Here is a 422,916-nt window from a genome sequence, read left to right on the forward strand (position 1 = left end):
CAAAAACCTCGGGGTTGAAACCCACGTTATCGAATTTGCGCCAATGCTGATGGCCGAACAGCTGGACCACATGGGTGGCGACCAGCTTAAGCGTAAAATTGAAAGCATGGGCGTGAAGGTTCACACCAGCAAGAACACCAAAGAGATCGTGCAGGAAGGCACAGAGGCGCGTAAAACCATGCGCTTTGCCGACGGCAGCGAGCTGGAAGTGGACTTCATCGTCTTCTCCACCGGGATCCGCCCGCGCGACAAGCTGGCAACCCAGTGCGGTCTGGCGGTAGCGCAGCGCGGCGGGATCATGATTAACGACGCCTGCCAGACTTCCGACCCGGATATCTACGCCATCGGCGAATGCGCCAGCTGGAACAACCGCGTATACGGTCTGGTCGCGCCAGGGTACAAAATGGCCCAGGTCGCCGTGGATCATATCCTCGGCAGCGAAAACGCCTTTACCGGCGCAGACATGAGCGCCAAGCTGAAGCTGCTGGGCGTCGACGTGGGCGGTATCGGCGATGCGCACGGCCGCACCCCGAACTCCCGCAGCTACGTTTACCTCGACGAAAGCAAAGAGGTCTACAAGCGTCTCATCGTCAGCCAGGACAACAAAACCCTGCTCGGCGCGGTGCTGGTGGGCGATACCAGCGACTTCGGTAACCTGCTCCAGTTGGTGCTGAACGCCATTGAGCTGCCGGAAAACCCGGACGCGCTGATCCTCCCGGCTCACGCCTCCAGCGGCAAGCCGTCTATCGGCGTGGATAAACTGCCGGACAGCGCGCAGATTTGCTCCTGCTTCGACGTTACTAAAGGCATGCTGATCTCCGCCATCAACAAAGGCTGCCACACCGTTGCGGCGCTGAAAGCCGAAACCAAAGCCGGTACCGGCTGCGGCGGCTGTATTCCGCTGGTGACTCAGGTACTGAACGCCGAGCTGGCGAAACAGGGCATCGAAGTGAACAACAACCTGTGCGAGCACTTCGCGTATTCTCGCCAGGAGCTGTACCACCTGATCCGCGTGGAGGGCATTAAGTCCTTCGACGAACTGCTGGCGAAGCACGGCCAGGGCTACGGCTGTGAAGTGTGTAAACCGACCGTCGGCTCGCTGCTGGCGTCCTGCTGGAACGAGTACGTGCTCAAACCAGAACACACGCCGCTGCAGGACACCAACGATAACTTCCTGGCGAACATCCAGAAAGACGGTACCTATTCCGTCATTCCGCGTTCCGCCGGTGGCGAAATCACCCCGGAAGGTCTGGTCGCCGTGGGCCGTATCGCCCGTGAATTTAATCTGTACACCAAAATCACCGGCTCCCAGCGTATCGGCCTGTTTGGCGCGCAGAAGGATGATCTGCCGGAAATCTGGCGTCAGTTGATAGAAGCAGGCTTCGAAACCGGCCACGCGTATGCCAAAGCGCTGCGAATGGCGAAAACCTGCGTGGGCAGCACCTGGTGCCGCTACGGCGTCGGCGACAGCGTGGGCTTCGGCGTTGAGCTGGAAAACCGCTACAAAGGCATCCGTACCCCGCACAAAATGAAGTTCGGCGTCTCCGGCTGTACCCGCGAATGTGCGGAAGCGCAGGGTAAAGACGTGGGGATCATCGCCACCGAGAAAGGCTGGAACCTGTACGTGTGCGGCAACGGCGGGATGAAACCACGCCACGCGGACCTGCTGGCGGCGGATCTCGATCGCGATACGCTGATCCAGTATCTCGACCGCTTTATGATGTTCTACATTCGTACCGCCGATAAGCTGACCCGTACCGCTTCCTGGCTGGATAACCTGGAAGGCGGTATCGACTACCTTAAGTCCGTCATCATCGACGACAAGCTGGGCCTGAACGAACAGCTGGAAGCCGAGATGGCTCGCCTGCGCGAGGCGGTGATCTGCGAGTGGACCGAAACCGTCAACACCCCGGCGGCGCAGACGCGCTTCAAACACTTTATCAACAGCACCCAGCGCGACCCGAACGTACAGGTTGTACCGGAGCGTGAACAGCATCGTCCGGCGACACCGTATGAACGTATTCCGGTGACGCTGGTGGAGGAAAACGCATGAGCCAATGGGTAAACATCTGCGAGATTAACGACATTCTGCCCGCCACCGGCGTGTGTGCGCTGCTGGGCAACGAGCAGGTCGCCATTTTCCGCCCTCGCCACGATGAACAGGTCTTTGCCATTAGCAATATCGACCCGTTCTTCGAGGCCAGCGTGCTCTCACGTGGACTGATTGCTGAACATCAGGGTGAGCTGTGGGTCGCCAGCCCGCTGAAAAAGCAGCGTTTCCGCTTAAGCGACGGTTACTGCATGGAAGATGCAAGCTTCTCCGTGAAGCACTACGACGTCCGCGTTAAGGACGGCAAGGTGCAGCTCAAGGCGTAACCCTCCACCTTTTCAATAGGAAAGGCTTATGACCCCTTATGGGTAACGGCAGGAAAAACCGTATGTTCTGTACGATTCCTGCTGTTATCCTGACGTCAATTCTTACCCCCTCCTTGAATGCTGTGAGGTAACGTCGTGGACCACCTGCCGATTTTCTGTCAATTACGCCATCGCGACTGCCTGCTTGTGGGCGGCGGCGATGTGGCTGAACGCAAAGCGCGCCTGCTGCTGGAAGCCGGAGCCCGACTGACCGTCAATGCCCTTACTTTCGCCCCGCAGTTTGACGTCTGGGCTCAGGAAGGGATGCTCACGCTGGTGCAGGGAGAGTTTGATGAGTCCCTGCTGGATACCTGCTGGCTGACCATTGCCGCGACAGATGACGATGAAGTGAACCAGCGCGTCAGCGACGCCTGCGAAGCGCGCCGTATCTTCTGCAACGTGGTGGATGCGCCGAAAGAGGCCAGCTTTATCATGCCGTCGATTATCGACCGTTCACCGCTGATGATTGCGGTGTCGTCCGGTGGACGCTCGCCCGTTCTCGCCCGCCTGCTGCGGGAAAAGCTGGAAGCTATTTTGCCGCAGCACCTTGGTCAGATAGCCCATTACGCCGGGCAGCTTCGCTCCCGCGTGAAGCAAACCTTCTCGACCGTTGGCGAGCGCCGTCGCTTCTGGGAAAAATTCTTTGTGAACGACAGGCTGGCGCAGTCGCTGGCCAATCAGGATGCGAAAGCGGTGGAAGAGACGACCGAGCAGCTGCTGAGCGAGCCGCTGGATCACCGTGGTGAAGTGGTGCTGGTCGGGGCTGGTCCGGGCGATGCGGGCCTGCTGACGCTGAAAGGGCTTCAGCAGATCCAGCAGGCGGATATCGTGGTTTATGACCGCCTTGTCTCCGATGACATCATGAACCTGGTGCGTCGCGACGCCGACCGCGTCTTCGTCGGCAAGCGCGCAGGCTACCACTGCGTGCCGCAGGAGGAGATTAACCAGATCCTGCTGCGCGAAGCGCAGAAAGGTAAGCGCGTGGTGCGCCTGAAGGGCGGCGATCCGTTTATCTTTGGTCGCGGCGGCGAGGAGCTGGAAACCCTGTGCAATGCCGGCATTCCATTCTCCGTGGTGCCGGGCATAACGGCAGCGTCCGGGTGTTCAGCCTACTCTGGCATTCCGCTCACCCATCGTGATTACGCCCAGAGCGTGCGTCTGGTGACGGGCCACCTCAAAACCGGCTGCGAGCTGGACTGGCATAATCTGGCCGCTGAAAAGCAGACGCTGGTGTTCTACATGGGGCTAAACCAGGCCGCCACCATTCAGGCGAAACTGCTGGAACACGGCATGGAGGCGGATATGCCCGTTGCGCTGGTGGAAAACGGTACGTCAATCAAGCAGCGCGTGGTGAATGGCGCACTGACGCAGCTCGGTGAACTGGCGCAGCAGGTCGAAAGCCCGGCACTGATTGTGGTGGGTCGCGTGGTTGAACTGCGCGATAAGCTGAACTGGTTCTCGAATCTCTAACGCAGAGATCGGAAGCAAGATGGTATTTGTCGGGTGGCGTCTCCGCCTTACCCGACCTACACGATCCCGTAGGCCGGGTAAGCGTTAGCGCCACCCGGCAAAGCAGGCTTAAGGTTTGCCCACAAACCCAATCGCTTGATACACCGCTTTCAGGGTTTCGGACGCGCGCGCGCTGGCTTTTTCCGCGCCGTCTTTCATCACCTTCTGCAGGAAAGCTTCGTCGTTGCGGTAGCGGTGATAACGCTCCTGCAGCTCGGTCAACATGCCGGAAACGGCTTCTGCCACTTCACCTTTCAGGTGGCCATACATCTTGCCTTCGAAGTGCTGTTCCAGCTCAGGAATGCTCTGCCCGGTCACGCCGGAGAGGATATCCAGGAGGTTGGAGACGCCCGCTTTGTTCTGCACGTCGTAGCGCACTACTGGCGGCTCGTCGGAATCGGTGACTGCGCGCTTGAGCTTTTTGACGACCGATTTCGGATCTTCCAGCAGGCCGATAACGTTGTTGCGGTTATCGTCAGACTTGGACATCTTCTTGGTCGGCTCCAGCAGCGACATGACGCGCGCGCCGGATTTCGGAATAAACGGCTCTGGCACTTTAAACACGTCGCCATAAAGCGCGTTAAAGCGCTGGGCGATATCGCGGCTCAGCTCCAGGTGCTGCTTCTGGTCTTCACCCACCGGCACCTGGTTGGTCTGATACAGCAGGATGTCAGCCGCCATCAGCACCGGATAGTCGAACAGGCCGGCGTTAATGTTTTCAGAGTAGCGCGCGGATTTATCCTTGAACTGAGTCATACGGCTCAGCTCGCCGAAATAGGTGTAGCAGTTAAGCGCCCAGCCCAGCTGTGCGTGCTCCGGCACGTGAGACTGAACGAAAATGGTGCTCTTCTCTGGGTCGATACCGCAGGCCAGGTACAGCGCCAGGGTGTCCAGGGTGGCTTTGCGCAGCTTCTCAGGATCCTGACGGGCGGTAATCGCATGGAGATCGACGATGCAGTAAATGCAATGGTAGTCATCCTGCATGCTGACCCACTGACGTAACGCACCCATGTAGTTACCAATGGTCAATTCACCTGAAGGCTGTGCGCCACTAAAAACGATGGGCTTAGTCATTATTCAATTCCTGATGTTCACTGTGCGAAAGCCCGAGTGCGGGCAACAAATCTTTGAAGTGGTCGAACACAACGTCCGGCTCACTCAGCGTGATGGCTTCACCGTAGTTGTAGCCATAGGTTAATCCGACGGAAGGACACCCAGCCGCTCGGGCAGCCAGAATATCATTACGTGAATCCCCGACAAAGAGCAGCTCCGCAGGCGTTAAGGATAATTTTCCTGCCACCAGCAACAGTGGTTCCGGATGCGGCTTTTTGTTCTGCACGTCATCCCCGCCTACAATCACGGAGAAGTATTTCGCAATATCCAGCGCCTCCAGCAGCGGCGCAACAAACGGCGTCGGCTTGTTGGTCACCAGCCCCAGCGGGATCCCTTTGGCATGCAGCGCGCTCAAGGTTTCCAGGACGTCCGGGAACAGGAAGCTCCCCTCCTCGACGGTCTCTTCGTAGAAGCGGTCGAACAGCTTGCGAAGAATACGCAGCTGCTCATCCTGCGGGATATCGGCGTGATCGACGCTCGGTTTACCCTGCGCGGAACGCTGCGACGCGCGTTCCTGACGAGCCCAAGTTAACGCGCGCTCCATCAGGACATCGGCACCGTTGCCAATCCACGTAATAACACGATCTTCGCCCGCAACGGGCAGTTCAAGGGCGTACAACGCCTGGTCTACGGCGCTCGTTAAGCCCGGCGCGCTGTCGACCAGCGTGCCGTCGAGGTCGAATGCCACACCCCGAATTGCCTGCAATTTATCCATGACTTACCTTCGCCAGCTCTCGGCGCATTTCATCAATGACTTTTTTATAATCCGGTTGGTCGAAAATTGCCGAACCTGCAACGAACATATCCGCGCCCGCTGCCGCAATTTCGCCAATGTTATTCACTTTCACACCGCCGTCCACTTCCAGACGAATATCGTAGCCTGACTCGTCAATGCGACGGCGCACTTCGCGCAGCTTATCCAGCGTGTGGGGGATGAACGACTGGCCGCCAAAGCCCGGGTTAACGGACATCAGCAAAATCACGTCCAGCTTGTCCATAACGTAGTCCAGATAGCTCAGCGGCGTAGCCGGGTTAAACACCAGCCCCGCCTTACAGCCGTTCTCTTTGATCAGCTGCAGCGTGCGGTCAACGTGCTCGGAGGCTTCCGGATGGAAGGTGATGATGCTGGCGCCCGCTGCGGCGAAATCTGGCACGATGCGATCGACAGGCTTCACCATCAGGTGAACGTCGATCGGTGCGGTAATGCCGTAGTTACGCAGCGCCTTGAGCACCATCGGACCGATGGTCAGATTGGGAACGTAGTGGTTATCCATAACGTCGAAATGGACGACATCTGCGCCAGCTGCGAGAGCTTTAGCCGTGTCTTCACCCAGGCGGGCAAAATCGGCCGACAGAATTGAGGGGGCAATCAAAAACTGTTTCATCCGCATCTCCTTGAAATGTATTTACCGGCGGGCAAAACGGCTCAGGGGCGATAAAGAGCCAGGAGTTCGTCCACCTTTTTACGTGTGCCGCCGTTGCTGCTAATGCTACGCCGCACCTTAACCTGAAAATGCTTCGCGGCTTTGTACCATTCGCGCGTATCAGGGGTATCGTGATTTGAAATTAACACCGGAATTCTTTTGCTGACCAGCTTTTCCGCCATCTCCGCCAGACGGGCCTGTTCGGCCGGGCTGAAACTGTTGGTGTGGTAGGCGGTGAAGTTCGCCGTCGCAGACAGCGGCGCGTAAGGAGGATCGCAGTAAACCACCGAATTTACGCCTGCTAGCTCCATACACTCTTCATAGGAGAGGCAGTGGAATTCTGCATTCTGCGCTTTTTCCGCAAAGTGATACAGCTCGTCCTGCGGGAAATACGGGCGCTTATAGCGACCAAACGGCACGTTAAATTCACCGCGCAGATTATACCGACACAGGCCGTTGTAACCATGGCGGTTGAGATAAAGGAACAGCAGCGCGCGGCGGAACGGATCCTGGCTCTGATTAAACTCCGTGCGGAACTGGTAGTAGACGTCAGGGTTGTTGTTCTCTGGGGTAAACAGCTTGCGCGCCTCTTCCACATACTCATCGGTACGCAGCTTAACAATGTTATAGAGGCTGATAAGGTCGCTGTTGATATCCGCCAGGATATAACGAGAAAAATCGGTGTTCAGGAACACCGATCCCGCGCCCACGAAGGGCTCGATAAGACACTCGCCTTTTGGCAGGTGCTTTTTAATATCATCGAGCAGGGGGTATTTCCCCCCTGCCCATTTCAGAAAAGCGCGATTTTTTTTCATGCTGACTAACTGATTACACCTTCTCCGGCTGTGGAGAAAGCTCCGACAGCATCCTGCGCTTTAAACATTACTTCAGATCGGCCTGCACCTGATGAATCGGCTTCGCCCATGGGTTCTTAGCCTGAACATCAGCAGGCAGCGACGCCACGGCGCGTTTCGCTTCATCTTTGGAAGCGTAAACACCGCTTACCAGCACATACCACGGCTGACCGTTACGGGTCGTCTGATAAACCACGTAGTTTTTCAGATTCGATTTCTTCGCCCAGCCGTTGAGGTTGTCATAGTTAGACGAACTGCTCAACTGCAGCGTGTAGTTGCTGGATGGCGCAGATTTCAGCGAACCGACGTTGCCAGCGGTTTTACCTGCTGCTGCACTGGAAGCCGTCGCCGTTGCGGCAGGCGCAGCGGTGGCAGCAGGTGCCGTTGTAGTTGCCGTCGCTTTCGGCGCAGTCTGCGTGACTGGCGCTTTAGCTGGTTCGCTTACTGCAGCCGTTTCTGTGCGTTTCGGCTGTGCCGGTGCGGCTTTCACTTCAGGCGCTTTTACCACGGCCTGAGGTTTGGTTTCACGCTTAGGCTCAATGACCGCCTGCTTACGTTCAGGACGTGTTGCAGTTTGCGTCTGGCGCGGCTTGGTTTCCGTTGCTGCAGTCTGCGGCTGAGCGGTAGAACCGTGAATCGGCGCGACGGTTGCAGGTTCAGTTGGCAGCGTAGAGTTAACCACGACGTTATCAACCTGCTGCTGGTTTTGCGGCTGCATCAGCGCATTGTTCAGGTCTCCCTGAACTTCAACACGCTGCTGGCCTTGAGGCGTGACAGGGGACTGGCCCTGAGCAGGCGTTGACGAAACAGGCGGCAGAGAAACATCCTGCGGCGTCGTTGTGTTGCTGGCAGTCTGCTCAGCAGAAGTGGTACCCGGCGCTGGCTGTGCACCATTCGCCTGATCCGTCGCATCATTACCGGAGAGGTTGATGCTCTTCTCTGCGGAGGCGGTTTGTTCGGTTGAGTTGGTGGACGGTGCTTTCAGCGCGGAGCCAATGCCAACAATCAGCAGTACAAGCACCAGAACGCCAAGCCCCATCATAATGTACTGACGGGAGGCCGGTTTTTGCGCAGCGGCTTTTTTACGTTTACGCGGGCGACGCTCTACAGGCTGTTCGTCCATTGAATCTTCTTCGGACTCATAATCCTCTTCTTCTCGCTCATCACGCGCGTTGCGGCTGCGCGAAGGGCGACGATCGTCTGCATCCAGATCAACATCGTCAAAGTTGATCTGCGGCTCGTTATCACGTTCTGAAGATTGACGAGAACGACCAGTACGACGATCGCTGGGATCGGGTTTCAGCTCGTCTTCTGGTTTGAATTCATCCATTTAACACCCCACTCAAAGGCTTATGCCTACGTCTTTGCATTTCGCCTGAAGCTAAACGACCACCGGTAACAGTGGCCTGACCTTTCTAGTTGTTACGCCTGCTGGCAATCAGCAATAGCGCCAAGAACGACATCGTGCGACACTCCGCCGCGCACTTCACTCTTCCCTATTGCAAGCGGGAGTACAAGACGCATCTCACCTGCCAATACTTTTTTATCGCGCATCATGTGGGGTAAATACGCTTGCGCCGACATCTCTTGCGGCCCGGTTACCGGCAAACCCGCACGTTCAAGTAGTGCAATGATACGTGCCGTTTCTTCCGGTTTAAACTGCCCAAGGCGTTCAGAGGTGCGGGCTGCCATGACCATGCCGGCCGAGACGGCTTCACCGTGCAGCCAGTTGCCGTAACCCATTTCGGCTTCAATGGCGTGGCCAAACGTATGCCCAAGATTCAGTAAAGCACGTAAGCCCGTTTCACGCTCGTCTGCGGCGACAACTTCTGCTTTCAGCTCACAACAACGACGAATGCAGTATGCCAGTTTCGCCTCATCCAGGCGCAGCAACGCATCCATATTCTCTTCAAGCCAGTTAAAGAACTCGCCATCCAGAATAATGCCGTATTTGATCACTTCAGCCAGGCCAGAAGCCAGCTCGCGCTTCGGCAGGGTTTTCAGACAGTCGAGATCCACCACCACCGACGCAGGCTGGTAGAACGCGCCAATCATGTTTTTGCCGAGGGGATGGTTAACTGCCGTTTTGCCACCCACAGAGGAGTCGACCTGAGACAGCAATGTGGTCGGGATTTGAATAAAACGGACGCCACGTTGGTAGCTTGCGGCCGCAAAGCCGGTCAGATCGCCCACAACACCGCCGCCCAGGGCAAGCAGTGTTGTATCGCGACCGTGCGGTTTTTGCAGCAATGCGGTAAAGACGGTATCAAGCACCGTCAGGCTTTTATACTGCTCGCCATCGGGCAGAATCACACTGTCGACTTTTACGCCTGCCTGCTCAAGCAGGTGGCGTACGCGGTCGAGATAAAGCGGAGCCAGCGTCTCATTGGTGACCAGCATCGCCTGATCACCCGCTTTTAGTGGTAAAAAGGAAGCTGGGTCGTTAAACAAACCAGCCGCGATGGTGATAGGGTAACTACGTTCCCCGAGAGTAACTGTAATCCTCTCCATGACGCGACATCCACCTTTAATGCTTTTACCCGCAGGCGAGTGTATATAAAGCCAGAATCAGTTGCTTTCCAGCATATGAATAATCTGGTTTGCAACCACTTTAGCGCTCTGATCGTCAGTACGAATGGTCACATCGGCAATCTCTTCATACAGCGGATTGCGTTCATCGGCCAACGCTTCCAGAACTTCGCGTGGTGGCGTTTCAACCTGCAGCAGCGGGCGCTTTTTATCGCGCTGCGTACGTGCCAGCTGTTTCTCAATGGTCGTCTCGAGATAGACCACTACGCCACGGGCGGAGAGACGGTTGCGGGTTTCGCGAGATTTCACAGAGCCGCCGCCTGTTGCCAGTACGATGCCCTGTTTTTCCGTGAGTTCGTTGATCACTTTTTCTTCTCGGTCACGGAAACCTTCTTCGCCTTCTACATCGAAAACCCAGCCCACATCAGCTCCGGTTCGTTTCTCAATCTCTTGATCAGAATCGTAAAATTCCATATTGAGTTGTTGAGCTAACTGACGCCCAATAGTGCTTTTGCCGGCACCCATAGGCCCAACCAGAAAGATATTGCGTTTCTCTGCCATTTTATCGGTACTACTAAGACTATTCGTTAATGGTAATCCCCGCTTCGCAGACACCCGGCGTAGCAGGACATGAACTGAAACCTCATATGCAATAGAGCGAGAGTCAGACTAAAAATTATCTCAATACTCCGGCTTGTTTGGCAACTGATTAAATCACCGCGCCGGGCGCATAAGGTAATAAGACGTAAGTCCAACTCAAATCGGTACTCCTTGTATGCTAATTCATGCCCCACGTCAAACATCTGCAACAAACTGAATGCAAAATCATTGCGGGGATCGTTACCCGCTAGTGAATACCGACCAGACGTGGCGTAATAAACACCACTAACTCACGCCGCTCATTATCTTTTCCATCATGGCGAAAAAGCTGTCCCAGCCAGGGGATGTTCCCAAGCCCGGGCACGCTGTCGCTGCCGGTTTTGTTCTTTTGCGAAAAAATTCCGCCCAGCGCCAGCGTTTCTCCACTTTTTACCTCCACCTGGGTTTCTATCTCCTGCTTGTCGATAGCCAGCGTTTCTCCATCGGCCTGCTGCAATACCTGTCCCGGCATGTTTTCACTGATGTGTAACTTCAGGCGCACGCGCCCGCCGGGCAATACTACCGGCGTGACCTCCATTCCGAGTACCGCCTCTTTGAACTCCACCGAGGTCGCCCCGCTTTCACCGCTTGAAACCTGATACGGGATCTCGCTTCCCTGCTTGATGCTGGCCGGTTGCATGTGCGAGGCCAGCAGCCGCGGGCTGGCGATGATATCGACCTGCTGTTTTTGCTCCAGCGCAGAGAGCTCCAGATCCAACAGCCTGCCGTTAATCCGCCCGATGTTAAACCCCACATGCGTGGTAGCACTGGCCACAGAAAGATCGCTGCCAAGCGTCGTGATCTGTCCAACCTTGCCCGCCTCAGTGGCCTCGGCAAGATTCCACTTCACCCCCAACTCACGCAGGCTTTTTTCATTAATGGTGACAATGTGCGCCGCCAGCTCAACCTGCTCGACGGGAATATCCATCTGAGCCGCCCACTGCTGCAGCGCCTCCAGCACCGCCTGGCTATCCCTGACCAGCAGACGGTTAGTGCGTTTGTCGACAGATAAACTCCCCTTTGGACTCAGGAGCGTTTCCGCAGCTTTTTGCAATTCTCCGGCATCCGCATAAGAAAATGGGATGCTTTTTGAGACCAGCGGTGCATCAAGTTGACGACGCGCCCGCTCCTGCTCTAAACGTTCCCGCTGCTCGCGCTGCCATGCCGCGGTATGAACATAAAAAATACCGCCCTCCTCACGCAAAACGAGCCCGACGCTGGTGACAACCGTCTGTAACGCCTGCCGCCAGGGGACGCGCGTCAGGTTAAGCGAGAGCGTGCCGCTGACATCCGGCGATACCACCAGATTACGGTTCTCCTGCGTAACCAGCGCCTGTAGCACCTGAACCACCGGCACGTCATCCACCACCAGCGTGACCGGCTTTGGCGCGGCGGCCCACAGCGGGCGGCTGAACGCCAGCAGCAACAGCACTATCCTTAACTTCATTTTTATCCTTTCCTTCTCGTTGCCACGCCCATTCTTCGGGATCGCATGTGTCACCCACATCAACAACCAGTTCCGTTTCATTGATGGCCGTTATCCGCCAGCCCGCCGGGAAACGTTCCTGCGCTTTCAGGCGATGCCAGCGCCGTTGCCCATCCTGTAAAATGCCAACGCGCTGCTGCCCTCCTACCATTCCGCGGTAGTGCCACTGTGCCAGCTCGGCTGTGGCGCAGGGGTCATCCGGCGGGCGAAAGGGATCGCGCATGCCGGTCAACAGCAGCGCCGAGCAAACCAGCAGGTATCTCGCGCTATTTCGCATGTTCCAGCTCCAGCCGCAGGCGTAACGCCGTATTTTGTGGCGAAAGCGTAAAAGCAGCGATCCGTACATCCCGCTGCGCCAGCCGGGAAAAAGAGGAGGGATCGCCTGCCACTCCGCCTCCAGCGCCAGTTCTCCGCCATTCTGCAACGGCTTCCAGTGAAGGAGCCTTGTGCCCTCCCCCTGAAAATCGAGCGGTGAAAAGGGCTTTAGCTCCAGTGCCGTCCGGGTTTGCGGGCTAAACGGCGCCTGGCTGGCGGTGGGCCACAGCGACGCGTTAGTCCGCACGGCCTGGATCAACTGCTGCTGTCGCTCAGCACACTGCTGCTCTACTGGCCGGAGCAATACGCCCGATGCTGCCAGCCCCATCAGGAGAATAGCCAGCCCCCCGCAGACCAGCCGACACCAGGGACGACTTTCACACCAGCGTTCTAACAAGGTGTCCACGCGTTACCCCTCGCTTTTCAGGTGCAGAGTGAACATCCAGCGCCCCTGGCTATCCTGCCGGAGTTCCCCCTCTGGCCCGGTCGTAAAGCCGTCTATGTGCTCCAGCCCATTACGTAAGGCAGAGAGCGCCGGCAGGGTGGTGGCATATCCGATCAACATCAGAGCTGGAGGCTGATAACGCAGCTCTGTCAGCCAGACCTGCGCAGGCATAGCGCCAGAAAGTGTCTCCAGCACCCGTTGCCATGCGCGGCGCGGCGGCGTGCCAGCAGGTTTCTGCGCCTCTGCTGTGGGTCGCTGGCGAGACACAAGGCCACGCTGCACGGACTGCGTACCCGCCAGTTGAGCCTGTAGCGCGCGCAGCGTTACCAGATGGTTCATCCTTACGCTAAAAACGGCCAGCAGCATGAGCAGCAATGCGCCGCCCCAGAAACGCAGGCATCGCGCGCGCCGCTGCTGACGCCAGGGCAGGAAGTTGGTCATGTTCATTCAGGCACCTCGCTCATGGCCAGCGCCAGCGCGACGGTATAGTCAGCCCCGCATTCGGGAAGAGGCGCATGCCAGCGCTGCAGCGTTTCCCATGGGGTTCGTTCGGCATCAAAGAGCGCGATGTCGTTCTGGCTGAGAACCAGCAGCGCCGCCAGCTCAGTGACGTTTTCTGCTTCAGCGGTATAACGACGCCCCCACTGATGGCGCATGGCCCACAGCCATTGATGCGCATCCCGCCAGGCGACGCACTGCGTCGGCGCTACCGCAGGCAGCAGGTTCGCCAACGCGCTGGCATCCGGAGTGATGGTAGCCAGCCGCAAACGTAGCGTTTTCGCCAGACTCAGAAGCGTTTCAACCTCTTTGTTTTGTGCAGCAGTCACGTGAAACGTATTGCTGAAGGTGTCCTGGGTGTAGTCGAAACAGAGGGACTCTGCAGACATCTCCAGTTCGCGCGAGAGCGCCGCCCCCAGCCACGAGAGCTGCTCGCTGTCGCGCAATGCAAGTGCTGGACGAGGCAACGATTTTTGCAGAGTCCGTGCAGCAGGGAAGGAGAGAAACACCCGGTGGTAGTGCGGTAGCGCTTTCCGCCAGCCGCGTAAGGCATCGGTCAGCGCTTCTGGCTGACAAATTTTGCCGTCACGAATGATGCCTTCGGCCAGAGGAATGGCCCACCAGCGGCGTAAGCACCAGCCGCCTCTCTCCCGGGCCAGCGCCGCAATCAGCACCCTATCCTGTTGAATATGCACGCCCGTTTGCCATGTTTTGAAAGCCATGCTTCACGATCTCCTTATCGCCCGTCGCCTTGACGGCTATATCAATGAATCAGGCTTGCCTTTATACTACCGCGCGATTGTTTAGAAACTGCCCAAGTGAAACCAAATGGGAAATCTCCGGTGAAGTTCGTAAAGTATTTATTCATCCTTGCAGTCTGTTGCATTCTGCTGGGAGCAGGCTCGATTTACGGTTTGTACAAATATATTGAGCCACAGCTACCTGATGTCGCCACGCTCCGCGATGTGCGCCTCCAGATCCCGATGCAGGTCTATAGCGCCGATGGCGAACTGATGGCGCAGTATGGCGAGAAGCGTCGTATCCCGCTGACCTTAAACCAAATCCCCCCCGTGATGGTGAAAGCTTTTATCGCCACAGAGGACAGCCGTTTCTACGAGCACCACGGTGTCGATCCGGTGGGGATTTTCCGTGCCGCAAGCATTGCGTTGTTCTCCGGTCATGCCTCCCAGGGGGCGAGTACCATTACGCAGCAGCTGGCGCGTAACTTCTTCCTCAGCCCCGAAAAGACGCTGACACGTAAGATCAAAGAGGTGTTCCTGGCGATCCGTATTGAGCAACTGCTGAGCAAGGACGAGATCCTTGAGCTGTACCTCAATAAAATCTACCTAGGCTACCGTGCCTATGGCGTGGGGGCTGCCGCACAGGTGTACTTCGGTAAGCCTGTTGAGCAGCTCACCTTAAGCGAAATGGCAACTATTGCCGGTCTGCCAAAAGCGCCCTCCACGTTCAACCCGCTCTACTCGCTCGATCGCGCCACCTCACGTCGTAACGTCGTCCTTTCACGTATGCTGAGCGAAGGTTACATCAGCCAGAGCGAGTACGACCAGGCGCGTAATGACGTTATTGACGCCAATTACCACGCCCCTGAGATCGCTTTCTCTGCCCCTTATCTGACCGAAATGGTGCGCCAGGAGATGGTGAGTCGTTATGGCGACAAGGCCTATGAAGACGGCTATCGCGTGTACACCACCGTCACCCGTAAAGTGCAGCAGGCGGCTCAGGACGCGGTGCGCAATAACGTGATGGACTACGATATGCGTCACGGCTATCGCGGCCCGTCGAACGTGCTCTGGAAAGTGGGTGAGAGCGCCTGGGACAGCAAAAAAATCACCAGCACGCTGAAAGCGCTGCCAACATACGGTCCGCTCCTTCCAGCCGTGGTCACTCAGGCCGATCCTCAGGAAGCCGTTGCGACGCTGGCGGACGGCACGTCCGTTTCTTTGCGTATGGACGGTATTCGCTGGGCGCGTCCATACCGTTCAGACACCCTGCAGGGGCCAACGCCGCGCAAAGTGACCGACGTGGTACAGACCGGGCAGCAGATCTGGGTACGTAAGGTTGGCGATGCCTGGTGGCTGGCGCAGGTACCGGATGTCAACTCGGCCCTGGTTTCTATCAACCCACAGAACGGGGCGGTAATGGCGCTGGTCGGCGGGTTCGATTTCAACCAGAGCAAATTTAACCGCGCCACGCAGGCCCTGCGTCAGGTCGGTTCCAACATCAAACCGTTCCTCTACACGGCTGCGATGGATAAAGGACTGACCCTTGCCAGCATTCTTAACGACGTGCCAATCTCCCGCTGGGATGCCGGTGCCGGTTCCGACTGGCAGCCGAAGAACTCCCCAGCGGAGTATGCCGGTCCAATTCGTCTTCGTCAGGGTCTTGGGCAGTCGAAAAACGTGGTGATGGTGCGTGCCATGCGCGCGATGGGCGTCGACTATGCGGCAGAGTACCTGCAGCGCTTCGGCTTCCCGGCGCAGAATATCGTTCGCACCGAGTCGCTGGCATTAGGTTCAGCCTCCTTTACGCCGCTTCAGGTCGCGCGCGGATACTCGGTGATGGCTAACGGCGGCTTCCTGGTTGACCCGTACTTCATCAGTAAAATCGAGAACGACCAGGGCGGCGTGCTGTTTGAAGCGAAGCCGAAAATTGCCTGCCCTGAGTGTGATATTCCGGTCATTTACGGCAATACGCCGAAATCCGAGGTGCTCGAAAACAAGGACATGGAAGACCCTGCCGTGTCTCAGGAGCAGCCGAATATCGTCTTACCGCAGCCGCAGCTGGAGCAGGCTAACCAGTCGCTGGTGGCGCAAACCGGCGCGCAGGAGTACGCCCCGCACGTTATCAACACGCCGCTGGCGTTCCTGATCAAGAGCGCGCTGAACACCAACATCTTCGGTGAACCGGGCTGGCAGGGTACCGGCTGGCGTGCAGGGCGCGATCTGCAGCGCCACGATATCGGCGGTAAAACCGGGACAACCAACAGCTCTAAAGATGCGTGGTTCTCCGGCTACGGGCCGGGCGTGGTGACGTCGGTCTGGATCGGTTTCGACGATCATCGCCGTGATTTAGGCCGCACCACGGCATCCGGCGCGATTAAAGATCAGATTTCCGGCTACGAAGGCGGCGCCAAAAGCGCGCAGCCGGCCTGGGATGCCTACATGAAATCCGTTCTTGAAGGCGTGCCGGAGCAGCCGCTGACGCCGCCGCCGGGCGTGGTGACGGTCAATATTGACCGCAGCACCGGTCAGCTCGCAAACGGTGGTAATAGCCGCGCCGAATATTTCATTGAGGGCACGCAGCCAACCACGCAGGCGGTGCACGAGGTGGGAACGGAGATTATTGATAACGGCGAGACGCACGAGCTGTTCTGACAACAAAGCAAAACGGCAACCTCGGGTTGCCATTTTTGTGTTTACTCCCTCTCCCGTGGGAGAGGGTTAGGGTGAGGGCATCAGGCCACTACAGTCTCCCCTGCCCCTTCAGCCACTCCCGGACCAGGAACAGCGCGCTCACGTTGCGCGCCTCGTTAAAGTCAGGGTCTTCCAGCAAATCCATCACGTGCGCCAGCGGCCAGCGAACCTGCGGCAGCGGCTCCGGCTCGTCTCCCTCAAGCGATTCAGGATAGAGATCTTCAGCCACCACGATATTCATTTTGCTGGAAAAATAAGACGGTGCCATGCTCAGCTTTTTCAGGAACGACAGCTCGTTCGCACCAAAACCCACCTCTTCTTTCAGCTCGCGGTTTGCCGCTTCAAAGACCGTTTCGCCCGGATCGATGAGCCCTTTCGAGAACCCAAGCTCGTAAGATTCCGTCCCCACGGCGTATTCGCGGATCAAAATCAGATGATCGTCGACGATAGGCACAATCATAACCGCTTCGCGCGAGGAGGGTCGCATACGTTCATAAACACGACGCACACCGTTGCTGAACTCCAGGTCCACACTCTCGACATTAAACAGGCGCGATTTAGCGACAGTTTCAACATTCAGAATGGTGGGTTTTTGTAGTGGTTTGCTCATCTTGATGGGGTCTTAGCAGTGTGAACTGGCTTTATTGTGCGATATGCCGCACGGTTTCGGCAATGTCAATCGTTCTTTATTTACATTTATGCAACGTAGCAGGGATCAATCCTCAATTCAAAACAAATGTCAAGAGGTTGAAATGTTTCCAGGAATTTGCTGATATCGCGCCATGGCAGGCTTTGCTATCATCACCGGTCACTGGGATGCGCTTCAGAATGCTCAAGTTCGACTCCATACTTGCCGATAGCCAGCCACAGATTCTCATTCAATGTAAAGGTGCTACTGACTACACCTGTAAGATAAGTAAGATGGGGAAAGCATGAGCACCATTTTGATTGTTCTCGCTGCTATGCTGGTCAGCGCATTGATTGCAGGGTGGCTGTACAGGCGACGCGTACAGCGCCGTTACCGGCTGCCCTTTTTAAATGCCTTTGCGGGTGCGACAACCCGTAAGCTCACGCAAGACGAGCGCGATGCAGTTGAAAACTATCTCGAAACGCTGAACCGTTCTCAGTTAACGCCTGGGCCAACGGGAGCCACCGCTGCGCCTGTCGCGCTTAAGCTGAACGCGCAAAGTGACACCGTGCTCTGCGTGACGCGCTCCATCACGCGCTACGGCATTACGACTGACGACCCCAACAAGTGGCGCTACTACCTTGATTCCGTTGAGGTGCATCTGCCCCCTTCCTGGGAGCAGTACATTAACGACGAAAACAGCGTTGAGCTGATTCACACCGATTCGCTGCCGCTGGTGATCTCGCTCAACGGCCATACCCTGAATGACTATCTTCACGAAGCCCCGCGCTTTGCGCTGGAGCGCACGAGCTCAACGCAGGCCTCTATTCGTGGTGAAGAGACCGAGCAGATTGAACTGCTGAATATTCGTCAGGAAACGCATGAAGAGTACGCTCTGAGTCGTCCGGACGGTATTCGTGAAGCCATCCTGATCGTTGCCGCTTTCCTGCTCTTTTTTGTCTGCCTGCTGACGCCGGACGTCTTTGTCCCGTGGCTGGCGGGTGGCGCAGTGTTGCTTCTGGCGGCCGGGTTGTGGGGACTCTTTGCCCCGCCGACCAAAACCTCGCTGCGGGAGATCCACTGCCTGCGCGGCACGCCAAAGCGCTGGGGCCTGTTCGGTGAGAACGATCAGGAGCATCTCAACAATATTTCACTCGGTATTATTGACCTTATCTATCCGCGCCACTGGCAGCCGTGGATTGCGCAGGATTTAGGGCAGAAAACCGATATTGATATCTACCTTGACCGCCACGTTGTGCGTCAGGGGCGCTTCCTGTCTCTGCATGATGAAGTGAAAAATTTCCCGCTTCAGCACTGGCTCCGCAGCACGGTCATCGCCGGCGGCGCCGGGCTGGTGTTTATCATGCTGCTGCTTTTCGTGCCGCTGGATATGCCCATCAAATTTACCCTTTCGTGGATCAAAGGCGCGCAGACCATCGAGGCGACCAGCGTCAATCAGCTCGATGAAGCGGGCGTGCGGGTGGGCGATACGCTGCGCCTGAAGGGCACCGGGATGTGTAACATCCATACTCCGGGGGCGTGGAACACGCGCCAGAACTCGCCGTTCATGCCGTTCGACTGTTCGCAAATTATCTGGAACGACGCGCCGCCGCTGCCGCTGCCGGAATCTGAAGTGGTGAATAAAGCCACGGCGCTGACCCAGACGGTTAACCGCCAGCTGCACCCGAAACCGGACGATGACTCACGCGTCAGCCCCGCGCTGCGTTCCGCCATTCAGAAATCAGGTATGATTCTGCTGGATGATTTTGGCGATATCGTTCTGAAAACCCAGGATTTATGCTCCACGCAGGATGAGTGCGTACGCCTCAAAAACGCGCTGGTTAACCTCGGGAACAGTAAAGACTGGGACTCGCTGGTGAAACGCGCCGAAGCGGGACGACTGGATGGCGTCAACGTGCTGCTGCGTCCGGTCAGCGCGGAGTCGCTGGATAACCTGGTCGCGACGTCGACATCGCCGTTTATGATGCGCGAAACCACCCGGGCGGCTCAGGCGCTCAACAGCCCGGCGCCGGGCGGCTTTGTGATTGCCAGCGATGAAGGCAGCGACCTGGTCGATCAGCCTTACCCGCAGGTTGCGCTTTACGACTACCCGGCGCAGGAGCAGTGGAGCCAGTTCCAGCGCCTGGCGCAGATGCTGATGCAAACGCCGTTCAGTGCCGAAGGGATTGTCACAAGCATCTACACCGACGCCAACGGCACCCGCCATATCGGCCTGCACCGGATGCCGGACAGCGCAGGATTGTGGCGTTACATTGGCACCTCTCTGCTGATGGTCGCCATGCTGATCGCCATTTTCTGGAACGGTTTTATGGCGCTGCGCCGCTACCAGCGCTCGCGAACGCGTCTGGCTGAGATCCAGCAATATTACGAGAATTGCCTCAATCCTAAGCTGATCCCCTCCTCTGAGAGCCTGATCTGATAACGTCGTTGCGCGACAAGATGTGCTACCCTGTCGCGCACGTTTCTTCTGGCTGGAGTTCCCCCCCTATGCATCTTGATATCGACTGGCAGCAGGTCGACACCGTTCTGCTGGATATGGACGGCACGCTGCTCGATCTCGCCTTTGACAACTATTTCTGGCAAAAGCTGGTGCCGGAAACCTATGGTGAACAGCAGGGCATCTCCCCGGCAGAAGCGCAGGCGTTCATTCGTTCGCAATATAGCGCGGTGCAACATACGCTAAACTGGTACTGTCTGGACTACTGGAGCGAGCGCCTCGGTTTGGATATTTGTGCCATGACCACCGCCCAGGGACCACGCGCCGTGCTGCGCGAAGATACGGTTCCATTCCTGGACGCGCTGAAAGCCAGCGGCAAGCGCCGTATTTTGCTGACTAACGCGCATCCACATAACCTGGCCGTGAAGCTGGAGCACACGGGGCTGGCGTCGCACCTTGATTTATTACTTTCTACCCACACATTTGGTTATCCGAAAGAGGATCAGCGGTTGTGGCATGCGGTGAAGGAAGAGACCGGCCTGCAGCCGGAACGCACACTGTTCATTGACGACAGCGAGCCCATTCTGGATTCCGCGGCAACGTTTGGCATTCGCTATTGTCTGGGCGTTACCAATCCTGACTCTGGCCTGGCTGAAAAACGCTATCTGCGCCATCCGGGGCTGAACGACTACCGCCAGATGATCCCCTCACTAACCGTGAAGGAGACGCCATGAAAGAAAAGCCCTCAGATGGGGTAAGACTGGATAAATGGCTGTGGGCAGCCCGTTTTTATAAAACGCGCGCCCTTGCCCGCGAGATGGTTGACGGCGGTAAAGTGCATTACAACGGCCAGCGCAGCAAGCCGAGCAAGCTGGTCGAGCTGAACGCCACCTTAACGCTGCGCCAGGGCAACGACGAACGTACGGTAGTGATTAAAGCCATTACCGAACAGCGACGGCCCGCATCGGAAGCCGTACAGCTTTACGAAGAAACGCCTGAAAGCGTTGAAAAGCGCGAGAAAACCGCGCTGGCGCGCAAAATGAATGCGCTGACCATGCCCCACCCGGACCGGCGACCGGATAAAAAAGAGCGCCGCGATCTGATGAAATTTAAACACGGTGAGAGCGAGTAACCCTCACCCGCACGAGAGATGAAAATGGCCCAACACGACCAATTACACCGCTATCTGTTTGAACAATTCGCCGTGCGCGGCGAGCTGGTCACCGTATCCGAAACCTGGAAACAGATTCTGGAAAACCACAACTACCCGCTGCCGGTGAAGACCCTGTTGGGCGAACTGCTGGTTGCCACCAGCCTGCTGACCGCGACGCTGAAGTTTGCCGGCGATATCACCGTGCAGCTGCAGGGTGACGGCCCGATGACGCTGGCGGTGATCAACGGCAATAACCAGCAGCAGATGCGCGGCGTAGCGCGCGTTCAGGGCGACGTGCCTGAAAATGCAGACCTCAAAACGCTGGTGGGCAATGGCTACCTGGTGATCACCATCTCCCCGGAGGAAGGTGAACGCTATCAGGGCGTGGTCGGTCTGGAAGGCGATACCCTGGCAGCCTGCCTGGAAGACTACTTCATGCGCTCCGAACAGCTCCCAACGCGTCTGTTCATCCGCACCGGTGAAGTGGACGGCCAGCCTGCTGCGGGCGGCATGCTGCTCCAGGTTCTGCCTGCACAGGACGCGCAGACCAATGACTTTGAGCATCTGGCGACGCTGACCGAAACCATCAAGGCGGAAGAGCTGTTCAACCTGTCGGCAACCGACGTGCTGTGGCGTCTGTATCACGAAGAAGAAGTGACCGTGTACGATCCGCAGTCCGTGGAGTTTAAGTGCACCTGCTCACGCGAGCGCTGCGCTGGCGCACTGAAAACCCTGCCGGATGAAGAGATCGACAGCATCATGGCGGAAGACGGCGAAATTGATATGCACTGTGACTACTGCGGTACGCACTACGTGTTCAATTCGATGGATATCGCTGAGATCCGCAACAACGCCTCCCCGGCGGATCCACAGGTTCATTAAACCTCTTCCCCCCTCACCCTAACCCTCTCCCCTTTGGGGAGAGGGCCGGGGTGAGGGGCAAATATCCCATCCAAGCTGAATCGTTTTCCCTATGTAACTCTTACGTAATTTTCTTACATGTATGCGATTACATTCACATTCTTTCCGATAAAATCACCAGTCTTTAACCTTTTCGGAACATTTTCCCCAACCAAAAAGCGATTCCTGCGATAATCCGCCTGCACTGTGACTGGAGTCGCAGCGTTTTCCGTTAGTAAGGGTTTTATCCAGATGCACAAATCTATGAGCCCCGTCGCGGTTAACATCCCCAGAAAAACCCTACAATTTCAGGCAGTACATATTGGCTAAGGAGCAGTGATATGCGTGTTACTGGTTTAACCCCGCAAGATCTCAAGGCTTATGGTATTCACGACGTCCAGGAAGTCGTCTACAACCCCGATTACGATACGCTGTATCAGGAAGAGCTCAATCCAGCACTGGAAGGATACGAGCGCGGTGTGTTGACGAACCTTGGTGCTATCGCCGTCGATACCGGTATCTTTACCGGTCGTTCGCCGAAAGATAAGTATATCGTCCGCGACGAAACCACCCGCGATACGCTGTGGTGGGCTGACAAAGGCAAAGGGAAGAACGACAACAAACCGCTCTCCCCGGAAACCTGGCAGCACCTGAAAGGGCTCGTCACCCATCAACTTTCCGGCAAGCGTCTGTTCATTGTCGACGCTTTCTGCGGCGCTAACGCCGATACCCGCCTTTCCGTGCGTTTCATTACCGAAGTGGCCTGGCAGGCGCATTTCGTTAAGAATATGTTTATTCGTCCGACCGACGAAGAGCTGCAGGACTTCACACCTGACTTCATCGTGATGAATGGTGCGAAATGCACCAACCCACAGTGGAAAGAGCAGGGCCTGAACTCTGAGAACTTCATTGCCTTCAACCTGACCGAGCGTATCCAGCTGATTGGCGGTACCTGGTACGGCGGCGAAATGAAGAAAGGGATGTTCTCGGTCATGAACTACCTGCTGCCGCTGCGCGGTATTGCCTCCATGCACTGCTCGGCGAACGTCGGCGAGAAAGGCGACGTGGCGGTATTCTTCGGCCTGTCCGGCACCGGGAAAACCACGCTCTCCACCGATCCAAAACGCCGTCTGATTGGCGATGACGAGCACGGCTGGGACGATGACGGCGTGTTTAACTTCGAAGGCGGCTGCTACGCGAAGACCATTCGCCTGTCTGAAGAGGCCGAGCCGGATATCTTCCATGCGATCCGTCGCGACGCGCTGCTGGAAAACGTCACCGTACGTGCCGACGGCTCTATCGACTTCGACGATGCGTCAAAAACCGAAAACACCCGCGTCTCTTACCCAATCTACCACATCGACAATATCGTGAAGCCGGTGTCAAAAGCGGGCCATGCCACGAAGGTGATTTTCCTGACGGCGGATGCGTTCGGCGTGCTGCCTCCGGTGTCCCGCCTGACCGCCAGCCAGACGCAGTACCATTTCCTCTCTGGCTTTACTGCCAAACTGGCGGGTACCGAGCGTGGCGTCACGGAGCCAACCCCAACCTTCTCCGCCTGCTTCGGCGCGGCATTCCTGTCGCTGCACCCGACGCAGTACGCTGAGGTGCTGGTGAAACGCATGCAGGCATCCGGCGCGCAGGCCTACCTGGTCAACACCGGCTGGAACGGTACCGGCAAGCGTATCTCTATCAAAGATACCCGGGCCATTATCGACGCCATTCTGGATGGTTCACTGGATAATGCCGAAACCTTCACGCTGCCGATGTTTGATCTGGCCATTCCGACGGAACTGCCGGGTGTGGACACGCGTATCCTCGACCCGCGCAATACCTACGGTTCGCCGGAGCAGTGGCGCGAGAAGGCGGAATCGCTGGCGAAGCTGTTTATTGAGAACTTCGAGAAGTATACCGATACCCCGGCGGGTGCTGCGCTGGTGAGTGCGGGACCGAAGCTGTAGCCCTTCTCCCTCTCCCCGTGGGAGAGGGCCGGGGTGAGGGCATCAGGCCGCAGAGGTCTTATGTTGTCGGGTGGCGGCTTCGCCTTACCCGACCTACAAAAAAGGGTGGCTAGCGCCACCCTTTTTTAACTCTCTTTCACCTGCCCCCGCGTCACCGGTACCGGTAGCCAGGCGCGAATGCTCAACCCACCCCGATCGCTGGTACCGATCTCCAGCAATCCGTTATGGTTATCGATAATACGCTGCACAATCGCCAGGCCTAAGCCCGTACCGCTGGTGCTGCGCGCGCTATCGCCGCGCACAAACGGCTGGAACAGATGCTTACGCTGCTCGGGCTTAATGCCCGGACCGTCGTCTTCCACCTGGAACCAGGCGCGGTTGAGTTCAGACCCGCTGCTGACCTTAATCCAGCCGTTACCGTAACGCGCCGCATTGACCACCATGTTAGCCACCGCACGCTTAATGGAGAGCGGGTGCATACGAACCTGAATTTCACCGTCCTGAAGGTCAGTGTCAATTTCACGTTCATAACCACTTTCTGCGGCCACCACTTCGCCCAGCACCGCGTTCAGATCGGCCATTTCCATTGGCATTTCCTGGCCGGTGCGCAGGTAGTCGATGAACTGCTCGATGATGGCGTTACACTCTTCGATGTCCTTGTTAATGGACTCGGCGAGATAACCGTCCTCTTCCCCCATCATCTCCGTCGCCAGACGAATACGCGTTAGCGGGGTGCGAAGGTCATGGCTGACGCCTGCCATCAGCAGCGTACGGTCGTCCGCCAGCTGCTTCACGCCTGCCGCCATATGGTTAAACGCGCGCGTTACCGAACGCACTTCAGAGGCACCATATTCGCGCAGCGGAGGAGGAATGATGCCTTTACCGACCTGCAGCGCCGCGTGCTCCAGGTCGACCAGCGGTCGGTTCTGGATACGGATAAACAGCCACGCGCCACCTATCGCCAGCAGCATAATGGCCAGGGTGTAGCGGAACAGCGGCGAGAAGTCGCCCTGATGGATTTCGGTCAGCGGAACGCGCACCCAGATGTTGGGTGACAGCCAGGTTTTCAGCCAGACGACGGGCGAGCTTTTGTTGACCTCAACGCGCACTTCCGTTGGGCCACCCAGCTGCTGCGCCATCTGCTGGCTGAGAAATTCGTAGTGCTGCGCCCAGCGCAGGCCAGCGTCTTCCGCCGCCTCATTCGAGTAGAGCGAAATGCCCAACTCACGGTAAATTTCACGGCGAAACGCCGGGGGAACAACCAGCTGCGTACCGTCCTCCAGCTGCAGCTTATCGGTCATCAGCATACGCACTTCGTAGGCCAGGACCTTATTAAACTGCTGGAGGCTCGGCAGGATCGCAAAGTTCAGCACAACCAGGTAGGTCGTCACCAGGCTGACGAACAGCAGGGTGACGATCAGCAGCAGGGTGCGGGCAAACGAGCTTCGCGGCGAGAAGCGCATTCGCCTCATGCTTTAGAGCCGTCCGGGACAAATACGTAGCCCAGACCCCACACGGTCTGAATATAACGAGGATGCGCCGGATCTTCTTCCACCATGCGGCGCAGGCGAGAGATCTGCACGTCGATGGAGCGTTCCATTGCTGAGTATTCGCGACCGCGCGCCAGGTTCATCAGCTTGTCACGGGAAAGCGGCTCGCGCGGGTGGCTGACCAGCGCTTTCAGTACGGCAAACTCACCGCTGGTGAGCGGCATTGGCTCATCTTCACGGAACATCTCGCGCGTGCCGAGGTTCAGCTTGAACTTGCCGAAGGCAATCACCGCTTCTTCCTGCGACGGTGCGCCAGGCAGTTCGTTCGCCTGACGGCGCAGCACGGCGCGAATACGCGCCAGCAGTTCTCGCGGGTTAAACGGTTTTGGAATGTAGTCGTCCGCGCCGATTTCGAGGCCCACAATACGGTCAACCTCTTCACCCTTCGCGGTCACCATGATGATTGGCATCGGGTTGCTCTGGCTGCGCAGACGGCGGCAAATAGAAAGCCCGTCTTCGCCCGGCAGCATCAGGTCGAGAACCATCAGGTGGAAAGATTCACGGGTCAGCAGACGGTCCATCTGCTCAGCGTTCGCGACGCTACGAACCTGGAAGCCCTGCTCGGTCAGATAACGCTCCAGCAGCGCGCGCAGGCGCATGTCGTCATCCACGACCAGAATTTTGTAGTTCTCTTGCATTGTGTGTACTCCCAAAGGTTCGGATAGTCTTTGTAACAGCGTATTCTAAAAAAGTGCACGTATTCGACCAGTTAATTCTGGTATAAATTCTAGTCGAAATTGTTACAAAGCATATTTAACAGCAGCTTATCTGTTCATTTCATCACATAAATCATTATTAATCCTGTCTGTTACACTGTGCGCTACGTATTGTGCGCAAAGACAGTTAACCGGCATTAAAGGCTGCACCATGAAAACGCCCCTGATCACCCGCGAAGGGTACGAGAAACTCAAGAAAGAGATGGATTACCTGTGGCGCGAAGAGCGTCCTGAGGTGACCAAAAAGGTGACCTGGGCGGCCAGCCTGGGCGATCGCAGCGAGAATGCGGATTACCAGTACAACAAAAAGCGGCTGCGCGAAATTGACCGCCGGGTTCGCTACCTGACGAAGTGCCTCGAGAATCTCAAAATTGTCGATTACTCCCCACAGCAGGAGGGCAAAGTGTTCTTCGGCGCGTGGGTGGAAATTGAAAACGATGACGGTGACACCCTGCGTTTTCGCATTGTCGGCTACGATGAAATTTTTGGTCGTAAAGATTACATCTCCATCGACTCCCCGATGGCCCGCGCGCTGCTGAAAAAGGAAGTGGGCGATTTGGCCGTCGTTCAGACCCCGGCGGGAGAAGCCAGCTGGTACGTCAATGAGATCGTCTACGTAAAATAGTCCGAGAGCGCCCTCCCCGGCTGGCATTTTGCCGTGTCAGCCCGTATAACTATCCCCTGATTTTGACCCACAAGATGATAAAGCCATGATGAAAGATTCGCTCTGCCGCATTATTGCGGGTGAACTTCAGGCCAGAGCCGAACAGGTAGAAGCTGCCGTTCGCCTGCTTGATGAAGGGAACACCGTGCCGTTTATTGCACGCTATCGTAAGGAAGTCACCGGCGGTCTGGATGACACGCAGCTGCGTAACCTGGAGACCCGTCTGGGCTATCTGCGCGAGCTGGAAGAACGTCGTCAGGCGATCCTCAAATCCATCGGCGAACAGGGCAAGCTGACCAGCGAGCTGGAAAGCGCCATTAACGGCACCCTGAGCAAAACCGAACTCGAAGATCTCTATCTGCCGTATAAACCGAAGCGCCGCACGCGCGGGCAGATTGCGATTGAAGCGGGCCTTGAGCCGCTGGCCGACCTGCTGTGGAATGAGCCGTCTCACGACCCGGACACCGAAGCGGCGAAATTCATCGACGCCGACAAAGGCGTCGCGGACACCAAGGCCGCTCTGGACGGCGCGCGCTACATCCTGATGGAGCGCTTCGCGGAAGACGCTGCCCTGCTGGCCAAAGTGCGTGATTACCTGTGGAAGAATGCCCACATCGTCTCTACCGTCGTCGCGGGCAAAGAGGAAGAAGGCGCGAAGTTCCGCGACTACTTCGATCACCACGAACCGATTTCAACCACCCCTTCTCACCGCGCGCTGGCGATGTTCCGCGGCCGCAACGAAGGCGTGCTCCAGCTCTCCCTGAACGCCGACCCGCAGTTTGACGAGCCGCCGAAAGAGAGCCACTGCGAGCAGATCATTATCGACCATCTCGGCCTGCGCCTGAACAACGCCCCAGCGGACAGCTGGCGCAAAGGCGTAGTGAGCTGGACCTGGCGCATCAAGGTGCTGATGCACCTGGAAACCGAGCTGATGGGTACCGTACGCGAGCGCGCTGAAGATGAAGCGATTAACGTTTTCGCCCGTAACCTGCACGACCTGCTGATGGCCGCTCCTGCCGGCCTGCGCGCCACCATGGGTCTCGATCCGGGCCTGCGTACCGGCGTGAAGGTCGCTGTGGTTGACGGCACCGGCAAGCTGGTCGCCACCGACACCATTTACCCGCATACCGGACAGGCAGCGAAAGCCGCCGTCGTGGTGGCGGCGCTGTGCGAGAAGTACAACGTGGAGCTGGTTGCCATCGGTAACGGCACCGCATCACGCGAAACCGAGCGTTTCTACCTCGACGTGCAGAAGCAGTTCCCGAAAGTGACGGCACAGAAAGTGATCGTCAGCGAAGCGGGCGCATCGGTCTACTCCGCCTCTGAGCTGGCGGCGCAGGAGTTCCCGGACCTGGACGTTTCCCTGCGTGGTGCGGTCTCCATCGCCCGTCGTCTGCAGGATCCGCTTGCCGAACTCGTGAAGATCGACCCGAAATCCATCGGCGTGGGCCAGTACCAGCACGACGTGAGCCAGACGCAGCTGGCGCGCAAGCTGGATGCGGTGGTGGAAGACTGCGTAAACGCCGTCGGCGTGGACCTGAACACCGCCTCCGTTCCTCTGCTGACCCGTGTGGCGGGCTTAACCCGCATGATGGCGCAGAACATCGTGGCCTGGCGTGACGAGAACGGTCAGTTCCAGAACCGTCAGCAGCTGCTTAAAGTGAGCCGCCTGGGGCCGAAAGCGTTTGAGCAGTGCGCGGGCTTCCTGCGCATCAACCACGGCGATAACCCGCTGGATGCCTCTACCGTTCACCCGGAAGCATACCCGGTTGTTGAGCGCATCCTGGCCGCTACTCAGCAGGCGCTTAAAGACCTGATGGGCGACAGCGGCGCCCTGCGCAACCTGAAAGCGGTGGACTTCACAGACGAAAAATTTGGCGTGCCTACCGTCACCGATATCATCAAAGAGCTGGAAAAACCGGGCCGCGATCCGCGTCCTGAGTTCAAAACGGCGACCTTTGCTGACGGCATCGAGACCATGAACGATCTCCTGCCGGGCATGGTGCTGGAAGGCGCGGTGACCAACGTCACCAACTTCGGCGCGTTTGTGGATATCGGCGTGCACCAGGACGGTCTGGTGCATATCTCTTCCCTTGCCGACAAGTTCGTTGAAGACCCGCACACCGTGGTCAAAGCGGGGGACATCGTGAAGGTGAAAGTGCTGGAAGTGGATCTGCAGCGCAAGCGTATCGCCCTGACCATGCGTCTGGACGAGCAACCGGGCGACACCAACGCGCGCCGTGGCGGCAACGGCGGAGGCCGCGAGCAGCAGCGTCCGGCCGCGAAAGCCGCAAAACCGCGCGGGCTTGACGCACAGCCTGCGGGCAACAGCGCGATGATGGATGCGCTGGCGGCTGCGATGGGTAAGAAACGCTGATCCCCCCCCCTCACCCCGACCCTCACCCCAAAAGGGCGAGGGTGTTAAAGTCCCCTCTCCCCTTTGGGGTGAGGGGAATAAAACATCTCGAAATATATGAAACCGATTGCACAGCCATATTTAAACCACTAATTATCACCCCGTTAACAAATATCCCTCTTTTCATTTTCCCGGCAATTCAGCAAATATTGAGCAAGGTCAATCAGACCGCAAATTAATACGATTAACAACATCCCGTCACATTTTTATTATTGCTGATAAAAACTATTCTCATTATCATCGCAGTGTAGATTATTTAACCTCTCGTGGAATCAGGCATTATGCAATTCACTCCAGACAGTGCATGGAAAATTACCGGTTTTACCCGCGAAATTAGCCCGGCCTATCGGCAGAAGCTGCTGTCACTGGGCATGCTGCCCGGCTCATCATTCCAGGTCGTGCGCGTAGCGCCGTTGGGCGATCCTGTCCATATCGAAACCCGGCGCGTGAATCTGGTTCTGCGCAAAAAAGACCTCGCATTAATTGAAGTTGAATCTTTATCCCGTTAACAAGCCAGCGGTTTCGGTGGGTCTAATACAATGAAAAAATTAACTATTGGCTTAATTGGCAATCCTAATTCCGGCAAGACAACCTTATTTAATCAGTTAACCGGCGCGCGCCAGCGCGTGGGAAATTGGGCAGGCGTAACGGTTGAACGTAAAGAAGGTCAGTTCACGACAACAGACAATCAGGTGACCCTGGTCGACCTTCCCGGCACCTATTCCTTAACCACGATTTCATCCCAGACCTCGCTCGATGAGCAAATTGCCTGCCACTACATTCTTGGCGGCGATGCCGATCTGCTGATCAACGTGGTCGACGCCTCTAACCTCGAACGAAACCTTTACCTGACGCTGCAGCTGCTGGAGCTGGGGATCCCCTGCATCGTGGCGCTCAACATGCTCGACATTGCGGAAAAACAAAAGCTGCGCATTGACGTCGATGCCCTCTCTGCGCGCCTTGGGTGCCCTGTCGTTCCGCTGGTCTCGACCCGCGCTCGCGGTATCGACGCGCTGAAGCTGGCGATTGATCGCCACGCGGGAAACCGCGACGTTGAGCTGGTGCACTACGCCCAGCCGCTGCTGCGCGAAGCCGATCTGCTGGCGCAGGAGATGGACAAAAATATGCCTGCGAAACAGCGTCTGTGGCTCGGCCTGCAGATGCTGGAAGGGGATATCTATAGCCGCGCCTATGCCGGACATGCAGCAGATAAGCTGGACGTGACCCTCGCCCGTCTCAGCGGCGAGCTGGACGACCCGGCGCTGCACATCGCCGATGCGCGTTATCAGGCCATTGCGTCAATTTGTGACGTGGTCAGCAACGCCCTTACCGCGGAACCCAGCCGCTTTACGGCGGCGGTGGATAAGATTGTGCTCAACCGCTTTCTCGGTTTGCCGATCTTCCTGCTGGTGATGTACGTGATGTTCCTGCTTGCCATTAACATTGGTGGCGCGCTCCAGCCGATTTTTGACGCAGGTTCTGTCGCTGTTTTCGTTCATGGTATTCAGTGGCTGGGTTACACCCTGCACTTCCCGGAATGGCTAACCATCTTCCTCGCTCAGGGGATCGGCGGCGGTATCAACACCGTGCTGCCGCTGGTGCCGCAGATCGGCATGATGTATCTGTTCCTCTCGTTCCTTGAAGATTCCGGTTACATGGCGCGCGCCGCGTTCGTGATGGACCGCCTGATGCAGGCACTGGGTCTGCCGGGTAAATCCTTCGTCCCGCTGATCGTCGGCTTCGGCTGTAACGTGCCGTCGGTGATGGGCGCACGCACCCTGGATGCGCCGCGTGAACGTCTGATGACCATCATGATGGCGCCATTTATGTCCTGCGGCGCGCGTCTGGCAATCTTTGCGGTCTTTGCAGCCGCCTTCTTTGGTCAGCAGGGCGCGCTGGCGGTCTTCTCGCTATATGTGCTGGGCATCGTGATGGCGATCCTGACTGGTTTAATGCTCAAGCACACCATCATGCGTGGTGAAGCGTCGCCGTTTGTGATGGAGCTTCCGGTCTACCACGTACCGCATCTGAAAAGCCTGGCGATCCAGACCTGGCAGCGCCTGAAAGGCTTTGTGCTGCGCGCCGGTAAGGTGATTGTCATTGTCAGTATTTTCCTGAGCGCTCTGAACAGCTTCACCCTGAGTGGACAGACGGCGGATAACATCAACGACTCTGCCCTCTCCTCCGTCAGCCGCGTCATCACGCCGGTCTTTAAACCAATTGGCGTGCAGGAGGATAACTGGCAGGCGACCGTGGGACTGTTCACCGGGGCGATGGCGAAAGAGGTGGTCGTGGGGACCCTGAACACGCTCTACACCGCAGAGAACATTCAGGAGCAGGAATTTAACCCGGCGGAGTTTCACCTCGGTGACGAACTGCTGGGTGCCGTAGAGGAGACCTGGCAGAGCCTGAAAGATACCTTCAGCCTGAGCGTGCTGGCGAACCCGATTGAGGCCAGCAAAGGCGACGGCGAAATGGCGACCGGTGCCATGGGCGTGATGGGCGAGAAGTTTGGCAGCGCGTCTGCGGCCTACAGCTATCTCATCTTTGTCCTGCTCTATATCCCGTGCATCTCCGTCATGGGAGCGATTGCCCGCGAGTCCAGCCGCGGCTGGATGGGCTTCTCCATCCTGTGGGGGCTGAATATCGCTTACTCGCTGGCGACGCTGTTTTATCAGACCGTTAACTTCAGCCAGCACCCGCGCTACAGCCTGGTCTGCATTCTGGCGGTTGTGCTGTTTAACGTAATGATTCTCGGTCTGCTACGCCGGGCACGCAGCCGCGTCGACATCGACCTGCTGGCGAATCGTAAAACCGCCGCAACCTGCTGCAGCAGCCCGGCTGGCGACTGTCACTAAGAGGAAACCAGATGGCATCGTTGATTCAGGTTCGTGACCTGCTGGCGCTTCAGGGGCGGATGGAGGCAAAACAGCTCAGCCTCAGCCTGCATACGCCGCAGCCGATGATCGATGCCATGCTGGAACGCCTGGAAGCGATGGGTAAAGCCGTGCGGATCCAGGAAGAAGCGGACGGCTGCCTCTCCGGCAGTTGTAAAAGCTGCCCGGAAGGAAAGGCCTGCCTCAGGGAATGGTGGGCACTGCGCTAACAAAGCCGGGCATTGCTGCCCGGCTTTATCGTATTACTTATAGACGTCCGCGGTGGCGCGTACGTTTTTGGTCTGTTTTTCTGCACTGGTGACGACGTAGTACGTCCCGCCCAGCTCATCCGCTTTCTTCGACAGCTCTTTTCTTGCATCCATCGGCGCGGTGGTGTCAGACGTAGAAATCTCACCAATTTTCGTCAGATTCATCCCGGCAACTTTATCTTTTTCCAGCTCTTTCGCCGCAAAAACGCCAAATGACAGTGACCCAATAACCAGAGAAGTGACAATACCTGTAACAAGTTTCATAGCCTGACTCTCCATAGGATTGTTGTTTTTGATTATCGTAGGCAGAACAACCGCAACGACATCTGGAGTATGGTTGCGGTGTGTAACTTTTTCCAGGCTGGATAGAAAATAATCAGTCTAAACGTTGACTTAACGCAACCAGCGCTGAACAAAATTCCGTCGGATGAGAGATAAACGGAGCATGCGCGGCTTTGGCAATGACCCGGGATTCGCTGTCCGGCCAGAGGGAATCCAGAAGTGGAACCACTTTGCGCGGCACCAGCCCGTCCAGATGGCCATAGATACGCAGATGCGGCATGGCCAGCTCAGTCAGCGGCTCCCGCAGGTCGACCGTTTTCAGGATCTCAAGACCGCCGTTAAGCACCTCGACGTCCGGCATCGGCAGGGAGAGCACCACCTGCTTCAGCGCTCTGGCATCCTGACGCGCGGTTTCCGTCCCCATTGTCTGCAATGCGAGGAATCGCTCGACAGTCCGCTGGAAATCGTCGCTCAGCTGCTGCTGGAAGCCCGCCAGCACGTCAAGTTTGATGCCGGGCCACGTCTCTTGCGCGCTAAAGCATGGCGACGAGGCCACGGTGACCAGCGCCTTAACGCGCTCGGGCCAGGAGAGCGCAATCTGGCTTGCCACCAGCCCGCCCAGGCTCCAGCCCAGCCAGATGGCATTTTGCGGCGCGGCGTCCACAACCTGCTGCGCCATCTCATCAAGCGACATCGCGCTAAAGCCGCGGCTGCGACCGTAGCCCGGTAGATCAACCAGATGTAACGTAAATTGCGAGGCAAGTTCCTCGCTTATGCAATGCCACACTTCCGCATTCAGGCCCCATCCGTGCAGCAGCACAAGATGGCAATTTCCTGTCCCTACGGTCTGCCACCACAGCGTCTTCATCAGTTACTGTTCTCTTTTTTCACATGGAGGTTGCACATGCTAACAGTGCCTGGCTTGTGCTGGCTATGCAAAATGCCGCTTGCCCTCAGCGCGTGGGGCGTCTGTTCCGTCTGCACGCGCTCGCTGGCAAGGCGTATCACAACCTGCCCGCAATGTGGTTTACCGGCGGCTAACCGCTATTTGCCCTGCGGCCGCTGCCTGAAAAAATCCCCGCCGTGGAGCGCGCTGGTAGCCGTGGATGATTATGTCCCACCGCTGAGCGGGCTTATTCACGCCCTGAAGTTTTCCGGCCAGAGTTCGCTGGCGCAGCCCCTTGCCCGCCTGCTATTGCTGGCGGTTTTACAGGCGCGAAGAACCCGCGCTCTGCCGAAAATCGATAGGGTGGTGAATGTCCCCTTATACCAACGTCGGCACTGGCGGCGCGGCTATAATCAAAGCGACCTGCTCTGCCGCCCGCTCGCCCGGTGGCTAGGCTGTCGCTATGATGCCTGCGCGCTTACCCGCGTACATGCCACCGCTATCCAGCATCAGCTCAACGCCCGGCTTCGCAAAAGGAACCTGAAAAACGCCTTTCGCCTTGAATTGCCGGTCAAAGGCCTCCATATCGCCATCGTGGATGACGTCGTCACCACAGGCAGTACCGTTGCTGAACTTTCCCGACTGCTTTTGCAAAGCGGCGCCGCGTCGGTTCAGGTATGGTGTCTGTGCCGTACCTTGTAGCCCTTCTTCAATGGGCGTATGATTATACCCAGGTAATTTAGTCAACTATTAGGCCAAAGCTATGATCCGTATTTCCGATTCTGCACAAGCGCACTTTGCCAAACTGCTGGCAAATCAGGAAGAAGGGACGCAGATCCGCGTGTTTGTGATCAATCCAGGCACTCCGAATGCAGAATGTGGTGTCTCTTATTGTCCTCCGGATGCTGTGGAAGCAACTGACACTGCCCTTAAATTTGAACAGCTCACCGCTTATGTCGATGAACTGAGCGCGCCGTATCTTGAAGATGCGGAGATCGACTTCGTCACCGACCAGCTGGGTTCTCAACTGACCCTGAAAGCGCCAAACGCCAAAATGCGTAAAGTGTCTGACGATGCGCCGCTGATGGAGCGCGTTGAGTATCTGCTTCAGTCCCAGATCAACCCACAGCTGGCTGGCCACGGCGGTCGCGTTTCCCTGATGGAAATCACGGAAGACGGCCTGGCGATCCTGCAGTTCGGCGGCGGCTGTAATGGTTGCTCTATGGTCGACGTGACCCTGAAAGAAGGGATCGAGAAGCAGCTGCTGAACGAGTTCCCGGAACTGAAAGGCGTGCGTGACCTGACCGAGCACCAGCGCGGCGAGCACTCTTACTACTAATTCAGTACCCGCCCGTATTGCCCGGTGGCGCCACGCTTACCGGGCCAACCTCCCTTGCCTTCCCACCTCGATATGTTGACCTGCGTCTCATAATTCAAATTTTGCCTCACTGGGTGATTCTCAACCGCGATATGTTACCCGTATCATTCTCGTGGGCACTCAACACCCTTATAACAGCCGACTAAACTTAACTGTTTCGCAGGCATCAGTATGAGTGCCGTTAACCACTCTGTTCCCAGTTGGGACAATCGGAATTTGTCGTTGAAACAATGACGTTACCCATAACAATTCAAAGGCCAGGTAAATCATGCCATTAGTCATCGTTGCTATCGGTGTTGTGTTATTACTGCTCTTGATGATCCGTTTCAAAATGAACGGATTTATCGCTCTGGTTCTGGTGGCACTTGCAGTCGGTCTGATGCAGGGGATGCCGCTGGTTAAAGTTATCAGCTCTATCAAAGCCGGCGTCGGCGGCACGCTCGGCAGCCTGGCGCTGATCATGGGCTTCGGTGCCATGCTCGGCAAAATGCTGGCGGACTGCGGTGGCGCGCAGCGTATTGCCACCACCCTGATTGCCAAATTCGGTAAACAGCACATTCAGTGGGCAGTGGTGTTAACCGGTTTTACCGTCGGTTTCGCGCTGTTCTATGAAGTGGGCTTTGTGCTGATGCTGCCGCTGGTGTTTACCATCGCTGCGGCAGCGAACATCCCGCTGCTGTTTGTGGGTGTGCCAATGGCTGCGGCCCTGTCCGTGACCCACGGCTTCCTGCCGCCACACCCGGGTCCAACCGCTATCGCCACCATCTTCCACGCCGATATGGGTAAAACCCTGCTGTTCGGTACGATTCTGGCGATCCCGACCGTGATTCTGGCGGGCCCGGTGTATGCCCGCTTCCTGAAAGGCATTGATAAGCCTATCCCGGAAGGTCTGTACAGCGCCAAAACCTTCACCGAAGAAGAGATGCCGGGCTTTGGCGTCAGCGTCTGGACCTCTCTGGTGCCGGTGATCCTGATGGCGATGCGCGCCGTGGCGGAGATGATCCTGCCGAAAGGTCATGCTTTCCTGTCCGTTGCGGAATTCCTGGGTGACCCGGTAATGGCAACGCTGATTGCGGTGTTGATCGCGATGTTCACCTTCGGTCTTAACCGCGGTCGTTCAATGGATCAAATCAACGACACGCTGACCTCGTCCATCAAAATCATTGCCATGATGCTCCTGATCATCGGCGGCGGCGGTGCGTTCAAGCAGGTGCTGGTCGACAGCGGCGTGGACAAATACATCGCTGCCATGATGCATGAAACCAACGTGTCGCCGCTCCTGATGGCCTGGTCTATTGCTGCAGTTCTGCGTATTGCGCTGGGTTCTGCGACCGTTGCGGCGATCACCGCAGGCGGTATCGTTGCCCCGCTGATTGCGACCACGGGCGTAAGCCCTGAGCTGATGGTTATCGCCGTCGGTTCCGGTAGCGTGATTTTCTCTCACGTTAACGACCCTGGCTTCTGGCTGTTCAAGGAGTACTTCAACCTGACGATCGGTGAAACCATCAAGTCCTGGTCCGCGCTGGAAACCATTATTTCGGTGTGTGGTCTGGTCGGGGTGCTGCTGTTGAATATGGTTGTCTGATGTAAAAAAGCCGGGTGGCGCTGACGCTTACCCGGCCTACATTCTATTCCCTCTCCCTCTGAGAGAGGGTTAGGGTGAGGGTGAAACTACCGCTTCTTACCCACCGCCCTTCTGCGCTTGTCCAAATCCTTAATCAGCCTGTTCACCCCGTCATCGGCAAACATCGTCTCAAGGGTTGTGGACAGCTTGCGACGCCAGTTCTTGTACTGATAGCTGGTGCCCGGAACGTTCACCGGCTCCGCCATATCAATCCAGTCTTCCGGCTGCAGGCCGAGCAACGCGCTGTTGCTGTCGGCAATATAGCGCTGCAGGCCACGGTTGAGCGTTGGGGTCATCGCCATCAGCGACGCTTTATGCCCTGCACGCTTCGGCAGACAGCCATGCTTATGCAGCGCATCCAGCAGCCCCTGCTTCGCCAGCTCACGATCCTGATACAGACCGCGCAGAACCTCTTCATCAGGATACAGTCCCAGCGTTTTGCCGAGGGTCAGGTCGCCGCTTTCCCAGTAGCCCCTGAGCGTAGGAAGATCATGCGTCGTCGCGACTGCCATTGACTGTTCAGGGTACGCTTTCGGCGCGCGGAAGGTTTTCTCATGGTCGTTTTCAAAATAGAGCACTTTATAGGAGTAGACGCCGCTGTCGCGGAGCTTGCTGACAATTTCCACCGGCACGGTACCGAGATCTTCACCGATCACCATGCACTGGTGACGTTTACTCTCCAGCGCCAGGATCGACAGCAGATCGTCAACCGGATACTGGACGTACGCCCCGTGATCGGCCGTTTCACCGTACGGGATCCACCACAGGCGCAGCACGGACATCACGTGGTCAATGCGCAGCGCCCCGCAGTTCTGCATGTTGGCGCGCAGCAGGTCGATAAACGGCTCGTAGGCGCGCGCCGCCATCACGTGCGGATCCATCGGCGGCAGGCCCCAGTTCTGCCCGAGCGGCCCGAGGATATCCGGCGGCGCGCCCACAGACGCCTTCAGGCAGTAGAGCTCACGGTCGCACCAGGTTTCCGCGCCGCCTTCCGCCACGCCCACGGCCAGGTCACGATACAGACCGATCGGCATCTTATAGCCCTGGCTCACCTGCCAGCAGGCAGCAAACTGGCTGTACGCCAGCCACTGCAGCCACAGGTAGAAGTCCACCTCATCGGCATGATTTTTACAGAAGGCTTTGACTTCAGGGGTATCCACGGTCTGATACGCTTCCGGCCAGACCGGCCAGCCCCAGCGCATTTCGTCCTCTTTCACCTGATATGCGTGCAGCGCATCAAATGCCGCCTGCCAGTAGAGACTTTCGCCTTCCTGCATCACAAACTGGCGGAAGGCCGCCATCTGCTCGTCGTCGCGCTGCGAAAAGCCTTTCCACGCCAGACGCAGCGCGACCATTTTCAGCGCCGTGACGGTGGAATAGTCCACCCAGTCCGCGTCGCGAGCCTGCTTCAGCATCTGCCGGGTGGTATCAAGCTTCCACCACGCCTGCGCCTCTTTGCTGTTTTTGAAGTCGTCTAACGCGTTAACGTCGATGTAAATCACGTTCAGCCAGCGTCGGGAAGACGGGCTGTACGGGCTGGCGCTTTCCGGATTCGCCGGATAGAGCGCGTGAATTGGGTTGAGGCCAATAAAGGCCCCACCGCGCTCGCCCACGGATGCCAGCATGTTCTTCAGGTCGCCAAAATCGCCGATGCCCCAGTTGCTGTCGGAACGCAGCGTATAGAGCTGCACGCAGGCGCCCCACAGCTTTTTGCCTTCAAGCAGCGCCTGCGGCTCATAGCAGCGTTTTGGCGCGACGATCACCCGGCAGTGAAAACGCTGTTCGTCCTGGGTGAGCGTCAGGCTGTGATAGCCCTCCGGCAGCTTCGCCGGAAGGTTTAACGTTTTGCCGCCGATGGCGTGGCCTTTATGCTGATGCCCCTCTTCGGTGGTGAGCAGCCAGCTAAACTCGCCGAGCCCCTCCACCGCCAGCGGCATCTTTTTGCCTGCGGTAAAGACCTTCACGTTTGGCACCGGGGCAACCGACGCTTTCGCGTCGGTTTTGTGCATCGCATCCAGCAAACGTCTTTTGGTGTCCGCACCAATAGACTGCGGTTTGCCGTGCGCGTTGATGTAACTGAGGCTAATTCCCGCCGCCTGCGCGGCACTGTCCAGACGTTTACTCTCCATCGCGCTTCCTTAGCGTTTTGCCTGCCAGATACGGGCCTGATAATCACGGATTGAGCGGTCAGAGCTGAACATGCCGCAGCGCGCGGTGTTCAGAATGCACGCCCGGGTCCACGCCTCCTGGTCGCGGTACAGCACGTCGACCTGTTTCTGCGCTTCAACGTAGGCCGTGAAGTCCGCCATTACCAGGTATGGGTCGCCGCCGTGTTTGTCCATGCTGTGCAGCATCTGGTCAAACGCGTGCTTGTCGCCGTCGCTGTATTTGCCGCTTTCCAGTTCCTTCAGCACCGCATCCAGCACTTTGTCTTTCTTACGCCATTTCACCGGATCGTAGCCTTTGGCCTTGATGGCTTTCACCTCTTCCACGGTATGGCCGAAGATAAAGATATTCTCTTCACCGACCTTCTCGGCGATTTCAACGTTCGCCCCGTCGAGCGTGCCGACGGTCAGCGCGCCGTTCAGCGCCAGCTTCATGTTCCCAGTACCGGACGCTTCTTTCCCTGCGGTCGAGATCTGCTCGGAGATATCCGCCGCCGGGATCAGCATTTCAGCCGCCGAGACGCAGTAGTCCGGCAGGAACACCACCTTCAGCTTGTCGCCCACTTTTGGATCGCTGTTGATCGCCGCTGCCACTTTATTAATAGCGAGGATAATGTTTTTCGCCAGGTAGTAGCCCGGCGCCGCTTTCGCACCGAACAGGAACACGCGCGGCACGCGGTCGGCCTGCGGGTTCTCGCGGATCTCTTTGTACAGCGCCAGAATGTGCAGCAGGTTCAGGTGCTGGCGCTTGTACTCATGCAGACGTTTGATCTGAATGTCGAAAATGGCATGCGGGTTGATCTCAATCCCGATACGCACTTTCACGAACTCCGCCAGGCGAACCTTGTTCTCCAGCTTGATCGCACGGTACTGCTCGCGGAATTTCGCGTCGTCGGCCTGTTTTTCCAGGTTGATCAGCTGGTCCAGATCGTTGGCCCACTCTTTCTTCAGGGTCTTGTCCAGCAGGCCGGCCAGCAGCGGGTTGCACTGCTTGATCCAGCGACGCGGCGTGATGCCGTTGGTCACGTTGTGGAATTTGGTCGGCCACAGCTGGTGATATTCCGGGAACAGATCTTTCACCACCAGGTCGGAGTGCAGCGCCGCCACGCCGTTAACGGCAAAGCCGCTGACTACGCACATGTTCGCCATGCGCACCTGTTTGTCGTGCACCACCGCCAGCTTCGCCCAAACGGCTTTGTCGCCCGGCCAGGTTTTCTCAACCAGCACTTTAAACTGGTCGTTAATCTTGTTGATGATCTGCATATGGCGCGGCAGCAGCGCTTTCACCAGCTTCTCATCCCAGCACTCGAGCGCTTCTGGCATCAGGGTGTGGTTGGTGTAGGCGAAGGTGCGGCTGGTGATGGCCCAGGCGTCGTCCCAGCTCAGCTGATGCTCGTCGATCAGCACGCGCAGTAGTTCCGGGATGGCAATAGTCGGGTGCGTGTCGTTGAGCTGGATAACTTCGAAGTCCGGCAGCTGCGCCAGCTTGCGGCCCGCCAGATGATGGCGACGCAGAATGTCCGCCACGGAGCAGGCGCACTGGAAGTACTGCTGCATCAGGCGCAGCTTTTTACCCGCCAGATGATTGTCGTTCGGGTAGAGGACCTTCGTCAGCTTCTCGGCGTCAATGCCCTGCTGTTCGGCGCGCAGGAAATCACCGTCGTTGAATTTGGTCAGGTTAAACGGATGCGCGTGCTTCGCCTGCCACAGACGCAGCGGCTGCGCCACACCGTTACGGTAGCCGAGCACCGGCAGATCCCAGGCTTCACCGGTAATAGTGAACGCCGGCTCCCAGAGCCCCTGCTTCGTCACTTTCCCGCCTATGCCGACCTGCACATCCAGCTGCGCGTTGTGGCGGAACCACGGGTAGGTGTTACGGTGCCAGTCGTCCGGCGCTTCCATCTGATGGCCGTCGGCAAACGACTGACGGAACAGACCGTACTGGTAGTTCAGACCATAGCCAATCGCCGACTGGCCGACGGTCGCCATGGAGTCAAGGAAGCAGGCCGCCAGACGACCCAGACCGCCGTTACCCAGCGCCGGGTCAATCTCTTCTTCCAGCAGGTCGGTCAGGTTAATGTCATGCTCTTTCAGCACATCACCCACCTCCTGATACCAGCCAAGGTTCAGCAGGTTGTTGCCGGTCAGGCGGCCAATCAGGAACTCCATCGAGATATAGTTGACGTGACGCTGGCCTTTGACGGGCTTCGCCACGGGCTGAGCATCCAGCTGCTCTGCGAGCGCCCCGCTCACCGCCTGCCACCACTGGTGAGGCGTCATCTCGTTTGCAGCATGAAGGCCAAAACGCTGCCACTGACGCGTCAGGGCAGCCTGGAATTGAGCTTTGTTGAAGGTAGGCTGTGACATAGGGGATCGGCATCCTTTAGAAAGAAAACACAAGTTGGCGCTAGTGTGCCTGGCTCATTTCACCTCTTCCTCCTCCCGTGGGGGATTAGACAGGGAGGAGTAGCGGGGATGAGCATAAAAGTGTGATCGAGGCCACTCTGAGAGCATAGCCGTAGCGTGCCAGGAAGTTAAAAAAGTAACCGGGGAGAATGTCAAAGAAATGAAATGCAGTTTCGGGTGAAATTAATCCGCCCGGAAATGATTGCTTACGGAGAATAATATTTCAGCAATGGGCTCATACCTAAGGAGATTATTAATCTCACTCAACTTTACCCGAAGTTTATTAAATTCGGCGTCATTATACCTTTCTGAAACCAGTTTCAGCCCGGCCGGGTGACATCCATACAAGCCAGCATTCACGCGGCATCAAAGCCTTTTCAAAAAAGTTCCAACACTGGCCGGAATGTTTTGTGACAGAGTGCAAATTCAGAGCCACAAAAGCCAGACATAACTTGCAATAGTTCTCTTTCTGACCGACCTTATAGCTATTAATTACGAAGCGCAAAAAAAATAAATTCTCTCGTTCCCCACAGTGAAGTGAAACCTATGTTGATTCCGTCTAAATTAAGTCGCCCGGTTCGTCTTGACCATACAGTGGTCCGCGAGCGTCTGTTGGCTAAACTTTCCGGCGCGCATAATTTCCGACTGGCGCTGGTTACGAGCCCTGCAGGTTATGGAAAAACAACGCTCATTTCACAATGGGCCGCAGGTAAAAGCGATCTTGGCTGGTACTCTCTTGATGAGGGCGATAACCAGCAAGAGCGTTTTGCCAGCTATCTGATTGCCGCTATTCAACAGGCAACCAATGGACACTGCGTCGCCAGTGAAGCGATGGTGCAAAAGCGCCAGTACGCCAGCCTGTCCTCCCTTTTCTCTCAGCTATTTATCGAACTGGCCGAATGGCATCGCCCGCTGTACGTGGTAATTGATGACTATCATCTGATTACGAACCCGGTGATCCACGAGTCGATGCGCTTCTTCCTGCGTCATCAGCCGGAAAACCTGACCTTAGTCGTGCTGTCACGCAACCTGCCGCAGCTGGGAATTGCCAACCTGCGCGTGCGCGATCAGCTTCTGGAAGTGGGCAGCCAACAGCTGGCCTTCACCCACCAGGAAGCGAAACAGTTCTTCGACTGCCGCCTGACCTCGCCGATTGAGGCCGCTGAAAGCAGCCGCCTGTGTGATGACGTCGCGGGCTGGGCGACGGCGCTACAGCTGATTGCCCTCTCTGCCCGGCAAAACAACAGCCCGACGCACCAGTCTGCGCGTCGTCTGGCCGGCATCAACGCCAGCCATCTTTCTGATTACCTGGTGGATGAGGTGCTGAACAGCGTCGATCCATCGACCCGTAATTTCCTGCTGAAAAGTTCCCTGCTGCGTTCCATGAACGACGCGCTGATTGTGCGCGTTACCGGCTGTGAAAACGGCCAGCTGCAGCTGGAAGAGATTGAACGTCAGGGCCTGTTCCTGACGCGCATGGACGATCCCGGCGAGTGGTTCAGCTACCATCCGCTGTTTGGCAGCTTCCTGCGCCAGCGCTGTCAGTGGGAGCTTGCCACGGAATTGCCGGAAATCCACCGCGCCGCCGCCGAAAGCTGGATGGCGCAAGGTTTCCCGAGCGAGGCCATTCACCACGCGCTTGCCGCCGGTGACGCCAGCATGCTGCGCGATATCTTGCTTAACCACGCGTGGGGGCTGTTTAACCACAGCGAGCTGACGCTGCTGGAAGAGTCGTTGAAAGCCCTGCCGTGGGAGAGCCTGCTGGAGAACCCGCGTCTGGTGCTGCTCCAGGCCTGGCTGATGCAGAGCCAGCACCGCTACAGCGAAGTGAATACCCTGCTGGCGCGCGCCGAGCAGGAGATGGAAAGCGAAATGGATATCACCCTGCATGGCGAATTTAACGCCCTGCGGGCGCAGGTCGCGATTAACGACGGCGATGCGGATGAAGCGGAACGGCTGGCGATGGTCGCGCTGGATGAACTGCCGCTGGCGAATTTTTACAGCCGGATTGTGGCGACCTCGGTGCACGGCGAAGTGCTGCACTGCAAGGGTGAGCTGACGCGTTCCCTTTCGCTGATGCAGCAAACCGAGCAGATGGCGCGCCGCCATGATGTGTGGCACTACGCGCTGTGGAGCCTGATCCAGCAAAGCGAGATTTTATTCGCTCAGGGGTTCCTGCAGGCGGCCTGGGAAAATCAGGAAAAAGCGTTCCAGCTGATTCGTGAACAGCACCTGGAACAGCTGCCGATGCACGAGTTCCTGTTGCGTATTCGCGCTCAGCTCCTGTGGGCGTGGTCGCGCCTGGATGAAGCAGAAAGCTGCGCCCGTCAGGGTGTGAGCGTGCTCTCTGGCTTCCAGCCGCAGCAGCAATTGCAGTGTCTGGCCCTGCTGGTGCAGTGCTCGCTGGCGCGCGGCGATCTGGATAACGCCCGCAATCACCTTAACCGTCTGGAAAACCTGCTTGGCAACGGTCAGTACCACAGCGACTGGGTATCGAACGCCGACAAGGTGCGGGTGATTTACTGGCAGATGACGGGGGACAAAAAATCCGCCGCCAACTGGCTGCGTCAGACACCTAAACCGGAATTTGCCAATAACCACTTCCTGCAAAGCCAGTGGCGCAACATCGCCCGCGTGCAGATCCTGCTGGGTGACTTTGAGCCTGCCGAAATTGTGCTGGAAGAGTTAAACGAAAACGCCCGCAGCCTGCGCCTGATGAGCGACCTGAACCGCAATCTGCTGCTGCTTAATCAGCTTTACTGGCAGGCGGGACGCAAAAACGACGCCCAGCGCGTGCTGCTGGAAGCCCTGCAGCTGGCGAACCGCACCGGGTTTATCAGCCACTTCGTGATTGAAGGTGAGGTGATGGCGCAGCAGCTGCGCCAGCTGATTCAGCTCAACACGCTGCCGGAGCTGGATCAGCATCGCGCCCAGCGCATTCTGCGCGAGATTAATCAGCACCACCGTCACAAGTTCGCGCATTTCGACGAGAACTTCGTTGAACGCCTGCTGAACCACCCGGAAGTGCCAGAGCTTATTCGCACCAGCCCGCTCACCCAGCGCGAATGGCAGGTGCTGGGGCTGATCTATTCAGGCTACAGCAATGAGCAGATTGCCGGAGAGCTGGCAGTGGCGGCAACCACCATCAAAACGCATATTCGCAATCTGTATCAGAAGCTGGGCGTGGCGCACCGTCAGGATGCGGTGCAGCATGCGCAGCAACTGTTGAAGATGATGGGATATGGGGTTTAGATCCTCTGCGGTCTGATGCCCTCACCCCGGCCCTCTCCCACGGGGAGAGGGTGAAAGGCTTTTCAACACAACTCTAACTGCAAATTATTATCTTTAATTACCTGCATCACGCCCGCCGGCGGCATCACATCGGTATAGACCGCATCCACCATGCTGATGCTGCCCATGTTCACCATTGCGTTACGGCCAAACTTCGAATGATCCACCACCAGCATCACGTGACGCGAGTTTTCAATAATCGCGCGCTTGGTGCGCACCTCGTGGTAATCAAATTCCAGCAACGAGCCGTCGGTGTCGATGCCGCTGATCCCCAGAATGCCGAAGTCGAGGCGGAACTGAGAGATAAAATCGAGCGTCGCTTCGCCGATAATCCCGCCGTCGCGGCTGCGCAGTTCGCCGCCCGCGAGGATGATGCGAAAATCGTCTTTCTGCATCAGGGTGTTGGCGACGTTCAGGTTGTTGGTCACCACGCGCAGGTTCTCATGATCCAGCAGGGCATGGGCGACCGCTTCCGGCGTGGTGCCGATGTCAATAAACAGCGTCGCGCCGTTCGGGATCTGGCTCGCCACTTTACGGGCAATGCGCTCTTTTTCCGCCGTCTGCGTGGCTTTACGGTCGTGCCAGGAGGTGTTGACCGAGCTGGACGGCAGCGCGGCCCCGCCGTGGTGGCGCAAAATACGGTTCTGATCGGCCAGATCGTTCAGGTCACGACGGATGGTTTGCGGGCTGACGGCAAACTGCTCGACCAGCTCTTCGGTGCTGACGTATCCCTGTTTTTTGACCAGTTCGATAATGGCGTCATGACGTTGTGTTTGTTTCATCAATTATCCCTGAGAATTATGTTCGTTTTCGCGCATGGAGCGTGTCGGCAAGCGCCATTGCCAGCCCGACCGCCAGGCCGGTGACGTGCGCACCATTGGCGATAGACATACCAAACAGATCAAACCATCCGGCAATTAGCCATATTAACGCAAAGGCTATTAATCCGCGTTGTAAATAGATGCCGCTTTCCGGGTCGCGCTCCCCGCGAAGCCAGACGTAGCCCATCAGGGCGTAGACGACACCCGACAGCCCGCCGAACCACGGGCCGCTGAATTTATGCTGCACGTAGCCGCTCAGCAGGGCGCTAATCACGGTGATGACAATCAGCTTACCGCTGCCGAGCCGCTTCTCAACGATGCCGCCGAGATACCACCACCACAGCAGGTTAAAGAGGATATGCATCACCGAGAAGTGCATCAGCGCGTGGGTAAAGTAGCGCCAGACGTCAAACTGCAGCGATGGGTCATACGGCCACGCCAGCGCGATCATTACGCTCTGGTCGCCCACCACGTTCATAATAATGAAGACGATAATACAGGCCGCCATCAGCAGCAGCGTAAACGGGCCCGCGCGCTCGCGAATCGTGGCAAGGAAGGGAAAACGGCTGTAATGCAGTCCGCTGCCGGTCTGGCCGGATTGCCAGCTGGCCGCCAGATAGCGCGGGTCGCCAGGGTTCTCAAGAAAACGCGCCAGCTCTTCGTTTACCCGCCCTGCCTGGCTCTCGTCGGCCAGCCAGACGTCGGTCTGAGTATGTTGCTGAATGGTCAGAATAACGCCCTGCGTCGCCATATAGTCGACAAACGCCTGGGCGACGCGCGGGTTGGTAAAAGAGGTGATCATCAACATGGGCAGCGGTCGCTTATTTCCACACAAAAGGGAACAGTATAGCGGGATTAGCGCTCAAACGCGTATTCCACTTCTGCCGGGAAATGACGATGCCAGGCATCGAAGCCGCCATCGACACTGTATACCGCGTCGTAGCCCTGCTGAATAAGATACTGCGCCGCGCCTTTGCTGCTGTTGCCGTGGTAGCACATGACCATTACCGGCGTGTCGAAGTCGTTATCGCGCATAAACGCGCCCAGCGTGTCGTTGGTGAGATGGAACGCGCCCGGCGTGTGGCCCATCGCAAAACTTTGCGGATCGCGGATGTCCACCAGCACCGCTTTTCCCTGGTGCATCTTCTGGTGGGCTTCTTCTACGTTAATACATTCAAACTGATCCATGGTGTTCTCTTTCGCTTATTCAGGTGTGGTGCGTTTTTCCCCTCACCCTACCCTCTCCCGGAGGGAGAGGGAAACGGATCACCCTCTCCCCGTGGGAGAGGGCTGGGGTGAGGGCATCAGACCGCACTATTTTACCCCGTAGTGTACGTCCTGGCGGCGGGTAAACGCCATTATGTTATCCATATCACTCTAAATTGTTTTTTTGATGTTACCAAAAGCGCGTTCCTTTGCTATTATGAGCGATATCGAACATTTTTGAGCTTTAACGAAAGTGCATGAGGGTGTTATGGAAACCAAAGATCTGATTGTGATAGGCGGTGGCATCAACGGTGCCGGTATTGCGGTTGATGCCGCAGGACGCGGTTTATCCGTGCTGATGCTGGAAGCTAACGACCTCGCCTGCGCGACGTCGTCCGCCAGCTCCAAGCTGATCCACGGTGGCCTGCGCTACCTGGAACACTACGAATTCCGCCTGGTCAGCGAAGCGCTGGCCGAACGTGAAGTGCTGCTGAAAATGGCCCCGCATCTGGCGATCCCGATGCGCTTCCGCCTGCCCCATCGCCCGCACCTGCGTCCGGCGTGGATGATCCGCATCGGCCTGTTTATGTACGATCATCTGGGCAAACGCACCAGCCTGCCGGGTTCGAACGGTTTGCGTTTTGGCTCAGAATCGGTCCTTAAGCCGGAAATCGTGCGCGGTTTCGAATATTCCGACTGTTGGGTGGACGATGCGCGTCTGGTGCTGGCGAATGCGCAGATGGTCGAGAAGAAAGGCGGCGAGGTGAAAACCCGGACCCGCGCGACCGCCGCACGCCGCGAAAACGGCCTGTGGATTGTGGAAGCAGAAGACATTGATACCGGCGAGAAATTCAGCTGGAAAGCGCGCGGCCTGGTGAACGCCACCGGCCCGTGGGTGAAGCAGTTCTTCGACGACGGAATGCACCTGCCTTCACCGTACGGCATTCGCCTGATCAAGGGCAGCCACATTGTGGTGCCGCGCGTGCATACCCAGAAGCAGGCGTACATTCTGCAAAACGAAGACAAGCGCATCGTGTTTGTGATCCCGTGGATGGACGAGTTCTCCATCATCGGCACCACCGACGTGGAGTACAAAGGCGATCCGAAAAACGTCGAGATCGACGAGAGCGAAGTGAACTACCTGCTCAAAGTGTATAACGCACACTTTAAGAAACAGCTGTCACGGGATGACGTGGTCTGGACCTACTCCGGCGTGCGTCCGCTGTGCGATGATGAGTCTGACTCACCGCAGGCCATCACCCGCGACTATACGCTCGATATCCACGACGTAGACGGTCAGGCACCGCTGCTGTCGGTGTTTGGCGGCAAGCTCACCACCTACCGCAAGCTGGCCGAGCACGCGCTGGAAAAACTGGCGCCGTACTACAAGGGCATTGGCCCGGCGTGGACCAAAGAGGCGGTACTGCCCGGTGGAGATATCGGCGGAAACCGCGACGATTACGCCGCGAAGCTGCGCCGTCGCTTCCCGTTCATTACCGAAGGGATGGCGCGCCACTATGCCCGCACCTACGGCAGCAATACCGAGCTGTTCCTGGGAGAGGCAAAAGAGATTGCGGATCTGGGCGAGCATTTCGGCCACGAGCTGTATGAAGCCGAGCTGCGCTACCTGGTCGAGCACGAATGGGTTCGCCGCCTGGACGATGCCATCTGGCGTCGTACTAAAGAAGGGATGTGGCTGAACGCCGAGCAGCAGTCTCGCGTGGCGCAGTGGTTACTGCAAAATGCGGGAAAGCGTGAGCTTTCGCTGGCGTCTTGATGCGATCGGTGCGGGCTGATGCCCTCACCCTGACCCTCTCCCACAGGGAGAGGGAACAAACACTAACAACGGCAACCGAGGTTGCCGTTTTGCTTTTACAACCTCACCGGATCAATATGCCAGATCGTCTCGGCATACTCCTTGATGGTCCTGTCAGAAGAGAAATACCCCATGTTGGCGATGTTATGCATCGCCGCGCTGGTCCATTTCTCCTGCTGGCGGTATAGCTCATCCACCTTATCCTGGCAGTCCACGTAGCTGCGATAATCCGCCAGCACCTGGTAGTGGTCGCCAAAGTTAATCAGCGAATCCACCAGATCGCGATAACGGCCCGGCTCGTCGGGGCTGAACACGCCGGTCGCAATCTGCGTCAGAACCTGACGTAGCTCTTCATCCCCTTCATAGAACTCACGCGGCGAGTAACCTTTCCTGCGCAGCGCCTCCACCTCTTCCGTGGTGTTACCGAAGATGAAGATATTCTCTTCCCCGACGTGCTCCAGCATTTCGACGTTCGCCCCGTCCAGGGTGCCGATGGTCAGCGCTCCGTTAAGGGCAAACTTCATGTTACTGGTGCCGGACGCTTCCGTGCCCGCCGTGGAAATCTGCTCAGAGAGATCCGCCGCCGGGATGATCAGCTGCGCCAGGCTGACGCTGTAGTTCGGGATGAACACCACCTTCAGCTTGTCGCCAATATCCGGATCCTGGTTCACCACCTTCGCCACGTCGTTGATGAGGTGAATGATGTGCTTCGCCATGTAGTAGGCGGAAGCCGCCTTACCGGCGAAGATCTTCACGCGCGGCACCCACTCGGCGGTTGGATCGGCCTTAATGCGATTGTAGTGGGTGATCACGTGCAGCACGTTCATCAGCTGACGCTTGTACTCGTGGATGCGTTTGATCTGCACGTCGAACAGCGCTTTCGGGTTTGCCACCACGTTGAGGTGCATCGCCAGCCAGACCGCCAGACGTTTTTTGTTCCGCAGCTTAGCTTCCCGCACGGCTTTATTCACCGTCGGGAAATCAATGTGCTGCTTAAGCTCGCTCAGCTGGCTCAAATCGGTACGCCAGGTGCGGCCGATATTCTCATCCAGCACGTCGGACAGCGGCTGGTTCGCCAGCGCCAGCCAGCGGCGCGGCGTGACGCCGTTGGTGACATTGCAGAAGCGCGTCGGGAAGATCTTCGCGAAGTCGGCGAACAGCGACTGCACCATCAGGTTTGAGTGGAGCTCAGACACCCCGTTCACCTTGTGGCTGATCACCACCGCCAGCCAGGCCATACGCACGCGACGGCCGTTGGATTCATCAATAATCGAGGCTCGGCTCAGCAGGCCGGTATCGTTCGGATACTGCTCCTGCAGTGTCTTGAGGAAATAGTCGTTGATCTCAAAGATAATCTGCAGATGGCGCGGCAGGATTTTGCCGAGCATATCCACCGGCCACGTCTCCAGCGCTTCGCTCATCAGCGTGTGGTTGGTGTAGGAGAACACCTGACACGTCACCTCAAACGCGTCGTCCCAGCTGAACTTATGCTCGTCGATCAGCAGGCGCATCAGTTCAGGAATGGAGAGCACCGGGTGGGTGTCGTTAAGGTGAATCGCCGTTTTCTCCGCCAGGTTGGCGTAGGTTTTGTGCAGCTGATGGTGGCGACTGAGGATGTCCTGAATCGTCGCGGAGACGAGGAAATACTCCTGACGCAGGCGCAGCTCGCGGCCGGAATAGGTGGAGTCATCCGGGTACAGGACGCGGGAGACGTTCTCAGAGTGGTTTTTATCTTCCACCGCCGCAAAGTAGTCGCCCTGGTTAAATTTACCGAGGTTGATCTCGCTGCTGGCCTGGGCGTTCCACAGGCGCAGCGTGTTGGTGGCGTCAGTGTCGTAGCCGGGGATGATCTGATCATAGGCCACGGCGAGGATCTCTTCAGTTTCTACCCAGCGGGACTTTTTCCCTTCCTGCTGGATACGCCCGCCAAAGCGCACTTTGTAGCGCGTGTTGTGGCGTTTGAACTCCCACGGGTTGCCGTACTCCAGCCAGTAGTCAGGGGACTCTTTCTGACGACCATCGACGATGTTCTGTTTGAACATGCCGTAGTCATAGCGAATACCGTAGCCGCGGCCCGGCAGCGCCAGCGTCGCCAGCGAGTCGAGGAAGCAGGCGGCGAGACGCCCCAGCCCCCCGTTGCCCAGCCCCGGGTCGTTCTCTTCGTCAATCAGCTCTTCTAAATCCAGCCCCATCTCTTCCAGCGCGGTTTTGACGTCGTCGTAGATACCGAGCGACAGCAGCGCGTTAGAGAGGGTGCGGCCAATCAAAAATTCCATCGACAGGTAATAAACCTGCCGCGTCTCCTGCGAAAGCTGAGCGCGGTTTGAGCGCAGCCAGCGTTCGACCATGCGGTCACGCACCGCAAACAGCGTGGCGTTCAGCCACTCGTGCTTGTTGGCAATGACCGGGTCTTTCCCGATGGTGAACATCAGCTTGTAGGCGATGGAGTGCTTTAACGCCTCAACGCTGAGCGTGGGTGAAGAGTAGCTAAATGGAGCGTTCATATCAGTAACTTCGCCTCGTTACATCAAGCGTTGATAGAGATCGCGGTACGACTGCGCCGCAACGTGCCAGCTAAAGTCCATGGACATCGCCTGACGCTGTACGTAACGCCAAAGGGATGGACGGGACCACAAGACGAAAGCACGCCGAATCGCCCGAAGCAGCGACCAGGCATTACTGTCTTCAAAGACAAACCCGCTGGCAATACCGTCCGCCAGGTTTTCCAGAGAGCTATCCGACACCGTATCCGCCAGCCCGCCCGTGCGGCGCACCAGCGGCAGCGTGCCGTATTTCAGGCCGTAGAGCTGCGTCAGGCCGCAGGGTTCGAAACGGCTCGGCACCAGAATCACGTCCGCGCCGCCCATGATTCGGTGCGAAAACGCTTCGTGATAGCCAATCTGCACGCCCACCTGCCCCGGATGTTCCGCAGCGGCGGCGAGGAAACCCTCCTGCAGCACCGGATCGCCCGCGCCGAGCAGCGCCAGCTGTCCGCCCTGCTCCAGTAAACCGGGCAGCGCTTCCAGCACCAGATCCAGCCCTTTCTGGCTGGTCAGGCGGCTGACCACCGCAAACAGCGGCACCTTGTCGTTGACCTTCAGCCCCATCGCAATCTGCAGCTGGCGTTTGTTTTCGGCTTTGTCTTCCACCGAGTCGCGGCCATAGCGCGCCGCCAAAAGGAGATCGGTTTCCGGGCTCCAGATCTGTTCATCCACGCCGTTCAGAATGCCCGACAGGCGGCCTTCGCGATGGCGCTGCTGCAGCAGCCCTTCCAGACCGTAGCCAAACTCCGGCTGGGTGATTTCACGCGCGTAGGTGGGGCTCACCGCCGTAATGTGATCGGCGTAGTACAGCCCGGCCTTCAGGAACGAAATTTGCCCGTTGAACTCCAGACCGTGCATGTTAAAGAACGACCATGGCAGATCGATGTCATTCATATGATGGGCGTAGTACATGCCCTGATACGCCAGGTTGTGTACCGTAAACACCGATTTTGCCGGATGCCCTTTTGCCGCCAGATATGCAGGCGCCAGCCCGGCGTGCCAGTCATGCGCATGCACTACATCCGGACGCCAGAACGGATCCAGCCCGACGGCCATCTCCGCCCCCACCCAGCCGAGCAGCGCAAAGCGCAGCACGTTGTCGGTATAAGCGAACAGGTTCGTATCGTGATACGGGCTGCCCGGTCGGTCGTACAGGTGCGGTGCGTCGATCAGGTAGATCCCTACGCCGTTGTAATGCCCAAACAGCAGGGTGATGCGTCCGGCAAACGTTTCACGGCGGGTCACGACCTTTGCATCAGGTATGCCGCGCCGGATATCCGGGAAGGCGGGCAGCAGGACTCGGGTATCCACCCCTCCGGCGATCTGCGCCGCGGGTAATGCACCCAGAACATCTGCCAGACCGCCCGTTTTTAACAACGGGAACATCTCAGAACATACGTGTAAAACCTGCATCATCGCTCCTGTTTGATCTGCAGCTTCCGCAACATTTCCCGTGTGACTAACACGATCCCCTCTTCAGAACGGTAGAAGCGACGCGCGTCTTCTTCCGCGTTTTCACCAATCACCATTCCCTCAGGAATGACGCAGGCCCGGTCGATCACGCAGCGACGCAGACGACACGAACGCCCTACCCAGACATCCGGCAGCAGGACTGCCGAATCGATATTACAGAATGAGTTTATACGCACGCGGGGGAACAACACCGACTGCACCACCACCGAACCGGAGATAATGCACCCGCCGGAGACCAGCGAGTTCAGCGTCATGCCGTGGCTGCCGGAGCGGTCCTGAACAAATTTCGCAGGCGGCAGGGATTCCATATGGGTACGAATCGGCCAGTTCTGGTCGTACATATCCAGCTCGGGCGTCACGGACGCCAGGTCCAGGTTGGCTTTCCAGTACGCTTCCAGCGTTCCCACATCGCGCCAGTAAGGCTCCGCATTCGGGTCGGACTGTACGCAGGACAATGGGAAAGGATGTGCATAGGCCATGCCAGCTTTGGTTATTTTAGGGATGATGTCTTTGCCGAAGTCGTGGCTGGAGTTTTCGTCTTTGTCGTCTTCTTCCAGCAGCTCATAAAGATAATCCGCATCAAAGACATAGATCCCCATGCTGGCGAGCGATTTGGTGTCATCCCCCGGCATGGTGGGCGGGTTCGCCGGTTTTTCGACGAAGTCGATAATCTTATCGTCCGCATCCACGTGCATCACGCCAAACGCCGTCGCCTCGGCAACGGGCACCGGCAGACACGCCACGGTGCATCGAGCCCCTTTTTCGACGTGGTCGATCAGCATATGCGAGTAGTCTTGCTTGTAGATGTGGTCCCCGGCGAGGATCACGATGTATTCCGCGCTGTAGCGACGAATGATGTCGAGGTTTTGGGTCACGGCATCCGCCGTGCCGCGGTACCAGTTTTCGCCGTGAACGCGCTGCTGCGCCGGGAGCAGATCGACAAACTCGTTCATCTCTTCGCTGAAGAATGACCAGCCGCGCTGGATGTGCTGCACCAGGGTGTGCGACTGATACTGCGTAATGACGCCAATGCGGCGAATGCCCGAGTTCAGGCAGTTGGAGAGCGCAAAGTCAATGATGCGAAACTTACCACCAAAGTGAACGGCCGGCTTGGCACGCTTGATGGTCAAATCTTTCAGACGGGTACCACGCCCGCCCGCGAGTATCAGGGCAACCGTTTTTAAGGGTAGCTGGCGTGCCAACATTAAGGGATCGTTCTTCTCTAATCTAACCATGACTAACTCCTTTTTTATCATCTTTGGAATACGCACACTCCGTGCGCAGGCCCGTGCCAGACAGCCATTACTACCGGATTATCCGCTCCGGCAAAGGGGGGAACGGCTCGCCACTCCCCGTCAGGTAAAACAATCTCCGCGACGTCGTCCGTCGCGTTCAGCGTCACCAGCCACTTATCCGAGAGCAGAATTTGCAGACAGGTGATGCCGTGTTGCCACTCTTGCGCGCTCAACGGTTGCGCGTCTTTATTCAGCCAGCGAACGTTGCCGTCGCCCTCTTCCCACCAGCGGTCGGCGGTAAGGGCGGGGATCTGCTGGCGAAGGTGGATCAGCGCCGCGGTGAAATGGGTCAACCCACTGTTCGCCTCCCCCCAGTCGAGCCAGGTCAGGGTGTTGTCCTGACAATAGGCGTTGTTGTTGCCGTGCTGGCTATGGCCGTGCTCGTCGCCCGCCAGCAGCATCGGCGTGCCCTGCGACAGTAAAAGCGTCGTCAGCAGCGCATGAACGCTGGCGCGTCGCCGCTCGATCACATCCAGACTTCCGCCTAATCCTTCTATACCATGATTGAAGCTATGGTTATTGTTAGTGCCATCGCGATTCTCTTCGCCGTTGGCCTCATTGTGTTTCTGATTGAAACAAACGCAGTCGCGCAGCGTAAAACCGTCGTGCGCCGTCACCAGGTTGACGGTGGCCGACGGACGTTTGCCGTCGCGCTTAAAGAGATCGCTGGAGCCGGCAAAGCGCCCGGCAAATTCGCCCAGTGACAGATCGCGCGCCAGCCAGAAGCGGCGGATGGCATCACGGTAGTGGTCGTTCCACTCGGCAAACAGCGGCGGGAAGTTCCCCACCTGATAACCGCCGTCACCGATGTCCCACGGCTCCGCGATAAGCTTCACCTGTGAAAGCACCGGACAGTTTTTGATTGCCTCAAACAGAGGCGCCTGCTGGCTGAATGCCGGCGTGCGCCCCATCACGGGCGCCAGGTCGAAACGGAAACCGTCCACGTGGAACGTCTCAACCCAGTATTTCAGGCACTCGTACGCGTAATGCGTGACCGCCGGGTGACTGAGGTTGAGGGTGTTACCGCAGCCGGTCCAGTTCTCGTAATCGCCGTCGTCCCTGATCCAATAATAGCTACGGTTATCGATTCCGCGCTGTGAGAGCGTTGGGCCGTCAAGATCGCTTTCCGCACTGTGGTTCAGCACCACGTCCAGAATGACCTCAATTCCCGCGGCGTGGAGCGCCTTCACCGCGTCGCGAAACTCATCCCGCGCCTTCTCCGGATGCGCGGCATAGCGCGGTTCCAGGGCGAACATCGCCAGCGGGTTGTAGCCCCAGTAGTTGCTCAGCCCCAGGCGCTGCAGGCGCGGCTCGCTGGCGAAATGCGCCACGGGCAGCAGCTCCAGGGCCGTGATGCCCAAATGCTTCAGGTAAGCGACCATCGTCGGATGCCCAAGCGCCTGATAGGTGCCGCGCATCTCTTTGGGGATCGACGGGTGCAGGTAGGTCAGCCCTTTGACGTGCGCTTCATAAATGACGGTGTTGCCCCACGGCGTGCGCGGCGGGGCATCGTCTTCCCAGTCGTAGAGATCGTGCACCACCACGCTTTTTGGCGCGACGGGCGCGCTGTCGCGGTGGTCGGGCTCGCCGTAGCCGACGTGGAACAGCGGGTCGTCTTTAAACTCGCCGTCCACGCGGTGCGCGCACGGGTCAATCAATAGCTTCGCCGGGTTAAACCAGTGCCCCTGAGAGGGCTCCCACGGGCCGTGTACGCGAAAACCGTAGTGCATCCCCGGACGCCCGCCCGACAGGTAACCGTGCCAGATGTCTCCCGTGCGGGACGGTAAATCGTAACGGTGCTCGTTACCCTCCCCGTCAAACACGCAGAGCTCCACCCGCTCCGCGTGAGCAGAAAAGAGCGTGAAGTTCACCCCCTTTCCGTCATAGCTCGCGCCGAGCGGTTCGGGTTTACCTGCCGTAAGCTGCGTCATTCTCCCTCCCGCATCAGCCAGATGGTGCCAAGCGGCGGCAGCGTCAGGCTCAGGGAGTTTGGTCGCCCGTGGCTTTCGACGGCATCGCTCTGCACCAGCCCGCCGTTGCCGGCGTTGCTGCCGTGGTAGTGCATGGAATCGGTATTCAGTATCTCGCGCCATTTGCCCGGCTGGTTAATGCCGAAGCGGTAGTGTTCACGCGGCACAGGCGTGAAGTTGCTGGCGACGATAATCTCGTTGCCCGCTTTATCGCGACGCACAAAGACAAACACCGAGCGCTCGTGATCGTCCACCACCAGCCACTCAAAGCCGTACGGGTCGAAGTCCAGCTCGTGCAGCGCTTTGTGGTGGCGGTAGGTCAGATTCAGGTCGCGCACCAGACGCTGCACACCGTGGTGCCAGTTGTCGCCGCCTTCCAGCAGGTGCCAGTCGAGGCTTGAGTCGTGGTTCCACTCGCGCCCCTGGGCGAACTCATTGCCCATAAACAGCAGTTTTTTACCCGGGAAGGCAAACATCCAGCCGTAGTAGGCGCGCAGGTTGGCAAACTTCTGCCACGCGTCGCCGGGCATGCGGTCGAGAATGGATTTTTTGCCGTGCACCACTTCATCGTGCGACAGCGGCAGCATGAAGTTTTCGGTGTAGTTGTAGAGCAGCCCGAAAGTGAGCTTATCGTGGTGATACTGACGATAAACCGGGTCGAGCTTCATGTAGTCGAGGGTGTCGTGCATCCAGCCCAGGTTCCACTTATACCAGAATCCCAGGCCGCCTGATGACGGTGGGCGGGAGACGCCTGCAAAGTCCGTCGACTCTTCCGCCATGGTCACGGCGCCGTCCACCTGCTCGCCAATAATGCGGTTGGTATTGCGCAGGAACTCAATCGCTTCCAGGTTTTCACGGCCGCCGTACTCGTTCGGGATCCACTCGCCCTCTTTGCGGCTGTAGTCGCGGTAGATCATCGAGGCCACCGCATCCACGCGCAGGGCGTCAATGCCAAATCGCTCGATCCAGTACAGCGCATTCCCGACCAGGTAGTTCGCGACTTCACGGCGCCCGTAGTTGTAGATCAGCGTGTTCCAGTCCTGGTGATAGCCTTCGCGCGGGTCGCTGTGCTCGTACAGCTTCGTGCCGTCAAACTCTGCCAGCGCAAAATCGTCCGACGGGAAATGGCCCGGCACCCAGTCGAGGATCACGTTCAGCCCGGCGGCGTGCGCGGCATCAATGAAATAGCGGAAGTCATCCCGCGTGCCGAAGCGGCGAGTCGGGGCGTACAACCCGGTGGGCTGATAGCCCCAGCTGCCGTCGAACGGATGCTCGTTAACCGGCAGCAGTTCGAGGTGGGTAAAGCCCATCCATTTGGCGTACGGCACCAGTTGGTCGGCGAGCTCCCGATAGCTGAGCCAGAAGTTGTTATCGGTGTGGCGGCGCCAGGAGCCGAGATGCACTTCATAAACGGAGATCGGCGCATCAAAGCGGTTAGCCTGCTTACGCTCCTCCGTCTGGACGACCTTCTCCGGCAGGCCGCAAATCAGCGACGCGGTATCCGGGCGCATCTGCGCCTCGAAGGCATACGGGTCGGCTTTAATGCGCAGCTTGCCGTGGGCGTCGATCATTTCGAATTTATAGAGCTGGCCGTTGTGCGCCCCGGGGATAAACAGCTCCCAGATGCCCGTCTCACGGCGCAGGCGCATCGGGTGGCGGCGACCGTCCCAGTAGTTGAACTGCCCGACAACGGAGACGCGCTGGGCGTTAGGCGCCCACACGGCAAACCGCGTACCGGTAATTCCGTCCATAGTATCCGCATGGGCACCCAGCGTTTCATAAGGGCGAAGATGCGTGCCTTCGGAGAGCAGCCAGGCATCCATCTCTTTCAGCAGAGGGCCAAAGCTGTAGGGATCGTCGATCAGGTTTTGCTGGCCGTGCCAGATTACGGCGAGCTGATAGCGAAAGGGGTTTTTACGGCGGGGCATGACGCCCGAGAAAAAGCCGCGCGAGTCGAGGCACTCCAGGTTGCCCACCTTGCGGCCGGTTTTGGGCTCGATGACCCACACTTCGGTGGCATCCGGTAACAACGCCCGGACTTCCAGCCCGGCCTCTGTATGGTGCATCCCCAGCACGGAAAAGGGGTCGGCAAAGTGACCCGCAATAAGCGCATTAATCACGTCTCTATCCACACGATCGGACATGGTATTCATCCTGTTTTTTATGTCGTCCTTTTTTAGCGCCTGGGACGACTTTAATGTGACCTGAACGGGCATCCACTTAGTCCCGTCCTAACCTCAGGTAAGAAATGACTCTTCCTTAAAGCATAGCCAACGCTCTACACGACTCCTGATAAAAATAAGACATACGCGCGTTACTCCATGTATTACGCAAAAAAAAGGGGGTGAAAATCACCCCCGGTAGTTAACAAATTATTACGCCAGCTGACGCAGCATGCGGCGCAGCGGCTCGGCGGCTCCCCACAGGAGCTGGTCGCCGACGGTGAACGCGGAGAGGTACTCCGGCCCCATGTTTAGCTTGCGCAGACGGCCAACCGGCGTGGTCAGCGTGCCGGTAACGGCTGCCGGGGTCAGCTCACGCATGGTGATATCGCGATCGTTTGGCACCACTTTCGCCCACGGGTTGTGCGCGGCCAGCAGCTCTTCCACGGTCGGAATAGACACATCTTTTTTCAGTTTAATGGTGAAGGCCTGGCTGTGGCAGCGCAGCGCGCCGATACGCACGCACAGACCGTCAACCGGGATCGCCGACGCGGTATTGAGGATTTTGTTGGTCTCGGCCTGGCCTTTCCACTCTTCGCGGGTCTGACCGTTATCCAGCTGTTTGTCGATCCACGGGATCAGGCCACCGGCCAGCGGTACGCCAAAGTTATCCACCGGCAGCTCGCCGCTGCGGGTCAGCTCGGTCACTTTACGTTCGATATCAAGAATAGCGGACGCCGGGTTTGCCAGCTCGGCCGCAACGCTGTGGTGCAGCTGGCCCATCTGGGTCAGCAGCTCGCGCATGTGACGCGCGCCGCCGCCGGACGCGGCCTGGTAGGTCGCCACGGAGACCCACTCCACCAGATCCTGCGCGAACAGGCCGCCGAGGGACATCAGCATCAGGCTGACGGTGCAGTTACCGCCGACAAAGGTTTTCACGCCGTTATTCAGGCCGTCGGTGATGACACCCTGGTTAACCGGGTCGAGAATAATAATGGCATCGTCTTTCATACGCAGCGAAGAGGCTGCGTCAATCCAGTAGCCCTGCCAGCCGCTTTCACGCAGCTTTGGATAGATTTCGTTGGTATAATCGCCGCCCTGGCAGGTCACAATAATATCAAGTGCCTTCAGCGCCTCCAGATCGTAAGCATCCTGCAACGTGCCTGTGGTACCACCAAAGGACGGAGCAGCCTGGCCGAGCTGAGAAGTGGAGAAGAAGACCGGGCGGATAGCGTCGAAATCGCGCTCTTCAACCATGCGTTGCATGAGTACAGAGCCGACCATACCGCGCCAGCCGATAAAACCAACGTTTTTCATAGCATTTTTTTCCTGCTGAGGGTGTGTGCTGATTGTGCAAGCCAGTATTGAACTGGGATATGCTTCACATTACAAAATGCTGCCAAAGTCGCAAGCGAAATTAATCGATGATTGCCCGGCAATCAGAAATACAGCTAATTATCATAATAACCATAGAGAGTTTCAGGGATAATTTACATGAGTGAAATCATTTCAGCAGCGGTTTTATTGATCCTGATAATGGATCCACTGGGCAACCTGCCAATCTTCATGTCGGTGCTGAAGCACACCGAGCCAAAGCGTCGCCGGGCGATCATGATCCGCGAGCTGCTTATTGCCCTGCTGGTGATGTTTATCTTCCTGTTTGCTGGTGAAAAAATCCTCGCCTTCCTGAACCTGCGTGCCGAAACCGTTTCGATTTCCGGCGGGATTATTCTGTTCCTGATCGCTATTAAGATGATTTTCCCGAGCGCGGAAGGCAGCAGCAGCGGCCTGCCCGCGGGTGAAGAGCCGTTTATTGTGCCGCTGGCGATTCCCCTCGTCGCCGGGCCGACGATTCTGGCGACGCTGATGCTGCTGTCGCACCAGTATCCGAACCAGATGAGCCATCTGGTGATTGCCCTGCTGATCGCCTGGGGCGGGACGTTTATTATCCTGCTGCAGTCGTCCCTGTTCCTGCGCCTGCTGGGTGAGAAAGGGGTGAACGCGCTGGAGCGTCTGATGGGGCTGATTCTGGTAATGATGGCGACGCAGATGTTCCTGGACGGAATCAGGGCGTGGATGAAAGGATGACTTTCTCCCTCTCCCCGTGGGAGAGGGCCGGGGTGAGGGCATCAGGCCGCAGAGGACAGCCCACCTACCCCTTACGAATTAAATACCGGTACGGCAGCGCCTCGGTCTGCTGTGCCACCAGCTCATGCTCCATAAAGGTACAAAAGCCGGGAATATCGCGCGTGGTGGCCGGGTCGTCGGCAATAATCAGCAGCGTTTCACCCGTCTGCATGTTGCGCACGGTTTTGCGTACCATCATTACCGGCTCCGGGCAGCGAAGGCCCTGGGCATCAAGGGTGTGGTCTGGGCTGGAAAACAGGTCGGTCATGATCTTCTCGGTCAGGTAAAAACGGCTGTAGTTTACGCCCCGGCGCGGGCAATGCAAACCAGGTTAACGATTGCGCAAAAACTAACCATTGCAATGTCCAGCCAAAGCAGTATCATGCTGCGGTTTTTATTGGGTTCCCTCACCCCAACGTATAAAAAGGTCACAATATGACGCAGTTCTCTGAATCACAGCGCGTAAAAGCGTTGTTCTGGCTTTCGCTTTTTCACCTGCTGGTGATCACCTCCAGCAACTATCTGGTGCAGCTCCCGATCTCCATTTTTGGTTTTCATACCACCTGGGGCGCGTTCAGTTTTCCGTTTATTTTCCTCGCCACCGATCTTACCGTGCGTATCTTTGGCGCACCGCTGGCGCGCCGCATTATTTTTGCGGTCATGCTTCCGGCGCTGTTCATTTCATACGTGGTGTCATCCCTGTTTTATATGGGAAGCTGGCAGGGCGTTGAGGCATTAACCCACTTCAACCTGTTTGTTGCCCGTATCGCTGCCGCAAGCTTTATGGCCTACGCGCTGGGGCAAATCCTCGACGTGCACGTGTTTAACCGCCTGCGTCAGAATCACCGTTGGTGGATGGCACCCACCGCCTCCACGCTGTTCGGTAACGTGAGCGATACGCTAGCCTTCTTCTTCATCGCCTTCTGGCGCAGCCCGGATGCGTTCATGGCCGAACACTGGATGGAAATCGCGCTGGTGGACTACTGCTTCAAGGTGCTCATCAGCATTGTGTTCTTCCTGCCGATGTACGGCGTGCTGCTGAATATGCTGCTGAAAAGGCTGGCAGATAAATCTGAAATCACGGCATTGCAGGCTGGTTAAGGGTTCGCTTTATCAGTTGTGATAAGATGGACGAATGAGCCGCTATGGCCGTTTATCGAAAGGAAGAAGTCAATGCGCAATCTGGTTAAATATGTCGGGATTGGCCTGCTGGTTGTGGGTCTTGCAGCCTGTGATAACAGCGACACGAAAACGCCTGCTCAGGGCGCGTCCGCAGAGAGCAACGCGACCGGTCAACCGGTGAATCTGATGGATGGCAAACTCAGTTTCTCTCTGCCAGCCGATATGACTGACCAGAGCGGCAAGCTGGGCACCCAGGCGAATAATATGCACGTATACTCCGACGCAACCGGCCAGAAAGCGGTCATTGTGATTGTGGGCGACGACACCAGCGAAGATCTGGCCGTCCTGTCCAAACGTCTGGAAGACCAGCAGCGCGGCCGCGATCCGCAGCTGCAGGTGGTGACCAATAAATCCATTGAGCTGAAAGGCCATAAGCTGCAACAGCTGGACAGCATCATCTCCGCAAAAGGCCAGACCGCTTACTCTTCTGTGGTGCTGGGTAAGGTGGATAACAAACTGCTGACCCTGCAGATCACCCTGCCAGCGGAAGACCAGCAGAAAGCGCAGACGGCTGCTGAAAACATCATTAACACCATCGTGATCCAGTAACCTTTCACGACGATGACGTGGCCTCCGGTGCCTGCACCGGAGGCCATTTTTTTAGCCGCCACGTCAGCAGTAAGGCAAGAATCACCAGACCTGCCGCGGCAATGTAGATCACCGGTACCCCCGCCCAGGCCATCACCAGCCCTGCCAGCGGCCCGGTAATGCCCAACGACATATCCATAAACACCGTATAGGTCGCCAGAGCCGCCCCCTGGTTCTGCTGCGGCACCGCTTTCACCGCCACCACCCCCAGCGCCGGGAAGACCAGTGAAAAACCCGCCCCTGCAAGGAAGACGCCAATTTTCGCCATCCAGGGTGCGCTGGCTATGCCGGTTAACAGCAGCCCGACAATCTCAACCGCAAAACAGATCATCGCCACATTCAGCCCGCCCAGGCGGTTGATACTGTTCGGGAAAAGCAGGCGTGCGCCAACAAACGCACCGCTAAAGAGGGTTAATGCAAAGGCCGCGCCCTCCCAGCCTTTGGCGTCGTAAAAGAGGGTAATGAAGGTTGCAATTACGCCGAAGCCGGTGGTCGCCAGGGCCAGCGCCATACCGTACGGCCAGACGCGCCCCAGCACGGCCCGAAACGGCAGCGGCTTGCCCTTGCTGGCCCTCACTTTCGGGCGCGGCAGCGCAAACAGTATCGCCACAAGCGCGACCGCCATAATGGTGAGCGACAATCCATACAGCCCGCCAAAGGCATAACAGGCCACGCCAAGCGGCGCGCCGAGCGCCATCGCGCCGTAGGTGACAACCCCGTTCCAGGAGATCACCCGGCCAATGTGCGTCGCACCTACAACCCCAACGCCCCACAGCGTCGAGCCGGTTCCCGCCAGGCTTTGCCCAATGCCGAGTATGACGCGGCCCAGGCAAAGCAGCGCCAGGCTAGCCAGCGGCCAGGCGCCGGCAGCAGCAGCCAGCAGATAGCTCAGGCCGCTCAGGAAACAGACGCATAATCCCACCACCACGATGCTTTTAGGACCAAACAGGTCGGCGTAGCGCCCGGCGTGAGGGCGGCTCAGGAGCGTGGCGAAATACTGCAGGCTGATGACCAGCCCCGCCCAGAACGCGCTAAAACCCATCACGTCATGGACATAGCCCGGCAGAACCGCCAGCGGCAGGCCGATCGTCAGGTAACTGGCAAAGTTGAAAATAACGACGGAAACGATACGCAGATTGAGGCGCAATCCGCTCAGCGCCGGTTCGGCGGCAGCTTCGGGCATGGGGGTTTACCTGAATTTTTTGCAACAGTGTTTCACTATTACCACGGCGCAATAAGAAAATCAGCCCCGACTTTCAGATTATCGGCGCCAGACGAAGCGGCCCCCAGGCACTACACTTATCGGGTCATCATCTTAAGGAACGCGCATGTTAGCTCCCCAGCCCGATAAAGCAGGACTCCACATCTTATTAAAGCTCGCCTGTCTGGTGGTTATTCTTGCGGGCATTCATGCTGCCGCTGACATTATCGTCCAGCTCCTGCTGGCCCTGTTTTTTGCCATTGTTCTGAATCCGCTGGTGACCTGGTTTTTACGCCGGGGCGTGAGCCGTCCGGTGGCCATCACCATCGTGGTTATCGTGATGCTGATTGGCCTGACGGCGCTCTTCGGGGTACTGGCGGCCTCGCTGAGCGAGTTCTCCACCATGTTGCCGCAGTACAATAAAGAGCTGACGCGTAAAATCGTCGCGCTGCAGGAGATGATGCCTTTTCTTAACCTGCATATTTCGCCTGAACGGATGCTGCGCAGGATGGATTCCGAGAAGGTCATGACCTACGCCACCACGCTGATGACCGGTCTTTCCGGCGCGATGGCCAGCATACTGCTGCTGGTCATGACGGTAGTGTTCATGCTGTTCGAAGTCCGCCACGTCCCCTATAAGCTGCGCTTTGCTTTAAATAACCCGCAAATACACATTGCCGGCCTACACCGCGCCTTAAAGGGGGTCTCCAAATATCTGGCGCTGAAAACGCTGCTCAGCGTCTGGACCGGCATTATCGTCTGGCTGGGGCTGATGCTGATGGACGTACAGTTCGCGCTGATGTGGGGGGTGCTGGCGTTTCTGCTGAACTACGTGCCGAATATTGGCGCGGTGCTTTCCGCCGTGCCGCCAATGATCCAGGCGTTTCTGTTTAACGGTTTCTACGAATGCATGTTGGTCGGGGCGCTCTTCCTCGTCGTGCATATGGTGCTGGGCAACATTCTTGAACCGCGCATGATGGGGCACAGGCTGGGCATGTCGACGCTGGTAGTGTTTTTATCGTTGCTGATTTGGGGATGGCTGCTGGGCCCGGTCGGCATGCTGCTGTCGGTCCCGCTGACCAGCGTATGTAAAATCTGGATGGAAACCACCAAAGGGGGCAGCAAGCTGGCGATCCTGCTGGGGCCAGGGCGGCCAAAAAGCCGGTTACCAGGGTAACTTGGCTATGTCATCAGGCTTAGACCGTCAATAGAACGCCTTAATTACCGCGACGCTCACCGTCGCGGTATTTTTATTTGCTTTAAGGCATATGCTCCCGTTTTTATTCACCTCACCCACATTTCGCTTTAACGCAAATTAAAAAAAACGGAATGATTAATTATTTTGCGTGATATTATACCCTGCCTTAGCGTCAACCTAATGCAAACATTAATATTGATTAAAAAAGACACCTGACTTAATCCGTAGGTCTGGTGATGCTTATTTGTAAAAAACACTACCTTTAATTGTTATTATTGATATGGAGTTGTTGATGAAAAAGATCGTTAAATGGTGCGCTGCTGCAGTATTCGTTGGCGCTCTGGCTGGTTGTGCGCGTACCGCCCCAATCGCTCAGGTTCACTCTGTCGTGAGCGCAGGTCATACTGCCGATCAGGTGAAAACGGCAATTTTGAAAGCAGGCCAGAAGCGTGACTGGATCATGACGGAAGCGGGCCCGGGCGTTATTAAGGGGCGTCTGCAGGCACGCGATCACTCGGTCCAGGTACGTATTCCCTACTCTGCGACAAGCTATTCAATTAATTACGAAAGTAGCCTGAACCTGAAAGCGGCAGACGGTAAAATTCACAAAAATTATAACCGCTGGGTGAACAACCTCGACCACGATATTCAGCTGAATCTCTCTGCGGGTGCCGCGCTGTAATATTTTTCTAAAGTCGGGCCGGACATGGCCCGATAACCTCATTTCTTGCCCTGAAAGGTTACGCAACAATGTACGAAAAGGACACGCTCAGCGCCCTGGATGCCATTACCGAAGCGCAACGCATCGCTTTTGCTCCGATGTTATTTCAGACCGCGCTTTGTCTGCGTAACTCGGGTGTCCTCGCCTGGCTCGATAAACAGGGTAATAAGGGGGCGAGCCTCGAAGAAATAACCGAAAACAGTACCCTGAGCAACTATGCCGTCAGCGTATTGTTAGACATGGGATTAAGCGGGCGGATAATTACCTGGAAAGAAAGTCGTTATTTCCTGGCGAAAGTGGGCCATTTCTTACTCCACGATCCCATGACCCGCGTTAATATGGATTTCACGCAGGACGTCTGTTACCAGGGGTTATTTCACCTGGCCGACGCCCTGCAGGAAGAAAAACCGGCCGGATTATCCGTGTTTGGCGACTGGCCAACCATCTATCCGGCCTTATCCCAGCTTCCTGCCCGGGCAAAAGAGAGCTGGTTCGCCTTCGATCACTACTATTCTGACGCCGCTTTTGACGCCGCGTTGCCATATATATTCGCAAGCTCGCCGACAAAATTGTACGATGTGGGCGGAAATACGGGTAAATGGTCGTTACGCTGCTGCCGCTATGACGATAATGTTGCCGTGACGATCCTCGATCTCCCGCAGCAGATAGCGCTGGCGCAGGAAAACATCGAAAAAGCAGGTTTTTCTCATCGTATTGGATTCCATGCTGTCGATATGCTTAGTCCGGCTGCATTGCCGGGAGATGCTGACGTCTGGTGGATGAGCCAGTTTCTGGACTGTTTCTCTCCGGATCAGATTGTCGCCATGCTGACGCGCGTCGCACAGGTCATGAAGCCAGGCGCACGGTTGTGCATCATGGAGCTTTTCTGGGATGCCCAGAAATATGAAGCGGCGGCTTTCAGCCTGAATGCCACCTCGCTCTATTTCACCTGTATGGCGAATGGTAATAGCCGTTTTTACAGCGTAGAGAAGTTTTATCACTACCTGGAGAGGGCGGGCTTCTGCATTGAACAGCGGCTGGATAACCTTGGGGTAGGTCATACCCTGTTAATATGCACCAAACGTGAACAATAGCGCAGCCTGGCTGCCCGGGTGGCCCAGCCTGCCCTTTGAATACGGTATTCCGCGGACGCGCGTAGATGAAATTTTCACTGAACATTATTGACTGGCAGGCAAGAGCGCCAGGACTAAGCGATGCCGCAGAGTGGCAGGCGTGGTCGCGCCTGCAGTCGACTATAGACCCAACGGCCCCGCTTCCCCGGCTGACTGCGTTACCCATGATGACCGCGCGCCGCCTTAACTCGGGCAGTAAGCTGGCGGTGGATCTTGGTCTTGCCATGCTGCAAAGCCACGCCGTTGATGCCGTCGTCTATTCCAGCCGCCACGGCGAACTGGAGCGCAATTACCGTATTCTGCATGCGCTGGCAACCGGTCAGGCCGTCTCGCCTACCGACTTCGCCATGTCCGTGCACAACTCCGCTGTGGGCAATCTTACTATTACCGCTCGCCAGCCTGTTGTCTCGTCATCCATTTCTGCCGGGCTGGACACCTTCCAGCAGGCCCTGTGTGAAGTGCTGAGCCTGCTGCAGGCGGGCTACTCCCGCGTCTTGCTGGTGGATTTTGACGGCACGCTGCCGGAATTTTACCACCCGGCATTGCCGCCGCAGATGCCCACCTGGCCGTACGTGCTGGCGCTGGTGATTGAATCCGGCAGCGAATGGCAGTGCGAAACCCGCAGCGGCAGCACGGGCGAGGAGCCTACTCTGCCGCAAAGCCTGATGTTCCTGCAACGCTATCTCCGCGAGGAGCGGCAGTTTGTGGTGCCCGGCGAACGCCTGCTGTGGCAGTGGGCGCGCCGATGAACCGCCTGGCCGCCCGGATCAACTGGCTATGGCGTCTGGCGATGACCGGACTCTGCTTCGTGCTGTTTGGCGCGGGCGGCCTGCTGCTGTCGCTGATCTGGTTCAACCTGCTGCTGATTGTTCAGCGCGATCGCGCCAAACGCCGTAGCCTGGCGCGCCGCAGCATTGCGGCCAGCTTCCGCGTCTTCTTAACCGTTGCCCGCGGCACCGGGGTGCTGGACTATCGCATTCACAATCTTGACGCGCTTCGCGGCGATCGGGGCTGTCTGGTGGTGGCTAACCACCCAACGCTAATTGACTACGTGATTCTGGCGTCGGTGATGCCCGAAACCGACTGTCTGGTGAAGAGCGCGTTACTGCGCAATCCCTTTGTCAGCGGCGTTATCCGCGCGGCGGATTACCTGATTAACAGCGAAGCCGAGCCTCTGCTCGCTGCCAGCCGGCAGCGTCTGGCCCACGGCGACACGCTGTTAATCTTCCCGGAAGGCACGCGTACCCGGCCAGGTGAGGCTATCGCCCTCCAGCGCGGCGCGGCAAATATCGCCGTGCGCTGCCGCAGCGATCTGCGGATCGTGCTGATCCACTGCAGCGAGCACCTGCTGGATAAAAAAAGCCGCTGGTATGACGTACCGCCCGCAAAACCTGTCTTTACCGTGGATGTGCGCGATCGCGTGAACATCGACGAATTTTACGATGCAAATGAACAAGAACCGGCGCTGGCGGCAAGGCAGTTAAACCGGCATCTGGAGCATCGATTAACATCAGGCCTTCAATCTTTGTCAGGAATTAATGATGCAAGCGCTTTATCTTGAAATTAAGAATCTCATTATCACCACGCTGAATCTGGACGAGCTTACCGCAGAGGATATTGATACCGATGCCGCGCTGTTTGGCGATGGGCTGGGTCTCGACTCTATCGACGCGCTGGAGCTCGGTCTGGCGGTGAAAAACCAGTATGGCGTGGTGCTTTCTGCCGAAAGCGAGGAGATGCGCCAGCACTTCTTTTCCGTCGCCACCCTGGCGTCCTTTATCCATGCCCAACGCGCCTGAGACGTGAACTATGACCGAACAAGAAACCATTTATCAGGAAGTCTGCGGCCTTCTGATCAAACTCTTTGAAATCGACCCGCAGGACATTACGCCCGAAGCCCGTCTTTACGAAGACCTGGAGCTGGACAGCATTGATGCGGTGGACATGATTGTCCATCTGCAGAAGAAAACCGGTAAGAAAATCAAGCCGGAAACCTTCAAATCGGTTCGTACCGTTCAGGATGTGGTAGACGCCGTCGAACAGCTTCTGCGCGAAGAGTAAAACACCGTGCGTGGTGGACGGACGTTGCCGGTTATCCCCCTTCTGACGGGGCTGATGCTGCTGGCGTGGCCCTTCCTGATTGGATTTGGGCTGACGCATAACAGCCTGCCGTGGCTGCTGCCCGTGATGGCACTGCTGTTGCTGCTGCGGCTGCAACAGGCGCGGCGGAACACCGGCCCGATGCGGTATGTGGTGCAGTGCGTGGCGCTGGCGGGCATCGCGCTCTGCGCGGCAAGCTACCTGCTGAAAACCCACCAGTGGCTGCTGTTTTACCCTGTGGTCGTCAATCTTGTGATGCTGGCCGTGTTCGGGGGTTCGCTCTGGACCGCGATGCCGCTGGTCGAACGTCTGGCGCGCCTGCGTGAGCCAAATTTGCCCCCGGAGGGTGTGCGCTATACCTACAAGGTGACCCTCGTCTGGTGCGGATTTTTCATCGGCAACGGGGCGATGGCGCTGTTTACCGTCCTGCACGGTGACATGCATCTGTGGACGCTGTGGAACGGTATGGTGGCTTACATCCTGATGGGAACGCTGATGGCGACAGAGTGGCTGGTGCGTCAACGGGTGATAAAAAAAGAGATGCACAATGACTAACCCCCTTCCGCTGGGCCAGTGGTTAAACGCGCCCCGCCCTGACGACACGCCCGTCGCCTGGCTTGACGATCGTACCTGGACGCTGGGCCAGCTGCGCCACGACGTGACCCTGCTGGTCGACACCCTGCGTCAGCAGGAAGGCGAGCGCTGGGCGCTGTGCTTTGAAAACAGCTACCTGTTTATCGTTGCGCTGCTGGCCTCGCTGCATGCGGGTAAAACGCCGGTCATTCCCGGCCATAGCCGTATTTCGCTGCTTGAAGAGCAGCAGTCGCTGTTTAGCGGCGTTCTGAGCGACAGGCCCCTCGGTTACCCTGGAAAGCTGATTGTGGTGGCTTCCCGCCATCAGACGATCGCCCACTGGGTGCCCCTGCCGGATATTGCCGAAAGCCGCTTTGTTGAGCTTTTCACCTCCGGCTCCACGGGGACGCCGCGTCGGGTGGTTAAGCACATCGTCAGCCTGGATCGCGAAGCCCGCCTGCTGGCTGACCGCTTCGGCGCGCGTCTGGCTGGCTGTAGCGTTGTCGCCTCCGTCGTACCGCAACACCTGTACGGTCTGACATTCCGCATTGTATTGCCGATGGCGATGGGCCTGCCGCTGCATGCCGCGATGCTCTATTACGCAGAGCAGCTGGCCGCCCTTCCTCATGACAGGCATTACCTGTTCATCAGCAGCCCGGCGTTCCTGAAACGCCTGGATACCGAACTAGCCGCGCCGCCCGTCAGGATGCTGATTTCCGCGGGCGGAATGCTGCCCTGGCGTGACGTCTCCACCACCGCTGGCTGGCTTAACATCTGGCCGGATGAAATTTATGGCAGCACCGAAACCGGGATCCTCGCCTGGCGCCATCGCCAGGAAGATAACCTGCCGTGGCTGCCCTTCCCCGGCGTAAGTTTCCATCAGGAAGAAGAAGCGTGTCGCGTCACGTCACCACTGATCCATGAGGCTGAAGGACTCCAGTTGGACGATATCCTCCACTTCGACAGCGAGGGGCTGTTCAGCATTGCCGGTCGTCGCGGGCGGGTGGTCAAAATTGAAGAAAAGCGCATCTCGCTTAACGAAATAGAACGCCGCCTGCTGGAGCTCGACGGCGTTTGCGAAGCGGCTGCGCTGCCGGTCACGCGCGGGGGCCGCCAGGGAATCGGCGCCCTGCTGGTGCTGGATGAGGCGGTTCGTCAGCGCTGGCACCTGCAGGATAAAAAAGCGCAGGAGTTCGCCTGGCGTCGCGCTCTGCTGCCCTGGCTTGAACCGGTCGCGGTGCCGCGCTACTGGCGGATTGTGGATGAGATGCCGGTAAACAGTATGAACAAGCGTGTCTATGCGCAGTTAGAGGAGTTATTTCATGAAAATTCATGAAATTGAGCGCCATCAGGCACAGCCGGAGAAGCTGGAGATTGTTTTGCATCTCGATGCGTCTCTGTTCTGGTTTCAGGGCCATTTTGCCGTACAGCCGCTGCTGCCCGGCGTTGCGCAGCTTGACTGGGTCATGCACTACGCCACGACGTTACTGGCGCCGGGCTACCGCTTTCACAGCATTCAAAACGTGAAGTTTCAGGCCCCTCTGCTGCCGGAAACTACGGTAACGCTGGTGCTTGAGTGGCATGCCGAACGTCAGATGTTGACCTTCAGCTACCAGCGTCACGCCGGGGCGGAGCGCCATACCGCCAGCAGCGGGAAAATTCGTCTATGTCAGTGATCTTTCGCCCCTGCGTGCTGATCCCGTGCTACAACCACGGTGCCATGATCGCCAGCGTGCTGTCACGTCTCGCCCCGTTCGGCCTGCCGTGCCTGGTAGTGGATGACGGCAGCGAAGCGATCACCCGTCAGGAGCTCGAACGCCTGGCGGCGGAGCAGCCGCAGATGACGCTGATCCGTCTGGGGCAAAACGCCGGGAAAGGTGCTGCGGTCATCAGGGGGCTGGAGGAGTGCGCTCGCGCGGGCTATACCCACGCCGTGCAGGTGGATGCGGACGGCCAGCACGCCATTGAAGATATCCCCAAACTGCTGGCGCTGGCGGAGCGCCACCCGGATGCGCTGATTTCCGGCCAGCCCATTTACGATGATTCCATTCCGCGCTCGAGGCTCTACGGGCGCTGGGTCACCCACGTCTGGGTATGGATTGAGACCTTATCCCTGCAGCTTAAAGACAGCATGTGCGGCTTTCGGGTCTACCCGGTCTCGCCCACGCTGCGGCTGGCCGCGCGTGAAACGCTCGGTAAACGGATGGACTTTGACACCGAAGTGATGGTCCGTCTCTACTGGCAGGGCAACACCAGCGTCTTCCTGCCCACCCGTGTGACCTACCCGCAGGACGGGTTATCCCACTTCGACGCGTTAAAAGATAACGTGCGGATCTCCCTGATGCATACCCGGCTGTTCTTCGGCATGCTGCCCCGCATTCCCGGCCTGCTCTTCCGTCGACGCGGCCAGCACTGGGCGCAGCAGGACGAGGTCAAGGGGCTATGGGGCATGCGCCTGATGCTGCGCGTCTGGCAGTTGCTGGGGCGGCGGGCCTTTACCGTGCTGCTGTGGCCAGTGATCGGCGTCTACTGGCTTATCGCGCGTCCGGCGCGGCAGGCTTCGCGGCAGTGGATTGCACGCGTGAAGCAGGTGCTGATGCAGCGGGACATGCCTGTTCCCTCACGGCTCAACAGCTTTTTCCATTTCATGCGCTTCGGCAACGCGATGCTGGACAAAGTTGCCAGCTGGCGCGGCGAGCTGAAGTTTAATCGCGACGTGGTCTTTGCCCCCGGCGCGCGCGAAACGCTTAATATCGCGGCGCCGCAGGGCAAGCTGCTGCTGGCCTCGCATCTTGGTGACGTAGAGGCCTGCCGGGCGCTGGCCCAGCTGGACGGCAGCAAAACCATCAATGCCCTGGTCTTCAGCGAAAACGCCCGGCGCTTTAAGCAGATTATGAGCGAAATGGCGCCCCAGGCGGGCGTGAATTTAATGTCGGTCACCGACATCGGCCCGGACACCGCGATTGCCATCAAAGAGAAGCTTGAGCGCGGAGAATGGGTCGCGATTGTGGGCGACCGCATCGCGGTGAATCCGCAGCGTGGCGGCGAGTGGCGCGTGATCTGGAGCCGGTTCATGGGGCAGCCCGCGCCGTTCCCTCAGGGGCCGTTTATCCTGGCCTCGATTCTCCGCTGCCCGGTGGTGCTGATTTTTGCCCTGCGCCAGCAGGGCAAGCTCGTCCTGCACGGCGAACCGTTTGCCGACCCGCTGATCCTGCCGCGCGGGGAACGCCAGCAGGCGCTGCAGGATGCCGTCGATCGCTACGCGCAGCGGCTGGAGCATTACGCCCTGATGTCGCCGCTCGACTGGTTTAATTTTTTCGATTTCTGGCATCTGCCAGAGTCCAGAGAGAAGGAGTAAAGGGTGCTGACCGATCCCCGCTTTACGACTGAAGTCGAGATCACCGTTCCGTTCCACGACGTCGATATGATGGGCGTGGTCTGGCACGGTAACTATTTCCGCTACTTTGAGATCGCCCGCGAGGCGCTGCTCAATCAGTTTGACTATGGCTATCGCCAGATGAAGGCCTCCGGCTACGTCTGGCCCGTCGTCGACACCCGGGTGAAATACCGCGATGCGGTGACCTTTGAGCAGCGTATTCGCGTCCGCGCGCAGATTGAAGAGTATGAAAACCGGCTGCGCATTGCCTATCAAATTTTCGATGCGCAGACCGGCAAGCGCACCACCACCGGGTACACCATCCAGGTGGCGGTGGAAGAAGCCACCCGCGAAATGTGCTTTGTCAGCCCGGCAATACTGTTTGAACGAATGGGAGTAACACCATGAAATGGTTGCCTTTGCTGGCGCTGATCGTCAGCCCGCTGGTCAGTGCCGTGACGCTGGATGAACTGCAGCAGCGGTTTACCGAGCAGCCCGTGGTGCGCGCGCACTTCGAACAGGTTCGCACGATAAAAGATATGCCGCAGCCGCTGCGCTCGCAGGGCGAGATGCTGATCGCCCGCGACAGTGGCCTGCTGTGGGATCAAAAAGCGCCGTTTCCGATGACGCTCCTGCTGGACGACAAGCGGATGGTTCAGGCGATCAACGGCCAGCCGCCGCAGACCATCACTGCCGACAATAATCCGCAGATGTTCCAGTTCAACCACCTGCTGCGGGCCCTGTTCCAGGCCGACCGCAAGGTGCTGGAAGAGAACTTCCGCATCGATTTTAAAGACCTGGGAGCGGGCCGCTGGTCGTTGGTACTTACGCCAAAAACGACGCCGCTGGACAAGATTTTTGCCTCCCTCGATCTGGGCGGCGCGACCTATCTGGAGACGATTCGCCTGAACGACAAGCAGGGCGACCGTACCGATATCGCTCTTTCAAACCACCAACTGACGCCCGCCAGCCTGACCGATGACGAACGCCAACGCTTTGCCGCACCGTAAATCCCTGCGCCCGGCGCTTCTGTGGGCCGCAGCATGCCTGATCCTGCTGGGCGTGCTGCTGTCACTGCTGCCCGGCGCGCGTCTGAACAGCAGCGTGCTGGCCATGCTGCCGAAGCAGACGCTGGGGGCGATCCCGCCGGCGCTCAACGACGGGTTTATGCAGCGTCTCGACCGCCAGCTGGTCTGGCTGGTCAGCCCCGGCAAAGAGCCCGATCCGCGCGTGGCGCAGCAGTGGCTGACGCTGCTGCAAAACAGTCACTCGCTCAGCGAGGTCAAAGGCCCGATGGACGCCGCCGGGCAGAAAGCCTGGGGAGAGTTCTTCTGGCAGCACCGCAACGGCCTGATCGATCCCGCCACCCGCGCCCGTCTGCAAAACGGCGGAGACGCGCAGGCGCAGTGGATTTTATCCCAGCTCTACTCGGCCTTTTCCGGCGTCAGCGGCAAAGAGCTGCAAAACGATCCGCTGATGCTGATGCGCGGCTCGCAGCTCGCCCTGGCGCAAAACGGCCAGAAGCTGCGGCTGATGGACGGCTGGCTGGTCACGCAAGATGAGGCGGGAAACTACTGGTACCTGCTGCACGGCGAGCTGGCAGGCTCGTCATTTGATATGCAGCAGACCCACCGGCTCGTGACGACGCTTAACGCGCTGCAACAGACGCTGAAAGCGAGTTACCCGCAGGCCCAACTGCTTTCCCGCGGAACCGTGTTCTACAGCGATTACGCCAGCCAGCAGGCCAAACGCGACGTCTCGACGCTGGGTATCGCCACCCTGCTTGGGGTGTTCCTGCTTATCGTCGCGGTGTTCCGCTCTCTGCGCCCGCTGCTGCTGAGCGTGCTCTCCATTGCCATCGGCGCGCTGGCGGGCACGGCGGTGACGCTGCTGCTCTTTGGCGAACTGCACCTGATGACGCTGGTGATGAGCATGAGCATCATCGGTATTTCCGCAGACTACACGCTCTACTACCTGACCGAACGGATGGTCCACGGCGCGGAGCTTTCCCCCTGGCAGAGCCTGGCCAAGGTACGCAATGCGCTGCTGCTGGCGCTGCTGACGACCGTCGCCGCCTACCTGATTATGATGCTGGCCCCCTTCCCCGGGATCCGCCAGATGGCGGTGTTCGCCGCCGTGGGGCTGAGCGCCTCCTGCCTGACGGTGATTTTCTGGCATCCGTGGCTGTGCCGGGGTCTGCCGGTGCGCCCGGTTCCCTTTGTGGTCCTGATGCTGCGCTGGCTGGCCGCCTGGCGACGCAGTAAAAAACTGTCCGTTGGTCTGCCCGTCGCGCTGGCGCTGCTCTCCGCCGCGGGGATGAGCACCCTGAAGGTGGACGATGATATCGCCCAGCTGCAGGCGCTGCCAAAAGATATTCTGGCGCAAGAAAAAGCCATTACCGCCCTGACCGGTCAAAGCGTCGATCAGAAATGGTTTGTGGTGCACGGCGCTTCGCCCCAGCAAACGCTGGAGCGGCTGGAAGCCTTCACCCCGGCGCTGGCCGAGGCGCAAAAAGCGGGAGAGATTGCCCGCTGGCGTACCCTGCCGCTGAACTCGCTGGCCCGCCAGAAAAGCGATCTTACGCTGCTGCGCGACGCTGCCCCGGCGGTAACGAACGTGTTGAAAAGCGCCGGGCTCAACGCCGTATCCCCGAATCTGGACGCCATGCCGGTCAGCGTGGACGCGTGGCTTAACAGCCCGGCCAGCGAAGGCTGGCGACTGCTCTGGCTGACCCTGCCCGGCGGGGAAAGCGGCGTGCTGGTGCCGGTGGACGGCGCGAAAAACAGCGCGGCGCTCGGTGAGCTGGCCGCGCGCCATGACGGCGTCGTCTGGGTGGACCGCAAAGCCAGCTTTGACAGCCTCTTTGCCCTCTACCGCACGCTGCTGACGGGGCTACTGTTTGCAGCGCTGGCGGTGATTGCCTGCGGGGCGATGCTGCGCCTCGGCTGGCGTAAGGGGCTGATAAGCCTGGTGCCGTCCGCACTGTCGCTGAGCTGCGGTCTGGCGGTCCTGGCCGCAACGGGCCACCCGGTAAATCTGTTTTCACTGCTGGCGCTGGTACTGGTGCTCGGCATTGGCATTAACTACACGCTATTTTTCAGCAACCCGCGCGGTACGCCGCTGACCTCGATGCTGGCGATTACCCTGGCGATGATGACCACCCTGCTGACGCTGGGCATGCTCGTCTTCAGCACCACCCAGGCCATCAGCAGCTTTGGTATTGTGCTGGTGAGCGGGATTTTCACCGCCTTCCTGCTGGCCCCGCTGGCGATGCCGGAAAAGAAAGAGAGAAAACGTAAATGAACGCTGTTTATCGCGCCGTTGCGCTGGCTGCGGCGCTGCTGCTGGCAGGCTGTAGCCATTCGACCGATACTAAAGAGACGCGGCCTCAGGCCTGGCTCCAGCCGGGCACCAAAGTTACGCTCCCGCCGCCCGGCATCAGCCCGGCGGTAAGCTCCCAGCAGCTGCTGACCGGCAGCTTTAACGGACAAACGCAGTCTCTGCTGGTGATGCTCAACGCGGATGCGCATAAGGTCACGCTGGCCGGGCTCTCTTCCGTTGGGATCCGTCTGTTCCTGGCAACGTACGATGAGAACGGTATTCATACCGAGCAGTCCATCGTCGTGCCGCAGCTGCCGCCAGCCAGCCAGGTGCTGGCCGACGTGATGCTCAGCCACTGGCCGATTAGCGCCTGGCAGCCGCAGTTGCCGAAGGGCTGGACGCTGACGGACAATGGCGATCGGCGAGAGCTGCGTAACGCCAGCGGCAAGCTGGTGACGGAGATTGTCTACCTCCAGCGCAAAGGCAAGCGCGAGCCGATCAGCATCGAGCAACACGTATTCAAATACCACATCACCATTCAATATCTGGGTGACTGAGATGATCTATATATCCGCTGTTGGCATGGTCAACGCGCTGGGCAACTCGCCTGACGAGATTGCCGCGAACCTGACGGCAGGCGTGGCGCCGGGTATGCACGCCCGGGCCGGCTGGTTGCAGGGAGCCCCCGAAGCGGTACTGGGCGCCGTGGAAGGCGAGCTGCCGCCCATCCCGGATAGCTTCTGTGCACACCGCACCCGCAATAACCAGCTGCTGCTGGCCGCACTGGCGCAGATTCAGTCAACCGTTGACGAGGCCATCGCCCGCGTCGGTCGCGACCGCGTGGCCGTGGTGCTGGGAACCAGCACTTCCGGGCTGGATGAAGGCGATGAGCACGTTAGGCGCATGACCGACGGCGAGACCAGCACGCGATGGCAGTACCCGCAGCAGGAGCTGGGCGATCCGTCCCGCTTCCTTGCCAACTGGCTGCAGCTTGAAGGCCCGGCCTATACGATCTCCACCGCCTGCTCCTCCAGCGCGCGGGCGATGATTGGCGGCAAACGCCTGATTGAAGCCGGGCTGGTGGACATCGCCATTGTCGGCGGGGCCGATACCCTGAGCCGAATGCCCGTCAACGGTTTTAACAGCCTTGAATCCTTCTCCCCTACGCTCTGCGAGCCGTTTGGGCGCGACCGCCGGGGGATCACCATCGGTGAAGCGGCGGCGCTGATGGTATTGAGCCGGGAACCTGCGGACGTGGCGCTGCTCGGGACGGGCGAATCCAGCGATGCGTACCATATTTCCGCCCCGCATCCTCAGGGCGAAGGGGCGATAAGGGCTATCACTCAGGCGCTCAACGAAGCGGGCATGCAGCCGGGCGACATCGGCTATATCAACCTGCACGGCACGGCCACGCCGCTCAACGATCAGATTGAATCGCAGGTGGTACACGATCTCTTCGGGGAGAGCGTGCCGTGCAGCTCAACCAAACACCTGACCGGCCACACGCTGGGCGCTGCCGGTATCACCGAAGCGGCACTGAGCTGGCTGATCCTGACGCGCGATCTGCCCTTGCCGCCGCAGGATTTTTCCCGCTATGCCCCGGACGACACGCTCGCGCCGTGCGGCCTGCTGCACCAGCGCGCCGCCCTGAAAAAGCCGGTGATTTTGTCTAACTCGTTCGCGTTTGGCGGCAACAACGCCAGCATTCTGCTGGGGAGAGCGTCATGAGCTATCTATCACCCGAAGCCTATTTGCCGCACGAGGCGCCCATGATGCTGCTGGGGTCCGTTGAGAATGTTACGGACGACACGGCGGTCTGCCGCGTCGCGGTTGACAGGCAAAGCGTGCTGGCGCCGTTTCTCAATGCCGATGGCGACCTGCCAGGCTGGTACGCGCTCGAATTGATGGCGCAGACCATTGGCGTCTGGTCAGGCTGGCATCGTCAGCAGCAGGGGCAAGAGCATATCGCGCTGGGCATGGTGCTCGGCGCGCGCGAGCTGGTCTGCGCCAGCGGGCGTTTCGCCAAAGGCTTAACGCTGGACATTACCGTTAAGCTGCTGATGCAGGACGAACGGTTCGGCAGTTTTGAATGTACGATTTCCGCAGATGAAGAGACGCTGGCCACGGGCCGGGTCAACACCTTCCAGCCGAGTGCAGAAGAATTAACATCGCTTTTTAATCAGGGATCCCACGCATGAGTCGTTCCGTTCTGGTCACAGGGGCCAGCAAAGGCATTGGTCGCGCCATCGCCCGCCAGCTTGCCGCTGACGGGTTCACCGTCGGCGTGCATTACCACCGTGATGCCGCAGGCGCGCAGGAGACGCTGGACGCCATCACGCAGGCGGGCGGCAGCGGTCGTTTACTCTCGTTTGACGTGGGCAACCGCGAACAGTGCCGCGAGGTGCTGGAGCAAGAAATTGAAGCTTATGGCGCATGGTATGGCGTGGTCAGCAATGCCGGGATCGCCCGCGACGGTGCCTTTCCGGCACTGAGTGAAGACGACTGGGACAGCGTGATCCACACCAATCTCGACAGCTTTTATAACGTCATTCACCCCTGCATTATGCCGATGATCGGCACCCGTAAAGGGGGGCGCATTATCACCTTATCGTCCGTGTCCGGCGTGATGGGCAACCGCGGGCAGGTGAACTACAGTGCGGCAAAAGCGGGCATTATCGGCGCCACCAAAGCGCTGGCGATCGAGCTGGCAAAACGCAAAATCACCGTGAACTGCATTGCCCCGGGGCTGATTGATACCGGCATGATTGAGATGGAGGAGGCTGCGCTGAAGGAAGCGATGTCCATCATCCCAATGAAACGTATGGGCCAGGCTGAGGAGGTCGCCGGGCTGGCAAGCTACCTGATGTCGGATATTGCGGGCTACGTCACCCGACAGGTCATTTCCATTAACGGAGGAATGCTATGACGCGTCGCGTGGTGATTACGGGCATGGGCGGCGTGACCGCCTTTGGCGAGAGCTGGCAATCCGTTTCCAGCCGGCTGCTGGCGTATGAAAACGCCGTGCGTAAAATGCCGGAATGGCAGGTGTACGAAGGTCTGCACACCCTGCTGGGCGCGCCGATCGACGATTTCGCGCTGCCGGAACACTATACCCGCAAGCGTATCCGCGCCATGGGCCGGGTGTCGCTGATGTCGACCCGCGCTACTGAGCTGGCGCTGGAGCAGGCGGGGCTGATTGGCGAAGCGGTGCTCACCAACGGGCAAACCGGTATCGCCTACGGCTCTTCGACAGGTAGCACCGGCCCGGTCAGCGAATTCGCGACCATGCTCACCGAAAAGCACACCAATAACATCACCGGGACAACCTATGTCCAGATGATGCCGCACACCACCGCGGTGAATACCGGCCTGTTCTTTGGATTACGCGGCCGCGTCATCCCGACGTCGAGCGCCTGTACCTCCGGCAGCCAGGCGATAGGCTACGCCTGGGAGGCGATTCGCCACGGGTATCAGACCGTTATGGTCGCGGGGGGCGCGGAAGAGCTTTGTCCGTCAGAAGCGGCGGTGTTTGACACGCTGTTTGCCACCAGCCAGCGCAACGACGAACCCAAAACCACCCCGTCGCCGTTTGATACGCAGCGCGATGGTCTGGTGATTGGGGAAGGTGCGGGTACCCTGATACTCGAAGAGCTGGAGCACGCCAGAGCGCGTGGGGCCACGATCTACGGCGAAATTGTAGGCTTTGCCACTAACTGTGACGCGGCCCATATCACCCAGCCACAGCGCGACACCATGCAGATTTGCATGGAGCAGTCGCTGGCGATGGCGGGATTAAGCGCCCGGGATATGGGGTATATCTCCGCGCACGGTACCGCCACCGACCGCGGCGATATCGCCGAAAGCCAGGCTACTGCCGCCATCTACGGTGACAGCGTGCCGGTTTCCTCGCTGAAGAGCTATTTAGGCCACACGCTGGGGGCCTGCGGCGCGCTGGAAGCATGGATGAGCCTGCAGATGATGCGCGAAGGCTGGTTTGCCCCGACGCTCAATTTAACGCAGCCGGATGAGCAATGCGGGGCTTTAGATTATATTATGGGAGAAGCCCGTCAGATTGACTGCGAGTATCTGCAGAGCAATAACTTCGCGTTTGGCGGCATCAATACCTCGATTATTATTAAACGCTGGGCGTAACTATGTACCGGTTTGTACTGGGAAAAATTTCCACCCTTTGCGCGGACCCGCTGGCGTCAACGCTCGCAGACAGGGCACCTCCGGGTGCACGACATGCCTCCTGGCTGGCAGGCCGGACGCTGCTCGCCAGAACATTATCCCCTCACCCGCTCCCCGACATCATTTACGGCGAGCAGGGGAAACCGGCCTTTGAGAAGGGGAATCCGCTGTGGTTCAACCTGAGCCATAGCGGTGACGATATCGCCTTACTGATGAGCGATGAAGGTGAAGTGGGCTGCGATATCGAAGTGATTCGCCCCCGCAAGAACTGGCAGGCGCTGGCCAACGCCGTTTTCAGCCTGACAGAGCATGACGAGCTGGAGCGTGAAGCGCCCGAGGAACGGCTTTCCGCCTTCTGGCGTATCTGGACGCGAAAAGAAGCGATTGTGAAACAGCGTGGCGGCAGCGCCTGGCAGATTGTCAGCATCGACAGCACGGCCCGGTCGCACGCGGTCAGCCAGTTACAGCTCGGTTCTCTGAGCCTTGCCGTCTGTACTGCAACCCCTTACACCCTGACCACCGAGTCGATTATTCACGTCGGGGCAGGAAAATCACCAGTACACCCAGCATAATAAACCCGACGCCCGCCAGCCCGCGCCAGGAGAAGCCTTCTCCCCAGCCGGGCAGCAGGATCGCCGCGCCCCACACCATGATATAGCTGAGGCTCAGCAAGGCATAGGCTTTGCTGAGCGCCATGCGATGCAGCGCCAGATACCAGCAGCCCATGGAGGCCACGTATCCCGTCAATCCCAGCAGCAGCGCGCCCGTGCCGGGCGAGACGTGCCACAGCGCAGAGATAAACGTCAGAAAATCGCTGACTGGTGGCAGAGCCTGCATGGCATCGCGCAGCAACAGCTGCGCGGCGCTGACTAACAGCACGCTGCATAACGCCCAGAACGCGCCTTTCACAGGCTTCCTCCCAGCACGATAATCCCAATGATGATGAACCCGACTCCCAGCCAGTGATGCACAGCAACGTGCTCACGCCAGAAGACCTTCGCCGCCAGCGTTACCCAGACAAAATTGAGGCTCAGCATCGGATAGGCGACGCCGACGGGCAGACGCTGCAGCACCACCAGCCAGACCAGCATACCGCCGCCCAGCGCCAGCATTGCCAGGCCAAGCCACAGCGCGATGTGCGCGCCACGCCGCCCGGCCTTCGCCGGACGGGTGGCCTGTTTCTGGCACAGCTGCCCCGCACAGCTGAGCAGGCTTGCCAGTACGAGCCAGGTCCACGTCATCACTTCGGCAGATACTCCAGCAGGGCCAGACGCCCCTGGATATAGAGATTGTCCGGCTGCGGTAAATTCGCCTGTGAAAGATCGTCACGCTTTGAGAGCAGCATCACCAGCGACACGCGCCCCTGCTGACGATGCGTTGCCAGCCACTGCGCGAAGTCGTCCTCACTGACAAAACGGTCTTTCACATCGGGATAATCCAGCCCGTAGCGCAGCTCGCCGCTCTGACCAAAGAGCGTGATGTTATTGCGCTTCAGTTCCCACGCCAGGCCCGCGGCCACGCCCACGTTATTGGCCAGCACGAATCGGCTTTCCTGCAACGGCTCCCGCACGGTATCGACCAGCGACTGGGGCTGTTTGGAGTCCACCACCAGGTTAGGAATGGCAAAACCAATCAGCAGCGCCAGGCCTGCTGGACACAGCGCCGCCAGCCACCAGCGCTGCTGGCTCCGCCGGAACGTAAACCAGCCTACCGCGGCCCAGATGAGGAACGCTACCACCGCACAGAAGACTTTATACAGTTCAACCGACGTCCAGACCGGATGCTTAGCCAGTCCCCACGGCGAAACCACCAGCGCCGCCACCACGCCGATGACGCCAAACGCCAGGTTAATGCCGCCGTTAATGCGTAACGCTCTGGCGCCTTTTTCCGCCGCGAGGCAGGCATAGCGCGCCATCAGGATAGCCAGCGGAGCGAAACAGGGCAGGATATAGGTTGGCAGCTTGCCTTTGGCGATGCTGAAGAACAGCAGCGGCATCACCACCCAACCCAGCAGATAGAACCCACCGCCCGCGTTTTGTCTGTCATTCCAGCCGAGACGCAGCGCGCCGGGCAGCAGCGCCAGCCACGGCAGGCTGCCCGCGATCAGGAATGGCACGTAGTACCAGAACGGGGCTTTATGCTGTGCGTCGCTCTGGGCAAAACGCTGAATATGCTCAACCCAGAAGAAGTAACGCCAGAAATCAGGCTCACGGTGCGCAATGGCCAGCGCCCACGGCAGAACAATCAGCACGCAGCTGAGGATCGCGAGCCAGCCAAAAATCAGCACCTCTTTCCAGCGCTTCCGGGCGATGACCCACGGAAGCACGCCAATCACCGGAACGGCCAGTGCCAGGAAGCCTTTGGTCATCACCCCCATTCCGCAGGCCAGCCCAAGCAGCACATAGCCACCCGCTTTTCCGGCCACGGTTTGGGCCTGCGACGCCAGCCAGAAGCTGCACATCGCCGCCACCAGCCACAGGCTGATGATAGGATCCAGCACCGCATACGTGCCGATGCCGTACACCAGAAACAGGGTCAGGAAGATAAGGCCGGAGAATATGGCTGTCCGCTTATCCCGCCAGAGCCGCCATGCCATCCAGATAACCAGCAGCGCCGCGAGCCCCGTGGAGAAGATCGACCCGGCGCGTACGGCAAAGTTCGTGTGCCCGAACAGCCATTGCCCGATACTGTTGATCCAGTAGCCGGCAATCGGCTTTTCAAAGTAACGCAGCCCCAGAAAATGCGGGACAACCCAGTCACCCGATGCCAGCATTTCGCGGCTGATTTCCGCATAGCGCGTTTCATCGGGCTGCCACAGCAGACGGATATCGACCGGAATGAGGTAGTAAACGATAAACAGTGCGAGAAGCGCTACGCCATAACGGGCTGTTTTCATGGGACCGGACTCACGATTTGTTGATAGCCAAGCCAGCCTTCCCGGCCAGCCAGTTCACTACGGACCACTTTGCCCACGGGCAGGGTGCTGAGGTCGTCCGGCAGCAGCTCGCTCAACGGGCAGAATTCGATGCCCTCCTGAGCGGCCATCGTCAGCAGCGCATCGAAATCATGCTGATACGCAATCCCTTCCACTTCGGCATGGATGGTATACACCGGCGTACCGGCGTCACGATGGATGCGGTCCAGAATATAGCGATTAAATTCTTCCGCTTTGACCTCGCACCCCACCACCTCATCCCACGTAGGAAGCGTGACCGGAATTTGCACGGTACCGTAGCGATTTTCGCCTAACAGCGGCAAAAATGGCCCGGTTCCGCGGCAGTCGCTGTTGTAGCGAAACGCGAAATGCTCTTTGGCTTTAACCACCCGCTGGTCGGCACGCCATCCCGCCACGGCGGAGCAGCGTACGGGCTGACCAATGATGGCCTCAAGCTCCAGCATTCCACGTTCGACCTCACGGGACAGGCGTGAGATATCCCAGACGCCTGCCCAGGCCTGCCAGGCATGGTGATCCCAGGCATGCAGGCCAATTTCATGATGCTGCGCCGCCTCGCGAATCACCGCTTCATTACCCGCGCCGATGCGTCTGCCGGGCCAAGCGGTGCCGGCCAGCAAAATATCCCAGCCGTAGAGGGATGCCGCGCGCGAGCGCAGCATTTTGAACAGAAATGCCGGTTTAACCAGACGCCATAAATGGCGTCCCATGTTGTCAGGCCCCACGCTGAAGAAAATGCTGGCACGTACGCCGTGCCTGCTCAGCAGTTCCAGCAGTCCGGGCACGCCGTCACGCGTTCCCCTGAAGGTGTCGACATCAATGCGTAAACCGACTTTTTTCATGAGGCCTGTTCCGACAGCTCCACGGTGCGCAGGAAGAAGTCGAGCGTCTCATCAATGGTCTTCTCCATCTTCACCGTCGGCGTCCAGTTCAGGCAGCGCTTCGCGTTGCGGATGCTTGGTTTACGGTGCTCGACGTCCTGGTAGCCCTTACCATAGTAGCTGCTGCTTTCCACTTCGCGGAAACCGGCAAACGGCGGGAAGCGATCGCGCAGCGGGTGGCGCTCAAAGCTGGCCAGCAGCATCTCTGCCAGCTCGCGAATGCTCGCCTCGTTTTCAGGGTTACCGATGTTGATGATCTCTCCGTTGCAGCGGTTATCTTTGTTTTCGATGATGCGGAACAGGGCTTCGATACCGTCGCTGATATCCGTAAAGCAGCGTTTCTGGCTCCCCCCTTCAATCAACTTGATAGGCGAGCCTTCCACCAGGTTCAGGATCAGCTGGGTGATCGCGCGGGAGCTGCCGATACGCGCCGCGTTCAGGTTATCCAGACGCGGCCCCATCCAGTTGAACGGACGGAACAAGGTAAAGCGCAGGCCCTCTTTCTCGCCGTAGGCCCAAATCACGCGGTCCAGCAGCTGTTTGGAGACAGAGTAGATCCAGCGCTGTTTGTTGATCGGCCCCACCACGAGGCTGGAAGTGTCTTCATCGAAGTTTTTGTCGGTACACATGCCGTACACTTCAGAGGTGGACGGGAAGATGATGCGCTTGTCGTATTTCACGCAGTCGCGGATGATCTTCAGGTTCTCCTCGAAGTCCAGCTCGAACACGCGCAGCGGGTTACGGGTGTACTCGATTGGCGTGGCAATGGCGACCAGCGGCAGCACCACGTCGCATTTTTTAATGTGGTATTCGATCCACTCGGAGTGGATGCTGATATCCCCTTCAACGAAGTGGAAGCGCGGGTTGTTGAGGAAACGGCTGATGGCGTCAGAGCCAATATCCAGACCGTAAATCTCGTAGTTATCATCCCTGAGCAGACGTTCGGTCAGGTGGTTACCGATGAACCCGTTCACGCCGAGGATCAACACGCGGGTGCGGCGCTTGATGGCAACCACCGGCGCGCTGGTGATCAGCGCCCCGGCCACCAGCCCCAAAGACTGCGCCAGCTGCGTGCCCTGAACATACAGGCCGTTGTCGGTCTGACCGGTGACGATCTCCAGCGCCTGCTCGCCGCAGCTCACCACCAGCGGAGAGACGGAGACGACGGTGCCCGGTTTAGCCGCCGGGATATCGTCACGCACGCGGGATTTCCAGACGATAAATTTGCTTACGCCCGCAAAGCTGTACGCGCCCGGCCACGGGTCGGTCACGGCGCGCACCAGGTTATGCAGCTGGCGGGCGGGTTTGTTCCAGTCCAGACGACCATCTTCCGGCGTGCGGCGGCCAAAGCAGCTGGCCTTGCTTTCGTCCTGCTCAGTCTCGCTGAAGGTGCCGTTGAGGATGGCTGGCAGCGCGTCACGCAGCAGGCTTTGCGCCGCGGTGCAGAGTTTCTGATGCAGCTCAAGCGCCGTTTCATCCGCGTCGATTGCCACGCGCTGCTGGGCGACGATGGCCCCGGCATCCGCGCGGTGCACCATGCGGTGCAGCGTCACGCCGGTTTCGGTTTCACCGTTGACCAGCACCCAGTTCAGCGGCGCGCGGCCACGGTAGGCGGGCAGCAGAGAGCCGTGAAGGTTAAAGGCACCTTTGGCGGCTAAACCTAAGATCTCGTCGCAGATCAGGTTGCGATAGTAGAACGAGAAGATGACATCCGGGGCGAGCGCGCGGATGCGATCCACCCACAGCGGGTGGTTGACGTCGTCCGGGGCATAAACCGGAATACCACGCTCGGCGGCGATACGCGCCACGGAGCCGAAGAAGTGGTTCTCTCCCGCCGCGTCCGGATGGGTAAAGATTGCAGCAATGTCATAGCCCGCTTCCAGCAGGGCCAGCGTGCCCGCGCACCCCATATCGTGATAGGCAAATACAACGGCTTTCATGGGTGGGTTTCCTCTTGAGATGCTTTGTGTTCCTGACGGACAACACGTTGAATAAAGTAGCGCGGACGTGCGCGAACATCGTTGTAGATACGGCCAATGTATTCACCGAGCAGGCCCATTCCGACGAACTGGGCACCGATGAACATAAACAGCACGGCAAAGAGCATGAAGACCCCTTCCGCCGCCCACTGCGGGCCAAAGACCAGGCGCAGCACCACCAGCAGGACGGACAGCGTAAACCCGGCCAGGGCGATGATGCTGCCGAACACGCTCAGCAGGCGCAGCGGCGTGGTGGTCAGGCAGGTGACGAGGTCATACATCAGGTTGATGAGACGCATAAAGCTGTACTTCGATTCCCCGTGCTCGCGCTCGGCGTGCAGGACCGGAATTTCCGTTGCCTTGCGGGCAAAGGTGTTGGCGAGGATCGGAATAAAGGTGCTGCGCTCATGGCAGTGAAGCATGGCGTCGACAATATGGCGGCGGTAGGCGCGCAGCATGCAGCCGTAATCGCCCATCGCTTTACCGGTGGTGCGCTGAATAAGACGGTTGATGGTTCGCGAGGCCAGCTTACGGAAAAGGCTGTCCTGACGGTTCTGACGCACCGTGCCAACCACGTCATAGCCTTCATCAGCTTTCGCCACCAGACGCGGGATCTCCTCCGGCGGGTTTTGCAGATCTGCATCCAGAGTGATGATCAGATCGCCCGTCACGTGGCTGAACCCGGCCATAATGGCGGAGTGCTGGCCGTAGTTACGGTTGAGCAGCACGGCAACAATATGGCTGCCTTCGGCCTGGGCGGCTTCGGTCAGCATCAGCGCGGAATCATCACTGCTGCCGTCATCCACCAGCAGAATTTCATAGGCTTTGCCCAGCGTGTCGCAGGCGGCCGTTGTGCGGCGGATCAGCTCGGGCAGGCTCTCCTGCTCGTTATAAACAGGGATGACCACCGAAACTTTTTGTACAGGCGGTGCGCTGAACATATCAATGTCCTGCAAGCTGATGGAGCGCGGTAATGACGCGGGTTGTGTCGTCATGAGTCATGTCCGGGAAAAGAGGGAGAGAACAAATACGCGCGCTGTTCCATTCCGAATTCGGAAGCGATACATCAGGAAAGCGCTCGCGATAGTATTTTTGCGTATGCGCCGCTCGGAAGTGGAGGCCGGTGCCGATGCCTTTCTCCTTCAGCGCCGCCATCAGGCCGTCGCGTGAGATCCCGCAGCGCGCTTCATCAACGCGAATAATAAACAGATGCCAGGCGTGTACGTGCGGCCATGACGGAATGGTGAGCGGCTGGAACGGCGTATCGGCAAGTTCGCGCAGGTAGCGTTGCGCGATTTCCTCACGGCGTTTATTGGCCTCTTTCAGCTTGCCCAGCTGTACCAGCGCCAGCGCGGCATTGATATCCGCCAGGTTGTATTTATACCCCGGCGCGATCACTTCCGCCTGCGGCGCACGGCCGTGCGTCTGGCGGTCATAGGCATCCACGCCCAGACCGTGGAATTTCAGGCTGCGGATCCGCTGTGCCAGCCGGGCATTATCCGTGACGACTAAACCGCCTTCCGCGCAGGTCATGTTTTTGATGGCGTGGAAGGAAAAAATCGCCGTGCCTTTCCAGCCCACGTGACGGTTCTTGTAGTACGTTCCGGCGGCATGGGCCGCGTCTTCAATCACCGGAATACCGTGACGCTCGCCGACGGCATGAATGGCGTCGATATCACACGGCGCGCCGGCATAATGCACCGGAATAATCGCTTTGGTACGCGGGGTAATGGCGGCTTCAACCGCTTCCGGCGTGACCATCAATGTCTCTTTGTCCACATCGATCATGACCGGCGTGGCGCCCAGCAACACGATCATATTCAGCGTGGAGACCCAGGTCTGAGAGGGGGTAATGACCTCATCGCCCGGGCCAATATCCAGCGCCATCAGCGTGACGTGCATGCCCGCCGTCGCCGAACAGACGGCAATCGCGTGCTGGTTCCCCGTCAGCTGACAAAATGCCGCTTCAAGTTCCTGATTTTTAGGCCCGGTGGTGATCCAGCCGGAGGTTAAAACCTCCTGCAACGCCGCTAATTCCTCATTACCCATCGACGGGCGGGAAAAAGGCAAAAAATCACTCATCATTAATTTCCTTGCAATAAGAATGGCACGCGCTTGATATTAACCAATTGCCTGTTCGTTTATTTCAACGAACCATAAACTCATATCAAGGTATCGTTCATTTCTTAGGGAAAAATTAAGATGCGTATTCCAGATGTAACAAAAACATCATCATTTCATTTATAAACAGTCACTTATATAATTATGAATTATTTATTTCGTGATTCAACTCAATTTTTACAAAATGTTATTTTAAACCAGACATCAACAAACAAAAAAAATCCCGGCTATTTCTTAAAAAGAAGAAATAACCGGGAACTTTTCTTTTTAGTTAATTGTCGCGCTTATTTTAAGTTATCGGGAAAGTTTTCCGGTAACTCGCTGGCCGCACAGGCAATCACGCTTTCATCATTGGCACCACAGTCGCGTACAAAGGTGATTGTTGCGAATTCATCAATCACTTCCGTTGGATAGGTCGGGCCAGCGTCGCGATAGCTGTTCATCAGCGGAATGTGATCGTTCTGGAAGCAGACGGTTTTTTCCGGGTTATTCATGACCCAACGTGGGAAGAAGATGGTGCCGTGAAACAGGCGGTCACCCAGGTTCGCAATCAGGCTGACATCGGTGCCGGTTGGCTCGGTCCAGGAAATTTTATAGATGCTTTCACCGACGCGAACGATATACACCCGCTGATCTTTCACCCAACGATTACCCACCAGACCGCTGTGAATACGGTAGTCGATGGTGTTTTCATTTTTGATGTAAATTTCGTAATTCCAGCCGTTATCGTAGGTATATACCAGATGTTTACCAACGAAGCCGCTTAAGTCGTGTTTGTCGAATGTGTTCATAAGATGTCTCCTTCGTTTTGATGAGACGATCTTAAACCTTCAAAAAATGAATGAATAACGCTATGTTTTAATCAAATTCATCCAAAATTTAGATACATTATGCACAAGACGACGCTGGAACAGTGGGCTTTACTGGAAAAAGTGGTGGACGCGGGCAGCTTTGCCAAAGCCGCGGAAGAAACCCACCGCAGCCAGTCATCGGTAAGCTATAACCTGTCGCTGCTGCAGGAGCGGCTGGGCGTGGCGCTGCTGGCGCCAGAGGGGCGCCGGGCGGTGTTAACCCCGGCCGGAGAACTGCTTCTCAGCCAGGTGAAACCGCTGCTAAAAGCGTTTTCGTACGTCGAGACGCGCGCGGCGACCCTTCGTAACGGGATGCGCACGCGGTTGGATCTGGTGGTGGACTCCATTTTCCCCCGCCGCCGCCTGTTCGCCATTCTGCGCCAGTTCCAGCAACAGTATCCGCAAACTCAGGTCCGCCTCACGGAGGTGCTTGAAAATACCCGCACCGATGTCATGAACAACGAGGCCGATGTGATGGTCTTAACCCGCCGCCAGGACATTACCGGGCTCGGCGAATGGCTGATGAATATCGACTTTGTCGCCGTCGCGCATCACCAGCATCCCCTTTTTAGCCTCGACGCGCCGCTGAATGATGAGATGCTACGCCCGTGGCCGCTTATCCAGATAGCGGACAGCCAGAACGCCGCGCGGACTGCGGGCGAGTCGTGGACATTCTCGACCGTTGATGCCGCCATAGAGGCGGTCGTCTCTCAGGTCGGCTACGGCTGGCTGCCCGAAGAACGCGTTCAGCCTCAGCTGGAGCAAGGCGTGCTAAAAATTCTCCCGTTGAGCCACGGCGTTCGTCGGGCCACGCCGCTGCATCTGATCGTGAAACGCACCCTCGCCCCACTGGATGAGCAGGTCGAGACGCTGCTGCGTCTTTTTAGCCAGGAGCCGTCATCATCACCTGCTACGCTTTAAGGTCCGAACGTTAAAACGATAAGGAGCTGATGATGAAAATCGACTTTGCGGGGAAAGTGGCCCTGGTCACCGCCTCAACCGGCGGGATCGGGTTCGCCATTGCCAGAGGCCTGGCGGAAAGCGGCGCGGAAGTGATCGTTAATGGCCGCAGCACCGACTCGGTGAACAAGGGTATTCAGCAACTGCAGCAGGTTGTGCCCGGCGTGCAGGTGCGTGCCGCCATTGCCGATCTCAGCACCGCGGAAGGGGTTGAATCACTGCTGAAGGTCGCGAGCGACGTCGATATTCTGGTGAACAACGCCGGAATTTACGGCCCGCAGGATTTCTATAGCACCGACGATGAAACCTGGGAGCGCTACTGGCAGACCAACGTGATGTCCGGCGTACGCCTCTCCCGCGCCCTGCTGCCGGGCATGGTGAAAAAAGGCTGGGGCCGCGTGGTGTTTATCTCCTCCGAGTCGGCCTGCAATATCCCGGCAGACATGATCCACTACGGGGTGACCAAAACGGCCCAGCTCTCGCTGGCGCGCGGGCTGGCAAAGTTCGTGGCGGGAAGCGGCGTGACGGTGAACAGCGTGCTGCCGGGCCCGACGATGTCGGACGGTTTCGCTGAAATGATGAAAGATGAGATAGAGAAAACAGGTAAATCGCTGGAGCAACTGGCGAAAGAGTTTGTGATGGCCAACCGCCCCAGCTCGGTTATCCAGCGCGCCGCCACGGTTGAAGAGGTGGCGAATATGGTGATTTATGTCTGTTCGACGCAGGCCTCCGCCACCTCGGGCGCGGCATTGCGCGTCGACGGTGGCGTTGTTGATGACATTATTTAATATCGTCAGGCCGCGCTGCCCGCGACACGACGGGCAGTAATGTAACGATCCTGCCAGTAGCCATCAGTCAGGGTTGAAACCGTTACGCCCTGGCTGCTGGAGGCATGAATAAACTGGCTGTTACCAATATAAACACCGACGTGCTTGCGGTTCGGGCCCGTCTGGAAGAAGACTAAATCTCCCGCTTTCAGACGGTATTGCTCCACCTGCACACCGCGATGGATCTGCTCGCTCGTCGTGCGCGGTAAGTGAAGATTCGCCGCATCGCTGAACAGATGCTGCATGAGCGCGGAGCAATCCACCCCGCGGTGCGTGGTGCCGCCCCACTGATAGTGGGTCCCTTTCCATTTCTGGTATTGATCCAGAATCCGGGAGCGGAGTGGGCCCGTCTCCTGGTGAAGCAGGGCCGACTTCACCGGCGATTCCGCAAAGCCACTCTTCACCGAGATCATGGAGGCGGGCAGCTGAAAACTCAGTGCGGAAAACGAAGCAAAACTTAACGTGAGGATTGAAATAAGCGATCTGAATGTCATATCTGAACAGGAGCTAAGAGTGAATTTTTCCTTACCTGTGGGGGCCAACGTTCCCCCTAAATATCTTTCGATGTGGCGATAATATAGACAGCTCATTTTTTCACCAATCATTATTGAGGCCAAAATTGGACTCACTTTCAGATCGCAAGATTGAGAAAAAAAAGGGTGGTGATGTAAGGACTGTTCAGGTAAAGCAGGTAAACTGATCGACAGAATGTGTATTTCAGCTAAGACGTATTTATGACCAATATGATTGCCGACGAGACGGTGGCGAAATCCAGCGTGCTCTCTGTCTTTGACTTCGATGGGACGCTCACGCACCACGACAGCTTTATCCCTTTCCTGCGTTTTGCCTTTGGAAAACGCTACTTTGCGGGTCGCCTGGTGCGCATGGCGCTGCCCACGCTCCACTGCGTGCGCCGCAAGCTGACGCGCGATGAGCTGAAGGAAGTGCTGATCAAAACGTTCCTGACGGGCGTGGACGAACGCTGGCTACGCCAGCAGGCGGAAGCCTTTTGCGAAAAATACTGGAACAAGCTGATGCGCCCCGAAGGGGTTCTGGCTGTGGCGGCTGAGGTGAATTCAGGGGCGGAAGTGACTATCTGTTCCGCGTCCCCGGCGCTGGTGCTCCAGCCGTGGGCGGACAAGCTTGGCATCAAGCTAATTGGTACGCAGCTGGAAGTGAAGGACGGCAAGCTGACGGGGCGCATCACGGGAAATAACTGCCGCTGCGCCCAGAAGGTGGCAAGGCTGGAAAAAGTGTACGGCGATCTGAACGCCTATCATCTGCGCGCCTGGGGAGACACCCGCGGCGACCACGAGCTGCTGGCGGCGGCGCAGGATCCGCACTGGCGGCACTTCCACCATCCGCGCAAGCGCCGGAATTCGCCGATTAAGGGTTAGGTGCGGTCTGGTGCCCTCACCCCAGCCCTCTCCCACAGGGAGAGGGAGAAAAGCGGTGCATCAGGCCTCACGTTTCCCCGGGAACATCACGCTCGTAATAATCCCCAGCGCCAGCACGCCTAACACCACAAACAGGCTGGCCGTCGCGCCAATGCTGTAACCGTGGTGCCAGAAGTGGTCGGTGGCATTTAACCCCAGCTTGAACGCCACGAAGAACAGCAGCAGCACCACCGCTTTCTCAAGGTGCACCAGATACTGCTTGAGCGCTTCCAGAACAAAGTAGAGCGTACGCAGGCCGAGAATGGCGAACATCATGGCGCTGTAGATAATCAGCGGCTCGCGGCTCACGGCAATAATGGCCGGCACGGAGTCAAACGCGAACATCACGTCAGAGAGTTCCACTACCGCCACGCAAAGCAGCAACGGCGTCGCATAGCGTTTCGCCTTCTTCACGCGACCTACCGTCACGTCCTGGTTTTCCGGCTTCTCAAGCTCCGCATCTACCTCTTTCTGGGTCAGAATAAAGGCGTGGCTGCTGATTTTTGGCCAGACCGGGTAAAAGCGTTTCACCAGGCGATAAGCGAGATGCCCGGAGTAATCCTCCACTTCATCACTTTCTTCATTGCGTTTGAGCATCATCACCGCCGTCCAGCCGACGACCAGCGCGAAAATGACCTCCACGTACGGCCCCAGGCTCAGCAGGCTGGTGCCGATCGCCACGAAAATACCACGGAAGACTATCGCCCCCAGTACGCCCCAGTAGAGCACGCGGTGACGGTACTTATCCGGCACGCCGAACCAGGCGAAGATCGCCATCATCACGAACAGGTTATCGATGGACAGCACCTCTTCCAGTGCGTAACCGGTGAGGAACAGGCTCGCCATCTCGGCGCCGTGGTGGATATACAGAAACCCGGCGAAGGCCATCGCCATCGAGAACCAGAAAACGGACCACATGGCCGCACTTTTGAGCGAAACAGGTTTATCGTGACGGTGCATGAAGAGGTCGATAAACATCGCCCCAACGGCCATCACCACAAAGACAACAACGGTTTCAGTCGGGAAACCGAGATGAGCAGAAGCCATGAATCTATCCTTAACATTCATCTGCGCGCTGGCAGAGATAACGTTTGCAACAAAAAGAAGAAAACGCCCGTATCACCGGGCAAGAGAATAATAATAACACTTCTTCGCACCGGCCCGGCAATGTAAATGTGATGTTAAAACCGCCAGAGAGAGAAGCAGTAAAAAAACGCATAGCGCGATGTCATCCTGTCCTGCATTACGACGGCCCCTCATATGCGTCCTTTTCAGAAAGGCAAATTATTCTTTCGTAGATTATTCTTTCATTATTCTGAGAATTTTATTGTCAGAGCAGAACACATTATTCTGCGAGTAGTAAATAAGCCGTAAAATTCTCACAAAAAAATGCTGATAAAACCCTGATGAAAGAATTATAACTAATTGATTTTAAAGAGACAAAAGACAAATCACAGCGTTATCACTTTATTTTTTTTAATCTCTTGTTAACCTGATTACGCAATATATTCAGACTTCTGGAGATGGAAATTGTTCATACGTACTGGTAAGCAATGCTGAATACCCACGTTAACTTTTCGCATTAACGGAATATCCGCGTTTCGCGGACACAGCAACTCTGTTGAGTTACAAACCTGAAATAATAATGTTCTAACATTTACACACTAAGGAATAGTTTAAAGATGAATAAATCCGTCATTGCCATGGGATTATTATTGGCTGCCGCTGCCAGTCCTTCCAGCCATGCGGCAGATCCTGGTAAGGGTGCAGGACAAATCAACTTCACGGGCACCATTACCGCGAGCACCTGTGATGTCGATATTAATGGTCAGGGAGGTAACCCAACGATTCAAATGGGTACCATCTCGTCTTCGGCGTTTAAAGAAAAAGGTGACGTTGCGGGTATTCACCGCATCCAGATAGATCTGTCCAACTGCGATACCGCCGTTCTTAAAGAAGCCGGAGCACGATTTGGCGGTGCTTATGATTCTAATGATAACAATCTGCTCGCGCTTAAAACCGGTGCCGACGCCGCAACGGGTTTGGGTATTGAATTCCTGAACGAAGATGGAACACCTATGAGACTGGGTGAAAACCCAAATAAGTTTGTTCCTATTACCGGTGATGGCACCACGGGGACAGCCACCCTGCTGTATTCAGCCCGTTATAAATCCACCATTGATACTGTGACCGCCGGTAAAGCAGATGCGGTTGCGGATTACACCATTATCTATAAATAAATTACTCAACTCAGTTCCGGGCTATGAATAATAGCCCGGAACGCAAGGATGTTTTATGTTAAGGAAACGCTACCTGACGCTGCTGGCCTTGCTCCTGGGCTCTTGTTTGTCACACGCCAGTGTGACCTTATCGAATACGCGAGTGGTATATAATGCCGACAAGAAAGAGAGCAATATTAATGTCAGAAACAATACTGCCAGCCCTTTCCTGGTACAAAGCTGGGTACAAGGCAATGATATACAGGGTACCAAAGCCCCGTTTATTGTGACGCCACCGCTATTTCGTCTTGATGGAGGTAAAGCCAACGCACTACGTATTATCTATAACGGCGCCGCGTTGCCGCAGGATCGTGAGTCGCTTTTCTGGCTCAACGTAAAATCGATCCCGTCCTCTTCAAGAGAGGATGTCAACAAACTCCAGATAGCGGTAAATACCCGAATCAAATTATTTTATCGCCCGGCGAATTTAGCAGATGAAACGAGGGACATTGGCAAGAATGTCCAGTGGTCTGTTAAAAATAATGAACTCATCGTACGCAATAACTCGTCTTATTACATTTCATTTGCGGAGGTGATGATCAATAACAAAAAATGGTCAGAGATTGATATGCTGGCACCTAAAAGCAGTAAAAAAATTACTGTAAATAACGCGCAACTAAAAAACAACGCAACCGTACAATGGAAATATATCAATGATTATGGCGGCAATAGCCAGTTAATCACACAAAAAATAGAATAACAATTTTAAAACAATAACCTCGCAGGGGTATTTTTCATGACTATATTTTGGGGCATTCGTCCAGCGCTTTGCTTTGCCTGGATATTACCCAGCGCACTATACGCCAGTGATTATTTCGACCCGGCCTTTCTGGAAACAGGCGGCGCGCCGCGTACCGCTGTCGACCTTTCTCTCTTTGAGAATAAAGATAGCCAGACACCCGGCGTTTATCGCGTTGACCTCTTTCTTAACAATAAAATGATCGACACGCGCGATATTACGTTTCGACTCGAAGAGAACGCGCAGCATAAAAATATTCTCGCTCCGTGCCTTAGCAGGGAGACGCTTCAGTCGTTTGGCGTAAAAACGGCTGCCTTCCCGCTGCTGCAGGATGATACTCAGGGCTGCGCAAAACTGGCGGCGATCCCGCACGCGAGCAGCGAGTTTGACTTCAGCGAGCAGGCGTTAAGACTTAGCATTCCCCAGGCGGCCCTGGACAGCCAGGCTCACGGATACATCGATCCCGCGCGTCGGGAGCAGGGAATTCCGGGCCTGACGCTCAGCTACAACTACAGCGGCGCCAGCTGGACCTCGAATAACGGGACGGGAACCGATAGCCAGTACCTTAGCCTGCGTCCGGGTCTGAACGTTGGCCCATGGCGTTTACGCAATTTTTCGACCTGGAGCAATAGCCAGGGGCAAGCCGGTCGCTGGGAATCGGTCTATACCTATTTACAGCGCGATATCAGCGCCCTGAATAGCCAGCTGATTGTCGGGGATAATAGTTCAACCTCTGACGTCTTCGACAGCACCCCATTTCGCGGCGTGCAGCTCTATTCCGACGAACAGATGCTTCCGGGAAGCATGCGGGGCTATGCCCCCGTAATCCGCGGTATCGCCCGTACTAATGCCCAGATCACCATTTATCAGAATGGCTACAGCATTTATCAAAGCTATGTCCCGCCCGGCGAATTTGTCATCAACGATCTTTACCTCGGCAGCAGCGGCGAGCTGAAAGTGGTTGTGAAAGAGGCAGATGGCAGCGAGCAAGTCTCTTTAGTCCCCTACGCGTCGTTAGCGGTTATGCAGCGGGAAGGACAATATAAATATGAAGTCATTAGCGGCACCTATCGTTCCAGCAGCAGCGATGCTGAGAATGCGCCGTTTTCGCAAGGGAGCCTGATTTACGGTCTTCCATGGGAAACCTCGATATACGGTGGCATGCAGGCCGCCAGTCAATACCAGTCCCTGCTCTTTGGCATGGGAAAAAACATGGGTGATTTTGGCGCACTGTCATTTGATATTACACAGGCCTGGGCAACCACGAAGCATGCAGAGAAAAACCGGGGGCAGTCGCTACGCCTTCGCTATAACAAAAACCTGCTCTCTACCGGCACTAACGTTGCGATTGCGGGCTATCGCTACTCAACGTCCGATTACTACACGCTGGGTGAAACGCTGAGCAGCTACCACTCGCAGAACTCCATCCCGGAGCGACGTCGCAGCCGTACAGAACTGACGCTGAACCAAAATCTGGGAGACAACCTCGGCTACCTCTCCTCCATGCTGGTCAGCGAGGATTACCACACCAGCAAAAAACGCACGACCTCTGCCTCGCTGGGCTATGGCAATAGCTGGAACGGTATCAGCTATAGCCTGAACTACAGCCACTATCTGAACGTAACAAAAGAGGATAACCAGCGTCGCTATAACCAGGACAATCTGTTCAGCCTGAGCGTGAGCGTTCCTCTGGACAAATGGCTCCGCTCTGCACGTGCCGGTTACTCATTTTCCGCAGCAGATAACCGCTCGCCTGGCCACAGCGTTTCCCTGAGCGGCAGCGCCCTTGAGGACAATAACCTGAACTGGAGCGTACAGCAGAACATCAACCCAGGCAGCCAGGCAAACAGCAGCGATGCATCGCTTAGCTATAGCGGACGCTATGCGCAGGTTGGCGCCGGGTATGGCTATAGCCGGGACGCACAGCGGCTGAATTATAACCTGCGAGGCGGCGTGCTGGTTCACCCGCATGGCGTCACGCTGGCGCAGTCGCTGGGTGAAACGGTCGCTCTGGTTGAAGCGCCGGATGCAGCGGGTGTCAGCGTCCGTAACCACGCTGGCGTGCGTACCGACTCCCGGGGATATGCCGTGGTGCCGTACCTGGCCCCTTATCAGGAGAGCACAATCCAGCTGAGACCCGACACGCTGCCAGATGATGTTGAGCTGGAAAGCAATAGCCATAAAGTCGTTCCCACCCGGGGAGCCATCGTTCGGGCACGTTTTACCACCGCGGTGGGTAAACGCCTGATGATGACCCTGAAAGATGCGCAGGGTAAACCCGTTCCGTTCGGCGCCGTTGTTTCTCAAAACACCACCAGCAGCATTGTGGGTGATGAAGGCAGCGTATTCCTCACAGGGATGGCGGAAAAAGGAACGTTAGACGTGAGCTGGGGTAAGAAACCCAATCAGCGTTGCCAGGTTAACTATCAGCTTTCTGGCCAGGAACCCACGATTAGCGGAATTGTGCAGTTAACACAGATCTGCAAAAAAACCGTTAATGATGTAAGGAATTAATCATGAAAAAATTAGCGTTACTCGTGTGCCTGGCAGCAGGCGGATTGATGGGATCGCCTGCCTTTGCTGCTATTCCGGGCAGTTGCTGGCCAATTGGCGGAGCAACCGTTTTTCCGATTAGCAAAAATCTCACTGCCGAACATATACCAGGGTCTGTACAGGAGGGATGGGATAATAATCAAAACTTTTCGGGCATATGCTTCTGTAAAAACTCGTCCGATAAAGAAAGTGTCTTCTTTAAATTTACCAGTGACGTGCTGAAATCGGGAAGTGGTAAACGTAATGGCGAGTTTATTTACTATCCATTCGATGAAGAGAAAGGTATTAATATCGGCTTTAGGATAGACATTGGTGGTACTATCCAAAATCAAGCGACTGTTGATTTGCAAAATCTTTCAGGGGTAGATAATCAAAACATAACGAATCTCGACTGTGACGATGTTAATGAAGAACATCCGTTTAAAACGGGTTCTAGTGGGACGGTTTCAGTAGAGTTAACCAAGAAGATCACAGGCCATCATGTATACCCTGCACAAGAGCTACTTACAGTTTACGCCCGAAAAAAATCAGGTGATTTCGATCCCACTAAACCATTTGTGAAACTCAGCTTTGAAATGAGTATTACTATCCCGCCAAATTGTACGATTAATGGCGGAGAACCCATTAACATCCCGTTTGGTGATATTCCAGCAAATGAATTTACGCCTGAAGCCAACAGTAAGCAAAAAAGCATTCCGCTCAACGTAACCTGTGATGACGAAGCGGATGTCAGCAAGGCGAATATTAAATTTCGCACCTCCGATTTTAATGACGCTGGTTTTATCAGAACCCGTAATAAAGAAGGAGGGGATCGCAACGATTTAGGGATAAAACTTGAACACAACGGTAATAAAATTGATGGCAGCAGTTCGGCCATTCCGACACAGGAGGGTAATGTCACTATTGTAGCTACGCCCGTGCAACAAGGAGAAAAATCTCCAGAACCGGGGAAATTTGAAGCCACATCAACGCTGGATTTCGAGTTCAAATAAAGAAAAAACTTAACCCACTAAAGAAATGTCTTATTTCACTGCAACTCATAGCGCTATAGAAATGAGTTGCCGGGTATTTAAAAATGGATTTGTATAAGGATATATAGCATGAAACTAAAAAGTAAAACGCGCATAGCATTTTGCATTGCGGCCTTATTAGGTACAGGCTTCACGGCATCTCAGGCCATCGCCAGCGATATTGAGCCCTACTCAGCGCCTTTCGCCATCAAGGGTGAAAAGAGTAATGACTATTTCGGTATGACAATGACCACTATCGGTAAGTTTTCCGATAAGGACAACGGCACACATATCGCGGGCGAAGATATTGTGATCACGGCCCCCTGGGGGGATGGCGCGAAAGGGATTGCCTACGTTATTTTCGGAACTTCCGGCGGTAAAACCATGCAGGAAGTGAACAACGTAGGTGAATTCGATCCGCAAAACGCGCTTAAAATCTTCCACAGCAATAAAGCGAATAAGCCCGGCTCAGTGACGACAAAATGGATGGGCGTTGCGGTACGCAAAATTGGTGATATTAACGGTGATGGATATGACGATTTAGTTATCGCCTCCCACTGGCATGATCAGGTCTATATTATCTGGGGCGGGCCGCATCACCGTACAGGCGCGCGTCTTTCTAATCAGATTGACCTCAATGATATCGACAACGGCGACGCTCGCCTGGGTATTCGCATCCGTACGGTGAATTCTTCAGGCAATGCGAATACCGGCGGCTGGTTTGGCGCCGCGGTAGGCCCAATTAAATATAAAAATTCTGCAGTGGCTAACAAGATGGTCGATCTCGCTATCGGCGATATCGAAGGCACGGGCGGACGCGGCGGCGCGGTCATTATCTACGGCGCCCAAAAGCCAGGCGACCAGTGGCAGAATATCGATATTAAGCGCAACAACCTGGGCGACTGGGAGATCCCTGCCGCAACCGGCGCCTATATTCGTCCGCAGATGACCGCCACCAACGGTCCGGAGAAACCGCTTAACTACAACCTTGGACAGCAGATCAGCGATGTCGGGGATATTAACGGCGACGGCTTCAGTGATTATCTGATCGTCGACCCGGAATCCGTCAATGAAGGCCGTAAATCCGAAAACAGCGGCACTGATGGGCGCGGTACGGCTTATCTTGTCTACGGCAGCAGCTTCAACCAGGGGAATCTCGACATTGCCTCGTTAAACGCGACGCAGGCAACCCGCATTCACGGTATGGGGGCAGCTTTCCTTGGCGGTCAGTCCGGCGGAGGTGAAGGGAGTAACGATCATAGCGCCTATACGCAGGATAAGCCCAATAACGGCACCATTACGCCGTTAGGTAACTTCCTGAGTACACATTATAACGCTTTTGCGATTAGCGCCCCTGCCGACATGGGTATCGATAAAAAACGTTCCGGGCTGGTCTGGATTATCAAAGGTAAGACCGACGGCAGTAAGCTGCCATCATCCCTGTTCCTTGATGCGGCGCACACCCGGCTGAACTACAACAAAAAATTTAGCGTACGAGATGGCTATGCTATCTACGCCGACAGGCCTGGCAGCAAGCTGGCAGGGTTCGGGAACAGCATTCTCGGTAATGTGGACTTGAACGGTGACGGTAAGAAGGATCTGGTGATTGGCGATCCGAATGCGCTGAACTCCAGCGGCACTCAGGTCGGCGCCGTGTATGTGATCAACGGCGGTAAAAGCCTGGATGATTACGCTGATGATGAAGGCATGATCGATATTAATACGCTGGTGAGTGAAGGTGTTGCGAAAGTCTACTGGGGTAAAAATCAGTATGAAAAATTCGGTGCCTCCATTGCGGCCGGGAACTTCAATGGCTTCACTCAGGACAGTCTTGCCATTGGTTCTTACCGTGATAACAGCTGGACGGGTAAAGTCACCTTCCGCATTGCGGATTACATCATCCCGGATTAATTCTTACATCATCTGAATGGAGCAACACTGCCGGGGAGGAGACTCCCCGGCAATTTATTGCGCGTTTTGCAGCGCCTGCGCGCACGCCCAGGCGCTCGACCACGCCCACTGGAAATTATATCCGCCGAGCCAGCCGGTAACGTCCATCACTTCGCCGATAAAGTAGAGCCCCGGTACGTTACGCGCTTCCATCGTGCGTGAAGAAAGCTCATTCGTGTCAACGCCGCCCAGCGTCACTTCCGCCGTGCGATACCCCTCTGTGCCGTTTGGCTGAACGCGCCAGTTCGTTAGCGTATCCACCAACGCTTCCTGCTCGCGGCTGTTAAGCTGCTTGAGCGACACGTCCGGGATCTGCCCCAGCACCTGCAAACATTCCACCAGACGTTTTGGCAGCTGCATTGCCAGGGTGTTTTTCAGGCTCTGATTCGGGTGAGCGGTACGCTGCTCGTTAAGGAACGCGCCGAGATCGCAGTCCGGGAGCAGGTTAACCGTGACGAATTCCCCCGGCTGCCAGTAGCTGGAGATTTGCAGTACCGCCGGGCCGGAGAGACCGCGGTGGGTAAAGAGCAGGTTTTCGCGGAATACCGTCCCGTCTTCGGCAGTAATGACTGAAGGAACAGAGATGCCGGAAAGCGTCTGAAGCTGCTCCAGCAGCGGCTTATGCAGCGTGAACGGCACCAGCCCGGCGCGGGTTGGCAGAACCTTCAGGCCAAACTGTTCGGCGATTTTATAGCCGAACGGTGACGCGCCCAGACCCGGCATCGAGAGGCCGCCGCTGGCGATCACCAGATTATCGGCGCTGACGGTTTCACCGTTCAGCTGCAGCGTGTAGCCCTGCTCGTCGCGAGCCACCTCCAGCACTTCCGTGCGCAGGCGCATCACCACGCCGCCCTTCTCGCACTCGGCCACCAGCATATCGACAATCTGCTGCGCGGAGTCGTCGCAGAACAGCTGTCCCAGGGTTTTTTCATGCCACGCGATCCCGTGCTTACCCACCAGGTCGATAAAGTCCCACTGGGTGTAACGCGCCAGCGCAGATTTGCAAAAATGGCGGTTCTGGCTCAAATAGGCCGCGGGTTCGACATAAAGATTGGTGAAGTTGCAGCGCCCGCCGCCCGACATCAGGATTTTGCGGCCTGGCTTTTTTCCGTTGTCCAGCAACAGTACGCGACGACCCGCCTGTCCGGCCATCGCCGCACAAAACATACCCGCCGCACCGGCGCCAATTACCACGGCATCAAACCTTTCCACGTCAAAACCCTCTTCGTTAACTGCCGCGGATTGTAAAGTTTCCTCTGTGGTCACACCAGCGTAAAAAGATATTACAAAGCCATTCCATTGAAATTTAACGATTATCCTTTCAGGCACTTTTCTCAAATCAGGTGGTATGTCAAAAAAAGTCTATATTTCACTTTGCCCGTTGCGCATTTGTCCTGGATAATGCGCCGCGTTCATGTCCTCAAAATGGCGTAACGTCCTATGCTACATTTGTTTGCCGGCCTGGATTTACATACCGGGCTTTTACTATTGCTTGCTCTGGTTTTTGTACTGTTTTACGAAGCGATCAACGGCTTCCACGACACTGCAAACGCAGTAGCAACGGTTATCTACACTCGCGCAATGCGATCGCAGCTTGCGGTCGTTATGGCGGCGGTATTTAACTTTTTTGGTGTCCTCCTGGGCGGACTGAGCGTTGCGTATGCCATCGTGCATATGCTGCCAACGGATCTGCTGCTTAACGTGAGTTCCGGTCATGGCCTTGCCATGGTGTTCTCAATGCTGCTTGCTGCCATTATCTGGAACCTCGGTACCTGGTATTTCGGCCTGCCTGCATCCAGCTCTCACACCCTCATCGGCGCGATTATCGGTATCGGGTTAACCAACGCCCTGATGACCGGGACATCGGTTGTTGATGCACTGAACCTGCCTAAAGTACTGGGTATTTTCGGCTCTCTGATCATCTCCCCTATCGTGGGCCTGGTGGTTGCGGGTGGATTGATTTTCATCCTGCGTCGCTACTGGAGCAACACGAAGAAACGCGCGCGTATCCACCTGACGCCAGCTGAGCGTGAGAAGAAAGACGGCAAGAAAAAGCCGCCGTTCTGGACGCGTATCGCCCTGATCATTTCCGCTATCGGCGTGGCCTTCTCTCATGGCGCGAACGACGGGCAGAAAGGCATTGGTCTGGTGATGCTGGTTCTGATCGGCGTCGCACCGGCGGGCTTCGTGGTGAATATGAACGCTTCTGGTTATGAAATCACCCGTACCCGTGATGCGGTCAACAACGTTGAGACCTATTTCCAGCAGCACCCTGAGCTGCTGAAAAAAGCGACCGGCGTTGATCAGCTGATCCCTTCCCCGGAATCAGGTGCGACGACGGCACCGGGCGAATTCCACTGCCATCCGGCTAACGCGATTAACGCGCTGGAACGCGCCAAAGGCATGCTGGGCAATATCGAAAGCTACGACAAACTGGCCGTTGAACAGCGTGGTCAGCTGCGTCGTATCATGCTCTGCATCTCTGACGTGACCGATAAAGTCGCGAAGCTGCCAGAGGTGAATGCTGACGACAAACGTCTGCTGAAGAAACTGAAAAGCGACATGCTCAACACCATCGAGTACGCGCCTATCTGGATCATCATGGCCGTCGCGCTGGCACTGGGTATTGGTACAATGATTGGCTGGCGTCGTGTAGCGACCACCATCGGCGAGAAGATCGGTAAGAAAGGCATGACCTATGCGCAGGGTATGTCCGCGCAGATGACGGCGGCGGTATCTATCGGTCTGGCGAGCTATACCGGTATGCCGGTATCCACCACCCACGTACTCTCCTCGTCCGTGGCAGGTACCATGATTGTTGACGGCGGTGGTCTGCAGCGCAAAACCGTGACCAACATTCTGATGGCCTGGGTGTTCACCCTTCCGGCGTCCATCCTGCTGTCTGGCGGTCTGTACTGGATTTCTCTGAAGCTGATTTAATCGGTTGAAGGCGACAAAAAAGCGGGTCAGGAAACTGGCCCGCTTTTTTTATGCTCAGTGCCAAATCATCAATGCAATCATACTGACCACGACCAGCCCGCACAGGGCGCTGGTCAAAATGAACTGACGACGCAGACGCTCGCAGCGACGGATAAACTCTTCATCGTGATGATCGCGGTAGCGCTGGTAGTAGATATACCCGACCAGACGCATCTGCTTGCTGGGCTGTCCATGCGAGGTGAAGAACCCTCCACCGTCCACATACTGATACAGCAACGGATCGCAACCACGAAGTACCACTAACAGCGCACGTAACGATGAGAAGTAGCGCGCCATATTCACTATGCAAACTACGCATAACGCCCAAAACAATGCGACGGTGCTAATCATACATCCTCCCCGGCGTCCGCCCACGAAGCAAGGCTCCTGAGCTACCGCACCCCAATGCCCTGACAGACAGTTCAGTGAAAGAATGACCAAAAGTCGATCCGGTTCGCGTTTTAATATCCGAACGGCTCATTAAATAGTGTAGGAGATCCGTTAATTTTTTTGCCACAAGGTTAATCGTTATCAACACCAAAGCTTGAAAAATATGTTTAACTGGGCCGTAATGAAAGTATCAGACGACGGCATTCTCATTTAGTCATCGATAACTTAAGGAAGGAGTAACACTATGGCTTACAAACACATTCTCATCGCGGTAGACCTCTCTCCGGAGAGCAAAGTGCTGGTTGATAAAGCAGTATCCATGGCACGTCCCTACAACGCGAAAGTCTCCCTGATTCACGTTGATGTGAATTACTCCGACCTTTACACCGGTCTGATCGACGTAAATCTCGGCGATATGCAGAAACGCATCTCCGAAGAGACTCACCATGCTCTGAGCGAACTGTCCACCAACGCGGGCTATCCGATCACCGAAACCCTGAGCGGCAGCGGCGACCTGGGCCAGGTACTGGTTGATGCGATTAAGAAATACGATATGGATCTGGTGGTATGCGGACACCATCAGGACTTCTGGAGCAAGCTGATGTCTTCAGCGCGCCAGCTGATCAATACCGTTCACGTGGATATGCTGATTGTTCCACTGCGTGACGAAGAAGACGAGTAAGTGCATTAGATTCCCCTCACCCTAACCCTCTCCCCATAGGGGAGAGGGAACGATCGAGCCCCTATGGGGAGAGGGGTTGGGGTGAGGGGATATAAATATCAAACCGGTGTCCTTTAGTGGTCACCGCGTTGGTCGTGGCAACGTCCGCCAGCGGCGGCGCGTAGTCCGGACGCTTCACCACCACCCGCTTCGTCGCGAGCTGACGAGCCGGCTCCAGCAGGCCATCTGCGTCTAAATCCGGTCCCACCAGCGACTGAAACACCCGCATCTCTTTCTTCACCAGCGCGCTTTTCTGCTTATGCGGGAACATCGGGTCGAGATAGACCACCTGCGGGCGCGGGGTGATATCGGTCAGCGCCGTCAGGCTTGAAGCGTGGATAAGCTGCAAGCGCTCCTGCAGCCACGGGCCGATTTCCGGGTCTGCGTAGCCTCGCGCTAGCCCGTCGTCGAGCAGCGCGGCCACCACCGGATTGCGCTCCAGCATGCGCACATGACAGCCCACCGACGCCAGCACAAAGGCATCACGCCCCAGCCCCGCCGTGGCGTCCACCACGTCCGGGAGATAGCTTCCTTTAATGCCGACCGCTTTGGCCACCGCTTCGCCGCGACCGCCGCCGAACTTGCGCCGGTGCGCCATCGCCCCGCCAACGAAGTCGACAAAAATCCCGCCGAGCTTCGGTTCGTCGCGCTTGCGTAATTCGAGATGCGCTGTCGTCATCACCAGCGCCATCAGGTTCTCTTCGTCGTGCTCCAGCCCCCAGCGGGCCGCCAGAACGGATAAGGCGCCGTCTCCGGCGCCCGTTTCATCAACTAAGCAGATCTTCACGTAACAATCAGCCTTTGATCCCGTAATGTTCAAGCATCGCATCCAGCTGCGGCTCGCGGCCGCGGAAGCGTTTGAACAGCACCATTGGCTCTTCAGACCCGCCACGGGTCAGGATGTTGTCGAGGAACGACTGGCCGGTTTCGCGGTTGAAGATCCCCTCTTCTTCGAAGCGAGAGAAGGCATCCGCCGCCAGCACGTCGGCCCACAGGTAGCTGTAGTATCCCGCCGCGTAGCCGCCCGCGAAGATGTGGCTGAACGCGTGCGGGAAGCGGCCCCAGGTTGGCCCTGGAATAACGGCAACCTGCTTTTTAATCTCGGCAAGAGTTTCAAGGATTTTCGCGCCCTGCTCCGGGCTAAACTCCGCGTGCAGGCGGAAGTCGAACAGGCCGAACTCCAGTTGACGCAGGATGAACATTGCCGCCTGGTAGTTTTTCGCCGCCAGCATTTTATCCAGCAGCGCTTTCGGCAGCGGTTCGCCGGTTTCATAGTGACCGGAGATAAACGCCAGCGCGTCCGGCTCCCAGCACCAGTTTTCCATAAACTGGCTTGGCAGCTCGACCGCATCCCACGGCACGCCGCTGATGCCGGCAACACCTGCGGTTTCGATGCGGGTCAGCATATGGTGCAGGCCGTGACCGAACTCGTGGAACAGGGTAATCACTTCGTCGTGAGTGAACAGCGCAGGCTTGCCGTTCACCGGACGGTTGAAGTTACAGGTCAGGTAGGCGACCGGCTTCTGCAGGGAGCCGTCGGCTTTACGCATCTGGCCCACGCAGTCGTCCATCCACGCCCCGCCGCGCTTGTTTTCACGCGCGTAGAGGTCAAGGTAGAAGCTGCCGCGCAGCTCGTTTTTCTCGTCATACAGCTCGAAGAAGCGCACGTCCGGGTGCCATACGTCGATATCAGTACGCTCTTTGGCGGTGATGCCATAGATGCGTTTCACCACTTCGAACAGGCCGTTAACGGCTTTGTTTTCCGGGAAGTACGGGCGCAGCTGCTCGTCGCTGATGCTGTAGAGGTGCTGTTTCTGTTTTTCGCTGTAGTAGGCGATATCCCACGGCTGCAGCTCGTCCACGCCGAACTCCGCTTTCGCGAAGGCGCGCAGCTGGGCCAGCTCTTTCTCACCCTGAGGACGGGCGCGTTTCGCCAGATCGGTCAGGAAGTCGAGCACCTGCTGCGGGTTCTCCGCCATTTTGGTGGCGAGGGATTTATCGGCGTAGCTGTCGAAGCCGAGCAGCTGGGCCAGCTCGTGGCGCAGGGCGAGGATCTCCGCCATCACCGGGCTGTTGTCCCACTTACCGGCATTCGGCCCCTGATCGGAGGCGCGAGTGCTGTACGCGCGATACATCTCTTCGCGCAGGGTCTGGTTGTCGCAGTAGGTCATCACCGGCAGATAGCTTGGGATATCCAGCGTTAACAGGAAACCTTCCTGCTCTTTCGCTTCGGCCTGGGCTTTTGCCGCCGCCAGCGCGCTTTCCGGCATACCGGCCAGTTCGGATTCATCGGTAATCAGCTTTGTCCAGCCCATGGTGGCGTCGAGGACGTTGTTGCTGTACTGGTTGCCCAGCTCGGACAGGCGCGCGGCGATTTCACCGTAGCGAACCTGCTTCTCTTTTGGCAGACCGATACCGGACAGCTCAAAATCACGCAGGGCGTTATCGACGGATTTTTTCTGCGCCGTGTTCAGTTCAGCATAGTGGTCGCCGTCGCGCAGGTCACGGTAGGCTTTGTACAGCCCTTCGTGCTGACCAACCCAGGTGCTGTACTCAGAGAGCAGCGGCAGAGTTTGTTCGTAAGCTTCGCGCAGTTCCGGGCTGTTTTTAATCGAGTTCAGGTGGCTCACCGGGGAGAAGATGCGCCCCAGCACGTCGTCCACTTCGGCCAGCGGCTGACACAGATTTTCCCAGGTGTACGGCCCGCCCTGCGCAACCACGCTTTCTACCGCCGCACGGCAGTTTTCCAACGACCGGGTAACGGCTGGAACAACATGCTCAGGGAGGATTTTAGAAAACGGCGGCAACGAAAAAGGCGTCAGTAATGGATTGGTCATAAACGCTGTCCTGTTGAAATAGGTGAATGAAGCGCGCATCCGGCGCTGTGCATATTGTTCAGTAATGGGGTTAAGTGTAGAGGATTTCAATAGCCGCGCTTACCGGGCCTACGGGTAATCTGTGCCGTTCTGCTGTAAACTGTGGCAAATCGTCAATTCAGCGGAATATCAATACCCATGCTCAGTTATCGCCACAGCTTCCACGCAGGCAACCACGCCGACGTCCTTAAACACACCGTTCAGAGCCTGATCATCGAATCGCTCAAAGAGAAAGAGAAGCCGTTTCTCTATCTGGACACCCACGCGGGCGCGGGCCGTTACCAGCTGAGCGGCGAACATGCTGAGCGTACCGGCGAATATCTGGAAGGGATTGCCCGCATCTGGCAGCAGGACGATCTGCCTGCCGAGCTGGAGCCGTACATCGGCGTGGTCAATCACTTCAACCGCAACGGCCAGCTTCGCTACTACCCGGGCTCGCCGCTGATTGCCCGCCAGCTGCTGCGCGAGCAGGACAGCCTCCAGCTGACCGAGCTGCATCCGAGCGACTTCCCGCTGCTGCGTTCTGAATTCCAGAAAGACAGCCGCGCCCGCGTGGAAAAATCCGACGGCTACCAGCAGCTGAAAGCCAGGCTGCCGCCGGTTTCCCGTCGCGGCCTGGTGCTGATAGACCCGCCGTACGAAATCAAAACCGACTATCAGGCGGTGGTGACCGGCATCCACGAAGGCTACAAACGCTTCGCCACCGGGACATACGCCCTGTGGTACCCGGTAGTGCTGCGCGCGCAGATCAAACGCATGATCAAAGATCTGGAGGCGACCGGCATCCGCAAAATCCTGCAGATTGAGCTGGCGGTACGCCCGGACAGCGATCAGCGCGGCATGACCGCCTCCGGGATGATTGTGATCAACCCGCCGTGGAAGCTTGAAGCTCAGATGAACAACGTGCTGCCGTGGCTGCACAAAACGCTGGTGCCAGCGGGTACAGGCCACGCCACCGTCAGTTGGATCGTGCCTGAGTAATCGCAGCCATCGGTGGAAACTATTGATTTCAGGTATACAATCGCGGCAATTCACGATTAAGGACAAAAGCTATGACTAAGCATTATGACTACATCGCAATCGGCGGCGGCAGCGGCGGCATCGCCTCCATCAACCGCGCGGCCATGTACGGCCAGAAGTGTGCGCTGATTGAAGCCAAAGCGCTGGGCGGCACCTGCGTGAACGTGGGTTGTGTACCGAAGAAAGTGATGTGGCACGCGGCGCAAATCCGTGAAGCTATCCATATGTACGGCCCGGACTACGGCTTTGACACCACCATCAACCACTTCGACTGGGACAAGCTGATCGCCAGCCGTACCGCCTACATCGACCGTATTCACACCTCATACGACAACGTGCTGGGTAAAAATAACGTTGACGTGATCCACGGCTTTGCCCGCTTTGTGGACGCGAAAACGATCGAAGTGAACGGCGAGACGATCACCGCCGATCACATCCTGATCGCCACCGGCGGCCGTCCGAGCCACCCGAACATTCCGGGCGCTGAATACGGCATCGACTCCGACGGTTTCTTCGAGCTGCCTGCCCTGCCAAAACGCGTTGCCGTTGTTGGCGCGGGGTACATCGCGGTGGAACTGGCCGGCGTGATTAACGGCCTGGGCGCAGAAGCGCACCTGTTCGTGCGTAAGCACGCGCCGCTGCGCAGCTTTGACCCGCTGATTGTCGATACCCTGGTCGAAGTGATGAACACCGAAGGCCCGACCCTGCACACTAATGCCGTGCCAAAAGCGGTGGTGAAAAACGCGGACGGCAGCCTGACGCTTGAGCTGGAAGATGGCCGCAGCCAGACCGTTGATTGCCTGATCTGGGCGATTGGTCGTGAACCGGCGAACGACAGCTTCAACCTGGCTGTAACGGGCGTGAAAACCAACGATAAAGGCTACATCGTCGTCGATAAGTTCCAGAACACCAGCGTGCCGGGCATTTACGCGGTCGGCGATAACACCGGTGCCGTTGAGCTGACGCCGGTAGCTGTTGCGGCGGGCCGTCGTCTCTCCGAGCGCCTGTTTAACAACAAGCCGGACGAGCATCTGGACTACAGCAATATCCCGACCGTGGTCTTCAGCCACCCGCCAATCGGCACCGTCGGCTTAACCGAGCCTCAGGCGCGCGAGCAGTATGGCGACGACCAGGTGAAAGTGTATAAATCGGCGTTCACCGCGATGTATACCGCGGTTACCTCCCACCGCCAGCCGTGCCGCATGAAGCTGGTCTGCGTGGGCCCGGAAGAGAAGATTGTCGGCATCCACGGCATCGGTTTCGGCATGGACGAGATCCTGCAGGGCTTTGCGGTGGCGCTGAAGATGGGCGCAACCAAAAAAGACTTCGACAATACCGTGGCGATCCACCCGACGGCGGCGGAAGAGTTTGTGACGATGCGCTAACCAGAGCGTTACAGGATGGCACTACGCCATTTTTTCCTGTATCGCTTTTTTGACATCACGGACAAATGCCGCAACCTGCGGCATTTTTTCTGCCCAGTCCACGGTGACCAACCCGAGATACTCTGCACGCGCCTCCTCCAGCAGTTTCGCATGAGCTTCGGGCAATTGCGGCCGCAGCCAGGCTGCGGCCTCGTCTTTAGCCGCGATCTTACCCGTCTCAACGCTATACCCGATACGCGCCAGCGTCAGGAGGATATGTCTTTCATCGCCCTTAAGATCGTCAGCCCTGCTCCACAGCGCCAGAGTCTGACGAAAGGTCTCCAGCAGATCGTTTTCTGGCACAGCCTCGAACAACTCGCAGGCTGCTTTTCCCCGCAGAGGGAGACTGTTCTGACGCGCTTTGGTCAGTAAAATCGCCAGATCGGGGTCGGGCTGCGCCGGTTCGTATTTCCCGTTTGTAATATCATCCCGTAGCCATTCTCCAAACTGCAGTTCCCGCACGGGCGGAAAGTGCCATGGCACAATCTGCGACCAGACTACGACCGTTACTTCCAGCGCCCGGTAAATCTCCGATGTGCCGGGCCAGGCCGAAATCGCCAGCAGCTTCTGCATCAAGGTATGGCGTTGTTCATCCCGCAGCGGCGAACGTACTGTGACCAGCAGGTCGATATCGCTCAGCGGCTTCAGGCCGCCGTCCATCGCCGAACCGTATAAGTGAATTGCCATCAGCTCGCTTCCGAGAACGCTTTCGATGAGCGCGCAGGCGCTCTGTAGCTGTTTTTGTGCGCAGGGGGGCTCGTTCATCCTACCTCTTCGTCTGACGATAGCTGCTGATTAAACCGGGTTATCTCTTCCAGCACGCGGTTGACCAGAAGGTCAATCTCTTGCCAGGGTCGATCGTCGTTACAGGCCGTTTCCAGCTGTTCACAGGCTTGCTGCAAAGATGTCATGCTCATCATCCTTGCTCCACCATTGATACGGTGCGCCATACGGCCAACCTTATCGCGATTTTTCTGTGCGAGCCACTGCGTCAACTGGCTGGCATCCTGTCTGTTCACCTCCACCATTTCGGCCTGCAGCGCCCGCGTGGCATCGCTCTCCAGGGCAGGCTTCGCGCTGCTGCCGGCAAAATAACGATCCAGCAGCGTCTGGAGTTTTTCCGCCGTCAGCGGTTTCTCCAGATATTCATTCATACCAGCATCGATACAGCGCGCTGCCGTTTCTGCGCCGCTCATCGCCGTCAGGCCGAATATCGGGACAGGCGGATGACCATAAAGCTGTTCGGTATGACGGATCTGCTGCGCCAGCTCATAGCCGTCCATCTCCGGCATCGTGCAGTCGGTAATAATCACATCGTAGCGGCCAGGATTTTGCTGCCACATCGACAGCGCCTCCGCCCCCTGTGTCGCCAGCGAAACCCGGTGCCCCCAGGACTCCAGCCGCTGCCGCAGCGCACGGCGTGCTGGCGGATAGTCGTCGACCCCAAGAATATGCAGGCTGCGCATATGTTCGACAGGCGGAGGGGTTAACACTTTGCTGGCGGCAGGCACCGCGTTGAAGTGAAGGCTCACCACGCAGCCCTCATGCGGCTCACTGTCGATACGTACCTCCGCACCGGCGGCATGGGCCATATACAGGCAGGCCGGTAAACTGAACCCGGTGTCGGTCCACTCTGATTTCAGCGTCACGTGGTGCGCTCGTCTGGCAATGTCCTCAATCAGGTGCTCGTCAATGCCCTCGCCCCGATCGCACACTTCGATGACCAGCGGGATCGTCGTGGCATTCGGCTCTTTGCTGCCCTCATACACTTCAACGTCAATATCCTGACCATTCGAATGCTTGATGGCGTTACGCAGCAGGCTGGATAGGATGCGAATAATCAGCAGCGGATCGGTGGTAAAACGCTCGACAGAGAGCTCGATCAGCACGTTCAGGGTGATCCCTTTCGCTTCAGCCTGCTGCCGGTAAAGCGCCACGGTACTGTGGATTAACTGGGGCAGATGCGTGCTGCGCATCGTTCCGTTCAGCTGCGGGTTATCTGCACGGAAGACGTCAAACATGTCGCCGATCAGCGAAAGCAGGTTGAGGGAGGATTCCCAAATCAGATTCAGGTTTTCATTATGCTCATGCCGCGCATCAAGCGCCTGAAGCTCCATCTCCAGCAGGCCGGTGATGACGCTGAGTGGGGTGCGCACTTCATGCCCCATGCTCTGCATAAAGGCGTTTTTGCTGCCTATTGCCTGCTCAAGATTACTCTTCGTCTCAGAGAGCTGAGCAATCAGCAGCTCTTTTTCAGTGACATCCAGCCAGCCGCCAATCAGACCACCAATTTCACCCTGACTGTCGTGCCACGGCACAACCCAGCCCTGCAGGTAGCGCGTCTGGTTGTTTATCGTAAAACTGTCAGCCCAGTTCTGCGGTTGCCCATCCTGTAACGCCTGCTGGTATTTTGCCTCCAGGTTCGCCAGCACCGCCGGTTCTACCATGTCGATCGCGGTTACTGGCTGCCCCTGGAAGGCATCGCCCGGCTGGCCGATGGTATCTGCCCAGGCCTGGTTGTAGCGCAGCAGATGGCCGTTACGATCGCGAACGTAGAGCGCCACGGGCGAGGCGTCGATCAGCGCCTGGGTAAAACGTAACTGTTCGGTAAGCTGGCGCTGCAAGACATTGCCACGGCGCAGCGCGGCGCGCAGATACTGTATCCATAACCAACACCCTGTCACCACCAGCAGAAGCAGCACGCCCCAGACCAGAGAATTGAGTAATGAACTTTGCGCCCAGGTTTCGCTATTGTCGATGGCCGCTTGTCGCCAGTCACCCGCCAGCTGCATCAGTGCCTGTGGCTGCATATCTGCCAGCGCTTTATTGAGAATATTAACTGGCTGGCTGGTCTCGGTTTGCGCGGCAATGACGACATCGATGAGGGGGACAGGCACCGTGACGGCCAGATGAAAACGGGTGGGATGATGGCGCGTCACCAGGTAGTTGGCGATAAACTGCGGCGCGATCACACCGCGCACTTCGCCTTTTTTCAACCGCGCCAGCGCGTCGTCCATGTGGGTCAACGACACCAGTTTGATTGTAGGATACCAGGTTTCCAGCCAGGGGCGCAGCGGATCGTCGGCCATAATCGCCAGCTTTTCACCCTTCAGCTGGGCAAAATCGTCCGGCCGTTTGATCGTCTGATCCATCACCACCACGACCGGCGTGGTGAGCAACGGCGAGGTCATCGCCATGGCCGCGGACGTTTTTTGCGACACGTCAGCCACCTGCCTGAGCACCAGCGCATCCGGGTTATTCTGCTTTAACGCGTTGAGTTCGTCGTCGCTACCGGCGGTCAATATCGTGAAGTGAATATCATACTGCTCGCTAAATTGGTTGAGCAGATCAACCACCAGACCCGCTGGCGTGCCATCCTCCAGAAACGAGAGCGGGCGCTGGCGACTATCCAGAATCACCTGGATCTGACTATGCTCACGCAGCCAGTTCTCCTCCTCCCGATCCAGCGCCAGCGGATTGGCGGTAATGACGAAGCTCCGGTTAAGCCCCCAACTGGTGGTAATACGCAAACGGCTGGCTAAGGGGATATGTTTGAACACCGCGTCGATGGCTTCCACCAGTTGCGGCAGCTGGCGATCTACACCAAAACTCATGTTCAGATTGGGCAGCGCCGGGCTGTAGCGCCAGCGTATCCCCTGAGCCTGATGATACTGGGTAAGGTACTCCGCACTGGCCCGGTTAATCCACAGGGCATCTATCTGCTTAAACGCCAGCGCGCTGACGGCTGAAGGATACCAGGACTGGAAACGGAGCATACTGCCGGGATAGTGGCGACGCAGCGCCGGGCTGGCGTTGGTATCAGTCATCAAACCTAATGTCTTTGGGCTCTCTTCAGGCGCGTCATCGGCTCGCTCGCGAGTGGTCATTAAGACTGACTTATCCAGCAGCCATGGCGGCGTGGTCACCAGTTCGGCGTTTGGCCACAGCTCCGGGTTCCACATCGCCACCATCTGAATTTCATGGCGACGCAGCGCCTGGAAAGCATCACGACTCTGGTTGTAATAGTGGAGCTTGACGTTGACCTTCAGGCTATCTTCCAGCAGCGCTAGATAATCGGCCGCAATCCCGCTGAAAAGTCCGTGCCCCATGCCTTCGCTGAGAGGAGGATGCGGCGGCCCCCAGACGCCCACGTGAAGCGTCTGATTGTGTTTCAGCCATTGCTGCACGTCACCACTAAACTGGACATGCGGCGCATTGACCTGCACGCGGCGTTGCAGGGTCAGTTCCTGGGCCTGAATCTGCCCGATACTGCAAAGCAGCATAAAAAGGCTAATTAACCGGGCAGTGATAAAACGCATCGTTGGAGTCGTTCCCTGAAAAGTGAGGGCTGGAAATCAGCAGGCTGGCACAGCGTTAATTTTAGCAACCGCGCTTCGTTCTGCATTGTCTGGATAACCGCCATAATTTGCAGGAATTTTAGCAATAGGTGGGCAAATCGGGATTAAGGTCGGTCTTGTTTTTAAAAACTATCGTCAGCGGATTTTTATAAGACCGGACTTATTGTCCCCTCCCCTGCTGGAAGGTAAAAACGCAGCAGATTTGCTATGCGTAAACAGGTTCCACAAAAAATGAATAACACGTTAACTGCCCACGGCGAAAACACTGCCGATGCCCATAAAGAGATGGCGACTGACGATCAATTTCCTGCACTGGTCGAAATCGCGCTCGGCGATATTTTCATTCAGGGGGAAGAGCGTCTTTTTATCGACGACGTTAATCAGCAGCTACTGATAAAAGGCCCTCCCGGGCAGCGGGTCAATCTGTCCGATCTGCTTCCTGCAGAATCAGAGCCAGGAGAATGGATGAAAGCCAGAGGCTCCGTTACCGTGAACGGCGTGCAATATGAGGTTTATCACCATTCGGGTATTGAGACGGAGCTACTGGTCCAGACAGGACTAGACGTTGCGCCTCAGACGTAATCAGGTTGCGTAATAACCTCAACCTGCACCTCGCCCGCGCGAAAACCGTCAGCAAGGAAGAATGGGATAGGCAATCGCCACTGCCCATCACGCACCAACGCCGTATAGCGATAGCTCTCCCCCTCAATCCGTAATACGACAGCCTGCTTTTCACCGCTGGCTTTCTCGCTCGGCCCCGCCAGCACGGTAAACCCGGCGTTGCTGCCCACGTGGAAGTGCTCAGTCTGCCAGCGAACAGGCGGATGTGCAGGCCACGGTTGAGCATGGTGAAAGGCGAAGATCTCATCATGATTCAAAATGCTCTGCCGGACCGTAGGCCAGATCGCCACTTTGAGGAAATACTGGTCGGTGAAACGGGCGCTCCCCCGGTAGCTCGCCACAAACTGACGCATCATTCCTTCCACGTCTGGGATCGCGCCGCCACAGCCGCCCCACATCCCTGCCAGCAACAGCTCGGTATGGGTGAAATAGTCGCGCATATGGTGGAAATAAAACGGCGAGCGCAGCCAGTCTTCCACGCAAACCTGTTCCCGTTCAGAGAGCAGAGAGTCAGCGTCACGCACTAAAAAACGCTCGACCTGCGGGTCATCCATCACCAGAAAACGCCACAGCGTGGGATAGATGCGCTTTTCCTGGCTCATATCCACCAGCGCGGCACCCGCCTGCGCCAGCCGCTGCCAGACGTGCTGGGGCACGGAGTCATCCAGATACACGCGACAGCGCCAGCCGGGAAACAGCTCTGCGGCGGCCTCAATGTTTTTAATTAAGGTTTCGCAGTAGCGCGGCAGATCGCCATACAGACTGAACGCGATAATGTTTTTTTCCGGGCAATCCGCCTGAAAAGGTGGCGGTGGTGTCTGGGGCAGCGGCCAGGCGGTTCCCTGACGAAAACGCTGGTCAGAGAGGGTCAATGACTCCAGACCATACGCGCGCATTTCATCCGTTTTGCCCATATGGCCGCACAGTTCCGCCAGGCCATCGAGCCAGGTTTCAGACGCTTCATGACGACGGGGCGACTGATAAATCTTGCGGTAGACTTTGTACGCCTTGTCATGTTTTCCCTCACGCATCAGGCTAAGGGCGTAATCGCTCTGTACCGACATATTATGCGGCAGAACGGCCAGCGCTTTTTCGCAGCAGCGAGAGGCCGTCGCATAATCCGTCACGGCCATTGCATGACGGTACTGCTCCGCCAGGGCAGCAAATGTCTGACGCATTGCTTCTTGTTTTGCAGCAGATGAATGAGGTTGAAGGGATCGACGCATTGTCCAGGCTCAAAATCAAATAATCGTGCGTATGATTTTCCCATTCGTCTGTAAAGTAAGCGACAAGACCCGTCTTGATGTTCCCGGCAGTCAATGATGGCGCAGGATTTAAGCAGCAAAAAGCAGGCGAAAATGCACGCTTATATTAGTATTGAGAGGATAGCGTAGAAATAATAACGTTCCTGACCAGACATTGTGCTTTTCGTTATTCACAATCGCCAGAATAATAACCAAGCCTTGTCTTATAACAATGCTTTTAACGTTTAATCAGAATATCACTTTCAGTATCTTATGCTCAGGAGCGTTATAAAAAGTTATGCGTCACTACCTTCGTCGTTTTTTGCTTCTGGTTTTATTTTTATTCGTGATGCCTCCGGCACACAGCGAAGAATATAAGATTCTGATGCGCACCCCCATTGAGGGCATGAGTCGCTTGCCGCTCACCGAAGAGCAGGCAACGCTGCTAAAGCATATGCAAAACTTGACGGTGGGTATCACACGTTATGACGTGCCTCCTTTCGGGATGCGCAACATACGCCATGAATATGAGGGGCTGAGCGCCGACTATCTCGGCCTGGTGTCCTGGCAGCTTAATCTGCCGGTGCAGGTTAAAATGTACGACTCGCAGGAAGAGCTGTGGCAGGCGCTGGCGCGCGGTGATATCGATCTTATCCCCTCTGTCTCCGCCTTTGACGCCAACGACGCATTTATCTTCTCAACGCCCTATGCCAGCGATAAACCGGTGCTGGGGGCGAACGACCGGGATACCCAGCCTCTCGCGGACGATCTTGCTAACACCGACGTCGCGATGGTCCGGGACTACCTGCCTCTGGCACAGGTGAAAGCGGCCTATCCCAACGCGCGCTTTCGCCTGTTTGACAGCTATCAGGAAGCGCTGAGCGCCGTGGCGTTTGGGCATTCACGCGCCTATCTCGGTAACAGCTATTCGCTGAGCCGAAACTATTTAAACAATATTCATATCGATCGCATCTCGCGGCTGCCCAACCGTGAAGTGGGGTTCGCCCTGAGCCAGAATAACCCGCTGCTTAACCAGTTGATTAACGCGACCATCCGCGCGGTACCCGAAGAGGAAAAGCTGGATCTCTATCGCCGCTGGCAGCCCGATCGGGTCGATATTGCACAGGGAACCAAGTCGCTGGTCTTTACCGACCAGGAGAAAGCGTGGATCGCCCGGCATCCGGTGGTGAACGTGCTCATCTACAGCCAGGATAATGCCGCCCCGGTCTCCTTTATCGATAACAAGGGGATGCTGCGCGGGGTAGTGGCGGATCTCTTCTCCGTGGTGTCATTGCGCACCGGCTTGCGCTTTAGCTTTGAGACCGGCAATACCACCGATGATTTGATAGCCCAGGTCAACCACGGGCAGGCTGACATGCTCGCGTCAGTGACGCCGAGCGAGGCGCGCAAGGGTCAGGTCCTCTTCACGCGGCCCTACTTACGCAGCGCGTTTGCTCTTGCCACATCATCCTCACGTAACGACATTAACACGCTGGCCGACCTGCGCGGCAAACGCCTGGCGCTGGTGAAAAACATCGGCGTGGAGCAGCTGGTGCGCGAACGTTACCCGGAGATCAAAATAGTTCACGTGGGCAATGAATCGCAGCTGCTCGCCAGCATCACCAACGGCGATGCCGACGCGGCAATAGGTATTCTGGTGATGACGGATTACCAGATCTACACCAATTTTCAGGACAAGCTGAAGGTGGTTTCGATTGTTGGCGACTCCCCCGCCTGGATCTCCTTTGGCGTTGGCCTGGCAAGCCCGGAACTGCAGAGCATTCTGGATAAAGTCCTGCTGAGTATCTCACCCATTGAGATGGAAAACCTGGCGAACCGCTGGCGACCCAACGAGCTGGTGGTGGTCGACAGCTTCTGGTATCGCTATCGCGAAGTGCTGATTGCCACGGGTGTCTTCAGCGCCGTTCTGGTGCTGTTAGCGCTGGGATGGGCGCTCTATTTACGTCGGCAGATTGTGCGTAAAGCGGCGCTGCGCAGGCAACTGAACGAGCAGCTCACCCAGCTGCGCGAGATGCTGACCGAACGTGAATCGCTGCTGGCGGAACTGAGCGAGGCGAAAGATCGCGCCGAAGACTCTAACCGGGCAAAATCGGTGTTCCTGTCAACCATGAGCCATGAGATCCGCACCCCGATGAACGCCATTATCGGCATGCTGGACATCGTTCTGAAAAAAGGGCGCAAGGGCGAGCACGATCTTCAGGCGCTGGAAGTCGCCTACGACTCGGCAGAGGGTCTGGTGGGGTTGATTGGCGATATCCTGGATATCTCCCGTATCGAGGGAGGGCATCTCGATTTTAACCCGGAACCCGTGCAGTTCGGCAAACTCATCGACAACATGATGCGGGTGTTCCAGGGCGTGGCGATAGAAAAAAATATCCAGTTGAATAAGGTCTTCCCGGCAGAGGCGCTGTATGAGGTCTATGCCGACCCGCTGCGTATTAAGCAGGTGCTCTCCAACCTGCTCAGCAACGCCATCAAGTTTACCGACCGCGGCAGCGTGACGCTGACCTTATCGCAGCGTGAGGAGCCCGGCACCGATAACATCCAGTTTGTCATTGAGGTGCAGGACAGCGGTATCGGTATTGATGCCAGCCAGCAGGCCGCACTCTTTAAGCCATTCAGCCAGGCGGACAATCGTCGGGCGGGCACCGGCCTTGGGTTATATATCAGCCGAACCATCTGTGAAAGCATGAATGGCACGCTCACGCTCGCCAGCGAAAAGCATGTCGGTACCACCGTCAGGGCGACCTTCTCCCTGCCTAAAGTTACCCGTGCCGTTACGCCCCGTGCCCAGCCTGATGCGGAAGATGAAAAGTTACCGGCGCTTAACGTGCTGGTGGTGGATGACAATCCCGCAAACCGCATCCTGTTGGCCAAACAGCTGGCCTGGCTGGGGCAGCACGCGCATCTGGCTTCCGGTGGCGATGAGGCCCTCAAAATCTGGGCCGATACTGCCTTTGATGTGGTTATCACCGACTGCAATATGCCGGGCATCAACGGTTATCAGCTAACGGGCATGATGCGTAACGCTGAGCGTGAGCAGGGCCGGACACCGGCATGGATTATTGGTTTTACCGCCAATGCGATGCATGAGATTAAGGAACGGTGTTTACAAGCGGGAATGAACGATTGTCTGTTTAAGCCGTGCTCTATCAGCGATCTGGCGACGGCGCTGCGTAACAGTACTTCTTGCCGGGTGGCGCTGCGCTGACCCGGCCTACAATCGACAATAATATCAATTAATTGAACGATTTATTGTAGGCCCGTGCAAGCGTAGCGCCGCCGGACAACACTCACAGCAGTTGGTCGTGCCAGAGGAACAGCTCAGGGTCGGTCTTCACGCCCAGCTTTTTCATTGCGGATTTCTTCTGGCCGCTAACCGTTTTGCGGCTCCGGCTGAACTTCTCAGAAATTTGCAGCACCGACATACCGGAAAGGAAAAGGCGTAACACCTCCAGTTCCCGGGCAGAAAGCTGGTCCAGACGGCCAATGCCGTCAATTACATGCTGTTCATCTTCAGCGTCACCGGATGCAGATGGCTCGGAAATAAGATAAAACTCCTTCTCCATGCTTTCGGAAAGGCAGATATGCCCAGCCGCCACGCGGCGCACGGCATCCACCACTTCCGAGGCGTCACGGCTTTTGCCGATATGCCCGCGCACGCCTGCCTTCAGCGCCATACGAACAATGGCGGTATTTTCCAGCGTCGATGAGATCAAAATTTTCAGCCAGGGAAAATTGCTCATTAACTGCTTAATCATCGGCAATCCGTCAATGTCTTCATCCCCGAGCAAATAGTCGAGGATAAGCACATCAATCCGGTTGGTACGTAAAAAGTTAATCAGATCAATGCGGCTGGCAAAGCTGCCCTTCAGTTCGAAATCCGGCTCCTGGCTGAAAATAATTTCCAGCCCTTTGCGGACAATCGGATGATCGTCGAGTAAGGCGATATAAATTTTCTTTCCTGAATACTGATTCATCTGCACTCTCTTTCTGTGCCTGCTGTGTGGGTCATTATAAAAATGGCTGATTACTGCTTTCTCAGCCACTGCAATAATGTTCCCGCACTGGCATAACTACGAAAAATAGCAGCGTAAGCGTCAAAGCGGTTGGTGGCTTCTGCAACCTGGTTACCGTAATAATCACTTTCTGCACTCAGCACATCCAGCAGGGTTCGTCTGCCAAGGTGGTACCATTGATCGAAGAAATCATGGCGAATGCGATCGGATTCAAAGGCTAAGTCATGGTACAACTCAGCGCGTTCCAGCATGCTGCGGGCGTCCTGATCCGCCGCGCGCACGCGGTTATCCAAATCGCGTAACTGTTTTTCTATAGTTTCTCTGCTGGCGTCCGCACGACGCGCAGCAGAGAGCTCAGCGGCTCGCTGAGAACCGCCGCGGAAAATCGGCCAGCTCACGTTCACACCCGTCTCCCAGGACTGTTCACGCCCCAGTTCGTCACGCCCGGTGCTTTTGCCCACGTTCCAGGTCACTGTCGGGTAAGAGGCCGAGCGCGCGACATCCGCATCCGCCAGCGCCGACGCGGTTTCCGCCTTAGCTTGCCGAATTGTCGGATGGCTGTCGATGGCCGACAGTTGTGTCGTCAACTCTCCCGGCTTAAGGTTCCAGGCGGTCGCTGCGGGCAGAGGCACTTTTTTGTCCCCCAGCAGACGGTTAAGAGTGATTTCAATATCACGAGCCCGCGAAACCGCCGTGTCCAGAGATGATTGCGCCTGAAGCAAGCGCCCCCGAGCCTGCGTCAGCTCGCTGCGGCGCCCCTGATCGACCTTCACGATCCCGTCCAGCATGCTGACCAGCTCATTCATGCGGGCCACATACTTTTGGCTCAGGCTGATGATCTGGCGCTGCTTGCTCAGTTCGATGAGCGCGCTGCTGACCTGCCAGGCGATATCTTCCGCCTGGGCATCGACGTTATTTTTCGCCGCGTCATGCAGGGCTTCACGGCTTTTGATGGTGTTACTGGTGCGGCCAAAATCGAGCAGTGTGGTCGCCATATTCACGGTGACCGCCGGTCGGCTGTCGCTGTAGCGACGCTCACCACCACCAAACTGATAACTTTTGGAACGGGTGCCGACATCAATCTGCGGCCAGCGCTGGCCTTTCGCTTCGTCAACATTCGCTTCTGCCGCTTCAGTATTATAATTCGCGCCACGCACTTCGGGGCTGATACTCAGCGCGGTATTCACCGCATCATTAAACAGGGCGCGAATTTCCCTTTCGCTGGGTGCGCGGGCCGTAATATCACGTTTCGGCGCGGCGGCCGCGTGTGTCACCGGCGCCTGCTCCACTAACGGCGCAGCGGGTGCGGGCGGTGTCGAGGCCATCACCATGCGAGATTTTACCGCAGGGTCTACAGGCGCAAAGGCTAATAAGCCGTCACTATTTGCTGCACTTTTAGCCGATGCCAGGCAAGCCGCGGCCGTTAACAGCGCCGCCAGGCGGCGCTGCATAAAAATAGAGTTACTTTTCATATTAACGCTCGCGGAACGCTTCCTTCGCTTTGAAGATAGGTTTCAACAGGTAATCGAGAATGGTTTTTTCACCGGTGCGGATTTCAACCGTGGCAATCATGCCGGGAATGATAGGCAGAGATTTACCGCCCGCATTCAGCGTGCTGCTGTCAGTTAATACCATCACCCGGTAATAGGTGTCGTCAGGGCGGCCGGCGGCAGCTTTGGCGTCATCCTTCAGCGTATCCGGGCTGACCAGAGACACGTGCCCTTTCAGGCCACCGTAGATGCCGAAATCGTATGCGGTGATTTTCACCATTGCCGGTAATCCGGCATGCAGGAAGGCGACGTCAGACGGTTTGATTTTCCCTTCAACCAGCAGCTGGTCTTCCAGCGGCACGATTTCCATAATGTGTTCACCGGGCTGGATAACGCCGCCGATGGTGGTGACACGCACGTTTTTCACGGTGCCTTTTACCAGCGCGGAGATGGTTGTCCGGCTCACCACGTCGGCACGTCCTGTCAGGCTCTCTTCGGCCTGCACCAGATCCAGCTCCTGGCGAATCAGCTCGGCGTTGGCATCCGCCTGATAGCGGTTACGACGCTCGACAATTTGCGATTGCAGGTCATTCGCCTGACGACGCATACGCAGCAGCTCCACTTCTGAGAGCAGGCCGCGCGCGGCCAGCGGCTCGGACATGGCAATTTCGTTTTGCGCCAGGCGGTAGCTTTTCTCGAGCGAGGCCACCCCTTCTTCCAGCGCCTGTTTGCGGCTGTTGTAGGCGCGGGTTTCCAGGTCCACTTCGGAAGGGTACTGTTTCACCCGGTCGCTAAACGTCAGCGGCAGGCCGTAGGCCTCTGCACGCAGGCGGTTAACGGTCGCTTCCAGCGCCACCACTTTACGCAGCGTCTCCTGATAGCTGGACTGGGCGCGGGTCGGGTCTATTTTCAGCAGTACCTGCCCCGGCTCAACAATGTCGCCCTCACGGACGTTCAGCTCTTCGAGAATCCCGCCCTCCAGGCTCTGGATAATTTGCTCGCGGCTTTTCGAGACGATTTTCGCGTCGCCTTTGGTGATCTCTTCCACCTTGGCGAAATGCGCCCAGGTTAAAAACCCGACGAACACCACCAGAATCAGCCATAGCACCAGGCGCGACTTTGGCGTGGTCTGGGAGAATAGCGCTTCCTGGATATCGCTCATCCAGGCGGCATCACGCGCGGATAATGCCTTGCTGTTGTTACGTTTTAAGAATTTCATGCGCTGGCCTCCACGGGCTGTTTTCCTGTAGCGGCTTTTGCAGGGGTACTGTCGTTTGCGGGTGCGCCGTTAAGAGCGGCCAGCACCTGCTGTTTAGGACCATCGGCCACAATTTTGCCGTCATCAATAATGACCATGCGATCGACCAGCGCCAGAAGCGACGGGCGATGGGTAACCACCACCAGCGTGTGTCCGGCGGTCGCGACTTTCAGGTGTTGTAAGAAAAGGGCTTCCGTCTGGGAATCCATCGCGCTGGTCGGTTCATCCAGCAGCAAGAGATTCGGTTTCGCCAGCAGCGTACGCGCCAGTGATACCAGCTGACGCTGACCGCCGGACAAACTGTTGCCCTGCTCGCCAACAGGCATGTGGATACCGCGCGGGTGACGCGCCGCAATCTGATCCAGCCCCGTCAGACGCAGCACGTGCAGGAATTCATCAGAGGAGGCGTTCTGACGGCCAATCATAATGTTTTCACGCAGGGTGCCGTAAAAGAGGCGCGCTTCCTGGCCGACAAAGCCCACATTATTACGCCAGTCGGAGGGCTCAATCTGGTTCACATCCAGACCGCTGCTGAAGAGCTGCCCTTTCACCGGGGTGTAAAGGCGCGCGATGATGCGCAGCAGGGTCGATTTACCGCTGCCAATCTTGCCGACAATCGCCACGCGCTCGCCCGGCTTGATCGTCAGGTTGACGCCCTTGAGGATCTCCGGGTTTGGCTGCATCGGCGGCGCCGGATAGGAGAAGGTCACGCCTTTCAGCTCAATATCACCATTCAGCTCAGGCTGTTTGATGTAATCAATGTCGCTGCTGCGATCGGTCGGGTGTTCCATCAGTCTGTTCAGCGAGCCCAGCGCGGCTTTCGCTTGCTGATAACGCACGGCTAAACCAATCACCTGGCTTAATGGCGCGGTCACGCGACCCGCCAGCATTACGGTACCGATCAGCGCACCCTGGGTCAGGTTACCGGCATCGATCAGGTATACACCGGTGACAATCAGCATCACCGTCTGCAGCTGCTGCAGGAAACTCACCGAGTTCATCGCCAGCGTCGAATAATGTTTTGACGCCGCCGCGCTGGAAGATTGCATGGCGCTGAATTTCTGCCAGCGGCTCTGCATCCAGGATTCACCGCCGACCGATTTCAGGGTTTCCATGCCTTCAATGGATTCAATCAGTACGCCCTGCTTTAACGAGGCTTCCTGCAGGCTGGCTTTCATTACCTTCGCCAGCGGCCACTGGATAAGCAGGCTGACGATCAGGATCATCGGCAACATCAGCATCGGAATAAAGGCCAGCGTACCGCCGATGGCAAAAATAATGCCGATAAACAGCAGCACAAAAGGTAAGTCGGCAATGGCCGCCAGGGTGGCTGATGAGACGAAGTCACGCACGGATTCAAACTCGCGCAGCTGGTTGGCAAACGAGCCGGAAGAGGCCGGTTTATGCTCCATTTTGACCGCCAGCGACTGACGGAACAGAACGCTGCCGACAATCAAATCCGCTTTCTTGCCGGCGGTGTCGAGCAGATGCGCCCGCACGGTACGGGTAATGGCCTCAAAGACCATAGCCACCAGTACGCCAGCCGCCAGCGACCAGAGCGTCGTAAAGGCCTGGTTAGGGATAACGCGGTCATACACGTTCATGGTGAAGAATACCGTTGCCAGCGCGAGCACGTTGACCAGCACCGACGCCAGCGCCGCGCTGCGGTAGTAGCTTCGATAGCGCCACAGGGTACTGAACAGCCAGTGACCTTTTGGTTGCGGCGGCGCGATATCGCTGACCCGGCTGTCAATGCGCGCAGTTGGTTTCGCCGCAATGGCATAACCGACATACAGCTCGCTGAGCGCCTCATGGTTCAGCTCAACCGGCTCGTCGCCCACTTCCGGCATGATCAGGGAGTAGAACAGATCCCATTTATCGTCGGCATTTTTACGACGCTCGCGCGCAAGCAGCACCATGCCGCCCGCACCTTTGCGCAGCAGAATCATGGGGAAAACCTGCTCGGGCAGTTCCGCACTATTACGCTTGATGAGCCCCCCGGTGATACCGGCATTTTTAAGCGCATCAAGCGCTAAAGAGGGTGTGAGAGTTTGTTCAACAGGCAGACCAGCCAGCAAGACATCGTCGCTCTTACCCAGACCATAATGATCGGACAGCCAGGCAATGCTTCTGAGCAGAGTGTCGTCATTGAGTCGGGTATCACGGGCGATAGTGTGCAGCTGTTCCTCCTGGGTATTGGCCATTGAGGATTCCATAATTCGCGTGTTCCTGGTTGTTAAAAGACAGTTAAATCAAAAAGATAAAATGACTTTTTGAGATGAATTAGGAATATTCTGTCACGCGGAATGGTCTTGCCTTAATGAGACCTGTCTCAATGGAACTGGTTATTTTTTGTCACGAATCAGGTTTTAGAGAGGAAACAGGGGGAAAAGATGGTGCCCTCCCGTTACGGGAAGGCAGGGTTTAGCGATTATTTCTGCGCAGGAGCAGTCACGTTCTGATCGCCGCTTACGCGTACCACAACGCGGCGGTTAGGCGACAGACAGGAGATCAACGCGCTCTTGTTCGAGGCGTCACAGTCATTGACTACAGGCTCATTGCTGCCCACGCTGGTCGCCGTCATCAGGCGAGCCGGAAGACCGTTTTCAGCCAGCATGGTGCGGACAGTCTGCGCGCGCTTCAGGCCAAGCGCATAGTTGCTACGATCGCTGCCGATGGCGTCCGTGTGGCCGATCACCTGGATCTGTTTCAGTTCAACGTTTTCACGTTTGATCGTCGCCACCAGATCTTTTACTGCCTGGCGACCCTGAGCGGAAACGCCTTTCTCATTTCCCTTACCAAAGCGGAACATCACATCGCCCGAGAGGGTGTAATCTTTGTACTGTGGCGCAAGGTTCTTACAGGCCTCTACGCTTGAGGCACGGGACAGCACGTGTGTCTGCTCACGCAGACCAGCGAGATCCTTTTCCGCCTGCTCGCGCGTACGGGCTTCCGGCACCGCATTCATGGTTGAGCTGACGCGCACGAAATAGGTCTGGCCGCCGCTCATCTCGACGTTGTAGCCCTGCTCTTTGCCGCGATACTGCGGTGCATCATTCTGGTACGCGCCCAGATTATGCTTGCCCGGCGCCAGACAGAAAACGGTATAGCCGCCCGGCAGCAGTGCGTCGTGGAATTCGTTATCGACATAAATATGCGCCGCGCCACCTGCGGTGTTGCTGGCATCACGGTAGTAAACCACCTGCGTCTGCGTCTGGCCGACGGGAGCGACAGGCTGATAGGTCTTACCAAAATTCTCCGCCGCCAGCGCCGGGTGGATAACAAATGCGGAGGTAGTAAACAGCGCCGCGAATAAAGAGGTCTTGAAAAAAGTCATAAATCCTCCACAGGCCCCCTCCCGGGGGCCTGGAAAAGTTTTAGTTAGTGATTATTCACGTTGACGGTGACGCCGTTCTGCACCAGCAGTTCAACATCAAGGTTTTCCACCTGGTAAACCTGATATTCCACGCCGGAAACTTTAACGTTGCCTGCATTGGTCCAGTTACCCGGATCGCTGTTGTCTGGCAGCAGATCGCTCAGGTTCACAACATCACCTTTGTTACCCTGAACCATCATCTGTTTATTGCCATCGGCGATAAACAGATCTTTCTCCGCGTGGGTCAGCACGTCGTTCAGACTGATATTCAGCTTGTCCTGCTTGCTGTTGGTCAGATCAATGGTCTTGTGCTGGAGGTTATCCAGATTGATCTCGTGACCGTTCAGCGTGCTGACGGCATGGGTGTTGTCGTCATGCTGCTCTTCCGTGCTCATCATCATGCTTCTGGAGGCAGTGCGGGTGGTGTTAACCGTCCAGCGAACATCATCAATCATGTACTGATCGGTGTTGATGGTATTACCACCGCCCGACAGACCACTGCTGGCCCCACGCCCCATATGGAAGACAATATTGCCAATCTCGCGTCCCGCTGGTGCGGTGGCGGAGAAGGTCGCTTCCCCAGAAGGCAGATACCCGGATGAAATCACCTTGCCTGCAGTATCGTAGACAATGAAGGTGGATTTCACGACACTCGATTGAATTGAGTCGTTTGCACCGGAAAGCTTCATGCTTACCGCATTCACACCATCAAAATGCATGGTGATATCGCCGGTCAGTGCCAGTTTACGGCTATTCCCTACACCCCACTGATAAATTGAACCACCGTAACCCGGATAATAGTTATCGCTTAACGTAAATTTCAGACCACTCGCCAGTGTAACCAGCCCCTTCCCATAGCTCTGTGGGGTCAGCGCATTAAAGTCCTCAAAGCCACTTGTTTTCGGTGAGATTACCGTCAGGCTACGGGAAACACCCGCACTCCTGTTACCCGCCTGATCAATCGAGAAGACGCTAAAGGTATGGTTACCCAGCGGCAGTGCAGACGGTGTAAAGCTCCAGCTACCCGTCGCCGAGGCGGTGGTCGAGTAGGTGCCACCATTCACGGCGATATAGACCGTACTGCCTGCCTCCGCCGTACCGTTCAACGTTGGCGTGCTGTCATCCGTTTTACCCAGGTTGGCAACATTGCCGGTTTCATTCCCGACGTTATCCATCACGCTGGTAATGGTCGGTGCTGCGTTAACCGTATCAACCACTACATAGTGCTGGTTACCCAGAGCACTCTTGTTGCCCGCCAGGTCAGTCTGATTAGCACGGAAATACCAGGTTCCATCCTGCAATGCCTTCGGAATTTCCAGGCTCCAGGTACCGTCCGCTTTGGCGGTGGTGGTGTAAACGAGGTTTGTACCGCTCGTCCACCCCTGACTACCCAGCGCCAGCACGATTTCGATCTTCGCGCCCGCTTCCGCACCGTTACCGGTGATGGTCGGACGGTTGTCGTTAGTACGATCTCCGTCAACCAGGTTACCGACTTTACCGCCCGCCACGTTATCAGTAATAACCGTTACGTTCGGCGCGGCAGCCACGGTATCGACAACAACATAGTGCTGGTTCCCCAGAGCGCTCTTGTTGCCCGCCAGGTCAGTCTGATTAGCACGGAAGTACCAGGTGCCATCCTGCAATGCCTTCGGAATTTCAAGGCTCCAGGTACCATCGGCTTTGGCCGTGGTGGTGTAGACGAGGTTTGTACCGCTCGTCCATCCCTGGTTACCCAGCGCCAGCACGATCTCAATCTTCGCACCCGCTTCGGCACCATTACCGGTAATGGTCGGACGGTTATCGTTAGTACGATCTCCGTCAACCAGGTTACCGACTTTACCGCCGGTCACGTTATCAGAGATAACCGTTACGTTCGGTGCGGCCACCACGGTATCCACGGTAATCGCGAAGTTGGTGGAGTTCTCCGAACGGTTCCCGGCTTTATCAACAGAGTAAGCCTGGAAGTTATACGTCTGGTTATAGTTGGTGGTCAGCGGGAAAGACCATTGTCCATTCGCACCCGCCGTGGTTGAACCATGCACCCCACCGTTTGCCGGGTTGATGATATACACCACGCTGCCCGCTTCCGCCGTGCCGCGTAAATCCAGCGTTCTGTCGTTGGTTACGCCACCGTTACCCACCAGACCGTTATACACACCGCCCTGAACGTCATCCCAGGAGCCGGTAATGACAGGTGCGTTATTGACCGTATCAACTGTAATCGAGAACTTCGCAGAGTCCACTGAACGGTTGCCCGCCGGATCGACAGAGTACGCATGGAAGTCGTACTGCTGGTTGTAGTTAGTCGTGACAGGGAATGCCCAGTTACCTTTCGCATCCGCCGTCACGGAACCCGCAACAGTGCCATAGTTATCGATCACAATGTAAACAACACTATTTGCTTCCGCCGTGCCGCGTAAATCCAGCGTTCTGTCGTTGGTTACACCGCCATTACCCACCAGACCGTTATATACACCGCCCTGGACATCATCCCAGGAGCCGGTAATAACCGGCGCGTTTGGCGCTTCGGTATCAATGGTCAGGCTCCACGCAGCCGTTGGTGCGCTCTTCACGCCGGTCGGGCTCTGGAATACCGCCGTCAGAGACAGCTCAGTGCCGTTGTTCTGCTGTGGCAGCGTGTAGTTCCAGGTATTTGCTGGCCCTACGGTGACGGAGTCAAGCAGTCGGGTACCGTCGTAGATAAACACCACATCACCTGCCACACCTTTACCGTACAGGGTTGGGGTGGTGTCATCGGTCACGGCCGGGTTCGCCAGATCGTCCTGAACCAGACCCACGTCATCCGCGACGCGATCCAGAGAACCTGTCGGCACTCGCGTATCCAGCGTCAGTTCGAACGGTGCGGTTTGTGCACTCTCACCTGCGCCTGCGTCTTCGCTGGCGGTGATCTTATAGGTTGCATCCGCTGTCAGCGCCGGGCTGAGCGTGTACTGCCATGCACCGGTTACGGCGTCAGCGCGCACGCTGTCGATGTATTTGCCATCAACGTACACTTTCACCAGGGCACCCGCCGTCGCACGGCCCACCACTGTTGGGGTCGTGTCGTCAGTGTGGCTACCGCTGCCCAGATTACCGACGAAGTCGCCCTGATCGTCCACAACGTGGCTGATGGAAACACCGTTACGGCTGGTATCCACGATAAAGTGGATAGGGTCAGAAGCCGGACCCACGTTACCTGCTTTGTCTTCGATAGAGACTTTCCAGGTATAGTCGCCATCCGCCAGCGCTGGTGCCGGGGTGTAGCTCCAGTTACCTTTCTCGTCTACCGGTACGCGCACGGTAGTACCGTTACCCAGATCGATAATCGCGGTACCGTTCGCCTCACCCTTACCACGGTAGGTTGGGGTGTTGTCATCGGTGGTGCCGTCATTGGCGATGAGACCCGGCGTGCCGAAGTCGTCCCACAGCTCAATGTCCGTAGGTGCCAGCGGATCAACGGAATCGACAATAATCACCCACTCGCCGGTTTCCGGACCGCGGTTACCGGTTCTGTCTTCGGCCACAGCACGGAAGCGGTGCTCGCCCTGCGGCAGATCAGAATCAAAGTCAATGGTCCAGCGGCCACCCGTTACCGCGGCACTGCCGATCGGATCCGGGTTAGTGCCATCGTACAGATAGACCGTGGTGCCATCCTGTGCGGTACCGGTAATGGTCGGGCGTGCGTCGTTCGTGATGCCGCCGTTTTGTACCGTACCCACGTGCGCGTCAACGTCGTCGATCACGTCAGTAATGGCCGGAGCCGTCGGAATACCGCCCGCCAGCAGGTCAAACGAGAACGCATCAGACGGCTCGGAACGCAGCCCCGCTTTGTCCTGCGCCACAACGGTGACATCGTAATGGCCGTTGGCCATGCCCAGTGCTGGCGTCCAGGTCCAGATCCCGGTTGAGGCGTCAGCGGTCACAGAGTCAACGGTTTTCCCGTTCACAATGATAAACACCAGGCTGCCCTTCTCGGCTGTACCGGTAAAGTCCGGGGTGCTGTCGTCCGTAATACCACCGTTAGCGATATTGCCGGTATGCTGACCTGCGTCATCATAAACGGTATCGATCGTCGGTTTTGCCGGCGGCTGCGTGTCGACGATAAAGTCGATCGGATCGGACGGCTCGCTGGCGTTGCCCGCAGGATCGGTGATCACGACTACCGCTTCATGTTCGCCTTCCGGCAGCGGTTTCTCCGGGGTCACTTCCCATTTACCGTCGTCACCGACAATCGCGGTCCCCACGACTTCGTCATCAACAATCAGTTCAACGGTATCGCCAGGCACGGCGCCTTCGCCGCTGAATACCGGCTGCGAATCATCCGTGGTGTCACCGTTGTGAATAGGGCCGACATCCGGACCCTGGTCGTCCTCGACGTCGCCAATAATCGGTTTGTTTGGTGCTTCAGTATCAATCACCAGCTTCCACGGTGCGGTCGGTGCGCTTTCCACACCGGTCGGGCCACGGAAGACCACGCTGACGTCCAGCGCAGTGCCGTTCGTCTGCTCAGGCAGGGTGTATTCCCAGCTGCCGTCAGGGCGAACAGTGACTGAATCAATGATGTCGCTGCCGTTGCGCACGAACACGATATCCCCCGGACGGCCGGTACCGTGCAGGGTTGGGGTGGTGTCATCGGTCACGCCCGGGTTGGCCACATCACCCTTATAACGGCCTTCGTTGTCTTCAATACGATCGAAGGTGCCGGTCGGCACAACGGTATCTACCGTCAACAGGAACGGACGCGTCGGGGCAGGGATTTCGCCTGGGCCGCTATACTCGCCCGCGGTGATTTCGTAGGTTTTACCCGATTCCAGCGCCGGGTTGATCTCAATCGCCCACTCGCCGGTGACCGGATCAGCGGTCATCGAGCCAACAGGTTCGCCATCAACGTACAGGGTCACCAGGGAGCCCGGCGTCGCCGTCCCCACGATAACCGGGTTAACATCATCCGTGCTGCTGCCGCTTGCCAGCGGGTTGGTCAGCGTACCGGTGTTATCTTCAGCGTGGCTGATGGAGACCGCATTACCTACCGTATCGATGGTGAAGCTGATTGGCGGGGTAGACGGACCGCGGTTGCCCTGATTGTCTTCCAGAGCGACTGACCAGGTATAAGACCCGTCAGCCAGCGCAGGCGCAGGGGTCCAGCTCCAGATACCTTCTGAACTGACCGGTACGCGAACGCTCTGACCGCCACCGAGGTCGATCACCGCCGTCATGCCCGCCTCACCCTTACCGCTAAAGGTTGGGGTGTTATCTTCGCTCGGATCGCCGTTGTGAATTTCACGCGGGAACTGGTAGTCGTTCCACAGTAAAACGTCTGTCGGCAGCGGTGGCAATGTCGCCATTGCGGCGATATTTTCGGTATTGTTGTTAGAAGTAATGGTCTTTTTCATACAATTTTCCAAATGAATTCTGTTTATGTTTTGGTCTAAAACGTTCTGGAGGCTCCGGTGCAGGAGCCTCACTTTCCTGGCATCAATTAATGGTTCTGTAGCGTGACCGTGACTCCCATCTGAACGAGGATCTCGGTATTCAGGCTATCCATCTGATAAGACTGATACTCCACTCCCCCAACATTCACCGTCCCGCCATCGGTCCAGTTACCCGGGTCCATACCGTTCGGCAGCAGGTCGCTCAGATTCACCGTGTCCCCCGCGTCGCCCTTCACCATCATTTGGTTGAAGTCGTTGTCGTGGAACAGGTTCTGCGTGGCGTTTTCCAGCACATCCCCCGCACTCAGCGTCAGGGTGTTGTTGCCTGTTCCCGTAATGTCGAACACTTCCACTGACTGGACAGGGTGGGTCAGCGCGCTCAGGTCGAGGTGCTGATCCGCCCCCAGCAGCTTCAGCGTGTCGGTGCCTTCTCCACCCTGAATCACCGCACCGGTCAGGCTGGCCACGTCCGCAACCTGATACAGGTTGTCCGCTGCGTCCCCGTACCAGACATCGCCCTGGTTATCCGCCAGGAACTCACCCGGGGTGACGGTTTTCGCCGTTCCGCTCACCACCAGGTTATCGATGCTGAAACCAAACCCGGTGCTTGTTGGTTGCTCCTCGTGGTGGATCTCCATCCGGTAAACCGGTGTATCATCCGGGCTGGTAAACGACACCGGGACGTTACGGTTGCTGAGGAAAGCACTCACCGTCTGCGAACTAATCTCATTGCCGTTGATGTCGTAGAACGTCACCACCGTCGATGGGCCAGCAAGGCGCGGGTTGAAAACGAAATCGATCGTTTTAGCGCCATACTGGAAATCAACGAACATGCTGCCTGCCATCCCGTTATCTCCTGAGCTACTGTAGAGATACAGACTGTTGGTGCTACCCGTGCCAATGACCTGTTTGTTGAACTCATAATCCGTCGGGCCGGTACCTGGTGTGTGGGAGAAACGCATCCCGTGTACCCACGCTCCCGCGTTAATGTCCGCGAACTCCGTGTCGTCTTCGAAGTTGTTGGTACTGGTAAACGCGCTGGTGCGGTAGCTGGAGCTGTTACCCGCCGCGTCAACAATCGCCGCGCCCACCGGAATATCGGTGTAGCCACCCGCAGGCATGGTCAGGGTCACGTTGCCGTTAGCAATGTCGGCAGCCGTCAGCGTATGGGTCACGGTAACGTCGCCGTTCTTCACCAGCACGGTGTCGCCCTCGACAATCCCGCTGCCCGGCAGCGTTACCGTCACGTCATTACCGCTGCGCACCACGTCGGTCGGTGCATCAGGTGCCACCTGATCCAGCACCACTTTCTGCGAGGATTCGGTGTAGTTCCCGGCGATATCGACCACACGCGTCAGGACAGTCCAGTCAGCACTGTGTCCCTGTCCGTCAACAAACGCCCATTTGTCGCCGTCGACCATCGCTTCAAGCCAGGTGTTCCCGCCGTCAGTGGAGACAAGTACTTTCCCGCCCGCTTCCAGCGGAGCTGAGAGATGACCGCTGACCAGGCTACCGGCTTTACCACTGTTAGTGATGAAGTCGCTGCCGCTGACACCGGAGTCCTGGGTCATCGCATCCACCACCGCGCTGCTTGTCGGCGCGTCGGTATCAATGGTGATTTTCCACTCCGCGGACGGGGCGCTTCTCACGCCGGTCGGACTCTGGAACACCGTCTTCAGGGCCAGTTCCGTGCCGTTGTTCTGTGCAGGCAGTGTAAAGTTCCAGGTGTTGCCCGGGCCTACGGTCACGGAGTCGATCAGCGTGTCACCGTCATAAATAAACACGACATCACCCGCGACGCCGGTCCCGTGCAGAGTTGGCGTGGTGTCATCGGTCACTGCCGGGTTCGCCAGGTCGTCCTGCACCAGACCGACGTCATCCGATACGCTATCGAATGAGCCAACCGGTACGCGGGTATCCAGCGTCAGTTCAAACGGCGCCGTCTGCGCGCTATCACCGGTGCCGGTATTTTCACTGGCGGTGATCTGGTACGTCTTGTCAGTGGTCAGCGCCGGGTTGAAGGTGTATTTCCACACACCGGTCGCCGGGTCAGCGATCACGGTGTCGACAAAGTTGCCGTCCAGATACACTTTCACTTCGGCACCAGGCGTCGCGCGGCCCACAACGGTTGGTGTCGTGTCATCGGTATGGCTGCCGCTGGCCAGATTGCTCTTCAGTTCGCCTTCATCGTCTTCCACGTGGCTGATAGACACACCGTTGTGGCTGGTGTCCACGGTGAAGTGGATCGGCGCAGACTCTGGTCCAACGTTACCCCCTTTGTCTTCAATCGAGACTTTCCAGGTGTAGTCACCATCCGCCAGGGCCGGTGCCGGGGTGTAGCTCCAGTTACCGCTGCCATCTACCGGCACGCGCACGGTGGTGCCATTACCCAGATCGATGATCGCGGTACCGTTCGCGTCACCCTTACCACGGTAGGTTGGGGTGTTATCGTCGGTGGTACCGTTATCCGCAATAATTCCCGGTGTGCCGAAGTCGTCCCACAGTTCAATGTCCGTAGGTGCCAGCGGTTTAACGGAGTCCACAATAATCATCCACTCGCCGGTTTCCGGGCTGCGGTTGCCCACGGCGTTTTCCGCCACCGCGCGGAAGCGGTGCTCGCCCTGCGAAAGTGCAGTGTCGAAATCAATGGTCCAGGTGCCACCCGTAACCACAGCGCTACCGATTGGCGTCGGGTTAGTGCCGTCATACAGGTAAATGGTCGTCCCGTCCTGACCCGTACCGGTGATGGTCGGTTTGTCATCGTTCGTGATGCCACCCTGTTGTACGGTGCCAACATGGGCATCAACATCATCGATTACGTCCGTGATTGCCGGTGCCGGAGGAATGCCGCCTGCTACCAGCTCAAACGAGAACGCATCGGATGGTTCGGAACGCAGACCCGCTTTGTCTTCGGCAACCACTTTCACATCGTAGTGGCCGTTCGTCAGCGCCGGAGACGGCGTCCAGGTCCACTTACCTGTCGGGTCAGCGGTAACGGAATCCACTTCCTTACCGTTAACAATGATGTGCACCAGGCTATTTTTCTCAGCGGTACCGGTAAAGGCCGGGGTGCTGTCATCGGTGACCTCGCCGTTGGTCAGGTTGCCTGTTTTCAGGCCAGCATCATCAAACACACTATCAATCGTCGGTTTTAACGGCGGCGTGGTGTCTACGATGAAGCCGATCGGATCGGACGGATCGCTGGCGTTACCGACCGGATCAACGATGACGACGACAGCTTCATGATTCCCTTCCGGCAGCGGTTTCTCCGGAGTTACTTCCCACTTGCCGTCATCACCAACAATTGCGGTACCCACAACTTCGTCGTCAATAATCAGACGCACGGTGTCGCCAGGCGTACCCTTGTCGCCACTGAACACCGGCTGGGTATCGTCAGTGGTGTCACCATCATGAATTGGCCCTACGGACGGTCCCTGGTCGTCTTCAACGTCACCAATGACCGGCTTGTCAGGACCTTGCAGATCAACGATAAATTCGAAATCATCAGACGGTTCGCTGTCGTTCCCGGCCGGATCGGTGATGATCACCTTCCCGGTATGGCTGCCTTCCGGCAGAGGGTTTTCCGGCGTCACTTCCCATTTACCGTCTTCACCGACGATCGCCGTGCCGACCACTTCGTCGTCAACGATCAGGCGCACGGTATCGCCAGGCGTGGCACCTTCACCGCGGAAGACCGGCTGTTTATCATCAGTCGCATCGCCGTTTTGGATTGGGCCTGTTTTCGCGCCAACATCGTCTTCCACTTCGCCAATAATCGGCTTAACAGGGGCTTCCAGATCGACGGTGAAATCAAAAGAATCGCTCGGCGCGCTGGTGCGGCCATCCGGGTCTTTACCGATCAGCACAATGCTGTGGTCGCCGTGCGCCAGCGGGGTTTCCGGCGTCCAGGTCCAGGTGCCGTCAGCGCCGACACGGGTTTCGCCGAGCTTGACGTTGTTTTCCCAGAACTCAACGATATCGCCCGCTTTGCCTGTACCGCTAAACGTTGGCGTGGCGTCATCAGTCACGCCGTTTTGCGGGATCGAGCCGGTTTTGGTGCCATAGTCGTCATGCACGTCGGTCAGCACAGGGGTAGTAACAGGTGCAACGGTGCCTTTTTTGTCGCCGCCATCGTCACGGTTATGACGAATAATGGCGCCCAGGCCTACCAGCGCACCAATCCCGGCTAACGCACCCAGCGCCAGCAGAGCAGGAGAAAATGCGGTGCCCGCAACGGCCAGACCGTCGAGACCTGCAATCGCCCCTGCGCCCAGCGCATGAGCGGAAGATTCGCCGTCCAGCAGGAACGCGGCTTTGTGGTCGTCGTCGCCATCGGTGGCGATGTACTCATGCCATTGACCGTCTTCGCCTTTACCGACCAGCTCACTTGGGTTATCGAAATAGTCTTCAATGATCAGCTGTGGCTGATCCTCATCAGTGCCTTCCAGCATGACGAACAGGTCTTTGCCTACGCGTTTCAGCGTAATGTTTTCTGGCGCGACACCATTTTCCCCTTCAGCAAGAATATATTTTGCATTCGGGATGGCCTTAATTTTGACAGCACTGCCAACCTTTTCACTGCGCAGAACGTCAGCTTTGACAATCGTATCTTTATCTACGACTGCAATATTTACTGGCTTGAGAGTCATTTTTTAAATTCTCGTGTAAATAATCGATCTGTGTCCGCGCAACGCGCCAGACGCACTTCCATACGGGATACATTCCCTGGCTGGCGCTATCTTCCCGGCTGGCAAGTGTTGGCTTAATAAGACCTGTCGCAAACCGGTCTTATAAGTCATTTAAGGGAAAGGTTCGGTAGAGATGGCGTGAAGAAAATAATGGCAAAGATAAAGACAAGTCTTGGTTCACTTTTTTAGAGACGGAGAGAAAATAATGTTTTTGTTACCCACTCAGGACAGACAGGAATGTCAGGTAGAAAAGTCATTCTCATGGATTCCAGCCCACTGCTGCGTGCAGGTATCAAGGGCTTATTAACAGAACAAGATTATGAGGTTGTGGCACAATTTCCTACAATCGAGGAATTGTACAGCGCATTACCTGCGTTAAGCGCGGACCTGATTATCATGGAACATCTGCAACAAAGCGCTGAGGTATTTTCTTACCTGGCGAAAATAAGAAAAACGCACCCGGATATTCGGATTCTCATCTTGTCCTCGTCTTTCAGCGATTTTCACATCCAGCTAAGCAGGCGAGCTGGCGCGGCCGGTTACATCAATAAAAATAGCTCGTTAGATAAAATAATCACTACCATCAATAACGTACTCTCCGGCCAGTATTGCTACGGTTCTGAGCTTTGGCATCATCATGCCAGATATCCGCGGGATGCCTCGTTATTATTATCTTTGTCTCATATTGATATTTGTATTTTGCGCTACATTTCTGCTGGCTATAGCAACCAGATTATTGCCTCGATGCTGGACATGAATAATAAAAAGGTGAGCGCGTATAAGCAGCGTATCATGGCAAAATTTAACATTACTCGTCTGGCGGACCTGGTCGATCTGGCAAAACGGAATTATCTGTACTGAGCACCGGAAGATGCCCGGATGACGGTTTGTTCGGGCTTGATGACATAAATCGTTGCAAAACGAATGCTCCGAAAAGAGTGATCTACCGCACATATCCCTCCACATCTACCGAAGCGAATGTCTACGCTTATAAGACGCCCGGAAAAACCTGTCTTTAGAACACACAACCGGAGGTCCTTATCACCATGTTCAACCAGAAACTACAGGCTACCGAGAACATCGAATTCGAGATTGCAGAAGAGCTGCGCTACGAGACCGATCCCTGCGAGTTAAAACTGGATGAGATGATTGAGGCGGAGCCGGAACCCGAAATGATCGAGGGGCTACCCGCCTCCGATGCGTTGACGCCCGCAGACCGCTATCTTGAACTGTTCGAACACGTACAGTCGACGCGGCTGTTTGCGGACAGCAAAACCTTCCCCGACTGCGCGCCGAAGATGGATCCGCTGGATATCCTGATCCGCTACCGCAAGGTTAGACGCCACCGGGATTTTGACCTGCGCCAGTTCGTGGAGAACCACTTCTGGCTGCCGGAAACCTACAGCACTGAATATGTCTCCGACCCTGGCCTGTCGCTGAAAGAGCACATTGATAGCCTGTGGCCCGTCCTGACGCGCGAACCGCAGGATCACATTCCCTGGTCCTCCCTGCTGGCGCTGCCGCAGGCCTATATCGTCCCCGGCGGGCGGTTCAGCGAGACCTACTACTGGGATTCATACTTCTCCATGCTGGGGCTGGCGGAGAGCGGCCGTAACGATCTGCTCAAATGCATGGCGGATAATTTCGCGTGGCTGATCGAACGCTACGGCCATATTCCGAACGGTAACCGCACCTACTACCTCAGCCGCTCCCAGCCGCCGGTCTTTGCCCTGATGGTGGAGCTGTTTGAAGAGGACGGCGTGCGCGGCGCGAAACGCTACCTTGAGCACCTTAAAATGGAGCACGCCTTCTGGATGGACGGCGCGGAGTCGCTGCTGCTTAATCAGGCCTACCGCAGCGCGGTACGCATGCCGGACGGTTCATTGCTGAACCGCTACTGGGACGACCGTGATACCCCACGCGACGAATCGTGGATTGAGGACGTGGAAACGGCCCGCCACTCGGGTCGTCCGCCGAATGAGGTGTATCGCGATCTGCGCGCCGGTGCGGCCTCCGGCTGGGATTATTCCTCTCGCTGGCTGCGCGAGCCAGGCCGATTAGCCAGCATCCGCACGACGCAGTTTATCCCGATTGACTTGAACGCCTTCCTGTTCAAGCTGGAGAGCGCAATCGCCAATATTTCGGCGTCGAAAGGGGATAAAGAGACCGCCGAGCTGTTCCGCCAGAAGGCCAGCGATCGCCGCGCGGCGGTGAACCGCTATCTGTGGGATGAAGAGAACGGCTGCTACCGCGACTACGACTGGCGCCGCGAAGTGATGGCGCTGTTCTCCGCGGCGAGCATTGTGCCGCTGTACGTGGGCATGGCCACCCATGAGCAGGCCGAGCGCCTGTCTGATGCGGTAAAAGCGCGCCTGCTGACGCCGGGCGGGATTCTGGCAACCGAATACGAAACCGGCGAGCAGTGGGATAAACCCAACGGCTGGGCGCCGCTGCAGTGGATGGCGATTCAGGGGTTCAAGCAGTACGGCAACGACTCGCTGGGGGATGAAATCGCCTGGAGCTGGCTGCATACGGTGAACCACTTCTACAAGACGCACCACAAGCTGATTGAGAAGTACCACATCGCCAGCAGTACGCCGCGCGAAGGGGGCGGCGGGGAGTATCCACTGCAGGATGGCTTCGGCTGGACGAACGGCGTGGTGCGGCGGTTGATTGGGTTGTATGGGGAGCCTTGAGAGGGGTGCGGTCTGGTGCCCTCACCCCGGCCCTCTCCCACAGGGAGAGGGAGAATAAATCAGCGAATCACCTCATAAATGGCGGTCTGAATGGACTGCCATTTTTTTGTGGTGGCATCCGGCTGTGACTGCGCGCGTCGCGTTGCCATTTCAAGATCGTGCTTCTGGCGCTTCACCACGGCCGGCACGGTGCAGAACGCTTTCAAATACTCTTTACGTATTGAGGTCAGAGACTCGCCGTTCGACATGGCGTGGCTGAGCGTATTGATGAAACGACGACACGGCTTCTCTTCCGCCATGTTCTGCCGGTAGCGCAGCATAAGCTCCAGAACGTCGTCATAGCCGGCCGACATCGCCTCTTCGGTCCATGACAGCTTCCAGTCCATCCCACCCTGCAAGAAGAGCAGCGCCACGCGGGTATCGTTGCGGTTAATCGCCGAACGGAAATTATTGTCGTCCCAGGTCACCCCCATGCGCGTCAGCGTCTCGCGCGAGGAAGGGGTTTCACGCATCTCCTCCGGCGGAGCCGCTTGCGCCGTATTTTGCGCCGCAGGCTGCGGTTTGCTGCTGGTCACCAGCCAGAAGCCGCCTACCACGATGGCAATCACCATCACGCCAACCGCCCCCCATAACGCACCGGAGATAAGCTGCTCACGCTGTTCGGGCGTGCGCGGCGCGCGCTGGGTCGGCTTTTCAATCGTGTCGCGAACTTCAAACAGATCCCCACCGGTGACCCGATCCATTTTTTGCGCCTTTTCCCAGAAAGCGTGCAGCTCGCTGGCATCCACCGCCATGAATCCAGCCGGGTTGACGCGCGTTCTTCCCTCTTCAAACGCGCGTTGAACCGGCCGGGAGATCTGCATGTAGTAGTTATCCAGCAGCTGAATTTGCGCCGAACTTAACGTTTTCTGCACCGTGATGTTGTTGCGGATTTGCCGGATGTCGTCGAGAAATGTTTGCAGCGTTTTGCGCGGCTCTACCAGGAGCGTCAGCATGGACGGGTCGTTAAACAGCGAGGCGTAGTAGCGGCTGAACTCTTTTTTATCCACCAGCATCTGCGCCAGTTCGCTGAACATCATGCCGCTCAGGACATCGTTGATTTCGCCATGCTTCAGCCAGCGTCGTACGCGGTCAGCGTTGAATAAGGTTTTAAGATGATTATTGAGCCGCACCTGATCGGGCCAGGCCTGCTGAATGAGGCCTTTAATCATTAACTCAATTGCGCGTACCTGCTTGTGCGCCTGCTGCTGCTGAAGCTCGCTACCCGGCACCAGCTCGGTGCTGTAGGTCAGAAGCGGCTGCTGCAGACGAAGATGTTCCAGGGTAGTCACAAACCGCATCGCCGCAATAAGCTGGTTTTCGCTGACATCCTGCCCGCTTTCATACTGCGGGACGCGCTGCTGCAGCAGGCGCAGCTGCAGCGTAAATTCCGACATCTCGGCATCATTCAGGTTGAGCTTCTTCGCAACCGCAGCCCATCCCCCGAGGCCTAAACGCGCGCTGTCCAGCTGTTCCAGAAACCAGCGTGGATCTTTTCCCTCAGAAACATGTACATTCAGAAGAAGCAAGATTTCCACCGACGCCTGGCGAATGACCGCCAGACAGTGTTCAAACTGTTCGCGGATATGATGTGATGTGCTGAGAGTCATTGTTTTCCTTAAGCGACAACGAAGACATCCGGAATAGGCACTAACGGCCGTTTTTCTTTTTATTTATACGCGCTTAACCATACCTGACTTTCTGTTGAAATAAAGTGACAACCCTAAAATCATTTAAAAAGCTTCAGGAGAATCTCAATGCCAGTTTTAATGACCTCGCGCCTGACCTGCACCCCCGTGCAGGAACAAGACTGGCCCTTTTTCCTGGCGCTGCAGCAGCATCCCGACGTCATGCGCTTTGTGGCGGAGGACCGCCCCGTCGCGGCGATCCGCGAGGCGTTTGATTCGCGCCTGACGCCCTGGACGCCGGGGAGCACGCACTGGCTGTGCCTCGTCGTTCGTGACGCCCTCTCACAGACCCCGCTGGGCCTTACCGGGTATATTCATCGGGAGGAGGATTGCGCCGAAGTGGGCTTTCTTTTTGCCCCCGAGGCACAGGGAAAAGGTTACGGCTTCGAATCCCTGCAGGCGCTTTGCGATTACGCTTTTCATCAGGGCGGTATACGTCGGCTCACCGCCACCGTCACTGCAGGAAATGTCGCCTCCAGGCGCCTGCTGGAAAAAGCCCGCTTCCGGCTGGAAGGCGAGCTACGCGAGAGCTATTACCTTTCCGGTCGCTGGCAAAATGACTGGTTATTTGGGTTATTGCGGCAGGAATACCTGAACAAAAATTCCTGAACAACAGCCATTTGGCGGATATTTCTCCTGCCTCGATTCCTCTACAGTATCGCCACTAAGAGGAAACGAATATGAAAGGTCATGCGCTGAATATTTCTTCCACCGCCATTGAATTAATAAAGAAACATCAAGGGCTTTCACTGGAGAAATATCGTGATGAAAAGGGTTTATGGGTAATCGGCTACGGACATGCGATCCGCGAAGGGGAACATTTTCGCGGCCTTATTACGCCTCTTCAGGCTGAATATTTACTCTACGAAGATATTCAGCGGGTTGAGACGCTGCTGCAGGAAAAGGGGGTTGGGCCATTAACCCAGCAGCAGCATGACGCTGTAGTACTGATGATATTGAGTTTCGGCGCGGCATCCGCGCTCCCGAAAGCGGTGCTTCAGGCCGTCGCCCGGGTATAGTACATGGCGGCCTGGGTTCGGTTTTTCACCTCCAGCCGGCGAAAAAGCGCTTCCAGATGTGCTTTTACCGTGGCCGCACTGATGTTGAGATTGCGGCCAATCTCTTTGTTTGATTCACCCGCCGCCAGCAGCTTCAGAACCTCTCGCTGACGCTCGCTCAACGAGAGTAACGCCTGCGCTGACGATTGCTGGCTGACCCACTCGCCGGGAAAGCAGACCATCCCTCTCGACACGGAATCCAGCACGGCGGCAAACCGCTCAGGGTTGGCGTTACGGGGGATAATAGCCATCACGTTTCGCTGCATGAGTTGCTCAACCCATCTGGTCTCTTTTTTTGCCAGAACCATCATCACCCGTACCGAAGGGAAGCGATGCATGATTTCGTCCAGGAAAGAACTCTCCTCATCCTGAATTAAATTGCCGTCAATCATGACGATAGCAGACGGTGACGCGGATATTTGCGCCCATAAATCGTCTGCCTGACAAGTCCCCGTTATATTTATTTCAGGAATTAATTTCCGCAAACCGTGTATCGCTCCATGAATAAATATCGACTGCCTGTCAAACATGATTACTCGCATCGTATTTCTCCCTCTGAGAATAGCGAAGGGGGATTCTACAGAGGCGCAATTTAAGAAAAAACTCAATGAATGCAGAGGTTACAAATCCGCCAGTGGTTTTTATATTTACCCGTATTTTGACACATCCATATTAAGGATTTCCTTAAGGGGTTCCCTCCCCTTAACATCAGACATCACAGGAACATACCGCCTGACACTTCAATACGTTGCGCATTCATCCAGCCCAACCTGTCGCTGAGCAGGGCCGCAATAGCATCGCCGATATCGTCCGGCAGCCCCACCCGCCCCAGCGCCGTCTGCGACGCCAGCATCTGGTTAAGCTGCGCGTTGTCGCGCACGCGTCCCTCGCCAAAGTCGGTTTCGATCGCGCCTGGCGCGATAATATTGACGGAGATTCCGCGCGCCCCAAGCTCCTTCGCCTGATAGCGGGTGAGCACTTCCATCGCCCCTTTCATGGCCGCATAGGTTCCTGAACCTGGCTGGGTAAAGCGGGCCAGTCCGCTGGAGACGTTGAGGATCCGCCCCCCGTCGTTAAGCAGGGGCAGCAGGCGCTGCGTCAGGAAGAAAGGCCCTTTGAAGTGAATGTTCAGCGCTTCATCAAACTGGGCTTCCGTCGTGTCGGTGTAGGGTGCGTATAAACCCGTCCCGGCGTTGTTCAATAAATAATCAAAGGTTTCACGCTGCCAGACGCTGCTCAGGATCTCCTGAAGCTGGTGAGCAAAATTTTCGAAACTGGCAATATCACCGACGTTGAGCTGTAATGCCGCCGCCTTGACGCCTTTTCCCTGAATTTCGCGCACCACGTCCAGCGCTTCCTGCTGGCTACGATTGTAGGTCAGGATAATTCCCGTGCCGTCTGCCGCCAGCTTTAACGCAGCGTTTTTACCCAATCCACGGCTACCACCCGTCACTAATGCGATACGTTCAGTCATCATAAACCTCGTTTTGGCTGTTATGGAGATTGAGAAAGAGCTTATTAGGTGATAGAAGATCAATAAAGATGGGCAATAACGCTTCACTGTTTCAGTACAAACAACAATGAGCTTCATCTATGGATAAAATTCACGCAATGCAGCTGTTTGTTCGCGTCGCGGAACTGGAGAGTTTTTCCCGCGCGGCAGAGACATTAACGCTTCCGAAAGGCAGCGTTTCCCGGCAAATCCAGGCTCTGGAAAACCGGCTTGGCACCCAGCTACTGCACCGCACCACGCGCCGCGTCAGCCTGACGCAGGACGGCATGGTCTATTACGAACGGGCAAAAGATCTGCTGGCAAACCTGGATGAACTCGACGGTATGTTTCAGCACGATCCCTCCAGCATCAGCGGAAGGCTCCGCGTGGATATGCCCGTCGGCGTTGCTCGAAATGTCGTCATCCCCAAACTGCCTGCTTTTTTACAGCAGTATCCGGGTATCGAACTGGAGCTCAGCAGCAGCGATCGCCTGGTGGATGTGATCCGCGAAGGGTTTGATTGCGTCGTCCGCGTGGGTTCCCTGAAGGATTCAGGGCTGATTGCCCGTCCGCTGGGCAAGCTGTCGGTGATCAACTGTGCCAGCACGGATTATCTGGCGCGTTTTGGCTACCCCGACACGCTGGACGATTTAGGCTCGCACGCCGTGATTCATTACGCCGCGATGCTGGGAAGTCGCCCTCAGGGCTTTGAATTTTATAACGGCAGCACGACGCAGTGGATAAAAACGGGCGGGGTGCTAACCGTAAACAGCACGGAAACTTACCAGGCCGCCTGCCTTGCCGGGCTGGGGATCATTCAGGCCCCGCGCGTTGGGGTACGCGACCTGCTGCGCGCGAAGAAACTGATTGAGATCCTCCCGCAGTATCGCGCGGAACCGATGCCTGTCTCCCTGATTTACCCCCACCGGCGCAACCTCTCTCGCCGGGTTCATCTGTTTATGGAGTGGCTAACCGAACTCACAAAAGCTTACGTGGATTAGTCGCAAGCTATAATTCAGTAACATCCAGCCAAACGAAAAAGGAAAAGACGCGTGACGCCGGAAAATAACCCGCAACGACCCACCCAACATTTAGATTATGAACCCATCAAGAAGATGGAAACCGAGCCAGAAGAGGCTAAAGCCCCCGGTACCGCCAGCAAGGCGCTGGGCACCGTCACCAGCCTGGCGGAGAGAATTCAGCAGTTTCCCATGGTTGCGCATCTGATACGTGCGGCCGAACGCTTTAATGACCGCATGGGGAACCAGTTCGGTGCCGCGATCACCTATTTTTCGTTCCTGTCGATGATCCCCATCCTGATGGTGTCGTTTGCAGCGGCCGGTTTTGTGCTCGCGTCGCACCCGACGCTGCTGCAGGATATCTTCAATAAGATCCTGAATAACGTCAGTGATCCGACCCTCGCCACCACGCTGAAAAGCACGATTAACACCGCCGTTCAGCAGCGCACTACCGTCGGCATCGTCGGTTTGCTGATCGCCCTATATTCCGGCGTTAACTGGATGGGCAACCTCCGCGAGGCCATTCGCGCCCAGTCGCGCGACGTGTGGGAGCGCACGCCTCAGGATCAGGAGAAAATTTGGATTAAGTATTTCCGCGATTTTATTTCGCTGATTGGTCTGCTCGTCGCGCTGGTCGTGACGCTCTCGATCACCTCTGTTGCCGGTTCAGCACAGCAGATGATTATCTCTGCGCTCTATCTTGATTACATCGAATGGCTGAAGCCCGCCTGGCGCGGCATCGGGCTGGCGATTTCTATCTTCGCCAACTACCTGCTGTTCTTCTGGATTTTCTGGCGCTTGCCTCGCCATCGTCCGCGCAAGAAGGCGCTGCTCCGGGGCACGTTGATTGCGGCAATCGGCTTTGAGGTGATTAAGATCGTGATGACCTACACCCTGCCGTCGCTGGTGAAATCCCCCTCCGGCGCGGCGTTTGGCTCTGTGCTCGGACTGATGGCCTTCTTCTACTTCTTCGCCCGCCTGACCCTGTTCTGCGCGGCGTGGATTGCCACCGCCGAGTACAAAGGCGACACGCGGATGCCCGGAAAAACACACCGCTAACTCCGCTCTCGGGCTGATATTTCAGCCCGACTCATCATTTCAGCATATAAATCCAGTCCGTAACTTTTATTTAACCGAAAACCAGTTTTATCCACCAATATTTAAAAACTGTGAAGCATTTCATGGAAGCATTTTGGCTGGCCTGAAAATTATCCGCTTTTTGTTGCTTTTATAACCAGAACGCGGCTTTGTTACAGATTGAAATGTCGCTTTTGCTGTGCGTAATATGGCCTTTCGTTCGACAAAAATAAGAAAATATTATGCAATCAACAGCCACAACACTCGACTCAGGTTCGGAACACGTCCCGGTAAACTCGCGCAATAAAGTTGTCGTCGCATCGCTAATTGGCACCGCCATTGAGTTCTTCGACTTTTACATTTACGCCACCGCGGCGGTTATCGTTTTCCCGCATATTTTCTTCCCGCAGGGAGACCCGACGGCGGCAACGCTACAGTCTCTGGCGACCTTTGCTATCGCGTTTGTGGCGCGTCCGATTGGCTCTGCGCTGTTTGGACATTTTGGCGACCGCATTGGTCGTAAGGTCACCCTGGTGGCCTCGCTGCTGACGATGGGGATCTCCACCGTGGCGATTGGCCTGCTGCCGACCTACGAAACCATCGGCATTCTGGCGCCGGTTCTGCTGGCGCTGGCGCGCTTTGGTCAGGGTCTGGGGCTGGGCGGTGAATGGGGTGGCGCAGCGCTGCTGGCAACCGAGAACGCCCCGCCGCGTAAACGCGCGCTGTACGGTTCATTCCCGCAGCTTGGCGCGCCGATTGGCTTCTTCTTTGCCAACGGGACCTTCCTGCTGCTCTCCTGGCTGCTTACGGACGAACAGTTCATGAGCTGGGGCTGGCGTATTCCGTTTGTCTTCTCGGCGGTACTGGTGCTGATTGGCCTGTACGTCCGCGTTTCCCTGCATGAGACGCCGGTGTTTGCGAAAGTGGCTGCGGCGAAAAAACAGGTAAAAGTGCCGCTGGGCACCCTGCTGACCAAACACCTCCGCGTAACCGTGCTTGGCACGTTTATCATGCTGGCGACCTACACGCTGTTCTACATCATGACGGTGTACTCCATGACCTACAGCACCGCCGCCGCGCCGGTAGGGCTGGGTCTGCCGCGTAATGAAGTGCTGTGGATGCTGATGATGGCGGTGATTGGGTTTGGCGTGATGGTACCGATTGCCGGCCTGCTGGCGGATAAATTCGGCCGTCGTGCGAGCATGATTACGATCACCACGCTGATCATTCTGTTTGCTCTGTTCGTCTTCCCGCCGCTGTTGAGTTCAGGTAACCCGGCGCTGGTGATGGCGTATCTGCTGATTGGCCTGAGCCTGATGGGGCTGACCTTCGGCCCGATGGGCGCACTGCTGCCGGAGCTGTTCCCGACGGAAGTGCGTTATACCGGCGCGTCGTTCTCCTATAACGTCTCCTCCATTCTGGGCGCGTCCGTGGCGCCGTATATCGCCACCTGGCTGCAGGCAAATTATGGTCTGTTCTACGTGGGGGTGTATCTGGCGGCCATGGCGGCGCTGACGCTGATTGCCCTGCTGCTGACGCACGAGACTAAGCATCAGGCGCTGTAATTTATTGCGGCCTGATGCCCTCATCCCGACCCTCTCCCACAGGGAGAGGGAGAAAGGGAGCTACTTCTTCATCTGCGACAAAATCGTCCGGCACTGATTCGCTTCGCCTTCTGACGGCGAGATCAACGCCAGCAGCGCGGCGGCCGGGGTGACCAGCGTCGCGAGGGCTGCGGCCACCGCGCCACGCGCAATCAGCGGCCCGGGCTTGACGCCCGCCTGCGGATTTTTAAAGGTCCCGCGCACGTAAAGCGGTGAGCGCAGAGTAATAATACGAATCCCCTTACTTTCCGGGTCAATGGTCAAATCCAGCTGCTCCGAGGCCATGCTGGCAGTACCGGTCACGTTAATCACCGCGTTTTCCGTGTCGAAGGCAAAAATCTGCGGACGCGCCACGCCGTTAACCAGATCCACATTCGCCGCTGCGCAGTTCACCCGCACCTCATCATCGCCAAAGATTTGCCCGATGATAAAGTTACCGACGTTTAGCCCCAGGATCTCCATCAGGTTGCGGCTGACCAGCCCGTCGTTCATCAGCAGTTTCAGGTTACCGTTGCCGCTGCCCAGCAGCGCCGCCACGGAATTCCCCACCCCGCGAATGTCCGCATCGCCGTTCATTTCACCGAGGGTTTTCTGCATCAGCTCCACGTTCGGCATCAGCTCTTTCAGCTTCAATCGACGCGCCTGGATCTCCGCCCGTCCCTGCATCGGCTTCTTATCGCCTTCCAGGTGAATGTTGGAGGAAATTGTCCCGCCCGCCATGCCAAACTTCAGCGGCTGCAGGCGCAGATCGGCATTTTTCAGGATGATATGCGTCGACAGATCGCTCAGCGGAAGCGTGCTGCCATGCTCAATTTTACGCCCTTTGAAGCGCACATCCGCATCCATCACGTCCCATTTGTCGGTTTCAAAGCGATCGTAAGGCAACACTTTACCCGCAGGCTGAACGTCCTTTTTGACCTCTTTTGATTTGGTGCCTTTTCCGGAATCCACGCCAATCAGCGGGCCAAGATCGGCCAGACGAAGCTGGCGAGATTCGACATCCCCTTCCAGTTTCGGCCGTGGTTTTCCGGTGGTGTAGGTCAGCGTGCCGTGGATATCGCTGTCGCCGATGCGGCCGTTGAAATCCCGGTAGTCAAAAACGGACGATTTTTCGGTGTCGATTTTGGCAACCAGATGCCCGTCCGTTTCGAACGGCGGGGTATCCGGCAGCAGTACGCCGGTCAGTTCATACAATTCACCCAGCGAGTCACCGGCAAACTTGAGCTGGAGGTCGACGCCCCCCATGTTCATCGGGTCGTTAACCGTGCCCACGAACGCCACGCGCGTGTTCCCCGAGCGGAAATCCGCCTGCACCGGGAACGGCGTGCCTTCGCTCCTAAGCGCCAGCATGCCGCCGATTTTCCCTTGCCCGGTCAGCGGCTGGCCGTTGTAGCGCCCTTTTGCCGTCAGGCCGAAGACATAGTCACCCGCTTTGGCGCTATCGTCTTTCGCTTTGTTGCCCGTGACTTCGCTAAACGGCAGCGGTTTGCCCAGCGGATCGACCAGGATCTCCACGTCCGCCTTGCTGACCTTATCGTAGATGGCGATCCGCCCGCGATCGAAAAGAATATTGTCGAGACGGAATGACCATGATGAGGGTTGAGCATTCGGATCCTTTTCACCGTCGCTGGCAAGGTTAAACGTCCAGTTATTGTTTTTTTCAGAGAGGCGGATCAAGCGCGCATCGGGCTGCTGGAGCTTGATCCACGGCAGATAGACGGTTTTGGTCAGCAGCGCTAACGGTGCCAGCGTGGCCTCCACGCGCGGCAGATGGATCATGGTTACTTCGGGGATATCCGGCGGGTTGCCGAGAATGATGTCGTCGGCGTGGACGTGGGGCCAGGGGATCCAGCTTCGCCAGCCGGTCTCCTCTTTCTGACGCTCCCATACCACACCCAGATCGCCTCGGATGGCGAAGGGACGGTTCAGCTCAGCGGAGACTTTCTGGTTGATGGTCGGCTTAAGGCGGTTCCAGTCAAACGTCGCGATAATGACGACGACGATTGCGATCAACAACAAGAAAATCCCTGTAGTCCAGGAAATGACCCTGGTTGTTTTTGTCATTGTTATCCCCTTTCCTGATGACCTGTCCTGTAAAACTATAGTCCAGACAAAGGGAAGCGGGGTTATCAGAGGGTCGTTCTGACGCTTTCGAGGAGATCCATCGGCACGGGGCGAGAGAGGAAATAGCCTTGCGCCGCCGCTGCGGGAGAGTTTTGCACGTCACGCCACTCTTCCAGCGTTTCCACGCCTTCAACGATCACGCCCTGGCAATAGCGATTCATCAGCTGCAATAACAGCGTAAACAGATTCCGTCCTTCCGGGGTCTGGCGCAGCATGATGAACAGATCGCGGGCCACCTTGATGTAGTCATAGCGAACTTCGCTGAGGGCCGAGAAGTTCGCCATACCGGTGCCAAAGTCATCCAGCCACAGCGGACCAAATTCACACATCGACGCAAAAGAGGAATCCTGCGGCAGGCGAACATGCTCCACCAGCTCAAAGCGCAGCCACGGCAGAGTGGCGATCAGCTCCTGCAGTTTCGCGTTCTGACGCAGCGCCAGCAGGGTCGGGCCGTCCACGTTAACCGAGGCGAGGATAGTATGCTGCTCGAAAAAGGCCTGTTTTGTCGCCAGCATACGGAGCTGCTCTTCCAGCACGTCCAGACGCTGGCGAACGGCAACTTCGGCAAAATAGCGATCCGGCGCGATACGCTGGGAAGGGTTTGACGGGTGCGTGACGACAGTCAAAACTTCAATTGCCATCAGTCGACCGTCCGTTCGGTAGATCGGCTGATACGTGTACGCACGCTCGCATTGCAGCCAGTAGCGATGCTCCTGCAAGTTCTCAATACTTGCCTCAGGCGTAGTGCTCAGCCGCTGGATAACCTGCTCTGACTTCATTTCAGATGTCCTGTTGTTGGGATGGCCTTTCTGGACTCGTCACTGGGTTATCGGCGCGATAATTGAGAACTTTATGTTCAATTCACCGTGAAAATGAAATTAAGATGACAGAAATTTGCCGGAACACGCGCTGGCTCAAATAAAATAATGGAACGTCGTTTTAATATAGTTGACCATCTAATTCACTCAGCGCACACTGCTGAAAATTCTTCTGTTCAGGTTCATGACTATGTCCAAAAAAATTGCCGTGATTGGCGAATGTATGATTGAGCTGTCACAAAAAGGCGCGGAAGTCAGCCGCGGATTTGGTGGCGATACGTTAAACACGTCCGTTTACATTGCCCGTCAGGTTGCGCCTGAAGCACTCGCCGTGAACTACGTCACCGCTCTTGGTACGGACAGCTTCAGCCAGCAGATGCTGGAAGCCTGGCAAAGTGAACATGTTGAAACGTCGCTGATCCAGCGTATGGAAAACCGCCTGCCTGGGCTGTATTACATCGAAACCGACAGCACCGGCGAACGCACGTTTTATTACTGGCGTAACGAAGCCGCGGCCAAATTCTGGCTGGAGAGCGATGCTGCCGCAGCCATCTGCGAAGAGCTGGCGACGTTTGACTATCTCTATCTGAGCGGGATCAGCCTGGCGATTTTAAGCCCGGCCAGCCGCGAAAAGCTTCTCTCGCTGCTGCGCGAATGCCGCGCCAACGGCGGGAAGGTGATTTTCGATAACAACTACCGCCCGCGCCTGTGGGCCAGCCGCGAAGAGACGCAGCAGGTTTATCAGCAGATGCTTCAGTGCACGGACATCGCCTTCCTGACGCTCGACGATGAAGACGCCCTGTGGGGTGAGAAGCCAGTCGATGACGTGATTGCCCGTACGCACGCAGCAGGCGTGAGCGAAGTGGTGATTAAGCGTGGTGCGGAGTCGTGCCTGGTCGCGATTGCGGGTGAAACGGTGGTTGAGGTCCCTGCGGTGAAGCTGCCCAAAGAGAAAGTGATTGATACCACCGCAGCGGGGGATTCCTTCAGCGCGGGTTACCTGGCGGTACGCCTGACGGGTGGAGCGCCGGAAGCGGCGGCACAGCGTGGGCACCTGACGGCCAGCACCGTGATTCAGTATCGCGGGGCGATTATTCCGCGCGAGGCGATGCCTGTTTAAGTAAGGTGCGGGCTGATGTCCTCACCCTAACCCTCTCCCACAGGGAGAGGGAATGTTCAGGCATTACTGCCCCTGCGGAATATCCGTCGCGTCCTGGTGGAGATCGTCAGCCGTGGCTGCCTGCGCCGGCTGCGGCGCGGTAGCCATAATGGAATCCCAGGTCTTCTGAAGTTCCTTCATGTCATATTCCGGCTCGCCTTTCGGCTGCAGAAGGATCAACGCCATATCCTGCGACAGCTGCTGACGTAAATCCTGATTCAACATATTCACGGTCAGACCGTTCAGGAAGTCCTGACGAAGCTTCTGGTACTGCTCAGGCGCAATGTCGACAACCTGGTTCTGCAGGGAGCGAATACGCTGGCTGATCAGAATGTCAGTATCGGCACGAGCGTAGGTGGCAAACAGCTTCTGCAGCTCCAGTTTTTTCTGGGCAACCAGCGCGTTGAACTCCTCTTCAGAGAGCCCCTCTTTACGCACTTTTGCCAGCTCTTTCGCCACCACACCGAGATTGGCATTCAGCTTATCGCCCGGCGATTCAACGTTAATGGCACATTGCGCACGCTGGAACAGCACGCGGCAGTCAAAGCCAAGGCCAATGTTCTTCACGTTGTTTTTGCTGAGCGTCTGTTGAACGTGCCAGAACAGCGCTTCACGCGCCAGATCGGCACGCCAGTAGCGCAGCAGCGCTGCGGACTCGCGAATAGGTTGCCAGGCGTTATCCCACATCACGGAGAGTCGGTCCTGACGCACGGTGTCCGTCATAATGCTGACAGGCTCGGCGCGCAGCGGAGAGAGCGTCGGGACAGGGGCTGGCGTTTCGCGTTTGCCCTTCAGATCGCCAAACGCTTTGTTGATCTGCTCAACCACCGTGCGGCTATCCACATTACCGACGACGATCAGCGTCATCGCGTCCGGGGTGTACCATTTCTGGTAGAACGATTTCACCTGCTCGACGTCCACCGGCTGCTTCAGCGGCTCCGCCGGGTCGTGCCCCAGCAGCGTTGAGCCTTTCAGACGGTAGCGCCACCAGCCCTCTTTGGTATCCGCAGGCCAGGTCGCCACCATGTCGCCGTTGCTCAACGCATAGTTCACGGTGTCCGGCGTAATCGCCAGGTTGCCAGAGGCATCAGAGAGATACGTAAGGGCTTCTTTAAGCAGGTCGTTACGGTTATTTGGCAGGCTCAGGTTAAACATGGTGTAGTCATAGGAGACCACGGCCGGAGGAAGGGGGCGTTTCGGATCGATGGCCTGTTGCCACAGCGAACGCACCTGAACCGCTTGCAGGCTGCCGCTCTGCGTGAGCGCCAGACGGGGAATAAAATGGCTAAAACCGGTTTGCTGAGTGCTTTCCGTAAGGGAGCCGGTATTAACGGACAGACGGATTTCAATACGATCGCTGGGCCGCTGCGGGGTGGATAACACCTGCCACTGAAAACCGTTCGCTAACGTGCCTTGTTGCCAGGCCGGGTCTGGCTGGAGCGCATCTGCCTGCACATAACTGGCTGCTGCCATCATCAGCAAACCGCCGGTTAAGAGTCGAATTTTTGTGCCCTGCATGTGAACCCCTGATCAACATTCCTGGTTAAAAAGAGTGTCTCGCGACGCGCTGCACTCTAAAAGATGACGATGAAAACACGTCGATTAGACCGCGCGTTCGGCAAAACGTCACGGTCCGAAGTGAAATATACCCAAAAAAAATCTTGTCGAATTATGACAGGTATGAACAGTTATTATGCGCAGGAGCCCGCATCCCGACAAGGGAATGCGGGCAATTGTGACAAGATTAGGAGGTTAAACCAGGATTTTTGCTATCAGACGCGCGATTATTCAGCGTGTCGTTAAGCTTCTTGTGATCCAGCTCTTTCACCCATTTCGCGACCACCACCGTTGCCACGCCGTTACCCACCAGGTTGGTAAGGGCACGCGCCTCAGACATAAAGCGGTCAATACCAAGAATCAGCGCCAGACCCGCCACCGGCAGATGCCCCACCGCGGAAATGGTGGCCGCCAGTACGATAAAGCCACTACCCGTAACGCCCGCAGCCCCTTTAGACGACAGCAGGAGCACTACCAGCAGGGTAATCTGATGGAAAATATCCATATGGCTGTTGGTCGCCTGGGCGATAAACACGGCCGCCATCGTCAGGTATATCGAGGTACCGTCAAGGTTGAAGGAGTACCCTGTCGGGATCACCAGGCCGACCACCGATTTACGGCACCCGAGCTTTTCCATCTTATCGAGCATACGCGGCAGCGCCGATTCTGAAGAGGAGGTTCCCAGAACAATCAGCAGCTCTTCGCGGATGTAGCGAATGAATTTGAAAATGCTGAAACCAGTCGCACGAGCGATGGAGCCCAGCACCACCACCACGAAAAGAATACAGGTGATGTAGAAGCAGATAATCAGCTGACCCAGCTGCACCAGCGTGCCGACGCCATACTTACCGATGGTGAAGGCCATCGCACCGAAGGCACCAATCGGCGCCAGGCGCATGATCATATTGATAATGCCAAAGATGACCTGCGAGAAGCTTTCAATCACGTTGAAGATAAGCTGGCCTTTGCTGCCCAGACGGTGCAGGGCGAAGCCAAACATCACGGCAAACAGCAGCACCTGCAGAATGTTTCCGCTGGCGAAGGCGCCGATGACGCTGCCGGGGATAACGTCCAGCAGGAAGGCCACCACGCCCTGATCCTTCGCCTGTTCGGCATAGACCGCGACGGCTTTGGCATCCAGCGTAGAGGGATCAACGTTCATACCCGCACCAGGCTGCACCACGTTGACGATGACCAGACCAATAATCAGCGCAAGGGTACTGACCACTTCAAAATAGAGAAGCGCCACTGCACCGGTACGGCCAACCGCCTTCATGCTTTCCATGCCAGCGATGCCCGTTACCACCGTACAGAAGATGACCGGGGCGATGACCATTTTAATGAGCTTAACGAACGCGTCGCCAAGCGGTTTCATTTGCGCGCCCAGTTCAGGGTAATAGTGCCCCAGCAGAATACCGATGGCGATGGCTGTCAGGACCTGGAAATAAAGACTTTTGAAGAGTGAGGTTTTCATAGGGTGTCCTTGGGAAGAAAAACCACAGGCTTTGTAAGGTTATGGTTAACCTGCGGCTCTAAAATAACACCCGTATAACAGGACAGAAATAAACTCAGTTCAAATTTGAAACACAAATGTTAAGAACTTTGAACTGGCTCGCACAAGCCAGCAACAAAATTACACTTTTGCGCTATGGTCGGCGCCGGAAAGGTATCGCTGTTCGAAGACATCCGGCGGCACCGCGGGGGCAAAAAGGTAGCCCTGGCCGCTCTCGACGCCCGCCTCTGCAAGCCAGGCGCGTTGCGCTTCGGTTTCAATCCCCTCAGCAATAAGATGCAGGTTGAGACTGCGCGCCATCTGGACGATGGCCTGCACCATGCTGCTGTCCTCCGGCAGCCCGTCGACAAACGATTTATCGATTTTGAGCACGTCCACCGGCAGGGTTTTCATGTGCTGAAGCTGACGCAGCCCGGCGTATCCCATACCAAAATCGTCCAGCGCGATGCGAATGCCAGCATTGCGCAGCGGCTTCAGGATGGCAACCGCGTCGTTAGGATCGTCAATGCGTCGGCTCTCCGTCACTTCCAGCGTCAGCGTATCGGGCTTGATCCGGTAACGATGGATCAGCTCCAGCATCTCGGAGACCATCGTCGGATGCATAAGCTGCAGCGCTGACAGATTGACCGACAGCGGCAGCGTAACGCCGCGCTCCTGCCAGGCGGCAAGCTGGCGGCAGGACTCCTCCAGCACCCAATAGCCAACGGTGACCATCAGACCACAGGATTCGATGCGCTCAATCAGCCCTTCCGGCAGCTCCCATGAGCCATCCGGCTGCTGCACGCGGAGCAGCGCCTCGGCACTTTTCACTTGACCCGTCTGTAAATTCACCTGCGGCTGCAGCCAAAGGGCAAACTGACGGTTATCAAGCGCGGTCAGGATGTCGCTCTCTTCCGTCAGGCGTTGCTGCGCTTTTTCCATCTGCTCCGGGTCGAAGAACTGGATCTGATTTTTCCCTTTACGCCGGGCGGTAAACGCCGCCGAGAACGCGCGGCGGTACAGCTGCTCCGCCGTTAAATCACCGTAGTACATGGCGATACCGATGCTGGCGCTCGGACGAAGCTGGATACCCTGAACGGGCAGCCGCTCATTTATGACAGTGAGTACTTGCTGACCTAATGTAATGGCGTGCCACGGCTCTTTCACGCCGTTGGCAATCACCACCAGGTCGTAACCGCTGACCTGGGTCAGCACCATGCGCGGGGCAAGGACGGACTTCACCTTTTCCACCAGCGTCAGCAAGAGCATTTCACGCTGGCTCTCCTTTAGCACGCCGGCCGTATCCTGCAGGGTTTCACAGGCGATCACCATCAGCGCCGTGGTTTGCTGCCGCGCAACGGTCTGCTCCAGCATCGCCATCAGAAACGCTTTGTTGGGAAGCTCCGACACCGGGAAGCGCGTAGCGCTGTTGTTTAACTCATCCTGCTGACGCTGGATGCGCTGCTGGTTGAGGTTGTAGCTGCGCACCAGCATCCCGATCTCATCGTCATGATGCAGGCGCGGCAGCTCAAGCTGGTGCCCCAGCTGCTCCTGCGGCGCAAGCGAATTCAGCTCTCGGGCGATACGGCGCAGCGGGTGAACAATCAGCCGGTTAATGCACCAGGTCAGCGCCACGCTGAGGATAAGGGTCATAAGTAAGCAAGTGGTCACTAACGTAACCACCCAGCTCATGACGAATTTATACATCCGGTACGAGTCCGCCTGCAGAACCAGGTAGGCCAGCGGCTGCGGATTGGCAGGGCGCTCAAGCGAATAGACAGGCAGAGAAATTTGCACCGGCAGCTCAAACAGGCGCATCACCATCATCGGAACGGGACGCTCCGGGATAAAGCTCATCCGCAGCGCCTGAAACTGGTTGGGCAAGACGACATCGGCGCGGCTAACGACGCCGGCAGGCTGAATGCGTTTTAAGATGGTTTCCGCTTCGGGAATATCTCCTTTCAGGATCGAGGCGGAGAGCGGGCCGCGCACCGAGCGGGCGATACTTTCTAACTGCGAAGCCGTGTTATAGCGATTCTGCTGTACGGAATGAAACAGCAAAATTACGCAGAAGAGCAGTACAAACAGCATAGTGACGGCAGAGACCATCGCCATCTGTTTGATCGTTAAGGAACGGCTGACACGCAAAATGACTCTCCACAAAACTCGAAGCGCAGGGCGCGCCAGGGTGTAAACCTGGCGCGCCTGAGTATACCCGATTGCCGCGCTATTAAGAGAGACTTACAAATGGATTAAGGAAAATCCGATTACCAGTCTGCGTAAGGAATAAGCGGCTGCGGCGGTAAGTCCATATCACCCTGCCAGCCTGCTGCAGAGTAACGCACATAAATCAGCGCATGGCTTGGGGTATAGTCTTTCGCTTCCTGAATATCCACGCCCATGCCCACAAACCAGTTGGACGTGACCCGGCGTTCGATAATCGCCCGCGCGGTATAACCCGTCCCGGAGGAGCTGCTGCCGGTTTCCATCGCGCCCCGGTCAGTATAGCGGCCTGGCTCATCGGTCGGGATCAGGCTCTGGATCGGGTAGCGCAGCTCGTCTTTGGTTTTGGAGTGGGACCAGGACACCGAGCCTCCCAGCTCCCAGGACCAGTTTTCCGTGCGCTTACGCCAGGTTACAGGCAGCGCGAAGGAGACATACTCCTGCGGGCTGTAGTAGCCGCCCTGACCGAGGGAATAGCCGCTCAGATCTTTGTCGTAGTGCCAGAGCATATTGGACACGCCGACCGTCAGGCGCTCGTTGTTTTTATTGATGAGCTTGTAGTAGTAACCCGTCATCCAGCGGACGCGCCAGTTATCTTCCACATTTTTACCCGTCAGCGTTTCCGCGTTCAGGCTGGACCAGATGCCGTTCGCCTCACCTTTGTCATAGCTGATGCTCACGCCACCGCCGGTTGCGCGTACGCCGCCCCAGGTGGTGCCGGTATTGGTATCTTTTTGCCCGGCGAAGGCCAGCAGCGAACTGGAGATAGGCCGACGATGGGCGTTGACGGTATAGCCGATGGGACCTAAATCACTGCTGTAGCTGATGCCGCCCACCACGTCGACGACGTCAAAGCCCATTGGCGTGGTGCCAATATCCATCGCCCAGGTTTTATTCTGCCAGCCGACGGCGACGCTGGCGCCGCTGTCGCTCTGGCTGGTGTTGCCGCTACACGGCGTGTCGTAGCAGGTCCCCCATTTAGGATCGTAAGTCCCGTTATTGTTATCAAAAGTACCGGCATCCATGTTGACCAGATCGCTTCTGAAGAACATGCGCCCGTCAGAGAGCGGTGCGTCCACCTGGAGCATGGTGGTATGCGCTTTCAGGTCGGAATAGCCGCCCGTGCCGCTGGAGCCCCAGTAGTCGTGCTGGAGCGTGACGTTAACATCCTGCTGACGGTACAAATCACCAGCGTCACTGCGCACGCCGCGCTTCAGCCAGTCATCTTTTTCATCGTTACGCGTCAGGCGGGTGAAACTGTCGTTGTCCACCGGACGCGTCGTGGTAATGCCGGACGACACCATCGCATCTTTATACGATTCCAGCGCCTGCTGCGGCTGGCCGTTTTGCGTCTGGAAGCGGGCAGCATCACGTAGCACCAGCGCGCTTTCCATGGAGGCGGGCTGCGATTTGGCCTGAGGAATGATTTTGCTGAAGGTCTGTTCTGCGGCAGCGGAATCTCCCAGGCCCGCCTGCGCCATCGCGATCCGGCGCTGCATATTGAGCGAGAGTGGCTGGTCATTTTGCCCGGCGGGCAGTTTCGCGAGCTCGGCACGGGCGGCATCTTTGTTACCTTCCGCGCTGTAAATCTCGGTCAAACCGAGGATCGCGTCCTCGTTCTGCGGCTCACGCTGCAGGACGGCGTTGTAGGTGGTTTTCGCCGACGCCAGATCGCCACGCTGCTGCGCCCAGTCCGCCAGCGTCAGGTCGATGCGGGTGGAGGTCGGCTGCTGGCGCAGAAGGTTTTCCGCCTCCTGCTCTTTGCCGCTGTCGCGCAGACGGTTAGCGGTTTCCAGCACCTGGTTGCTTTGCAGGCGGTCGGCAAGTTCCTGGATATTGCCGTTCCACTGGCTGCGCGGCAGGGTATCCAGATGCGCCAGCGCGGCCCGGTCCTGGTCGTTTCCGGAAAGATAGAGCCCGTTGGCATAGACCTGATCCGGGTCAGACGGCTTCTGGCTGGCAAGCTGGCGCATCAGGGTATCCGCCTGGCTGCGCTGACCCGCGCTGTAGAGATCGCGCGAGAGACGATACGTTATCCAGACGTCACCGGGCGAGAGCGCCAGACGACGACGCTGGATTTCTGCCGCCTGAGCGTATTTCCCCTGACTCTCCAGCTGTTCTGCCTGGGCAGACAGCTGCTCATTAGTCAGGCTACGCTCAATATCATCAATGCTCCGGCGCTGGCTGGCAGAGAGCGACTGGATAAACTGCGAGGCTTTCTCCGGGGACTGTGCGCGGTAAATATTGGCAAGCCCGCGAACCGCATTGCTGTTGCCGCTGTCCATACGCAGTGCCTGACGGTAATAACGCTCTGCCGCGTCGTTATCTTTACGCGCCGCGGCGGCATCTCCCAGCCCCAGCACTGCGTAGCTGTCGGTATTGTCGATGTTACGCGCCTGCTGAAAGTATCGTTCCGCCTGCGCCGGGTTATTCGCCTTCAGCGCCGCATCCCCCTGCTGGATCAGCAGCCAGTAGCGGTTAACCTTCAGTAAACTGTCCCATTTACCGCGGTTATCGCTCTGCGGATCGAGGGCAATCGCCTTTTCAAACTGTGCCACCGCGCGGGCGCGGTCGCCTTTCTGGGAATAGGCTTGTCCAAGGGCGCCCACCGCTTCACTGTCGGCATGGTTGGCGCTAACGGCTTTTTGCAGCTCCGCCACCGCCTTACTCCCCTGCCCGGCATCCACCGCCGCCAGCCCTTCCGCTTTCGCGCGGAACGCCGGGTCTGCGAGCTGTTTTTGCTGCGCCTCAAGCTGGGCGCGCGCCGCCGCGACGCTATCGCCGTCGCTGAATACGGTCAGGTATTTTTGCAGCGCGGTAACGCTGGCGCTGCTGGCGGGCTGGTCTTTAATCTGCTCATACCACATGTCAGACGCCTGACTGCGGCCGCCGGTAGATTTAGCCATCTCCTGCAGGACCGCAAAGCCTTCATCACGGCGTCCGCTCTGGAACAGAAGCTGAGCCAGCGTCGCCTGCAGCTGCGTATTACCGGGGCTGCTGCTGTTAATTTTTTTTAGCTGGTTAATGGCCGAAGCGCGACGGGCAGGATCTTTCGCCACCACATTCCAGTATTCCGTCGCCACGTCGCCGCCCGGCGGGTTGCCGTCAAAGAGCTTGTCATAGGCGGCTATTGCCTCCTGCGTGTGCCCTGTTGTGGCGAGTAAGCGCGCCTGCTGAAGCTGCTGGCGGCCATCCGGCGTGGAAAGCAGCATCGTGTTGCGTGAGGACTGGTAGGCGCTGGAGCCCGGGGCGATCCCTTTCAGGCGATCCAGCTCTTTTTGCGCTCCGGCGTTATCGCCCTGGCGCAGCAGGTAGCGAAAGCGGGCGGCAATGACGTCAGGGTTGTTCGGATCGATCAGCTCAAGACGGTAGAGCGACTGCCGAACCAAATCCTCACGATGGGTCGATTCGCCCAGCCGAACCTGCTCCAGCAGCTGTTTCTGCTGCGGAGAGTTGACGGCCTGCGCCAGCGGCATCAGTGCCAGCCCAAGCGATAGAGTGAGTAGATTTACTGTGAACTTGCGCATTCCTGGCCCCAATCCGGTATTAATTCACCCTTAGCGGTGAAGCGAAAACGATGCTGATCCCATCCCTGACCAAAGAGAGTCAATACATAGCTGTAGTAGGCATTTTTATCGGGAAAATGGTCTGCCACGCGCTGGCGCTGAACCGCCTGGGCATCGCGCTGTTGTAAAAACGGCAGCATGGCGGCAGAGAACCCGACCGGGCCATTGCCGGTGCGTTTCCCCGTCGCCACATCCACTTTCTCCGGCGGCACGCCCTGTTTGATTGTCGTTGCCGCCATCGGCTGGAAGCGCGTCAGCAGCCGGGCTTTTTGAGGATCTTTATCGCTCATCATGCCCACCCAAAGATAGACACGTATGGCGTCATAGCCCCCCACCAGCGCCTTATCCTGCTGTAACTGCCAGCCTCTGTTTTTCTGATACTGCACCCAGTCCGGCGAGAACCCCTTCGGCGCGCTTTCCAGCAGTAGCCGCAGATTGGTTTCACGCAGCGTGGTCCACGGGGCACCATAGCGGGTGAAATAGCTCGCTAGCTGTGGAGGAAGGTAGCTGGAGTTAAAGCGCCAGGCGTTTTCATCGGCAAAGCCGACTTTACCGGGAAGCAGCATTGAGCCGAGCCCCGGCACTTTCACCACTTCCTCGCTGGCAATGCGTTTTAGCAGCGCCTTGCCCGTTTGGGTATAGTCCGGGTGTTTCCATAACCGGCCCGCTTCGAGCAGCGACCAGGCAATCCAGACATCGGCATCTGAGGCGGAATTAGTATCAATCACCCCCCAGTTTTCTTTGTCTTTCTGCCCCCAGAGCCAGGCGGGCAGACGATCGTTGAGATTGCCGCTGGCAAGGTTATCGCGCGTCCAGGTCAGCAGCAGGTCAAACGCGTTGCGATCGTTAGCGGCCAGGGCAAAGAACAACGCATAGCTTTGCCCTTCCGACGTCGTAATTTTGCGCGTGTCACTGGGATCAATGACGCGCCCGCCCTCGCTGATGTAATCCTTTTTAAACTGCTCCCAGGCAGGCCAGGTACAGGCGGCGCGAAGCGGGAGCGCCGCCAGCATCAATGCTACAACTACACACCAGCGAATGGCTTTCATCACGTCTTACTCATCGGGGTTAAGGCGACGACGGCTGATGATACGCAGCAGACGCCACAGCACCCATGCCAGCAATACCACGCTGACCGCAGCCAGGATGGCGAGCAGAACTGGATGGTTAGACAGCGCATACCACAGACGTTCGAACCACGGCAGATGGCCGACGTAGTACACATCACCCACGCGCAGGCTGTTGACGCCGGACTCGCGGATCACCGAAACCGAGCCAAACATCGCGGCGCGTTTACCGCTGTCGTTCATCGCGGTATTCAGCAGCTCATAGCCACGGGGGCTGTCCGCCAGCAGAGCTATCACGCTACGCTGATCGTTGTAAGGGGACTGGAAGCCCACCACTGCAGCCATCGCTCCCTGAGAGGTTACGGCCGTCTGCGCGCTGGCCTTGCGATCGTTCACATCCGGCATAATGCTCGGGAACTCGGTCTGACGCAGCGGCGTGTTAACCCAGGACTCGGTGGCTTTTACCAGCAGATCGATACGTTTTTCATCCTTCAGCTTATCCGGGATGGTGCCGATCACCATAATATCGGCATCTTTGTTCTGGATTTGGCTGCCATCATCCGTCAACGTGACGTTAATTGCCGGTAATCCAGTTTGCGCGCCTACGGTCGCCATGGTGTCGAGCAGGGTCGTCACCTGACCTTCGTTTGGCGCTTTTGGCATCACCACAATGGATTCAGAGAGATCGGCCATGCGGCTGAACGGGAAGCCCGCGTTAGCAAAGGCACGCAGATCCGGCATCGCCAGGAAATGGTAGTACTTCGAGAAGTCGATGGTCGACTCATCGCCGATCACGACGTGGTTCTGTACCGGCTGGAAGGTGATGCAGTTCTCCACCGAACCGCCAGGCATCGGGTTCATGTACTGGAAATCAAAACGCAGCTGATTAATCGCGCCAAGCTTCAGTGCCGGAATAGAGACATCCGTTTTGCCGTCCAGCAGCCCCTGCAGCACCGGCAGGCGGAGCATCAGCCGGTTAGTGTCCTGGGTGCTTTGCAGGCTGAACGATTGCAGGAACTGGTTGTTCAGGCTGATATCCATGCGCGAGCTGTCTTTCGTCGCCGGCGCGGTATAGCGATAGTTGAGATTGATATCAATGCCGTTGGTGCGCAGCAGGTACAGATCCGGCGGCAGGTTCAGTGACAGGTTAATCGACGATGGTTCCAGCCCGGACGCCTGCAGCTGCTCTTCATAGGTTTTCAGTTCACCAAACGTCACGGCACGATCGGTACGCACCCAGTTTGGCGCGTCATAAGGTTTACGTGCCAGCAGCGGCTTAACCTCGTCCACCACCACGCTGTTGCCGCGGAACAGGACGTTGCCCTGGGCAATTGCTTTTGCCGCCTGAACCAGATCTTTATCGTCACGACCAAAGACCACCAGCAGCTTCACATACGGGTTATCCGGGTGGCTTACCATCTCAATAGTTGGCGCTTTGACTTCCGGGTGGTCGCGCAGGAAGGCCGGACGCTTGGCGTTAGTTGCAAAGACAATCGCGTTTCTGTCCGGCATTTTGTCATACATCACCGGGAAGTTCTGACCGCGCCAGCCGGAGCGGGAGCCAAACCAGGAGGCCACAATGGTCGCCGCCAGCTGCTCGGTCACGTCAGGGGATGACGCAAACACCATTGGCAGCGTGAGCGGACGGTTATCACGCGGATCGAAGAACGGAACCGGGAATGCCGAAAGATCGTTTTTCAGCGCCAGCGGCTGGTAGGTCATCTGCAGCGAGGAGTTGCGCCCGACATCCAGCCACAGCGTGTTGCTGGCGGGGTTTTCGCAGACATCGCGGTAGTGACCAACAAACTCCAGACGGATACGGTTAAAGTCGGTGATGAACAGCGGGTTAATCGGCACCTGCGCCTGGGTTTTCTTACCCAGCTGCTCTTTGGTCACCGGCAGAACGTCCATCAGCTCATCATTGAGGTAGACCTTCAGCTGAGACTGCGTCGGCAGCAGGGATGGCGACGGCGTATATTCAAGGTTCAGTACCGCATTCGAAACAACCTCATCGCTGCGCATACCAAATTCAATGCTGCCGTTAGGATTGACGCCGCGCAGCACCATGCTGCCCGGCGGCGGCGCGATTTGCGCGAAGGTCAGCTTCACGTCCCGCGACGGCGTGTTCTCCGCGACAACGGGCGCGTTAGCCCCCCGCACGCCCGGCATCACCTGCCCGATGACCGGGTTCTCGGCCGGGAGGGTGTTCCCCTCCGTTGGCTGGTTCGGAATGATGTTTTCTGTTTGACCGGGTGCCGCCGTGATAACCGGATCGGTTGCCTGCGCGACGACAGGTACCGTCGGCGCAGGCGTAGCCGCTGCGTTACCAGGTGCTGCGTTAGCCATTGTTGCGGGGAGTGCACTCACTCCCATTGCCACTGCACATAACCAGGAAAGTTTTGTTTTCATCGCGTTATCATCATTGTTGAGCCATAACCGGGTCCGCCTGCTTCGCCTCATCCCGCTCAGGACGACGAGGAACAAACGACACGACCCAGGAAACCAGCGAAGTAAGTGACCGGAAAATTAATTTCACCGACGACGGGGCAAATTCTGCAAGGTGACGATAGCCACGGAACCCCAGCTTCAGAATATCCAGCAGGCTTTCCAGAGGTTTATCTTCCGGGAAGCTGTCCTGCCAGAGAGCCCATGTATCCGCACGGGCAAACGTACACTGCACAAAATCAATATGTTGCTTTTTGGTCAACGGCATCAGCTGCAGACCGACCTCACTGCCTGCCACACGCACCACCTGCGTCGGGAAGACATACTCCTGCTGGCCGCGCTTGAGCAGCAGGTTGACTTTCTGCCCTTCCAGCACTTTCGCCTGGCCGTTGATTTTGATCCCCAGACCACCGTCAGAGAAATCGTGCACCGTACAGGAGAAGAGGTGGCCATCTTCACGGGCAATCGCCGCAGGCATGCAGATTTCAACGCGATGCGCGCGACGAACCTGTTTACTCTCCACCGACACCGCCACCGCGCCGCCGAGGATAATCAGGTTGTAGAACACCCAGGCCATACTCACAAACACGGTCAGGATTTCGTTTTCCGGGCCGTAGAAGTAGCGCCAGATGCCGGCGATAACGCCGACAATATTCAGCAGCACGAGGAAGATGTACGGGCGGGAGATCACCCAGTCGACGTACTCCTCTTCCACCAGACCGCCCTTCGCGGTGACGTTGAATTTACCTTTATGCGGGTTAATCAGCGCCACCATCGTCGGCGGCGCGATGTACCACGCCAGCACCGTTTCGTAGATTTCACTCCAGAAGGAGTGGCGGTATTTGCCCTGGATCTTCGAGTTCGTCAGGCTCGCGTGGATCATGTGCGGCAGAACGAACAGCGCAATCATCAGCGCGGGGGCGTAGATGATATAGGCATGAAGGAGCAGGAACGCCAGCGGCGCGGTCAGGAAGATAAGCCGCGGGATGCCGGACAAGAAGTGGAACATAGCGTTGACGTAGCAAAGACGCTGCGCCAGCTTGAGCCCTTTCCCTATCAGCGGGTTATCGAGACGGAAAATCTGCACCATGCCGCGCGCCCAGCGAATACGCTGGCCAATGTGCGCCGAGAGTGATTCCGTCGCCAGACCGGCGGCCTGAGGGATACGCATATAGGCAGAGGTATAGCCCCGACGGTGCAGGCGCAGAGAGGTGTGCGCATCTTCGGTCACCGTCTCAACGGCAATACCGCCAATTTCATCCAGCGGCTTACGGCGGATAACCGCGCAGGAGCCGCAGAAGAAGGTGGCATCCCACATGTCGTTCCCGTCCTGCACCAGCCCATAGAACAGCGTGCCTTCGTTCGGGGTTTTGCGGAAGCGGCCAAGGTTACGTTCAAACGGGTCCGGTGAGAAGAAATGGTGCGGCGTCTGCATCATCGCCAGCTCTTTCTCTTTCAGGAACCAGCCCATGGTCATCTGCAGGAACGAGCGCGTCGGCACGTGGTCGCAGTCAAAGATCGAGACGAACTCCCCGGTGGCATACTTCAGGGCGTTGTTGATATTACCGGCCTTCGCATGCTCGTGAGTCGGACGGGCGATATACTCGACGCCGACCTCTTCTGCAAACTGGCGGAACGCCGGACGATTGCCGTCATCCAGGATCCAGACTTTGAGCTTATCTTTCGGCCAGTCGATGCCCAGCGCGGCATAGATGGTGTTTTTCACCACGCTCAGATCTTCATTGTAGGTCGGAACGAAGAGATCGACAGTCGGCCACTGCGTGGTGTCCTTTGGCAGCGGAACCGGCTGGCGGTTGAGCGGCCAGATCACCTGGAAATAGCCCAGAACCAGCACAATCCAGGCATAGGTCTCAGCAAACAGCAGCACCAGACCGCACACCAGGCTGACCGGATCGTCCCAGTTCAGCGTTGAGGTGTAACGCCACCAGATGTAGCGGCAGGAAACCGTCAGCGACAGCACAATCAGCATCAGCGCCGAGAAGCGGCCCGGAATACGGCGAACCAGCAACGCCACGCCCCACAGCAGGATCAGGAAGGTGAACTGCGCCAGGGGGTTGAAGGGTTGTGTGATACAGACCAGTGCCAGAATGAGCGAGAACACGACAATCACGCCAAGGATAAAACGCCGCAAGCCCGGATGGAGGTGCCCGAGTTCTTTATGGTTATCCAGATGGCTGGTCTTATCGCTGACGCTATCGGGCAGTTTATCCAGCCACTGGTGATAGCGTTCACGTAACTGCTGTACGCGGGAATAGCTGCGCCAGTGCGGCGTTATTTTCTCCGCACGGGATGACGTGACCGCCAGCCAGATGGCCTGAATAAGATAGCGCGCCGGATCCAAAGGCCGTGGCCGGTCGGGGTTAATGTGTGGATATAATTCGCCGTGGCGTGCACGCATGCGCTGCCAGCGCGGGTGTTCGAGTGGAATGAACGTCCAGGCCAGAATCATCCAGAAACAGCCGAGCGCGGCGCTGAATGCCGGGGCGCCATGCCGGCGAAAGTGCCGGTAATGGTCGCTTAAACGCGAACTGACCGGTGGGATAAGAAGCCAGCTGGCGAGTCGACTCATACCGAACTCCCTGCCGGCTCCGCCTTGCTGGCGAAGTTCAGCAGACACCAGTTAGCCAGCGTCAGGATCTCTTCTGCTGCCAGCGAGTCGCTGCGATATTCGCCTAACGGCTGCTTGGAGGCGAGGCATTCCGCCATCCCCTCATCGCGATGAATCACAATGGGCAGCAGGCGGCGCTGGCTTTGCAGCCACACCTGATAGAGATCGTCCTGAATTTGGCTACCGATACGTAAATCGTTAATCAGAAGATGCGCGTTTTGAGGCAGACCCTGCTGATGCAGGCGAATATGGCAGTTCGCATCCACGTTCACCACGGAAAGTACATGGTCGCACTGGGCGATGAGCTGTCGGGTCAGCGTCCCGGCGCCGTGCGGCAGATCCAGCAGGATCCACTGGTAGTGCCCCTTTTCTTTCAGACTCTGCAGCGCAAGCGTGAACTGCGAAAACAGACGCTGATAGGCGGCCTCATTCTCGCGTTCCGTGGTGGTCAGTTGGCCAAAAGGCAGCAAATCAAGCTGGGAGGTATAGCGCAGACCCGCATCCCGCCAGTCTTTGTCATCAAGCAGCGCGCGGGCCCAGCCCTCTTCGCGAGTAAAGTCGACGTTGAACGACATACGCAGCAAATTATCGCCGCAGGCGTCAATCACCAGCACCGATTCACCTAAAAGCTGTAATGACCACGCCAGCGCCGCGGTAACAGATGTGGTACCCACACCGCCACGAACGCCCTGTAATCCGAGTATGGCCATCAATGGCTCCCTTATTGTTGATGGGCGAATTCAGCTAATAACGGCCAGCGTTTAATAGCCGCGGCCAACTGTTCCCGCTGGGAAATATCGGTATAATCTATTTCAGGTAGAGAAAAGGCCTGCGCCAGCGCCAGAAAATCGTTTTGGAATGTGTAACCCAGAGTCGAATCGACTGGGGTTCCAGGTTCGTTATTATCCATTCTTATTCCATCCCTATGAGGAAAATCGCACGCTCGGAAGTTGCAGGGCGTCCTGCCCTGACAAATTTCATTTACATGCTAAATCTGATGTTCTTTAATTTCAATGTTAGGTTTATTTCTACGCTTTCGCTAGTAAACTGAGATACAGACAAATTAGACGAAAAGAGGGACATCGTGGACTCCATATTTTCTATTGGCATCCAGTCATTATGGGACGAATTGAGCCACATGCCAGTCGGTGGAGTCTGGTGGATTAATACGGATCGTAATGAAGATGCTATCAGCCTGGTAAACCAGACAATTGCCGCTCAGGGTAAGGATTCCCGCGTGGCCGTCATTAGCATGGGCGAAGAGCCGAAGAAAATTATCACGCTGGAAAGTGACTGCGGACCTCAAAAAGTACGTTTATTTTCCATGTCAGCGGAAGCGGATAGTCTATACTTTTTGCCCCGCGACGTTCAGTGCTCTATTGATCCGGATCACTATTTAGTGATTCTTAAATGCGCAAATAACACACTGCAAAATATTCCTGCCGAAAAACTGCTGTCGTGGCTGGAAAAAATCAATAAATGGGCAAAATTTCAAAATTGCACGCTATTGGTCGTCAACCCCGGCAGTAATAATGACAAGCTATTCTCACTTTTAATGGGTGAATATCGCTCCCTGTTCGGACTGGCAAGTCTTCGTGACCAGGCAGGAAGCTATCTCTACGATATTGCCTTCTGGTGCAATGAAAAGGGCGTGAGCGCCAGGCAACAGCTGACCCTTAAACCTGTTGAGGGGAAATGGCACCTGGCACAGCAGGAAGAAACCGTGGTGCAGCCGCGCAGTGACGAAAAACGCATCCTGAGCCATATTGCAGTTTTAGAAGGTGCTCCTGCGCTTTCGGAAAACTGGTCGCTGTTTGAGTCTAACGAAGCACTTTTTCATGAAGCCCGTACCACCCAGGCAGCCACCCTTATTTTCTCGTTGATGCAGAATAACCAGATTGAGACGCTGGCGAGACAAATTCATACCCTGCGCCGCCAGCGCGGCAGCGCGTTAAAAATTGTGGTGCGCGAAAATAATACCAGCCTGCGCGCAACTGATGAGCGTCTGCTTCTGGGCTGTGGTGCAAATATGGTTATTCCATGGAATGCACCGCTGTCACGCTGCCTGACGCTCATTGAAAGCGTTCAGGGCCAGCAGTTCAGCCGCCATGTACCGGAAGACATCTCCACGCTGCTCTCCATGACCCAGCCGATGAAGCTGCGCGGCTACCAGAAATGGGATACGTTCTGCGATGCCGTCGGCAACATGATGAGCAACACGTTACTCCCCGCGGACGGTAAAGGGGTCATGGTTGCCCTGCGCCCGGTACCGGGTATTCGCGTTGAGCAGGCGCTCACCTTATGCCGCCCGAACCGTACAGGGGACATTATGACCATTGGCGATAATCGCCTGGTGCTGTTTTTATCCTTCTGCCGGGTAAACGATCTTGATACCGCGCTTAACCACATCTTCCCCCTGCCTACCGGGGACATCTTCTCGAACCGTATGATTTGGTTCGAAGATAATGCTATTAGCGCGGAGCTGGTGCAGATGCGCGCACTTCAGCCTGAACAATGGGTTAAACCGCTCGCAATCACGAGCGATGTAAAACCGATCCTTAATGCCAGACATGACGGACATGTCTGGCGTCGGGTTCCGGAGCCCCTTCGCTTATTAACTGAGAATGGGGAGAACGCACCATCATGAATATCAGCGATATCATTCAACTGGTCGTATTCTGTGCGCTGATCTTTTTCCCGCTTGGCTACTATGCGCGCCATTCCATACGCCGTATCCGTGATACGGCCAGAGTGATGTTTATAAAACCTCGCTATGTAAAACCAGCCGGAACACTGACACGGGCATCACACGTCAAGGCAGACCGTAAACATGACTAATTCTACCTATACCGCTTCGTCACCCTCGCCGCTCTGGCAATACTGGCGCGGCCTTTCCGGCTGGAACTTCTACTTTCTGGTGAAGTTTGGTCTGCTGTGGGCAGGCTATCTGAATTTCCATCCCCTGCTTAACCTGGTGTTTATGGCCTTCCTGCTGATGCCTCTGCCGAACATCAGGCTGCATCGTTTACGTCACTGGGTTGCCATCCCCGTCGGCTTTGCGCTGTTCTGGCACGATACCTGGCTTCCCGGACCGGAAAGCATAATGAGCCAGGGATCGCAGGTCGCGGGATTCAGTGCAGACTATATGCTTGACCTGGTTGAACGTTTCATTAACTGGCAGATGATTGGCGCCGTCTTTGTCCTGCTGGTTGCCTGGCTGTTCCTGTCTCAGTGGATCCGCGTCACGGTGTTTGTCGTCGCCATTATGATCTGGCTTAACGTGCTGACGCTGGCGGGGCCAAGCTTTTCCCTGTGGCCTGCCGGTCAGCCGACGACAACGGTGACCACAACGGGAGGAAGCGCAGCGGCTACCGTTACGACGGCAGGTGATACGCCGGTGGTGGGCGATATTCCAACGCAGACCGCACCGCCAACCTCCACCAATCTCAATGCGTGGCTTTCCAGCTTCTATACCGCAGAAGACAAGCGACAGACGAAATTCCCCGACGCGCTGCCGGCAGATGCTCAGCCGTTTGAGCTGCTGGTGATTAACATCTGTTCCCTCTCCTGGGCCGATGTGGATGCCGCCGGTTTGATGTCTCACCCGCTGTGGTCCCACTTTGACATCCAGTTTAAAGATTTTAACTCTGCCACCTCGTACAGCGGCCCGGCGGCTATACGCCTGCTGCGCGCAAGCTGCGGTCAGACTTCGCATAAAAACCTCTATCAACCCGCCGGTAACCAGTGTTATCTGTTCGATAACCTCGCGAAACTGGGCTTTACGCAGCACCTGATGCTGGGGCATAACGGCCAGTTCGGTAACTTCCTGAAAGAGGTGCGTGAACAGGGTGGCATGCAGGCGCCGCTGATGGATCAAACCGGTCTTCCCGTTACGCTGCTGGGCTTCGACGGTTCGCCGGTTTATGACGATACCGCCGTGCTGCAGCGCTGGCTGCAGACCATCGAAAAGGACAGTAATCCGCGCAGTGCGACGTTCTATAACACCCTGCCGCTTCATGACGGTAACCACTTCCCGGGCGTGAGCAAAACGGCGGATTATAAAGTGCGTGCGCAGAAATTTTTTGACGAGCTGGACGCGTTCTTCACGGAGCTGGAAAAATCCGGCCGTAAAGTAATGGTGGTAGTGGTACCTGAGCACGGTGGCGCGCTGAAGGGCGACAGAATGCAGGTGTCAGGTCTGCGTGATATCCCAAGCCCGTCCATCACCAACGTGCCAGCAGGCATTAAATTCTTTGGCATGAAGGCACCGCACCAGGGTGCACCGATTGAGATCGCTCAGCCAACCAGCTATCTGGCGATCTCAGAACTGGTGGCCCGCGCCGTTGACGGTAAGCTGTTTGTGGAAAATAGCGTGAACTGGGATCAGCTCACCAGCAACCTGCCGCAAACGGCAGAAGTCTCCGAGAATGCCAACGCGGTGGTGATTCAGTATCAGAACAAGCCGTACGTTCGTCTGAACGGCGGGGATTGGGTACCGTATCCGCAGTAACTGATTTCCCCCTCACCCTAACCCTCTCCCCATACGGGAGAGGGGATAGTCAGTGGGTTATTATTGCGCTGAAATCCACACCAGCATTTTCAGACTTGCCGAATAGTAGTCGTCTTTAGCTGTGATTTCGGGTTCCCCGGAAGACTGTCCCATCGTTAAATGCCAGGGTAGCGCAGACAGAGTTTCGCATCGTTCACTCCTTCCGGTTATTCGGCGCTTCGCAAGGAAATTTCACCACCCACCCAGGGCTTGATCGCGCCATCCTGCTCCAGAAGCAGCGCGCCCTGTGCGTCAATACCGCGGGAAACCCCGTAGATTTCTTTATCACCAATCAGCAGTTTCACCGGGCGGTTAATAAAGTTATCCAGCTTTTCCCAACGAGACAGGAACGGTGCCAGACCTTCCTGTTCAAAAAGCGTGAGTGAGCTACGTAGCTCTTTAATCATGCGCACGGCAAGGGTGTTACGATCGATAACGATCCCCGCCTCCTGGAGGTTGGTCCAGGCCTGATTCACCACGTCATTCTGGACAGTACGCATCACCATATTGAGGCCCGCACCAATGACAATTTGCGCCGCATCACCGGTCTTGCCCGTCAGTTCGACCAGGATCCCGGCAAGTTTACGATCGTTGAGGTACAGATCGTTTGGCCATTTAACACGGACCCGATCGGCACCCAGATCGTGCAGTACTTCCGCCATGACAATACCAATGACCAGACTCAGGCCAATGGCTGCGGCAGGCCCCTGCTCCAGACGCCAGTACATGGACAGATAGAGATTAGCGCCAAATGGCGAGAACCATTTGCGACCGCGACGGCCACGACCGGCCTGCTGATACTCGGCAACACAGGCATCGCCGGATGAGAGTTCGCTCAGCCGATCCATAAGGTACTGGTTCGTCGAATCAATTACCGGCAGCACCGCAACATTGCCGTGTCCAAGCTGGCTGCGGATGACGTCTTCATTCAGCAATTGAATTGGCTCCGGCAGGCTGTAGCCTTTTCCGGGTACCGTGAACACATCAACACCCCAGTCGCGGAGGGTCTGAATATGCTTGTTAATGCCGGCACGGCTCATGCCAAGCTGCTCGCCCAGTTGCTCGCCAGAGTGGAACTCCCCGTCTGCAAGGATGCTAATCAGGGTTAACGGAATGGTATTGTCCTTCACGCAATGGTCTCCACGGCATTCACTTCACCTGTGCGACCAATGAAGCGGACTTCTGGCTCCAGCCAGACGTTAAACTTTTCGCCCACACGCTGACGAACATAATGAGCCAGCTGCACAACATCATTGCTGGTCGCATCGCATTGATTAATCAGTACCAGAGCCTGCTGCTGGTGAACGGCAGCGCCACCTACTGAAGCGCCTTTTAACTGGCATTGATCGATCAGCCAGCCTGCAGCCAGCTTCACGCTGCCATCGGTCTGAGGGTAATGTGGCGCAGTGGGCCATCCTTCAAGGAAGGCTTTTGCATTTTCGCTGCTGATAACCGGGTTTTTGAAGAAGCTTCCAGCATTTCCGTTTACTTTCGGATCGGGAAGTTTAGTCATCCGCATATGGCAAACTGAGTCAAATACGTCGCGGGGGGTGACGGTATCCGGATCGAGCCGCGTTAAATCACCGTAGGTGAGTACGGGCTGCCAGTTTTTCGACAGGCACAGGCCCACGGCGATAATCACGTAGCGATCCTGATATTCATGCTTGAAGATACTGTCACGGTAGCCGAAACGGCACTGCTCTGCCGTTAAGCGCTTAGCCGTTCCGGTCGCCAGTTCGATGCAGTCGACATACTCACAGACATGTTTCAGTTCGATGCCGTAGGCGCCGATGTTTTGAATGGGTGACGATCCGGCACAGCCTGGTATAAGCGCCAGGTTTTCCAGACCCGGCATCCCTTTTTCGAGGGTAAATTGCACCAGGTGATGCCAGTTTTCTCCGGCCCCCACGTGCAGATGCCAGCTATCTGCGCGCTCTTCCACACCAATACCCATGATGCGGTTAACAATTACCGTGCCCGCGAAATCGTCGAGAAACAGGACATTGCTTCCTTCGCCCAGAATCAGTACGGGTTCGTTATTTTCTGTTGCGCTTTGCCATGCATCCAGCAGCTGCTGTGCTGTATCGGCACGTACAATTTGATTAGCATTACGTTGAATGCCAAAGGTATTCCAGGGCTTAAGGGAGTGGTTCATAGACGCTATCCTGATGCAAAAACGCAGGTAGTTTACCGTATAAGCAGAGCGTTGGGGGATTAGTTTGTGCAGCGCAGAAACGCAAAAAGGCCATCCTTGCGGATGGCCTCTTCACTTAATTGATGCCTGGCAGTTCCCTACTCTCACATGGGGAGACCCCACACTACCATCGGCGCTACGGCGTTTCACTTCTGAGTTCGGCATGGGGTCAGGTGGGACCACCGCGCTAAAGCCGCCAGGCAAATTCTGTTAATCTGTATCAGGCTGAATATTGTTTGCGTCTCTTCCGCCAAAACACCTTCGGCGTTGTAAGGTTAAGCCTCACGGTTCATTAGTATCGGTTAGCTCAACGCATCGCTGCGCTTACACACCCGACCTATCAACGTCGTCGTCTTCAACGTTCCTTCAGGAGACTTAAAGTCTCAGGGAGAACTCATCTCGGGGCAAGTTTCGTGCTTAGATGCTTTCAGCACTTATCTCTTCCGCATTTAGCTACCGGGCAGTGCCATTGGCATGACAACCCGAACACCAGTGATGCGTCCACTCCGGTCCTCTCGTACTAGGAGCAGCCCCCCTCAATTCTCCAGCGCCCACGGCAGATAGGGACCGAACTGTCTCACGACGTTCTAAACCCAGCTCGCGTACCACTTTAAATGGCGAACAGCCATACCCTTGGGACCTACTTCAGCCCCAGGATGTGATGAGCCGACATCGAGGTGCCAAACACCGCCGTCGATATGAACTCTTGGGCGGTATCAGCCTGTTATCCCCGGAGTACCTTTTATCCGTTGAGCGATGGCCCTTCCATTCAGAACCACCGGATCACTATGACCTGCTTTCGCACCTGCTCGAGCCGTCACTCTCGCAGTCAAGCTAGCTTATGCCATTGCACTAACCTCCTGATGTCCGACCAGGATTAGCTAACCTTCGTGCTCCTCCGTTACTCTTTGGGAGGAGACCGCCCCAGTCAAACTACCCACCAGACACTGTCCGCAACCCGGATTACGGGTCCACGTTAGAACACCAGCCATTAAAGGGTGGTATTTCAAGGACGGCTCCACGCAGACTGGCGTCCACGCTTCAAAGCCTCCCACCTATCCTACACATCAAGGACCAGTGTTCAGTGTCAAGCTATAGTAAAGGTTCACGGGGTCTTTCCGTCTTGCCGCGGGTACACTGCATCTTCACAGCGAGTTCAATTTCACTGAGTCTCGGGTGGAGACAGCCTGGCCATCATTACGCCATTCGTGCAGGTCGGAACTTACCCGACAAGGAATTTCGCTACCTTAGGACCGTTATAGTTACGGCCGCCGTTTACCGGGGCTTCGATCAAGAGCTTCGCGTTGCCGCTAACCCCATCAATTAACCTTCCGGCACCGGGCAGGCGTCACACCGTATACGTCCACTTTCGTGTTTGCACAGTGCTGTGTTTTTAATAAACAGTTGCAGCCAGCTGGTATCTTCGACTGATTTCAGCTCCACCCGCAGGGGCTTCACCTACATATCAGCGTGCCTTCTCCCGAAGTTACGGCACCATTTTGCCTAGTTCCTTCACCCGAGTTCTCTCAAGCGCCTTGGTATTCTCTACCTGACCACCTGTGTCGGTTTGGGGTACGATTTCGTGTTACCTGATGCTTAGAGGCTTTTCCTGGAAGCAGGGCATTTATCACTTCAGCACCGTAGTGCCTCGTCATCACGCCTCAGTGTTAAAGTGAACCGGATTTGCCTGGAACACACACCTACACGCTTAAACCGGGACAACCGTCGCCCGGCTGACATAGCCTTCTCCGTCCCCCCTTCGCAGTAACACCAAGTACAGGAATATTAACCTGTTTCCCATCGACTACGCCTTTCGGCCTCGCCTTAGGGGTCGACTCACCCTGCCCCGATTAACGTTGGACAGGAACCCTTGGTCTTCCGGCGAGCGGGCTTTTCACCCGCTTTATCGTTACTTATGTCAGCATTCGCACTTCTGATACCTCCAGCAGCCCTCACAGGCCACCTTCGACGGCTTACAGAACGCTCCCCTACCCAACAACACATAGTGTCGCTGCCGCAGCTTCGGTGCATGGTTTAGCCCCGTTACATCTTCCGCGCAGGCCGACTCGACCAGTGAGCTATTACGCTTTCTTTAAATGATGGCTGCTTCTAAGCCAACATCCTGGCTGTCTGTGCCTTCCCACATCGTTTCCCACTTAACCATGACTTTGGGACCTTAGCTGGCGGTCTGGGTTGTTTCCCTCTTCACGACGGACGTTAGCACCCGCCGTGTGTCTCCCGTGATAACATTCTTCGGTATTCGTAGTTTGCATCGGGTTGGTAAGCCGGGATGGCCCCCTAGCCGAAACAGTGCTCTACCCCCGAAGATGAGTTCACGAGGCGCTACCTAAATAGCTTTCGGGGAGAACCAGCTATCTCCCGGTTTGATTGGCCTTTCACCCCCAGCCACAGGTCATCCGCTAATTTTTCAACATTAGTCGGTTCGGTCCTCCAGTTAGTGTTACCCAACCTTCAACCTGCCCATGGCTAGATCACCGGGTTTCGGGTCTATACCCTGCAACTTAACGCCCAGTTAAGACTCGGTTTCCCTTCGGCTCCCCTATACGGTTAACCTTGCTACAGAATATAAGTCGCTGACCCATTATACAAAAGGTACGCAGTCACACCACGAAGGTGCTCCCACTGCTTGTACGTACACGGTTTCAGGTTCTTTTTCACTCCCCTCGCCGGGGTTCTTTTCGCCTTTCCCTCACGGTACTGGTTCACTATCGGTCAGTCAGGAGTATTTAGCCTTGGAGGATGGTCCCCCCATATTCAGACAGGATACCACGTGTCCCGCCCTACTCTTCGAGTTCACAGCCTGTGCATTTTCGTGTACGGGAGTATCACCCTGTACCCTGCGACTTTCCAGACGCTTCCACTAACACACAAGCTGATTCAGACTCCGGGCTGCTCCCCGTTCGCTCGCCGCTACTGGGGGAATCTCGGTTGATTTCTTTTCCTCGGGGTACTTAGATGTTTCAGTTCCCCCGGTTCGCCTCGTTAACCTATGTATTCAGTTAACGATAGTGTGACGAATCACACTGGGTTTCCCCATTCGGACATCGCCGGGTCAAAGGTTCATATCACCTCGCCGGCGCTTTTCGCAGATTAGCACGTCCTTCATCGCCTCTGACTGCCAGGGCATCCACCGTGTACGCTTAGTCGCTTAACCTCACAACCCGAAGATGTTTCACTTCTGATTGCGAAAATTTGAGAGACTCGAACACACATAACATGTGTGTCGTTTCAATTTTCAGCTTGATCCAGATTTTTAAAGAGCAAAACTTCGCAGTGCACCTTTTCAGGTTCACTCTGAAGTTTTCTTGTGTTCGCAGTAAAAGATGGTGGAGCTATGCGGGATCGAACCGCAGACCTCCTGCGTGCAAAGCAGGCGCTCTCCCAGCTGAGCTATAGCCCCATCGTATTACAAATCTCTGTACCGGTAATTTTTCCTGAGACAAGGCGTGGAAACGCGAATCATACATCAGTATGTGAGCGTTGCCGCAACGCAGTATCAGGGAAAATTTGGTAGGCCTGAGTGGACTTGAACCACCGACCTCACCCTTATCAGGGGTGCGCTCTAACCACCTGAGCTACAAGCCTGCAGAGATTTTTACTGCTGTTTTTCATCAGACAATCTGTGTGAGCACTGCAAAGGCAGGTTCTTTAAGGTAAGGAGGTGATCCAACCGCAGGTTCCCCTACGGTTACCTTGTTACGACTTCACCCCAGTCATGAATCACAAAGTGGTAAGCGCCCTCCCGAAGGTTAAGCTACCTACTTCTTTTGCAACCCACTCCCATGGTGTGACGGGCGGTGTGTACAAGGCCCGGGAACGTATTCACCGTGGCATTCTGATCCACGATTACTAGCGATTCCGACTTCATGGAGTCGAGTTGCAGACTCCAATCCGGACTACGACGCACTTTATGAGGTCCGCTTGCTCTCGCGAGGTCGCTTCTCTTTGTATGCGCCATTGTAGCACGTGTGTAGCCCTACTCGTAAGGGCCATGATGACTTGACGTCATCCCCACCTTCCTCCAGTTTATCACTGGCAGTCTCCTTTGAGTTCCCGGCCGGACCGCTGGCAACAAAGGATAAGGGTTGCGCTCGTTGCGGGACTTAACCCAACATTTCACAACACGAGCTGACGACAGCCATGCAGCACCTGTCTCAGAGTTCCCGAAGGCACCAAAGCATCTCTGCTAAGTTCTCTGGATGTCAAGAGTAGGTAAGGTTCTTCGCGTTGCATCGAATTAAACCACATGCTCCACCGCTTGTGCGGGCCCCCGTCAATTCATTTGAGTTTTAACCTTGCGGCCGTACTCCCCAGGCGGTCGACTTAACGCGTTAGCTCCGGAAGCCACGCCTCAAGGGCACAACCTCCAAGTCGACATCGTTTACGGCGTGGACTACCAGGGTATCTAATCCTGTTTGCTCCCCACGCTTTCGCACCTGAGCGTCAGTCTTTGTCCAGGGGGCCGCCTTCGCCACCGGTATTCCTCCAGATCTCTACGCATTTCACCGCTACACCTGGAATTCTACCCCCCTCTACAAGACTCTAGCCTGCCAGTTTCGAATGCAGTTCCCAGGTTGAGCCCGGGGATTTCACATCCGACTTGACAGACCGCCTGCGTGCGCTTTACGCCCAGTAATTCCGATTAACGCTTGCACCCTCCGTATTACCGCGGCTGCTGGCACGGAGTTAGCCGGTGCTTCTTCTGCGGGTAACGTCAATCGACAAGGTTATTAACCTTATCGCCTTCCTCCCCGCTGAAAGTACTTTACAACCCGAAGGCCTTCTTCATACACGCGGCATGGCTGCATCAGGCTTGCGCCCATTGTGCAATATTCCCCACTGCTGCCTCCCGTAGGAGTCTGGACCGTGTCTCAGTTCCAGTGTGGCTGGTCATCCTCTCAGACCAGCTAGGGATCGTCGCCTAGGTGAGCCGTTACCCCACCTACTAGCTAATCCCATCTGGGCACATCTGATGGCAAGAGGCCCGAAGGTCCCCCTCTTTGGTCTTGCGACGTTATGCGGTATTAGCTACCGTTTCCAGTAGTTATCCCCCTCCATCAGGCAGTTTCCCAGACATTACTCACCCGTCCGCCACTCGTCACCCGAGAGCAAGCTCTCTGTGCTACCGTTCGACTTGCATGTGTTAGGCCTGCCGCCAGCGTTCAATCTGAGCCATGATCAAACTCTTCAATTTAAGTTTGATGCTCGTGAATTAAACTTCGTAATGAATTACGCATGTTCACTCAGAGACTTGGTATTCATTTTTCGTCTTGCGACGTTAAGAATCCATGTCACTTTGAGTGCCCACACAGATTGTCTGATAAATTGTTAAAGAGCAGTGCCGCTTCGTTTTCGCTGCGGCGCGGGGTGTGCATATTACGCTTTCCCGCTTCAGAGTCAAGCGTTTGTTTTGCTTTTCTCTGCTGGCCCGGCGGCGTGTGTGCCGTTGTTCCGTGTCAGTGGAGGCGCATTATAGGGAGTTATTCTTAAGTGACAAGCACAAAATACAAAAAACTTTTCGTTCGCTCACTTTTCAAACTTAACGCTTATTTAAGTCGCGAATCGCCCGCTAAATGCGCAATTTCCCGTGCAAAACCGGCCACCTGAGACCAGTCGGTATAAACCACTTCTTTACGCGTATCGGTTTCACCCCCGGTCATCTTCATAATCAGGCGGATCATAAAGCGGTCATACCAGCGGTAGCGAGGGTAGCGCAGCGCGCCGGCAAAAACGGCACACAGGTCTGGCTGCCACGGCGAGCTGAGCAAAAACTTGCGCGTGTAGCTGTTGGTCTGCGGCGTACGCTTTTCGGCTTTACGGGCAACCAGATTGACCGAGTAAAACGCACCCGGCAATTTGTTGAGTACCGTCGTGTGCTTTTTCACAAAGCGATCCAGCGCCGGATGGAAATGCCCGTAACGAATGGAGGCGCCAATCACCACGCGATCGTACTCCTGCCAGGCAATCTGCTCCGCGCGATTCAGGTTCACCACATCCGAGTAAATGCCCAGCTCTTTTAATTCCGACGCCAGATACGCGGCAATCTCACGCGTTTGCCCGTCTCGCGTAGAGAAAAGAATCAGTGTTTTCATCAACGGCTCCTTATTCGCGCCAGAATGTTGGGGTGAACAGCACCAGCAGGGTAAAGACCTCAAGACGACCAAACAGCATATTGGCAATGAGGATCCATTTCGCGACCGGGTTCATACTGGCAAAGTTATCCGCCACAACCCCCAGGCCAGGCCCGAGGTTATTCAATGTTGCGACGACGGACGCAAAGGCGGAGAAATCATCCACCCCCGTCGCAATGATCGCCAGCATGCTGACGATAAAGACCAGCGCATACGCCGAGAAGAACCCCCACACCGCCTCGAGGATACGTTCCGGCAGTGCGCGGTTACCCAGCTTGATGCTGTAGACCGCATTCGGGTGAACCAGACGCTTCAGCTCACGGTTCCCCTGCTTGAACAGCAGCAGAATACGAATCACCTTCAGGCCACCACCCGTCGACCCGGCGCAGCCGCCGATAAAGGCAGAGCACAGCAGCAGTACCGGCAGGAACAGCGGCCAGCGCGCGATGCTGTCCGTGGTAAACCCAGCGGTCGTCGCCATCGACACCACCTGGAAGAACGCCTGATTAAGCGTGGTTAGCGCAGAGTTGTAAACATCATGGAACCACAGCACCAGGGTGCAGATGACGACCAGTGTAAGCTGGACGCCAATGAACATGCGGAACTCAGGATCGCGCGAGTACACCTTCAGGCTACGCCCGCTGAGTAACGAGAAGTGCAGACCGTAGTTACAACCGGAGATCAGCAGGAAAATGGCAATGATGGTGTTTATCGTTGGACTGTCGAAGTAGCCCACGCTGGCGTCGTGGGTGGAGAACCCGCCGATAGCAATTGTCGCAAAGCTGTGTCCGATAGCATCGAAAGCAGGCATCCCGGCAAACCAGAGCGCCAGCGCGCAGGCTACCGTCAACAGAACATAAATCAGCCACAGGGTTTTCGCCGTCTCGGCAATACGTGGGCGCATCTTGTTGTCTTTCAGCGGTCCCGGCATTTCAGCCCTGTACAGCTGCATCCCCCCGACGCCCAGAATCGGGAGAATAGCCACCGCCAGGACGATGATCCCCATCCCCCCGAACCACTGCAGCATCTGGCGATAAAAGAGAATAGCGTGCGGTAACGAATCCAGCCCCACCAGCGTCGTCGCCCCGGTGGTCGTTAATCCGGAGAAGGATTCAAAAAAGGCGTCCGTGATGCTGAGATTAGGCTGTTCAGAGAAGATAAAGGGCAGCGAACCGACACTTCCCAGCACCGTCCAGAACAGGACCACAATCAGAAATCCTTCGCGAGATTTCAGCTCACCTTTCTGACGACGGTTCGGCCACCACAGCAGCGAGCCGATCGCCAGCGCGACAAAGAAGGTCTGGGTAAATGCCCGCCCCGCGCCGTCCCGGTAGATAAGCGCCACCAGTCCAGGGAGAATCATCGTCCCCGAAAAGAGTATGACCAGCAGTCCAACGATTCGGGTTATGGCACGAAAATGCATCTCTGCCGTTTCCTTTGGTATTCAAAAAAGTGAGGTGGGATTATTCTTCAATCGGCAGCAATTGCAACGAACCGCGACTGAAATCAGCCAGTTTTGCTGAAAAAGCAGCCAGTTCCGCCTGAGGAAGCGCCACGCGTAATTGCACCATTGCCTGGTAATCACTGTGCGCAATCACGCCGTTAAATTGTTTGAGCAGCGTTTCAATGCCCGATAGCTGAGCGTAATCGCACAACAAAGTATATTCGGTGAGCGGCGTTTTGCGGATGGTCGTCAGGATATTCAGTGCCTGCTGAACTCCGCCACCATACGCTTTAACCAGCCCGCCCGTACCTAACAGAATGCCGCCGTAGTAGCGCACCACCACGGCGGTAATTTCACCCACGCCGCTGCCCATCAGCTGTGAAAGCATGGGTTTACCGGCCGTGCCCGCCGGTTCACCATCGTCGGAAAACCCCAGCTGTTGTGAATCGTCAGGCGGCCCTGCCACCCACGCCACGCAGTGGTGACGTGCGTCGGGATGCTCGGCCCGGACGGACTCGACAAACGCCTTTGCCGCCTCTACGCCATCGGTATGCGCCAGCAGCGTAATAAAGCGGCTTTTCTTGATTTCCTCGACAAAGGTGACCGGTTCAGCCGGTATCAGCCAGCTTTCCATCAGGCCAGCTTCAGGTCTCGCGTCATATTCTCGATACCGTTTTCGTGAACCACCACGTTATCTTCGATACGAATGCCGCCAAACGGCTTCAGCGCGTCGATTTTTTCCCAGTTGAAGTGTTTGCTGAACTGACCTTCACGCCACGGCGCCAGCAGGGATTCGATAAAGTAGATCCCTGGTTCAATCGTCAGTACCATACGCGGCTCAAGAATACGGGTGCAGCGCAGGTAAGGATATTTAGACGGTGCCGCCAGGTGCGTGCCGGTATCATCCTGCATAAAGCCCGCAACGTCGTGAACCTGCAGGCCCAGCGGATGGCCGATACCGTGCGGCATAAATGGCCCGGTCAGATCGTTCTCGACCATCGCCTCTTCGCTCATGTCTTTCACAATCTGATGCTTACGCAGCAGTTTGGCGATGCGCTGATGGAACTGGATGTGGTAATCCACGTAGCTGGTTCCGGCTTTCATGGTGCCAATCAGCGCCAGCTGCTCATCATTCACGTCTTTAATCAACTGCGCGAAATCGGTGTCCGCATTTGCCGCCCAGGTACGGGTCAGGTCGGCCGCATAGCCGTTGTACTCTGCGCCTGCATCCAGCAGGAAGCTGCGCATCTCAGACGGAACCTGGTGATCCAGTTTGGTGTAGTGGAGAACAGACGCATGCTCGTTCAGCGCGACGATGTTGCTGTACGGCACGTCGGTGTCGCGGTGACCGGTTGCGGTCAGGTAGGCCTGGTTAATGTCGAACTCGCTCATGCCTGACTGGAACGCCTCGTGCGCGGCACGGTGGCCATTCACCGCCGTTTTTTGCGCTTCACGCATGCAGTAAAGTTCGTAGTCAGTCTTATACGCGCGATAGTAATGAAGGTAATCCAGCACGCCTTTCGGGTTGAGTTTATCTGCCGGAATATCCAGACCGAGCGCACGTTCAGGTACGGGGCCGATGTAGCCGATGTTGCCGCGCGCCGCTGGCAGCTGGCTGCCAATACCGTCCGCTTTCGGCAGAGCAATAACCTCAATTTCTTCCGTCCAGAAAGAGGTCGGCAATGGTTCAACGTTGTGCCAGTAATCGACCGGCAGGTAGAACCACAGTTTCGGCTTGTTCACGCCATCCACCAGCAGCCAGCAATTTGGAACCTGAGTCACCGGCACCCAGGCTTTAAACTGCGGGTTGACCTTAAACGGGTAGGCGTGATCATCAAGAAAAGTATTCATCAGCTCGCCGGAGTGGATCAGCAGGGCATCCAGCTTGAAGCGGGCCAGTACATCGCGGGTACGTTCCTGTAGGGTAACGATATGATTTTTATAAAGCGAAGCCAGTGAGTCCATCATTCTTCCTTTCGTTTTTTTGACCTCAAGTCATCGCATCTTAGCACACCTCACTCCGGCTGCGTGATTTCCACCGACCGTGATCAATGCAGCATTTTCTTAATGAGTAATTTGCATTTTATTAACATAAATTCCACACTCCGTTTCATCTGGTATGACCAGATCCACTTGCTGGATTCAGGAGACTGACATGCTTTACAAAGGCGACACCCTGTACCTCAACTGGCTGGAAGACGGCATTGCCGAACTGGTGTTCGATGCCCCCGGCTCAGTGAATAAGCTTGATACCGCGACGGTGGCCAGTCTTGGCCAGGCGCTGGAAGTGCTTGAAAAGCAATCTGAATTAAAAGGGCTGCTGCTGCGCTCTAACAAAGCGGCCTTTATTGTCGGTGCCGATATCACCGAATTCCTTTCGCTGTTCCAGGTTCCGGAAGAACAGCTGAGCCAGTGGCTGCACTTTGCCAACAGCGTCTTTAATCGCCTGGAAGATCTGCCTGTTCCAACGATCTCTGCCGTGAACGGCTACGCGCTGGGCGGCGGGTGCGAGTGCGTGCTGGCGACCGACTACCGTTTGGCGACGCCGGACCTGCGCATCGGCCTGCCGGAAACCAAGCTGGGCATTATGCCGGGCTTTGGCGGATCCGTGCGCATGCCGCGCATGCTGGGTGCAGACAGCGCCCTGGAAATCATTGCCGCTGGTAAAGACGTAGGCGCGGAACAGGCGCAGAAAATCGGCCTGGTCGACGGCGTCGTGAAGCCAGAGAAGCTGGTTGAAGGCGCACTTGCCATACTGCGTCAGGCGATTAACGGCGATCTCGACTGGAAGGCCAAGCGCCAGCCGAAGCTGGAGCCGTTAAAGCTCAGCAAGATTGAAGCCACCATGAGCTTCACCATGGCCAAAGGCATGGTGATGCAGACGGCGGGTAAACACTACCCGGCGCCAATTACGGCGGTGAAAACCATTGAAGCGGCAGCCCGATTTGGCCGCGACGAAGCCCTGAAGCTCGAAAATCAAAGCTTTGTTCCGCTGGCGCACACCAATGAAGCCCGCGCGCTGGTTGGCATCTTCCTCAACGATCAGTTCGTGAAGGGCAAAGCCAAACAGCTGACCAAAAACGTTGAGACGCCAAAACATGCGGCAGTGCTCGGCGCCGGTATTATGGGCGGCGGCATCGCTTACCAGTCGGCCTGGAAAGGCGTACCGGTAGTGATGAAAGACATCAACGAGAAATCTCTGACGCTGGGCATGACCGAAGCGGCCAAGCTGCTGAATAAGCAGCTGGAACGCGGAAAAATTGACGGGCTGAAGCTTGCAGGCGTGATCTCCACCATTCAGCCTGTGCTGGAATACAGCGGTTTCGACCGTGTCGACGTGGTGGTCGAAGCCGTCGTCGAGAACTCGAAAGTCAAAAAAGCGGTGCTGGCGGAAACGGAAGACAAGGTTCGTCCTGAGACCGTACTGGCCTCTAACACCTCCACCATTCCAATCAGCGAGCTGGCGAGCGTGCTGAAGCGTCCGGAAAACTTCTGCGGGATGCACTTCTTCAACCCGGTACACCGTATGCCGCTGGTCGAAGTGATCCGTGGGGAAAAAACCTCTGACGAAACCATTGCTAAAGTGGTGGCGTGGGCAAGCAAGATGGGTAAAACACCGATCGTCGTTAACGACTGCCCGGGCTTCTTTGTTAACCGCGTGCTGTTCCCGTACTTCGCCGGTTTTAGCCAATTGCTGCGCGACGGCGCGGACTTCCGCAAAATCGACAAAGTAATGGAAAAACAGTTCGGCTGGCCAATGGGCCCGGCATATCTGCTGGACGTGGTGGGCATTGATACCGCCCACCACGCCCAGGCGGTGATGGCGGCAGGCTTCCCGCAGCGCATGCAGAAAGATTATCGCGACGCCATTGACGCGCTGTTCGACGCCAACCGCTTCGGCCAGAAAAACGGCCTGGGCTTCTGGCGCTATAAAGAAGACAGCAAAGGTAAACCGAAGAAAGAAGAAGATGCCGTGGTCGATGGCCTGCTGGCCGACGTTAGCCAGCCGAAGCGCGACTTCACGGACGATGAGATCATCGCCCGGATGATGATTCCAATGATCAACGAAGTGGTGCGTTGCCTTGAAGAAGGCATTATCGCCAGCCCGGCAGAAGCCGACATGGCGCTGGTATACGGCCTCGGCTTCCCTCCGTTCCACGGCGGCGCGTTCCGCTGGCTGGACACGCTCGGCAGCGCCCGCTATCTCGATATGGCCCAGCAGTACCAGCACCTCGGCCCGCTTTATGAGGTGCCGGAAGGGCTGCGTAACAAAGCGCGCCATAACGAACCCTACTATCCAGCAGTTGAGCCAGCCCGTCCGGTTGGCGAGCTGAAAACGGCTTAAGGAGTCACAATGGAAAAGGTTGTCATTGTTGATGCGATTCGCACCCCGATGGGCCGTTCAAAAGGCGGCGCGTTCCGTAACGTGCGTGCGGAAGATCTCTCCGCGCACCTGATGCGTAGCCTGCTGGCGCGTAACCCGGCGCTGGATCCTGCTGCGCTCGACGATATTTACTGGGGCTGCGTACAGCAGACCCTGGAGCAAGGTTTCAACATCGCCCGTAACGCGTCGCTGCTGGCGGAGATCCCACACTCGGTTCCGGCGGTCACCGTCAACCGTCTGTGCGGTTCGTCCATGCAGGCGCTGCACGACGCGGCGCGCATGATCATGACCGGCGATGCCCAGGCCTGCATGGTGGGGGGCGTGGAGCACATGGGTCACGTACCGATGAGCCACGGAGTCGATTTCCACCCGGGCATGAGCCGCAACGTGGCGAAAGCCGCGGGGATGATGGGTTTGACCGCCGAGATGCTCTCCCGCCTGCACGGCATCAGCCGTGAAATGCAGGATGCCTTTGCCGCACGCTCTCACGCTCGCGCATGGGCGGCAACGCAGTCCGGCGCCTTTAAGAATGAGATCATCCCGACCGGCGGCCACGACGCGGACGGCGTACTGAAGCAGTTCAGTTACGACGAAGTCATCCGCCCGGAAACCACCGTAGAAGCACTTTCTACCCTGCGCCCTGCGTTTGATCCGGTCACCGGTACGGTAACGGCGGGTACTTCGTCAGCGCTGTCCGACGGCGCCGCCGCGATGCTGGTAATGAGCGAAAGCCGCGCCCGCGAGCTGGGCTTAACCCCTCGTGCTCGGGTACGTTCGATGGCGGTGGTGGGCTGCGATCCTTCGATCATGGGTTACGGACCGGTTCCGGCCTCGAAGCTGGCGCTGAAAAAAGCGGGGTTAACCGCCAGCGATATCGATCTGTTCGAAATGAACGAAGCCTTCGCCGCGCAGATCCTGCCGTGCATTAAAGATCTGGGGCTGATGGAGCAGATCGACGAGAAGATCAACCTCAACGGTGGCGCGATCGCTCTCGGTCACCCGCTGGGCTGCTCCGGGGCGCGTATCAGCACCACGCTTATCAACCTGATGGAACGCAAAGATGCCCAGTTTGGTCTGGCAACGATGTGTATTGGTTTGGGTCAGGGTATCGCGACGGTGTTTGAAAGAGTGTAAATCAGGAAAAGTATCTCAAAGCCAATGGCGTCAAAACGAGCGCAGCTAACGCAGTTATGGCGTCATTGGCGAAGAGAGACAGTTTAGTTGCCGTTCTTCCCGCCTGTCAGGGGCGGGTTTTTTATTTAAATGAAGGCAAACGCATCGCCGAACAGACGGTCTTCACGCGCGTCACGTTCATTACAGAACAGGTCGCGGGCAATTTTCGCCATCTCGAAACGACCTGCAATGTAGATATCATGTCCCGCCAGCGTACCGTGATCCTGCAGTACCGCCGTCAGCACCGTTCCACTACGTCCACGCCAGCCCTCTTCAGGCTGCTCGACCACTGGCTCGATGCGTAGATTTGGATGGTTGATGCTCAGCGCTTCCAGTTCAGACAGGTCATACAGGTGCTTCTCTTCGCGGCCGCCCCAGTAGATGGTGATATCACGTTCCGGGTTACGCGCCAGTGCGGTCAACAGAATAGAGCGCACATATGAGAAGCCTGTACCACCAGCGATCAGGATCAGTGGACGGTCTTCGTCATCACGTAACCATGCCTCGCCGTGAGGAATATCGACCACAATCTCACGCTCTTTCAGGATGCGGTCCATCACGGCCATCGCGTACAGGTTAAGCTCAGACGCACCAATATGCAGCTCAATAAATTCCTGCTCTGCTGGCGTAGAGGCCATAGAGAAAGGACGCTTATCACGCTCATCCATCACGACCATCAGGTACTGGCCGGCACGGAATGAGAATGCCGCTTCAGGAACCAGGCGGACGCGATATACGGTGTCGGTAATAGCATCTACCGACGTCACTTTACAGCTTAAGGTTGTCATTCGCTCTCTCTGTCGGGAAGTCTATAGGGCTTAACGGTCAGCTCAGAGTTTACCGTTATTCATTATGGCCAGTTCGTCCCAGATCGCGTCAATTCGCGCGGTCACGGCAGGATCTTTTTTGATCGGGCGACCCCATTCACGGTCGGTTTCGCCAGGCCATTTATTTGTGGCATCCAGTCCCATCTTTGAGCCAAGACCGGAAACCGGCGAGGCAAAATCCAGATAATCTATCGGCGTGTTTTCGACTAACACCGTATCACGCGCAGGATCCATTCGCGTGGTGATTGCCCAGATGACGTCATTCCAGTCGCGGGCGTTAACGTCATCATCGCAGACAATAACAAATTTGGTATACATAAACTGGCGCAGGAAAGACCATACGCCCATCATCACGCGTTTAGCATGACCTGGGTACTGTTTCTTCATCGTAACCACCGCCATGCGATACGAGCATCCTTCAGGCGGCAGATAAAAATCAACGATTTCCGGGAACTGCTTTTGCAGGATCGGCACAAATACTTCGTTCAGCGCCACGCCCAGCACCGCCGGTTCATCCGGTGGACGGCCAGTATAGGTTGAGTGATAAATCGCATCTTCACGCTGGGTAATGTGCGTGACGGTAAACACCGGGAAGTTATCCACTTCGTTGTAATAGCCGGTATGGTCGCCGTAAGGGCCTTCTGGCGCCATTTCACCCTGCTCAATGTAACCTTCCAGCACAATTTCTGCACTGGCCGGTACTTCGAGATCGTTAGAGATACACTTCACGACCTCGGTTTTGGTCCCACGCAGCAGGCCGGCAAAGGCATATTCAGAGAGCGTATCCGGGACGGGCGTGACCGCGCCCAGAATGGTGGCCGGATCGGCGCCTAAGGCGACAGACACCGGGAAACGTTCACCCGGATGCGCAGCACACCACTCCTGGAAATCCAGCGCGCCGCCGCGATGCGACAGCCAGCGCATGATGAGCTTATTTTTGCCAATCAGCTGCTGGCGATAAATACCGAGGTTTTGCCGCTCTTTATGCGGCCCGCGCGTCACGGTGAGGCCCCAGGTAATCAGCGGCGCAGCATCTTCAGGCCAGCACTGCATAATCGGAATTTTGGTGAGATCCACCGCCTCACCTTCCAGCACTTTCTGCTGGCACGGCGCGCCGCGCAGTCGTTTGGTGGGCATGTTTAGCACCTGCTTAAACTGCGGCAGCTTGTCGAACAGATCGCGGAAGCCTTTCGGCGGCTCTGGCTCTTTCAAAAATGCCAGCAGTTTACCCACTTCACGCAGCGCGGTAACGTCTTCCTGCCCCATCCCCAGGGCGACACGACGCGGAGTGCCGAACAGGTTGCACAGCACCGGCATGGAGTAACCTTTGGGATTTTCAAACAGTAATGCGGGACCACCGGCACGCAGAGTCCGGTCAGCAATTTCTGTCATTTCCAGATAAGGATCAACAGGAAGCGTAATGCGTTTCAATTCACCCTGCTGTTCCAGCAGCGTCAGGAAGTCGCGGAGATCGTGGTATTTCATGCAGTTAGTCATGGCCTCTCTGTAAGCGCTTCATTATACGGCGTAAGCCTTCTCGATGCTGTAATTTTGTTAAATTCGCGTGAACTTATCCGTTGTGTTCGAATTTCCCCCATTATAATCAACTTAGCGATCCCTCCAGGGTTTTGATATGCTTGCGCCCCGAACTAAGGGAAAGAGTGATTATGCAGGCCTGGTATTTACTGTATTGCAAACGCGGGCAACTTCAGCGCGCGCAGGAACATCTTGAACGTCAGTCAGTAAATTGTCTGACACCCGTGATCACGCTTGAAAAAATGCAGCGCGGGAAGCGCACAACCGTCAGTGAGCCTCTATTCCCGAACTATCTGTTCGTGGAGTTCGACCCTGAGGTGATCCACACCACCACCATCAGCGCAACGCGCGGCGTCAGCCACTTCGTTCGTTTTGGTGCCCACCCGGCCACGGTTCCGTCGACCGTCATTCATCAGCTGTCTGTTTATCAACAGCCTGAAGGGATCACCGATCCGGAAACCCCTTACGCGGGCGATAGCGTCGTCATTACGGAAGGCGCATTCGAAGGCCTGCAGGCGATTTTCGCCGAGCCGGACGGTGAAGCACGCTCAATGCTGTTGCTCAATCTGCTGAACAAGCAGGTGCTGCAGAGCGTGAAAAACACCGACTTCCGCAAAGTCTAAACGTTTATCCCGAACAGGCGACGCACGTTGTCATCCGTCTGCGCGGAAAGCCAGTGCGGATCCTCTCCGCGCCAGTGCGCTACGCGCTCAACAATGTGCCCCAGCCAGACGGGCTCATTTCGCCGCGATGCCGGTTTGGGCTTCATATCTCGCGGCAGCAGATATGGCGCATCGGTTTCAAGAAGCAAGCGTTCTGCCGGGATCGCCGGCAGCAGCTCGCGAAGCTCAAGCCCGCGACGCTCATCGCAAACCCAACCGGTAATGCCCAGATAAAGCCCTCGCTTCAGGCAATCCAGCGCTTCCTGCCGTGAACCGGTGAAGCAGTGCAGCACTGCGCCCGGCAGTTTATCCAGCCACGGGTCGAGCAGTGCGAGAAAACGTTCATGCGCATCGCGACAGTGCATAAAGACGGGCATCTCAAGCTCTGCAGCCAGCGCAAGCTGGGCAGTGAATGCCTTTTCCTGTTCGTCAGGCGTCGAGTAGTTGCGGTTGAAATCGAGCCCGCACTCGCCAATAGCCACCACCTCTGCTGTTTTCGCCAGCGCGCGCAGTGTTTCTGCGCCCTCCTCAGTCCACTGACTGCTGTCATGAGGGTGAACGCCTGCGGTTGACCAGCAGCGTTGATAACGTTGCGCCAGCCGCTGCGCCTGCTCACTCTCATGCAGGTTGGTCCCGGTCAGCAGGAGTCCTTTGACGCCGGCGTCAAAAGCCCGTGCAACCACCTCGTCACGATCTTTCGCAAACTGTGAACTGGTCAGGTTGAGTCCGATATCAAACATGCGAATCCCCATAGAACAACCGCCCTGACGGGCGGCTGGTTTTACTCTTCAGTGGTCTTTTCGGACGCGTCGTCTTCATCGTCCGACCGGCGTCCTTTACCCACGTAAAAACGCGAGAAGAAGACGCCAACCTCAAACAGGCAGTACATCGGTATTGCCAGCAGCGTTTGCGAGAAGACGTCCGGCGGCGTCAGCAGCATGCCGACTACGAAGGCGCCTACCAGGATATACGGACGCTTCTTACGCAGGTCATCAGGGGTGGTTACCCCAACCCAACAAAGCAGCACAATGGCCACCGGCACTTCAAATGCCACGCCGAACGCCATAAACAGCGCCATCACAAAGCTGAGGTAGCTGGCGATATCCGTCGACACCTGGACACCTTCCGGCGCGGTGTGCGTCAGGAAGCCGAAGGCCAGCGGGAAGACAACGAAGTAGGCAAACGCCATGCCGATATAGAACAGCAGCGAACTGGATACCAGTAGCGGGATGACCAGCTTGCGTTCGTGCTTATACAGTGCCGGCGCAACAAACGCCCATACCTGATAAAGGATGACCGGAGCAGAGGCAATCAATGAAACCCAGAAGGTCAGCTTAATCGGCGTAAAGAACGGAGAAGCAACGTCTGTTGCAATCATCGTTGCGCCCAGCGGCATCTGCTTGATCAGCGGCGCAGAGACCACCTGATAGATATCGTTGGCGAAATAGACCAGGCAAAGGAATATGAGGAATACCGCAATAATGCAGTTTAACAGGCGCTTACGCAGCTCAATAAGGTGCGTAATAAGCGGTTGAGTATCATCTACTGCCATGGTTACGCTTTATCACTCGACGAGGGGGATGATTCGGAAACGGGCGCGGCGGGTTTAGCTTCAGCCGTTTTTACCATCGGCTCTTCCGGCTGTGCCTGTTTTTTCAGTTCAGTTTCCTGCGGCGTTTGCTCAGGCGCTGCGGCCTGGTGCTCCGCACTCGCTGGCGTCACGCCCTCACGCTGCGCTTCGCTGTCCTTCACCACCGGGTTATGAATAGTGTTCGCTTCATCGCTCGCTTTTTCAGGATCGTTAACGCTGTAAGAGCGCTTCATGGATTCCGCCGCTTCGCGCAGTTCATCCATTGAGGCTTTCAGTTCCGGCGTCAGGTTATCCATGCTCGCCTTCTCGACCTTTTTCAGGCTTTCCTGAAACTCCTGCAGCTTAAGTTCCTGCGCCAGCTCATTCTGAACGGTCGAGGCCAGCGATCTTAGCGCACGAACCCAGCCCACGACGGTTTTTACCGCAACCGGCAGACGCTGCGGTCCCAGCACGATCAGACCAATCACAAAGACCAGCAGCAGCTCACTAAAACCAATGTCGAACACGACTTACACCTGCTCTTTATCGTGGCGTTTAGCGTCTTCCTTTTTGGCATCTTCTTGCTTGTCGGAGATGGATTTAGCAGTAAAGTCAGCGTCCTGGCTGGTTTTATCCTGCTTGCTCTCATCATCGCTCATCGCTTTCTTGAAGCCTTTGATAGACGCGCCCAGATCGGAACCAATAGAACCGAGCTTTTTGGTGCCAAACAGCAGCACGACGATGACGGCAATAATGACTAATTGCCAGATACTGATACCACCCATACATATTCCTCAGGGATAGATGATTAATTGGTCAGATCGCATTATACGTATGCGACCCGTCGATGGCGACGCAAACTCAGCGCGTTTTTCTCCATCCTGCAAGCCAGACAACAACCCCGCCAGCCATCAACCAGGCGGGCATCATCTGCCAGTCAGGACGGTTGATCAGCAGCAGCGTACCGCTCAGCAGCAGCGTTGCGCCAATCCCAAAAAGATAGCGTGACTGTCCCTGGCGCACACGGCTGGACTGAAGCTCGCGGGCGATTTTATCCATGCTGTGCTGAAGATTCTTGCTCTGACGCAAACTGTCGTAAACCAGCTCAGGAATTTCAGGCATTTTTTCTATCCAGAACGGGCCTTTCTCTTTAAGAGACCGAACCAGCGCCGGAAGGCCAACCTGATCCTTAATCCAGGATTCCAGGAAAGGTTTAGCCGTCTTCCACAAGTCTAACTGAGGATAGAGTTGTCGACCTACACCTTCAACGTAAAGTAATGTTTTCTGAAGTAAAACTAACTGCGGCTGAACTTCCATATTAAAGCGGCGAGCCGTATTGAACAGGTTTAACAATACGTGGCCAAAGGAGATTTCTGCCAGCGGTTTTTCAAAAATTGGTTCGCAAACGGTCCGGATCGCAAACTCGAACTCTTCGACGTTGGTGTCCGGCGGAACCCAGCCGGAATCAACGTGCAGCTCAGCCACTTTTCGGTAGTCGCGGTTGAAGAACGCGATGAAGTTTTCAGCCAGATAACGTTTATCTTCTTTGTTCAGCGAGCCCACAATCCCACAGTCGATACCGATGTACTTCGGATCCTCAGGATGCTCGTAGCTCACGAAGATATTACCCGGGTGCATGTCCGCGTGGAAAAAGCTGTCGCGGAAGACCTGGGTAAAGAAGACCTGAACGCCACGTTCGGCCAGCAGCTTCATGTTCGTTCCCTGCTTCTCCAGGGCCACCACATCCGAAACCGGAATACCGTAGATGCGCTCCATGACCATCATGTTTTGGCTGCAGTAGTCAGAATAGACTTCAGGCACATAGAGCATCGGGCTGTTTTCAAAGTTCCGACGCAGCTGAATAGCGTTTGCCGATTCGCGCAGCAGATTAAGCTCATCAATCAGCGTTTTTTCATACTCCCGCACCACTTCCATCGGGCGCAGTCGGCGACCATCAGGTAACAAACGCGGTACCCAACGCGCCAGACGATAAATCAGCTTCATGTCGGCTTTGATGATCGGCAGGATATCCGGGCGGATCACTTTGATCACCACCTCTTTACCGTTCTCTTTCAGACGCGCAGTGTGCACCTGAGCGATAGAAGCCGACGCCAGCGGTTCTATTTCGAAATCGTCAAACCAGGCTTCAACGGGAAGATTTCCCATCGCCTCTTCGATCTGTTTCTTCGCTCTCACCCCATCAAACGGGGCGACACGGTCCTGAAGCATCGCCAGTTCATCGGCAATGTGCGGCGGGAAGAGATCGCGGCGGGTTGAGAGCATCTGCCCGAACTTAATCCATACCGGGCCGAGCTCCTGCAGCGCCAGACGCAGGCGTTCACCCAGCGGCTGACCTTTATGGCGATTTGGCATCCAGAACAGCGTCCGCCGCCAGATTCTGAGCGGCAGCGTGATACGCATTTTGGGGATAAGCTCGTCGAGCCCGTAACTCAAAAAGGTGTGGATGATAAAATAGAGGCGCCGAATTTCACCAGGCGTCATTTGCCCTCCAGTTTTTCCAGCCGTTTGGTTAACGCATTAACCGCGCGTTCAACAGCAGCGGTCTCTTCCGCAAACCACGCCACTTCCAGCGGTCCGGGGGCCATGCGCCACTCTTCCGTCAGTACTTCCGCGGCATAGCGCTGTTGACGTTGCAGATTTTTGCGCAGGAACGCCGTGCCGCCATGAATAACTTTCCCGATCCCTTCAGCGGCGATGTCGCCAATAAAAGGCGCCAGCAGCTCTGCCGGGTCGAATTCAGCCAGATCGCTGAGCGCAACAAAGTTCTGCACGACCTGGATGTCGCCTTCTACTTCCAGCTCACCGCTGCGGATAAGCGCCGTTAATTGCTGGCGATCGCGCAATTTTGGCAGCACGCTCATATGGGTAATGACCGAGCAATCAGCCTCGCCTTCCCACTCACCCAGAACGTCAAGCTGGCGTTCGCTGAAGACCAGCACGAGCGGCGTCGAGAACTCTTTTAATACAATGCGCAGTACCTTCCCGTTTAGCCGCTGACGTGCGGCTTTCAGCGCCGGAGCGCGATACAGGAAGGCATTCAGCACATTCTCGATGCCTGCGGTGACTAAGGGTTTAAAGGGCACGGGACACCTCCACTCAGAATTTGTAACCGCGATGCAGCGCGACGACACCCGCCGTCATGTTGAAGTATTCAACGTTCTCAAATTCCGCATCCTGCATCATGGCTTTTAAGGTGTCCTGATCCGGGTGCATGCGAATTGATTCCGCCAGATAGCGATAGCTTTCCGCGTCGTTTGCCACCAGCTCGCCAATACGCGGCAGCACGTGGAAGGAATAGGCGTCGTAAGCTTTGCTCAGCGGGTCGATAATCGGTTTAGAGAACTCGAGCACCAGCAGGCGTCCACCCGGCTTCAGCACACGGTACATGGAGCGCAGCGCTTTTTCTTTATCGGTGACGTTACGCAGACCGAAGGAAATAGTGATGCAGTCAAAGGTATTGTCCGGGAACGGCAGCGCTTCGGCGTTGGCCTGCACGTATTCCACGTTACCCACCACGCCGATGTTACGCAGCTTTTCGCGTCCCATTTTAAGCATGGAGTCATTAATATCAGCCAGTACAACGCGACCGGTTTCGCCGACCAGACGGGAGAATTTCGCCGTCAGATCGCCCGTACCGCCAGCCAGATCGAGAACCGTTTGTCCACGACGCACACCGCTGCAGTCAATGGTGAAGCGCTTCCACAAGCGATGAATGCCGAACGACATCAAGTCATTCATCACATCGTACTTCGCCGCCACGGAATGAAATACGTGGGCCACCATGTCAGCTTTCTGCGCTTTGGCTACTGTCTGAAAGCCAAAGTGCGTCGTGTCTTGTGAATCGTCAACCATCTCAGAGCCTGCTAATCAGTCAAATGTTCGTGAAGTGTAACAGATTGGGCGCAATTGCCCTACGATTCAACCACCGCGAAAGAAACGCGCCGGCTGTTCATCTGGCGATAAACCTGCCGCTAAATCGTTGTCCTGGCTGAGGGTATTTTGTTCATCCCTGCCCTCACGCAGACGGAACTCTTCGTCCTGCGCTGTCGCCTGTTCGACCAATTCCGGATTAATCTCGCGTTTAACCTCCACCCCCAGGCTGCGGAATGCTTCAGCCTGCGCAAGCAGGTTGCCACGCCCCGAGGAGAGCTTTTTCATCGCCTGGCGGTAGTTATCCTGCGCACGGTCCAGGCTTTGTCCGACGGAAGACATATCGTCCACGAACAGACGCATTTTGTCGTACAGCTTGCTGGCGCGATCGGCAATCTGCTGGGCATTGCGGCTCTGGTGCTCATAGCGCCACAGGTTGGCAATGGTCCGCAAGGCCACTAACAGCGTGGTGGGGCTGACCAGCATAATGTTATTTTTCAGCGCTTCAGTGATAAGCTCAGGCTGTCTGTCGAGCGCCAGCAAAAACGCGGGTTCGACCGGGATAAACATCAGCACGTAGTCCAGCGAGCGCAGCCCCGGCAGCTGCTGATAATCCTTTCTGCCCAGCAGGCGAATATGGTTACGCACGGAAGCAATGTGCTCCTGCAGCGCCGATTCGCGCGTGTAGTCATCTTCGGCATTGAAGTAACGCTCATAAGCCACCAGCGTCATTTTGGCGTCAATGACCACATCTTTGCCCTGTGGCAGCCGCACAATCACATCCGGCTGCATGCGCGAGCGGGCGTCGTTTTCGATACTTACCTGCGTTTCGTATTCATATCCTTCCCGCAGGCCGGAGGCTTCCAGCACGCGGGTAAGTACCACTTCCCCCCAGTTACCCTGAGTTTTGTTATCGCCTTTCAGCGCCCGCGTCAGGTTGACCGCCTCCTGTGCCATCTGCGCATTCAGCTGCTGAAGATTGCGAATCTCATGGGCCAGCGTGTGGCGCTCGCGGGCTTCCTGACCAAAGCTGTCCTGCACCTGACGGCGAAAGCCGTCCAGCTGTTCGCGCAGCGGCGTCAGGAGGCTGTTCAGGCTCTGGCGATTCTGTTCGTCAACGCGGCGGTTGCTGTGCTCGAAAATGCGGTTAGCGAGGTTCTCAAACTGCTCGCTGAGGCGCTGCTCGCTGTTGATCATCTGGCGGATTTTGTCTTCGGCGTGCAACTGAGTGGACTCAAGGCGGGTAGTCACTTCGCGGAGATCGGCCTCCAGCGAGGTGTTGATATCACGCAGGTTACGCAGTTCGTTATTGAGCAGCTCGCACTCGTCGCGCCAGTGGTCGCTCAGCGCAACCTGTTGTTTTGCCGCGCTAAGCTCGGCGACGATCTCTTCCCGCTCAGCCAGCTGCTCGGCTTTCTGCTGCGCGTGCTGGTAACTGGAAATCAGCCAGCCTATCCCTACGCCCGCCAGCGCAATCACCGCATAAATCAGGATTGAGATATCCACAATGCCCCCTGCATCAACGTATTACCCGCACAAAATAAGATTGTGCTGTATAAACGTCCAGTTTGAAAGGGTTTTCCTGCGAGGCGCTACGCAAAAAATAAAGGCCGAACGCGTCGGCCTTTTATCTCAGAGAGGAGAACTAGATCAGGCGGCGAGCCGCTTCAACCACGATTTTCACCGCATGACTTTCGGTCTGCTTCATGGTTTCGGCGTTCGGGATCTCCTGCTGGGTACGGTTGACGATAACGCCCGCCACCATACCGGCACGCAGACCCTGGCTTGCGCACATGGTCAGCAGCGTTGCGGATTCCATTTCGTAGTTCATCACGCCCATAGACTGCCACTCTTCCATTGAGCCTTTGAAGCGGCTTACAACGCGGCCAGAGAAGGTGTCGTAACGCTCCTGGCCCGGGTAGAAGGTATCGGAAGAGGCGGTTACGCCCACGTGAGTGGTTGCGCCCACGGATTTCGCCGCTTCAACCAGCGCGGTGGTGCACTCGAAATCAGCCACTGCCGGGAATTCCATCGGCGCAAAGTGCAGGCTCGCGCCGTCCAGACGCACGGACGCGGTCGTCACCAGCACGTCGCCGACGTTGATGTGCGGCTGAATAGCGCCGGTGGTACCGATACGCAGGAAAGTACGAATGCCCAGTTGCGCCAGCTCTTCAACCGCAATCGAGGTAGACGGGCCACCGATACCGGTAGAGCACACAATCACCGCTTTGCCATCCAGCTCTGCGCGCCAGGTGGTGAATTCACGATGGGCAGCCAGCTTGACCGGCTTATCCATCAGCGCGGCGATCTTTTCCACACGCTCCGGATCGCCAGGGACGATAGCGAGCGTAGCCCCTTGTAAATCGTTTTTAGTGAGGCCGAGATGAAAAACATCAGACTTAGACATAGGTGACTCCTCTGTGGGTCGGTTAGTCAGAAGAAGTAAAACGGTACTTTACAGAAGCAGTAAGCATATTTTCGTGACGAACCTCACCATGAATGAAAATGATTACATTGAATTTCCATAAAAAAGTGATTTACATCACATTAACAAGTTATATCGCCAGGTGCTGCACAAAAGATAGACCGTTTAAGGCACTGTGAGTTGTTAACCTGGTGTCTATATTTACCTTTGCGCTAACTCATTGGTACGGAGAATGCCATGACTGAAAAAACCGGTTTTGCACCTGCTGCGGCCCCACATGCATCAACCATCGTGTCGACGCCAGAAGCGGCAATTACCGCGGGTGAGACCTCCATTCCCTCGCAGGGGGAGAATATGCCTGCTTATCACGCACGGCCAAAATCGGCAGACGGCCCGCTGCCCATCGTGATTGTGATTCAGGAGATATTTGGTGTTCACGAACACATTCGCGACCTCTGCCGCCGGCTGGCGCTGGAAGGGTATCTGGCCGTTGCGCCAGAGCTCTACTTCCGTCAGGGCGATCCGAACGACTACAGCGATATTCCAACATTGCTCAGCAACCTGGTCAGCAAAGTCCCGGACGCGCAGGTGCTGGCCGATCTCGATCACGTCGCCAGCTGGGCGGCGCGCAACGGCGGCGATCCGCATCGTCTGCTGGTCACCGGTTTCTGCTGGGGCGGACGCATTAGCTGGCTGTATGCCGCGCATAACCCGCAGCTCAAAGCCGCTGTCGCCTGGTACGGCAAACTGGTGGGTGAAAAAACGCTGAATTCACCGAAACATCCCGTGGATATCGCCACCGAGTTAAATGCCCCCGTGTTAGGGCTTTACGGTGGACAGGACACCGGTATTTCGCTGGATTCGGTAGAGACCATGCGCCATGCGCTCCGTGCGGCCAATGCGAAGGCGGAGATCGTGGTGTATCCGGATGCCGGGCATGCGTTTAACGCGGATTATCGTCCGAGCTATCACGCTGAATCGGCTAAAGATGGCTGGCAGCGGATGCTGGCGTGGTTTAGCCAGTACGGCGGTAAGAAGGCGTAATAACAAAAAAGCCCGGTGGCGGCTACGCCTTACCGGGCAATCCAGCACCTACGCCTGACGCAAATTCTGCGCCGCCTTCACCATGTTGGCGAGCGCCGCGCGCGTCTCTGGCCAGCCGCGAGTTTTCAGTCCGCAGTCCGGGTTCACCCACAGGCGCTTTGCAGGAATGCGCTGGGCCGCTTTTTTCAGCAGGGCTTCAATCCACTCCACGCTCGGGACGTTCGGAGAATGAATGTCGTACACGCCCGGCCCGATTTCATTCGGATAGTCGAACTCTTCAAACGACTCCAGCAGCTCCATGTCTGAACGCGAGGTCTCGATGGTGATCACGTCAGCATCCAGCGCGGCAATCGAATCCATGATGTCGTTAAATTCGCAGTAACACATGTGGGTGTGGATCTGGGTATCGTCCTTAGCCACCGCAGCGTTGATGCGGAACGCTTCCACGCCCCACTGCAGGTAAGCATCCCAGTCGCTGCGGCGCAGCGGTAAACCCTCGCGCAGCGCCGGCTCGTCAATCTGGATGATGCCAATCCCCGCCGCTTCCAGATCCGCCACTTCATCACGCAGCGCCAGCGCAATCTGTTTGGCAATGGTCTCGCGGGTCACGTCTTCACGCGGGAACGACCAGCAGAGAATGGTAACCGGGCCGGTGAGCATGCCTTTTACCGGCTTGTCGGTCAGGGACTGCGCGTATTTCGCCCACTCAACCGTGATCGGTTCCGGACGGCTGACGTCACCGATAACCACCGGCGGCTTCACGCAGCGGGAGCCGTAGCTCTGCACCCAGCCGTTTTGGGTAAAGACGAAGCCGTCCAGGTGTTCACCGAAGTATTCCACCATATCGTTACGCTCGGCTTCGCCGTGCACCAGCACGTCCAGCCCCAGGCGCTCCTGCTCGATAATCGCCTGCTTGATGTGTTCCGCGATGCCGGTGCGGTAGTGGTTCGCATCCAGATTGCCCTTTTTGAAGTCCAGACGCAGGCCGCGGATCTCCGTAGTCTGTGGGAAGGAGCCGATCGTCGTGGTCGGCCACGCGGGAAGGTTGAAGCGGGCGCGCTGGGCTTCGGCACGTACCTCATACGGGCTCTGGCGCTGGCTATCCTGGGCGGTGATGGCCGCCAGACGTTTTTCCACCGCCGGGTTGTGCACGCGGGACGAGTGACGACGCGCCTGGATCGGAGCGCTCCAGTCGGTGATCGCCGCCGTGTCGCCGCTGTTCAGCGCGTCGCGCAGCAGTGTTAGCTCTTCGCATTTTTGCAGGGCGAAGGCAAACCAGCTTTTCACTTCAGGGTCGAGGCGGGTCTCCACGCTGAGATCGATTGGGCTGTGCAGCAGCGAGCAAGAGGATGCAACCCACAGCTCACGTTTGCCGACGATGTCTTTAATCTGTGCGTATTTTTCGGTCAGATCGGCGCGCCAGACGTTACGGCCGTTGACCAGACCGGCGGAGAGCAGCCAGTCTGCGGGCAGACGCTTGTGCAGTTCCACCACATCGTCCTTACCGTGAACCAGGTCAACGTGAAGGCCCTGAACCGGCAGCGCGGTAATGGTCTTCAGGTTCGGCGTCACGCCTTCGAAATAGGTCGTGAGCAGGAGTTTTACCTGTCCGGCGAGCGCGTCATACGCCGGTTTGAAGGCATCGAGCCAAACCTGGGGAAGCTCCAGCACCAGCGCAGGCTCGTCGATTTGCACCCACTGGATACCGCGCTTGCCCAGCTCAATCAGCACCTGCTTATAGACCGGAAGAATATCGTTCAGCAGGCTGAGGCGGTCAAACTGCTCGCCCTTCACTTTACCCAGCCACAGGTAGGTTACCGGCCCCAGCAATACGGGCTTCACCTGGTGTCCCAGCGCCAGCGCTTCATCCACCTCCTCCAGAAGCTGCGTCCAGGTCAGCTTAAACTGCTGGCCTTTGACGAACTCCGGCACCATATAGTGATAGTTGGTATTAAACCACTTGGTCATTTCCGCCGCTGCCGCTGGCTCACCCGTTGGTGCGCGGCCACGGCCGATGCGAAACAGGGTATCAATATCCACCGATCCATCTTTGTTCTGATGACGAGCCGGTACGTTGCCAAGCAGCAGGCTGGTCGTCAGAACATGGTCGTACCAGGCGAAGTCGCCCACCGGCAGCAGGTCAATGCCCGCCTGTTTTTGCTGATCCCAGTGGCGGGCGCGCAGCTCCCGCCCCACCGCCAGTAGTTCTTCACGGGAGGCGTTGCCCGCCCAGTAGCTTTCTTGCGCTTTTTTCAGCTCGCGACGCAGGCCAACGCGAGGGAAACCGAGAGTGTGATTGCGGATTGTCATGGTGAGCCCCTTGTGAAATTCGTTATTTAGACGTCCAGATGTTTACACTTCTATAATTGGCAGGTACTGTATATTCCTCAAGCGCAAAATGTTCATGGCGGAGTGAAGGACTTTCATGATCGAGATTAAACACCTGAAAACGCTACAAGCGTTGCGGAACTGCGGTTCGCTCGCGGCGGCGGCGGCCACGCTGCACCAGACCCAGTCCGCCCTTTCTCACCAGTTCAGCGATCTGGAACAACGCCTCGGATTTCGTCTTTTTGTGCGTAAGAGCCAGCCCCTGCGCTTTACGCCGCAGGGTGAAATTCTTCTTCAGCTGGCGAATCAGGTGCTGCCGCAGATCGCCAGCGCGCTGCAGGCGTGTAACGAGCCGCAGCAGACCAAACTGCGCATCGCCATTGAGTGCCACAGCTGTATTCAGTGGCTGACCCCCGCGCTTGAAAACTTTCGCCAGAAGTGGCCGCAGGTGGAGATGGACTTTAAATCCGGCGTGACGTTCGACCCGCAGCCTTCGCTCCAGCAGGGCGAACTGGATCTGGTGATGACGTCCGACATCCTGCCGCGCAGCGGCCTGCATTATTCACCGATGTTCGATTATGAAGTGCGCCTGGTGCTGGCGCCGGACCATCCGCTGGCGGCCAAAACGCGCATCACGCCGGAAGACCTGGCGACGGAAACGCTGCTAATTTATCCGGTCCAGCGCAGTCGTCTGGATATCTGGCGCCATTTCCTGCAGCCAGCAGGCATTAGCCCGCAGCTGAAAAGCGTGGATAACACCCTGCTGTTGATTCAGATGGTGGCGGCCAGCATGGGGATTGCGGCGCTGCCGCACTGGGTGGTGGAGAGTTTTGAACGCCAGGGTCTGGTGGTCACCAAAACCCTGGGAGAAGGACTGTGGAGCCGGCTGTACGCCGCCGTGCGCGACGGAGAGCAGCGTCAGCCCGTTACGGAAGCGTTTATTCGCTCAGCGCGGAACCACGCGTGCGACCACCTTCCGTTTGTGCGGAGCGCGGAGCAACCCAGCGGCGATGGACCCACAGCGAAGCCAGGATCACCGCTCCCCCAATAAGGAAGCTCGGCCAGTGCGGCTGTTCCTGCCAGATGGCGAGGTTCACCAGCAGCCCCGCTGGCACATGCACGTTGTTCATGATCCCCAGCGTCCCGGCGTCGACCTGCGTAGCGCCGTAGTTCCACATGAAGTACCCCAACCCTGACGCCACCACGCCCAGCCAGACCAGAACGCTCCACTGCACGGTGGTGGTCGGCAGCTTTTGCGGGTTACCGAGCAGAAACCACGCCGCCACTGCGACAATCGCCGCACCCATATAGAACCACGCAAACGCGTTGTGCTGCGGCATAGGGCGGGTTTCCATCAGGCGTTTGTAGCCTACCATGCCGATAGCAAAGCTGATATTGGCGAGCTGGACGAACATCAGCCCGGTCCAGAAGTGATCGCTTACTTTGTCATAGCGAATTATCGCCGCCCCGACCACCGCCAGCGCGGCGCTCAGCAGGTATCCCCAGCGCAGACGGCGTCTGCTGAGCAGGTCGTAAATCAGCGTGATATAGAGCGGCGTCAGCACGGTAAAGAGCAGGAATTCAGAGACGGACAAGTAGACGTAAGCCCGGAAGCTAAACAGATACATGATGCCGAGCTGCATCGCGCCCACCAGCATGTAGAGCAGAATGGTTTTCAGCGATTGCCCGCGCGTGCGCAGGAATGGCAGGAACACCAGCGCCGCCAGCCCCACGCGCATCAGCACCGAGAAGTAGCTGTCGACCGAACCGGCAAGGTATTCGCCAATCAGGCTAAAGGAGAAGGCCCACAGGATAGTGGTGATAATGAGTAGCGCCACAATGCTTGTCTCTCAGAAAGAAGGAGAGGCATTGTAGCGAACTCTTTAGTTGACAACTGAGCAATAAACAACCGAATGAAGATTATTCAAGGAACAGCTTGCGCAGATACTTCGGTACCGCGTTGTCTGCGTTGGTGCCGATCACTTCCAGCTCCGGGTGCAAATCTTTCAGACGCTGGTGTGCGTTTTCCATAATGCAGCCCTTGCCTGCCATCGAAAGCATCTCGGCGTCGTTCATGCCGTCGCCGAAGGCGATACAGTCCTTCAGCTCAAAGCCCAGTCGTTTCGCGACGGCTTCGAGCGCGTGGCCTTTAGAGACGCCCCCGGCCATTACTTCCAGACAGGTCACGGTGGAGAAGCTCACGTTGACACGATCGCCCCAGCGGGCGTTGATCGCCTGTTCCAGCGGCAGCAGCTCTTCGTGGCTGTCGCAGGTGAAGAACACCTTGCTGATCCCCTCTGGATCCAGCAAACCCGGCTCATAAAGGGAGTAGTTGAATACCGCTTCCCTGAAGAAACGCATTTCATCCGGGCGGTGGCGATTCATGAACCATTCGTCGTCGCGGTAAACGTTAGTGACGATAGCCGGGTTGTTATGCACCACGCCGAACAGATCGGCGGCAATATCGCGATCCAGGTTGTGCGTAAAGATCAGGTTGCCGTCGGTATCATGCACGCGCGCACCGTTGGAGGTGATCATGTACGACTTGATCTCAAGGTTATCGCGGATCTGCCCCACGTCCACGTGGTGGCGGCCGGTGGCAAACACAAAGTTCACGCCACGGGCGGTCAGAAGCTTTAAGGTCTCTTTCGCGTAAGGCGACAGGGTGTGGTCGGGGGAAAGCAGTGTGCCATCTAAATCAGATGCAACAACCTGGTACATAGGGATTTCAACCTCTGGTGGAAAACAATAATCAATTATGCCTGTTGAAAAATTCAACAATGGCGTTAAGCGCGACTGAGCGCATAGCGTCCTTTTCAAAAAGGATCTCATGGAACGCGCCGTTGATGACCAGCGGTTTACCCCCTTCGCAGGGGTGCCCCGCCGCAACGCGCAGTTCACAATAGCGGTCATGCATGCGGTTATCCACCACACGCTCTTCTTCCGCCTGAATCAGAAGCGTCGGCGTGTCATCATCGCCTACGCCCGCCAGCACCTGCTCACCAGCCAGAATACCCTCCCGCACCCAGTGCCAGGTCGGGCCGCCGACGCGCAAGCGCGGTTCATCGGCATAAAAGCGCAGGTTGCGGCGATAGCGCTGCCGACTGTGGGTCAAGACGTTGATGGCGAACGGCAATGCGCGCCAGCGTCCGGTTCCGATGGCATAGCCTTCACGAATGCGCTGATGGCCCTCAGCCCAGTCGAGTAGATGGCGCACCATCCAGTCAGGGAAGCGAATAACGATACCGTACATCGGCGCGGTAAGCGCAATGGCGTCGCACTGGTGCTCATACCGCTGCAAAAACAGCGTCGAAATGGCACCGCCCATGGAGTGCGCAAGGATATACCGCTTGCGCCAGGGGCCGGGCTGCAATTCCTGCTGCCAGAATGCGGCAAAATCGTCGACGTAATCGCTGAAGCGATCCACGTGCCCACGGTGCGTGTCGGGCAGCATACGCCCGGACAGCCCCTGCCCACGGTGGTCGATGATCAGCACATCAAAACCCATATGGACCAGATCGTAGGCCAGTTCGGCATATTTAACGTAGCTTTCGATACGCCCAGGGCAGACCACGATCACCCGGTCATTTTTTTCATTGCGGAAACGAACGAAGCGCACCGGGATGCCCCCGACGCCGGTAAACTCGTCTTCCTCGCGCTGCCGCCAGAAATCGGTCAGCGGCCCCATTGAGAAAGCAGCAAATGCGTTTTCTCGTGTTTCCCAGTCCTTTTTCTGCTGAAACATTGGGTTTCCACTCACGTAATCCAGGGAATATCGTTTTTTTTCGTCACTGGTCACAAAATGACTCAACAATAGCGTATTGTGGCATAAAAATAGACGGTTCGGGAGTTTCAAATGACCTTCGAGTGGTGGTTCGCCTATCTGCTGACATCCATAATCCTCAGCCTTTCACCCGGCTCTGGCGCCATTAACACCATGACCACCTCCATCAACCACGGCTATCGCGGTGCGGCGGCGTCGATTGCCGGTTTGCAGACCGGGCTGGGCATTCATATTGTGCTGGTCGGGATTGGTCTGGGGACCCTGTTCTCCCGCTCCGTGCTGGCCTTTGAAGTGCTGAAATGGGCCGGGGCAGCGTATCTGATTTGGCTCGGTATCCAACAGTGGCGTGCGGCAGGCTCCATTAACCTGAATACGCTCGCTCAGACGCAAAACCGCGGCCATCTGTTTAAGCGCGCGGTGTTCGTTAACCTGACCAACCCGAAGAGCATCGTTTTCCTCGCCGCCCTGTTTCCGCAGTTTATCGTGCCGCATCAGCCCCAGGTGATGCAGTACGTGGTGCTGGGTGCGACCACGATTATTGTCGATATCATCGTGATGATTGGTTACGCGACGCTGGCGCAGCGAATTGCGGCGTGGATTAAAGGGCCTAAGCAGATGAAGGCCCTGAATAAAGTTTTTGGCTCGCTGTTTATGCTGGTTGGCGCGCTGCTCGCGTCAGCGCGTCATGCTTAGCGAGAAATGATGAGATGAATGCCGAAGCCGGCGAACAGCGCGCCGGCGAAGCCGTCGATCCACTTCGCGATACGCTGGTAGCCGCGGCGCATCGCCGGTAAGGCGAACAGGCTGGCCACAATGGTAAACCAGGCAAAGGTTTCAACGACGATCAGTAGGAAGATGCCCCAGCGTGCGCCCGCGCCAACGCTATCGCCGACAAACAACGAGAACACGGAGCCGAAATAGATAATCGCTTTCGGGTTCGCCAGGTTGGTCAGCAGCCCTTTTACAAAGCTGCGTCCGCCCGTTGCCAGCTCTACTTTTGGTTCTTGCGGTTTTTGCTCTTCTTTCTTCAGCGCCCCGCGCAGCATCTGGTAGCCCATCCAGCACAGATACAGCCCGCCGCCAACCATAATGATGTTATGCAGCCAGGCCATCTTCGCCAGGATCAGGTTCAGACCGAGCAGCGCGACCGCCGCCCAGATCATAACGCCCATGGTGATACCGAGCACGCCCATCATCGCTTCTTTGCGGGAGCGGCTGACGGCCGTTTGCGACACGAAGAAAAAGTCAGGGCCGGGGCTCATCAGCGCAACGATGTGCACTAACGCCACGGTGAGAAATAGCATTAACATAATTAGCTCGCGGGGAAATAATTTAGTGAGTCATCATCCTGGCACTTTTTCGCCCGGCTGACTACTCCTCATCATCACCATCAACGTGTGAACGGATGAGCGCCATAAACTCTTTACCAAAGCGCTCCAGCTTGCGCGTGCCGACGCCGTTGACGCTGAGCATTTCACTGGCGCTAAGCGGCATCTGCTCGGCCATCTCGATCAGCGTCGCGTCGTTGAACACCACGTAAGGCGGGATGTTTTCTTCGTCGGCGATAGCCTTACGCAGCTTGCGCAATTTGGCGAACAGCTTGCGGTCGTAGTTACCGCCGTAGGATTTCTGCATCACGCGAGGCTTGAGGGCGACCACGCGCGGCACGGCGAGCTTGAGTTCAACATCACCGCGCAGTACCGGACGCGCCGCTTCGGTCAGCTGCAGGGCGGAGTGCTGGGCAATGTTCTGCGTGGCAAAGCCGAGGTGGATCAGCTGACGAATAATGCTGACCCAGTGTTCGTGGCTCTGGTCTTTACCGATGCCGTAAACCGGCAGCTTGTCGTGGCCCATGTCGCGGATACGCTGGTTATTGGCACCGCGCAGCACTTCTACCACGTAGCCCATCCCGAAGCGTTGATTCACGCGGTAAATGGTCGAGAGCGCTTTGCGCGCGTCCATCAGGCCATCGTACTGCTTCGGCGGATCGAGACAGATATCGCAGTTGCCGCACGGCTCCTGTCGCCCTTCACCAAAGTAGTTGAGCAGCACCAGACGGCGGCAGGTTTGCGCTTCAGCGAAGGCGCCCATCGCGTTGAGCTTGTGGCGCTCGATGTCCTGGAGCTGCCCCTGTGGCTTCTCTTCCAGACAGCGGCGCAGCCACGCCATATCGGCCGGATCGTAAAACAGCATCGCTTCCGCCGGCAGACCGTCACGCCCGGCGCGGCCGGTTTCCTGATAGTAGGATTCGATATTGCGGGGGATGTCGAAGTGCACCACAAAGCGCACGTTCGGCTTGTTGATGCCCATCCCAAATGCCACCGTCGCGACGACGATTTGCAGGTCATCGCGCTGGAATTTCTCCTGCACGTCGGCGCGGATGTGGTTCTCTAACCCGGCATGGTAAGCAGCGGCGCTAAAGCCGCGGTTTTGCAGACGCGCGGCGGTGTCTTCCACCTTAGCACGGCTGTTGCAGTAGATGATGCCGGACTTGCCGCGCTGCTCCTGCACGTAGCGCAGGAGCTGATCCAGCGGCTTGAACTTTTCCATCAGCATATAGCGGATGTTAGGGCGGTCGAAGCTGCTGACCTGAATATACGGGTCGTTCAGCCCCAGCAGGCGAACGATATCCAGACGCGTGGTGTCATCTGCCGTGGCGGTAAGCGCCATAAACGGCAGCTCGGGGAAGCGTTGACGTAGCTGGCCGAGAGCGGCGTATTCCGGGCGGAAATCGTGTCCCCACTGGGAGATACAGTGCGCTTCATCGACCGCCAGCAGGACCGGGTTCCAGTGCGCCAGGTGATCGAGGAAGTTATCCAGCATCAGGCGCTCTGGCGCGATATACAGCAGGCGAATCTGCCCGGTGCGGCACCCGGCCATGACCTCTTGCTGCTGCTCGCGGGTTTGCGTCGAGTTCAGACAGGCCGCCGCCACGCCGTTGGCGAGCAGCTGGTCCACCTGGTCTTTCATCAGGGAAATGAGAGGCGATACCACGACCGTCAGGCCGTTCAGCACCAGCGCGGGCACCTGATAGCAGAGAGATTTACCGCCGCCAGTCGGCATTACTACCAGACAGTCCCGGCCTTCCAGCACGGTTTCAATGATGGTTTCCTGGCCGGGGCGGAACTGCTGGTAGCCAAAGGTTTCATGCAAAACCTGTTTAGCCAGCGACTCCTGATTCAATACTTCCGCCTGCGCCACGTTAACCCCATTTGCGAAAAATAAAACAGGCGCTATTTTCAGCGCCTGAGAGAGAAACTTCAACGTTTAACGCAAAAACATTCGAGCAGCCTAGAGAATATCGTTCAGCATTACGCCTACGCCAACGCGAGTCTGGTTAAAGTTGTAGTCGATCAGCGACTCGCCATAGCCGCTATACACCTGGGTATAGAGACGCACGTGCTTCGTCACCGGATAGCTTAAGCCCACTTCAGCACCGCCGTAGCCAGTGTTCCAGTTGTACTGGCCTTTCGCGCTCAGCACGGCGTCGCCTAACTGGTAGCCGACTTTGAGCTGGTAGTAGCCCATATATTTGGTAATGTCCGGGTTATCATCCGTGCTGCCGACCACGTACCATGGCTTCACTTCCACCATCCAGTTGCCGTTCTGCGCCATCAGGCGCGTATAGGCACGGTTCCAGCTGCGTGAAGTAGGGTCAGACCGGCCGTTAGAGTCGTGATTAAAACCGACCTCAACGTCACGCAGCGTCCAGCCAGCAAATTCATAATCCGTTGCGAAGCCGAGGAAGAGCTGCGGCTCATAGTTGGTTTCACGGAACGGTGAGGATTCGCCGCTGTTAGAGAGCTGCCACCAGGATTTCTGCGTGTAAGAGGCACCGAGCACCGAGTTCGGCCCCAGAATACCGCGCCAGAACGGGAACGCGAGGCTGAGCTGGAACTTCACCTCATCCTTACGCGCATTATCAGACCAGTTATAAGAGCTTATCGCCTCTTTGTTGAGATCGCTGGTCTGGGTATAAATCACGTAGTTCGTGTCATACGGGTAGAGCGTGAACGGGTTGTCATGCTCCTGAAGCATATTGGCGATAATGCTGCCCTTAACGGCAGGCTTATCATGGACTTCTTTGATCGTCGCTTCCTGCGCATATGCTGTGAGGGGCAGCGCAACCGCCGCCAGTAACCAGGCCAGATACGTCCGCATCGGTGGTGTTCTCCTGCAAAGAGTAAAATTACCTGAATAGTTATGAGGCGAACATTCTACAGACTTCTGCGATAACTGCTGCATCCTCGTTTCTGAAAGTGGAATTCCTTATTGCCGAGGCATAAAATCAACATTTCATTAACAATAAGGATGTGATGCCTCATGTCAGCCATGCTTACCGCCGAAGAAGTGTTAAAACTCGTGGGCGAGATTTTTGTTTACCATATGCCGTTTAACCGTGCGCTGGGACTGGAGCTGGAGCGTTACGAGAAAGAGTTTGCCCAGTTAAGCTTCAACAACCAGCCGATGATGGTGGGTAACTGGGCGCAAAGTATTTTGCACGGCGGGGTGATTGCCTCCGCGCTGGATGTGGCGGCAGGCCTGGTCTGCGTGGGCAGTACGCTGACCCGTCATGACACCATCAATGAAGACGAACTCCGCCAGCGTCTGGCGCGCATGGGCACTATCGATCTGCGCGTCGACTATCTTCGCCCGGGCCGCGGAAATCGCTTCACCTGCACCAGCAGCCTGCTGCGCGCGGGGAATAAAGTTGCCGTGGCGCGTGTTGAATTACACAACGAAGAACAGGTGTATATCGCCAGCGCAACCGCTACTTATATGGTGGGTTGAGGCGGCAAAATCGGGTAAAATTGATTCACTTTTTTGTAACGGATTTTCCCGATGGATGCTAAACAGACGCGGCAGGGCGTTTTACTCGCCCTTGCCGCTTATTTTATTTGGGGTATCGCCCCGGCGTACTTCAAATTTATCGCCTATGTACCGGCCGATGAGATCCTCACTCATCGCGTCATCTGGTCGTTCTTCTTTATGATCGCGCTGATGAGCATCAGCCGTCAGTGGTCCGGTGTTAAAACGCTGCTCAAAACCCCGAAAAAGGTCCTCCTGCTGGCGCTCTCTGCGGTGCTGATTGGCGGAAACTGGCTGCTGTTTATCTGGGCGGTGAATAACCACCACATGCTTGAAGCAAGCCTCGGTTATTTTATTAACCCGCTGGTGAACATCGTGCTGGGGATGATTTTCCTCGGTGAGCGCTTCCGCCGGATGCAGTGGGTGGCAGTGATTCTGGCCTTCTGCGGCGTGCTGGTGCAGCTCTGGACGTTTGGCTCGCTGCCAGTTATCGCCCTCGGTCTGGCGTTCAGCTTTGCCTTCTACGGCCTGGTGCGTAAGAAGATTGCGGTGGAAGCCCAAACCGGGATGCTGTTTGAAACCCTGTGGCTACTGCCGGTGGCGGCGATTTATCTCTTCGGTATCGCCGACAGCCCCACCAGCCATATGGGCAGCAACACGTGGTCGCTGAACCTGATGCTGATGGCGGCGGGTGTGGTGACCACCATTCCGCTGCTGTGCTTTACCGGTGCGGCGACGCGCCTGCGTCTCTCCACGCTGGGCTTCTTCCAGTACATTGGCCCGACGCTGATGTTCCTGCTGGCGGTGGTGTTTTACGGCGAAGTGCCGGGTGCGGATAAGATGGTGACGTTCGCCTTTATCTGGGTGGCACTGGCGATTTTCGTCGCGGATGCGATTTATACCCAACGCAGGGCGCGCAAAGGGCTGTGATGTTGCCCTCACCCTAACCCTCTCCCACAGGGAGAGGGAATTCGATCGTAGGGCGGGTAAGCGCAGCGCTACCCGCCAAATTTTACAGCCAGTTACGACGCTTAAAGTAGAGATACGGCGCCAGCCCGGCGAGGATCATGAAGATAATCGCCCCCGGGTAGCCAAAGCTCCACTTCAGCTCAGGCATAAACTCAAAGTTCATCCCATAGCTGGACGCCACCAGCGTCGGCGGCAGGAACACCACGGACACCACCGAGAAGATCTTAATGATGCGGTTCTGCTCGATGTTGATAAAGCCCATCGCCGCCTGCATCAGGAAGTTAACCTTCTGGAACAGGGATTCGTTGTGCGGCAGCAGGGATTCGATATCGCGCAGGATCTCACGCGCCTGTTCCAGCTGACCGCCCGGCAGACGCGCCTTGCGTACCAGGAAGTTCAGCGCGCGCTGGGTATCCATCAGACACAAACGCACCTTCCAGCCGATATCCTCCAGCTCTGCCAGCGTTGACAACGCTTCATCGTACTCATCGCCCTGATGGCCTTCCATGATCACGCGGCTCAGCTTTTCCAGATCGCTGTAGATGTTTTCAATTTCGTCCGCCAGCTGTTCAATTTTGGTCTCGAACAGATCGAGCAGCAGCTCGTAAGCGTTACCGTCCACCATCGCCTGGCTGCGGGCGCGCATGCGGTAGAGACGAAATGCCGGCAGCTCACGCTCGCGCAGAGTGAACAGACGACCGTCGCGAATGGTAAACGCCACGGTGGAGTTACCCGCGTGGTCTTCTGCATCTTCAAAGAAGAAGAAGGAGTGAATGTGCAGGCCGTCTTCATCTTCAAAGAAACGCGCGGAGGCTTCGATGTCTTCCAGTTCCGGGCGGGTTGCCAGGCTTTGCCCCAGCTCAGATTGTACGCGAAGGCGCTCATCGTCGTCCGGCTCGACCAGATCCACCCATACGGCATCAATGAGGGGCTGTGACTCTTCGGCTTCAAGCCGAGTCAGTCGGTTATTTTCGAGTTGAAATGCGCTCAACATGACCGGGACTCCCAATGCAAAAAATATCGGACAGTTCGGTGGGCACACAGAAACAAATTGGGTTTCAGACCATTAAACAGCCTGACTCAGCGCGACGGGAATAATGCAGTCGCTGACAACCACTAAGGCCATCAGCAAGAGGAGATAGCCTTAGGAGTTGTTCCTGGATGACAGGGAATTGAGCCAGTATCTACTGGGTGTGTCCAAGGCGAATGTCCTCTTAGCGTAATCGTGCGCGCATGTTACGCCAGCTATAACTGTGGCGTCAACACGCAACGGAACGCTGAAGGGCATTAATTGACCTTCAACGTATAAGGCTAGCAGATTATTACAAAATAATGATATTTTTCTGAATGTTAGACTGTTTCCAGCTTCGCATAGGCCGCCACCAGCCATTTAATCCCCTGTCCCTGGAACGCGACCTGCAGGCGGCTGTGCTCGCCGCTGCCTTCCAGATTCACAATGGTGCCTTCGCCAAACTTCGAATGGCGCACGCGCTGGCCAAGCTTATAACCGGTGTCGGTTTCAGAGATCGGCGACCCCATGCGCGGATGGCTAACCGGGCGGCTGATGCTGGCGCGCAGACGCACCTCCTCCACGCACTCCTCCGGCAGTTCGCCGATAAAGCGCGACGGACGGTGATAGACCTCTTTACCGTACAGGCGGCGGGTTTCCGCGTAGGTTAGCGTTAGCTTTTGCATCGCACGCGTCACGCCCACGTAGGCCAGTCGACGTTCCTCTTCCAGACGCCCGCCTTCATCCAGCGACATCTGGCTCGGGAACATTCCTTCCTCCATCCCGACGATGAACACCTGCGGGAACTCCAGGCCTTTGGCGGAGTGCAGGGTCATCAGCTGAACCGCATCCTGCCAGGTGTCCGCCTGCCCTTCACCCGCTTCCAGCGCGGCGTGGGAGAGGAACGCCTGCAGCGGCATCAGATCTTCGTCTTCTTCGTTGTAGCTGAACTGGCGCGTTGCCGTGACCAGTTCCTCTAAGTTCTCAATACGGGTCTGGCCCTTCTCGCCTTTTTCCTGCTCGTACATGGTGCGCAGGCCGGAGTCTTTAATCACCCGGTCGGTCTGCACGTGCAGCGGCATGTCGGCGGTTTCCTGCGCCAGAGCATCAATTAATTCCAGGAAGCGCTGCAATGCGCTGGCGGCACGTCCGGCGAGGGCTTTTTCCTGGAGCAGCTCGCGGCACGCCTGCCACAGCGTCAGCTGGCGATCGCGCGAGGCCTGACGCACTACGTCCAGCGTACGGTCGCCAATGCCGCGCGTCGGCGTATTGACGACGCGCTCAAACGCCGCGTCGTCGTTGCGGTTAGCGATCAGGCGCAGGTATGAGAGCGCATCTTTGATTTCCTGACGCTCGAAGAAGCGCATGCCGCCGTAAATGCGGTAAGGCATGCTCACTTGCAGCAGCGCCTCTTCCAGCACGCGCGACTGGGCGTTGCTGCGGTAGAGAATAGCGCACTGCTCCAGCGCGCCGCCGTTGTCCTGCCAGGTTTTGATGCGGTTCACCACGAAGCGGGCTTCGTCGAGCTCGTTGAAGGCGCAGTAAATCGAAATCGGTTCGCCGTCGACGCCGTCGGTCCACAGCTTTTTCCCCAGACGCCCGTTATTGTTCTCAATCAGGGCGTTGGCCGCGCTCAGGATGTTGCTGGTTGAGCGGTAGTTCTGCTCCAGACGAATGGTTTCCGCGCCGGGGAAATCGTTGAGGAAGCGCTGGATGTTCTCCACCTGCGCCCCGCGCCAGCCGTAGATCGACTGGTCGTCATCGCCCACGATCATCACCTTGCCGGTATCCCCCGCCAGCAGGCGGATCCACGCGTACTGGATGTTGTTGGTATCCTGGAATTCGTCCACCAGGATATTGGTGAAGCGTTCGCGGTAGTGCTGCAGGATGTGCGGCTTGTTGAGCCACAGCTCGTGGGCGCGCAGCAGCAGCTCGGCGAAATCCACCAGGCCGGCGCGATCGCACGCTTCCTGGTAGGCCTTGTAGACGTTCTGCCAGGTCTGCTCGACCGGGTTGCCGAAGCTCTGAATGTGGTGCGGGCGCAGCCCCTCGTCCTTCTGGCCGTTGATGTACCACATCGCCTGACGCGGCGGCCACTGCTTCTCGTCGAGATTCATCGCCTTGATCAGGCGCTTCAGCAGACGGAGCTGATCTTCGCTGTCGAGGATCTGGAAATCCTGCGGCAGATTGGCGTCCATATGGTGCGCGCGCAGCAGGCGGTGCGCCAGGCCGTGGAAGGTACCAACCCACATGCCGCCCTGGCTGGTGCCCATCAGTTGGGCGATGCGGTGGCGCATCTCCGCCGCCGCCTTGTTGGTAAACGTGACCGCCATGATGGAGTACGGCGAGCAGTTCTCCACGCTCTGCAGCCAGGCGATGCGGTGAACCAGCACGCGCGTCTTACCACTGCCCGCCCCAGCCAGAACCAGCAGGTTGGTGCGCGAGGCGGCAACCGCGTCACGCTGTTTGTCATTAAGGCTGTCGAGCAGGTAAGAAACGTCCATTGGCACCGTCACGTCATGTCGGGCAGGCAACTGTTTCCATTCGCCAAAACCCTGTTAATTTATACAGAACAATTGATGATTATATCAGCGTCGTGAGGGATGCCAACCGCGAAATTTCCACGTGCGGCAGAAGACGGCTGTCGGTTGCGGTCATCAGCTCCGCATTTTCTGGCCTGATCCAGCAGGCCTGCATCCCGCAGCGGATGGCGCCGGCCACGTCCGTGGTCAGGTCATCCCCCACGTGCAGGATCTCACCCAGCGGCAGGTTAAGTTTATCTGCCGCCAGATGGTACATGTCACTGAACGGCTTCGCGCGCCCGTGCGGACCCGCGCGCAGCACGAACTCAAAGTAATCGCTGAGGCCAAACAGCTCCGGCTGGGCATTACCGTTGGTAATGGCCACCAGCGGCCACTTTTCGGCAAGCGTCGCCAGCGTGTCGTGGGTCTCCTGCGGCACGTCGATACGGCTGCGCCATTTGGCGAAGTTTTCCATTGCCGCTTCAGCACCGATGGCCGCATCCTGCGCGCTCAGGCCAGCGTTGAGCATCGCCTGCTCAACCGCACGGCGACGCCATTCGGTCACGTCATGGTAAATGTCCGGTTCGGTCTCCCGCAGGGACTGGCGCAGCTTCTGGAAATCCTTGTTCTGCATCGCTTTCAGCGCGGGGTGGTAGTTCTGTACAAACGCCAGCGACTCCTGCTCGGTACGCAGGATCACCTCGCGGTTGTCATAAAGGGTGTCATCAAGATCAAACGTCAGGGCTGAGATCTGTCCGAGTGGGCGGTAAAAACGCATTATTTCCCCCGTTTGGCGCGTGGATGCGCCGCGTCATACACCGAGGCAAGGTGTTGGAAGTCTAAGTGGGTGTAGATTTGAGTGGTCGACAGATTCGCGTGGCCAAGCAGTTCCTGCACGCCGCGCAGATCGCCGCTCGATTCCAGCATGTGTGTCGCAAAGGAGTGGCGCAGCTTGTGCGGGTGAACGTGGCTGTTCAGCCCCTGCTTAATGCCCCACTCCGCAAAGCGCTTCTGCACGTTACGCGCCGAGATCCGCTTGCCGAGCTTCGATAAAAACAGCGCATCTTCTTCCGCGCCAAACAGCCCGCGTAGATCCAGCCAGTGCTCAATCCAGGAGACCGCATTGCGGCCAATCGGCAGGCGGCGCTCTTTGCTGCCCTTGCCCATCACCCACACTTCGCCGGTGTCGAGATCGAGATGCTTTAAGTCGAGGTTCACCAGTTCAGACAGACGCAGGCCTGCGCCGTACATCACCTCCAGCATCGCGCGGTCGCGCACGGCGAGCGGATCGTTAAGATCGATATCCAGCAGGCGGTTTACGTCGTCGACGTCGATATTTTTCGGCAGATGGCGCGGAGCTTTCGGCGTGGCGATCCCTTTCGCCGGGTTGGCTTTCAGGCCGCCCTGGCTGACCAGCCAGTCGAAGAAACTGCGCAGCGCGGAGAGCCGGAGCGCCAGGCTTGCCGGACTGAGATTTTTTTTTCGGCTACGCACGACGAACCCGCGTACCGTGGCAGCATCACATTGTTGCCAGCTTTTCAGGCCGATTTCGTCGGCAATCTGCATGATGGCATCAAGCTGACGCTGATAGTTGAGCAGCGTGACAGGGCTGAGCTGACGCTCAACGCCCAGATAGCGCAGAAAGCGCGAGACGTCAGTGGCGAGCAGTCCGTCCGTCATACGCGTTCAATCCAGCGCTCCAGCAGCTCGGGCAGCATCAGGGCGATCTCCTGCAGCAGGTGCGTGGCTTGCCCCTGCTCGTAGTGGTGCGCGTCGCGGCTGGTAAATAATATTACCCCCAGGTCACCATCGCGCCCCATCAGCGACATTGCCACCGAGCCAATCGCTTTGGCTTCCGGTAACACCACCAACAGCTCTGGCCCGTTAAGCGGCCCCAGATAGTGATGCTCATGGCCCAGGCGCTGAATGCGCAGCGGCTCAAACGCCTGACGGCTGAGCGCCAGATGGGTGAATCCCGACGGTGCGCCAATGCGCCAGCGGTCAGGGAACAGACGAATCGTTGCGCCTGCCAACCCCAACTCCCGGGCCCATCGGTGGAAGCGGCTGAGGAACTCGTCAAGGCTGTGCGCCGACGCCAGACGCGCCTGAAGATGCAGCAGACGATAGAACAGGCTTTCGTTGGTGCTGGCCTGCTCCATCAGCAGCGTCATGTTCTCTTCAAGCTGATTGATGTGGTTGCGCGAGCGCGCCATGTGCCATTCGACCAGCGACACGGTCCCGCGAACCGGATGCGGCACGCGCATCTGTTCGACGACGCGCGCATTGCGAATAAAAAACTCAGGATTGTTCAGCAGATAATCAACAACAGCGCTGTCGTCCAGTTCCGTCACTGTTTCCTGCAGTTCTTCCCCTGGTTGTTTCATAGATGGATAAACCCGTCATAAACATGTGTCGCCGGGCCCGTCATATACAGTGGATGACCCGGTCCTTTCCAGGCGATATCAAGCCGACCGCCCGGTAATTCCACGCGAACCTCTTCTGCCAGTAACCCCTGAGAGATCCCGACGGCGACGGCCGCACAGGCACCGCTTCCGCAGGCCTGAGTCTCGCCCGCGCCGCGCTCGTACACCCGCAGGCGGATGTGCTCACGCTTCACCACCTGCATAAAGCCGATGTTCGCGCGCTCCGGGAACCGCTCGTGGCTTTCCAGCACCGGACCGAGCGTTTCGACCGCAGCAGTTTCCACGTCATCCACCTGAATCACGCAGTGCGGGTTACCCATCGAAACGACGCCGCACAATACTGTCTGCTCGGCCGCACGCATAATATAGGTCTTTTCCGCTTTGTTTGCGCGAAACGGCACGGCGGAAGGCTCGAAATTAGGCTCGCCCATATTCACGCGCACCAGCTCGTCGTCGGTGACGCTGAGCACCATGCGGCCGTTGGCGGTGCTGACCCGAATATCGCGCTTGTTGGTCAGCCCTTTCAGGCGGACAAAGCGGGCAAAACAGCGCGCGCCGTTGCCGCACTGGTTAACCTCGCTACCGTCCGCGTTAAAAATACGGTAGTGGAAATCGAGGTCGGGATCGTAGGGCGGCTCAACCACCAGCAGCTGATCGAACCCCACGCCCACGTGCCGATCCGCCAGTCGACGGATCAGCTCCGGGGAGAAAAACACATTCTGCGTTACCGCGTCGACGACCATAAAATCGTTGCCAAGGCCATGCATTTTAGAGAACTGCATCATTTGCTCCATTGCGCGGGTACAGAACGTTGTCGTCAGAGGTTAACCTGAGTTGGGCCACCGTTGTCGCCACGATCGTTAGTCTTTGGCGTGGAAGACTCGATGCCGCTGTTAACAGGTTTTGTCGGCGGCGGCGCGGTTTTATCCGCAGGTGGAAAGTAGAGTGGTCCCTTCAGTCCGCAGCCGGTCAGGCTAAACAGCGTGATGAGAACGGCAAGCGTTCGGAAAGCGTTTTTCATTATAAAGTTGCCCGTAAGTTCAAATCTGTTTCTATCATCGCAGGAGAAGACACAAAAGCAAGAGTTTGCCGCTTTCCTGCAACGGGAATTATTTAGCGTTATACTGCCGCCATCACGAAAAACAGGAACAAAACCATGAACGACAGTGAATTCCATCGCCTTGCCGACACCCTGTGGATGACCATCGAAGAACGTATCGACGACTGGGACGGCGACAGCGATATCGATTGTGAAATCAACGGTGGCATTCTGACCCTGAGCTTCGAAAACGGCAGCAAAATTATTATTAACCGCCAGGAGCCGCTTCACCAGGTGTGGCTGGCGGCCAAACAGGGCGGCTATCACTTTGATCTGAAGGGTGACGAGTGGGTTTGCGACCGCAGCGGCGAAACGTTCTGGGATCTTCTTGAACAGGCGGCGACCGCGCAGGCGGGTGAGGATGTAAGTTTCAGGTAGTTTTGTTGCCCGGTAAGGCGTAGCCGCCACCGGGCGAAAAGCCTCAGGAGAAATACTGCTGCAACAGCGGTGCGGTATCCTGATTAGCGGGTACTGCTGGGGTAATCGCCTGCGTACGGAACGGGATCACCTGCGCTCGCCCATCCACGTTCACAATCTGGTAGAACTGCGGCAGGTTGAAGTTGATAAAGCTGGAACCGTAGGTAAAGCGGTCATGCGAGGAAGAGTAGAAGCGGCTGACGTCGCGCACCAGCTCCTCTTTACTGCCTTCACAGTGGTGATAAACCTCGGCGCGGTTGGTCTCATCCAGAATGTAGATGTTGAACCCGGCATCGTCGCCAGACTCTTCAAAGAAGAACTGAATAATCCCTTCACTGGCAAAGCCGTCCACCACCTGCGGCAGCTTGACGTGGTTGGTTTCCACCTGAACTGAGAGGCCATGCAGCTTGTTGTGTGAAATCGCGCCGTAGAACTCAATGGCGTTTTCCAGCTTCTGTACCGACACGTTCAGACGCTCGAAGAACAAGCCCCAGGTCTGCCCGGAGACGCGCAGCGCTTTAAAGCGCCCGGTTTCCTGACGGGTGCTGGAGAGACGTAGCTCGATACATTCAGAAACCAGCTGCTGCACGCGGGTACGAATTAAACCACGCAGGTGCTGGCTGTAGCAGAACACTTCGACGCTGTCCGGCGGCGCGGCGTCCTGGTGCATCTTGCCGAGAATGGTTTTCAGCGCTTCGATCATCGCCTGCTCGCCGTTAAAGTGCAGGGTACGCACTTCGTTCCACGAGTTGCGGTACAGCAGGTCTACGCTGCCCACCAGGCAGTTTTGCTGCTCGCCAAAGCTGAACACGTCCAGCTTGCGGAAGTCAAAATGAACCACCTGATTGCGGAAGGCCGCCGTCGGGTCGTATTCCAGGTTGACGATGATCGCCAGATGGCGGATCTCACACGGGCTGTAGAGCGCTTTTGGCGTTGGCGCAGGCAGACGCAGCGGGAAGTGGTGCGAGACATCCGCCACCATCTCCTGCAGCTTGGCTAAATCGACCACCTCGTTGCCCTTGATAAACAGGCGCGTGCGCGAGGTCAGCAGGCCGTTAAACCAGGCCCACGCCACCAGCTTGTTCAGGTAGCGGTTATACTCCAGCGGCTGATGGCTGATGATCGAATCCATGCTTGGCGCACGGTTGTACAGATACCACCCGGTGCGGTTTGCGCGACCCGGCGGCACGTAAATAAAGGTCAGGTTTGGTTCAGACAGGTCAGGCGAAATCTGCGGGTTAACCAGGGTCACTTTGCCCGGGAGCGCTTCAAACGCGGCGTACAGCTTACGGGTTAACACCCCGATATCCTGAGGGCTGGCGGACACGCTGAGGTTGTTGCGGCGCGCAAAGCGGATCAGGTTACGGTAGCTCTGCATCATTGCGTCGAGCAGTTCATTGTGCGCTTCACGCACCTGATCGATCTTCCAGTTGGCGCGGTTATCGAGCATGGACAGACGCGCTTCGTCCCATCCCCACTCTTTCACTAGCTGACTGACCACTTCACGACGCCAGCCCACGCAGGCGCGCTCGCGGCTCAGCTTTTCACAGACTTTGAGATAGAAACATCGACGCACCAAGTCAAGACGCGTGGAATCATCAATGGCTTTCAGGTATTCGGTAACGCGCTCCAGCATCATGCAGTAGGCATCGAGCCCGTAGGAGACAATCTCCCCGTCGTGCAGGCGCTGCTTGATATCTTTCGCCAGCAGGCGCGGCGTAGGGTATTCCCACGAGTAGGCTTCGAGCAGCAGCGTTTTCAGCACCGCTTTATAGGGTGAATCGATACTTTTGTAGAGCTGCCAGAGGCTTGCGCCAAAGTACTCTTCGGCGGACAGAGAGCTGAGGCCGCCCAGGTCCAGCCATTCGTTTGGCGTCAGTACGCCCTGCGCATAGAGCGACATGACGTAGTCATCGTAATGCTCTTCTTCTTCGCACGGGACCATATTCCACAGAATACGCTTCCCGGCGAGGCGAACGGCAGTACGGTAAAATTCATCCAGCAGCAGGATGTGCTGAGTCGAGCCGCAGTCTTCACCACCCAGGCTGCCGCTTTCGTTATGGCGGAAACGGTTTTCATCAATCAGGAAGAAGCTCACTTCCACGCCGAGCGAGGCCGCCCAGCTCTCCAGCAGGCTGCATTTACGCTGCAGCAGTTGGCGCTCTTCGTTATCGAGCCAGGATTGATGGCAGACCCAGATATCCAGGTCCGAAGAACAGCTCTGCCCTACCGATGAGGTACTCCCCATCGAGTAAACGCCGGTGATAGGCAGTTCACCTTTCGGAGAAACCTGAGGCGGCATGCCGCGGTACAGTTCCAGCTCGTTCAGATAATGCTGTTGGGTTTCATCAGGCGTGAAGAGGCAAATGCCCTGGGGAACGTTACCATCAAGGTAGCCAGGCATCAGCGGATGGTGATAGTGCAATAATGTCGGCAGCAGACTGTATACCTGCTGGAAAGCAGGGCCCATGGCAGCAAGCGCGCGATCCACACGCAGTTGATTTATGGCATCCAGTCTCTGTTTCAGAGTCTCAATATAGAGGTACAAGACGTATCGCCTGATGTTTCCGGGTGTCGTAAGCTATTCAAAACACGAACAACAGCGAGCCCGCAGTATTTCAAAAAGATAACCGTTACCCTTTTTTCGCCCTTGTGATTATGGTGGTACCGACGAAAAAATGGTCTAAAACGTGATCAATTTAACACCTTGCCGGTTGACCGTAAAGAAAGATGCGCTACATACAAGTGTAGCACCGTTCTGTACGTGTAAATTCCTGAATACGGCTATGGCTGACGAATACGCCGCCTTGTCCCTCTCGCGCTTCATCAACCGTAAAACTGCCATCCCAGAGTCAACAATGTTAGGATGGTTAGCGATTGATAATGACGGTAACAAGCATGTTAGACAATGTTTTGAGAATTGCCACACGCCAAAGCCCTCTCGCGCTCTGGCAGGCACATTATGTTAAGCAGCGCCTTGAAGCCTGCCACAGTGGATTGCGCGTCGAGCTGGTGCCGATGGTCACGCGCGGTGACGTGATCCTGGATACGCCACTGGCGAAAGTGGGCGGCAAGGGCCTGTTTGTCAAAGAGCTGGAACTGGCATTGCTTGAGAACCTCGCCGATATCGCCGTACATTCGATGAAGGACGTGCCCGTCGAGTTCCCGGAAGGGCTGGGGCTGGTGACCATCTGCGAGCGCGAAGACCCGCGTGACGCGTTTGTCTCTAACCACTATGACTCGCTCGACGCGCTGCCTGCGGGTAGCGTGGTTGGCACGTCCAGTTTACGCCGTCAGTGTCAGCTGGCGGAGCGTCGTCCTGACCTTATCATCCGCTCGCTGCGCGGCAACGTTGGCACGCGTCTGGGCAAGCTGGATAACGGCGATTACGATGCCATTATTCTCGCCGTTGCCGGCCTGAAGCGTCTGGGGCTGGAGTCACGCATTCGCGTGGCGTTGCCGCCAGAGCTGTCGCTGCCGGCCGTGGGTCAGGGTGCCGTCGGCATCGAGTGCCGTCTGGACGATGCGCGCACCCGCGAGCTGCTCGCCCCGCTAAACCATGACGAAACCGCTACCCGCGTAAAAGCCGAGCGGGCGATGAATACCCGCCTCGAAGGAGGGTGTCAGGTGCCGATTGGCAGCTATGCTGAATTAACCGATGGTGAACTGTGGCTGCGTGCGCTGGTCGGCGCCCCGGATGGTTCACAGATGGTGCGCGGCGAACGTCGCGGCAAGCCGCAGGATGCCGAGCAGCTTGGCGTGTCGCTGGCGGAAGAGCTGCTGAATAACGGCGCGCGTGAAATTCTGGCCGAGGTCTATAACGGAGAACCCCCTGCATGAGTATTCTTGTCACCCGCCCTTCTCCCGCAGGAGAGCAGTTAGTGAGCCGTCTGCGCGCACTGGGGCAGGTGGCCTGGAGTTTTCCGCTGATTGAATTCTCCCCCGGTCGGGAGCTCTCTGCGCTCGCCGACCAGATGAATACCCTGCAGGAAGGCGACCTGCTGTTTGCGCTATCGCAGCATGCCGTGGAATTTGCCCACGCGCAGCTGCAACAGCAGGGCCTGGCCTGGCCTGTCGCTCCGCGCTATTTCGCGATTGGCCGCACAACGGCACTGGCGCTTCATACCGTAAGCGGCGCGGATGTTCGTTATCCGCTAGATCGGGAAATCAGCGAAGTCTTGCTACAATTACCTGAATTACAAACTATTGCCGGAAAGCGCGCGCTTATTTTGCGCGGCAACGGAGGCCGCGAACTGCTGGGCGAAACGCTGCGTGAACGCGGGGCTGACGTCACGTTTGTTGAGTGCTACCAGCGCTGTGGGAAACACTACGACGGCGCGGAAGAGGCCATGCGCTGGCACGCGCGCGGAATTAATACGCTGGTGGTCACCAGCGGTGAAATGTTACAACAGCTTTGGTCGCTGATACCGCTTTGGTATCGCGAAAACTGGTTACTCCGCTGTCGGCTTCTGGTCGTCAGTGAGCGTCTGGCGAACCTCGCCCGGGAACTGGGCTGGCAGGATATTCGGATCGCTGATAACGCCGACAACGATGCGCTGCTGCGCGCATTACAATAACTCTCAAATGGGAAGCCATAATGACGGAACACGAAAAATCCTCCGCCGTGGTTGAAGAGACCAGGGAGACTGTGGACATAACGCCACAGCCAGAGACGACTGAGAAAACCGCTGAGAAGAAAAACGGCAGCAATAAAACCAGCCTCGCTTTGAGCGCGATTGCCATCGCCATTGCGCTGGCAGCCGGCGTTGGCCTGTATGGTCTGGTGAAGCAACAGAGTGCTAACCAGACGGCCACCAGCGATACGCTGGTGAATCAGCTTACCTCCCTGCAAAAAGCGCAGGAAACGCAGAAAACCGAGCTGGAAGCGGTGATTAAGCAGCAGGCCGCCGCGCTAGCCGAGGCAAACAGTAAACAGGAAGAGCTGACCAAACAGCTGGGTGAAGTACAGCAGAAAGTCGCCACGATTTCCGGCACCGATGCCAAAACCTGGCTGCTCTCGCAGGCCGATTTCCTCGTAAAACTCGCCGGGCGTAAGCTGTGGAGCGATCAGGACGTGACCACCGCCGCCGCGCTGCTGAAAAGCGCCGATGCGAGCCTGGCAGACATGAACGATCCAAGCCTCATTACCGCACGTCGCGCGATTACCGAAGATATTGCCAGCCTCTCCGCCGTTTCGCAGGTGGATTACGACGGCATTATCCTCAAGGTGAACCAGCTTTCGAATCAAATTGATAACCTGCAGCTGGCGGATAATAACGACGACGACTCCCCGATGGATTCCGACGGTACCGAACTTTCCAGCTCCCTGAGCGAATGGCGCATAAACCTGCAGAAAAGCTGGCAGAACTTTATGGACAGCTTCATTACCATCCGTCGCCGCGACGAAACCGCCGTACCGCTCCTGGCGCCGAATCAGGATATCTATCTGCGCGAAAATATCCGTTCCCGCCTGCTGGTCGCGGCGCAGGCCGTGCCGCGCCATCAGGAAGAGACCTACAAACAGGCGCTGGATAACGTCTCAACGTGGGTGCGCGCCTACTACAACACCGATGATGCGACGACCACCGCCTTCCTCGAAGATATCGACAAGCTGAGCCAGCAGAACATCACCATGAACGTGCCGGATAAGCTGGCCAGCCAGCCGATTCTGGAGAAGCTGATGCAGACGCGCGTGCGTAACCTGCTGGCGCAGCCGGGCGTTCCGGCCGAGCAGACCGGCACAGCGCCAGCGCCTGAAAGCGCGCCACAGGGAGAGTAATGATGCTAAAAGTCCTTTTACTCTTCATTCTGCTGATCGCCGGGATCGTCCTGGGGCCGATGCTTGCGGGTCATCAGGGATACGTCCTGATCCAGACCGATAACTACAACATTGAAACCAGCGTAACGGGTCTGGCGATCGTTCTGATCCTCGGCGTCGTGGTACTGCTTGCCGTTGAATGGATCCTGCGCCGTATTTTCCGCACCGGTGCCCATACCCGCGGCTGGTTCGTAGGCCGTAAGCGCCGCCGCGCCCGTAAGCAAACGGAACAGGCGCTGCTGAAGCTGGCCGAAGGCGATTATCAGCAGGTTGAAAAGCTGATGTCGAAAAACGCCGATCACGCAGAACAGCCAGTGGTGAACTATCTTCTGGCAGCCGAAGCGGCCCAGCAGCGCGGTGATGAAGCCCGCGCTAACCAGCATCTGGAACGCGCGTCTGAACTGGCGTCTGGCGACCCGATCCCAGTGGAAATTACCCGCGTCCGCCTGCAGCTCGCGCGCAATGAGAACCACGCGGCGCGCCACGGCATTGACCGTCTGCTGGAAATCGCACCACGTCATCCGGAAGTCCTGCGCCTTGCGGAGCAGGCCTATATTCGTACCGGCGCGTGGGGCTCGCTGCTGGACATCATTCCGTCGATGGCGAAGGCCGAGGTGGGTGATGATGAACATCGTGATGAGCTTCAGCGTCTCGCATGGATTGGCCTGATGGATCAGGCGCGCGCCGACCTGGGCAGCGACGGTCTGAAAACCTGGTGGAAAAATCAGAGCCGGAAAACGCGCCAGCAGGTTCCTCTGCAGGTGGCTATGGCGGAACATCTTATTGAGTGTGACGATCATGACACCGCGCAGGAGATCCTCCTCGACGGCCTGAAGCGCCAGTACGACGATCGTCTGGTCATGGTGATCCCGCGCCTGAAAACCAATAACCCTGAGCAGGTCGAGAAAGTGCTGCGCCAGCAGATCAAAACCGTCGGTGACCGTCCGCTGCTGTGGAGTACGCTGGGCCAGTCGCTGATGAAGCACGGGGAATGGCAGGAGGCGAGCCTGGCCTTCCGTGCAGCGCTGAAACAGCGTCCGGACGCGTTTGACTACGCGTGGCTTGCCGATACGCTCGACAAACAGCATAAGCCAGAAGAGGCAGCCGCCATGCGGCGTGATGGGCTGTTATTGACGCTGCAAAATAACGGAACGCAGCAGTAATTCATCAGGAGGCCAGACGGCCTCCTTTTTTTATCACTGTTCTCCTGCTACATTCTTTACACCGACAGCCGCAAACGAACCCGCCAATGTAACGATATCTTTTCATTAACCTTTTTTCGCACATGCGCGATCTGCGCATGGACTAAATCGTTTCTGAAAGGAAAGCGTCATGAACTCGCTTTTATACGCGCTTATTGAAGCGCTGCGCTGCCATCGCTGGCTGCGCCTGCTTGCCTGTGCTTTTATCTTCTCTTCTCTGGGAAATGGGTTAACCCAGGTCGTCGTCTTCGGCCTGCTGTTAGCGTGGTCGGCCCCGCCAGCGCTGCTGACCCTCGCTTTTCTGTTCGCCACGGTGCCGGGGTTTATCGGCAGCATGCTCGGCGAAAGGCTGTGCTCGCGCTTTTCTCCGATATCCCTGCTGATATTGACCGAAGGACTGGGCTTACTTGCCCTGCTCTTTCCCCTGCTTGGCGTGGGTTATCATAGCGTTGCCGCGTTACTCGCCGTGCAATCCACCGAAGCGCTGCTCAGCGGGATGAGCTGGCCCGCCCTGACTTTACTCTTTAAGCGCGGACTCAGCGAAACGGAACTGCCTGCCGCCACCTGCCTGGAAAATGTGATTTTTGCGTCTCAGGTGTTATTAGGTACCGGGCTGGGCGTGGTGCTTTTTCAGAAGATACCCGTGCTCGCCTTGCTGGCCATTGATGCCATCAGCTTTCTCGGGTCGCTGGTCATGCTATGGCTGGCGGGAGGCCTGTTTACTTCGGCGTCACGCACCGGCCATGTGGAAAAGGGGGCTTCAGCGACATTGCGCTGGCAGACATTGACCGTTCGGCAGAAACGCAGCTTGCTCATTTTGCCGGCGCTGGCCGCCGTCGGGTCACCTGCGATGGCGCTTCTTCCGGCGCTGGCCCAGCAGCTCCGTCCTCAGGACGCGGCGGGCCTTGCTCTGCCTTTGCTTTTCGCGAGGAGTATGGGGCAGCTTTGCGGCCCTCTGCTGCTGCAAAGAGACAGCCTGGCGCGTTTTGCGGCTCATACGCCGCGACTGTTGCTTTGCCTCGGCATCTTTCTGGCCGCTTATGGAATGCTGCCGTTTATGGCCGGCTGGATAGGGTATGCGCTGGGGATGATCTTTGTCGCGCATCTGGCCTCAAACGTGCTTTTTGCGGCGGGTACGTTTGGCGTACTCAGTAATTTTCAGGCCGCGCAAACCGCTATAGCCAGCGGTAAAGCCTGGCGCTGGCAAACGCTCAGTGCCTCTCTTTTTACCGGAGTAGCAGCGATAGTGGCATCAGAGTTTGGCTCAGTACAGGCGCTTTATATGGTTTCGTCAGCGGCTCTGCTGATGGTTGCCCTCATCATGCGCTTTTATCGGGAATAAGACATAAAAAAACGCCTGCTATAAAAGCAGGCGTTAAAACAGGTCTGTAAGACAACATATTTGGTGCTTCACTCAACGTTATGTCCATGGTGTCTGATGAGGCCGAAGCGACATCTGTCAGTGGACGATAAGCACCGTAAATGGCTCTGCGTCATTCCTGAGTTTATGAGGCACTAAGGCGAACATAAGAGATGGAATGAGCATCTACGCGTATATTATTGCACGTAACGTGCCAGATTTACACGCAGAAGTTTTACATGGCGCAACATTTTAAGATAAAAGGAAATTATGCTGTTCAGCGGCATCTGACGCTTCACAACGTATCGGCAAAAGCATAAATATGTCGCCAGGAAGAGACAGCAAATTCCTTAAATAATTATTTCCTGTAATTTCAATTTGTTGTATGTCGCTGAATCGCGACAGTGATACAGAGCGCTGTCGGGGGATAACTACAGGGGAGAAAAGTTGCAGAAAACAAAAAACCCCGCCGAAGCGGGGTTCAAAATTGGTCGGCGAGAGAGGATTCGAACCTCCGACCCACTGGTCCCAAACCAGTTGCGCTACCAAGCTGCGCTACTCGCCGATGTACTGCTTTTTTGAATTTTTAGTTCAATTTATTAAAAAGTCGTGGTGCGAGGGGGGGGACTCGAACCCCCACATCCTAAGGACACTAACACCTGAAGCTAGCGCGTCTACCAATTCCGCCACCTTCGCAATTCACAACTCTTTCAATAATGGGGTGGCTAATGGGATTCGAACCCACGACAACTGGAATCACAATCCAGGGCTCTACCAACTGAGCTATAGCCACCACTGTATTCTTTCACGCGGTACTGACTACTTCTCAGACCACCGCAGCTCTAGCGCCGGGAACTAAAATGGCGCGCCCGACAGGATTCGAACCTGAGACCTCTGCCTCCGGAGGGCAGCGCTCTATCCAGCTGAGCTACGGGCGCTTAGCGCCGTTGCGGGGCTGGATATTACGTACCTCCGCCCCCGCTGTCTAGTGCTTTTTTGAAAAAAATGCGCGTTTGGTTATGGTTTGCACATTTTGCCGCTTATTCCTCCACTTTCTGCGTGGTGGCACGGCGACCCAGGCCAAGAAGCTTATACGCGGCCGTCACTGCCGCCAGGAAGATCAGCCCGACAAACAGCGACATGCGGGTATCTTCATTAAAGTACATTCCAATTAATACGCAAATCAGGAACGCCATCGTCAAATAGTTCGCATACGGGAACAGAATCGAGCGAAACGGATGGCTGGCGATCGCTTTTTTATGCGCATGGCGGAAACGCAGTTGGCTGATGAGGATAACAAACCACGGCACCATGCCCGGCAACACGCTGGCGCTGTAGACGTAAACAAACACGCGCTGTGGATTAGGAATGATGTAATTCAGGCAGGAACCAATCAGCAGGATGACAATGGAGACCGCTACGCCCGCTACCGGCACGCCAGCACGTGAGACTTTACTCATTGTCGCAGGCAGCTGGTTATTTTTCGAGAGCGCGTAGAGCATACGGCCACAGCTGTACATCCCGCTGTTACAGCCTGACAGCGCTGCCGTCAGAACCACAAAGTTGATGATACCCGCTGCTGCTGTAATTCCGATCTTCGCAAAGGTTAATACGAACGGACTCCCCGTCGTCCCGATTTCGTTCCACGGGAAGATGGTGACGATGACGAAGATCGCACCCACGTAGAAAATCAGGATACGCCATAGCACTTTGCCCACCGCACTACGCAGCGTGACCTGCGGGTTTTTCGCTTCACCGGCGGTAATCCCGATCAGCTCCACGCCCTGGTACGAGGCCACAACGATACACAGCGCCGTCAGGAAGCCCTTCCAGCCGCCGGCGAAGAAGCCGCCGTGTTCAGTCAGGTTGCCAAAGCCGATGGCGTGTCCGCCGTTGCCAAAGCCATAAAAAATCACGCCCAAACCAATAACAATCATCACGATGATGGTGGTCACTTTGATCATCGCAAACCAGAACTCGATTTCACCGTAAAGGCGCACGGCTGCAAGGTTTGCCAGGGCCACCAGCCCCACGGCAATGAGAGCCGGTATCCACTGGGCCATGTCCGGGAACCAGAACTGGACGTAAACCCCTATCGCGGTGATTTCAGAGATGCCCACCGCCATCCACATAAACCAGTATGACCAGGCCGTCAGGTAACCAAAGAACGGGCTCATATACCGGTGTGCGTAAACGGCGAAGGAACCGGTCACCGGCTCCAGAAAGAGCATTTCACCCATTGAGCGCATGATGAAGAAAACAAACAGCCCGGCGATGATATACGCCAGTAATACGGAAGGGCCTGCCCATTTTAGGGTGCTTGCGGAGCCCATAAACAGGCCAACGCCGATAGTGCCGCCCAGCGCTATCAGTTCGATGTGACGAGCTTCCAGCCCACGCTGTAGCTCCGGTTGTTTCTCTGCCATAGATCCTCGATTGTGTTTGCTGTTTCCCGGCTTAATACCGGTTATTGTTTTTTAGGGGTACTAAAATACGGTGCGAATGGTTTCTTAAAATCGGCCAAATGGCAAACGATGCATTAAAAAAATGAATGCATTGCACAAAATATCAGCAGTTTTGCAGGCGAGTTGCAGCGCGAATAGCATATCGCGCTGCATTCTGATTACATTTTCCCGGTATAGTGCCAGGCGAGGTAGCGAAGCAGACGAATCTGTCGTTTAATGCGCGTCGGTTGCGATAGCAGGCGGTAAAGCCACTCCAGCCCCAGATTTTGCCAGACCTTTGGCGCACGCTTAACATGGCCGGTAAAGACGTCGTAGGTGCCGCCGACGCCCATGTAGAGGGCATCCGGACAGACCAGACGGCAGTCGCGCATCAGGATCTCCTGGCGCGGGGACCCCATCGCCACGGTGACGATTTTTGCCCCGCTGTCGCGCACGCGAGCAAACAAAGCCTGCTGGTCTTCAGGCTTGAAGTAACCATTCTGGCTGCCGACGATATTCACATTCCATTGACGACGCAGTTTCTCTTCGGTCTCGGCCAGCACTTCAGGCTTACCGCCAATCAGGAAGACTGGCGTACCTTCCGCGCCTGCGCGGGCCATAAGCTGCTCCCAGAGGTCGGCACCCGCCACGCGGGAAACATTAGCGTCAGGATACTTTTTACGGATAGAGCGGACCACGCTGATACCGTCCGCGTATTTAAATTCAGCCGCTTCAATCAGGCTTTTCACCTCGGCGTTATCTTCCACCGCCAGCATCTTTTCCGCGTTGATAGCAACCAGCGTACCGGATTTCATCTGCCCGTCGGCGAACAGAAAGTCCAGCGCGTGCTGCATGTCGCGCCAGCCAATAAGCTGCAGGCCACGAAGCGCATAGCGCGGTGCAGAAGTTTTATCAGTCATTACTTTCCCTACTCAGACTTGCGACAGCGTTGTGTTGCCCTGTTGCTCGCGCTTGTGCACAAGCCCTGCGCTGTCGAACAGCCAGTACAACAGTTTGGCCAGTAACAGGCAGATGCCAAAAACGACCATGAAGAACACCACGCGTGAAACGAACGAGTCCAGACCCTCGCGCGCCAGAACGATCATATTGAAAATGGCACCAAAGCAAAAACTGTGCAAAATAGCCGCCTTGTAGCGGTTGGTCTCTTCGTTACCACGCACGTAGAGCCAGTCGAACCACTTGATAATCAGCCCTACGACAAACGCGCCCGGCAGGATAAACCAGCCTCCTCCCATCACCACCAGGGAACCAATCAACGTTGGCGAGATCGCCAGGCCCGAATGGTTGTTGAGCACTTCCCAGGTAAAATAGTTCGCGGTGTTGAGCACCACACCAGGGCGGTCCGGCCACAGCCAGCTCGGGATAAAGACGTAGAAGTCGCGAACAATCGGCGCCAGCCCCTGGAAATCAATCTTGTCGTAGTTTTGCAGCAGCAATGCCAGATTTTCCCACGGCGAGAAGGTGTCGCGCGTCAGGTAGAGGAACGTGTAAAACGCCTCATCGCCCGCCACGTTCATCCCGTAGCGCTTCAGCGCCAGCCAGAACATCCCCACAATGCCAAACACGCCTGCCGCAACCAGCATCCACAGCGAGATCCAGCCGCGGATAATGCCGATAAACAGGAAGATAGCGAAAGCGATGATAATGTTGGCGCGCGTACCGCCCACAATCATGTAGGTCAGGATACCGAACGCAACGGTACTGACCAGGAAGAACAGCCACGCTTTGCTGTCCTGGCGCAGGAAGAAGATCACCAGCATCGCCGGGATGAAGAAATAGAAGAATCGCTTAAGCGCCACGCCTGAGACTTCGGCCGAAAAAATCTGGCTGTAGGAGTGGAGCTTAAACAGCAGGAAGCCGTTATGCATGAAGAAGATGCCAACGCTGACCAGGGCGATGGTCATGAGCATCACCCACGTCAGATGGGTCTCCACCCGGTTCATGGTAAAGAGCGCTCGACGCGGGGCGGCGGCCTGCGCTGGCCGCAGACGCGTTTTATAGGTGACGTAGTAAACCGCATAGAAGCAGGTCGCCGCCAGCAGGGCCTGGAGGAGAATCTCCGGCGGCGCGACGCTCACGTCAAAACGGAAGACCAGAATGCTGGTCAGCGGGAAGCCGAAAAAGAATGTCAGCAGAAACAGCAACGAGAAGAACACGTTAAAGTTGAAGCGCACGCGGCGGAACTCAAACCAGGTGAGCGTGGCGATAAACAGGGTGCTCAGAAGCCAGACAACCAGTAAGCCGCTGAATTGCAACTGACTCATGCGTTGTCTCCTGAAGCGATACGCAGCGCGCGGTGCCACGGCGTGAGGTAATTCGGGCTGAAAAAGTCGATGCTATTTTTATCCACCAGCGTGAGCTGGCGCTGTGCTTCACGCACCACTTCGACATTCAGCATGTCTGAGGTGAACAGCACCGGAATATGCTGCTCGGCCATGTCCTGCCAGAACGGGTTGTCGCGGTTGAGCACGCACGGTACACCCGCCTGAATCAGCAGGCACAGCGTACCAATACCCTGCTGGCGGGCAAAGATGAAATAGCCCAGATCGCATTTTCGCAGCAGCGCAAGATAGTCATCAAACTCCAGCTTTTCGCTGAGAATGTGCAGATTTCCTTCGCTGAATAACGCAAGCCCCTGCTGGCGAACCTCATCAATGTAGGCTTCGTTGTTGACCGGATAACCCATCGGCACCACCACGTTCACCGTGTCACCAAACTGCTGGTATACCGCCCGTAGCGCGGCCACATGTTCGTTACTGCGGTCGCCGGAATTCCCCACCAGGATCGTCAGCTTGCCTTCGCGAACCGCGTCATTCGCCATGGTGTTCAGCGCCGGGTCCATACGGGTTGGGAAATAGAGTAGCTCGCCGCGCACGTTCGGGTGCAGCTTCGCAAAATAATTCAGATCGCCGCGGGTGGCAAAAACGCGGCCCACCCTTCCCTGCGCCATGCGACGCAGGGGATAGAAAAGACGGAACTTCCAGCCGCGGGAAACTTCGTAGAGATCAGCTCCCCAGATATGCCAGCTGCACTGGGAGGGTTTAATTCCCCCGCTGAGCAGAGCCAGCCACAGGCCGGTATTGAACTGCCCGTGGAAAAAGAAACGTTGCTCACGATCCGCTTTGGCTTTGGCAATAACCGCCTTCGCCAGGGAAGCTTTATCCGGCCAGAAGGCGATAGTCAGCGCCGGAAACGCCGCGCTCAGGCCATTATCCTGACCTGCAACCATAAACTCGCGCGCATCAGGATTTCCTGATGCCAGCTCGTCGTTAAAGAACCGCAAAACGGTCTGGTTATGGTGTGGGATATCCGATCCCAGGATATGAATCAGTGCAGTCATGCGCGTTTACGCCACAATAAAAATACGCCGCAGCAGGCAGCGAAATAAACGATATAGGTTGCCATATAGGCCTGAGCCGCCCCCAGCGCACCGTGCGCGGGTATCAACCAGTGTGAAAATGCTGTCAGTAGCGCAAACTGGCTAATCTCCGCCAGGATATACAGCCGCAGCGAAGCTTTCGCAATCACCAGATAGCCGAAAACGTAAGCCCCCACTTTCAGCACATCGCCCACCAGTTGCCAGGCAAAGAGATCGCGCATGGCGGTAAACTTTGCGGAGAAAAGCAGCCAGATGGCAACATCGCGCAATAGCCAGACGGTCAAACTGGCCGCCGCCACAGCGGGTAATACGAAACGCAAGGAGCGGGAAATTTCGCGGGTAATCTCCTGCCGGGACGTCAGGCGCGATAAGGTTGGCAGCAAATAAACGCTAAAGGAAGCCGTTATAAACTGGAGGTAAGCGTCGGAAATACTGCTTACCCCTTGCCAGATCCCCACCTCATCCCAGCTGTAATGCGCCGCCAGCAGGTTTCGCATCATCACGTATGCCACTGGCAGCGTGACGGAAGTAATGAGCGCCATCAGGGTAAACTTACCCAGCTGGCTGACAAGCACCTTGTCCCATTGTGGTTTCAGGTAACTCAGAGGGATAACGCCCCGACGCATTAGCATAAATGCCGCAGGCACAACAACCAGCGCCGGGACCAGCGCAAGCCCCAGCAGTGCGCCTTCATAGCCGCCCAGGCGATAGCAGAAGTAATAGGCAATCACGCCGATGACGCTGCCCAGGATTAAGGCAAGCGCGTTCCCGGCAGCATCGCGAAAACCTTTCATCAGCGCCAGCAGCAGGTTAGCCCAGGCAATGCCCATCTGGACCAGCGCAACCAGACGCACCAGCCCCTGGTAATGGGTGTGCCCGAACAATCCCTGGCTGATGGGCGCCGCCGCCAGCAGAAACACAATCGCCAGCAGGGTCGAAAAGCCCGTCACCATCGCCGACGCGGTGCCCACTACCCTGCGAAGCTGGGCCGCATCATCATGATATTGAGCAACGTATTTGGTCACGCCGTTGAAGATTCCGGCACCGGCCAGCACACCAAGGACGGTGACAAGCTGGCGGAAGTTGCCCGCCAGCCCCACACCAGAGGGCCCAAATGAGACGGCCAGCAGCTTAACGACCAGCAGTCCGGCACCAATTTTTACAAGCGTGGACGCGGCGGTCCACACCGATGCTTTTGCCAGAGACATATCAGCTGAAATAGCTCAGAAGGGTATTGATCACCGTACGCTGGTTAACTGGTGCGAGGTTGTAGAACAGCGGCAAGCGAAGCAAACGCTCACTTTCTTTAGTAGTGTAACGATCTTCACCCGCGAACGTGCCAAATGCTTCTCCGGCCGGGCTGGAGTGCAGCGGGATATAGTGGAACACCGCCATAATTTCGGCCTCTTTCAGCCAGGCGATGAGCTGGCTGCGATCGTCGTTATCGCGCAGCTTGATGTAGAACATGTGGGCATTATGGACGCAATCGGCCGGAATGGTTGGCAACTCAATACGCCCGGCTTTGGCCAGAGGCTCCAGCGCGTCGTAATAGGTTTGCCACAGGGACAGGCGCTGGAGATTAATCCGCTCAGCCGCTTCCAGCTGCGCCCACAGGTATGCCGCCTGCAGATCCGCCATCAGATAGCTGGAGCCGATATCGCGCCAGGTGTACTTATCAACCTGACCGCGGAAGAACTGACTGCGGTTGGTGCCTTTTTCGCGGATCACTTCCGCACGCTCAACCAGGGCACGATCATTAATCAGCGTCGCACCGCCCTCACCGCCAGCGGTGTAGTTTTTCGTTTCGTGGAAGCTGAAGCAGCCAATGTGGCCGATCGTGCCCAGCGCGCGCCCCTTGTAGGTGGACATCACGCCCTGCGCGGCATCTTCAACCACAAACAGGTTGTGCTTTTTGGCGATCGCCATGATGGTGTCCATTTCACAGGCCACGCCCGCGTAGTGAACCGGCACAATCGCGCGCGTTTTATCGGTGATCGCCGCTTCAATCAGCGTCTCATCAATGTTCATGGTGTCCGGGCGGATATCCACAAAGACGATTTTCGCCCCGCGCAGGACAAAGGCGTTTGCCGTGGAGACGAAGGTATAGCTCGGCATGATCACTTCATCACCGGGCTGGATATCCAGCAACAGGGCCGCCATTTCCAGCGATGCCGTGCAGGACGGGGTCAGCAGCACCTTAGCGCTGCGAAAACGCTGCTCCATCCACTGCTGACAGCGACGGGTAAAACCGCCGTCACCGCAGAGTTTGCCGCTGCCCATGGCAGACTGCATATAGTCGAGCTCGGTTCCCACGACGGGTGGTGCGTTAAATGGAATCATCTTGTCACCTGTATAACCAGTAGGCGGTGGCGTCGATGTTGGCACCACTCGCAATATAACGTTTAAGCGCGGCGGTATTGCCCACCTGGGTCGCCACCCGCAGCGTCTCAACCTGCTGCTGCTGCGCCCAGTGCAGCGCCGCCTGCATGAGTTTCTCACCCATGCCGCGCCCGGCTAATAAGCCAATACGCGCCTCACGCGCGTTGAGCTTGCGCAGCGAGACAAATCCCTGAATCTGACCGTTCGCTGTACGGAAAACCAGGCAGACGTGGTCAAAGGTGCCTTTGACCGCATTCTCTACCCACTGGGCATAGAAACGTCCGCTATCGTCAGGGGCATACCAGGGCGTGCGAAAGCGGCTCTGCGCAAACGCCTGAGCCGCCATCTGGCGCAGCACAGGAATGTCCTGTTCCGTTGCAATTTCCGCGCCGGACACATCGTGCCGGGTAAGGGCAATGGAAAGGTCTACCTCACCCTCAACCAGCTGAAAACCACGCTGCTGGAGCGCGTCAAGCAGGTCGGCACGGTCCGCCGGGATCTTAGCCTGCACGCGCTGCCAGACGCTGAAGTCTACTTCCTGCAGGGCGGGCGCATTTTCGCACAAGCGGACTATCGCCGAGGGGCGGGCAAAAAATGTGCTTTCCCACTCAAGGGATTCAAGCACCCCGTGAAGTTCACTCAACGCCAGACGCCTTTCGTATCAACCACATACTGCTGACGTACGGCATCACCGGACGTCGCTTTAAACTCTTTATGATCCACCAGCAGCACCAGCACGTCCGCCGTCGCCAGCGCGTCATCGAGCGCCGTCAGCGTGCAATGCCCCGCCAGTTTTGCCGGCAGTTCATGAACATTTGGCTCGACCACCAGCGTTTCGCCCTTATGCCATTCGGCAATCATCTCGGCAATTTCCATCGCCGGGCTTTCGCGCAGATCATCAATGTTGGGTTTAAATGCCAGACCAAAGCAGGCAATTTTCAGCTCGCTGGCGCGCTTACCGCTCTCTGCCAGACAGTCCGCTACCGTCGCTTTAACCTGGTTGAGCACCCAGTGAGGTTTGCTGTCGTTCACTTCTCGCGCGGTGCGAATCAGACGCGCCTGCGCCGGGTTCTGCGCCACGATAAACCACGGGTCGACGGCGATACAGTGGCCGCCCACCCCCGGGCCAGGCTGGAGAATGTTGACGCGCGGATGGCGATTCGCCAGGCGGATTAACTCCCAAACGTTAATCCCCTGATCGGCGCAAATAAGCGACAGTTCGTTAGCAAAGGCGATGTTAACGTCACGGAAGCTGTTTTCAGTCAGCTTGCACATCTCGGCTGTGCGGGAGTTGGTCACTACACATTCGCCTTCCAGGAAAATCTTGTACAGCGCGCTGGCGCGTTCAGAACAGACCGGCGTCATGCCGCCAATGACGCGGTCGTTTTTAATCAGTTCGACCATCACCTGCCCCGGCAGCACGCGCTCCGGGCAGTAGGCGATGTTGATATCCGCCTGCTCGCCAGCCTGTTGCGGGAAGCGTAAATCAGGACGCGCTTCTGCAAGCCACTGTGCCATCTGCTCGGTGGCCCCCACCGGAGAGGTTGACTCCAGAATCACCAGCGCGCCTTTCTTCAGCACGGGGGCAATGGATTTTGCCGCCGCCTCGACATAGACCATATCGGGCTCGTGGTCGCCTTTAAAGGGCGTTGGAACGGCAATCAGGTAGGCATCCGCTTCCACTGGCGTCGTGCTGGCGCGCAGGAAGCCGCCATCAACCGCCTCTTTCACGACTCGGTCAAGATCGGGCTCTACAATATGAATTTCGCCACGATTAATGGTTTCTACCGCCCGTGCGTTGATATCCACACCGACAACCTGTTTTTGACGGGAGGCGAATGCCGCCGCCGTGGGCAGGCCAATATAGCCAAGGCCAATGACAGAGATAGTAGTAAAACTCATAGCGATACCCGATTGTGTTTAAGTGCATGCAAAATACGGCCACAAGCCTGCCCGTCTCCATACGGATTGTGGGCCCGGCTCATCGCCTGATACGCTTCATCGTCGTGCAGAAGGCGAGTGACCTCTTCGACGATGAGCTGTGCGTTGGTGCCGACCAGACGCACCGTCCCGGCTTTAACCGCTTCCGGACGTTCAGTGGTTTCACGCATCACCAGTACCGGCTTGCCAAGAGAGGGCGCTTCTTCCTGAATCCCACCCGAATCGGTGAGGATCAGCCAGGCGTGGTTCATCAGCCAGACAAACGGCATGTAGTCCTGCGGTTCAATCAGCAGGACGTTTTCGACGTGGCCCAGGATGCGGTTGACCGGCTCGCTGACGTTAGGGTTAAGGTGTACCGGATAGACAATTTGCACATCGTCGTTCTGCGCGGCGATTTCAGCCAGCGCGTGACAGATTTGCTCAAAACCCCGTCCAAAGCTTTCGCGACGGTGGCCAGTGACCAGAATGGTTTTTTTGCCGTTATTCAGGAACGGATAGCGGGCAGCGAGCTCTTTCTGCAGCTCGCCGTTTGCCAGCACGCGATCGCGTACCCAAATCAACGCATCAATGACCGTATTGCCGGTCACAAAAATGTTGTTATCGGCGACATTTTCACGCAGCAGATTCTGGCGAGAGTTCTCGGTTGGCGCAAAGTGGTACATCGCAAGATGGCCAGTGAGCGTACGGTTAGCCTCTTCCGGCCATGGAGAATAAAGATTGCCGGTGCGCAGGCCCGCTTCAACATGACCGACGGGAATACGCTGGTAAAACGCGGCCAGGCTTGTTGCCATCGTCGTCGTGGTATCGCCGTGCACCAGCACGACGTCGGGCTTGAATGACTCCAGGATAGGCTTGAGCTCTTGCAGAATGCGGCAGGTTATTTCCGTCAACCCTTGTCCCGGCTTCATAATATTGAGGTCGTAATCCGGGACGATGGAAAAGAGGGTTAGGACCTGATCGAGCATCTCACGGTGCTGGGCCGTGACGCAGACCTTCGCTTCAATATCAGGATCGCTGGCCAGCGCATGAACCAGAGGCGCCATCTTAATGGCCTCCGGCCTGGTGCCAAATACGGTAAGTACTTTCACATCGATTCTCTTCGATTAGGCGATGAAGGCCATAGCCTTCATCGTAGACGGCGATCTTAGTTTGTGCGACGACGCGTTAACGCCACGCCAGCGCCCGTCAATGCGCCCACAATCCCCCACATGATCATCAGGAATGCACGACGCGGACTATCGCGTTTTACAGGTTCTTCAGGCGTTCTCAAATAACGATAGGTCTGAAAACGCGGATCCAGGGAGGGGCCGACATTAAGCGTATTAAGCATCGCGCGATTTTGATCGTAGTCGAGGTCAAAATCAGGCCCAACGGCCTGCAGATTTTCCAGACGCGCCTGCAGCATTGGGCGACCAAGAAGGAACATTTCAGAATCAGGTAATTCATCAGCCGGAACGTTCGTCTCAGTGCGGGAAATGTTGTGCTGTTCCGCAATTTTCAGCGCCTGCTGAATGTTATGGACGCGGCGCGCAAAAATAGCGTTTGCCACCTCTTCCTGACGTTTGACCTGCGCCTTCATCTGGATAGTGCGGGCTGCCCAGGCACCTTTGAGCTCTTCATTGAGATGGCTTGCGGCACGCTGGCTGGCAAACGCGACGTACTGGCGCAACAGATTGTTGGCGTCCGGCGCGGTTTCGGCAATCAGCTTAACGCTGTCGTTGACGTTACGCAGCGCGTCGCCCGGCAAAAACTGAACATTGTTAATCAGATCGTCCAGCAGCGCGGCATCGGCTTTGGTGTTATCAACCCGACGCTGCTTGTAGTAATCCGTCTGGGACCAGAAATCCCGGCGCGTATCCCACGAGGCCAGCTGCATCACAAACTCTTTGTAGGCTTCATCCATAACGGAGGCCTGGTCTGGCGTGGCAAGGCTGGCTTTAAGATCCAGGTTTCGCAGGAATTGCTGCTGGGAATAGTACCCCCCGAGCATGTTAACCGTTGGTCTGTCCGTGATTGCCGTGGCGCTCCACTCCTGTTTTGCAAAGAATGTATAAGCCAGCGCTAACAGTGCGAACCCCACCGCCATCCCCGCAATCCAAAGTTTGCCTGCCCATAACACGCGAAACAAACCCCGAATATCCAGTTCATTCTCAGTTACCACTGATTTCGCTCCCGCCAACGGTTGAGTCATCATAGTCCCGGTTTTACTTAGTTAATGTTGTGTTTTTGCCACTGTTACGACGCATCCTGCGTTTAAGACGTTTAATGAATCGTGCCACCTTCCATGCGCGCTTAATGCAGTAGCCGTACAGGAAAAATGCTAGCAAGAATAATACCAACATTACCCACTCAGGAATAACATGAGAATATTCTGCAGCTACTCCGATCGCGGCCAGAATAGCGGCGGCAAGAGTAATCAGGACAAACGCCTGACGTGAAGTAAAACCGGCACGCATGATGAGGTGATGAATATGCTGACGATCGGGAGAGAAAGGACTCATCCCCTTACGCAGACGGCGGTACATAATCGCCACCATATCCATTAGCGGAATGGCGATAATCCACAGGGCGGTTACCGGACTGATTGGGTGAGTTTGACCTTGTGTGGTTTCCAGCAAAATCCAGATAACGGTAAAACCGATTAGCGTACTACCCGCATCCCCCATAAACACTTTATAGCGACGACCCAGCGCGCCAAGGTTTAAGAGGATATAAGGCAGGATGGCGGCAATCATGGCAAAACACCACATTGCCAGGCTGTACTGACCATCAAACCACAAAATAATGCCGATGGCAGCAAACGATACGGAAGACAATCCACCGAGCAGACCGTCGATACCATCCACCATATTGAAAGCATTAATCGCCGCCCAGACGGCAAAAAGCGTCAGGAAAAAGCCAAAGGGACCCAGAACCAATTCCCAGGGGCCAAACACATAGCCGAGGCTTCTCAGATACAGCCCACCGACTACCATCATAATCACGCCAATGGCCGCCTGAACGGTGGCGCGTATCTTTACCGCGATATCGAAGCGATCGTCCAGGGCCCCGATTAATACCAGGACGCCGGCACAGGCAATGTAGAGGGCGGCATGCGGAATATAATAATCAGCAATACCAAACGTGAAACATATCCCTGCGTATACAGAAATCCCGCCGACTAAAGGAATAAGTCCCTGATGGCGTTTACGAAAATTGGGTTTATCCACTAACCCTATTCTTTTTGCCACCTTGCGCGCGATGAACAAAAAACAGGTTGTGAATAAAAAAATGCTGATCAGTTCAGTAACGGCGGTGAATAGATTCACAATGGATTGCTCTCAACAAATGTTAGTCCCGGAAGTATAACCATGAAGCCATTACCTCAGAAGTAATAAAGATGGCTTCCTACAACTCCCTTTGTATATTTTTCAAACAATTATTACTTTGACTGTACAAACGGTCTTATTGTCGCACTGAGCGGTCAAAATTGGGAGTAGTTGGTACTAGCGTATAGTCCATAAAAGAAAAACGCCACGTAAAAACGTGGCGTTCGCTGGCTTTATTTACGTTACGAGCGCTTCATCATGTCGAAGAAGTCGTCGTTGGTTTTGGTCATCGCCAGTTTGTTAATGAGGAACTCCATCGCGTCAATTTCACCCATTGGATGGATGATTTTGCGCAGGATCCACATTTTCTGCAGCTCTTCCTGCGTGGTGAGCAGCTCTTCTTTACGGGTACCGGAACGGTTGTAGTCGATAGCCGGGAAGACGCGTTTTTCAGCGATCTTACGAGAAAGGTGCAGTTCCATGTTACCTGTACCTTTAAATTCTTCGTAAATCACTTCGTCCATTTTAGAACCGGTATCGATCAGCGCCGTTGCGATGATGGTCAGGCTGCCGCCCTCTTCCACGTTACGTGCGGCACCGAAGAAGCGCTTCGGACGATGCAGGGCGTTAGCATCCACACCACCGGTCAGCACTTTACCGGAAGCTGGCACCACGGTGTTGTAAGCGCGCGCCAGACGGGTGATAGAGTCGAGCAGGATGATCACGTCTTTCTTGTGCTCAACCAGGCGTTTAGCCTTCTCGATAACCATTTCCGCAACCTGAACGTGGCGAGATGCTGGCTCGTCAAAGGTAGAAGCAACCACTTCACCTTTAACCAGACGCTGCATCTCGGTTACTTCTTCCGGACGTTCGTCAATCAGTAGCACCATCAGCACGCAGTCTGGGTGGTTATAGGCGATGCTCTGCGCGATGTTCTGCAGCAGCATGGTTTTACCCGCTTTCGGCGGCGCCACAATCAGACCACGCTGGCCACGACCGATTGGCGATGCCAAATCCAGAACACGCGCGGTTAAGTCTTCGGTAGAACCGTTACCACGCTCCATGCGCAGGCGAGAGTTCGCGTGCAGCGGCGTTAAGTTCTCAAAGAGGATCTTATTACGCGAGTTTTCCGGCTTATCGAAGTTAACTTCATTGACTTTCAACAGCGCAAAGTAGCGTTCACCCTCTTTAGGAGGACGAATCTTACCTGAAATGGTGTCACCAGTGCGGAGGTTGAAACGGCGGATTTGGCTGGGGGATACGTAGATGTCATCAGGGCCGGCGAGGTAGGAGCTGTCTGCAGAGCGGAGGAAACCAAATCCGTCTTGCAATATCTCCAGCACACCGTCGCCAAAGATATCTTCGCCACTCTTAGCGTGCTGCTTCAGGATGGCGAAAATGATGTCCTGCTTGCGCATACGAGCCTGGTTTTCCAGCCCCATATTTTCGCCGAGAGTGATCAGCTCAGAAACCGGCGTATTCTTTAATTCGGTAAGATTCATAATGGTGTGGGTTCTTAAACTCGGGGTGATTCTCGAACTTAATGTTGTGAATGGTATGGCAGGGTCATCCATGCCTGTTTAGCGGCCATCACCTCATGTCTGTTCGCTGTCTGGTCACAGGGAAAGAACGCAGAACTGAAACGACAAGACGGATTGAGTGACAAGCCCGGAATTTAGCCACTTCACGCATTGTTCATGTCAACAACGGGAAGTATCGGGTAAAACAAGATTCAAACAACAGATATGTTTAAAACGAAGTCATAGCTAACTTAGCACGACTTCAGCCGGGCGTCCAGAGTTCCACATCATTTAGCCGGGGGCTCTGGACGCACAGCGGAGAAACCTTACGCCAGGTTAGCGTCCAGGAACTCTTTCAGCTGACCTTTGGACAGCGCGCCCACTTTGGTCGCCGCCACTTCGCCGTTTTTGAACAGCAGAAGGGTCGGGATGCCACGGATACCGTATTTTGGTGCGGTACCCGGGTTCTGGTCGATGTTCAGCTTGGCAACCGTCAGTTTGCCCTGATATTCGTCAGCGATCTCATCCAGAATCGGGGCGATCATTTTGCAAGGACCACACCATTCAGCCCAGAAATCGACGAGGATCAGCCCGTCAGCCTTAAGTACGTCCGTGTCAAAACTGTCGTCAGTCAGGTGAATAATTTTATCGCTCATATATAACTCCACAGGAATAAGCCTGGTACGTTGGTTTTGTCTCCACCAACGACGTGTTGATGTCGCATTAACCAACTAAAGGTTGACTTTATTTCACCGGATACGCTTTCGTAAAGCAATAGTAAGCTGATATTCTACCACACTATGAGCAAAACACATTTAACAGAACAGAAGTTTTCCGACTTCGCCCTGCACCCGAAGGTGATTGAAGCCCTTGAAAATAAAGGGTTTCATAACTGCACGCCCATTCAGGCTCTCGCCCTGCCGCTGACGCTGGCCGGTCGCGATGTTGCAGGGCAGGCGCAAACCGGTACCGGCAAAACGATGGCGTTCTTAACGTCAACGTTCCATTATTTACTTTCTCACCCAGCGATTGCAGACCGCAAAGTTAACCAGCCGCGCGCGCTAATTATGGCCCCGACGCGAGAACTGGCGGTACAGATCCATGCAGACGCTGAGCCTCTGGCGCAGGCCACCGGCCTGAAGCTTGGCCTGGCCTATGGCGGCGACGGCTACGATAAGCAGCTGAAAGTGCTGGAAAGCGGCGTGGATATCCTGATCGGTACCACCGGCCGTCTTATCGACTACGCCAAACAGAATCACATTAACCTCGGCGCAATCCAGGTTGTGGTGCTCGATGAAGCTGACCGTATGTACGATCTGGGCTTCATTAAAGACATCCGCTGGCTGTTCCGCCGTATGCCGCCGGCCAACCAGCGCCTGAACATGCTGTTCTCTGCAACCCTCTCCTACCGCGTTCGCGAGCTGGCGTTCGAGCAGATGAACAATGCGGAATATGTGGAAGTGGAACCTGAGCAGAAAACGGGTCACCGCATTAAAGAAGAGCTCTTCTATCCTTCCAATGAAGAGAAAATGCGTCTGCTGCAAACGCTGATTGAAGAAGAGTGGCCCGATCGCGCCATTATCTTCGCGAACACTAAACACCGCTGTGAAGACATCTGGGGCCATCTGGCTGCCGATGGTCATCGTGTTGGCCTGTTGACCGGCGACGTGGCGCAGAAAAAACGCCTGCGTATTCTGGAAGAGTTCACCCGTGGCGATCTCGATATTCTGGTCGCAACCGACGTGGCGGCACGTGGTTTACACATTCCGGCCGTGACGCACGTCTTTAACTACGATCTGCCAGACGACTGCGAAGACTACGTACACCGTATCGGTCGTACCGGTCGTGCGGGCGCAAGCGGTCACTCGATTAGCCTTGCGTGTGAAGAGTATGCGCTGAATCTTCCAGCCATTGAGACCTACATCGGTCACTCTATCCCGCAGAGCAAATACAATCCGGAAGCGCTGTTAAGCGAACTGCCGCCGCCTAAGCGTCTTACCCGCCCGCGCTCCGGCAATGGTCCGCGTCGTTCAGGCGGCGCACCGCGTAATCGTCGTCGTTCAGGTTAAGAAAATATGCTCAGCTCCACCTCGCTCTATGCGGCAATTGATCTCGGTTCGAATAGTTTTCATATGCTGGTTGTGCGTGAGGTGGCGGGAAGCATACAAACGCTGACGCGCATTAAGCGCAAGGTCCGCCTCGCGGCGGGCCTGAGCAGCGATAATCACCTCTCCCCTGAAGCCATGGAACGTGGCTGGCAGTGTCTGCGCCTCTTTGCTGAGCGTTTGCAGGATATCCCGCATGCCCAAATCACCGTCGTCGCCACAGCGACGCTCCGACTGGCGGTTAACGCCGTAGATTTTATTGCCAAAGCGCAGGAAATTCTGGGGTGTCCGGTTCAGGTTATCAGCGGCGAAGAAGAAGCACGCCTGATCTACCAGGGCGTTGCCCACACCACCGGGGGTGACGATCGCCGCCTGGTGGTGGATATCGGCGGTGCCAGTACCGAGCTGGTCACCGGCACCGGCGCGCAGGCCACGTCACTGTTCAGCCTGTCGATGGGCTGCGTGACCTGGCTTGAGCGCTACTTTACCGATCGGAACCTGGGGAAAGAGAATTTCGACGAGGCAGAAAACGCCGCGCGCGAAGTGTTACGCCCGGTGATGGACGAACTGCGCTATCACGGCTGGAAAGTCTGCGTGGGTGCCTCAGGTACCGTGCAGGCCCTGCAGGAAATCATGATGGCGCAGGGAATGGACGAGCGAATTACGCTTGCCAAACTTCAGCAGCTTAAACAGCGTGCCATTCAGTGCGGACGCCTGGAAGAGCTGGAAATTGAAGGCCTGACGCTGGAACGTGCCCTGGTTTTCCCGAGCGGGTTGGCCATTCTGATTGCCATATTCACCGAACTGAATATCCAGTGTATGACCCTGGCCGGCGGCGCGCTGCGCGAAGGTCTGGTCTACGGGATGCTGCATCTGTCGGTGGATCAGGACATCCGCAACCGTACTCTGCGCAACGTGCAGCGCCGTTTTCTGGTTGATATCGATCAGGCAGGCCGCGTATCGCAACTGGCATCACGCTTTGCCGACCAGGTCGCTAACGCCTGGGATCTTGATCATCTGAGCCGCGATTTATTGCTGAGCGCCTGTGCGCTGCACGAGGTGGGGCTAAGCATTGATTTTAAGCAGGCACCTGCTCACGCAGCGTATCTGGTGCGCAACCTGGATTTGCCGGGCTACACGCCTGCACAGAAAAAGCTGCTGGCAACGCTGCTGCTAAACCAAACCAATGCCGTAGACCTCTCCTCTTTGCATCAGCAAAACGCCGTACCGCCGCGCGTGGCCGAGCATCTGTGCCGCCTGCTGCGTCTGGCGATCCTGTTTGCCAGCCGCCGCCGCGATGATTTGCTGCCTGCCATTAATCTGCTAGCCGATGATGAAAAGCTGACGCTGACGCTGCCAGAAAACTGGATTGATAATCACCCGCTTGGGGCAGAGATGATCGAGCAGGAGTGCCAGTGGCAGAGCTATGTGCACTGGGTACTCGAGGTGAAGTAATACGCTGAACATTGCCGGGTGGTGGCTTCGCCTTACCCGGCCTTGTATTATCCTTTCTCTTTGGCTTTTGCCAGCATGGCGCGGATGTTTGCCACGTTAGCCTGCCCCTTGTGCATCCGCTCTTCTGCGGTAATCACCTTGCGCTCCTGTTCCCAGATCAGGTCATCTTGCGGCAATTCCAGCAGGAAACGGCTCGGTTCCGGGCGGACGAGTTCACCGTACTGGCGGCGCTCTTTACAAAGCGTGAACGTCAGCTCCTTCTGCGCACGGGTGATCCCCACGTAGGCCAGGCGGCGCTCCTCGTCGACGTTATCTTCATCAATGCTGCTCTGGTGCGGCAACAGTCCCTCTTCCATGCCGACCAGATACACATACGGGAACTCAAGCCCTTTTGACGCATGTAGCGTCATAAGCTGAACCTGATCGGCCTCTTCTTCGCTCTCGCCGCGCTCCATCATATCGCGCAGGGTAAAGCGAGTGACCACCTGCGTCAGTGTCATCGGCTCGTCGATTTCAGAGCCCTCCAGCATTTCGGTCATCCAGCTGAAAAGCTGGTTAACGTTTTTCATCCGCATCTCAGCGGCTTTCGGGCTGGCGGAGGTTTCGTACAGCCAGGATTCATAGTCGATGCCGTGGATCAGATCGCGTACGGCTGCCACAGGCTCGCGCTCTGCCAGCCGCTGTACTTCGCCAAGCCAGTGAGTGAAGCGGGTTAAATTATCATACCCGCGCCCCGTCAGCGTCTGGCTCAGGCCCATATCAAAGCTGGCGGTAAACAGGTTTTTATTGCGGGTCATCGCCCACTCGCCGAGCTTTTGCAGCGTTGCCGGTCCAATCTCTCGCTTCGGTGTATTCACGATGCGCAAAAACGCGCTGTCATCATCCGGATTAGTGAGCACGCGCAGATAGGCCAGCAGATCTTTGATCTCTGGACGCGAGAAGAACGAGGTGCCGCCCGAGATCTTGTACGGAATGCGGTTCTGCATCAGCATCTTTTCAAAGACGCGCGACTGGTGATTGCCGCGATAAAGGATAGCGTAATCTTTATATTCGGTTTTATTGACGAAGTGGTGAGCGATGAGTTCGCCCGTCACGCGCTCCGCTTCATGATCCTCATTGTTGGCGCTGAGCACTTTCAGCTCCGTGCCGTAGCCCAGTTCGGAGAAGAGACGCTTCTCAAAAACGTGCGGGTTATTGGCAATCAGGATGTTTGCTGCCTTCAGGATACGCCCGGAGGAGCGGTAGTTCTGCTCCAGCTTAATCACCTGCAGGGCGGGGAAATCTTTGCTCAACAGCACCAGGTTTTGTGGGCGCGCGCCGCGCCAGGAGTAAATTGACTGGTCATCATCGCCTACCACGGTGAAACGCGCGCGCTGCCCCACCAGCAGCTTCACCAGCTCGTACTGGCTGGTGTTGGTGTCCTGATATTCATCCACCAGCAGGTAGCGGATTTTATTCTGCCAGCGCTCGCGCACTTCTTCATTGCGCTGCAGCAGCAGCGTGGGCAGCAGGATAAGGTCATCAAAGTCCAGCACGTTGCACGCTTTCATATGTGCATCGTACAGACCGTAGCAGTGGGCGAAGATCCGATCCCGTTCACCTTTAGCGATCGCCGCGGCCTGGGCCGGGGTCATCAGATCGTTTTTCCAGTTCGAGATCGTCGAGATCAGCTGCTGCAACAGCACCTTATCATCTTCGATCAGCCCCTCAGTAAGCTCTTTAAGCAACGCCACCTGGTCGGTATCGTCAAAAAGCGAGAAATTAGACTTCATTCCCAGCGCCGCATACTCGCGTTTGATGATATCCAGCCCCAGCGTGTGGAAGGTGGAGATCATTAGCCCGCGCGCCTCTTTGCGCCCCAGCGTCTGGCCGACGCGCTCTTTCATCTCGCGCGCCGCTTTATTGGTAAAGGTGACCGCCGCAATGTGGCGCGCCTGGTAGCCGCAGCCGCGGATCAGGTGCGCAATCTTGTTGGTGATGACGCGCGTTTTACCGGATCCTGCGCCCGCCAGTACCAGACACGGTCCGGTGACAAATTCGACGGCTTGTTGTTGTCCGGGGTTTAAACGCATAAATGATCGCTCAATGAAAGTCAGGAGGGGAGAATAACAGCGTGGTAGTATAGCGAGCCTAATCCATACCACTCAAGGCACGATCATGGCAAAAACAGCAGCAGCACTGCATATCCTTGTTAAAGAAGAGAAACTGGCTCTGGATCTTCTGGAGCAGATTAAAAACGGTGCCGACTTCGGCAAGCTGGCGAAGAAGCACTCTATTTGTCCGTCAGGCAAGCGTGGCGGCGATTTAGGTGAATTCCGTCAGGGTCAGATGGTTCCGGCGTTCGATAAAGTGGTTTTCTCCTGCCCGGTGCTGGAGCCAACCGGTCCGCTGCATACCCAGTTCGGTTATCACATCATTAAAGTGCTGTATCGGAAATAAACAGCAAGGCCTTCTCTTAGAGAAGGCCTTTAATGTTTGCACCCTCTCCCCGTGGGAGAGGGTCGGGGTGAGGGCATCAGCCCGCACCTGGTGTTAACCTGCTACCGCGATACGTTTCATATCGGTCATGTAGCCACGCAGTTTGTGGCCCACTTTCTCGATCTGGTGGCTGCGAATGGCTTCGTTTACGTCACGGAGCTGCGCGTTGTCTACCGCACCTTCCGCAATCGCTTTGCCCAGATCACCCGTCTGCAGGGTGGTCATGAACTCTTTCAGCAGCGGTACGCAGGCGTAAGAGAACAGGTAGTTACCGTATTCTGCGGTATCAGAGATAACCACGTTCATTTCGTACAGACGCTTACGGGCGATGGTGTTCGCAATCAGCGGCAGCTCGTGCAGAGATTCATAGTACGCAGACTCTTCGATGATGCCAGAATCCACCATGGTTTCGAACGCCAGCTCAACGCCTGCTTTCACCATCGCGATCATCAGTACGCCTTTATCGAAGTACTCCTGCTCGCCGATTTTACCTTCATACTGCGGCGCGGTTTCGAACGCGGTTTTACCGGTCTCTTCACGCCAGGTCAGCAGTTTCTTGTCGTCGTTCGCCCAGTCCGCCATCATGCCGGAAGAGAACTCGCCGGAGATGATGTCATCCATGTGTTTCTGGAACAGCGGCGCCATGATGGTTTTCAGCTGCTCAGAGAGTGCAAACGCGCGCAGTTTGGCCGGGTTGGACAGGCGGTCCATCATCAGCGTAATCCCGCCCTGCTTCAGCGCTTCGGTGATAGTTTCCCAGCCGAACTGAATCAGTTTTTCCGCATAGGCCGGGTCGGTACCTTCTTCCACCAGCTTGTCGAAGCAGAGCAGAGAACCGGCCTGCAGCATGCCGCACAGAATGGTCTGCTCGCCCATCAGGTCAGATTTCACTTCGGCAACGAAGGAGGATTCCAGAACGCCCGCACGGTGGCCGCCGGTCGCTGCAGCCCACGCTTTGGCAATCGCCATGCCTTCGCCTTTCGGATCGTTTTCAGGGTGAACCGCGATAAGCGTCGGTACGCCGAAGCCACGCTTGTACTCTTCGCGTACTTCCGTACCCGGGCACTTCGGCGCCACCATCACTACGGTGATGTCTTTACGGATCTGCTCGCCCACTTCAACGATGTTGAAGCCGTGGGAGTAGCCCAGCGCGGCGCCGTCTTTCATCAGCGGCTGTACGGAGCGCACTACGTCTGAGTGCTGCTTGTCTGGCGTCAGGTTAACAACCAGATCCGCCTGCGGGATCAGCTCTTCGTAGGTACCCACTTTGAAGCCGTTTTCGGTCGCTTTACGCCATGAAGCGCGCTTCTCGGCAATCGCTTCTTTACGCAGGGCGTAGGAGATATCCAGACCGGAGTCACGCATGTTCAGGCCCTGGTTCAGGCCCTGTGCGCCACAGCCGACGATGACCACTTTTTTACCCTGAAGGTAGCTCGCGCCATCGGCAAATTCGTCACGCGCCATGAAGCGGCATTTGCCCAGCTGCGCCAGCTGCTGGCGCAAGTTCAGTGTATTAAAGTAGTTAGCCATGGGTGATACCTCGTGATGTTGTGTGTCTTATAGTTCGGTTCGCGTTTCAGCGAGAATGCACCCACATTACAACAGGAAATTTATTGCGGAAATTGATATATTCACAACGTCATATTGCAATTTTTGCAATGTAAAAAGAGGGAGTGGAATCGGTGGATTTACGCGATCTAAAAATGTTCCTGCACCTGGCGGAAAGCCGCCATTTTGGCCGCAGCGCCCGGGCGATGCACGTCAGCCCCTCCACGCTTTCGCGCCAGATCCAACGCCTTGAGGAAGACCTCGGCCAGCCGCTGTTCGTACGCGATAACCGTACTGTCACCCTAACGGAAGCGGGAGAAGAGCTGCGCATTTTTGCCCAGCAGACGCTGTTGCAGTACCAGCAGCTGCGGCACGCCATCGATCAGCAGGGGCCATCGCTCTCCGGCGAACTGCATATTTTCTGCTCCGTGACCGCCGCCTATAGCCATCTGCCACCCATTCTCGACCGCTTCCGCGCAGCCCATCCGTCGGTTGAGATTAAGCTCACCACCGGCGACGCCGCCGACGCCATGGAAAAAGTGGTGACGGGCGAAGCGGATCTCGCCATCGCCGGGAAACCCGAAACCCTGCCGGGGGCAGTGGCGTTCTCGATGCTGGAGAATCTGGCGGTGGTACTGATTGCCCCGGCGCTGCCCTGCCCGGTACGTAACCAGGTCTCAGTGGAAAAACCGGACTGGTCCACGGTGCCGTTTATCATGGCCGATCAAGGGCCGGTGCGTCGCCGCATCGAGCTGTGGTTCCGCCGTCAGAAAATCAGCAATCCGTCGATATACGCTACCGTCAGCGGTCATGAGGCGATGGTGTCAATGGTGGCGCTCGGCTGCGGCGTAGCGCTGCTGCCGGAAGTGGTGCTGGAAAACAGCCCGGAACCAGTGCGCAATCGCGTGATGATTCTGGAACGCAGCGATGAGAAAACACCGTTCGAGCTTGGCGTGTGCGCACAAAAAAAGCGGCTGCATGAGCCGCTTATTGATGCGTTCTGGAAGATATTGCCGAACCACTAGCCCGCCAGAAAGAACCTGAACGCCGGGTTATGGGTTTCGTCGTGGCACTCATAACCCAGCTCGTTCAGCCGCGTTTCGAAATCCGGCTCGTGCTCGCCCAGTTCGAACGCCGCCAGCACGCGGCCGTAGTCGGTGCCGTGGCTGCGGTAGTGGAACAGAGAGATGTTCCAGTGCGTGCCCAGCGTGTGCAGGAACTTGAGCAGCGCGCCCGGCGATTCCGGGAATTCGAAGCTGAACAGGCGTTCCTGGAGTGGCTTCGATGGACGCCCGCCGACCATGTAGCGCACGTGCAGCTTCGCCATCTCGTCGTCAGAAAGATCGACCACGCTGTAGCCGCCGTTATGCAGCAGGCTAAGGATCTCTTTGCGCTCCTCCACGCCACGGCTCAGACGCACGCCAACAAAAATGCAGGCGTCTTTGGCATCGGCAAAGCGGTAGTTGAACTCCGTCACCGAACGACCGCCCAGCAACTGGCAGAACTTGAGGAAGCTGCCCTTCTCTTCCGGAATCGTCACCGCCAGCAGCGCTTCCCGCTGTTCGCCCAGCTCGCAGCGCTCGGAAACGTAGCGCAAGCCGTGGAAGTTCACGTTCGCACCAGACAGCACGTGCGCCAGCCGCTCGCCGCGAATGTTGTGCTGCGCGATGTATTTTTTCATCCCCGCCAGCGCCAGCGCGCCGGACGGTTCCGCCACAGCACGCACGTCCTCGAACAGATCCTTCATCGCCGCGCAGATCGCGTCGCTGTCTACCGTGACGATATCATCGAGATATTCCTGGCACAGGCGGAAGGTTTCGTCGCCAATGCGCTTCACCGCCACGCCCTCGGCAAACAGCCCGACGCGCGGCAGGTCGACCGGATGGCCGGCATCCAGCGCCGCCTTCAGGCAGGCAGAGTCTTCCGCTTCAACGGCGATGACTTTGATCTGCGGCATCAGCTGTTTGATCAGCACAGCGACGCCCGCGGCTAACCCGCCGCCTCCAACCGGGACGAATACGCGGTCGAGATGGGCATCCTGCTGCAGCAGTTCAAGCGCCAGCGTGCCCTGCCCGGCAATCACCATCGGGTGGTCGAACGGCGGCACCCAGGTAAAACCCTGCTGCTGCGCCAGCTCGATCGCTTTGGCTTTCGCTTCGTCAAAATTGGCACCGTGGAGCAGTACTTCCCCGCCGAAACCGCGGACCGCGTCGACTTTGATGTCTGCGGTAGCGACCGGCATCACGATCAGCGCTTTCAGACCTAAACGGGCCGAAGAGAAAGCTACACCCTGCGCGTGGTTGCCCGCCGACGCGGTAATCACGCCGCGCGCTTTCTGCTCGTCGGTCAGCCCGGCCATCATCGCGTAGGCGCCGCGCAGCTTGAAGCTATGCACCGGCTGACGGTCTTCGCGCTTGACCAGGATAACGTTGTCGAGGCGCGAAGAGAGTTTTTCCATTTTCTGCAGGGGCGTGACCTGCACGGCTTCATAGACCGGCGCGCGTAGCACCGCTCTCAGGTATTCCGCCCCCTCGGGGGCGGCGGATAAGGGTTGAGACTCGGCCATCATTAGCCCCCAAGTTTAGATTTATCGCGCACCGCGCCTTTATCCGCACTGGTGGCAAGGCTCGCGTAAGCGCGCAGGGCGAAGGAGACTTCACGCTGGCGATCTTTTGGCGTCCAGGCTTTGTCGCCGCGGGCTTCCTGCGCTTCACGGCGGGCCGCAATCTCCTGGTCGCTCAGCTTGAGCTGAATGCCGCGATTCGGAATGTCGATTTCGATCAGGTCACCGTCTTCGATGATGGCGATGTTGCCGCCGCTTGCCGCTTCCGGCGAGACGTGGCCGATGGAGAGGCCGGAGGTGCCGCCGGAGAAACGCCCGTCGGTGATCAACGCACACGCCTTACCGAGTCCCATGGATTTCAGGAAGGTGGTTGGGTAGAGCATCTCCTGCATGCCCGGACCGCCTTTCGGCCCTTCGTAACGAATGACAACCACGTCGCCTTCCACCACTTTGCCGCCGAGAATCGCGTCTACCGCTTCATCCTGGCTTTCGTACACTTTCGCCGGACCGGTGAATTTCAGGATGCTGTCGTCCACGCCTGCGGTTTTCACGATGCAGCCGTTTTCCGCAAAGTTACCGTACAGCACGGCCAGACCGCCGTCTTTGCTGTAGGCATGCTCCAGCGAGCGGATGCAGCCTTCGGCACGATCATCGTCCAGGGTATCCCAACGGCAATCCTGCGAGAACGCCTGCGTGGTGCGAATACCGGCAGGGCCAGCGCGGAACATCTTTTTCACCGCGTCGTCTTTGGTCAGCATCACGTCGTACTGGTCCAGCGACTCCGGCAGCGTCAGGCCGAGCACGTTTTTCACTTCACGGTTCAGCAGCCCGGCGCGATCCAGCTCGCCGAGGATACCGATGACGCCACCGGCACGGTGCACGTCTTCCATATGATACTTCTGGGTACTCGGCGCGACTTTACACAGCTGCGGCACTTTACGGGACAGCTTGTCGATGTCGCTCATGGTGAAGTCGATTTCGGCTTCCTGCGCGGCGGCCAGCAGGTGCAGAACGGTGTTGGTAGAGCCACCCATCGCGATATCCAGCGTCATAGCGTTCTCGAACGCGGCTTTGCTGGCGATGCTGCGCGGCAGCGCGCTGGCGTCGTCCTGCTCGTAGTAGCGTTTGGTCAGCTCAACGATGCGCTTACCGGCATTAAGGAACAGCTGCTTACGGTCGGCGTGGGTCGCCAGCAGCGAGCCGTTGCCCGGCTGAGAGAGGCCCAGCGCTTCGGTCAGGCAGTTCATGGAGTTAGCGGTGAACATCCCGGAACAGGAGCCGCAGGTCGGACACGCGGAGCGCTCTACCTGGTCACTCTGCTCGTCAGAGACTTTCGGGTCCGCGCCCTGGATCATCGCATCGACCAGGTCGAGCTTGATGATTTTGTCGGAGAGCTTGGTTTTCCCCGCTTCCATCGGGCCGCCGGAGACGAAAATCACCGGAATGTTCAGGCGCAGGGAGGCCATCAGCATCCCCGGGGTGATTTTGTCGCAGTTGGAGATGCAGACCATCGCATCGGCGCAGTGGGCGTTAACCATGTACTCAACCGAGTCGGCGATCAGCTCGCGCGACGGCAGTGAATACAGCATGCCCCCGTGCCCCATCGCAATACCGTCATCCACCGCAATGGTGTTGAACTCTTTCGCCACGCCGCCTGAGGCTTCGATTTGCTCGGCAACCAGTTTGCCGAGATCGCGCAGGTGCACGTGGCCCGGTACGAACTGGGTGAAGGAGTTCACCACGGCGATAATCGGCTTGCCGAAATCGGCGTCGGTCATTCCGGTGGCGCGCCACAGCGCGCGGGCTCCCGCCATATTACGGCCGTGGGTGGTGGTGGCTGAACGATACTTAGGCATGCTTTATTGACTCCCGTCTGACTATTTAATGGGACGGTGCGTGCCGTCCCAAATTTATGCTTAGTGATTAACCTGATCTAACCAGCCGTATTTATCTTCTGTTTCGCCGGTGAAGAGGCCAAAGAACGCTTGCTGAATGCGCTTGGTGACCGGGCCACAGCGGCCTTCGCCCACCTGGATACCGTCTACGCTGCGCACCGGCGTGATTTCAGCTGCCGTACCGGACATGAACACTTCATCGGCCAGATACAGGGATTCGCGGGACAGCACCTGCTCGCGAACTTCAATACCCAGATCTTTCGCCAGCTTGATGATGGCGTCACGGGTGATGCCCGGCAGCGCGGACGAGGTGAACGGCGGCGTGAAGAGGATGCCGTCTTTCACTTCAAACAGGTTTTCGCCCGCACCTTCAGAGATGTAGCCGTTTACGTCGAGGGCGATGCCTTCCTGATAGCCGTGGCGGCGCGCTTCGCTGCCGACCAGCAGTGAGGAGAGGTAGTTACCGCCCGCTTTAGCGGCGGTCGGGATGGTGTTTGGCGCCACGCGGTTCCAGGAAGAAACCATTGCGTCGATCCCCTGATCCAGTGCTTCTGCGCCCAGGTAGGCGCCCCACGGGAACGCGGCAATGATCACATCGGTGTTGTAACCGGCCGGCGGGTTCACGCCCATGCCGACGTCACCCACGAAGACCAGCGGACGAATATAGGCGCTGGTCAGTTTGTTCTGGCGAATCACTTCGCGGCAGGCTTCCATCAGCTCATCAACGCTTTGAGAGACCGGGAAACGATAAATTTTGGCTGAGTCATGCAGACGCTGCATGTGTTCGCGATGGCGGAACACCACTGGCCCTTTGTGAGAATCGTAGCAGCGGATGCCTTCAAACACGGAGGTACCGTAGTGCAGCGCGTGGGACATCACGTGGACCTTCGCGTCCTCCCAGCGAACCATCTCACCGTTGAACCAAATGTAATCAGCTTTTTTTGTCGTCATTTTTTCGTCCTGTCACGCTCAAGCGCGGATTTGTTGTGATGTGGTTGTGCTCTGGCAGATGGCAACATGGGCAACGTCTACCAGCTTTGATAACTGACTAAACAGTAAGTCGACCGGCCGCGGGCTGGCAACGGTTAATTCGATACTGATGTTTTGCGCGTCGGTGGCGGTTTCCATATTCATAGAGCAAATCTGAAAACCACGGTGACGGACCACGCGCAAAACGCGTTCTAAAGTTTCCGGGTTGAAGCGAGCCTGCACGGCGACCTGATGTTGCATCATGATAATTTCTCCAGCATTTGTGAGTTACTGGCACCGGGCGGTACCAACGGCCAGACGTTCTCAAGCTCGTCGATTGAGACATGAAGCAGGTATGGCCCTTCGCTTGAAAGCATGGTGTCGAGTGCCGCTTCAACCTGGTCTTTACGGGTGATGTGCTGACCAGGAATGCCGAAGGCGCTGGCCAGAGTGAGGAAATCGGGGTTATCGGTCAGGGTTGTTTCGCTGTAACGCTCCTGGAAAAACAGCTGTTGCCACTGGCGAACCATCCCTAAACGCTGGTTATCGAGCAAGACGATCTTCAGCGGTAACTGCTTGCGCTTCACGGTGCCCAACTCCTGAACGTTCATCATGAAGGAGCCGTCACCGGAGATACAGATAACGGTATCGTTCGGGCGGGCTACCTGTGCGCCTACGGCTGCCGGCAGGCCAAACCCCATGGTGCCTAAGCCGCTGGAGGTGATGAAGTTTTCCGGGCGGGTGTAGGTCATGTGTTGTGCGGACCACATCTGATGCTGTCCCACATCCGTTGTCACCACGCTGTCTGCCGGCTTACGGTCGGAGAGCTGTTTCAAGAGCAGCGGCGCGTAGATGGCCTCTCCGGGATGGTCGTAACGCCAGGCGTGCTCGGCGCGCATGTCTGCGGTGTGCTGACGCCATGCATTGATATCCAGCGGCTGCTGCAATGCCGGTAACAGCGCGTTGAGATCGCCCTGCAGCGCGATATGCGCCTGACGCAGCTTGTTCATCTCCGCCGGGTCGATATCCATATGAATAACTTTGGCATTCGGTGCGAAGGTATTGAGCTTGCCGGTGACGCGGTCGTCGAAACGAGCCCCCACGGCAATGAGCAGATCGCACTCCTGCACCGCCAGGTTTGCCGCCTTGGTGCCATGCATTCCCAGCATGCCGAGGTAGTACGGGTAGTCCGCGTCGACTGCGCCCAGACCTTTCAGCGTGCAGGTAGCGGGCATCTGCGTCACCGCGATAAATTCGCGCAGGGCAGGAACGGCCTGCGCCATGCCTACACCACCGCCGACATAGAGCATCGGCTGTTTCGCCTGCGCCATCATCTGACGCGCCTCTTCAACGTCTGCATGCGGGAATGCTTCGTTGCTTTCAACGGTAGAGAAGTGCGGCTCCAGATCGCCGAGTGCAACCTGAATATCTTTCGGGATATCCACCAGAACCGGGCCAGGACGGCCAGAACTGGCGACCTCGAACGCTTCGGCCATCACGCGAGGCAGCTCTTCGAGAGATTGAACGAGGAAGCTGTGCTTGGTGCAGGCCAGCGATAAGCCGAGGACGTCGACTTCCTGAAAGGCATCGGTACCAATGAACGGAGAGGCTACCTGACCGGTAATCGCCACGACGGGGACGGAATCGAGCAGCGCATCAGCCAGGCCGGTGATCAGGTTCGTTGCACCCGGACCTGAGGTCGCCATGCACACGCCTGTTTTACCTGTCGCACGGGCATAGCCAATGGCTGCCATCGCTGCGCCCTGCTCGTGTCGGCACAAGAGGTGTTCCACGCCGCCGTCATACAGTGCATCGTAAATCGGCATAATTGCGCCACCCGGATAACCGAATACTGTCTCGACTCCCTGCGCGCGCAACGCATGTACTACCCATTGTGCCCCATTCATAGTTAGTTCCCCGTCATAAATCTGGAGAAACAGAATTTTATGCTAGTGTTCATTCTCTGCTCCTCGTTTAAGTTTTTTAGTCATAAAAAAACCCCCGGACCTTTCGGTGCGGGGGTCTTAGTTCGTTAAGGCTTGATTTCTAAGCCTTTCCTCGTCCAAGTGCAGCCCCGCACGGTGGGATAATAATCACCACCACGCTAATCACGACCAGGCTAATCACTCGTAGAAGGGCTGTCATTTTCAGTTCTTTTTGCATCTTGTTCGAAGGAATACCTAAAGAGTTATCACAGTTTTTAAATCAAACACAAGATTTATTTATGACGGACTTGGTTAGCCAGCGAATCATTTCTCATGAAGATATTGTTTTATATAGGGAAATTTTGGAATGAATTTTTTTCATTTTTTTCCTGACGTTCTTAACATCAAAACGGGGGTTTTTATACTCTGCGAGGGTGCTTCCACAGTTATGCAATGGTTTCACTGTGCTAGCAAAATCTCTGAACAGGCAGCGTAAATACACCAAAAGACGCTAAACAGAGAAAACGGGCAATGGCACAGTCACACCAGGAGGTAATACAAATGTCACTGTCAGTTGTTTATACGCGAGCGGCTCTCGGGGTGAAGGCTCCGCTTATTTCCGTAGAGGTTCATTTGAGTAATGGCCTCCCCGGACTCACGCTTGTTGGGTTACCTGAAACCACGGTCAAAGAGGCCAGGGACCGCGTTCGTAGTGCAATAATAAACAGCGGTTATACCTTCCCCGCAAAGAAGATCACCATCAACCTTGCCCCCGCAGACCTGCCTAAAGAGGGTGGGCGATATGATTTACCTATCGCAATTGCGCTTCTCGCGGCTTCTGAGCAGCTTAATACGACCAGGCTAGGCTCGTACGAGTTCGTGGGTGAACTCGCGCTCACAGGCGCATTGAGAGGCGTTCCCGGTGCGATATCGGGAGCGCTGGAAGCAATACGTGCAGGGCGGCAAATCGTTGTGGCCAATGAAAACGCATCAGAAGTGAGTCTTATTGCAGAAAAGGGATGCCTCATCGCAGGGCATCTCCAGGAAGTGTGCGCCTGGCTGGAGGGCCGGCACGAACTGTCCGAGCCGGAAGAGTGTGACGAGGCTATAGCGGATGCGCCAGAAGACCTCAGCGAGATCATGGGACAAGAGCAAGGGAAACGGGCGCTGGAGATTACGGCAGCGGGTGGTCACAATCTTCTGCTGATTGGCCCGCCGGGTACGGGCAAAACCATGCTGGCAAGCAGGCTGAGCGGGTTGCTCCCGCCGCTTAATAACCATGAAGCGCTGGAAAGCGCTGCCATCTATAGCCTTATCAGTTCAACGTCGTTGCATAAACAGTGGCGCCGCCGTCCTTTTCGTTCCCCGCATCATAGCGCTTCGCTGACGGCAATGGTCGGCGGTGGGTCTATTCCGGGGCCGGGTGAGATCTCACTGGCACACAATGGCATTCTGTTCCTCGATGAGCTGCCTGAATTTGAGCGGCGCGTGCTGGATGCACTGAGGGAGCCCATTGAATCCGGTGAGATACATATCTCACGCACGCGAGCCAAAATAAGCTATCCCGCCCAGTTTCAGCTTGTCGCAGCGATGAATCCCAGCCCGACGGGTCACTACCAGGGAAACCATAACCGCTGTACGCCAGAGCAAACGCTGCGCTATCTGGGAAAGCTTTCCGGCCCGTTCCTCGATCGTTTCGATTTATCACTGGAAATCCCCCTTCCGCCGCCGGGCCTGCTAAGGCAGACGCGTACACAGGGTGAAAGCTCAGCGACTGTACGCGAGCGGGTTATCGCGGCGCAGGCACGGCAGTACGCTCGACAAAACAGACTGAATGCACGGCTGGATAATGCCGGGATCCGACAGTTTTGTTCTCTTAACGCTGAAGATGCGGGATGGCTGGAAGAGACGCTGACGCGCTTTGGGCTTTCCATACGTGCGTGGCAGCGCTTGTTAAAAGTAGCCAGAACCATTGCTGACGTGGAGGGCTGTACTGGCATTGAGAGGAAACATTTGCAGGAAGCGTTGAGCTATCGGGCGATCGATCGTTTGCTTTTGCATCTACAAAAGTTACTGGCATAAAAAAGGGGCCGTAGCCCCTTTTTCTTAATCGTCAGACTCGGTGTAGTCTTCTGCACCTTCCATCTGCGGTTTACCGCCAGACAGCGTATGGAAACGTTTTGGACGCTTAATGCGAGCCATGTACTTGATCCATACACGTTCTGCTTCAGACTGCGGCTCACGCTCACCACGGCACACCGAGACAAACTGCTTTTCATCTTCGGTTGCAGGCTCACGTTTACCCAGATCCAGCTCGTTAAAGGCATAACCATGACGCTCAAGCAGCTGCGCCTCTTTGATGGTGAAATCGCCGTGACGAGAGAACCCGCGCGGATAATGTTTATTGTCGAAAAAACGATTAGTCGTCGTAAAGCTTTCCGCCATCCTACACGCTCCTAATTCTTTGGCCGAGCTATTTATGGCGCGGAGTATTAGTTACGCTTGACAGAGTGTAAAACAAAACATTTAAATCATAACGACAAATTATTTTGCGGAGAAAGATGTGGATACGGAATTGCTAAAAACTTTCCTTGAAGTGAGCAGAACGCGCCACTTCGGGCGAGCAGCTGAAGCCCTTTACCTGACGCAGTCAGCAGTCAGTTTTCGTATTCGACAGCTGGAAAATCAACTGGGTGTGAATCTTTTTACCCGTCACCGCAACAACATCCGTTTAACGCCCGCCGGTGAGAAACTGCTCCCGTATGCCGAAACGCTGATGAACACATGGCAGGCAGCACGCAAAGAGGTTGCCCATACGTCGAGGCACAATGAATTCTCAATAGGGGCCAGCGCGTCTCTGTGGGAATGTATGCTCAGTCAGTGGCTTACCCGGCTATATCACTCCCATGGCCATTTGCAATTTGAAGCCCGAATTGCGCAACGTCAGTCGCTGGTTAAGCAACTTCATGAGCGCCAGCTTGATCTTCTGATCACAACTGAAGCCCCCAAGATGGACGAATTTAGCAGCCAGATTGTGGGGCAGTTTGGTCTGGCGCTTTATGCCTCTGAGCCTTCGATGATGAAAGCAGACCTGACCTATTTACGCCTGGAATGGGGGCCAGATTTTCAACAGCATGAGACGGGATTGATTGCTCCTGATGATGTTCCACAGCTAACAACCAGTTCTGCCGAGATTGCCTGTCAGCAACTTCCCCTGTTGAAGGGTTGCACCTGGTTACCCGTTCGTTGGGCAGACACCAGGCCTGGATTGCATACCGTGGTGGATTCCACCACCCTTTCGCGACCACTATATGCAATTTGGCTGCAAAACAGTGATAAGCAATCGCAGATAAAAGATCTATTAAAAATCAATGTAATGGATTAATGATGAGGCCAGCAGAGATGCTGGCTGCATTTTAGAATGCGGAAATTTTCCCGAATTTCAGGCAAAAAAAAATCCTTTGCCGAAGCAAAGGATTCTATATGGCAGGGGCGGAGAGACTCGAACTCGCGACACCCGGTTTTGGAGACCGGTGCTCTACCAACTGAGCTACGCCCCTAAAGTTTTTTGCCATTAAGCCTGCCATCACTGGCAGGCTTAATGTCTTAATAAGTGGCGGAACGGACGGGACTCGAACCCGCGACCCCCTGCGTGACAGGCAGGTATTCTAACCGACTGAACTACCGCTCCACCGAAGACTGCTTGTAACCACCGGATTAATGCACCGGCTTACTACTAAATTTGATGCCTGGCAGTTCCCTACTCTCACATGGGGAGACCCCACACTACCATCGGCGCTACGGCGTTTCACTTCTGAGTTCGGCATGGGGTCAGGTGGGACCACCGCGCTAAAGCCGCCAGGCAAATTCTGTTAATCTGTATCAAGGCTGAAAATCTTCTGTCTCTTCCGCCAAAACACCTTCGGCGTTGTAAGGTTAAGCCTCACGGTTCATTAGTATCGGTTAGCTCAACGCATCGCTGCGCTTACACACCCGACCTATCAACGTCGTCGTCTTCAACGTTCCTTCAGGAGACTTAAAGTCTCAGGGAGAACTCATCTCGGGGCAAGTTTCGTGCTTAGATGCTTTCAGCACTTATCTCTTCCGCATTTAGCTACCGGGCAGTGCCATTGGCATGACAACCCGAACACCAGTGATGCGTCCACTCCGGTCCTCTCGTACTAGGAGCAGCCCCCCTCAATTCTCCAGCGCCCACGGCAGATAGGGACCGAACTGTCTCACGACGTTCTAAACCCAGCTCGCGTACCACTTTAAATGGCGAACAGCCATACCCTTGGGACCTACTTCAGCCCCAGGATGTGATGAGCCGACATCGAGGTGCCAAACACCGCCGTCGATATGAACTCTTGGGCGGTATCAGCCTGTTATCCCCGGAGTACCTTTTATCCGTTGAGCGATGGCCCTTCCATTCAGAACCACCGGATCACTATGACCTGCTTTCGCACCTGCTCGAGCCGTCACTCTCGCAGTCAAGCTAGCTTATGCCATTGCACTAACCTCCTGATGTCCGACCAGGATTAGCTAACCTTCGTGCTCCTCCGTTACTCTTTGGGAGGAGACCGCCCCAGTCAAACTACCCACCAGACACTGTCCGCAACCCGGATTACGGGTCCACGTTAGAACACCAGCCATTAAAGGGTGGTATTTCAAGGACGGCTCCACGCAGACTGGCGTCCACGCTTCAAAGCCTCCCACCTATCCTACACATCAAGGACCAGTGTTCAGTGTCAAGCTATAGTAAAGGTTCACGGGGTCTTTCCGTCTTGCCGCGGGTACACTGCATCTTCACAGCGAGTTCAATTTCACTGAGTCTCGGGTGGAGACAGCCTGGCCATCATTACGCCATTCGTGCAGGTCGGAACTTACCCGACAAGGAATTTCGCTACCTTAGGACCGTTATAGTTACGGCCGCCGTTTACCGGGGCTTCGATCAAGAGCTTCGCGTTGCCGCTAACCCCATCAATTAACCTTCCGGCACCGGGCAGGCGTCACACCGTATACGTCCACTTTCGTGTTTGCACAGTGCTGTGTTTTTAATAAACAGTTGCAGCCAGCTGGTATCTTCGACTGATTTCAGCTCCACCCGCAGGGGCTTCACCTACATATCAGCGTGCCTTCTCCCGAAGTTACGGCACCATTTTGCCTAGTTCCTTCACCCGAGTTCTCTCAAGCGCCTTGGTATTCTCTACCTGACCACCTGTGTCGGTTTGGGGTACGATTTCGTGTTACCTGATGCTTAGAGGCTTTTCCTGGAAGCAGGGCATTTATCACTTCAGCACCGTAGTGCCTCGTCATCACGCCTCAGTGTTAAAGTGAACCGGATTTGCCTGGAACACACACCTACACGCTTAAACCGGGACAACCGTCGCCCGGCTGACATAGCCTTCTCCGTCCCCCCTTCGCAGTAACACCAAGTACAGGAATATTAACCTGTTTCCCATCGACTACGCCTTTCGGCCTCGCCTTAGGGGTCGACTCACCCTGCCCCGATTAACGTTGGACAGGAACCCTTGGTCTTCCGGCGAGCGGGCTTTTCACCCGCTTTATCGTTACTTATGTCAGCATTCGCACTTCTGATACCTCCAGCAGCCCTCACAGGCCACCTTCGACGGCTTACAGAACGCTCCCCTACCCAACAACACATAGTGTCGCTGCCGCAGCTTCGGTGCATGGTTTAGCCCCGTTACATCTTCCGCGCAGGCCGACTCGACCAGTGAGCTATTACGCTTTCTTTAAATGATGGCTGCTTCTAAGCCAACATCCTGGCTGTCTGTGCCTTCCCACATCGTTTCCCACTTAACCATGACTTTGGGACCTTAGCTGGCGGTCTGGGTTGTTTCCCTCTTCACGACGGACGTTAGCACCCGCCGTGTGTCTCCCGTGATAACATTCTTCGGTATTCGTAGTTTGCATCGGGTTGGTAAGCCGGGATGGCCCCCTAGCCGAAACAGTGCTCTACCCCCGAAGATGAGTTCACGAGGCGCTACCTAAATAGCTTTCGGGGAGAACCAGCTATCTCCCGGTTTGATTGGCCTTTCACCCCCAGCCACAGGTCATCCGCTAATTTTTCAACATTAGTCGGTTCGGTCCTCCAGTTAGTGTTACCCAACCTTCAACCTGCCCATGGCTAGATCACCGGGTTTCGGGTCTATACCCTGCAACTTAACGCCCAGTTAAGACTCGGTTTCCCTTCGGCTCCCCTATACGGTTAACCTTGCTACAGAATATAAGTCGCTGACCCATTATACAAAAGGTACGCAGTCACACCACGAAGGTGCTCCCACTGCTTGTACGTACACGGTTTCAGGTTCTTTTTCACTCCCCTCGCCGGGGTTCTTTTCGCCTTTCCCTCACGGTACTGGTTCACTATCGGTCAGTCAGGAGTATTTAGCCTTGGAGGATGGTCCCCCCATATTCAGACAGGATACCACGTGTCCCGCCCTACTCTTCGAGTTCACAGCCTGTGCATTTTCGTGTACGGGAGTATCACCCTGTACCCTGCGACTTTCCAGACGCTTCCACTAACACACAAGCTGATTCAGACTCCGGGCTGCTCCCCGTTCGCTCGCCGCTACTGGGGGAATCTCGGTTGATTTCTTTTCCTCGGGGTACTTAGATGTTTCAGTTCCCCCGGTTCGCCTCGTTAACCTATGTATTCAGTTAACGATAGTGTGACGAATCACACTGGGTTTCCCCATTCGGACATCGCCGGGTCAAAGGTTCATATCACCTCGCCGGCGCTTTTCGCAGATTAGCACGTCCTTCATCGCCTCTGACTGCCAGGGCATCCACCGTGTACGCTTAGTCGCTTAACCTCACAACCCGAAGATGTTTCACTTCTGATTGCGAAAATTTGAGAGACTCGAACACACATAACATGTGTGTCGTTTCAATTTTCAGCTTGATCCAGATTTTTAAAGAGCAAAACTTCGCAGTGCACCTTTTCAGGTTCACTCTGAAGTTTTCTTGTGTTCGCAGTAAAAGATGGTGGAGCTATGCGGGATCGAACCGCAGACCTCCTGCGTGCAAAGCAGGCGCTCTCCCAGCTGAGCTATAGCCCCATCGTATTACAAATCTCTGTACCGGTAATTTTTCCTGAGACAAGGCGTGGAAACGCGAATCATACATCAGTATGTGAGCGTTGCCGCAACGCAGTATCAGGGAAAATTTGGTAGGCCTGAGTGGACTTGAACCACCGACCTCACCCTTATCAGGGGTGCGCTCTAACCACCTGAGCTACAAGCCTGCAGAGATTTTTACTGCTGTTTTTCATCAGACAATCTGTGTGAGCACTGCAAAGGCAGGTTCTTTAAGGTAAGGAGGTGATCCAACCGCAGGTTCCCCTACGGTTACCTTGTTACGACTTCACCCCAGTCATGAATCACAAAGTGGTAAGCGCCCTCCCGAAGGTTAAGCTACCTACTTCTTTTGCAACCCACTCCCATGGTGTGACGGGCGGTGTGTACAAGGCCCGGGAACGTATTCACCGTGGCATTCTGATCCACGATTACTAGCGATTCCGACTTCATGGAGTCGAGTTGCAGACTCCAATCCGGACTACGACGCACTTTATGAGGTCCGCTTGCTCTCGCGAGGTCGCTTCTCTTTGTATGCGCCATTGTAGCACGTGTGTAGCCCTACTCGTAAGGGCCATGATGACTTGACGTCATCCCCACCTTCCTCCAGTTTATCACTGGCAGTCTCCTTTGAGTTCCCGGCCGGACCGCTGGCAACAAAGGATAAGGGTTGCGCTCGTTGCGGGACTTAACCCAACATTTCACAACACGAGCTGACGACAGCCATGCAGCACCTGTCTCAGAGTTCCCGAAGGCACCAAAGCATCTCTGCTAAGTTCTCTGGATGTCAAGAGTAGGTAAGGTTCTTCGCGTTGCATCGAATTAAACCACATGCTCCACCGCTTGTGCGGGCCCCCGTCAATTCATTTGAGTTTTAACCTTGCGGCCGTACTCCCCAGGCGGTCGACTTAACGCGTTAGCTCCGGAAGCCACGCCTCAAGGGCACAACCTCCAAGTCGACATCGTTTACGGCGTGGACTACCAGGGTATCTAATCCTGTTTGCTCCCCACGCTTTCGCACCTGAGCGTCAGTCTTTGTCCAGGGGGCCGCCTTCGCCACCGGTATTCCTCCAGATCTCTACGCATTTCACCGCTACACCTGGAATTCTACCCCCCTCTACAAGACTCTAGCCTGCCAGTTTCGAATGCAGTTCCCAGGTTGAGCCCGGGGATTTCACATCCGACTTGACAGACCGCCTGCGTGCGCTTTACGCCCAGTAATTCCGATTAACGCTTGCACCCTCCGTATTACCGCGGCTGCTGGCACGGAGTTAGCCGGTGCTTCTTCTGCGGGTAACGTCAATCGACAAGGTTATTAACCTTATCGCCTTCCTCCCCGCTGAAAGTACTTTACAACCCGAAGGCCTTCTTCATACACGCGGCATGGCTGCATCAGGCTTGCGCCCATTGTGCAATATTCCCCACTGCTGCCTCCCGTAGGAGTCTGGACCGTGTCTCAGTTCCAGTGTGGCTGGTCATCCTCTCAGACCAGCTAGGGATCGTCGCCTAGGTGAGCCGTTACCCCACCTACTAGCTAATCCCATCTGGGCACATCTGATGGCAAGAGGCCCGAAGGTCCCCCTCTTTGGTCTTGCGACGTTATGCGGTATTAGCTACCGTTTCCAGTAGTTATCCCCCTCCATCAGGCAGTTTCCCAGACATTACTCACCCGTCCGCCACTCGTCACCCGAGAGCAAGCTCTCTGTGCTACCGTTCGACTTGCATGTGTTAGGCCTGCCGCCAGCGTTCAATCTGAGCCATGATCAAACTCTTCAATTTAAGTTTGATGCTCGTGAATTAAACTTCGTAATGAATTACGCATGTTCACTCAGAGACTTGGTATTCATTTTTCGTCTTGCGACGTTAAGAATCCATGTCACTTTGAGTGCCCACACAGATTGTCTGATAAATTGTTAAAGAGCAGTTGCAACGCGGCTTTCAGCTCACCGTTGCGAGGTCCCGTATATTACGTTTTCCTCATTCAGAGTCAAGCGATTATTTTCACTTTTCTCTGTTGGCGTTCATCTCTGAACCCCGCTAACCCGGCGGCTTGCAAGCCGTTGTTCCGTGTCAGTGGAGGCGCATTATAGGGAGTTCTCAGACGTTGACAACCCCTCTTTTAAAAAAAACTTTCAACCGTCTCTTTTTTGCTCAAAACCGTGCTACAGCGCCAGTTTTTCGAGCGTTTCAAAGCCATAACGGCGTAAAACGGGTAAAAGTTGCTCAGTCTCTTTCGTAATGGCCATGCAAAACGCGATATTCGCATCGGTAGATTTCGCATCCGGCGCTTCATGCTCCAGCAGCCAGGCCGTACGACGGGCGATTGCCGCACCGGAATCCACTAGGCGCGTCCCCTCCGGAAGCACTTCTAATAGCTCTTCCTGCAATAGCGGAAAGTGGGTGCAGCCCAGCACAACCGTATCCGGTGGTTCGGGCATACGCAGCCACGGACGAAGAATACGACGCAGCTCTTCAAGCGATACCGTCTCGCCGTGCAGTTTCGCTTCCGCCATCTCCACCAGCTCTGCGGAGCCAAGCATTGCAATCTGGCATTCGTTAGCAAAACGGTCGATCAGCTCGCGGGTATAAGGACGCTTCACCGTGCCACGCGTGGCCAGTAACCCTACGATGCCGTTAGCCGTGAGGCGCGCGGCAGGCTTTATGGCAGGAACAACGCCCACAACCGGGAACTGGAATTTTTCACGCAGGGCAGGAAGGGAAACGGTGCTCGCCGTATTACAGGCAATGACCGCCAGCGAAAGGGGATAGCGCTTTTGTACCGCGGTGACGATTTCAACCACACGCTCAACGATAAAGTCTTCACTCTTTTCCCCATACGGGAAAGCGACGTTATCGAAGGCGTAGATGTAATGGAGATCCGGCAGGAGATGCCGAATCTCATCATAGACCGAAAGCCCACCGACGCCGGAATCAAACACCAGCACGGTGGGACGCGGATTAGAAGGTGTAGCTGCCAGACAAGGTGTATTCCCGTCCTGCAGTTTGGTAGCCATAAACTGTCTCGTAATCTTTATCGAACAGGTTGGCTATTTTACCACGAACTGTGAGATGTGAGGTGACAGGATATGAAACTGCGACATCCCAAAGGCTCACACCGCCCATTTTCACTTTCTCTGACGGATAAGAACCAAAATCAGTGTCGTAACGCGTGCCGAGATAGTGATACGTCAGGCTCCAGTCGAAATCATAGATCTGCGTATCGAGCTGATATTTCACCTGCTGCTTAGCACGACGGTCCAGAAGTTCGTTGGTCGCTGCGTTGCGGGCATCCACATAGTCGTAGCCAACGGTATGCGTCAACGGACCCGTATCAAATGAAGCTGTCGCCTCCACACCCTTAATGCGTGCTTTGCCGACGTTGTAATATTGCTGAAGGTTATTATTGAAGTCGATGAGATTTTCAACGTCATTACGATAGCCGGACACGCGCCAGCTCACGCCTGCCGTCAGGCCTTCAAACGCCCCTTCCCACTGCTTGCTCTCTTCTGGATCAAGATGGTCATTGCCATAGAAGCCATAGAGTTGCCCCAGATTCGGTGCTTTATAGGCCGTGCCATAAGAAGCAATGAAGCGGTAACCGTCCACGAACTCCCACGCTGCACTGCTTTGCCAGGTGCCGTGGCGACCAAACTGCGAGTTGTCATCGCTGCGAACCGCCCCTTCCAGGGTGAAATCACCCAGTTGCTGCAGTCCGGTCAGGTAGACGCCGGTATTACGCAGGTCGTAGCCGTTGGTAACGTAGTTTGTACCCGGCTCGGTGCTCTGCTTCTGCCAGTCAACGCCCGCGCCAATGTTCCCGTGACCCACATCAACAGAGTTGAGCCACTGAACGTTGTACTGTTTGATTTCATCCAGTGTGGCCGTTGAATCGTAACGGCCCAAATTTGGATCGTAGTTATAGTCCTTGCTATGGCTATAGCTGGTGAGCAGCTGTGAATGGAAGATGTCACCGTTGAAGCGTAATCCTGCGTCCCAGGTCTGGCTATAGAGCTGGCGGGTATCGACCAGTACGTCAGGGGTAAATGAACTGTAGTAACCGTCGTAGGCCGTACGGTTGCTGTAGCCAAAGCCGCGAACAAATCCGCTCCACTGGTCTGAGAATGCGTGATCCAGTGCGCCGTAGAGCGTTTTATTCATAAAGCCGTCGCGATCGGTCTGGGCAAGGCCGCCATTGTTGCCGTCCGCAACCACATCAAAACCTTTGGTATAAGTGTAATCACCCGCAAGCGTGACGCGCGTGCTGTCGCCCAGCGTTTGCTGGGTACTGCCGCCATAATTCTGATAGCCGTGCGAGCCTACGCCGGCATTCAGCGTCGTACCATCCTTCGCGCGGGTGGTAATAATGTTGACTACACCGCCAATTGCGTCAGAACCGTACACCGCCGAACGCGGTCCACGAACATATTCGATACGCTGCACCAGGGAGATTGGGAACTGGCTGAGATCGGACGACCCCGTGACGCCCGCCTGGTTAAGGCGGACCCCGTCAACGAGAATCAGCACGTGGCTGGAGTTTGTGCCACGAATAAAGAGAGAAGAGAGTTGCCCCATCCCGCCATTTTGCGCCGTATCCACGCCAGGCAGGCGACGCATAACGTCCAGCACCGAGGTTGACTGCCAGCGGTCAATATCGGCACGCGTCACCACCGAGGTTGCTGCCAGAATAGTTTTTTCAGGTTGTTCAAAACGATTTGCCGTCACCACCAACGAGTCAGCGCTATCCTGCGCCCAGCCCGAAAATGCCGTGACGGACAGCGCCGTCAACAGCGATACTTTTTTAATCATTGTTAAAGCATCCACAATATAAGAAGGATGCCGCAGGCCTCATCTATAGCACGCGATGATGAAACCAAATGCGACGTGATCCCGGCAGGTCTTCGGGCTGGGTGGCGTTATACGGATGAAGACTTCCCATTTTCACAGTGTCTACAGCTCTCATCCCGCCAGTCTTTACCGCTGCGCGTCAGCTCCAGATTTTCACTGGATTCCCTTTTCACTCTCAGGAGACCGGAAACAGAATGCTACAATTAGACACGTATAGATGTCCAGACAGCTATTGGCCATTAAATCTGGACATCCACTGCACAATCCCTACAATCCCCGCGTAATTCTTTATCATTCAGGACGCATCATGACCCCCGAACACCTCCCGACAGAACAGTACGACGCGCAGCTGGCAGAGAAAGTTGTCCGCCTGCAAAGTATGATGACGCCTTTCAACGCGCCCGTTCCCGAGGTGTTCCGCTCCCCTGTCAGCCACTACCGCATGCGCGCCGAGTTCCGCATCTGGCACGACGGCGACGACCTGTATCACATCATTTTCGATCAGCAGACCAAATCCCGCATTCGCGTGGACAGCTTCCCGGCAGCGAGCGAGCTCATCAACCAGTTGATGACGCTGATAATTGAAGGCGTGCGCAACAATCCGGTGCTGCGCCACAAGCTGTTCCAGATTGACTATCTGACCACGCAAAGCAATCAGGCGATTGTCTCTCTGCTGTACCACAAAGCATTGACCGACGAGTGGCGCGAGCAGGCAGAAGCCCTGCGCGATGCGCTGCGCGCGCAGAACATCAACGTGCACCTGATTGGCCGCGCGACCAAAACCAAAATCATGCTGGATCAGGATTACGTCGACGAACGTCTGCCGGTGGCGGGTAAAGAGATGATTTACCGTCAGGTGGAGAACAGCTTCACCCAGCCGAACGCGGCGATGAACGTGCAAATGCTGGAGTGGGCGCTGAAGGCGACGGAAGGGTCTAAGGGCGACCTGCTTGAGCTGTACTGCGGTAACGGCAACTTCTCGCTGGCGCTGGCGCGTAACTTCGATCGCGTCCTGGCAACCGAAATCGCCAAGCCGTCAGTGGCCGCCGCGCAGTACAACATTGCCGCCAACCATATCGACAACGTGCAAATCATTCGTATGGCCGCAGAAGAGTTCACGCAGGCCATGAATGGCGTGCGGGCGTTTAACCGCCTGGAAGGGATCGATCTCAAGAGCTACCAGTGTGAGACGATTTTTGTCGACCCTCCACGCAGCGGCCTGGACAGCGAAACAGAGAAGATGGTGCAGGCGTACCCGCGCATTCTGTACATCTCCTGCAACCCGGAGACGCTGTGCAAAAACCTGGAAACATTAAGCCAGACGCACAAGGTTGAACGTCTGGCGCTGTTCGATCAGTTCCCGTACACGCACCACATGGAGTGCGGTGTACTGCTCACGGCGAAGTAATTAGCCGGCGTTTTTGGCTGGCGGCGCTTCGCTTACCTGCCCTACTCAAGCCTCATTACTCTGGCAGTTGGCTCTTGCGGCTACGCATGCGAGAGCCAATCCAGAACACCAGCGCCACAGACAGTACCGCAGGGAAGAAGTTAGAGCCGATATCCGGATACTCCGCGCGAACCACGGTGCTATACAGCAATACGCCCAGAATAAAGCAGGCGGCGGCCAGACCCGGTAACCCCACCGGCATGGTGCGGTTCAGGTAACGTTGATGCAGGCAGTAAACCGTCAGCACCAGCGCAATAAGCGGGAAAATCGAAAATGGAACGATTGAGCTAAAAATAGCGGCAAACGTGCCATTAATGGATAAGCCAGCGATCAATGCCAGCAACAGCGTCCCTTTATCCTGACCTGACTGTTTCATTACTCACCTTCACTCTTCGGTTTGATGTGCCAGTTTCTCTTGTTCACGGCGATACCAGTAATACGCGCCTTTGGAGATCATCCTGAGCTGCAGTACCAGTCGCTCTTCGAGCTGCTTGCGTTGTTCAATGCTGACATCCAGCGCTTCGGCACCCGCGCTGAATACAATCGTCACCATCGCTTCGGCCTGTGCTTCGGTAAACGCACGCGGCATATGGTTTTCGAGTTCAAGATAATCGGCAAGTTCCGCGATGAAGTGCTGAATTTCCCGCGCTACGGCGGCACGAAACGCAGCCGATGTGCCCGAACGTTCGCGCAGAAGCAGACGAAACGCGTTGGGGTTATTGCCGATAAATTCCATAAAGGTCGACACGGAGGTGCGGATCACGCTGCCTCCTTTGGCGATACGCTGACGCGCCTGGCGCATCAGCTGGCGCAGCATGAGTCCGCTCTCATCGACCATGGTCAGGCCCAGTTCATCCACGTCACGAAAGTGACGATAGAAGGACGTTGGCGCAATCCCGGCCTCGCGAGCGACTTCGCGCAGGCTCAAACTGGCAAAACTCCGCTCAGCACTCAGTTGACTGAATGCGGCTTCCACCAGCGAACGCCGGGTTTTCTCTTTTTGTTGTGCTCTTACGCCCATCACAATAGTTGAATCCTTCCAAAGGCCTGATGGCACTATACCAGAGAATAAAATTAATCTGTTTGCCCAGCTTTGTGAATGATTGTTTACGTGCGGTTTGTGCTCCACTGCCGGAAAAAAGCACAACGATAATTGGGTTACCCTGGTAATGATGTTATGATTCTGTTGCTTTTATGTATAAGAACAGGTAAGCCTTACCATGCCACATTCCTACGATTACGACGCAATAGTTATTGGTTCCGGCCCCGGCGGCGAAGGTGCTGCTATGGGTCTGGTGAAACAGGGAGCCAGAGTAGCGGTCATTGAGCGCTACCATAATGTCGGCGGCGGTTGCACCCACTGGGGCACCATCCCTTCGAAAGCCCTCCGCCACGCCGTTAGCCGCATCATCGAATTTAACCAGAACCCTCTTTACAGCGACCACTCCAGACTTCTTCGTTCCTCCTTTGCCGACATCCTGAATCACGCGGATACCGTCATTAACCAGCAGACGCGCATGCGTCAGGGCTTTTATGAGCGTAACCACTGTGAGATTTTGCAGGGCAACGCGCATTTTGTGGATGAACATACCCTGGCACTCGAATGCCACGACGGATCGGTTGAGACAATCACCGCTGAAAAATTTGTTATCGCCTGTGGTTCACGCCCTTACCATCCGGCCGACGTCGACTTCTCGCACCCGCGCGTCTACGACAGCGACTCGATTCTGAGCCTGCACCATGAACCCCGCCACGTCATTATCTATGGCGCGGGGGTCATCGGCTGCGAATATGCGTCGATCTTCCGCGGAATGGATGTCAAAGTAGACCTGATCAACACCCGGGATCGCCTGCTGGCGTTCCTCGATCAGGAGATGTCAGACTCCCTCTCCTACCACTTCTGGAACAGCGGCGTGGTGATTCGCCACAACGAAGAGTACGAGAAGATCGAAGGCTGCGATGACGGCGTGATCATGCACCTGAAGTCTGGTAAAAAGCTGAAGGCAGACTGCCTGCTGTACGCCAACGGCCGTACCGGCAATACCGATTCATTGCGGCTGGAAAATATCGGGCTTGAGACCGACAGCCGCGGCCAGCTCAAGGTCAACAGCATGTACCAGACCGCGTTGCCGCACGTTTACGCGGTCGGCGACGTGATCGGCTACCCGAGCCTGGCATCCGCCGCTTACGATCAGGGCCGCATTGCCGCTCAGGCGCTGGTGAAGGGTGAAGCAACGGCGCACCTGATTGAAGATATCCCGACGGGTATCTACACCATCCCGGAAATCAGTTCCGTGGGGAAAACCGAGCAGCAGCTGACGTCAATGAAGGTGCCTTACGAGGTGGGTCGTGCGCAGTTTAAACATCTGGCGCGGGCGCAAATCGTGGGGATGAGCGTGGGGACACTGAAGATCCTGTTCCACCGCGAGACGAAAGAGATCCTCGGGATTCACTGCTTTGGTGAACGCGCGGCGGAAATCATTCATATCGGCCAGGCGATAATGGAGCAGAAAGGCGGTGGTAACACCATCGAATACTTCGTTAACACCACCTTTAACTACCCGACCATGGCGGAAGCCTATCGGGTAGCCGCGCTGAACGGCTTAAACCGCCTGTTTTAACGCGCTGTCGAAATGGCCATCCATCGAACCACGGATGGCCTCTGCCAGCTGCTCATAGCGGCTGCGCAGCGGTGAACCCGGACGATACACCAGACCAATAGTGCGACGCGGTTCCGGCTTAATGCACGGCAGGTACACCACACCATCACGCTTACGCTCGCGCGGCACGGCCAGCGCAGGCAGCAGCGTAATACCGCTTCCCGCCGCGACCATATTACGCAGCGTTTCCAGGCTGGTTGCGCGGAAATGGGTATCTTCATCGGCACCCGCTTCGAAGCAGAAGCCCATCGCCTGATCGCGCAGGCAGTGGCCGTCTTCCAGCATCAGCAGCTTTTCCCCGGCCAGATCGGCCATCGGAACGCGATCGCGGTTCGCCCACGGGTGATCTTCATAGATCGCCAGCATCATCGGCTCATCGAACAGCGGCACTTCGATAAAGGCTTCACTCTCTTTTACCAGCGCCAGAATGGCACAGTCGAGCTTGCCGCTGTCCAGCTGCGCCAGCAGCTGATGGGTTTGCGCTTCATGCAGGTACATTTCGAGTTTCGGGAACGTCTGGTGCAGCATCGGAATGATGTGCGGCAACAGGTACGGGCCAACGGTTGGGATCAGGCCAATATGCAGCGGGCCTGACATCGCCTCCCCCTGCTGGCTTGCCATTTCCTTGAGCACTTTGACCTCGCGCAGCACGGTGCGCGCCTGATCCACCAGCAGCAGACCGGCCTGGGTGAACAGCACCTTACGGCTGGTGCGCTCCAGCAGCATCACGCCCAGCTCGTCTTCCAGCTTGCGGATCTGGCCGCTCAGCGTCGGCTGGCTGACGTGGCAGGAATCTGCCGCGCGGCGAAAGTGACGATGCTCGGCTAACGCTACCAGGTATTCAAGATCACGAATATTCATTATTCATCCTCCGTCGCCACGATAGTTCATGGCGATAGATAGCATAGCAACGAACGATTATCCCTATCAAGCTTTCTGTTGAATAATACACCACATAGACGAGGCGGCCCGTGTTTGACCCTTGACGTCCCCGCACCGTCATCGAGTTTCTCTCAAAACTCGAACAACTAAAGCCAACGTGAACTTTTGCGGACCCCGTGGTCCGCTTTTTTTTGCGTAAAAAAGCCCGAGGTAAAAGCAAAATGGCAACCGAAGTTGCCATTTTTAGTGTTTGCTCCCTCTCCCTGTGGGAGAGGGCCGGGGTGAGGGCACCAGCCCGCACAAATCAAACCAACCGGTTTTTCGCATCCGCTATCGCCTGCGCTACTTGCTTCGGCGACACGCCGCCTTTTGCTGCACGCTTATCCAGGCAAGACTGCAGCGCCAGAATCGGATACACATCATCCCCGATAACCGCGCTGAACTTCTGCAGATCGGCCAGCGCCAGATCTTCCAGCGGTTTACCCTGACGAATGGCTTCCACTACCGCTTCACCCACAATATGGTGCGCTTCACGGAACGGTACGCCTTTCGCGACAAGGTAGTCCGCCAGCTCGGTAGAGTTGGCATAGCCCTGCTGCGCCGCTTCCTGGCAGCGCGGACGTTTCACCTGAATGCCGTCCAGCACCAGCGCGCCCATATGCAGACAGTCCAGCCAGGTGTCGAGCGCGTCGAATAGCCCTTCTTTGTCTTCCTGCATGTCTTTGTTGTACGCCAGCGGCAACCCTTTCAGGGTCATCATCATGCCGGTCAGCGCACCCTGCACGCGGCCACACTTGCCGCGGATCAGCTCCAGCGCGTCCGGGTTTTTCTTCTGCGGCATCAGGGATGAGCCTGAGGTCACGCGGTCGGACAGTTCAACGAAACCCGCTTCGCCAGAGTTAAAGAAGATCAGATCCTCGGCAAAGCGCGACAGGTGCACCATTCCGATAGACGCATTGGAGAGCAGCTCCAGCACGTGGTCGCGGTCGGAGACGCTATCCAGGCTGTTACGGGTGGCGGAGGCAAAGCCCAGCCAGCCTGCCAGCTGCTCACGGTCGATTTCATACGCCGTACCGGCCAGCGCGCCGCTGCCCAGCGGGCTGACGTCCAGACGCTTAAGGGTATCCTGCAGACGGCTTTCGTCACGCGCCAGCATCTCAACGTAGGCCAGACACCAGTGCGCAAAAGTCACCGGCTGCGCGCGCTGCAGGTGGGTATAACCCGGCATCACCGCGTCCTGGTTGTTCTGCGCGGTTTCCACCAGCGCGCTCTGCAGCTGACGGTTGGCCGCAAGCAGTTCGCCAACGGTCTCTTTACACCACAGCTTCAGATCGGTCGCGACCTGGTCGTTACGGCTGCGGCCGGTGTGCAGCTTTTTACCCAACTGGCCAACTTTGTCGATCAGCTTGCCTTCCACCCAGCTGTGAATATCTTCGGCATCGCTCTGCAGGATTTGCTGCGGATCCAGACGCACCTCTTCCAGCAGGTTGTTCAGCGCCTCTTCCAGCTGCTGCTGCTCGTCTGCGGTCAGCACGCCAACGGTCACCAGCGCTTTGGACCAGGCCACAGAGCCGACGATATCCTGTTCGGCCAGGCGGTAGTCGAAGCGCAAAGAGTCGTTGAACTGTTTGAACCGCTGATCCGCTGCCTGTGTAAAACGCCCACCCCAAAGTGTCATAACATGCTTCCTTAATATCTTTGAATTTCATTGCCCGGTGGCGCTACGCTTACCGGGCCTACAAAACATTAAATCGATTACGCTAAAATACGCGTGCCAATCGGCGTGCCGTTAAACAGTGCCGGGAGCTGCTCCGCGTGACGCCAGGAGGCGATATCAACCGGGCGGCCCAGCGTGCGTGCGGCATCCAGCGCGGCGTTCACTTTGACGATCATGCCGTCGGTAATAATGCCCTGAGCAATCAGCTGCTCGGCTTTCTCAGCCGTCATTTCCGCAATGCGCTGGCCTTTACCGTCCAGAATGCCGCTCACGTCGGAGAGCAGGATCAGGTCCGCGCCCAGCGTTGCCGCCAGCGCGGTTGCCGCCTGGTCCGCGTTAACGTTCATCAGCTCGCCCTCTTCGGTCACGCCGATAGAGCTCACCACCGGCAGGAACCCCCCTTCCAGCAGCGTGTTAATCAGCTTAGGCGAACCTGGCTGCGCCAGTCCAACGTGGCCGAGCTCTTCGTCGAGCTGGGTCACTTTTACGCTGTCGCCATCGCCCAGATAGAGGCCCACGGACGCGATGTGGTGTTTCTTCGCCCACGCCAGCAGCGTTTTGTTCGCCGTACCCGCCAGCGCGCCGGTAATGATGTCGATCTGGTCAGCAGGCGTCACGCGCAGGCCGTTCTTCTTTTTCACCGGCAGGTTGAGCCCTTTCATCAGCTCATCCACCACGCAGCCGCCGCCGTGCACGATCACCAGCGGACGCTGGTGGGATTCGCGATAGTTCACCAGCGCGGTAAACAGACGCTCCAGCGCTTCTTCGCTGTCCAGCAGTACACCACCGAGTTTGATAATTAATGGGTTCATCATCACACCTTAAATAAGAGCCTGCGTTTCAGGGAAGCCGAAACGAATATTTGCACACTGCATTGCCTGTGCGGCAGCGCCTTTGAGTAAGTTATCTTCTGCGGCGACAACGATGAGATGCTCGCCCTGCACAGCAAAGCCGATGTCGCAGAACGGCAGACCAACCACGTTTTTCAGCGCCGGAACGCCTTTGTCGTAAAGTCGCACCAGCGGTTTATCCGCATACGCCTGGGTGAAGGCCTCGTTCACCTGCTCTTTGGTCACGCCAGGCTTCAGGCGGCAGGTGATAGTTTCGAGGATCCCGCGCGGGAAGCTGCCCAGGTGCGGGGTGAAAATCACCTCGGCGCCCAGATGCGTCGTGATTTCAGGGTGATGACGGTGATTAAACACGCCATACGGCTGAAGGCTCACTTCGCAGAAGCTGTTTGAGATAGCGGCCTTGCGACCTGCTCCGCTCACGCCGCTGGTGGCGTTGATCACCGGCCACTGGCTCAGATCCAGCAGACCCGCGTCGATCAGCGGCTTCAGGGAAAGCTGAGCCGCCGTCGGATAGCAGCCCGGCACGGCAATCAGGTCCGCTTCCTTTAGCTTGTCTGCGCTCCACTCCGCCAGGCCGTACACCGCTTTTTCAAGCAGATCCGGATGCTGGTGGGTGAAACCGTAATATTTTTCATAGAACGCGCCGTCGTTAACGCGGAACGCGCCGGAGAGGTCGAACACCACGCAGCCGGCAGCCAGAAACTGCGGTGCCAGGTCGTGACTGACCTCGTGCGCTGTGGCTAAAAACACCACGTCAACGCCGTCGGTAAACTCGCTGATGTCAGACATGGGCTGCAAAGGCAGATCGACCAGGCCCTTAAGCTGCGGATGCAAATCGGAAATTAACTTTCCTGCATCATTGCTTTGCGCTGACACGGTCAAAGCGGTTATGGTCATATGTGGATGGCGATTCACGTAGCTTACAAGCTCTGCGCCCGCATAACCGCTAGCGCCTACAATCAGCGTATTCAACATCGGGTTCCTTTATGCTCAACGTTAATGTATTTTTATTCACATTTATTGCATGAATATTGATACTATCACGACCTAAGGTGTGTCAACAATGAAAATGAACTTACCGCCATTTATCGAGATCTACCGCGCCCTGATTGCCACTCCTTCCATCAGCGCAACGGAAGAAGCGCTGGATCAGAGCAATGAGTCTTTAATCAATCTGCTGGCGGGTTGGTTTAGCGATCTTGGGTTTAACGTTGAGGTTCAGCCCGTCCCCGGAACACGCCACAAATTTAACCTGCTCGCCAGCACCGGAAACGGTGCGGGCGGCCTGCTGCTGGCCGGTCATACTGACACCGTACCGTTTGACGATGGCCGCTGGACGCGCGACCCGTTTACCCTGACCGAGCACGACAACAAGCTCTACGGTCTGGGCACCGCCGACATGAAAGGCTTCTTCGCCTTTATCCTCGACGCGCTGCGTGACGTAGACGTGACGAAGCTGAAAAAACCGCTCTACATTCTGGCGACCGCCGATGAAGAAACCAGCATGGCGGGCGCGCGCTACTTCTCTGAAAACACGTCGATTCGCCCGGATTGCGCGATCATCGGCGAGCCAACCTCTCTGCAGCCTATCCGCGCGCACAAAGGTCATATTTCTACCGCCGTGCGCGTGCTGGGCCAGTCCGGCCACTCCAGCGATCCGGCGCGCGGCGTGAACGCCATTGAGCTAATGCATGATGCCATCGGCCGCATCATGACCCTGCGCGACGATCTGAAAGAACGTTATCACTACGAGGCGTTCACCGTGCCGTACCCGACCCTGAACCTGGGCAGCCTGCACGGCGGCGATGCCTCGAACCGTATCTGCGCCTGCTGCGAACTGCATATGGACATCCGCCCGCTGCCGGGCATGACACTGAGCGATCTCGACGGCCTGCTGAACGAAGCGCTGGCTCCGGTAAGCGAGCGCTGGCCTGGTCGTCTGACGGTCTCCGAACTGCATCCGCCGATCCCGGGTTACGAATGCCCGCCGGACCATCAGCTTGTTGAAGTCGTGGAAAAGCTGCTCGGTGAGAAAACCGACGTGGTGAACTACTGCACCGAAGCGCCGTTTATTCAGACGCTGTGCCCGACGCTGGTTCTTGGCCCTGGCTCCATTAACCAGGCCCACCAGCCGGATGAATATCTGGAAACTCGCTTCATCAAGCCGACCCGCGAACTGATTACCCAGGTTGTGCATCACTTCTGCTGGCATTAAAAACTGCCCCTCACCCAGCCCTCTCCCCAAAGGGGAGAGGGTGTTCAAGTTCCCTCTCCCCTTTGGGGAGAGGGTTAGGGTGGGGGGGTGTAAATCCCGCGATCTCTGTCACATTTCCATAAGCATCTCTTATCTGACGCAATGCGAATTAAATTTCGTAAATTGCCCGCATTTATTCGTTTGCTGAACCGTTTTCGCAGCAATTGACGACGGGGGTTTTACGTGGCTTTATAAAGGGAGATGACAAAATAATGTCCAGAAGATTTTCGCCTGGGCATAAACAAAAATGATGGGGTGACTGGGTTTTTATGAACGAACAATATTCCGCGTTGCGTAGTAATGTCAGTATGCTCGGCAAAGTGCTTGGAGATACCATCAAAGATGCGTTGGGGGAGAATATCCTCGACCGCGTTGAAACCATCCGCAAGCTATCTAAATCTTCCCGTGCCGGTAACGAGGCCAGTCGTCAGGAGCTGCTCACCACCTTGCAGAACCTCTCTAACGATGAGCTGCTGCCCGTTGCACGCGCATTCAGCCAGTTCCTGAACCTGGCCAACACCGCTGAGCAATACCACAGCATTTCGCCAAATGGCGAAGCGGCCAGCAACCCGGAAGTCATTGCCCGCACCCTTCGTAAACTGAAAGACCAGCCAGACCTCAACGAAGCCACCATCAAAAAAGCGGTGGAGTCCCTTTCGCTGGAGCTGGTCCTGACCGCACACCCAACCGAAATTACCCGTCGTACACTGATCCACAAGATGGTGGAGGTGAACAACTGCCTCAAGCAGTTGGATAACAAAGACATTGCCGACTACGAACGCAACCAGCTGATGCGCCGTCTGCGCCAGCTGATTGCTCAGTCCTGGCACACCGATGAAATTCGTAAGCATCGCCCAAGCCCGGTCGACGAAGCCAAATGGGGCTTTGCGGTGGTAGAGAACAGTCTGTGGGAAGGGGTGCCTAACTACCTGCGCGAGCTGAACGAACAGCTGGAAGCAAACCTTGGCTACCGCCTGCCGGTCGACTTTGTTCCGGTGCGCTTCACCTCCTGGATGGGCGGCGACCGCGACGGTAACCCGAACGTGACCGCGGAAATCACCCGTCACGTCCTGCTGCTGAGCCGCTGGAAAGCGACCGACCTGTTCCTGAAAGACATTCAGGTGCTGATCTCCGAGCTGTCGATGGTGGAAGCAACGCCGGAACTGCGCGCGCTGGCCGGGGAAGAGGGTGCCAGCGAGCCGTACCGTTTCCTGATGAAAAAACTGCGTGGGCAGCTGATGGCCACCCAAGCCTGGCTGGAAGCGCGCCTTAAAGGCCAGCGCCTGCCGAAGCCGGAAGGCCTGCTGAGCCAGAACGAGCAGCTCTGGGAGCCGCTCTACGCCTGTTATAAATCGCTGCAGGCCTGCGGGATGGGCATCATCGCCAACGGCGAACTGCTCGACACCCTGCGCCGCGTGAAGTGTTTCGGCGTGCCGCTGGTGCGTATCGACGTGCGTCAGGAAAGTACCCGCCATACCGAAGCCCTGGGCGAGCTGACCCGCTATCTCGGCATCGGCGACTATGAAAGCTGGTCCGAAGCCGACAAACAGGCCTTCCTGATCCGCGAGCTGAACTCCAAGCGCCCCCTGCTGCCGCGCAGCTGGGAGCCAAGCAACGAAACCCGCGAAGTGCTCAACACCTGCAAAGCGATCGTTGATGCACCGAAAGGATCGGTGGCCGCCTACGTGATCTCCATGGCGAAGACCCCGTCCGACGTGCTGGGCGTACACCTTCTGCTGAAAGAAGCGGGTATCGACTACGCCCTGCCGGTCGCCCCACTGTTTGAGACCCTCGACGACCTGAATAACGCCAACGACGTCATGACTCAGTTGCTGAATATCGACTGGTACCGCGGCTTTATTCAGGGCAAACAGATGGTGATGATTGGCTATTCCGACTCCGCAAAAGATGCGGGCGTGATGGCGGCATCCTGGGCGCAATATCAGGCGCAGGACGCGCTGATCAAAACCTGCGAGAAAGCCGGTATTGAGCTGACCTTGTTCCACGGACGCGGCGGCTCCATTGGCCGCGGCGGCGCGCCTGCTCACGCAGCGCTGCTGTCACAGCCGCCGGGAAGCCTGAAAGGCGGCCTGCGCGTCACCGAGCAGGGCGAGATGATCCGCTTCAAGTACGGCCTGCCGGAAGTGACCATCAGCAGCCTGTCGCTCTACACCAGCGCGATCCTGGAAGCCAACCTGCTGCCGCCGCCAGAGCCAAAAGCGTCCTGGTGCCATATCATGGACGAGCTGTCTGACATCTCCTGCGATCTGTACCGCGGCTACGTGCGTGAAAACAAAGATTTCGTCCCTTACTTCCGCTCGGCCACGCCTGAGCAGGAGCTGGGTAAACTGCCGCTGGGCTCGCGTCCTGCGAAGCGTCGCCCGACCGGCGGCGTCGAATCTCTGCGCGCCATTCCATGGATCTTCGCCTGGACGCAGAACCGCCTGATGCTGCCCGCCTGGCTGGGTGCTGGTGCCGCGCTGCAAAAAGTGGTGGAAGACGGCAAACAGAACGAACTGGAAACCATGTGCCGCGACTGGCCGTTCTTCTCTACCCGTCTGGGCATGCTGGAGATGGTCTTCTCGAAAGCGGACCTTTGGCTGGCGGAATACTACGACCAGCGTCTGGTGAAACCGGAACTGTGGGCGCTGGGTAAAGAGCTGCGCGAGCTGCTGGAAGGCGACATCAAAGTGGTGCTGGATATCGCCAACGACTCGCATCTGATGGCGGACCTGCCGTGGATTGCCGAGTCTATTCAGCTGCGTAACATCTACACCGACCCGCTGAACGTTCTGCAGGCAGAGCTGCTGCACCGTTCGCGTCTGGCGGAAGAAGAAGGTAAAGAGCCGGATCCGCGCGTCGAACAGGCGTTGATGGTGACGATTGCAGGCGTTGCGGCAGGTATGCGTAACACCGGCTAATGCTTTATGCCCGGCGGCGCTGCGCTTGCACGGGCCTACGTTAAGTAGGCCGGGTAAGCGTTAGCGCCACCCGGCAATACCCTGGTATCCACCATGCACCACGACATTACCCACATCCTGACTGACCTGATCAACGGCACAACGACGCTGCGTCAGGTGCATTTTGCAAACCCAGCCATCTCCGCACCCGACCTTGCCTTAAAAGTTGATTTCCCACGTCTGGAGATCGTGCTCGACGGTTCGGTGAAAGACCAGGCAGCTTCCGTTTTACAGCAGGGTGATGTTTTATACGTCCCGGCTGGCGGCTGGAACGATCCACAATGGCAAACACCCGCGACGACGTTGAGCATCCTGTTTGGCAAACAGCAGCTTGGGTTTAGCCTTTTGCACTGGGATGGTGTTGAAGTGCGTAACCTGGCAAAGCAGCACGTTGCTCGCCGTGGCCCCCGCATTGGCTCCTTCCTGCTACAGACGCTTCATGAAATGCAGATGCAGCCGCACGAGCAGCAAACCGCACGCCTGATCATCGCCAGCCTACTTAGCCATTGCGTCGATTTGCTGGGTAGTCAGATCCAGACCGCCTCACGTAGCCAGGCTCTGTTTGAAGCCATTCGCGTTTATATTGATGAACATTATGCGACCCCGCTAACCCGGGAATCCGTCGCCCAGGCGTTTTATATCTCTCCGAACTATTTATCGCATCTTTTCCAGAAAACAGGCGCGGTAGGTTTTAATGAATACCTGACTCACACCCGGCTGGAGCACGCGCGTCAGTTGCTGAAAGGGTATGATTTAAAGGTGAAGGAGGTGGCGCATGCCTGCGGGTTTGTCGACAGTAATTACTTCTGCCGCTTATTCCGTAAAAATACGGAACGTTCGCCGTCAGAGTACCGTCGCCAGTATCACAGCCAGCTGACAGGGAAAGCGGTCAGTCCAGAATGACCTGAGTATGCTGCGGCGCGGATACCATTTTACGTACTGCAGCCATGACCTTGTGCGGATCGCGCAGGAAAGCATTAATCCCGCACTTCACATAGCGGCAGGATTCAAATCGCTCGCTGCCCGCCAGCTCAATATCCGTAATAAGCAATACGACATCAGCGCGCCGGATATCGTCCTCCGTCAATTCACTTTCAATGCCTAACGCCCCCTGAGTCTCAATGCGGGCTGACCATTTCTCCTGCTGGCAAATCCGCTCCAGCCGTTCTGCGGCCATGTAAGTATGCGCCACGCCGCTCACGCATGCGGTTACCGCCACCAGATGACGCACTGCCGTTACTGTCATTTTCAACCTCCCACGGTGACATGAAACCCTTTACGTTCCGCCATACGGCGAAAGACTGCAACTTCGTCAGTTGTCGGAGGTATCACCTCCCGCATCACCCATTGTTGCCCAAGCAGGCGGTATTTTGGTTCGCCATACGCGTGAAACGGTAATAAATGCAGCTGACGTATCCCTGTAGGCAGCAAAAATGCCAGCACGCGCGCCATGTTGGTTTCCGTCAGCGTATAGCCAGGAATAAGCGGTACGCGGGGGATGACGTTTATGCCTTCCGCCACCAGTTGCTTAATGTTATCCAGCACTCTTGGCAGATTCACCGCCGTCACCGAACGCGCCTGCTCTGGATCCATAATCTTCAGGTCAAACAGTACTTCATCGCATTGTCGTGTCAGCGGTAGCAATCGTGACAGGGGCGCATCTCCCGCCGTCTCAATGGCGGTGCGTATACCATAACGGCGCAAACGCGCAAGTAGCTGCGTCGCAAAAGGTGCCTGCATCAATACTTCCCCGCCCGACAGCGTCACTCCGCCACCCGAAGAGCGGAAGAAAACATCGTCTTTCATCACCTCGCGTTCAAGCTCGTCCAGCGTCACGTCGCGTCCGATGCGCTCAAACGCACCGGAAGGACATTCGTCCGCATCACGCAGGCAGGGTGTGCAGCGCAAACATTTACTCTCCCGGCGAACCGTCTCAATTTTTGGGGAGATCGACTCCGGGTTGGCACACCACGGGCAGCGGTGAGGGCAGCCTTTAAAAAAGACCACCGTGCGAATACCCGCCCCGTCGTTTAACGAATAGCGCTGAATATTGAAAATACGCGCCACGTCGGCGCGTGTTTCAACGACGTCACAGCTGATGCGCGGTGCGGCGGATAATGTCATCCTGGATCTCCTTCGACAGCTCAACAAAGAAGGCGCTGTATCCGGCAACGCGCACCACCAGCCCAGCAAAATCCTGTGGACGCCGCTGCGCTTCACGCAGGGTTTCCGCGTTCACCACGTTGAACTGGATGTGTTGCAACTTAAGCTGCGTGAACGCACGCAGGAAATCTGCCAACTTTTGCAGCCCTGTGTCGCCTTCCAGCGTCGCCGGTGTGAATTTAACGTTTAATAGCGTACCGTTAGATAACAGATAGTTATCCAGCTTACTCACCGATTTGAGTACCGCGGTTGGGCCCTGCATATCTTGCCCAAGCATCGGTGAAAGCCCGCCGTCCGCCAGTTGCTCACCGGCAAAGCGTCCATCCGGTGTTGCCCCCACAACCGCCCCCAACGGCACGTGTGCCGATACGGTATAAGACCCCGGCGTAAATTGCCCGCCGCGCGGGTTACGGTATTTTTCGACCTCTTTGCAGTAGTGGCGCAGCAGTTCAGCGCTGATATTGTCGACATCATCGATATCATTGCCGTATTTTTCGAAGCGATTGATCAGCCTTGCTCGCACTTTTTCGCCCTCCGGGGTGGCAAAGTTCGCTTTTAACACGGCTAAGAGCTCATCAAAACTTAAGCGTTGCTGTTCAAAGACCAGCCCTTTCAGGGCGTGCAGTGAATCGCTCAGGTTGGCTATTCCGATCCCCTGTACACCAGAGAAGTTATAGCGCGCCCCGCCGTCGGTAATGTTTTTCCCAGATGCCAGGCAATCGCTGATAAAAGAAGAGAGCAACGGCACCGGAGCCCAATCACGATGGCCGATATCGCAGATATTGCTCCCCTCAACCATCAGCGCAATGTAGTGATTAATTTTGGCGCGAATATTCTCCAGCAACCCTTCATAACTCAACCCTGCGTTGCCTTCATTCTCGTGCATCGCGATTTCCATCACCTTCAGCAGGTTAAACATGGCAATATCGTGCAGACCGTAGGTTTTACCCGGAATCGACAGCTCAACACAGCCGACGACAGCGTAGTCGCGCGCGTCCTCCAGCGACACGCCGCGATTGAGGAAGGCAGGCACCACCACTTCATCGTTAAAAATCTGCGGAATGCCGGTGCCCAGGCGAATGGTCTCTGCGGTTTTAAGCAGGAAAGGCCGGTCGATAAGTTCATTCACCCGCACGCCGAGGTTCGGCTGAGGAAGCTGAACGCTTTGGTAGGCATCCAGGCACAGGAAGGAGAGCACGTTTACCGCACTACGGCCGCTTTCCGTCAGGCCGCCTAACAGTGCGGTATACCCGGTCGGGAACCCGGCGAAATAGCGGGCGCTGCTGGTCGAGCGTAAAAGCACGACGTCATTGCACTTCACCCACAGCGACTCAAGAATCTCTTTCAGGAACGCGGGCTCATCGCCTTGTGAGAGCGAGGCCAGATAAAACGGCAGCATGTACTGGTCAAAGCGCCCGATAGAGAGCGAACTGGCGTTGGATTCGTACTGCAAAATGATGTTCATGTACCAGAAAAGCTGACACGCCTGCCAGAACGTCTGTGGCTTCTGCTGTGCGTTGTGCCGCGAGATGTCGGCAATTGTCAGCAGTTCCTCTCGCCGCGGCACATCGCTGACCCGGGCCAGCTCTTCAGCCAGCGCCGCGTAGCGCAAAATATGGCGCTGGGAAGCCTCAAGCAGGATCAGTGCCGCTGCATAGAAAGTGTTATGGGGATCGCGGGCGCAGTGTTCACGCAGTTCCTCCACCAGCACACCCAGGCCGTTATTAAGCAGGCGTGGATAATCAATAATGATATGCCCCTGCCCTTTATCCGTCTGGTTGATGCTGAAAATCTGCGTCCCTACCGCGGTTTTCACCTCATCTGTCATCTGGCTGTTGATGAAATCCTTCATTGACCGGTTTTCCCAGTAGGGGTACAGCACGTCACGGTAGGTCTGCTTATCCTCATCGCTGATTTCAAAGCGGTCCTGCGGACGTGTGGCAAACTGATCCAGCTCCTTAAGCAGCCAGTACGGATCCATCTCCGGAGACATAATGCCTGCACGCGGTTTAACGGTGCGGTTCCCGGCAATCAGCTCCTCATCACGAATCGCGATTTTTACATGGTCGAGTATGTACGCCGTCGCTTTCGCGCGCCGGATAATCACCGGCTCACCTTCCGTCTGCTGGTGGCTGGCGGTATAGAGCAAAGCACGCTCAAGCGAGATTTCACGCGGGCTGGCAAAAAGAGCGTCTTTCAAACGCTGGGTACGATTCGTCATGAGGGAACTCCTGTAACGGTAAAACGAGCCCGCCCCGAAGGGCGGGAGAGCATCAGGCGGTTTGTGCCAGGTGGGCATCAATTTTGTTCATGATGGCGTCGGCACGTTTTACCGCGTCGCTGATATTGACGCGTACGGTGGTTTTTCCGGCAAAACGCTCTTCGAATTTAATGCCAATATCCTTGGTCAGGATCACCACATCCGCGGCGGCAACGTCTTCTGCCGTCAGCTCATTCTCAAGACCGATCGATCCCTGTGTTTCTACTTTCACTTCCCAGCCTTTCGCTTTTGCGGCGCTTTCCAGCGCTTCAGCAGCCATATAGGTATGGGCAACGCCAGACGGACATGCTGTTACTGCGATAATTCGGGCCATGTTCTCTTCCTCACTCAGTTAATTTCGAAATCCAGATCCAGGTCATCCTCTTTTTCCTCGACCTGTTTTGTATTCTTACGGGCAATACGCTTCAGCACGTTGACGCTGATTGCCGTTACCACTGCGCCCACAGCAACTGCCGCGATATAGCCGAGCTTGCCGTCCACCACGGGAAGCACAATCAACCCACCCCAACCGGCATAGCATTGCGCGCCCATCACGGCAGCCGTGACCGCACCACACGCGGAACCCAGCATGATTGAAGGAATCACGCGCAGAGGGTCAGCAGCGGCAAACGGAATTGCCCCTTCGGTGACGCCAACACAGCCCATCACCAGCGCCGCTTTACCCGCTTCACGTTCTTCATCGGAAAAATTCTTGCGGCCGACTAACGTTGCCAGGCCTAACCCCAGCGGCGGTATGCAAATAGCCGCGGCGGCAATCGCAACGACGGTATAGACGCCCTGCGCAACGCAAATCAGCATGAAGGCATACGCCACTTTGTTAACCGGGCCGCCCATATCGAACGCCAGCATAAGGCCGAGAATGATGGCAAGTACCACGATGCTGCCCTGCTGCATGCCTTGCAGCCACTGAGTGAGGCTGGTGGTCAGCGCGCCTACAGGCTCGCCAAGACCCCACATCATGATGCCCGCGGTAATAAAGGTGCCGATAATCGGGATGATGAAGATAGGCATGACGGAACGCAGCACTTTCGGGACCGGCAGTTTTTTCAGGTACCAGACGATAATTCCACCGAAAATCCCGGCGATAATCGCGCCGAAGAACCCCGCGCCAAAGCTGTTGCCCACCCAGGCGGCAATGGCACAGGGAGCCAGCGCGGCGCGTTCTGCAATCGAGTAGCCAATGTAAGCGGCCAGGAAGGGCACCATCAGCGTTAAACCCGCCACACCGATATCAAAGAGCTTTTTCAGATTGGGATCGGTTGCGGCATCCGGTACCGCGCCCTTGCCGTATAGCATTACTGAAACCGCCAGCAGAATGCCGCCCGAGACCACGAACGGGATCATATGCGACACCCCAGTCATCAGATGCTGCCGCGTGTTCTTGAGAATGTGCACCAACGCTTTCATATGTCGCTCCAGGCCTAAAACCATAAAGATGTTGTGGCAAACAATAGGCAATCAGAAAGACGGCGGACAGGAGACAAAAAGGCCATTTACTGGATTTTTGTAATATCGAAATAAAAATGCGATCCGCCTCGACATTTCACACCGGCGATGCATTACGCAAAACGTCAGAACCTGTGAGTGAAATCTCATTTTTAGCGTCACATTACATTTGTCCAGCTTTTGGCAGTTTTGTCACATGGCGTGCCTCATCCTCACGCTCGTATGCTCTTTCGCATCATTGACGATTGGTTTCAGGAGTGTGTATGGCTCTGGTAGTGGAATTTACCTGTGAATTGCCCAACGGTGTTCACGCGCGTCCGGCAAGTCATGTGGAAACGCTGTGCAATACGTTTGTCTCGCAAATCGAGTGGCATAACCTGCGTACGGACCGTAAAGGCGATGCCAAAAGCGCGCTGGCATTGATTGGTACCGATACGCTGGCAGGCGATCCCTGCCGTCTGGCAATCTGCGGTGAAGATGAGCAACATGCCCATCAGCGGCTGGAGCAGTGGCTGAGAGAGGAGTTCCCGCACTGTGACGCACCGCTTGAAGGAGTTATCAGCACGGAACTGGAGCCCTTACCAGAATCACTGACACGCCTGAACCCGACGCTTTTTCGCGCCACTCCGGTATGCAGCGGCAGTGGGCAGGGCATCCTGACGGTACTGACATCGCTGGATCTCAACGCCCTGACCGATTTACCCGAAGCACAAAACGTGGAAGCTGAGCAATCGGCGCTGGATACCGGTCTGACGCTGCTGGTCAAACACATTGAGCTGCACGCGCTGGAAGGCGACAGCACCGCCAGCGCCATTCTTGAAGCCCACCGCTCGCTGGCTACAGATACCTCGCTGCGCCAGCATCTCCTGTCAGGGGTCAACCGGGGCTTAAGCTGCGCCCAGGCCATCATCGCCACGGCCAACCATTTCTGCGAGACGTTCTCTCGTTCCAGCAGCGCATATTTGCAGGAACGCGTGCTGGACGTGCGCGACGTCTGCTATCAGCTTTTACAGCATATCTACGGTGAAGCTTGTTTCCCGTCTCCGGGGCAGCTGACGCAACCGACCGTCTGCCTTGCTGACGACCTCACTCCCGGCCAGTTCCTGGAACTGGATAAAACCATGCTCAAAGGGTTGCTGTTAAAAAGCGGCGGAACCACCTCGCACACCGTGATCCTCGCGCGCTCCTTTAATATCCCGACGCTGGTGGGCGTCGACGGTGAAAGCCTGCTGCAATGGCGCAATCAGTCTGTCTTTGTGGATGGCAATGCCGGTGCGGTCGTAGTCAATGCCAGCGATGCGGTGACGCGCTACTACCAACAAGAAGCGCGGGTACAACAGGCGATACGCGAGCAGCAGCGCATCTGGCTCGATCGTGAAGCCAGAACGGCCGACGGTCTGCGCATAGAGATTGCCGCGAACATCGCCCACGCGGTGGAAGCCCAGGGGGCATTTGGCAACGGCGCCGAGGGCGTGGGCCTGTTCCGCACTGAAATGCTTTATATGGATCGCACCAGCGCGCCCGGCGAAAACGAGCTATACAACATCTTCTGTCAGGCGCTGGAGATCGCAAACGGGCGGAGCATTATTGTACGCACCATGGATATTGGCGGTGATAAGCCGGTGGAGTATCTGAATATTCCGGCAGAGAACAATCCGTTCCTCGGTTACCGCGCCGTGCGCATATATGAAGAGTATGCAACCCTTTTCACCACCCAGCTTCGGGCGATCCTGCGCGCCTCTGCTCACGGCAATCTGAAGATCATGATCCCGATGATCTCCTCGATGGAAGAGATCCTGTGGGTCAAAGAGAAACTTGCCGAAGCGAAACAACAGCTTCGCAATGAACATATTCCGTTTGATGAGAAAATCCCGTTCGGCATTATGCTGGAAGTGCCTTCGGTGATGTTCATCATCGATCAGTGCTGCGAAGAGATTGATTTCTTTAGTATTGGCAGCAATGACCTGACGCAGTATCTGCTGGCCGTCGACCGCGACAACGCCAAAGTCACGCGCCACTACAACAGCCTGAATCCGGCCTTCCTGCGCGCGCTGGATTACGCGGTGCAGGCAGTGCATCGCCAGGGGAAATGGATTGGGCTCTGCGGTGAACTGGGCGCGAAAGGGTCAGTGCTGCCGCTACTGGTAGGTCTTGGTCTGGACGAGCTCAGCATGGGCTCACCTGCCATTCCCGCTACCAAAGCGCGCCTGGCCCAGCTTGATAGCCGCGCCTGTCGCCAGCTACTAAACCAGGCTATGGCGTGTCGTACATCGCTCGAAGTGGAGCATCTGCTCGCCCAGTTCCGCATGAATCAGCAGGATACGCCGCTGGTGACGCCACGCTGCATCTCTCTGGATAACGACTGGAATAGCAAAGAAGAGGTCATGAAAGGGATGACTGATAACTTGCTGCTCGCCGGGCGTTGCCGCTATCCGCGCAAGCTGGAAGCCGATCTGTGGGCTCGCGAGGCGGTCTTCTCCACCGGGCTGGGTTTTGGTTTCGCCATTCCACACAGCAAATCGGAGCATATTGAGCAATCCACCATCAGCGTTGCACGCCTGAAATCCCCCGTCATGTGGGGAGATGAAGAAGCACAATTCATCATCATGCTGACGCTGAACAAACACGCCGCGGGCGATCAGCATATGCGTATTTTCTCCCGCCTGGCCCGCCGCATCATGCATGACGATTTCCGCAGCGCGCTGGTCAACGCCAGCTCAGAAGAGGCTATCGCCTCCCTGCTACAACACGAATTAGAACTCTGAAACGAGGAAGAGTAATGGAACTGTACCTGGATACCGCCAACGTGGCGGAAGTAGAACGCCTGGCGCGCATTTTTCCCATAGCGGGCGTCACCACAAATCCGAGCATCATTGCCGCCAGCTGCGAATCCATCTGGGACGTGCTGCCGCGTCTGCAAAAAGCCATTGGACCGGAAGGCACGCTGTTTGCTCAAACCATGAGCCGCGACGCCGAAGGCATGGTGGCGGAGGCCAAACGCCTGAGTAACGCCATCCCGGACATCGTGGTGAAAATCCCTGTCACGGCTGAGGGCCTTACCGCGATTAAGGCGCTGCAAAAAGAGGGCATTACCACGCTGGGCACTGCCGTTTATAGCGCCGCACAGGGTTTGCTGGCCGCGCTGGCAGGCGCGAAGTATGTCGCGCCATATGTGAACCGCGTCGACGCACAGGGCGGCGACGGTATTCGCATGGTCCAGGAGCTGCAATCCTTGATGGAAAAGCACGCGCCGGAAAGCAGGGTGCTGGCTGCCAGCTTTAAAACGCCGCGTCAGGCGCTGGACTGCCTGCTTGCCGGGTGCGAGGCAATCACGCTTCCCTTAGACGTAGCGCAACAAATGCTCGGCACCCCGGCGGTAGAGTCAGCCATAGAGAAGTTCGAGCAGGACTGGAAAAACGCGTTTGGTAACCTCAACCTCTAAGGGAGAAACGTTATGGACCGTATTATTCAATCGCCGGGGAAATATATTCAGGGCGCTGACGTGCTTACTCGCCTCGGTGACTATCTGAAACCCCTGGCCAATCGCTGGCTGGTGGTCGGAGATAAATTTGTGCTGGGTTTTGCTGAAGAGACCCTGCGTCAGAGTTTCAAAAAAGCCGAACTGCACGCTGAAATCGCGCCGTTTGGCGGCGAATGTTCGCAAAATGAAATCGATCGCCTGAAAAAGCTGGCAGACAGTGCCGACTGTCTCGCGGTGCTGGGCATCGGCGGCGGCAAAACGCTGGATACCGCCAAAGCGCTGGCGCATTTCATGGACGTGCCGGTGGCCATTGCGCCGACCATTGCCTCTACCGATGCGCCGTGCAGCGCCCTTTCCGTCATTTACACCGACAGCGGCGAGTTCGATCGCTACCTGATGCTGCCGCACAACCCGAATATGGTCATTGTCGACACCAAAGTGGTGGCGGGTGCGCCTGCGCGCCTGCTGGCCGCCGGGATAGGCGATGCGCTCGCGACCTGGTTTGAAGCACGCGCCTGCTCGCGCAGCGGCGCAACCACCATGGCGGGCGGCAAGTGCACCCAGGCGGCGTTAGCGCTGGCCGAGCTGTGCTACAACACGCTGGTTGAAGAGGGTGAGAAGGCAATGCTGGCAGCGGAACAGCACGTGGTAACGCCAGCGCTGGAACGCATTATCGAAGCCAACACCTATCTCAGCGGCGTGGGCTTTGAAAGCGGCGGTCTGGCGGCGGCACACGCCATTCACAACGGCATGACGGCAGTGCCGGATGCGCATCACTTCTATCACGGTGAAAAAGTGGCGTTTGGCACGCTGACGCAGCTGGTGCTGGAGAACGCCCCGGTTGAAGAAATAGAGACCGTCGCCGCGCTTTGCCACAGCGTGGGGTTGCCTATCACGCTGGCACAGCTGAATATCAAAGAGGATATTCCGGCCAAAATGCGTCTGATCGCGGAAGCGTCCTGTGCCGAAGGGGAGACCATTCACAACATGCCGGGCGGCGTGACCCCGGATCAGGTTTACGCGGCGCTGCTGGTGGCTGACCAGTATGGACAGCGGTTCCTGCGGGAGTGGGAGTAATAAAAAGCCGGGCGGCGGCTGCGCCTTACCCGGCCTGTATTATTGGCAAAAATATCCCCGCCGTGGCGGGGATATTTATTTACCGCAGATCAAACCGATCCAAATCCATCACCTTCGCCCAAGCGGCTACGAAGTCACGGACGAACTTCTCGTGCGCATCGCTGCTGGCGTAAACCTCTGCCAGCGCGCGCAGGACAGCGTTCGAGCCAAAGACCAGGTCGGCGCGGGTCGCGGTATATTTCACTTCACCGCTGGCGCGATCGCTTCCGGCAAACAGTTCATTAGATTCGTCGGTCGCCTTCCACTGGGTGTTCATGTCCAGCAGATTCACGAAGAAATCGTTGCTCAGCACGCCTTCGCGGTTGGTGAATACGCCATTCTTGCTGCCATCGAAGTTTGTACCCAGCACGCGCAGGCCGCCGATCAGCACCGTCAGTTCAGGCGCGGTCAGGGTCAGCTGCTGGGCCTTATCAATCAGCAGTGACTCCGTCGTGGACACATCCACCTGCGCACGGTAGTTGCGGAAGCCGTCGGCAACCGGCTCGAGCAGGTTGAACATCTCGATATCCGTCTGGTCCTGACGGGCATCCACGCGACCCGGGGTGAACGGTACGTTGACATAAACGCCCGCCGCTTTCGCCGCCTGCTCAACGCCCACGACGCCCGCCAGCACGATAATATCGGCCAGCGAGGCTTTATTGGTGGTGCGCTGGATAGCTTCCAGAGCCGGCAACGCGCGAACCGCCGCGGCGTTCACATCCCAGTCGCGCTGAGGAGCCAGCGCCAGACGCGCGCCGTTGGCACCGCCGCGCTTGTCGCCGCCGCGGAAGGTCGATGCAGACGCCCAGGCAACGGAAACCAGTTCGCTCACGGAGAGGCCGGAGGCCGCGATTTCCGCCTTCAGGCTTTCAATGTCCTCTTTCGACGGATTGAACACCGCCTGCGGCAGCGGATCCTGCCAAATCAGATCTTCTTTCGGCACTTCCGGACCGATGTACCGTGCTTTTGGCCCCATATCGCGGTGGGTCAGTTTGAACCACGCACGCGCGAAGGCTTCGTTAAAGGCCTGCGGATCGTTCAGGAAGCGACGGGAAATTTTCTCGAATTCCGGGTCAAAACGCAGCGTCAAGTCGGTGACCAGCATGGTAGGTTTGCGTTTCTTCGACGGGTCGAACGGATCGGGCATGATTTCCGGCGCATCCACGGCTTCAAACTGAATCGCGCCTGCCGGGCTACGGGTCTGCACCCATTCGTATTTGAACAGGTTCTCGAAGAAGTAGTTGCTCCACTGGGTCGGAGTTTGTGACCAGATGACTTCCAGCCCGGAGGTGATGGCGTCAGCGCCAATACCGGTGCCGTGCGTGCTTGCCCAGCCTAAGCCCTGCGCTTCAATCGGCGAGGCTTCCGGATCGGTACCAACGTGCGTAGCTTCACCCGCGCCGTGGGTTTTACCGAGCGTATGGCCGCCTGCAATCAGCGCGACGGTCTCTTCGTCGTTCATCCCCATGTTGCCGAAGGTTGCGCGAATTGCCGCAGCCGCCGACAGCGGTTCACCGCTGGCGTTTGGCCCTTCCGGGTTCACGTAAATCAGGCCCATTTCAGTGGCACCCAGAGGACGCTTCGCCAGCGCTTCCGGGTCACGGTGGGTCAGCCAGGCTTTTTCATCGCCCCAGTTCACGTCCAGATCCGGTTCCCAGACGTCTTCACGACCGGCGCCAAAACCAAAGGTGCGGAAGCCGGAGTTCTCCAGCGCCACGTTACCCGCGAGGATAAACAGGTCGGCCCAGGAGATTTTTTGTCCGTATTTTTGCTTGATTGGCCACAGCAGGCGGCGCGCTTTATCCAGGCTGACGTTATCAGGCCAGGAGTTCAGTGGCGCAAAGCGCTGCTGACCGCGTCCGGCACCGCCGCGTCCGTCAACGGAGCGATAGGTACCGGCACCGTGCCAGGCCATGCGAATAAACAGGCCAGCATAGCTGCCCCAGTCGGCAGGCCACCAGGGTTGAGAGTCGGTTAACAGGGCTTTGAGATCGCCCTTGAGGGCGGAATAGTCGAGCTTGCTGAATTCTTTGCGGTAGTCGAAGTCTTCACCCAGAGGGTTAGAACGGTTGGAATGTTGATTTAGAAGATCGATGCGGAGTTGTTTAGGCCACCACTCTTTACTGCCGGTACCTGCGCCCGCGCTGTGATCGACGCCGCCCTGATGGAACGGACATTTGCCGGCGGATGCCGCGTTATTGGTCTCGTCTGACGTGCTCATCGCTATGCTCCCTTTACAGTGTTACCGTTACGATATACACCACTAGCAATAAGATATAGTTGAATTAATCCACAGATTCGATAGTTAATACCTTTTAACTTTCTACCTGACTAAAAAGCCCTCAATTTTATGAGGGCTTTTTGCTGATTACGCCGGGCGAACGCCGAGCGTGTGACAAATGGCGTAGCTCATCTCCGCACGGTTCAGCGTGTAGAAGTGGAAATCTTTCACCCCTTCGCGACTTAAAATCTTCACCATGTCCATCGCGATGTTGGCCCCCACCAGCTTGCGGGTTTCCGGGTCATCGTCCAGCCCTTCGTACATTTTGGACATCCACAGCGGAATGCGCACGTTGGTCATATCGGCGAATTTCTTCGCCTGTTTGAAGTTCGAGACCGGCAAAATGCCAGGAATGATTTCGACGTCGATACCAGCCGAGACGCAGCGGTCGCGGAAGCGCAGATAGCTTTCCACGTCAAAGAAGAACTGGGTGATGGCGCGGTTGGCACCGGCCTCCACCTTACGCTTCAGGTTAAGCAGATCCGCCTGGGCGCTTTTCGCTTCCGGATGAACTTCAGGGTAGGCGGCCACGGAGATATCGAAGTCGGCCACCTCTTTCAGCAGCCCGACCAGGTCGGCCGCATACATCTCTGGCTTGCCGCTGCCAGGAGGGAGATCGCCGCGCAGGGCAACGATATGGCGAATACCGTTGTTCCAGTAGTCCTGGGCAATGGCGCGCAGTTCATCGCGAGTGGCGTCGATACAGGTCAGGTGCGGTGCCGCTTCCAGACCGGTTCTGTCCTTAATGCCTTTAATGATGCTGTGCGTACGGTCACGCTCGCCGGAGTTCGCACCGTATGTCACGGAGACAAACTTTGGCTTCAGGCTGCTCAGGCGATCGATAGAGCTCCACAGGGTTTGCTCCATTTCACTGGTGCGCGGCGGGAAAAATTCAAAAGAGACGTTAATCTGGCCGTTTACTTCGGCCAGGCTCTGATTCAGTGCTTCCCGCTGGTTGGCGTGAAAAAAGCTCATACCTTACCTCTATCTTTCGCGTGTCGTTGTCTGTTGTGTTGTGAACTTCTATACGTTTAGACGTCCAGATGTAAAAATGACGGAAAAGCGGAGGGACGTCAACATAAATAATCAACAATAACGGTGAGGTTTGCTCAGGGAAGATGAGAGAAGTTCATGATGAGATGGAAAAGCAGTCCCCTCTCCCCTTTGGGGAGAGGGTTAGGGTGAGGGGTTACAGCAGCTTAGCCAGACGGTTAATGTCGGACTGGATCGCCCCGGCGGTGACATCGCGCCCCGCGCCCGGACCGCGGATCACCAGCGGGTTATCACGGTACCAGCGGCTTTCAATGGCGAAGACGTTATCGCACGGCAGCAGCGCCGCCAGCGGATGGTCAGGACGCACCGCTTCGACACCCACGCGCGCCTTACCGTTCGCCTCGAAACGCGCCACGTAGCGCAACACCAGCCCCATCTCGTTTGCCGCTTCCAGACGCTGCACCATCTGGTCATTCAGCTCGTCACCGTTCTCGAAGAAATGGTCAACGGACCCTTCCTCGCAGCCCGCAGGGACCAGCGACTCGACGCGTACAGAATCCGGCTCGATGTCATAACCGGCTTCGCGCGCCAGGATCACCAGCTTGCGCATCACGTCTTTACCGGAGAGATCAACGCGCGGATCGGGCTCGGTTAAGCCCTGCTGCCAGGCCTGATCCACCAGGTCGGTGAATGGTACAGTGCCGTCAAACTGCAGGAATAGCCAGGAGAGCGTGCCGGAGAAGATCCCGCTCAGCGCCAGAATGCTGTCGCCGCTTTCAATCAGGTCGCGCACGGTGTGGTTAACCGGCAGGCCCGCGCCAACAGTGGCGTTATAGAGCCAGTGGCGGCCCGTTTTTTCGAACGCGTCGTGGATCTGGCGGTATTTATCGGTGCTGCTTGCCCCCGCCAGCTTGTTGGCGCTGATGACGTGGAAACCGTGGCTGGCGAAATCCAGATACTGATCGGCAAGCTGTTCGCTGGCGGTAACGTCCAGCACCACCAGATCGTCATACGGGTGCGCGCGCATCCACAGGAACAGCGCTTCTTCATCCTGCTCTACGGCTTCATCGTTAAAGAAGGCAAGCGCGCGGCTGGCGTCCAGCCCTTCGTAGTTCAGCAGGCTGCGGCGGCTGTCCACCACGCCCGCAAGAATAAATTCAAATCCGGTACGCGCCGAGAGCGTGACCTGCTCGCGGGCAAACAGCTCCAGCCAGCGGGAGCCGATGTTGCCTTTCCCAAACAGTACCAGCCCAATGCGTTTTTCCGCGCGGAACAGGGAGGTGTGCAGGCCCTGAATCAGGCTCTCGGTTGGCCCTTTCCGCAGGACCGCGACCAGGCTGATGCCCTCTTCCGACTGCCAGGTGAACTCCACCGGCTGGCCTTTCAGCTGCTGCCAGAAGCGGTGGCAGTGCAGCGGGTTACGGGTGACGCCCGCGCCCACCATCGCCACCAGCGCCAACCCCTGACGCAGGCGAAGCTCGCCCGGCAGGCCCGCTTCATCCAGAATTTTCAGCGCGCTGTCCGCCACTTCGGCGGTATAGCAGAACTGCAGCAGCTGACGGTCATTGTGAACGCCAACGGCCAGCGGACGCACCTGGGCGCGTTTCAGGATCGTGTCGATATCTTTATGTGCCAGTTTGAAATCCTGACCGGCAGGGACCTGGAACTCAATCAGGCAGATGTCGTCGTGGCTGGTGACAATACGCGCGCCCGTGCCGGACGCCAGCACGCGCTCAATGCGCGTGGAACCCTGGTCCGGCGTATAGCTACAGCGCAGCTGCAGGTCGATATCGCTGCCGGAAACCGGCTGCAGCGTGCGCGCGTGCAGTACCGGCGCAGCCAGCCGTGCCAGCTCGCTGGCTTCGTCGAGACGCAGCAGCGGCAGCAGACAGGCATCTTTCACCTTACGCGGGTCCGCGCTGTAAACACCGGCCACGTCGCTCCAGATGGTTACGCGGGACACGCTCGCCAGGGCACCAATCTGCGTTGCCGAGTAGTCCGAGCCGTTACGGCCCAGCAGCACGGTTTCGCCCGCGTTGCTGCGGCTGATAAAGCCGGTGACGACAATACGTTTGCCCGGATGCTGCACCAGCAGCTGCTGTAGCAACGGGTAGGACAACCCTTCATCCACCTGCGGCTGCGCGGCGCGTTCCGCGCGCAGGAAATCACGCGCGTCGAGCCAGGCCGCTTCCAAGCCCAGATGTTGCAGCACGGCGGCCATCAGACGCGCGGACCACACTTCACCGTGGCCCACCACTTCGGCATACACCGCGTCGGTAATCCCGCTGTCCAGCAGGGCTGCCAGACGCTCAAGGTCATGCGTGAAAGCGCTGATCAGCCCGTCCGCCACGTCCGCAGGCAGCAGGCCGGCAATCAGCTCGCTCTGGTAACGACGTAAGGACTGTTGCACCTGATGCGCAGAAAGGCGATCGGTCTGGCTCAGTTTCAGCCAGCTAATCAACTGGTTGGTGGTGCTGCCCGCCGCTGAGACAACCATCATGTCACCCGGCTGTGAATATTCGGTCATGATCCCTGCGACGCGCAGGTAACATTTCACATCAGCAAGACTACTACCACCAAACTTGTGCAGCTGACGACCCTTCGCCCCTGCCTGCGCTATCACACTCATGATTACCCCTTGGCTGCGATCCGGAAGCCATTTTCCAGATCGGCAATTAAATCTTCAGAATCTTCAATGCCGGTTGAGATACGCAGCAGCGTCTCGGAAATCCCGGCGGCGGCACGTGCTTCGGGTGCCATACCTGCGTGCGTCATGGTCGCGGCGTGGGAGATCAAGCTTTCAACCCCACCTAAGGATTCCGCCAGCGTAAACAATGACAGCCCGCTCAGGAAGCGACGCAGCGTTTGCTCGTCACCGTCCAGTTCAAAACTTAACATCGCGCCAAATCCCTTTTGCTGGCGCGCGGCAATCTCGTGCCCCTGGTTTTCCGGCAGCGACGGGTGATAAAGCTTCTTCACCAGCGGCTGGGTTTTCAGGAAATCGACAATCGCCTGGGCATTACGCTGCGCCACGTCCATGCGCGGCGACAGCGTGCGGATGCCGCGCAACAGCAGGTAGCTGTCGAACGCGCCCGCGGTGACGCCAATGTTATTGGCCCACCATGCCAGTTCCGTGACAACGTCGGGATCTTTGGCAATCACCACGCCCGCCACCACGTCAGAATGGCCGTTCAGATATTTAGTACATGAATGCAATACCAGATCCGCACCCAGTGCTAACGGGTTCTGAAGCGCCGGACTGAGGAAGGTATTATCCACTACACTTATCGCTCCCGCATCCCTTGCGAGCTGACAAATTTTCGCAATGTCGACAACGCGCAACAATGGGTTGCTTGGACTTTCCACCAGAACCAGCTTTGGTTTCTCTGCCAGCGCCTGTTTCAGCGCCTGCTCGTCGTTTTGATCGACAAACAGCACGCGGTAGCAGCCGCGCTTTGCCAGGCTATCAAACAGGCGATAGCTCCCGCCGTAGCAATCGTGCGGCGCGACCAGCAGATCGCCCGGTTTCAGGAAAACTGTCGTCACCAGGTGAATGGCGGACATCCCGGTATTGGTTAATACTGCCCCTGCGCCCCCTTCCAGCTCGGCCAACGCACGCTGGGTCACATCACGCGTAGGATTGCCACGACGCGAATAGTCATGCGCGCGGGGTTCATTAAATCCGGTGAAATTGTAGGTACTGGAAAGATGAATGGGCGGGACAACGCAGCCGTACTGCTCGTCATCATTTAATCCGCTACGCACTGCAATAGTGGCCTGTTTACGCGTCATGGTGAGGGCTTCCTGGCGAATGAGGTGAAAAGTCAGGCACCAGAGTAAACATTGAAAGTATGGACGTCAATACATCTGGACATCTAAACTTCTTTGCGTATAGATTGAGCAATGCGCAAATAGCCGTTAAAATTATATGCTTTAGCGCACGCTGCAGCGGCAATATCCGTGCCACGGTATCGTCTCTACGGTAAACTACGCAAGATTACGGTTCAAAACGGGCAGTGACCGGTTTGCACCTTTAGATTAATGACTGAGAGGATTAAAGGTATCTCATGGCTGAATGGAGCGGCGAATATATCAGCCCATACGCTGAGCACGGTAAGAAGAGTGAGCAAGTAAAGAAAATTACGGTTTCCATTCCTCTGAAGGTGTTGAAGATCCTCACCGATGAACGTACGCGTCGTCAGGTGAATAACCTGCGCCACGCGACCAACAGCGAACTGCTGTGCGAAGCGTTCCTGCATGCGTTTACCGGCCAACCGTTGCCGAACGATGACGATCTGCGCAAAGAGCGTAGCGACGAAATCCCGGAAGAGGCGAAGGTGATCATGCGTGAACTGGGTATTGACCCGGAGACGTGGGAATACTGAGAAGCGGATACAAAAAAGGCACCTTGCGGTGCCTTTTTTTCGGGAAACTTATTTAGCGCCCGGGATGCTGAAACGCTTGTTGAAGCGGTCAACACGGCCACCGGTTGCAACATCACGCTGCTTACCAGTGTAGAACGGGTGGCATTTGCCGCACACGTCCAGGTTCAGATCGTGACCCACGGTAGAGCGGATCTGGATAGAGTTACCGCAAGAGCAGTTTGCAGTAATCATTTCGTATTTCGGGTGAATATCTTTTTTCATGGGAGAACCTCAGTTAAGGCCGCGTCGCTCTTCCAGCCCTAACGCCAGACACCACGCGATGTTGAATGTAAGTTCTTTGGCGTAAAGTACACCAAAGGCGGCGAATCATACAGAATTTAACCAACGTATGCAAACTGATCCGCACGCCGCTTTTACTAATGTGTATACTAACGCGCCACTTTTCAAGTCAGGAAGATTCGATGCCCGTCGCTCACGTTGCCCTGCCCGTTCCGCTTCCCCGCACCTTTGACTACCTGCTGCCCGACAGCATGAGTGCCAAAGCGGGCTGTCGCGTGACCGTGCCGTTTGGCAAACAGCAGCGCGTGGGGATCGTCGTCTCCGTCAGCGATAAAAGCGAATTGCCCCTCAATGAACTGAAGTCGGTCGTTGAGGTGCTGGACCTCGAGCCGGTTTTCTCCACCAGCACCTGGCGACTGCTGCTGTGGGCGGCGGATTATTATCACCATCCGATTGGCGACGTCCTCTTCCACGCCCTGCCTATTCTGCTGCGCCAGGGCAAGAGTGCCAGCCACGCCCCGATGTGGTACTGGTTTGCCACCGAACAGGGGCAGGCTGTGGACATTAACAGCCTCAAGCGCTCGCAGAAACAGCAGCAGGCGCTAGCGGCGCTGCGTCAGGGGAAAATCTGGCGGCATCAGGTCAACGAGCTTGAGGTTAGCGAAACCGCGCTACAGGCATTAAGAAAGAAAGGGCTGAGCGAGCTGGCCAGCGAAGCGCCTGCCCTTCACGACTGGCGCGACGGCTTCTCCGTCTCAGGCGATCGCCTGCGTCTGAATACCGAGCAGGCCACCGCGGTAGGCGCCATTCACAGCGCCTCGGACCATTTTTCCGCCTGGCTGCTGGCGGGCGTGACGGGTTCCGGCAAAACGGAAGTCTACCTGAGCGTACTGGAAAACGTGCTCGCGCAGGGTAAACAGGCGCTGGTGATGGTGCCGGAAATCGGCCTGACGCCGCAGACAATCGCCCGATTCCGCGAGCGCTTTAACGCGCCGGTTGAGGTGCTGCACTCGGGGCTTAACGACAGCGAGCGCCTTAGCGCCTGGCTGAAAGCGAAAAACGGCGAAGCGGCGATAGTGATCGGCACCCGCTCGTCGCTGTTTACGCCGTTTAAAAACCTTGGCGTTATCGTGATCGATGAAGAGCACGACAGCTCCTATAAACAGCAGGAAGGCTGGCGCTACCATGCCCGCGATCTGGCGGTCTACCGCGCGCACAGCGAGCAAATTCCCATTATTCTCGGCTCCGCCACGCCGGCGCTCGAAACGCTGCACAACGTGCGCCAGCGTAAATATCACATGCTGCGCCTGACGCGTCGCGCGGGGAACGCCAGTCCGGCCATTCAGCACGTGCTGGATCTCAAAGGCCAGCAGGTGCAGGCAGGGTTAGCGCCCGCATTAATTTCCCGCATGCGCCAGCATTTGCAGGCGGGGAACCAGGTGATCCTGTTCCTGAACCGTCGCGGATTCGCCCCCGCCCTGCTGTGCCACGACTGCGGCTGGATTGCAGAATGCCCGCGCTGTGACCACTACTACACCTTCCATCAGGCCCAGCGTCACCTGCGCTGCCACCACTGCGACAGCCAGCGCCCGGTGCCGCGCCAGTGCCCGTCGTGCGGATCAACGCATATCGTGCCGGTCGGTCTGGGCACGGAACAGCTTGAACAGGCACTTGGCCCCTTCTTCCCGGACGTGCCTATTTCCCGAATCGACCGGGACACTACCAGCCGCAAAGGCGCGCTGGAACAGCAGCTGGCAGAAGTGCATCGCGGCGGCGCGCGCATCCTGATTGGTACCCAGATGCTGGCCAAAGGGCACCACTTCCCGGACGTGACGCTGGTCGCCCTGCTGGACGTGGACGGCGCGCTGTTCTCGGCCGATTTCCGCTCCGCCGAGCGCTTCGCCCAGCTTTATACCCAGGTGGCAGGGCGTGCGGGACGTGCTGGCAAGCAGGGCGAGGTGGTACTGCAAACGCACCACCCTGAGCACCCGCTGCTGCAAACCCTGCTGCATAAAGGCTATGACGCCTTCGCCGAGCAGGCGTTGGCCGAGCGCCAGACCATGCAGCTGCCGCCGTGGACCAGCCACGTCATCATCCGCGCGGAAGATCATAACAACCAGCAGGCCCCGCTTTTCCTGCAACAGCTGAGGAATCTCCTGCAGGCCAGCCCGCTGGTGGATAACCAGCTGTGGATCCTGGGCCCGGTGCCGGCGCTGGCGCCGAAGCGCGGCGGACGTTTTCGCTGGCAAATTTTACTCCAGCACCCCTCGCGTATTCGCCTGCAGCACATCGTCAGCGGCACGCTGGCGCTCATCAACACCCTGCCGGAAGCGCGAAAAGTGAAGTGGGTACTGGACGTCGATCCCATCGAAGGCTGAAGACGGATCGAAAAATTTAACGCGCCTCACACTTTTTATGAAAATTCTGTAACCGATTCCATTAACTATCTGTAAAAATGGTGGTGTCCGCAGTTCGGTGTTCAGGCGAGGAGAAGACGTTGAAGTCCAGGAAAGAGGTTGCCACGGCGACCATGAAAGACGTTGCCGAGAAAGCACAAGTCTCAACAGCAACCGTGTCCCGCGCATTAATGAACCCGGATAAAGTCTCCCAGGCGACCCGTAACAAGGTTGAACAGGCGGCTCTGGAAGTGGGTTACTTCCCTCAGGCCATGGGGCGGAACGTCAAGCGCAATGAATCGCGGACCATCCTGGTGATAGTGCCGGACATTTGCGATCCCTTCTTTAGCGAGATCATTCGCGGCATCGAAGTGACGGCTGCGGAGCAGGGCTATCTGGTGCTGATTGGCGACTGCGCCCATCAGAACCAGCAGGAAAAAACCTTTATCGACCTCATTATTACCAAGCAGATTGACGGCATGCTGCTGCTTGGCTCGCGCCTGCCGTTTGATGCCAGCATCGAAGAACAGCGCAATTTACCCCCGATGGTGATGGCCAACGAGTTTGCTCCCGAGCTGGAGCTGCCGACGGTTCATATCGATAACCTGACGGCCGCGTTCAACGCGGTGAACTATCTTCAGGAGCTGGGGCATAAGCGGATTGGCTGCATTGCCGGGCCGGAAGAGATGCCGCTCTGCCACTATCGCCTGCAGGGCTATGTTCAGGCGCTGCGCCGTACCGGTGCGATTGTCGATCCGCACTACATTGCGCGCGGTGATTTTACTTTCGAAGCGGGCGGACAGGCGCTGGAGAAACTGCTGGCGCTGCCAGAACCGCCGACAGCGGTGTTCTGCCACAGCGACGTGATGGCGCTGGGGGCGCTGTCCCACGCCAAACGCCGTGGCTTACGCGTGCCGAAAGATCTGTCGATTATCGGTTTCGATAACATTTCGCTTTCAGAGTTTTGCGATCCGCCGCTCTCCACCGTGTCACAACCGCGCTATCAGATTGGCCGTGAAGCGATGCTGCTTCTGCTGGATCAGCTGCAGGGTCAAACAGTTAGCAGCGGCTCACGGTTACTGGACTGCGAGCTGATTGTTCGCGGCTCTACCCAGGCATTGACTTAAAGTAAACGCCTTTCGGACACCCTTATCTGGTCAAAGCCCCGCCGCTTAAGTAACATGGCGGGCTGACGAACGAATAAATACAGCGAAACGATAGTGGCACAACGAGATTATGTACGTCGCGGCCAGCCGGCACCTTCGCGACGCAAAAAGAGTAGTTCAAAAAGCAAGCAGCGTAATCTGCCTGCGGTCTCGCCAGCAATGGTCGCTATTGCTGCGGCGGTACTGGTGGCTTTTATTGGCGGCCTGTACTTCATTACGCACCATAAAAAAGAAGAGTCCGAGGCGCTTCAGGGCAACAAAGTGGCGGGAAATGGTCTGCCGCCGAAACCTGAAGAGCGCTGGCGCTATATTAAAGAGCTGGAAAGCCGTCAGCCTGGCGTGCGTGCGCCTACCGAGCCTTCAGCCGGTGGCGAAGTGAAAAATGCCGACCAGCTGACGGACGAGCAGCGCCAGCTGCTGGCACAAATGCAGGCCGATATGCGCCAGCAACCAACGCAGTTGAACGAAGTGCCGTGGAATGAACAGACGCCAGCACAGCGTCAGCAAACGCTGCAGCTGCAGCGTCAGCGCCAGGCACAAATTCAACAGCAGCAACAGCAGCAGCAGTGGACGCAAACCCAGCCGGTGCAGCAGCCGAAAGCGCAGCCTTACCAGCAACCGCAGCAGCAGACGCGTACGGTGCAGTCTCAGCCTGTTCAACAGCCAAAAACGCAGCCGCAAAAACAAGCGGCTCAGCCGTATCAGGATCTGCTCCAGACGCCAGCGCATACCACCGCGCAGCAGCCGAAAACGCAGCAGGCCGCGCCGGTGACCAAAGAGACCGAATCGCCGAAGCAGACGGCAGAGAAAAAAGACGAGCGCCGCTGGATGGTGCAGTGCGGTTCGTTTAAAGGCGCCGAGCAGGCAGAAACGGTGCGTGCTCAGCTGGCGTTTGAAGGATTTGATTCACGCATTACCACCAACAACGGCTGGAATCGCGTGGTGATTGGCCCGGTCAAAGGCAAAGAAAATGCCGATGGCACCATTTCGCGCCTGAAAGTGGCCGGTCATACAAACTGCATTCGACTCGCCTCCGGGGGTTGAAACCCCCAAAATCTCCCCCATCTATCATTTAATTCAGCCCTGAGCACAGGCTCAGGGCTTCTGTTTCCCGAATTTGTAACCAGGGGGTCTGCTCGTGACAACAATAGTAAGTGTACGCCGTAACGGCCATGTGGTAATCGCCGGTGATGGCCAGGCCACGCTGGGTAATACCGTCATGAAAGGCAACGTGAAGAAAGTGCGTCGTCTCTACAACGACAAAGTGATCGCCGGTTTTGCAGGCGGCACGGCGGATGCCTTCACGCTGTTTGAACTGTTTGAACGCAAACTGGAAATGCACCAGGGTCATCTGGTGAAAGCCGCCGTTGAGCTGGCGAAAGACTGGCGTACCGACCGTATGCTGCGCAAGCTCGAAGCGCTGCTGGCGGTCGCGGATGAAACCGCTTCGCTTATCATTACCGGTAACGGTGACGTGATTCAGCCGGAAAACGACCTGATTGCCATCGGCTCTGGCGGCCCTTATGCCCAGGCTGCAGCCCGCGCGCTGTTGGAAAATACCGACATGAACGCGCGTGATATCGCGGTGAAGGCGTTGGATATTGCAGGTGATATCTGCATCTATACCAACCACAACCACACCATCGAAGAATTGACCTCCAAAGCGTAAGGATCTCCCATGTCTGAAATGACCCCACGCGAAATTGTCAGCGAACTGAACAAACACATTATCGGCCAGGATAACGCCAAGCGCTCCGTGGCCATCGCGCTGCGTAACCGCTGGCGTCGTATGCAGCTTGATGAAGAGCTGCGTCACGAAGTCACGCCGAAAAACATTCTGATGATCGGCCCGACCGGCGTCGGGAAAACCGAAATCGCCCGTCGTCTGGCGAAGCTGGCGAACGCGCCGTTCATCAAAGTTGAAGCCACCAAGTTCACCGAAGTGGGCTATGTGGGTAAAGAAGTGGACTCCATCATCCGCGATCTGACCGACTCGGCGATCAAAATGGTGCGCGTCCAGGCGATTGAAAAAAACCGCTATCGCGCGGAAGAGATGGCCGAAGAGCGCATTCTCGACGTGCTGATCCCACCGGCGAAAAACAACTGGGGCCAGGCTGAACAGCAGTCTGAGCCTTCAGCCGCGCGTCAGGCGTTCCGCAAAAAACTGCGTGAAGGCCAGCTGGACGACAAAGAGATTGAGATCGATCTCGCGGCCGCGCCGATGGGCGTGGAAATCATGGCGCCTCCGGGCATGGAAGAGATGACCAGCCAGCTGCAGTCCATGTTCCAGAACCTGGGCGGCCAGAAGCAGAAAGCGCGTAAGCTGAAAATCAAAGACGCGATGAAGCTGCTGATTGAAGAAGAAGCGGCGAAGCTGGTGAACCCGGAAGAGCTGAAGCAGGACGCTATCGACGCGGTTGAGCAGCACGGCATCGTGTTCATCGACGAAATCGACAAAATTTGTAAGCGCGGCGGCAACAGTTCCGGCCCGGATGTGTCCCGCGAAGGCGTACAGCGCGACCTGCTGCCGCTGGTTGAAGGCTGCACCGTCTCCACCAAGCACGGCATGGTGAAAACGGACCACATCCTGTTTATCGCTTCCGGTGCGTTCCAGGTGGCCAGCCCGTCGGATCTAATCCCGGAACTGCAGGGTCGTCTGCCTATCCGCGTTGAGCTGCAGGCGCTGACCACTGAAGATTTCGAGCGCATCCTGACCGAGCCAAACGCCTCTGCTACCGTACAGTACAAAGCGCTGATGGCGACGGAAGGCGTGAACCTTGAGTTCACCGAGGACGGTATCAAGCGTATCGCCCAGGCCGCATGGCAGGTCAACGAAACCACCGAGAACATCGGTGCGCGTCGTCTGCACACCGTGCTGGAACGCCTGGTGGAAGATATCTCGTATGATGCGAGCGACCTCAACGGTCAAACCATTACCATTGACGCAGAATATGTGAGCAAACATCTGGATGCGTTAGTGGCAGATGAAGATCTGAGCCGTTTTATCCTATAATCGCGGTTACTGCATTCTCATCACTGTTAATGGGGGCTAAGGCCCCCATTTTTATTGGCTAAATTACTATGACTGATATCAGCCGTACTCAGGCGTGGCTCGAAAGCCTGCGCCCTAAAACGCTTCCTCTGGCCTTTGCCGCGATTATCGTCGGTACGGCGCTTGCCTGGTGGCAAGGTTATTTTGATCCGCTGGTCGCCGCGCTGGCATTGATTACCGCCGGCCTGCTGCAAATTCTCTCCAACCTCGCTAACGACTATGGTGATGCGGTGAAGGGCAGTGATAAGCCGGACCGTATCGGGCCGCTGCGCGGGATGCAGAAAGGGGTCATTACCCAGGCACAGATGAAGCGCGCGCTGATTATCACCGTGGTACTGATTTGCCTATCCGGCCTGGCACTGGTGACGGTCGCCTCGAAAACCACCAGCGATTTCATTGGCTTCCTGGTGCTGGGTCTGCTCGCCATTATCGCGGCCATCACCTACACCGTCGGCACGCGCCCTTACGGCTATATTGGCCTCGGGGATATCTCCGTGCTGGTGTTCTTCGGCTGGTTGAGCGTGATGGGGAGCTGGTACTTACAGGCGCATACGGTGATCCCTGCTCTGTTCCTTCCCGCGACCGCCTGCGGCCTGCTGGCGACGGCAGTGCTGAACATCAATAACCTGCGCGATATCGACAGCGACCGTGAGAACGGCAAGAACACACTGGCGGTGCGTCTGGGGCCAGTGAATGCGCGCCGCTATCATGCCTGCCTACTCATCGGCGCTTTGGTTTGCCTGGCGCTGTTTAACCTGATTTCTCTTCACAGTCTCTGGGGCTGGCTGTTTGTGCTTGCCGCGCCGCTGCTGGTTAAGCAGGCCCGCTTTGTGATGCGTGAACTCAGCCCGTCCGCTATGCCGCCGATGCTGGAACGTACGGTAAAAGGCGCGCTGCTGACTAACCTGTTGTTCGTCATTGGGATTGTGTTAAGCCAGACGCTCCGTTAGCTGACAAATATCAATTAACAATTGATGATTTTGCCAACAACGCATTTCGCACGATATACTGAACACATTCGCAGCAACTGAGCGTTAAACCTATGAAATACGATACCTCCGAGCTTTGTGACATCTACCAGGAAGATGTCAACGTCGTTGAACCGCTGTTCTCCAACTTTGGTGGGCGGTCGTCGTTTGGCGGTCAAATCGTCACGGTGAAATGTTTCGAGGACAACGGGTTGCTGTACGATCTGCTCGAACAGAACGGCCGTGGCCGCGTTCTGGTGGTCGACGGCGGCGGGTCCGTGCGTCGCGCACTGATTGATGCCGAACTGGCCGGCATTGCCGTCCAGAACGAGTGGGAAGGCATCGTGGTGTACGGCTCCGTGCGTCAGGTGGACGATCTCGAAGACCTGGATATTGGAATTCAGGCCATCGCGGCCATTCCGGTAGGCGCTGCGGGTGACGGCATCGGCGAAAGCGACGTTCGCGTTAACTTTGGCGGCGTGACCTTCTTCTCCGGGGACCATCTCTACGCCGATAACACCGGCATTATCCTTTCCGAAGATCCGCTGGATATTGAGTAATAAAAGAGTCAGCGTGAACCATAAAAAAAGCCGGGTGGCGGCGTCGCCTTACCCGGCCTGGTCAGTTCATCCCAATGGGAATTAAACTTCTTCCATACGTCCCAGCAGCGCCTGCAGGCGATCCTGCCAGCCGTTCTGCTGTTCGCGCAGCTGGTTGTTTTCGCGCTCCAGTTCTTCCCGGCCGTGCTGAGCGTTCTGAACTTCCTGCGCCAGGCTGTTGTTCTTCTCTTTCAGCTCTTCAATTTCCATCTGCAGCAGCGTGATGGTGTCAATCGCCTGCTGTACTTTCGATTCCAGTTTCTCAAACACTTCTAAAGACATGATCCTACCTCTCCTGAATTGCAAGGCGACGCTTTAACGTAAACGCGCACAACATATGTTCCGATTGTATGGAGCGCAGTCGCCCCTGTCCAGCGGCATGCCACGCAGATCGCGGTTTGCAACACTTTTCGGCCTCGTCCTGGTGCGTTCGCGGCATATACCTCTAAGTTGTTAACCCATTCGTTAAAGAAATGATTCAGCCCACCGTGCGCGACTGATGCAAAAACGCGCTTTATGGCGCGAAAACGCTCATTTTATTGACGAAGACCACACATTTTAATTTCGATATTTCTCGTTTTTGCTCGTTAACGATAAATTAACACTATGTCTACAGGGCATCGTGGCTGTCACGGGCGGCCACGCTAACAATAAACATCAATTTCTTCAGGATTCCGATTATGAGTCAGACATCAACCTTAAAAGGCCAGTGCATTGCCGAGTTCCTTGGTACCGGGTTGTTGATATTCTTCGGAGTGGGCTGTGTCGCTGCACTGAAAGTGGCGGGTGCCAGTTTTGGTCAGTGGGAAATCAGTATCATCTGGGGTCTGGGCGTGGCGATGGCCATCTACCTGACTGCAGGGGTTTCTGGTGCACATCTTAACCCGGCGGTGACTATCGCACTGTGGCTGTTCGCGTGCTTCGACGGACGCAAAGTTGTTCCTTTCATTATTTCTCAATTTGCCGGCGCGTTTTGCGCAGCGGCGTTAGTTTACGGGCTTTATTACAATCTTTTCATCGACTTCGAACAGACGCATCATATGGTACGCGGTAGCGTCGAAAGTCTGGATCTGGCAGGCATCTTCTCAACTTACCCTAACCCGCACATCAATTTTGTGCAGGCGTTCGCAGTTGAAATGGTGATTACCGCTATTCTGATGGGCGTTATCCTGGCGCTGACCGACGATGGAAACGGCATTCCGCGCGGCCCGCTGGCACCCCTGCTGATTGGTCTTCTGATTGCGGTGATTGGCGCATCCATGGGCCCGCTGACCGGCTTCGCGATGAATCCGGCGCGTGATATCGGACCAAAAGCGTTCGCCTTTATCGCAGGCTGGGGTGAGGTGGCATTCACGGGTGGTAAAGATATCCCTTACTTCCTGGTGCCGCTGTTTGCGCCGGTTGTTGGGGCTGCGCTGGGCGCATTTAGCTACCGCAAATTAATTGGTCGCCATTTACCGTGCGACACCTGTGTGGACGAGGAGAAGGAAACGACTTCTACCGCACAACAAAAAGCTTCGCTGTAATCTGACTACGGGACACATACCATGACCGAAAAAAAATATATCGTTGCGCTCGACCAGGGCACTACCAGCTCCCGCGCTGTCGTAATGGATCATGACGCGAACATTGTCAGCGTGTCTCAACGTGAATTTGAGCAAATTTATCCTCGTCCAGGCTGGGTAGAGCACGACCCGATGGAGATCTGGGCATCACAAAGCTCCACGCTGGTGGAAGTGCTGGCGAAAGCCGATATCAGTTCCGACGAGATTGCCGCTATCGGCATTACCAACCAGCGTGAAACCACCGTGGTCTGGGAACGCGAAACCGGTAAGCCTATTTACAACGCCATCGTCTGGCAGTGCCGCCGTACTTCAGAGATCTGCGAACAGCTGAAGCGCGACGGGATGGAAGAGTACGTGCGTAGCGCCACCGGTCTGGTGGTTGACCCGTATTTCTCCGGTACCAAAGTGAAGTGGATCCTCGATCACGTGGAAGGTTCACGCGAGCGTGCAAAACGCGGCGAGCTGCTGTTCGGGACCGTCGATACCTGGCTTATCTGGAAGATGACCCAGGGACGCGTCCACGTCACCGACTACACCAACGCCTCGCGTACCATGCTGTTCAACATCAACACCCTGGAGTGGGATGACAAGATGCTGGACGCGCTGGACATCCCGCGCGCGATGCTGCCTGAAGTGCGTAAGTCGTCTGAAGTGTACGGCCAGACCAATATCGGCGGTAAAGGCGGCACCCGTATTCCTATCGCCGGGATCGCCGGTGACCAGCAGGCGGCACTGTTCGGCCAGCTGTGCGTCAAGGAAGGGATGGCGAAGAACACCTACGGCACCGGCTGCTTTATGCTGATGAACACCGGCGAAAAAGCGGTGAAATCAGAAAACGGTCTGCTGACCACCATTGCCTGCGGCCCGCGCGGCGAAGTGAACTATGCCCTGGAAGGTGCGGTGTTTATGGCGGGCGCATCCATTCAGTGGCTGCGCGACGAGATGAAGCTGATCAGCGACGCATTTGACTCCGAGTACTTCGCGACCAAAGTGAAAGACACCAACGGCGTGTACGTGGTACCAGCGTTCACCGGTCTGGGCGCACCGTACTGGGACCCGTATGCCCGCGGCGCAATTTTCGGCCTGACGCGTGGTGTGAACTCTAACCACATCATCCGTGCCACCCTGGAATCCATCGCTTACCAGACGCGCGACGTGCTGGAAGCGATGCAGGCAGACTCTGGCATTCGTCTGCACGCCCTGCGCGTGGACGGTGGTGCGGTCGCGAATAACTTCCTGATGCAGTTCCAGTCCGACATTCTGGGCACCCGCGTTGAGCGCCCTGAAGTGCGTGAAGTAACGGCGCTGGGCGCGGCGTACCTTGCCGGTCTGGCGGTAGGCTTCTGGCAGAACCTGGACGAGCTGCAGGAGAAAGCGGTCATCGAACGCGAATTCCGCCCTGGCATCGAAACCACCGAGCGTAACTTCCGCTACAGCGGCTGGAAGAAAGCGGTGAAACGCGCCCTGGCGTGGGAAGAGCACGAAGAGTAAGACCAACTTATCCCCCCCTCACCCCGGCCCTCTCCCCAAAGGGGATTAAGTCCCCTCGCCCCTTTGGGGAGAGGGTTAGGGTGAGGGGGTTCCAACCGCACCGGTCCCTCCCCCCTCCTCACTCTGTGATAAACTTCGTGCAATTCCTTTTGATTGTACGAGTCCCTAATGAAACGTGAACTTGCTATCGAGTTTTCCCGCGTCACCGAAGCGGCCGCCCTTGCAGGCTATAAATGGCTTGGCCGTGGCGATAAAAATACCGCAGACGGCGCAGCCGTCCACGCCATGCGCATTGTGCTTAACCAGGTTAACATCGACGGCACCATCGTGATCGGCGAAGGCGAGATCGACGAAGCGCCAATGCTCTACATCGGTGAAAAAGTCGGTACCGGCAAAGGCGATGCGGTGGATATCGCGGTTGACCCGATCGAAGGCACCCGCATGACGGCGATGGGTCAGGCCAATGCGCTCGCTGTGCTCGCCGTGGGCGATAAAGGCTGCTTCCTCAACGCGCCGGATATGTACATGGAAAAGCTGATTGTCGGCCCTGGCGCGAAAGGCGCAATCGACCTTAGCCTGCCGCTGGAAGAGAACCTGCACAACATCGCCAAAGCCCTGGGTAAACCTCTTAGCGAACTCACCGTGACTATTCTGGCAAAACCGCGCCACGATGCCACCATCGCACAGATGCAAAAGCTCGGCGTGCGCGTGTTTGCCATTCCTGACGGTGACGTTGCCGCCTCGATCCTGACCTGCATGCCGGACAGCGAAGTCGACGTGCTTTATGGCATCGGCGGCGCGCCGGAAGGCGTGGTCTCTGCAGCGGTGATCCGCGCGCTGGACGGCGATATGCAGGCGCGCCTGCTGCCGCGTCATGAGGTGAAAGGCGACAGCGACGAGAACCGTCGTATCGGTGAGAACGAGCTTGCTCGCTGCGCAGCGATGGGCATCGAAGCCAATAAAGTGCTGGCGCTGAACGACATGGCCCGCAGCGATAACGTGGTCTTCTCCGCAACCGGCATCACCAAAGGCGACCTGCTGGATGGCATTACCCGCAAGGGCAACATGGCGACCACTGAAACGCTGCTGATCCGCGGTAAATCACGCACCATCCGACGCATTCAGTCTATTCACTATCTCGACCGCAAAGACCCGGACGTGCAGACGCACATTCTGTGAAACCGTTTGATCGATAGAGCTTTCCGGCCCGAAGGGGCTGGAAATGTTTCCCACAAGTACGGAAGATAGAACAGAGAAACAGCACAGGAGAAGATCATGGCGGACTGGGTAACAGGTAAAGTCACAAAGATAGAATTCTGGACCGATGCGCTATTTAGTCTCACCCTGCATGCTCCCGTTCACCCGTTTAAGGCCGGGCAATTTGCGAAGCTGGGGCTGGATGTCGACGGCGAGCGCGTGCAGCGCGCCTACTCTTACGTTAACGCGCCGGATAACCCGGATCTCGAGTTCTATCTGGTCACCGTTCCGGACGGCAAGCTCAGCCCCCGCCTCGCCGCCCTTAAGCCCGGCGACGATGTGCAAATCGTGAGCGAAGCGGCGGGTTTCTTTGTGCTCGAAGAGATCCCTGACTGTGACACGCTCTGGATGCTGGCAACCGGCACGGCTATCGGTCCCTATCTTTCCATTCTGCAATACGGCAAAGATCTGGAGCGCTTCAAAAACATCGTGCTGGTGCATGCTGCGCGCTACGCTGCAGACCTGAGCTATCTGCCGCAAATGCAGGCGCTGGAACAGCAGTACGGTGGGAAGTTAAAGATTCAGACTGTGGTCAGCCGTGAAACCGTAGCAGGAACGCTTACCGGTCGCGTGCCGGCGCTAATCGAGAGTGGAGCCCTGGAAGACGCAGTGGGTTTACCAATGACGGCCGAAACCAGCCACGTCATGCTGTGCGGTAACCCGCAGATGGTGCGGGACACGCAGCAACTTCTGAAGGATACCCGGCAGATGACGAAACATCTTCGCCGCCGACCGGGCCATATGACCGCTGAACACTACTGGTGATCAGCGGTATTTCACCTCGACGGTGTCTTTACCGTATTTGTTTTCGCTCTGGGTGCCGATAAACGCGCCCAGATCGACAATCATCATCACGAAGATGACCGACGGCAGCAGTCTGCCCACGACCCACGGAAGGATGGATGGGAGCATCGCCCAGTTTCCTGCCACCAGCATCCACGCCAGAATAATCAGAAACGCCCATGCGCCGGAGCGGCCGCGATCGTGCAGGCGTTTCACCACGACGGCCGCCGTTGGCCATAGCAGGCAGACCAGCGCAAATGCCGCCGTTTGCGTGCTCAGCCAGGCGTTGTAAGCGACGAAAAACAGAAGCAGCATGGCGACAACCCACGTCACCATCCAGACCCAGAAATCACGGCGTCCAATACGCCCTTTGAATGAAAACAGCCACTGCTGTATGGTCATGTAAGGTTCCTTATTATCGTTTAGCCCGCATTTTACCCTGGAGTTGTGACCTTTTGACAAGCCGACCAGATATCGTTTTAATCATGAGCACTTACGGCCAGGTGCAATGTTGATGAAAAATTCGGCACATTCTCTTTTCCTGTGTTTAGCGATGCTCAGCGCGGGTTTTCCGCTGCACGCCGCCGACACCGCGGCCCCCACCACTGCGCCGTATTTGCTGGCAGGCGCGCCGTCTTTCGATCAATCCATCAGCCAGTTTCGCGAAGCCTTCAATCAGGCCAACCCAGCGCTGCCGCTGGATGAATTTCGCGCCATTGATAGCTCCCGCGATACCCCAACCCTGACCCGTGCAGCGAGCAAGATTAACGAGAATTTGTATGCTTCCACGGCGCTGGAGCGCGGTACGTTAAAAATCAAAAGCATGCAAATCACCTGGCTGCCAATTCAGGGGCCAGAGCAGAAAGCCGCTAAATCGAAGGCGCTTGATTACATGAGCGCGGTGCTGCAGGCGTTTACGCCTGCGCTGACGAAAAAGCAAAGCCAGCAAAAGCTGCAAAAACTGCTGGCCGCCGGTAAAAACAAGCGGTACTACGCCACAACCGAAGGCGCGATCCGCTATGTGGTGGCGGATAACGGCGAAAAAGGACTGACCTTCGCCGTTGAACCGATTAAGCTGGCGCTATCTGACACCCTTGGCGGGGCGAATTAATGACAAAAAGCAAAGCCTTTCGAGGGAAAATCTCTATACTGATTCACAGACCATGCTGCCCGACCGGGCGGCCATATTCCTTAATTCGCTTATTTAGCGTGGAGAATTGAAATGCGACATCCTTTAGTGATGGGTAACTGGAAACTGAACGGCAGCCGCCACATGGTAAACGAACTGGTTGCGAACCTGCGTAAAGAGCTGGCTGGCGTGACCGGCTGCGCGGTTGCTATCGCTCCGCCGGATATGTACCTCGATCTGGCTAAACGTGCCGCTGACGGCAGCCACATCGTGCTGGGCGCGCAGAACGTTGACGTTAACCTGTCTGGCGCGTTCACCGGTGAAACTTCCGCTGAAATGCTGAAAGATATCGGCGCGAAATACATCATCATCGGCCACTCCGAGCGTCGCACTTACCACAAAGAATCTGACGAGTTCATCGCGAAGAAATTCGCCGTGCTGAAAGAGCAGGGTCTGATCCCAGTTCTGTGCATCGGTGAAACCGAAGCGGAAAACGAAGCGGGCAAAACCGAAGAAGTGTGCGCACGTCAGATCGACGCCGTACTGAAAACTCAGGGCGCGGCAGCTTTCGAAGGCGCGGTTATCGCTTACGAGCCAGTCTGGGCGATCGGTACCGGCAAATCTGCAACCCCTGCGCAGGCTCAGGCGGTGCACAAATTCATTCGTGACCACATTGCTAAAGCCGACGCGAAAGTCGCTGAGCAAGTGATCATCCAGTACGGCGGCTCCGTAAACGCCTCCAACGCTGCTGAGCTGTTCACCCAGCCAGACATCGATGGCGCGCTGGTTGGCGGTGCATCCCTGAAAGCTGACGCTTTCGCGGTGATCGTTAAAGCGGCAGAAGCGGCTAAACAGGCGTAATGGCCTTTGTGGCGGGTGGCGCTTGCGCTTACCCACCGCTCTTCTCCTCCCTCTCCTTTGGGAGAGGGTTGGGGTGAGGGGAAACCCCTCGCACCGAACTACACTTTACCTAACACGCTATACCACAGATAATCCAGCGGCAGCAGCACCAGATACGTTGCGATAGCCAGCGCCAGACAAAGCACCATCCCCGCCCTTGCAGGCACCTTCCCGAGCCCCATCGCCACCACAATCGGCGACGCCTGATACGGCAGCAGCGGCGTGGAATAGCCCAGCACCTGAATCATGATCACCGACAGCAGCGGGAAACCGGTCGCGTCCGAGAAGCTCTGAGCCAGGGTGGTGTACAACGCCGGAACGCCGTTAGCAGTCATGATGAAGTTGAGCGCTGTGGTAATACCGGTCAGCGCCAGGAAGCTGGTAAACGGTTTGTCCGCATCCAGCGGCATAATGCGCAGCAGCGCTTCGCCCACGGCCGTTCCGATACCGGTTTGCGTCACGACGATCGCCAGCCCAAGAATACCCGCGACGTAAATGCAGGTACGCATGTTCACGCCCGCAGAAAACTCCTCCCCGGTGATAAAGCCAACGCGCGGCAGCATGACGATGATCGACGCCGCCAGCCCCGTCCACGCGGGCCCTACGCCGTGCCAGCTCTCCGTGACCCACATTCCCAGCACCAGCGCCAGCAGCCAGGCGAGACGCTTTTCGTCCCGCCCCATGGGTTCAGACAGCGCCAGATCCTTCGGGGGTTTTGGGCTGCCGGGGAACAGCCAGCAGATGAGGCCAATCAGAATCAGGCCTTTGAGAATACCCAGCACCGGCGTATGCAGCAGTAGATACGGAACATAGTTCAGGTGAATGCCGTACGAGCCTTCCGCGGCACCGCTCATCACCAGGTTAGGGACGTTTGCAGGCAGGATAGTTGCCGAAAGCTGGAAGGTGCCGAACCCGACGGCCAGCGCCAGACCAAACCAGGCGCGGGAGCCGTCGGCGATACCGGCGCGTTTCGCCATCGCCGCGACAATGGGCATCAGCAGCGCAATACGCCCCATGTTTGACGGCATCACAAACGCCAGCGCGTAGCTGAGCAATACCACGCTCGCCACCATCAGCACCCAGGAGTCAGTGAGCTTTGCCGACAGCGCCCGGGCGGCCCTGTCCGCCAGCCCGGTTTTACGGATCGCCACGCCCAGTACAAACCCGCTGAATACCAGCCAAAAAGCCGACGAGGCAAAACCGCCGAAGATCGCTTCCGGCGGGGCGATTCTGGCGGCCATCGCCGCCGTAAAGAACAGCAGCGCGGTGATAAATTCCGGCAATAGCGACGTCGCCCACAGCACGATGGTGACGCCGACGATCAGCGAGGGCAGCAGCAGAGGATGCGTTAACCAGAGCGACATACCTGTCTCCTGTAGATTTTTTCAGCAAGTCTACGGTGACAGGCAGCCCGAGTAAACGCGATTTATGGTGGGGTTACTTCAGGATAGCGCATTGATGATCCTGCAATTCCTCTGCCGAGGCGCGGTTGAGCGTGAGCAGGTTACGCTCCGTAGCCAGCAGAATAAAAGATCCATCCGACTGCTGTGCCATTGCCAGCGCGAAACGCCCCATATGGTCGCGCGCTTCCGGTAGCTCTTCCGCCAGCATCATAAACGGGCTGCGCTGGACCAGTTCATTCTCCGTCACCCGGCGAGCGAGATACTCATGCCCTTCCAGCCCGCCCGGGAACGGTAGCCACTGGGTGCTGATTTCTCCCTGCGCCGCGTTAAGCTTCTCGCGCACGTCCGGGCGCAGGCAGGAGATATGGATATGAAAATGGTTCTGCGTACGGCCTGTCGGAGAGTTAATCGTCAGCGAAATGGCGCTGTCCGGCACCTCGGAGCCACGCTTCATGGTCATAAAGCTGCGCGACTGCCACGCCAGCCAGAAGAAGTTCGGCGTGTGAGGCTCGGTCAGGAGCGGGCTTTCGGTGCCATTGATGCGGTACGTTGGCATCAGCAGATACTGCAGCGGCCCGTTGCGGTCTTTAAATACCACATAGCCCGCGTCAGGCTTCACCTGCGCGCAGGGCGCCGGGTTACGGTGTTGCAGTTGATTAGGCAGGCACTGGTCGAGAACGATATGGCGCAACGCATTCGGATTACCCGCTTTTATCCAGTACACGCCGCCTGCGGCAAGAGCGATGACAATCAGGATCAGTAAGATAATTTTTTTCACAACGCGTTCCCTGTTTTCAATAGAGGCAAAAGAGTAACGCAAAATGATGACCAAATAAAAAACCCGGTGGATTTCTCACACCGGGTCGCCGTGTCGTTTGTTGTGGTTTAGCGCTGGCTAATCTGGTCGAAGGTGCCGCCATTAGAGAAATGCTCTTTCTGCGCTTTCGTCCAGCCGCCGAACACATCATCAATGGTGAAGAGCTTCAGTTTCGGGAATTCGCTATCGTATTTCTTCGCGACAGCCGCATCGCGTGGACGATAGAAGTTCTTCGCCGCGATTTCCTGGCCTTCCGGCGAGTAAAGATACTTCAGGTAGGCTTCCGCCACCGCTTTGGTGCCTTTCTTATCAACGACCTTATCGACCACGGAAACGGTCGGCTCAGCGAGGATGGATTCGCTCGGGGTCACGATCTCAAACTTGTCTTTACCCAGCTCGTGGGTCGCCAGCAGGGCTTCGTTTTCCCACGCAATCAGCACGTCGCCAATGCCGCGTTCGACGAAGGTGTTAGTGGCACCGCGTGCGCCGGAGTCCAGCACTTCGACGTTTTTGTACAGGGATTTGACGAATTCCTGCGCTTTAGCCTGGTCACCGTTGTTGTGGTGCAGCGCGTAGCCCCAGGCCGCGAGGTAGTTCCAGCGTGCACCGCCGGAGCTTTTCGGGTTCGGGGTAATCACAGAAACGCCCGGTTTGATCAGGTCGTTCCAGTCCTTAATCTGCTTCGGGTTTCCTTTACGCACCAGGAAGACGATGGTCGAGGTATATGGCGCGGAGTTATCCGGCAAACGTTTGATCCAGTTTTTGTCGATACGACCACGCTCGGCGATAGCGTCGACATCATAGGCCAGCGCCAGGGTCACCACGTCGGCTTCAATACCGTTAATCACAGACGTCGCCTGCTTACCGGAGCCACCGTGAGACTGACGAATTACCACGTTATCGCCGGTTTCCTGTTTGTAGTGCGCCGCAAATGCTTTGTTGTATTGATCGTACAGCTCACGCGTCGGGTCATACGACACATTCAGTAACTGGATGTCCTTTGCCAGAACGCTGGTCGATGCCAGCAATAACGTTAAACCCACGCCCCATTTATTCATCGCCCAGCTCTCTTGTGTAGTGTTTTGATGAATGCAGCGTGCCAGAAAGCGAATCGAGGATTAAAGAATAAAAAAAGATTGGCTATAACGAAGAGGAATAAAAGCCCTCTTCTGAAAGAAGAGGGCTTGAAGGATCAGTACAGTTTTTTGGCGCAGTCCAGCCAGTCACCTTTGAACGGACGCTTCATGTTTTCAATCGCGTCGATGATGTCATGGTGAACCAGCTGTTCGTTCTGAATACCGACGCAGCGGCCGCCGTGGCCTTGCAGCAGCAGCTCGATAGCGTACGCACCCATACGGGATGCCAGGATACGGTCGTACGGGCCCGGGGAACCGCCGCGCTGGATGTGACCCAGAACGGTTGCGCGGGTTTCGCGTTTGGTTTCGGTTTCGATGTACTTCGCCAGCTCGTCAACGTCACAGATGTGCTCGGTGATAGCCACAATCGCGTGTTTCTTACCCTTCGCGATGCCCGCTTTGATTTCAGCGACCAGATCTTCGCGGCTGAACTCCACTTCAGGAACCACGACGAACTCACAGCCACCGGCGATAGCCGCCGCCAGGGTCAGGTCGCCGCAGTAACGGCCCATCACTTCAACGATAGAGATACGCTGGTGAGAAGAGGAGGTGTCACGCAGACGGTCAATGGCTTCCACAACGGTGCCCAGCGCGGTGAAGTAACCGATGGTGTAGTCAGTGCCTTTGATGTCGTTGTCGATGGTGCCCGGCAGGCCGATGCACGGGAAGCCCATTTCGGTCAGACGTTTTGCACCCATGTACGAGCCGTCACCGCCGATGACCACCAGCGCGTCCAGGCCACGCTTTTTCATGTTCTCGATAGCCACTTCACGGATGTGTTCGTCACGGAATTCCGGGAAGCGCGCAGACCCAAGGAAGGTACCGCCACGGTTGATCATGTCAGACACGCTGTAGCGGTCGAGCTGAACCATACGGTCTTCATACAGACCCAGGTAACCATCATAGATACCAAAAACTTCCAGACCTTCCGTCAGCGCTGCACGGACAACCCCACGAATTGCCGCGTTCATGCCCGGCGCATCACCGCCGCTTGTCAACACACCGATTTTCTTAATCATGACTACCTCTGAACTTAGGAATGCAAAATTGAAATCTGTTGCCGGAAGAAACTTATCGACCAACGAATACTGCAAATAGTATATCAATCCCTTCTGGCTGAATTGATTCAGGTCAGACCAAATGGCGGTAATTTATACACAAAATGCTGGCCTGGCTCACTTTTTTACAACGAATTACGAAAGCCCAACATGTCCGGGTACAACCGAGCAGGGATCCTGGTGAATGATGACGTCTGAACCAGGAAAACGCTGCAAAATCGCCTGCTCGACCTGTTCAGCAATCACGTGAGCCTGAACCAGCGGCAGGTTGTCTTCCATTTCAATATGAATCTGAATAAAGCGGGTCGGCCCTGACTGCCGCGTTCGAAGATCGTGTGCGCCGCTGACGCCGGGCCAGGAGGTCACGATGGAAAAAATTTCATTACGTTCCGAGTCCGGAAGAGCGCGATCGAGCAGTGATTGCACCGCGTCATACCCCATCCGCAGGGCGCTATATAAAATATAGATACCAATCCCTAACGCAAACAACGCATCGGCCCGATGCCAGCCATACCAGGCCAGACCGAGCGCAATAAGAATAGCCCCATTCATCATAACATCAGATTGATAATGAAGCATATCCGCCCGTACAGCCTGACTTTGCGTTTTGCGAACGACCCAGCGCTGGAACGTTACCAGAACAAGTGTGCTTATAAGTGCAATTACCGTGACGACCACGCCGACACCGGGATTATTCATCGGTGAAGGCGAAACCAGATGTTGAATACCGGTCAAAAACAGGAACAGTGCCGAGCCAGAAATGAACATACTTTGCGCCAGCGCGGCCAGCGACTCCGCTTTGCCGTGTCCAAACGTGTGCTCTTCATCCGCCGGCTGCAGCGAGTATCGCACCACCAGCAGGTTGGTCAGCGAGGCAGCAATATCCACCAGTGAATCCACCAGCGCCGCCAGAATACTGACCGAGCCGGTGTACCACCAGGCAAAGATTTTAATCAGCAGCAGGCCAGAGGCCATGACGGTGGCCGCAATGGCGGCCCGGCTTACCAGCCTTCCATAGGATTGATTCATAAACGCTCCTGTCATGTCATGCCGCTAGTATAACGGAAGCATGGGGAGGCAAAGGATGAATAAACGGTTAACAAATCAGAATGCGGGGCAAAAAAAACCCCCACATCATGTGGGGGAAGACAGGGATGGTGTCTATGGCAAGGAAAACAGGGTTTACTGGTTACTACGGGTACTGCTATTGCTACTGAAAAACGTTGTTTCTGAGCTTCGCTGCATCCGTGCAACCTCACGCAGCTGGTCCATTCGCTGCTGATGTTTGGTATTCAAAACCGCTTGCTGCTCGGGCGTTAGCAGGTGGAACATCTGGTTGCGGACCTTCGCCATCTCTACCTGGCGGGCAACCTGTTCCTGTGCCATTTTTTCGGCCTGAGCGCGGACAGCGCTTTCGTCAAAATTTTCTGCGGTGACAAGGCGATGCATTGTCTCCATTTCGCTAACATTAACAGGGGGCTGATCGTGTCGTGCCCTCTGCATCAGATCTCGCATCTGTTGACGCTGATGTTCGGTTAAACTTATGCCGTCAAACATATGGCTTTGGCTGCTGTGCGTTGCGCCCTCTTGCGAGGGACCGTTATCGCCGATGATAGCTACAGCAGCCTGGCTAAACGCACTGAACGCCAGCGTTGAGGCCATGACGGCAGCGGTAACTTTGCGCATCACTTGCTCCCAAAATCTTTCGTGTCGCGATTCAACGAGAGACAGTCTACGATTCAGGCTGCAAACATGCGTCAGGGGGTGTAAAACAACGTAAAGTCATGGATTAGATAGCCTTGATGTCGTAATTTCTGCCTCGGAGGTATTTAAACAATGAATAAAATCCTGTTAGTTGATGATGACCGAGAGCTCACATCCCTTTTAAAGGAGTTGCTCGACATGGAAGGTTTCAACGTCCTGGTTGCCCATGATGGCGAGCAGGCGCTGAGTCTCCTTGACGACAGCATCGATCTACTTTTGCTCGACGTAATGATGCCGAAGAAAAACGGTATTGATACTCTGAAAGAGCTTCGCCAGACACACCAGACGCCTGTAATCATGCTGACCGCGCGCGGCAGCGAACTTGACCGCGTTCTCGGCCTTGAGCTGGGTGCGGATGACTATTTACCGAAGCCGTTCAACGACCGTGAACTGGTGGCCCGTATTCGCGCTATCCTGCGCCGTTCCCACTGGAGCGAGCAGCAGCAAAATACCGACAACAGCTCGCCAACGCTGGAAGTGGACTCCCTGAGCCTGAACCCGGGCCGCCAGGAAGCGAGCTTCGACGGCCAGACGCTGGAGCTGACCGGCACCGAGTTCACCCTGCTGTATCTGCTGGCACAGCATCTCGGCCAGGTGGTATCGCGTGAACATTTAAGTCAGGAAGTGCTGGGCAAACGCCTTACCCCGTTTGACCGCGCCATCGACATGCACATCTCTAACCTGCGCCGCAAGCTGCCGGAGCGTAAAGACGGTCACCCATGGTTTAAAACCCTACGTGGTCGCGGTTATCTGATGGTTTCCGCTTCATGATAGGCAGCTTAACCGCCCGCATCTTCGCCATCTTCTGGCTGACGCTGGCACTGGTTTTAATGCTCGTTTTGATGTTGCCAAAACTCGACTCACGCCAGATGACGGAGCTTCTCGACAGCGAGCAACGTCAGGGCGTGATGATCGAACAGCACGTGGAAGCGGAGCTGGCAAACGATCCGCCGAACGATTTGATGTGGTGGCGCAGGCTTTTTCGCGCTATCGATAAGTGGGCGCCTCCCGGACAACGTCTTTTGCTGGTCACCAGCGAAGGCCGCGTGATTGGAGCCGATCGCAATGAAATGCAGATCATCCGCAACTTTATTGGCCAGGCGGATAACGCCGATCACCCACAGAAGAAGAAATATGGTCGGGTAGAGATGGTCGGTCCTTTCTCGGTACGGGATGGGGAAGACAACTACCAGCTCTATCTGATTCGCCCCGCGAGCAGTTCCCAGTCCGACTTCATCAACCTGCTGTTTGACCGTCCGCTTCTGCTGCTGATTGTCACGATGCTGGTCAGTTCCCCGCTGCTGCTATGGCTGGCGTGGAGCCTGGCAAAACCGGCGCGTAAGCTGAAAAACGCCGCCGATGAAGTGGCGCAGGGTAACCTGCGGCAGCATCCTGAGCTGGAATCCGGGCCGCAGGAGTTCCTGGCCGCAGGAACCAGTTTCAACCAGATGGTGAGCGCGCTGGATCGCATGATGACCGCCCAGCAGCGGCTGCTGTCGGATATCTCGCACGAGCTGCGCACCCCGCTCACGCGCTTGCAGCTTGGCACCGCGCTGCTGCGCCGCCGCAGCGGGGAAAGCAAAGAGCTGGAGCGTATTGAGACGGAAGCCCATCGTCTGGACAGCATGATCAACGATCTGCTGGTGATGTCGCGCAACCAGCAGAAAAACGCGCTGGTGAGCGAAACGGTGAAAGCCAATCACCTGTGGCATGAGGTGCTGGACAACGCGGCGTTCGAAGCTGAACAGATGGGTAAATCGTTCACCGTCAACTTCCCGCCGGGCCCGTGGCCGCTGTACGGTAACCCCAATACGCTGGAAAGCGCGCTGGAGAATATCGTGCGTAACGCCCTGCGCTACTCGCATACGAAGATTGAAGTGGCGTTTTCGGTGGATAAAGACGGGATTACCGTCATTGTCGATGACGACGGCCCTGGCGTCAGCCCGGAAGATCGCGAGCAGATTTTCCGTCCGTTCTACCGCACCGACGAAGCGCGTGACCGCGAGTCTGGCGGCACGGGGCTGGGTCTGGCGATTGTTGAAACCGCCATGCAGCAGCACCGTGGCTGGGTGAAAGCCGACGACAGCCCCCTGGGTGGGCTACGGTTAACGCTGTGGCTACCGTTGTATAAGCGTTCGTAGCTGTTAGTGCCGGGTGGCGGCTTCGCCTTACCCGGCCTACTTTCCCCACAATCTCCGCGAATTATCCTCGATCTTGCCGCTTAAGCGCCGCTTCTGCATCGTTCTGGTCCAGCTGGTCGATAACCCCGCTGCCGACAGCAGGTGGTGATACTGCTCGTCGTCAAACGGCATATGCCAGGCAATGGCGCAGGCGTCATAAACAGACACATCGCTCAGGCGCGACGCCAGCTCAAGCGGCGCGTCCGCTGAAACCTGCCCAGCCAGCACCACGCGGTACAGCCAGCCGGTTTTACCCGCTTTTTGCAGCAGGGCCGACATATCCTGAATCCCGAAATGGTAGTTGAGCTTGAAGCACGGCGAGCGTGGCTGCGTCACCTGAATCAGGGCATCACCCCAGCGGTAGATATCGCCGATAAAGACGTTCTTTTCGGTGAGCCCTTCGGTAGAGAGATTTTCGCCAAACGCGGGCGCAACGAAGAGGTCCGCCTGCTCGGGGAATTCCGCTTTCCAGTGCTGGTAGTGCTCGCGCGGATAGTGACACAGCGCGCGCTCCGGCCCGCCGTGGATTTTCTTTTCGGCCTGCTCGTCACCCGCCAGCCCGAGATCGGTTAACGTCAGTTCACCGTCGACCTGCACTTTGGCGATGGCGCTCGGGCGGCTGCCGTCGTACTCCCTGACCTTGCCTGTAAATACGTTCACCGGGTAATGCATTGCTGCCTCCATTACGCAGATACAAAAAAAGCGAGTCATAAGACTCGCTTCTCACAGGCGTCAATGCAACCTTATTTTTTAGCGGCGAAACGCGCTGCTGCTTCGTCCCAGTTCACCACATCCCAGAACGCTTTGATGTAGTCAGGGCGACGGTTCTGGAACTTCAGGTAGTAAGCGTGTTCCCATACGTCCAGACCCAGGATTGGGAAGCCGGATGCGCCAGAGATCGCTTCACCCATCAGCGGGGAGTCCTGGTTAGCAGTAGACACTACCGCCAGCTTGTCGCCTTTCAGAACCAGCCACGCCCAGCCAGAGCCGAAACGGGTCGCAGCGGCTTTTTCGAATTCCGCTTTGAAGTTGTCAACGGAACCGAAGTCGCGCTCGATAGCCGCTTTCAGGTCGCCCTGCAGGGTGGTGCCGGTTTTCAGGCCTTTCCAGAACAGGCTGTGGTTAGCGTGACCGCCAGCGTTGTTACGCAGCACGGTTTTCTTGTCTGCTGGCAGCTGGTCCAGTTTGGTAATCAGCTCTTCAACAGGCAGGTTAGCGAACTCTGGCAGGCTTTCCAGCGCGGCGTTCGCGTTGTTCACATAGGTCTGGTGGTGTTTAGTGTGATGGATTTCCATCGTCTGCTTGTCGAAATGCGGTTCCAGTGCGTCGTAGGCATACGGCAGGGATGGCAGTGTATAACTCATAATCCTCTCCATTATTGTCGGGCGGCACAGCTGTTAATGCCGCGTAAGCAGTTGGTTCATTATAGTTAATTAAATGATATTGAAAATGATTATCAATGCCGTAGTTTTTATATGGTTATTCAGGTTTTGCCTAAACGCAAAATTGTGAGTCTGCTCACCAGGTTAACGCGCTGATTGCCATCCAAAACCAAAGTGCGGCAACCTTCTGAAGGTTCCTGAACCGCCTAATTTTTACACTCATCAAGTCGGGGGGAGGCCACCGGCTATAAAAACGATGAGGACGTAAAATGAATCATGCGATTACGATGGGTATCTTCTGGCATTTGATAGGCGCAGCCAGTGCAGCCTGTTTCTATGCCCCGTTCAAAAAGGTGAAAGGGTGGTCGTGGGAAACCATGTGGTCGGTTGGCGGTACCGTGTCCTGGCTGATTTTGCCATGGACCATTAGCGCCATGCTGCTCCCGGATTTCTGGGGCTACTTCACCTCCTTCAGTGCTTCCACCCTGCTGCCGGTGTTTCTGTTCGGCGCGATGTGGGGCATCGGCAACATTAACTACGGACTGACCATGCGCTACCTCGGGATGTCGATGGGTATCGGCATCGCGATTGGCATTACGCTGATCGTCGGCACGCTGATGACGCCCATTCTTAACGGTAATGTCGACGTGTTGATCAACACCAAAGGCGGGCAGATGACGCTGCTGGGCGTGCTTGTCGCGGTAATCGGCGTGGGTATCGTCACCCGAGCGGGTCAGCTGAAAGAGCGCAAGATGGGCATCAAAGCCGAAGACTTTAACCTGAAGAAAGGGCTGCTGCTGGCAGTGATGTGCGGCATCTTCTCGGCGGGCATGTCGTTCGCCATGAACGCCGCAAAACCCATGCACGAAGCGGCCGCCGCGCTGGGCGTCGACCCGCTGTACGTGGCGCTGCCAAGCTACGTGGTCATCATGGGCGGCGGCGCGCTGGTAAACCTCGGCTTCTGCTTCATTCGTCTGGCAAAAGTGAAGGATCTGTCGGTAAAAGCAGACTTCTCGCTGGCAAAATCCTTAATTATCACCAACGTGCTGCTTTCGATGCTGGGCGGCATCATGTGGTATCTGCAGTTCTTTTTCTACGCCTGGGGTCACGCCAGCATTCCGCCGCAGTACGACTACATAAGCTGGATGCTGCACATGAGCTTCTACGTGCTGTGCGGCGGGCTGGTTGGGCTGGTGCTGAAGGAGTGGAATAACGCCGGGCGTCGTCCGGTGGGCGTTCTGAGCCTGGGCTGCGTGGTGATCATCATTGCCGCTAACATTGTCGGCCTCGGCATGGCGAACTGATTACGCTGCCTTTCGACTACGATGACGCCACTGAACCGGCGTCATCCCCACCTCGCGATTAAACACCACCGAAAAGTAATTACTGTCCTCAAATCCGCAGCGCATCGCCACTTCACTGACCATCAGCTCCGTATGCTGCAACAAATACTGGGCGTGGCAGATGCGCAGCTGGCGCAGGTAGTGGTTCACCGTCATCCCCGTCTGGGTGCGGAACTGCTGGCGCAGTGCGCGCTCGCTGCACTGCTCCTGCTCGCAGAACTTTTCCAGCATGAAACTTTTGTTCAGGCTACCCGCAAGCCGGGCGATCAGCTTGTCCAGCAGCGCTTCCTGGGCGGTCGCGGAGGGGTTGTCGGTGGCATAACGATGGCGTTTAAGGGTCATGACCAACTGGGCGAAAAGCAGCTCCGCCATCGGGTTTGCCACCGAATCGTGCTTTTGGCTCTCCTGCTCCAGCTGGGAGATCGTCTGGCGCACCTGAGCCATGCCGTTGCTGCTTAAGCGCCAGTGGGGTTCGCCTCTGGCATTGAGAAAACCGGGGATATGAGCCGCCCAGTCAACATTCAGTTTGAGCCTGTCCGGGCAGTAGATAACGTTCTGCAAAACCAGATCGTTAACCGAGGCGTAAGCGTGTTTGTCTTCGCCGCGGATGTAAAACAGATCGCCACGCGTGATGCGGTAGGGCCGGTCGTTGAGGATGTGTAAGCCGTTGCCGCGCCAAACGAGCACCAGCTCGCAAAACTCGTGGGTATGCTCGGCAAAGACATTTTGCGGGTAGCGGTCGGCCACCGCGACGGCCTGACTCGCGGAGGCAAAAAAATCATCTTTGCGAAGAATTAACTGAGCGGCCACACCACAACCTCTACGGTGAATAACCGGACATTATTAGCCATTTTGCGGCAATAAAACGGTGATTGCCTTCGCGTTACTGGATTGAAGCATCCTTCCCCTGACGGATATCGCGCGGCGACCAGCTAAACTCGCGACGAAAAAGGGTCGAAAAGTGATTACTGTCGCCGAAACCGCAGCGATACGCGATATCCGTGACGCTTTCGTCGGTGTGACGTAAAAGGTGACGCGCTTTAATCAGGCGCAGGCGGTTGAGGTAGCGCTGCGGCGTGAGCCCGGTGTGCTGCTTGAGCTGACGATGCAGCGTGCGTAACGACAGCGAAAAATCATCCGCCAGCGTTTCCCAGCACACGTCCTCGGCGAAATGGTCCTCCAGCCAGGCCATCAGTTGGTTCAGCCGCGCGTCGTTATTTGCCAGCCCTTCCACCAGGCTGCTGCGACGCAACAGCACCAGCAGCTGCATAAACAGCAGCTCGCGGGTGGCAATGGCATGGGTCTCCTGCCCGTCCTCGCTCTGCTCCATTTGATTCACCAGCTGGCGCACCTGCTGCAACGTGGACTGATTCACCCGCCAGTGAGACGGGTAGTGTCCATCCTGCTCCTGGGGCAGTAGCTTGTTCAATCCCGACAGAAACTGGAACGCGTCCGGCGAACGATAGAGCACGTTGGTCAGACACAGGTTGTCGGTATGTTCATACAAATGCCTGTCGCGATCGCGCACGAAGCACACCATACCGCCGCTGATGGTGTATGGCTGGCCGTTGAAGACATGAATGCCTGTCCCATGCTCGACAATCACAATTTCATGAAAATCATGATGATGTTCAGGAAACGCGGCCTGCGGGAGCCGTGGCTCAATCGCGATCGGAGATGTTCCCGACGGGAAAAAATCGACGCTGTGCAGTACGGTCATAGCGGCCCCCACCAATGAGAAAAGTTCTCAAAATAGTAATTAAGGCCTTCCACACTCACCTTAAATTTTTGACAGCAAACGTCGCAAAGACTGTCCGTTTTTCAAGAAACAGACGAAAAAATCGGGAAATGCGGTCAGCGTCACATTGCCCTAAAACCCCGCCCTCACTGGAAATTGTGAACTCCCTCACGTTCATCTTTGCTTCCTTGCCAGCGCGAGATTCGTGCTGTCAGTGACGAGAAGGTGGCCTTTTCTTCCCTTTTTTACACTCAGCACCAATGACTTAAGAAGGGACCTGATCATGACTTTTCGCCATTGTGTAGCTGTCGATTTAGGCGCATCCAGCGGCCGCGTAATGCTCGCCACCTGGGACTGCGGCAAGCGCACACTCACGCTTCGCGAAATGCACCGTTTCGCCAACAGCCTGCAAAAACAGGACGGTTTTGATACCTGGGATATTGATGCCCTGGAAGCGGAGATCCGCACCGGGCTGAACAACGTCTGCAATGATGGCATACGCATCGACAGCATCGGCATTGATACCTGGGGCGTGGATTACGTTCTGCTCGACAGCCACGGCGAACGCATCGGCCTGCCCGTCTCGTATCGAGACAGCCGCACCGACGGGCTGATGGCACAGGCCATAGCCCAGCTTGGCAAACACAACATCTATGGCCGCAGCGGCATTCAGTTTCTGCCGTTTAACACGCTGTATCAGCTGCGCGCGCTGGTTGAGCAGCAGCCGGAGCTGGTCAAAAAGGTGGCGCATGCACTGCTCGTCCCGGACTACTTAAGCTACCGGCTGACCGGCAACATGAACTGGGAATACACCAACGCCACCACCACGCAGCTGGTCAACATCAACACCGATAGCTGGGATGAACACCTGCTGGCCTGGACGGGTGCCTCACCTTCCTGGTTCGGCACGCCGACCCATCCGGGTAATGCGATCGGGCAGTGGCTCTGCCCGCAGGGGAACGCCATCCCTGTTGTCGCCGTCGCCAGTCACGATACCGCCAGCGCGGTGATTGCATCCCCGCTGGCCAGCAAAGACGCGGCCTACCTCTCTTCCGGCACCTGGTCGCTGATGGGCTTTGAGAGCAAAACGCCATACACCAGCGACGCCGCAATGACGGCGAACATCACTAATGAAGGCGGTGCCGAAGGGCGCTACCGCGTGCTGAAGAACATCATGGGACTCTGGCTGCTCCAGCGAATGCTGAAAGAGCAGCATATTTTCGACCTGCCGGCGCTTATCGCCGAAACCGAAAAGCTGCAGGCCTGTACGTTCCTGATCAACCCGAATGACGACCGCTTTATTAACCCGGTGCATATGAGCGCCGAAATCCAGGCCGCCTGTTTCGAGACCGGACAGCCGGTCCCGTCCCGTCCTGCCGAGCTGGCGCGCTGTATTTTTGACAGCCTCGCCCTGCTCTACGCTGATGTTCTGAACGAGCTGGCGAGCCTGCGCGGCAAACCGTTCAGCCAGTTGTATATCGTGGGCGGCGGCTGCCAGAACCAGTTGCTGAACCAGCTCTGCGCCGACGCCTGCGGCATCACCGTGGTGGCGGGTCCGGTGGAGGCCTCGACGCTCGGCAACATCGGTATTCAACTGATGGCCCTGGACGAACTTTCAGACGTCGATGAATTCCGTTCGGTGGTCACCGCGAATACCCGCCTGACTACTTTCATCCCTAATCCCTGCCATGAAATTGCCCGCTACCGGGCGCAGTTTCAGCAAAAACGACTGACTAAGGAGCTTTGCGCATGACCACTCAACTTGAACAAGCCTGGGATCTGGCTAAACAGCGTTTCGCCGCCGTTGGCGTGGATGTCGAAGCAGCGCTGCACCAGCTCGACCGTCTGCCTGTCTCCATGCACTGCTGGCAGGGCGATGACGTCGCTGGCTTCGAGAACCCGGGCGGTTCCCTGACGGGTGGCATTCAGGCGACGGGTAACTACCCGGGTAAAGCGCGCAACGCCACCGAACTGCGTGCAGACCTGGAGCTGGCACTGAGCCTGATCCCCGGGCCAAAACGCCTGAACCTGCACGCGATCTATCTGGAGTCCGACGAGCCGGTGGCGCGTAACGCGATTAAACCGGAACACTTTAAAAACTGGGTGGAATGGGCAAAAGCCAACAGGCTGGGCCTGGACTTCAACCCCTCCTGCTTCTCGCACCCGCTCAGCGCGGACGGCTTTACCCTCTCCCATGCCAACGATGAAATCCGTCAGTTCTGGATCGACCACGTGAAGGCCAGCCGCCGCGTCTCGGCTTATTTTGGTGAACAGCTTGGCACGCCGTCAGTGATGAACATCTGGATCCCGGACGGCATGAAAGACATCACCGTCGACCGCCTGGCCCCGCGTCAGCGTCTGCTGGCCGCGCTGGATGAGGCCATCAGCGAAAAACTGGATCCGGCACACCACATCGATGCGGTGGAGAGCAAGCTGTTCGGCATTGGCGCGGAGAGCTATACCGTCGGCTCGAATGAGTTCTACATGGGTTACGCCACCAGCCGCCAGACCGCGCTGTGCCTGGATGCCGGTCACTTCCACCCGACCGAGGTGATCTCCGACAAAATCTCCGCCGCCATGCTCTTCGTGCCGCGCCTGCTGCTGCACGTCAGCCGTCCGGTGCGCTGGGACAGCGACCACGTGGTGCTGCTGGATGACGAAACCCAGGCGATTGCCAGCGAAATCATCCGTCATGACCTCTTCGACCGCGTGCACATCGGCCTCGACTTCTTTGACGCCTCCATCAACCGTATCGCGGCATGGGTGATCGGCACTCGCAATATGAAGAAAGCCCTGCTGCGCGCGCTGCTGGAGCCAACCGCGGCGCTGAAACAGCTGGAAGCAAACGGCGACTACACCGCGCGCCTGGCGCTGCTGGAAGAGCAAAAATCCCTGCCGTGGCAGGCCGTTTGGGAGATGTACTGCCAGCGTAACGACGTGCCGGCAGGCAGCCAGTGGCTGGAAAACGTGCGGGCGTATGAGAAAGACGTGTTGAGTCAGCGCGGATAGCTGACCCCTCACCCCTGCCCTCTCCCCAAAGGGGAGAGGGAGCAAACCATCCCCTCGCCCCTTTGGGGAGAGGGTTAGGGTGAGGGGAAACTCTCACCGCGATAACTGGAAAATAAAGACTATGCAGACTATCACCCACTCCTGGTTCGTCCAGGGCATGATCAAAGCCACCTCCGACGCCTGGCTGAAGGGCTGGGACGAGCGCAACGGTGGCAACCTGACGCTACGCCTGGACGACGCGGATATCGAACCGTTCGCGGCCGATTTCCATCAAAAACCACGCTATATTGCACTGAGTCAGCCGATGCCGCTGCTCGCGAATACACCGTTTATCGTCACCGGCTCCGGCAAGTTCTTCCGCAACGTTCAGCTTGACCCGCAGGCCAACCTCGGCGTGGTGAAAGTGGACAGCGACGGCGCGGGCTACCACATTCTGTGGGGCCTGACCGACGAGGCGGTGCCCACCTCCGAACTGCCGGCGCACTTCCTCTCCCACTGCGAGCGCATCAAGGCGACTAACGGCAAAGACCGCGTGATCATGCACTGCCACGCCACCAACCTGATCGCCCTGACCTACGTGCTGGAAAACAGCGCTGATTTCATCACCCGCAAGCTATGGGAAGGCAGTACCGAGTGTCTGGTGGTCTTCCCGGACGGGGTCGGCATTCTGCCGTGGATGGTGCCGGGTACCGACGAGATCGGCCAGGCGACCGCCAGAGATATGCAAAAACATTCGCTGGTGCTGTGGCCGTTCCACGGTGTCTTTGGCAGCGGTCCAACGCTGGATGAAACCTTCGGTTTGATCGACACCGCCGAGAAATCAGCGGAAGTGCTGGTGAAGGTTTATTCCATGGGCGGTATGAAGCAAACCATTACCCGCGAAGAGCTTATTGCGCTAGGCAAGCGCTTCGGCGTGACCCCGCTACGGTCAGCGCTGGAAATATACGCATAAACCCTCGCTGGCCGGACGGTACGGGCGATAGTTAAGGAGAATTATCATGAGCTTTATGTTGGCACTTCCAAAAATCAGCCTGCACGGTGCGGGCGCTATTGGCGACATGGTCAAGCTGATGGCGAACAAAGAGTGGGGCAAAGCGCTGATTGTCACTGATGGCCAGCTGGTGAAGCTGGGTCTGCTGGACAGTCTGTTTACCGCGCTGGATGCGCACCAGATGTCATATCAGCTGTTTGACGCGGTCTTCCCCAACCCAACGGAGGCGCTGGTACAGAAGGGATTCGCGGCCTACCGGGAAGCCGCGTGTGATTATCTCATCGCCTTCGGCGGCGGCAGCCCAATTGATACCGCCAAGGCCATTAAAATCCTCACCGCCAATCCGGGTCCGTCCACCGATTATTCCGGCGTCGGTAAGGTGAAAAACCCGGGCGTGCCGCTGGTGGCGATCAACACCACCGCAGGCACGGCGGCGGAGATGACCAGCAACGCGGTGATTATTGACTCCGCACGTCAGGTGAAAGAAGTGATCATCGACCCGAACATCATCCCGGATATCGCCGTGGATGATGCCAGCGTCATGCTGGATATTCCTGCATCCGTCACCGCCGCAACGGGGATGGATGCGTTAACGCACGCCATTGAAGCCTATGTGTCCGTTGGCGCGCACCCGCTAACCGATGCCAACGCGCTGGAAGCGATTCGCCTGATAAGCCTCTGGCTGCCCAGAGCGGTCGACGACGGTCATAACCTGGACGCGCGCGAGCAGATGGCATTTGGTCAGTATCTGGCGGGCATGGCGTTTAACAGCGCTGGTCTCGGCCTCGTGCATGCCCTGGCGCATCAGCCGGGCGCGACGCACAATCTGCCGCACGGCGTGTGCAACGCCATCCTGCTGCCGATCGTCGAAAGCTTTAATCGCCCGAACGCCGTGGCACGGTTTGCTCGCGTGGCGCAGGCGATGGGCGTCGACACGCGCGGCATGAGCGACGAAGCGGCCAGCCTGTCAGCGATTCAGGCGATTCGCGACCTGAGCGCCCGCGTCGGTATTCCGTCCGGCTTCAGCCAGCTTGGCGTCACAGAAGCCGATATCGAAGGCTGGCTGGATAAAGCCCTCGCCGACCCGTGCGCGCCATGCAACCCGCGCACCGCCAGCCGCGACGAGGTTCGCGAGCTGTATCTGGAGGCATTATGATCCGTAAAGCCTTTGTCATGCAGGTAAACCCGGACGCGCACGAGGAGTACACGCGTCGCCACAATCCCATCTGGCCCGAGCTGGAAGCGGCACTGAAAGACCACGGCGCGCACCACTATGCCATTTATCTCGACAGAGAACATAGCCTGCTGTTTGCCACCGTAGAGATTGAATCAGAGGAGCGCTGGAACGCGGTCGCGAATACCGACGTCTGCCAGCGCTGGTGGAAACACATGCATGATGTAATGCCGTCGAACCCGGACAACAGCCCGGTGAGTGCGGAGCTTAAAGAGGTCTTTTACCTGGACTGATGTGTTAATGCTGCTGCCCCCGCGGCGGCGGCAATCTCCTGCCTGCTGCTCAGCGTAAACGCCGACACCACCGTGATCGCCAGCACGAAGCAGCCCAGCATCAGATACGTCTCCTGGAAGCCGATCCGGTCATACATATTCCCGGCAAAGGCGGAGAGGAAAATTGCCGCCGACTGTTTGGCAAACTGGAAGCCAATCAGGTAGATAGTGGCCGACAGGCGAGTATCAAACACCCCGGTGATGTACTTGAACGCGCCCACCAGCAGGAACGGCACCTCCAGCGCGTGCAGCATCTTCAGGGCAATCACCTCCACGGCGGTGGTGGCGAACGACGAGCCGATAATGCGCGTCGCCATAATCACCCCGGCGATCAGCAGCGTATTTTTCGCGCCGATGCGGTTAATGATCCACGGCGAGCAGAACATGATGATAGCGTTACAGATTTCTCCGGCAGTGGTAGCAAAACCAAAGGCGCGGGTCCCCTCCTGCGGCGTGGCGAAGAAGGTTTTGAAGAAGGTGGCAAACTGCTGGTCGAAGACGTCATACACACAGGCCACGCCGATCACGTACAGAATGAACATCCACATTCTGCGCTGGCGGAACAGGTTAAAGACGGTTCTGGCGGTGATCTGCGGCTGGTTGGCGCCCAGCGCATTCATTACCTGCGCCGTCTGGTTGGGCTTTGGCTTCGCGACCACCAGCAGCAGCATCAGCAGCAGCGCCGCCGCCGATCCCATCCAGAAGACGTACGACGGGTCAATGCCGAACAGGATGCCGCCCGTTGAGGCGCACAGCCCCCAGCCGAGACAGCCAAACATGCGCGCCTTGCCGTATTCAAAGAAGCTGTTGCGGCTCACGCGTTCAATGTAGGCCTCAATCGCCCCCGATCCGGCCGAGAAGACAAAACCGATATACAGCCCGCCGCTCAGCGCGCCCAGCCAGATATTGGCTTTCAGCAGCGGCGCGAAGACGTACAGGAAGAACGGTGCGAACAGAAACAGCAGCACCGAGATGATCCACAGCAGGTGTTTTTTCAGCCCCAGCTTGTCTGAAATCACCCCGAGCACCGGCTGGAACGCGATGGCGGACAGCGAGATACAGGAGAAAACAATCCCGGTATGGGTTTTGTTCAGGCCGATGATGTCCGACAGCCAAATCGGCAGGAACGGAAAGCAGGTGGCCATGATGAAGAAGTAGAGAAAGAAGAACAGCCCGAAGATCCAGAAGTTAGGGTTGTCTTTGTGGGTACAGGTTGTTGCGTTCATTATTTTTATCCTCAACGGAGGGCCGGTTGCCCGGCCCGTCACCCTTACACGCGTTCCACGCCAATCAGAATGGCGGTTTCCGGATCCAGAATCGGCAGCGCGATACCCGCCTGCATCAGCCATTCACCGTTCACCGTTTGCGGCGCGGCCATCCACGCCGGCAGCCTGCGCATGGTGTGCCCCCCCTCACCTGTAATCTGAATATTCGGGTGATCGAGTAGCGTGATGCGGTACCGCGCTCGGACGTCCAGCCCCGGCATGCGCAGCGGCATCATCAGGGTGTAATCCGGCATCGCCAGCTGGCTGACCATAAACAGCCCTTGGGTCTTGTCTTCGCTCACTATACCCTGCGCCAGCGTGGTGGCGTCCGGCATATCGATGCGCCACTGGGTACCGGTGTGGATAACCGCTCGCCACTGCTTGTGTAGTGCGGCGTAATGCCGATAGCCTTCGCGCTCCTGCGCGTCCACGGTGAGCGGATCCAGCTCCAGTCCCATATGGCCAAACAGCGCCGTCAGCCCGCGGAAAGCGATGCTGTGCTGGCGGAAGGTGGCGTGGCATTTATGATGACCGATATGTGCGCCCATCACTTCCGGCGGAAAGAAGTAGCTCATGCCGCGCTGGATGGTGTTGCGCTCCAGCGCGTCGTTGTTATCAGACGCCCAGAAACGGTGGCAGCGAGTCAGTACCTCGTAATCAATACGCCCGCCGCCGGAGGAGCAGGATTCAAACTCGATGTGCGGGAAGCGCTCGCCCAGCACGTCCAGCAGGCGGTAAAACTGGCGGGTCTGGGCATCGGCGGCAGCTTTGCCACTATGGCCCGGCTGCACCAGCTCGCGGTTCATGTCCCACTTTACGTAGTCGACCGCATGTTCGCCCAGAAGCCAGCTCATGCGCTCCACCAGATAATCAAAGGCTTCCGGGATGTTCAGGTTAAGCACCAGCTGGTGTCGCCCGGTCACCTGCACGTAGCCCGGCAGCGCCAGTACCCAGTCAGGGTGCGCGCGGTACAGATCGGAATCCGGGTTGATCATCTCCGGCTCAACCCAGATGCCAAACTCCATGCCGAGCCGTTTGACGTGGTCGATCACCGGCGTCAGGCCGTTCGGGTATTTCTTCTCGTCCAGATACCAGTCACCCAGCGCCGCGTGGTCGTCGTTGCGGCCCTTGAACCAGCCGTCATCGATGATAAAGCGCTCCACGCCCAGCGCGGCGGCCTCGTCCGCCATGCGCATGATGTAGTCCGGGTCGTGGTTGAAGTAGATCCCCTCCCAGGTATTGAGGTGCACCGGGCGCGGTTTGTTTTCCGGGAAGCGGATAATGTTGTCACGCAGGTAGCGGTGGAACTGCTGGCTCATACCGTTCAGGCCACGCGGGGAGTAGCTGGCATACAGGCGCGGCGTCCAGAGCGTTTCGCCTTCATCAATCGCCATTTCACCCGGCAGGTAGAGCGCTTCGGCCTGCAGATAGCGGCGACCGTCGGTTTTCGCTTCCGCGCGCAGGCGGTGGTTGCCGCTCCAGCCCAGATGCGCGCCCCAGACGTCACCCTGCATTTCGCTGAACGACGGCGTACCGGCAATCAGCGCCGGGAAGTGTTCGTGGGAGGTTTTACCCCGGCGGTTTTCAATCACAAAGCTGTCGTGATCGAGCTTTACGCGGTGCGGCTGAAATTCTCTGATCCAGCGTCCGTGGAAGGCCATCACCTCCCGGGCGCGCTCGGCCACCGGTAGCGTAACGGCGAAGCGCTCCACCTGCCACGCCTGCGATTTCAGGTTGGTTAAGCCGTGGCGCACTACCAGCACGCCGCTGGCATCCAGCGCCAGTTCGCTGGTCAGGCGCAGGCCCGCATGTTCATCTTCCGCCGTTACCGTCAGGGTTTGCGCCTGCTGCTGTACGTCGGTGGTGCTGAATACCGGGGAACCGTCCAGCCCCTGCCGGTGCCCCTCAATGCCGGGTGAGCCAAACAGACCGTGCCCCAGCTCGGCCATCAGCGTAACCGGGGAGTCCACGTCCAGCCTGCCGTTGGCAACGGGGCGTACGAGCGTCGCAGCATCCTGCGGTGAAAAGTGGTGAAGGTGTGGCCCCCAGTAAAGAATTTCGGCAAACGGGCGCGTTTTTATCACCACGTCTACCGTGCTGCTTTCAAGTCGAAATATGGCATCTTGCATAAGACATCTCCTGTCATCGGGATGTCTTGAGTGTTGATCCGAAACGTTTCGGATACAAACCAAAACGTTTCGGATCTGTGATCGGGTTTGGAATTTCGCGCGGTTTAGGCCGTCTGGCCCGGGGAGAATTCCGGCTGCCAGAGCACCTGAAGCTGCTCGATATCGCCGCCGTTAATCAGCTGACGCACCATATCGGCTATCTGTTTGCCGACGCCCTGGCGGGTGGACTGGATCACCGCCGCCACGTCGATATCGACGATGCTATCCTGAGGCAGGCCGTCATAGACCACCAGCGAGACGGCGTTGTCGCCGGATAAACGCCCCAGCTGCGCCAGCGCCATCGCCGCGCCGTCGCCGTGAGTGTTGCAGTCGGTGATGATGGCCGTGGGCGGCTGCGGCAGGGCGAGAAGCTCTTTTGTGGTGGCATACCCGACGCGGCGCGACGGGGGCATGGCGCGCAGCCACTCGCTGGAAAGCCCGGCCTCACGCAGTGCGTCCAGATAGCCCTGACGGCGTTGGGTAATGAACGCCTGATTATTACTCTCCCCCAGCAAGGCAATACGCTGATGTCCTTTTTCGATCAGCCAGCGGGTGGCCCTGTACGTACCGGCGTGATTGTCAAAATCAAACCACGCATACGGCTGCGGGAGGTGGCTGCGCCCAAGCGCCAGGAAAGGAAAACCGGCGGCCTGAAGCTGCTCAAGACGCGGATCGTGATCCAGCGTATGCGCCACGATCAGCGCGTCGACGCGGCGGCTTTGTACCATGCGCATGTAGCTGTGCTTATCCGCCAGATCGTCGTCGGCGATGAGCAATAGGTCGATCTCATGCCGCGCCAGTTCGTGGCTAATTTCGCCGACCATGTCCATAAATACGCTGTTATTGAGCGGAACGGGATGGACCGGAAACACCAGCCCGACGGCGTCAATTTTGCCCATCTTCAGGCGGCGGGCGAAGGTATTGGGCCGGTAGCCACGGCGCTGGGCCTCCGCTTCCACGCGGGCGCGTGTCTCGGCGGAGACGTCGTCATATCCGTTGAGGGCGCGGCTGACGGTAGTGACAGACAGCCCCAGTTCTTTGGCAATGGCTTTAAGCGACATGAGTTTCCGTATCTCTGTTAGTTCTGTTCCGCCACCAGCAGCGCGTGCGTATCCGGCTCCAGCGCCTTAAAGATATGCGGCTGGTCAGCGGGGTAACAAATGTAATCCCCGGCGGCGAGTTCTTCCGCCGCGTCGATCAGGCCGACCAGGGCCCGCCCCTGCATCACAATAATATGCTCTACTGAGCCAGGAGGGTGCGGCTGAGAAATACGATCGGCACCCGGCTGGGTCATCAGAAGATAGACATCCCGACGCGCGCCAGGTGGACATGCGGCGAGCAAAATGGCTTCATAATTTGCCTGCCCGGCCACCACTTTCGTGCCTTCACCACGGCGGATCACCTGCGTGGTCGGCTGCTGCGGCTCCAGCAAGCGGGCAAAAGGAATATCCAGCGCCACGCACAGTGACCACAGCGTTTCCAGGCTCGGGTTACCGTTGCCGGATTCCAGCTGGGAAAGCGTGGATTTAGCGATCCCGGCACGGCGGGCAATTTCCGCCAGCGAAAGCCCGGTTCGCAGGCGTTCTCGCACCAGGCTTTTGGCAATCACGCTGATTGGCTGCGTCATAAAAACGGCCTCTGCTTATCTATAACGAACGAATCGTTCGTCTTGTAAAACGGTTTTGATGCGTTCATTATAATGGAAATACGTTCGATATGGCTAAAATGGTATGAAGAATCCTCTCTCTTGCCTGAAAGGCGACACGATAAAAGCAATCATCCTGGTTTGCCTCGCGGTTGGGGTCGTTGGGATGTCCTACGGCTCGCTGGCGATGGCCTACGGTTTCCCGCTCTGGGTGCCGTTTGTCCTCTCCCTCACCGTGCTGGCGGGTGCATCGGAGTTTATGTTTATCGGCATTGTGGCAAGCGGCGGCAATCCGCTGGCGGCAGCGGCCGCCGGTTTGCTGGTTAACGCGCGCCACGTGCCGTTTGGCGTGACGGTGCGTGAACTGGTGGGTAAACGGGGTTTGAGCTATCTCGGCTGTCACATCATGAACGATGAAAGCGTGGTTTTTGGCCTGTCGCAAAAAACGCCCGAGCAGCGTAAGGCAGCCTACTGGCTATGCGGCTTAGGCGTGGCGATTATCTGGCCGGTGGGCGCCCTGCTGGGTGCCATGGTCGGCAAACTGCTGCCGGCCCCGGAAACCATCGGGCTGGATGCGGTATTTCCGGCGATTTTACTGGCGTTAGTGGTACCCGCGTTTAAAAACCGTACCACGCTGATCCGCGCCTGCAGCGGTGCCGCATTATCACTGGCTGCCGTGCCGTTTGCCCCGGTGGGCTTACCGGTTCTGCTCTCGTTACTCGGTCTCGCTGCGAGGAAAAAATAATGGGAAACATGACGTTTTTTATTCTTGGCATCGCCATTTTGTCTGCGGGCACGTATTTAATGCGGCTTGGCGGGGCAAAGCTGGGCAACCGGCTGGCGCTTTCTGAACGGTCTCAGGCGCTGCTTTCGGACGCGGCAACGGTATTGCTGTTTTCCGTCGCGCTGGCGACCACGTTTTACGAAGGAGAACATTTCGCCGGGATGGCGCGCGTGCTGGGCGTGGCGTTTGCGGTGTTTCTCGCCTGGCGCAAAATGCCGTTAATTGTGGTGATCGTGGCGGCGGCAGTGGTGACGGCGCTGTTGCGCGTGGCGGGCATAAACTAAAAAAGCGCCCCGGGGGCGCTCTTTCGACGGTGTGACAGCTTATTTAGTCAATTCAGCAGTCATGTGTACGCGGTTACCTGAGAACGCCTGGGTAATTTTGTAGGATGACGCGCCGGCTTCCTGAGCCTGAGCCGCGATTTTCGCTTCTGCGCCGTCAATGGTTGACGCGGTTGCGGTCACGGTCTGTGCAGCGAAAGAACCGAAAGAAGTAGCCAGAGCGATTACAGCGACAAAAGTTTTGATGCTTTTCATAATATAAACCCTTTCATTAAGTTGTTTAGGTAAGGCACCGTGCCTTGATGAGATAAATACTAGACCTCATCACGAACAACTAAAAGCGGAAGGATTTGCTATTATCATTCAAAATTACTGATTAACTATTAACCGCTGCGGATGGGTATAAATCGTCGCCCTTCCCGGCTTGCAGAAGCCCACCAGCGTCAGGTTGCAGCGCTCCGCAACGTCCACCGCCAGCGTGGTTGCCGCCGACACCGCAAACAGGATCTCCACGCCGCACATGGCGGACTTCTGCACCATCTCATAGCTGGCGCGGCTGGATACAAGCGCAGCCCCCTGCTGCCAGACATCGCTTTCCCGCGCACGACGGCCTAATAGTTTGTCCAGCGCAACGTGTCGACCCACGTCTTCATGCCCTCCGGCAATATCCCCCGACGGCAGCACCCACGCCGCCGCGTGCGTACAGCCGCTCAGCTGGCCGATGGGCTGTACATCGTTGAGGTGCTCAAGCGCACGGTCGAGATGCGCCAGATTAAAGGTCTGGGTAAACGGCAGTGGCACAACGGGCTTGCCAATATCATTGAGCTGCTCAACGCCACACACGCCGCAGCCGGTGCGCCCTGCCAGCGCGCGGCGGCGCTCTTTCAGCCCCATAAAGCGGCGGCTGGAAAGTTCGATTTGCACTTCAAGACCGTTACAGGCCTGCACCACGTCCATGCCGTAGATCTCCTGCGGGTGCGCAATGATGCCTTCCGAGAGGGAAAAACCGATGGCGAACAGTTCGAGATCTTTCGGCGAAGCCATCATCACCACATGCGAAATACCGTTGTAAACGAGGGCAACGGGCACTTCTTCTGCCAGAAAATCCGGCGTGGCATGGGTAATGTGGGGCGGTCTGCGTACCGACAGTTCCACAATGCCCGCAGGCAATGGCGATGAACGGGTAGCACGGTTTTGTTTAGACACAGCGGTATTCCTGAACAACCACGGAAGAAAGCCTGCTATTGCAGCATAAACCACAGGCCTTACGCATAGTATGGATCAACTTTTTGACACTCATTCTCCTACTCATTAAGAAGGGGCGCAACCCGGCCCCTGCTACACCCCTTTAACATGCAGAGCTTGTAGTGTGATCAGTATCACACTTTATAATCAACACAGTGATAATACGTTCACTTTGTATTAACGCCGTTAGAACAGGTATACCGACATTGTGGTATTCTGATGATATCCCTCGGAGAAATGAGGGATTAACGCAAATTTTTCTCCTTTGCGGTCAATTTTCAACCGCGAAGTTAAAACTACATATATAAGCAATGTCGAACAAGGAGTGACCCATGCAGGTCAGCAGAAGGCAGTTCTTTAAGATCTGCGCTGGCGGTATGGCAGGCACCACGGCAGCGGCACTGGGCTTTGCGCCTGGCGTAGCGCTGGCGGAAACGCGGCAGTACAAACTGCTGCGCACCCGCGAAACCCGTAACACCTGTACGTACTGCTCCGTCGGCTGTGGGCTGTTGATGTATAGCCTCGGCGACGGTGCTAAAAACGCCAAAGCGTCTATTTTCCATATCGAAGGCGACCCGGATCATCCGGTCAACCGCGGCGCATTGTGCCCGAAAGGGGCCGGTCTGGTGGACTTTATCCATTCCGAAAGCCGCCTGAAATTCCCGGAATACCGCGCGCCTGGTTCCGACAAATGGCAGCAAATCAGCTGGGAAGAGGCGTTCGACCGCATCGCAAAACATATCAAAGAAGACCGCGATGCCAACTTTATTGAGAAGAACGCCGACGGCGTCACGGTTAACCGCTGGCTCTCCACCGGGATGCTGTGTGCTTCTGCCTCCAGTAACGAAACCGGTTATTTAACCCAGAAATTTACGCGCGCACTCGGTATGCTCGCGGTCGACAACCAGGCGCGTGTCTGACACGGACCAACGGTAGCAAGTCTTGCTCCAACATTTGGTCGCGGTGCGATGACCAACCACTGGGTCGACATCAAGAACGCCAACCTCATTGTGGTGATGGGCGGTAACGCCGCTGAAGCGCACCCTGTCGGGTTCCGCTGGGCGATGGAAGCCAAAATCCACAACGGTGCGAAACTGATTGTGATCGATCCCCGCTTTACGCGTACTGCGTCAGTGGCGGATTTCTACACCCCTATTCGTTCAGGTACTGACATCACTTTCCTGTCAGGCGTATTGCTGTACCTGATGACCAACGAAAAATATAACCGCGAATACACCGAAGCCTATACCAACGCCAGCCTGATCGTACGTGAGGATTACCACTTCGAAGATGGCCTGTTCAGCGGTTACGACGCCGAAAAACGCAAATACGACAAAACCAGCTGGAACTACGAGCTGGATGAGAAAGGCTTTGCGAAGCGCGACACCACCCTGCAACACCCGCGCTGCGTGTGGAACCTGCTGAAAGAGCACGTTTCCCGCTATACGCCGGAAGTTGTTGAAAACATCTGCGGTACGCCGAAGGCGGACTTCCTGAAGGTGTGTGAACTGATCGCCGAAACCAGCGCGAAGGACAAAACCGCGTCGTTCCTGTATGCACTCGGCTGGACGCAGCACTCCATCGGCGCGCAGAACATCCGTACCATGGCGATGGTGCAGTTGCTGCTCGGCAACATGGGGATGGCAGGCGGCGGCGTGAACGCCCTGCGCGGCCACTCCAACATTCAGGGTCTGACCGACCTCGGCCTGCTGTCTCAAAGCCTGCCGGGTTACATGAACCTGCCAAGCGAGAAACAGACCGACCTGCAGACCTACCTGACGGCCAGCACGCCAAAACCGCTGCTCGAAGGCCAGGTAAACTACTGGGGCAACTATCCGAAGTTCTTCGTCTCGATGATGAAAGCCTTCTTCGGCGACAAAGCGACGGCGGAAAACAGCTGGGGCTTTGACTGGCTGCCTAAGTGGGACAAAGGCTACGACGTTCTGCAGTATTTCGAGATGATGCACCAGGGCAAAGTGAACGGCTATCTGTGCCAGGGCTTTAACCCGGTTGCCTCGTTCCCGAACAAGAACAAGGTTGTTGAGTCTCTGTCGAAGCTGAAGTTCCTGGTGACGATTGACCCGCTCAATACCGAGACCTCAACCTTCTGGCAGAACCACGGTGAATCGAACGACGTCGATCCATCAAAGATTCAGACCGAAGTGTTCCGTCTGCCGTCTACCTGCTTCGCGGAAGAGAACGGTTCTATCGTCAACTCAGGCCGCTGGCTGCAGTGGCACTGGAAAGGCGCGGACGCCCCGGGCATCGCCATGAACGACGGCGAGATCCTGGCCGGTATCTTCTTACGCCTGCGTAAGATGTATGCGGAAGAAGGCGGCGCGAACCCGGAACCAGTTCTCAACATGACCTGGAACTACTCGACGCCGGAAAACCCTGCGCCGGAAGAAGTGGCGATGGAAAGCAACGGTAAGGCGCTGGCGGACGTTATCGACCCGGCCACCGGTACCGTGCTGGCGAAGAAAGGCGATCAGCTCAGCACCTTCGCGCACCTGCGCGATGACGGCACCACGTCAAGCGGCTGCTGGATCTTCGCCGGTAGCTGGACGCCGAAGGGCAACCAGATGGCCAACCGCGATAACGCCGACCCGTCGGGCCTCGGCAATACGCTGGGCTGGGCATGGGCGTGGCCGCTCAACCGCCGTATCCTCTATAACCGCGCATCCGCTGACCCGCAGGGCAACCCGTGGGATCCGAAGCGTCAGCTTCTGAAGTGGGACGGCGCGAAATGGGGCGGCGTGGATATTCCGGACTACAGCACTGCCGCACCGGGCAGTGACGTTGGGCCGTTTATCATGCAGCCTGAAGGGATGGGACGCCTGTTTGCTATCGATAAGATGGCGGAAGGTCCGTTCCCGGAACACTACGAGCCGTTTGAGACGCCGCTGGGCACCAACCCGCTGCACCCGAACGTGGTTTCTAACCCGGCAGCCCGTATCTTCAAGAGCGATTTTGAAGCGCTGGGTAAAAAGGACAAGTTCCCGTACGTGGGCACTACCTACCGTCTGACCGAGCACTTCCACTACTGGACCAAGCACGCGCTGCTCAACGCCATCGCGCAGCCGGAACAGTTTGTGGAGATCGGCGAGAAGCTGGCGAACAAGCTCGGCATCGCCCATGGCGATACCGTGAAGGTCTCCTCTAACCGTGGCTATATCAAAGCCAAGGCGGTGGTGACCAAGCGTATTCGCACGCTGAACGTTCACGGTCAGCAGGTGGATACCATCGGCATCCCAATTCACTGGGGCTATGAGGGCGTGGCGAAGAAAGGGTTCATTGCGAACACCCTGACGCCGTTTGTCGGCGATGCGAACACGCAGACGCCGGAGTTTAAGGCCTTCCTCGTGAACGTGGAAAAGGTGTAACGGAGACGACTTATGGCTTATCAATCTCAAGACATTATCCGTCGTTCCGCGACTAACGGTTTCACGCCCGCGCCTCAGGCGCGGGACCACCAGCAGGAAGTGGCGAAACTTATCGACGTGACCACCTGTATCGGCTGTAAAGCCTGTCAGGTGGCCTGTTCAGAGTGGAACGACATCCGTGATGAAGTGGGTCACAACGTCGGGGTGTACGACAACCCGGCAGACCTGACCGCCAAGTCCTGGACGGTGATGCGTTTCTCTGAAGTGGAGCAGAACGACAAGCTGGAATGGCTTATCCGCAAAGACGGCTGTATGCACTGTGCGGATCCGGGCTGCCTGAAGGCATGTCCGTCAGAAGGGGCAATCATTCAGTATGCCAACGGCATCGTCGACTTCCAGTCCGAACAGTGCATCGGCTGCGGCTACTGCATCGCCGGCTGCCCGTTCGACGTGCCGCGCATGAACCCGGAAGACAACCGCGTCTACAAGTGCACGCTGTGCGTTGACCGCGTTAACGTGGGCCAGGAGCCTGCATGCGTGAAGACCTGCCCAACCGGCGCTATCCACTTTGGCTCCAAAGAGGATATGAAAACGCTGGCGGCAGAGCGCGTGGGCGAGCTGAAAACCCGTGGTTACGACAACGCGGGCCTGTACGATCCGGCCGGGGTTGGCGGTACGCACGTCATGTACGTGCTGCACCACGCCGACAAGCCGAACCTGTATCATGGCCTGCCGGAGAACCCGGAAATCAGCGCCACCGTGAAGTTCTGGAAAGGCATCTGGAAACCGCTGGCAGCGGTCGGTTTTGCTGCCACCTTCGCAGCGAGCATCTTCCACTACGTCGGCGTTGGTCCGAACCGCGCGGAAGAGGAAGACGACAACCTGCATGAAGAGAAAGACGAGGTGCGCAAATGAGAAAACGTGACACCATCGTGCGCTACACCGCACCGGAACGCATCAACCACTGGGTCACCGCCTTCTGCTTCATGCTGGCGGCGATAAGCGGGCTGGGGTTCTTCTTCCCGTCCTTCAACTGGCTGATGCAGATCATGGGGACACCACAGCTGGCGCGTATTCTGCACCCGTTTGTGGGCGTCATCATGTTCGCGTCGTTTATCATCATGTTTTTCCGCTACTGGCACCATAACCTAATCAATCGGGATGATATCTTTTGGGCGAAGAATATTCGTAAGATCGTCGTCAACGAGGAAGTAGGTGATACCGGGCGTTATAACTTCGGCCAGAAATGCGTATTCTGGGCGGCGATTATCTTCCTGGTCCTGTTGCTGGTGAGCGGCGTGATCATCTGGCGTCCGTACTTTGCGCCTGCTTTCTCAATCCCGGTGATCCGATTCGCGCTGATGCTGCATTCATTTGCCGCAGTGGCGTTAATTGTGGTTATCATGGTGCATATTTACGCCGCCCTCTGGGTGAAAGGCACCATTACCGCGATGGTGGAAGGATGGGTAACCAGCACGTGGGCGAAGAAACATCACCCGCGCTGGTACCGAGAGGTCCGCCAGAAACAGGAAAAGTCATCTGAATGAGTATTCGCATAATCCCGCAAGATGAGCTGGGGTCGAGCGAGAAACGCACGGCGGAGTATATTCCGCCGTTGTTATTCCCCAGACTCAAGAACCTCTACAACCGCCGCGCAGAGCGTCTGCGCGAGCTGGCAGAGAACAACCCGCTGGGCGATTTTCTGCGTTTTGCCGCGCTGGTCGCCCACGCGCAGGAAGTGGTGCTATACGACCACCCGCTGCAAATGGATCTGACCGCGCGCATCAAAGAAGCCAACGCGCAGGGCAAGCCGCCGCTGGACATTCACGTCCTGCCGCGCGACAAGCACTGGCATAAACTGCTGCATTCGCTGATTGCCGAGCTGAAGCCGGAGATGAGCGGCACGGCGCTGGCGGTCATTGAGAATCTGGAAAAAGCCTCTGACCTGGAACTGGAAGAGATGGCGAGCGCGCTGTTTGCCTCCGACTTCTCGCTGGTCAGCAGCGATAAAGCACCGTTTATCTGGGCTGCGCTGTCGCTCTACTGGGCGCAAATGGCGAGCCTGATCCCGGGCAAAGCCCGCGCCGAATACGGCGAGGCGCGCCAGTTCTGCCCGGTCTGCGGCTCCATGCCGGTATCAAGCATGGTGCAAATCGGCACCACTCAGGGGCTGCGCTACCTGCACTGCAACCTGTGTGAAACCGAGTGGCACGTGGTGCGCATCAAGTGCAGCAACTGCGAGCAGACCCGCGACCTGAACTACTGGTCGCTGGAAAATGAAGAAGCGGCGGTGAAAGCGGAAAGCTGCGGCGACTGCGGGACCTACCTGAAGATTCTGTATCAGGAAAAAGACCCGAAAGTCGAAGCGGTGGCCGACGATCTCGCCTCGCTGATTCTGGACGCGAAAATGGAGCAGGAGGGCTTTGCCCGCAGCTCGATTAACCCGTTCCTGTTCCCGGGTGAAGGGGAGTAATCTCCTGTGACAGTGCCGGGCGGCGCGCGCTTGCCCGGCCTACAACTCGACAGCAATACCAGCCGTCTTAAATGCCAGATGCTCTTCAGCCCGTAGTCCTGGATCCGTCTAAAGACGCGTTATCGCTTTAGCATCGCTTCCACGGCAAATCTCAGGCAACATCCGCACTTTATGTCTGTGACGAAGGCAGATAATAAAAAAGCTCTCGCCTTTGCGAGCCTCTTTCCAGATTTTTATCCTCGACAATTTTCTTATTTTCTTTTGAATCAAACCAGGCTATAAAACTGTTCATCCATACAGTAAAAGGGAATTTTCATGGCACTGGAACAGGGTATTGCACAGCTGGTTCAGGGGTTTATCGCTGCAGGTCGGCCCTCGTCGCGTCGCCATAGCATTGAGGTGCGACGAGCAGGCTATATTGCCAGCACGGGGCTTGCCGGGGAGACCGAAACGCGCGTTCAGGTTGAAACGCTTGTTCTTGAAGGTCTTACCATTCGGGTATTTTCACCTCTTAATGCGCCTGAAATATTGCCTGCTGCCATCTACTATCACGGTGGATGCTTCATCAGCGGCGGCTTTGATACCCATGATAATCAACTGCGTCAGTTAGCGTACTACGGCAATTGTCGGGTAATTGCAATTCAGTACAGGCTGGCGCCGGAGCATACCTTCCCCGCCGCACATGACGATGCGGAAAGAGGTGCGAATCTGGTCTGGCAGTATGCAGACGAATTAGGCGTAGATAAGAACCGGCTGACCCTCTGTGGAGACAGCGCAGGAGGACATCTTGCGCTGGTGACGGCGCTGCGGCTTAAGGCTAAAGGGCTGTGGCAGCCTGTACAGCTTATTCTTATCTACCCCATGCTCGACGCCACGGCCAGTTTTGAAAGCTATACCCTCAACGGCATGGATTACGTGATCACTCGCGATACCCTGCTGAGCGGCTATGAAATATATCTGGCTGGAGCCCACCGTAAGCATCCTGAGGTTAGCCCGCTGTGGCGGGAAGACTTCAGCGGCCTGCCAGCTGTCCATATCGTTACCGCTGAGTACGATCCGTTATGCGATGAGGGGGAGGCGCTGTTTCAACGCCTCACGGAGCAAGGGGTGGCGTGTACCGCTCAGCGATGGCTGGGGGTCATCCATGGCTTCTTTCAGCTTGGCGGCATTAGCCAGTCTGCGCGAGACGTTATGCGGGATATCGCCGGGCGGATTCAGCATGCCCGGGGAGCGTGAACAGGAGATCACTCCTCCTCGTTCCCACCCTCTTCATACGCACCGTACGGCTTCGCAGGGAGAACGATATAGGTGCCTTCAAACACCGCGCCCGGCGTTTCATCGCCGAACAGCTCAACCTGCATCTGCACGCGTGCTTTTCGGCCACGCGCCAGACGGTCAAGATCACCACCCAGCGCGCCAAGGTCCGCCACCGCGCTCGGCTTGCCGCTTATCGGTGCGCTATAGCGAATGTGGGCATCGGCCAGAATAATGGTGCCGCCGAGATGCCGCTCGCGCAGCATTAGCCAGATCAGCCCCCAACCGGTGAGCGTCGCCAGGGAAAACAGACTGCCGGCAAACAGGGTGTGGTGAGGGTTCTGATTGCCGGTTTCCGGCATGGTGGTAATGAATTTTTGCCCGGTGTACTGCTGGATGCGCACGCCCATTTTTTCACTCAGAGGGATGTGTTCATACCAGGCCTGCTGCAGCTGCCCGCACCAGTCCGCGCGATGGAGAATGTCGTCCAGCGTGGCGATGGGTTTGATCATCAAAAAGTGACGAATCGGCGTGGTTTGCGGAGCGGTAATTTCACCCTGGTTAACAAAACCAAGTTTGGCAAAGAACTCTACAGCATCTTCGCGGGCGCTACAGGTGACGCGCTTAACGCCTTCCTGACGGGCGACGGACTCAAGGGTCATCGCCATTAGCGTCCCCAGACCTTTGTCCTGCACGGAGGGATGAACCGCCATAAAGCGAATAGAGGCTTCGTTATCGGCGTTGATATACAAACGCCCGACGGCAACAAGGTTGCCCTCTTCGTCCATCACCATCTGATGGTGGGCCATCGCGTCCCAGGCGTCGCGTTCAGAGCCTTTTGGCTGATGCAGTGGCTTGCGCAGCATTTCCCAGCGGAACTGGTAATAAGCGTCTAACTCTTCTTCCGTTTGCGGTACTCGAAGGTGATACATAGCTGTACTCTCTCTTGTTACCCGCGGCCACGCCGCCAGTTGGCTCATACCTGGAGCCAGAATGTGACGGGGCCATCGTTCACCAGCGAGACCTGCATATCTGCAGCGAATCGTCCGGTTTGCGTATTCATTTCCTGTTGGTGACAACGCTCAACAAAGTACTCGTAAAGTGCTTCTGCACGATCCGGCGCGGCGCCTTTAGAGAAACTCGGGCGCATGCCGCGCTCGGTATCCGCTGCCAGCGTAAACTGGGAAACCACCAGCACGCTCCCGCCCGCCTGCTGGACGTTCAGGTTCATCTTGCCTTCCGCATCGCTGAATATGCGGTAGCCCAGCACGCGCTCGCATAAGCGGTTAGCTTTTTGTTCGTCATCATCCTTTTCGACACCTAACAACACCAAAAGTCCTGGGCCAATTTCACCCGTCACCTCTCCCTCCACGGTGACGCTGGCACGGGTTACGCGCTGTATCAATGCAATCATGGTTGGTCTGCTTCTAATTGTTTTTCAGCTTCTGCTGCTTTTTTAAGTTCGCGGTATACGCCGAGAGTGACAGTTATTTCGGCGCCAAGCAAGACGATACACCAGGTCCAGTAAACCCAGACAAACAAAATGGGGATCACCGCCAGCACGCCGTAAATCAGCTGATAAGAGGGGAACATGGTGATGTAAAGGGCAAACCCTTTTTTACCCAGTTCAAAAAGCACTGCCACCACCAGCGCCCCAACTACCGCATCTCGGTTAGGCACGCGCGTGGTCGGTACAACGCTATAGAGCAGCCAGAACGAGAGCCATGACAGGATCAGCGGAAAAATACGCAGCACATTATCAATTACGCTGTTTAAATCACTCGCCCAGCGCAAGGAGAGAAGATATGAGCTGATTGCCAGACTCGCCCCGGCCAGCAATGGCCCCAGCGTTAAGATCATCCAGTAAACGGCAAAGGAATAGACCTTAGGACGGATTTTTTTACTTCGCCAGATGGTGTTAAGCGCGCTGTCGATGGAGTACATCAGCAGCAGCGCGGTAACGATAAGGCCGCACGCCCCCACCGCCGTCATCTTGCTGGAGTTGGCAACAAACTGCTCGATGTAGTTCTGGATAACATCCCCGGTGGCCGGGATGAAGTTCGCGAAGACGAAATGGCGAAGCTGCAGGCTGACGTCCGCAAACATCGGGAAGGCGGAAAAGAGCGCAAAGATAACCGCCACCAGCGGCACTAACGAGAGCAACGACACGTAGGCGAGGTTACCCGCCAGCGTGGTCATGTTGTCCTCATCAATACGGTGCCAGAGCAGCTTCAGCCAGGCCCTCAGTGGTCGAGTATGATGCGTGGCTTTTTGATGAACGGTTTTTAGCATAACTGCTTCGCAAAATAGTTCGGTATCGTCTCTTTTCCGGTCACCAGAATTGACGTGATACCCAACTGGTTAGCTCCCTCTATATTATCGGCGTTGTCGTCGAAAAAGACCGCATCGGCCGCGGTGAATCCTTCTGCCTGCAGAACAGCCTGATAAATTCGCGCTTCAGGCTTACGCATACCCATCTCTTGCGAAAGATAGATTTTATCTGCCGCCGCCTTAACCTCGGGGTATTCCTCCGGCCAGAAGGTGGTGTGCAGGCGGTTGGTGTTCGACAACACCACCACCCGATGCCCCTGCTCGCGCAGTTTGTGCATAATGTCGATCACCTCAGGCCGGATGGCGACAAATACCGCCTGCCAGCCATGGGAAAACTGTTCATAGCTTAACGAAAGCCCCATCTCCTGGCAGAAGCGTTCAGCAAACGCTTCATCGCCGATCTCGCCGCGCTCATGCTGATGGAAAGTCTCACCCATCGCAAAATTCTGCTTTAACGTCGCCAGCGGAACACGGCTAAAGTCGCTCCAGGCACCCAGCACCCGGTTAAAATCGATATCGACGATTACGTTTCCTAAGTCAAAGATATAAAGCATGTTTATCTCCTGCTCGCCGTGGAGAAGTAACTGTAGCGGGAATCACGAGATTTGACTATGCGTGCCGTCTAAGGTGTGCGATCGATTTTTACGGCGCGTTTTTACGACAGTACAGCGAAGGGACGTTTGACGCGGCAAAAAGCCAGGCTCCGCGATACTCATCAATCATCAGGCTCAGATCTCTTCCTGGCGTGCGATAAAAGCCCGGCAGGGTTGCATTGATATCGGTCTCATCCGCCCTATCAGCAAAGGTTTTAACAATACGATCGTTATTTAATACACGCGCATTCTGATGATAGCTGTAGTGGAAATAGATGGTACGGTTAACTTCAGAAACCGCGTGACCAAACAATTTACCGTTAATGACAGCAGTTCCTTCCCTATGCTGCATTCGCCAGGAAACGGTACCTACAAACCGGTTTTTGCCGATCGTCCACTCTACATCTCCTGTACAGCGTATCGGCTTACTTGAAAAATGCGAATACGCTAACCAGCCGCTGGTAATAGCAGCCCCCAGAAACGCCCCCAGCAAAATAATACGATTCCCGAGTATCTTCATTGCTCATGCGCCCAAAAATAATGCGTGGTACATAACGCCGTCGCGTCATGTCGCGCATCGTTATTACAGACAAATGCCGCGATTCGCTCCGTTTTACTATAGCCGATGAGAAAAACGTACCGGTTCTCGGCACACAGGGCAGGATAATGCTTTAACAAGCGCAGGTAATGGTCCTGCATAGGTTCATTAGGCGCATAAAAAGGCTGGCAGGGGCCGACCTTACTGCCCGTTGAGAGCGGAATATAATTACTGAACGGCATGGTCAGGCGGTGTTTATATAACACCACTCCGTTGATAAGTACGATCAGTAAAAGCACAGTGGTGGTAATGATCAACCAGACCGGTCTCTGTATCACGGTGTCAGCGGCTGTTTCCTCGTCTTTATTGACTATCACCACCTCAGTGGTTGGGGTAAATACCTCAACGTGGGTTGTTTTGGAAAGCATCAGCCCACGACGCGAAATCGTTTTAACGGTATCACGCGGTAACCCCACCTCAGCCAGCGCATTGCGCAAAGTCAAAATGGCCTGATAAAAGGTATTTGGGGTAGTAACGTCATTACGCTCCCCCCATCCCACCACCATTAATTGATTTTGCGAAATAATTTCTCCGGGATGGGTAACGAGATAAAGAAAACAGAGATTAGCAGGAAGCTGCAATTGTATCGTGCGCCCGGATATGGGATTCGCCAGGGTTTTGTTTTCCGGATCATACTCGACCAGTTTGTTAATGAGATACAATTTTACTTTCCTCAGCAATAACAATATTTAATCCTAAACACCCTAAACACTTACGAATATTTAACAACAGTATAGGTCACGATGATTAGGGTGCGAGAACACCATACCTAAGATTAAAATCAAACTATTATTTTTCAAACAGTTACATTGATGTTTTCTTAGGTGAGTCTCAGCTAAACCCACATAATGAGATTTCATTACACTTCGCCAGGCCGAATAATTATATTGAGTTCCACATTGAGAAGAGACTGACGTCCAGGCAGATCGAGGAGAAGAATCTTTAGCTATTAGTGCTATTCCCTGAATCTTCTTCCAGGCTTTTTTTTGCCGAATAATCTTAAAGGATTGATGAATATTCCTGGATTATGTCTGGCTACTGATGTTATGCCGTTATGGCTACAGCCTGACAAAATAGATACCGCCAGGAATTTATTTTAACTGCCGCTATTTTTTATAAACACGTCAGGATCCCTGGATATGTTTCAAGATTGACACATTAGAAAGGCAGTGAAATATTGACAATGAAAATAAGACAGGAGTGGGCTGGATGATAACGTCGTCGCAAAAGGTTGTCCGCTGCATAAGCTGTGAACTGTCCTGTCAGTTATTCCCGGATAACGCAGTGCGCTCACAATACTGTGGTAACGCTTCGTTTGCAGTTTGGCCGATTGGTAATCATTTCTTGCAACTTGCGGTAGCAAATAAAATATTGCGGGGAAACAAGAATCACTTATTACGTGGGTTTATTTTTGTAGATTTTTCGATGTACAACCTGCGCGTACTTGCCGATCCGCAATGGATTGAGCATCTGGCGATAACTAACATGCACATCGTTCTTATCTCGGACCGCAAGCTGGAGGCATTGGCTAATTACTTATTCGCTCATCATGATGAAATAAAGGGAATTATTTATTCAGATGACAATGACGCTGTATTACAGGAAAAAATTAACCACCTCTTTTCCGGCAGACGTGTGAACAGTAGACGAGGAAACACCCTGAATACTGTTGAATTCACTTTGCTTAACAGATTTATGTCAGGAGTGTGCCTCCAGGAGATAATAAAAACAGACAGCATTGATGTGAAAAAAATTTATGTTCATAAAATACGATTAGAGAGGAAGTTAGGTACCAGCATTCATAAAATACTCGTTTCTGTTTTGTAATTTCATCTTCTTAACATACCCACATTTAATGGTGTGGAGGATGTTCTACGCCTGAAAGAAAGGGGGCAGTTATGCCATATATAATGAAACATTCACCTGTCGCCGTTGCGATTTCGCTGGCGCTATCGTCAGCGCTATTTACCGCAAATGCAGCAGTTATTGATTTTGCTAATTTACCTGCCTCCGGAGCGGTAACGGATTTGCCTGCAGAAATACAGGCGCTGATTCCTGCAACGGCAAACGCAAATTTTAGCAAAAATACCAACGATCCTAACTATGTCTACCAGTACAGCCCAGGCAATATTCCCCTCTACGGAGATGGGATCACCCTTGACGGGCCGGGAGCGGAAGCCTTCGAGCACTCCGTGACCGTTATTCAGAATTCCACGTCCGGCAGCCCGGGGGTGATATTTGGTGACGACCTGACTATTCGTACCCAGTCAAAAGTGGCCGCCAATAACGGTAAAGATGTCGACGGTATTCGTACTCATGGTATGAACACGCCGAATAACCCGGTGTTTATCATTACCGGCGACCGCACCCACATTTACGTGAATGGCCAAAGCGGCGATGGCATTAATGCAGGGTACAGTTCCTTCAGTCAGGGCTCTCTCGGCTCCGCCAATATTTATGTAGGTGACGATCTTTATATCGAAACCACCGGCAGTACCGGTCGCGGCATTAGCGCCTATGCCTTGAATGACGCTTCTAAGGCAAAAAATAACGTTATCGTCGGCGATCGTGCACATATTGTGACGCGGGGTACCTATGCCGAGGGGATTCGTACTAACCAGAGCGGATCGTACGTCCGTCTGGGCAATGAAGCCATTCTCGAAACGTACGGCGCATCGGCCTACGGCCTGTATGCGGGCTCGGCGTCAAAAATTGAGCTCGGAAAAAGCGCGAACATTACCACCGACGCGGCCAGTGCCTCCGGCGTGTACTCTACCGGCTCGTCAACCATCACCCTTGATGAAGGCGCAACCATCACCACCAACGGTGCCAGCGCGCATGGCATCTACGCTTACACAGCAGCGGTGAATGTGGGAGATAACGTCACTGTTGCGGTAAATAGCAGCGAGAAAACCAGCAGCTCCGCCCAGGCGCCGCACGGGATGTATGCCTGGTCACGCGGCGTGATAACGCTCGACGGCGGGGCAACCATTACCACCGCAGGCCAGCGCGACAACGGTAGCTATGCCCTGAACGCCAGCAATGGCGGAATTATTGATGCCTCCGCAGGCGGAAAATTCATCCTTAACGGCGATATCCTTGCCGCAGGTGGCGTGGCGGCCAACAGCACCCTTCCGGCACAAAACAGTACCATTACGCTGACAATGGTGAACAGCTCGCTGTGGAACGGAGCGTCTTATATAGAGAGCAACGCCGCCGGCACCGGGACTATCGCGCTTACGATGAATGACGCCGTGTGGAATATGCGCGACAGCTCCACGGTGACCAGCCTGACGCTGAATGCGGGCGGCACGATAAATTTCCAGCACGATGAAGACACGGCCTGGCAAACCCTGACCATCAATGAGGATTACATCGGCAACGGCGGCAAGCTGGTTTTCAATACCGTGCTGTCTGATGATACCTCTGAAACCGACAAGCTGATTGTTGAAGGAAATACGTCCGGTCATACCGCGGTTGACGTGAACAACATTGGCGGTGCTGGCGCACAAACCGTTGAAGGGATTGAAATTGTCAGCGTTGGCGGCAACTCAGCGGGGACGTTTGAGAAGGCCAGCCGTATCGTAGCGGGGGGTTATGACTATAACGTTGTGCAGAAAGGTAAGAACTGGTTTCTGACCAGCCTGGTTGAACCCGTTGACCCACCGGTCGACCCGGTAGATCCCCCTGTTGACCCGGTAGACCCACCGGTAGACCCCGTCGACCCGCCTGTTGACCCGGTGGATCCACCTGTCGACCCCGTAGACCCACCAGTAGACCCTGTCGATCCGCCCGTCGACCCGGTGATTCCGCCGCAAGAACCGGTACCACCTGCCGCGCCGCCGAAAAGCGAGCATCAGTATCGCCCGGAATTCGGCAGCTATCAGGCGAACAGCTATGCGGCAAATACGCTGTTTATGACCCGCCTGCACGATCGCCTGGGTGAAACGCAGTACACCGACATGCTCACCGGCGAGCAAAAAGTGACGAGCCTGTGGATGCGTAACGTCGGCGGACATACGCGCTTCAAAGACGGCAGCGGCCAGCTAAAAACAACGGCCAACCGCTATGTGTTACAGCTGGGTGGTGATATCGCTCAGTGGAGCAGCAACGGCTTGGATCGGTGGCATCTTGGCTTGATGGCGGGCTACGGCAACAGCCAGAGCCGGAGCGCTTCCAGCCTGACCGGATACCACTCGCGAGGCGAAGTAAATGGCTATAGCGTAGGTTTGTACGGTACCTGGTATGCAAACGAAGCCGATAAAAGCGGCACCTACGTTGACAGCTGGGTGCTGTATAACTGGTTTGACAATAAGGTCATGGGACAGGATCAGGCCACTGAGAATTATCGCTCCAGCGGTGTGACCGCCTCTGTCGAAGCAGGCTACAGCGTTAAGGTGGGTGAAAGCGGCCGTAACAGCTACTGGATCCAGCCGAAGGCGCAGGCCGTTTGGATGGACGTGCAGGCTGACGACCATCGCGAACGTAACGGTACGCGGGTGAAAGACGAAACTCAGGGGAACCTGATGACACGTCTCGGCGTGAAGGCCTACATCAGCGGACATAACGCGATGGATGACGGTAAATCACGCACCTTCCAGCCGTTTATCGAGGCGAACTGGATCCACAATACCCAGACCACGCGCATTCGCATGGATGACGTCAGCAATGAGATGCGCGGTGCACGCAATATTGGTGAGTTAAAGACAGGCGTAGAGGGGCAGATTACGCCGCAGCTTAGCGTCTGGGGCAATGTGGCTCAGCAGATTGGCGACAAAGGCTACAGCGATACGCAGGGGATGCTTGGGGTGAAATACAGCTTCAAGTAACAACAAAAAAGCCGCTGAGGGATCAGCGGCTTTTTTTACTACGGATTGACCGTATTAGTCTTCTTTCGCACCGCGCATAGCACGTTTACGATCGTTCTCGGTCAGGTGACGTTTACGGATACGAATTGACTGTGGCGTCACTTCTACCAGTTCGTCATCATCGATGAACTCCAGAGCCTGCTCCAGCGTCATCTTGATCGGTGGAACCAGAACCGTTGCTTCGTCAGTACCGGACGCACGCATGTTGGTCAGTTTCTTACCGGTCAGGCAGTTTACGGTCAGGTCGTTAGAACGACTGTGAATACCGATGATCTGGCCTTCGTAAACTTCAGCACCGTGACCCAGGAACAGCTTACCGCGATCCTGCAGGCCGAACAGCGCAAACGCAACCGCTTTACCCTGACCGTTGGAGATCAGTACGCCGTTGTTACGCTGGCCCACTTCGCCCGGACGAACGTCGTCGTAGTGGCTGAAAGTGGAGTACAGCAGGCCGGTACCGGAGGTCATGGTCATGAACTCAGAACGGAAGCCGATCAGGCCGCGGCTTGGGATCACGTAGTCGAGACGTACGCGGCCTTTGCCATCTGGATTCATGTTTTTCAGGTCGCCTTTACGCTCGCCCAGCGCCTGCATCACAGAACCCTGATGCTGCTCTTCAACGTCCAGCGTGACGTTTTCGAACGGCTCTTGTTTACGGCCGTCGATTTCGCGGAAGATAACTTTCGGACGGGAAACCGCCATCTCGAAACCTTCACGACGCATGTTTTCGATCAGAACAGACAGGTGCAGCTCACCACGACCAGAAACGCGGAATGCATCAGCGTCTTCGGTTTCTTCAACGCGCAGCGCAACGTTGTGCACCAGCTCTTTGTTCAGGCGGTCAAGGATCTGACGAGAGGTAACGAACTTACCTTCTTTGCCACAGAACGGAGAGGTGTTGACGTTGAAGAACATAGAAACGGTTGGTTCATCAACGGACAGGGCTGGCAGCGCTTCGACGTTCTGCGGATCGCAGATGGTGTCGGAGATGTTCAGTTCACCCAGACCGGTGATCGCGATGATGTCGCCCGCTTCAGCGATGTCGCTCTCGATACGCTCAAGACCCAGGTGAGTCAGTACTTTACCGACTTTACCGTTACGGGTTTTGCCTTCGCTATCGATGATCGTGACCTGCTGGTTAGGCTTCACTTTACCGCGCTTGATACGGCCAATGCCGATAACGCCAACGTAGTTGTTGTAGTCGAGCTGGGAGATCTGCATCTGCAGGGTGCCTTCCAGGTCAACGTTCGGCGCAGGGACACGGTCAACAATCGCCTGATACAGCGGGGTCATGTCTTCAGCCATGTCTTCGTGGTCCAGACCAGCGATACCGTTCAGCGCAGAAGCGTAAACGATAGGGAAGTCCAGCTGCTCGTCGGTCGCGTCGAGGTTAACGAACAGGTCGAATACCTGGTCAACAACCCAGTCAGGACGCGCGCCAGGGCGGTCAACTTTGTTGATAACAACGATTGGCTTCAGACCATGGGCAAAAGCTTTTTTGGTCACGAAGCGCGTCTGTGGCATTGGGCCATCCATTGCGTCAACGACCAGCAGAACGGAGTCTACCATGGACATTACACGTTCAACTTCACCACCGAAGTCGGCGTGCCCTGGGGTATCAACGATGTTGATACGGTAGTCATTCCATTTAATCGCGGTGTTTTTCGCGAGGATAGTAATCCCACGCTCTTTCTCCAAATCGTTGGAGTCCATCACGCGTTCTTGGGTTTCGGCACGTGCATCAAACGTACCGGATTGCTGCAGCAGCTTATCAACCAGGGTAGTTTTACCATGGTCAACGTGCGCGATGATGGCGATGTTACGCAAATTTTCGATCACAACTTTGCCTCAGGCATTTAGAAATAGCGCGTTATTGTACACGGATTAATCGCACTACAAAACAGGATCACAAACATCCCCCGCAAACAAGTATTGCAGAGATGCTTTGTGATCGCTTTCACGGAGCGGTAAAAGGGCACTTTAACGTAAATTGCACCAATATGGTGCTCAACGTTCACAATGAAGCACTATACTGGTGCAACAAATCCATCATGGTGCAGCCCTTTTGCACTATGGTGCGCATGATAACGCCTTTTTGGGGTGTTTTAAAAGTTGGCACAGATTTCGCTTTATAAAAAATACATGGCAACAGCCAGTACAAACAGAAATTGAAGACCTCGTTACCACGACGACAATGACCAATCTGGAGAGTTAAGTATGTCCGCTGAACACGTTTTGACGATGCTGAACGAACATGAAGTGAAGTTTGTTGATCTGCGCTTCACCGATACCAAAGGTAAAGAACAGCACGTCACAATCCCTGCTCATCAGGTGAACGCCGAATTCTTTGAAGAAGGCAAAATGTTTGACGGCTCCTCCATTGGTGGCTGGAAAGGCATTAACGAATCCGACATGGTTCTGATGCCAGACGCAACCACTGCGGTCATTGATCCGTTCTTCGAAGAACCAACCCTGATCATCCGCTGCGACATCCTCGAGCCAGGCACGCTGCAGGGCTACGACCGCGACCCACGTTCTATCGCTAAACGCGCTGAAGAATACCTGCGTTCTACCGGCATCGCGGACACCGTTCTGTTCGGGCCAGAGCCAGAGTTCTTCCTGTTCGACGACATCCGCTTCGGTGCCTCTATTTCCGGTTCCCACGTGGCTATCGACGACATCGAAGGTGCATGGAACTCTTCCACCAAATACGAAGGTGGTAACAAAGGTCACCGTCCTGGTGTGAAAGGCGGTTACTTCCCGGTTCCTCCGGTCGACTCTGCACAGGACATCCGTTCCACCATGTGTCTGGTGATGGAAGAGATGGGCCTGGTTGTTGAAGCGCACCACCACGAAGTGGCGACTGCTGGTCAGAACGAAGTGGCAACCCGCTTCAACACCATGACCAAAAAAGCGGACGAAATTCAGATCTACAAATACGTTGTGCACAACGTTGCGCACCGTTTCGGTAAAACCGCGACCTTCATGCCAAAACCAATGTTTGGCGACAACGGTTCCGGTATGCACTGCCACATGTCTCTGTCCAAGAACGGTACCAACCTGTTCTCTGGCGACAAATACGCCGGTCTGTCCGAGCAGGCGCTGTATTACATCGGTGGTGTTATCAAACACGCTAAAGCGATCAACGCCCTGGCGAACCCAACCACCAACTCCTACAAGCGACTGGTACCGGGGTACGAAGCACCAGTGATGCTGGCCTACTCTGCGCGTAACCGTTCTGCTTCTATCCGTATCCCGGTGGTAGCTTCTCCGAAAGCGCGTCGTATCGAAGTGCGCTTCCCGGACCCAGCGGCTAACCCATACCTGTGCTTCGCAGCACTGCTGATGGCCGGTCTGGACGGTATCAAGAACAAGATCCACCCGGGCGAAGCGATGGACAAAAACCTGTACGACCTGCCGCCAGAAGAAGCGAAAGAGATCCCACAGGTTGCGGGTTCTCTGGAAGAAGCCCTGCAGGCGCTGGACGCAGACCGCGAGTTCCTGACCGCAGGTGGCGTATTCACTGACGACGCTATCGATGCTTACATCGCTCTGCGTACTGAAGAGAACGACCGCGTGCGTATGACTCCGCATCCGGTTGAGTTCGAACTGTACTACAGCGTTTAATTTAGTTGTTTTACCCGGCGTGAAAAGCGCCGGGGGTAGTTGCCGTGGAAACTTTTAGCCCATCTCCGGATGGGCTTTTTTCTCCACCAACAACCTGATCTCACGCGCTTTTTACGCCGAAACCGCTATACTGCACTAAAATAGTGCAACTACTCCAGGAGACTGCTGAATGGCAACTGGCACGCTGCCCGATGCTGGGCAGATCCTCAATTCTTTAATTAACAGTATATTGCTGGTCGACGACGAGCTGGCCGTCCATTACGCCAACCCGGCGGCGCAACAGCTGCTCGCCCAGAGTTCACGCAAACTGTTTGGCACCCCGCTTCCTGAGTTGTTGAGCTATTTTTCGCTGAATATTGGCCTGATGCAGGAAAGCTTGCAGGCCGGCCAGGGGTTTACCGATAACGAAGTGACGCTGGTGATCGACGGGCGCTCGCACATTCTGTCGCTTACCGCGCAACGACTTCCCGAGGGAATGATCCTGCTCGAAATGGCGCCGATGGATAACCAGCGTCGCCTGAGCCAGGAACAGCTGCAGCATGCGCAGCAAATTGCCGCCCGTGACCTGGTGCGAGGTCTGGCGCATGAAATCAAAAATCCGCTGGGTGGGTTACGCGGCGCGGCACAGCTTCTGACCAAAGCGCTGCCCGACCCCGCGCTGGCGGAGTACACCAACGTCATCATTGAGCAGGCGGACCGCCTGCGTAACCTGGTTGATCGCCTTCTTGGGCCGCAGCAGCCCGGCATGCACGTTTCAGAAAGCATTCATAAAGTGGCTGAACGGGTGGTGAAGCTTGTCTCCATGGAGCTGCCGGAGAACGTCACGCTGGTGCGTGATTACGACCCCAGCCTGCCGGAACTGGCGCATGACCCCGATCAGATTGAGCAGGTACTGCTGAATATTGTGCGCAATGCCCTGCAGGCGCTGGGGCCGGAAGGCGGCGAGATTATTTTACGCACCCGCACCGCCTTCCAGCTCACGCTGCACGGCGTGCGCTATCGTCTGGCGGCCCGTATCGACGTTGAGGATAACGGTCCCGGTATTCCTGCGCATCTGCAGGACACCCTGTTCTACCCGATGGTAAGCGGGCGCGAAGGCGGTACGGGTCTGGGCTTATCTATCGCCCGCAGCTTGATCGATCAGCACTCCGGAAAAATTGAATTTACCAGTTGGCCGGGACATACCGAGTTTTCGGTTTTCCTGCCGATTAAAAAATAAAGGTGACGTTTATGCAACGAGGGATAGTCTGGGTAGTCGATGACGATAGCTCCATCCGTTGGGTGCTTGAACGCGCGCTCACAGGGGCAGGATTAAGCTGCACGACGTTTGAGAGCGGCAGCGAAGTGCTCGACGCACTCACCACCAAAACGCCAGATGTTCTACTTTCGGATATCCGTATGCCGGGCATGGACGGGCTGGCGCTGTTAAAGCAGATCAAACAACGCCACCCGATGCTTCCGGTCATCATAATGACCGCGCACTCCGATCTGGATGCCGCGGTGAGCGCCTATCAGCAAGGGGCGTTTGATTACCTGCCCAAACCGTTTGATATCGACGAAGCGGTGGCACTGGTTGAGCGCGCGATTAGCCACTACCAGGAGCAGCAACAGCCGCGCCACACGCCCGATTTTGGGCCAACGACGGACATCATCGGCGAAGCGCCGGCGATGCAGGACGTGTTTCGCATTATTGGCCGTCTGTCCCGCTCGTCCATCAGCGTATTGATTAACGGTGAATCGGGAACCGGTAAAGAGCTGGTGGCGCATGCATTGCATCGCCATAGCCCACGGGCAAAAGCACCGTTCATCGCCCTGAATATGGCGGCGATCCCGAAGGATTTGATTGAGTCCGAACTATTCGGCCATGAAAAAGGGGCGTTTACCGGCGCGAATACCATTCGCCAGGGGCGCTTTGAGCAGGCTGACGGCGGCACGCTGTTCCTGGACGAGATCGGCGATATGCCGCTGGACGTTCAGACCCGCCTGCTGCGCGTGCTGGCCGACGGGCAGTTTTACCGCGTGGGCGGCTATGCGCCGGTGAAGGTGGACGTGCGCATTATCGCCGCGACGCACCAGAACCTGGAGCTGCGCGTGCAGGAGGGGAAATTCCGTGAGGATTTATTCCACCGCCTGAACGTCATTCGCGTTCATCTGCCGCCGCTGCGCGAGCGTCGGGAAGATATTCCCCGCCTGGCGCGTCATTTCCTGCAGGTTGCCGCCCGCGAGCTGGGCGTGGAAGCCAAGCAGCTGCACCCGGAAACCGATGCCGCCCTCACCCGCCTGGCGTGGCCGGGCAACGTCCGTCAGCTGGAAAACACCTGCCGCTGGTTAACCGTGATGGCCGCCGGACAGGAAGTGCTGATTCAGGATTTACCGGCCGAGCTGTTTGAGGCCACCGCGCCAGAAAGCAGTACCGGACACGCGCTGCCGGACAGCTGGGCGACGCTGCTGGCGCAGTGGGCCGACCGCGCGCTGCGTTCCGGTCATCAAAACCTGCTGTCTGAGGCTCAGCCCGAGATGGAGCGTACGCTGTTGACCACCGCGCTTCGTCATACGCAGGGCCATAAGCAGGAAGCCGCTCGCCTGCTGGGATGGGGACGTAATACCCTGACGCGCAAGCTTAAAGAGCTGGGAATGGAGTAAGATTCCCCGAAGTGTAAAGGTTATTAATTGAGCGCAAATTGCCGTTATTTTGCGCTTTACTGTTCCGATGAGTTTTGTATGATCGTGCCCGGAAATCGAGGGTGGAGATCATGCTGGAAACATTAGTCAATATGCTCTCTAGCGGAGCAGTTGAAAGCCACACGCCACAAACCGCCGTTGCGGCGGTGCTGTGTGCGGCGCTGGTTGGGCTGTTTAGCTAGCGGGGTTGAACGTAAAAGCCGGGTGGCGGCTTCGCCTTACCCGGCCTACGTTTCGTGCTTTTGCGATTTAAATCACCCGCGAGAACTGCTGCAGTCGCGCTTTCTGGCGCAGATACGCGTCAAAGCACATACAGATGTTACGGATCAACAGACGCCCTTTCGGCGTGACCTCAATTGAACTCTCCGACACATCCACCAGCCCGTCTTTCGCCAGCGGCGCAAGAAGCTCCAGGTCTTGTGCAAAATAATCGCTGAATTTCAGATCCCACTGTGCCTCCACGTCGCTAAAGTCGAGACGGAAGTTGCAGATAAGCGCTTTAATCACATCACGACGAATGCAGTCGTCACGGGTCAGCGCGATGCCGCGCCACAGCGCGTTGCCGGTTTCATCTACCTGCTGGTAGTAGAGCTTCAGCTCTTTCTGGTTCTGCGCGTAGCAGTCACCAATCATGCTGATGGCAGAGACGCCCATGCCAAGCAGATCGGTATCGCCCTGAGTGGTGTAACCCTGGAAGTTGCGGTGCAGTACCCCTTCGCGCTGGGCAATGGCCAGCTCGTCGTCCGGACGGGCAAAGTGATCCATGCCGATAAACTGATAGCCGCTCTCGGTCAGCGAGGTGATGGTTTCCTGCAGGATATCCAGCTTCTGCTGGGCAGAAGGCAGATCCGCATCTTTGATTTTGCGCTGAGCGGCGAATAGCGTCGGCAGGTGCGCGTAGTTAAAGACGCTGAGGCGGTCCGGGCTGAGTTCAGCCACGCGCTTCAGCGTAAAGGCGAAGCTCTCCGGCGTCTGCTTTGGCAGGCCGTAAATCAGGTCGATGTTGGTCGAGGTAAAGCCGATGTCACGTGCGTGGTTGAGTAAGGCGAAGATAAACTCTTCGTCCTGCTCGCGGTTCACCAGACGCTGGACCTCTTTATTGAAATCCTGCACGCCCATGCTCAGCCGGTTGAAGCCTTCCGCGCGTAAATGATCCAGGACATTCAGCTCAATTTCACGCGGATCGACTTCGATCGAGATTTCGGCGTCGTCGTTAAAATTGAAATTTCCGCGCAGCAGCGTCATCAGACGGCTTATTTGCGCCTTATTCAGATAGGTTGGCGTGCCGCCGCCCCAGTGAAGCTGGCTGACGTGACGGCCAGCAAAAAGCGGCGCGCGGTGCACAATTTCCTGTTCGAGCGCATCCAGGTATTGGTCGGCCTTATGCTGCTGACGGGTCACGATTTTATTGCAGCCGCAGAAGTAGCAGAGCTTATGGCAGAACGGAATATGGACGTAGAGCGACAGCGGGCGCTCAGGATAGCGCGCGACGGCCTGCTGAAAATCCGCCTCGCCGAAGGCATCGGAGAACTCCAGCGCGGTGGGGTATGACGTGTAACGCGGCCCGGAATAGTTATACTTCTGGATTAGGGCCAAATCCCAGTCGATAGTTGGTGCTGACATGCTCACTCCTTCCGTTGGTGTCGCGTTCGTATACGGCGGCCCGTTCTGGCCCCATCGCGAGCCATCATTCGGGTGCGCAGCCACTTCTGTCGCCGCGACAACCGCCGTAGTTTAACGAATAACCACACCAGATAACATATAACCGGAAGGGTTATAAGCAGGACTATCGTGCCTGCCGGGTGCAAATGTTAGTTTCCACCTTTCAGAAGACGCATCATATCTTCCTGCTTTTCGTCTTCTTCTTCGTCGTCTTCGTCATCGTAAGACAGACCGAGTTTCTGCATCAGCTCATCAATGCGGTCCAGTTTAGCATCCACCCATGACTGCTCTTCTGCGGTCAGGGTTTCACCCTCTTCAAGACGTTCCAGCAGCGCGTCCAGGCGCTCATCGTTCTCCAGCATATCCAGCTCAGCCTGCGGTGAAAGCATAGGTTTCTCGCTCTTTGGTTTGTGCTGCTTAGTGACCGGGGTGTCTGTCACGCCCAGCGGAATGTGAGTTTTACTGCCGATACGAGGATCTTTCTGCTGTTTGCTTTTTGCAGAAGCGCCCGCTGCACCACCGCCGTTTGCACGGCTACCCGCAGCATGGCCACGATGTTTCTTATCGCGTTTGCGATCGCGCGCTTCCTGGTTCAGTTCTTCGCGCGTTTTGCGGCGTGCTTTTGCAGGGCGTTTAGCACCCGCAGCGGAGGTTGGTTTTTTCATGATGTTTTATCTTTAAGTCGTTTTCTTCAGTATAGAATTGCGGCGAAATCTAGCAGAAAGCAAGCAAAGAAAAAAGGCGACAGAGCAATCTGTCGCCTTTTTTCCTGACTCACAACCCTTAGCGGGTCAGACATTCCATGTTTACCAACAACACACCCTGTTTATCCTTTGGCTGATACCGTCCGTGTATGGTTCCATTTCCTGTTAAAACGCCTCCAGGCGCTGGTCGTCCTGACTGTCCTGCGTCTTCGCCTCCTGGCGCTCCTGACCCTAATCCTTAAGTCGAATTCCTGTTGGCTTCCTCGCCCTGACGCATACTTTACCTTGTTCGCTTAAACTGACAAGCAACGAAACGGTACAAAAAGAGATTTTCAGACAATTACCCGGAAATAAGCTTATGATTTAAAACAGTTTGGCTTTTTTGGCACCTGCGAATTCTCTGAAATCTCCCATAGCAACATTAGCCGATCTCTCACAACGCTTCGGGCTTTCACCTGCAGGCACCGTGCAATGAGAAAAGCCTTTTGCCCGCATTCGGGTATAATCCCCCCAGATTACGATTTTTGGAGACGACCACGTGACTACCTGGAATTACCAACAGACGCATTTTGTCACCAGTGCGCCCGATATTCGCCACCTGCCTTCTGATACCGGTATTGAAGTGGCATTTGCTGGCCGCTCAAACGCGGGGAAGTCCAGCGCCCTGAATACGCTGACCAATCAGAAGAACCTGGCGCGTACCTCAAAAACACCTGGCCGTACCCAGCTGATTAACCTTTTTGAAGTCGCTGAAGGCAAACGCCTGGTCGACTTGCCGGGATACGGTTATGCGCAGGTGCCAGAAGAGATGAAGATCAAATGGCAGCGTGCGCTGGGCGAATACCTGGAAAAACGCATGTGCCTGAAAGGTCTGGTGGTGCTGATGGACATTCGCCATCCGCTAAAAGATCTCGATCAGCAGATGATCGACTGGGCCGTAGCAAGCGATATTGCCGTGCTGGTGCTTCTGACGAAAGCCGATAAGCTGGCAAGCGGCGCGCGTAAAGCGCAGGTGAATATGGTTCGCGAAGCGGTACTGGCCTTTAATGGCGATGTACAGGTAGAGCCCTTCTCTTCGCTGAAAAAACAGGGCGTTGACAAACTGCGTCAGAAGCTCGATAGCTGGTTTAACGAGCTGGAACCCGCAACAGAAGCGGAAGCAGAGTAAAACCGAGCGCGGCAATGTCCGCGCTTTTTTTTTGACGGAACTTTTCTTTGCCGCAATAAAAAACGCCCCAGTCATTACTGACTGGGGCGGCTAAAATATTCAGCCAAATCCGATTACGTGAAGTAAAAGGTCTGAAAGATAGAACATCTTACCTCTGTACCCTACGTCGATAACTCTACCCCTTTTTTTGCTGTAGAAAAAGCACTTTTTGTAGTTTTTTTTCATTCTTTACATAGGGAATTCTAATGATCGTCACAAAACGCGCTTTGTTATGTTGCTAACTTACATAAAAAGCGCGTTATTCATTGAACCTTTAGTGAGCCTGATCCCAGTTTTCACCACTTCCCACTTCCACCAGCAACGGCACGTCTAGCGTCATGCTGCTTTCCATGAGTTCGTGGATCTTTTTCGACACAGTATCGAGATCGTCTTTGTGGACTTCAAACACCAGTTCATCGTGTACCTGCATGATCATTTTCACGCGCGGCTTCTCTTTCTCCAGCCAGGCATCCACGGCAATCATGGCGCGCTTGATGATGTCCGCTGCGGTTCCCTGCATCGGGGCGTTGATCGCCGCACGTTCTGCGCCAGCGCGGCGGGCCGCGTTGCTGGATTTGATGTCCGGGAGATAGAGACGACGGCCATCCAGGGTTTCAACGTAACCTTTCTCTTTCGCCTGCGCGCGGGTACGTTCCATATATTCCAGCACGCCCGGGTAGCGTTCGAAGTAGAGATCCATATACTTCTGCGACTCTTTACGCGGAATGTTGAGCTGGCGAGAAAGACCAAACGCGCTCATGCCGTAGATCAAACCGAAGTTGATTGCTTTTGCACTGCGGCGCTGTTCGTTGGTCACGCTCTCCAGCGGCAAACCAAAGACCTCCGCCGCGGTCGCACGGTGGATGTCTTTCCCTTCCGCAAATGCCGTCAGCAGACCTTTGTCACGGGACAGGTGCGCCATAATGCGCAGTTCGATTTGCGAGTAGTCAGCCGAGACAATCAGGTAATCCTCCGGGGCGATGAAAGCCTGACGAATGCGGCGCCCTTCTTCATTACGCACCGGGATGTTCTGCAGGTTAGGATCGGTTGACGAGAGGCGTCCCGTGGCCGCGACAGCCTGATGATACGACGTGTGCACGCGACCCGTTTTCGGGTTGATCATCAGCGGAAGTTTATCCGTGTAGGTAGACTTAAGCTTCGCGAGACCACGGTACTCCAGAATCACTTTTGGCAGCGGGTAGTCCAGCGCCAGCTCTTCCAGCACCTCTTCTGAGGTTGACGGTGCGCCGCCAGGGGTTTTCTTCAGCGGCTTGATGCCCTGCTTTTCAAACAGGATGGTTTGCAGCTGCTTCGGTGAAGAAAGGTTAAACGGCTCGCCTGCAAGATCGTGCGCTTTCTGCTCAAGCTCGGTCAGACGCTGCGCCAGCTCCCCGGAGTGGTTATGCAGCACCGTTGGGTCGATTTTCACGCCGTTACGTTCAATCCGTGACAGCACGGGCACCAGCGGCATCTCGATATGCTGGAACACGTTCAGCGGACCTTCATGCTTCTGCAGTTTTGGCCACATCTTCAGGTGCAGCTGCAGCGTGACGTCGGCGTCTTCCGCCGCGTAGCGCCCTGCTTCTTCAAGAGCGATCTGGTTAAATGTGAGCTGATTTTTCCCTTTACCGGCAATCTCTTCAAAGGTGATGGTTTTGTGCTTGAGCCAGCGGTCAGATAAGGAATCCATATCATGACGACCCGCGACGCTGTCCAGAATGTAAGATTCGAGCATAGTGTCGAAGGCAATCCCGCGCAGTTCAATGCCGTAGTTCTGCAGAATACCGCGGTCGTACTTGAGGTTTTGCCCGACCTTGAGCGCCTTTTCATCTTCCAGAATCGGCTTCAGCAGCTCAAGCACGCGCTCGCGGGAGATCTGCTCCGGCGCATCCAGGTAGTCGTGCGCCACAGGAACGTAGGCGGCAATACCCGGCTCTGTCGCGAAGGACAATCCCACCATATTGGCTGAGATGTTGTCGAGGCTGTCAGTCTCGGTGTCAAAGGCAAAGACCGGCGCTTTTTTCAGTTTCTCGATCCAGGCGATCAGCTGTGACTCTTCCAGAACGGTTTCGTAGTTGTCGAAGGAAAGCGCTGCGGCTTCTTCTTCCGCCTGCTCTTCGGCATCAACGACAATCGTCTCCTTCGGCTTCGCAGCTGGTTTGGCCCCTTTTGCCTGCAGCCATTTACCGGCTTCCACGTCAGTGATCCAGCGCTTGAATTCGTATTTCTTAAACAGGCTCAGCAGGTCGTCAGCGGAAGGCTGTTGCACTTCCAGCTGCTCACAGCCCAGCTCCAGTTCCACATCGGTTTTAATCGTTGCCAGCTTATAGGAGAGATAAGCCACCTCTTTGTTCTCTTCCAGCTTCCCGGCCATGGTTTTTGCGCCACGGAAGGAAAGGCTGGCGATTTTGTCTGATTCCGCGTAAAGCGCGTCCAGACCACCCAGCCCCTGGAGCAGCGCCTGCGCGGTTTTTTCACCGACGCCGGGGACGCCAGGGATGTTATCCGAGGAGTCACCCATCAACGCGAGGAAGTCGATAATGAGCTCTGGCGGCACGCCATACTTAGTGACCACTTCTTCCGGCCCCAGAATGGTGTTGGTCATGGTGTTTATCAGGGTGATACCTGGCGTCACCAGCTGGGCCATATCTTTATCGCCGGTGCTGATCAGTACCGGACGGCCCATTTTTTCCGCTTCACGCGCCAGCGTACCGATGACGTCGTCGGCTTCCACGCCAGAGACGGCCAGCAGCGGCAGGCCCATTGCTTTCACCATGGCGTGCAGCGGCTCAATCTGCGCACGCAGATCGTCAGGCATTGGCGGACGATGGGATTTGTAATGCTCAAACAGCTCATCGCGGAAGGTTTTACCTTTCGCATCAAAAACGACAGCCGCATGGGTGGGCTGATACTGAAGGATCAGGCTGCGCAGCATGTTCAGAACGCCGTACATTGCGCCGGTAGGTTCCCCTGCGCTATTGGTCAGAGGAGGAAACGCATGGTACGCCCGATACAGGTAAGAAGAGCCGTCGACGAGAATAAGTGGGTTTTCTGGGATCTGAACCATAATGTCCGTGCCTTTAATCAATTTATGCGTAAAGGATGCCACAGAAGGATGAAAACATCAGTTATTCAGGTTCGATACAGGAAAAGATTTTGCGATCGTGAGGATCGCTCGCAAAACTCAAACTGTGGATAAGTTTGTGAATATTTTCACTTCAAATGAAAAACAGGTGCTAAATGCAGGTATTCGTTGAGAATAAATCATTACATATCAGTTTGTTAAACACTAACACTGTATGATAATAGCCTGATGATGACAATTTAGTCTATGTGGATATAAGTCCTGAATAGCGCACAGTATTAGAGAAATCTTCTGCGTCAGGGGAAAAGCCGTCAATTGAAGACATGAAAGCGCCATTATTTTGTCATTTTTCTGATAAAATCAGCGCCCAGCGCCGAATTATCGGCCGCTTCACTACAGCTAACCACCTGAAAAAGCTCATCATGTCGAAATTGCTCGCTGCAATAACATTACCGCTAAGCATCATTTTAACTATTCTGGTGACGATTGCCTGTTCTGTGCCGATCATTATCGCCGGGATCGTTAAACTGCTGCTGCCTGTGCCTGCGGTGTGGCGATCCGTCTCTGCGTTTTGTAATTTCATGATGTATTGCTGGTGTGAAGGACTGGCGATCCTGCTGTGCCTGAACCCGCATCTGAAGTGGGATATCGAAGGGCTGGAGAGCCTGAACAAAAAGAACTGGTACCTGCTGATTTGCAATCACCACAGCTGGGCAGACATCGTGGTGTTATGCGTGCTTTTCCGCAAACATATCCCGATGAACAAATACTTCCTGAAGCAGCAGCTCGCCTGGGTGCCTTTTATCGGGCTGGCCTGCTGGGCCCTCGATATGCCGTTTATGAAACGCTATTCGCGCAGCTATTTGATTCGTCATCCGGAGCGTCGCGGTAAGGATGTGGAGACCACGCGCCGTTCCTGTGAAAAGTTTCGCGCGCATCCAACAACCATCGTGAACTTTGTTGAAGGCTCCCGGTTTACGGAAGAGAAGCGTCAACAAACTCGCTCTCCTTATCGGCATTTGCTCCCGCCAAAGGCGGCGGGTATTGCGATGGCGCTTAACGTGCTGGGTGCACAGTTCGATAAACTTCTGAACGTTACGCTCTGCTATCCGGAAAATGACAGGACGCCGTTCTTCGATATGCTCAGCGGCAAGCTGACGCGCATTGTTGTTCGGGTGAATTTAGTGCCGATCGATGTCGAGCTACACGGTGACTACGTTAACGATAAGAATTTCAAACGTGGTTTCCAGCAGTGGCTTAATACGCTCTGGAAAGAGAAAGACCAACAGATAGACAGCATTAAATCCTCATACAAAAACGCCGGTCAGTGACCGGCGTTTTCATATCAACGAAATTACTTCTTCTCAACCAGGTATTTCACGGTATCGGCATACTGCTGTACAAAGATATCCATGCTGCTGGTGTCCATGCCCTGCATGTTCAGCTGATATTTGCCGTTAACAAACATCGCCGGAACGCCCTGAAGCTGCAGGTCCGCGGCCGCTTTTTCCTGCTGAGCCACCAGAGATTTCACCACAAAGCTGTTCCACGCGGCGTCGTACTCTTCACCTTTCACGCCGGCATCAACGAACACTTTACGGATATCCGCAGTGGTCTGAACGGTCTGAGTTTTCTGTACGGCTTCGAACATTGGAGCAGTGATTTTATCTTCCACGCCCAGCGCCATCGCAACCGCCCACGCCTGAGTCAGGTCTTTACCCAACGGGCCCAGGAACTCAACGTGGTACTTGGTCATTTTGGTGCCTTCCGGCAGCTTTTTCTTCACGTTGTCAGAAACATGCAGCACCTCTTCGAATTGATAGCAGTGCGGGCAGTAGAACGAGAAGAATTCCAGAACCTGTGGCTCGCCAGCTACCGGCTTTTCCAGCGTGATGAACTGTTTACCGTCGGTAAACTGCGCAGCAGAAGCGCTAAATGCCAGAATCATACCTGCCAGCGCCAGCCAAATTTTTTTCATGATTAACTCTCTCCTGGGTGTGTCCAATTAATACATCGGCGTTAATTGCAGAGGGGGTTCCTGAAGAACCTTAACCTGCTGAGTGAATGTAGATATCTGGCTGCGCCAGTAATCTTCTCCGGTAAGCCACGGGAAATTACGGGGAAATGCGGGATCGTCCCAACGCCTGATTAACCATGCGAGATAATAAACAAAACGCATAGAACGTAAAGGCTCAATCAGGGCAATTTCGTCTGAATTAAACGGGCTAAATTCTTCATAGGCTTCAATAATCGTTTCAAGCTGCATGCGCTGCTCGGCTTTGTCGCCATTGAGCAGCATCCACAGATCCTGAACCGCTGGTCCCATGCGCGCATCGTCGAGATCGACAAACAGCGGGCCATCGCGCCAGAGGATATTTCCGGCGTGACAATCGCCATGCAGGCGCAGAACGGAAATATCATCACGCCAGCAGGCTTTCACCGCAGCAATAAGCTTATCGGTGGCGTTGAGGAAATTATCCTTTAGCGCAGTGGGGATCAGCGCAGACGTTTCAAATACCTGACGTGGTTCGGTGAGATATTCCTGAACTCCGAGCGTTGGTCGGGCAGTGAACGCTGTTTTACGTCCCGTCTGATGAATGCGTCCCAGATAGCGAGCAACCCACTCCATCTGATCGATATTATCCGCTTCAAACTGGCGGCCACCCAGACTGGGGAATACGGCGTAGTAAAACCCTTCATGCGTGTGCAGCGTTTGGTTATTGAACTTTATCGGCGCGGCAACAGGGACGTCATCACCCAGCAGATCGTGAGCAAATTGGTGCTCTTCCTGAATTTGCTGTGCAGACCAACGTTCAGGGCGATAGAACTTTACGACGAAGCGCTGACGATCCTCGTCCTGAAATTGATAGACGCGGTTTTCGTAGCTATTTAACGGGGTTAGCCCTGAATCCACATGAATACCCTGTTCAAACAGGGCATCCATAATGGTATCCGGGTGTAGTGTCTGGAAAGTAAAAGCCTGGTCGTTCATCCGATCATCCGGAAATTATACGAATGATTCAGGATATCATCTTGTGGCGATTTCGGTGGCTCCGCTTACAAGCTTTTACTCTTTAATTACGCCTCGGGCGCGCAGCAGCGCAGTTTTAAAATCTTCCTCATAATCCTTCTGAATACCAGGAATAACAGCATCTTTGGCCGAGTCGCGCATTTTGAGGTGGTAGATCAGGATGTCGTCAGAAAGGTCTGCCAGATCGCCGTCAAAACCTGACTCTTTCGCCAGTTTTTGTAAGAATTGCATCAGATTCAGCTCTGGCTCTTTTTGCCAGGCTGGCTGGAGGAGTTCAATGACTTCATTCAGACGTTTACATTTCATGGTGGTGCTCCTTTCATTTAGAGTGACACGTTAGCAGGGTCAATCCCACAATAAAAGAGGCGATATTAGTGAATGAGAGCCAGAAAATCATCGGTGTCGTTCTGGCCGGTGGCAGAGCGACGCGAATGGGCGGAGAAGATAAGGGGTTACAGCGCCTGAATGGCAAGCCCTTATGGCAGCACGTCGCTGATACGCTTGTCAATCAGGTATCGGCCATGGCGCTCAGCGCTAATCGCCATATTGATATTTACCAACGCAGCGGGTTTCCCGTTTATCAGGATAATCTCGCAGATTATCCGGGACCACTGGCCGGCATGCTTTCGGTGATGCAGCAGTCGCAGGGCGAGTGGTTTCTCTTTTGTTCGTGTGATACGCCATTTATACCCACTTGCCTGGTAGAGCGAATGGTGCAACAGCGAGGTGAATCGCCCGTGGTTTGGGTGCATGACGGCGAGCGCGACCATCCAACTATCGCGCTCGTTAACAGATCGTTGATTCCGGACATGAGCGGCTATCTGGCTGCCGGTGAACGAAGAGTTATGGTGTTTATGCGCAAGGTTGGCGGACATGCTGTTGATTTTAGCGACATGAAAACATGCTTCGTGAATGTGAACACGACAGGAGATTTACAGGCCATGCAGGAGAAGAGATGACACCTGTTTTAGCAATCTCCGCCTGGAGCGGTACGGGAAAAACTACGCTGCTGAAAAAACTGATACCCGCGCTGTGCGCCCGCGGCATCCGTCCAGGCTTGATTAAACACACGCACCATAATATGGATGTCGATAAGCCGGGTAAAGATAGCTATGAACTGCGTAAAGCGGGTGCGGCGCAAACGATGGTGGCAAGCAACCAGCGCTGGGCGTTGATGACAGAAACGCCGGATGAGGCACCGCTGGATCTTGCGTATCTGGTCAGCCGGATGGATCATTCCACGCTGGATCTGGTGCTGGTTGAGGGATTTAAGCATGAGGCCGTACCTAAGATCCTGCTGTTCAGAAGCGATGCCGGGCATGATTTCAGCGAGTTAACGCTGGATGAGCATGTGATTGCAGTGGCCAGTGATATTGTATTGCCGCTTGAAGTTCCGTTACTGAATTTGAATGATGTGGATGGGATTGCAGAGTTTGTTGTGAAGTGGAGTGCGGTCTGACTTGCCGGGTGGAGGCTTCGCCTTACCCGGCCTACGTTTGTTGTAGTTCATAAACGCAAAAAGGCCATCCTTGCGGATGGCCTCTTCACTTAATTGATGCCTGGCAGTTCCCTACTCTCACATGGGGAGACCCCACACTACCATCGGCGCTACGGCGTTTCACTTCTGAGTTCGGCATGGGGTCAGGTGGGACCACCGCGCTAAAGCCGCCAGGCAAATTCTGTTAATCTGTATCAGGCTGAATATTGATTGTTTGTCTCTTCCGCCAAAACACCTTCGGCGTTGTAAGGTTAAGCCTCACGGTTCATTAGTATCGGTTAGCTCAACGCATCGCTGCGCTTACACACCCGACCTATCAACGTCGTCGTCTTCAACGTTCCTTCAGGAGACTTAAAGTCTCAGGGAGAACTCATCTCGGGGCAAGTTTCGTGCTTAGATGCTTTCAGCACTTATCTCTTCCGCATTTAGCTACCGGGCAGTGCCATTGGCATGACAACCCGAACACCAGTGATGCGTCCACTCCGGTCCTCTCGTACTAGGAGCAGCCCCCCTCAATTCTCCAGCGCCCACGGCAGATAGGGACCGAACTGTCTCACGACGTTCTAAACCCAGCTCGCGTACCACTTTAAATGGCGAACAGCCATACCCTTGGGACCTACTTCAGCCCCAGGATGTGATGAGCCGACATCGAGGTGCCAAACACCGCCGTCGATATGAACTCTTGGGCGGTATCAGCCTGTTATCCCCGGAGTACCTTTTATCCGTTGAGCGATGGCCCTTCCATTCAGAACCACCGGATCACTATGACCTGCTTTCGCACCTGCTCGAGCCGTCACTCTCGCAGTCAAGCTAGCTTATGCCATTGCACTAACCTCCTGATGTCCGACCAGGATTAGCTAACCTTCGTGCTCCTCCGTTACTCTTTGGGAGGAGACCGCCCCAGTCAAACTACCCACCAGACACTGTCCGCAACCCGGATTACGGGTCCACGTTAGAACACCAGCCATTAAAGGGTGGTATTTCAAGGACGGCTCCACGCAGACTGGCGTCCACGCTTCAAAGCCTCCCACCTATCCTACACATCAAGGACCAGTGTTCAGTGTCAAGCTATAGTAAAGGTTCACGGGGTCTTTCCGTCTTGCCGCGGGTACACTGCATCTTCACAGCGAGTTCAATTTCACTGAGTCTCGGGTGGAGACAGCCTGGCCATCATTACGCCATTCGTGCAGGTCGGAACTTACCCGACAAGGAATTTCGCTACCTTAGGACCGTTATAGTTACGGCCGCCGTTTACCGGGGCTTCGATCAAGAGCTTCGCGTTGCCGCTAACCCCATCAATTAACCTTCCGGCACCGGGCAGGCGTCACACCGTATACGTCCACTTTCGTGTTTGCACAGTGCTGTGTTTTTAATAAACAGTTGCAGCCAGCTGGTATCTTCGACTGATTTCAGCTCCACCCGCAGGGGCTTCACCTACATATCAGCGTGCCTTCTCCCGAAGTTACGGCACCATTTTGCCTAGTTCCTTCACCCGAGTTCTCTCAAGCGCCTTGGTATTCTCTACCTGACCACCTGTGTCGGTTTGGGGTACGATTTCGTGTTACCTGATGCTTAGAGGCTTTTCCTGGAAGCAGGGCATTTATCACTTCAGCACCGTAGTGCCTCGTCATCACGCCTCAGTGTTAAAGTGAACCGGATTTGCCTGGAACACACACCTACACGCTTAAACCGGGACAACCGTCGCCCGGCTGACATAGCCTTCTCCGTCCCCCCTTCGCAGTAACACCAAGTACAGGAATATTAACCTGTTTCCCATCGACTACGCCTTTCGGCCTCGCCTTAGGGGTCGACTCACCCTGCCCCGATTAACGTTGGACAGGAACCCTTGGTCTTCCGGCGAGCGGGCTTTTCACCCGCTTTATCGTTACTTATGTCAGCATTCGCACTTCTGATACCTCCAGCAGCCCTCACAGGCCACCTTCGACGGCTTACAGAACGCTCCCCTACCCAACAACACATAGTGTCGCTGCCGCAGCTTCGGTGCATGGTTTAGCCCCGTTACATCTTCCGCGCAGGCCGACTCGACCAGTGAGCTATTACGCTTTCTTTAAATGATGGCTGCTTCTAAGCCAACATCCTGGCTGTCTGTGCCTTCCCACATCGTTTCCCACTTAACCATGACTTTGGGACCTTAGCTGGCGGTCTGGGTTGTTTCCCTCTTCACGACGGACGTTAGCACCCGCCGTGTGTCTCCCGTGATAACATTCTTCGGTATTCGTAGTTTGCATCGGGTTGGTAAGCCGGGATGGCCCCCTAGCCGAAACAGTGCTCTACCCCCGAAGATGAGTTCACGAGGCGCTACCTAAATAGCTTTCGGGGAGAACCAGCTATCTCCCGGTTTGATTGGCCTTTCACCCCCAGCCACAGGTCATCCGCTAATTTTTCAACATTAGTCGGTTCGGTCCTCCAGTTAGTGTTACCCAACCTTCAACCTGCCCATGGCTAGATCACCGGGTTTCGGGTCTATACCCTGCAACTTAACGCCCAGTTAAGACTCGGTTTCCCTTCGGCTCCCCTATACGGTTAACCTTGCTACAGAATATAAGTCGCTGACCCATTATACAAAAGGTACGCAGTCACACCACGAAGGTGCTCCCACTGCTTGTACGTACACGGTTTCAGGTTCTTTTTCACTCCCCTCGCCGGGGTTCTTTTCGCCTTTCCCTCACGGTACTGGTTCACTATCGGTCAGTCAGGAGTATTTAGCCTTGGAGGATGGTCCCCCCATATTCAGACAGGATACCACGTGTCCCGCCCTACTCTTCGAGTTCACAGCCTGTGCATTTTCGTGTACGGGAGTATCACCCTGTACCCTGCGACTTTCCAGACGCTTCCACTAACACACAAGCTGATTCAGACTCCGGGCTGCTCCCCGTTCGCTCGCCGCTACTGGGGGAATCTCGGTTGATTTCTTTTCCTCGGGGTACTTAGATGTTTCAGTTCCCCCGGTTCGCCTCGTTAACCTATGTATTCAGTTAACGATAGTGTGACGAATCACACTGGGTTTCCCCATTCGGACATCGCCGGGTCAAAGGTTCATATCACCTCGCCGGCGCTTTTCGCAGATTAGCACGTCCTTCATCGCCTCTGACTGCCAGGGCATCCACCGTGTACGCTTAGTCGCTTAACCTCACAACCCGAAGATGTTTCTTTCGATTCATCATCAAATTGCGAAAATTTGAGAGACTCGGACACACATTAACTGTGTGTCGTTTCAATTTTCAGCTTGATCCAGATTTTTAAAGAGCAAATATCTCAAACATGACTCGTAAGTCAGTTTTGAGATATGACGGCAGGTGACTTTCACTCACGAACCAGCAAGTGGCGTCCCCTAGGGGATTCGAACCCCTGTTACCGCCGTGAAAGGGCGGTGTCCTGGGCCTCTAGACGAAGGGGACACTGAAGTCTCAATCGCAAGACGCCTTGCTGCTTACTTTTCATCAGACAATCTGTGTGAGCACTGCAAAGGCAGGTTCTTTAAGGTAAGGAGGTGATCCAACCGCAGGTTCCCCTACGGTTACCTTGTTACGACTTCACCCCAGTCATGAATCACAAAGTGGTAAGCGCCCTCCCGAAGGTTAAGCTACCTACTTCTTTTGCAACCCACTCCCATGGTGTGACGGGCGGTGTGTACAAGGCCCGGGAACGTATTCACCGTGGCATTCTGATCCACGATTACTAGCGATTCCGACTTCATGGAGTCGAGTTGCAGACTCCAATCCGGACTACGACGCACTTTATGAGGTCCGCTTGCTCTCGCGAGGTCGCTTCTCTTTGTATGCGCCATTGTAGCACGTGTGTAGCCCTACTCGTAAGGGCCATGATGACTTGACGTCATCCCCACCTTCCTCCAGTTTATCACTGGCAGTCTCCTTTGAGTTCCCGGCCGGACCGCTGGCAACAAAGGATAAGGGTTGCGCTCGTTGCGGGACTTAACCCAACATTTCACAACACGAGCTGACGACAGCCATGCAGCACCTGTCTCAGAGTTCCCGAAGGCACCAAAGCATCTCTGCTAAGTTCTCTGGATGTCAAGAGTAGGTAAGGTTCTTCGCGTTGCATCGAATTAAACCACATGCTCCACCGCTTGTGCGGGCCCCCGTCAATTCATTTGAGTTTTAACCTTGCGGCCGTACTCCCCAGGCGGTCGACTTAACGCGTTAGCTCCGGAAGCCACGCCTCAAGGGCACAACCTCCAAGTCGACATCGTTTACGGCGTGGACTACCAGGGTATCTAATCCTGTTTGCTCCCCACGCTTTCGCACCTGAGCGTCAGTCTTTGTCCAGGGGGCCGCCTTCGCCACCGGTATTCCTCCAGATCTCTACGCATTTCACCGCTACACCTGGAATTCTACCCCCCTCTACAAGACTCTAGCCTGCCAGTTTCGAATGCAGTTCCCAGGTTGAGCCCGGGGATTTCACATCCGACTTGACAGACCGCCTGCGTGCGCTTTACGCCCAGTAATTCCGATTAACGCTTGCACCCTCCGTATTACCGCGGCTGCTGGCACGGAGTTAGCCGGTGCTTCTTCTGCGGGTAACGTCAATCGACAAGGTTATTAACCTTATCGCCTTCCTCCCCGCTGAAAGTACTTTACAACCCGAAGGCCTTCTTCATACACGCGGCATGGCTGCATCAGGCTTGCGCCCATTGTGCAATATTCCCCACTGCTGCCTCCCGTAGGAGTCTGGACCGTGTCTCAGTTCCAGTGTGGCTGGTCATCCTCTCAGACCAGCTAGGGATCGTCGCCTAGGTGAGCCGTTACCCCACCTACTAGCTAATCCCATCTGGGCACATCTGATGGCAAGAGGCCCGAAGGTCCCCCTCTTTGGTCTTGCGACGTTATGCGGTATTAGCTACCGTTTCCAGTAGTTATCCCCCTCCATCAGGCAGTTTCCCAGACATTACTCACCCGTCCGCCACTCGTCACCCGAGAGCAAGCTCTCTGTGCTACCGTTCGACTTGCATGTGTTAGGCCTGCCGCCAGCGTTCAATCTGAGCCATGATCAAACTCTTCAATTTAAGTTTGATGCTCGTGAATTAAACTTCGTAATGAATTACGCATGTTCACTCAGAGACTTGGTATTCATTTTTCGTCTTGCGACGTTAAGAATCCATGTCACTTTGAGTGCCCACACAGATTGTCTGATAAATTGTTAAAGAGCAGTGCCGCTTCGTTTTCGCTGCGGCGCGGGGTGTGCATATTACGCTTTCCCGCTTCAGAGTCAAGCGTTTGTTTTGCTTTTCTCTGCTGGCCCGGCGGCGTGTGTGCCGTTGTTCCGTGTCAGTGGAGGCGCATTATAGGGAGTTATTCTTAAGTGACAAGAGGAAACTTAAAAAAAGTTTCTGTCCGCGTTTTTTTTCACCAATAGCGGTGAAATCAAGCTACAAATTGTTCTATTTGATGTATCTGCAACCACAATCACATTCGAGGTGGCATAATTATCAGCATGAAACATTAAGGAATAAAAGCGATGCCATTAAGCGCACAACAGCTGGCCGCCCAAAAAAATCTGTCCTATGTGCTGGCAGAAAAGCTGGCGCAGCGGATTTTAGCGGGTAAATATGCCCCGGGCAGCATCTTGCCGGGTGAAATGGAGCTGGGTGAGCAGTTCGGGGTGAGCCGTACTGCCGTTCGCGAAGCGGTGAAAACGCTGACGGCAAAAGGCATGGTGCTTCCACGCCCTCGTATTGGCACGCGCGTGATGCCACAGAGTAACTGGAATTTTCTCGATCAGGAGCTGCTCTCCTGGTGGATGACTGAAGATAACTTTAATCAGGTTGTCGATCACTTTCTGGTGATGCGCAGCAGTCTGGAACCCCAGGCATGTCTGCTTGCCGCCTCGCTCGGAACGGCAGAGCAGAAAGCGCAGCTTAACGCACTGATGGAAGAGATGGTGTTCCTGAAAAAACACTTCAACCGGGAACGCTGGGTTGAGGTCGATATGGCCTGGCATGAACACATCTATATGATGAGCGCCAATCCGTTCCTGACCTCCTTTGCCTCGTTATTCCATTCGGTGTACCACACCTACTTTACCTCTATTACACAAGACGAAGTGGTAAAGCTGGATTTGCATCAGGCGATAGTGGATGCCATTCAGGAGAGCGACGGGCAGCGAGCCCTGACTGCATGCCAGGCATTGCTGACCGCGCCAACCCACCAGCAGGTAAATAAATGACAGAGAAAAAAGCACGCAGCATGGCCGGATTGCCGTGGATTGCAGCCATGGCGTTCTTTATGCAGGCACTGGATGCCACCATCCTCAATACGGCGCTTCCCGCTATCGCGCAAAGCCTTAACCGCTCACCACTGGCAATGCAGTCCGCCATCATCAGCTATACCCTGACGGTTGCGATGTTGATCCCGGTTAGCGGCTGGCTGGCCGATCGCTTCGGCACCCGCAGAGTTTTCATGCTGGCCGTAACGCTATTTACGCTCGGTTCGCTGGCCTGCGCGCTTTCAACATCCTTAACGGAGCTGGTTATCTTCCGCGTGCTGCAGGGAATTGGCGGCGCGATGATGATGCCGGTGGCGCGCCTTGCCTTGCTGCGTGCCTATCCACGCAGCGAACTGCTTCCCGTACTCAACTTCGTCACCATGCCGGGGCTGGTCGGCCCAATACTAGGCCCGGTTCTCGGCGGGGTACTGGTTACCTGGGCAAGCTGGCACTGGATTTTCCTGATTAATATTCCGATTGGCGTGGCAGGGCTGATCTATGCCCGCAAATATATGCCGAACTTCACCACGCCAAGGCGCAGCTTCGATATGGGCGGCTTTTTCCTGTTTGGCCTGAGCCTGGTGCTGTTCTCCAGTGGGATGGAGCTCATTGGCGAGAAGATCGTTGAAACGTGGCTGGCACTCGCCGTCATCCTCAGCGGTATTCTGCTGTTCCTTCTTTATATACGTCATGCGCGTCGTCATCCGACACCGCTTATCTCTTTATCTCTCTTTAACACCCGAACCTTTTCCGTCGGGATCGCGGGCAATATTGCCTCACGTCTGGGCACGGGCTGCGTACCGTTCCTGATGCCATTGATGCTGCAGGTAGGTTTCGGCTACCCGGCGCTGATTGCCGGCTGCATGATGGCGCCCACGGCAATGGGTTCCATTCTGGCGAAATCAACGGTCACTCAGGTACTGCGCTGGTTTGGCTATCGTAAGACGCTGGTTGGCGTGACGGTCTTTATCGGTCTGATGATTGCGCAATTCTCGCTACAATCCGCCGCGTTACCGGTCTGGATGCTGATCCTGCCGCTGTTTGTGCTGGGGATGGCGATGTCAACGCAGTTCACATCGATGAATACCATTACCCTTGCGGACCTGACCGACGAGAACGCCAGCAGCGGCAACAGCGTGCTGGCGGTGACCCAACAGCTGTCGATCAGCCTCGGGGTAGCCGTGAGTGCGGCGGTACTGCGGTTCTACGAAGGGTTTGACGGTACCAATACCGTTGAGCAGTTCCACTATACCTTTATCACCATGGGCGTGCTGACGGTGGTGTCGGCGCTGGTCTTTATGCTGTTAAAACCGAAAGACGGCCGCAACCTGATCAAAGAGCGACACAAAGCAAAGGCTAAACCGAACCCCGTTCCATCAGAACAGGAGTAAGCTGCAGACGTTGCTGCTGCAGCGTGGGCTGCGCCATTCGGTGAATCAACACATCAATGGCCAGCTCACCCAGTTCATCTTTAGGCTGATGAATGGTGGTCAGCGGCGGCGTCATGTAGCGCGCCAGTTCGATATCATCGTAGCCCACTATCGCCATATCGTCCGGCACGCGCAGTCCCGCCTGATACAGCGCCTGATAGGCACCAAACGCCATTGCATCGTTACCGATAAACACCGCCTGCGGGCGAGGATCCTGCGCCAGCAGCTTCTGCATAGCCTCGAAACCGCCGTTAAATTCAAAATCACCGGTGATTCGGTAGCCATCAGGAATGGCAAGCCCAGCTCTCTCCATTGCAGAGAGATACCCTTCCAGACGCAGGCGCGCCGGGGTTTTATCCAACGGGCCGGTAATGCAAGCAATGCGAGTATGACCTTTATCGATCAGATGCTGAGTCGCCATATCGCCGCCCAGCAGGGAGTTATCCTGAATCAAATCGCTGGTACCGTCGAAGGGGGCCCAGTCCATCATCACCGTGGGAATAGAGGGATAGCGCTGGATGATCTCTTTCGAGGGTTGATGCGTTTCGGTACAGAGCAGCAGCAGCCCGTCGACGCGTTTTTGCATCAGCGTTTCCAGGTTGCGGTTCATGCGCTGCTCGTCGCCTTCGGTATTGCACAGCACCAGGCTGTAGCCACGCTCAAAGCAGCTGCGTTCTACGCCACGAACAAGTTCAGAATAAAAAGGGTTGGTACTGGCGGTGATCAGCATACCGATGGTGCGTGTCTGGTTAAGCTTCAGACTGCGCGCCAGCGCCGACGGCGCATAGTTGAGATCTTTTACTGCGGCTTCGACTTTCTCACGAATCGCCTCGCTGACGAAGCGGTCGTTATTAATAACGTGAGAGACAGTCGAAGTAGAAACGCCCGCCATGCGGGCTACATCTTTCATCGTAGCCAAACGTTACCCCTGCTGACTTAAGAATTCATCGATCTCTTTGCGCCACGGAACGGAAGGCTGTGCGCCTTTGCGCGTCACCGCAATCGCGGCGGCGGCATGCGCAAAGCGGATGGCATCATCCATTACGTTTCCTTCCAGCAGCGCCGTCACCAGCGCACCGTTAAAGGTGTCTCCTGCGGCGATAGTATCAATGGCTTTGACCTTAAAGCCCGGCACGCGACGCCCTTCGCCGTTTACGCTTGCCCACACCCCACGGCTGCCAAGAGTAATGATAACGGTCCCGATGCCTTTTGCATGCAGCACTTTCGCCGCACGCGCGGCATCGTCGTCATTTTCAACGCGAATGCCCGTCAGCTTTTCGGCTTCGGTTTCGTTCGGCGTAATGATGTCCACCAGCGCCAGCAGCTCGTCTGATAATACACGGGCTGGGGCCGGGTTAAGTACGACAGTGGTATGATTTTCATGCGCAATTTTCGCCGCAGCCAGCACGCTTTCAACCGGTGATTCCAGCTGCATCAGCAGGGCTTCCGCTCCAGCGATGATTCCGCGTTGCGCTTCAACGCGTTCTGTCGTTAACGCAGCATTAGCCCCCGCATGAATACCGATGACATTCTCACCTTCCGCATTGACGAAAATCAGCGCCACGCCGGTAGATTCCCCTTCGACTACGCTCACTGGCGCAATATCAATGTTGTCGCTCGCCAGCTGTTTGCGTACGCGCTCACCGGTGTCGTCATCCCCCGTAAGGGCGATAAATGCGATATTCGCCCCACTTCGTCCGGCGGCGACGGCCTGGTTTGCGCCTTTACCACCAAAGGCCACCTGGTACTGGTTACCCGTGACGGTTTCGCCCGGCGTGGGGAAGGTTTCAAGGCTAAGAATGTGATCGGCATTGATACTGCCAAGGACGACGAGGTTGCCTGCGGTTTTCATGGTTGAGCTGTCCATCTGAGAGCGCCACCGGTGTTACCCGGTGGCGTATGCCACACTTTTCTTTTATTTGGTGTCCCTCAGGCAGCCAGCGACTGCCTGAATCGCCTTTTACTGCTTAATGACCAGCTTCAGGTCAACCGGATATTTGGCCTGAACTTTTTCGCCCTTCAGCACTTTATCGGCAGTTTGCACGCCAGTGGCGCCAATCTGCTCAGGCAGCTGAGCGATGGTCGCAGCCAGTTTGCCATCATTTACTGCTTTTTCACCATCCGGCGTGCCGTCAAATCCGACAACCATCACATCAGATTTACCTGCAGTCTGCAGGGCACGCAGCGCGCCCAGCGCCATTTCGTCGTTCTGGGCGAACACTGCCTGCACATCAGGATGCGCAGTCAGCAGGTTCTGCATGACGTTCAGACCTTTAGTACGGTCGAAGTCTGCCGGCTGGCTAGCCAGCACGTTGAATTTATGTGCTGCTACAGCCTGCTGGAAGCCTTCACCACGCTCGCGGGCAGCGGACGTACCGGCAATGCCCTGCAGTTCGATAACTTTCGCGCCATCACCGGCTTTCTTCGCAATGTAGTCACCGGCGATTTTACCGCCCAGCACGTTATCAGAAGCAATGTGGCTGACCACGTCGCCTTTCGTCGCCTGACGGTCCAGGGTAATGACCGGGATTTTTGCCTGGTTTGCCATCTTCACGGCGTTACCTACGGCATCAGAATCGGTTGGGTTGATCAGCAGAATCTTGGTACCACGAACGGTTAAGTCCTGAACGTTAGCCAGCTCTTTCGCCGGGTTGTTCTGAGAATCCAGCACCACCAGGTTGTAGCCCAGCTTGTCCGCTTCTTTCTGCGCTCCGTCCTTCAGGGAGACGAAGAACGGGTTGTTCAGCGTGGAGATAACCAGCGCGATGGTGTCTTTAGCCATGGCGTTAGCACTTACGGTTGCGCTCAGCGCGACAGCGGAAACCAGGGTAGCCAGTTTTTTCATGTTCATATCTAAGATGTCCTGTAGTGTCGTCAGTTACTGTTTTTTGTTGTCTACCAGTACCGCCAGCAAAATCACCACTGCCTTAACGATCATCTGGTAATAGGAGGAAACACCTAACAAATTCAAACCATTATTCAGGAAACCAAGAATCAGTGCGCCGATCAATGTCCCAACAATGCGACCTTTACCGCCCGCAAGACTCGTACCGCCCAAAACCACTGCTGCAATGGCGTCCAGCTCATAACCCGTACCCGCCGTCGGCTGCGCGGAGGAGAGGCGCGCCACTTCGATGATGCCCGCCAGGGAGGCCAGCAGGCCACACAGGGAGTAAACGATAATTTTGACTTTATTAACGCTGATACCGGAAAGGCGCGTTGCCGCTTCGTTACCACCCAGCGCATAGATATAACGGCCCAGACGGGTGTGATGCAGCATGTACCACGCCGCCAGGAAGACGATAGCCATGATCCAGACCGGCGTTGGAATGCCCAGCGGGCGGCCAATACCGAACCAGCCAAACAGATCCGCGTTATCGGTAAAGCCGGTATTGACCGGGCTACCGTTGGTGTAAACCATGGTTACACCGCGCAGCAGCAGCATCATCACCAGCGTAGCGATAAACGCCTGAACGCGGCCCTTTGCCACAATCACGCCGGTTACAGCGCCTATCGCCGCGCCAGCTGCCAGGGCCGCAGCAACAGCCACCAGCGCGTTAACTTCAATACCAACAATCGAAGCGGCGATCGCACCGGTGAGCGCCAGCAGGGAACCGACGGACAGATCGATACCCGAGGTCAAAATCACCAGCGTCATGCCGACCGCCATAATAGCGTTCACCGACGTCTGCTGCAGAATGTTGAACAGGTTATTCACGGTGAAGAAATTCGGGCTCATGGTCGACACAATCGCGATCAGCACCAGCAGGGCAATCAGCGATTTTTGTTCCATCAGCCATGCCTTTGTGAAATAGCGGCGACCAGAAACAGCCTGGGTAGTCATCTTCTTACTCCTGATTCACGCGATTAAGCTTGCCCACAGCGGCAGCCATCAGAACTTCCTGGGTGGCCTGCTCGCGAGTGAATTCACCGCCGAGATGCCCTTCATGCATGACGATAATGCGATCGCTCATGCCTAATACCTCTGGCATCTCGGAAGAGACCAGAATGATGCTCAGACCGTCGGCCTTAAACTGGTTAATCAGCTGATAGATCTCTTTCTTCGCGCCCACGTCCACGCCGCGGGTTGGCTCGTCGAGGATCAATACTTTCGGGCGCGTCATCAGCCCGCGGGCAATCGCCACTTTCTGCTGATTCCCGCCGGACAACAGGCCAATCGCCTGCTCCATCGACGGGGTTTTGACGTTGAAGAGACGGATAAAATCGCTGACCGCCTGCTGCTCGTCTTTATGCTTCAGGCTCCCACCGCTATGGCTGAAATAGCGCAGCGCGGTAAGCGACATGTTCTCTTTTACCGACATACCCAGCACTAAGCCGTCGCGCTTGCGGTCTTCGGAGATATAGACGATACCGTTCGCCAGGCCGTCCTGCGGCGAGCGGGTCACCACTTCATGACCGTCGAGGGTGACATAACCGCTGGTGCGCGGCAGTGCGCCGTAGAGCACTTTCATCAGCTCGGTACGTCCTGCTCCCATCAGGCCCGCCACGCCCAGGATCTCGCCCTGTCGAAGGGTAAAGGTCACGTCGTTCACGCCCGGACCGCAGAGGTTGTCCACCTTCAGGCGGATCTCACCCGGCGCTTTATCCAGATGCGGATACTGATCTTCGAGCTTACGTCCCACCATCATTTCGATGAGCGTATCTTCGGTCAGTGTGGCCACTTCGCGCTCGGCAATAAACTGCCCGTCGCGGAAGACAGTGACGTCATCGCAGATTTCGAAGATCTCTTTCATGCGGTGAGAAATATAGACAATCCCGCGCCCCTGCGTTTTCAGCTCGCGGATAACGCGGAAGAGAGATTCGGTTTCGGTATCGGTCAGGGCGTCGGTCGGTTCGTCCATAATGATGACCTTCGACTCAAAGCTCAGCACCTTCGCGATTTCCACCATCTGCTGATCGCCGATGGAGAGATCGCCCACCAGGCGGTCGCTTTTAAAGCGCAGGTTCAGCTTCGCCAGGAGTTTATCCGCTTCGGCGTACATGGTTTTCCAGTCGATTTTGCCGAACCTGTTCACAAACTCGCGGCCGAGGAAGATATTCTCTGCAATAGTGAGCTGCGGGATTAGGTTCAGCTCCTGGTGAATAATGCCGATGCCCGCTTCCTGTGAAGATTTCGGGCCGTTAAAGATGGTCTCTTTGCCCAGCCATAGCAACGAACCGGCATCGCGCTGGTAGATCCCGGTCAGCACTTTCATCATGGTGGATTTGCCGGCGCCGTTTTCCCCCACCAGCGCCATCACGCGCCCGGGGTAGACGTTCAGCGCCGCGCCGGAGAGGGCTTTTACGCCCGGGAACGACTTATCGATCCCTTTAAGTTGCAGTAATGCTTCCATGATGGCCTCAGAAGGTAACGCCAGCACAGAGAATAATATTCGCATACGGGGAACACTCCCCGCTGCGAATCACCGCCTGACTGTCTGCGGTTTGTTGTTTGAACTGCTCGTGCGTTGTGTAACGAATTTCTATGGTGTTTCCCTGGTGTTGTTGCAGTTGCTCAATGTGGCTGAGCAACGTTTCGTGGAGTTGCGGATTATGTTGTTTGATTTCCGCCGCGAGAATGACCGCCTCAACCTGCATCTCCGTCGTCACGACTTCCAGTACCTGCATAAACGAGGGAACACCCTGCGTTAACGCCATATCAATACGGGTTGTGCTGCGCGGAACCGGTAAGCCTGCGTCGCAAACCACCAGCGTATCGGTATGCCCAAGACGGGAAATAACCGATGAGATTTCTGAGTTGAGAACCGTGCCTTTCTTCATTTTCTTGCTCCACTAGCGAAACGTTTCGCTAAAAAGAGTGTAGACGCAAGAGTGTTCAGAAAACCACCATGACGTAACGGAATTGTGATCAACGTCGAAACGTTTCGCTAAGTGAAATGTAGTGGAGGTAAATGCAAAACGGTAACCCCAGGGTTACCGTTTTTTATGTTTGCCCCCTCTCCCTCAAGGGAGAGGGGGTCGTCCATGCAAACATTATTTTGTGGGGATCCCTCAGTCCTGTGGGAGAAGGTCGGGCTGAGGGCATCAGGCCGCACAAAGACTTAAATCTCGACCTGCGTTCCCAGCTCAATCACGCGGTTAGGCGGGATCTCAAACTGGTCAGGCGCGCGCAGGGCGTTACGCTGCAGGATCAGGTACAGCTTGCCGCGCAGGCGCAGATACCACGGGCGCTTGCCGATGATCAGCGACTCGTGCGACATAAAGAACGACGTCTCCATCATCCGGCAGCTCAACCCTTCCAGACCGCAGCGGTGGAACACCTCTTCCACGTTAGGCGTTTCGCGCCAGCCGTAGCTTGCCACCACGCGCCAGAAGGTCGGGGACAGCTGCTCAATCTGAACGCGACGCACGTTGTGAACGTACGGCGCATCTTCTGTACGTAGCGTCAGCAGGATCACGCGCTCGTGCAGAACCTTGTTGTGCTTGAGGTTATGCATTAGCGCGAACGGGATTACATTCAGGGCACGAGACATATAAACCGCGGTGCCCGGCACGCGAACCGGCGGTGATTTCTCCAGCGATGCGATCATCGCCTCAAGAGAATTGCCGTGCTCGTGCATGCGACGCAGCAGACGGAAGCGCTCGCTCTTCCACGTGGTCATGACAATGAACATCACCAGGCCCAGCGTCAGCGGCAGCCAGCCGCCGGAAACAATCTTGTCGAGGTTGGCAGAGAACAGCGGCACGTCGATACACAGGAAGCCCACCAGAATCATTGCTACAAGGAATTTATTCCAGTGCCAGTTTCGGTACGCCACCGTGGTGGAGAGAAGCGACGTCAGCACCATAGTACCTGTGACCGCAATACCGTAGGCCGCGGCCAGGTTACTGGAGTGCTCGAAGCTGACAATCACAATCACAACAGCAAAATAGAGCAGCCAGTTAACGAACGGGATGTAGATCTGGCCCGACTCCATTTCTGAAGTATGGATGATGCGCATTGGCGAGAGATAGCCCAGACGAACGGCCTGACGGGTCAAAGAGAACACCCCGGAAATCACCGCCTGAGAGGCAATAACGGTCGCCAGCGTGGCCAGAATGAGCATCGGCACCAGCGCCCAGTCAGGCGCCAGCAGGAAGAACGGGTTCTTAATCGCTTCCGGGTTCTTAAGCAGCAGCGCGCCCTGACCGAAGTAGTTCAGCACCAGCGAAGGGAGCACCACAATAAACCATGCCACGCGGATCGGCAGTTTTCCGAAGTGCCCCATGTCAGCATACAGCGCTTCCACACCGGTGATGGAGAGCACGACCGCCCCCAGCGCCACGAAGGAAACCACTTTGTATTCCAGGAAGAAATGCACCGCCCAGTAAGGGTTTAGCGCATGCAGCACGTCCGGATTCGCGATAATGCTGCGTAAGCCGAGCGCCGCCAGGATCACGAACCAGGCCAGCATAATCGGCGCAAACAGTTTGCCCACCAGCCCGGTACCGTGTTTCTGGATCATGAACAGCAGCGTCAGGACAATTATGGCCAGCGGAACCACCCATGAATCGAGCTGTGGCGCGATAATTTCCAGCCCCTCTATCGCCGAGAGCACTGAGATAGCCGGTGTTATCACCACTTCCCCATAGAAGAAGCTACCGCCAATCAGGCCGATAATCACCAGCACGGACGTCATTCTGGCCGAGGTATTGCGACCGGCAAGAGACATCAGGGTCAGGATCCCGCCTTCGCCCGCGTTATCTGCACGCATAACGAAGGAGAGATATTTAACGGAAACGACCAGGATCAGCAGCCAGAAGATGAGGGACAGGAAGCCAAACACGGCATCGCGCTCAACACCAAAGCCAAACTGGCCGGACAAACATTCACGAAGCGTATAAAGCGGGCTGGTGCCGATATCACCGTAGACAACCCCGATCGCCGCAAGCGTAATTGCGGGTAATGATTGCTTATTATCAGTGCTCATAGACTAGTCTTTTCGTTTAAATAACAAATGTGTTCCTGTCCCTTGGTCCACAAAAAGCGCACAGTATGCACGATTCATTGCAAAATCGTACCCCTAAATGCAACCGCATTAATGTAGCGCAAAGAAAATTGCGCCGCACTTCAGCCTATTACCAGCCCTGACTGAAACGTCTATACTCGCTTCAATTGGCCGCCACAACGGCGAAAGGATGCAAAACTATTATGGCTCACTCACATTTATTAGCAGAAAGAATTTCCCGCCTCAGCAGCGCGCTGGAGAAAGGCCTTTACGAGCGTAGCCACGCCATTCGCCTTTGCCTGCTGGCGGCGCTGAGCGGTGAAAGCGTGTTTCTGCTGGGTCCGCCGGGCATTGCTAAAAGTTTGATTGCACGCCGCCTGAAGTTCGCTTTTCAGAACGCCCGTGCATTTGAATATTTGATGACGCGCTTCTCCACCCCCGAAGAAGTTTTCGGCCCGCTTTCTATTCAGGCACTGAAGGACGAGGGGCGCTATGAGCGTCTGACGGCGGGCTATCTTCCGGAAGCGGAAATCGTCTTTCTCGATGAGATCTGGAAAGCCGGCCCGGCCATTCTGAACACCCTGCTGACGGCAATTAACGAACGTCGTTTCCGCAACGGGGCCAGTGAAGAGAAAATCCCCATGCGCCTGCTGGTGGCCGCGTCAAACGAACTTCCCGAAGCAGACAGCAGCCTGGAAGCGCTGTATGACCGTATGCTGATCCGCCTGTGGCTGGATAAAGTACAGGATAAATCAAACTTCCGCTCCATGCTGGTGAGCCAGCAGGATGAGAACGAAAACCCGGTGGCTGCGTCACTGCAGGTGACGGACGAGGAGTACCATCAGTGGCAGGAAGAGATCGGCAAAATAAAACTGCCCGATGCCGTTTTTGAGCTGATCTTCATGCTGCGCCAGCAGCTTGATTTACTGCCTTCCGCCCCGTATGTCTCTGACCGTCGCTGGAAAAAAGCGATCCGTCTCCTCCAGGCCAGCGCGCTGTTCAGTGGTCGCGACGCGGTCGCCCCTATCGATCTGATCCTGCTAAAAGACTGCCTCTGGCACGACGCAGAAGGCATGAACCTGATGCAACAGCAGCTGGACGTTTTGATGACCGGACACGCCTGGGGGCAGCAGGCGATGCTCAACCAACTGGGGGCGATTGCCCAACGGCGCTTACAGCTCCAGCAGCAGCAAAGCGATAAAACCGCGCTTAAAGTGAATCGCCTGGGGGGCATGTTCGCCCGCAAACCGCATTACGAGCTACCCGCCGATCTGACCGGCACGACGCTGACATTGCTGCTCCAGCAGCCGCTCAAGCTGCATGATATGCAGGTGGTGCACATTACGATTGAGCGCGAGCCGCTGGCGCAGTGGCTGGATAAGGGCGGAGAGATCCGCGGTAAGCTCAACGGCATCGGTTTCGCGCAGCCGCTGAATATGGAAGTGGACAGCAGTCAGCACCTGGTGATCCGCGACGTGAGCCTTCAGGGATCGCGTCTTGCGCTTCCCGGGACCGCCTCTGACAGCGTGCCGGAAGAGATCAAACAGCAGCTGGAAGCGCTGGATACCGAATGGCACCAGCAGCACACCCGCTTCAGCGAGCAGCAAAAATGCCTCTTTATTCATAGCGACTGGTTAGGCCGCATTGAAGCCAGCCTGCAGGACGTCAGCGCGCAGATCAAACAGGCACGGCAATGCTAACGCTGGACACGCTCAACGTCATGCTGGCGGTCAGCGAGGAAGGGTTAATTGAGGAGGTGGTGATAACACTTCTGGCGTCCCCACAGCTGGCGGCGTTTTTTGAAAAATTCCCGAAGCTCAAAAAAGCAATGACGGACGATCTCCCGCGCTGGCGCGATAACCTGCGTCAGCGGTTTAAGGAGACGGAAGTCCCGCCAGAACTGACGGAGGAAGTCGCAGCCTATCAGCAGTGTCAGCGGCTATCGACGCCGCAGTTTATCGTCCAGATCCCGCAAACCCTGGCGCTGCTCGATAAAGTCCACTCTCCGTTTGCCAGCCAGGCCAGAACGCTGGTCACGGAAAACGCCACCATTACCCCGGCGCTGCACACGCTATTTTTACAGCGCTGGCGCCTGAGCCTGGTCGTCCAGGCCACCTCGCTGAACCAACAGCTGCTGGATGAAGAGCGCGAGCAGCTGCTCAGTGAAGTCCAGGAACGTATGACCCTGAGCGGTCAGCTCGAAGAGGTGCTGGTAGAAAATGAAAACGCCGCCGGTCGCCTCTGGGACATGAGCGCCGGGCAGCTGCGGCGCGGGGATTATCAGCTGATCGTGAAGTACGGCGACTTTTTAACCCAGCAGCCGGAGCTGATGAAACTTGCGGAACAGCTGGGTCGGTCCAGGGAGGCAAAGTCTGTCCCAAAGAAGGATGCCCCGATGGAAACCTTCCGCACCCTGGTACGCGAACCGGCCACCGTGCCGGAACAGGTCGACGGACTTCAGCAAAGCGACGACATCCTGCGCCTGCTGCCCACGGAGCTAAGCACGCTGGGAATGACCGAACTGGAGTATGAGTTTTACCGTCGGCTGGTGGAAAAACAGCTTCTCACCTATCGACTGCACGGCGAAGCCTGGCGCGAGAAGCTAAGCCAGCGCCCTGTCGTTCATCAGGATTTTGATGAACAGCCGCGCGGGCCGTTTATTGTTTGCGTGGATACGTCCGGCTCAATGGGCGGTTTTAACGAGCAGTGTGCGAAGGCGTTCTGTCTGGCGCTGATGCGCGTGGCGCTCGCCGATCGCCGTCGCTGCTTTATCATGCTCTTCTCCAGCGAAGTCGTGGGCTATGAGCTGACGAACCAGCAGGGCATCGAGCAGGCCATCCGCTTTTTAAGCCAGCGTTTTCGCGGCGGCACCGATCTGGCCAGTTGTTTTCGAAGCATTGTGGAACGTATGCAAGGCGGCGACTGGTACGACGCTGACGCAGTGGTGATTTCAGATTTTATTGCCCAGCGGCTGCCGGATGATGTGGTAAATAAAGTGAAGGAGCTGCAGCGGGTGCATCAGCACCGTTTTCATGCGGTGGCGATGTCCGCCCATGGAAAGCCCGGCATCATGCGCATCTTCGATCATATCTGGCGCTTTGATACCGGGTTGCGGAGCCGCCTGCTCAGACGCTGGCGACGTTAATTAAAGAAGAGAACCGACGCTTTCACGAACCTGCTGCGGCCAGACTCCACACTGCACCTGACCGATATGGGACAGTTGCAGCAGCAGCATGGTCAGACGGGACTGGCCGATACCGCCGCCAATCGTCTGAGGCATTTCGCCGCGCAGCAGCGCCTGGTGCCACTCGAGTTTAAGACGATCTTCATCACCGGTCACCGCCAGCTGGCGCTTCAGCGCGTCAGCATCCACGCGGATCCCCATAGAAGAGAGCTCAAACGCATCTTCCAGAACCGGGTTCCAGACCAGAATATCGCCGTTCAGACCGGCATATTCGCTTTCGGCCACGGTGCTCCAGTCATCATAATCCGGCGCACGAACGTCGTGACGCTTGCCATCAGACAGTTTACCGCCGATGCCAATCAGAAATACCGCGCCCAGCTCTTTGGCGATCGCCCGCTCGCGGCCTTTGGCATCCAGATCCGGAAAACGGCTCAGAAGTTCCTGGCTGTGGACAAAGTGGATCGTTTCCGGCAGGAACGGTGCCAGACCAAACTCTTTGCTCACGGCCGCTTCGGTCGCTTTGATCCCGGCGTAGATCGCCTCAACGGTCGATTTCAGCGTGCCGACGTGGCGTTCACCGTCTCCCATAACGCGCTCCCAGTCCCACTGGTCAACGTAGACAGAGTGAATCGGGGAGAGACGGTCTTCATCGGGGCGAAGAGCTTTCATGTGCGTGTAAAGCCCTTCGCCCGCGCTGAAGTCGTGTTGTCCCAAGGTTTGACGCTTCCACTTCGCCAGTGAGTGAACCACTTCGAACTGTGCGTCTGGCAGTGTTTTCACTTTCACCTGTACCGCTTTTTCGCATCCAGACAGGTTATCCTGCGTCCCGTCACCCACGCGGCTCAGAATTGGCGCCTGAACTTCAATAAGACCAAGCTTCTCTTCCAGCTGGCGGGAAAAATGGGATTTTACGAAACTGATCTGGCGTTGTTTTGCGATGTAAGCGGTTTTCATTATTTATACTCCTGCGTCCTGTTGGTAATGATTAAGCAACAGAACCGGTACTTAATTCAATAACTCATCAACAAAAAGCAGCCTTCACTTTTGATTCGTTAAAATATGACGCTAGAATAGAGGTATTCATTAATCTTCATAAGAAAAAGATATGGAAAATTATCAGATCGACAATCTGGACCGCGGCATTCTGGAGGCCTTAATGGCCAATGCCCGTACAGCCTACGCCGAACTGGCAAAACAGTTTGGCGTCAGCCCGGGAACCATTCACGTTCGCGTAGAGAAAATGAAGCAGGCAGGGATCATTACCGGCGCGCGCATTGACGTCAGCCCGAAGCAGCTGGGTTACGACGTCTGCTGTTTCATCGGCATTATTCTTAAAAGCGCAAAAGACTACCCCTCCGCGCTGGCGAAGCTTAACGCGCTCGATGAAGTCACCGAGGCGTACTACACCACCGGGCACTACAGCATCTTTATAAAGGTGATGTGCCGATCCATCGATGCTCTCCAGCAGGTACTTATCAACAAGATCCAAACAATCGATGAAATTCAGTCCACCGAGACACTGATCTCCCTGCAAAACCCGATCATGCGTACCATCCGCCCGTGATCGGGCAAATTCATTCCCACATTTTCCACAGGTAGATCCCAGCTCGTTCACAGCGTACAATGATCCCCTCTTTATCTGAGCGAGCGATCAATGGCGGACATTACCCTTATCAGCGGCAGCACCCTTGGCGGTGCGGAATATGTAGCGGAACACCTGGCTGAGAAGCTGGAAGATGCGGGCTTTTCCACGGAAACCCTGCATGGGCCGCTGCTTGAAGATCTCCCGAATGACGGGGTCTGGCTGCTGATCACCTCCACGCACGGCGCGGGCGATGTGCCGGATAACCTGCAACCTTTATATGACGAACTGCTTGAACAGCAGCCCGACCTGTCAAACGTCCGTTTTGGCGCGGTAGGGATCGGCAGTCGTGAATATGACACCTTCTGCGGGGCAATAGAGAAAGTCGAAGCCGCTGTTACCTCTTGTGGGGCAAAACAGCTGGGTGAAACGCTCAAGATCAACATCCTCGATCATGACATTCCGGAGGATCCGGCCGAGATCTGGCTCGCGGAATGGAAAAATTTACTCAAAAACGATTAAAGATCGCGCGAACAGATGTGGATAACTCTGGTTAAAAGCTCGTATTAACCCGTAGTTATCCAAATAACAACCGTGGCTTAGTTTTTAGCCTGTGTATAAACTCGCGATCTGATCCCAGCTTATACGGTCCAGGATCACCGATCATTCACAGCAAACGATCCTTCCTAACTGCATGATCTTATTTGCGGGATCGGACTTATCCACATGGGTCCGCGATCCTAATAAGAGATCACAATAGAACAGATCTCTAAATAAAAAGATCTTCTTTTTAATAGCCCAGGATCCCAATGCTTTCTCGAAAGACTAAAGTTGAGTAGAATCCACGGCCCGGGCTTCAATCCATTTTCATACCGCTTTACGCGAGGCAGACCACCATGTTTTATCAGGATCCTTTTGACGTCATCATCATTGGCGGGGGTCACGCAGGCACTGAGGCCGCAATGGCCGCAGCGCGTATGGGTCAGCAGACCCTGCTTTTGACACACAATATCGACACGCTGGGACAGATGTCCTGTAATCCGGCGATTGGCGGCATTGGGAAAGGACACCTGGTAAAAGAAGTGGATGCACTTGGCGGCCTGATGGCGAAAGCGATCGATCGGGCTGGCATCCAGTTTAGGATACTAAACGCAAGTAAAGGCCCCGCTGTTCGTGCCACCCGTGCACAGGCAGACCGCGTGCTTTACCGTCAGGCCGTACGCACCGCACTGGAGAACCAGCCGAACCTGATGATCTTCCAGCAGGCGGTAGAAGATCTTATCGTTGAAAACGATCGCGTTGTGGGCGCCGTGACCCAGATGGGCCTCAAGTTCCGTGCTAAAGCCGTAGTGCTGACAGTCGGGACATTCCTGGACGGCAAAATTCATATCGGTCTGGATAACTACAGCGGTGGCCGTGCCGGCGATCCGCCGTCTATTCCACTGTCTCGTCGTCTGCGTGAGCTGCCGCTGCGCGTTAGCCGCCTGAAAACCGGTACGCCGCCGCGTATTGATGCGCGGACCATTGATTTCAGCGTGCTGGCGCAACAGCACGGTGATAACCCTATGCCGGTCTTCTCGTTCATGGGCAACGCGGCGCAGCATCCGCAGCAGGTACCGTGCTACATCACGCATACCAACGAGAAAACCCACGACGTGATCCGCAATAACCTCGATCGCAGCCCCATGTACGCTGGCGTGATCGAAGGGATAGGCCCACGCTACTGCCCGTCGATCGAAGACAAAGTGATGCGCTTTGCCGATCGTAACCAGCACCAGATCTTCCTGGAGCCGGAAGGGCTGACCTCAAACGAAATTTACCCGAACGGCATCTCCACCAGCCTGCCGTTCGACGTGCAGATGCAGATTGTTCGCTCAATGCAGGGGATGGAGAATGCGAAAATCGTTCGCCCTGGCTACGCTATTGAGTACGATTTCTTCGACCCGCGTGACCTGAAGCCGACGCTGGAGAGCAAATTCATCCACGGTCTGTTCTTCGCGGGCCAGATTAACGGCACCACCGGCTACGAAGAAGCCGCAGCGCAGGGTTTGCTGGCCGGTCTGAATGCCGCTCGCTTCTCTGCCGAGAAAGAGGGATGGGCGCCGGCGCGTTCTCAGGCCTATCTGGGCGTGCTGGTTGACGATCTGTGCACCCTGGGCACCAAAGAACCGTACCGTATGTTTACCTCTCGCGCGGAATATCGTCTGATGCTGCGCGAGGACAACGCCGACCTGCGTCTGACCGAGATGGGCCGCGAGCTGGGTCTGGTGGATGACGAACGCTGGGCGCGCTTCAACGAGAAGCTGGAGCGTATTGAACAGGAACGCCAGCGCCTGAAAACCACGTGGGTAAATCCGCAGGCGGAAACTGCTGCCGAAGTGAACGCTCACTTAACTGCGCCACTCTCGCGGGAAGCCAGCGGCGAAGATCTGCTGCGTCGTCCGGAAGTGACCTATGAGAATCTGGTGAAACTTACCGCGTTCGCCCCGGGTCTTGAAGACGCGGAAGCCGCTGAACAGGTCGAAATACAGGTGAAGTACGAAGGTTACATCGCGCGTCAGCAGGATGAGATCGAAAAACAGCAGCGCAACGAAAACACGCTGCTTCCGGAAATGCTGGACTACCGTCAGGTGACAGGCCTGTCTAACGAAGTGATCGCTAAGCTGAACGATCACAAACCGGTGTCTATTGGCCAGGCTTCACGGATCTCCGGCGTCACGCCTGCCGCGATTTCGATTCTGCTGGTGTGGCTGAAAAAGCAGGGTATGTTGCGCCGCAGCGCATAATTGCAGTCGTTTTGGCGGGTGGCGCTTTGCTTACCCGCCCAACATCGTTCGTAGGCCCGGTAAGCGTTAGCGCCACCGGGCAAATTGTTTCTAAACAGGTATTCACCGTGCTCAATAAACTCTCTCGTCTGCTGGATCAGGCAGGTATTTCGCTCACCGATCACCAGAAAAACCAGCTGGTGGCGTATGTCGATATGCTGAACAAATGGAATAAAGCGTACAACCTGACGTCTGTTCGCGACCCCAACGAGATGCTGGTACGCCATATTCTCGACAGCATCGTGGTCGCGCCGTATCTGAAAGGTGAGCGTTTTATCGACGTGGGGACGGGGCCTGGTTTACCGGGCGTTCCGCTGTCGATTGTCCGACCTGAGAGCCATTTCACGCTGCTGGACAGCCTGGGCAAGCGCGTGCGTTTTTTACGTCAGGTCCAGCATGAACTTAAGCTGGATAACATCACGCCCGTACAGAGCAGGGTAGAGGAGTTTCCGGCGGAGCCACCGTTTGACGGCGTTATCAGCCGCGCGTTTGCTTCGCTCAATGACATGGTGAGCTGGTGTAAGCATCTGCCGGCAGTCGATGGCCGTTTTTATGCGCTTAAAGGACAGCTGCCCGGTGATGAAATTGAACAGCTTCCGGACGGTTTTAGCGTTGAAACCATCGAGAAATTAAACGTTCCTCAGCTCGATGGTGAACGTCATCTGGTGATAATTAAGCCAAACAATTTTTAAAAAATTAATAAAAAATGTGGAATTTGTGCTGTTCTGAGCATGTTAAAAAACAGCACAACTACCCGGGATTTATCAGAGAGCATTTAACCACTTTTTCACTATGGGTTTTCTTGCAGTTAACCTCGCGCTGATTATTCATCGTGAAGATAGTCAACTATGAAAATATCAGCCTGCTAAAAGTGGAAGACTGTAACCAGAACACAATGTTAAATATTTATTAAGAATGTCAATAAAAGGTTTTTATTGTGTACGGGGCTGTTTTGAAAATAGTTGCGATATTTTATCTTTAATTTCAGAAAGATAATTCTGGGCGAATTACGGCTTTGATAAATACAACCTTATCGCAAATGTGTGTTTTGTGATCTCGTGCACGCTTTGTAGTCAACGTTTTCGCGCTGTTTGCAGTTTTGCTCGAAGGTCGATGCTTTCTACGAAAGTTAAAAAATAGCGGTGGGGAAAAATATTTAAACATTTATTCACCTTTTCGCTACTTAATGTTTGAAATCACGGGTACGCACCGTATAATTTGTCCGCTTTTTGATGCTTGACTCTGAGCCTTAAAGGACGTTTTATACGACACGCGGCATACCTCGAAGGGAGCAGGAGTAAAAACGTGATGTCTGTGTCGCTCTTGAGTAGAAACGTTGCTCGTAAGCTTCTGTTCATTCAGTTTCTGGCTGTGATAGCAAGTGGACTGCTGTTTAGCCTCAAAGACCCCTTCTGGGGCATCTCCGCCGTGTGCGGGGGTTTGGCGGTCGTGCTGCCAAACGTGTTGTTTATGATTTTTGCCTGGCGTCATCAGGCGCATACACCCGCCAAAGGCCGCGTAGCCTGGTCCTTCGCCCTCGGCGAAGTGTGTAAGGTGTTGCTGACCTTTGCTCTACTGGTGATGGCGCTGGCGGTTTTGAAAGTGGTATTCATGCCGCTGATAGCAACGTGGGTTTTGGTGCTGGTGGTACAAGTTCTGGCTCCAGCTGTAATCAATAACAAAGGGTAAAAGGCATCATGGCTTCAGAAAATATGACGCCGCAGGATTACATAGGTCACCATCTGAATAACCTTCAGCTGGACCTGCGTACATTCTCGCTGGTGGATCCACATAACCCCCCGGCCACCTTCTGGACGATCAACATCGACTCCATGTTCTTCTCGGTGGTTTTGGGTCTTCTGTTCCTGGCCATGTTCCGCAGCGTTGCTAAAAAAGCGACCAGCGGTGTTCCAGGGAAATTCCAGACGTTCGTTGAGATGATCATCGGCTTCGTCCATGGCAGCGTGAAAGATATGTACCATGGTAAGAGCAAGCTGATTGCTCCGCTGGCCCTGACCGTGTTCGTTTGGGTCTTCCTGATGAACCTGATGGACCTGCTGCCAATTGACCTGCTGCCGTTCATCGGCGAGCACATCTTCGGCCTGCCTGCGCTGCGTGTGGTACCGTCCGCGGACGTGAACATCACCCTGTCGATGGCGCTGGGCGTGTTTATCCTGATTCTTTTCTACAGCATCAAAATGAAAGGCGTAAGCGGCTTTGTGAAAGAGCTTACCTTGCAGCCGTTCAACCACTGGGCGTTTATTCCGGTCAACCTGATCCTGGAAGGCGTTAGCCTGCTGTCCAAACCTGTTTCACTGGGTCTGCGACTGTTCGGCAACATGTATGCGGGTGAGCTGATTTTCATTCTGATCGCGGGTCTTCTGCCGTGGTGGTCACAGTGGATTCTTAATGTGCCGTGGGCCATTTTCCACATCCTGATCATTACGCTGCAAGCCTTTATCTTCATGGTTCTGACGATCGTCTATCTGTCGATGGCGTCTGAAGAGCACTGATTTTTTACCAACACTACTACGTTTTAATTGAAACAAACTGGAGACTGTCATGGAAAACCTGAATATGGATCTGCTGTACATGGCTGCCGCTGTGATGATGGGTCTGGCGGCTATCGGTGCTGCGATCGGTATCGGCATCCTCGGAGGTAAATTCCTGGAAGGCGCAGCGCGTCAACCTGATCTGATTCCTCTGCTGCGTACTCAGTTCTTTATCGTTATGGGTCTGGTGGATGCAATCCCAATGATCGCTGTAGGTCTGGGTCTGTACGTGATGTTTGCTGTCGCGTAGTAGTTGTTTTAAAACCCCAAGCCACAGAAATTTAAGAGGTATTGTGCTGTGAACATGAACGCAACAATCCTCGGCCAGGCCATCGCGTTTATTCTCTTTGTCTGGTTCTGCATGAAGTATGTATGGCCGCCTTTAATGGCTGCCATCGAAAAACGTCAGAAAGAAATTGCTGACGGTCTGGCTTCCGCAGAACGCGCTAAGAAAGATTTGGACCTTGCACAGGCCAACGCGACAGACCAGCTGAAAAAAGCGAAAGCTGAAGCTCAGGTAATCATTGAACAGGCTAACAAACGCCGTTCTCAGATCCTGGACGAAGCCAAAGCTGAAGCAGAACAGGAACGTACTAAGATCGTGACACAGGCTCAGGCTGAAATTGAAGCTGAGCGTAAACGTGCTCGTGAAGAACTGCGTAAGCAGGTTGCGATTCTGGCTGTTGCTGGCGCCGAGAAGATCATCGAACGTTCCGTGGATGAAGCTGCTAACAGCGACATCGTGGACAAACTTGTCGCTGAACTGTAAGGAGGGAGGGGCTGATGTCTGAATTTGTTACGGTAGCTCGCCCCTACGCCAAAGCAGCTTTTGACTTTGCTGTCGAACACCAAAATGTCGATCGCTGGCAGAATATGCTGGCGTTTGCCGCTGAGGTGACGAAAAACGAACAAATGGCCGAGTTGCTTTCCGGTGCGTTAGCACCTGAAACCCTCGCCGCGTCGTTTATCGCCGTGTGCGGAGAGCAACTGGATGCCAACGGCCAGAACCTGATTAAGGTGATGGCAGAAAATGGTCGTCTCCGTGTGCTCCCGGATGTTCTCGAGCAGTTTGAGCACTTACGTGCCCTTAGTGAAGCTACTGCAGAAGTCGAAGTGACTTCCGCGACTGAACTGAGTGACGAACAGCTTGCGAAAATTACCGCCGCGATGGAAAAACGTCTGTCACGCAAAGTTAAGCTGAATTGCAAAATCGATAAGTCTGTAATGGCAGGCGTAATCATCCGCTCGGGTGATATGGTCATTGATGGCAGCGTACGCGGCCGTCTTGAGCGCCTTGCAGACGTCTTGCAGTCTTAAGGGGACTGGAGCATGCAACTGAATTCCACCGAAATCAGCGAACTGATCAAGCAGCGCATTGCTCAGTTCAGTGTTGTGAGTGAAGCTCACAACGAAGGTACTATTGTTTCTGTAAGTGACGGTGTTATCCGCATCCACGGCCTGGCCGATTGTATGCAGGGTGAGATGATTTCCCTGCCGGGTAACCGTTACGCTATCGCACTGAACCTGGAGCGCGACTCCGTAGGTGCAGTTGTGATGGGTCCATACGCTGACCTCGCCGAAGGCATGAAGGTTAAGTGTACTGGCCGTATTCTGGAAGTGCCGGTTGGCCGTGGCCTGCTGGGTCGCGTTGTTAACACCCTGGGTGCGCCAATCGACGGTAAAGGTCCGGTTGAGCACGATGGCTTCTCCCCAATCGAAGTTATCGCACCGGGCGTTATCGACCGTCAGTCCGTTGATCAGCCAGTGCAGACTGGTTATAAGTCCGTTGACGCCATGATCCCAATCGGTCGTGGTCAGCGTGAACTGATCATCGGTGACCGTCAGACCGGTAAAACCGCGATGGCAATCGACGCCATCATCAACCAGCGTGACTCCGGCATCAAATGTGTGTACGTGGCCATCGGCCAGAAAGCGTCCACCATTTCTAACGTGGTTCGTAAACTGGAAGAGCACGGCGCGCTGTCTAACACCATCGTTGTTGTGGCTACCGCTTCTGAATCTGCTGCACTGCAATACCTGGCTCCATACGCCGGTTGTGCAATGGGCGAATACTTCCGTGACCGCGGCGAAGATGCGCTGATCGTATACGATGACCTGTCTAAACAGGCTGTTGCTTATCGTCAGGTTTCCCTGCTGCTCCGTCGTCCACCAGGACGTGAAGCATTCCCGGGCGACGTATTCTACCTCCACTCTCGTCTGCTGGAGCGTGCTTCCCGCGTTAACGCGGAATACGTCGAGAACTTCACCAAAGGTGAAGTGAAGGGTAAAACAGGTTCTCTGACCGCGCTGCCGATCATTGAAACCCAGGCGGGTGACGTTTCTGCGTTCGTTCCGACCAACGTAATCTCCATTACCGATGGTCAGATCTTCCTGGAAACCAACCTGTTTAACTCCGGTATTCGTCCGGCGGTTAACCCGGGTATCTCCGTATCCCGTGTGGGTGGTGCTGCTCAGACCAAGATCATCAAGAAACTGTCCGGTGGTATCCGTACCGCGCTGGCACAGTATCGTGAACTGGCTGCGTTCTCTCAGTTCGCATCCGATCTGGACGAAGCAACCCGTAAACAGCTGAGCCACGGTCAGAAAGTGACCGAACTGCTGAAGCAGAAACAGTACGCTCCAATGTCTGTTGCTCAGCAGGGCCTGGTACTGTTCGCGGCTGAACGCGGTTACCTCGAAGATGTGGAACTGGCGAAAATCGGTAGCTTCGAAGCCGCTCTGCTGGCTTACGTCGACCGTGATCACGCTCCGCTGATGCAAGAGATCAACCAGACCGGTGGCTATAACGACGAAATCGAAGGCAAGCTGAAAGCTATCCTCGATTCCTTCAAAGCAACCCAATCCTGGTAATCGTCCGGCGGCTTGTCTCAGGGCAAGCCGCCTGGCATTGAGGAGAAGCTCATGGCCGGCGCAAAAGAGATACGTAGTAAGATCGCAAGCGTCCAGAACACGCAAAAGATCACTAAAGCGATGGAGATGGTCGCCGCTTCCAAAATGCGTAAATCGCAGGATCGCATGGCGGCCAGCCGTCCTTATGCAGAGACCATGCGCAAAGTGATTGGTCACCTTGCAAACGGTAATCTGGAATATAAGCACCCTTACCTGGAAGAACGCGACGTTAAGCGCGTGGGCTACCTGGTGGTGTCGACTGACCGTGGTCTGTGTGGCGGCTTGAACATTAACCTGTTCAAAAAACTGCTGGCGGATATGAAAGGCTGGTCTGATAAAGGCGTTCAGTGCGATCTGGCACTGATTGGCTCTAAAGGCGTCTCTTTCTTTAACTCCGTTGGTGGCAACATTGTCGCTCAGGTGACCGGTATGGGTGATAACCCGTCCCTGTCTGAACTGATCGGCCCGGTTAAAGTGATGTTGCAGGCCTACGATGAAGGCCGCCTGGACAGACTGTACGTTGTCAGCAACAAATTCATTAACACCATGTCTCAGGTTCCAACGCTCACTCAGATGCTGCCGTTACCGGCATCAGAAGATGACGAGCTGAAGCAGAAAGCCTGGGATTACCTGTATGAACCCGATCCGAAACCGCTGCTGGATACCCTGCTGCGTCGTTACGTTGAATCTCAGGTTTATCAGGGCGTTGTAGAAAACCTGGCCAGCGAGCAGGCCGCACGAATGGTGGCGATGAAAGCCGCGACCGATAATGGCGGCAGCCTGATTAAAGAGCTGCAGTTGGTTTACAACAAAGCTCGTCAGGCCAGCATTACTCAGGAACTCACCGAGATCGTCTCGGGGGCCGCCGCGGTTTAACCAGGTTTACGAATTACGTAGAGGATTCAAGATGGCTACTGGAAAGATTGTCCAGGTAATCGGCGCCGTGGTGGACGTCGAGTTCCCTCAGGACGCCGTACCACGCGTGTACGACGCGCTTGAGGTACAGAATGGTAACGAGAGCCTGGTGCTGGAAGTTCAGCAGCAGCTCGGCGGCGGTATCGTGCGTACCATCGCGATGGGTTCTTCCGACGGTCTGCGTCGTGGTCTGGAAGTTAAAGACCTTGAGCATCCGATCGAAGTCCCGGTAGGTAAAGCAACACTGGGTCGTATCATGAACGTATTGGGTCAGCCAATCGACATGAAGGGCGACATCGGTGAAGAAGAGCGTTGGGCTATCCACCGCGCGGCACCTTCCTACGAAGAGCTGTCCAGCTCTCAGGAACTGCTGGAAACCGGTATCAAAGTTATCGACCTGATGTGTCCGTTTGCGAAGGGCGGTAAAGTTGGTCTGTTCGGTGGTGCGGGTGTAGGTAAAACCGTAAACATGATGGAGCTGATCCGTAACATCGCGATCGAGCACTCCGGTTACTCCGTGTTTGCGGGTGTAGGTGAACGTACTCGTGAGGGTAACGACTTCTACCACGAAATGACCGACTCCAACGTTCTGGACAAAGTATCCCTGGTTTACGGCCAGATGAACGAGCCACCAGGAAACCGTCTGCGCGTTGCGCTGACTGGCCTGACGATGGCTGAGAAATTCCGTGACGAAGGCCGTGACGTTCTGCTGTTCGTTGATAACATCTATCGTTACACCCTGGCCGGTACGGAAGTATCTGCACTGCTGGGTCGTATGCCTTCAGCGGTAGGCTACCAGCCGACCCTGGCGGAAGAGATGGGTGTTCTTCAGGAACGTATCACCTCTACCAAAACCGGTTCTATCACCTCCGTTCAGGCGGTATACGTACCTGCGGATGACTTGACTGACCCATCTCCAGCAACCACCTTTGCGCACTTAGACGCAACCGTGGTACTGAGCCGTCAGATCGCGTCTCTGGGTATCTACCCGGCCGTTGACCCGCTGGACTCCACCAGTCGTCAGCTGGATCCACTGGTTGTTGGTCAGGAACACTACGACACCGCGCGTGGCGTACAGTCCCTGCTGCAGCGTTACCAGGAACTGAAAGACATCATCGCCATCCTGGGTATGGATGAACTGTCTGAAGAAGACAAACTGGTGGTAGCACGTGCGCGTAAGATCCAGCGCTTCCTGTCCCAGCCGTTCTTCGTTGCGGAAGTATTCACCGGTTCTCCGGGTAAATACGTTTCCCTGAAAGACACCATCCGTGGCTTTAAAGGCATCATGGAAGGCGAATACGATCACCTGCCAGAGCAGGCGTTCTACATGGTTGGTTCCATCGAAGAAGCCGTGGAAAAAGCCAAAAAACTTTAACGCCTTAATCGGAGGGTGATATGGCAATGACTTACCACCTGGACGTCGTCAGCGCAGAGCAACAAATGTTCTCTGGTCTGGTCGAGAAAATCCAGGTAACGGGTAGTGAAGGTGAACTGGGTATTTTCCCGGGTCACGCACCGCTGCTCACCGCCATTAAGCCTGGTATGATCCGCATCGTTAAACAGTTCGGTCACGAAGAGTTTATCTATCTGTCCGGCGGCATTCTTGAAGTGCAGCCTGGCAGTGTGACCGTTCTGGCCGATACCGCTATTCGTGGCCAGGATCTCGACGAAGCGCGAGCCCTGGAATCGAAGCGTAAGGCTGAAGAGCACATTAGCAGCTCTCATGGTGACGTGGATTACGCTCAGGCGTCTGCGGAGCTGGCCAAAGCGATCGCGAAACTGCGCGTTATCGAGTTGACCAAAAAAGCGATGTAACACCGGCTTGAAAAGCACAAAAGCCAGTCTGGATACCAGGCTGGCTTTTTTTTTCATCCTTAATTCATGATGAAAAAGATGTAGAATTTTAGGCATCAAACGTTTTTACTTCTCACTCAAACTACCGTCAGGATGCGTATGTCAAACAGTGCGATGAGCGTGGTGATCCTTGCCGCAGGCAAAGGTACCCGCATGTATTCCGATCTGCCTAAGGTGCTCCACACGCTGGCAGGAAAGCCAATGGTGAAGCATGTTATTGATGCAGCGAATGAACTGGGCGCCCGTCAGGTCCACCTGGTCTACGGCCACGGTGGCGATCTGCTTAAAAAGACGCTGAGCGATGACAAGCTCAACTGGGTGCTTCAGGCCGAACAGCTGGGCACAGGCCATGCGATGCAGCAGGCTGCCCCTTTCTTTGCGGATGACGAAGACATCCTGATGCTCTACGGCGATGTTCCGCTGATCTCCGTTGAAACGCTGACTCGCTTGCGTGCTGCCAAACCGCAGGGCGGCATTGGTTTGTTGACCGTCGTGCTGGACGATCCAAGCGGTTATGGCCGTATCACCCGTGAAAACGGCAACGTCACGGGTATTGTTGAGCATAAAGATGCCAGCGACGAACAGCGTCAGATTCAGGAGATCAACACTGGTATCCTGATTGCCAATGGCGCGGACATGAAGCGCTGGCTATCGCAGCTCAACAACCACAACGCGCAGGGTGAGTACTACATCACCGACATCATTGCGATGGCGTACCAGGAAGGACGTGAGATTGCGGCGGTTCATCCGGCGCGTATTAGCGAAACCGAAGGGGTGAATAACCGTCTTCAGCTTTCCCGCCTGGAGCGCGTGTATCAGTCAGAACATGCCGAAAAACTGCTGCTGGCGGGCGTGATGCTGCGCGATCCGGCGCGTTTCGATCTGCGCGGCACCGTGTCTCACGGGCGCGACGTTGAGATCGATACTAACGTTATCCTTGAAGGCAACGTTACGCTGGGTAACCGCGTCAAAATTGGCGCCGGCTGCGTGATTAAAAACAGCGTCATCGGTGACGACTGCGAAATCAGCCCGTACAGCGTGGTGGAAGATGCCCGTCTGGATGCCGCCTGTACCATCGGCCCGTTTGCGCGTCTGCGCCCGGGCGCTGAGCTGCTGGAAGGCGCGCACGTGGGCAACTTTGTGGAAATGAAAAAAGCGCGTCTGGGTAAAGGCTCGAAAGCCGGTCATTTGACCTATCTGGGCGACGCGGAGATTGGCGACAATGTGAACATTGGTGCAGGGACCATTACCTGTAACTATGACGGTGCCAATAAGTTTAAAACCATTATCGGTGATGATGTGTTTGTCGGTTCCGATACACAGCTGGTGGCACCGGTTACCGTGGGTAACGGGGTAACGATTGCCGCCGGAACAACCGTTACGCGCGATATCGCCGATAACGAGCTGGTATTAAGCCGTGTGCCGCAGGTACACAAGCAGGGCTGGAAACGCCCGGTGAAGAAGAAGTAACAACAATATACACCCCTCACCCTGACCCTCTCCCCATAGGGGAGAGGGGAATTGAAAGGTGCGGTGTTTTTCTCCCTCGCCCCTTTGGGGAGAGGGCTGGGGTGAGGGGATAACATAATCCTCCCCCCACAGGCAGTACCCATAAAAATAACCCCACTCTCTACAAGGCTCGGGGCGCCCGGAAAGGGCAAATACAGGTCAGCGACAACGCAGGCATAATGCCTAAATTCGGAATCTAAAATATGTGTGGAATTGTTGGCGCAGTTGCGCAGCGTGATATTGCTGAAATCCTTCTCGAAGGTTTACGTCGTCTGGAATACCGTGGTTACGACTCTGCCGGTCTGGCTGTCGTGGATGCAGAAGGGCACATGACCCGCCTGCGTCGCCTCGGTAAAGTGCAGATGCTGGCTCAGGCCGCGGAAGAGCATCCGCTGCACGGTGGTACCGGTATCGCGCACACCCGTTGGGCGACGCACGGCGAACCGTCTGAAGGTAACGCGCACCCGCATGTGTCTGAACACATTGTGGTGGTGCACAACGGCATTATCGAAAACCACGAACCGCTGCGCGAAGAACTGAAAGCGCGCGGCTATACCTTCGTCTCTGAAACTGACACCGAAGTGATTGCTCACCTGGTGCACTGGGAGCTGGCACAGGGCGGTACGCTGCGTGATGCGGTGCTGCGCGCTATCCCTCAGCTGCGCGGTGCGTACGGTACGGTGATCATGGACTCACGCGATCCATCCACGCTGCTGGCAGCGCGTTCCGGTAGCCCGATGGTTATCGGTCTGGGCATGGGTGAAAACTTTATCGCCTCCGATCAGCTGGCACTCCTGCCGGTCACCCGTCGCTTTATCTTCCTGGAAGAGGGGGATATTGCGGAAGTGACTCGCCGCAGCGTGACCGTCTTCGACACCAAAGGCGAGCAGGTGAAGCGTCAGGAGATCGAATCGAATCTGCAGTACGACGCGGGCGACAAAGGCGCTTACCGTCACTACATGCAGAAAGAGATCTACGAGCAGCCAAACGCCATCAAAAACACCCTAACCGGGCGCATCAGCCACGGTGAAGTCGATCTGAGCGAGCTGGGGGCAAACGCGAACGAACTGCTCGGCAAGGTCGAGCATATTCAGATCGTGGCCTGCGGCACCTCCTACAACTCCGGTATGGTCTCTCGCTACTGGTTTGAATCCCTGGCGGGCGTGCCGTGCGACGTGGAAATCGCGTCTGAGTTCCGCTATCGCAAGTCTGCGGTGCGTCGCAACAGCCTGATGATCACACTTTCTCAGTCCGGCGAAACGGCGGATACGCTGGCAGCGCTGCGTCTGTCTAAAGAACTGGGTTACCTGGGCTCGCTGGCCATCTGTAACGTCCCTGGCTCATCCCTGGTGCGTGAATCCGATCTGGCGCTGATGACGAAAGCGGGCACCGAAATCGGCGTAGCTTCCACCAAAGCGTTTACCACTCAGCTGACCGTTCTGCTGATGCTGGTGGCGAAGCTGGCGCGTCTGAAAGGCGAAGATGCTTCCGTTGAGCATGACATTGTTCACGGCCTGCAGGCGCTGCCGAGCCGTATTGAGCAGATGCTGTCTCAGGACAAACGCATTGAAGCGCTGGCGGAAGATTTCTCTGACAAACATCACGCTCTGTTCCTGGGGCGTGGCGATCAGTATCCAATTGCGCTGGAAGGCGCGCTGAAGCTGAAAGAGATCTCCTACATCCACGCAGAAGCCTACGCGGCAGGCGAGCTGAAACACGGCCCGCTGGCGCTGATTGACGCGGATATGCCGGTCATCGTTGTGGCACCGAACAACGAACTGCTGGAAAAACTGAAGTCTAACATCGAAGAAGTTCGCGCCCGCGGCGGCGTTCTGTACGTCTTCGCCGACAAAGATGCCGGTTTTGTCAGCAACGACAACATGCACATCATTGAGATGCCGCACGTGGAAGAGGTGATTGCACCGATCTTCTACACCGTTCCGCTGCAGCTGCTGGCCTATCACGTGGCGCTGATCAAAGGCACCGACGTTGACCAGCCGCGTAACCTGGCGAAATCCGTTACCGTAGAATAATCCCTCCAGGCTCCACTATCAGGTGGAGCCTTTTTTAATGACAATCTGTCATTTTCAGCTATTTTTTCAGTGTCACATAAAGAAAATATTACTGAAACCCTGCCGTCATGTTCTAAGTTAACTTATTGATAAATATATATAGTTTTCTTTTTCTTTAAGTGAAATTTCCATTGTCATAAAACTGTCATAATTCGTACATTTATCTGTCACCTGTTTGTCCTATTTTGCTCATCGTAGCCACTTAAACAATGATTTACGAAATCCTTGCAGGAGACATTATGAAAGTTATGCGTACCACTGTCGCAACTGTTGTCGCCGCGACCTTATCTCTGAGCGCTTTCTCTGCTTTTGCAGCGGCAAGCCTGACTGGCGCTGGTGCAACCTTCCCTGCGCCGGTGTATGCCAAATGGGCGGATACCTACCAGAAGGAAACCGGTAATAAGGTTAACTATCAGGGTATCGGCTCCTCCGGTGGCGTAAAACAAATTACCGCGAATACCGTTGATTTCGGCGCATCAGACGCTCCGCTGTCTGACGAGAAACTGAATCAGGAAGGCCTGTTCCAGTTCCCAACCGTGATCGGCGGTGTTGTGCTGGCTGTTAACATCCCTGGCCTGAAATCAGGCGAGCTGGTGCTGGACGGCAAAACCCTGGGCGACATCTACCTGGGCAAAATCAAAAAATGGGATGACGAAGCCATCACTAAACTGAACCCGGGCGTTAAGCTGCCTTCGCAGAATATCGCCGTGGTTCGCCGCGCGGATGGTTCCGGTACCTCTTTCGTCTTCACAAGCTACCTGGCGAAAGTGAACGAAGAGTGGAAATCTAAAGTCGGTTCCGGCTCTACCGTTAACTGGCCAACCGGTCTGGGCGGAAAAGGTAACGACGGTATCGCCGCGTTCGTACAGCGTCTGCCTGGCTCTATCGGCTACGTAGAGTACGCCTACGCTAAGCAGAACAACCTGGCTTACACCAAACTGGTTTCTGCTGACGGCAAACCGGTAAGCCCGACCGAAGAGAACTTCGCTAACGCCGCGAAAGGCGCTGACTGGAGCAAATCCTTTGCGCAGGATCTGACTAACCAGAAAGGCGAAGGCGCGTGGCCAATCACCTCCACGACCTTCATCCTGGTTCACAAAGAGCAGAAGAAACCTGAGCAGGGTGCTGAGGTGCTGAAGTTCTTCGACTGGGCATACAAAAACGGCGGCAAGCAGGCTAACGATCTGGATTACGCCAGCCTGCCGGACAGCGTGGTTGAGCAGGTCCGTGCTGCATGGAAAACCAACGTGAAAGACAGCAGCGGTAAAGCGCTGTACTAACAGGATATTTTTGACGAAGATGGCGGGTGGCGCTCACGCTTACCCGCCCTACGGTTCATCCTGTAGGCCCGGTAAGCGCCAGCGCCACCGGGCATATTCGTAAGACGTTTCATAAAGAAGAGTAATTTATGGCTGCAACCAAGCCTGCATTTAACCCTCCGGGTAAAAAAGGTGACATGATTTTCGGCGCGCTGGTCAAACTGGCTGCGCTGATTGTGCTATTGCTGCTGGGCGGCATTATCGTGTCTCTGATTTTCTCCTCCTGGCCGAGCATTCAGAAATTCGGTTTCTCCTTCCTGTGGACCAAAGAGTGGGACGCGCCGAACGACATCTACGGTGCGCTGGTGCCGATTTACGGTACGCTGGTGACCTCGTTCATCGCCCTGCTGATTGCGGTTCCGGTAAGCTTCGGTATTGCGCTGTTCCTGACGGAACTGGCGCCGGGCTGGCTGCGTCGCCCGCTGGGTATTGCCATTGAACTGCTGGCGGCCATCCCAAGTATCGTATACGGCATGTGGGGTCTGTTTATCTTTGCGCCGCTGTTTGCCACGTACTTCCAGGAACCGGTGGGTAATGTTCTCTCAGCCGTTCCGTTTGTGGGAGCCCTGTTCTCTGGCCCGGCATTCGGTATCGGTATTCTGGCGGCAGGGGTGATCCTCGCCATTATGATTATTCCGTACATTGCGGCGGTGATGCGCGATGTTTTCGAACAAACCCCGGTGATGATGAAAGAGTCGGCCTACGGCATCGGCTGTACCACCTGGGAAGTTATCTGGCGCATTGTCCTTCCGTTCACCAAAAATGGGGTGATCGGTGGCGTGATGCTGGGCTTAGGTCGCGCGCTGGGTGAAACCATGGCAGTCACCTTTATCATCGGTAACACCTACCAGCTCGACAGCGCCTCACTCTATATGCCGGGTAACAGCATTACTTCCGCGCTGGCGAACGAGTTTGCCGAAGCGGAATCCGGGCTGCACGTCGCAGCGCTGATGGAACTGGGCCTGATTCTGTTCGTTATCACCTTCATTGTTCTGGCGATTTCCAAGCTGATGATCCTGCGTCTCGCGAAAAATGAGGGGGCACGCTGATGGCAACTCTCGAAATGCAAAGCACCGCTCAGCTTGCGGAATCCCGCCGCAAAATGCAGGCGAAGCGTCGTTTCAAAAACCGCATTGCTCTGACGCTCTCCATGGCAACGATGGCATTCGGCCTGTTCTGGCTGATCTGGATCCTGATGTCCACCATCACCCGTGGTATTGATGGCATGTCTCTGGCGCTGTTCACCGAGATGACGCCGCCGCCAAATACGGCGGGTGGTGGTCTGGCAAACGCCCTGGCGGGCAGTGGCCTGCTGATCCTGTGGGCGACGGTCTTCGGTACGCCGCTGGGCATTATGGCCGGTATCTATCTGGCGGAGTACGGGCGTAAATCCTGGCTGGCAGAGGTGATTCGCTTCATTAACGACATCCTGCTTTCAGCTCCGTCGATTGTCGTGGGCCTGTTTGTTTACACCATCGTGGTTGCGCAAATGGAACACTTCTCCGGCTGGGCGGGCGTGATTGCGCTGGCGCTGCTGCAGGTGCCTATCGTCATTCGTACCACCGAAAACATGCTGAAACTGGTGCCGGACAGCCTGCGTGAAGCGGCTTACGCGCTGGGTACGCCGAAATGGAAAATGATTTCTGCGATTACGCTGAAAGCGTCGGTCTCCGGGATCATGACAGGTATTCTGCTGGCTATCGCCCGTATCGCCGGTGAAACGGCACCGCTGCTGTTTACTGCCCTCTCCAACCAGTTCTGGAGTACGGACATGATGCAGCCGATCGCCAACCTGCCGGTGACGATCTTTAAATTTGCGATGAGTCCATTCGCGGAATGGCAGCAGCTGGCCTGGGCCGGGGTGCTGATCATCACCCTTTGCGTACTGTTGCTGAACATTCTGGCGCGCGTCATTTTCGCGAAGAAGAAACACGGTTAATTTTTTACGGCGCGGCAGATCGCGGCGCCGAATGAGGAAATGAGTCAATGAGTATGGTTGATACTGCCCCGGGTAAGATTCAGGTTCGTGATTTGAACTTCTACTACGGCAAATTCCATGCCCTGAAGAATATCAACCTGGATATTGCGAAGAACCAGGTCACGGCATTCATCGGTCCGTCCGGCTGCGGTAAATCCACGCTGCTGCGTACCTTTAACAAAATGTATTCGCTCTATCCGGAGCAGCGCGCTGAAGGTGAAATTATCCTGGATGGCGAAAACATTCTGACCCAGGCCCAGGATATCGCCCTGCTGCGCGCCAAAGTGGGGATGGTGTTCCAGAAACCAACGCCGTTCCCGATGTCCATCTATGACAACATCGCGTTTGGCGTTCGTCTGTTTGAGAAGCTCTCCCGTGCCGATATGGACGAGCGCGTGCAGTGGGCATTGACCAAGGCCGCATTATGGAACGAAACCAAAGATAAGTTGCACCAGAGCGGGTACTCTCTCTCCGGTGGTCAGCAGCAGCGTCTGTGTATTGCGCGTGGTATCGCCATTCGTCCGGAAGTATTGCTGCTGGATGAGCCGTGCTCGGCGCTGGACCCGATCTCAACCGGTCGTATTGAAGAGCTGATCACCGAGCTGAAGCAGGATTACACCGTGGTTATCGTGACCCATAACATGCAGCAGGCTGCACGTTGTTCCGATCACACGGCGTTTATGTACCTGGGCGAGCTGATTGAGTTCAGCGATACGGATGCGCTGTTCACCCGGCCCGCGAAGAAACAAACTGAAGATTATATTACTGGCCGCTACGGTTGATTTGCCTTAGTGCATGTGGAGAAACCATGGACAACCTCAATCTTAATAAACACATTTCCGGCCAGTTCAACGCAGAGCTGGAAAGCATCCGCACGCAGGTAATGACCATGGGTGGCATGGTCGAGCAGCAGCTTTCTGATGCGATTACGGCGATGCACAACCAGGATAGCGAGCTGGCGAAGCGCGTCATTGAAGGCGACAAAAACGTCAACATGATGGAAGTTGCCATCGACGAGGCCTGCGTGCGCATTATCGCGAAACGTCAGCCGACGGCGAGCGACCTGCGTCTGGTGATGGCGATCATCAAAACCATCGCCGAGCTGGAGCGTATTGGTGACGTGGCGGATAAAATCTGCCGCACCGCGCTGGAGAAATTCTCTCAGCAGCACCAGCCGCTGCTGGTGAGTCTGGAATCGCTCGGTCGTCACACCGTGCAGATGCTGCACGACGTGCTGGATGCATTCGCGCGCATGGATCTGGACGAAGCGGTGCGTATCTACCGTGAAGACAAAAAGGTCGACCAGGAGTATGAGGGCATCGTCCGTCAGCTGATGACCTACATGATGGAAGATTCACGTACGATCCCAAGCGTGCTAACTGCCCTGTTCTGCGCGCGCTCTATCGAGCGTATCGGCGACCGCTGCCAGAACATTTGCGAATACATTTTCTACTTCGTGAAAGGTCAGGACTTCCGCCACGTGGGCGGCGACGAACTGGACAAGCTGCTGGCGGGTAAAGATCCGAAAGAGTGATTTTACCCTCACCCTAACCCTCTCCCACAGGGAGAGGGGACCATTTGGTTTTCTCCCTCTCCCCTGAGGCTGAGGGTTCCCCACAAAATAATGCCAGCACGGACGACCCCCTCTCCCTTGAGGGAGAGGGCTGGGGTGAGGGGGAACATACGGCTCTGGTGGTCATTCCGTTCACTTCACGTTCCTTGCTACTCTGTGAGGACATGACCGGTGAACGTGCCAGGGCGGCTCAATCGCCACCGCCCTGGCGACCCGGGCTCCCGGCGGTAAATCGCCGCTTCGCGGTACCCTCAGCTTATTCCTTCAGGCTATCGGGTCGGGCATGAGCCTGCATCCCTGCAGGCCACGCCCTCTCGGCGCATCCGTGCGCCTCGCCCCGGCCTTACGGAAACGCTTCGGCGATTTACAGCCGGACCAGGGCATCGCTGAAAGCCTTAACTCGTTCTGAAATAAAGTTACTGCTTCTGCTTATAAATTACTGGGGATTCCTCAGCCCCTGGGGTGAGGGGAAAACTCAGCGAGTAATATCCCATCCGCGCGCCTTCCACAGTTCCGGCAACTGCGCCAGATCGGTAAAGGTCGTTACTTTTGGATGATCGATCGGCCTGTTGTGCGGATCGGCACAGAAGTAGAACACCTCCATCCCCGCATCAATCCCCGACTGCGCGCCCGCAGACGAGTCATCCACCAGAATGCAGTTTTCCACGTTGACGTTCATCGCGTTTGCCGCATGGAACATCAGCGCCGGATCTGGCTTCCAGCGCTGGATATCGTAGCCGCTGAACAGTTTTTCCGAGAAATGGTGCAGCATCTCAAGCTTGCCGAGGGAGTGCTGCATTTTGCTGACCGGGCCGTTGGAGACCACACAAATCGGCACCGTCATCGCATCCAGCAGCGCGTTTGCACCGGCAATGACCTCCAGCTCAGAATCGAACAGGCGTGCGACCTCGGCGCGGTACACCGGTTCCAGATCCGCTTTTGCCAGACTGACACCGTGTTCTTTGTTAATGATGTCGATAATCTCGTAGAGCTTTACGCCCTTAAAGCGTTTGAACACCTCTTCGAGTTCCAGCGTAATGCCAAATTCCTGGAACATGGTGACATACGCGCGGGAACAAATGACCTCACTGTCGACCAGCGTACCGTCGCAGTCGAAAAATACCGCTTCAATTCCGGACATGCCTTTCCCTTTTAACAAGTTTAACGTTTTCGTACGGCAGTTCGCCGGGACGCAATCGTTGCCGTATAAGCAAAATCAATGAAAAAAGTATCACGTAACCGCCACTATTGTCGCATTTTGGTATAGGATAGCGACGAATTTTCCCTCCTTGTTCGGAAATTGATGATGAGTCAACAACACACTACCCAGACATCTGGTCAGGGTCTGCTTGAGCGCGTGTTTAAACTGCGCGAGCACGGCACAACGGCACGCACCGAAGTGATCGCCGGTTTCACCACCTTCCTGACGATGGTCTATATCGTTTTTGTGAACCCGCAAATTTTGGGCGTCGCTGGCATGGACACCAGCGCCGTCTTTGTAACCACCTGTCTGATTGCGGCGCTTGGCAGCATCCTGATGGGCGTGTTCGCTAACCTGCCGGTTGCGCTGGCACCGGCAATGGGCCTGAATGCGTTCTTCGCGTTCGTGGTGGTTCAGGCGATGGGTCTGCCGTGGCAGGTTGGCATGGGTGCCATCTTCTGGGGCGCTATTGGCCTGCTGCTGCTGACCATTTTCCGCGTGCGTTACTGGATGATTGCGAACATTCCTGTGAGCCTGCGCGTGGGTATCACCAGCGGTATCGGTCTGTTCATCGGCATGATGGGACTGAAAAACGCCGGTGTGATCGTGGCGAACCCTGAAACGCTGGTAAGCATCGGCAATCTGACCTCTCATAACGTGCTGCTGGGCGTGCTGGGCTTCTTTATCATCGCGATCCTGGCCTCCCGCAACATTCATGCGGCGGTGCTGGTGTCCATCGTGGTGACCACCCTGCTGGGCTGGATGCTGGGTGACGTTCACTATAACGGTATCGTCTCTGCGCCTCCGAGCGTCTCTACCGTGATTGGCCATGTTGATCTGGCGGGCTCCCTGAACCTGGGCCTGGCGGGCGTGATCTTCTCCTTCATGCTGGTCAACCTGTTTGACTCCTCCGGTACGCTGATTGGCGTGACTGACAAAGCGGGTCTGGCGGACGAGAAAGGCAAATTCCCGCGCATGAAGCAGGCGCTGTATGTGGATAGTATCTCTTCCGTGGCGGGTTCTTTCATTGGCACCTCGTCTGTTACCGCTTACATTGAATCCTCTTCCGGCGTCTCCGTGGGCGGCCGTACCGGCCTGACGGCGGTGGTGGTAGGTATCCTGTTCCTGCTGGTGATTTTCCTCTCTCCGCTGGCGGGTATGGTTCCACCGTATGCGGCAGCCGGCGCACTGATTTACGTGGGTGTGCTGATGACGTCGAGTCTGGCGCGCGTGAAGTGGGAAGATTTAACCGAAGCGGTGCCGGCCTTTATTACCGCCGTGATGATGCCGTTCAGCTTCTCTATCACCGAAGGTATCGCGCTGGGCTTTATCTCTTACTGCGTAATGAAGATCGGTACCGGCCGCTTCCGCGACCTCAGCCCATGCGTGATTGTCGTGGCGCTGCTGTTTGTGCTGAAGATTGTGTTTATCGACGCCAAATAAACAGCAAGCCCTTTTCTTCGAAAAGGGCTTTAGTGTTTGTTCCCTCTCCCACAGGGAGAGGGCCAGGGTGAGGGCATCAGGCCGCAGTGATCTTACGCCTTCACCCGCTTAATATAATCCCCAAACGCCGTTAGCTGGCCAGAGAGATGGTCACGCGTGCTCTGATCCACCACTTCACCCGTTTGCGGGTCGACCTTGTTCTGAATCACACCGCCCATAAATTCCGGTTTGTTCATCACCATCGCATCGAGGAACACCAGGATCTGGCGCAGATGGTACTGGCAGCGCGCGCCGCCAATCGCGCCCATTGAGCTGGTCTGGATCAGTACCGGTTTGCCGGACAGCGGCTGCTCCGGTAAACGAGACAGCCAGTCGATGGCGTTCTTCAGGCCACCCGGAACCGAGTAGTTATACTCCGGCGTGACAATGACCACGCCGTCGGCCTGGCGAATTTGCTCTGCCAGCGCCTCAACGCTCTGCGGGAACCCTTCTTCCTGCTGGACATCTGCATCATAAAGCGGGATATCGCCAATAGATGGCAGGGCGCTAATTTCCATACCTGCCGGGGCCAGCTGCGGCAGCGTGCGGGCAACCATTCCGTTAAATGAACCTTTGCGCAGGCTTCCCAGTAACGTAACTACTTTCAACGTATCAGACATGATTACTCCTGTTTCATCATGATGACCCTGATTGGATCAGCTATGGGTAAATGCTTTTTCTGCCGGTAAACTGGTTAAACGCATCAGGCGTGCGGCGGGCTCGTTGGCGCGCTCGGGCACATCCGGAAGGCTACTCCATCCCTCTTTGCTGTCAAATTCCCAAATCTTTAGCCGTTCGATGGCAGGGCTGACTGCAACAGACCATATCAACACATCTTCTGCATCGCTGAGCGCCTCTACAAGCGTGGCTTTAGCGGCACGCAGGCGTCCGGAGCCCGGCAACAATTGCAACAGGCTGGCATCGTCTGAAGCGCATCCGCAGAGCTTGCGAATGCTCTGGCGCAGGGTGATGAGCTGGGCTCGGGCTTCAACAGGATCGTTCTGGTTGCGTACCCACAGCTTTTCATTGCTGGAAAGCGGGTAGTCATCGTGCGGGCTTGCGCCGTGGAAGCCCCGCGTCGCACGCTGAAGTTCCATATCCAGACCGCAATCGCCTTCGGTGGTCAGCGCCACGCCAATGATATTCCCCGTATAGGCAATAGAAAAACGGGGGAGTTCCGGGTCGGCAAAGACCGGTCGGCCTTCTGGTTGCGTGACGATCTCGGGCAGTTCGCTGGTGCCGTACAGCATAAACAGCATTTCTGCGAGAAGCGCTCTGGAGGCTAAAAACCGCGTCCTGCGGTGTTCGGGGAGTTTGAGTGCCTCACTGTGACAGGCTGAAGAGAGTCTTGCCGATACGAGACGTCCTTCTGTAAGTATCCCTCTTGCAAAGTGCGTTGCCATTTTTCGCTCCTTGATAATGGTCGTAATCGGTTAAACGGTTACATGATTATCGCTTAACTTGACTCCTGTTTTAATCAGTAAATAGGAGTAAAAGAAGCCTGAGGGCCGAACTTTACATTTTCTTAGGCAAAAATTGGATCGCTGCCACCGTACAACGCCTTGATGGTCTCCCGCAGCCAGAGAATTTTCGGATTATGGCTGTTCCGTTTATGCCAGATTAGCGTGAAGGGAACGGTCAGCTTTTCAGCCTGCGCTTCGTCAATGGGAATAGGAAGCGCGATCAGCTTCCGCTGGTGGAGTTCATTGTAGTGTCGACAGTAGTGGGGAGCCGTGGCGATATAGTTATGGCCGGGCTGTGCCGCCATAAACATCGACTGCTCAAAGCCCGGCAAACACATGGCAATGTTTCTCTCCCGCCCCATCTCTTTTAGCACCTCATCCAGCGCCCAGGTGTCGCTCCGTTCCCAGAAGATACTGATATGGGGATAGCGCAGGAAGGTCTCCAGATTCCACTCCTCCTGCAGAGCGGGATGGTCCTCGCGTAAATAGACGCAAGGGCGGTCGCTAAACAGGATTTCGTAGTCGATAAACCACGGCATCAGCTTCAGCAGTTCACGCGAGCGCGGGTGCGTTTCACGACCGGTGAAGCCAACGTCCACTTCCCCGCGCGTAATGGCGTCCAGTGAGTCGTAATCCCAGTGACGCACCTTCACCGTCGCCTGCGGATAACGCTGATTGACCTGCTCCAGCAGGGTGTTAAAGCGGATGAGCATCAGCGGCGTTTCGGCGGCCAGCACGAACGTTAGCCCGCCTGGCGAATCATGGTGGAATTTGTCGAGGATCTGGTTGCCGATTTGCATCCAGTCGGCCAGATCCTGCTCCAGGCTGACCGTCAGCGGGGTGGGCAGCAGCCCTAACGGCGTTTTGACAAACAGCGGGTCGTCAAACCAGTCGCGCAGCTTGGCCAGCGATTTGCTCACCGCCGACGGCGTCACGTTCATCCGCTTCGCAGCTTTGGTGACGCTGCGCTCCTGCAGCAAAAGCTGCAGGCAAAGCAACAGGTTAAGATCGAGACTGCTGATGGGCTTCTTCATAGTGTGCCGCGGGCCGGATGACCATAAGTAAGGTGATGCAGACCATGCTACAGGCAATCAGAATCCCGATCAGCATATTGAGCGCGTTAAGTCCGATGACTGCCGCCAGCCATATCCACAGCGACGAGCCGCAGACCTGTGCGATCCCCAGCACCGAGCTTGCCACGCCTGCCCGCAGCGAGAACGGGCCGAGCGCCTGACTCATCGCCACGCCAAAGCCAACCGAGAACCCGGCACAGATGAGGGTAATGCCCACCAGCATCACCGCATGTGAGCTGGTGGTCGCCAGGATCGCGCCTGCGGCGAGGAATAAAACCTGTGAGGTCAGCATCAATGTACGCTGGCTGAAAACATTTAGCGCAAACGGCGTCGAAAACGAAACGGCCATACTAACCATCGCGGTTAATGCCATCACCGTTGAATACTCACCGCGATCGAAACCCATGGTCTCCATCAGCAACACCGGGGAAACGTTTACATACGTCAGGATCACCGCCACGCTTAAGGTCGTCACAGCCAGACGGCTGAGGAAAAAGCGGTTGAGAAGCTTCTCTGCCGGATGAATGGTTGCGGTATGGCTGGAATTCTGCGAGCCCGGGTGGGTCTCTTTCAGCACGGCGATCGACAGGATAAACACCAGCGTGCCCATGGCCGCCATGGTCCAGAACAGGCTCTGCCACGGGAATTTCAGCATGATCAGATAGCCCACGACCGGAGCCAGCACCGGGATGATGCAGGTAATGCCGTTCAGCATCGAAAGCACTTTAGCGCGGCGCTGGGCGCTTAAGGTGTCGCGCAAAATCGCAAACGCCACCACGTAGCAGCCACCGGCACCAATGCCCTGGATGAACCGTCCTGCCAGGAACATGGTGCTGTTCTGCGCCTGTGAGCAGAGAAGAGAGGCCAGGGCAAAGATGATGGCACCGGTAATCGCGACGGGCTGACGGCCTGCCTTATCCGCAATTTTCCCGGCAAAGACCATCGATGACGCCATCCCCGCGAGGTAGGCCGAAAACGCGATGTGCAGCTGCGCTTCGCTGGCGCCCAGATCGCGTGCGATGTGCGGTAATCCCACCAGATACATATCAATGCCGGACGGATAAAGAAGAACTAATGCGAAACTACAAAACAGAAAACGCGCCATAAACCCCCCATAGATGCAGGCATGCAGGATAGGGGGTGAAAAGGAATTAGGCGAGTTGCCATTTGGACAATGGTGATTTCCTGAGAGGAAATCACCATTGATTAGCGGGAACTATTTACCAATACAGAAGCTCGAGAAGATCCTTCCCAGCAGATCGTCCGACGTAAACTCCCCGGTGATCTCGCTCAGATTCTGCTGCGCCAGACGCAGCTCTTCCGCCAGCAGCTCGCCCGCCCACGCGCCGATCAGCTGCGCTTTCCCCTGAACAAGGTGGTTCGCCGCCTCTTCCAGCGCCTGCAGGTGACGACGACGCGCCAGGAAGCCGCCTTCCATGCTGGTATCAAAGCCCATGCTCTGCTTGAGATGGTTGCGCAGGTCGTCCACGCCTTCACCCGTACGCGCCGACAGGCGAATCAGTGAGTGACCATTCACATCGCTGATACCCAGCGTTTCGCCGGTAACATCTGCTTTGTTACGCACCACGGTGATCGGCAGTTTGGCTGGCAGACGGGCGATAAAGTCCGGCCAGATCTCCGCCGGGTCAACGGCGTCGGTCGTGGTGCCGTCGACCATAAACAGTACGCGGTCGGCCTGCTCGATCTCCTGCCAGGCGCGTTCGATACCGATGCGTTCCACTTCATCGCTGGCATCGCGCAGACCCGCGGTATCAATGATATGCAGCGGCATCCCGTCGATGTGGATATGCTCGCGCAGCACGTCGCGGGTGGTGCCGGCAATGTCGGTCACGATCGCCGCTTCACGGCCCGCCAGGGCGTTCAACAGGCTCGATTTCCCGGCGTTAGGGCGACCAGCAATGACCACCTTCATCCCTTCACGCAGCAGGCTGCCCTGGCGCGCTTCGGCACGCACGGCGTCGAGATCGTTCATCACCTGGTTGAGCTGGGCTTCGATTTTACCGTCAGAGAGGAAGTCGATTTCCTCGTCCGGGAAATCGATAGCCGCCTCCACGTAGATCCTGAGGTGAGTAAGTGCTTCCACAAGATGATTTACGCGTGCGGAGAATGCCCCCTGCAGCGAGTTAAGCGCGGAGCGTGCCGCCTGTTCCGAACTGGCGTCGATCAGGTCTGCAATCGCTTCTGCTTGCGCCAGGTCGAGCTTGTCGTTGAGGAAAGCACGTTCGGAGAACTCGCCTGGCTTCGCAATGCGCAGGCCTGGCAGGGTCAGAATACGTCTTAACAGCAGGTCGAGGATAACCGGGCCACCGTGGCCCTGCAGCTCCAGCACGTCTTCGCCGGTGAAGGAGTTCGGGCCGGGGAACCACAGCGCAATGCCCTGGTCCAGCGGCGTGCCGTCGGCATCTTTAAACGGCAGGTAATCAGCGTAGCGCGGCTTTGGCAGTTTACCCAGCACCGCTTCGGCCACCTCGCGCGCCTTCAGGCCGGAGATACGCAGAATGCCTACACCACCGCGTCCCGGTGGGGTTGCCTGGGCGACGATAGTGTCGTTATGGCTCATGGTTGGTCTCGTTCAATACAAATAAAAAAGGCGGTCAATCGACCGCCCTTATTTTAGCGTTAACTTACCGAATCAGGACTTTTTCTTTTCGCGGCTATGCAGGCCACGTTTTTCCAGACCACGGTAAATCAGCTGCTGCTGGATGATGGTCACCAGGTTGCTGACGATATAGTACAGCACCAGACCTGACGGGAACCACAGGAAGAACACGGTGAAGATGACCGGCATAAAGGTCATGATCTTCTGCTGCATCGGGTCGGTCACGGTGGTCGGCGACATCTTCTGGATGAAGAACATCGTCACGCCCATCAGGATCGGCAGGATGTAGTACGGGTCCTGTGCGGACAGGTCATGGATCCACAGGGCGAACGGCGCGTGGCGCAGCTCAACGGAACCCATCAGCATGTAGTACAGCGCAAGGAAGATTGGCATCTGAATCAGCAGCGGGAAGCAACCACCCAACGGGTTCACTTTCTCTGCTTTATACAGGGCCATCATTTCCTGGCTCTGACGCTGTTTGTCATCGCCCAGACGCTCACGCATCGCCTGAATCTTCGGCTGCAGCATGCGCATCTTCGCCATGGAGGTGTACTGCGCTTTGGTCAGCGGGTACATGATGCCACGAACGATGAAGGTGATAACGATGATGGAGAAGCCCCAGTTACCCAGGAAGCTGTGGATGAACTTCAGCAGCTTAAACAGCGGCTGAGAGATGAACCACAACCAGCCGTAATCCACGGTCAGATCCAGGTGCGGCGCGACGGCTGCCATTTTGTCCTGGATTTCCGGACCGACCCACAGGGTGCTTGCCAGCTTACCGGTTTGACCCGGCTGAACCAGAACCGGCTGTGATTTATAGCCGATGGCTGCAATACCGTTGCCCAGGTTCGCGGTGTAGAAGTTATTGGTACCGTCGTTATTTGGGATCCATGCCGTTGCGAAATACTGTTGCAGCATTGCTACCCAACCGCCTTTGGAGCTGACGTTCAGGTTTTCGTTATCGGCAATGGTGTCGAATTTGTATTTCTCGTACTTCGCGTCAGGCGTGGAGTACGCCGCGCCACGGAAGGTATGCAGCGCAAAGTTGCTGCTTCCGGTGTCACGGTGAGAAGGCAGATTGATGGACTGCTTCAGCTGACCGAAGGTAGACAGTTCCAGCGGTTTCGCACCGGCGTTCTGTACGCTGTAGCCCACGTTCACCGCATACTCACCGCGTTTCAGAGTGAAGGTTTTGGTGAAGGTGTTGCCTGCCGCGTCGGTGTAGGTCATCGGGATAACGAGTTCGTTCTGGCCGTCAGCCAGCACAAAGGTGTCGTTGTCGACGTTATACAGTGGACGCGCGCCGTTAGCCGGGTTATCCGGGCCATCACGACCGGTCAGGCCGCTCTGCGCCTGATACAGGAACTCCGGTGTGGTTTCCAGTAACTGGAACGGTTCGTTAGACTTCAGCTCTTTCGGGTAGGTCAACAGCAGCGCCTGCTCAACATCACCACCACGGGTGTTGATAGTCAGCTCAAGCACATCGGTCTTAACCGTAATCTGTTTCCCCTGGCCACTGGCCGGTACGCCCTGGTCGGCGGCGCTACCCGCTGCGGTGGTCGTAGTCTGCGTGGTCTGCTGCTGGGGTTGAGGATTTTTATCCTGCTCCCATGCCTGCCAGATCATGAAAGACACGAACAACAAAGCGATGATAAGAAGATTGCGTTGCGAATCCATCGTTAGTGTTCTCTGGTATCAAAAGGTCCTGGGGGGACGGGGTCGTCTCCACCGGGGTGTAAAGGGTGGCATTTTAATACGCGTTTCACCGTCAACCAACTGCCTTTTATCACTCCAAACCTGCGCAATGCCTCAATTCCGTAGCTTGAGCATGTTGGTGTGAAACGGCAGTGCGGCCCGAGTAGCGGACTAATCAGGCGTTGATAGACCCGAATGAGGGCTATCAGGACCCGTGAGCCAGGCGACAGTGGCGGCGCCATAATTTTTCCAACGCTTCCGAGAGAGCACGGTTATCGAGGTCGGCAACCCCCTTTTTAGCCACCACCACGAAATCCATAGAAGGCAGTTCGTGCTGACGTAAACGGAAGCTTTCACGCGTCAGACGTTTAATCCGGTTGCGTTCATGCGCACGCTTAACGTTTTTCTTAGCGACTGTGAGACCGATGCGGGGATGCCCCAGCGAATTTTGGCGGCCGAGGATGGTGATTTGCGGCGTGCCAGCCCGTTGTGGCTGCTGGAAGACGAAAGTGAAATGAGTGGGAGTTAACAAACGTAACTCCCTGGGAAATGCTAGCTTAACCACTCAGGGGTTAGCTTTATTACTTGGAAACGGTCAGACGAGCGCGGCCTTTAGCACGACGACGTGCCAGAACCTGACGACCATTTTTAGTAGCCATACGAGCACGGAAGCCGTGAGAACGGTTGCGCTTCAGTACAGACGGTTGAAAAGTGCGTTTCATGGCGATTTCTACCTAAACTTGAAAAAATTCATGACTTTTGCGGATGCCCGACCGAGTTTCGAATGACGGACGCCGAAGCCGTGGGTGATTAAAGAGGCCGGATTGTAATAATTGTACACTCCGGAGTCAATTCTCTTTCCTTATTTCCCGCGTATTTCCGCACGATTTCGCGTGGAAAATGAGCAGCGGACGACGCAGGAAGATGAGCATCACGCGCCGGGTCGAGGATTATACGGCCTCGCCAACAAAGCGCAAGGATCGTCCCGGATCTTCGTTAGATCATTTAAGCAATAAATTGTCGTTGCTCATTAAATTTTCCAATATGCGGGCTAAATCGCGGGGCACTCGCGCCAGGATCGTTTACACTTACCCGGTTTCGGATCTTCCTGTGGATAAATCGGGAAGAATCTGTGAGAAACAGAAGATCTCTGGCTCAGTTTACGCTATGATCCGCGGTCCCGATCGGGATCCCAGGATCCTGGTCAGGATAAATTGCAGATAGCAATTCGCACGTCCCCCTTTACACAGGGTCATGTCGATGTGCGCCAACAATCATGAATATTCAATAGTTTTCTTTTATTGTTCGAGTGGAGTCCGCC

Annotated in this window: 347 protein-coding genes, 11 tRNA genes, 9 rRNA genes, 1 pseudogene and 1 riboswitch (1 of these 369 cut by a window edge); of the genes and pseudogenes, 159 read left to right on the forward strand and 209 right to left on the reverse strand. The window is 56.3% G+C overall.

All coding sequences use genetic code 11. The features are described from left to right. The 3 genes from HBM95_21095 to cobA all read left to right on the forward strand — a co-directional run. Positions 1-2,053, forward strand: partial view of a nitrite reductase large subunit gene (locus tag HBM95_21095; protein ID NIH45403.1) — the 3' portion only. Its footprint begins 491 nt before the window's first position; 2,053 of the gene's 2,544 nt are visible here — the last part of the coding sequence; its start codon lies off the left edge, out of view; the stop codon is at positions 2,051-2,053. Further along, positions 2,050-2,376 (forward strand): nitrite reductase small subunit NirD, encoded by a 327-nt coding sequence (gene nirD, locus HBM95_21100; GenBank protein NIH45404.1) that lies wholly within the window; start codon positions 2,050-2,052, stop codon positions 2,374-2,376. Before HBM95_21095 ends, nirD begins: the two co-directional genes overlap by 4 nt. A 135-nt stretch (positions 2,377-2,511) precedes the next feature. Beyond that, complete coding sequence (gene cobA / locus HBM95_21105; GenBank protein ID NIH45405.1) at positions 2,512-3,885, forward strand: uroporphyrinogen-III C-methyltransferase; 1,374 nt, start codon at positions 2,512-2,514, stop codon at positions 3,883-3,885. Between the two features lie 108 nt (positions 3,886-3,993). On the opposite strand, the gene trpS is transcribed toward cobA, so the two are convergent. From trpS to HBM95_21165, 12 genes and pseudogenes are all read right to left on the reverse strand, one after another. After that, complete coding sequence (gene trpS, locus HBM95_21110) at positions 3,994-4,998, reverse strand: tryptophan--tRNA ligase (GenBank protein NIH45406.1); 1,005 nt, start codon at positions 4,996-4,998, stop codon at positions 3,994-3,996. After that, complete coding sequence (gene gph, locus HBM95_21115; GenBank protein NIH45407.1) at positions 4,991-5,752, reverse strand: phosphoglycolate phosphatase; 762 nt, start codon at positions 5,750-5,752, stop codon at positions 4,991-4,993. The genes trpS and gph overlap by 8 nt, the downstream gene beginning before the upstream one ends. After that, complete coding sequence (gene rpe, locus HBM95_21120; GenBank protein NIH45408.1) at positions 5,745-6,422, reverse strand: ribulose-phosphate 3-epimerase; 678 nt, start codon at positions 6,420-6,422, stop codon at positions 5,745-5,747. The genes gph and rpe overlap by 8 nt, the downstream gene beginning before the upstream one ends. 41 nt (positions 6,423-6,463) lie before the next feature. Further along, positions 6,464-7,276 (reverse strand): adenine-specific DNA-methyltransferase, encoded by an 813-nt coding sequence (gene dam, locus HBM95_21125; GenBank protein ID NIH45409.1) that lies wholly within the window; start codon positions 7,274-7,276, stop codon positions 6,464-6,466. A 67-nt stretch (positions 7,277-7,343) separates the two neighbouring features. Beyond that, positions 7,344-8,645, reverse strand: a complete 1,302-nt coding sequence (gene damX, locus HBM95_21130) for a cell division protein DamX (protein NIH45410.1) — start codon at positions 8,643-8,645, stop codon at positions 7,344-7,346. A gap of 92 nt (positions 8,646-8,737) precedes the next feature. After that, positions 8,738-9,826: a 3-dehydroquinate synthase gene (aroB, locus tag HBM95_21135; protein NIH45411.1), complete on the reverse strand. Its 1,089-nt coding sequence runs from the start codon at positions 9,824-9,826 to the stop codon at positions 8,738-8,740. A 57-nt stretch (positions 9,827-9,883) separates the two neighbouring features. Beyond that, on the reverse strand, positions 9,884-10,405 hold the full coding sequence (gene aroK / locus HBM95_21140) for a shikimate kinase AroK (GenBank protein NIH45412.1): 522 nt from the start codon (positions 10,403-10,405) through the stop codon (positions 9,884-9,886). A 286-nt stretch (positions 10,406-10,691) separates the two neighbouring features. Beyond that, positions 10,692-11,930, reverse strand: a complete 1,239-nt coding sequence (hofQ, locus tag HBM95_21145) for a DNA uptake porin HofQ (protein NIH45413.1) — start codon at positions 11,928-11,930, stop codon at positions 10,692-10,694. Then, positions 11,842-12,246: a DUF2531 family protein gene (locus HBM95_21150; protein ID NIH45414.1), complete on the reverse strand. Its 405-nt coding sequence runs from the start codon at positions 12,244-12,246 to the stop codon at positions 11,842-11,844. The genes hofQ and HBM95_21150 overlap by 89 nt, the downstream gene beginning before the upstream one ends. Next, positions 12,236-12,690: pseudogene (locus tag HBM95_21155) on the reverse strand (HofO). Before HBM95_21155 ends, HBM95_21150 begins: the two are co-directional and overlap by 11 nt. A 3-nt stretch (positions 12,691-12,693) precedes the next feature. Then, positions 12,694-13,176: a pilus assembly protein HofN gene (locus HBM95_21160; GenBank protein NIH45415.1), complete on the reverse strand. Its 483-nt coding sequence runs from the start codon at positions 13,174-13,176 to the stop codon at positions 12,694-12,696. Next, positions 13,173-13,949, reverse strand: coding sequence for a DNA utilization protein HofM (locus HBM95_21165; GenBank protein NIH45416.1), 777 nt, complete (start codon positions 13,947-13,949; stop codon positions 13,173-13,175). The genes HBM95_21160 and HBM95_21165 overlap by 4 nt, the downstream gene beginning before the upstream one ends. A 120-nt stretch (positions 13,950-14,069) precedes the next feature. On the opposite strand from HBM95_21165, the gene mrcA reads away from it, so the two are divergent. Further along, complete coding sequence (gene mrcA / locus HBM95_21170) at positions 14,070-16,622, forward strand: peptidoglycan glycosyltransferase/peptidoglycan DD-transpeptidase MrcA (GenBank protein ID NIH45417.1); 2,553 nt, start codon at positions 14,070-14,072, stop codon at positions 16,620-16,622. Between the two features lie 88 nt (positions 16,623-16,710). Here the strand turns inward: mrcA and nudE are convergent, their stop codons facing one another. Then, on the reverse strand, positions 16,711-17,271 hold the full coding sequence (nudE, locus tag HBM95_21175) for an ADP compounds hydrolase NudE (protein ID NIH45418.1): 561 nt from the start codon (positions 17,269-17,271) through the stop codon (positions 16,711-16,713). 322 nt (positions 17,272-17,593) lie between these two features. Here nudE and HBM95_21180 point away from each other — a divergent pair, with 322 nt between their 5' ends. The 5 genes from HBM95_21180 (at position 17,594) to pckA (ending at position 23,761) form a co-directional block, all read left to right on the forward strand. Then, positions 17,594-19,729, forward strand: a complete 2,136-nt coding sequence (locus HBM95_21180) for an intracellular growth attenuator family protein (protein ID NIH45419.1) — start codon at positions 17,594-17,596, stop codon at positions 19,727-19,729. A gap of 68 nt (positions 19,730-19,797) precedes the next feature. Next, positions 19,798-20,481 carry a GMP/IMP nucleotidase gene (gene yrfG / locus HBM95_21185; GenBank protein ID NIH45420.1) on the forward strand — a complete coding sequence of 228 codons (684 nt, stop codon included), beginning with the start codon at positions 19,798-19,800 and terminating at the stop codon, positions 20,479-20,481. Beyond that, on the forward strand, positions 20,478-20,879 hold the full coding sequence (gene hslR / locus HBM95_21190) for a ribosome-associated heat shock protein Hsp15 (protein ID NIH45421.1): 402 nt from the start codon (positions 20,478-20,480) through the stop codon (positions 20,877-20,879). The genes yrfG and hslR overlap by 4 nt, the downstream gene beginning before the upstream one ends. Positions 20,880-20,897: 18 nt before the next feature. Continuing rightward, entirely contained in the window at positions 20,898-21,782 is an 885-nt protein-coding gene (gene hslO / locus HBM95_21195) for an Hsp33 family molecular chaperone HslO (protein NIH45422.1), read from the forward strand. A 359-nt stretch (positions 21,783-22,141) separates the two neighbouring features. Next, positions 22,142-23,761 (forward strand): phosphoenolpyruvate carboxykinase (ATP), encoded by a 1,620-nt coding sequence (gene pckA / locus HBM95_21200; protein NIH45423.1) that lies wholly within the window; start codon positions 22,142-22,144, stop codon positions 23,759-23,761. Between the two features lie 125 nt (positions 23,762-23,886). On the opposite strand, the gene envZ is transcribed toward pckA, so the two are convergent. Together envZ and ompR are read right to left on the reverse strand one after the other, a co-directional pair. After that, the gene (gene envZ / locus HBM95_21205; protein ID NIH45424.1) at positions 23,887-25,233 is read right to left on the reverse strand and encodes a two-component system sensor histidine kinase EnvZ; all 1,347 of its coding nucleotides are present in this window, start codon (positions 25,231-25,233) and stop codon (positions 23,887-23,889) included. Beyond that, on the reverse strand, positions 25,230-25,949 hold the full coding sequence (gene ompR, locus HBM95_21210) for a two-component system response regulator OmpR (protein NIH45425.1): 720 nt from the start codon (positions 25,947-25,949) through the stop codon (positions 25,230-25,232). The genes envZ and ompR overlap by 4 nt, the downstream gene beginning before the upstream one ends. A gap of 229 nt (positions 25,950-26,178) precedes the next feature. On the opposite strand from ompR, the gene greB reads away from it, so the two are divergent. The 5 genes from greB (at position 26,179) to feoC (ending at position 32,213) form a co-directional block, all read left to right on the forward strand. Next, positions 26,179-26,652, forward strand: coding sequence for a transcription elongation factor GreB (greB, locus tag HBM95_21215; protein ID NIH45426.1), 474 nt, complete (start codon positions 26,179-26,181; stop codon positions 26,650-26,652). Between the two features lie 85 nt (positions 26,653-26,737). Then, positions 26,738-29,068, forward strand: coding sequence for an RNA-binding transcriptional accessory protein (locus tag HBM95_21220; protein NIH45427.1), 2,331 nt, complete (start codon positions 26,738-26,740; stop codon positions 29,066-29,068). Between the two features lie 320 nt (positions 29,069-29,388). Next, on the forward strand, positions 29,389-29,616 hold the full coding sequence (gene feoA, locus HBM95_21225; GenBank protein NIH45428.1) for a ferrous iron transporter A: 228 nt from the start codon (positions 29,389-29,391) through the stop codon (positions 29,614-29,616). 30 nt (positions 29,617-29,646) lie between these two features. Then, entirely contained in the window at positions 29,647-31,965 is a 2,319-nt protein-coding gene (feoB, locus tag HBM95_21230; protein NIH45429.1) for a Fe(2+) transporter permease subunit FeoB, read from the forward strand. Between the two features lie 11 nt (positions 31,966-31,976). Next, the gene (gene feoC / locus HBM95_21235; GenBank protein NIH45430.1) at positions 31,977-32,213 is read left to right on the forward strand and encodes a [Fe-S]-dependent transcriptional repressor FeoC; all 237 of its coding nucleotides are present in this window, start codon (positions 31,977-31,979) and stop codon (positions 32,211-32,213) included. A gap of 33 nt (positions 32,214-32,246) precedes the next feature. Here the strand turns inward: feoC and HBM95_21240 are convergent, their stop codons facing one another. Both HBM95_21240 and bioH read right to left on the reverse strand, forming a co-directional pair. Beyond that, positions 32,247-32,516, reverse strand: a complete 270-nt coding sequence (locus HBM95_21240; protein ID NIH45431.1) for a DUF1471 domain-containing protein — start codon at positions 32,514-32,516, stop codon at positions 32,247-32,249. A 112-nt stretch (positions 32,517-32,628) separates the two neighbouring features. Next, a complete protein-coding gene (gene bioH, locus HBM95_21245; protein NIH45432.1) occupies positions 32,629-33,402 on the reverse strand; it encodes a pimeloyl-ACP methyl ester esterase BioH in 774 nt (257 codons plus the stop codon). A 36-nt stretch (positions 33,403-33,438) separates the two neighbouring features. On the opposite strand from bioH, the gene gntX reads away from it, so the two are divergent. The 3 genes from gntX (at position 33,439) to gntT (ending at position 36,383) form a co-directional block, all read left to right on the forward strand. Then, a complete protein-coding gene (gene gntX / locus HBM95_21250) occupies positions 33,439-34,122 on the forward strand; it encodes a DNA utilization protein GntX (GenBank protein NIH45433.1) in 684 nt (227 codons plus the stop codon). A gap of 61 nt (positions 34,123-34,183) precedes the next feature. Further along, positions 34,184-34,759 (forward strand): Fe-S biogenesis protein NfuA, encoded by a 576-nt coding sequence (gene nfuA / locus HBM95_21255; GenBank protein ID NIH45434.1) that lies wholly within the window; start codon positions 34,184-34,186, stop codon positions 34,757-34,759. Between the two features lie 307 nt (positions 34,760-35,066). After that, on the forward strand, positions 35,067-36,383 hold the full coding sequence (gene gntT, locus HBM95_21260; protein NIH45435.1) for a gluconate transporter: 1,317 nt from the start codon (positions 35,067-35,069) through the stop codon (positions 36,381-36,383). A gap of 86 nt (positions 36,384-36,469) precedes the next feature. Here gntT and malQ read toward each other — a convergent pair whose 3' ends face one another. Together malQ and malP are read right to left on the reverse strand one after the other, a co-directional pair. Further along, entirely contained in the window at positions 36,470-38,551 is a 2,082-nt protein-coding gene (gene malQ / locus HBM95_21265) for a 4-alpha-glucanotransferase (GenBank protein NIH45436.1), read from the reverse strand. Positions 38,552-38,560: 9 nt separating this feature from the next. Further along, on the reverse strand, positions 38,561-40,954 hold the full coding sequence (gene malP, locus HBM95_21270; protein ID NIH45437.1) for a maltodextrin phosphorylase: 2,394 nt from the start codon (positions 40,952-40,954) through the stop codon (positions 38,561-38,563). Between the two features lie 585 nt (positions 40,955-41,539). Between malP and malT the strand changes: the two genes are divergently transcribed. After that, the gene (malT, locus tag HBM95_21275) at positions 41,540-44,245 is read left to right on the forward strand and encodes an HTH-type transcriptional regulator MalT (protein ID NIH45438.1); all 2,706 of its coding nucleotides are present in this window, start codon (positions 41,540-41,542) and stop codon (positions 44,243-44,245) included. Positions 44,246-44,307: 62 nt separating this feature from the next. Here the strand turns inward: malT and HBM95_21280 are convergent, their stop codons facing one another. From HBM95_21280 to glpE, 3 genes are read right to left on the reverse strand one after another with little or no spacing between them, the layout of a single operon-like run. Beyond that, positions 44,308-45,066: a DeoR/GlpR family transcriptional regulator gene (locus HBM95_21280; GenBank protein ID NIH45439.1), complete on the reverse strand. Its 759-nt coding sequence runs from the start codon at positions 45,064-45,066 to the stop codon at positions 44,308-44,310. A 16-nt stretch (positions 45,067-45,082) separates the two neighbouring features. Beyond that, positions 45,083-45,913, reverse strand: coding sequence for a rhomboid family intramembrane serine protease GlpG (gene glpG, locus HBM95_21285; protein ID NIH45440.1), 831 nt, complete (start codon positions 45,911-45,913; stop codon positions 45,083-45,085). Between the two features lie 47 nt (positions 45,914-45,960). Beyond that, entirely contained in the window at positions 45,961-46,293 is a 333-nt protein-coding gene (glpE, locus tag HBM95_21290; protein NIH45441.1) for a thiosulfate sulfurtransferase GlpE, read from the reverse strand. A gap of 286 nt (positions 46,294-46,579) precedes the next feature. Here glpE and glpD point away from each other — a divergent pair, with 286 nt between their 5' ends. Continuing rightward, positions 46,580-48,088, forward strand: a complete 1,509-nt coding sequence (gene glpD, locus HBM95_21295; protein ID NIH45442.1) for a glycerol-3-phosphate dehydrogenase — start codon at positions 46,580-46,582, stop codon at positions 48,086-48,088. Positions 48,089-48,183: 95 nt separating this feature from the next. Here glpD and glgP read toward each other — a convergent pair whose 3' ends face one another. The 6 genes from glgP to asd form a co-directional block, all read right to left on the reverse strand. Next, a complete protein-coding gene (gene glgP, locus HBM95_21300) occupies positions 48,184-50,631 on the reverse strand; it encodes a glycogen phosphorylase (GenBank protein ID NIH45443.1) in 2,448 nt (815 codons plus the stop codon). Positions 50,632-50,649: 18 nt separating this feature from the next. Beyond that, entirely contained in the window at positions 50,650-52,083 is a 1,434-nt protein-coding gene (gene glgA, locus HBM95_21305; protein ID NIH45444.1) for a glycogen synthase GlgA, read from the reverse strand. Then, positions 52,083-53,378 carry a glucose-1-phosphate adenylyltransferase gene (gene glgC / locus HBM95_21310; GenBank protein NIH45445.1) on the reverse strand — a complete coding sequence of 432 codons (1,296 nt, stop codon included), beginning with the start codon at positions 53,376-53,378 and terminating at the stop codon, positions 52,083-52,085. Before glgC ends, glgA begins: the two co-directional genes overlap by 1 nt. Before the next feature lie 17 nt (positions 53,379-53,395). Beyond that, positions 53,396-55,369: a glycogen debranching protein GlgX gene (gene glgX, locus HBM95_21315; GenBank protein NIH45446.1), complete on the reverse strand. Its 1,974-nt coding sequence runs from the start codon at positions 55,367-55,369 to the stop codon at positions 53,396-53,398. Continuing rightward, entirely contained in the window at positions 55,366-57,552 is a 2,187-nt protein-coding gene (glgB, locus tag HBM95_21320; protein NIH45447.1) for a 1,4-alpha-glucan branching enzyme, read from the reverse strand. Before glgB ends, glgX begins: the two co-directional genes overlap by 4 nt. Before the next feature lie 231 nt (positions 57,553-57,783). Next, a complete protein-coding gene (gene asd, locus HBM95_21325) occupies positions 57,784-58,887 on the reverse strand; it encodes an aspartate-semialdehyde dehydrogenase (protein ID NIH45448.1) in 1,104 nt (367 codons plus the stop codon). Between the two features lie 177 nt (positions 58,888-59,064). Between asd and yhgN the strand changes: the two genes are divergently transcribed. Next, positions 59,065-59,658 (forward strand): NAAT family transporter YhgN, encoded by a 594-nt coding sequence (yhgN, locus tag HBM95_21330; GenBank protein NIH45449.1) that lies wholly within the window; start codon positions 59,065-59,067, stop codon positions 59,656-59,658. Between the two features lie 64 nt (positions 59,659-59,722). On the opposite strand, the gene tusA is transcribed toward yhgN, so the two are convergent. Beyond that, positions 59,723-59,965 (reverse strand): sulfurtransferase TusA, encoded by a 243-nt coding sequence (gene tusA, locus HBM95_21335; protein NIH45450.1) that lies wholly within the window; start codon positions 59,963-59,965, stop codon positions 59,723-59,725. A 167-nt stretch (positions 59,966-60,132) separates the two neighbouring features. On the opposite strand from tusA, the gene HBM95_21340 reads away from it, so the two are divergent. Then, positions 60,133-60,798 (forward strand): 7-cyano-7-deazaguanine/7-aminomethyl-7-deazaguanine transporter, encoded by a 666-nt coding sequence (locus HBM95_21340; GenBank protein NIH45451.1) that lies wholly within the window; start codon positions 60,133-60,135, stop codon positions 60,796-60,798. Positions 60,799-60,870: 72 nt separating this feature from the next. Then, positions 60,871-61,428, forward strand: coding sequence for a DcrB family lipoprotein (gene dcrB / locus HBM95_21345; GenBank protein ID NIH45452.1), 558 nt, complete (start codon positions 60,871-60,873; stop codon positions 61,426-61,428). A 4-nt stretch (positions 61,429-61,432) separates the two neighbouring features. Here the strand turns inward: dcrB and HBM95_21350 are convergent, their stop codons facing one another. Further along, complete coding sequence (locus HBM95_21350) at positions 61,433-62,650, reverse strand: MFS transporter (protein NIH45453.1); 1,218 nt, start codon at positions 62,648-62,650, stop codon at positions 61,433-61,435. A 145-nt stretch (positions 62,651-62,795) separates the two neighbouring features. On the opposite strand from HBM95_21350, the gene HBM95_21355 reads away from it, so the two are divergent. The 20 genes from HBM95_21355 to acpT all read left to right on the forward strand — a co-directional run bounded on the left by HBM95_21355 (position 62,796) and on the right by acpT (position 79,853). Continuing rightward, the gene (locus HBM95_21355; protein NIH45454.1) at positions 62,796-63,845 is read left to right on the forward strand and encodes an AI-2E family transporter; all 1,050 of its coding nucleotides are present in this window, start codon (positions 62,796-62,798) and stop codon (positions 63,843-63,845) included. Positions 63,846-64,158: 313 nt separating this feature from the next. Continuing rightward, complete coding sequence (locus HBM95_21360) at positions 64,159-64,548, forward strand: hypothetical protein (protein ID NIH45455.1); 390 nt, start codon at positions 64,159-64,161, stop codon at positions 64,546-64,548. Between the two features lie 68 nt (positions 64,549-64,616). Next, entirely contained in the window at positions 64,617-65,681 is a 1,065-nt protein-coding gene (locus HBM95_21365) for a class I SAM-dependent methyltransferase (GenBank protein ID NIH45456.1), read from the forward strand. Between the two features lie 65 nt (positions 65,682-65,746). Then, a complete protein-coding gene (locus HBM95_21370) occupies positions 65,747-66,469 on the forward strand; it encodes a beta-ketoacyl synthase chain length factor (GenBank protein NIH45457.1) in 723 nt (240 codons plus the stop codon). Beyond that, positions 66,466-67,281 (forward strand): 1-acyl-sn-glycerol-3-phosphate acyltransferase, encoded by an 816-nt coding sequence (locus HBM95_21375; GenBank protein ID NIH45458.1) that lies wholly within the window; start codon positions 66,466-66,468, stop codon positions 67,279-67,281. The genes HBM95_21370 and HBM95_21375 overlap by 4 nt, the downstream gene beginning before the upstream one ends. After that, positions 67,262-67,519 carry an acyl carrier protein gene (locus HBM95_21380; protein ID NIH45459.1) on the forward strand — a complete coding sequence of 86 codons (258 nt, stop codon included), beginning with the start codon at positions 67,262-67,264 and terminating at the stop codon, positions 67,517-67,519. Before HBM95_21375 ends, HBM95_21380 begins: the two co-directional genes overlap by 20 nt. A 10-nt stretch (positions 67,520-67,529) precedes the next feature. Further along, entirely contained in the window at positions 67,530-67,781 is a 252-nt protein-coding gene (locus HBM95_21385; protein ID NIH45460.1) for an acyl carrier protein, read from the forward strand. A gap of 6 nt (positions 67,782-67,787) precedes the next feature. Further along, a complete protein-coding gene (locus HBM95_21390; GenBank protein NIH45461.1) occupies positions 67,788-68,375 on the forward strand; it encodes a DNA gyrase subunit B in 588 nt (195 codons plus the stop codon). Further along, positions 68,368-69,729 carry an acyl-CoA synthetase gene (locus tag HBM95_21395; protein ID NIH45462.1) on the forward strand — a complete coding sequence of 454 codons (1,362 nt, stop codon included), beginning with the start codon at positions 68,368-68,370 and terminating at the stop codon, positions 69,727-69,729. Before HBM95_21390 ends, HBM95_21395 begins: the two co-directional genes overlap by 8 nt. Next, positions 69,716-70,069 carry a hydroxymyristoyl-ACP dehydratase gene (locus tag HBM95_21400; GenBank protein NIH45463.1) on the forward strand — a complete coding sequence of 118 codons (354 nt, stop codon included), beginning with the start codon at positions 69,716-69,718 and terminating at the stop codon, positions 70,067-70,069. The genes HBM95_21395 and HBM95_21400 overlap by 14 nt, the downstream gene beginning before the upstream one ends. Then, positions 70,060-71,751 carry a glycosyltransferase family 2 protein gene (locus HBM95_21405; protein ID NIH45464.1) on the forward strand — a complete coding sequence of 564 codons (1,692 nt, stop codon included), beginning with the start codon at positions 70,060-70,062 and terminating at the stop codon, positions 71,749-71,751. Before HBM95_21400 ends, HBM95_21405 begins: the two co-directional genes overlap by 10 nt. A gap of 3 nt (positions 71,752-71,754) precedes the next feature. Beyond that, on the forward strand, positions 71,755-72,177 hold the full coding sequence (locus tag HBM95_21410) for an acyl-CoA thioesterase (protein NIH45465.1): 423 nt from the start codon (positions 71,755-71,757) through the stop codon (positions 72,175-72,177). After that, complete coding sequence (locus HBM95_21415) at positions 72,174-72,779, forward strand: outer membrane lipoprotein carrier protein LolA (protein NIH45466.1); 606 nt, start codon at positions 72,174-72,176, stop codon at positions 72,777-72,779. Before HBM95_21410 ends, HBM95_21415 begins: the two co-directional genes overlap by 4 nt. Further along, positions 72,748-75,072 (forward strand): MMPL family transporter, encoded by a 2,325-nt coding sequence (locus HBM95_21420; GenBank protein NIH45467.1) that lies wholly within the window; start codon positions 72,748-72,750, stop codon positions 75,070-75,072. Before HBM95_21415 ends, HBM95_21420 begins: the two co-directional genes overlap by 32 nt. Then, positions 75,069-75,647 carry a DUF3261 domain-containing protein gene (locus HBM95_21425; GenBank protein ID NIH45468.1) on the forward strand — a complete coding sequence of 193 codons (579 nt, stop codon included), beginning with the start codon at positions 75,069-75,071 and terminating at the stop codon, positions 75,645-75,647. Before HBM95_21420 ends, HBM95_21425 begins: the two co-directional genes overlap by 4 nt. Before the next feature lies 1 nt (position 75,648). Next, a complete protein-coding gene (locus tag HBM95_21430; protein NIH45469.1) occupies positions 75,649-76,818 on the forward strand; it encodes a beta-ketoacyl-[acyl-carrier-protein] synthase family protein in 1,170 nt (389 codons plus the stop codon). After that, on the forward strand, positions 76,815-77,288 hold the full coding sequence (locus tag HBM95_21435) for a 3-hydroxy-fatty acyl-ACP dehydratase (protein NIH45470.1): 474 nt from the start codon (positions 76,815-76,817) through the stop codon (positions 77,286-77,288). The genes HBM95_21430 and HBM95_21435 overlap by 4 nt, the downstream gene beginning before the upstream one ends. After that, on the forward strand, positions 77,285-78,016 hold the full coding sequence (gene fabG, locus HBM95_21440; GenBank protein NIH45471.1) for a 3-oxoacyl-ACP reductase FabG: 732 nt from the start codon (positions 77,285-77,287) through the stop codon (positions 78,014-78,016). The genes HBM95_21435 and fabG overlap by 4 nt, the downstream gene beginning before the upstream one ends. Next, on the forward strand, positions 78,013-79,242 hold the full coding sequence (locus HBM95_21445) for a beta-ketoacyl-ACP synthase (GenBank protein NIH45472.1): 1,230 nt from the start codon (positions 78,013-78,015) through the stop codon (positions 79,240-79,242). The genes fabG and HBM95_21445 overlap by 4 nt, the downstream gene beginning before the upstream one ends. Before the next feature lie 2 nt (positions 79,243-79,244). Beyond that, on the forward strand, positions 79,245-79,853 hold the full coding sequence (gene acpT, locus HBM95_21450) for a 4'-phosphopantetheinyl transferase AcpT (protein ID NIH45473.1): 609 nt from the start codon (positions 79,245-79,247) through the stop codon (positions 79,851-79,853). Here acpT and HBM95_21455 read toward each other — a convergent pair. The 8 genes from HBM95_21455 to HBM95_21490 all read right to left on the reverse strand — a co-directional run bounded on the left by HBM95_21455 (position 79,810) and on the right by HBM95_21490 (position 88,006). Further along, positions 79,810-80,190, reverse strand: a complete 381-nt coding sequence (locus tag HBM95_21455) for a 4-amino-4-deoxy-L-arabinose-phospho-UDP flippase (protein NIH45474.1) — start codon at positions 80,188-80,190, stop codon at positions 79,810-79,812. The two genes, acpT and HBM95_21455, sit on opposite strands and share 44 nt — an antisense overlap. Then, entirely contained in the window at positions 80,187-80,522 is a 336-nt protein-coding gene (gene arnE, locus HBM95_21460) for a 4-amino-4-deoxy-L-arabinose-phosphoundecaprenol flippase subunit ArnE (protein NIH45475.1), read from the reverse strand. Before arnE ends, HBM95_21455 begins: the two co-directional genes overlap by 4 nt. Further along, complete coding sequence (gene arnT / locus HBM95_21465; GenBank protein NIH45476.1) at positions 80,522-82,177, reverse strand: lipid IV(A) 4-amino-4-deoxy-L-arabinosyltransferase; 1,656 nt, start codon at positions 82,175-82,177, stop codon at positions 80,522-80,524. The genes arnE and arnT overlap by 1 nt, the downstream gene beginning before the upstream one ends. Next, complete coding sequence (locus HBM95_21470) at positions 82,174-83,076, reverse strand: 4-deoxy-4-formamido-L-arabinose-phosphoundecaprenol deformylase (GenBank protein NIH45477.1); 903 nt, start codon at positions 83,074-83,076, stop codon at positions 82,174-82,176. Before HBM95_21470 ends, arnT begins: the two co-directional genes overlap by 4 nt. After that, complete coding sequence (arnA, locus tag HBM95_21475) at positions 83,073-85,055, reverse strand: bifunctional UDP-4-amino-4-deoxy-L-arabinose formyltransferase/UDP-glucuronic acid oxidase ArnA (GenBank protein NIH45478.1); 1,983 nt, start codon at positions 85,053-85,055, stop codon at positions 83,073-83,075. The genes HBM95_21470 and arnA overlap by 4 nt, the downstream gene beginning before the upstream one ends. Further along, entirely contained in the window at positions 85,052-86,035 is a 984-nt protein-coding gene (gene arnC / locus HBM95_21480) for an undecaprenyl-phosphate 4-deoxy-4-formamido-L-arabinose transferase (GenBank protein NIH45479.1), read from the reverse strand. The genes arnA and arnC overlap by 4 nt, the downstream gene beginning before the upstream one ends. A 1-nt stretch (position 86,036) precedes the next feature. Next, complete coding sequence (gene arnB / locus HBM95_21485; protein ID NIH45480.1) at positions 86,037-87,176, reverse strand: UDP-4-amino-4-deoxy-L-arabinose aminotransferase; 1,140 nt, start codon at positions 87,174-87,176, stop codon at positions 86,037-86,039. A 323-nt stretch (positions 87,177-87,499) separates the two neighbouring features. Continuing rightward, positions 87,500-88,006, reverse strand: a complete 507-nt coding sequence (locus HBM95_21490) for a phenolic acid decarboxylase (GenBank protein ID NIH45481.1) — start codon at positions 88,004-88,006, stop codon at positions 87,500-87,502. Positions 88,007-88,105: 99 nt separating this feature from the next. Between HBM95_21490 and HBM95_21495 the strand changes: the two genes are divergently transcribed. Together HBM95_21495 and HBM95_21500 are read left to right on the forward strand one after the other, a co-directional pair. Continuing rightward, positions 88,106-88,987 carry a LysR family transcriptional regulator gene (locus HBM95_21495; protein NIH45482.1) on the forward strand — a complete coding sequence of 294 codons (882 nt, stop codon included), beginning with the start codon at positions 88,106-88,108 and terminating at the stop codon, positions 88,985-88,987. 32 nt (positions 88,988-89,019) lie between these two features. Continuing rightward, the gene (locus tag HBM95_21500) at positions 89,020-89,814 is read left to right on the forward strand and encodes an SDR family NAD(P)-dependent oxidoreductase (protein ID NIH45483.1); all 795 of its coding nucleotides are present in this window, start codon (positions 89,020-89,022) and stop codon (positions 89,812-89,814) included. Between the two features lie 5 nt (positions 89,815-89,819). Here the strand turns inward: HBM95_21500 and HBM95_21505 are convergent, their stop codons facing one another. Continuing rightward, positions 89,820-90,347, reverse strand: a complete 528-nt coding sequence (locus HBM95_21505; protein NIH45484.1) for a glycoside hydrolase — start codon at positions 90,345-90,347, stop codon at positions 89,820-89,822. A 249-nt stretch (positions 90,348-90,596) separates the two neighbouring features. Between HBM95_21505 and HBM95_21510 the strand changes: the two genes are divergently transcribed. Continuing rightward, positions 90,597-91,250, forward strand: coding sequence for an HAD family hydrolase (locus HBM95_21510; GenBank protein ID NIH45485.1), 654 nt, complete (start codon positions 90,597-90,599; stop codon positions 91,248-91,250). A 60-nt stretch (positions 91,251-91,310) separates the two neighbouring features. Here the strand turns inward: HBM95_21510 and HBM95_21515 are convergent, their stop codons facing one another. After that, positions 91,311-92,336 (reverse strand): TerC/Alx family metal homeostasis membrane protein, encoded by a 1,026-nt coding sequence (locus tag HBM95_21515; GenBank protein NIH45486.1) that lies wholly within the window; start codon positions 92,334-92,336, stop codon positions 91,311-91,313. A gap of 635 nt (positions 92,337-92,971) precedes the next feature. Between HBM95_21515 and HBM95_21520 the strand changes: the two genes are divergently transcribed. The 5 genes from HBM95_21520 (at position 92,972) to HBM95_21540 (ending at position 99,781) form a co-directional block, all read left to right on the forward strand. Beyond that, entirely contained in the window at positions 92,972-93,529 is a 558-nt protein-coding gene (locus tag HBM95_21520) for a type 1 fimbrial protein (protein NIH45487.1), read from the forward strand. A 55-nt stretch (positions 93,530-93,584) separates the two neighbouring features. Continuing rightward, a complete protein-coding gene (locus HBM95_21525; GenBank protein NIH45488.1) occupies positions 93,585-94,268 on the forward strand; it encodes a molecular chaperone in 684 nt (227 codons plus the stop codon). A 36-nt stretch (positions 94,269-94,304) separates the two neighbouring features. Beyond that, positions 94,305-96,821, forward strand: a complete 2,517-nt coding sequence (locus HBM95_21530; GenBank protein NIH45489.1) for a fimbrial biogenesis outer membrane usher protein — start codon at positions 94,305-94,307, stop codon at positions 96,819-96,821. Positions 96,822-96,823: 2 nt separating this feature from the next. After that, entirely contained in the window at positions 96,824-97,852 is a 1,029-nt protein-coding gene (locus HBM95_21535; GenBank protein ID NIH45490.1) for a fimbrial protein, read from the forward strand. Positions 97,853-97,960: 108 nt separating this feature from the next. Further along, a complete protein-coding gene (locus HBM95_21540) occupies positions 97,961-99,781 on the forward strand; it encodes a hypothetical protein (protein ID NIH45491.1) in 1,821 nt (606 codons plus the stop codon). 54 nt (positions 99,782-99,835) lie between these two features. Here the strand turns inward: HBM95_21540 and HBM95_21545 are convergent, their stop codons facing one another. After that, positions 99,836-101,032, reverse strand: a complete 1,197-nt coding sequence (locus HBM95_21545; protein ID NIH45492.1) for an NAD(P)/FAD-dependent oxidoreductase — start codon at positions 101,030-101,032, stop codon at positions 99,836-99,838. 228 nt (positions 101,033-101,260) lie between these two features. On the opposite strand from HBM95_21545, the gene pitA reads away from it, so the two are divergent. Next, positions 101,261-102,760 carry an inorganic phosphate transporter PitA gene (pitA, locus tag HBM95_21550; GenBank protein NIH45493.1) on the forward strand — a complete coding sequence of 500 codons (1,500 nt, stop codon included), beginning with the start codon at positions 101,261-101,263 and terminating at the stop codon, positions 102,758-102,760. Positions 102,761-102,814: 54 nt separating this feature from the next. On the opposite strand, the gene uspB is transcribed toward pitA, so the two are convergent. After that, complete coding sequence (uspB, locus tag HBM95_21555; protein ID NIH45494.1) at positions 102,815-103,150, reverse strand: universal stress protein UspB; 336 nt, start codon at positions 103,148-103,150, stop codon at positions 102,815-102,817. Positions 103,151-103,433: 283 nt separating this feature from the next. Here uspB and uspA point away from each other — a divergent pair, with 283 nt between their 5' ends. Continuing rightward, the gene (gene uspA, locus HBM95_21560) at positions 103,434-103,871 is read left to right on the forward strand and encodes a universal stress protein UspA (GenBank protein NIH45495.1); all 438 of its coding nucleotides are present in this window, start codon (positions 103,434-103,436) and stop codon (positions 103,869-103,871) included. Between the two features lie 61 nt (positions 103,872-103,932). Here uspA and rsmJ read toward each other — a convergent pair whose 3' ends face one another. Together rsmJ and prlC are read right to left on the reverse strand one after the other, a co-directional pair. Continuing rightward, positions 103,933-104,697, reverse strand: a complete 765-nt coding sequence (gene rsmJ, locus HBM95_21565; GenBank protein ID NIH45496.1) for a 16S rRNA (guanine(1516)-N(2))-methyltransferase RsmJ — start codon at positions 104,695-104,697, stop codon at positions 103,933-103,935. A 7-nt stretch (positions 104,698-104,704) separates the two neighbouring features. Continuing rightward, complete coding sequence (prlC, locus tag HBM95_21570) at positions 104,705-106,747, reverse strand: oligopeptidase A (GenBank protein NIH45497.1); 2,043 nt, start codon at positions 106,745-106,747, stop codon at positions 104,705-104,707. 177 nt (positions 106,748-106,924) lie between these two features. Between prlC and HBM95_21575 the strand changes: the two genes are divergently transcribed. Together HBM95_21575 and gorA are read left to right on the forward strand one after the other, a co-directional pair. Then, positions 106,925-107,767 (forward strand): 23S rRNA (adenine(2030)-N(6))-methyltransferase RlmJ, encoded by an 843-nt coding sequence (locus HBM95_21575; protein NIH45498.1) that lies wholly within the window; start codon positions 106,925-106,927, stop codon positions 107,765-107,767. Positions 107,768-107,838: 71 nt separating this feature from the next. Further along, positions 107,839-109,191 (forward strand): glutathione-disulfide reductase, encoded by a 1,353-nt coding sequence (gene gorA / locus HBM95_21580; protein ID NIH45499.1) that lies wholly within the window; start codon positions 107,839-107,841, stop codon positions 109,189-109,191. Positions 109,192-109,212: 21 nt separating this feature from the next. On the opposite strand, the gene HBM95_21585 is transcribed toward gorA, so the two are convergent. Together HBM95_21585 and HBM95_21590 are read right to left on the reverse strand one after the other, a co-directional pair. Continuing rightward, entirely contained in the window at positions 109,213-109,995 is a 783-nt protein-coding gene (locus tag HBM95_21585) for a DUF4111 domain-containing protein (protein NIH45500.1), read from the reverse strand. Next, positions 109,992-113,549 carry a transporter substrate-binding domain-containing protein gene (locus HBM95_21590; protein NIH45501.1) on the reverse strand — a complete coding sequence of 1,186 codons (3,558 nt, stop codon included), beginning with the start codon at positions 113,547-113,549 and terminating at the stop codon, positions 109,992-109,994. Before HBM95_21590 ends, HBM95_21585 begins: the two co-directional genes overlap by 4 nt. Before the next feature lie 270 nt (positions 113,550-113,819). On the opposite strand from HBM95_21590, the gene HBM95_21595 reads away from it, so the two are divergent. Next, positions 113,820-114,170: a Biofilm associated protein A gene (locus HBM95_21595; GenBank protein NIH45502.1), complete on the forward strand. Its 351-nt coding sequence runs from the start codon at positions 113,820-113,822 to the stop codon at positions 114,168-114,170. Here the strand turns inward: HBM95_21595 and HBM95_21600 are convergent. Continuing rightward, positions 114,161-115,387 carry a tetratricopeptide repeat protein gene (locus tag HBM95_21600; GenBank protein ID NIH45503.1) on the reverse strand — a complete coding sequence of 409 codons (1,227 nt, stop codon included), beginning with the start codon at positions 115,385-115,387 and terminating at the stop codon, positions 114,161-114,163. The two genes, HBM95_21595 and HBM95_21600, sit on opposite strands and share 10 nt — an antisense overlap. A 364-nt stretch (positions 115,388-115,751) precedes the next feature. On the opposite strand from HBM95_21600, the gene HBM95_21605 reads away from it, so the two are divergent. Beyond that, complete coding sequence (locus HBM95_21605; protein ID NIH45504.1) at positions 115,752-118,685, forward strand: transporter substrate-binding domain-containing protein; 2,934 nt, start codon at positions 115,752-115,754, stop codon at positions 118,683-118,685. An 82-nt stretch (positions 118,686-118,767) separates the two neighbouring features. Here HBM95_21605 and HBM95_21610 read toward each other — a convergent pair whose 3' ends face one another. The 7 genes from HBM95_21610 to HBM95_21640 form a co-directional block, all read right to left on the reverse strand. Then, entirely contained in the window at positions 118,768-119,454 is a 687-nt protein-coding gene (locus HBM95_21610; protein ID NIH45505.1) for a response regulator transcription factor, read from the reverse strand. Positions 119,455-119,504: 50 nt separating this feature from the next. Further along, complete coding sequence (locus HBM95_21615; protein NIH45506.1) at positions 119,505-120,965, reverse strand: TolC family protein; 1,461 nt, start codon at positions 120,963-120,965, stop codon at positions 119,505-119,507. Between the two features lies 1 nt (position 120,966). Beyond that, a complete protein-coding gene (locus HBM95_21620; protein NIH45507.1) occupies positions 120,967-122,202 on the reverse strand; it encodes an HlyD family type I secretion periplasmic adaptor subunit in 1,236 nt (411 codons plus the stop codon). Next, positions 122,199-124,457 (reverse strand): type I secretion system permease/ATPase, encoded by a 2,259-nt coding sequence (locus tag HBM95_21625; GenBank protein NIH45508.1) that lies wholly within the window; start codon positions 124,455-124,457, stop codon positions 122,199-122,201. The genes HBM95_21620 and HBM95_21625 overlap by 4 nt, the downstream gene beginning before the upstream one ends. A gap of 215 nt (positions 124,458-124,672) precedes the next feature. After that, positions 124,673-125,578, reverse strand: coding sequence for an OmpA family protein (locus HBM95_21630; GenBank protein ID NIH45509.1), 906 nt, complete (start codon positions 125,576-125,578; stop codon positions 124,673-124,675). A 44-nt stretch (positions 125,579-125,622) separates the two neighbouring features. Further along, positions 125,623-131,010, reverse strand: coding sequence for a hemagglutinin (locus HBM95_21635; GenBank protein NIH45510.1), 5,388 nt, complete (start codon positions 131,008-131,010; stop codon positions 125,623-125,625). Between the two features lie 86 nt (positions 131,011-131,096). Next, positions 131,097-135,698 carry a Biofilm associated protein A gene (locus tag HBM95_21640; GenBank protein NIH45511.1) on the reverse strand — a complete coding sequence of 1,534 codons (4,602 nt, stop codon included), beginning with the start codon at positions 135,696-135,698 and terminating at the stop codon, positions 131,097-131,099. Between the two features lie 276 nt (positions 135,699-135,974). On the opposite strand from HBM95_21640, the gene HBM95_21645 reads away from it, so the two are divergent. Continuing rightward, positions 135,975-136,598, forward strand: a complete 624-nt coding sequence (locus HBM95_21645) for a response regulator transcription factor (GenBank protein ID NIH45512.1) — start codon at positions 135,975-135,977, stop codon at positions 136,596-136,598. Between the two features lie 185 nt (positions 136,599-136,783). After that, on the forward strand, positions 136,784-138,433 hold the full coding sequence (treF, locus tag HBM95_21650) for an alpha,alpha-trehalase TreF (GenBank protein ID NIH45513.1): 1,650 nt from the start codon (positions 136,784-136,786) through the stop codon (positions 138,431-138,433). Positions 138,434-138,492: 59 nt separating this feature from the next. Here treF and HBM95_21655 read toward each other — a convergent pair whose 3' ends face one another. Continuing rightward, positions 138,493-140,082: a hypothetical protein gene (locus HBM95_21655; GenBank protein ID NIH45514.1), complete on the reverse strand. Its 1,590-nt coding sequence runs from the start codon at positions 140,080-140,082 to the stop codon at positions 138,493-138,495. Positions 140,083-140,229: 147 nt separating this feature from the next. Here HBM95_21655 and HBM95_21660 point away from each other — a divergent pair, with 147 nt between their 5' ends. Next, positions 140,230-140,769, forward strand: a complete 540-nt coding sequence (locus tag HBM95_21660; protein NIH45515.1) for a GNAT family N-acetyltransferase — start codon at positions 140,230-140,232, stop codon at positions 140,767-140,769. Positions 140,770-140,840: 71 nt separating this feature from the next. Next, a complete protein-coding gene (locus HBM95_21665; GenBank protein NIH45516.1) occupies positions 140,841-141,179 on the forward strand; it encodes a lysozyme in 339 nt (112 codons plus the stop codon). Here HBM95_21665 and HBM95_21670 read toward each other — a convergent pair. Then, positions 141,158-141,760, reverse strand: coding sequence for a response regulator transcription factor (locus HBM95_21670; GenBank protein ID NIH45517.1), 603 nt, complete (start codon positions 141,758-141,760; stop codon positions 141,158-141,160). The two genes, HBM95_21665 and HBM95_21670, sit on opposite strands and share 22 nt — an antisense overlap. A 173-nt stretch (positions 141,761-141,933) precedes the next feature. Then, positions 141,934-142,692 carry an SDR family oxidoreductase gene (locus HBM95_21675; protein NIH45518.1) on the reverse strand — a complete coding sequence of 253 codons (759 nt, stop codon included), beginning with the start codon at positions 142,690-142,692 and terminating at the stop codon, positions 141,934-141,936. A 119-nt stretch (positions 142,693-142,811) separates the two neighbouring features. Between HBM95_21675 and HBM95_21680 the strand changes: the two genes are divergently transcribed. From HBM95_21680 to HBM95_21690, 3 genes are all read left to right on the forward strand, one after another. Beyond that, the gene (locus tag HBM95_21680; protein ID NIH45519.1) at positions 142,812-143,711 is read left to right on the forward strand and encodes a LysR family transcriptional regulator; all 900 of its coding nucleotides are present in this window, start codon (positions 142,812-142,814) and stop codon (positions 143,709-143,711) included. 51 nt (positions 143,712-143,762) lie between these two features. Next, positions 143,763-144,788, forward strand: coding sequence for an inner membrane protein YhjD (gene yhjD, locus HBM95_21685; protein ID NIH45520.1), 1,026 nt, complete (start codon positions 143,763-143,765; stop codon positions 144,786-144,788). Positions 144,789-145,048: 260 nt separating this feature from the next. Beyond that, a complete protein-coding gene (locus HBM95_21690; protein NIH45521.1) occupies positions 145,049-146,371 on the forward strand; it encodes an MHS family MFS transporter in 1,323 nt (440 codons plus the stop codon). A 60-nt stretch (positions 146,372-146,431) separates the two neighbouring features. Here the strand turns inward: HBM95_21690 and HBM95_21695 are convergent, their stop codons facing one another. Continuing rightward, positions 146,432-148,474 (reverse strand): AsmA family protein, encoded by a 2,043-nt coding sequence (locus HBM95_21695; GenBank protein ID NIH45522.1) that lies wholly within the window; start codon positions 148,472-148,474, stop codon positions 146,432-146,434. Between the two features lie 65 nt (positions 148,475-148,539). Further along, positions 148,540-149,313, reverse strand: coding sequence for a cyclic-guanylate-specific phosphodiesterase (gene pdeH, locus HBM95_21700; protein NIH45523.1), 774 nt, complete (start codon positions 149,311-149,313; stop codon positions 148,540-148,542). 229 nt (positions 149,314-149,542) lie between these two features. Here pdeH and HBM95_21705 point away from each other — a divergent pair, with 229 nt between their 5' ends. After that, entirely contained in the window at positions 149,543-150,472 is a 930-nt protein-coding gene (locus HBM95_21705) for a sugar kinase (protein NIH45524.1), read from the forward strand. A gap of 63 nt (positions 150,473-150,535) precedes the next feature. Here the strand turns inward: HBM95_21705 and HBM95_21710 are convergent, their stop codons facing one another. The 9 genes from HBM95_21710 to HBM95_21750 form a co-directional block, all read right to left on the reverse strand. Then, on the reverse strand, positions 150,536-152,029 hold the full coding sequence (locus tag HBM95_21710) for an insulinase family protein (protein NIH45525.1): 1,494 nt from the start codon (positions 152,027-152,029) through the stop codon (positions 150,536-150,538). A gap of 226 nt (positions 152,030-152,255) precedes the next feature. Then, positions 152,256-153,542 carry a dicarboxylate/amino acid:cation symporter gene (locus HBM95_21715; GenBank protein NIH45526.1) on the reverse strand — a complete coding sequence of 429 codons (1,287 nt, stop codon included), beginning with the start codon at positions 153,540-153,542 and terminating at the stop codon, positions 152,256-152,258. A 159-nt stretch (positions 153,543-153,701) separates the two neighbouring features. After that, positions 153,702-155,708, reverse strand: a complete 2,007-nt coding sequence (gene hmsP, locus HBM95_21720; GenBank protein NIH45527.1) for a biofilm formation regulator HmsP — start codon at positions 155,706-155,708, stop codon at positions 153,702-153,704. A gap of 119 nt (positions 155,709-155,827) precedes the next feature. Then, complete coding sequence (bcsC, locus tag HBM95_21725; GenBank protein ID NIH45528.1) at positions 155,828-159,310, reverse strand: cellulose biosynthesis protein BcsC; 3,483 nt, start codon at positions 159,308-159,310, stop codon at positions 155,828-155,830. Beyond that, a complete protein-coding gene (bcsZ, locus tag HBM95_21730; GenBank protein NIH45529.1) occupies positions 159,292-160,398 on the reverse strand; it encodes a cellulase in 1,107 nt (368 codons plus the stop codon). Before bcsZ ends, bcsC begins: the two co-directional genes overlap by 19 nt. A 6-nt stretch (positions 160,399-160,404) precedes the next feature. Further along, positions 160,405-162,825, reverse strand: coding sequence for a cellulose biosynthesis cyclic di-GMP-binding regulatory protein BcsB (bcsB, locus tag HBM95_21735; protein ID NIH45530.1), 2,421 nt, complete (start codon positions 162,823-162,825; stop codon positions 160,405-160,407). A 10-nt stretch (positions 162,826-162,835) separates the two neighbouring features. Beyond that, a complete protein-coding gene (bcsA, locus tag HBM95_21740; protein NIH45531.1) occupies positions 162,836-165,451 on the reverse strand; it encodes a UDP-forming cellulose synthase catalytic subunit in 2,616 nt (871 codons plus the stop codon). Further along, positions 165,448-166,200 (reverse strand): cellulose biosynthesis protein BcsQ, encoded by a 753-nt coding sequence (gene bcsQ, locus HBM95_21745; protein NIH45532.1) that lies wholly within the window; start codon positions 166,198-166,200, stop codon positions 165,448-165,450. Before bcsQ ends, bcsA begins: the two co-directional genes overlap by 4 nt. 11 nt (positions 166,201-166,211) lie before the next feature. Continuing rightward, entirely contained in the window at positions 166,212-166,400 is a 189-nt protein-coding gene (locus HBM95_21750; protein ID NIH45533.1) for a hypothetical protein, read from the reverse strand. Positions 166,401-166,574: 174 nt separating this feature from the next. On the opposite strand from HBM95_21750, the gene bcsE reads away from it, so the two are divergent. From bcsE to bcsG, 3 genes are read left to right on the forward strand one after another with little or no spacing between them, the layout of a single operon-like run. Then, on the forward strand, positions 166,575-168,137 hold the full coding sequence (gene bcsE / locus HBM95_21755; GenBank protein NIH45534.1) for a cellulose biosynthesis protein BcsE: 1,563 nt from the start codon (positions 166,575-166,577) through the stop codon (positions 168,135-168,137). Next, positions 168,134-168,328 carry a cellulose biosynthesis protein BcsF gene (gene bcsF / locus HBM95_21760; GenBank protein ID NIH45535.1) on the forward strand — a complete coding sequence of 65 codons (195 nt, stop codon included), beginning with the start codon at positions 168,134-168,136 and terminating at the stop codon, positions 168,326-168,328. The genes bcsE and bcsF overlap by 4 nt, the downstream gene beginning before the upstream one ends. Next, positions 168,321-170,000 carry a cellulose biosynthesis protein BcsG gene (bcsG, locus tag HBM95_21765; GenBank protein NIH45536.1) on the forward strand — a complete coding sequence of 560 codons (1,680 nt, stop codon included), beginning with the start codon at positions 168,321-168,323 and terminating at the stop codon, positions 169,998-170,000. Before bcsF ends, bcsG begins: the two co-directional genes overlap by 8 nt. Before the next feature lie 206 nt (positions 170,001-170,206). Here bcsG and birA read toward each other — a convergent pair whose 3' ends face one another. From birA to pepQ, 11 genes are all read right to left on the reverse strand, one after another. Further along, positions 170,207-171,169 (reverse strand): bifunctional biotin--[acetyl-CoA-carboxylase] ligase/biotin operon repressor BirA, encoded by a 963-nt coding sequence (gene birA / locus HBM95_21770; protein ID NIH45537.1) that lies wholly within the window; start codon positions 171,167-171,169, stop codon positions 170,207-170,209. Further along, entirely contained in the window at positions 171,166-172,194 is a 1,029-nt protein-coding gene (gene murB / locus HBM95_21775) for a UDP-N-acetylmuramate dehydrogenase (protein NIH45538.1), read from the reverse strand. The genes birA and murB overlap by 4 nt, the downstream gene beginning before the upstream one ends. A 124-nt stretch (positions 172,195-172,318) precedes the next feature. After that, positions 172,319-172,434 (reverse strand): 5S ribosomal RNA (rrf, locus tag HBM95_21780). A 52-nt stretch (positions 172,435-172,486) separates the two neighbouring features. Beyond that, positions 172,487-175,417 (reverse strand): 23S ribosomal RNA (locus tag HBM95_21785). Between the two features lie 161 nt (positions 175,418-175,578). Then, positions 175,579-175,654, reverse strand: a tRNA-Ala gene (locus tag HBM95_21790). A gap of 108 nt (positions 175,655-175,762) precedes the next feature. Continuing rightward, positions 175,763-175,839 (reverse strand) — tRNA-Ile (locus tag HBM95_21795). A gap of 59 nt (positions 175,840-175,898) precedes the next feature. Beyond that, positions 175,899-177,448 (reverse strand): 16S ribosomal RNA (locus tag HBM95_21800). Together the 16S, 23S and 5S rRNA genes with 2 tRNA genes alongside form the textbook arrangement of a ribosomal RNA operon. A 352-nt stretch (positions 177,449-177,800) precedes the next feature. Continuing rightward, positions 177,801-178,346 (reverse strand): menaquinone-dependent protoporphyrinogen IX dehydrogenase, encoded by a 546-nt coding sequence (hemG, locus tag HBM95_21805; GenBank protein NIH45539.1) that lies wholly within the window; start codon positions 178,344-178,346, stop codon positions 177,801-177,803. Positions 178,347-178,356: 10 nt separating this feature from the next. Next, entirely contained in the window at positions 178,357-179,808 is a 1,452-nt protein-coding gene (gene trkH / locus HBM95_21810) for a Trk system potassium transporter TrkH (GenBank protein NIH45540.1), read from the reverse strand. A 40-nt stretch (positions 179,809-179,848) separates the two neighbouring features. After that, complete coding sequence (locus tag HBM95_21815; GenBank protein ID NIH45541.1) at positions 179,849-180,463, reverse strand: IMPACT family protein; 615 nt, start codon at positions 180,461-180,463, stop codon at positions 179,849-179,851. Beyond that, complete coding sequence (gene pepQ, locus HBM95_21820; protein NIH45542.1) at positions 180,463-181,794, reverse strand: Xaa-Pro dipeptidase; 1,332 nt, start codon at positions 181,792-181,794, stop codon at positions 180,463-180,465. The genes HBM95_21815 and pepQ overlap by 1 nt, the downstream gene beginning before the upstream one ends. A 190-nt stretch (positions 181,795-181,984) precedes the next feature. On the opposite strand from pepQ, the gene fadB reads away from it, so the two are divergent. Next, the gene (gene fadB, locus HBM95_21825; GenBank protein NIH45543.1) at positions 181,985-184,174 is read left to right on the forward strand and encodes a fatty acid oxidation complex subunit alpha FadB; all 2,190 of its coding nucleotides are present in this window, start codon (positions 181,985-181,987) and stop codon (positions 184,172-184,174) included. A 9-nt stretch (positions 184,175-184,183) separates the two neighbouring features. Then, positions 184,184-185,347 (forward strand): acetyl-CoA C-acyltransferase FadA, encoded by a 1,164-nt coding sequence (gene fadA, locus HBM95_21830; protein NIH45544.1) that lies wholly within the window; start codon positions 184,184-184,186, stop codon positions 185,345-185,347. A 125-nt stretch (positions 185,348-185,472) separates the two neighbouring features. Here fadA and fre read toward each other — a convergent pair whose 3' ends face one another. Further along, the gene (gene fre, locus HBM95_21835) at positions 185,473-186,174 is read right to left on the reverse strand and encodes an NAD(P)H-flavin reductase (protein NIH45545.1); all 702 of its coding nucleotides are present in this window, start codon (positions 186,172-186,174) and stop codon (positions 185,473-185,475) included. Positions 186,175-186,216: 42 nt separating this feature from the next. Then, entirely contained in the window at positions 186,217-187,710 is a 1,494-nt protein-coding gene (gene ubiD / locus HBM95_21840) for a 4-hydroxy-3-polyprenylbenzoate decarboxylase (protein NIH45546.1), read from the reverse strand. A gap of 170 nt (positions 187,711-187,880) precedes the next feature. On the opposite strand from ubiD, the gene rfaH reads away from it, so the two are divergent. After that, positions 187,881-188,372: a transcription/translation regulatory transformer protein RfaH gene (gene rfaH / locus HBM95_21845; protein NIH45547.1), complete on the forward strand. Its 492-nt coding sequence runs from the start codon at positions 187,881-187,883 to the stop codon at positions 188,370-188,372. Here the strand turns inward: rfaH and tatD are convergent. The 9 genes from tatD to udp all read right to left on the reverse strand — a co-directional run bounded on the left by tatD (position 188,369) and on the right by udp (position 196,279). Continuing rightward, positions 188,369-189,151: a 3'-5' ssDNA/RNA exonuclease TatD gene (tatD, locus tag HBM95_21850; protein NIH45548.1), complete on the reverse strand. Its 783-nt coding sequence runs from the start codon at positions 189,149-189,151 to the stop codon at positions 188,369-188,371. The genes rfaH and tatD overlap by 4 nt on opposite strands. Before the next feature lie 41 nt (positions 189,152-189,192). Then, positions 189,193-189,963, reverse strand: coding sequence for a Sec-independent protein translocase subunit TatC (gene tatC / locus HBM95_21855; protein NIH45549.1), 771 nt, complete (start codon positions 189,961-189,963; stop codon positions 189,193-189,195). A 2-nt stretch (positions 189,964-189,965) separates the two neighbouring features. Beyond that, complete coding sequence (tatB, locus tag HBM95_21860; protein NIH45550.1) at positions 189,966-190,508, reverse strand: Sec-independent protein translocase subunit TatB; 543 nt, start codon at positions 190,506-190,508, stop codon at positions 189,966-189,968. 3 nt (positions 190,509-190,511) lie between these two features. After that, positions 190,512-190,766, reverse strand: coding sequence for a Sec-independent protein translocase subunit TatA (tatA, locus tag HBM95_21865; protein NIH45551.1), 255 nt, complete (start codon positions 190,764-190,766; stop codon positions 190,512-190,514). A 76-nt stretch (positions 190,767-190,842) separates the two neighbouring features. Continuing rightward, on the reverse strand, positions 190,843-192,483 hold the full coding sequence (gene ubiB, locus HBM95_21870; GenBank protein NIH45552.1) for a ubiquinone biosynthesis regulatory protein kinase UbiB: 1,641 nt from the start codon (positions 192,481-192,483) through the stop codon (positions 190,843-190,845). Continuing rightward, complete coding sequence (ubiJ, locus tag HBM95_21875; protein ID NIH45553.1) at positions 192,480-193,085, reverse strand: ubiquinone biosynthesis protein UbiJ; 606 nt, start codon at positions 193,083-193,085, stop codon at positions 192,480-192,482. Before ubiJ ends, ubiB begins: the two co-directional genes overlap by 4 nt. A 13-nt stretch (positions 193,086-193,098) precedes the next feature. Further along, entirely contained in the window at positions 193,099-193,854 is a 756-nt protein-coding gene (gene ubiE / locus HBM95_21880; GenBank protein NIH45554.1) for a bifunctional demethylmenaquinone methyltransferase/2-methoxy-6-polyprenyl-1,4-benzoquinol methylase UbiE, read from the reverse strand. Between the two features lie 66 nt (positions 193,855-193,920). Next, positions 193,921-195,378 (reverse strand): DNA recombination protein RmuC, encoded by a 1,458-nt coding sequence (rmuC, locus tag HBM95_21885; GenBank protein ID NIH45555.1) that lies wholly within the window; start codon positions 195,376-195,378, stop codon positions 193,921-193,923. 139 nt (positions 195,379-195,517) lie between these two features. Continuing rightward, positions 195,518-196,279 (reverse strand): uridine phosphorylase, encoded by a 762-nt coding sequence (gene udp, locus HBM95_21890; GenBank protein ID NIH45556.1) that lies wholly within the window; start codon positions 196,277-196,279, stop codon positions 195,518-195,520. A 255-nt stretch (positions 196,280-196,534) separates the two neighbouring features. Between udp and HBM95_21895 the strand changes: the two genes are divergently transcribed. After that, the gene (locus tag HBM95_21895) at positions 196,535-197,341 is read left to right on the forward strand and encodes a dienelactone hydrolase family protein (GenBank protein ID NIH45557.1); all 807 of its coding nucleotides are present in this window, start codon (positions 196,535-196,537) and stop codon (positions 197,339-197,341) included. Positions 197,342-197,389: 48 nt separating this feature from the next. On the opposite strand, the gene metE is transcribed toward HBM95_21895, so the two are convergent. Beyond that, positions 197,390-199,651 (reverse strand): 5-methyltetrahydropteroyltriglutamate--homocysteine S-methyltransferase, encoded by a 2,262-nt coding sequence (gene metE, locus HBM95_21900; protein ID NIH45558.1) that lies wholly within the window; start codon positions 199,649-199,651, stop codon positions 197,390-197,392. 115 nt (positions 199,652-199,766) lie between these two features. On the opposite strand from metE, the gene metR reads away from it, so the two are divergent. Next, positions 199,767-200,720 (forward strand): HTH-type transcriptional regulator MetR, encoded by a 954-nt coding sequence (gene metR, locus HBM95_21905; GenBank protein NIH45559.1) that lies wholly within the window; start codon positions 199,767-199,769, stop codon positions 200,718-200,720. Here the strand turns inward: metR and HBM95_21910 are convergent. The 3 genes from HBM95_21910 to pldB all read right to left on the reverse strand — a co-directional run bounded on the left by HBM95_21910 (position 200,608) and on the right by pldB (position 203,414). Then, entirely contained in the window at positions 200,608-201,507 is a 900-nt protein-coding gene (locus tag HBM95_21910) for a DMT family transporter (protein ID NIH45560.1), read from the reverse strand. The genes metR and HBM95_21910 overlap by 113 nt on opposite strands. 82 nt (positions 201,508-201,589) lie before the next feature. After that, a complete protein-coding gene (gene yigL, locus HBM95_21915; GenBank protein ID NIH45561.1) occupies positions 201,590-202,390 on the reverse strand; it encodes a sugar/pyridoxal phosphate phosphatase YigL in 801 nt (266 codons plus the stop codon). A gap of 31 nt (positions 202,391-202,421) precedes the next feature. Continuing rightward, positions 202,422-203,414 (reverse strand): lysophospholipase L2, encoded by a 993-nt coding sequence (gene pldB, locus HBM95_21920; GenBank protein ID NIH45562.1) that lies wholly within the window; start codon positions 203,412-203,414, stop codon positions 202,422-202,424. 111 nt (positions 203,415-203,525) lie between these two features. Between pldB and rhtB the strand changes: the two genes are divergently transcribed. Next, complete coding sequence (gene rhtB / locus HBM95_21925) at positions 203,526-204,146, forward strand: homoserine/homoserine lactone efflux protein (protein NIH45563.1); 621 nt, start codon at positions 203,526-203,528, stop codon at positions 204,144-204,146. Here rhtB and rhtC read toward each other — a convergent pair. The 3 genes from rhtC to pldA all read right to left on the reverse strand — a co-directional run bounded on the left by rhtC (position 204,143) and on the right by pldA (position 207,614). Beyond that, entirely contained in the window at positions 204,143-204,763 is a 621-nt protein-coding gene (gene rhtC / locus HBM95_21930) for a threonine export protein RhtC (protein NIH45564.1), read from the reverse strand. The genes rhtB and rhtC overlap by 4 nt on opposite strands. A 61-nt stretch (positions 204,764-204,824) precedes the next feature. Continuing rightward, a complete protein-coding gene (gene recQ, locus HBM95_21935; protein NIH45565.1) occupies positions 204,825-206,654 on the reverse strand; it encodes an ATP-dependent DNA helicase RecQ in 1,830 nt (609 codons plus the stop codon). Between the two features lie 90 nt (positions 206,655-206,744). Then, the gene (gene pldA / locus HBM95_21940) at positions 206,745-207,614 is read right to left on the reverse strand and encodes a phospholipase A (GenBank protein NIH45566.1); all 870 of its coding nucleotides are present in this window, start codon (positions 207,612-207,614) and stop codon (positions 206,745-206,747) included. Between the two features lie 162 nt (positions 207,615-207,776). Here pldA and HBM95_21945 point away from each other — a divergent pair, with 162 nt between their 5' ends. Further along, complete coding sequence (locus HBM95_21945; protein NIH45567.1) at positions 207,777-208,244, forward strand: thioesterase family protein; 468 nt, start codon at positions 207,777-207,779, stop codon at positions 208,242-208,244. Between the two features lie 51 nt (positions 208,245-208,295). Continuing rightward, complete coding sequence (rarD, locus tag HBM95_21950) at positions 208,296-209,192, forward strand: EamA family transporter RarD (protein ID NIH45568.1); 897 nt, start codon at positions 208,296-208,298, stop codon at positions 209,190-209,192. A gap of 82 nt (positions 209,193-209,274) precedes the next feature. Here the strand turns inward: rarD and corA are convergent, their stop codons facing one another. From corA to HBM95_21985, 7 genes are all read right to left on the reverse strand, one after another. After that, positions 209,275-210,225, reverse strand: coding sequence for a magnesium/cobalt transporter CorA (corA, locus tag HBM95_21955; protein ID NIH45569.1), 951 nt, complete (start codon positions 210,223-210,225; stop codon positions 209,275-209,277). Between the two features lie 356 nt (positions 210,226-210,581). Then, positions 210,582-212,744 carry a DNA helicase II gene (gene uvrD, locus HBM95_21960; protein ID NIH45570.1) on the reverse strand — a complete coding sequence of 721 codons (2,163 nt, stop codon included), beginning with the start codon at positions 212,742-212,744 and terminating at the stop codon, positions 210,582-210,584. 79 nt (positions 212,745-212,823) lie between these two features. Beyond that, positions 212,824-213,540, reverse strand: a complete 717-nt coding sequence (gene yigB / locus HBM95_21965) for a 5-amino-6-(5-phospho-D-ribitylamino)uracil phosphatase YigB (GenBank protein ID NIH45571.1) — start codon at positions 213,538-213,540, stop codon at positions 212,824-212,826. After that, complete coding sequence (gene xerC / locus HBM95_21970) at positions 213,540-214,442, reverse strand: tyrosine recombinase XerC (GenBank protein ID NIH45572.1); 903 nt, start codon at positions 214,440-214,442, stop codon at positions 213,540-213,542. Before xerC ends, yigB begins: the two co-directional genes overlap by 1 nt. Further along, positions 214,439-215,146: a DUF484 domain-containing protein gene (locus tag HBM95_21975; protein NIH45573.1), complete on the reverse strand. Its 708-nt coding sequence runs from the start codon at positions 215,144-215,146 to the stop codon at positions 214,439-214,441. The genes xerC and HBM95_21975 overlap by 4 nt, the downstream gene beginning before the upstream one ends. After that, entirely contained in the window at positions 215,143-215,967 is an 825-nt protein-coding gene (gene dapF, locus HBM95_21980) for a diaminopimelate epimerase (protein ID NIH45574.1), read from the reverse strand. The genes HBM95_21975 and dapF overlap by 4 nt, the downstream gene beginning before the upstream one ends. Positions 215,968-216,002: 35 nt before the next feature. After that, positions 216,003-216,206 (reverse strand): lipoprotein, encoded by a 204-nt coding sequence (locus tag HBM95_21985; GenBank protein NIH45575.1) that lies wholly within the window; start codon positions 216,204-216,206, stop codon positions 216,003-216,005. 135 nt (positions 216,207-216,341) lie between these two features. On the opposite strand from HBM95_21985, the gene cyaY reads away from it, so the two are divergent. Then, the gene (gene cyaY / locus HBM95_21990; protein NIH45576.1) at positions 216,342-216,662 is read left to right on the forward strand and encodes an iron donor protein CyaY; all 321 of its coding nucleotides are present in this window, start codon (positions 216,342-216,344) and stop codon (positions 216,660-216,662) included. 43 nt (positions 216,663-216,705) lie between these two features. Here cyaY and cyaA read toward each other — a convergent pair whose 3' ends face one another. After that, positions 216,706-219,249 (reverse strand): class I adenylate cyclase, encoded by a 2,544-nt coding sequence (gene cyaA, locus HBM95_21995; protein ID NIH45577.1) that lies wholly within the window; start codon positions 219,247-219,249, stop codon positions 216,706-216,708. Between the two features lie 350 nt (positions 219,250-219,599). Here cyaA and hemC point away from each other — a divergent pair, with 350 nt between their 5' ends. The 5 genes from hemC (at position 219,600) to HBM95_22020 (ending at position 225,063) form a co-directional block, all read left to right on the forward strand. Next, positions 219,600-220,541: a hydroxymethylbilane synthase gene (gene hemC, locus HBM95_22000; protein ID NIH45578.1), complete on the forward strand. Its 942-nt coding sequence runs from the start codon at positions 219,600-219,602 to the stop codon at positions 220,539-220,541. Next, entirely contained in the window at positions 220,538-221,278 is a 741-nt protein-coding gene (gene hemD / locus HBM95_22005) for a uroporphyrinogen-III synthase (protein NIH45579.1), read from the forward strand. The genes hemC and hemD overlap by 4 nt, the downstream gene beginning before the upstream one ends. A gap of 20 nt (positions 221,279-221,298) precedes the next feature. Then, complete coding sequence (hemX, locus tag HBM95_22010; protein NIH45580.1) at positions 221,299-222,480, forward strand: uroporphyrinogen-III C-methyltransferase; 1,182 nt, start codon at positions 221,299-221,301, stop codon at positions 222,478-222,480. A gap of 2 nt (positions 222,481-222,482) precedes the next feature. Beyond that, positions 222,483-223,682 carry a protoheme IX biogenesis protein HemY gene (gene hemY, locus HBM95_22015; GenBank protein NIH45581.1) on the forward strand — a complete coding sequence of 400 codons (1,200 nt, stop codon included), beginning with the start codon at positions 222,483-222,485 and terminating at the stop codon, positions 223,680-223,682. 169 nt (positions 223,683-223,851) lie between these two features. Then, entirely contained in the window at positions 223,852-225,063 is a 1,212-nt protein-coding gene (locus HBM95_22020) for an MFS transporter (protein ID NIH45582.1), read from the forward strand. Positions 225,064-225,569: 506 nt separating this feature from the next. Here the strand turns inward: HBM95_22020 and HBM95_22025 are convergent. The 17 genes from HBM95_22025 to trxA all read right to left on the reverse strand — a co-directional run bounded on the left by HBM95_22025 (position 225,570) and on the right by trxA (position 240,729). Then, positions 225,570-225,646, reverse strand: a tRNA-Pro gene (locus tag HBM95_22025). Between the two features lie 45 nt (positions 225,647-225,691). Then, positions 225,692-225,777: transfer RNA gene (locus HBM95_22030), tRNA-Leu, on the reverse strand. Positions 225,778-225,798: 21 nt separating this feature from the next. Then, positions 225,799-225,874, reverse strand: a tRNA-His gene (locus HBM95_22035). Between the two features lie 68 nt (positions 225,875-225,942). Further along, positions 225,943-226,019: transfer RNA gene (locus HBM95_22040), tRNA-Arg, on the reverse strand. A gap of 102 nt (positions 226,020-226,121) precedes the next feature. Continuing rightward, a complete protein-coding gene (locus tag HBM95_22045; protein NIH45583.1) occupies positions 226,122-227,507 on the reverse strand; it encodes an amino acid permease in 1,386 nt (461 codons plus the stop codon). A 197-nt stretch (positions 227,508-227,704) separates the two neighbouring features. Then, complete coding sequence (gene rffM / locus HBM95_22050) at positions 227,705-228,445, reverse strand: lipopolysaccharide N-acetylmannosaminouronosyltransferase (GenBank protein NIH45584.1); 741 nt, start codon at positions 228,443-228,445, stop codon at positions 227,705-227,707. Between the two features lie 12 nt (positions 228,446-228,457). Continuing rightward, positions 228,458-229,810, reverse strand: a complete 1,353-nt coding sequence (gene wzyE, locus HBM95_22055) for an O-antigen assembly polymerase (GenBank protein NIH45585.1) — start codon at positions 229,808-229,810, stop codon at positions 228,458-228,460. Then, the gene (locus tag HBM95_22060) at positions 229,807-230,886 is read right to left on the reverse strand and encodes a TDP-N-acetylfucosamine:lipid II N-acetylfucosaminyltransferase (protein NIH45586.1); all 1,080 of its coding nucleotides are present in this window, start codon (positions 230,884-230,886) and stop codon (positions 229,807-229,809) included. The genes wzyE and HBM95_22060 overlap by 4 nt, the downstream gene beginning before the upstream one ends. Next, positions 230,883-232,133 (reverse strand): lipid III flippase WzxE, encoded by a 1,251-nt coding sequence (wzxE, locus tag HBM95_22065; GenBank protein ID NIH45587.1) that lies wholly within the window; start codon positions 232,131-232,133, stop codon positions 230,883-230,885. The genes HBM95_22060 and wzxE overlap by 4 nt, the downstream gene beginning before the upstream one ends. Before the next feature lies 1 nt (position 232,134). Continuing rightward, positions 232,135-233,265, reverse strand: coding sequence for a dTDP-4-amino-4,6-dideoxygalactose transaminase (gene rffA, locus HBM95_22070; protein ID NIH45588.1), 1,131 nt, complete (start codon positions 233,263-233,265; stop codon positions 232,135-232,137). A 4-nt stretch (positions 233,266-233,269) separates the two neighbouring features. After that, positions 233,270-233,947: a dTDP-4-amino-4,6-dideoxy-D-galactose acyltransferase gene (rffC, locus tag HBM95_22075; protein ID NIH45589.1), complete on the reverse strand. Its 678-nt coding sequence runs from the start codon at positions 233,945-233,947 to the stop codon at positions 233,270-233,272. Next, positions 233,944-235,206 carry a UDP-N-acetyl-D-mannosamine dehydrogenase gene (gene wecC / locus HBM95_22080; GenBank protein NIH45590.1) on the reverse strand — a complete coding sequence of 421 codons (1,263 nt, stop codon included), beginning with the start codon at positions 235,204-235,206 and terminating at the stop codon, positions 233,944-233,946. Before wecC ends, rffC begins: the two co-directional genes overlap by 4 nt. After that, positions 235,203-236,333, reverse strand: a complete 1,131-nt coding sequence (wecB, locus tag HBM95_22085) for a UDP-N-acetylglucosamine 2-epimerase (non-hydrolyzing) (GenBank protein NIH45591.1) — start codon at positions 236,331-236,333, stop codon at positions 235,203-235,205. Before wecB ends, wecC begins: the two co-directional genes overlap by 4 nt. Positions 236,334-236,389: 56 nt before the next feature. Continuing rightward, complete coding sequence (wzzE, locus tag HBM95_22090) at positions 236,390-237,436, reverse strand: ECA polysaccharide chain length modulation protein (GenBank protein ID NIH45592.1); 1,047 nt, start codon at positions 237,434-237,436, stop codon at positions 236,390-236,392. A 13-nt stretch (positions 237,437-237,449) separates the two neighbouring features. Continuing rightward, positions 237,450-238,553 carry a UDP-N-acetylglucosamine--undecaprenyl-phosphate N-acetylglucosaminephosphotransferase gene (wecA, locus tag HBM95_22095; GenBank protein ID NIH45593.1) on the reverse strand — a complete coding sequence of 368 codons (1,104 nt, stop codon included), beginning with the start codon at positions 238,551-238,553 and terminating at the stop codon, positions 237,450-237,452. A gap of 242 nt (positions 238,554-238,795) precedes the next feature. Continuing rightward, positions 238,796-240,055, reverse strand: coding sequence for a transcription termination factor Rho (gene rho / locus HBM95_22100; protein NIH45594.1), 1,260 nt, complete (start codon positions 240,053-240,055; stop codon positions 238,796-238,798). Positions 240,056-240,399: 344 nt separating this feature from the next. Beyond that, positions 240,400-240,729, reverse strand: a complete 330-nt coding sequence (trxA, locus tag HBM95_22105; GenBank protein ID NIH45595.1) for a thioredoxin TrxA — start codon at positions 240,727-240,729, stop codon at positions 240,400-240,402. 144 nt (positions 240,730-240,873) lie between these two features. Between trxA and rhlB the strand changes: the two genes are divergently transcribed. Then, on the forward strand, positions 240,874-242,142 hold the full coding sequence (gene rhlB / locus HBM95_22110) for an ATP-dependent RNA helicase RhlB (protein NIH45596.1): 1,269 nt from the start codon (positions 240,874-240,876) through the stop codon (positions 242,140-242,142). A 6-nt stretch (positions 242,143-242,148) separates the two neighbouring features. Next, positions 242,149-243,633, forward strand: a complete 1,485-nt coding sequence (gene gppA / locus HBM95_22115) for a guanosine-5'-triphosphate,3'-diphosphate diphosphatase (GenBank protein ID NIH45597.1) — start codon at positions 242,149-242,151, stop codon at positions 243,631-243,633. 47 nt (positions 243,634-243,680) lie between these two features. Here the strand turns inward: gppA and rep are convergent, their stop codons facing one another. Further along, the gene (rep, locus tag HBM95_22120) at positions 243,681-245,705 is read right to left on the reverse strand and encodes a DNA helicase Rep (protein NIH45598.1); all 2,025 of its coding nucleotides are present in this window, start codon (positions 245,703-245,705) and stop codon (positions 243,681-243,683) included. An 85-nt stretch (positions 245,706-245,790) separates the two neighbouring features. Here rep and ppiC point away from each other — a divergent pair, with 85 nt between their 5' ends. Continuing rightward, the gene (ppiC, locus tag HBM95_22125; protein NIH45599.1) at positions 245,791-246,072 is read left to right on the forward strand and encodes a peptidylprolyl isomerase PpiC; all 282 of its coding nucleotides are present in this window, start codon (positions 245,791-245,793) and stop codon (positions 246,070-246,072) included. Positions 246,073-246,165: 93 nt separating this feature from the next. On the opposite strand, the gene ilvC is transcribed toward ppiC, so the two are convergent. Beyond that, entirely contained in the window at positions 246,166-247,641 is a 1,476-nt protein-coding gene (gene ilvC / locus HBM95_22130) for a ketol-acid reductoisomerase (protein ID NIH45600.1), read from the reverse strand. Between the two features lie 152 nt (positions 247,642-247,793). Here ilvC and ilvY point away from each other — a divergent pair, with 152 nt between their 5' ends. After that, on the forward strand, positions 247,794-248,684 hold the full coding sequence (gene ilvY, locus HBM95_22135) for an HTH-type transcriptional activator IlvY (GenBank protein ID NIH45601.1): 891 nt from the start codon (positions 247,794-247,796) through the stop codon (positions 248,682-248,684). On the opposite strand, the gene ilvA is transcribed toward ilvY, so the two are convergent. The 6 genes from ilvA to ilvL all read right to left on the reverse strand — a co-directional run bounded on the left by ilvA (position 248,681) and on the right by ilvL (position 255,231). Continuing rightward, the gene (gene ilvA / locus HBM95_22140) at positions 248,681-250,225 is read right to left on the reverse strand and encodes a threonine ammonia-lyase, biosynthetic (GenBank protein ID NIH45602.1); all 1,545 of its coding nucleotides are present in this window, start codon (positions 250,223-250,225) and stop codon (positions 248,681-248,683) included. The genes ilvY and ilvA overlap by 4 nt on opposite strands. 2 nt (positions 250,226-250,227) lie before the next feature. Next, positions 250,228-252,078 carry a dihydroxy-acid dehydratase gene (gene ilvD / locus HBM95_22145; protein NIH45603.1) on the reverse strand — a complete coding sequence of 617 codons (1,851 nt, stop codon included), beginning with the start codon at positions 252,076-252,078 and terminating at the stop codon, positions 250,228-250,230. A 60-nt stretch (positions 252,079-252,138) separates the two neighbouring features. Next, positions 252,139-253,068, reverse strand: a complete 930-nt coding sequence (gene ilvE, locus HBM95_22150; GenBank protein NIH45604.1) for a branched-chain-amino-acid transaminase — start codon at positions 253,066-253,068, stop codon at positions 252,139-252,141. Between the two features lie 18 nt (positions 253,069-253,086). Next, positions 253,087-253,350, reverse strand: coding sequence for an acetolactate synthase 2 small subunit (gene ilvM, locus HBM95_22155; GenBank protein NIH45605.1), 264 nt, complete (start codon positions 253,348-253,350; stop codon positions 253,087-253,089). Continuing rightward, positions 253,347-254,993, reverse strand: a complete 1,647-nt coding sequence (locus HBM95_22160; GenBank protein ID NIH45606.1) for an acetolactate synthase 2 catalytic subunit — start codon at positions 254,991-254,993, stop codon at positions 253,347-253,349. Before HBM95_22160 ends, ilvM begins: the two co-directional genes overlap by 4 nt. Before the next feature lie 139 nt (positions 254,994-255,132). Next, a complete protein-coding gene (gene ilvL, locus HBM95_22165) occupies positions 255,133-255,231 on the reverse strand; it encodes an ilv operon leader peptide (GenBank protein ID NIH45607.1) in 99 nt (32 codons plus the stop codon). 341 nt (positions 255,232-255,572) lie between these two features. On the opposite strand from ilvL, the gene HBM95_22170 reads away from it, so the two are divergent. Next, positions 255,573-257,093: a YifB family Mg chelatase-like AAA ATPase gene (locus HBM95_22170; GenBank protein ID NIH45608.1), complete on the forward strand. Its 1,521-nt coding sequence runs from the start codon at positions 255,573-255,575 to the stop codon at positions 257,091-257,093. Between the two features lie 24 nt (positions 257,094-257,117). Here HBM95_22170 and HBM95_22175 read toward each other — a convergent pair whose 3' ends face one another. After that, positions 257,118-257,456 carry a DUF413 domain-containing protein gene (locus HBM95_22175; protein ID NIH45609.1) on the reverse strand — a complete coding sequence of 113 codons (339 nt, stop codon included), beginning with the start codon at positions 257,454-257,456 and terminating at the stop codon, positions 257,118-257,120. 118 nt (positions 257,457-257,574) lie between these two features. Between HBM95_22175 and hdfR the strand changes: the two genes are divergently transcribed. After that, on the forward strand, positions 257,575-258,396 hold the full coding sequence (hdfR, locus tag HBM95_22180; protein NIH45610.1) for an HTH-type transcriptional regulator HdfR: 822 nt from the start codon (positions 257,575-257,577) through the stop codon (positions 258,394-258,396). Between the two features lie 99 nt (positions 258,397-258,495). Here hdfR and HBM95_22185 read toward each other — a convergent pair. The 9 genes from HBM95_22185 to btuB all read right to left on the reverse strand — a co-directional run bounded on the left by HBM95_22185 (position 258,496) and on the right by btuB (position 266,914). Beyond that, positions 258,496-258,571 (reverse strand) — tRNA-Trp (locus tag HBM95_22185). 54 nt (positions 258,572-258,625) lie between these two features. Continuing rightward, a tRNA-Asp gene (locus HBM95_22190) sits at positions 258,626-258,702 on the reverse strand. Between the two features lie 56 nt (positions 258,703-258,758). Beyond that, positions 258,759-258,874: ribosomal RNA gene (gene rrf / locus HBM95_22195) — 5S ribosomal RNA — on the reverse strand. 51 nt (positions 258,875-258,925) lie between these two features. Further along, positions 258,926-261,856: ribosomal RNA gene (locus tag HBM95_22200) — 23S ribosomal RNA — on the reverse strand. A gap of 161 nt (positions 261,857-262,017) precedes the next feature. Continuing rightward, positions 262,018-262,093 (reverse strand) — tRNA-Ala (locus tag HBM95_22205). A gap of 108 nt (positions 262,094-262,201) precedes the next feature. Further along, a tRNA-Ile gene (locus HBM95_22210) sits at positions 262,202-262,278 on the reverse strand. Positions 262,279-262,337: 59 nt separating this feature from the next. After that, positions 262,338-263,887: ribosomal RNA gene (locus HBM95_22215) — 16S ribosomal RNA — on the reverse strand. A 383-nt stretch (positions 263,888-264,270) separates the two neighbouring features. Beyond that, the gene (murI, locus tag HBM95_22220; GenBank protein NIH45611.1) at positions 264,271-265,122 is read right to left on the reverse strand and encodes a glutamate racemase; all 852 of its coding nucleotides are present in this window, start codon (positions 265,120-265,122) and stop codon (positions 264,271-264,273) included. Beyond that, a complete protein-coding gene (btuB, locus tag HBM95_22225; GenBank protein ID NIH45612.1) occupies positions 265,067-266,914 on the reverse strand; it encodes a TonB-dependent vitamin B12 receptor BtuB in 1,848 nt (615 codons plus the stop codon). Before btuB ends, murI begins: the two co-directional genes overlap by 56 nt. 65 nt (positions 266,915-266,979) lie before the next feature. Continuing rightward, positions 266,980-267,156, reverse strand: a riboswitch (cobalamin riboswitch). A gap of 104 nt (positions 267,157-267,260) precedes the next feature. Between btuB and trmA the strand changes: the two genes are divergently transcribed. After that, the gene (trmA, locus tag HBM95_22230; GenBank protein ID NIH45613.1) at positions 267,261-268,361 is read left to right on the forward strand and encodes a tRNA (uridine(54)-C5)-methyltransferase TrmA; all 1,101 of its coding nucleotides are present in this window, start codon (positions 267,261-267,263) and stop codon (positions 268,359-268,361) included. 55 nt (positions 268,362-268,416) lie between these two features. On the opposite strand, the gene HBM95_22235 is transcribed toward trmA, so the two are convergent. Together HBM95_22235 and fabR are read right to left on the reverse strand one after the other, a co-directional pair. Next, entirely contained in the window at positions 268,417-268,776 is a 360-nt protein-coding gene (locus HBM95_22235) for a YijD family membrane protein (protein NIH45614.1), read from the reverse strand. A gap of 9 nt (positions 268,777-268,785) precedes the next feature. Then, positions 268,786-269,424 carry an HTH-type transcriptional repressor FabR gene (gene fabR / locus HBM95_22240; GenBank protein NIH45615.1) on the reverse strand — a complete coding sequence of 213 codons (639 nt, stop codon included), beginning with the start codon at positions 269,422-269,424 and terminating at the stop codon, positions 268,786-268,788. A gap of 196 nt (positions 269,425-269,620) precedes the next feature. Between fabR and sthA the strand changes: the two genes are divergently transcribed. After that, positions 269,621-271,021: a Si-specific NAD(P)(+) transhydrogenase gene (sthA, locus tag HBM95_22245; GenBank protein NIH45616.1), complete on the forward strand. Its 1,401-nt coding sequence runs from the start codon at positions 269,621-269,623 to the stop codon at positions 271,019-271,021. On the opposite strand, the gene oxyR is transcribed toward sthA, so the two are convergent. From oxyR to argC, 4 genes are all read right to left on the reverse strand, one after another. Beyond that, on the reverse strand, positions 271,004-271,921 hold the full coding sequence (gene oxyR / locus HBM95_22250) for a DNA-binding transcriptional regulator OxyR (GenBank protein NIH45617.1): 918 nt from the start codon (positions 271,919-271,921) through the stop codon (positions 271,004-271,006). The genes sthA and oxyR overlap by 18 nt on opposite strands. Positions 271,922-272,246: 325 nt before the next feature. Then, on the reverse strand, positions 272,247-273,620 hold the full coding sequence (gene argH / locus HBM95_22255) for an argininosuccinate lyase (GenBank protein ID NIH45618.1): 1,374 nt from the start codon (positions 273,618-273,620) through the stop codon (positions 272,247-272,249). A 77-nt stretch (positions 273,621-273,697) separates the two neighbouring features. Beyond that, the gene (gene argB / locus HBM95_22260; protein NIH45619.1) at positions 273,698-274,474 is read right to left on the reverse strand and encodes an acetylglutamate kinase; all 777 of its coding nucleotides are present in this window, start codon (positions 274,472-274,474) and stop codon (positions 273,698-273,700) included. Positions 274,475-274,480: 6 nt separating this feature from the next. Then, positions 274,481-275,485 carry an N-acetyl-gamma-glutamyl-phosphate reductase gene (gene argC, locus HBM95_22265; GenBank protein ID NIH45620.1) on the reverse strand — a complete coding sequence of 335 codons (1,005 nt, stop codon included), beginning with the start codon at positions 275,483-275,485 and terminating at the stop codon, positions 274,481-274,483. Positions 275,486-275,573: 88 nt separating this feature from the next. On the opposite strand from argC, the gene argE reads away from it, so the two are divergent. The 3 genes from argE to HBM95_22280 all read left to right on the forward strand — a co-directional run bounded on the left by argE (position 275,574) and on the right by HBM95_22280 (position 280,627). Next, complete coding sequence (argE, locus tag HBM95_22270) at positions 275,574-276,725, forward strand: acetylornithine deacetylase (protein ID NIH45621.1); 1,152 nt, start codon at positions 275,574-275,576, stop codon at positions 276,723-276,725. 308 nt (positions 276,726-277,033) lie between these two features. Further along, positions 277,034-279,685 carry a phosphoenolpyruvate carboxylase gene (gene ppc, locus HBM95_22275; GenBank protein NIH45622.1) on the forward strand — a complete coding sequence of 884 codons (2,652 nt, stop codon included), beginning with the start codon at positions 277,034-277,036 and terminating at the stop codon, positions 279,683-279,685. A gap of 93 nt (positions 279,686-279,778) precedes the next feature. Next, a complete protein-coding gene (locus tag HBM95_22280; protein NIH45623.1) occupies positions 279,779-280,627 on the forward strand; it encodes a helix-turn-helix transcriptional regulator in 849 nt (282 codons plus the stop codon). On the opposite strand, the gene HBM95_22285 is transcribed toward HBM95_22280, so the two are convergent. Genes HBM95_22285 through HBM95_22305 form a run of 5 tightly spaced genes read right to left on the reverse strand, consistent with a single transcriptional unit; the run spans position 280,614 to position 285,575 of the window. Next, positions 280,614-280,970 (reverse strand): PTS fructose-like transporter subunit IIB, encoded by a 357-nt coding sequence (locus HBM95_22285; GenBank protein NIH45624.1) that lies wholly within the window; start codon positions 280,968-280,970, stop codon positions 280,614-280,616. The two genes, HBM95_22280 and HBM95_22285, sit on opposite strands and share 14 nt — an antisense overlap. Positions 280,971-280,972: 2 nt before the next feature. Then, positions 280,973-281,848: a [formate-C-acetyltransferase]-activating enzyme gene (locus HBM95_22290; GenBank protein ID NIH45625.1), complete on the reverse strand. Its 876-nt coding sequence runs from the start codon at positions 281,846-281,848 to the stop codon at positions 280,973-280,975. Further along, positions 281,814-284,108 carry a formate C-acetyltransferase gene (locus HBM95_22295; protein NIH45626.1) on the reverse strand — a complete coding sequence of 765 codons (2,295 nt, stop codon included), beginning with the start codon at positions 284,106-284,108 and terminating at the stop codon, positions 281,814-281,816. Before HBM95_22295 ends, HBM95_22290 begins: the two co-directional genes overlap by 35 nt. A 52-nt stretch (positions 284,109-284,160) precedes the next feature. Beyond that, positions 284,161-284,481 (reverse strand): PTS fructose-like transporter subunit IIB, encoded by a 321-nt coding sequence (locus tag HBM95_22300; GenBank protein NIH45627.1) that lies wholly within the window; start codon positions 284,479-284,481, stop codon positions 284,161-284,163. 14 nt (positions 284,482-284,495) lie between these two features. Next, positions 284,496-285,575: a PTS fructose transporter subunit EIIC gene (locus HBM95_22305; GenBank protein NIH45628.1), complete on the reverse strand. Its 1,080-nt coding sequence runs from the start codon at positions 285,573-285,575 to the stop codon at positions 284,496-284,498. Positions 285,576-285,877: 302 nt separating this feature from the next. Between HBM95_22305 and ptsP the strand changes: the two genes are divergently transcribed. The 3 genes from ptsP to HBM95_22320 are packed head-to-tail and all read left to right on the forward strand — an operon-like array spanning position 285,878 to position 290,172. After that, entirely contained in the window at positions 285,878-288,379 is a 2,502-nt protein-coding gene (gene ptsP / locus HBM95_22310) for a phosphoenolpyruvate--protein phosphotransferase (GenBank protein NIH45629.1), read from the forward strand. A gap of 14 nt (positions 288,380-288,393) precedes the next feature. After that, entirely contained in the window at positions 288,394-289,056 is a 663-nt protein-coding gene (fsa, locus tag HBM95_22315; protein NIH45630.1) for a fructose-6-phosphate aldolase, read from the forward strand. 12 nt (positions 289,057-289,068) lie between these two features. Beyond that, positions 289,069-290,172 (forward strand): glycerol dehydrogenase, encoded by a 1,104-nt coding sequence (locus HBM95_22320; protein ID NIH45631.1) that lies wholly within the window; start codon positions 289,069-289,071, stop codon positions 290,170-290,172. A 79-nt stretch (positions 290,173-290,251) separates the two neighbouring features. On the opposite strand, the gene katG is transcribed toward HBM95_22320, so the two are convergent. The 4 genes from katG to metB form a co-directional block, all read right to left on the reverse strand. After that, positions 290,252-292,432 carry a catalase/peroxidase HPI gene (katG, locus tag HBM95_22325; protein ID NIH45632.1) on the reverse strand — a complete coding sequence of 727 codons (2,181 nt, stop codon included), beginning with the start codon at positions 292,430-292,432 and terminating at the stop codon, positions 290,252-290,254. 147 nt (positions 292,433-292,579) lie between these two features. Then, positions 292,580-293,467 (reverse strand): methylenetetrahydrofolate reductase, encoded by an 888-nt coding sequence (gene metF, locus HBM95_22330; GenBank protein ID NIH45633.1) that lies wholly within the window; start codon positions 293,465-293,467, stop codon positions 292,580-292,582. Positions 293,468-293,681: 214 nt separating this feature from the next. Next, complete coding sequence (locus tag HBM95_22335) at positions 293,682-296,114, reverse strand: bifunctional aspartate kinase/homoserine dehydrogenase II (GenBank protein ID NIH45634.1); 2,433 nt, start codon at positions 296,112-296,114, stop codon at positions 293,682-293,684. A gap of 2 nt (positions 296,115-296,116) precedes the next feature. Beyond that, positions 296,117-297,277: a cystathionine gamma-synthase gene (metB, locus tag HBM95_22340; protein ID NIH45635.1), complete on the reverse strand. Its 1,161-nt coding sequence runs from the start codon at positions 297,275-297,277 to the stop codon at positions 296,117-296,119. A 275-nt stretch (positions 297,278-297,552) separates the two neighbouring features. Here metB and metJ point away from each other — a divergent pair, with 275 nt between their 5' ends. Beyond that, the gene (gene metJ, locus HBM95_22345; GenBank protein ID NIH45636.1) at positions 297,553-297,870 is read left to right on the forward strand and encodes a met regulon transcriptional regulator MetJ; all 318 of its coding nucleotides are present in this window, start codon (positions 297,553-297,555) and stop codon (positions 297,868-297,870) included. A 48-nt stretch (positions 297,871-297,918) separates the two neighbouring features. Here the strand turns inward: metJ and rpmE are convergent, their stop codons facing one another. Then, on the reverse strand, positions 297,919-298,131 hold the full coding sequence (gene rpmE / locus HBM95_22350; GenBank protein ID NIH45637.1) for a 50S ribosomal protein L31: 213 nt from the start codon (positions 298,129-298,131) through the stop codon (positions 297,919-297,921). 200 nt (positions 298,132-298,331) lie between these two features. Between rpmE and priA the strand changes: the two genes are divergently transcribed. The 7 genes from priA (at position 298,332) to rraA (ending at position 306,291) form a co-directional block, all read left to right on the forward strand. Beyond that, the gene (gene priA / locus HBM95_22355) at positions 298,332-300,527 is read left to right on the forward strand and encodes a primosomal protein N' (GenBank protein ID NIH45638.1); all 2,196 of its coding nucleotides are present in this window, start codon (positions 298,332-298,334) and stop codon (positions 300,525-300,527) included. 119 nt (positions 300,528-300,646) lie between these two features. Continuing rightward, on the forward strand, positions 300,647-301,672 hold the full coding sequence (cytR, locus tag HBM95_22360) for a DNA-binding transcriptional regulator CytR (GenBank protein ID NIH45639.1): 1,026 nt from the start codon (positions 300,647-300,649) through the stop codon (positions 301,670-301,672). A 93-nt stretch (positions 301,673-301,765) separates the two neighbouring features. Further along, positions 301,766-302,755, forward strand: a complete 990-nt coding sequence (gene ftsN, locus HBM95_22365) for a cell division protein FtsN (GenBank protein NIH45640.1) — start codon at positions 301,766-301,768, stop codon at positions 302,753-302,755. Positions 302,756-302,849: 94 nt separating this feature from the next. Further along, complete coding sequence (hslV, locus tag HBM95_22370) at positions 302,850-303,380, forward strand: ATP-dependent protease subunit HslV (protein NIH45641.1); 531 nt, start codon at positions 302,850-302,852, stop codon at positions 303,378-303,380. Between the two features lie 9 nt (positions 303,381-303,389). Then, positions 303,390-304,724 carry an HslU--HslV peptidase ATPase subunit gene (hslU, locus tag HBM95_22375; protein NIH45642.1) on the forward strand — a complete coding sequence of 445 codons (1,335 nt, stop codon included), beginning with the start codon at positions 303,390-303,392 and terminating at the stop codon, positions 304,722-304,724. 62 nt (positions 304,725-304,786) lie between these two features. Beyond that, entirely contained in the window at positions 304,787-305,713 is a 927-nt protein-coding gene (gene menA, locus HBM95_22380) for a 1,4-dihydroxy-2-naphthoate polyprenyltransferase (protein ID NIH45643.1), read from the forward strand. Positions 305,714-305,805: 92 nt separating this feature from the next. Beyond that, a complete protein-coding gene (gene rraA, locus HBM95_22385; protein NIH45644.1) occupies positions 305,806-306,291 on the forward strand; it encodes a ribonuclease E activity regulator RraA in 486 nt (161 codons plus the stop codon). An 81-nt stretch (positions 306,292-306,372) separates the two neighbouring features. Here the strand turns inward: rraA and zapB are convergent, their stop codons facing one another. Further along, positions 306,373-306,612: a septal ring assembly protein ZapB gene (gene zapB / locus HBM95_22390; GenBank protein NIH45645.1), complete on the reverse strand. Its 240-nt coding sequence runs from the start codon at positions 306,610-306,612 to the stop codon at positions 306,373-306,375. A 398-nt stretch (positions 306,613-307,010) separates the two neighbouring features. Here zapB and HBM95_22395 point away from each other — a divergent pair, with 398 nt between their 5' ends. From HBM95_22395 to fpr, 4 genes are all read left to right on the forward strand, one after another. Beyond that, positions 307,011-307,856, forward strand: a complete 846-nt coding sequence (locus tag HBM95_22395; GenBank protein ID NIH45646.1) for an aquaporin — start codon at positions 307,011-307,013, stop codon at positions 307,854-307,856. Positions 307,857-307,877: 21 nt separating this feature from the next. Then, a complete protein-coding gene (glpK, locus tag HBM95_22400) occupies positions 307,878-309,386 on the forward strand; it encodes a glycerol kinase GlpK (GenBank protein NIH45647.1) in 1,509 nt (502 codons plus the stop codon). A gap of 168 nt (positions 309,387-309,554) precedes the next feature. Then, a complete protein-coding gene (gene glpX / locus HBM95_22405; protein NIH45648.1) occupies positions 309,555-310,565 on the forward strand; it encodes a class II fructose-bisphosphatase in 1,011 nt (336 codons plus the stop codon). A gap of 96 nt (positions 310,566-310,661) precedes the next feature. Beyond that, on the forward strand, positions 310,662-311,408 hold the full coding sequence (gene fpr / locus HBM95_22410) for a ferredoxin--NADP(+) reductase (GenBank protein NIH45649.1): 747 nt from the start codon (positions 310,662-310,664) through the stop codon (positions 311,406-311,408). Here the strand turns inward: fpr and HBM95_22415 are convergent, their stop codons facing one another. Further along, complete coding sequence (locus HBM95_22415) at positions 311,409-311,828, reverse strand: DUF805 domain-containing protein (GenBank protein ID NIH45650.1); 420 nt, start codon at positions 311,826-311,828, stop codon at positions 311,409-311,411. Between the two features lie 112 nt (positions 311,829-311,940). Here HBM95_22415 and HBM95_22420 point away from each other — a divergent pair, with 112 nt between their 5' ends. Then, complete coding sequence (locus HBM95_22420) at positions 311,941-312,537, forward strand: YiiQ family protein (protein ID NIH45651.1); 597 nt, start codon at positions 311,941-311,943, stop codon at positions 312,535-312,537. Between the two features lie 111 nt (positions 312,538-312,648). Continuing rightward, the gene (gene tpiA, locus HBM95_22425) at positions 312,649-313,416 is read left to right on the forward strand and encodes a triose-phosphate isomerase (protein ID NIH45652.1); all 768 of its coding nucleotides are present in this window, start codon (positions 312,649-312,651) and stop codon (positions 313,414-313,416) included. 98 nt (positions 313,417-313,514) lie between these two features. Here the strand turns inward: tpiA and HBM95_22430 are convergent, their stop codons facing one another. The 6 genes from HBM95_22430 to cpxP form a co-directional block, all read right to left on the reverse strand. Further along, positions 313,515-314,819: a citrate transporter gene (locus tag HBM95_22430; protein NIH45653.1), complete on the reverse strand. Its 1,305-nt coding sequence runs from the start codon at positions 314,817-314,819 to the stop codon at positions 313,515-313,517. A 73-nt stretch (positions 314,820-314,892) separates the two neighbouring features. Next, complete coding sequence (locus tag HBM95_22435; GenBank protein NIH45654.1) at positions 314,893-315,636, reverse strand: CDP-diacylglycerol diphosphatase; 744 nt, start codon at positions 315,634-315,636, stop codon at positions 314,893-314,895. A gap of 107 nt (positions 315,637-315,743) precedes the next feature. Then, positions 315,744-316,733, reverse strand: a complete 990-nt coding sequence (locus HBM95_22440) for a sulfate ABC transporter substrate-binding protein (GenBank protein NIH45655.1) — start codon at positions 316,731-316,733, stop codon at positions 315,744-315,746. Between the two features lie 134 nt (positions 316,734-316,867). Further along, positions 316,868-317,830 (reverse strand): 6-phosphofructokinase, encoded by a 963-nt coding sequence (gene pfkA, locus HBM95_22445; protein NIH45656.1) that lies wholly within the window; start codon positions 317,828-317,830, stop codon positions 316,868-316,870. A gap of 174 nt (positions 317,831-318,004) precedes the next feature. Then, positions 318,005-318,898, reverse strand: a complete 894-nt coding sequence (gene fieF / locus HBM95_22450; GenBank protein NIH45657.1) for a CDF family cation-efflux transporter FieF — start codon at positions 318,896-318,898, stop codon at positions 318,005-318,007. Between the two features lie 153 nt (positions 318,899-319,051). After that, positions 319,052-319,555 carry a cell-envelope stress modulator CpxP gene (gene cpxP / locus HBM95_22455; GenBank protein NIH45658.1) on the reverse strand — a complete coding sequence of 168 codons (504 nt, stop codon included), beginning with the start codon at positions 319,553-319,555 and terminating at the stop codon, positions 319,052-319,054. Positions 319,556-319,705: 150 nt separating this feature from the next. On the opposite strand from cpxP, the gene cpxR reads away from it, so the two are divergent. Both cpxR and cpxA read left to right on the forward strand, forming a co-directional pair. Continuing rightward, positions 319,706-320,404, forward strand: coding sequence for an envelope stress response regulator transcription factor CpxR (cpxR, locus tag HBM95_22460; protein ID NIH45659.1), 699 nt, complete (start codon positions 319,706-319,708; stop codon positions 320,402-320,404). Next, positions 320,401-321,774 carry an envelope stress sensor histidine kinase CpxA gene (gene cpxA / locus HBM95_22465; protein ID NIH45660.1) on the forward strand — a complete coding sequence of 458 codons (1,374 nt, stop codon included), beginning with the start codon at positions 320,401-320,403 and terminating at the stop codon, positions 321,772-321,774. The genes cpxR and cpxA overlap by 4 nt, the downstream gene beginning before the upstream one ends. Before the next feature lie 36 nt (positions 321,775-321,810). Here the strand turns inward: cpxA and yiiM are convergent, their stop codons facing one another. Next, the gene (gene yiiM, locus HBM95_22470; protein NIH45661.1) at positions 321,811-322,485 is read right to left on the reverse strand and encodes a 6-N-hydroxylaminopurine resistance protein; all 675 of its coding nucleotides are present in this window, start codon (positions 322,483-322,485) and stop codon (positions 321,811-321,813) included. A 71-nt stretch (positions 322,486-322,556) separates the two neighbouring features. Further along, positions 322,557-323,177, reverse strand: a complete 621-nt coding sequence (gene sodA, locus HBM95_22475; protein NIH45662.1) for a superoxide dismutase [Mn] — start codon at positions 323,175-323,177, stop codon at positions 322,557-322,559. A gap of 287 nt (positions 323,178-323,464) precedes the next feature. On the opposite strand from sodA, the gene rhaT reads away from it, so the two are divergent. Further along, positions 323,465-324,499, forward strand: a complete 1,035-nt coding sequence (gene rhaT / locus HBM95_22480; GenBank protein NIH45663.1) for an L-rhamnose/proton symporter RhaT — start codon at positions 323,465-323,467, stop codon at positions 324,497-324,499. Here rhaT and rhaR read toward each other — a convergent pair whose 3' ends face one another. Further along, positions 324,500-325,348 carry an HTH-type transcriptional activator RhaR gene (rhaR, locus tag HBM95_22485; GenBank protein ID NIH45664.1) on the reverse strand — a complete coding sequence of 283 codons (849 nt, stop codon included), beginning with the start codon at positions 325,346-325,348 and terminating at the stop codon, positions 324,500-324,502. A gap of 73 nt (positions 325,349-325,421) precedes the next feature. Then, a complete protein-coding gene (gene rhaS / locus HBM95_22490; protein ID NIH45665.1) occupies positions 325,422-326,258 on the reverse strand; it encodes an HTH-type transcriptional activator RhaS in 837 nt (278 codons plus the stop codon). Between the two features lie 301 nt (positions 326,259-326,559). Here rhaS and rhaB point away from each other — a divergent pair, with 301 nt between their 5' ends. From rhaB to rhaM, 5 genes are all read left to right on the forward strand, one after another. Further along, on the forward strand, positions 326,560-328,029 hold the full coding sequence (gene rhaB, locus HBM95_22495; protein NIH45666.1) for a rhamnulokinase: 1,470 nt from the start codon (positions 326,560-326,562) through the stop codon (positions 328,027-328,029). After that, the gene (rhaA, locus tag HBM95_22500; protein ID NIH45667.1) at positions 328,026-329,285 is read left to right on the forward strand and encodes an L-rhamnose isomerase; all 1,260 of its coding nucleotides are present in this window, start codon (positions 328,026-328,028) and stop codon (positions 329,283-329,285) included. The genes rhaB and rhaA overlap by 4 nt, the downstream gene beginning before the upstream one ends. Positions 329,286-329,406: 121 nt before the next feature. Further along, positions 329,407-330,237, forward strand: coding sequence for a rhamnulose-1-phosphate aldolase (gene rhaD / locus HBM95_22505; protein ID NIH45668.1), 831 nt, complete (start codon positions 329,407-329,409; stop codon positions 330,235-330,237). Positions 330,238-330,283: 46 nt separating this feature from the next. Next, entirely contained in the window at positions 330,284-331,432 is a 1,149-nt protein-coding gene (gene fucO, locus HBM95_22510) for a lactaldehyde reductase (protein ID NIH45669.1), read from the forward strand. After that, complete coding sequence (gene rhaM, locus HBM95_22515; protein ID NIH45670.1) at positions 331,429-331,743, forward strand: L-rhamnose mutarotase; 315 nt, start codon at positions 331,429-331,431, stop codon at positions 331,741-331,743. The genes fucO and rhaM overlap by 4 nt, the downstream gene beginning before the upstream one ends. On the opposite strand, the gene HBM95_22520 is transcribed toward rhaM, so the two are convergent. From HBM95_22520 to HBM95_22535, 4 genes are all read right to left on the reverse strand, one after another. After that, positions 331,731-333,008, reverse strand: coding sequence for an MFS transporter (locus tag HBM95_22520; GenBank protein ID NIH45671.1), 1,278 nt, complete (start codon positions 333,006-333,008; stop codon positions 331,731-331,733). The genes rhaM and HBM95_22520 overlap by 13 nt on opposite strands. 44 nt (positions 333,009-333,052) lie before the next feature. Next, the gene (locus HBM95_22525) at positions 333,053-335,176 is read right to left on the reverse strand and encodes an alpha-galactosidase (GenBank protein NIH45672.1); all 2,124 of its coding nucleotides are present in this window, start codon (positions 335,174-335,176) and stop codon (positions 333,053-333,055) included. Between the two features lie 104 nt (positions 335,177-335,280). Then, positions 335,281-336,276, reverse strand: coding sequence for a LacI family DNA-binding transcriptional regulator (locus tag HBM95_22530; GenBank protein NIH45673.1), 996 nt, complete (start codon positions 336,274-336,276; stop codon positions 335,281-335,283). 17 nt (positions 336,277-336,293) lie between these two features. After that, the gene (locus HBM95_22535) at positions 336,294-336,842 is read right to left on the reverse strand and encodes a helix-turn-helix transcriptional regulator (GenBank protein NIH45674.1); all 549 of its coding nucleotides are present in this window, start codon (positions 336,840-336,842) and stop codon (positions 336,294-336,296) included. Positions 336,843-336,945: 103 nt separating this feature from the next. Between HBM95_22535 and HBM95_22540 the strand changes: the two genes are divergently transcribed. Together HBM95_22540 and HBM95_22545 are read left to right on the forward strand one after the other, a co-directional pair. After that, positions 336,946-337,605 carry a branched-chain amino acid ABC transporter permease gene (locus HBM95_22540; GenBank protein ID NIH45675.1) on the forward strand — a complete coding sequence of 220 codons (660 nt, stop codon included), beginning with the start codon at positions 336,946-336,948 and terminating at the stop codon, positions 337,603-337,605. After that, complete coding sequence (locus tag HBM95_22545; GenBank protein ID NIH45676.1) at positions 337,605-337,928, forward strand: AzlD domain-containing protein; 324 nt, start codon at positions 337,605-337,607, stop codon at positions 337,926-337,928. Before HBM95_22540 ends, HBM95_22545 begins: the two co-directional genes overlap by 1 nt. 39 nt (positions 337,929-337,967) lie before the next feature. On the opposite strand, the gene HBM95_22550 is transcribed toward HBM95_22545, so the two are convergent. Then, the gene (locus HBM95_22550; GenBank protein ID NIH45677.1) at positions 337,968-338,180 is read right to left on the reverse strand and encodes a DUF1471 domain-containing protein; all 213 of its coding nucleotides are present in this window, start codon (positions 338,178-338,180) and stop codon (positions 337,968-337,970) included. Between the two features lie 114 nt (positions 338,181-338,294). Beyond that, the gene (gene fdhD, locus HBM95_22555) at positions 338,295-339,131 is read right to left on the reverse strand and encodes a formate dehydrogenase accessory sulfurtransferase FdhD (GenBank protein ID NIH45678.1); all 837 of its coding nucleotides are present in this window, start codon (positions 339,129-339,131) and stop codon (positions 338,295-338,297) included. A gap of 371 nt (positions 339,132-339,502) precedes the next feature. Here fdhD and fdnG point away from each other — a divergent pair, with 371 nt between their 5' ends. The 5 genes from fdnG to HBM95_22580 all read left to right on the forward strand — a co-directional run bounded on the left by fdnG (position 339,503) and on the right by HBM95_22580 (position 346,262). Next, on the forward strand, positions 339,503-342,553 hold the full coding sequence (fdnG, locus tag HBM95_22560; GenBank protein ID NIH45679.1) for a formate dehydrogenase-N subunit alpha: 3,051 nt from the start codon (positions 339,503-339,505) through the stop codon (positions 342,551-342,553). 12 nt (positions 342,554-342,565) lie between these two features. Next, entirely contained in the window at positions 342,566-343,468 is a 903-nt protein-coding gene (gene fdxH / locus HBM95_22565; protein ID NIH45680.1) for a formate dehydrogenase subunit beta, read from the forward strand. Further along, complete coding sequence (gene fdoI, locus HBM95_22570; protein NIH45681.1) at positions 343,465-344,100, forward strand: formate dehydrogenase cytochrome b556 subunit; 636 nt, start codon at positions 343,465-343,467, stop codon at positions 344,098-344,100. Before fdxH ends, fdoI begins: the two co-directional genes overlap by 4 nt. After that, a complete protein-coding gene (gene fdhE / locus HBM95_22575; GenBank protein NIH45682.1) occupies positions 344,097-345,026 on the forward strand; it encodes a formate dehydrogenase accessory protein FdhE in 930 nt (309 codons plus the stop codon). Before fdoI ends, fdhE begins: the two co-directional genes overlap by 4 nt. A 315-nt stretch (positions 345,027-345,341) precedes the next feature. Next, positions 345,342-346,262, forward strand: coding sequence for an alpha/beta hydrolase (locus HBM95_22580; GenBank protein ID NIH45683.1), 921 nt, complete (start codon positions 345,342-345,344; stop codon positions 346,260-346,262). Between the two features lie 8 nt (positions 346,263-346,270). On the opposite strand, the gene fabY is transcribed toward HBM95_22580, so the two are convergent. The 6 genes from fabY to HBM95_22610 all read right to left on the reverse strand — a co-directional run bounded on the left by fabY (position 346,271) and on the right by HBM95_22610 (position 350,464). Continuing rightward, positions 346,271-347,212: a fatty acid biosynthesis protein FabY gene (gene fabY, locus HBM95_22585; GenBank protein NIH45684.1), complete on the reverse strand. Its 942-nt coding sequence runs from the start codon at positions 347,210-347,212 to the stop codon at positions 346,271-346,273. 44 nt (positions 347,213-347,256) lie between these two features. Beyond that, a complete protein-coding gene (dtd, locus tag HBM95_22590; protein ID NIH45685.1) occupies positions 347,257-347,694 on the reverse strand; it encodes a D-tyrosyl-tRNA(Tyr) deacylase in 438 nt (145 codons plus the stop codon). After that, the gene (locus tag HBM95_22595) at positions 347,691-348,572 is read right to left on the reverse strand and encodes a virulence factor BrkB family protein (protein ID NIH45686.1); all 882 of its coding nucleotides are present in this window, start codon (positions 348,570-348,572) and stop codon (positions 347,691-347,693) included. Before HBM95_22595 ends, dtd begins: the two co-directional genes overlap by 4 nt. Beyond that, on the reverse strand, positions 348,566-349,165 hold the full coding sequence (gene yihX / locus HBM95_22600; GenBank protein ID NIH45687.1) for a glucose-1-phosphatase: 600 nt from the start codon (positions 349,163-349,165) through the stop codon (positions 348,566-348,568). Before yihX ends, HBM95_22595 begins: the two co-directional genes overlap by 7 nt. An 88-nt stretch (positions 349,166-349,253) precedes the next feature. Next, the gene (locus HBM95_22605) at positions 349,254-349,724 is read right to left on the reverse strand and encodes a hypothetical protein (protein ID NIH45688.1); all 471 of its coding nucleotides are present in this window, start codon (positions 349,722-349,724) and stop codon (positions 349,254-349,256) included. Beyond that, the gene (locus tag HBM95_22610; GenBank protein ID NIH45689.1) at positions 349,721-350,464 is read right to left on the reverse strand and encodes a transcriptional regulator; all 744 of its coding nucleotides are present in this window, start codon (positions 350,462-350,464) and stop codon (positions 349,721-349,723) included. The genes HBM95_22605 and HBM95_22610 overlap by 4 nt, the downstream gene beginning before the upstream one ends. A gap of 547 nt (positions 350,465-351,011) precedes the next feature. On the opposite strand from HBM95_22610, the gene HBM95_22615 reads away from it, so the two are divergent. Together HBM95_22615 and HBM95_22620 are read left to right on the forward strand one after the other, a co-directional pair. Further along, the gene (locus tag HBM95_22615; protein ID NIH45690.1) at positions 351,012-351,629 is read left to right on the forward strand and encodes a helix-turn-helix transcriptional regulator; all 618 of its coding nucleotides are present in this window, start codon (positions 351,012-351,014) and stop codon (positions 351,627-351,629) included. 71 nt (positions 351,630-351,700) lie between these two features. Beyond that, complete coding sequence (locus HBM95_22620) at positions 351,701-354,631, forward strand: autotransporter outer membrane beta-barrel domain-containing protein (protein NIH45691.1); 2,931 nt, start codon at positions 351,701-351,703, stop codon at positions 354,629-354,631. 54 nt (positions 354,632-354,685) lie between these two features. Here the strand turns inward: HBM95_22620 and typA are convergent, their stop codons facing one another. Next, the gene (typA, locus tag HBM95_22625) at positions 354,686-356,509 is read right to left on the reverse strand and encodes a ribosome-dependent GTPase TypA (protein NIH45692.1); all 1,824 of its coding nucleotides are present in this window, start codon (positions 356,507-356,509) and stop codon (positions 354,686-354,688) included. Positions 356,510-356,887: 378 nt separating this feature from the next. On the opposite strand from typA, the gene glnA reads away from it, so the two are divergent. From glnA to yshB, 4 genes are all read left to right on the forward strand, one after another. Next, complete coding sequence (gene glnA / locus HBM95_22630) at positions 356,888-358,297, forward strand: glutamate--ammonia ligase (GenBank protein ID NIH45693.1); 1,410 nt, start codon at positions 356,888-356,890, stop codon at positions 358,295-358,297. Between the two features lie 169 nt (positions 358,298-358,466). Further along, complete coding sequence (gene glnL / locus HBM95_22635; protein ID NIH45694.1) at positions 358,467-359,516, forward strand: nitrogen regulation protein NR(II); 1,050 nt, start codon at positions 358,467-358,469, stop codon at positions 359,514-359,516. A gap of 11 nt (positions 359,517-359,527) precedes the next feature. Then, positions 359,528-360,940 carry a nitrogen regulation protein NR(I) gene (glnG, locus tag HBM95_22640; GenBank protein ID NIH45695.1) on the forward strand — a complete coding sequence of 471 codons (1,413 nt, stop codon included), beginning with the start codon at positions 359,528-359,530 and terminating at the stop codon, positions 360,938-360,940. Positions 360,941-361,050: 110 nt separating this feature from the next. Then, the gene (gene yshB, locus HBM95_22645) at positions 361,051-361,161 is read left to right on the forward strand and encodes a YshB family small membrane protein (GenBank protein NIH45696.1); all 111 of its coding nucleotides are present in this window, start codon (positions 361,051-361,053) and stop codon (positions 361,159-361,161) included. A 67-nt stretch (positions 361,162-361,228) separates the two neighbouring features. Here yshB and hemN read toward each other — a convergent pair whose 3' ends face one another. Next, positions 361,229-362,602 (reverse strand): oxygen-independent coproporphyrinogen III oxidase, encoded by a 1,374-nt coding sequence (gene hemN, locus HBM95_22650; GenBank protein ID NIH45697.1) that lies wholly within the window; start codon positions 362,600-362,602, stop codon positions 361,229-361,231. A 188-nt stretch (positions 362,603-362,790) separates the two neighbouring features. Then, complete coding sequence (yihI, locus tag HBM95_22655; protein NIH45698.1) at positions 362,791-363,306, reverse strand: Der GTPase-activating protein YihI; 516 nt, start codon at positions 363,304-363,306, stop codon at positions 362,791-362,793. Between the two features lie 577 nt (positions 363,307-363,883). Between yihI and HBM95_22660 the strand changes: the two genes are divergently transcribed. Next, positions 363,884-364,513 (forward strand): YihA family ribosome biogenesis GTP-binding protein, encoded by a 630-nt coding sequence (locus HBM95_22660; GenBank protein NIH45699.1) that lies wholly within the window; start codon positions 363,884-363,886, stop codon positions 364,511-364,513. 313 nt (positions 364,514-364,826) lie between these two features. On the opposite strand, the gene polA is transcribed toward HBM95_22660, so the two are convergent. Continuing rightward, on the reverse strand, positions 364,827-367,619 hold the full coding sequence (gene polA / locus HBM95_22665; GenBank protein ID NIH45700.1) for a DNA polymerase I: 2,793 nt from the start codon (positions 367,617-367,619) through the stop codon (positions 364,827-364,829). A 440-nt stretch (positions 367,620-368,059) separates the two neighbouring features. Between polA and HBM95_22670 the strand changes: the two genes are divergently transcribed. After that, on the forward strand, positions 368,060-368,968 hold the full coding sequence (locus tag HBM95_22670; GenBank protein ID NIH45701.1) for an acyltransferase: 909 nt from the start codon (positions 368,060-368,062) through the stop codon (positions 368,966-368,968). A gap of 23 nt (positions 368,969-368,991) precedes the next feature. On the opposite strand, the gene dsbA is transcribed toward HBM95_22670, so the two are convergent. From dsbA to HBM95_22685, 3 genes are all read right to left on the reverse strand, one after another. Beyond that, on the reverse strand, positions 368,992-369,615 hold the full coding sequence (dsbA, locus tag HBM95_22675; protein NIH45702.1) for a thiol:disulfide interchange protein DsbA: 624 nt from the start codon (positions 369,613-369,615) through the stop codon (positions 368,992-368,994). Positions 369,616-369,642: 27 nt separating this feature from the next. Then, on the reverse strand, positions 369,643-370,629 hold the full coding sequence (locus HBM95_22680; GenBank protein NIH45703.1) for a serine/threonine protein kinase: 987 nt from the start codon (positions 370,627-370,629) through the stop codon (positions 369,643-369,645). Positions 370,630-370,704: 75 nt separating this feature from the next. Next, complete coding sequence (locus HBM95_22685; protein NIH45704.1) at positions 370,705-370,974, reverse strand: YihD family protein; 270 nt, start codon at positions 370,972-370,974, stop codon at positions 370,705-370,707. A 68-nt stretch (positions 370,975-371,042) separates the two neighbouring features. Between HBM95_22685 and mobA the strand changes: the two genes are divergently transcribed. Together mobA and mobB are read left to right on the forward strand one after the other, a co-directional pair. Then, the gene (mobA, locus tag HBM95_22690) at positions 371,043-371,627 is read left to right on the forward strand and encodes a molybdenum cofactor guanylyltransferase MobA (GenBank protein NIH45705.1); all 585 of its coding nucleotides are present in this window, start codon (positions 371,043-371,045) and stop codon (positions 371,625-371,627) included. After that, positions 371,624-372,127: a molybdopterin-guanine dinucleotide biosynthesis protein B gene (gene mobB, locus HBM95_22695; GenBank protein NIH45706.1), complete on the forward strand. Its 504-nt coding sequence runs from the start codon at positions 371,624-371,626 to the stop codon at positions 372,125-372,127. Before mobA ends, mobB begins: the two co-directional genes overlap by 4 nt. Before the next feature lie 98 nt (positions 372,128-372,225). Here the strand turns inward: mobB and rrf (HBM95_22700) are convergent. From rrf (HBM95_22700) to HBM95_22715, 4 genes are all read right to left on the reverse strand, one after another. Further along, positions 372,226-372,341 (reverse strand): 5S ribosomal RNA (gene rrf / locus HBM95_22700). Between the two features lie 54 nt (positions 372,342-372,395). Beyond that, a 23S ribosomal RNA gene (locus HBM95_22705) occupies positions 372,396-375,326 on the reverse strand. 183 nt (positions 375,327-375,509) lie between these two features. Then, positions 375,510-375,585, reverse strand: a tRNA-Glu gene (locus HBM95_22710). A gap of 75 nt (positions 375,586-375,660) precedes the next feature. After that, positions 375,661-377,210 (reverse strand): 16S ribosomal RNA (locus tag HBM95_22715). 452 nt (positions 377,211-377,662) lie between these two features. Between HBM95_22715 and HBM95_22720 the strand changes: the two genes are divergently transcribed. Beyond that, a complete protein-coding gene (locus HBM95_22720; protein NIH45707.1) occupies positions 377,663-378,370 on the forward strand; it encodes a FadR family transcriptional regulator in 708 nt (235 codons plus the stop codon). Next, on the forward strand, positions 378,367-379,800 hold the full coding sequence (gene mdtD, locus HBM95_22725) for a multidrug transporter subunit MdtD (GenBank protein NIH45708.1): 1,434 nt from the start codon (positions 378,367-378,369) through the stop codon (positions 379,798-379,800). Before HBM95_22720 ends, mdtD begins: the two co-directional genes overlap by 4 nt. On the opposite strand, the gene rbsR is transcribed toward mdtD, so the two are convergent. From rbsR to kup, 7 genes are all read right to left on the reverse strand, one after another. Beyond that, entirely contained in the window at positions 379,766-380,758 is a 993-nt protein-coding gene (gene rbsR, locus HBM95_22730) for a ribose operon transcriptional repressor RbsR (protein ID NIH45709.1), read from the reverse strand. The two genes, mdtD and rbsR, sit on opposite strands and share 35 nt — an antisense overlap. Before the next feature lie 3 nt (positions 380,759-380,761). Beyond that, a complete protein-coding gene (rbsK, locus tag HBM95_22735; protein ID NIH45710.1) occupies positions 380,762-381,691 on the reverse strand; it encodes a ribokinase in 930 nt (309 codons plus the stop codon). A gap of 108 nt (positions 381,692-381,799) precedes the next feature. Continuing rightward, positions 381,800-382,690: a ribose ABC transporter substrate-binding protein RbsB gene (rbsB, locus tag HBM95_22740; GenBank protein ID NIH45711.1), complete on the reverse strand. Its 891-nt coding sequence runs from the start codon at positions 382,688-382,690 to the stop codon at positions 381,800-381,802. A 27-nt stretch (positions 382,691-382,717) separates the two neighbouring features. Further along, positions 382,718-383,683 carry a ribose ABC transporter permease gene (rbsC, locus tag HBM95_22745; GenBank protein NIH45712.1) on the reverse strand — a complete coding sequence of 322 codons (966 nt, stop codon included), beginning with the start codon at positions 383,681-383,683 and terminating at the stop codon, positions 382,718-382,720. Between the two features lie 4 nt (positions 383,684-383,687). Further along, a complete protein-coding gene (rbsA, locus tag HBM95_22750; GenBank protein NIH45713.1) occupies positions 383,688-385,193 on the reverse strand; it encodes a ribose ABC transporter ATP-binding protein RbsA in 1,506 nt (501 codons plus the stop codon). A 7-nt stretch (positions 385,194-385,200) separates the two neighbouring features. Continuing rightward, positions 385,201-385,620 carry a D-ribose pyranase gene (rbsD, locus tag HBM95_22755; GenBank protein NIH45714.1) on the reverse strand — a complete coding sequence of 140 codons (420 nt, stop codon included), beginning with the start codon at positions 385,618-385,620 and terminating at the stop codon, positions 385,201-385,203. A 281-nt stretch (positions 385,621-385,901) separates the two neighbouring features. Then, entirely contained in the window at positions 385,902-387,770 is a 1,869-nt protein-coding gene (gene kup / locus HBM95_22760; protein NIH45715.1) for a low affinity potassium transporter Kup, read from the reverse strand. 221 nt (positions 387,771-387,991) lie between these two features. Here kup and ravA point away from each other — a divergent pair, with 221 nt between their 5' ends. Both ravA and viaA read left to right on the forward strand, forming a co-directional pair. After that, positions 387,992-389,488: an ATPase RavA gene (gene ravA, locus HBM95_22765; protein NIH45716.1), complete on the forward strand. Its 1,497-nt coding sequence runs from the start codon at positions 387,992-387,994 to the stop codon at positions 389,486-389,488. After that, positions 389,482-390,933, forward strand: coding sequence for an ATPase RavA stimulator ViaA (gene viaA, locus HBM95_22770; protein NIH45717.1), 1,452 nt, complete (start codon positions 389,482-389,484; stop codon positions 390,931-390,933). The genes ravA and viaA overlap by 7 nt, the downstream gene beginning before the upstream one ends. Here the strand turns inward: viaA and asnA are convergent, their stop codons facing one another. Then, positions 390,934-391,926 (reverse strand): aspartate--ammonia ligase, encoded by a 993-nt coding sequence (gene asnA / locus HBM95_22775; GenBank protein ID NIH45718.1) that lies wholly within the window; start codon positions 391,924-391,926, stop codon positions 390,934-390,936. It abuts the gene before it with no gap. 151 nt (positions 391,927-392,077) lie between these two features. Between asnA and asnC the strand changes: the two genes are divergently transcribed. From asnC to phoU, 20 genes are all read left to right on the forward strand, one after another. Continuing rightward, complete coding sequence (gene asnC / locus HBM95_22780; GenBank protein NIH45719.1) at positions 392,078-392,536, forward strand: transcriptional regulator AsnC; 459 nt, start codon at positions 392,078-392,080, stop codon at positions 392,534-392,536. Positions 392,537-392,626: 90 nt separating this feature from the next. Continuing rightward, complete coding sequence (mioC, locus tag HBM95_22785) at positions 392,627-393,076, forward strand: FMN-binding protein MioC (protein ID NIH45720.1); 450 nt, start codon at positions 392,627-392,629, stop codon at positions 393,074-393,076. 374 nt (positions 393,077-393,450) lie between these two features. Continuing rightward, positions 393,451-395,340: a tRNA uridine-5-carboxymethylaminomethyl(34) synthesis enzyme MnmG gene (mnmG, locus tag HBM95_22790; GenBank protein ID NIH45721.1), complete on the forward strand. Its 1,890-nt coding sequence runs from the start codon at positions 393,451-393,453 to the stop codon at positions 395,338-395,340. Positions 395,341-395,447: 107 nt separating this feature from the next. Further along, complete coding sequence (gene rsmG / locus HBM95_22795) at positions 395,448-396,071, forward strand: 16S rRNA (guanine(527)-N(7))-methyltransferase RsmG (GenBank protein ID NIH45722.1); 624 nt, start codon at positions 395,448-395,450, stop codon at positions 396,069-396,071. A 616-nt stretch (positions 396,072-396,687) separates the two neighbouring features. After that, entirely contained in the window at positions 396,688-397,068 is a 381-nt protein-coding gene (gene atpI / locus HBM95_22800; GenBank protein NIH45723.1) for a F0F1 ATP synthase subunit I, read from the forward strand. A gap of 8 nt (positions 397,069-397,076) precedes the next feature. Beyond that, positions 397,077-397,892: a F0F1 ATP synthase subunit A gene (gene atpB, locus HBM95_22805; protein ID NIH45724.1), complete on the forward strand. Its 816-nt coding sequence runs from the start codon at positions 397,077-397,079 to the stop codon at positions 397,890-397,892. A 49-nt stretch (positions 397,893-397,941) separates the two neighbouring features. After that, entirely contained in the window at positions 397,942-398,181 is a 240-nt protein-coding gene (atpE, locus tag HBM95_22810; protein ID NIH45725.1) for a F0F1 ATP synthase subunit C, read from the forward strand. A 48-nt stretch (positions 398,182-398,229) separates the two neighbouring features. Continuing rightward, a complete protein-coding gene (gene atpF / locus HBM95_22815; GenBank protein NIH45726.1) occupies positions 398,230-398,700 on the forward strand; it encodes a F0F1 ATP synthase subunit B in 471 nt (156 codons plus the stop codon). A gap of 14 nt (positions 398,701-398,714) precedes the next feature. Beyond that, a complete protein-coding gene (gene atpH / locus HBM95_22820) occupies positions 398,715-399,248 on the forward strand; it encodes a F0F1 ATP synthase subunit delta (protein ID NIH45727.1) in 534 nt (177 codons plus the stop codon). A gap of 12 nt (positions 399,249-399,260) precedes the next feature. Then, positions 399,261-400,802 carry a F0F1 ATP synthase subunit alpha gene (gene atpA, locus HBM95_22825; GenBank protein NIH45728.1) on the forward strand — a complete coding sequence of 514 codons (1,542 nt, stop codon included), beginning with the start codon at positions 399,261-399,263 and terminating at the stop codon, positions 400,800-400,802. 51 nt (positions 400,803-400,853) lie between these two features. Then, positions 400,854-401,717 carry a F0F1 ATP synthase subunit gamma gene (atpG, locus tag HBM95_22830; GenBank protein ID NIH45729.1) on the forward strand — a complete coding sequence of 288 codons (864 nt, stop codon included), beginning with the start codon at positions 400,854-400,856 and terminating at the stop codon, positions 401,715-401,717. Between the two features lie 31 nt (positions 401,718-401,748). After that, a complete protein-coding gene (gene atpD, locus HBM95_22835) occupies positions 401,749-403,131 on the forward strand; it encodes a F0F1 ATP synthase subunit beta (protein NIH45730.1) in 1,383 nt (460 codons plus the stop codon). Between the two features lie 20 nt (positions 403,132-403,151). Continuing rightward, positions 403,152-403,571 carry a F0F1 ATP synthase subunit epsilon gene (gene atpC / locus HBM95_22840; GenBank protein NIH45731.1) on the forward strand — a complete coding sequence of 140 codons (420 nt, stop codon included), beginning with the start codon at positions 403,152-403,154 and terminating at the stop codon, positions 403,569-403,571. Positions 403,572-403,709: 138 nt separating this feature from the next. Next, on the forward strand, positions 403,710-405,080 hold the full coding sequence (gene glmU, locus HBM95_22845; protein NIH45732.1) for a bifunctional UDP-N-acetylglucosamine diphosphorylase/glucosamine-1-phosphate N-acetyltransferase GlmU: 1,371 nt from the start codon (positions 403,710-403,712) through the stop codon (positions 405,078-405,080). Between the two features lie 242 nt (positions 405,081-405,322). Next, positions 405,323-407,152 (forward strand): glutamine--fructose-6-phosphate transaminase (isomerizing), encoded by a 1,830-nt coding sequence (gene glmS, locus HBM95_22850; GenBank protein ID NIH45733.1) that lies wholly within the window; start codon positions 405,323-405,325, stop codon positions 407,150-407,152. A 278-nt stretch (positions 407,153-407,430) separates the two neighbouring features. Then, positions 407,431-408,471, forward strand: coding sequence for a phosphate ABC transporter substrate-binding protein PstS (gene pstS, locus HBM95_22855; GenBank protein ID NIH45734.1), 1,041 nt, complete (start codon positions 407,431-407,433; stop codon positions 408,469-408,471). Positions 408,472-408,599: 128 nt separating this feature from the next. Continuing rightward, positions 408,600-409,559: a phosphate ABC transporter permease PstC gene (gene pstC, locus HBM95_22860; GenBank protein ID NIH45735.1), complete on the forward strand. Its 960-nt coding sequence runs from the start codon at positions 408,600-408,602 to the stop codon at positions 409,557-409,559. Next, entirely contained in the window at positions 409,559-410,449 is an 891-nt protein-coding gene (gene pstA / locus HBM95_22865) for a phosphate ABC transporter permease PstA (protein ID NIH45736.1), read from the forward strand. The genes pstC and pstA overlap by 1 nt, the downstream gene beginning before the upstream one ends. Positions 410,450-410,496: 47 nt before the next feature. Further along, a complete protein-coding gene (gene pstB, locus HBM95_22870) occupies positions 410,497-411,270 on the forward strand; it encodes a phosphate ABC transporter ATP-binding protein PstB (protein ID NIH45737.1) in 774 nt (257 codons plus the stop codon). A 26-nt stretch (positions 411,271-411,296) separates the two neighbouring features. Further along, a complete protein-coding gene (phoU, locus tag HBM95_22875) occupies positions 411,297-412,022 on the forward strand; it encodes a phosphate signaling complex protein PhoU (GenBank protein ID NIH45738.1) in 726 nt (241 codons plus the stop codon). Between the two features lie 514 nt (positions 412,023-412,536). On the opposite strand, the gene yieH is transcribed toward phoU, so the two are convergent. Beyond that, positions 412,537-413,202 (reverse strand): 6-phosphogluconate phosphatase, encoded by a 666-nt coding sequence (gene yieH, locus HBM95_22880; protein NIH45739.1) that lies wholly within the window; start codon positions 413,200-413,202, stop codon positions 412,537-412,539. Positions 413,203-413,367: 165 nt separating this feature from the next. Between yieH and adeP the strand changes: the two genes are divergently transcribed. After that, a complete protein-coding gene (adeP, locus tag HBM95_22885; GenBank protein ID NIH45740.1) occupies positions 413,368-414,705 on the forward strand; it encodes an adenine permease AdeP in 1,338 nt (445 codons plus the stop codon). A gap of 92 nt (positions 414,706-414,797) precedes the next feature. On the opposite strand, the gene HBM95_22890 is transcribed toward adeP, so the two are convergent. The 9 genes from HBM95_22890 to rpmH all read right to left on the reverse strand — a co-directional run bounded on the left by HBM95_22890 (position 414,798) and on the right by rpmH (position 422,317). Continuing rightward, on the reverse strand, positions 414,798-415,364 hold the full coding sequence (locus tag HBM95_22890) for an NAD(P)H-dependent oxidoreductase (GenBank protein ID NIH45741.1): 567 nt from the start codon (positions 415,362-415,364) through the stop codon (positions 414,798-414,800). A gap of 36 nt (positions 415,365-415,400) precedes the next feature. Next, on the reverse strand, positions 415,401-416,147 hold the full coding sequence (locus HBM95_22895; GenBank protein ID NIH45742.1) for a phosphopantetheinyl transferase: 747 nt from the start codon (positions 416,145-416,147) through the stop codon (positions 415,401-415,403). 122 nt (positions 416,148-416,269) lie between these two features. After that, positions 416,270-417,241 (reverse strand): HTH-type transcriptional regulator YidZ, encoded by a 972-nt coding sequence (gene yidZ / locus HBM95_22900; GenBank protein ID NIH45743.1) that lies wholly within the window; start codon positions 417,239-417,241, stop codon positions 416,270-416,272. Further along, the gene (locus HBM95_22905) at positions 417,210-418,385 is read right to left on the reverse strand and encodes an MFS transporter (GenBank protein ID NIH45744.1); all 1,176 of its coding nucleotides are present in this window, start codon (positions 418,383-418,385) and stop codon (positions 417,210-417,212) included. The genes yidZ and HBM95_22905 overlap by 32 nt, the downstream gene beginning before the upstream one ends. A 111-nt stretch (positions 418,386-418,496) precedes the next feature. Next, entirely contained in the window at positions 418,497-419,861 is a 1,365-nt protein-coding gene (gene mnmE, locus HBM95_22910; GenBank protein ID NIH45745.1) for a tRNA uridine-5-carboxymethylaminomethyl(34) synthesis GTPase MnmE, read from the reverse strand. A gap of 72 nt (positions 419,862-419,933) precedes the next feature. Then, positions 419,934-421,577, reverse strand: a complete 1,644-nt coding sequence (gene yidC / locus HBM95_22915) for a membrane protein insertase YidC (GenBank protein NIH45746.1) — start codon at positions 421,575-421,577, stop codon at positions 419,934-419,936. 2 nt (positions 421,578-421,579) lie between these two features. After that, positions 421,580-421,837: a membrane protein insertion efficiency factor YidD gene (gene yidD / locus HBM95_22920; protein ID NIH45747.1), complete on the reverse strand. Its 258-nt coding sequence runs from the start codon at positions 421,835-421,837 to the stop codon at positions 421,580-421,582. Further along, on the reverse strand, positions 421,801-422,160 hold the full coding sequence (gene rnpA / locus HBM95_22925) for a ribonuclease P protein component (protein ID NIH45748.1): 360 nt from the start codon (positions 422,158-422,160) through the stop codon (positions 421,801-421,803). The genes yidD and rnpA overlap by 37 nt, the downstream gene beginning before the upstream one ends. A gap of 16 nt (positions 422,161-422,176) precedes the next feature. Then, complete coding sequence (rpmH, locus tag HBM95_22930; GenBank protein ID NIH45749.1) at positions 422,177-422,317, reverse strand: 50S ribosomal protein L34; 141 nt, start codon at positions 422,315-422,317, stop codon at positions 422,177-422,179. Positions 422,318-422,916 lie beyond the last annotated feature (599 nt).

The sequence above is a fragment of the Enterobacter asburiae genome (genome assembly GCA_011754535.1).
Lineage (GTDB): Bacteria > Pseudomonadota > Gammaproteobacteria > Enterobacterales > Enterobacteriaceae > Enterobacter > Enterobacter cloacae_N.

Coding starts and splice junctions, on each gene's coding strand:
- atpA (NIH45728.1), top strand. CDS start 399,261: ATGCAACTGAATTCCACCGAAATCAGCGAACTGATCAAGCAGCGCATT.
- ppiC (NIH45599.1), top strand. CDS start 245,791: ATGGCAAAAACAGCAGCAGCACTGCATATCCTTGTTAAAGAAGAGAAA.
- fpr (NIH45649.1), top strand. CDS start 310,662: ATGGCGGACTGGGTAACAGGTAAAGTCACAAAGATAGAATTCTGGACC.
- uspB (NIH45494.1), bottom strand. CDS start 103,150: ATGATTAGCACCGTCGCATTGTTTTGGGCGTTATGCGTAGTTTGCATA.
- rhtC (NIH45564.1), bottom strand. CDS start 204,763: ATGTTAATGCTATTTCTCACCGTGGCGTTAGTGCACATCGTTGCGCTG.
- hemN (NIH45697.1), bottom strand. CDS start 362,602: ATGTCAGCACCAACTATCGACTGGGATTTGGCCCTAATCCAGAAGTAT.
- atpI (NIH45723.1), top strand. CDS start 396,688: ATGTCTGTGTCGCTCTTGAGTAGAAACGTTGCTCGTAAGCTTCTGTTC.
- nfuA (NIH45434.1), top strand. CDS start 34,184: ATGATCCGTATTTCCGATTCTGCACAAGCGCACTTTGCCAAACTGCTG.
- HBM95_22170 (NIH45608.1), top strand. CDS start 255,573: ATGTCACTGTCAGTTGTTTATACGCGAGCGGCTCTCGGGGTGAAGGCT.
- feoA (NIH45428.1), top strand. CDS start 29,389: ATGCAATTCACTCCAGACAGTGCATGGAAAATTACCGGTTTTACCCGC.
- btuB (NIH45612.1), bottom strand. CDS start 266,914: ATGATTAAAAAAGTATCGCTGTTGACGGCGCTGTCCGTCACGGCATTT.
- fabG (NIH45471.1), top strand. CDS start 77,285: ATGAGTCGTTCCGTTCTGGTCACAGGGGCCAGCAAAGGCATTGGTCGC.
- corA (NIH45569.1), bottom strand. CDS start 210,225: ATGTTGAGCGCATTTCAACTCGAAAATAACCGACTGACTCGGCTTGAA.
- glgX (NIH45446.1), bottom strand. CDS start 55,369: ATGACGCAGCTTACGGCAGGTAAACCCGAACCGCTCGGCGCGAGCTAT.
- bcsB (NIH45530.1), bottom strand. CDS start 162,825: ATGAAAACAAAACTTTCCTGGTTATGTGCAGTGGCAATGGGAGTGAGT.
- HBM95_21540 (NIH45491.1), top strand. CDS start 97,961: ATGAAACTAAAAAGTAAAACGCGCATAGCATTTTGCATTGCGGCCTTA.
- bcsC (NIH45528.1), bottom strand. CDS start 159,310: ATGCGCAAGTTCACAGTAAATCTACTCACTCTATCGCTTGGGCTGGCA.
- HBM95_21510 (NIH45485.1), top strand. CDS start 90,597: ATGATTGCCGACGAGACGGTGGCGAAATCCAGCGTGCTCTCTGTCTTT.
- hemY (NIH45581.1), top strand. CDS start 222,483: ATGCTAAAAGTCCTTTTACTCTTCATTCTGCTGATCGCCGGGATCGTC.
- cpxR (NIH45659.1), top strand. CDS start 319,706: ATGAATAAAATCCTGTTAGTTGATGATGACCGAGAGCTCACATCCCTT.
- HBM95_22285 (NIH45624.1), bottom strand. CDS start 280,970: ATGACAGTAACGGCAGTGCGTCATCTGGTGGCGGTAACCGCATGCGTG.
- HBM95_22545 (NIH45676.1), top strand. CDS start 337,605: ATGGGAAACATGACGTTTTTTATTCTTGGCATCGCCATTTTGTCTGCG.
- HBM95_21355 (NIH45454.1), top strand. CDS start 62,796: ATGTTAGCTCCCCAGCCCGATAAAGCAGGACTCCACATCTTATTAAAG.
- uspA (NIH45495.1), top strand. CDS start 103,434: ATGGCTTACAAACACATTCTCATCGCGGTAGACCTCTCTCCGGAGAGC.
- HBM95_22525 (NIH45672.1), bottom strand. CDS start 335,176: ATGCAAGATGCCATATTTCGACTTGAAAGCAGCACGGTAGACGTGGTG.
- envZ (NIH45424.1), bottom strand. CDS start 25,233: ATGAGGCGAATGCGCTTCTCGCCGCGAAGCTCGTTTGCCCGCACCCTG.
- HBM95_21425 (NIH45468.1), top strand. CDS start 75,069: ATGAACGCTGTTTATCGCGCCGTTGCGCTGGCTGCGGCGCTGCTGCTG.
- HBM95_21435 (NIH45470.1), top strand. CDS start 76,815: ATGAGCTATCTATCACCCGAAGCCTATTTGCCGCACGAGGCGCCCATG.
- tpiA (NIH45652.1), top strand. CDS start 312,649: ATGCGACATCCTTTAGTGATGGGTAACTGGAAACTGAACGGCAGCCGC.
- fdhE (NIH45682.1), top strand. CDS start 344,097: ATGAGTATTCGCATAATCCCGCAAGATGAGCTGGGGTCGAGCGAGAAA.
- dam (NIH45409.1), bottom strand. CDS start 7,276: ATGAAAAAAAATCGCGCTTTTCTGAAATGGGCAGGGGGGAAATACCCC.
- HBM95_21620 (NIH45507.1), bottom strand. CDS start 122,202: ATGAAATTCTTAAAACGTAACAACAGCAAGGCATTATCCGCGCGTGAT.
- hslU (NIH45642.1), top strand. CDS start 303,390: ATGTCTGAAATGACCCCACGCGAAATTGTCAGCGAACTGAACAAACAC.
- HBM95_21470 (NIH45477.1), bottom strand. CDS start 83,076: ATGAAAAAAGTCGGTTTACGCATTGATGTCGACACCTTCAGGGGAACG.
- tatA (NIH45551.1), bottom strand. CDS start 190,766: ATGGGTGGTATCAGTATCTGGCAATTAGTCATTATTGCCGTCATCGTC.
- HBM95_21695 (NIH45522.1), bottom strand. CDS start 148,474: ATGACAAAAACAACCAGGGTCATTTCCTGGACTACAGGGATTTTCTTG.
- HBM95_21405 (NIH45464.1), top strand. CDS start 70,060: ATGTCAGTGATCTTTCGCCCCTGCGTGCTGATCCCGTGCTACAACCAC.
- polA (NIH45700.1), bottom strand. CDS start 367,619: ATGGTTCAGATCCCAGAAAACCCACTTATTCTCGTCGACGGCTCTTCT.
- HBM95_21590 (NIH45501.1), bottom strand. CDS start 113,549: ATGCGTTTTATCACTGCCCGGTTAATTAGCCTTTTTATGCTGCTTTGC.
- rhtB (NIH45563.1), top strand. CDS start 203,526: ATGACCTTCGAGTGGTGGTTCGCCTATCTGCTGACATCCATAATCCTC.
- HBM95_21645 (NIH45512.1), top strand. CDS start 135,975: ATGTCAGGTAGAAAAGTCATTCTCATGGATTCCAGCCCACTGCTGCGT.
- rhaB (NIH45666.1), top strand. CDS start 326,560: ATGACTTTTCGCCATTGTGTAGCTGTCGATTTAGGCGCATCCAGCGGC.
- HBM95_21375 (NIH45458.1), top strand. CDS start 66,466: ATGAACCGCCTGGCCGCCCGGATCAACTGGCTATGGCGTCTGGCGATG.
- gppA (NIH45597.1), top strand. CDS start 242,149: ATGCTCAGCTCCACCTCGCTCTATGCGGCAATTGATCTCGGTTCGAAT.
- HBM95_21495 (NIH45482.1), top strand. CDS start 88,106: ATGCACAAGACGACGCTGGAACAGTGGGCTTTACTGGAAAAAGTGGTG.
- trpS (NIH45406.1), bottom strand. CDS start 4,998: ATGACTAAGCCCATCGTTTTTAGTGGCGCACAGCCTTCAGGTGAATTG.
- pepQ (NIH45542.1), bottom strand. CDS start 181,794: ATGGACTCACTGGCTTCGCTTTATAAAAATCATATCGTTACCCTACAG.
- kup (NIH45715.1), bottom strand. CDS start 387,770: ATGAGCACTGATAATAAGCAATCATTACCCGCAATTACGCTTGCGGCG.
- HBM95_22160 (NIH45606.1), bottom strand. CDS start 254,993: ATGAATGGGGCACAATGGGTAGTACATGCGTTGCGCGCGCAGGGAGTC.
- HBM95_21640 (NIH45511.1), bottom strand. CDS start 135,698: ATGACTCTCAAGCCAGTAAATATTGCAGTCGTAGATAAAGATACGATT.
- dsbA (NIH45702.1), bottom strand. CDS start 369,615: ATGAAAAAAATTTGGCTGGCGCTGGCAGGTATGATTCTGGCATTTAGC.
- metB (NIH45635.1), bottom strand. CDS start 297,277: ATGACGCGTAAACAGGCCACTATTGCAGTGCGTAGCGGATTAAATGAT.
- trkH (NIH45540.1), bottom strand. CDS start 179,808: ATGCATTTTCGTGCCATAACCCGAATCGTTGGACTGCTGGTCATACTC.
- yhgN (NIH45449.1), top strand. CDS start 59,065: ATGAGTGAAATCATTTCAGCAGCGGTTTTATTGATCCTGATAATGGAT.
- HBM95_22550 (NIH45677.1), bottom strand. CDS start 338,180: ATGAAAAGCATCAAAACTTTTGTCGCTGTAATCGCTCTGGCTACTTCT.
- mnmG (NIH45721.1), top strand. CDS start 393,451: ATGTTTTATCAGGATCCTTTTGACGTCATCATCATTGGCGGGGGTCAC.
- HBM95_22520 (NIH45671.1), bottom strand. CDS start 333,008: ATGAACGCAACAACCTGTACCCACAAAGACAACCCTAACTTCTGGATC.
- argE (NIH45621.1), top strand. CDS start 275,574: ATGAAAATGAACTTACCGCCATTTATCGAGATCTACCGCGCCCTGATT.
- yihX (NIH45687.1), bottom strand. CDS start 349,165: ATGCTTTATATCTTTGACTTAGGAAACGTAATCGTCGATATCGATTTT.
- glgP (NIH45443.1), bottom strand. CDS start 50,631: ATGAACGCTCCATTTAGCTACTCTTCACCCACGCTCAGCGTTGAGGCG.
- HBM95_21445 (NIH45472.1), top strand. CDS start 78,013: ATGACGCGTCGCGTGGTGATTACGGGCATGGGCGGCGTGACCGCCTTT.
- ptsP (NIH45629.1), top strand. CDS start 285,878: ATGGCTCTGGTAGTGGAATTTACCTGTGAATTGCCCAACGGTGTTCAC.
- rarD (NIH45568.1), top strand. CDS start 208,296: ATGGATGCTAAACAGACGCGGCAGGGCGTTTTACTCGCCCTTGCCGCT.
- HBM95_21525 (NIH45488.1), top strand. CDS start 93,585: ATGTTAAGGAAACGCTACCTGACGCTGCTGGCCTTGCTCCTGGGCTCT.
- feoB (NIH45429.1), top strand. CDS start 29,647: ATGAAAAAATTAACTATTGGCTTAATTGGCAATCCTAATTCCGGCAAG.
- hemG (NIH45539.1), bottom strand. CDS start 178,346: ATGAAAACACTGATTCTTTTCTCTACGCGAGACGGGCAAACGCGTGAG.
- ompR (NIH45425.1), bottom strand. CDS start 25,949: ATGCAAGAGAACTACAAAATTCTGGTCGTGGATGACGACATGCGCCTG.
- fdxH (NIH45680.1), top strand. CDS start 342,566: ATGGCTTATCAATCTCAAGACATTATCCGTCGTTCCGCGACTAACGGT.
- treF (NIH45513.1), top strand. CDS start 136,784: ATGTTCAACCAGAAACTACAGGCTACCGAGAACATCGAATTCGAGATT.
- glpK (NIH45647.1), top strand. CDS start 307,878: ATGACCGAAAAAAAATATATCGTTGCGCTCGACCAGGGCACTACCAGC.
- asnA (NIH45718.1), bottom strand. CDS start 391,926: ATGAAAACCGCTTACATCGCAAAACAACGCCAGATCAGTTTCGTAAAA.
- yigL (NIH45561.1), bottom strand. CDS start 202,390: ATGTACCAGGTTGTTGCATCTGATTTAGATGGCACACTGCTTTCCCCC.
- HBM95_21420 (NIH45467.1), top strand. CDS start 72,748: ATGACGAACGCCAACGCTTTGCCGCACCGTAAATCCCTGCGCCCGGCG.
- HBM95_21380 (NIH45459.1), top strand. CDS start 67,262: ATGCAAGCGCTTTATCTTGAAATTAAGAATCTCATTATCACCACGCTG.
- pldB (NIH45562.1), bottom strand. CDS start 203,414: ATGTTTCAGCAGAAAAAGGACTGGGAAACACGAGAAAACGCATTTGCT.
- HBM95_22395 (NIH45646.1), top strand. CDS start 307,011: ATGAGTCAGACATCAACCTTAAAAGGCCAGTGCATTGCCGAGTTCCTT.
- arnT (NIH45476.1), bottom strand. CDS start 82,177: ATGAAAACAGCCCGTTATGGCGTAGCGCTTCTCGCACTGTTTATCGTT.
- sodA (NIH45662.1), bottom strand. CDS start 323,177: ATGAGTTATACACTGCCATCCCTGCCGTATGCCTACGACGCACTGGAA.
- pstS (NIH45734.1), top strand. CDS start 407,431: ATGAAAGTTATGCGTACCACTGTCGCAACTGTTGTCGCCGCGACCTTA.
- xerC (NIH45572.1), bottom strand. CDS start 214,442: ATGACGGACGGACTGCTCGCCACTGACGTCTCGCGCTTTCTGCGCTAT.
- yiiM (NIH45661.1), bottom strand. CDS start 322,485: ATGCATTACCCGGTGAACGTATTTACAGGCAAGGTCAGGGAGTACGAC.
- atpB (NIH45724.1), top strand. CDS start 397,077: ATGGCTTCAGAAAATATGACGCCGCAGGATTACATAGGTCACCATCTG.
- ubiB (NIH45552.1), bottom strand. CDS start 192,483: ATGACGCCTGGTGAAATTCGGCGCCTCTATTTTATCATCCACACCTTT.
- argC (NIH45620.1), bottom strand. CDS start 275,485: ATGTTGAATACGCTGATTGTAGGCGCTAGCGGTTATGCGGGCGCAGAG.
- HBM95_21670 (NIH45517.1), bottom strand. CDS start 141,760: ATGCGAGTAATCATGTTTGACAGGCAGTCGATATTTATTCATGGAGCG.
- tatD (NIH45548.1), bottom strand. CDS start 189,151: ATGTTTGATATCGGACTCAACCTGACCAGTTCACAGTTTGCGAAAGAT.
- HBM95_21675 (NIH45518.1), bottom strand. CDS start 142,692: ATGACTGAACGTATCGCATTAGTGACGGGTGGTAGCCGTGGATTGGGT.
- HBM95_22680 (NIH45703.1), bottom strand. CDS start 370,629: ATGAACGACCAGGCTTTTACTTTCCAGACACTACACCCGGATACCATT.
- HBM95_22540 (NIH45675.1), top strand. CDS start 336,946: ATGAAGAATCCTCTCTCTTGCCTGAAAGGCGACACGATAAAAGCAATC.
- glpX (NIH45648.1), top strand. CDS start 309,555: ATGAAACGTGAACTTGCTATCGAGTTTTCCCGCGTCACCGAAGCGGCC.
- hemX (NIH45580.1), top strand. CDS start 221,299: ATGACGGAACACGAAAAATCCTCCGCCGTGGTTGAAGAGACCAGGGAG.
- gorA (NIH45499.1), top strand. CDS start 107,839: ATGACTAAGCATTATGACTACATCGCAATCGGCGGCGGCAGCGGCGGC.
- rffM (NIH45584.1), bottom strand. CDS start 228,445: ATGACTGATAAAACTTCTGCACCGCGCTATGCGCTTCGTGGCCTGCAG.
- HBM95_21585 (NIH45500.1), bottom strand. CDS start 109,995: ATGAACGAGCCCCCCTGCGCACAAAAACAGCTACAGAGCGCCTGCGCG.
- arnB (NIH45480.1), bottom strand. CDS start 87,176: ATGAGTGATTTTTTGCCTTTTTCCCGCCCGTCGATGGGTAATGAGGAA.
- HBM95_22290 (NIH45625.1), bottom strand. CDS start 281,848: ATGACATTATCCGCCGCACCGCGCATCAGCTGTGACGTCGTTGAAACA.
- HBM95_22580 (NIH45683.1), top strand. CDS start 345,342: ATGGCACTGGAACAGGGTATTGCACAGCTGGTTCAGGGGTTTATCGCT.
- mobB (NIH45706.1), top strand. CDS start 371,624: ATGACACCTGTTTTAGCAATCTCCGCCTGGAGCGGTACGGGAAAAACT.
- bcsZ (NIH45529.1), bottom strand. CDS start 160,398: ATGAAAGCCATTCGCTGGTGTGTAGTTGTAGCATTGATGCTGGCGGCG.
- HBM95_21600 (NIH45503.1), bottom strand. CDS start 115,387: ATGCGTCAGACATTTGCTGCCCTGGCGGAGCAGTACCGTCATGCAATG.
- zapB (NIH45645.1), bottom strand. CDS start 306,612: ATGTCTTTAGAAGTGTTTGAGAAACTGGAATCGAAAGTACAGCAGGCG.
- HBM95_21370 (NIH45457.1), top strand. CDS start 65,747: ATGAAATTTTCACTGAACATTATTGACTGGCAGGCAAGAGCGCCAGGA.
- yrfG (NIH45420.1), top strand. CDS start 19,798: ATGCATCTTGATATCGACTGGCAGCAGGTCGACACCGTTCTGCTGGAT.
- asd (NIH45448.1), bottom strand. CDS start 58,887: ATGAAAAACGTTGGTTTTATCGGCTGGCGCGGTATGGTCGGCTCTGTA.
- HBM95_22175 (NIH45609.1), bottom strand. CDS start 257,456: ATGGCGGAAAGCTTTACGACGACTAATCGTTTTTTCGACAATAAACAT.
- yidC (NIH45746.1), bottom strand. CDS start 421,577: ATGGATTCGCAACGCAATCTTCTTATCATCGCTTTGTTGTTCGTGTCT.
- glgA (NIH45444.1), bottom strand. CDS start 52,083: ATGCAGGTTTTACACGTATGTTCTGAGATGTTCCCGTTGTTAAAAACG.
- HBM95_21350 (NIH45453.1), bottom strand. CDS start 62,650: ATGCCCGAAGCTGCCGCCGAACCGGCGCTGAGCGGATTGCGCCTCAAT.
- rbsD (NIH45714.1), bottom strand. CDS start 385,620: ATGAAGAAAGGCACGGTTCTCAACTCAGAAATCTCATCGGTTATTTCC.
- rhaA (NIH45667.1), top strand. CDS start 328,026: ATGACCACTCAACTTGAACAAGCCTGGGATCTGGCTAAACAGCGTTTC.
- pfkA (NIH45656.1), bottom strand. CDS start 317,830: ATGATTAAGAAAATCGGTGTGTTGACAAGCGGCGGTGATGCGCCGGGC.
- dapF (NIH45574.1), bottom strand. CDS start 215,967: ATGCAGTTCTCTAAAATGCATGGCCTTGGCAACGATTTTATGGTCGTC.
- ravA (NIH45716.1), top strand. CDS start 387,992: ATGGCTCACTCACATTTATTAGCAGAAAGAATTTCCCGCCTCAGCAGC.
- ubiE (NIH45554.1), bottom strand. CDS start 193,854: ATGGTTGACGATTCACAAGACACGACGCACTTTGGCTTTCAGACAGTA.
- cyaY (NIH45576.1), top strand. CDS start 216,342: ATGAACGACAGTGAATTCCATCGCCTTGCCGACACCCTGTGGATGACC.
- HBM95_21895 (NIH45557.1), top strand. CDS start 196,535: ATGACTGAAAAAACCGGTTTTGCACCTGCTGCGGCCCCACATGCATCA.
- HBM95_21385 (NIH45460.1), top strand. CDS start 67,530: ATGACCGAACAAGAAACCATTTATCAGGAAGTCTGCGGCCTTCTGATC.
- dtd (NIH45685.1), bottom strand. CDS start 347,694: ATGATTGCATTGATACAGCGCGTAACCCGTGCCAGCGTCACCGTGGAG.
- trmA (NIH45613.1), top strand. CDS start 267,261: ATGACCCCCGAACACCTCCCGACAGAACAGTACGACGCGCAGCTGGCA.
- glmU (NIH45732.1), top strand. CDS start 403,710: ATGTCAAACAGTGCGATGAGCGTGGTGATCCTTGCCGCAGGCAAAGGT.
- HBM95_21680 (NIH45519.1), top strand. CDS start 142,812: ATGGATAAAATTCACGCAATGCAGCTGTTTGTTCGCGTCGCGGAACTG.
- rhaT (NIH45663.1), top strand. CDS start 323,465: ATGAATCATGCGATTACGATGGGTATCTTCTGGCATTTGATAGGCGCA.
- HBM95_21705 (NIH45524.1), top strand. CDS start 149,543: ATGTCCAAAAAAATTGCCGTGATTGGCGAATGTATGATTGAGCTGTCA.
- HBM95_21180 (NIH45419.1), top strand. CDS start 17,594: ATGAGCACCATTTTGATTGTTCTCGCTGCTATGCTGGTCAGCGCATTG.
- fabY (NIH45684.1), bottom strand. CDS start 347,212: ATGTATCACCTTCGAGTACCGCAAACGGAAGAAGAGTTAGACGCTTAT.
- glgB (NIH45447.1), bottom strand. CDS start 57,552: ATGTCCGATCGTGTGGATAGAGACGTGATTAATGCGCTTATTGCGGGT.
- HBM95_21165 (NIH45416.1), bottom strand. CDS start 13,949: ATGGCTTTCAAAACATGGCAAACGGGCGTGCATATTCAACAGGATAGG.
- rhaD (NIH45668.1), top strand. CDS start 329,407: ATGCAGACTATCACCCACTCCTGGTTCGTCCAGGGCATGATCAAAGCC.
- rraA (NIH45644.1), top strand. CDS start 305,806: ATGAAATACGATACCTCCGAGCTTTGTGACATCTACCAGGAAGATGTC.
- fre (NIH45545.1), bottom strand. CDS start 186,174: ATGACAACCTTAAGCTGTAAAGTGACGTCGGTAGATGCTATTACCGAC.
- HBM95_22530 (NIH45673.1), bottom strand. CDS start 336,276: ATGTCGCTTAAAGCCATTGCCAAAGAACTGGGGCTGTCTGTCACTACC.
- glpE (NIH45441.1), bottom strand. CDS start 46,293: ATGGATCAGTTTGAATGTATTAACGTAGAAGAAGCCCACCAGAAGATG.
- atpG (NIH45729.1), top strand. CDS start 400,854: ATGGCCGGCGCAAAAGAGATACGTAGTAAGATCGCAAGCGTCCAGAAC.
- HBM95_21815 (NIH45541.1), bottom strand. CDS start 180,463: ATGGAAAGCTGGCTGATACCGGCTGAACCGGTCACCTTTGTCGAGGAA.
- HBM95_21415 (NIH45466.1), top strand. CDS start 72,174: ATGAAATGGTTGCCTTTGCTGGCGCTGATCGTCAGCCCGCTGGTCAGT.
- HBM95_21535 (NIH45490.1), top strand. CDS start 96,824: ATGAAAAAATTAGCGTTACTCGTGTGCCTGGCAGCAGGCGGATTGATG.
- yidZ (NIH45743.1), bottom strand. CDS start 417,241: ATGAAGAAGCCCATCAGCAGTCTCGATCTTAACCTGTTGCTTTGCCTG.
- HBM95_22605 (NIH45688.1), bottom strand. CDS start 349,724: ATGAAGATACTCGGGAATCGTATTATTTTGCTGGGGGCGTTTCTGGGG.
- phoU (NIH45738.1), top strand. CDS start 411,297: ATGGACAACCTCAATCTTAATAAACACATTTCCGGCCAGTTCAACGCA.
- metJ (NIH45636.1), top strand. CDS start 297,553: ATGGCTGAATGGAGCGGCGAATATATCAGCCCATACGCTGAGCACGGT.
- metE (NIH45558.1), bottom strand. CDS start 199,651: ATGACAATCCGCAATCACACTCTCGGTTTCCCTCGCGTTGGCCTGCGT.
- HBM95_21505 (NIH45484.1), bottom strand. CDS start 90,347: ATGACATTCAGATCGCTTATTTCAATCCTCACGTTAAGTTTTGCTTCG.
- rbsB (NIH45711.1), bottom strand. CDS start 382,690: ATGAACATGAAAAAACTGGCTACCCTGGTTTCCGCTGTCGCGCTGAGC.
- hemC (NIH45578.1), top strand. CDS start 219,600: ATGTTAGACAATGTTTTGAGAATTGCCACACGCCAAAGCCCTCTCGCG.
- HBM95_21605 (NIH45504.1), top strand. CDS start 115,752: ATGCGTCACTACCTTCGTCGTTTTTTGCTTCTGGTTTTATTTTTATTC.
- HBM95_21430 (NIH45469.1), top strand. CDS start 75,649: ATGATCTATATATCCGCTGTTGGCATGGTCAACGCGCTGGGCAACTCG.
- HBM95_21630 (NIH45509.1), bottom strand. CDS start 125,578: ATGACTTTTTTCAAGACCTCTTTATTCGCGGCGCTGTTTACTACCTCC.
- ilvC (NIH45600.1), bottom strand. CDS start 247,641: ATGGCTAACTACTTTAATACACTGAACTTGCGCCAGCAGCTGGCGCAG.
- fadB (NIH45543.1), top strand. CDS start 181,985: ATGCTTTACAAAGGCGACACCCTGTACCTCAACTGGCTGGAAGACGGC.
- fadA (NIH45544.1), top strand. CDS start 184,184: ATGGAAAAGGTTGTCATTGTTGATGCGATTCGCACCCCGATGGGCCGT.
- atpD (NIH45730.1), top strand. CDS start 401,749: ATGGCTACTGGAAAGATTGTCCAGGTAATCGGCGCCGTGGTGGACGTC.
- viaA (NIH45717.1), top strand. CDS start 389,482: ATGCTAACGCTGGACACGCTCAACGTCATGCTGGCGGTCAGCGAGGAA.
- yidD (NIH45747.1), bottom strand. CDS start 421,837: ATGGCGCCGCCACTGTCGCCTGGCTCACGGGTCCTGATAGCCCTCATT.
- arnE (NIH45475.1), bottom strand. CDS start 80,522: ATGACGTGGACCTGGCTCGTACTGGCAAGCCTGCTCAGCTGTGCGGGG.
- HBM95_21240 (NIH45431.1), bottom strand. CDS start 32,516: ATGAAACTTGTTACAGGTATTGTCACTTCTCTGGTTATTGGGTCACTG.
- rbsC (NIH45712.1), bottom strand. CDS start 383,683: ATGACTACCCAGGCTGTTTCTGGTCGCCGCTATTTCACAAAGGCATGG.
- HBM95_22595 (NIH45686.1), bottom strand. CDS start 348,572: ATGCTAAAAACCGTTCATCAAAAAGCCACGCATCATACTCGACCACTG.
- rbsK (NIH45710.1), bottom strand. CDS start 381,691: ATGAAAACCGCAGGCAACCTCGTCGTCCTTGGCAGTATCAATGCCGAT.
- argH (NIH45618.1), bottom strand. CDS start 273,620: ATGACACTTTGGGGTGGGCGTTTTACACAGGCAGCGGATCAGCGGTTC.
- HBM95_21530 (NIH45489.1), top strand. CDS start 94,305: ATGACTATATTTTGGGGCATTCGTCCAGCGCTTTGCTTTGCCTGGATA.
- HBM95_21625 (NIH45508.1), bottom strand. CDS start 124,457: ATGGAATCCTCAATGGCCAATACCCAGGAGGAACAGCTGCACACTATC.
- HBM95_22890 (NIH45741.1), bottom strand. CDS start 415,364: ATGTCTGATACGTTGAAAGTAGTTACGTTACTGGGAAGCCTGCGCAAA.
- HBM95_22300 (NIH45627.1), bottom strand. CDS start 284,481: ATGGCCCGAATTATCGCAGTAACAGCATGTCCGTCTGGCGTTGCCCAT.
- HBM95_22895 (NIH45742.1), bottom strand. CDS start 416,147: ATGGCAACGCACTTTGCAAGAGGGATACTTACAGAAGGACGTCTCGTA.
- HBM95_21665 (NIH45516.1), top strand. CDS start 140,841: ATGAAAGGTCATGCGCTGAATATTTCTTCCACCGCCATTGAATTAATA.
- udp (NIH45556.1), bottom strand. CDS start 196,279: ATGTCTAAGTCTGATGTTTTTCATCTCGGCCTCACTAAAAACGATTTA.
- HBM95_22335 (NIH45634.1), bottom strand. CDS start 296,114: ATGAGTGTGATAGCGCAGGCAGGGGCGAAGGGTCGTCAGCTGCACAAG.
- acpT (NIH45473.1), top strand. CDS start 79,245: ATGTACCGGTTTGTACTGGGAAAAATTTCCACCCTTTGCGCGGACCCG.
- trxA (NIH45595.1), bottom strand. CDS start 240,729: ATGAGCGATAAAATTATTCACCTGACTGACGACAGTTTTGACACGGAC.
- sthA (NIH45616.1), top strand. CDS start 269,621: ATGCCACATTCCTACGATTACGACGCAATAGTTATTGGTTCCGGCCCC.
- tatC (NIH45549.1), bottom strand. CDS start 189,963: ATGGCAGTAGATGATACTCAACCGCTTATTACGCACCTTATTGAGCTG.
- ilvM (NIH45605.1), bottom strand. CDS start 253,350: ATGATGCAACATCAGGTCGCCGTGCAGGCTCGCTTCAACCCGGAAACT.
- bioH (NIH45432.1), bottom strand. CDS start 33,402: ATGAAGACGCTGTGGTGGCAGACCGTAGGGACAGGAAATTGCCATCTT.
- pstA (NIH45736.1), top strand. CDS start 409,559: ATGGCAACTCTCGAAATGCAAAGCACCGCTCAGCTTGCGGAATCCCGC.
- dcrB (NIH45452.1), top strand. CDS start 60,871: ATGCGCAATCTGGTTAAATATGTCGGGATTGGCCTGCTGGTTGTGGGT.
- wzzE (NIH45592.1), bottom strand. CDS start 237,436: ATGACTCAACCGTTGGCGGGAGCGAAATCAGTGGTAACTGAGAATGAA.
- HBM95_22620 (NIH45691.1), top strand. CDS start 351,701: ATGCCATATATAATGAAACATTCACCTGTCGCCGTTGCGATTTCGCTG.
- HBM95_21660 (NIH45515.1), top strand. CDS start 140,230: ATGCCAGTTTTAATGACCTCGCGCCTGACCTGCACCCCCGTGCAGGAA.
- rpmH (NIH45749.1), bottom strand. CDS start 422,317: ATGAAACGCACTTTTCAACCGTCTGTACTGAAGCGCAACCGTTCTCAC.
- argB (NIH45619.1), bottom strand. CDS start 274,474: ATGATGAACCCATTAATTATCAAACTCGGTGGTGTACTGCTGGACAGC.
- glgC (NIH45445.1), bottom strand. CDS start 53,378: ATGGTTAGATTAGAGAAGAACGATCCCTTAATGTTGGCACGCCAGCTA.
- glmS (NIH45733.1), top strand. CDS start 405,323: ATGTGTGGAATTGTTGGCGCAGTTGCGCAGCGTGATATTGCTGAAATC.
- HBM95_22235 (NIH45614.1), bottom strand. CDS start 268,776: ATGAAACAGTCAGGTCAGGATAAAGGGACGCTGTTGCTGGCATTGATC.
- yshB (NIH45696.1), top strand. CDS start 361,051: ATGCTGGAAACATTAGTCAATATGCTCTCTAGCGGAGCAGTTGAAAGC.
- HBM95_21975 (NIH45573.1), bottom strand. CDS start 215,146: ATGAAACAACCAGGGGAAGAACTGCAGGAAACAGTGACGGAACTGGAC.
- HBM95_21710 (NIH45525.1), bottom strand. CDS start 152,029: ATGCAGGGCACAAAAATTCGACTCTTAACCGGCGGTTTGCTGATGATG.
- murI (NIH45611.1), bottom strand. CDS start 265,122: ATGGCTACCAAACTGCAGGACGGGAATACACCTTGTCTGGCAGCTACA.
- glpG (NIH45440.1), bottom strand. CDS start 45,913: ATGTTGATGATCACCTCTTTTACCAACCCGCGCGTCGCCCAGGCGTTT.
- HBM95_21280 (NIH45439.1), bottom strand. CDS start 45,066: ATGAAACAAACACAACGTCATGACGCCATTATCGAACTGGTCAAAAAA.
- pldA (NIH45566.1), bottom strand. CDS start 207,614: ATGCGGACGTATCTGGCCTGGTTACTGGCGGCGGTTGCGCTGCCCCTC.
- HBM95_22670 (NIH45701.1), top strand. CDS start 368,060: ATGTCGAAATTGCTCGCTGCAATAACATTACCGCTAAGCATCATTTTA.
- HBM95_21490 (NIH45481.1), bottom strand. CDS start 88,006: ATGAACACATTCGACAAACACGACTTAAGCGGCTTCGTTGGTAAACAT.
- HBM95_22060 (NIH45586.1), bottom strand. CDS start 230,886: ATGACTGCACTGATTCATATCCTGGGATCGGATATCCCACACCATAAC.
- HBM95_22280 (NIH45623.1), top strand. CDS start 279,779: ATGCACCACGACATTACCCACATCCTGACTGACCTGATCAACGGCACA.
- atpE (NIH45725.1), top strand. CDS start 397,942: ATGGAAAACCTGAATATGGATCTGCTGTACATGGCTGCCGCTGTGATG.
- HBM95_21365 (NIH45456.1), top strand. CDS start 64,617: ATGTACGAAAAGGACACGCTCAGCGCCCTGGATGCCATTACCGAAGCG.
- rffA (NIH45588.1), bottom strand. CDS start 233,265: ATGATTCCATTTAACGCACCACCCGTCGTGGGAACCGAGCTCGACTAT.
- HBM95_22685 (NIH45704.1), bottom strand. CDS start 370,974: ATGAAATGTAAACGTCTGAATGAAGTCATTGAACTCCTCCAGCCAGCC.
- feoC (NIH45430.1), top strand. CDS start 31,977: ATGGCATCGTTGATTCAGGTTCGTGACCTGCTGGCGCTTCAGGGGCGG.
- HBM95_21615 (NIH45506.1), bottom strand. CDS start 120,965: ATGAAAAGTAACTCTATTTTTATGCAGCGCCGCCTGGCGGCGCTGTTA.
- hofQ (NIH45413.1), bottom strand. CDS start 11,930: ATGAAGTTAAGGATAGTGCTGTTGCTGCTGGCGTTCAGCCGCCCGCTG.
- glnL (NIH45694.1), top strand. CDS start 358,467: ATGGCAACTGGCACGCTGCCCGATGCTGGGCAGATCCTCAATTCTTTA.
- HBM95_22430 (NIH45653.1), bottom strand. CDS start 314,819: ATGTCGCTCTGGTTAACGCATCCTCTGCTGCTGCCCTCGCTGATCGTC.
- fsa (NIH45630.1), top strand. CDS start 288,394: ATGGAACTGTACCTGGATACCGCCAACGTGGCGGAAGTAGAACGCCTG.
- yihI (NIH45698.1), bottom strand. CDS start 363,306: ATGAAAAAACCAACCTCCGCTGCGGGTGCTAAACGCCCTGCAAAAGCA.
- mioC (NIH45720.1), top strand. CDS start 392,627: ATGGCGGACATTACCCTTATCAGCGGCAGCACCCTTGGCGGTGCGGAA.
- ilvE (NIH45604.1), bottom strand. CDS start 253,068: ATGACGACAAAAAAAGCTGATTACATTTGGTTCAACGGTGAGATGGTT.
- HBM95_21500 (NIH45483.1), top strand. CDS start 89,020: ATGAAAATCGACTTTGCGGGGAAAGTGGCCCTGGTCACCGCCTCAACC.
- rfaH (NIH45547.1), top strand. CDS start 187,881: ATGCAGGCCTGGTATTTACTGTATTGCAAACGCGGGCAACTTCAGCGC.
- HBM95_21715 (NIH45526.1), bottom strand. CDS start 153,542: ATGAAAACCTCACTCTTCAAAAGTCTTTATTTCCAGGTCCTGACAGCC.
- hslR (NIH45421.1), top strand. CDS start 20,478: ATGAAAGAAAAGCCCTCAGATGGGGTAAGACTGGATAAATGGCTGTGG.
- HBM95_21520 (NIH45487.1), top strand. CDS start 92,972: ATGAATAAATCCGTCATTGCCATGGGATTATTATTGGCTGCCGCTGCC.
- wzyE (NIH45585.1), bottom strand. CDS start 229,810: ATGAGTCAGTTGCAATTCAGCGGCTTACTGGTTGTCTGGCTTCTGAGC.
- bcsA (NIH45531.1), bottom strand. CDS start 165,451: ATGAGTCGACTCGCCAGCTGGCTTCTTATCCCACCGGTCAGTTCGCGT.
- HBM95_21635 (NIH45510.1), bottom strand. CDS start 131,010: ATGAAAAAGACCATTACTTCTAACAACAATACCGAAAATATCGCCGCA.
- yigB (NIH45571.1), bottom strand. CDS start 213,540: ATGCGTTTTTACCGCCCACTCGGACAGATCTCAGCCCTGACGTTTGAT.
- HBM95_21150 (NIH45414.1), bottom strand. CDS start 12,246: ATGCGAAATAGCGCGAGATACCTGCTGGTTTGCTCGGCGCTGCTGTTG.
- gntX (NIH45433.1), top strand. CDS start 33,439: ATGCTAACAGTGCCTGGCTTGTGCTGGCTATGCAAAATGCCGCTTGCC.
- glnG (NIH45695.1), top strand. CDS start 359,528: ATGCAACGAGGGATAGTCTGGGTAGTCGATGACGATAGCTCCATCCGT.
- ilvA (NIH45602.1), bottom strand. CDS start 250,225: ATGGCCGAGTCTCAACCCTTATCCGCCGCCCCCGAGGGGGCGGAATAC.
- cpxA (NIH45660.1), top strand. CDS start 320,401: ATGATAGGCAGCTTAACCGCCCGCATCTTCGCCATCTTCTGGCTGACG.
- HBM95_22440 (NIH45655.1), bottom strand. CDS start 316,733: ATGAATAAATGGGGCGTGGGTTTAACGTTATTGCTGGCATCGACCAGC.
- ilvD (NIH45603.1), bottom strand. CDS start 252,078: ATGCCTAAGTATCGTTCAGCCACCACCACCCACGGCCGTAATATGGCG.
- damX (NIH45410.1), bottom strand. CDS start 8,645: ATGGATGAATTCAAACCAGAAGACGAGCTGAAACCCGATCCCAGCGAT.
- yieH (NIH45739.1), bottom strand. CDS start 413,202: ATGTCCGGAATTGAAGCGGTATTTTTCGACTGCGACGGTACGCTGGTC.
- metR (NIH45559.1), top strand. CDS start 199,767: ATGATCGAGATTAAACACCTGAAAACGCTACAAGCGTTGCGGAACTGC.
- uvrD (NIH45570.1), bottom strand. CDS start 212,744: ATGGACGTTTCTTACCTGCTCGACAGCCTTAATGACAAACAGCGTGAC.
- HBM95_21595 (NIH45502.1), top strand. CDS start 113,820: ATGAATAACACGTTAACTGCCCACGGCGAAAACACTGCCGATGCCCAT.
- pckA (NIH45423.1), top strand. CDS start 22,142: ATGCGTGTTACTGGTTTAACCCCGCAAGATCTCAAGGCTTATGGTATT.
- malT (NIH45438.1), top strand. CDS start 41,540: ATGTTGATTCCGTCTAAATTAAGTCGCCCGGTTCGTCTTGACCATACA.
- pdeH (NIH45523.1), bottom strand. CDS start 149,313: ATGAAGTCAGAGCAGGTTATCCAGCGGCTGAGCACTACGCCTGAGGCA.
- HBM95_22905 (NIH45744.1), bottom strand. CDS start 418,385: ATGGCGCGTTTTCTGTTTTGTAGTTTCGCATTAGTTCTTCTTTATCCG.
- prlC (NIH45497.1), bottom strand. CDS start 106,747: ATGACCAATCCATTACTGACGCCTTTTTCGTTGCCGCCGTTTTCTAAA.
- HBM95_21750 (NIH45533.1), bottom strand. CDS start 166,400: ATGGATAATAACGAACCTGGAACCCCAGTCGATTCGACTCTGGGTTAC.
- cpxP (NIH45658.1), bottom strand. CDS start 319,555: ATGCGCAAAGTTACCGCTGCCGTCATGGCCTCAACGCTGGCGTTCAGT.
- metF (NIH45633.1), bottom strand. CDS start 293,467: ATGAGCTTTTTTCACGCCAACCAGCGGGAAGCACTGAATCAGAGCCTG.
- HBM95_22420 (NIH45651.1), top strand. CDS start 311,941: ATGAAAAATTCGGCACATTCTCTTTTCCTGTGTTTAGCGATGCTCAGC.
- HBM95_21575 (NIH45498.1), top strand. CDS start 106,925: ATGCTCAGTTATCGCCACAGCTTCCACGCAGGCAACCACGCCGACGTC.
- wzxE (NIH45587.1), bottom strand. CDS start 232,133: ATGTCTCTGGCAAAAGCATCGGTGTGGACCGCCGCGTCCACGCTTGTA.
- aroK (NIH45412.1), bottom strand. CDS start 10,405: ATGGCAGAGAAACGCAATATCTTTCTGGTTGGGCCTATGGGTGCCGGC.
- glnA (NIH45693.1), top strand. CDS start 356,888: ATGTCCGCTGAACACGTTTTGACGATGCTGAACGAACATGAAGTGAAG.
- HBM95_21690 (NIH45521.1), top strand. CDS start 145,049: ATGCAATCAACAGCCACAACACTCGACTCAGGTTCGGAACACGTCCCG.
- greB (NIH45426.1), top strand. CDS start 26,179: ATGAAAACGCCCCTGATCACCCGCGAAGGGTACGAGAAACTCAAGAAA.
- rhlB (NIH45596.1), top strand. CDS start 240,874: ATGAGCAAAACACATTTAACAGAACAGAAGTTTTCCGACTTCGCCCTG.
- HBM95_21400 (NIH45463.1), top strand. CDS start 69,716: ATGAAAATTCATGAAATTGAGCGCCATCAGGCACAGCCGGAGAAGCTG.
- pitA (NIH45493.1), top strand. CDS start 101,261: ATGCTACATTTGTTTGCCGGCCTGGATTTACATACCGGGCTTTTACTA.
- murB (NIH45538.1), bottom strand. CDS start 172,194: ATGAACCACTCCCTTAAGCCCTGGAATACCTTTGGCATTCAACGTAAT.
- HBM95_21515 (NIH45486.1), bottom strand. CDS start 92,336: ATGGCTTCTGCTCATCTCGGTTTCCCGACTGAAACCGTTGTTGTCTTT.
- rpmE (NIH45637.1), bottom strand. CDS start 298,131: ATGAAAAAAGATATTCACCCGAAATACGAAATGATTACTGCAAACTGC.
- hslO (NIH45422.1), top strand. CDS start 20,898: ATGAAAATGGCCCAACACGACCAATTACACCGCTATCTGTTTGAACAA.
- HBM95_22020 (NIH45582.1), top strand. CDS start 223,852: ATGAACTCGCTTTTATACGCGCTTATTGAAGCGCTGCGCTGCCATCGC.
- bcsG (NIH45536.1), top strand. CDS start 168,321: ATGACTAATTCTACCTATACCGCTTCGTCACCCTCGCCGCTCTGGCAA.
- malP (NIH45437.1), bottom strand. CDS start 40,954: ATGTCACAGCCTACCTTCAACAAAGCTCAATTCCAGGCTGCCCTGACG.
- malQ (NIH45436.1), bottom strand. CDS start 38,551: ATGGAGAGTAAACGTCTGGACAGTGCCGCGCAGGCGGCGGGAATTAGC.
- HBM95_22320 (NIH45631.1), top strand. CDS start 289,069: ATGGACCGTATTATTCAATCGCCGGGGAAATATATTCAGGGCGCTGAC.
- wecC (NIH45590.1), bottom strand. CDS start 235,206: ATGAGTTTTACTACTATCTCTGTCATTGGCCTTGGCTATATTGGCCTG.
- katG (NIH45632.1), bottom strand. CDS start 292,432: ATGAGCACGTCAGACGAGACCAATAACGCGGCATCCGCCGGCAAATGT.
- glpD (NIH45442.1), top strand. CDS start 46,580: ATGGAAACCAAAGATCTGATTGTGATAGGCGGTGGCATCAACGGTGCC.
- oxyR (NIH45617.1), bottom strand. CDS start 271,921: ATGAATATTCGTGATCTTGAATACCTGGTAGCGTTAGCCGAGCATCGT.
- adeP (NIH45740.1), top strand. CDS start 413,368: ATGAGTCAACAACACACTACCCAGACATCTGGTCAGGGTCTGCTTGAG.
- HBM95_21655 (NIH45514.1), bottom strand. CDS start 140,082: ATGACTCTCAGCACATCACATCATATCCGCGAACAGTTTGAACACTGT.
- gph (NIH45407.1), bottom strand. CDS start 5,752: ATGGATAAATTGCAGGCAATTCGGGGTGTGGCATTCGACCTCGACGGC.
- rhaM (NIH45670.1), top strand. CDS start 331,429: ATGATCCGTAAAGCCTTTGTCATGCAGGTAAACCCGGACGCGCACGAG.
- rpe (NIH45408.1), bottom strand. CDS start 6,422: ATGAAACAGTTTTTGATTGCCCCCTCAATTCTGTCGGCCGATTTTGCC.
- gntT (NIH45435.1), top strand. CDS start 35,067: ATGCCATTAGTCATCGTTGCTATCGGTGTTGTGTTATTACTGCTCTTG.
- hemD (NIH45579.1), top strand. CDS start 220,538: ATGAGTATTCTTGTCACCCGCCCTTCTCCCGCAGGAGAGCAGTTAGTG.
- bcsF (NIH45535.1), top strand. CDS start 168,134: ATGAATATCAGCGATATCATTCAACTGGTCGTATTCTGTGCGCTGATC.
- nudE (NIH45418.1), bottom strand. CDS start 17,271: ATGAGCAAACCACTACAAAAACCCACCATTCTGAATGTTGAAACTGTC.
- HBM95_21360 (NIH45455.1), top strand. CDS start 64,159: ATGAAAAAGATCGTTAAATGGTGCGCTGCTGCAGTATTCGTTGGCGCT.
- atpH (NIH45727.1), top strand. CDS start 398,715: ATGTCTGAATTTGTTACGGTAGCTCGCCCCTACGCCAAAGCAGCTTTT.
- HBM95_22535 (NIH45674.1), bottom strand. CDS start 336,842: ATGACGCAGCCAATCAGCGTGATTGCCAAAAGCCTGGTGCGAGAACGC.
- HBM95_22415 (NIH45650.1), bottom strand. CDS start 311,828: ATGACCATACAGCAGTGGCTGTTTTCATTCAAAGGGCGTATTGGACGC.
- rho (NIH45594.1), bottom strand. CDS start 240,055: ATGAATCTTACCGAATTAAAGAATACGCCGGTTTCTGAGCTGATCACT.
- HBM95_22615 (NIH45690.1), top strand. CDS start 351,012: ATGATAACGTCGTCGCAAAAGGTTGTCCGCTGCATAAGCTGTGAACTG.
- arnA (NIH45478.1), bottom strand. CDS start 85,055: ATGAAAGCCGTTGTATTTGCCTATCACGATATGGGGTGCGCGGGCACG.
- rep (NIH45598.1), bottom strand. CDS start 245,705: ATGCGTTTAAACCCCGGACAACAACAAGCCGTCGAATTTGTCACCGGA.
- priA (NIH45638.1), top strand. CDS start 298,332: ATGCCCGTCGCTCACGTTGCCCTGCCCGTTCCGCTTCCCCGCACCTTT.
- HBM95_22295 (NIH45626.1), bottom strand. CDS start 284,108: ATGACGAATCGTACCCAGCGTTTGAAAGACGCTCTTTTTGCCAGCCCG.
- atpC (NIH45731.1), top strand. CDS start 403,152: ATGGCAATGACTTACCACCTGGACGTCGTCAGCGCAGAGCAACAAATG.
- tusA (NIH45450.1), bottom strand. CDS start 59,965: ATGACCGACCTGTTTTCCAGCCCAGACCACACCCTTGATGCCCAGGGC.
- mnmE (NIH45745.1), bottom strand. CDS start 419,861: ATGAGCCATAACGACACTATCGTCGCCCAGGCAACCCCACCGGGACGC.
- ilvL (NIH45607.1), bottom strand. CDS start 255,231: ATGACAGCCCTTCTACGAGTGATTAGCCTGGTCGTGATTAGCGTGGTG.
- aroB (NIH45411.1), bottom strand. CDS start 9,826: ATGGAGAGGATTACAGTTACTCTCGGGGAACGTAGTTACCCTATCACC.
- HBM95_21160 (NIH45415.1), bottom strand. CDS start 13,176: ATGAACATGACCAACTTCCTGCCCTGGCGTCAGCAGCGGCGCGCGCGA.
- HBM95_22720 (NIH45707.1), top strand. CDS start 377,663: ATGCCATTAAGCGCACAACAGCTGGCCGCCCAAAAAAATCTGTCCTAT.
- HBM95_22045 (NIH45583.1), bottom strand. CDS start 227,507: ATGGCAGAGAAACAACCGGAGCTACAGCGTGGGCTGGAAGCTCGTCAC.
- fieF (NIH45657.1), bottom strand. CDS start 318,898: ATGAATCAATCCTATGGAAGGCTGGTAAGCCGGGCCGCCATTGCGGCC.
- pstB (NIH45737.1), top strand. CDS start 410,497: ATGAGTATGGTTGATACTGCCCCGGGTAAGATTCAGGTTCGTGATTTG.
- arnC (NIH45479.1), bottom strand. CDS start 86,035: ATGTTCAGCGCACCGCCTGTACAAAAAGTTTCGGTGGTCATCCCTGTT.
- fdoI (NIH45681.1), top strand. CDS start 343,465: ATGAGAAAACGTGACACCATCGTGCGCTACACCGCACCGGAACGCATC.
- asnC (NIH45719.1), top strand. CDS start 392,078: ATGGAAAATTATCAGATCGACAATCTGGACCGCGGCATTCTGGAGGCC.
- HBM95_21395 (NIH45462.1), top strand. CDS start 68,368: ATGACTAACCCCCTTCCGCTGGGCCAGTGGTTAAACGCGCCCCGCCCT.
- nirD (NIH45404.1), top strand. CDS start 2,050: ATGAGCCAATGGGTAAACATCTGCGAGATTAACGACATTCTGCCCGCC.
- ppc (NIH45622.1), top strand. CDS start 277,034: ATGAACGAACAATATTCCGCGTTGCGTAGTAATGTCAGTATGCTCGGC.
- HBM95_21985 (NIH45575.1), bottom strand. CDS start 216,206: ATGAAAAACGCTTTCCGAACGCTTGCCGTTCTCATCACGCTGTTTAGC.
- HBM95_22305 (NIH45628.1), bottom strand. CDS start 285,575: ATGAAAGCGTTGGTGCACATTCTCAAGAACACGCGGCAGCATCTGATG.
- bcsQ (NIH45532.1), bottom strand. CDS start 166,200: ATGGCCATACTCGGATTACAGGGCGTTCGTGGCGGTGTGGGTACCACA.
- HBM95_21945 (NIH45567.1), top strand. CDS start 207,777: ATGTCAGCCATGCTTACCGCCGAAGAAGTGTTAAAACTCGTGGGCGAG.
- mdtD (NIH45708.1), top strand. CDS start 378,367: ATGACAGAGAAAAAAGCACGCAGCATGGCCGGATTGCCGTGGATTGCA.
- fucO (NIH45669.1), top strand. CDS start 330,284: ATGAGCTTTATGTTGGCACTTCCAAAAATCAGCCTGCACGGTGCGGGC.
- HBM95_21610 (NIH45505.1), bottom strand. CDS start 119,454: ATGAATCAGTATTCAGGAAAGAAAATTTATATCGCCTTACTCGACGAT.
- ubiD (NIH45546.1), bottom strand. CDS start 187,710: ATGACTAACTGCATGAAATACCACGATCTCCGCGACTTCCTGACGCTG.
- rhaS (NIH45665.1), bottom strand. CDS start 326,258: ATGACCGTACTGCACAGCGTCGATTTTTTCCCGTCGGGAACATCTCCG.
- pstC (NIH45735.1), top strand. CDS start 408,600: ATGGCTGCAACCAAGCCTGCATTTAACCCTCCGGGTAAAAAAGGTGAC.
- HBM95_21340 (NIH45451.1), top strand. CDS start 60,133: ATGACGCAGTTCTCTGAATCACAGCGCGTAAAAGCGTTGTTCTGGCTT.
- rbsA (NIH45713.1), bottom strand. CDS start 385,193: ATGGAAGCATTACTGCAACTTAAAGGGATCGATAAGTCGTTCCCGGGC.
- HBM95_21220 (NIH45427.1), top strand. CDS start 26,738: ATGATGAAAGATTCGCTCTGCCGCATTATTGCGGGTGAACTTCAGGCC.